Annotated in this window: 405 protein-coding genes, 2 tRNA genes and 8 pseudogenes (2 of these 415 running past the window's edge); 252 read left to right on the top strand and 163 right to left on the bottom strand. The window is 69.1% G+C overall.

Annotated features, from left to right (window positions below; all coding sequences use genetic code 11):
• Positions 1-568, top strand: partial view of a Gfo/Idh/MocA family oxidoreductase gene (locus tag J5226_RS07450; protein WP_215839200.1) — the 3' end only. It extends 788 nt beyond the left edge of the window; 568 of the gene's 1356 nt are visible here — the last part of the coding sequence; its start codon lies beyond the left edge, outside the window; its stop codon occupies positions 566-568.
• A 42-nt stretch (positions 569-610) separates the two neighbouring features.
• Here the strand turns inward: J5226_RS07450 and J5226_RS07455 are convergent, their stop codons facing one another.
• Positions 611-1819 carry a M23 family metallopeptidase gene (locus tag J5226_RS07455; RefSeq protein ID WP_215839201.1) on the bottom strand — a complete coding sequence of 403 codons (1209 nt, stop codon included), beginning with the start codon at positions 1817-1819 and terminating at the stop codon, positions 611-613.
• Between the two features lie 162 nt (positions 1820-1981).
• On the opposite strand from J5226_RS07455, the gene J5226_RS07460 reads away from it, so the two are divergent.
• Entirely contained in the window at positions 1982-3067 is a 1086-nt protein-coding gene (locus J5226_RS07460) for an arginase family protein (protein ID WP_215839202.1), read from the top strand.
• Positions 3068-3077: 10 nt separating this feature from the next.
• Positions 3078-3500 (top strand): RidA family protein, encoded by a 423-nt coding sequence (locus J5226_RS07465; protein WP_215839203.1) that lies wholly within the window; start codon positions 3078-3080, stop codon positions 3498-3500.
• A 3-nt stretch (positions 3501-3503) separates the two neighbouring features.
• Here the strand turns inward: J5226_RS07465 and J5226_RS07470 are convergent, their stop codons facing one another.
• Positions 3504-4259 carry an AraC family transcriptional regulator gene (locus J5226_RS07470; RefSeq protein WP_215839204.1) on the bottom strand — a complete coding sequence of 252 codons (756 nt, stop codon included), beginning with the start codon at positions 4257-4259 and terminating at the stop codon, positions 3504-3506.
• 113 nt (positions 4260-4372) lie between these two features.
• Between J5226_RS07470 and J5226_RS07475 the strand changes: the two genes are divergently transcribed.
• The 9 genes from J5226_RS07475 to J5226_RS07515 all read left to right on the top strand — a co-directional run bounded on the left by J5226_RS07475 (position 4373) and on the right by J5226_RS07515 (position 15212).
• Entirely contained in the window at positions 4373-5311 is a 939-nt protein-coding gene (locus J5226_RS07475; protein WP_215840348.1) for a 4-hydroxyproline epimerase, read from the top strand.
• Positions 5312-5325: 14 nt separating this feature from the next.
• Positions 5326-6426, top strand: coding sequence for an FAD-dependent oxidoreductase (locus tag J5226_RS07480; RefSeq protein ID WP_215839206.1), 1101 nt, complete (start codon positions 5326-5328; stop codon positions 6424-6426).
• On the top strand, positions 6423-6668 hold the full coding sequence (locus J5226_RS07485; RefSeq protein ID WP_215839208.1) for a 2Fe-2S iron-sulfur cluster-binding protein: 246 nt from the start codon (positions 6423-6425) through the stop codon (positions 6666-6668). The genes J5226_RS07480 and J5226_RS07485 overlap by 4 nt, the downstream gene beginning before the upstream one ends.
• Positions 6661-8013, top strand: a complete 1353-nt coding sequence (locus J5226_RS07490) for an FAD/NAD(P)-binding oxidoreductase (RefSeq protein WP_215839209.1) — start codon at positions 6661-6663, stop codon at positions 8011-8013. The genes J5226_RS07485 and J5226_RS07490 overlap by 8 nt, the downstream gene beginning before the upstream one ends.
• Complete coding sequence (locus tag J5226_RS07495; protein WP_215839211.1) at positions 8010-8915, top strand: dihydrodipicolinate synthase family protein; 906 nt, start codon at positions 8010-8012, stop codon at positions 8913-8915. Before J5226_RS07490 ends, J5226_RS07495 begins: the two co-directional genes overlap by 4 nt.
• Position 8916: 1 nt before the next feature.
• Positions 8917-10509, top strand: a complete 1593-nt coding sequence (locus J5226_RS07500; RefSeq protein WP_215839213.1) for an aldehyde dehydrogenase family protein — start codon at positions 8917-8919, stop codon at positions 10507-10509.
• Complete coding sequence (locus J5226_RS07505) at positions 10506-11711, top strand: Xaa-Pro peptidase family protein (protein ID WP_215839215.1); 1206 nt, start codon at positions 10506-10508, stop codon at positions 11709-11711. Before J5226_RS07500 ends, J5226_RS07505 begins: the two co-directional genes overlap by 4 nt.
• 228 nt (positions 11712-11939) lie before the next feature.
• Positions 11940-13184, top strand: a complete 1245-nt coding sequence (locus J5226_RS07510) for a hypothetical protein (protein WP_215839217.1) — start codon at positions 11940-11942, stop codon at positions 13182-13184.
• 141 nt (positions 13185-13325) lie between these two features.
• Complete coding sequence (locus J5226_RS07515; protein ID WP_215839219.1) at positions 13326-15212, top strand: DUF885 family protein; 1887 nt, start codon at positions 13326-13328, stop codon at positions 15210-15212.
• Positions 15213-15519: 307 nt separating this feature from the next.
• Here the strand turns inward: J5226_RS07515 and J5226_RS07520 are convergent, their stop codons facing one another.
• From J5226_RS07520 to J5226_RS07535, 4 genes are all read right to left on the bottom strand, one after another.
• Positions 15520-16248: a hypothetical protein gene (locus tag J5226_RS07520; protein ID WP_255323094.1), complete on the bottom strand. Its 729-nt coding sequence runs from the start codon at positions 16246-16248 to the stop codon at positions 15520-15522.
• A 221-nt stretch (positions 16249-16469) separates the two neighbouring features.
• Positions 16470-17318 (bottom strand): MurR/RpiR family transcriptional regulator, encoded by an 849-nt coding sequence (locus J5226_RS07525; RefSeq protein WP_215839223.1) that lies wholly within the window; start codon positions 17316-17318, stop codon positions 16470-16472.
• A gap of 68 nt (positions 17319-17386) precedes the next feature.
• Entirely contained in the window at positions 17387-18487 is a 1101-nt protein-coding gene (locus J5226_RS07530) for a dipeptide epimerase (RefSeq protein ID WP_215839225.1), read from the bottom strand.
• A 105-nt stretch (positions 18488-18592) separates the two neighbouring features.
• Positions 18593-20041 carry an SH3 domain-containing protein gene (locus J5226_RS07535; RefSeq protein ID WP_215839227.1) on the bottom strand — a complete coding sequence of 483 codons (1449 nt, stop codon included), beginning with the start codon at positions 20039-20041 and terminating at the stop codon, positions 18593-18595.
• A 308-nt stretch (positions 20042-20349) separates the two neighbouring features.
• Here J5226_RS07535 and J5226_RS07540 point away from each other — a divergent pair, with 308 nt between their 5' ends.
• The 7 genes from J5226_RS07540 (at position 20350) to J5226_RS07570 (ending at position 29826) form a co-directional block, all read left to right on the top strand.
• Complete coding sequence (locus tag J5226_RS07540; protein WP_215840349.1) at positions 20350-21810, top strand: transglutaminase domain-containing protein; 1461 nt, start codon at positions 20350-20352, stop codon at positions 21808-21810.
• A gap of 45 nt (positions 21811-21855) precedes the next feature.
• On the top strand, positions 21856-24825 hold the full coding sequence (locus J5226_RS07545) for a TonB-dependent receptor (RefSeq protein WP_215839229.1): 2970 nt from the start codon (positions 21856-21858) through the stop codon (positions 24823-24825).
• A gap of 77 nt (positions 24826-24902) precedes the next feature.
• Entirely contained in the window at positions 24903-26471 is a 1569-nt protein-coding gene (locus J5226_RS07550; protein ID WP_255323020.1) for a serine hydrolase, read from the top strand.
• 100 nt (positions 26472-26571) lie between these two features.
• Positions 26572-27225, top strand: a complete 654-nt coding sequence (locus J5226_RS07555; RefSeq protein ID WP_215840350.1) for a M15 family metallopeptidase — start codon at positions 26572-26574, stop codon at positions 27223-27225.
• Between the two features lie 112 nt (positions 27226-27337).
• The gene (locus J5226_RS07560) at positions 27338-28501 is read left to right on the top strand and encodes a serine hydrolase domain-containing protein (protein ID WP_215839230.1); all 1164 of its coding nucleotides are present in this window, start codon (positions 27338-27340) and stop codon (positions 28499-28501) included.
• A gap of 245 nt (positions 28502-28746) precedes the next feature.
• Positions 28747-29232, top strand: coding sequence for a MarR family transcriptional regulator (locus tag J5226_RS07565; RefSeq protein WP_215839232.1), 486 nt, complete (start codon positions 28747-28749; stop codon positions 29230-29232).
• 168 nt (positions 29233-29400) lie between these two features.
• Positions 29401-29826 carry an organic hydroperoxide resistance protein gene (locus J5226_RS07570; RefSeq protein ID WP_215839234.1) on the top strand — a complete coding sequence of 142 codons (426 nt, stop codon included), beginning with the start codon at positions 29401-29403 and terminating at the stop codon, positions 29824-29826.
• A gap of 590 nt (positions 29827-30416) precedes the next feature.
• Here J5226_RS07570 and J5226_RS07575 read toward each other — a convergent pair.
• The gene (locus J5226_RS07575; protein ID WP_215839236.1) at positions 30417-31781 is read right to left on the bottom strand and encodes a PepSY domain-containing protein; all 1365 of its coding nucleotides are present in this window, start codon (positions 31779-31781) and stop codon (positions 30417-30419) included.
• Positions 31778-33964, bottom strand: coding sequence for a TonB-dependent siderophore receptor (locus J5226_RS07580; RefSeq protein ID WP_215839238.1), 2187 nt, complete (start codon positions 33962-33964; stop codon positions 31778-31780). Before J5226_RS07580 ends, J5226_RS07575 begins: the two co-directional genes overlap by 4 nt.
• Before the next feature lie 267 nt (positions 33965-34231).
• Here J5226_RS07580 and J5226_RS07585 point away from each other — a divergent pair, with 267 nt between their 5' ends.
• The gene (locus tag J5226_RS07585) at positions 34232-34633 is read left to right on the top strand and encodes a DUF3224 domain-containing protein (RefSeq protein WP_215839240.1); all 402 of its coding nucleotides are present in this window, start codon (positions 34232-34234) and stop codon (positions 34631-34633) included.
• Between the two features lie 301 nt (positions 34634-34934).
• Positions 34935-35999 carry a lipid A deacylase LpxR family protein gene (locus J5226_RS07590; protein ID WP_215839242.1) on the top strand — a complete coding sequence of 355 codons (1065 nt, stop codon included), beginning with the start codon at positions 34935-34937 and terminating at the stop codon, positions 35997-35999.
• Between the two features lie 22 nt (positions 36000-36021).
• On the opposite strand, the gene J5226_RS07595 is transcribed toward J5226_RS07590, so the two are convergent.
• The 5 genes from J5226_RS07595 to J5226_RS07615 form a co-directional block, all read right to left on the bottom strand.
• Complete coding sequence (locus J5226_RS07595) at positions 36022-37134, bottom strand: hypothetical protein (RefSeq protein WP_215839244.1); 1113 nt, start codon at positions 37132-37134, stop codon at positions 36022-36024.
• Between the two features lie 177 nt (positions 37135-37311).
• The gene (locus J5226_RS07600; protein WP_215839246.1) at positions 37312-37482 is read right to left on the bottom strand and encodes a hypothetical protein; all 171 of its coding nucleotides are present in this window, start codon (positions 37480-37482) and stop codon (positions 37312-37314) included.
• A 10-nt stretch (positions 37483-37492) separates the two neighbouring features.
• Positions 37493-39685: a peptidase domain-containing ABC transporter gene (locus tag J5226_RS07605; protein ID WP_215839248.1), complete on the bottom strand. Its 2193-nt coding sequence runs from the start codon at positions 39683-39685 to the stop codon at positions 37493-37495.
• Complete coding sequence (locus tag J5226_RS07610) at positions 39682-40950, bottom strand: HlyD family efflux transporter periplasmic adaptor subunit (RefSeq protein WP_215839250.1); 1269 nt, start codon at positions 40948-40950, stop codon at positions 39682-39684. The genes J5226_RS07605 and J5226_RS07610 overlap by 4 nt, the downstream gene beginning before the upstream one ends.
• A gap of 219 nt (positions 40951-41169) precedes the next feature.
• Entirely contained in the window at positions 41170-42387 is a 1218-nt protein-coding gene (locus J5226_RS07615) for a DUF418 domain-containing protein (protein WP_215839251.1), read from the bottom strand.
• A 134-nt stretch (positions 42388-42521) separates the two neighbouring features.
• Between J5226_RS07615 and J5226_RS07620 the strand changes: the two genes are divergently transcribed.
• The 3 genes from J5226_RS07620 to J5226_RS07630 all read left to right on the top strand — a co-directional run bounded on the left by J5226_RS07620 (position 42522) and on the right by J5226_RS07630 (position 48290).
• The gene (locus J5226_RS07620) at positions 42522-44033 is read left to right on the top strand and encodes a HAMP domain-containing protein (RefSeq protein WP_215839253.1); all 1512 of its coding nucleotides are present in this window, start codon (positions 42522-42524) and stop codon (positions 44031-44033) included.
• The gene (locus J5226_RS07625) at positions 44030-44689 is read left to right on the top strand and encodes a response regulator transcription factor (RefSeq protein ID WP_215839255.1); all 660 of its coding nucleotides are present in this window, start codon (positions 44030-44032) and stop codon (positions 44687-44689) included. The genes J5226_RS07620 and J5226_RS07625 overlap by 4 nt, the downstream gene beginning before the upstream one ends.
• Before the next feature lie 445 nt (positions 44690-45134).
• Entirely contained in the window at positions 45135-48290 is a 3156-nt protein-coding gene (locus tag J5226_RS07630; protein ID WP_215839257.1) for an autotransporter serine protease, read from the top strand.
• 301 nt (positions 48291-48591) lie between these two features.
• Here the strand turns inward: J5226_RS07630 and J5226_RS07635 are convergent, their stop codons facing one another.
• Positions 48592-48876 carry a DUF4031 domain-containing protein gene (locus tag J5226_RS07635; protein WP_215839259.1) on the bottom strand — a complete coding sequence of 95 codons (285 nt, stop codon included), beginning with the start codon at positions 48874-48876 and terminating at the stop codon, positions 48592-48594.
• A gap of 124 nt (positions 48877-49000) precedes the next feature.
• Between J5226_RS07635 and J5226_RS07640 the strand changes: the two genes are divergently transcribed.
• A complete protein-coding gene (locus J5226_RS07640) occupies positions 49001-49408 on the top strand; it encodes a VOC family protein (protein WP_215839261.1) in 408 nt (135 codons plus the stop codon).
• 83 nt (positions 49409-49491) lie between these two features.
• On the opposite strand, the gene J5226_RS07645 is transcribed toward J5226_RS07640, so the two are convergent.
• The gene (locus tag J5226_RS07645; protein WP_215839263.1) at positions 49492-50439 is read right to left on the bottom strand and encodes a DedA family protein/thiosulfate sulfurtransferase GlpE; all 948 of its coding nucleotides are present in this window, start codon (positions 50437-50439) and stop codon (positions 49492-49494) included.
• Positions 50440-50956: 517 nt separating this feature from the next.
• On the opposite strand from J5226_RS07645, the gene J5226_RS07650 reads away from it, so the two are divergent.
• Positions 50957-51766: a class I SAM-dependent methyltransferase gene (locus J5226_RS07650; protein ID WP_215839265.1), complete on the top strand. Its 810-nt coding sequence runs from the start codon at positions 50957-50959 to the stop codon at positions 51764-51766.
• 900 nt (positions 51767-52666) lie between these two features.
• On the opposite strand, the gene J5226_RS07655 is transcribed toward J5226_RS07650, so the two are convergent.
• Entirely contained in the window at positions 52667-53128 is a 462-nt protein-coding gene (locus J5226_RS07655; protein WP_215839267.1) for a carboxymuconolactone decarboxylase family protein, read from the bottom strand.
• 102 nt (positions 53129-53230) lie between these two features.
• Here J5226_RS07655 and J5226_RS07660 point away from each other — a divergent pair, with 102 nt between their 5' ends.
• The gene (locus J5226_RS07660; protein ID WP_215839269.1) at positions 53231-54157 is read left to right on the top strand and encodes a LysR family transcriptional regulator; all 927 of its coding nucleotides are present in this window, start codon (positions 53231-53233) and stop codon (positions 54155-54157) included.
• Positions 54158-54422: 265 nt separating this feature from the next.
• The gene (locus tag J5226_RS07665; protein ID WP_215839271.1) at positions 54423-54638 is read left to right on the top strand and encodes a hypothetical protein; all 216 of its coding nucleotides are present in this window, start codon (positions 54423-54425) and stop codon (positions 54636-54638) included.
• 474 nt (positions 54639-55112) lie between these two features.
• Here J5226_RS07665 and J5226_RS07670 read toward each other — a convergent pair whose 3' ends face one another.
• Both J5226_RS07670 and J5226_RS07675 read right to left on the bottom strand, forming a co-directional pair.
• The gene (locus J5226_RS07670; RefSeq protein ID WP_215839273.1) at positions 55113-55706 is read right to left on the bottom strand and encodes a nucleotidyltransferase family protein; all 594 of its coding nucleotides are present in this window, start codon (positions 55704-55706) and stop codon (positions 55113-55115) included.
• 3 nt (positions 55707-55709) lie between these two features.
• Positions 55710-56720 (bottom strand): XdhC/CoxI family protein, encoded by a 1011-nt coding sequence (locus J5226_RS07675; protein WP_215839274.1) that lies wholly within the window; start codon positions 56718-56720, stop codon positions 55710-55712.
• A 346-nt stretch (positions 56721-57066) separates the two neighbouring features.
• Here J5226_RS07675 and J5226_RS07680 point away from each other — a divergent pair.
• The 3 genes and pseudogenes from J5226_RS07680 to J5226_RS07690 all read left to right on the top strand — a co-directional run.
• Positions 57067-57510: pseudogene (locus tag J5226_RS07680) on the top strand ((2Fe-2S)-binding protein); the annotation flags it as partial.
• 162 nt (positions 57511-57672) lie between these two features.
• On the top strand, positions 57673-59862 hold the full coding sequence (locus tag J5226_RS07685; protein ID WP_255323021.1) for a xanthine dehydrogenase family protein molybdopterin-binding subunit: 2190 nt from the start codon (positions 57673-57675) through the stop codon (positions 59860-59862).
• A gap of 13 nt (positions 59863-59875) precedes the next feature.
• On the top strand, positions 59876-60463 hold the full coding sequence (locus J5226_RS07690) for a hypothetical protein (protein ID WP_215839280.1): 588 nt from the start codon (positions 59876-59878) through the stop codon (positions 60461-60463).
• A gap of 357 nt (positions 60464-60820) precedes the next feature.
• Here the strand turns inward: J5226_RS07690 and J5226_RS07695 are convergent.
• From J5226_RS07695 to J5226_RS07715, 5 genes and pseudogenes are all read right to left on the bottom strand, one after another.
• Positions 60821-61681, bottom strand: a pseudogene (locus J5226_RS07695) (cation diffusion facilitator family transporter); the annotation flags it as partial.
• A gap of 117 nt (positions 61682-61798) precedes the next feature.
• A complete protein-coding gene (locus tag J5226_RS07700) occupies positions 61799-65026 on the bottom strand; it encodes a CusA/CzcA family heavy metal efflux RND transporter (RefSeq protein WP_215840352.1) in 3228 nt (1075 codons plus the stop codon).
• A gap of 25 nt (positions 65027-65051) precedes the next feature.
• The gene (locus J5226_RS07705) at positions 65052-66080 is read right to left on the bottom strand and encodes an efflux RND transporter periplasmic adaptor subunit (protein WP_215839284.1); all 1029 of its coding nucleotides are present in this window, start codon (positions 66078-66080) and stop codon (positions 65052-65054) included.
• A complete protein-coding gene (locus J5226_RS07710) occupies positions 66077-67444 on the bottom strand; it encodes a TolC family protein (RefSeq protein ID WP_215839286.1) in 1368 nt (455 codons plus the stop codon). The genes J5226_RS07705 and J5226_RS07710 overlap by 4 nt, the downstream gene beginning before the upstream one ends.
• A gap of 116 nt (positions 67445-67560) precedes the next feature.
• Positions 67561-67962: a hypothetical protein gene (locus tag J5226_RS07715; RefSeq protein WP_215839287.1), complete on the bottom strand. Its 402-nt coding sequence runs from the start codon at positions 67960-67962 to the stop codon at positions 67561-67563.
• A gap of 283 nt (positions 67963-68245) precedes the next feature.
• Here J5226_RS07715 and J5226_RS07720 point away from each other — a divergent pair, with 283 nt between their 5' ends.
• From J5226_RS07720 to hemC, 5 genes are all read left to right on the top strand, one after another.
• Positions 68246-69304 carry an energy transducer TonB gene (locus J5226_RS07720; protein WP_215839288.1) on the top strand — a complete coding sequence of 353 codons (1059 nt, stop codon included), beginning with the start codon at positions 68246-68248 and terminating at the stop codon, positions 69302-69304.
• 64 nt (positions 69305-69368) lie between these two features.
• Entirely contained in the window at positions 69369-70058 is a 690-nt protein-coding gene (locus tag J5226_RS07725; RefSeq protein ID WP_215839289.1) for an alpha/beta fold hydrolase, read from the top strand.
• 23 nt (positions 70059-70081) lie between these two features.
• Complete coding sequence (locus J5226_RS07730; RefSeq protein WP_215839291.1) at positions 70082-71152, top strand: histidine kinase; 1071 nt, start codon at positions 70082-70084, stop codon at positions 71150-71152.
• 17 nt (positions 71153-71169) lie between these two features.
• Positions 71170-71904 carry a LytTR family DNA-binding domain-containing protein gene (locus J5226_RS07735; RefSeq protein WP_215839293.1) on the top strand — a complete coding sequence of 245 codons (735 nt, stop codon included), beginning with the start codon at positions 71170-71172 and terminating at the stop codon, positions 71902-71904.
• A 261-nt stretch (positions 71905-72165) separates the two neighbouring features.
• Positions 72166-73107 (top strand): hydroxymethylbilane synthase, encoded by a 942-nt coding sequence (hemC, locus tag J5226_RS07740; RefSeq protein WP_215839295.1) that lies wholly within the window; start codon positions 72166-72168, stop codon positions 73105-73107.
• A 478-nt stretch (positions 73108-73585) separates the two neighbouring features.
• Here the strand turns inward: hemC and J5226_RS07745 are convergent, their stop codons facing one another.
• From J5226_RS07745 to J5226_RS07775, 7 genes are all read right to left on the bottom strand, one after another.
• A complete protein-coding gene (locus tag J5226_RS07745; protein WP_215839297.1) occupies positions 73586-74266 on the bottom strand; it encodes a DUF481 domain-containing protein in 681 nt (226 codons plus the stop codon).
• 306 nt (positions 74267-74572) lie between these two features.
• Positions 74573-75292, bottom strand: coding sequence for a DUF481 domain-containing protein (locus J5226_RS07750; protein WP_215839299.1), 720 nt, complete (start codon positions 75290-75292; stop codon positions 74573-74575).
• A 191-nt stretch (positions 75293-75483) separates the two neighbouring features.
• A complete protein-coding gene (locus J5226_RS07755) occupies positions 75484-76437 on the bottom strand; it encodes a DmsC/YnfH family molybdoenzyme membrane anchor subunit (RefSeq protein ID WP_215839301.1) in 954 nt (317 codons plus the stop codon).
• Between the two features lie 61 nt (positions 76438-76498).
• Positions 76499-77281: a 4Fe-4S dicluster domain-containing protein gene (locus J5226_RS07760; RefSeq protein ID WP_215839303.1), complete on the bottom strand. Its 783-nt coding sequence runs from the start codon at positions 77279-77281 to the stop codon at positions 76499-76501.
• Positions 77278-77481, bottom strand: a complete 204-nt coding sequence (locus J5226_RS07765) for a hypothetical protein (protein ID WP_215839305.1) — start codon at positions 77479-77481, stop codon at positions 77278-77280. The genes J5226_RS07760 and J5226_RS07765 overlap by 4 nt, the downstream gene beginning before the upstream one ends.
• A gap of 94 nt (positions 77482-77575) precedes the next feature.
• The gene (locus J5226_RS07770) at positions 77576-80494 is read right to left on the bottom strand and encodes a molybdopterin oxidoreductase family protein (protein ID WP_215839307.1); all 2919 of its coding nucleotides are present in this window, start codon (positions 80492-80494) and stop codon (positions 77576-77578) included.
• A 318-nt stretch (positions 80495-80812) separates the two neighbouring features.
• Positions 80813-81403 (bottom strand): hypothetical protein, encoded by a 591-nt coding sequence (locus tag J5226_RS07775; protein ID WP_215839309.1) that lies wholly within the window; start codon positions 81401-81403, stop codon positions 80813-80815.
• Positions 81404-81493: 90 nt separating this feature from the next.
• Between J5226_RS07775 and J5226_RS07780 the strand changes: the two genes are divergently transcribed.
• The 15 genes from J5226_RS07780 to J5226_RS07850 all read left to right on the top strand — a co-directional run bounded on the left by J5226_RS07780 (position 81494) and on the right by J5226_RS07850 (position 97245).
• Entirely contained in the window at positions 81494-82462 is a 969-nt protein-coding gene (locus J5226_RS07780) for a YafY family protein (protein ID WP_215839310.1), read from the top strand.
• The gene (locus J5226_RS07785; RefSeq protein ID WP_215839312.1) at positions 82462-83427 is read left to right on the top strand and encodes a patatin-like phospholipase family protein; all 966 of its coding nucleotides are present in this window, start codon (positions 82462-82464) and stop codon (positions 83425-83427) included. The genes J5226_RS07780 and J5226_RS07785 overlap by 1 nt, the downstream gene beginning before the upstream one ends.
• A 127-nt stretch (positions 83428-83554) precedes the next feature.
• Positions 83555-83920 (top strand): hypothetical protein, encoded by a 366-nt coding sequence (locus J5226_RS25360; protein ID WP_255323022.1) that lies wholly within the window; start codon positions 83555-83557, stop codon positions 83918-83920.
• Between the two features lie 255 nt (positions 83921-84175).
• A complete protein-coding gene (locus tag J5226_RS07795; protein WP_255323095.1) occupies positions 84176-86284 on the top strand; it encodes a prolyl oligopeptidase family serine peptidase in 2109 nt (702 codons plus the stop codon).
• A 394-nt stretch (positions 86285-86678) separates the two neighbouring features.
• A complete protein-coding gene (locus J5226_RS07800; protein ID WP_215839316.1) occupies positions 86679-88844 on the top strand; it encodes a S9 family peptidase in 2166 nt (721 codons plus the stop codon).
• Positions 88845-89134: 290 nt separating this feature from the next.
• Entirely contained in the window at positions 89135-89578 is a 444-nt protein-coding gene (locus J5226_RS07805; protein ID WP_215839318.1) for a YbaN family protein, read from the top strand.
• Positions 89579-89723: 145 nt separating this feature from the next.
• On the top strand, positions 89724-90068 hold the full coding sequence (locus J5226_RS25365) for a lipoprotein (RefSeq protein WP_255323023.1): 345 nt from the start codon (positions 89724-89726) through the stop codon (positions 90066-90068).
• On the top strand, positions 90061-90924 hold the full coding sequence (gene dapF / locus J5226_RS07815; RefSeq protein WP_215839320.1) for a diaminopimelate epimerase: 864 nt from the start codon (positions 90061-90063) through the stop codon (positions 90922-90924). The genes J5226_RS25365 and dapF overlap by 8 nt, the downstream gene beginning before the upstream one ends.
• The gene (locus J5226_RS07820) at positions 90921-91604 is read left to right on the top strand and encodes a DUF484 family protein (protein WP_215839322.1); all 684 of its coding nucleotides are present in this window, start codon (positions 90921-90923) and stop codon (positions 91602-91604) included. The genes dapF and J5226_RS07820 overlap by 4 nt, the downstream gene beginning before the upstream one ends.
• Positions 91605-91704: 100 nt before the next feature.
• Positions 91705-92583, top strand: a complete 879-nt coding sequence (xerC, locus tag J5226_RS07825; RefSeq protein WP_215839324.1) for a tyrosine recombinase XerC — start codon at positions 91705-91707, stop codon at positions 92581-92583.
• A 142-nt stretch (positions 92584-92725) separates the two neighbouring features.
• The gene (hslV, locus tag J5226_RS07830) at positions 92726-93277 is read left to right on the top strand and encodes an ATP-dependent protease subunit HslV (RefSeq protein WP_215839326.1); all 552 of its coding nucleotides are present in this window, start codon (positions 92726-92728) and stop codon (positions 93275-93277) included.
• 147 nt (positions 93278-93424) lie between these two features.
• Positions 93425-94801 carry an ATP-dependent protease ATPase subunit HslU gene (gene hslU / locus J5226_RS07835; RefSeq protein ID WP_255323024.1) on the top strand — a complete coding sequence of 459 codons (1377 nt, stop codon included), beginning with the start codon at positions 93425-93427 and terminating at the stop codon, positions 94799-94801.
• Positions 94802-94900: 99 nt separating this feature from the next.
• The gene (locus J5226_RS07840; RefSeq protein WP_215839328.1) at positions 94901-95296 is read left to right on the top strand and encodes a hypothetical protein; all 396 of its coding nucleotides are present in this window, start codon (positions 94901-94903) and stop codon (positions 95294-95296) included.
• A 142-nt stretch (positions 95297-95438) separates the two neighbouring features.
• Entirely contained in the window at positions 95439-96767 is a 1329-nt protein-coding gene (locus J5226_RS07845; RefSeq protein ID WP_215839330.1) for an NAD-dependent epimerase/dehydratase family protein, read from the top strand.
• Between the two features lie 4 nt (positions 96768-96771).
• A complete protein-coding gene (locus tag J5226_RS07850; RefSeq protein WP_215839332.1) occupies positions 96772-97245 on the top strand; it encodes a DUF2269 domain-containing protein in 474 nt (157 codons plus the stop codon).
• Between the two features lie 356 nt (positions 97246-97601).
• On the opposite strand, the gene J5226_RS07855 is transcribed toward J5226_RS07850, so the two are convergent.
• From J5226_RS07855 to J5226_RS07865, 3 genes are all read right to left on the bottom strand, one after another.
• Positions 97602-98072 carry a GNAT family N-acetyltransferase gene (locus J5226_RS07855; protein WP_255323025.1) on the bottom strand — a complete coding sequence of 157 codons (471 nt, stop codon included), beginning with the start codon at positions 98070-98072 and terminating at the stop codon, positions 97602-97604.
• A 61-nt stretch (positions 98073-98133) separates the two neighbouring features.
• Positions 98134-99363, bottom strand: coding sequence for a hypothetical protein (locus J5226_RS07860; protein ID WP_215839334.1), 1230 nt, complete (start codon positions 99361-99363; stop codon positions 98134-98136).
• Between the two features lie 34 nt (positions 99364-99397).
• On the bottom strand, positions 99398-99853 hold the full coding sequence (locus J5226_RS07865) for a nucleoside deaminase (protein ID WP_091803658.1): 456 nt from the start codon (positions 99851-99853) through the stop codon (positions 99398-99400).
• A gap of 149 nt (positions 99854-100002) precedes the next feature.
• On the opposite strand from J5226_RS07865, the gene J5226_RS07870 reads away from it, so the two are divergent.
• Positions 100003-100893: a DUF417 family protein gene (locus tag J5226_RS07870; RefSeq protein WP_215839336.1), complete on the top strand. Its 891-nt coding sequence runs from the start codon at positions 100003-100005 to the stop codon at positions 100891-100893.
• Here the strand turns inward: J5226_RS07870 and J5226_RS07875 are convergent.
• Positions 100867-101343: a GNAT family N-acetyltransferase gene (locus J5226_RS07875; RefSeq protein ID WP_215839338.1), complete on the bottom strand. Its 477-nt coding sequence runs from the start codon at positions 101341-101343 to the stop codon at positions 100867-100869. The genes J5226_RS07870 and J5226_RS07875 overlap by 27 nt on opposite strands.
• A 135-nt stretch (positions 101344-101478) precedes the next feature.
• Here J5226_RS07875 and ubiE point away from each other — a divergent pair, with 135 nt between their 5' ends.
• Complete coding sequence (gene ubiE / locus J5226_RS07880; protein WP_215839340.1) at positions 101479-102240, top strand: bifunctional demethylmenaquinone methyltransferase/2-methoxy-6-polyprenyl-1,4-benzoquinol methylase UbiE; 762 nt, start codon at positions 101479-101481, stop codon at positions 102238-102240.
• A gap of 466 nt (positions 102241-102706) precedes the next feature.
• Here the strand turns inward: ubiE and J5226_RS07885 are convergent, their stop codons facing one another.
• Positions 102707-103450, bottom strand: a complete 744-nt coding sequence (locus tag J5226_RS07885; protein ID WP_215839342.1) for a 3-oxoacyl-ACP reductase family protein — start codon at positions 103448-103450, stop codon at positions 102707-102709.
• A 359-nt stretch (positions 103451-103809) separates the two neighbouring features.
• On the opposite strand from J5226_RS07885, the gene J5226_RS07890 reads away from it, so the two are divergent.
• Genes J5226_RS07890 through J5226_RS07910 form a run of 5 tightly spaced genes read left to right on the top strand, consistent with a single transcriptional unit; the run spans position 103810 to position 108939 of the window.
• Complete coding sequence (locus tag J5226_RS07890) at positions 103810-105777, top strand: M1 family metallopeptidase (protein ID WP_215839344.1); 1968 nt, start codon at positions 103810-103812, stop codon at positions 105775-105777.
• Between the two features lie 13 nt (positions 105778-105790).
• Positions 105791-106771, top strand: coding sequence for an alpha/beta hydrolase (locus J5226_RS07895; RefSeq protein ID WP_215839346.1), 981 nt, complete (start codon positions 105791-105793; stop codon positions 106769-106771).
• Positions 106768-107499, top strand: a complete 732-nt coding sequence (locus J5226_RS07900; RefSeq protein ID WP_215839348.1) for a hypothetical protein — start codon at positions 106768-106770, stop codon at positions 107497-107499. Before J5226_RS07895 ends, J5226_RS07900 begins: the two co-directional genes overlap by 4 nt.
• A 26-nt stretch (positions 107500-107525) precedes the next feature.
• The gene (locus J5226_RS07905; protein ID WP_215839350.1) at positions 107526-108167 is read left to right on the top strand and encodes a hypothetical protein; all 642 of its coding nucleotides are present in this window, start codon (positions 107526-107528) and stop codon (positions 108165-108167) included.
• Positions 108168-108201: 34 nt separating this feature from the next.
• Entirely contained in the window at positions 108202-108939 is a 738-nt protein-coding gene (locus J5226_RS07910) for a GH25 family lysozyme (protein WP_215839352.1), read from the top strand.
• Between the two features lie 133 nt (positions 108940-109072).
• Here the strand turns inward: J5226_RS07910 and J5226_RS07915 are convergent, their stop codons facing one another.
• Both J5226_RS07915 and J5226_RS07920 read right to left on the bottom strand, forming a co-directional pair.
• Positions 109073-110095 (bottom strand): dienelactone hydrolase family protein, encoded by a 1023-nt coding sequence (locus J5226_RS07915; RefSeq protein WP_215839354.1) that lies wholly within the window; start codon positions 110093-110095, stop codon positions 109073-109075.
• A gap of 332 nt (positions 110096-110427) precedes the next feature.
• Positions 110428-111360: a carbohydrate kinase family protein gene (locus tag J5226_RS07920; protein WP_215839356.1), complete on the bottom strand. Its 933-nt coding sequence runs from the start codon at positions 111358-111360 to the stop codon at positions 110428-110430.
• 424 nt (positions 111361-111784) lie between these two features.
• Between J5226_RS07920 and J5226_RS07925 the strand changes: the two genes are divergently transcribed.
• The 6 genes and pseudogenes from J5226_RS07925 (at position 111785) to J5226_RS07950 (ending at position 118561) form a co-directional block, all read left to right on the top strand.
• Positions 111785-112831, top strand: a complete 1047-nt coding sequence (locus J5226_RS07925) for a rod shape-determining protein (RefSeq protein WP_057949112.1) — start codon at positions 111785-111787, stop codon at positions 112829-112831.
• Between the two features lie 185 nt (positions 112832-113016).
• Entirely contained in the window at positions 113017-114198 is a 1182-nt protein-coding gene (gene mreC / locus J5226_RS07930) for a rod shape-determining protein MreC (RefSeq protein WP_215839358.1), read from the top strand.
• Complete coding sequence (gene mreD, locus J5226_RS07935; RefSeq protein ID WP_215839360.1) at positions 114195-114680, top strand: rod shape-determining protein MreD; 486 nt, start codon at positions 114195-114197, stop codon at positions 114678-114680. The genes mreC and mreD overlap by 4 nt, the downstream gene beginning before the upstream one ends.
• A 1-nt stretch (position 114681) precedes the next feature.
• Positions 114682-116559: pseudogene (mrdA, locus tag J5226_RS07940) on the top strand (penicillin-binding protein 2); the annotation flags it as partial.
• Positions 116560-116930: 371 nt separating this feature from the next.
• A complete protein-coding gene (gene rodA, locus J5226_RS07945; RefSeq protein WP_215839365.1) occupies positions 116931-118046 on the top strand; it encodes a rod shape-determining protein RodA in 1116 nt (371 codons plus the stop codon).
• A gap of 98 nt (positions 118047-118144) precedes the next feature.
• Entirely contained in the window at positions 118145-118561 is a 417-nt protein-coding gene (locus tag J5226_RS07950; protein ID WP_215839367.1) for a hypothetical protein, read from the top strand.
• 108 nt (positions 118562-118669) lie between these two features.
• Here the strand turns inward: J5226_RS07950 and J5226_RS07955 are convergent, their stop codons facing one another.
• Positions 118670-119098 carry a hypothetical protein gene (locus J5226_RS07955; protein ID WP_215839369.1) on the bottom strand — a complete coding sequence of 143 codons (429 nt, stop codon included), beginning with the start codon at positions 119096-119098 and terminating at the stop codon, positions 118670-118672.
• 829 nt (positions 119099-119927) lie between these two features.
• Between J5226_RS07955 and J5226_RS07960 the strand changes: the two genes are divergently transcribed.
• The 4 genes from J5226_RS07960 to J5226_RS07975 all read left to right on the top strand — a co-directional run bounded on the left by J5226_RS07960 (position 119928) and on the right by J5226_RS07975 (position 121901).
• A complete protein-coding gene (locus J5226_RS07960) occupies positions 119928-120431 on the top strand; it encodes a hypothetical protein (protein ID WP_215839371.1) in 504 nt (167 codons plus the stop codon).
• Between the two features lie 85 nt (positions 120432-120516).
• Positions 120517-120897 (top strand): VOC family protein, encoded by a 381-nt coding sequence (locus J5226_RS07965; protein WP_215839373.1) that lies wholly within the window; start codon positions 120517-120519, stop codon positions 120895-120897.
• Between the two features lie 172 nt (positions 120898-121069).
• Positions 121070-121375, top strand: coding sequence for a hypothetical protein (locus J5226_RS07970; protein ID WP_215839375.1), 306 nt, complete (start codon positions 121070-121072; stop codon positions 121373-121375).
• Between the two features lie 49 nt (positions 121376-121424).
• Positions 121425-121901 carry a hypothetical protein gene (locus J5226_RS07975; RefSeq protein WP_255323026.1) on the top strand — a complete coding sequence of 159 codons (477 nt, stop codon included), beginning with the start codon at positions 121425-121427 and terminating at the stop codon, positions 121899-121901.
• Between the two features lie 63 nt (positions 121902-121964).
• Here J5226_RS07975 and J5226_RS07980 read toward each other — a convergent pair whose 3' ends face one another.
• The 3 genes from J5226_RS07980 to J5226_RS07990 form a co-directional block, all read right to left on the bottom strand.
• Positions 121965-124298, bottom strand: coding sequence for a hypothetical protein (locus tag J5226_RS07980; RefSeq protein ID WP_215839377.1), 2334 nt, complete (start codon positions 124296-124298; stop codon positions 121965-121967).
• A 130-nt stretch (positions 124299-124428) separates the two neighbouring features.
• Entirely contained in the window at positions 124429-125223 is a 795-nt protein-coding gene (locus J5226_RS07985; RefSeq protein WP_215839379.1) for a TIGR02391 family protein, read from the bottom strand.
• Positions 125224-125328: 105 nt separating this feature from the next.
• Positions 125329-126237 carry an abortive infection family protein gene (locus J5226_RS07990; protein WP_215839381.1) on the bottom strand — a complete coding sequence of 303 codons (909 nt, stop codon included), beginning with the start codon at positions 126235-126237 and terminating at the stop codon, positions 125329-125331.
• Between the two features lie 560 nt (positions 126238-126797).
• Here J5226_RS07990 and J5226_RS07995 point away from each other — a divergent pair.
• The 3 genes from J5226_RS07995 (at position 126798) to J5226_RS08005 (ending at position 128926) form a co-directional block, all read left to right on the top strand.
• A complete protein-coding gene (locus J5226_RS07995) occupies positions 126798-127082 on the top strand; it encodes a hypothetical protein (RefSeq protein WP_215839384.1) in 285 nt (94 codons plus the stop codon).
• Positions 127083-127863: 781 nt separating this feature from the next.
• A complete protein-coding gene (locus J5226_RS08000; RefSeq protein ID WP_215839386.1) occupies positions 127864-128211 on the top strand; it encodes a hypothetical protein in 348 nt (115 codons plus the stop codon).
• An 88-nt stretch (positions 128212-128299) separates the two neighbouring features.
• Complete coding sequence (locus J5226_RS08005; protein WP_215839388.1) at positions 128300-128926, top strand: HEAT repeat domain-containing protein; 627 nt, start codon at positions 128300-128302, stop codon at positions 128924-128926.
• A 40-nt stretch (positions 128927-128966) separates the two neighbouring features.
• Here J5226_RS08005 and J5226_RS08010 read toward each other — a convergent pair whose 3' ends face one another.
• The gene (locus J5226_RS08010; protein WP_215839390.1) at positions 128967-130412 is read right to left on the bottom strand and encodes an XVIPCD domain-containing protein; all 1446 of its coding nucleotides are present in this window, start codon (positions 130410-130412) and stop codon (positions 128967-128969) included.
• A gap of 78 nt (positions 130413-130490) precedes the next feature.
• Between J5226_RS08010 and J5226_RS08015 the strand changes: the two genes are divergently transcribed.
• The 6 genes from J5226_RS08015 to J5226_RS08040 all read left to right on the top strand — a co-directional run bounded on the left by J5226_RS08015 (position 130491) and on the right by J5226_RS08040 (position 133743).
• Positions 130491-131006, top strand: a complete 516-nt coding sequence (locus J5226_RS08015; protein ID WP_215839392.1) for a hypothetical protein — start codon at positions 130491-130493, stop codon at positions 131004-131006.
• A 177-nt stretch (positions 131007-131183) separates the two neighbouring features.
• A complete protein-coding gene (locus tag J5226_RS25560; RefSeq protein ID WP_304414080.1) occupies positions 131184-131753 on the top strand; it encodes a DUF1801 domain-containing protein in 570 nt (189 codons plus the stop codon).
• Between the two features lie 61 nt (positions 131754-131814).
• On the top strand, positions 131815-132216 hold the full coding sequence (locus tag J5226_RS08025) for a DUF1801 domain-containing protein (RefSeq protein ID WP_215839394.1): 402 nt from the start codon (positions 131815-131817) through the stop codon (positions 132214-132216).
• Between the two features lie 212 nt (positions 132217-132428).
• The gene (locus J5226_RS08030; RefSeq protein ID WP_215839396.1) at positions 132429-132938 is read left to right on the top strand and encodes a YcxB family protein; all 510 of its coding nucleotides are present in this window, start codon (positions 132429-132431) and stop codon (positions 132936-132938) included.
• The gene (locus tag J5226_RS08035; protein ID WP_215839398.1) at positions 132938-133426 is read left to right on the top strand and encodes a GNAT family N-acetyltransferase; all 489 of its coding nucleotides are present in this window, start codon (positions 132938-132940) and stop codon (positions 133424-133426) included. The genes J5226_RS08030 and J5226_RS08035 overlap by 1 nt, the downstream gene beginning before the upstream one ends.
• Positions 133423-133743, top strand: a complete 321-nt coding sequence (locus J5226_RS08040) for a hypothetical protein (RefSeq protein WP_215839400.1) — start codon at positions 133423-133425, stop codon at positions 133741-133743. Before J5226_RS08035 ends, J5226_RS08040 begins: the two co-directional genes overlap by 4 nt.
• A 13-nt stretch (positions 133744-133756) precedes the next feature.
• Here the strand turns inward: J5226_RS08040 and J5226_RS08045 are convergent, their stop codons facing one another.
• Positions 133757-134887, bottom strand: a complete 1131-nt coding sequence (locus tag J5226_RS08045) for an alpha/beta fold hydrolase (RefSeq protein ID WP_215839402.1) — start codon at positions 134885-134887, stop codon at positions 133757-133759.
• Between the two features lie 196 nt (positions 134888-135083).
• Here J5226_RS08045 and J5226_RS08050 point away from each other — a divergent pair, with 196 nt between their 5' ends.
• From J5226_RS08050 to J5226_RS08070, 5 genes and pseudogenes are all read left to right on the top strand, one after another.
• Positions 135084-135533: a hypothetical protein gene (locus J5226_RS08050; protein WP_215839404.1), complete on the top strand. Its 450-nt coding sequence runs from the start codon at positions 135084-135086 to the stop codon at positions 135531-135533.
• 137 nt (positions 135534-135670) lie between these two features.
• A complete protein-coding gene (locus tag J5226_RS08055) occupies positions 135671-137119 on the top strand; it encodes a hypothetical protein (RefSeq protein WP_215839405.1) in 1449 nt (482 codons plus the stop codon).
• A gap of 249 nt (positions 137120-137368) precedes the next feature.
• Positions 137369-138514, top strand: a pseudogene (mltB, locus tag J5226_RS08060) (lytic murein transglycosylase B); the annotation flags it as partial.
• A 104-nt stretch (positions 138515-138618) separates the two neighbouring features.
• The gene (locus J5226_RS08065) at positions 138619-140259 is read left to right on the top strand and encodes a septal ring lytic transglycosylase RlpA family protein (protein WP_215840358.1); all 1641 of its coding nucleotides are present in this window, start codon (positions 138619-138621) and stop codon (positions 140257-140259) included.
• 184 nt (positions 140260-140443) lie between these two features.
• Entirely contained in the window at positions 140444-141697 is a 1254-nt protein-coding gene (locus tag J5226_RS08070; RefSeq protein WP_215839409.1) for a D-alanyl-D-alanine carboxypeptidase family protein, read from the top strand.
• 169 nt (positions 141698-141866) lie between these two features.
• Here J5226_RS08070 and J5226_RS08075 read toward each other — a convergent pair whose 3' ends face one another.
• From J5226_RS08075 to J5226_RS08085, 3 genes are all read right to left on the bottom strand, one after another.
• Complete coding sequence (locus tag J5226_RS08075) at positions 141867-142775, bottom strand: hypothetical protein (RefSeq protein ID WP_215839410.1); 909 nt, start codon at positions 142773-142775, stop codon at positions 141867-141869.
• Positions 142776-142942: 167 nt separating this feature from the next.
• The gene (locus tag J5226_RS08080; RefSeq protein WP_215839411.1) at positions 142943-143548 is read right to left on the bottom strand and encodes an HAD family hydrolase; all 606 of its coding nucleotides are present in this window, start codon (positions 143546-143548) and stop codon (positions 142943-142945) included.
• A complete protein-coding gene (locus tag J5226_RS08085; protein ID WP_215839412.1) occupies positions 143545-144288 on the bottom strand; it encodes a hypothetical protein in 744 nt (247 codons plus the stop codon). Before J5226_RS08085 ends, J5226_RS08080 begins: the two co-directional genes overlap by 4 nt.
• A 178-nt stretch (positions 144289-144466) precedes the next feature.
• On the opposite strand from J5226_RS08085, the gene J5226_RS08090 reads away from it, so the two are divergent.
• The 3 genes from J5226_RS08090 (at position 144467) to lipA (ending at position 146629) form a co-directional block, all read left to right on the top strand.
• Positions 144467-144745: a DUF493 family protein gene (locus J5226_RS08090; RefSeq protein WP_215839413.1), complete on the top strand. Its 279-nt coding sequence runs from the start codon at positions 144467-144469 to the stop codon at positions 144743-144745.
• A complete protein-coding gene (gene lipB, locus J5226_RS08095; RefSeq protein WP_215840359.1) occupies positions 144745-145428 on the top strand; it encodes a lipoyl(octanoyl) transferase LipB in 684 nt (227 codons plus the stop codon). The genes J5226_RS08090 and lipB overlap by 1 nt, the downstream gene beginning before the upstream one ends.
• 163 nt (positions 145429-145591) lie before the next feature.
• A complete protein-coding gene (lipA, locus tag J5226_RS08100; protein ID WP_215839414.1) occupies positions 145592-146629 on the top strand; it encodes a lipoyl synthase in 1038 nt (345 codons plus the stop codon).
• Positions 146630-146717: 88 nt separating this feature from the next.
• On the opposite strand, the gene J5226_RS25375 is transcribed toward lipA, so the two are convergent.
• Complete coding sequence (locus J5226_RS25375) at positions 146718-147119, bottom strand: hypothetical protein (protein WP_255323027.1); 402 nt, start codon at positions 147117-147119, stop codon at positions 146718-146720.
• Between the two features lie 395 nt (positions 147120-147514).
• On the opposite strand from J5226_RS25375, the gene J5226_RS08110 reads away from it, so the two are divergent.
• The gene (locus J5226_RS08110; protein WP_215839415.1) at positions 147515-149728 is read left to right on the top strand and encodes a carboxy terminal-processing peptidase; all 2214 of its coding nucleotides are present in this window, start codon (positions 147515-147517) and stop codon (positions 149726-149728) included.
• A gap of 230 nt (positions 149729-149958) precedes the next feature.
• A complete protein-coding gene (locus J5226_RS08115; RefSeq protein WP_215839416.1) occupies positions 149959-150852 on the top strand; it encodes a methylated-DNA--[protein]-cysteine S-methyltransferase in 894 nt (297 codons plus the stop codon).
• Between the two features lie 486 nt (positions 150853-151338).
• Here the strand turns inward: J5226_RS08115 and J5226_RS08120 are convergent, their stop codons facing one another.
• Positions 151339-151845: an Lrp/AsnC family transcriptional regulator gene (locus J5226_RS08120; RefSeq protein WP_215839417.1), complete on the bottom strand. Its 507-nt coding sequence runs from the start codon at positions 151843-151845 to the stop codon at positions 151339-151341.
• A 152-nt stretch (positions 151846-151997) separates the two neighbouring features.
• Between J5226_RS08120 and J5226_RS08125 the strand changes: the two genes are divergently transcribed.
• The 3 genes and pseudogenes from J5226_RS08125 to rarD all read left to right on the top strand — a co-directional run bounded on the left by J5226_RS08125 (position 151998) and on the right by rarD (position 154802).
• Positions 151998-152498 (top strand): GNAT family N-acetyltransferase, encoded by a 501-nt coding sequence (locus J5226_RS08125; protein ID WP_215839418.1) that lies wholly within the window; start codon positions 151998-152000, stop codon positions 152496-152498.
• A 433-nt stretch (positions 152499-152931) separates the two neighbouring features.
• A pseudogene (gene yedA / locus J5226_RS08130) lies at positions 152932-153819 on the top strand (drug/metabolite exporter YedA); the annotation flags it as partial.
• Between the two features lie 74 nt (positions 153820-153893).
• Entirely contained in the window at positions 153894-154802 is a 909-nt protein-coding gene (gene rarD, locus J5226_RS08135; RefSeq protein ID WP_215839420.1) for an EamA family transporter RarD, read from the top strand.
• An 86-nt stretch (positions 154803-154888) separates the two neighbouring features.
• Here rarD and J5226_RS08140 read toward each other — a convergent pair whose 3' ends face one another.
• From J5226_RS08140 to J5226_RS08205, 14 genes are all read right to left on the bottom strand, one after another.
• Entirely contained in the window at positions 154889-156214 is a 1326-nt protein-coding gene (locus tag J5226_RS08140; protein ID WP_215839421.1) for an ABC transporter permease, read from the bottom strand.
• Between the two features lie 12 nt (positions 156215-156226).
• Complete coding sequence (locus tag J5226_RS08145; RefSeq protein ID WP_215839422.1) at positions 156227-157393, bottom strand: ABC transporter permease; 1167 nt, start codon at positions 157391-157393, stop codon at positions 156227-156229.
• Positions 157394-157406: 13 nt separating this feature from the next.
• The gene (locus J5226_RS08150) at positions 157407-158099 is read right to left on the bottom strand and encodes an ABC transporter ATP-binding protein (RefSeq protein WP_215839423.1); all 693 of its coding nucleotides are present in this window, start codon (positions 158097-158099) and stop codon (positions 157407-157409) included.
• A 200-nt stretch (positions 158100-158299) separates the two neighbouring features.
• Complete coding sequence (locus J5226_RS08155) at positions 158300-159562, bottom strand: efflux RND transporter periplasmic adaptor subunit (RefSeq protein WP_215839424.1); 1263 nt, start codon at positions 159560-159562, stop codon at positions 158300-158302.
• 253 nt (positions 159563-159815) lie between these two features.
• The gene (locus J5226_RS08160; RefSeq protein WP_215839425.1) at positions 159816-161909 is read right to left on the bottom strand and encodes a DUF11 domain-containing protein; all 2094 of its coding nucleotides are present in this window, start codon (positions 161907-161909) and stop codon (positions 159816-159818) included.
• Positions 161910-162329: 420 nt separating this feature from the next.
• Entirely contained in the window at positions 162330-163040 is a 711-nt protein-coding gene (locus tag J5226_RS08165) for a nucleoside 2-deoxyribosyltransferase domain-containing protein (RefSeq protein ID WP_215839426.1), read from the bottom strand.
• Between the two features lie 19 nt (positions 163041-163059).
• Entirely contained in the window at positions 163060-164439 is a 1380-nt protein-coding gene (locus J5226_RS08170) for a leucyl aminopeptidase family protein (RefSeq protein WP_215839427.1), read from the bottom strand.
• Positions 164436-165167 (bottom strand): HAD family hydrolase, encoded by a 732-nt coding sequence (locus tag J5226_RS08175; protein ID WP_215839428.1) that lies wholly within the window; start codon positions 165165-165167, stop codon positions 164436-164438. The genes J5226_RS08170 and J5226_RS08175 overlap by 4 nt, the downstream gene beginning before the upstream one ends.
• A gap of 70 nt (positions 165168-165237) precedes the next feature.
• A complete protein-coding gene (locus tag J5226_RS08180) occupies positions 165238-165732 on the bottom strand; it encodes an endonuclease V (protein WP_215839429.1) in 495 nt (164 codons plus the stop codon).
• A gap of 7 nt (positions 165733-165739) precedes the next feature.
• A complete protein-coding gene (locus tag J5226_RS08185) occupies positions 165740-166882 on the bottom strand; it encodes an AI-2E family transporter (RefSeq protein WP_255323096.1) in 1143 nt (380 codons plus the stop codon).
• 399 nt (positions 166883-167281) lie between these two features.
• Entirely contained in the window at positions 167282-167656 is a 375-nt protein-coding gene (locus tag J5226_RS08190; protein WP_215839431.1) for a hypothetical protein, read from the bottom strand.
• Entirely contained in the window at positions 167653-168150 is a 498-nt protein-coding gene (locus J5226_RS08195) for a phage holin family protein (protein WP_255323028.1), read from the bottom strand. Before J5226_RS08195 ends, J5226_RS08190 begins: the two co-directional genes overlap by 4 nt.
• A complete protein-coding gene (locus J5226_RS08200) occupies positions 168147-168509 on the bottom strand; it encodes a hypothetical protein (protein WP_215839432.1) in 363 nt (120 codons plus the stop codon). The genes J5226_RS08195 and J5226_RS08200 overlap by 4 nt, the downstream gene beginning before the upstream one ends.
• A 205-nt stretch (positions 168510-168714) precedes the next feature.
• Positions 168715-170154, bottom strand: a complete 1440-nt coding sequence (locus J5226_RS08205) for a Do family serine endopeptidase (RefSeq protein WP_215839433.1) — start codon at positions 170152-170154, stop codon at positions 168715-168717.
• A gap of 907 nt (positions 170155-171061) precedes the next feature.
• Here J5226_RS08205 and J5226_RS08210 point away from each other — a divergent pair.
• The 3 genes from J5226_RS08210 (at position 171062) to J5226_RS08220 (ending at position 174860) form a co-directional block, all read left to right on the top strand.
• Positions 171062-173215 carry an adenosylcobalamin-dependent ribonucleoside-diphosphate reductase gene (locus J5226_RS08210; protein ID WP_215839434.1) on the top strand — a complete coding sequence of 718 codons (2154 nt, stop codon included), beginning with the start codon at positions 171062-171064 and terminating at the stop codon, positions 173213-173215.
• Between the two features lie 256 nt (positions 173216-173471).
• A complete protein-coding gene (locus tag J5226_RS08215) occupies positions 173472-173969 on the top strand; it encodes a hypothetical protein (protein ID WP_215839435.1) in 498 nt (165 codons plus the stop codon).
• Between the two features lie 111 nt (positions 173970-174080).
• The gene (locus J5226_RS08220; protein WP_215839436.1) at positions 174081-174860 is read left to right on the top strand and encodes an NrdJb; all 780 of its coding nucleotides are present in this window, start codon (positions 174081-174083) and stop codon (positions 174858-174860) included.
• Between the two features lie 282 nt (positions 174861-175142).
• On the opposite strand, the gene J5226_RS08225 is transcribed toward J5226_RS08220, so the two are convergent.
• The 6 genes and pseudogenes from J5226_RS08225 to J5226_RS25380 form a co-directional block, all read right to left on the bottom strand.
• Positions 175143-175826 (bottom strand): SprT family zinc-dependent metalloprotease, encoded by a 684-nt coding sequence (locus J5226_RS08225; protein ID WP_215839437.1) that lies wholly within the window; start codon positions 175824-175826, stop codon positions 175143-175145.
• 4 nt (positions 175827-175830) lie between these two features.
• Entirely contained in the window at positions 175831-178980 is a 3150-nt protein-coding gene (locus tag J5226_RS08230; RefSeq protein WP_215839438.1) for a type I restriction endonuclease subunit R, read from the bottom strand.
• Positions 178977-181070, bottom strand: coding sequence for a DUF262 domain-containing protein (locus tag J5226_RS08235; protein ID WP_215839439.1), 2094 nt, complete (start codon positions 181068-181070; stop codon positions 178977-178979). Before J5226_RS08235 ends, J5226_RS08230 begins: the two co-directional genes overlap by 4 nt.
• On the bottom strand, positions 181067-182320 hold the full coding sequence (locus J5226_RS08240) for a restriction endonuclease subunit S (RefSeq protein WP_215839440.1): 1254 nt from the start codon (positions 182318-182320) through the stop codon (positions 181067-181069). Before J5226_RS08240 ends, J5226_RS08235 begins: the two co-directional genes overlap by 4 nt.
• On the bottom strand, positions 182317-185001 hold the full coding sequence (locus J5226_RS08245; protein ID WP_215839441.1) for a class I SAM-dependent DNA methyltransferase: 2685 nt from the start codon (positions 184999-185001) through the stop codon (positions 182317-182319). The genes J5226_RS08240 and J5226_RS08245 overlap by 4 nt, the downstream gene beginning before the upstream one ends.
• A gap of 510 nt (positions 185002-185511) precedes the next feature.
• A pseudogene (locus J5226_RS25380) lies at positions 185512-185848 on the bottom strand (integrase); the annotation flags it as partial.
• A 155-nt stretch (positions 185849-186003) separates the two neighbouring features.
• Between J5226_RS25380 and lepB the strand changes: the two are divergent.
• From lepB to J5226_RS08285, 7 genes are all read left to right on the top strand, one after another.
• Positions 186004-186789: a signal peptidase I gene (gene lepB / locus J5226_RS08255; RefSeq protein ID WP_215839443.1), complete on the top strand. Its 786-nt coding sequence runs from the start codon at positions 186004-186006 to the stop codon at positions 186787-186789.
• Between the two features lie 160 nt (positions 186790-186949).
• A complete protein-coding gene (locus J5226_RS08260; RefSeq protein ID WP_215839444.1) occupies positions 186950-187888 on the top strand; it encodes a DUF2268 domain-containing putative Zn-dependent protease in 939 nt (312 codons plus the stop codon).
• Positions 187889-188276: 388 nt separating this feature from the next.
• Entirely contained in the window at positions 188277-189092 is an 816-nt protein-coding gene (locus J5226_RS08265) for a hypothetical protein (protein ID WP_215839445.1), read from the top strand.
• 173 nt (positions 189093-189265) lie between these two features.
• Positions 189266-190138, top strand: coding sequence for an NAD(P)-dependent oxidoreductase (locus J5226_RS08270; protein ID WP_215839446.1), 873 nt, complete (start codon positions 189266-189268; stop codon positions 190136-190138).
• A gap of 254 nt (positions 190139-190392) precedes the next feature.
• A complete protein-coding gene (locus tag J5226_RS08275; protein ID WP_215839447.1) occupies positions 190393-192789 on the top strand; it encodes a TonB-dependent receptor in 2397 nt (798 codons plus the stop codon).
• A 207-nt stretch (positions 192790-192996) separates the two neighbouring features.
• Positions 192997-194142, top strand: coding sequence for a metallophosphoesterase (locus J5226_RS08280; protein WP_215839448.1), 1146 nt, complete (start codon positions 192997-192999; stop codon positions 194140-194142).
• Positions 194143-194336: 194 nt separating this feature from the next.
• Positions 194337-194858, top strand: a complete 522-nt coding sequence (locus tag J5226_RS08285) for a hypothetical protein (protein ID WP_215839449.1) — start codon at positions 194337-194339, stop codon at positions 194856-194858.
• A gap of 28 nt (positions 194859-194886) precedes the next feature.
• On the opposite strand, the gene J5226_RS08290 is transcribed toward J5226_RS08285, so the two are convergent.
• The gene (locus J5226_RS08290) at positions 194887-195312 is read right to left on the bottom strand and encodes an OsmC family protein (protein ID WP_215839450.1); all 426 of its coding nucleotides are present in this window, start codon (positions 195310-195312) and stop codon (positions 194887-194889) included.
• A 437-nt stretch (positions 195313-195749) separates the two neighbouring features.
• On the opposite strand from J5226_RS08290, the gene J5226_RS08295 reads away from it, so the two are divergent.
• On the top strand, positions 195750-196904 hold the full coding sequence (locus tag J5226_RS08295) for a YncE family protein (protein WP_215839451.1): 1155 nt from the start codon (positions 195750-195752) through the stop codon (positions 196902-196904).
• 49 nt (positions 196905-196953) lie between these two features.
• Here the strand turns inward: J5226_RS08295 and J5226_RS08300 are convergent, their stop codons facing one another.
• The 4 genes from J5226_RS08300 to bla (J5226_RS08315) form a co-directional block, all read right to left on the bottom strand.
• On the bottom strand, positions 196954-199848 hold the full coding sequence (locus J5226_RS08300; protein ID WP_215839452.1) for a LysM peptidoglycan-binding domain-containing protein: 2895 nt from the start codon (positions 199846-199848) through the stop codon (positions 196954-196956).
• 385 nt (positions 199849-200233) lie between these two features.
• Complete coding sequence (locus J5226_RS08305; RefSeq protein WP_215839453.1) at positions 200234-202333, bottom strand: NHL repeat-containing protein; 2100 nt, start codon at positions 202331-202333, stop codon at positions 200234-200236.
• 91 nt (positions 202334-202424) lie between these two features.
• The gene (gene bla, locus J5226_RS08310; RefSeq protein WP_215839454.1) at positions 202425-203336 is read right to left on the bottom strand and encodes a class A beta-lactamase; all 912 of its coding nucleotides are present in this window, start codon (positions 203334-203336) and stop codon (positions 202425-202427) included.
• A gap of 119 nt (positions 203337-203455) precedes the next feature.
• A complete protein-coding gene (bla, locus tag J5226_RS08315; protein WP_215839455.1) occupies positions 203456-204367 on the bottom strand; it encodes a class A beta-lactamase in 912 nt (303 codons plus the stop codon).
• 247 nt (positions 204368-204614) lie between these two features.
• On the opposite strand from bla (J5226_RS08315), the gene J5226_RS08320 reads away from it, so the two are divergent.
• Entirely contained in the window at positions 204615-205067 is a 453-nt protein-coding gene (locus tag J5226_RS08320) for a VirK family protein (RefSeq protein ID WP_215839456.1), read from the top strand.
• A 598-nt stretch (positions 205068-205665) separates the two neighbouring features.
• On the opposite strand, the gene J5226_RS08325 is transcribed toward J5226_RS08320, so the two are convergent.
• Positions 205666-207228: an MFS transporter gene (locus J5226_RS08325; RefSeq protein WP_215839457.1), complete on the bottom strand. Its 1563-nt coding sequence runs from the start codon at positions 207226-207228 to the stop codon at positions 205666-205668.
• Between the two features lie 312 nt (positions 207229-207540).
• Here J5226_RS08325 and J5226_RS08330 point away from each other — a divergent pair, with 312 nt between their 5' ends.
• The 4 genes from J5226_RS08330 to J5226_RS08345 all read left to right on the top strand — a co-directional run bounded on the left by J5226_RS08330 (position 207541) and on the right by J5226_RS08345 (position 212645).
• Complete coding sequence (locus J5226_RS08330) at positions 207541-208422, top strand: LysR substrate-binding domain-containing protein (RefSeq protein ID WP_215839458.1); 882 nt, start codon at positions 207541-207543, stop codon at positions 208420-208422.
• A 974-nt stretch (positions 208423-209396) separates the two neighbouring features.
• Complete coding sequence (locus tag J5226_RS08335) at positions 209397-211040, top strand: M28 family metallopeptidase (RefSeq protein ID WP_255323097.1); 1644 nt, start codon at positions 209397-209399, stop codon at positions 211038-211040.
• Positions 211041-211117: 77 nt separating this feature from the next.
• Positions 211118-211921 carry a hypothetical protein gene (locus J5226_RS08340; RefSeq protein ID WP_215839460.1) on the top strand — a complete coding sequence of 268 codons (804 nt, stop codon included), beginning with the start codon at positions 211118-211120 and terminating at the stop codon, positions 211919-211921.
• 475 nt (positions 211922-212396) lie between these two features.
• Entirely contained in the window at positions 212397-212645 is a 249-nt protein-coding gene (locus J5226_RS08345) for a hypothetical protein (RefSeq protein WP_215839461.1), read from the top strand.
• Between the two features lie 184 nt (positions 212646-212829).
• Here the strand turns inward: J5226_RS08345 and J5226_RS08350 are convergent, their stop codons facing one another.
• Positions 212830-213039 carry a hypothetical protein gene (locus J5226_RS08350; RefSeq protein WP_215839462.1) on the bottom strand — a complete coding sequence of 70 codons (210 nt, stop codon included), beginning with the start codon at positions 213037-213039 and terminating at the stop codon, positions 212830-212832.
• 56 nt (positions 213040-213095) lie between these two features.
• Here J5226_RS08350 and J5226_RS08355 point away from each other — a divergent pair, with 56 nt between their 5' ends.
• The 3 genes from J5226_RS08355 to J5226_RS08365 all read left to right on the top strand — a co-directional run bounded on the left by J5226_RS08355 (position 213096) and on the right by J5226_RS08365 (position 216040).
• Positions 213096-213797, top strand: a complete 702-nt coding sequence (locus J5226_RS08355) for a hypothetical protein (protein ID WP_215839463.1) — start codon at positions 213096-213098, stop codon at positions 213795-213797.
• Between the two features lie 25 nt (positions 213798-213822).
• Positions 213823-215265, top strand: a complete 1443-nt coding sequence (locus J5226_RS08360; RefSeq protein ID WP_215839464.1) for a peptidoglycan-binding domain-containing protein — start codon at positions 213823-213825, stop codon at positions 215263-215265.
• Positions 215266-215335: 70 nt separating this feature from the next.
• On the top strand, positions 215336-216040 hold the full coding sequence (locus J5226_RS08365) for a hypothetical protein (protein WP_215839465.1): 705 nt from the start codon (positions 215336-215338) through the stop codon (positions 216038-216040).
• Positions 216041-216067: 27 nt separating this feature from the next.
• On the opposite strand, the gene J5226_RS08370 is transcribed toward J5226_RS08365, so the two are convergent.
• From J5226_RS08370 to J5226_RS08390, 5 genes are all read right to left on the bottom strand, one after another.
• Complete coding sequence (locus J5226_RS08370; RefSeq protein ID WP_215839466.1) at positions 216068-216580, bottom strand: hypothetical protein; 513 nt, start codon at positions 216578-216580, stop codon at positions 216068-216070.
• 170 nt (positions 216581-216750) lie between these two features.
• Positions 216751-217491 carry a hypothetical protein gene (locus J5226_RS08375; RefSeq protein WP_215839467.1) on the bottom strand — a complete coding sequence of 247 codons (741 nt, stop codon included), beginning with the start codon at positions 217489-217491 and terminating at the stop codon, positions 216751-216753.
• Positions 217492-217705: 214 nt separating this feature from the next.
• A complete protein-coding gene (locus J5226_RS08380) occupies positions 217706-218293 on the bottom strand; it encodes a TonB family protein (RefSeq protein ID WP_215839468.1) in 588 nt (195 codons plus the stop codon).
• A gap of 68 nt (positions 218294-218361) precedes the next feature.
• The gene (locus J5226_RS08385) at positions 218362-218649 is read right to left on the bottom strand and encodes a hypothetical protein (RefSeq protein ID WP_215839469.1); all 288 of its coding nucleotides are present in this window, start codon (positions 218647-218649) and stop codon (positions 218362-218364) included.
• The gene (locus J5226_RS08390) at positions 218639-219439 is read right to left on the bottom strand and encodes a hypothetical protein (protein WP_215839470.1); all 801 of its coding nucleotides are present in this window, start codon (positions 219437-219439) and stop codon (positions 218639-218641) included. The genes J5226_RS08385 and J5226_RS08390 overlap by 11 nt, the downstream gene beginning before the upstream one ends.
• 273 nt (positions 219440-219712) lie before the next feature.
• Here J5226_RS08390 and J5226_RS08395 point away from each other — a divergent pair, with 273 nt between their 5' ends.
• From J5226_RS08395 to J5226_RS08415, 5 genes are all read left to right on the top strand, one after another.
• Entirely contained in the window at positions 219713-220225 is a 513-nt protein-coding gene (locus J5226_RS08395; protein ID WP_215839471.1) for a hypothetical protein, read from the top strand.
• A gap of 222 nt (positions 220226-220447) precedes the next feature.
• Positions 220448-221041, top strand: coding sequence for a hypothetical protein (locus J5226_RS08400; RefSeq protein WP_215839472.1), 594 nt, complete (start codon positions 220448-220450; stop codon positions 221039-221041).
• 119 nt (positions 221042-221160) lie between these two features.
• Entirely contained in the window at positions 221161-222552 is a 1392-nt protein-coding gene (locus J5226_RS08405) for a peptidoglycan-binding domain-containing protein (protein ID WP_215839473.1), read from the top strand.
• Between the two features lie 267 nt (positions 222553-222819).
• A complete protein-coding gene (locus tag J5226_RS08410) occupies positions 222820-222957 on the top strand; it encodes a hypothetical protein (RefSeq protein WP_215839474.1) in 138 nt (45 codons plus the stop codon).
• A gap of 73 nt (positions 222958-223030) precedes the next feature.
• Positions 223031-224284 carry a YcaO-like family protein gene (locus J5226_RS08415; protein WP_215839475.1) on the top strand — a complete coding sequence of 418 codons (1254 nt, stop codon included), beginning with the start codon at positions 223031-223033 and terminating at the stop codon, positions 224282-224284.
• A 228-nt stretch (positions 224285-224512) separates the two neighbouring features.
• Here the strand turns inward: J5226_RS08415 and J5226_RS08420 are convergent, their stop codons facing one another.
• A complete protein-coding gene (locus J5226_RS08420; RefSeq protein WP_215839476.1) occupies positions 224513-225190 on the bottom strand; it encodes a hypothetical protein in 678 nt (225 codons plus the stop codon).
• A 77-nt stretch (positions 225191-225267) separates the two neighbouring features.
• Positions 225268-226932 carry an alkaline phosphatase gene (locus tag J5226_RS08425; RefSeq protein ID WP_215839477.1) on the bottom strand — a complete coding sequence of 555 codons (1665 nt, stop codon included), beginning with the start codon at positions 226930-226932 and terminating at the stop codon, positions 225268-225270.
• Positions 226933-227292: 360 nt separating this feature from the next.
• Between J5226_RS08425 and J5226_RS08430 the strand changes: the two genes are divergently transcribed.
• The gene (locus tag J5226_RS08430) at positions 227293-228360 is read left to right on the top strand and encodes a hypothetical protein (RefSeq protein WP_215839478.1); all 1068 of its coding nucleotides are present in this window, start codon (positions 227293-227295) and stop codon (positions 228358-228360) included.
• A gap of 289 nt (positions 228361-228649) precedes the next feature.
• On the opposite strand, the gene J5226_RS08435 is transcribed toward J5226_RS08430, so the two are convergent.
• The 3 genes from J5226_RS08435 to J5226_RS08445 are packed head-to-tail and all read right to left on the bottom strand — an operon-like array spanning position 228650 to position 230167.
• Positions 228650-229120, bottom strand: a complete 471-nt coding sequence (locus J5226_RS08435) for an SRPBCC family protein (RefSeq protein WP_215839479.1) — start codon at positions 229118-229120, stop codon at positions 228650-228652.
• Positions 229117-229485, bottom strand: coding sequence for a metalloregulator ArsR/SmtB family transcription factor (locus J5226_RS08440; protein WP_215839480.1), 369 nt, complete (start codon positions 229483-229485; stop codon positions 229117-229119). The genes J5226_RS08435 and J5226_RS08440 overlap by 4 nt, the downstream gene beginning before the upstream one ends.
• 4 nt (positions 229486-229489) lie before the next feature.
• Positions 229490-230167: a glutathione S-transferase family protein gene (locus tag J5226_RS08445; protein WP_215839481.1), complete on the bottom strand. Its 678-nt coding sequence runs from the start codon at positions 230165-230167 to the stop codon at positions 229490-229492.
• A 171-nt stretch (positions 230168-230338) separates the two neighbouring features.
• Here J5226_RS08445 and J5226_RS08450 point away from each other — a divergent pair, with 171 nt between their 5' ends.
• Both J5226_RS08450 and J5226_RS08455 read left to right on the top strand, forming a co-directional pair.
• Positions 230339-230848, top strand: a complete 510-nt coding sequence (locus J5226_RS08450) for an STM3941 family protein (RefSeq protein WP_215839482.1) — start codon at positions 230339-230341, stop codon at positions 230846-230848.
• Between the two features lie 2 nt (positions 230849-230850).
• Entirely contained in the window at positions 230851-231267 is a 417-nt protein-coding gene (locus J5226_RS08455) for a hypothetical protein (protein WP_215839483.1), read from the top strand.
• A gap of 16 nt (positions 231268-231283) precedes the next feature.
• On the opposite strand, the gene fabR is transcribed toward J5226_RS08455, so the two are convergent.
• Positions 231284-231940 carry an HTH-type transcriptional repressor FabR gene (fabR, locus tag J5226_RS08460; RefSeq protein WP_215840362.1) on the bottom strand — a complete coding sequence of 219 codons (657 nt, stop codon included), beginning with the start codon at positions 231938-231940 and terminating at the stop codon, positions 231284-231286.
• 125 nt (positions 231941-232065) lie between these two features.
• Here fabR and J5226_RS08465 point away from each other — a divergent pair, with 125 nt between their 5' ends.
• Both J5226_RS08465 and J5226_RS08470 read left to right on the top strand, forming a co-directional pair.
• The gene (locus tag J5226_RS08465; protein ID WP_215839484.1) at positions 232066-233172 is read left to right on the top strand and encodes a ferredoxin reductase; all 1107 of its coding nucleotides are present in this window, start codon (positions 232066-232068) and stop codon (positions 233170-233172) included.
• Between the two features lie 10 nt (positions 233173-233182).
• Positions 233183-234328 (top strand): acyl-CoA desaturase, encoded by a 1146-nt coding sequence (locus J5226_RS08470; protein WP_215839485.1) that lies wholly within the window; start codon positions 233183-233185, stop codon positions 234326-234328.
• Positions 234329-234415: 87 nt separating this feature from the next.
• Here J5226_RS08470 and J5226_RS08475 read toward each other — a convergent pair whose 3' ends face one another.
• A complete protein-coding gene (locus J5226_RS08475) occupies positions 234416-235126 on the bottom strand; it encodes a glutathione S-transferase family protein (protein WP_215839486.1) in 711 nt (236 codons plus the stop codon).
• Positions 235127-235253: 127 nt separating this feature from the next.
• On the opposite strand from J5226_RS08475, the gene J5226_RS08480 reads away from it, so the two are divergent.
• A complete protein-coding gene (locus tag J5226_RS08480) occupies positions 235254-236156 on the top strand; it encodes a LysR substrate-binding domain-containing protein (RefSeq protein ID WP_215839487.1) in 903 nt (300 codons plus the stop codon).
• 60 nt (positions 236157-236216) lie between these two features.
• Here the strand turns inward: J5226_RS08480 and J5226_RS08485 are convergent, their stop codons facing one another.
• On the bottom strand, positions 236217-236696 hold the full coding sequence (locus J5226_RS08485) for an Lrp/AsnC family transcriptional regulator (protein ID WP_215839488.1): 480 nt from the start codon (positions 236694-236696) through the stop codon (positions 236217-236219).
• A 144-nt stretch (positions 236697-236840) separates the two neighbouring features.
• On the opposite strand from J5226_RS08485, the gene J5226_RS08490 reads away from it, so the two are divergent.
• Together J5226_RS08490 and J5226_RS08495 are read left to right on the top strand one after the other, a co-directional pair.
• Positions 236841-237458 carry a glutathione S-transferase gene (locus J5226_RS08490; RefSeq protein ID WP_215839489.1) on the top strand — a complete coding sequence of 206 codons (618 nt, stop codon included), beginning with the start codon at positions 236841-236843 and terminating at the stop codon, positions 237456-237458.
• A gap of 142 nt (positions 237459-237600) precedes the next feature.
• A complete protein-coding gene (locus J5226_RS08495; protein WP_215839490.1) occupies positions 237601-238050 on the top strand; it encodes a hypothetical protein in 450 nt (149 codons plus the stop codon).
• Between the two features lie 22 nt (positions 238051-238072).
• Here J5226_RS08495 and J5226_RS08500 read toward each other — a convergent pair whose 3' ends face one another.
• From J5226_RS08500 to J5226_RS08510, 3 genes are read right to left on the bottom strand one after another with little or no spacing between them, the layout of a single operon-like run.
• Positions 238073-238504, bottom strand: coding sequence for a hypothetical protein (locus J5226_RS08500; RefSeq protein WP_215839491.1), 432 nt, complete (start codon positions 238502-238504; stop codon positions 238073-238075).
• Between the two features lie 26 nt (positions 238505-238530).
• Positions 238531-239385: a sterol desaturase family protein gene (locus J5226_RS08505; protein WP_215839492.1), complete on the bottom strand. Its 855-nt coding sequence runs from the start codon at positions 239383-239385 to the stop codon at positions 238531-238533.
• The gene (locus tag J5226_RS08510; protein WP_215839493.1) at positions 239385-239882 is read right to left on the bottom strand and encodes an SRPBCC family protein; all 498 of its coding nucleotides are present in this window, start codon (positions 239880-239882) and stop codon (positions 239385-239387) included. The genes J5226_RS08505 and J5226_RS08510 overlap by 1 nt, the downstream gene beginning before the upstream one ends.
• Before the next feature lie 116 nt (positions 239883-239998).
• On the opposite strand from J5226_RS08510, the gene J5226_RS08515 reads away from it, so the two are divergent.
• Positions 239999-240424 carry a hypothetical protein gene (locus J5226_RS08515; protein ID WP_215839494.1) on the top strand — a complete coding sequence of 142 codons (426 nt, stop codon included), beginning with the start codon at positions 239999-240001 and terminating at the stop codon, positions 240422-240424.
• A 64-nt stretch (positions 240425-240488) separates the two neighbouring features.
• Here J5226_RS08515 and J5226_RS08520 read toward each other — a convergent pair whose 3' ends face one another.
• Positions 240489-241175: a Sir2 family NAD-dependent protein deacetylase gene (locus J5226_RS08520; protein WP_215839495.1), complete on the bottom strand. Its 687-nt coding sequence runs from the start codon at positions 241173-241175 to the stop codon at positions 240489-240491.
• 172 nt (positions 241176-241347) lie between these two features.
• Here J5226_RS08520 and J5226_RS08525 point away from each other — a divergent pair, with 172 nt between their 5' ends.
• Positions 241348-242850 carry an amidohydrolase family protein gene (locus tag J5226_RS08525; protein WP_215839496.1) on the top strand — a complete coding sequence of 501 codons (1503 nt, stop codon included), beginning with the start codon at positions 241348-241350 and terminating at the stop codon, positions 242848-242850.
• A gap of 10 nt (positions 242851-242860) precedes the next feature.
• Here the strand turns inward: J5226_RS08525 and J5226_RS08530 are convergent, their stop codons facing one another.
• A complete protein-coding gene (locus tag J5226_RS08530; RefSeq protein WP_215839497.1) occupies positions 242861-243766 on the bottom strand; it encodes a hypothetical protein in 906 nt (301 codons plus the stop codon).
• 50 nt (positions 243767-243816) lie between these two features.
• Entirely contained in the window at positions 243817-244827 is a 1011-nt protein-coding gene (ftrA, locus tag J5226_RS08535) for a transcriptional regulator FtrA (RefSeq protein ID WP_215839498.1), read from the bottom strand.
• Between the two features lie 92 nt (positions 244828-244919).
• Here ftrA and J5226_RS08540 point away from each other — a divergent pair, with 92 nt between their 5' ends.
• The 4 genes from J5226_RS08540 (at position 244920) to J5226_RS08555 (ending at position 247470) form a co-directional block, all read left to right on the top strand.
• Complete coding sequence (locus tag J5226_RS08540; RefSeq protein WP_215839499.1) at positions 244920-245333, top strand: rhodanese-like domain-containing protein; 414 nt, start codon at positions 244920-244922, stop codon at positions 245331-245333.
• Positions 245334-245400: 67 nt separating this feature from the next.
• A complete protein-coding gene (locus J5226_RS08545; protein ID WP_215839500.1) occupies positions 245401-245814 on the top strand; it encodes a RidA family protein in 414 nt (137 codons plus the stop codon).
• Between the two features lie 133 nt (positions 245815-245947).
• Complete coding sequence (locus tag J5226_RS08550) at positions 245948-246493, top strand: HD domain-containing protein (RefSeq protein WP_215839501.1); 546 nt, start codon at positions 245948-245950, stop codon at positions 246491-246493.
• 89 nt (positions 246494-246582) lie between these two features.
• On the top strand, positions 246583-247470 hold the full coding sequence (locus J5226_RS08555) for an aldo/keto reductase (protein ID WP_215839502.1): 888 nt from the start codon (positions 246583-246585) through the stop codon (positions 247468-247470).
• A gap of 115 nt (positions 247471-247585) precedes the next feature.
• On the opposite strand, the gene J5226_RS08560 is transcribed toward J5226_RS08555, so the two are convergent.
• Entirely contained in the window at positions 247586-247999 is a 414-nt protein-coding gene (locus J5226_RS08560; protein WP_215839503.1) for a YciI family protein, read from the bottom strand.
• Between the two features lie 259 nt (positions 248000-248258).
• Here J5226_RS08560 and J5226_RS08565 point away from each other — a divergent pair, with 259 nt between their 5' ends.
• From J5226_RS08565 to J5226_RS08585, 5 genes are all read left to right on the top strand, one after another.
• On the top strand, positions 248259-249311 hold the full coding sequence (locus J5226_RS08565; RefSeq protein ID WP_215839504.1) for an alpha/beta hydrolase: 1053 nt from the start codon (positions 248259-248261) through the stop codon (positions 249309-249311).
• 212 nt (positions 249312-249523) lie between these two features.
• On the top strand, positions 249524-250426 hold the full coding sequence (gnd, locus tag J5226_RS08570) for a phosphogluconate dehydrogenase (NAD(+)-dependent, decarboxylating) (RefSeq protein WP_215839505.1): 903 nt from the start codon (positions 249524-249526) through the stop codon (positions 250424-250426).
• A complete protein-coding gene (locus J5226_RS08575; RefSeq protein ID WP_215839506.1) occupies positions 250423-250623 on the top strand; it encodes a hypothetical protein in 201 nt (66 codons plus the stop codon). The genes gnd and J5226_RS08575 overlap by 4 nt, the downstream gene beginning before the upstream one ends.
• Before the next feature lie 372 nt (positions 250624-250995).
• Positions 250996-252240 carry a glycosyl hydrolase family 8 gene (locus J5226_RS08580; RefSeq protein WP_215839507.1) on the top strand — a complete coding sequence of 415 codons (1245 nt, stop codon included), beginning with the start codon at positions 250996-250998 and terminating at the stop codon, positions 252238-252240.
• A 275-nt stretch (positions 252241-252515) separates the two neighbouring features.
• The gene (locus tag J5226_RS08585; RefSeq protein ID WP_215839508.1) at positions 252516-253007 is read left to right on the top strand and encodes a hypothetical protein; all 492 of its coding nucleotides are present in this window, start codon (positions 252516-252518) and stop codon (positions 253005-253007) included.
• Positions 253008-253105: 98 nt separating this feature from the next.
• Here J5226_RS08585 and J5226_RS08590 read toward each other — a convergent pair whose 3' ends face one another.
• A complete protein-coding gene (locus J5226_RS08590) occupies positions 253106-253297 on the bottom strand; it encodes a hypothetical protein (RefSeq protein WP_215839509.1) in 192 nt (63 codons plus the stop codon).
• Positions 253298-253491: 194 nt separating this feature from the next.
• On the opposite strand from J5226_RS08590, the gene J5226_RS08595 reads away from it, so the two are divergent.
• On the top strand, positions 253492-254268 hold the full coding sequence (locus J5226_RS08595; RefSeq protein WP_215839510.1) for an N-acetylmuramoyl-L-alanine amidase: 777 nt from the start codon (positions 253492-253494) through the stop codon (positions 254266-254268).
• A 121-nt stretch (positions 254269-254389) separates the two neighbouring features.
• Here the strand turns inward: J5226_RS08595 and J5226_RS08600 are convergent, their stop codons facing one another.
• A complete protein-coding gene (locus tag J5226_RS08600) occupies positions 254390-254965 on the bottom strand; it encodes an NAD(P)H-dependent oxidoreductase (RefSeq protein ID WP_215839511.1) in 576 nt (191 codons plus the stop codon).
• 191 nt (positions 254966-255156) lie between these two features.
• Positions 255157-256419: an amino acid permease gene (locus tag J5226_RS08605; protein ID WP_255323032.1), complete on the bottom strand. Its 1263-nt coding sequence runs from the start codon at positions 256417-256419 to the stop codon at positions 255157-255159.
• A 617-nt stretch (positions 256420-257036) separates the two neighbouring features.
• Between J5226_RS08605 and J5226_RS08610 the strand changes: the two genes are divergently transcribed.
• Both J5226_RS08610 and J5226_RS08615 read left to right on the top strand, forming a co-directional pair.
• Positions 257037-257213 (top strand): hypothetical protein, encoded by a 177-nt coding sequence (locus tag J5226_RS08610; RefSeq protein ID WP_215839513.1) that lies wholly within the window; start codon positions 257037-257039, stop codon positions 257211-257213.
• A 490-nt stretch (positions 257214-257703) separates the two neighbouring features.
• Positions 257704-258504: a lytic transglycosylase domain-containing protein gene (locus J5226_RS08615; protein WP_215839514.1), complete on the top strand. Its 801-nt coding sequence runs from the start codon at positions 257704-257706 to the stop codon at positions 258502-258504.
• 170 nt (positions 258505-258674) lie between these two features.
• Here J5226_RS08615 and J5226_RS08620 read toward each other — a convergent pair whose 3' ends face one another.
• Together J5226_RS08620 and J5226_RS08625 are read right to left on the bottom strand one after the other, a co-directional pair.
• Positions 258675-259814 carry a PQQ-dependent sugar dehydrogenase gene (locus tag J5226_RS08620; protein WP_215839515.1) on the bottom strand — a complete coding sequence of 380 codons (1140 nt, stop codon included), beginning with the start codon at positions 259812-259814 and terminating at the stop codon, positions 258675-258677.
• Between the two features lie 341 nt (positions 259815-260155).
• Positions 260156-260658: pseudogene (locus J5226_RS08625) on the bottom strand (hypothetical protein).
• A gap of 252 nt (positions 260659-260910) precedes the next feature.
• On the opposite strand from J5226_RS08625, the gene J5226_RS08630 reads away from it, so the two are divergent.
• From J5226_RS08630 to J5226_RS08670, 9 genes are all read left to right on the top strand, one after another.
• Positions 260911-261099 (top strand): CPXCG motif-containing cysteine-rich protein, encoded by a 189-nt coding sequence (locus tag J5226_RS08630; protein WP_215839516.1) that lies wholly within the window; start codon positions 260911-260913, stop codon positions 261097-261099.
• Positions 261096-262004 carry a hypothetical protein gene (locus J5226_RS08635; protein ID WP_215839517.1) on the top strand — a complete coding sequence of 303 codons (909 nt, stop codon included), beginning with the start codon at positions 261096-261098 and terminating at the stop codon, positions 262002-262004. Before J5226_RS08630 ends, J5226_RS08635 begins: the two co-directional genes overlap by 4 nt.
• 17 nt (positions 262005-262021) lie before the next feature.
• The gene (locus tag J5226_RS08640) at positions 262022-263170 is read left to right on the top strand and encodes a winged helix DNA-binding domain-containing protein (protein ID WP_215839518.1); all 1149 of its coding nucleotides are present in this window, start codon (positions 262022-262024) and stop codon (positions 263168-263170) included.
• Positions 263171-263646: 476 nt separating this feature from the next.
• Positions 263647-264030 carry an EF-hand domain-containing protein gene (locus J5226_RS08645; protein WP_215839519.1) on the top strand — a complete coding sequence of 128 codons (384 nt, stop codon included), beginning with the start codon at positions 263647-263649 and terminating at the stop codon, positions 264028-264030.
• Between the two features lie 208 nt (positions 264031-264238).
• The gene (locus J5226_RS08650) at positions 264239-264964 is read left to right on the top strand and encodes an HAD family hydrolase (protein WP_255323033.1); all 726 of its coding nucleotides are present in this window, start codon (positions 264239-264241) and stop codon (positions 264962-264964) included.
• A 134-nt stretch (positions 264965-265098) separates the two neighbouring features.
• Positions 265099-265566 (top strand): hypothetical protein, encoded by a 468-nt coding sequence (locus tag J5226_RS08655; RefSeq protein WP_215839520.1) that lies wholly within the window; start codon positions 265099-265101, stop codon positions 265564-265566.
• 200 nt (positions 265567-265766) lie between these two features.
• Entirely contained in the window at positions 265767-266237 is a 471-nt protein-coding gene (locus tag J5226_RS08660) for a hypothetical protein (RefSeq protein ID WP_215839521.1), read from the top strand.
• 155 nt (positions 266238-266392) lie between these two features.
• Positions 266393-267043: a hypothetical protein gene (locus J5226_RS08665; protein WP_215839522.1), complete on the top strand. Its 651-nt coding sequence runs from the start codon at positions 266393-266395 to the stop codon at positions 267041-267043.
• A gap of 81 nt (positions 267044-267124) precedes the next feature.
• On the top strand, positions 267125-267628 hold the full coding sequence (locus J5226_RS08670) for a GNAT family N-acetyltransferase (protein ID WP_215839523.1): 504 nt from the start codon (positions 267125-267127) through the stop codon (positions 267626-267628).
• 122 nt (positions 267629-267750) lie between these two features.
• Here J5226_RS08670 and J5226_RS08675 read toward each other — a convergent pair whose 3' ends face one another.
• Positions 267751-269589 (bottom strand): ABC transporter ATP-binding protein/permease, encoded by a 1839-nt coding sequence (locus J5226_RS08675; protein ID WP_215839524.1) that lies wholly within the window; start codon positions 269587-269589, stop codon positions 267751-267753.
• Between the two features lie 188 nt (positions 269590-269777).
• Between J5226_RS08675 and J5226_RS08680 the strand changes: the two genes are divergently transcribed.
• On the top strand, positions 269778-270638 hold the full coding sequence (locus J5226_RS08680) for a penicillin-binding transpeptidase domain-containing protein (RefSeq protein ID WP_215839525.1): 861 nt from the start codon (positions 269778-269780) through the stop codon (positions 270636-270638).
• A gap of 21 nt (positions 270639-270659) precedes the next feature.
• Here J5226_RS08680 and rtcR read toward each other — a convergent pair whose 3' ends face one another.
• Positions 270660-272252 (bottom strand): RNA repair transcriptional activator RtcR, encoded by a 1593-nt coding sequence (rtcR, locus tag J5226_RS08685; RefSeq protein ID WP_215839526.1) that lies wholly within the window; start codon positions 272250-272252, stop codon positions 270660-270662.
• Positions 272253-272432: 180 nt separating this feature from the next.
• Between rtcR and J5226_RS08690 the strand changes: the two genes are divergently transcribed.
• From J5226_RS08690 to rtcA, 3 genes are all read left to right on the top strand, one after another.
• Positions 272433-273983, top strand: coding sequence for an RNA-binding protein (locus tag J5226_RS08690; protein ID WP_215839527.1), 1551 nt, complete (start codon positions 272433-272435; stop codon positions 273981-273983).
• Positions 273984-274671: 688 nt separating this feature from the next.
• The gene (locus J5226_RS08695) at positions 274672-275907 is read left to right on the top strand and encodes an RtcB family protein (protein WP_215839528.1); all 1236 of its coding nucleotides are present in this window, start codon (positions 274672-274674) and stop codon (positions 275905-275907) included.
• 164 nt (positions 275908-276071) lie between these two features.
• Positions 276072-277106, top strand: coding sequence for an RNA 3'-terminal phosphate cyclase (gene rtcA / locus J5226_RS08700; RefSeq protein ID WP_255323034.1), 1035 nt, complete (start codon positions 276072-276074; stop codon positions 277104-277106).
• Between the two features lie 87 nt (positions 277107-277193).
• On the opposite strand, the gene J5226_RS08705 is transcribed toward rtcA, so the two are convergent.
• Positions 277194-279260 (bottom strand): DUF11 domain-containing protein, encoded by a 2067-nt coding sequence (locus J5226_RS08705; RefSeq protein ID WP_215839529.1) that lies wholly within the window; start codon positions 279258-279260, stop codon positions 277194-277196.
• 378 nt (positions 279261-279638) lie between these two features.
• Here J5226_RS08705 and dusA point away from each other — a divergent pair, with 378 nt between their 5' ends.
• The 5 genes from dusA to J5226_RS08730 all read left to right on the top strand — a co-directional run bounded on the left by dusA (position 279639) and on the right by J5226_RS08730 (position 284541).
• Positions 279639-280664 carry a tRNA dihydrouridine(20/20a) synthase DusA gene (gene dusA / locus J5226_RS08710; protein ID WP_255323035.1) on the top strand — a complete coding sequence of 342 codons (1026 nt, stop codon included), beginning with the start codon at positions 279639-279641 and terminating at the stop codon, positions 280662-280664.
• Between the two features lie 93 nt (positions 280665-280757).
• A complete protein-coding gene (locus J5226_RS08715) occupies positions 280758-281684 on the top strand; it encodes an arginine deiminase-related protein (protein ID WP_215839531.1) in 927 nt (308 codons plus the stop codon).
• A 178-nt stretch (positions 281685-281862) separates the two neighbouring features.
• Entirely contained in the window at positions 281863-282204 is a 342-nt protein-coding gene (locus J5226_RS08720) for a hypothetical protein (protein WP_215840572.1), read from the top strand.
• Between the two features lie 61 nt (positions 282205-282265).
• Complete coding sequence (locus tag J5226_RS08725) at positions 282266-282949, top strand: response regulator transcription factor (RefSeq protein ID WP_031372686.1); 684 nt, start codon at positions 282266-282268, stop codon at positions 282947-282949.
• Between the two features lie 185 nt (positions 282950-283134).
• Positions 283135-284541: a sensor histidine kinase gene (locus J5226_RS08730; protein ID WP_215839532.1), complete on the top strand. Its 1407-nt coding sequence runs from the start codon at positions 283135-283137 to the stop codon at positions 284539-284541.
• Between the two features lie 184 nt (positions 284542-284725).
• Here J5226_RS08730 and J5226_RS08735 read toward each other — a convergent pair whose 3' ends face one another.
• Both J5226_RS08735 and J5226_RS08740 read right to left on the bottom strand, forming a co-directional pair.
• On the bottom strand, positions 284726-285472 hold the full coding sequence (locus J5226_RS08735; protein ID WP_215839533.1) for a M90 family metallopeptidase: 747 nt from the start codon (positions 285470-285472) through the stop codon (positions 284726-284728).
• Between the two features lie 36 nt (positions 285473-285508).
• Entirely contained in the window at positions 285509-285787 is a 279-nt protein-coding gene (locus tag J5226_RS08740; protein ID WP_215839534.1) for a hypothetical protein, read from the bottom strand.
• A gap of 151 nt (positions 285788-285938) precedes the next feature.
• On the opposite strand from J5226_RS08740, the gene J5226_RS08745 reads away from it, so the two are divergent.
• The 6 genes from J5226_RS08745 to J5226_RS08770 all read left to right on the top strand — a co-directional run bounded on the left by J5226_RS08745 (position 285939) and on the right by J5226_RS08770 (position 291371).
• A complete protein-coding gene (locus J5226_RS08745; RefSeq protein WP_215839535.1) occupies positions 285939-287771 on the top strand; it encodes a DegV family protein in 1833 nt (610 codons plus the stop codon).
• Between the two features lie 199 nt (positions 287772-287970).
• Complete coding sequence (plsY, locus tag J5226_RS08750) at positions 287971-288621, top strand: glycerol-3-phosphate 1-O-acyltransferase PlsY (RefSeq protein ID WP_215839536.1); 651 nt, start codon at positions 287971-287973, stop codon at positions 288619-288621.
• Positions 288621-289613, top strand: coding sequence for a bifunctional biotin--[acetyl-CoA-carboxylase] ligase/biotin operon repressor BirA (gene birA, locus J5226_RS08755; RefSeq protein ID WP_215839537.1), 993 nt, complete (start codon positions 288621-288623; stop codon positions 289611-289613). Before plsY ends, birA begins: the two co-directional genes overlap by 1 nt.
• Positions 289610-290368 (top strand): type III pantothenate kinase, encoded by a 759-nt coding sequence (locus J5226_RS08760; protein WP_215839538.1) that lies wholly within the window; start codon positions 289610-289612, stop codon positions 290366-290368. The genes birA and J5226_RS08760 overlap by 4 nt, the downstream gene beginning before the upstream one ends.
• A 22-nt stretch (positions 290369-290390) precedes the next feature.
• Complete coding sequence (locus tag J5226_RS08765) at positions 290391-291209, top strand: SPOR domain-containing protein (RefSeq protein WP_215839539.1); 819 nt, start codon at positions 290391-290393, stop codon at positions 291207-291209.
• Positions 291210-291295: 86 nt separating this feature from the next.
• Positions 291296-291371, top strand: a tRNA-Thr gene (locus J5226_RS08770).
• 199 nt (positions 291372-291570) lie between these two features.
• Here the strand turns inward: J5226_RS08770 and J5226_RS08775 are convergent.
• Both J5226_RS08775 and J5226_RS08780 read right to left on the bottom strand, forming a co-directional pair.
• Positions 291571-293310, bottom strand: a complete 1740-nt coding sequence (locus J5226_RS08775; protein WP_215839540.1) for a hypothetical protein — start codon at positions 293308-293310, stop codon at positions 291571-291573.
• Positions 293311-293338: 28 nt separating this feature from the next.
• The gene (locus tag J5226_RS08780; RefSeq protein ID WP_215839541.1) at positions 293339-293833 is read right to left on the bottom strand and encodes a hypothetical protein; all 495 of its coding nucleotides are present in this window, start codon (positions 293831-293833) and stop codon (positions 293339-293341) included.
• Between the two features lie 420 nt (positions 293834-294253).
• On the opposite strand from J5226_RS08780, the gene rocF reads away from it, so the two are divergent.
• The 3 genes from rocF to J5226_RS08795 all read left to right on the top strand — a co-directional run bounded on the left by rocF (position 294254) and on the right by J5226_RS08795 (position 295979).
• Entirely contained in the window at positions 294254-295177 is a 924-nt protein-coding gene (rocF, locus tag J5226_RS08785; protein ID WP_215839542.1) for an arginase, read from the top strand.
• A 192-nt stretch (positions 295178-295369) separates the two neighbouring features.
• Entirely contained in the window at positions 295370-295519 is a 150-nt protein-coding gene (locus tag J5226_RS08790; RefSeq protein ID WP_215839543.1) for an entericidin A/B family lipoprotein, read from the top strand.
• Positions 295520-295778: 259 nt separating this feature from the next.
• A complete protein-coding gene (locus J5226_RS08795; RefSeq protein ID WP_096376803.1) occupies positions 295779-295979 on the top strand; it encodes a CsbD family protein in 201 nt (66 codons plus the stop codon).
• 230 nt (positions 295980-296209) lie between these two features.
• Here J5226_RS08795 and J5226_RS08800 read toward each other — a convergent pair whose 3' ends face one another.
• Positions 296210-297055, bottom strand: coding sequence for a hypothetical protein (locus J5226_RS08800; RefSeq protein WP_215839544.1), 846 nt, complete (start codon positions 297053-297055; stop codon positions 296210-296212).
• A gap of 212 nt (positions 297056-297267) precedes the next feature.
• Between J5226_RS08800 and J5226_RS08805 the strand changes: the two genes are divergently transcribed.
• From J5226_RS08805 to J5226_RS08835, 7 genes are all read left to right on the top strand, one after another.
• Positions 297268-298617 (top strand): tryptophan--tRNA ligase, encoded by a 1350-nt coding sequence (locus J5226_RS08805; RefSeq protein WP_215839545.1) that lies wholly within the window; start codon positions 297268-297270, stop codon positions 298615-298617.
• On the top strand, positions 298614-298937 hold the full coding sequence (locus tag J5226_RS08810; protein WP_255323036.1) for a hypothetical protein: 324 nt from the start codon (positions 298614-298616) through the stop codon (positions 298935-298937). Before J5226_RS08805 ends, J5226_RS08810 begins: the two co-directional genes overlap by 4 nt.
• A 318-nt stretch (positions 298938-299255) precedes the next feature.
• The gene (locus J5226_RS08815; RefSeq protein WP_215839546.1) at positions 299256-300206 is read left to right on the top strand and encodes an MBL fold metallo-hydrolase; all 951 of its coding nucleotides are present in this window, start codon (positions 299256-299258) and stop codon (positions 300204-300206) included.
• 280 nt (positions 300207-300486) lie between these two features.
• Positions 300487-301599 carry a sensor domain-containing diguanylate cyclase gene (locus tag J5226_RS08820; protein ID WP_215839547.1) on the top strand — a complete coding sequence of 371 codons (1113 nt, stop codon included), beginning with the start codon at positions 300487-300489 and terminating at the stop codon, positions 301597-301599.
• 118 nt (positions 301600-301717) lie between these two features.
• A complete protein-coding gene (locus tag J5226_RS08825) occupies positions 301718-302353 on the top strand; it encodes a methyltransferase domain-containing protein (RefSeq protein WP_215839548.1) in 636 nt (211 codons plus the stop codon).
• Positions 302354-302408: 55 nt separating this feature from the next.
• Positions 302409-303083 carry a response regulator transcription factor gene (locus J5226_RS08830; protein WP_215839549.1) on the top strand — a complete coding sequence of 225 codons (675 nt, stop codon included), beginning with the start codon at positions 302409-302411 and terminating at the stop codon, positions 303081-303083.
• Positions 303080-304459, top strand: a complete 1380-nt coding sequence (locus tag J5226_RS08835; RefSeq protein ID WP_215839550.1) for a HAMP domain-containing sensor histidine kinase — start codon at positions 303080-303082, stop codon at positions 304457-304459. The genes J5226_RS08830 and J5226_RS08835 overlap by 4 nt, the downstream gene beginning before the upstream one ends.
• A 109-nt stretch (positions 304460-304568) precedes the next feature.
• Here the strand turns inward: J5226_RS08835 and J5226_RS08840 are convergent, their stop codons facing one another.
• From J5226_RS08840 to J5226_RS08890, 11 genes are all read right to left on the bottom strand, one after another.
• A complete protein-coding gene (locus J5226_RS08840) occupies positions 304569-304952 on the bottom strand; it encodes a VOC family protein (RefSeq protein WP_215839551.1) in 384 nt (127 codons plus the stop codon).
• A gap of 73 nt (positions 304953-305025) precedes the next feature.
• Positions 305026-305955 (bottom strand): HEAT repeat domain-containing protein, encoded by a 930-nt coding sequence (locus tag J5226_RS08845; protein WP_215839552.1) that lies wholly within the window; start codon positions 305953-305955, stop codon positions 305026-305028.
• Between the two features lie 77 nt (positions 305956-306032).
• Positions 306033-306863: a M23 family metallopeptidase gene (locus J5226_RS08850; RefSeq protein WP_215839553.1), complete on the bottom strand. Its 831-nt coding sequence runs from the start codon at positions 306861-306863 to the stop codon at positions 306033-306035.
• A gap of 158 nt (positions 306864-307021) precedes the next feature.
• Positions 307022-307819, bottom strand: a complete 798-nt coding sequence (locus J5226_RS08855) for a M23 family metallopeptidase (protein ID WP_215839554.1) — start codon at positions 307817-307819, stop codon at positions 307022-307024.
• 345 nt (positions 307820-308164) lie between these two features.
• Positions 308165-309526 (bottom strand): dihydrolipoamide acetyltransferase family protein, encoded by a 1362-nt coding sequence (locus J5226_RS08860; RefSeq protein WP_215839555.1) that lies wholly within the window; start codon positions 309524-309526, stop codon positions 308165-308167.
• Between the two features lie 72 nt (positions 309527-309598).
• On the bottom strand, positions 309599-309940 hold the full coding sequence (locus J5226_RS08865) for an SH3 domain-containing protein (protein ID WP_215839556.1): 342 nt from the start codon (positions 309938-309940) through the stop codon (positions 309599-309601).
• Between the two features lie 3 nt (positions 309941-309943).
• Positions 309944-310975 (bottom strand): alpha-ketoacid dehydrogenase subunit beta, encoded by a 1032-nt coding sequence (locus J5226_RS08870; protein ID WP_215839557.1) that lies wholly within the window; start codon positions 310973-310975, stop codon positions 309944-309946.
• Positions 310972-312042 (bottom strand): pyruvate dehydrogenase (acetyl-transferring) E1 component subunit alpha, encoded by a 1071-nt coding sequence (pdhA, locus tag J5226_RS08875; protein WP_215839558.1) that lies wholly within the window; start codon positions 312040-312042, stop codon positions 310972-310974. The genes J5226_RS08870 and pdhA overlap by 4 nt, the downstream gene beginning before the upstream one ends.
• Positions 312043-312742: 700 nt before the next feature.
• Positions 312743-315907: a lamin tail domain-containing protein gene (locus J5226_RS08880; RefSeq protein ID WP_215839559.1), complete on the bottom strand. Its 3165-nt coding sequence runs from the start codon at positions 315905-315907 to the stop codon at positions 312743-312745.
• Between the two features lie 152 nt (positions 315908-316059).
• Entirely contained in the window at positions 316060-319542 is a 3483-nt protein-coding gene (locus J5226_RS08885; protein ID WP_215839560.1) for a lamin tail domain-containing protein, read from the bottom strand.
• A gap of 221 nt (positions 319543-319763) precedes the next feature.
• Complete coding sequence (locus J5226_RS08890) at positions 319764-323036, bottom strand: lamin tail domain-containing protein (RefSeq protein WP_215839561.1); 3273 nt, start codon at positions 323034-323036, stop codon at positions 319764-319766.
• 246 nt (positions 323037-323282) lie between these two features.
• Between J5226_RS08890 and J5226_RS08895 the strand changes: the two genes are divergently transcribed.
• A complete protein-coding gene (locus J5226_RS08895) occupies positions 323283-324167 on the top strand; it encodes a tryptophan 2,3-dioxygenase family protein (protein ID WP_215839562.1) in 885 nt (294 codons plus the stop codon).
• A 395-nt stretch (positions 324168-324562) separates the two neighbouring features.
• A complete protein-coding gene (locus J5226_RS08900) occupies positions 324563-326146 on the top strand; it encodes an oligopeptide:H+ symporter (protein ID WP_215839563.1) in 1584 nt (527 codons plus the stop codon).
• Positions 326147-326793: 647 nt separating this feature from the next.
• On the opposite strand, the gene J5226_RS08905 is transcribed toward J5226_RS08900, so the two are convergent.
• Positions 326794-327378, bottom strand: coding sequence for a MarR family winged helix-turn-helix transcriptional regulator (locus tag J5226_RS08905; RefSeq protein WP_215839564.1), 585 nt, complete (start codon positions 327376-327378; stop codon positions 326794-326796).
• Positions 327379-327477: 99 nt separating this feature from the next.
• On the opposite strand from J5226_RS08905, the gene hppD reads away from it, so the two are divergent.
• From hppD to J5226_RS08935, 6 genes are all read left to right on the top strand, one after another.
• Positions 327478-328569, top strand: coding sequence for a 4-hydroxyphenylpyruvate dioxygenase (gene hppD, locus J5226_RS08910; RefSeq protein WP_215839565.1), 1092 nt, complete (start codon positions 327478-327480; stop codon positions 328567-328569).
• 148 nt (positions 328570-328717) lie between these two features.
• The gene (hmgA, locus tag J5226_RS08915; protein ID WP_215840366.1) at positions 328718-330007 is read left to right on the top strand and encodes a homogentisate 1,2-dioxygenase; all 1290 of its coding nucleotides are present in this window, start codon (positions 328718-328720) and stop codon (positions 330005-330007) included.
• Positions 330008-330286: 279 nt separating this feature from the next.
• Positions 330287-330943, top strand: a complete 657-nt coding sequence (locus J5226_RS08920) for a lectin (protein WP_215839566.1) — start codon at positions 330287-330289, stop codon at positions 330941-330943.
• A gap of 131 nt (positions 330944-331074) precedes the next feature.
• On the top strand, positions 331075-332088 hold the full coding sequence (locus J5226_RS08925; protein WP_215839567.1) for a sodium:calcium antiporter: 1014 nt from the start codon (positions 331075-331077) through the stop codon (positions 332086-332088).
• A 103-nt stretch (positions 332089-332191) separates the two neighbouring features.
• Positions 332192-333424 carry a Na+/H+ antiporter NhaA gene (gene nhaA / locus J5226_RS08930; RefSeq protein WP_255323037.1) on the top strand — a complete coding sequence of 411 codons (1233 nt, stop codon included), beginning with the start codon at positions 332192-332194 and terminating at the stop codon, positions 333422-333424.
• A 9-nt stretch (positions 333425-333433) separates the two neighbouring features.
• Positions 333434-334300, top strand: a complete 867-nt coding sequence (locus J5226_RS08935) for an NAD-dependent epimerase/dehydratase family protein (protein ID WP_215839568.1) — start codon at positions 333434-333436, stop codon at positions 334298-334300.
• Positions 334301-334310: 10 nt separating this feature from the next.
• Here J5226_RS08935 and J5226_RS08940 read toward each other — a convergent pair whose 3' ends face one another.
• Positions 334311-335180 carry a DMT family transporter gene (locus J5226_RS08940; RefSeq protein WP_215839569.1) on the bottom strand — a complete coding sequence of 290 codons (870 nt, stop codon included), beginning with the start codon at positions 335178-335180 and terminating at the stop codon, positions 334311-334313.
• Between the two features lie 81 nt (positions 335181-335261).
• On the opposite strand from J5226_RS08940, the gene J5226_RS08945 reads away from it, so the two are divergent.
• Positions 335262-335717, top strand: coding sequence for a hypothetical protein (locus J5226_RS08945; protein WP_215839570.1), 456 nt, complete (start codon positions 335262-335264; stop codon positions 335715-335717).
• Positions 335718-335997: 280 nt separating this feature from the next.
• Positions 335998-336453, top strand: coding sequence for a hypothetical protein (locus J5226_RS08950; RefSeq protein WP_215839571.1), 456 nt, complete (start codon positions 335998-336000; stop codon positions 336451-336453).
• Positions 336454-336455: 2 nt separating this feature from the next.
• Here the strand turns inward: J5226_RS08950 and J5226_RS08955 are convergent, their stop codons facing one another.
• The 3 genes from J5226_RS08955 to J5226_RS08965 all read right to left on the bottom strand — a co-directional run bounded on the left by J5226_RS08955 (position 336456) and on the right by J5226_RS08965 (position 338837).
• Positions 336456-336950, bottom strand: coding sequence for an Mpo1-like protein (locus J5226_RS08955; protein WP_215839572.1), 495 nt, complete (start codon positions 336948-336950; stop codon positions 336456-336458).
• A 115-nt stretch (positions 336951-337065) separates the two neighbouring features.
• Entirely contained in the window at positions 337066-337401 is a 336-nt protein-coding gene (locus J5226_RS08960; protein WP_215839573.1) for a multidrug efflux SMR transporter, read from the bottom strand.
• Positions 337402-337907: 506 nt separating this feature from the next.
• Positions 337908-338837, bottom strand: coding sequence for a phosphoribosylaminoimidazolesuccinocarboxamide synthase (locus J5226_RS08965; RefSeq protein ID WP_215839574.1), 930 nt, complete (start codon positions 338835-338837; stop codon positions 337908-337910).
• 250 nt (positions 338838-339087) lie between these two features.
• On the opposite strand from J5226_RS08965, the gene J5226_RS08970 reads away from it, so the two are divergent.
• The 10 genes from J5226_RS08970 to J5226_RS09015 all read left to right on the top strand — a co-directional run bounded on the left by J5226_RS08970 (position 339088) and on the right by J5226_RS09015 (position 348780).
• Positions 339088-339486, top strand: a complete 399-nt coding sequence (locus J5226_RS08970) for a J domain-containing protein (protein ID WP_215839575.1) — start codon at positions 339088-339090, stop codon at positions 339484-339486.
• A 138-nt stretch (positions 339487-339624) separates the two neighbouring features.
• Entirely contained in the window at positions 339625-340305 is a 681-nt protein-coding gene (gene rpe / locus J5226_RS08975) for a ribulose-phosphate 3-epimerase (protein WP_215839576.1), read from the top strand.
• Positions 340306-340624: 319 nt separating this feature from the next.
• Positions 340625-341098, top strand: a complete 474-nt coding sequence (rraA, locus tag J5226_RS08980) for a ribonuclease E activity regulator RraA (protein WP_215839577.1) — start codon at positions 340625-340627, stop codon at positions 341096-341098.
• 370 nt (positions 341099-341468) lie between these two features.
• Positions 341469-342422, top strand: a complete 954-nt coding sequence (gene yegS / locus J5226_RS08985) for a lipid kinase YegS (protein ID WP_215839578.1) — start codon at positions 341469-341471, stop codon at positions 342420-342422.
• A 212-nt stretch (positions 342423-342634) separates the two neighbouring features.
• The gene (gene trpE / locus J5226_RS08990) at positions 342635-344110 is read left to right on the top strand and encodes an anthranilate synthase component I (RefSeq protein WP_215839579.1); all 1476 of its coding nucleotides are present in this window, start codon (positions 342635-342637) and stop codon (positions 344108-344110) included.
• A 911-nt stretch (positions 344111-345021) separates the two neighbouring features.
• Positions 345022-345234, top strand: coding sequence for a hypothetical protein (locus J5226_RS08995; protein WP_215839580.1), 213 nt, complete (start codon positions 345022-345024; stop codon positions 345232-345234).
• A 270-nt stretch (positions 345235-345504) separates the two neighbouring features.
• On the top strand, positions 345505-346179 hold the full coding sequence (locus tag J5226_RS09000) for a response regulator transcription factor (protein ID WP_215839581.1): 675 nt from the start codon (positions 345505-345507) through the stop codon (positions 346177-346179).
• A gap of 40 nt (positions 346180-346219) precedes the next feature.
• Positions 346220-347569: a HAMP domain-containing sensor histidine kinase gene (locus J5226_RS09005; protein ID WP_215839582.1), complete on the top strand. Its 1350-nt coding sequence runs from the start codon at positions 346220-346222 to the stop codon at positions 347567-347569.
• A 54-nt stretch (positions 347570-347623) separates the two neighbouring features.
• A complete protein-coding gene (locus tag J5226_RS09010) occupies positions 347624-348121 on the top strand; it encodes a helix-turn-helix transcriptional regulator (RefSeq protein WP_215839583.1) in 498 nt (165 codons plus the stop codon).
• 38 nt (positions 348122-348159) lie between these two features.
• On the top strand, positions 348160-348780 hold the full coding sequence (locus J5226_RS09015) for a nucleotidyl transferase AbiEii/AbiGii toxin family protein (protein WP_215839584.1): 621 nt from the start codon (positions 348160-348162) through the stop codon (positions 348778-348780).
• A 28-nt stretch (positions 348781-348808) separates the two neighbouring features.
• Here J5226_RS09015 and J5226_RS09020 read toward each other — a convergent pair whose 3' ends face one another.
• Entirely contained in the window at positions 348809-349471 is a 663-nt protein-coding gene (locus J5226_RS09020) for a hypothetical protein (protein WP_215839585.1), read from the bottom strand.
• A 797-nt stretch (positions 349472-350268) separates the two neighbouring features.
• Between J5226_RS09020 and J5226_RS09025 the strand changes: the two genes are divergently transcribed.
• From J5226_RS09025 to J5226_RS09045, 5 genes are all read left to right on the top strand, one after another.
• Entirely contained in the window at positions 350269-350850 is a 582-nt protein-coding gene (locus J5226_RS09025) for an aminodeoxychorismate/anthranilate synthase component II (RefSeq protein ID WP_215839586.1), read from the top strand.
• Positions 350851-351016: 166 nt separating this feature from the next.
• Positions 351017-352051 (top strand): anthranilate phosphoribosyltransferase, encoded by a 1035-nt coding sequence (gene trpD, locus J5226_RS09030; RefSeq protein WP_215839587.1) that lies wholly within the window; start codon positions 351017-351019, stop codon positions 352049-352051.
• A 55-nt stretch (positions 352052-352106) separates the two neighbouring features.
• Positions 352107-352448 carry an antibiotic biosynthesis monooxygenase gene (locus J5226_RS09035; RefSeq protein WP_215839588.1) on the top strand — a complete coding sequence of 114 codons (342 nt, stop codon included), beginning with the start codon at positions 352107-352109 and terminating at the stop codon, positions 352446-352448.
• On the top strand, positions 352445-353236 hold the full coding sequence (trpC, locus tag J5226_RS09040; protein WP_215839589.1) for an indole-3-glycerol phosphate synthase TrpC: 792 nt from the start codon (positions 352445-352447) through the stop codon (positions 353234-353236). The genes J5226_RS09035 and trpC overlap by 4 nt, the downstream gene beginning before the upstream one ends.
• The gene (locus J5226_RS09045) at positions 353233-353985 is read left to right on the top strand and encodes a haloacid dehalogenase-like hydrolase (RefSeq protein ID WP_215839590.1); all 753 of its coding nucleotides are present in this window, start codon (positions 353233-353235) and stop codon (positions 353983-353985) included. The genes trpC and J5226_RS09045 overlap by 4 nt, the downstream gene beginning before the upstream one ends.
• A 675-nt stretch (positions 353986-354660) precedes the next feature.
• Here J5226_RS09045 and J5226_RS09050 read toward each other — a convergent pair.
• Positions 354661-355122, bottom strand: coding sequence for a GNAT family N-acetyltransferase (locus J5226_RS09050; RefSeq protein ID WP_215839591.1), 462 nt, complete (start codon positions 355120-355122; stop codon positions 354661-354663).
• A gap of 6 nt (positions 355123-355128) precedes the next feature.
• Positions 355129-355794, bottom strand: coding sequence for a cAMP-activated global transcriptional regulator CRP (crp, locus tag J5226_RS09055; protein WP_036148366.1), 666 nt, complete (start codon positions 355792-355794; stop codon positions 355129-355131).
• 240 nt (positions 355795-356034) lie between these two features.
• Between crp and speD the strand changes: the two genes are divergently transcribed.
• Entirely contained in the window at positions 356035-356829 is a 795-nt protein-coding gene (gene speD, locus J5226_RS09060; protein WP_215839592.1) for an adenosylmethionine decarboxylase, read from the top strand.
• 500 nt (positions 356830-357329) lie between these two features.
• Here speD and coq7 read toward each other — a convergent pair whose 3' ends face one another.
• Positions 357330-357971 (bottom strand): 2-polyprenyl-3-methyl-6-methoxy-1,4-benzoquinone monooxygenase, encoded by a 642-nt coding sequence (gene coq7 / locus J5226_RS09065; RefSeq protein WP_215839593.1) that lies wholly within the window; start codon positions 357969-357971, stop codon positions 357330-357332.
• An 80-nt stretch (positions 357972-358051) separates the two neighbouring features.
• A complete protein-coding gene (locus J5226_RS09070; protein WP_215839594.1) occupies positions 358052-359275 on the bottom strand; it encodes a (Fe-S)-binding protein in 1224 nt (407 codons plus the stop codon).
• A gap of 184 nt (positions 359276-359459) precedes the next feature.
• Between J5226_RS09070 and rplM the strand changes: the two genes are divergently transcribed.
• The 3 genes from rplM to J5226_RS09085 all read left to right on the top strand — a co-directional run bounded on the left by rplM (position 359460) and on the right by J5226_RS09085 (position 360446).
• Complete coding sequence (rplM, locus tag J5226_RS09075; protein WP_207526114.1) at positions 359460-359888, top strand: 50S ribosomal protein L13; 429 nt, start codon at positions 359460-359462, stop codon at positions 359886-359888.
• 15 nt (positions 359889-359903) lie between these two features.
• Positions 359904-360296 carry a 30S ribosomal protein S9 gene (gene rpsI / locus J5226_RS09080; protein WP_215839595.1) on the top strand — a complete coding sequence of 131 codons (393 nt, stop codon included), beginning with the start codon at positions 359904-359906 and terminating at the stop codon, positions 360294-360296.
• Positions 360297-360371: 75 nt separating this feature from the next.
• Positions 360372-360446 (top strand) — tRNA-Gln (locus tag J5226_RS09085).
• Between the two features lie 262 nt (positions 360447-360708).
• On the opposite strand, the gene J5226_RS09090 is transcribed toward J5226_RS09085, so the two are convergent.
• Complete coding sequence (locus J5226_RS09090; protein WP_215839596.1) at positions 360709-361188, bottom strand: GNAT family N-acetyltransferase; 480 nt, start codon at positions 361186-361188, stop codon at positions 360709-360711.
• Positions 361189-361376: 188 nt separating this feature from the next.
• On the opposite strand from J5226_RS09090, the gene J5226_RS09095 reads away from it, so the two are divergent.
• Together J5226_RS09095 and J5226_RS09100 are read left to right on the top strand one after the other, a co-directional pair.
• Positions 361377-361928: an ECF-type sigma factor gene (locus J5226_RS09095; RefSeq protein ID WP_215839597.1), complete on the top strand. Its 552-nt coding sequence runs from the start codon at positions 361377-361379 to the stop codon at positions 361926-361928.
• A gap of 29 nt (positions 361929-361957) precedes the next feature.
• On the top strand, positions 361958-364786 hold the full coding sequence (locus J5226_RS09100) for a serine/threonine-protein kinase (protein ID WP_215839598.1): 2829 nt from the start codon (positions 361958-361960) through the stop codon (positions 364784-364786).
• Positions 364787-364874: 88 nt separating this feature from the next.
• Here the strand turns inward: J5226_RS09100 and J5226_RS09105 are convergent, their stop codons facing one another.
• Complete coding sequence (locus J5226_RS09105; protein WP_215839599.1) at positions 364875-366851, bottom strand: peptidoglycan DD-metalloendopeptidase family protein; 1977 nt, start codon at positions 366849-366851, stop codon at positions 364875-364877.
• A 117-nt stretch (positions 366852-366968) separates the two neighbouring features.
• On the opposite strand from J5226_RS09105, the gene J5226_RS09110 reads away from it, so the two are divergent.
• The 3 genes from J5226_RS09110 to maiA all read left to right on the top strand — a co-directional run bounded on the left by J5226_RS09110 (position 366969) and on the right by maiA (position 369129).
• A complete protein-coding gene (locus tag J5226_RS09110) occupies positions 366969-367238 on the top strand; it encodes a hypothetical protein (RefSeq protein WP_215839600.1) in 270 nt (89 codons plus the stop codon).
• Entirely contained in the window at positions 367235-368215 is a 981-nt protein-coding gene (locus tag J5226_RS09115; protein ID WP_215839601.1) for a fumarylacetoacetate hydrolase family protein, read from the top strand. The genes J5226_RS09110 and J5226_RS09115 overlap by 4 nt, the downstream gene beginning before the upstream one ends.
• Before the next feature lie 251 nt (positions 368216-368466).
• Positions 368467-369129, top strand: coding sequence for a maleylacetoacetate isomerase (maiA, locus tag J5226_RS09120; protein WP_215839602.1), 663 nt, complete (start codon positions 368467-368469; stop codon positions 369127-369129).
• A 194-nt stretch (positions 369130-369323) separates the two neighbouring features.
• Here maiA and J5226_RS09125 read toward each other — a convergent pair whose 3' ends face one another.
• Positions 369324-370439 (bottom strand): PilT/PilU family type 4a pilus ATPase, encoded by a 1116-nt coding sequence (locus tag J5226_RS09125; protein ID WP_215839603.1) that lies wholly within the window; start codon positions 370437-370439, stop codon positions 369324-369326.
• A gap of 102 nt (positions 370440-370541) precedes the next feature.
• On the opposite strand from J5226_RS09125, the gene J5226_RS09130 reads away from it, so the two are divergent.
• The 13 genes from J5226_RS09130 (at position 370542) to J5226_RS09190 (ending at position 388303) form a co-directional block, all read left to right on the top strand.
• Positions 370542-370919, top strand: a complete 378-nt coding sequence (locus tag J5226_RS09130; protein WP_215839604.1) for a DUF4398 domain-containing protein — start codon at positions 370542-370544, stop codon at positions 370917-370919.
• A gap of 17 nt (positions 370920-370936) precedes the next feature.
• Positions 370937-371545 carry a hypothetical protein gene (locus J5226_RS09135; protein ID WP_215839605.1) on the top strand — a complete coding sequence of 203 codons (609 nt, stop codon included), beginning with the start codon at positions 370937-370939 and terminating at the stop codon, positions 371543-371545.
• A 645-nt stretch (positions 371546-372190) separates the two neighbouring features.
• Entirely contained in the window at positions 372191-372412 is a 222-nt protein-coding gene (locus J5226_RS09140) for a YdcH family protein (RefSeq protein WP_215839606.1), read from the top strand.
• A gap of 531 nt (positions 372413-372943) precedes the next feature.
• Positions 372944-374314, top strand: coding sequence for a pyridoxal-phosphate dependent enzyme (locus J5226_RS09145; RefSeq protein WP_215839607.1), 1371 nt, complete (start codon positions 372944-372946; stop codon positions 374312-374314).
• Between the two features lie 319 nt (positions 374315-374633).
• Positions 374634-375815 (top strand): cystathionine gamma-synthase, encoded by a 1182-nt coding sequence (locus tag J5226_RS09150; protein ID WP_215839608.1) that lies wholly within the window; start codon positions 374634-374636, stop codon positions 375813-375815.
• A 5-nt stretch (positions 375816-375820) separates the two neighbouring features.
• Positions 375821-377269, top strand: coding sequence for a glycosyltransferase family 4 protein (locus J5226_RS09155; RefSeq protein WP_215839609.1), 1449 nt, complete (start codon positions 375821-375823; stop codon positions 377267-377269).
• 2 nt (positions 377270-377271) lie between these two features.
• On the top strand, positions 377272-378063 hold the full coding sequence (locus J5226_RS09160) for an ABC transporter permease (protein WP_215839610.1): 792 nt from the start codon (positions 377272-377274) through the stop codon (positions 378061-378063).
• The gene (locus J5226_RS09165) at positions 378060-379313 is read left to right on the top strand and encodes an ABC transporter ATP-binding protein (RefSeq protein ID WP_215839611.1); all 1254 of its coding nucleotides are present in this window, start codon (positions 378060-378062) and stop codon (positions 379311-379313) included. The genes J5226_RS09160 and J5226_RS09165 overlap by 4 nt, the downstream gene beginning before the upstream one ends.
• Positions 379310-380716 (top strand): methyltransferase domain-containing protein, encoded by a 1407-nt coding sequence (locus J5226_RS09170; RefSeq protein ID WP_215839612.1) that lies wholly within the window; start codon positions 379310-379312, stop codon positions 380714-380716. Before J5226_RS09165 ends, J5226_RS09170 begins: the two co-directional genes overlap by 4 nt.
• Positions 380713-381651: a GDP-mannose 4,6-dehydratase gene (locus tag J5226_RS09175; RefSeq protein WP_215839613.1), complete on the top strand. Its 939-nt coding sequence runs from the start codon at positions 380713-380715 to the stop codon at positions 381649-381651. The genes J5226_RS09170 and J5226_RS09175 overlap by 4 nt, the downstream gene beginning before the upstream one ends.
• Complete coding sequence (locus tag J5226_RS09180) at positions 381648-382622, top strand: GDP-mannose 4,6-dehydratase (protein WP_215839614.1); 975 nt, start codon at positions 381648-381650, stop codon at positions 382620-382622. The genes J5226_RS09175 and J5226_RS09180 overlap by 4 nt, the downstream gene beginning before the upstream one ends.
• Before the next feature lie 61 nt (positions 382623-382683).
• A complete protein-coding gene (locus J5226_RS09185; protein WP_215839615.1) occupies positions 382684-386796 on the top strand; it encodes a glycosyltransferase in 4113 nt (1370 codons plus the stop codon).
• Positions 386747-388303, top strand: a complete 1557-nt coding sequence (locus J5226_RS09190; protein WP_215839616.1) for a class I SAM-dependent methyltransferase — start codon at positions 386747-386749, stop codon at positions 388301-388303. Before J5226_RS09185 ends, J5226_RS09190 begins: the two co-directional genes overlap by 50 nt.
• A 96-nt stretch (positions 388304-388399) precedes the next feature.
• Here the strand turns inward: J5226_RS09190 and J5226_RS09195 are convergent, their stop codons facing one another.
• The 8 genes from J5226_RS09195 to J5226_RS09230 all read right to left on the bottom strand — a co-directional run bounded on the left by J5226_RS09195 (position 388400) and on the right by J5226_RS09230 (position 396619).
• Positions 388400-390553 carry a hypothetical protein gene (locus J5226_RS09195; protein WP_215839617.1) on the bottom strand — a complete coding sequence of 718 codons (2154 nt, stop codon included), beginning with the start codon at positions 390551-390553 and terminating at the stop codon, positions 388400-388402.
• A 46-nt stretch (positions 390554-390599) separates the two neighbouring features.
• On the bottom strand, positions 390600-391523 hold the full coding sequence (locus J5226_RS09200; RefSeq protein WP_215839618.1) for a glycosyltransferase family 2 protein: 924 nt from the start codon (positions 391521-391523) through the stop codon (positions 390600-390602).
• On the bottom strand, positions 391520-392638 hold the full coding sequence (locus tag J5226_RS09205) for a DegT/DnrJ/EryC1/StrS family aminotransferase (RefSeq protein WP_215839619.1): 1119 nt from the start codon (positions 392636-392638) through the stop codon (positions 391520-391522). Before J5226_RS09205 ends, J5226_RS09200 begins: the two co-directional genes overlap by 4 nt.
• A complete protein-coding gene (locus J5226_RS09210; protein ID WP_215839620.1) occupies positions 392635-393045 on the bottom strand; it encodes a GtrA family protein in 411 nt (136 codons plus the stop codon). Before J5226_RS09210 ends, J5226_RS09205 begins: the two co-directional genes overlap by 4 nt.
• 9 nt (positions 393046-393054) lie before the next feature.
• Positions 393055-393678 (bottom strand): acetyltransferase, encoded by a 624-nt coding sequence (locus J5226_RS09215; protein ID WP_215839621.1) that lies wholly within the window; start codon positions 393676-393678, stop codon positions 393055-393057.
• Between the two features lie 226 nt (positions 393679-393904).
• Positions 393905-394846, bottom strand: a complete 942-nt coding sequence (locus J5226_RS09220) for an electron transfer flavoprotein subunit alpha/FixB family protein (RefSeq protein WP_215839622.1) — start codon at positions 394844-394846, stop codon at positions 393905-393907.
• Positions 394846-395592, bottom strand: a complete 747-nt coding sequence (locus tag J5226_RS09225) for an electron transfer flavoprotein subunit beta/FixA family protein (protein WP_215839623.1) — start codon at positions 395590-395592, stop codon at positions 394846-394848. Before J5226_RS09225 ends, J5226_RS09220 begins: the two co-directional genes overlap by 1 nt.
• Positions 395593-395776: 184 nt before the next feature.
• On the bottom strand, positions 395777-396619 hold the full coding sequence (locus J5226_RS09230; RefSeq protein ID WP_215839624.1) for a D-hexose-6-phosphate mutarotase: 843 nt from the start codon (positions 396617-396619) through the stop codon (positions 395777-395779).
• Between the two features lie 176 nt (positions 396620-396795).
• Between J5226_RS09230 and J5226_RS09235 the strand changes: the two genes are divergently transcribed.
• Positions 396796-398208, top strand: a complete 1413-nt coding sequence (locus J5226_RS09235; protein WP_215839625.1) for a mannose-1-phosphate guanylyltransferase/mannose-6-phosphate isomerase — start codon at positions 396796-396798, stop codon at positions 398206-398208.
• A gap of 363 nt (positions 398209-398571) precedes the next feature.
• Here the strand turns inward: J5226_RS09235 and J5226_RS09240 are convergent, their stop codons facing one another.
• Complete coding sequence (locus tag J5226_RS09240; RefSeq protein ID WP_215839626.1) at positions 398572-399483, bottom strand: hypothetical protein; 912 nt, start codon at positions 399481-399483, stop codon at positions 398572-398574.
• A gap of 128 nt (positions 399484-399611) precedes the next feature.
• On the opposite strand from J5226_RS09240, the gene J5226_RS09245 reads away from it, so the two are divergent.
• Together J5226_RS09245 and J5226_RS09250 are read left to right on the top strand one after the other, a co-directional pair.
• Positions 399612-400331, top strand: coding sequence for a CoA transferase subunit A (locus J5226_RS09245; protein ID WP_215839627.1), 720 nt, complete (start codon positions 399612-399614; stop codon positions 400329-400331).
• Positions 400332-400489: 158 nt separating this feature from the next.
• The gene (locus tag J5226_RS09250) at positions 400490-401122 is read left to right on the top strand and encodes a CoA transferase subunit B (protein WP_215839628.1); all 633 of its coding nucleotides are present in this window, start codon (positions 400490-400492) and stop codon (positions 401120-401122) included.
• Positions 401123-401272: 150 nt separating this feature from the next.
• On the opposite strand, the gene J5226_RS09255 is transcribed toward J5226_RS09250, so the two are convergent.
• Positions 401273-402928 (bottom strand): electron transfer flavoprotein-ubiquinone oxidoreductase, encoded by a 1656-nt coding sequence (locus J5226_RS09255; RefSeq protein WP_215839629.1) that lies wholly within the window; start codon positions 402926-402928, stop codon positions 401273-401275.
• A 241-nt stretch (positions 402929-403169) separates the two neighbouring features.
• On the opposite strand from J5226_RS09255, the gene J5226_RS09260 reads away from it, so the two are divergent.
• Positions 403170-403760 (top strand): alpha-ketoglutarate-dependent dioxygenase AlkB, encoded by a 591-nt coding sequence (locus tag J5226_RS09260; protein WP_215839630.1) that lies wholly within the window; start codon positions 403170-403172, stop codon positions 403758-403760.
• Positions 403761-403953: 193 nt separating this feature from the next.
• On the opposite strand, the gene J5226_RS09265 is transcribed toward J5226_RS09260, so the two are convergent.
• The 7 genes from J5226_RS09265 to J5226_RS09295 form a co-directional block, all read right to left on the bottom strand.
• Positions 403954-405144: a glycoside hydrolase family 16 protein gene (locus J5226_RS09265; protein WP_215839631.1), complete on the bottom strand. Its 1191-nt coding sequence runs from the start codon at positions 405142-405144 to the stop codon at positions 403954-403956.
• Positions 405145-405276: 132 nt separating this feature from the next.
• Positions 405277-405675, bottom strand: a complete 399-nt coding sequence (locus J5226_RS09270; RefSeq protein WP_215839632.1) for a hypothetical protein — start codon at positions 405673-405675, stop codon at positions 405277-405279.
• 25 nt (positions 405676-405700) lie between these two features.
• On the bottom strand, positions 405701-406444 hold the full coding sequence (locus tag J5226_RS09275; RefSeq protein WP_255323038.1) for an ABC-type transport auxiliary lipoprotein family protein: 744 nt from the start codon (positions 406442-406444) through the stop codon (positions 405701-405703).
• Positions 406441-407379, bottom strand: a complete 939-nt coding sequence (locus tag J5226_RS09280; RefSeq protein ID WP_215839633.1) for an MlaD family protein — start codon at positions 407377-407379, stop codon at positions 406441-406443. Before J5226_RS09280 ends, J5226_RS09275 begins: the two co-directional genes overlap by 4 nt.
• A gap of 34 nt (positions 407380-407413) precedes the next feature.
• On the bottom strand, positions 407414-408298 hold the full coding sequence (locus J5226_RS09285) for a CPBP family intramembrane glutamic endopeptidase (RefSeq protein ID WP_215839634.1): 885 nt from the start codon (positions 408296-408298) through the stop codon (positions 407414-407416).
• The gene (locus tag J5226_RS09290; RefSeq protein WP_215839635.1) at positions 408295-409203 is read right to left on the bottom strand and encodes an ABC transporter ATP-binding protein; all 909 of its coding nucleotides are present in this window, start codon (positions 409201-409203) and stop codon (positions 408295-408297) included. Before J5226_RS09290 ends, J5226_RS09285 begins: the two co-directional genes overlap by 4 nt.
• Before the next feature lie 82 nt (positions 409204-409285).
• Positions 409286-410407 (bottom strand): ABC transporter permease, encoded by a 1122-nt coding sequence (locus J5226_RS09295; RefSeq protein ID WP_215839636.1) that lies wholly within the window; start codon positions 410405-410407, stop codon positions 409286-409288.
• Between the two features lie 311 nt (positions 410408-410718).
• Here J5226_RS09295 and J5226_RS09300 point away from each other — a divergent pair, with 311 nt between their 5' ends.
• Complete coding sequence (locus J5226_RS09300; protein WP_215839637.1) at positions 410719-411969, top strand: threonine/serine exporter family protein; 1251 nt, start codon at positions 410719-410721, stop codon at positions 411967-411969.
• A 162-nt stretch (positions 411970-412131) separates the two neighbouring features.
• Here J5226_RS09300 and J5226_RS09305 read toward each other — a convergent pair.
• From J5226_RS09305 to J5226_RS09315, 3 genes and pseudogenes are all read right to left on the bottom strand, one after another.
• Positions 412132-412509 (bottom strand): annotated as a pseudogene (locus tag J5226_RS09305) (H-NS histone family protein); the annotation flags it as partial.
• A 441-nt stretch (positions 412510-412950) separates the two neighbouring features.
• The gene (locus J5226_RS09310; protein WP_215839639.1) at positions 412951-414669 is read right to left on the bottom strand and encodes a proline--tRNA ligase; all 1719 of its coding nucleotides are present in this window, start codon (positions 414667-414669) and stop codon (positions 412951-412953) included.
• 172 nt (positions 414670-414841) lie between these two features.
• Positions 414842-415333, bottom strand: a complete 492-nt coding sequence (locus J5226_RS09315; RefSeq protein WP_215839640.1) for a DUF4124 domain-containing protein — start codon at positions 415331-415333, stop codon at positions 414842-414844.
• 120 nt (positions 415334-415453) lie between these two features.
• Between J5226_RS09315 and pssA the strand changes: the two genes are divergently transcribed.
• The 3 genes from pssA to rimI are packed head-to-tail and all read left to right on the top strand — an operon-like array spanning position 415454 to position 417092.
• Positions 415454-416242: a CDP-diacylglycerol--serine O-phosphatidyltransferase gene (gene pssA, locus J5226_RS09320; protein ID WP_215839641.1), complete on the top strand. Its 789-nt coding sequence runs from the start codon at positions 415454-415456 to the stop codon at positions 416240-416242.
• Complete coding sequence (locus tag J5226_RS09325) at positions 416239-416601, top strand: hypothetical protein (RefSeq protein ID WP_215839642.1); 363 nt, start codon at positions 416239-416241, stop codon at positions 416599-416601. Before pssA ends, J5226_RS09325 begins: the two co-directional genes overlap by 4 nt.
• The gene (rimI, locus tag J5226_RS09330; protein WP_215839643.1) at positions 416598-417092 is read left to right on the top strand and encodes a ribosomal protein S18-alanine N-acetyltransferase; all 495 of its coding nucleotides are present in this window, start codon (positions 416598-416600) and stop codon (positions 417090-417092) included. Before J5226_RS09325 ends, rimI begins: the two co-directional genes overlap by 4 nt.
• A gap of 123 nt (positions 417093-417215) precedes the next feature.
• On the opposite strand, the gene J5226_RS09335 is transcribed toward rimI, so the two are convergent.
• The 3 genes from J5226_RS09335 to J5226_RS09345 all read right to left on the bottom strand — a co-directional run bounded on the left by J5226_RS09335 (position 417216) and on the right by J5226_RS09345 (position 422246).
• Positions 417216-419981: a valine--tRNA ligase gene (locus J5226_RS09335; protein ID WP_215839644.1), complete on the bottom strand. Its 2766-nt coding sequence runs from the start codon at positions 419979-419981 to the stop codon at positions 417216-417218.
• Positions 419982-420130: 149 nt separating this feature from the next.
• On the bottom strand, positions 420131-420556 hold the full coding sequence (locus tag J5226_RS09340) for a DNA polymerase III subunit chi (protein ID WP_215839645.1): 426 nt from the start codon (positions 420554-420556) through the stop codon (positions 420131-420133).
• A 223-nt stretch (positions 420557-420779) separates the two neighbouring features.
• Complete coding sequence (locus J5226_RS09345) at positions 420780-422246, bottom strand: leucyl aminopeptidase (RefSeq protein ID WP_215839646.1); 1467 nt, start codon at positions 422244-422246, stop codon at positions 420780-420782.
• 295 nt (positions 422247-422541) lie between these two features.
• Between J5226_RS09345 and lptF the strand changes: the two genes are divergently transcribed.
• Positions 422542-423624 carry an LPS export ABC transporter permease LptF gene (lptF, locus tag J5226_RS09350; protein WP_215839647.1) on the top strand — a complete coding sequence of 361 codons (1083 nt, stop codon included), beginning with the start codon at positions 422542-422544 and terminating at the stop codon, positions 423622-423624.
• Positions 423621-424721: an LPS export ABC transporter permease LptG gene (gene lptG / locus J5226_RS09355; protein ID WP_215839648.1), complete on the top strand. Its 1101-nt coding sequence runs from the start codon at positions 423621-423623 to the stop codon at positions 424719-424721. The genes lptF and lptG overlap by 4 nt, the downstream gene beginning before the upstream one ends.
• A 171-nt stretch (positions 424722-424892) precedes the next feature.
• Here lptG and J5226_RS09360 read toward each other — a convergent pair whose 3' ends face one another.
• Positions 424893-425360 (bottom strand): RDD family protein, encoded by a 468-nt coding sequence (locus J5226_RS09360; protein ID WP_215839649.1) that lies wholly within the window; start codon positions 425358-425360, stop codon positions 424893-424895.
• A gap of 128 nt (positions 425361-425488) precedes the next feature.
• Here J5226_RS09360 and xerD point away from each other — a divergent pair, with 128 nt between their 5' ends.
• The 18 genes from xerD to J5226_RS09450 all read left to right on the top strand — a co-directional run bounded on the left by xerD (position 425489) and on the right by J5226_RS09450 (position 448320).
• Positions 425489-426433 (top strand): site-specific tyrosine recombinase XerD, encoded by a 945-nt coding sequence (xerD, locus tag J5226_RS09365; RefSeq protein WP_215839650.1) that lies wholly within the window; start codon positions 425489-425491, stop codon positions 426431-426433.
• A gap of 161 nt (positions 426434-426594) precedes the next feature.
• Positions 426595-427467, top strand: coding sequence for a DsbC family protein (locus J5226_RS09370; RefSeq protein WP_215839651.1), 873 nt, complete (start codon positions 426595-426597; stop codon positions 427465-427467).
• Between the two features lie 321 nt (positions 427468-427788).
• Positions 427789-428667 (top strand): DsbC family protein, encoded by an 879-nt coding sequence (locus J5226_RS09375; protein WP_215839652.1) that lies wholly within the window; start codon positions 427789-427791, stop codon positions 428665-428667.
• 302 nt (positions 428668-428969) lie between these two features.
• The gene (gene purL, locus J5226_RS09380) at positions 428970-432926 is read left to right on the top strand and encodes a phosphoribosylformylglycinamidine synthase (protein ID WP_215839653.1); all 3957 of its coding nucleotides are present in this window, start codon (positions 428970-428972) and stop codon (positions 432924-432926) included.
• A 521-nt stretch (positions 432927-433447) separates the two neighbouring features.
• Positions 433448-435133 (top strand): type II secretion system ATPase GspE, encoded by a 1686-nt coding sequence (gene gspE, locus J5226_RS09385; protein ID WP_255323098.1) that lies wholly within the window; start codon positions 433448-433450, stop codon positions 435131-435133.
• Positions 435130-436383 carry a hypothetical protein gene (locus tag J5226_RS09390; protein WP_215839655.1) on the top strand — a complete coding sequence of 418 codons (1254 nt, stop codon included), beginning with the start codon at positions 435130-435132 and terminating at the stop codon, positions 436381-436383. Before gspE ends, J5226_RS09390 begins: the two co-directional genes overlap by 4 nt.
• A 16-nt stretch (positions 436384-436399) precedes the next feature.
• Positions 436400-437617: a type II secretion system F family protein gene (locus J5226_RS09395; protein WP_215839656.1), complete on the top strand. Its 1218-nt coding sequence runs from the start codon at positions 436400-436402 to the stop codon at positions 437615-437617.
• 328 nt (positions 437618-437945) lie between these two features.
• Complete coding sequence (gene gspG / locus J5226_RS09400) at positions 437946-438380, top strand: type II secretion system major pseudopilin GspG (protein WP_215839657.1); 435 nt, start codon at positions 437946-437948, stop codon at positions 438378-438380.
• 106 nt (positions 438381-438486) lie between these two features.
• Entirely contained in the window at positions 438487-438993 is a 507-nt protein-coding gene (locus J5226_RS09405; RefSeq protein WP_255323099.1) for a GspH/FimT family pseudopilin, read from the top strand.
• Entirely contained in the window at positions 438990-439445 is a 456-nt protein-coding gene (locus J5226_RS09410) for a prepilin-type N-terminal cleavage/methylation domain-containing protein (RefSeq protein WP_215839659.1), read from the top strand. The genes J5226_RS09405 and J5226_RS09410 overlap by 4 nt, the downstream gene beginning before the upstream one ends.
• Positions 439442-440104 (top strand): prepilin-type N-terminal cleavage/methylation domain-containing protein, encoded by a 663-nt coding sequence (locus J5226_RS09415; RefSeq protein ID WP_215839660.1) that lies wholly within the window; start codon positions 439442-439444, stop codon positions 440102-440104. The genes J5226_RS09410 and J5226_RS09415 overlap by 4 nt, the downstream gene beginning before the upstream one ends.
• 236 nt (positions 440105-440340) lie before the next feature.
• Complete coding sequence (locus J5226_RS09420) at positions 440341-441189, top strand: type II secretion system protein GspK (RefSeq protein WP_215839661.1); 849 nt, start codon at positions 440341-440343, stop codon at positions 441187-441189.
• The gene (locus J5226_RS09425) at positions 441186-442343 is read left to right on the top strand and encodes a PilN domain-containing protein (protein WP_215839662.1); all 1158 of its coding nucleotides are present in this window, start codon (positions 441186-441188) and stop codon (positions 442341-442343) included. The genes J5226_RS09420 and J5226_RS09425 overlap by 4 nt, the downstream gene beginning before the upstream one ends.
• Positions 442333-443028: a type II secretion system protein GspM gene (gspM, locus tag J5226_RS09430; RefSeq protein WP_255323039.1), complete on the top strand. Its 696-nt coding sequence runs from the start codon at positions 442333-442335 to the stop codon at positions 443026-443028. The genes J5226_RS09425 and gspM overlap by 11 nt, the downstream gene beginning before the upstream one ends.
• Positions 443018-443806, top strand: a complete 789-nt coding sequence (locus tag J5226_RS09435) for a general secretion pathway protein GspN (protein ID WP_215839663.1) — start codon at positions 443018-443020, stop codon at positions 443804-443806. Before gspM ends, J5226_RS09435 begins: the two co-directional genes overlap by 11 nt.
• A 20-nt stretch (positions 443807-443826) precedes the next feature.
• Complete coding sequence (gene gspD, locus J5226_RS09440) at positions 443827-446082, top strand: type II secretion system secretin GspD (protein WP_215839664.1); 2256 nt, start codon at positions 443827-443829, stop codon at positions 446080-446082.
• Positions 446083-446615: 533 nt separating this feature from the next.
• Positions 446616-447455 (top strand): glycosyltransferase, encoded by an 840-nt coding sequence (locus J5226_RS09445; protein ID WP_215839665.1) that lies wholly within the window; start codon positions 446616-446618, stop codon positions 447453-447455.
• Positions 447439-448320, top strand: coding sequence for a glycosyltransferase family 2 protein (locus J5226_RS09450; RefSeq protein WP_255323040.1), 882 nt, complete (start codon positions 447439-447441; stop codon positions 448318-448320). The genes J5226_RS09445 and J5226_RS09450 overlap by 17 nt, the downstream gene beginning before the upstream one ends.
• Before the next feature lie 63 nt (positions 448321-448383).
• Here J5226_RS09450 and J5226_RS09455 read toward each other — a convergent pair whose 3' ends face one another.
• Positions 448384-449133, bottom strand: a complete 750-nt coding sequence (locus J5226_RS09455) for a TSUP family transporter (protein WP_215839666.1) — start codon at positions 449131-449133, stop codon at positions 448384-448386.
• Between the two features lie 78 nt (positions 449134-449211).
• On the bottom strand, positions 449212-450165 hold the full coding sequence (locus J5226_RS09460) for an MBL fold metallo-hydrolase (protein ID WP_215839667.1): 954 nt from the start codon (positions 450163-450165) through the stop codon (positions 449212-449214).
• 131 nt (positions 450166-450296) lie between these two features.
• On the opposite strand from J5226_RS09460, the gene J5226_RS09465 reads away from it, so the two are divergent.
• Together J5226_RS09465 and J5226_RS09470 are read left to right on the top strand one after the other, a co-directional pair.
• Positions 450297-451184 carry a hypothetical protein gene (locus tag J5226_RS09465; RefSeq protein ID WP_215839668.1) on the top strand — a complete coding sequence of 296 codons (888 nt, stop codon included), beginning with the start codon at positions 450297-450299 and terminating at the stop codon, positions 451182-451184.
• Between the two features lie 85 nt (positions 451185-451269).
• Complete coding sequence (locus tag J5226_RS09470; protein WP_215839669.1) at positions 451270-452139, top strand: hypothetical protein; 870 nt, start codon at positions 451270-451272, stop codon at positions 452137-452139.
• Between the two features lie 221 nt (positions 452140-452360).
• Here J5226_RS09470 and J5226_RS09475 read toward each other — a convergent pair whose 3' ends face one another.
• The 3 genes from J5226_RS09475 to map all read right to left on the bottom strand — a co-directional run bounded on the left by J5226_RS09475 (position 452361) and on the right by map (position 454409).
• Positions 452361-452609 (bottom strand): hypothetical protein, encoded by a 249-nt coding sequence (locus tag J5226_RS09475; RefSeq protein WP_215839670.1) that lies wholly within the window; start codon positions 452607-452609, stop codon positions 452361-452363.
• Between the two features lie 8 nt (positions 452610-452617).
• Positions 452618-453430, bottom strand: a complete 813-nt coding sequence (pyrF, locus tag J5226_RS09480; RefSeq protein WP_215839671.1) for an orotidine-5'-phosphate decarboxylase — start codon at positions 453428-453430, stop codon at positions 452618-452620.
• A 238-nt stretch (positions 453431-453668) separates the two neighbouring features.
• Complete coding sequence (map, locus tag J5226_RS09485; RefSeq protein ID WP_215839672.1) at positions 453669-454409, bottom strand: type I methionyl aminopeptidase; 741 nt, start codon at positions 454407-454409, stop codon at positions 453669-453671.
• A gap of 384 nt (positions 454410-454793) precedes the next feature.
• Between map and J5226_RS09490 the strand changes: the two genes are divergently transcribed.
• Complete coding sequence (locus J5226_RS09490; protein WP_215839673.1) at positions 454794-455324, top strand: papain-like cysteine protease family protein; 531 nt, start codon at positions 454794-454796, stop codon at positions 455322-455324.
• A 231-nt stretch (positions 455325-455555) separates the two neighbouring features.
• Here the strand turns inward: J5226_RS09490 and ettA are convergent, their stop codons facing one another.
• Entirely contained in the window at positions 455556-457217 is a 1662-nt protein-coding gene (ettA, locus tag J5226_RS09495) for an energy-dependent translational throttle protein EttA (RefSeq protein ID WP_215839674.1), read from the bottom strand.
• 351 nt (positions 457218-457568) lie between these two features.
• Complete coding sequence (gene lpxO / locus J5226_RS09500) at positions 457569-458471, bottom strand: lipid A hydroxylase LpxO (protein WP_345778201.1); 903 nt, start codon at positions 458469-458471, stop codon at positions 457569-457571.
• 321 nt (positions 458472-458792) lie between these two features.
• Between lpxO and glyA the strand changes: the two genes are divergently transcribed.
• From glyA to J5226_RS09520, 4 genes are all read left to right on the top strand, one after another.
• Positions 458793-460070: a serine hydroxymethyltransferase gene (glyA, locus tag J5226_RS09505; RefSeq protein WP_215839676.1), complete on the top strand. Its 1278-nt coding sequence runs from the start codon at positions 458793-458795 to the stop codon at positions 460068-460070.
• Positions 460071-460146: 76 nt separating this feature from the next.
• Complete coding sequence (locus tag J5226_RS09510; RefSeq protein WP_215839677.1) at positions 460147-460554, top strand: four helix bundle protein; 408 nt, start codon at positions 460147-460149, stop codon at positions 460552-460554.
• Between the two features lie 3 nt (positions 460555-460557).
• Positions 460558-461073 (top strand): transcriptional regulator NrdR, encoded by a 516-nt coding sequence (nrdR, locus tag J5226_RS09515; RefSeq protein ID WP_215839678.1) that lies wholly within the window; start codon positions 460558-460560, stop codon positions 461071-461073.
• 10 nt (positions 461074-461083) lie between these two features.
• Positions 461084-461373, top strand: partial view of a hypothetical protein gene (locus J5226_RS09520; RefSeq protein WP_215839679.1) — the 5' portion only. It continues 193 nt past the right edge of the window; only the first 290 of its 483 coding nucleotides appear in the window; it begins with the start codon at positions 461084-461086; its stop codon lies off the right edge, out of view.

The following is a 461373-nucleotide window of genomic DNA, read 5'->3' on the forward strand; positions in this document are numbered from 1 at the left end:
GAGCGCGTTCTCGAGCAAGCCGCGCGGGCTGCACGACTACATCGTCAAGAAGGGCGGTGCGGACCATCCCAACGCCAAGGTGAAGTTCAAGCTCGGCGATCTGGTGACCACGCAGATCGCCTGCGCCAACGGCGAGACCATCCTGCTGCAGCACGACACCTCGCTGCCGCGTCCGTACTCGCTGGGCTTCCGGGTGCAGGGCACCGACGGGCTGTGGATGGACGTCAACGATTCGATCCACATCGAAGGCAAGAGCAAGCCGCACGAGTGGGACAAGGCCGAGGTCTGGCTGGACCAGTACGACCATCCGCTGTGGAAGCGCCACGGCGCCACAGCCGCGGGCGCCGGCCACGGCGGTATGGATTGGTTCGTCGTCAACGCCTTCGTCGAAGCGCTCAAGGCCGGCGCGCCGATGCCGATCGACATCTACGACGCGGTGGCCTGGAGCGCGATCACGCCGCTGTCGGAGCAGTCCATCGCCGAGCACCGCACCCTGGAATTCCCCGACTTCACCGACGGCAAGTGGAAGGACCGCAAGCCGATTTTCGGGTTCGACGACCGCTACTGATGCGGGACGGGCCGCGCCGCCGTTTCGTCGGCGGCGCGCGCTTCAGCGCGCAGGATCGAAGCCGATCACATCGCCGTCCAGCGGCATTTGCGCTCGCCGGGCCTGCGGCGCGGGCGCGAAGGCGGCGTCCGGCGCCAAGGCTTCGCCGATGCTGCGCCGGCCGATGGCTTGGAAACGCTCGAACACGAACGGCAGGCCTTCGGACTGCTCGAACGTGGCCGCGTTGGACACGTGCAGGTGCAGATGCGGGCCGCCGGTGTTGCCGGACTGGCCGAGGCGGCCGACGACCTGACCGCGACGCACGCGCTCGCCCGGCCGGGCGGCGACGCTGCCGGGTTGCAGATGCGCGTAGTGGACATAGACCCGCGGCGCGATTTCCAGGATCACGTAATTGCCGTAGAGATCGTCGGCGCTGAGCGCGGCCGGCTCGGGCTGCGGCGACAGCGGCGCGCGTTCGGGCTGGCCGTCGCGCGCGGCGCGCACCGTGCCGTCGGCGACCGCCAGCACCGGCGCGCCGTAGCCGACCCAATCGCCGTGCCGGGTCTTGGCCAACTCGCCGGCGCCGGCGCGCACCGCGCGGCCTTGCGCGTCCAGGCCGATCAGGTCGAGCGCGTAGCGCTGCGGAATCGTCGCTTCGCCGTTGGCCGCGACCACGCTGCCCCAATGATGCGATTGCGCGTTCGACGGGCCTTCGTAGGCCATCCAGGCGCCGCCGGCGAGTGGCGGCCCCAGGCTCACCGGCGCGAGGTTCGAGACCGTCAGCGCCGCGCCGTCGATCCAGGTGCGCGCGCCGCGCGCGTCGACGAACTCGATGCGATGGCGCAGCCGCGCCGGCGCGGCCGCGCCGCGCGGCAGATCGAGCCAGACGAACAGCACCGCGCGCTGGCCGGCTTCGATGGGAATGTCTTTGGCGATCGGCTCGCCTTGCGCGGCGGGCGCGGTCAAGCGCTGCAGCGCTTCGCCTTCGAATCGCGCCAGCGGCGCGGTCGCGTCGTCGGCGTAAACCTCCAATCGGGTCAGCCGCAAGGTGCCGGTGGCGCGATAGAAGTTGCTCAGATGCAGTTCGTAAGCCAGATGCGCGCGGCCGTCGGTGGCCGCGACCGCGGCGGGCGCCCACGGGATGCGCGCTTCCACCGGCGCTTGCTGCGCGGGCGGCGGCGCGGCGCAGGCGGCCGCCGACCACAACAGCGCAGCGCAAGCCAGGGCCGGGATCGTGCCCCGGGCGGTACCGCGTGCGGAATCGGCGGGCATCGGATCTACCGGAAGGCGCCGGGCGGGCGCGGATGAGCCGCGATCCTAGCGCAGCGGCGGGGCAGGCGAGCGGCGCGGCCGTTCGTCGGTAACCGTTCAATTCGCGTTGACAGGTTCGGATGCGCCTTCATAACCTGTATAAAACACTTAAAGGGTTTTAAGATGAGCGGCACGACGCGACCCTTCCGACTGGCCGGCGCTTGCGCTTTGTTGGCTCTGAGCGCCTGCGGCGCGGCGTTGGCGGAACCCGCGGACGCCGGCGCGGCAGTCGCCGCGCGCGCTCCGCGCATCGCCGCGCGCGCTCCGCGCATCGCCGCGCTGGATGCGCCGAGCAACCTCGGCCTGCGCCCGCCGCGCCCCGGCCAGGAGCCCGGCGTGCGTCGCCTGCCCGAGGCGCTGCGAGGCGCCGGCCTGTTGACCGCGCTGCATGCTCGCGACGCCGGACGGGTCGCGCCGCCGCCGTATTCGCCGGATCCCGACCGCGCCATCGGTTTCCGCAACGGCGCCGCGCTGCGCGACTACAGCCTGACGCTGGCCGACCGCTTGCGGCCGCTGCTGCGCGACGGCGAATTCGCGCTGGTGCTCGGCGGCGATTGCAGCGTCTTGCTCGGCAGCGGCTTGGCGCTCAAGCAGCGCGGCCGTTACGGGCTGGCGTTCGTCGACGCCCACGACGATTTCTCGTTCGTGCGCGACCGCAAGCGCTACGCCGGCTATCTCACCGCGGCGGGCTTGGATCTGGGCTTGGCCACCGGTCACGGCCCGGCGGCGCTGTCGGATCTGCGCGGGCAATCGCCGTACTTCCGTACCGGCGATGTCGTCCATCTCGGTTTGGTGGTCAGCGACGAGGACAAGCGCGGCTACGAGTTCGAGAGTTTCGAGCGGTCCGGCATCCACAGCATCGACGCCGCCGCGATCCGCCGCGACGGCGCGCGCGCCGCCGGCCGCGCGGCGCGGGCGAGGCTGGAGGCGATGCCGACCGAAGGGTTCTGGATCCACGTCGATGCCGATGTCTTGGCCGAACGGATCATGCCCGCGGTCGATTCGCCCAATCCCGACGGCCTGGAATTCGCCGAGCTGCGCGCGCTGCTCGCGCAGTTGCTGGCGAGCCCGAAGGCGGTGGGCCTGGAGTTGACGATCTTCGACCCGGACCTGGACCCGGACGGCTCGCTGGCGCGCGAGCTGTCCGCCGCGCTCGCCGGCGCCTTCGCCGACAGCGGGCGCTGGCCTTCGCCGCGCGGCAAGCGCTGAGGCCGCGACGATGCGACGGCGCGATTTTCTCGGGACCGGCGCGGCGGCGGTGCTGCTCGTGGCCGGCGGCGCGGTCGACGGCGAGGCGCGCGAAACGGCCGGCGCGGCGCACCGCATCGGCGCGCATTCGCGTCTGCTGTTCGTCAGCGGGCAAGTGCCGACCGATGCGAACGGCGAGGCGCCCGCGCAGTTCTCCGAGCAATGCCGGCTGGCGTGGCGCAATCTGGAAACGCAGTTGAACGCGGCCGACATGCAGCTGCGGCATCTGGTCAAGCTCACCGTGTTCCTCGCCCGAGCCGAGGACCGGCGGCGCGAGCGCGAAGTGCGGCGAGCGATGCTGGGCCGTATCGCGCAGCCGTCGGTCAGCGTGGTGGTGACCGGAATTTACGACGAGGCGTGGCGCATCGAAATCGAGGCGATCGCGCTGGCCTGAGCGCTAACCCACCGCGCTCCAGCGCGCATCGCGATGCAGCGCGCGGTAGTCGCGCGGCGCCATCCCGACCATCGCCTTGAACTGCCGCGCGAACGCGCTTTGATCGGTGAAGCCGCAGGCCAGCCCGACCTCGGCGATGCTGGCCTCGCCGTGCAGTTCGCGCATCGCCGCTTCGATCCGCAGCCGGGTCAGCGTCTGTTGCGGCGTGAGCTGGAACACGCGCTGGAAATGCCGCTCCAACTGAGCCACCGACAAATCCGCCAGCTTCGCCATCGCCGCGATGCGCAGCGGTTCGGCGAAGCGCAACTGCATGTGCTCGAACACCCGGCGCAAGCGTTCGTACGTGGGATCGCGCCCGTCCGGCGCGCCGAGATCGCGCGACAGGCCGACCAGGCCGCGGCGGCCGCCGGGCAAGGTCAGCGGGCGCTTGCCGGTGAGGCACCAGCCGGGGCGGCGGTTCGGATACAGATGCACTTCGAGCTGGTTTTCGATGGTGCCGCCGTCGAGCACGCGCCGGTCCTGCTGGGCGTAGCGCGCGGCCAAGCGGGTCGGAAACACTTCGGCGACGTCGCGGCCGATCACGTCCTCGCGCCGCTTCAGGCCGAGTCTGCGCACCAGGGTCAGATTGGCGTGGGTGTAGCGGCCGGCTTCGTCCTTGACGAAGAACACCACGTCGGCGAGCGCGTCGCACAGGGTCTGCATCAGTTCGGCGTCGATCCGCACCGGATCGAGGGAAGGCGCGGGCAGGGCAGGGGCCATGAGGACGGGGCGCGGCGGGCGGAGGAGGGTGTCGCCGATTATGCCGAATTCCGCATCGAGGTTCGTCAAGCTCATCTAGCCGCTGCGGCCCCCGCGACGCGAGCATGTCCAGCATGCACAGCCTCGACATCATCGACTCGCACACCGGCGGCGAACCCACCCGCGTGGTGGTCGCCGGATTCCCCGATCTCGGCGGCGGCGACCTCGCCGAACAGCGCCGCCGCTTCGCCCAGGACTTCGACCGCTGGCGCAGCGCGGTGGCCTGCGAGCCGCGCGGCTCCGACCCGGTGGTCGGCGCGCTGCTGCTGCCGCCGCGCACGCCCGGCGCCTGCGCCGGCACGATCTTCTTCAACAACGTCGGCTATCTGGGCATGTGCGGGCACGGCACTATCGGTTTGGTGCGCACGCTGCAGTTCCTCGGCCGGATCGGGCCGGGCGATCACCGCATCGACACGCCGGTCGGCACGGTCGGCGCGCGCTTGCACGAAGACGGCCGCGTGTCGATCGCCAACGTCGAAAGCTGGCGCCACGCCGCGCAAGTGCGGCTCGACGTGCCGGGCTACGGCGCGGTGACCGGCGATGTCGCCTGGGGCGGCAACTGGTTCTTCATCGTCAAGGTGGCGCAGCCGATCGCGCTGGAGCGCGTGCGCGAACTCAGCGAGTTCGCCGAGGCGATCCGCAACGCGCTGACCGGCGCGGGCATCACCGGCGCCGACGGCGCCGAGATCGATCACATCGAATTGGAAACCGCTTCGCCCACGCCGGGCGTGGACGGCCGCAACTTCGTGCTGTGTCCCGGATTGGCCTACGACCGCTCGCCCTGCGGCACCGGCACCAGCGCCAAGCTGGCGTGTCTGGCCGCCGACGGCAAGCTCGCGCCGGGCGCGGTGTGGCGGCAGGAGAGCGTGCTCGGCAGCGTGTTCGAGGGAACCTATCGCGCCGGCGAGCGCGGCGTGCATCCGACCATCACCGGCAGCGCCCACATCACCGCGCGCGCGCAGTTGCTGATCGACGACGCCGACCCGTTCGCCTGGGGCATCGGCGCGCGCTGAGCGCGGCCGCGATCATGTCCCGCTACGACCTCATCGTCATCGGCGCCGGCATCGTCGGCGCGGCCTGCGCCGAGCGCGCCGCGCGCGAGGGCTTGCGCGTGGCCGTGGTCGAGCCGGGCCCGGTCGGCGGCGGCGCCACCGCGGCGGCGATGGGGCATCTGGTCGCGATGGACGACGATCCGGCGGAGCTGGCGCTGTCGCGGTTGTCGTTGCAGTTGTGGGAACGCTTCGCCGATCTGCCGCTGGCCGAGTTCAGCCGCTGCGGCACCTTGTGGGTGGCGCGCGAGCCGCGCGAACTCGACGGCGTCGCGGCCAAGGTCGCGCGTCTGGCCGCGGCCGGCGTGGCGGCGCGGCGGATCGAGGCGGCGGAGTTGTACCAACTCGAGCCGAATCTCGCGCCGGGCCTGTGCGGCGGAATGCTGGTGGCGCAGGAGGCGGTGGTGTATCCGCCGCGCGTCGCCCAGCACTTGCTGCAACTGGCGCGCGAACTGAAAACCGAGTGCTATCTGGGCCGCCGCGCGACCGCGCTGACCGCGCAAGGAGCGCGCCTGGACGACGGCAGCGAACTGCGCGGCCCGGTGCTGGTCGCGACCGGCTGCGCGCTGCCGGAACTGCTGCCGCAACTGCCGCTGCGTTCGCGCAAGGGCCATCTGGTCATCACCGAGCGCTATCCCGGCCGCATCCGTCACCAATTGCTCGAGCTGGGCTACGCCGACAGCGCGCACGGCGACGCCGACAGCTCCGTCGCCTTCAATGTGCAGCCGCGCCCGACCGGGCAGATCCTGATCGGCTCCTCGCGCGAGTTCGGCCAGGACGACCGCGGCGTGTCCGCGCCGATGCTGCAGCGCATGCTCGAACGCGCGTTCGCGTTCGTGCCGATGCTGCGCGAACTGCAAGCGCTGCGGGTGTGGACGGGCTTTCGTCCGTGCACGCCGGACGGGCGGCCGTACATCGGCGCGCTGGAATCGCGCCCGCACACCTGGGTCGCGGCCGGCCACGAAGGCCTGGGCGTGACCACCGCCTTGGGCACCGCGCAACTGCTGATCGAACAACTGCTCGGCCGCGCGCCGGTCATCGACCCGGCGCCGTACGCGCCGTCGCGGGCGCTGCGATGAGCGCGCCGGTCCGCATCGCCGTCAACGGCCTCGCGGTCGAAGTGCCGGCCGGCGCCAGCGTCGCCGCCGCGGTGGCCTTGGCCGCGCCGCATTTCCGCCGTTCGCGCGGCGGCCAGCCGCGCGCGCCGCTGTGCGGCATGGGCGTGTGCTTCGAATGCCGGGTGCGCATCGACGGCGTCGAGCATCAGCGCGCCTGTCTGGTGCCGGCGCGCGAAGGCATGCAGGTGGCCTGCGATGACTGAGCGCTGCGATGTGTTGGTGGTGGGCGCGGGCCCGGCCGGTCTCGCGGCCGCGCGCGCGGCCGCGTCGCACGGCGCCGATGTCGCGCTGATCGACATGCAGGCCAGCGCCGGCGGCCAAGTGTGGCGGCGCGACGTGCGCCGGCCGTGGCCGGATCCGGCGCGCGACCGCCTCGACGAATTGCTCGACGGCGACCGCGTGCGCTGGATCGGTCAGGCGCAAGTGGTCGCGGCCAAGCCGGGGCGGGCGCTGATCGAACAGGCCGGCATCGCCTACGAACTGGACTACGGCGCGCTGGTGTTGGCGACCGGCGCGCGCGAATTGCTGTTGCCGTTTCCGGGTTGGACCTTGCCCGGCGTCACCGGCGCGGGCGGTCTGCAGGCGCTGGTCAAGCAAGGCTGGCCGATCGCCGGCAAGCGCGTGTTGATCGCCGGCAGCGGGCCGTTGCTGTTGGCCGCGGCCGACACCGCGCGGCGCCACGGCGCGCGCGTGGTCGCGATCTGCGAACAAGCGCCGGCCGCGCAACTGCGCGGGTTCGCCGCGCGCTTGTGGCGCTGGCCGGGCAAGCTGGCTCAGGCCGCGGCGCTGCGCGCGCGACTGATCGGCGTGCCGTATCGCGCCGATGCCTGGGTCGCGGCCGCGCACGGCGACGGTCGCGTGGCCGAAGTCGAAGTCCATGGCGCGCGCGGAATCGAGCGCATCGCCGTGGATCACCTCGCCGTCGGCTACGGCCTGGTGCCGAATCTCGAACTCGCCCAACAGCTGGGTTGCGAACTGCAACCGCACGGCGCTCATGCCAGCGTGCGCGTCGACGCGGACCTGCGCACCAGCGTCGCCGGCGTGTACGCCGCCGGCGAAGCCTGCGGCATCGGCGGACGCGACTGCGCCCTGGTCGAAGGCGCGATGGCCGGTCACGCCGCCGCCGGCGCGCCCGAGGCCGCGCACGCCTTGCAGCCGCAACGCCGGCGCGCGCGCGAGTTCGCCGCGCTGCTGCCCGACTACTTCGCCCTGCGCCCGCAGATCGCCGCCGCCGCGACCGCCGACAGCGTGGTCTGCCGCTGCGAGGACGTGCGCCTGGGCGAACTCGACGCGCACGCCGACTGGCGCGCGGCCAAGCTCGCCACGCGCTGCGGCATGGGCAGCTGCCAAGGCCGCATCTGCGGCGCGGCGCTGGCGCAGTTGCGCGGCGCGGCGTTCGCGCCGTCCGCCGCCGCGGGCGCGCGCCCGCCGGTGTTTCCCGTGCGGCTGGCGGCGTTGGCCGCGCCGGCCGCGCCGCCACACGAACCGCCGCCCGCGGCGGGGTTCGATCCGATCACGCACTCAGCCCCACAAGGAACCGTTCCATGAGCACTGCTTCCATCTGGCGCGGCGTCATTCCCGCCATCACCACGCCCTTCCACGCCGACGGCTCGATCGACCACGAGTTCCTCGCTAGCCACGCGCAACAGCTCATCGACGCCGGCTGCACCGGCATCGTCCCGCTGGGCTCGCTCGGCGAAGCGGCGACGCTGAGCTTCGAGGACAAGCTGGCGATCCTGCGCACGCTGACCGCCGCGCTCAAGGGCCGCGCGCCGGTGATCCCGGGCATCGCCGCGCTGTCCACCGCCGAGGCCGTGCGTTTGGCCCAGGAAGCCGAGAAGATCGGTTGCGCCGGCCTGATGGTGCTGCCGCCGTACGTCTATTCCACCGACTGGCGCGAAATGAAGGCGCACGTGGCGGCGGTGATCGGCGCGACGAAGCTGCCGTGCATGATCTACAACAACCCGGTCGCGTATAAGACCGACTTCTCGCCCGAGCAGATCGCCGAACTCGCCGGCGAATTCGCCAACGTGCAGGCGGTGAAGGAATCCTCGGCCGACGTGCGCCGCTTCGCCGCGCTGCGCTCGCTGCTCGGCGACCGCCTGGAACTGCTGGTCGGCATGGACGACGCCATCGTCGAAGGCGTGGCGATGGGCGCGACCGGTTGGATCGCGGGTCTGGTCAACGCCTATCCGAAGGAATCGGTGCGTTTGTTCGAGCTCGCCCAGAGCGGCGGCGCGCCCGCCGCGGCCGCGCTGTACGCGTGGTTCCTGCCGCTGCTGCGCCTGGACACCGTGCCCAAGTTCGTACAGCTCATCAAGCTGGTGCAGGCGCAGGTCGGCCTGGGCGCCGAGCACGTGCGCGCGCCGCGTCTGGTGGTGACCGGCGCCGAGCGCGAGGCCGCGCTGGCGGTGATCGAACGCGCCCAGGCGCAGCGCCCGGAGCTTTGAGATGAGCGCGCGCGAACCGGTATTGATCGGCGGCCGCTGGCAGCCTTCGCTGGACGCGGCCGGCGAGTTCCGCGCCTTCGATCCGACCCGCGCGGTCGAAGTCGGCGCGGCGTTCCCGGTCTCCGGCGCGCACGACGCGCGCGCCGCGCTTGCTTCGGCCTGCGCGGCGGCCGACGAGTTGGCCGCCTGCGCGCCCGCGCGCATCGCGGCCTTTCTCGAAGCGTACGCCGCGGCGATCGAAGCCGACGCCGATGCGCTGGTCGAACTGGCGCATCTGGAAACCGCGCTGGCGGCCAAGCCGCGGCTGGCCGAGGTGGAACTGCCGCGCACCACTGGCCAGTTGCGTCAGGCCGCGCGCGCGGCGCGCGAGCGCAGCTGGACCCAGCCGATCATCGACACCGCCGCCGGTTTGCGCTCGCACCTGGCGCCGCTGCGCAAGCCGGTGCTGATTTTCGGGCCGAACAATTTCCCGTTCGCGTTCAATGCGGTGGCCGGCAGCGATTTCGCTTCCGCCATCGCCGCGCGCAATCCGGTCATCGCCAAGGTCCATCCCTCGCATCCGGGCACCAGCCAGCGCTTGGCGCAGCTCGCGCACCGCGCCTTGCTGGATGCGGGCTTGCCGGCGCAATCGCTGCAAGTGCTGTATCACCTCGATCCGGCGCTGGGCCTGGAGCTGGCCGGCGATGCGCGCTTGGGCGCGCTGGCGTTCACCGGCAGCCGCCGCGCCGGCCTCGCGCTCAAGGCCGCGGCCGATGCCGCCGGCGTGCCGGCGTATCTGGAACTGTCGAGCATCAACCCGGTGTTCCTGCTCGACGGCGCGTTGCGCGAGCGCGGCGAGGCGCTGGCGCAGGAGTTCTTCGCCTCGTGCACGCTCGGCGTCGGCCAGTTCTGCACCAACCCCGGCGTGGTGGTGGTGCCGCGCGGCGAGGCCGGCGACCGTTTCGTCGCCGCCGCGGCCGAGCGCTTCGCCGCGGCGCCGGCGGGCACGATGTTCTCGCGCGGCGTGCTCGATCATCTGCATGCGGGCGTGAGCGGGTGGCGCGAAGCCGGCGCGAGTCTGGTCGCCGGCGGCGAGGCCGCCGACGGCGAGGGTTATCGCGTGCGTCCTGCGTTGTTGAGCAGCGACGCGGCCGCGTTCGTCGCCGACCGCCGCCTGCAAGGCGAAGCCTTCGGCCCGGCCAGCCTGATCGTGCGCGTGGACGGCATCGACGAGGCGCTGCGAGTGGCCGCGGCGCTGGAAGGCAATCTCACCGGCACCATCTACGGCGGCGACAGCGTCGAGGACGACGAAGACTGGCGCCGCCTCGCCGGCGCGCTGCGTCCGCGCGTGGGGCGCTTGATCGACGGCCGCATGCCGACCGGCGTCGCGGTCAGCGCGGCGATGAATCACGGCGGGCCGTATCCGAGCACCGGCCATCCGGGCTTCACCGCGGTCGGCATGCCGACCGCGATCCGCCGCTTCGCCGCGCTGCATTGCTACGATCACGTCCGCGCCGACGCGCTGCCGGAAGAATTGCGCGACCGCAATCCCGGCGGGCTGTCGCGCTGGATCGACGGACGTTGGACCTTGGACGATATCGGAGCGAATGCATGAGCGGGCAGATCGGCGGTTTGACCCTGGAACAAGCGCGCGCGCAGCTGGCGCCGTGGGCGCAACGCGCGCCCGCGATCGGCGCGCAGGAACACGAACAACGCATCGAGCGCGCCCGCGCGCTGATGCGCGAAGGCGGCTTCGACGCCTTGCTCATCAGCGCGGGCGCGTCGCTGCGCTACTTCGCCGGGGTGCCGTGGACGGCCAACGAGCGCCTGGTGGCGATGCTGCTGACCCTGGACGGCGATCCGCTGCTGATCAGCCCGGGCTTCGAGTCCGGTTCGCTGTCGCACGTGCTCAAGATCCCGGCCCAGCCGCGTTTTTGGGAAGAGCACGAGAACCCGTACGAACTCGTCGCCGAGGCGGTTCGCGAACGCGGCGTGCGTCGTTTGGCGCTGGACCCGGGCGCGGCGTTCGCGATCTACACCGGCCTACGCGCCGCCGCGCCGCAGCTGGAGCTCGGCGACGCCGCGGCCATCGTCGACGGCTGTCGCGCGCGCAAGTCGCCGGCGGAGCTGGCGTTGATGTATCAGGCCATGGCGATGACCTTGCACACCCACCGTCTGGCCGCCGGTCTGGCCAACGAGGGCGTGACCACCACCGCGCTGCGCCGCTTCATCGACGAGGCCCACCGCGGGCTCGGCGCCGACAACGGCTCGACGTTCTGCATCGTCCAGTTCGGCCACGCCACCGCCTACCCGCACGGCATTCCGGGCGAGCAGACGCTGCGCGAGGGCGAACTGGTGTTGATCGACACCGGCTGCGCGGTGCAGGGCTACAACTCCGACATCACCCGCACCTACATCTGCGGCCGCGCCGACGACGATCAACGGCGCATCTGGGATCTGGAACGCGCCGCGCAGCAGGCCGCGTTCGACGCCGTGCGTCCGGGCGCCAGCGGCGAAGCGGTGGATTCGGCGGCGCGTGCGGTGCTCGAACGCGGTGGGCTCGGCCCGGATTACCGCTTGCCGGGGTTGCCGCACCGCACCGGCCACGGCTGCGGGATCAGCGTGCACGAAGCGCCGTATCTGGTGCGCGGCAACCACGTGGGATTGGATATCGGCAACTGCTGCTCGAACGAGCCGATGATCGTAGTGCCGGAGCGGTTCGGGGTGCGCTTGGAGGATCACTTCCACGTGACCGAGGACGGGGCGCGGTGGTTTACCGAGCCGTCGGTGGCGATCGACCGACCGTTCGCGGATTGAGCTTCGCTGGGGAGCGGCGGCGCCGGCGATAGCGGGTTCGCGGTCGCGGCTTACGCCGTTCCTACAGGGGCCATGGGCGGATCTGTGCATCTGCGTGGACGATCAAGGTTTGGGTGTCGCCGTGGGTAAGGCGGCACTGGCGGGCGGCGCGGGGTTCGCGCTTCGCTGACGGCGCCGCCGCGATCCGCGCGGCGCGCAGTCCCGAACACGCCGTCCAAGGAGGTTCGCATGTTCCGCGCCGTCCCCACCCTGTCTTTCTCCGCGCGGTTGCGCGTCGCCGCCGCGTTGTTGCTGGCGCTGTTGGCCGCGGCGCCCGCGCTGGCCGCGCCGCCCAAGCGTTTCGATCTTCCGCCGACGACCGGGCCGTATCGGGTCGGCACCGTCACCCTGCATCTGGTGGACCGTTCGCGCACCGACGGTTTCGTCGGCGGCCCGCGCGAGTACATGGTCACGCTGAGCTATCCGATCGCGGCGAACGCGCACGGCCCGCGCGCGCCATGGCTGGAGCCCGCGCTGGTGCCCGAGTGGAGCGCGACCGCGCAAGGCTACGGCTTCGCGCCCGGCGCGGTGGATTGGGCCGGCGCGCGCCGGCCGGCGATCCGCAACGCGGCGCTGCTGCGCCATCCGCGCGGCTGGCCGGTGGTGCTGTTCTCGCCGGGCCTGCAGTATTTCCGCGAACTCTACAGTTCGCTGACCGACGATCTGGCCAGCCATGGCTACGTCGTCGCGTCGATGACCCACACCCACGAAGCGTTCTACGCCGCGTTCCCCGGCGGCCGCGTGGTGCGCGGGCAGAACCTTGAAGAGACGGTCGAATCGACCCAAATGTGGCTGGACACCCGGGTCGGCGATGCGCGCCATCTGCTCGACGCGCTGGCGCTGGCCAACCGCGGCTTCTATCCGGGCGCGGAACCCGGACGCCTGCCGCCGGGCTGGCGCGGCGGCCTGGACCTGTCGCGGGTCGGTTTCCTCGGCCATTCCTACGGCGGCACTACCGCGGCGGAGACGATGTTCTTCGACCGCCGCGTCGACGCCGGCCTGGATTTCGACGGCCGCCTGTCGACCACCTACGGCCCGCCGCAGGACCTGCCGTACGGCCCGATCCGGGCCACGCGCTTCGGCCTGGATCGTCCGTTCTTGCTGATCGGCGCGGAAGGCCATACGCATCTGAACCCGGACGACCCGTCGTGGCCGCAGTTCTGGAGCAACCAGCGCGGCTGGAAGCGCGATGTCCACGCGCCGCTGGCGGTGCATTTCACCTTCAGCGATTTCCCCGCGATCCTGCCGCCGCTCGGCGACGCGGTGCCGCCGGGTTTCGCCGCCGGCGCTTACGGCACGCTGCCGGCGGCCGAGGCCGTGGCCGGCACCCGCGCCCACGCGCGGGCGTTCTTCGATCTGCACCTGAAGGGGCGGCCGACGCGCCTGTTCGAGACGGGCAGCGCGGCGTATCCGAATTTCCAGCCGGTTCCTTGAAGCGACAAGCGAGCGCAGAGGAGCGAGGAGCGAGCTTTTCTCGCTCCTCGCTTGCGCGCGCTCGTTCCTAGCCCAAACGGCATATCCGCCACCCCCGCGATTCCCGCATCATGGGCGAGCCCGTCACCGCAGAGTCCCGCGATGCTTCCGATCCGTTCCGTCTCCGCGCGCGCGCCGCTGGCCGCGCTGTCCGTCGCCGTGTTGCTGGCCCTGGGCGCGACGCCCGCAGGGGCCGCCGTAGCCGCCGCCGACCAACCCGCCAAGAGCGAAGCCGCGAAGAGCGACCAGAAGGGCGAGGAGAACAGCGCCGCGGCGCGCTTCAAGGCGCTGTACACGCGCGAATGGAAATGGCGGCAGGCGCAGTTCGCCGGCGGCGACGACGAGGACGGCCCGCAGGGCCAGCCGGCGTCGCGCCTGCCCAAGGTCGACGCGGCGACGCAAACCATGCGCGAGCGCTATTGGGAGCAGGTGCTCAAGGAACTCGACGCGATCGATCCCAAGCAGCTCAGCGGCGAGGATCCGGTCAACGCCGAGGTGTTCCGCCAGCAGATCCAAAGCCAGCTCGCCAACCAGCGCGTGCGCCAGTACGAGATGCCGTTCAACAGCGACAGCGCGTTCTGGACCAATCTGGGCTTCACCGCGCGCCGTTCGATCCGCGATGTCGAGGGCTACGAGCGCTACCTCGGCCAGTTGCGCGATATTCCGCGCTACTTCGACGAGCAGATCGTCAACATGCGCGCCGGGCTCAAGCGCGGTTTCAGCGTGCCGCGGGTGACGTTGACCGGGCGCGACGTGTCGATCAAGGAAGTCGTCGACGCCAAACTCGAAGACAATCTGCTGTACACGCCGTTCAAGAAGATGCCGGCGAACATCCCCGCCGCCGAGCAGGCGCGCCTGCGCGCCGAGGCGGCCAAGGCGATGGACGAGTCGGTGCTGCCGGCCTACCGCAAGCTGCTCAAGTTCATGCAGGACGAGTACATGCGGCAGGCGCGCACCACCTTGGCCGCGGAGAAGATGCCCGGCGGCGAGGACTACTACCGCGCCAAGATCCGCGAGTTCACCACGCTGGATTTGACGCCGCAGCAGATCCACGAGATCGGCCAGCAGGAAGTGGCGAAGATCCGCGCGCAGATGGAGCAGACCATCGTCAAGACCGGGTTCAAGGGCACGTTCCCGGAATTCCTGCATTACCTGCGCACCGATCCCAAGTTCTATCCCAAGAGCGGCGAAGAGCTGCTGATGCGCGCCTCGTGGCTGGCCAAGCGCGTGGACGGCGAGATCGGCAATTACATCGGCCTGCTGCCGCGCCAGCGTTTCGCGATCAAGCCGGTGCCGCCGGATCTGGCGCCGTTCTACACCGCCGGCCGCGGCGGCCGCGATGTGTATCTGGTCAATACCTACGATCTGCCGTCGCGTCCGCTGTTCAATCTGCCGGCGCTGACCCTGCACGAATCCGCACCGGGCCATTCGCTGCAGATGTCGCTGGCGGCCGAGCACGAAGGCCTGCCGGATTTCCGCCGCTACACCTATATTTCCGCGTACGGCGAAGGTTGGGCGCTGTACACCGAGACGCTCGGCATCGAGATGGGGATGTACGACACCCCGTACGATTACTTCGGTTACCTGACCTATCAGATGTGGCGCGCGAGCCGCTTGGTGGTGGATACCGGCGTGCACCATCTGGGCTGGACCCGCGAGCAAGCGCTGGCGTTCCTGCGCGACAACACCGCGCTGAGCGAGCACGAGATCGAGACCGAGGTCGACCGTTACATCGGCTGGCCGGGTCAGGCGCTGTCGTATTACCTGGGCCAGATGAGCATCGTGCGCGCGCGCGCCAAGGCCGAGCAGGCCTTGGGCGAGGACTTCGACATCCGCGCGTTCCACGACGCGGTGCTGGCGCTGGGTTCGGTCCCGCTGCCGGTATTGGAGCGGCGCGTCGACCGGTTCATCGAGGAGAGCCGGGTCAAGGCGGCCGAGAAGAAGGCCAAGGCGGCTGCTAAGAAGGCCGCGGGCAAGACGGAAGAGTGAGTCGGTTGCGGTGTCGGCATCGCATTGCGCGAGCGCGATGCAATGCCGGCGCCGATTCGTTCGTTTTCCTGTTCCCGCACATCGTCCCGCTGTCATTCCCGCGAAGGCGGGAATCCAGAGGCTTCAGAGTCATGTCGCGGTGAAGCCCTGGATTCCCGCCTTCGCGGGAATGACGGCTGGAGAGAACGCGTAGGACCGAGACGAAGCGAATCTTGCGGAGTGATGTCGCGATAGCGCTTTGGATTCCCGCGTTCGCGGGAGGCGGCGCGCGGGATCGCGACGAAGCAATCCCGCGAACAGAAGCGGCTTACTCCGCCGCCGGCTCCGGCAATCCCCACTGCTTCCACACCGCCTCGTACTGCGCCCGCGGCAACAACGCGAACAACGGCCGCGCCTGCGGCCGCAGCCATGCCAGCAGCTCAGCCATCGCCGCGTCGTCCATCGCCGTGCAGCCCGCGGTCGGCTCGCCGGGCGCGCGCCGCAGGTGGGCGAAGATGCAGCTGCCGGCGCCGGGAATATGCGCGGGGTTGTGCGCGATCACGAAGCCGAGGCGATAGCGCGGATCGCCATTGGCGTGCAGGTCGCGGCGCATCGGCTCGGTCGAGCCCTCGATCGCGTCGGCGCCGACCTTGCGCGCATCGACGATCTGGTCGTACAGCGGCGAATCGGGCACGTCGATGCAGTAATGGCTCGCGCTCATCGGCGCGTACGGCAGCGCGGTCTGCGCGGTCTCGCCGTAGCCGAACGCGGTGCCGATGGCGAACAGGCCGGCCGGCGCGCGGCCGTCGCCTTCGCGTTTGACCGGGCCGCCGTCGCCGGGCGCGGCGCGCAGGCCGCGGCCCCAGGCGGCGCCGTTGCGGCCGATGCTGACCTCCACCGGCGCGCCCACCGCTAGCCACCCGCCGCCTTCGAACAGATAGCGTTGCAAGCGGCCCTGGCTGGCGTTCCAGTCGGCGGTGGTGACCAGCACCAACTGCGGCTGGACGGCGCCGGCGCCGGCGCGGTCGGCGCGGGTGGCGCAGGCGGTGAGGGTCATGGCGGCGGCGAGGGCGAAGACGTAGCGGAGCATGGCGGGTTCGGTCCTGGAACGTGGGGCGCGGGTCGGGCGAAGCGCGGCGCGGTCGCGTTTCTCCCTGTAGGAGCGGCGCGAGCCGCGACCGCGGCAACGCAACTACGTCGCAAGCTTCGTCGTGAGCGAGGCGGCGTTGTCGCGGCTCGCGCCGCTCCTACAGGCAGGTCGCGACGCATCGCGGCGGCTCAGATGTCGAGCATGTCCTGGACCCGCTCGGCATGGCTGTCGAGCTGGCGCAGGCGGTCCTGCCCGCGCTCGCACAGCAGCACGAAGATCAGGTCCAGCAAATGCTGCAGCGCGCTGTGGTACAGCAGCGGCTCCACGTGCGCGCGCTCGTCGTGCGCCGACACCAGCAGCGCGTGGTCGGCGTGGGCGCGCAGCGGGTTGGGGGTGTGGCGGGTCGCCGAGATCACCGTGCCGCCGCTTTCGCCGAAGGTGCGGGCGAGATGGCACAGCGAGGTCAGCTTGCCTTGCTCGGACAGCACCAGCAGCACGTCGTCGGCGCCGGCGCCGGCGGTGCTGGCGGCCATCAGCACCGGGTCGAAATGATGGACGCTGAGGATGCCGATCATCGCCAGCTTCATCGACAGCGCGCGCGCGGCGATGCCGTCTTCGCCCAGGCCGATCACGTAGACGCGGCGCGCGTGCTGGATCAGTTCGGCGATGGCCTCGATGCGCTCGGGCGGATTGATCAGCCGGGTTTCTTCCTCGGCGCGGGCCTTGCCGTGCCACAGGCGCTCGGCCAGGGCCAGATTCGGATCGGCGCGCTCGGCTTCCGCGTCGCCGCCGTCGTCGTGGCGGTCGCCGCGCGCGACCGCTTCGCCGATGGAGTACTTCAGGTCCGGATAGCCCTTGAAGCCGAGCTTCTGGCTGAACTTGACCACGCTGGATTGGCTGATCCCCAGCGCGTTGGCCAACTGCTGCGAGGAGTAGTCGCGCAGCAGGTGCGCGTTCTCCAGCAGGTAGTCGGCGATGCGGCGTTCGATCGCCGACATCTGGTCGCGTTCGGAGCGGATCTTGAGCAGGGGCGACATCGGCAGGGGTTCCGGTCCCGGGCGCGGCGGAAGGCTACAGCGTAGCCGGCTTCGCGCCGGTGCGCAGGTCAGGCGGCGGCCAGCGACTCCAGGCCGCGGATTTCGCGGATGCCCAGGCCCGGCGCGTCGGTGACGGTGATCTCCGATTCGTTGAAGATCACCCCGCCGTCGACCGGGTTGAACGCGCACAGCGAGGGGCCGTCGAGATCGACCTTGGTGATGACGTTGGACTTGGCCACGGCCAGATGCACCGCCGCGGCGACCGAGATCGAAGTCTCGATCATGCAGCCGATCATGCACTCCACGCCGTACATCGCGGCGATGTCGGCGATCTGGATCGCCTTGGACAAGCCGCCGGTCTTCATCAGCTTGATGTTGATGATGTCGGCCGCGCGCATGCGGATCAGGTCGATCACCTCGACCGGGCCGAACACGCTTTCGTCGGCCATGATCGGGGTGTGGACGCGGTCGGTGACGTACTTGAGGCCTTCCAGGTCCTGCGCCTTGACCGGTTGTTCGACCAGTTCCAGGCGCACGCCGGCGTCTTCCAGCGTTTGCAGCGCGTACACCGCCTGCTTGGCGGTCCAGCCCTGGTTGGCGTCCAGGCGCAGCAGCGCGCGGCCTTCGACCGCGGCGTAGATCGCCTTGACCCGCTCGATGTCCACGCCGATGTCCTTGCCGACCTTGATCTTCAGCGACTCGAAGCCGCGGCCCACCGCGGCGATGGAGTCGGCGACCATCTTGTCGATGTAGTCGACCGAGATGGTGAGGTCGGTGGTGATGACCGGGTCGCCGCCGCCGAGCATCTTGTACAGCGGCGCGCCGTAGAGTTGGCCGAACAGGTCGTAGACGGCGATTTCCACCGCCGCCTTGGCGCTGGAATTCTTCTCGATCGCGCCCTGGATCAGGCCGGTGATGCGGTTGAGGTTGGCGATCTCCTGGCCGATCAGGCGCGGGGAGATGAACTTACGGATCGCCTCGACGATGGAGCCGTGGGTGTCGCCGGTGATCGGCGCGGTGGCCGGCGCTTCGCCGTAGCCGACGTGGCCGGTGTCGGTGTGGATGGTGACGACGATGTCCTCGACCGTGTCGACCGTGCGCAGCGCGGTCTTGAACGGAGTTTTCAGCGGAACCCGCAGCATGCCGAATCGGATGTCGGTGATCTTCATGTGTCGATGATGTCGTCTGGTGCGTGGTGTTCGGGTGAGGCGCGGGTCGCGCCGACGGGAGGGGATGGATGCCGTTCTACCGGAACCGGCGACATCGCGCCCGCCTCATGGACGGATACGTTGAATGCTGGTGATCCGGTCCACGGTCGGCTGTTCCTTATTGAACAGCAGCGGCACCAGCGGGGTCACCGAGACGCCGTTGAGGTGGACCCGGGTCAGGTCGCCGGTGCGGTCGCGGAAGGTGATGCCGGTGGTGTCGTGGATCACGTACGGCCAGCCGCCTTCGTGCCCGACCACCATCATCACGTGGCCGGGGATGTAGATCAGGTCGCCGACTTCCAGGGTCTTGACGATCTTCAGCCGTTCTTCGTGGCTGAGCTTCTCGTCGAGGTCGATGCGGTTGTAGGCCGGGCTCACCGCCTGATCGCGGGTATTGCGCGGCAACTGCACGCCGAAGCTGCGGTAGATCTCCGAGACGAAGCCGCTGCAATCGCGGGTGTTGTAGGAGTGGCCCCAGCCGTAGCGTTCGCCGAAGAACTTGAAGCCCTGGCGGACCAGATTGGCCTGGGTCAGCGGCAGGTAATCGCCGGCCGTGTCGGCGGTGCGCGGCAGCAGCGCCGGCGAGAACTTCAGCCGGCCGTCGGCGTCGCGATACGGAAGCTCGATCACGTGCGAGGAATAGTAGTGCTGGCCGTTGACGGGCTGGTCCGCCGGCCAGTCGGCCAGCAGCGGCACGCGCACGCCCATCTCCAGTTGCACGTCCGACACGCCGGCTTGCTCGGGCGTGTGCACGCTGCGCGCGCTGGCGCCGGTTACCACGAGGTACGGCGTCTTGCGGGTGTAGGCGAACACCGGCGCCTTGTCGCCGAGCGCGATGCGGTCCTTCTCGACCCAGGCCGCGTACAGCGGGCTGACCACGAACCAGTACGTCCCGTCGCGGCTTTCGTGCGCCACCGTCACCGGCGTGCCGGGGAACAGCGCGCTTTCCTGGAAGCGGTCGATGTCGATGTCGCCGCGCGCGTTGAACACGCGCAGGCGGGTCGGATAGGTGCGCAGGTCGGCGCGGCGCACCACCATGCCGTAGCGGGTGGATTGCTGCGCGGGAATCTTGTCGAGCGCGAGATCGGCTTGTAGGCCTTGCAGCACGGAAGCCGGCACGTCGTCGCCATGTTCGTCGAACAAAGGCTCGTCGCGCGGTTGCGAGATCGCTTCGATCCAGCCGCGCACGCGTTCGCGCGTCAGCGTCGCCGGCAGGTGTTCGATGTCGTGCACGGACGGGTCGAGCTCGGCCAGTCGCGCGTTCTGCTTGGCGATCGCGCGCGCGTCGAGGATCACCGCATCGGGTTTGGACTGCTGGCGGATCCAGTAGTCGGCGTTCAATTGCCCCTCCTCGATGCCGATCACTCCGGTCGCGGGAATGCCGCGTTCGCGGGCGTGGCCCGGCGCGGCGAACAGACTCAGCGAGAGCAGCCCGGGGAGCAACAACGATGCTGCGATGCAGCGCGCGAGTGCGCGGCGGCGGGTGGGACGGCGGCGGCTCGAGGCGGTACCCATCGCGTCATGCTCCGGCGGGCGCGCGTCGCGGCGCGCCCTCACAGGCCCGATGCCGGACGTCCGGCACCGACCCGGACGCGCCACGGCGCCTCCGGGGTCGTCCGGAGAATACATGCTTCCTAACGAAAATAGATACGGAATAATTTATTGACCACCTGACATCCACATGTTACACAGCCATGAACCGATGGCCCCGCGTGGGTGACACAGGTATGGATCCCGTGACTGACCTGCTGTTTATCGCTCCCCGCGCGAGGGCCATCGTCTCTCCCGCCGGGCGCTGGCGCACGCGTGCGTTGGCGCTGGGCATGATCTTCGCGTTGCCGGCCTTGGTGCTGGGCTTGCGCGTGTCGGTCGGGCCCGCGCAGGCGCAGGCGCTCGCCGCCGACCAAGCCGCCGCGCGCGAACTCGATGCCATCGTCGCGTCCATCGATGCCGGCCGTTTCAGCGAAGCGCGCGCGCAGATCGATGCGGCGCTGCGGCAACCCGGCCTCGACGAGCGCGAACGCGGCGCCCTGGAATTCCAGCGCGAACGCATGCGCCGCATCCGTCTGGACTTCAGCCTCGACCGCGCCCAGGCCGAACAGAAGCTGCGCGCGCAGATTCCCGATCTCCGGCCGGAAGAGTTCGACGCCTGGGATCGCCAGGGCTTGTTCGAGTCGATGACCATCGACGGTGACAAACGCTATTTCCAGCGCGCGCCGTCGAACCTGTTCCGGCTCAGCCCGCAAGCGCTGGCGCGCCGCCGCGCGGACGCCAAGCCGCTGAGCGTGGGGCCGATGGAGACGCTCAACGATCATCAGCGCGAAGTGCGCGACGCCGCGCTGGAACGCGGCTACGGCGCGCCGCGGCGCGTGCGCATCGTTCAATCGCTGACGGTGAAGGCCGATGCGGTGCCGGCCGGCAAGACCTTGCGCGTGTGGTTGCCGTATCCGCGCGAACTGCCGCATCAGCAAGAAGACATCCGCTTTGTCGCCAGCACGCCGGCGGCGCACAAGATCGCGCCGGCCTCGACCTTGCAGCGCACGGTGTACTTCGAGCAGCCCGCGCAAGCCGGCAAGCCGACCCGATTCGAGATCAGCTACGAGCTGACCGTGTTCGGTCAGTACCGCCGCATCGATCCGGACAAGGTCGTGCCCGCGCCGGAGAGCGCGGAAACCCGCCCCTACCTGGGCGAGCGCGCGCCGCACATCGTCTACACGCCCGCGCTGCGCGAGTTCTCGCGCAAGGTCGTGGGCGAGGAAACGAACCCGTACAAGATCGCCCAGAAGCTCTACGCCGCCGTCGACGAAATTCCTTGGGCCGGCGCGCGCGAGTATTCGACGATCTCCAACATCTCCGACTACGCCCTGCACGCCGGCCACGCCGACTGCGGCCAGCAGACCTTGCTGCTGATGACGCTGCTGCGCCTCAACGGCATTCCGGCGCGCTGGCAATCGGGTTGGGTGTACGGCGACAACGGCTACACCAACATGCACGACTGGGCCTGGATGTATCTGGCTCCTTACGGCTGGCTGCCGGTGGACGTCACCACCGGCCGCTTCGATTCGCCCGATCCGCAACTGGCCGGCTTCTACCTCGGCGGCCTGGACGCGTACCGGGTGGCTTACAACGACGACTACGGCCGCGCGTTCGCGCCGGCCAAGCGGTTCGATCGTTCCGAGACCGTGGATTCGCAACGCGGCGAGGTCGAGTGGGAAGGGGGAAATCTTTACTTCGACCAGTGGGACTACGACTACAACGCGCGGGTGCTGCCGACGAAGGACTGACCCGGCGCAGCACCGCCCATACCTTTTAGGGGAGGAAGTGCGGCAATGAAAGGCAAGAGCTTTCGCAAGTCCGGTTTGTGCGTGGCGATGGGGATCTGCCTCGCATCGATGGCCCTGCCGGTATGGGCGGCCAACACCGACGGTTCGCTGTCCGGCCGCGTCGCCGCCGGATCCGAGGTCACCGTGCGCAGCGCGGACACCGGCTTCACCCGCACGGTCAAGGCCGACGCGCAGGGCAATTACCGCTTCCCGTTCCTGCCGATCGGCACTTACCAGTTGCAGGCGAGCAAGGACGGGCAAGCCGTCGGCGCGCCGATCCAGGTGGTGGTGAGCTTGGGCAACGAAGCCAACGTCAACCTCGGCGGCGCCACCGATCTGGCCGCGGTGCAAGTGATCGGCTCGCGCGTGATCACCCCGGTGGACGTGCGCTCGACCGAGTCGGCCACCAACATCACCAAAGCCGAACTCGAACGCGTGCCGATCGCGCGCGACGCGCAATCGGTGGCGCTGCTGGCGCCGGGCGTGATCCAGGGCCAGTACGGCGGCGCTTCGTTCGGCGGTTCGTCGGTGTCGGAGAACGCGGTCTACATCAACGGCCTCAACGTCACCGACTTCTACAAGCGGGTCGGCTTCTCCTCGGTGCCCTTCGGCTTCTTCAAGGAATTCCAGGTCAAGACCGGCGGCTACTCGGTCGAGTTCGGCCGCACCACCGGCGGCGTCATCAACGCGGTGACTCAGTCGGGCACCAACGAGTTCAAGTACGGCGCCGAACTGGTGTGGGAGCCCAAGTCGCTGCAGTCCGGCGGCGACAACCATTACGACCGCAACGGCGACCCGTTCCGCATCGCCAGCCGCGACAAGCGCGACCGCACCAACCTCAACGTGCACGCGTCCGGCCCGATCGTGAAGGACAAGCTGTTCTTCTACGCGATGTACGAGTTCCGCGACTACCGCCCGGAAAGCACCAACGACTCGGGCAGCACCTTCTTCAAGGGCAAGGCCGACAAGGGCTTCTGGGGCACCAAGCTGGACTGGCAGATCAACGACCGCCACCTGCTGGAATTCCTGGCCTTCTCCGACAAGAACGAAACCACCACCGACAACTATCAATACGACTTCGCCCGCGGCAGCCGCGGCGTGCGCAGCAACACCCAGTACAGCGAGGTCGGCGGCACCAACTGGGCGCTGACCTACACCGGCTACCTCACCGAGAACTTCTCGATGAAGGCGCTGTACGGCGAGAACAAGCGCGACCGCATCGCCAGCAGCCTCAACGATCAGGATTGCGACGCGGTGCAGGACCGCCGCGTGGCCGGCAACCCGCAGATCGGTTGCGTGTCCTCGGCGCTGATCGAGAACGGCGCCGACAAGCGCGAAGCGGCGCGTCTGGACTTCGAGTGGCAGCTCGGCGATCACCTGCTGCGCTTCGGCGTGGACCGCGAGGTCAACACCTCCGACAACGAGAGCTTCTATCCCGGCCCGGCGCGCAAGTTCTACCAGATCTATCCGACCGTGCCCGGCACCACGCTGGAGAACGGCGGCGTGGTCCCGGCCGGCGTCAACGCCTACGTGCGCGCGCGCCAGCAGGAAGTCACCGGCACCTTCGAGACGATCAACTCGGCGTACTACATCGAGGACAACTGGCAGATCACCCCGGACCTGGTGCTCAACGGCGGCGTGCGCGTGGAGGCGTTCAACAACAAGAACGGCGCCGGCAGCACCTACATCAAGATCGACGACATGGTCGCGCCGCGCCTGGGCTTCTCCTGGGACTTCCGCGGCGACGGGCGCTCGAAGGTGTTCGGCAACATCGGCCGCTACTTCCTGCCGATCGTCAACCAGATCAACGTCAAGCAGGCCGGCGCGTTCCTGGACGAACGCACCTTCTACGCTTTGCAGGGCTTGGAGGCGTTCCAGCGCAACGGCGCCACCTATTACCGCCCGATCCTCGGCGCGCAGATCGGCCCGGTCGACAACAGCCAGGGCGACGGCACCGTGCAGGACCAGCGCAGCAAGGTCGACGGCGACATCGATCCGGTCTACCAGGACGAGGTGATCCTGGGCTATCAGGCGATGTTCGGCGAGGCGTGGTCGTGGGGCGTGCGCGGCATTTACCGCCGCCTGCACAACGCCATCGACGACATGGAGATCACCTCCAACGGCATCCTGTGCAACGGCGAGCCCGGCGGCATCGGCTACGTGATGGGCAACCCCGGCAAGAACGTCAAGCTCTACACCGATACCAACTGCGACGGGGTCAAGGACGGCTACGTCGACATCGACACCTCGCGCGCCGGCTGGGCCTTGTACGACGCCCAGGGCAATTACGTCGGCGAGCGCGGCTGGGTCAAGCCCAAGCGCACCTACCGCGCGCTGGAGTTCATGCTCGACCGCGCCTGGGACGACAAGTGGGCGTTCAACGCTTCGTACACGTGGTCCAAGAGCGAGGGCAACGCCGAGGGGCCGTCGAACTCGGACTTCGGCTTCGACAACACCGGCCGCACCGAGTCCTTCGACGATCCCTTCGTCAACCTCAACGGCGACGGCCCGCTGCCGAACGACCGCCGCCACCAGATCAAGCTGCGCGGCGCCTACGCGATCAACGACAACTGGACCGTGGGCGCGACCTTGAACGCGCAGTCCGGCCGGCCGATCAACGCCTTCGGCCTGGGCAATCCGTTCGACCCGACCGTCTACCACAGCTTCTACGTCTGCGTGGCCAACTGCACTGCGAAGGACTTCGCTCAGCGCACCTACGAGCTGCGCAAGCGCGGCTCGGGCGGGCGCACGCCGTGGACCTTCGATCTGGGCGCGAGCCTCACGTATCAGCGTTCGTTCGGCGGCGCCGATCTGCGGGTCAAGCTCGCGGTCTACAACCTGTTCAACCAGCAGCGCGCGCTGGAAGTGGACGACTCGTACGAAACCGGCGTCGGCGTGGTCAACGAGTTCTATCGCCTCGGCACCGGCTACCAGACGCCGCGCTATGCGCAGCTGACCGTGTCGGTGGATTTCTGAAGCACGCTCCGGTCTGTTCCCCCTTGGCGGCCCCCGCGAGACGACGGGGCCGCCTTTCTTCTACCTCGACAGGGCCCGTGCCGGTGCGCCGCATCGGTCCGCTTTGCGCGGCCCTGTTCTTTTCTTCGTTGTTGCCGGCGGCGGCCGCGCCCGCGCCGGCCGCCGGGTTCGACCGCATCGTCGAGGAGGTGCAGGCGCGTTATCGCTTGCCGGGTTTCGCGGTGGCGGTGGTCGAGAACGGCAAGGTGGCGTACTCGCATACCCAAGGCGAGTTGGTGGCCGGTTCGGGGCAAGCGGTTGGCCCGGACGCGTTGTTCAAGATCGCCTCCAACACCAAGTCGATGACCACCGCGCTGCTGGCGCGGCTGGTCGATCAGGGCAAGCTGCGTTGGGACGATCCGGTGACGAAGTATCTGCCGGATTTCCGCATGCACGAGGACTGGGTCACCCGCGAGATGCAGGTGCGCGACCTGCTGATCCACAACTCCGGCCTGCGCGCCGGCGCGGGCGATCTGATGCTGTGGCCCGAGCCCAATCGCTTCACCCGCGCCGATGTGATCCACGGTTTGCGTTATCTCAAGCCGGTGCACAGTTTCCGCTCACGTTACGACTACGACAATCTGCTCTACATCGTCGCCGGCGAAGTCGCCGCGGCCGCGGGCGGTGCGCCTTACGAAGATCTGTTGCGGCGCGAAGTGTTCGCGCCGCTGGGCATGGACGGCTGCCGCGTCGGCGCGTTCGCGCGCGCCGAGGCTGGCCCGCTGGCGCAGCCGCACGCGCGCCGCGACGGGCGTTACGTGCCCGTGCGCGAGGACGGCGATACGATTCCCGCGACCTCGATGGACCCGGCCGGCGGCGTGCGCTGCGGCCTCAACGACATGACCCGCTGGCTGCGCGCGTGGCTCGATCCGGCCACGCCCGCGCGCGACGGCAAGCCTTGGCTGTCGGAGCCGCAGCGCGTCGAGTTGTGGCGCGCGCAAATGCCGATGACGCCGGGCCGGCGCCAGCGCGACTGGTCGAACACCCACTTCGCCGCCTACGGTTATGGTTGGCGGCTCAGCGATTTCGACGGCGAGTTCAAGGTCTCGCACACCGGCACATTGATGGGCATGTACTCGCTGACCGCGCTGCTGCCCGAGCGCAAGGCCGGCTTCGTGGTGCTGATCAACGGCGACGCCGGCGACGCGCGCAGCGTGTTCGATCAGGCGCTGACCCAGCATTACACCCGGCCGCGCGGCGAGCGCGGCGTGGCGTGGTACGCCGACGCCATCGAGCGCGAGGCGCAAGCGCCCGCGGCGAACCGCGCGCCGGACACGTCCGAACGCGTGCCCGCCGCGGCCGCCGAACTGAGCGGCCGCCTGGGCGTCTACCGCGACCCCTGGTTCGGCGAGGTCGCGGTCTGCGCGCGCGGCGGCGAAGTGGAATTCGCCTCGCGAAAGTCGCCCCTGTTGACCGGTAAGATCGTCCGGGTCGGTCCGCGCCTGCGGGTCGACTGGGATGCCGAGGAAATCGACACCGAGGCCTGGATCGATTTCTCCGGAGCGGCCGCCACGGCCGCCTTCGTCATGAGCAAGGTCGATCCGGATGCCGATTTCAGCTACGACTATGAAGACCTGGCGTTCGCGCGCGTCGGCGATTGCGGTTGAGGCCTGCGCGCTGCTGGTGCTGATCGGCTGCGTGGCCGCGGTGCGCTCGCCGCAGGCGCAGTCCGAGACCGCGTCCGCGCCGCCCGCCGCGCCGCCGCCGATGGCCGCGGTCGCGCCGACCATCTCCACCGCGCAGGACGCCGCGGCGGCGGGCATGGTCGAGATCCGCTCGTTGGTGCCCGACATCGATTTGGAAATCCGCTACGCCGGCAGCGACAACTTCGTCGGCCGCCCGGTCGCCGGTTACCTCGGCGCCGGCTGTTATCTGCACCGGACCGTCGCGCAGGCGCTGGCGCGGGTCGGGCGCGAGTTGCGCGCGCAGGGGCTGCGTTTGCGCATCTACGATTGCTACCGGCCGGTGCGCGCCGTGCGCGACTTCGTCGCCTGGGCCGCCGACCCGGACGATCAGAAGACCAAGCCGCGCTATTACCCCACGCTCGACAAGAGCAAGCTGCTCGGCGACTACATCTCGCCGACCTCGGGCCACAGCCGCGGCGCCACCCTCGACCTGACCATGCTGGAGCGCCGCGGCGAGAGTTACGCGCCGCTGGACATGGGCACCGGCTTCGATTTCTTCGACGATCTGGCCCACACCGATTCGCCGCGCGCGAGTCTGGCCCAGCGCGGCCACCGCGAGCGCCTGCGCGCGGCGATGCAGCGCGAGGGTTTTGAGAATTATCCGCTGGAGTGGTGGCATTACACGTTCAAGCCGGAGCCAACGCCGCGGACGGCGTTCGATTTTCCGGTGCGGTGAGGGGAGCGGGGGCGAAGGGAACAAGGAGGGCGGAAGAACACGATGAGCCGGGAGGTCCGCGCTTTCGGCTCTTCTGCTTTGGGGGCGGCGGTCCGCGGATGGAGGCGAAACGATGAACGATGAGAGGCCTACGGTGTCGTTGCTCGGAATCGCGACCGGATCGCGCGGCGCGGGTTTCGCCGTCGTCGCCGCCGCTTGTCTGAGCGCCGCGGCTTGCGCCGGCGCGCCGCCGCGCGCGGAAGAGCAGGGCGGCGCGGACGATGCGCGCGCCGAGCGCGGCGTCGATGCCTTGCTCGCCGACTACAGCGGCCACGTCCCCGGCGCCAGCGTGCTGGTGCTGCGCGACGGCCATCCGTTGCTGCGCCGCGGCTACGGCCTGGCCGTGGTCGAGGACGGTGTCGCGGCCACGCCGCAAACGAATTACCGCTTGGCCTCGGTCAGCAAGCAGTTCACCGCCGCGGCGGTTCTGTTGCTGGCGCAGGACGGCAAGCTGAGCCTGGACGATCCGATCAAGCGCTGGCTGCCGAGCCTGCCCAAGGCGGCCGACGCGATCACGATCCGGCAGATCCTCAGCCACCAATCCGGCCTGATCGACTACGAAGACGTAATGCCGGCGAGCTTCGACGCCGACGCGAACCAGATGCACGACAGCGACGTGCTCAAGGTGCTGGAAGGGCAGGACCGCACCTACTTCGCGCCGGGCAGCGCTTATCGCTACAGCAACAGCGGCTACTCGCTGCTGGCGCTGACCGTGCGCAAAGCCTCCGGGCGCGGCTTCGCCGAGTTCCTGCGCGAGCGCATCTTCCAACCGCTGGGCATGCGCGACACCGTCGCCTACGAGCGCGGCGTCTCGCAAGTCGCGCATCGCGCCTACGGCTACAGCTACGAGCAAGGGCAGTGGCGGCGCACCGATCAGAGCCCGACCAGCGCGACGCTGGGCGACGGCGGCATCTATTCCTCGATCGACGATCTCGCCAAGTGGGACGCGGCGCTGTACGACGCGCGCCTGCTCAGCGACGCGTCGCGCGCGCTGGCGTTCGCCGCGCACACGCCGACCGATGCGCCGGACGTCGGCTACGGCTACGGCTGGCGCATCACCGGCGAAACCTTGTGGCATTCGGGCGAGAGCATGGGCTTTCGCAACGTCATCGTGCGCTGGCCGCAGCGGCGGCTGACCGTGGTGATGCTGACCAACCGCAACGATCCCGAGCCGTATCGGACGGCGTTGAAGATCGCGGAGTTGTATTTGCCGGCGAGTCCGGTGCGCTCGCCCTGAGCGGCGCAGGAATCGAGGTGGCGTCGCAGGCGCGGTGCCGCGGTCGCGACTCGCGTCGCTCCTACAGCCGGTACGTGGCCGCGCCTGCCCCCTGTAGGAGCGGCGCAAGCCGCGACCGCGCACCCACCCGATCGCGTCGAACCCCCCACGCCCCCCGATTCGCCCCACCCGCGGAACGCTCCGGCCCGCCGCCGCCCGTCGCCGAATGCTTGCTATTAAATAGCGTGCTATGTAAATTGTGCCCCATGAAGAAGCCCGCCGCCCCCGCCGCCAAGTCCGCCGCCCCGCAACCGCCGCGGCCGACTCTGCTGCTCGACGACCAACTGTGCTTCGCCCTGTACTCCACCGGGCTGGCGCTCAACAAGGTCTACCGCAAGCTGCTCGGCAAGCTGGAGCTCACCTATCCGCAGTACCTGGTCATGATGGTGCTGTGGGAGCGCGACGGGGTCACGGTGTCGGAGATCGGCGAGCGCCTGTTCCTCGACTCGGCCACGCTGACGCCGCTGCTCAAGCGCCTGGAAGCGGCGGGCCTGGTGACCCGCACCCGCGCCGCCAACGACGAGCGGCAGGTGCTGATCGAGCTGACCAAGGCCGGCCGCGCGCTCAAGGCCAAGGCGCGCAGCGTGCCCGAGGGCATGGGCTGCGCGCTGGAAGACTGCACCATCGATGAACTCACCGCGCTCAAGGGGCAGCTCGAATCCTTGCGCGCCAGCTTGATCCGCCATGCCTGATTCCGAACGTTGCGGCGCGCGCCGCCGCGTCATAAAGAAGTCGCACGCTATTCAATAGCCGGCGATAGAAATCCGTCGCAGAACACCGCGGCACAAAACGCGTCACCTCCCATCCCGCGGCCCGCCGCGATCCCGAACCGCAACACCGACCCCAACCGGAGCCCCGCCATGTCCCTCGAAAAAGTCCTCTACACCGCCCACGCCCACGTTACCGGCGGCCGCGACGGCCGCGCCGTGTCCTCGGACAACGTGCTCGACATCAAGCTGACCACGCCGCGCGAGCTCGGCGGCGCCGGCGGCGACGGCACCAACCCGGAGCAGCTGTTCGCCGCCGGTTATTCGGCCTGCTTCATGGGCGCGATGAAGTTCGTCGCCGGCCGCGACAAGATCGCGTTCCCGGCTGATGCGGCCATCGACGGCAGCGTCGGCATCGGCCCGCTGCCGACCGGCTTCGGCATCCAGGCCGAACTCAAGATCTCGCTGCCGGGCCTGCCGCGCGAGCAGGCGCAGGAGCTGATCGAGAAGGCCCACATCGTGTGCCCGTACTCGAACGCGACCCGCGGCAACATCGATGTGACCCTGACCCTGGTTTGATCGGCTTGGCCGACGGCCGCGACAACGACCGCCGGCGCATCGGCATCGCCTTTACGAGCCCCGGACGCGCGAGCGTCCGGGGTTTGTTTTTTCGCATGCCCGCTTGCGCCTGCGCGATCGTGCCGGGTTTTTCCCGATGAGAAAAAAGCGCGACGCTTTTGCGTTCTGCGACGACAGCCCGTGAGTCGATGTGAGCTTCGTACAGCCGCCTGAATGCGCTCAGGAATTTGAGCGAACGTGAGTTTTCCGGGCATTTTTCGCTAGTAGGCTCCGAGGCGTCGTACGCGTACGCCGCGTAGTCCGCCGACGCCGCTGGCCGTCGCGATATCCGCGCGCCGCCCCTCCGTCGGGCGCGGTGGCCCAGCCGACGACAGGGTGCGACGAGGCTCTTGCCCGGATCCCGTAAGGCCGGGTCGGAAGCGTCGGCGTCGCCGGATTGGGGGCGCTACCGGCTCCGGTGTGCTGGACCGGGGCCGGTAGCCGCTTTGATCGCGGAAGCATCGGCAGGGGACGGCATCGCCGCGCGAGCGGCGATGCCGTTTTTGTTCTTGCCGAACCCGATTCGAATCCGGCGCCTTGGCGCGCGCGGCTCAATGCACGAACGCGGCCCAGCGCGGAACGCGCGCGATCACTAAGCGGTCGAGGGCGTACACCAGCAACAGCGACGCGCCCAACAGCGGAAACGCGGTCCCGCACGCGACCGCGATCGCCGCCACCGCGCGCAAGCGCGCCGGCGCCGGTGCGGGCGGCGCGCCGAGACGTCCGCGCGGACGGCGCTTCCACCACATCCACGCGCCGCTGAAACTCAGCACGACGATGCCGATGCACGGCAGCAGCATGACGATCTGATTGGCGCGGCCGAAGTAGCGGCCCATGTGCAACTGCACGCCCAGTTCCACCGCCTGAGCGCCGAGGCCGTAATCGGCGAAGCCGGTGTCGCCGACCACGGCGCCGCGGTAGCGGTCGACGTGCACGGTGCGCTGGCCTTGCGGGCGGTCGGGATAGACCACCGCGGTGTAGACGCCGTCGCCGCCGCGCGGCAGCGAGAGCCGGTAATCGGCGCGCAGGCCGTGTTCGGCGAGCGTGCGCGCGACCGCGTCGATGCCGACGTCGCGGGCGCCGCCGTCGTGGTGATGCGCGTGCGAGGCGGGCAACGGCGCGTCGCGCAACGTCCATGGCGCGTCGCTCACTGCTTGCCCGACGCTGGGCGCGGGCGCGGGCGCGGGCGCGGGCGCGACGTGATGGCGATGTTCGGCCGGATACCCCAAGCCGAGCGGCTGCAAGCCCGCGCGCAACAAGTCGCCCCAGACGCCGGCCCAGGGCAGGCCGGTGAAGATTAGGAACACGATCAGCGCCGCCGTCCACGCCCCGACGCTGGAATGCAGGCCGCGCCAGAAGCCGCGCCCGCGCGCGCGCCAGTCGGGCCACAGCGCGCGCCGCCAACCGCCCGCGCGCGGCCACCACAGATAGGCGCCGGTGGCGATCAGCAGCAGCGCCCAGCACGCGGCCAGTTCCACCAGCGCGTCGCCGACGCGGCCGAGCATGAGCGAACCGTGCAGGGTATCGGCGAGCCCGACCAGGGTGCGGGTGTAGACGAAAGCGCCGTGCACGCGCGCGCTGCCGGGATCGACGAACACGCGCAGCGGTTCGCCATCGACGGGGGTCACGAACACCTGCGCGGTGCGGCGCGGGTCCGAAGGAACATCGACGCGGGTGACGTCGCCCGGATAGGCCGCGCGCGCCGCGTCGATCAGGCGCGACAACGGCAGGTCGGCGTCGCGCTTCGGCGCGAAACGCAGCGGCGCGTGAACCGCGTCCTCGATTTCCTCGTGGAACAGATAGATCGACCCGGTCAGCGCCAGCACCAACAGCAGCGGCATCACCAGCAGCCCCGCGTAGAAATGCCAGCGCCAGACGCTGCGATAGAACCCGCGCCGGCGCGCCGCCTCGCTCATCGGAAGGCGCGGGTGTAGGTCAGTTCGACGCTGCGCGGCGCGCCCAGATACACCTGCCGCGCGCTGTAGCCCGACCAGTCGGCGTAGAACGTATCGCCGAGGTTGCGCACGCGCAGGGTGTAGCGGCCGCTCGCGCCGTTCCAATCCACCGCCGCGTCGGCGACGGTGTGGGCGCGCACGCGGAACTGGTTGGCGTTGTCGGTGTAGAAATCGCCGACGTGGCGCAGGCCGAGATGGAAACTCAGCGGCAGGCCGTCGAGCCGATACCACGCATCGACGCTGGCGGTGCGTTCGGGCACGTTCGACGGCCGGTTGCCGCTGCGGTCGGCGCCGCCGGCTTCGCGCAAACGGTCGAAGCGCGCCGACAGCAGCGCCGCGCTGGCGTCGATGCGCAGGCGCGGCGTGGCCTGCGCACTCAGCGACAGTTCTACGCCCTGCGAGGACTGGCGTCCGTCCTGCACGCTGATCTGCGGCTGCAGCGGGTCGCGGGTGAGGATGTCGTCCTGGCGGAGCTTGTACGCGGCGGCGTTGAGGCGCAGCCGCTGATCGAACAATTCGGTGCGTACGCCGGCTTCGAGCGATTCGCCGTGGCTGAGGTCGAAGGCGTTGTTGCGCTGGTTGATGGTCAGGAACGAACTGACCGGCAACACCGCGCTGCTGTACTGGGCGTAGAGCTGGGTGCGCGGGCGCAGCTCGAACACGCTGCCCAGGCGCCACGAGGTCGGCGAGAAGTCGCGGCCGAAGCCGCTGCGCAAGCCGCTGTCGAGATCGAAGTTGCGCCGGCGCAGTTCGATGCGTTCGTGGCGCAGGCCGGCGACCAGCAGCCAGCGCGGGGTCAGGTTGAGCGCGTCCTCGGCGAACAGCGCGGCGACCTTGACCCGGGTGCTGAAATCGTTGCGGCCGTCGCGGTAGTCGGCGGGATTGTCGGGCGGCAGGTAGCCGCGCTCCTGCGCGAGGAGATCGACCGAGCCGGCGCGGCCGAAGCGGCGCAGATTGAAGAAATCGGTGTCGCTGTACTCGACGCCGGCGGCGAACAGATGCCGGCGCCCGCCCAGGCGGCCGTCGTGGCGCAGGCTCAGGCGCTGGTTCCACACGCGCTGGTCGTGGTGGATGCGCGAGGCGCTGCGGTCGAGGCGGCCGCTGGCGGCGTCGAAGGTGAAGTCTTCGCTGTTGTCCCAGCGCCGGCGCGCGTCGTAGACGCTGGCTTCGTTGCTGAGGTTCCAGGTGTCGCTCAAGCGATAGTCCAGGCGCGTGCGCAGCCACCACGAGCGCGAATCCATGCGGCCGTCGCGGACGTTGTAGTTGCGCTCGCGCGCAGCCTTGTCGACCACCAGCCCGAGCGGGTTGTCCACCAATCCGCTGGGATCGGCGGCGACTTCGAGCGGCACCAGCGGCGCGCCGAAATACGCGGTATCGAAGTCGTCGCGGTGGTAGTCCAGCGCCGCGCGCAGGCTCAGCCGCGCATCGGGCTGCCACAGCAGCGAGCCGCTGAAGGCCTGCGCCTGCGACGCGGTGCCATCGACATAGCCATCGCCGCGGTTGGCGCTGAGCACGCCGCGCACGGCGAGCGCGTCGCTCAGCGGCGCGTTGCCGTCCAGGCCGACGCGCGCGCTGCCGTGGCTGCCGTAGCCGAGCAGAACCTCGCCTTCGCGGCCGTCGAGCCGCGCGTTCTTGGGCACGAAGTTGATCGCGCCGGCCAGCACGCCTTCGCCGTACAGCACCGAGGCCGGGCCCTTGAGCACTTCGACCCGCTCGAATTGGAAGCTGTCCCAGTTGCGCGAGGAAAAACCCGAGCTGGTCAGGCGCACGCCGTCGAACAGATACGACACCGCGCCGGACGCGAAGCCGCGCATCGAGGCGACGCCGGGCTGGCCGGGCAGGTTGCCGGCCATGACGCCGGGCACGGCGCGCAAGATCTCGACGCTGTCGCGCAGGCCGCGCGCCTGGATGTCGTCGGCATCGAGCACGTCGAGCGTGGCGGGAATCTCGGCCGCATCCAGGCCGAGCCGGCTGGCGCTGGCGACCGAGGCCGCGCGCGCGTCGCGGCGTTCGGCCTGCACCCGCACCGCGTCGAGATCGATCGCCTGCTCGCCGGCGCGCGCGGGCGGCGCCGGCGCGGCGGCGGCGAGCGCGACGGCGAGGCTGGAGACGGCGAGCGGGAGGCGCGAGGGCAACATCGGCATGGCAGGGCAACGGCTGGAACGCGCGGCGTCGGCGGCGCGCGAAGGTGGGGAGAGGGGAGCGCGCGCCGCCGGCGCATCGGAACGCGACGCGGCCGACGGCCGCGTCCGCCGCAGATGCTAGGTCAGGGGCGGCGGCGCCGGCTGCGGCAAGTTGCCGCACGGCGGCGCGCGCGTCCGCGATCGCGGCGCAACGCCGCGGCGCGATTGGGATTAGCATGCGCGCCTCGGGTCGCGCCGTTGGGGCGCGCCCTACACGGAGCCGCCGCCATGCCGCAGATCGAAGGTCCGTTTCAGGTCAAGCTGAGTCCGCAACCGGTGCACGAGGCCGCCGAGGGCAAGTTCGGGCGGATGGCGCTGGACAAGCGCTTCGAGGGCGCGCTCGAAGCCGACAGCCGCGGCGAGATGCTGGCGGCGATGACCGCGGTGAAAGGATCGGCCGGTTACGTCGCGCTGGAAAAAGTCGAAGGCGCGCTCGACGGTCGCCGCGGCAGTTTCCTGCTGCTGCATCGCGGGCTGATGAATCGCGGCGAGGCGGACCTGAGCATCGTCGTCGTGCCCGATTCGGGCACCGACGAACTCGAAGGGCTCAGCGGCCGCATGAGCGTCGACATCCGCGAAGGCGGCGCGCACTTCTACCGTTTCGACTACCAACTGCCGGGCGCGGCGTAAGCGCCGCTTCGGCGCGCCGGACGCTTCCGCGCGCGCGGCCGCGGCCGATGTTTCAAGCGAGAACCGCGCCTAGCGGGCTCAAGCGGCAAAGACGCCGCCGATCATCTCAAGCACCATCTGCGGGACGAACCGTCGCGGCCGCGCGAGCGCCGCGACGGGCGATCCATGCGATTTTGTGCGCCCTGCCCAGCGACGCGGCCACGCCACCTAATGCGTCGCCGCCGCCACGGTTCGCGGCGCTGTCCGCCGCTCTCCAACGCCCGCCGCGACCCGCGCGGCGCAGGCCAGCCTGCACGAGCCCATGCGCGCCAACACTTTGCTGCTGTCTGTTTTGTTCGCCGGCGCCGCGCTGCATGCGGGCGCCGCCGCCGCGCAAGGCCGCGAGGCCTGCACCAACGGCCGCACCCGCTTGCCGCCCACGGTGAATCTGCGCGTGGACAACGATTTGTTCGGCGGCCAGGACCAGGGTTACAGCAACGGTATACAGCTGACCTTGGTGTCGCCGAACTTGGCCGATTACACCGACGACCCATGCATCCCGCGTCTGGCGCGCTGGATCAACAGCTATCTCGACGCGCTGCAACCGCCGCAAGGCTACGAACAGCGCAACATGATCGCGACCTTCGCCCAAGGCATTTTCACGCCCACCGATTTCAGCCGCCGCGATCTGATCGAGGACGACCGGCCCTATGCCGGCGCGCTGCTCGCCGGCCTCGGCTACAACGCGCGCACCGGCGACTATCTGCGCACCACGCAGCTGCAGTTCGGCATCGTCGGCCCTTCGGCCTTGGGCAAGCAGGTGCAGAACGCGGTGCATCGCGCGCTGGGCGACAAGACCTTCAAGGGCTGGGACAACCAACTGCACGACGAGCCGGTGTTCCGCATCGTGCACGAGCGCATGCGCCGGTTCGCGCCCGCCGACGCGGCCGAGCGCCGCTGGGGCTGGGACGCGATCGGCCATTACGGCGGCAGCTTCGGCAACCTAGCCACCTACGCCAACGCCGGCATGGAAATGCGCTTCGGCCTGCGCTTGCCGGACGATTTCGGCAGCACGCCGCTGCGCCCGGCCGGCGAGAACACCGCGCCGACCACGCACTACAACACCGGCGACCGGCCGTTCGCCGCGCACATGTTCATTACCTCCGACGTGCGTTGGGTGGTGCGCGACATCACTCTAGACGGCAACACCTTCCGCAGCAGCCATAGCGTGGACAAGCGCCCGTTCGTGGGCGAAGTGGGCTACGGCGTGGCGCTGATGCGCGGGCGTTGGAAACTCGCGTTGGCGCGTTACCACAGCACCCGCGAGTTCGAAGGGCAGAAGCAGACGCCGGTGTTCGGCAGCGTTACGGTGAGCCGGGCGTTCTGACGCGAACGTCGCGGGCGCAGCGTCACTCCAAGGTGATGCCGGCCGCGGCCGGACTGCGGCCCTTGAGCCCTTCGCTGGCTTGCGCCCACCACTGCGCGTGTTCGTCGCTGGCCAAGTAGTCGGCGTACGACACCGGCGCCATCGCGTCGAGCGAATAGTCCGTGCGCGCCTGCGCCAGCATCGCGCTCATCGCGCGCAGCAGCGGAAGCTCGGGCACCAGATGCTCGACGAACAGAAATTGGCCGGCTTGGTTCACTTCCAGGAAGTGCGCCTGACCATCGCCGTCGACGGCCAGATCGATGCAGCCGAACGCCAGTCCCAACTCGCGCATCAACGCGCGCAGCTTGTCTTGGTCGGCGCCGGACAGCTCGCCCGGTTCGGCCTGCAGCCCTTGCACGGCCTGGCGCACGCGCCAATCGACGAAACCGTCGCTGTGCTGCGAACGCAGGCGCGCGGGGAAGAAACGCTCGCCGATCGCGGTCACGCGCAGGTCGCAGCGCTTGTCGACGTAAGCCTGATAGATGCCGGGGCACTGCAGCAGGCTGGCGTCGTCCTCGAGCATGGCCGGCTCGACGATGCGCGCGTAGGTGCTGAACATGCGGCCGCTGTCGGCGTCCTGCCAGGTGTGGGTGAGGAAGGGTTTGTAGACCACGCGGCCGTGGCGGCGGACGAAGGCGCGGATCTCGACGGGATCGTGCGAGACCAGCGTCGCCGGGAATCGCAGCCCGCAGCGGTGCGCGGCGCGCAGTTGCACCAGCTTGTTCTCGGCCGTGGCCGCCACGCTCGGACGGTTGACCCACAGCCGCGCGCCGCCTTCGTCGGCGAGCGCGTGCACGTTGCGCAGGAAGCGGCCCCATTCGCCGCGCAGGAACGGCGCGTCGCCGGGGTGCGCGCGCGGGAAGGTGTCCGGATCGCGCGGACGCCGGTACCACACCGCGCCGATGCCGGCGGCGTCGAGCGCGCCGCCCATGCGCAGGCCGGATTCGCCGTCGCAATGCAGCGACATCGGCGCCAGCGCGGGATCGGCCAGCGAGCCGCTCCACAGTGCGTCGATGCCGTGCTTGCGCAAAGCCCAGCGCGCGGCGGCGGCGTGGATGTCGTGTTGCAGCGAGGAGAGGATCAGCGGGCGGGGCATGGGATGGGAGATAGCGGCTAGGAGATGGGCGATAGCGAAAGGCGGGGGCATCGGGTGAGGCACGCCCCCGGGGAGGGGGCGTGCCGTTTTACCGGAACGGCGCCGGCGGCTTACGCGTGCGTCGCTCGCGCGCGGGTCCGCGGCCGGCGCTTACCGGCGGGTGTCACGCGTCGCGGATCACAGCAGGTCCGGGTCGCCCGGATCGTCGCCGTTCGGGCCGGTGGCGTGGGTGGTGTCGCCCTTGCCGCCGGAGATCGCGGCGATCTCCTCGACGGACAGTTCGCGCGCGGCGATGCGGGCGAGCGGACGGGCGATGTCGTTCTGAGGCTGGTTCACGTCGTTGCTCATGAAAGTCTCCTTAGAAACGCGGGTTGCCGGAAAGAGAAGGCCGTTCCGGCGTCGGCACGAACGATGGCAACACGGATGCGTCGCCGAGACTGGGATCCGCCGGCGCGTGCGGCGCCTGCGGTGTGTTTTGGTATTGCTCCGCCGAGCCCGCGCGCAACGCGACCACGCGCTGCGCGCTGCGGATGGTGTCGGGACGGTGGGCGATGACGATGCGGGTGATGCGCAGCGCGGCGATTTCGCGGTTGATCTCGTGTTCGCGCGCCACGTCGAGATGGCTGGTGGCTTCGTCCAGCAGCAGGATCCGCGGCTCCCGGTACAGCGCGCGCGCCAGCAGCACGCGCTGCTTCTGGCCGCCGGACAGCGATTGGCCGAGATCGCCGATCAGCGTCTCGTAGCCCATCGTCATCGCCGCGATGTCGGCGTGGATGCGCGCGGCGCGCGCCGCGGCCTGGATACGCTCGAAATCGGCCTGCGGATCGAAGAAGGCGATGTTCTGCGCGACCGAGCCGGCGAACAGCGCGTCCTCCTGCATCACCGCGCCGAACATCTCGCGATAGGCGTTGAGGCCGTAGCGATGGATGTCGACGCCGCCGATCAGGATCCGCCCTTCGCTCGGACGCAGCAGGCCCAGGACCAGTTTCGCCAGGGTGGTCTTGCCGCAGCCCGAGGGGCCGACGATGGCCACCGATTCGCCGGCTTCGACGGTGAAGCTGCAGTCGCGCAGGATCCACGGCTCGTCCTCGCCGTAGCGGAAGCTCACGCCTTGCACCTCGATGCGCGCGGCCGGCGCCGGCCCGGCGTAGTCGCCGTGCAGGTCCGGTTCCGGCGGGTGCAGGGCGATGTCGCCGATGCGCTGGGCGTGCAGGCCGAGCAGGCGCAGATCGACCAGCTTGTCGATCAGGCTGGCGGTGCGCGCGGCGAACAGGTCGGCGTAGGCGACGAACACCACCAGCATGCCGGCGGTGAAGCGGCCTTGCAGCGCCAGCCACGCGCAGATCCAGATCAACAGCACGCGCTGGCCGCCGGCGACCAGTTTCGACAGCGCCGAGAACACCGCGTTGGTGCGGCCGATGGCGGCGTCGCGATGCGCGACCTCGACCGCGGCGTTGGCGATGCGCGCGCGCCGCTCATCGTTGCGGTTGCCGAGCTTGATGGTCTGCGCGCCCTGGATCGACTCGATCAGCAGGCTTTGTTGCTGCGCGGCCTGGATCAGCTGTTCCTCCCTGAGCCGGCGCAGGCGCCGCAGCGCGGCCCAGCGCAGGCCCGCGTAGAGGCAGAAGCCGGCCAGCACCAGCGCGGTCAGCGGCGGGCTGTAGAGCAGCAGCAAGCCCAACACCAGCGCCGCGGTCAGACCGTCGAGCAGGCTCTCGACGAAACTGGCGCTGAGGGTTTGCTGGATCGCCTGGACCGAGACGAAGCGCGACATCACTCCGCCGACGTGGCGTTTCTCGAAGAACTCCAGCGGCAGGCGCATCAGGTGGCCGAACAGATTGGCCAGCCACTGCGAATTCAGCGCCGCGCCGAGATCGGCGATCAGCCAGCCGCGCATCGCCGCGAGCGCGGCCTGCAAGACCACGACGGTGAGAAAGCCGATGCCGAGCAGATGCAGCAGGCCGACGTCGGCCGAAACCAGGACGCGGTCGAGCACCCATTGCATCGCCAGCGGCAGCAGCAGGGTGAAGGCTTCCAGCGCCAGCGCCAGCATCAGCACTTGGGCGCCGGCGCGGCGCAGGCCTTGCAGATGGCCGGCCAACGCGGCCACGCTCAGGCGCTGGCGTTCGCGCATCGGCGCGAAGTCGGCGCGCGGGGTCAGTTCGACCGCGATGCCGGTGAAATGGCGGCCGAATTCGGCCAGCGGCATCGTCACCGCGCCGCGCGCGGGGTCGTGGATCTCGGCGCGGCCGCGGCCGATGCGCTTGAGCACGACGAAATGGTTGAGATCCCAATGCAGCACGCACGGCAGCTGCAGGTGTTCCAGCGCTTCGATCTCGGCGCGCAGCGGACGGCCGTCCAGGCCCAGCGCGCCGGCGGTCTGCAACAGCCGCGCCAAGGTGGCGCCGCGCGGCGAGACCGGGAAGCGCCGGCGCAGGCTCGGCAGATCGGTGTCGTGGCCGTGGTGGATGGCGATCATCGCCAGACAGGCCAGCCCGCATTCGGCCAACTCGGCCTGCTGCAGTACCGGAAGCGCGCGACGGCGGCTCACGGCGACACTCCGGCGGTGCGCAAGGCTGCGTCGGCGCGGTCGGGCCGCAGCGGCGCGAACAGGTATTCGTACACGCGCCGGCGTTCGAGCTGCAGTTCGGCGTCGACGCGCATCTGCGCGCTCAAGCCGCGCGCGCCGACGCTTTGGCGGTCCGGCGCGACCAGCACCCGCCATGCCGGCGCGGTCGCCGGCAAACCGGTGCGCGCGCGGATTTCCTCGGCCGACAGCGCGCCGCGCGCGATCGCGACGACCTTGCCGCGCTGCACGCCGTAATGCTGATAGGGAAAGCCGGCGTAACGCATCGCCACCGGCGTGCCCGGCGCGATCAGGCCGACGGCGCGGTCGGAGACCCACAGTTCGGCCTGCATCGGCGCATCCAGCGGCGCCAGCGACAGCAGGCGCTGTCCGGCCGCGACGCTTTGGCCCGCAACAAAAGCCACCGCCACCGCGCGGCCGTCGCGCGGAGCGCGCACGGCGATCAGCCGGCGGCCTTCGTTGCGGGCGTCGTCCTGGGCGATGTCGGCGAGTTCGCGCTCGATCCGATGACGTTGCTGTTCGTCGCGGCGCGGTTGCGCGGCCAGCGCGGCGCGCGCGTCGGCGAGTTCTCGCTCGGCGTCCAGGCGTTCGCGGCGCGCGTCCTGGACCCGGGTTTCGGCTTCGATGCGCGCGGATTCGTACTGCTGCCATTGCACGTCGCTGAGCAGTTTGTCGCCGCGCAAGGGCTGCACTTGCGACGACAGCTTGCGCGTTTGCGCGGCCTGTTGTTCGCGCAGCGCCAGTTGCGTCTGGGCCAGCGCGATGCGGCCTTGCGCGGCGGCGATGCGTTCGCGCCATTGCTCGGCTTCGTTGGCGGCGGATGCTTCCAGCGCCGCGCGATCGGCGAGCAAGCGCGAGCGCTGCGCCGACAGTTCGGCGTTGACCGCCGCGCCGACGCCGCCGCGCAGCGCGGGGCTGTCGAGTTCGGAAGAGATTTCCAGCAGGATCTGCCCGCGCCGCACCGTCTGGCCTTCGTCGACGCGGCTGCGCAGCAGCGTGCCCGCGGCCGGCGCCGACAGCGCCAGCACGCCGCCGCGCGGTTGCAACTGCCCGTAGGCCGGTTCGCTTCGCGTGTAGCGGCCGAAATACAACAGCGCCGCCAGCGCGAGCAACGCGAACGCCGCCACGGCCGCCATCGCCGTGCCCATGCGCGAGACCGGCAGGCGAATGCGGCCGAGCCAGCGTTGCCGGCGGGCGTCGAGCGCTTGTTCGCGGAACAGGCCTTGCACGCCGGTCTCAGCGGCGCGCGGCCGGCGCGAAGCGCGGCGCGGAAACGGTGGAAGCGGTCGATGCGACGGTCATGGCGAACGCGGTGCGCGAACTCCCGGCTGCAGCGAAACGGCCGTTGAGTGTGGCCCGCGTCCGTCGCGCTGGCTACGACGCGGGACGCTACGCGGGTCACGGTTCGCGATTCGTATGACAAGCGTCAGATCGCGCGGCGTGCGCGTTCATTTCGCTGCGTCCCGGTGCGAGATGTCGTAAGCCGACTTAGCGTTGCGCGGCCACGCGCCGATGGTCAACGCGCGCAGCAGCCATTCGAGCGGGCCGTAAGCGCGACGTTGCAGCCACACGCGGCTGAGCCACAGTTGCGCGGCGAACAGCGCCAGCGCGATTCCCACCACCGCCGCGGGCGATACTCGGCCCATCAGCCCGAAGCCGTAGCCAGTGAACAAGAACGCCATCGCCGCCGATTGCAGCAAGTAGTTCGACAGCGCCATGCGTCCGGCCGGCGCGAGCCAATCGGCGATGCGCGCGCCGCCGCGCGCGAACCACGGCAAGGCGGTCGCGGCATACGCCAGACTCAACAACGGCGCGGTCAGCAGGCTCAACGCCAACACCCACAACTCCACCGCTTCGGAAACCGGCCACACCGCGTTGGCGCCGAGCGCCAGCGCGGCGGGCAGGCCGATCGAGAAGCCGGCGATGCGCAGGCGGCGCAGCAACGGGCGGTAGTCGTCCAACCGCGCGGCGAGCTTGCGCCGGCCCGCGGCGAGGCCGTAGAGGAACATCGCCAGCGCGCACGGCGCTTGCAACAGCAACAGAATCGGCCAGGTGTCGCCGAGCTCGCGCCAGCGCGCGGCCAACACTTGCAGCGGCGAGCCGGTGAAGCCGGCGAGCGTCGCCTGCGCTTGCGCCGCCATCGCGACCGGATCGTTGGGCGGCGCGGGCGACAGCCACGCCAACGCGCCCAGCAACGCCCAGCACGACGCCGTCGCTACGATCAGCGCATGCGCGATCGGCAACTGCAGCCGCTCCGGCGCGCGGCTCAGCAGCAACAGCGCCGCACCCATCAACGCATAGGTGGTGAGGATGTCGCCGTGGAACAGCAGCGCCGCGTGCAGCGCGCCGGCGATCCACAAGCCCAGCAGGCGCCGGCCCATGCGCGGCGCGAACGCCTCTCCGGCGCGTTCGGCCGCGCTTTGCTGCAGGCTGAAGCTGTAGCCGAACAGGAACGAAAACAGCAGGTAGAACTTCATCTCGAACAGCGCCGTCACCGACGCTTCGACCGCGCGGCTGAGCGGATCGGCATAGCCGGGATCCGGCGCCAACCCCCACCATGGCGAGGCGAACACGCCGATGTTGACCAGCAAGATGCCCAACAGGGCCAGACCGCGCAGCGCGTCGAGGTGTTCGATGCGCGGGGCGGCGGAGCTGGAAGCGTTCATGCGTCGGCGCGATCCGAGAGTAGGGGAGGGCGCATGCTGCGGGCGCGGCGCAATGCGGGCATCGGGCCGCGGGCGGGCCGGATCCCGGACGTTTGGCGGATCAAAAAAAGCCAGAAACTGGAATACTGGGCGGCATGAACGACACCGCCGCCCGCCCGACTCCGGCCGCACGCGCGCCGACCCGGCGCTGGTGGAGCCGGCTGTTCTGGAAATGCCTGTTGTCGATGCTGGTCGCGTGCTGGATCAGCACCGGCCTGCTGTCGCTGCTGGCGGTCTATCTGCTGCGCCAGGACATGCGCAAGGACATGGGGCCGCAGGTGCTGGAGGCCTCGATCCAGCGCGAACTCGAACGCGTCGGGCCGGTGCCGGATCTGGCGGCGATATCGCCCGCGCAATGCCAAGCCTTCCTGCAAGGCCTGCTGGTGCGCGTGGTCGGCATGGACACGCCGCAGTGGATGTATTCCTACAGCTACGCCGGCGGCCCCGAAGAAGGGCGCATCGCGATCCGTTACCGCGACCGCGCCGGCCACGGCTGCGTTTACCCGCAAGAACCCGGCGCGCCGCTGGCGCATGCGTTGGAGCAAGCCGGCCGGCAAGCCGCGCTCGACGGCGTCGCCGCGACCCGCCGCGTGGAGCGCGAGCGCGATTGGATCAGCGTGGCCGCGGTGCCGCTGGCCGGCGCGCCCGGCGCGAGCATCGGCGTCGGCCTGCATCCCGGCGGCTCGGTCGCGACCTTCATGCGCATGACCCTGGGCGACATGATCGGGCTGGCGATCTATCTGATCGTGATCAGCGCGATGGCCTCGGTGGCGGTGGCGACGCTGTTGACCCGGCGCATCCGCCACGCCGAACACATCGCCGACGCCTGGGCCGCGGGCGATCTGGACACGCGCATCCACGACCGCGGCCGCGACGAATTCGGGCGCTTGGCGCAACGCTTCGACCGCATGGCCGATGCGTTGGGCGAGGTGATCCAGGTGCGTCAGCAACTGGCGGTGTCGGAAGAACGCAACCGGCTGGCGCGCGATCTGCACGACACCGCCAAGCAGCGCAGCTTCGCTCTGGGCTTGCAGTTGAGCGTGCTCGATCACCTCAACGGCCGCGACGACGGCAGCGGGCGCGACCCGCGCCAGGGTGCGCTGATCAAGGCGGCGCTGGGTTTGACCGGGCAGCTGCAGCGCGACTTGGCCGACGTGATCCAGCGCTTCAGCGCGCCGACCGTGGCCGAGCAAGGCCTGCGCAAGGCGCTGGAGGACACCTACTCGCATTTGCTCGGCGGCAGCGGCATCGAGTGGCGGCTGTTGCTGGACGGCGTGGCCGAGCGCGGCGTCGGCGCGCATCCGCAGCACGCCGGGCAACTGCTGCTGATCGCGACCGAAGCCGCGGCCAACAGCCTGCGCCACAGCGGCGCGCGGCGGATCGAAGTCGTGCTCAACAGTTCGGGCGAGCGTTACGGCTGGACCATCCAGGACGACGGCTGCGGATTTTCCGTCGACGAACACGAAACCACCGGCATGGGCCTGGGCAACATGCGCATGCGCGCGCGCACCCTGCCGGGCGGCCGTTTCCGCATCGCCAGTTCCGCCAGCGGCACGGTGGTGACGGTGTCTTTCACCCTGCCCGAGCCGCAAGGAGAGTCCGCATGAGCACCTCGGTCCTGTTGGTCGACGACCACGAAGTGGTGCGCAAGGGCATCCGCAGCCTGCTGATGCTGACCGAGGATTTCGAGGTGATCGGCGAAGCCGCCGGCGGCGCCGAGGCGATCGAGCTGGCGCGCGATCTGGCGCCGGATCTGATCGTGATCGATCTGATGATGCCCGACGTGGACGGGGTGGAAGCGATCCGCGCGATCAAGAAGCTCAGCCCGCGCAGCGCCATCGCGGTGCTGACCTCCACCGACCAGGACGATCTGGCGTTCGCCGCGATCGAGGCCGGCGCGCAGTCGCTGCTGTTCAAGAGCATGCTCGGCGACGAGTTGCTGGCGACGCTGCGGCGCATCGCCGGCGGCGAGGCGGTGATCCATCCTTTCGTCGCCCAGCGCATCCTCAAGGCGGTGCGGCGCAAGCGCGAACCGCGCGAAGACCCCTTCGCCTGCCTGACCGAGCGCGAACTCGACGTGCTGCGCAAGCTGGCCGAGGGCGGCAGCAACGCGCGCATCGCCGCCGCGCTCAACATCGGCGAGAAGACGGTGAAGTCGCATCTGGGCAACGTGCTGGCGAAGCTGCATCTGGCCGACCGCACCGAGGCGGTGGCGTTCGCATGGCGGCGCGGGTTGATGTCGGGCGAGCGCGACGAGGATTGAACCGCCGGCGTGGGTTCGTATCCCCCTGTAGGAGCGGCGTGAGCCGCGACCGCGAAACCACGCTTACGTCGTAGCCGCGATGTCGCGGTCGCGGCTTGCGCCGCTCCTACAGGGAGCGGCCGTCGCTGCGCCCCGGTCGCGCGCGACCCCACCGCATCGCTCGCGTTCGGCCATCGTGTGCGCGCCCATCGCCGCGAATCCCCGCGGTTCACCGGCAAAAAAACCCCTCCGCAGCAAGCGGATTTTGCCGAGTTCGATCTTTCATGTGTCTTTGGTCATGCCTGAATCCGCAAAACTGCGGGTAGGGTGACGATCTTTTTAATGCGTTACTGATTAGAGAGGCCGTCCTAGCGGCCCGCTCGTCTGCGATGCGCCCGACCGCATCCGCCATTGACCAATGGCGTCCGCAAGGACGTCTTCTACATGACAGGGGTTCATCAAGAAGATGCAAGGCTCCAACCGCGCATTGACGCGCACCACGATTTCTTCGCGCCGCTCCCACTCCCGTTCCCTGCTGTGCCTGGCCGTCGCTTGCGGCCTGTTCGCCGCGGCGGGCGCCGCTTCGGCGCAAAGCGTCAACGGCCAGGTCGGCAATCCCGACAGCTGGCACAGCGACGAATTCGACGCCGACTGGGGCTTGAGCGCGATCAACGCGCAATACGCCTACGCGCGTGGCCTCACCGGCAAGGGCGTGCGCCTGGGCGTGTACGACAGCGGCACCGCGCTGGCGCATTCGGAATTCGCCGGCAAGGACAACCGCGCCATCGTCATGGCCGAGCAACTGGAAGACGGCAGCTACTGCAGCAACACCAGCGTGCTGACCGGCCCGAACGCCTGCTTCTATACGCGCGGCGATCAGGCCCAGATCCAGTACACCGGCTTCAACGCCAACGTGCCGGAGAACATCCGCCGCATCATCATGGCCGGCCCGTACGTGCAGCCGGGCTGGGAGTTCAACACCCACGGCACCCACGTCGGCGGCACCATCGCCGCCAATCGCGACGGCACCGGCACCCACGGCGTCGCCTTCGGTTCCGATCTGAGCGTGGCCAAGTGGTCGTTCAACGGCGTGCAGGAATGGCAACGCACCGCCACCGGCTACAGCGTGGTGCGCATTCCGCGCCCGGGCACCAGCGAAGAGGTCATCGCCGGCATGTACGCCGACATGAATTCGCAGGGCGTGCGCGCGATCAATCACAGCTGGGGTCTCGCGACCGAGCCGGAAACGCTGGAGGATCTCGACGGCTTGCTGTTCGATCCGGAGAACGAATCCTACTTCAACATCTTCGGCGACGCTTCGCGCAAGAAGGGCATGCTGCAGGTCTGGGCGGCCGGCAACCACAACGAGAACGTCACGCCCGAGACCTCGCCGCAAGCCGGCATGTACGCCAGCCTGCCGCGCGCGTTCAAGGACCTGGAGCAGTACTGGCTGACCGTGGTCAGCGTGACTCCGGATCTGGTGCTCAGCGATTTCTCCATGCGCTGCGCGCAGACCGCGAACTGGTGCGTGGCCGCGCCGGGCTCGGACATCGCCTCGACCTATCTCGGCGGCGAAGGCTCGCTGCAGGGCGGGCTGGTGCGCAACCCGGACGGCTCGCTGTCGTTCAACATCACCGCCGGCACGCCGACCTATGAGTACGGCTTGCTCAGCGGCACCTCGATGGCCACCCCGCACGTCACCGGCGCGCTCGGCCTACTGTTCGAACGCTTCCCGTACATGACCGGCGCGCAGGTGCGCGACGTGCTGCTGACCACCGCCACCGACCTCGGCGCGCCCGGCGTGGACGAGGTCTACGGCTGGGGCCTGATCGATCTGAAGAAGGCCATCGACGGCCCGGGCCAGATCCGTGTCGATACCGATGTGGTGGTCGACCGCCCCGCCGGCGGCGCCAAGGTCTGGGAAGGCAAGGCCTGGGACGATTGGCGCAACGACATCGGCGGCACCGGCGTGCTGAGCAAGTCCGGCATCGGCTGGCTGCGCCTGAGCGGCAACAACAGCTTCGGCGGCCTGCACGTCAAGGAAGGCGTGCTGGAACTCACCGGCAACAACACCTACGCCGCGCAAGTCGACGGCGGCACCCTGGTCGTCAACGGCACGCTGACCACCGCGCAGCTTCCGGTGCATGCCGGCGCGGGCCTGGGCGGCAGCGGCCGCATCGTCGGCAACGTGCGGGTGGAAGGCGCGGTGTCGCCGGGCAATTCCATCGGTACGCTGACCGTGCAGGGCGATTACGTCCAGGCGGCGGGTTCGACCTACGTCGCCGAACTGTCGGCCGGCGGCCAGTCCGACCGCATCGACGTCACCGGCAAGGCCGTGCTCGAAGGCGGCACGCTGATGGTCCTGCATGCGCCGGGCCAGTACTTCCTCGGCCAGAGCTTCAACCTGATCAGCGCCGCCGGCGGCATCAGCGGCCAGTTCGCCCAGCTCGACCAGACCGCGTTCTCGCCGTTCCTCAAGTTCGGCCTGAGCTACGGCGCCAATCAGGTCGGCGTGCAAGTGACCCGTGGCGCGTCGCTGGCGTCGGCCGGCGTCACCCCGAACCAGATCGCCGCCGCGGCGGCCGCCGACCGGCTGGCCATCGGCCAGGGCATTCCGCAGCCGTTGACTCAGCTGTTCCCGGCTCAGGCCATCGTCGCGCTCGACACGCTCAGCGGCGAAGGCCACGCCAGCCTGCGTTCGATCGCCATCGACGACAGCCGCCACGTGCGCGACGCCGCACTGGCGCGCGCGCGCAGCGGCCGCGGCGAGTTCGCCGCCGACGGCGAGGGCGCCTCGCAAGGCGCGTGGGTGGAACTGCTGAAGTCCGGCGGTACGCTCGAGGGCGACGGCAACGCCGCGCGCAACGAGTACAACGGCTCGGCCACGCTGGTGGGTTACGACTACCGCTTCGCCAACGGCTGGCGCATCGGCGTGCTCGGCGGCAGCGGCCGCACCGACAACGACAGCGACCGCCTCGACAAGGGCCGGATCAAGAGCACCCAGCTCGGCGTCTACGGCGGCCAGAACTGGGGCCGTTTCGGCCTCAGCGCCGGCTACACGCACGCGCGCCAGGACCTGACGCTGGAGCGCCGCATCGGCTTCAACGGCTTCAGCGACCGCACCCGCGCGTCCTACGACGGCCGCACCCAGCAGGCCTTCGTCGAAGGCGGCTACCGCTTCGGCGGCGACGCCTGGGGCCTGGAGCCGTACGTGCAGGTCGCGCAGGTGCGGGCCAAGAGCGACGCGTTCCAGGAAACCGGCGGCGCGGCCGCGCTGAGCGGACGCAGCGCCGAGAGCAAGGTCGATCTGTCGACCGTCGGCGTGCGCTTCAACCTGGACCTGAAGGGATCGCAGCAGGAACAGAGCTGGCTGAGCCTGCGCGGCGGCCTCGGCCGTCGCCATGCCAGCGGCGACCTGACTCCGGTCACCCAAGTCGCCTGGCGCGGCGGCGTCGGTTTCGACGCGGCCGGCGCGCCGCTGGCCGACAACGCGACCCTGGTCGAAGCGGGCGTGGCCGCGCGTTTGAGCGCCAACGGTCTGCTGGAGTTGAACTACAGCGGACAGTTCGCCGACGAGGCCGACGATCACGGCGTCAACGCGCGTTACTCGCTGCGCTTCTGAGTCACCGAGCCACTGGCGCCTCCCGAGGGCGCCACGGAGCCGCGACGGCCTTCGCCGTCGCGGCTTTTTTTATGGGTGAAGGTTGTTGGATGGCGATGCGAGGACCCGGCGCGCGTCTCGCGCTCGCCGCCCGCTCTGGCCGGGTCGTTTTGGGCCGGCTTGCGCCTTCGCGGTTGGCGATGCGGCCGGCACGTGAGTTCCGCCGGCCGCGACCGCGCGGGGCAGTTCGACGCGCCGTGCGCCCCCGCGTCGCCTCGTTCCGTACGCAGGCGAGCGCGGCGCCTCGCCGTGCAACGCGGAACTAAGGCGCCCGCCCCGCGGCCTGATCGCGCGCGCGCTGGATGATCGCGCGCACCTGGGCGCGGTCGCGATGGCGCGAGATCGCCACCGCGCCGAGTTCGATCGCGCGCTCGCGCATCCGCGCGGTGACGTCGTAATGGCAGCCGCTGAGCTTGTTCTGGAACGAGCCGCGCGGCTTGCCCAGGCGCTGGGCGAAGGCGTGCAGCTCCTCCAGCGTGTCGGCCATCAGATGCGCCCAGCGGTCGCCGCGCCAGGGCCACACGGCGTCGTCGACGTAGACGGTCATGGCGATCTCCGAAGCGGTGGGCGCGGCATGGCGGGGCGGGGGCGGTCGCGGCGCGACAGGATGCGCGCAGTATCCGACAATCGACCCATCGCGAGCGATACCCCCGCGCTCGCCGGAGCCTCGCATGCGCCTGTCGTCGATCCATCACGTCGCGATCATCTGCGCCGATTACCCGCGCTCCAAGCGCTTCTACACGCAGGTCCTGGGCCTGCGCGTCGTCGCCGAGGCCTGGCGCGAGGCGCGGCGCTCGCACAAGCTCGACCTGGCCCTGCCCGACGGCGGTCAGATCGAACTATTCTCGTTCCCCGACCCACCCAAGCGGCCGTCCTACCCGGAAGCCTGCGGCCTGCGCCATCTGGCGTTTTCCGTGCCCGACCTCGACGCCTGCGTCGCCCATCTGCAGGCCCACGGCGTGGCCGTCGAGCCGATCCGCGTGGACGAGTACACGGGGCGGCGGTTTACCTTCTGCGCCGATCCGGACGAGTTGCCTGTCGAGTTCTACGAGAGCGGGGAGTCAGGAGATGGCGGATAGGAGTTAGGAGATAGCGAAAGCGGGCCGCGCGCGGGTTTTGGCTTTCGCTATCTCCTAACTCCTATCCGCCATCTCCTGCTTCTCTAGCGGCTCTGCTCTACCGCCAGCCCCCCGGCCCGCCACGCCTCGAACCCGCCGGCCAGCGGACGCACGCGCTTGAAGCCGCGACGGCGCAGCTCGCGCGCCAGCGTCGCGGCGGAGGCTTCGTTGGGGCAGTCGCAGTAGACGATCACTTCCTCGCGCCGTTCCGGCGGAATGCCGCTGAGCGAGTCGTCGGCGAGGGTGGCGACGAAGATCGCGCCGGGAATCCAACCGGACGCGTCGCGCTGCTGGTGACTGCGCACGTCGAGGATGGTCGGGTCGGAGCCTTGTTCGAGCAGCCGGCCCAGTTCGGCCACCGAAATCCGCGCCATGCGCAGTTCGCGCAGGAACAACTGGCGCTTGAGCAGTTTGTAGCCGACCCAGGCCGCGATCAGCGCGGCGATCGCGATCAGGCCGTAGCGGCCCAGCGTGTCGAGCCGTTCGAGCAAGTCGTTGACCGCGCGATGGAACACCGCGCCCAGCGCCACCGCCACGCCGGCCCACAGCAGCGCGCCGAGGCCGTCGTAGAGGGCGAAGCGGCGCGGGCGGGTGCCGGTTTCGCCGGCCAGCACCGTCGCCACCGCGGCGAAGCCGGGCACGAACTTGGCCACCACCAGCGACGGCGCGCCCCAGCGCGCGTAGAGGCTGCGGGTGGTCAGCACGCACGAATCCGGCGACAGCGACAGCCGGCACATCAGCCGCAGCAGGCGCGCGCCGATGCGGCGGCCGCCGAAGTACCAGACGCTGTCGGCCAGCAGCGCCGCGAGCGCGGCGGCCAGCAGCACCGGCGGCAGCGCGAGCCAGAGATTGGGTTCGCGGTCCACGGCCACGGCGCTAGCGACCACGATGGGCGGGTAGGCCGGCACCGGCAGGCCGCCTTGGTCGAGCAGCACGCAGACGAAGACCACGAGCAGGCCGTAGTGTTCGATCAGGTGCAGCAGCGCGTCCATCGGGCGGTCCTGGCAGCGGCCGCGCCGGGGCGGCGCGGGCGACGGCGTGCAGTCTCCGCGCGCGGCGTCGGCGGCGCAATCGCGCGGCAGGCACGGATCGTTGCGTGCGTGGCGCTTCGGTCGCGGGGCGGCGGAGCGGGGCGCGCGGGGAAGGGGGGCGGCGACCGACGGCGCGTCGGCGCCGGCGTCGGCATGGATGCGCATGCCCCCATGCGCATCCGCGAGACGGGGCGAGACGAGGCGAGACGAGGCAAGACGGGGCGAGACGAGGCGTGCGGTCTCGCGAGGCACTTCGCGGCCGGCGCCGCCGCCGTTCGCCGCGACGGCGTGGCGCATAACGGCGCGTTAGCGGATCGGGTGATCTACTGCCGGCAAGGACGCGCGGCCGGGCCGCCATCGGGCCGCCGACCGCACAGCGGACCCGCGGCCTACGCCCGGACATCACGCCGCACCGCCCACACTGCGCGCTCGCCGTGTTTTCGCGCCCGCGCCGTCACCCCGCGATCTGGAGCCGCCGATGCGTCTGGAAGGCAGTCAGGAAACCCTGCTGATCACCCTCTACGCCAAGGCCATGGACAACCGCGCCGCGCATCCGGTCCTGCACGACCGGCTCGCCGACGATCTGGTCCGGCGCATCGACTACGACTTCGAGCGCTTCGGCCTGAGCCCGCTGGACATCCGCGGCCTCGCGTTCCGCTCGCTGGCGATCGACAAATGGGCGCGCGCGGCGCTGCAATCGCGCGCCGACACCTTGGTGCTGCATCTGGCGTGCGGGCTGGATTCGCGCATCTACCGGGTCGATCCGCCGCTGGAGGTCGACTGGCTCGACATCGATTTCCCCGAAGTGATCCGCCTGCGCCGCGAGATGCTGCCGCAACGGCTGGGCCAGTACCGCACGCTGGCGACCGACGTGCTGGAGCCGGACTGGATCGGCAAGCTCGACCGCGACCGCCCGGTGCTGGTGATCGCCGAAGGCCTGTTGCCTTATCTCGACGAAGCCCGCGCGCGCGAGCTGGTGGTGCGGCTGATCGAGCATTTCCCGCAGGGCGGACAGTTGCTGTGCGACGTCTACAGCCGGCTGGCGCTGCGGCTGCTGCGCCACGCGCGCATGATCCGCGTCACCGACGCGCGCATCGGCGAATGGGACGCGCGCGGCGCGGTCGCGTTGGAGGACTGGCATCCGCGCCTGCAGCTGGTCGACGAAGCGCGGTATTCGCAGCTGCCGGAAATGGCCGTGCTGCCGTGGACGCAGCGCTGGGCATTCCGGTTGTACGAACGCTCGCGGTGGTTGCGCGATTTGGGGCGGGTGGTGCGTTATCGGTTTTGAGCGAGGGCGGCTCAGAGGGACTCGTCGAACCTGGCCGGCATCCGCGAGCGGACTTCTCCGCGCGCCATCGGCAGATAACGCCGCGAGCGCGTCGCATAGCCAACTGACCAGCCGACCGACCTACGAATCGACCAACCGACCGACGAATCGACCAATCGACCAATCGACCAATCGACGCAACCTCCCACCCCGTCATTTCGGCGAAAGCCGGAATCCATTTTGCTTTTGCCTTTGATTTCACCCGAACAGCGACAACGACAAAAGCAACGGCAAAATGGATTCCGGCTTTCGCCGGAATGACGGGGGTGTGAGGCGACGCGATGTAGTTCCTGCGTCCGTCGGGCCTGTTTCAACCCGTTGCTTTTGCCTTTGATTTCACCCGAACAGCGACAACGATAAAAGCAACGGCAAAATGGATTCCGGCTTTCGCCGGAATGACGGGGTGTGAGGCGACGCGATGTGGTTCCTGCGTCCGTCAGGCCCGTTTCAACCCGTTGCTTTTGCCTTTGATTTCACCCGAACAGCGACAACGATAAAAGCAACGGGAAAATGGATTCCGGCTTTCGCCGGAATGACGGGGGTGTGAGGCGACGCGATGTGGTTCCTGCGTCCGTCAGGCCCGTTTCAACCCGTTGCTTTTGCCTTGGATTCCACCCGCACAGCAGCAACGACAAAAAGCAACGGGAAAATGGATTCCGGCTTTCGCCGGAATGACGGAGTCGGGATGCGACGCGCGGTAGTTCTTCGTCCGTCAGACCCGTTTCGATCCATTGCTTTTGCCTTTGATTTCACCTCGAACAGCGGCGACGACAAAAGCGACGGCAAAATGGATTCCGGCTTTCGCCGGAATGACGGAGTTGGGAGGCGCCGCGCCGTAGCGCTTGGTCCGTCGGGCCCGTCTCAACCCGCCGCCAACGCCGGATCCGGCTTGCGGAAGGCGATCGCCAGCCGGTTCCACGCGTTCATCGCGATCGCCGCGTACGTCAACGCGACCAGATCCGAATCGCCGAACTGCTCGCGCACCCGCGCATACACCGCGTCGCTCACCGGCGCCTGATCGAGCGGATCGCCGACGTCGGTGATCGCCTCGGCCCAGGCCAGCGCCGCGCGCTCGCGTTCGCTGAAAGGCCCTTCCGGCCACACCCGCAGCAGATGCAGGCGGCGGTGGGTTTCGCCGCGCTCCACCGCTTCGTCGGTGTGGGCGCGGATGCAGTAGGCGCAGCCGTTGATCTGCGAGACGCGCACGTTGACCAGATCGATCAGCGACGGCTCCAAGCCGCTAGTTTCGATGTATTTGCGCAGGCCCAGCAGCGCTTGCGTGCCGCGCGGGTCGACCTTGTTGTAATCCAGACGGGCGGACATGGGGGACTCCTCGGCAGGTGCGTCGTCCGACGCGGTGCCGCCACGTTAGGATGTTCATCGTTGAAATACATTTCCCCAACGGCGCAAGCGGGGTTTGCACAAATGAACAAGCCATCCGGGCCCGGCGCGGACGCGGCCGGGCTGTCCTGGGACGATTACCGCTTCCTGCTCGCGGTCGGCCGCGCCGGTTCGCTCAACGGCGCGGCCAAGCGGCTGGCGGTCAGCCATCCCACCGTGTTCCGCCGCATCAACGCCATCGAACGCGCGCTCGGCGTGCGCCTGTTCGAGCGCGCGCGCGAAGGGTATACGGCTACGCCGAACGGCGAGGAGGCGATCGCCGCCGCGGCCGAGATCGAGGCGCGCATCGCCGCGGCCGAGCGGCGGTTGGCCGGGCTCGACGCGCGACCGACCGGCAAGGTCCGGCTGACCACGGTCGAGCCGCTGCTGCACGGCTTGCTGCCGCCGCTGCTGGCGGACTTCCGCCGCGCGCATCCCGCGATCGTGCTGCAGGTGACCGCCGACAACCACACCCAGGACCTGAGCCGGCACGAGGCCGATCTGGCGCTGCGTCCCGGCGGCGAGCCGCCGGAGGGCTTGGTCGGGCGCAAGGTCGCGCGCCTGAGCAGCGCCGTATACCGTCCGCGCGCGCTGCGCCTGCCGCGCGGCGCCGGGCCGGAGGATCTGGACGGTTACGACTGGCTCGCGCCCGGCGGCAATCTCGCCCACATCGCCATGGCGCAGTGGCTGCGGCGCATGCAGTACGACCGCCGCACGGTCTTCAGCGTCAACAGCTTGCTGGCGTTGCGCGACGCCGCGGTGGCCGGCATGGGGCTGACCGTGTTGCCGTGTTATCTCGGCGATGCCGAGCGCGGTTTGGTCCGGGTCGGCGCGCCGGTGGAGGCGATGGGCGCGGATTTGTGGCTGCTCAGCCACCCCGACCTGCGCCGCACCGAGCGCGTGCGCGCGCTGGCCGACGCCTTGCGCGCGGGGCTGCGCGAGCTGCAGCCGGTGCTGTCGGGTGCGCGTTGAGTGCCTAGCGCCGCGCGGATCGGCTAACCGTGAAGCAGGTCCACATGAACAAATGGCATCACAAGTCCACAGTTACTTTTGAAACCTGTGACGGATGACACGTCGCATTAGGAAAATTCCTACACGCTGTAGAGCACTCCGACGACAGTTTCTATTGCGCGCAACAAGCATCTTTTGAATCGCTCGACGGCACTACCGAGTCACAGATCCGCTGAAGCGGACATCCCCCAGACCGGGCCGGCTGAACTTCTCACAAGGATGACCCATGTTCCGCGTCGAACTGAAGCAGCGTGACGGCAGCGACGACCGTGCGTTGGCCGTGGCGATCGCAGAAATCGAACAGGAGTACCGCAGCGCCGAAGCGGCGCTGAAGTCCGTGCTGCCCTCGGCCCGGAAGTACGCGGTACAGGCCCGCAAAGGGCTGTGGCTGCGTATTTACGACGCCGACTCGCAGCCCGTGTTTGGCACGCTGGTTCCCTAGGGCCGGCGTGCGGTTTGCGCCGCCCGGCTGACAGGGAGTCTGGCCGGGCGGCGCGGGCCTCTGCCCGGCCCGTCCGTCGACGAACCCGCTGCGACGTACCCGTTCCAGACGACTCCCTTCCCCCACGCCGATCCGGCGGACCGCGCTGCGCGCGGCATCCGAGCCGGCTCGGGTCATAGGTCGCGGCCGCATCCCCAAGGCCGTCCCCGGCCCTCCCCAGCGGCCGCGGCCTATGACTCGAGTCGGTTTGGTTTTTTGGGGCTGTGCGATGTCGCCTGGGCTGCGTGTAGGAGCGGCGTAAGCCGCGATCAACCGAAGTTGCGTCATACCACCCGATTACCCGAAGCCGAATCACCCCGAACGCTCTTGCTATGAGCGCTCGGGGTGATTCGGCTTCGGGTTGCTGCGCTTTCGTCCGCGACTTCGGTTGATCGCGGCTTACGCCGCTCCTACAGACAGACAGCGAACATCCGCTCAGGCCGGATCGAGCCAGCCGCGCGCGATCGCCGCCTCCACATCGCCGGGCGTATCCAGATCCAACTCCAGTTCCGGCGCGCGCAGCCGCCACACCGCGCCGTCGTGCGCTTGCGCCAAGGCCGCGCCGAAGCCGCGGTCGCCGCGCAGGCCGGTGGCTTCGCGCCACAAGGCCGGGGCGATCAGCGCCGGCACGCCGAGCGCGCCGGCGTGTTCGGTCGCGGCGCAGCCCGCGGCGGCGGCGCCGTCGCGCAGCGCGCGCAGGTGCGCGAGTTCCAGCGCCGGTTGATCGCAGGCCAGCACCAGCACCGCGCCGTCGAAACCGTCCAACGCGCGCGCCGCGGCGATCAGGCTCGCGGCCATGCCGTCCTGCCAATCGGGGTTGATCACGATCTCGACCGCGAGCCCGTCGAGTTCGCCGCGCAAGCGCTCGGCGCGCGCGCCGAGCACCACCAGCGTGCGCGCCGCGCCGCTGTCGAGCGCCAGCCGCGCGCCGCGCCGCAGCAAGGTGTCGCCGTCGCGGCGCAGCAATTGCTTGGGCCGGCCGAGGCGGCGGCTGGCGCCGGCGGCGAGCAGCACGGCGGCGAACTCCACCGCTCAGGCTCCGCCGTGGCGATGGCGTTGCAATTGCGCGGCCACGCTCAAGGCGATGGCTTCGGGCCCTTCGCCGCCCAGCGCGAGACCGATGGGCGAATGCAGCCGAGGGGTCAGCGATTCGCGCGCGCTCGCCGGCAGCACCCGGAACAGATCTTCGCGTCGCCGCTGCGGACCGAGCAGGCCGACGAAGCCGATGGCTTGGCCGCCGTCGCCGCCGAGATGCTCCAGCGCTTCGCGGTCGAGTTCGAAATGGTGGTGCATGACCAGCGCGGCGTCGTGCGCGCGCGCGGTCGCCAGCGCCTGCGCGGGGCTGCGCGCGACGGCGTGGTCGGCCAAGGCGGCCAGCGCGGCCCAGCGCGGGCGGCGTTCGACCAGGGTGGTCATCCAGCCCAGCGTGCGCAGCAGCGGCAGCAGCGACGGGGTTTCCGGGCCGGCGCCGAGGATCAGCACCGAGGGCGGCGCGGCGATGTCGAGACGCCAACCCTCGGCGGCGGGCGTCCACGGCAGCGGCGCGGCGGGCAGGGTCCAGCGCAGGCGCTCGTCGCCGACCGACGCGGCGAGCGCGCCGCCGGGCCGCACGTCCAGGCGCAGGTCGCCGTGGCCGCGGCGCCATTCGTCGACCAGCGCCGGCCATTCGCCCAGCGCCGCCAGCGGCAGCAGGGCCAGGCGCAGGCGGCCGCGGCAGCCCGGCGCGGAACCGGTGAACAGGTCCTCGTCGCTGCGAGTGTCGATGTCCATCCAGTCGATGCCCTGGGCGTCGGCGGCTTCGGCCGCGCGCTGTTCGATCTCCGGCTCGATGCAGCCGCCGCTGAGCCAGCCGACTTGCCCGTCGCACGCGCCGAACAGCGCCAGCGCGCCGGCGCGGACATAGGTCGAGCCCTCGGTTTCCAGCACCAGGATCAAGGTCGCCGGATCGCCGCGCGCGGCGGCCGCGCCGCTGGCTTCGACGACCGCGCGCACGCCGCCGGGCGCGGCGCGCGACAAGGAGCTGGGTTCCGGCGAATCGGCCATGCGCGGCGACCGTGGGCGGGGTGAGATCGAGTCTAGAACGATTGCGGCGGCGCGGTACGCGGCGGGCGCGGGCGGGGCGGACGCGAAGCGTGAGCGGCGGCAGTTTTAGGCAAGTCCGCGTGGCTGTCGGCGCGGATGCCGTGACGCCAACATGAGGAATTTTAAGGATTGCGGCGCGCGGGTCCGGCCCACGCTCGCTCTCGCACGATCACCCGCGCGGTTTTCGGCAAGCCGCCGCCGCCTGCGACGCACGTCATGCATCGCCGCGGCCGGGCCCGCGCGCGCTGGCGAGGCCGGCGAAACCGGGTGTAGGCTCGGACGACCCCAGCCGCCGCGAGGGATGCCGATGAAGCTCAACGTCAATGGCGCCGACCACGAAGTCGACGCGCCGCCCGACATGCCGCTGTTGTGGGTGCTGCGCGACCTGCTGCACCTGACCGGGACCAAATTCGGCTGCGGCATCGCCCAATGCGGGGCCTGCACGGTGCATGTCGACGGTTCCCCGCGCCGCGCCTGCGTGACCCCGGCGGCGACGGTGGAAGGCCGCCAGATCGTCACCATCGAGGGCCTCGGCCGCGACGGCCCGCATCCGGTGCAGCGCGCTTGGGCCGAGATCGACGTGGTCCAGTGCGGTTACTGCCAGTCCGGCCAGATCATGTCGGCGGCGGCGCTGCTGAGCAAAATCCCGCAACCCACCGACACCGACATCGATCAGGCGCTGTCCGGCAACATTTGCCGCTGCGGCACCTATCCGCGCATCCGCGCCGCCGTGCACCGCGCCGCGCAACTCGCCGGCGGCCGCGCCACGGCCGCGGCCGGCGACCCCGGCGGCGAGCGCGCCGACGCCGCTGTGCCGTTGCCGCTGCCGGTCCTGCGCAACGTCGAAACCGCCTGACCCCGTTCCGCGGCGCGGCGAACGCCGCGGCCGCACCGCGTTTGCAAGGAGGTGGCTGTGAACACCCTCGACGCGCCCTCGCGGCGCCGGTTCCTGAAAAGCGGCGCGCTGATCGGCGGCGGCCTCGTGGTCGGCTTCGTCGTGCCCGGCGCCAAGCGCTTCGCCGAGGCCGCGCCGCATACCGCCGCGGCGGTGTCCAGCGGCTTCGCGCCCAACGCCTTCCTGCGCATCGGCGGCGACGACACCGTCACCGTGCTGCTCTCGCATTCGGAAATGGGGCAGGGCATCTGGACGGGCCTGGCGATGTTGATCGCCGAAGAGCTCGACGCGGATTGGTCCAAGATCAAGGTCGAGCACGCGCCCGCTGCGCCGGACTACAAGCACACCGCGTTCGGCATGCAGATGACCGGCGGCTCGACCAGCACCTGGAGCGAGTTCGAGCGCTACCGCATGGCCGGCGCCACCGCGCGCGCGCTGCTGCTGGCGGCGGCGTCGAAACAGCTCGGCGTGCCGGCCGAACAGCTGCGCACCGAGAACGGCGCGGTGATCGCCGGTTCGCGCCGGCTGCGTTACGGCGAATTCGTCGCCGCCGCGGCCAAGCTGCCGGCGCCGGCGACGCCGCCGAAGCTCAAGGACGCGAAAGACTGGAAGATCATCGGCAAGCCGACCCGGCGCCTGGACGGGCCGGAGAAGATCGACGGCCGCGCCAAGTTCGGCATGGACGTGCAGTTCGAGGGTTTGCTGACCGCCTTGGTCGCGCGCGCGCCGGTGTTCGGCGGAACGGTCAAATCCGTCGACGACAGCGCCGCGCGCAAGCTGCCCGGCGTGCGCGACGTGGTCCAGGTGCCGACCGGCGTGGCCGTGGTCGCCGATCATTACTGGGCGGCCAAGCAAGGCCGCGACGCGTTGAAGATCGATTGGGACCTCGGCCCGCACTCGGCCGGTTTGGACGACGCCAAGCTGCGCGCCGAATTCGCGCGGCTGGCCGCGGCCGGCGGCGGCGCGGTCGCGGCGCAGGCCGGCGACGCCGATGCGGGCCTGAAAAACGCGGCCAAGGTGATCGAGGCCGAGTACCACGTGCCGTATCTGGCGCACGCGCCGATGGAGCCGCTCAACTGCACGGTCAAGATCGGCGCCGACGCGTGCGAAATTTGGACCGGCACCCAGTTCCAGACGCTGGATCAGGAACTCGCGGCCAAGATCATCGGCTTCAAGCCCGAACAGGTGCGCATCCACACCACCTTCCTCGGCGGCGGTTTCGGCCGGCGCGCCACGCCGACCTCGGACTTCGTGTCCGAGGCCGTGCACGTGGCCAAGGCCGCGGGCAAGCCGGTCAAGACGGTGTGGTCGCGCGAGGACGACGTGCGCGGCGGCTACTACCGGCCGATGTATCTGCAACGCGCGCGCATCGGCCTGGACAAAGAAGGCCGGCCGGTGGCGTGGAAGCAGACCATGGTCGGCCAATCCATCGCCGCGGGTTCGCCGTTCGAATCGGCGATGGTCAAGAACGGCGTGGATGCGACCTCGGTCGAGGGCGTGGCCGATTCGCCTTACGTCAAGGCGACGAAGGACCACTTGGTCGAACTGCATTCGCCCAAGACCGGGATTCCGGTGCTGTGGTGGCGCTCGGTCGGCCACAGCTACAACGGCTTCATCATGGAAAGCCTGATCGACGAGGCCGCGCACGCGGCCAAGCAGGACCCGGTGGCGTACCGGCGCGCGCTGCTGCGCGAGCATCCGCGCCATCTGGGCGTGCTCGAACTCGCCGCCGAGAAAGCGGGGTGGGGCACGCCGCTGCCGCGCGGACGCGCGCGCGGCGTGGCCGTGCACGAGTCGTTCGGCAGCTACATCGCCCAGGTCGCCGAGGTCTCGCTGGAGACCGCGCCCGGCGGCGGCAAGCGCATCCGCGTGCACCGCTTCGTCTGCGCGATCGATTGCGGCTTGGCGGTCAATCCCGACGGCGTGCGCGCGCAGATGGAATCGGGCATCAACTTCGGCCTCGGCGCGGCGCTGTACAGCGAGCTGACCTTCAAGGACGGACGCGTGCGCGAATCCAACTTCCACGACTACCGCGTGCTGCGCCTGGACGAGGCGCCGGCGATCGAAGTGCACATCGTGGCGAGCGCGGAAAAGATGGGCGGCGCGGGCGAGCCGGGCACCGCGCCGGTCGCGGCGGCGGTGGCCAACGCGGTGTTCGCCCTGAGCGCGCAGCGGCTGCGCGAATTGCCCTTGCGAGTGCCGGCCTGAGGAGATCACGACGATGCGCGCAACTCCCATCCTTCTCACCGCGCTGGCACTGGCGCCGCTGCTGGCGGTGTTCGCCGCCGGTTCAAAACCCGCCGCGTCGAGCGACGCGCGCGCGGTGGCCGCGTTCGCCACCGTGCAGAAAGTGTTCCAACATCCGCGCTGCCAGAACTGCCACATCCCCGGCGATCAGCCGCTGCAGTTCGACGACGGCCGCCCGCACGCGCAGGGCGTGGTGCGCGGGCCGGACGGCAAGGGCGCGGGCGGCTTGCCGTGTTCGACCTGCCACGGCGAAGCCAACCTGCCGGCGAGTTACGGCCCCGACGCGCCGCCGGGCGCGCCGCATTGGCAGCTGCCGCCGCCGCAGCACAAGATGGCCTGGATCGGCCTGCCGGCGCCGCAGTTGTGCGCGATGATCAAGGACAAAGAAAGCAACGGCGGACGCGATTTCGCCGCGCTGATCAAGCACGTCAGCGAGGACAAGTTGGTGCTGTGGGGTTGGGCGCCGGGCGGGAATCGCGCGCCGGTGCCGGTGGCGCACGATCGGTTCGTGGAGGCGTTCAAGACTTGGGCGGATGCGGGCGGGCCGTGTCCCAAGGGTTGATCGCGTAACTTCGCGATCTGCCTGTAGGAGCGGCGTAAGCCGCGACCGCGACCTCGCGTCTACGAAGTAAACCGGATGTCGCGGTCGCGGCTTACGCCGCTCCTACAAGGTGAAATCGGTACAAGCCGGCGGCTGTTGCGAACCGGCTTGTGTAGGCTTCGCTTTCGATGGTGAATGGGCCGGTCGCCCGCGCGACTTCGCGATCTAGCTGTAGGAGCGACGCGAGTCGCGACCGCGACCTCGCGCCTACGACGTAAGCCGGATGTCGCGGTCGCGGCTCGCGCCGCTCCTACAGGGGGTAAATCGCCGATTCCGTCAGGGATGCGGCGCGTCGCAGGCCTCGCCTTCGCAGGCCTCGCTCTCGATCTGCAAGGTGCAATGCTCGATGCCGTAGCGCTCGTCGAGCATCTTGGTCAGCTCGCGCCGCAAGGCTTCGCCATCGGTCCCCGGCGTCACCACCAAGTGCGCGGTCAACGCCGGCGTGCTCGACCCCAGCGCCCACACATGCAGATCGTGCACGCTCGCGACCCCGGCGCTGGAGGTCAGCAACGCGCGCACCGCATTGAGGTCGATGCCCTTGGGCACGCCCTCCATCAACACGTTGCCGGCTTCGCGCAGCAAGGTCCAGGTGCGCGGCAGCACCCACAGGCCGATCAGCACCGCCAGCACCGGATCGATCCAGGTCCAGCCGGTGAAGCGGATCGCGATGGCGCCGACGATCACCGCGACCGAGCCGAGCATGTCGCTCCACACTTCCAGGTAAGCGCCCTTCATGTTGAGGCTTTCGCCGCTGCCGGCTTGCAGCAGGCGCATCGCGATCAGGTTCACCGCCAAGCCCAAGGAGGCGATCACCAACATGCCGGTGGTGGCGATTTCCGGCGGCTGGCTGAAGCGGCCGACGGCTTCGTAAAGAATGTAGGCGGCCACCGCGAACAGCATCAGGCCGTTGGCCATCGCGCCGAGCGCTTCCATGCGCACGTAGCCGAAGCTGCGTTTGGCGTCGGCCGGGCGTCGGCTGAGCCGCACCGCGGTCAGCGCGATCATCAGCGCGACCGTGTCGGTGCCCATGTGCGCGGCGTCGGACAGCAGCGCGAGGCTGTTGGTGAGGAAGGCGCCGATGACTTCGGCGATCAGGAAACCGCCGGTCAGGCCCAGCGCCCACCACAGCGGTTTTTCGTGGCGGATCGCGGCGGTGCCGTGGTCGTGTCCGCTGCCCATGTCGATTCTCCGTCGGTGCGGGCCGCCGCCGGGTGGCGACGGCCCATTCAAGCGCGCCGTGCGTGAGCGCGGCGCCATGGCGCGGGCCGCGCGCGGCGGCCCGCGGGATCGCCGGCCTCAGTGCGCCGGCGCGGCGTCCGCCGTCGGCAAGGCCGCCGGTTGCGGAGCGTCGCCGCCGTCGGCGCGCTCCTCGTTGCGGTGCAGCCAGCGGTACAGCACCGGCAGCACCAGCAGCGTCAGCAGAGTCGAGGAGACGATGCCGCCAATCACCACGGTCGCCAGCGGCCGCTGCACTTCCGAGCCGGCGCCGACGTTGAAGGCCATCGGGATGAAGCCCAGCGAGGCGACCAGCGCGGTCATCAGCACCGGCCGCAAGCGACCGAGCGCGCCGTCGACGATGGCGTTGTCGAGCGGGTCGCCCTGTTCGCGCAGCTTGCGGATGAAGGCGATCATCACCAGCCCGTTGAGCACCGCCACTCCCGACAGCGCGATGAAGCCCACGCCGGCGGAAATCGACAGCGGTATCCCGCGCAGCCACAACGCGATCACGCCGCCGGTGAGCGCCAACGGCACGCCGCTGAACACGATCGCGGCGTCCTTGGCCGAGCCGAACGCCATGAACAACAGCGCGAAGATCAGCACCAAGGTCACCGGCACCACCACCGCCAAACGCTGGCTGGCCGAGATCAACTGCTCGAAGGTGCCGCCGTAGCCGATCCAATAGCCTTCCGGCAAGGTCACCTGCGCGTCGATGCGCGAACGCAGATCGGTCACGAACCCGCCCAGGTCGCGGTCGCGCACGTTCGCGGTCACCACGATGCGGCGCTTGCCGTTCTCGCGGTTGATCTGGTTCGGGCCGAGCACCGACTTGATCGTCGCCACCTCGCGCAGCGGCACCGTGCGCGGCGCGCCGGCGCTCCAGGTCGCGTCGCGGCTGGATTCGTCGCGGTCGCCGGTGCTCGGCGGCAGCGGAATCGGCAGGTCGGCGAGCGCGGCCGGATCCTGGCGCAGGTTCTCCGGCAAGCGCACCACCAGATCGAAACGGCGGTCGCCCTCGAAGAACTGGCCGGCCACTTCGCCGCCGACCGCGGTCGCCACGGTTTCCTGCACCGCCGCCGGATTGAGCCCGTACACCGCCAACGCGCGATGGTTCGGTTCGATGCTGAGCATCGGCAAGCCGGTGACCTGCTCGGTCTTGACGTCGGCCGCGCCCGGCACCGTGCGCGCCACCGCTTCGATCTGCTGCGCGACCTTGAGCAATTGCTGCAGGTCGTCGCCGTAGACCTTGACCGCGACGTCGGCGCGCACGCCGGAGATCAGCTCGTTGGTGCGCATCTGGATCGGCTGGGTGAACTCGAAGTTGTTGCCGGGCAGGGTGCGGGCGATGGCTTCGATCTCCTCCATCACCGTTTCTTTCGGCTTCTTCGGATTCGGCCACTGCTTGCGCGGCTTGAGGATCAGGTAGGTGTCGGCGACCGACGGCGGCATCGGATCGCTGGCGACTTCCGAGGTGCCGACCTTGCTGAACACCCGTTCGACCTCGGGCATGGCCAGGAACGCCTGTTCCATGTGCTTTTGCATGGTCACCGACTGGGTCAGGCTGGTTCCGGGAATGCGCATGGCCTGCACCGCCACGTCGCCTTCGTCGAGGCTGGGGACGAACTCGGTGCCCATGCGGGTGGCGATCAAGCCGCTGACGATCACCAGCGCGGCGGTGCCGGCCACCACCGCGGTGCGGCTGCGCAGCGCCCAGGCCAACATCGGCTCGTAGCGGCGCTTGAGCCAGGCCATGGCCTTGTTCTCTTTCTCGTCGACCTTGCCGCCGAGGAAGATCGCCACCGCCGCCGGCACGAAGGTCAGCGACAGCAGCATCGCGCCGGTCAGCGCCAACACCACGGTGATCGCCATCGGGTGGAACATTTTTCCTTCGATGCCGCTGAGCGCGAAGATCGGCAGATACACTGCGGTGATGATGCCCAGGCCGAACAGGCTGGGGCGGATCACCTCGGCGGTGGCCTTGGCGGTGAGGTCGTAGCGCTCCTCGCGGGTCATCGTCCGGCCCAGCGCGTGCTGGGCTTCGCCGAAGCGGCGCAGGCAGTTCTCGATGATGATGACCGCGCCGTCGACGATCAGGCCGAAGTCGAGCGCGCCCAGGCTCATCAGATTGCCCGACACGCCGCCGCGGACCATGCCGGTGATGGTGAACAGCATCGCCAGCGGAATCACCAGCGCGGTGATCAGCGCGGCGCGGAAGTTGCCGAGCAACAGGAACAACACCACGACCACCAGCAGCGCGCCTTCGACCAAGTTCTTCGACACTGTGGCGATGGTGCGGTCGACCAGCGAGGTGCGGTCGTAGACCGGGCTGGCGCTGACGCCCTTGGGCAGGCTGGCGTTGGCGACCTTGAGTTTTTCGGCCGAGGCCAGCGACACGTCGCGGCTGTTGGAGCCGACCAGCATGAACACCGTGCCGAGCACGACCTCGTGGCCGTTCTGGGTCGCCGCGCCGTTGCGCAGCTCCGGGCCTTCGCCGACGCTGGCGACGTCGCGGATGCGGATCGGCACGCCGTCGCGGCGGTCGAGCACGATGTTGCCGATCTGCTCGATATCGCCGATCTGCCCCGGCACGCGCACCAGGAATTGCTCGCCGTTGCGTTCGATGTAACCGGCGCCGACGTTCTGGTTGTTGGCCGACAGCGCGGCGACGATGTCGCGCTGGCTCAGGTTCAGCGCCATCAAGCGCGCCGGGTCGGGGGTGATGTGGATCTGCCGGGCGAAGCCGCCGATGGTGTTGACCTCGGTGACGCCGGGCGTGTTGCGCAACTGCGGGCGGATCACCCAATCCTGCAGCGTGCGCAGGTCGGTCGCAGTGTAGGCGCTGCCGTCGGGCTTGCGCGCCTTCGGGTCGGCGTCGACCGTGTACATGAAGATCTCGCCCAAACCCGTCGCGGTCGGCCCCAGTTCGGGCTCCAGGCCCGCGGGAATCTGCGATTTCACCTGTTGCAGGCGTTCGGCGACTTGCTGGCGGGCGAAGTACAGGTCGGTGCCGTCCTTGAAGACCACGGTGACCTGCGAAAGCCCGTAACGCGAAAGCGAGCGCGTGTAATCGAGTTTCGGCAGGCCCGCCAATGCGGTTTCGATCGGAAAGGTGACCCGTTGTTCGGCCTCCAGCGGCGAATAGCCCGGCGCCTGGGTGTTGATCTGCACCTGCACGTTGGTGATGTCGGGCGTGGCGTCGATCGGCAGCTTGGTGAAGCTCCACACGCCCAGGCCGATCAGCGCCACGGTCAGCGCCAGCATCAGCCAGCGGTGGCGGATGGCGAAGGCGATGATGCGTTCGAGCATCCCTGCCTTGTCTTGCGGCAAGGGCTCAGTGTTCATGCGAGGCCCCCGACTTTTCGATGTCGGCCTTGATCAGGAAGCTTTGCTCGACCACCACTTGCTCGCCGGCCTTGAGCCCGGACAACACCTCGGCGCGCTGCGCGTCGCGGCGGCCGAGCTTGACCGGACGCGCGCTGTAGCGCTCGCCGTCGCGCACGAACACCACATCGCTGTCGTCCATGCGCTGCAGCGCGGTCAGCGGCACCGCCAGCGGCACCGGCTGCTGTTCGACGGTCACCCGCGCGTGCACGGCCGAGCCGGGACGCCACAGGCCGTCGGGGTTCTTGATCGAAGCGCGCGCGACGGTGCTTTGGCTGGCGGTGGCGGTGCCGGGCAGGATCCGGTCGATGACCGTGTCCACGCCTTTTTCCTCGCCCATGCGCATCACCGTCACCGGCAGGCCCGGGCGCAGGTGCGAGGCGTCGGCGCCGAACACGTGCAGGTCGACCCACAGCGTCGACAAGTCGGCGATCTCGAACAACGCGGTGCCTTCCACCGCCACTTCGCCGACCGAGGCGTTGCGCGCCAGCACCACGCCGGAGATCGGCGCGGCGATCGAGTACGTGGTCAGGCTGAGATTGCTGTCGATGGTGGCGAGCGTCTGCCCGGCCTTGACCGGATCGCCGATGTTGGCGCGCAGCGAGCGCACCGGGCCGGGATAGCGCGCGGTGATGCGCGCGACGCGGCCTTCCAGCGGCGTGACCAGGCCTTGCACGTCGTGCTCGTCGGCGATGGTGCCGGCGCCGACCGCGGCGGCGACGATGCCGGAGCGGCGCGCGATCTCGTTCGGGATCGTGGTGCCTTCGGGTTTTTCTTCGCCCTTCTCGCCGTGGCCGGCATCGCCGGCGGCTTCCTTGTGCGCGTGCCCCGCCTGACCTTCGTCGGCGTGGCCCTCGTCGGCGTGGTCGTCCTTGCCTTGCGCGGCGACGGCCTTCGCGGCGTTCTTATCGGACGCGCCGCCGCAGGCGCTCAGGCTCAGGGCCAGCAGGCCGGCGGCGATCAACAGTTCGGGCTTCATCGGGCGGCTCCTGCGGGGGCGGTGGTGGCGAGGAAGGGCTCGCCGGTGAGGCGCTGGATTTCGATCAGCGCCAGTTGCGCGTCGAGCGCGGCGTCCAGGCGTTGGCGTCGGACCGAGACGCTTTCGGCCTGCAGCAGGGCCAGTTCCAGATAACTGATCGCGCCGGCGCGGTAGGCGTACTCGGCGGCTTTTTCGGCGCGCTCCAGGCGCGGCAGCACGTCTTGCTTCAAGCGCTCGGTTTCCAGCGCGCCGAGGCGGTAGCGGCCTTGCGCTTCGACCAAGGTGGAGTAGAGCGACAAGCCCTTGGCCTCGCGCTCGGTTTCCAGCATCGCCAACTCGGCTTGCGCGCCGCGGATGCCCGGCTGCGCGCGCGCGGCCGCGCCCAGCGGCATCGACACGCTGGCGACGAAGCCGAAATCGCCGTTCTCCTGCTGCCGGCGCAGGCCCACCTGCCAATCGACGTCGGCCTTGGACTGGGTCTGTGCGAGGCGCACGCGCGACTCGGCGATGCGGCGCTGATCGACGAAGCGCGACAGCTCGGGATTGCGCTCCAGCAAGGTCGCCAGCGCGCTGGCTTCCTGGATCTGCGGCAGCGCGAACGGATCGCCGGCGACAGTGGCGAAGCCCGGATCGCGTTCGCCCCACAGCGCGGCGAGGAACTGGCGCGCGGCCAGCAGCGCGCGCTGGGCGCGGCTGCGGTCGAGTTCGGCGCGCGCCAGCTGCGCCTGCGCGGTCAGCAGGCCCGATTCGGGCGAGGCGCCGGCCTCCAGGCGCACGCGCGCGGCGGCGACGGCGCGCTTGCGCTGGGCGATGTCGAATTCCGCTAGATCGATCCGGCGCTGTTCGGCGACCACGGCCAGATAGCGGCGCGCGGTTTCGGCGAGCAGGTCCAGGCGGCGGCCTTCGCGGTCCACCGCGAGCGCGTCGATGCGGCTCTGGGCGAAGGCGCGGCGCGCGTCGAGCTTGCCGCCGCGCTCGAACACCGAGGCCAACGTCAAAGTGACTTCGGCGATCTTGGTGCCGCTGATCGCGCCGGTGCCCAATACGTTGTCGATCGCGGCGCCGGCGACGTAGGCGGGCTTTTGCGCGGCGAGGTCGCGCTCGGCTTCGAGCACGCTGCGCTGGTTGCCGAACAGGCGCAGGTCCGGGTGGGTGTCCTGGATCCGGCCGAAGGCGTCGTCGAGGGTGAACACCGAAGCGGAGCGCGCGGTGGCGCCGGCTTCGGCGTGAGTGCCGGCCTGCGCGCCGGGCGGCGAGCCCGCCGGCGGGCCGGAAGAAGAGGGTGCAGCAACGGGCGGCCGCGCCTGTGCGGAAAAGCACAGCGCAGCCGTCAGGACGGCCAGGGCCGTCGGACGCAAACGCATGGGGTTGTCTCCTGAATCGCGGTCGACGCCGATGCGCGGGCGCGCACGGCGAGGCTCGCTAGCGCGACGCGCTAGCTGCGGACGTCATGTCCGCGCCGGCGAGGGCCGGCGGCGACTCAGGCGTGGATGGGCGGGCGCAGCGGTTGCGCGGGATCGGCCGCGACGAAGGCCGTGGCGCGCGCTGGCAGCGGGCTCGCGGGGGAGGGGGCGAGCAGCCCCAGCTCGATGCGCGGCAGCAAGGCGGCCTGCATGGCGCAGCAGTGGGAGACGTGGCGTTGCAGATCGCCGCAGCCGTCCTGATCGGGCAGGCCGCCGGCGTGGGGCGCGTCGACCGTCAGCGCCGCGTTCGGCGTGAGGTCGTCGAGTTCGCCGATCTCGCCGGCGAAGGCCAGCACCGGCTTGACCAGCATCACGGCGATGAGCACCCCGAAGACGAGGTGGCGCAACACATTCGTGAGGGCGGACGGGCCGGGCATGGCGCGATCATAGGAGCCGGCGCGCGCGCAATACAATTTCACCGGGGCGCGATCCGTTCAGTCTGAGTGTGTGTTTCATGCGCTGATTCGCACTCTTTGTGCGCGGCCATGCGAGCCCTGCGACCTCAGGCCGCAACCGCCAGTGGACCGATTGCGCATCGCGCCGCCGCGGCGGCGTCGCCATAATCCGCGCCGCGCGGCAGGACGCCCGAAGGCGCAGGTGGAGTTTTTCCATCCGGAAGGTCAGGGCGATGCAGTCAGCGCGTCACATCCCCGACCTAAGCTGCGCGCGCATTTTGCAGTTCGGCGGTACAGGGGGTTGGCAGTGAAGGTTGTGATCGAGCCGGTGCGCAGCGCCGCCGGCCAGGGCTCGGGTGCGCGCCGCCGCGGCGCGGAACAGTGGTCCCGCGCCGCGTGGTTGAGCGCCGCGCTCGGATTGAGCGCGTTGTCCGCCGGATGCGGTTCCGGCAAACCCCCGGCCGAAGCCGCCGCCGCGCAAGCGCCGGCCGCGCCCGCCGCGGACGCCGCCGCGGCCTTGCCGCCGGCCCTGGACGAACTCGATGCCGGCGGTTTGCGCGAACGCGCGGCGCGGGCTTTGCGCGAGCAGCGCATCCACACCCCGGCCGGCGACAGCGCGGTCGATTTCTATCTGGCGCTGCGCGAGAAGGACCCCGGCCACGCCGATGTCGCCGCCGCGCTGACCGAATTGCAGCCGTATGTGGTCATCGCCGGCGAACAGGCGTTGGCCGACGGCGATCTGACCGAATCCCAGCGCCTGACCGGCCTGCTCGCGCGCATGGACCCGCAGGCGCCGGCGCTGCCGCGTCTGCGCGAGGGCCTGCGCGCGGCGCAAGCCGCGCAGGACAAGCGCACCCGCGAAGACGCCGAGCGGCTGGCGACCGAGCGCACCGACGCGGCCGCGCAGGCGCGCACCCAGGCCGCGCAGCGCACCGCCGCGGCCAACGCCGCGCTCAAGGCCCAGGCCAACGCCAGCGCCGCCGCGGCCGACGAAGCCGCCGCGCGCGCTTCGACCCCGGCCGCGCCGATTCCGGGGGCGTCGCCCGCGCCCGCGGCCCCGGTCGCCGCCGCGGCGCCGCCCGCGGCCAAGCCGGCGGCGCCGGCCAAGGCGATGCCGCGCCTGATCGCCGACGCCAGCCCGCGTTACCCGCTGACCGCGATGAACCGCAAGCTGGAAGGCAGCGTCGATGTCGCCTTCACCATCCAGCCCGACGGCAGCGTCGGTTCGGCGCGGGTGGTCTCGGCGCAGCCGGCCGGGGTGTTCGAAGAGGCCGCGCTAGCGGCGGTGTCGCGGCTGCGCTTCGAGGCCAGCGGCGACAGCCATTCGGCCCGGCGCACCTTGAACTTCAAGCTGCCCAAGCGCTGAGCCCGGCGCGGCGGGGCCGGCCGTGCGGTTGGCGCGGTCGGCGCGAGCGGCCACAATGCCGCGCATGACGACCGCCGCCCCCGCCCCGCTCGACGCCCTGGAACTGCAAAACGGCCCCGAGCCGACCCACACCCTGCTGTGGCTGCACGGCCTGGGCGACAGCGGCGAAGGCTGGGCGTCGGCGATGGAGCTGCTGGTGCGGCCGAACTGGCCGACCGTGCGCGTGGTGCTGCCGCACGCGCCGGTGCGCGCGGTCACCGCCAACCAGGGCATGCGCATGCGCGCCTGGTACGACATCCACGACTTCAGCGGCATCGACAACCGCGCCGATCAGGGCGGCATCGACGCCTCGGTCGGGCTGATCGACGCGCTGATCGCGCGCGAGGGCGAGCGCGGCGTGCCGCCGAACCGGATCGTGCTCGGCGGCTTTTCCCAGGGCGCGGTGATGACCCTGGCCGCCGGCGCGCGCCGGAGCGAGCCGCTGGCCGGTCTGGCCGCGCTGTCGAGCTACCTGCCGGCGCCGGAGCGGCAACTGGCCCAGGTGTCCGACGCCGCCCTGCGCCAGCCCATCTACATGGCCCACGGCCGCCACGACCCGTTGGTGCTGTACCGCTACGGCGAAACCGCCGCGGCCCAGCTGCGCGAGCGCGGCTTCGCGGTGGAATGGCGCGATTACCCGATCCAGCACGAGGCCAGCGAGGAAGAACTCGCCGCCGTCGGCGACTGGATCGCCCAGCGCTTCGCTGCGGCCTGATCCGTCCCGCCGAGCCCCGCGCCATGGCCGACCCGCGCACCGGCACGCCCGCGAACGAGCCCGAACCCTGGCTGCCGGACCTGTGCCGGCTGCCGCGGCTGGTGGTCATGCTGAGCATGGCCGAGCTGATCGTGATCGTGCTGGCGCTGGCGCCGGACGGCAGCCGCTGGAACCTGACCCGCTTCGTCTCGTCGAGCGCCTTCGCCCTGTGGCTGGCGCTGGCGATCTCGGTGCTGCTGTGCGTCTCGCGCCGGCACCTGTCGCGGCTGCCGCCCGGGGTCGGCGGCTTCATCGCCACCGCCACCGCCGCGGCCATCGCCGCGGTGGTCGCCGCGGCCACCCATTCGATCGACTCGATCAGCGGCATCGGCCTGATCCCGGCCGGCACCGGCTTCGGCCGCTTCGTCGGCGGCACCGCCGCCATCGCCATCCTCGCGGTGAGCGTGGTGCTGCGCTATCTGTACGTCAACGACAGCTGGAAAGCGCAGGTGCGGGCCAACGCCCGCGCCGAGGTCGAGGCGCTGCAGGCGCGGATCAAGCCGCATTTCCTGTTCAACAGCATGAACACCATCGCCGGGCTGGTGCGCAGCGACCCGGTCGTGGCCGAGCGCGCGGTGCTGGACCTGTCGGACCTGTTCCGCGCCGCGCTGGGCGCGTCCAAGAGCGATTCCAGCCTGGCCGAGGAGGTCGAGCTGGCCGAGCGCTATCTGGCCATCGAGCAGCTGCGCCTGGGCGAGCGGCTGCGGGTGATCTGGCGCAAGCGCGAGCCGCTGCCGTGGAAAATGCCGCTGCCGCGGCTGGTGCTGCAGCCGCTGGTGGAGAACGCGGTCCTGCACGGGGTCTCGCGCCTGCCCGGGGGCGGCGAGGTCGAAATCGAGCTGACCCAGCTCAGCGACCACCTGCTGCTGCGCATCCGCAACCCCGCCCCGGCCCCCGCCGAGGGCCGCGCCGGCGCCCGCCACGCCCAGCACAGCATCGGCCAGCGCCTGCGCTATGCCTATGGACCCACGGCGCGGATGACCGCAGGATGGGACGGGGGCTACTATCTGTGCGAACTGCACGTGCCGACCGGGGTGGAGGCGCAGAGCCGATGAAGGGTGCGAGGCTGGCCATGAGAGTGGTGATCGCTGACGACGAACCGTTGGCGCGCGAGCGCCTGCGCGGCCTGCTGGCGCAACGCCCGGACGTGGAGGTCGTCGCCGAAGCCGCCGACGGCCAGCACGCCCTGCACGCCTGCGCCGAACACCGGCCGGATTTGGTCCTGCTGGATATCGCCATGCCCGGCATCGACGGCCTGGAGGCCGCGCGCCATCTGGCCGCGTTCGAGCCGCGCCCGGCGGTGGTGTTCTGCACCGCCTACGACGCGCACGCGCTGTCGGCGTTCGACGCCGAGGCCATCGACTATCTGGTCAAGCCGGTGCGCCCCGAGCGCCTGGACGCCGCGCTCGAGCGCGTGCGCACCTTCGCCGCCGGCCGCGAGCGCGCCGGCGACGGCGAGACCGCGCCCGGGCAAGTGCGCAGCCACCTGTGCGCGCGCTTGCGCGGCAGCCTGCGCCTGATCCCGATCGAGGACGTGCATTACCTGCACGCCGAAGAGAAGTACGTGATCGTCCACCACGCCCGCGGCGAAGATTTGATCGAGGAATCGCTCAAGTCGCTGGAGGACGAATTCGGCGAACGCTTCGTGCGCATCCACCGCAATTGCCTGGTGGCGCGGCACGAGATCGTCGAACTCAAGCGCAACGCCGAAGGCCACGTGCAGGCGATCCTGCGCCACGGCAAGCAGCCGCTGGAAGTCAGCCGGCGCTGCGTGGCCGCGTTGCGCGAGACCCTCAAGCATCTGTGATCGCCGCGGGCGGCCCGCTCGCCGGTGGCCCCCTGTAGGAGCGGCGTAAGCCGCGACCGCGGAGCGCCCGACCGCGTCGAACCTTCGTGTCCCGGGACGCCGGCATAGGCCGGTTTCGCCGTGACCGCATTGGCGCGGTCGCGGCTCGCGCCGCTCCTACAGGGGCTGGTGCCGCCGCGACGGCGGCGACCGCAGACCGGGGATTTCGCGTAGGTCTCGTCCCCTTTGGCCCCGACCCGCCGCAGCGGCGATAATGCCGCCATGAAGACCCTGCGCATCGCCACCCGCAAAAGCCCGCTCGCCCTGTGGCAGAGCGAGCACGTCGCCGAACGCCTGCGCGCCGCGCACCCCGGCCTCACCGTGACCCTGGTGCCGATGAGCACCCGCGGCGACGAAGTGCTGGACCGCTCGCTCGCGGCCATCGGCGGCAAGGGCCTGTTCCTCAAGGAACTGGAGCTGGCGATGCAGCGCGGCGACGCCGACTGCGCCGTGCATTCGCTGAAAGACGTGCCGATGGAACTGGACGCGGGCTTCGCCCTGCCGGCCGTGCTCGAACGCGCCGATTACGCCGACGCCTTCGTCAGCAATCGTCACGACGGCATCGAGCAACTGCCGCCCGGCGCGCGCGTGGGCACTTCCTCGCTGCGCCGCCAAGCGCAACTGCGCGCGCTGCGCCCCGACCTGCAATTGCTGGACTTGCGCGGCAACGTCAACACCCGCCTGGGCAAGCTCGACGCCGGTGACTACGACGCCATCGTCCTGGCCTGCGCCGGCTTGCAGCGGCTGGGCCTGGACGCGCGCATCCGCCGCCGGCTGGAAGCGCCGCAGTGGCTGCCGGCGCCGGCGCAGGGCGCGATCGCGGTGGAATGCCGCGAGGACGACCTCGCCATCCGCGACCTGTGCGCCGCGCTCGACCACGTCGCTACCCGCACCTGCGTGGAAGCCGAGCGGGCGATGAACCGCAGCCTGCACGGCAGCTGCCACGTGCCGGTCGCCGCGTACGCGCGGCTCGACGGCGAACACCTGCGCCTGGACGGCGCGGTCGGCTCCGCGAGCGACGGCCGCAGCGTGCGCGCGCACGGCGAAGGCCGCGGCGACGCGCCGCAGTGCCTGGGCATCGAAGTGGCGCAGAAGCTGCTGGCGCAGGGCGCGGGCGAGTTCATCGCCGCGTCGTTGCAGGGCGAGGTCGGCGAGGACGATTGAGCGGAGTTCGCCGGCGGGAAATGACCTGCCTCGGCGCTTTCATGTCTGAAGCCGCGCGGCGATTCGTGCGGAAACCGGAGGTCCGCACGCGGCGCCGCCGTGCGCGAGTCGCCGACTCCAAGCATGGGCCAGCGTTTGCGAGCCTGTTTCGCCGCGCGTCGCAGCACGGGAGCGACTCGACGAAGGGCTGCGCAGCGGTGCCCGAGTTGCGGGAACTCGGGAGAAGACTTGCGTCTGCGGGGTCTGTTCGCGGCGTCGTCGCAGCACGCGAGCGTTTCGAAGAAATTCGCCGGAACGAAGACGCGCAACGGCGCAGCGCGCGCGCATTCGGGTTGAGCCGCGCGGCGAGCTCAAGCGAACGCGATACGGCTCGCGAAGGCGCTGAAACGCCGAGAGGCTTCGATTCTCGAGCGTCGCGTCCGTCGTCGCGCGACGTCCCGAGCGGGCGTCCTCGAAGCCCCAAGCCCGTCGTCGCGCCTCAGAACCGGCGGATCAACTCGATCGAGCTTTCCGCGCTCTCGCTGCCGCCGCCGCCCTTGTTGTCGTGGCGGATGGCGAAGTCGGTTTCCAGTTTCCAGTTCGGGTAGACGTCCACGTCCAGCCGCACCGACTGTTTGACGAAGGTCGCGCCGCTGCCGCTCTCGAACTGCACGCGCTGGGTCCAGCGCGCGCGCTCGCCGAGTTGCTGGCCGAGGTTGAGCTCGCCGCGGAACACCGCGCCGGTGCGGTTGATGCCGTCGTCGTACAGCGGCGCCAGACGGTAGCCGGCGCCGAAGCTCAGGCCGATCTGGGTCGGGCCGTCGCGCATGGCCTGGACGCCGTAGCGGGTGCCGATGCGGTAATCGTTGGAGTACATCGCGCGGCTCTCGCGCGAACTGGCCGGGGCGCTGACGCCGCCGATGCCGACGCGCTGCTGGCCGGGCAGGGCCACGTTCGGCCGCAGCGGCGGCAACTCGGCCGGGTCGATGTCGGGCAGGCGGCTGGTGCGCGCCATCGCCGCGCGCCATTCCTCGTCGCCGCAGCGGGTCGAGAAGCAATACAAGCGCATCTGCGCCGGATCGCTCGCGATCGCGATCAGCGTCGGGTCGCCGCCGTAAGCGGGCGTCGGCAATGTGACCAGAGGCGCGCCGAGCAGGGCGAGCCCGATTGCACCGAGCATCGTCTGGAGAGTGGCCGAGGAACAGCCCAGGATAATGCCATGAAACCGATTACAGGACTGCGACCGGGCACGCGCCGGACAGGTTTCGGTCACGCAGGCGGTGACGCGGCTCGGCGGGTCTCGCGACCCGCCGCCAACCGCAGCGAGCGAACCGCCCCGGCCTAAGGCCAGGGGCGGCGTTCGCCATCGATGCGCTCGGCATCCACGCGAAGCAAAAACGAGCGGAGACGAACCCGCCCCGAGAAAAACCCAGAACGTCCCAACTCACTCGTTCCTCGTTCCTCTCCACTCGTTGCTCTCGTCCGATCAGAACCCGTACACCACATTCATCGTCGTCAACGTATCGGTCTTCTTGGTCCCCGGCAGCACATCGGTGTTGTGGCGCACTTCCAGCCCGGCCTTGAGCGCCAGCGCGTCGGTCATCTTCACCAGCAGGCCCAGGTCGTTGCGCGCGTAGGTGTTGTCGCTGCCGGCTTCGATCAGCAAGGTGTTGTAGACCGAAGTGGTGTCGGTGAGTTTGTGGCCGAAATCCATGAAACCGCGGGCGATGGCTTCGTTGTTGTGCTCGCGCAGATCCTGCAGCTTGGCCCAGCGGTAACCCGGGCCGATCTCGAAGGTCAGGTGGGTGTCCTTGGTCTTGATCGCCTCGAAGCCGTAGCCGGCCGCGACGGTCCACTGGTATTCGTTGGCGGTGAAGTGGTCGCGCTCGTTGCGCGCCGAACCGAACACGTAGCTGCGTGCGCCCAGGCGATAGCCGCTGCTGCCGAAGAGCTCGTAGCGGCGCGCGCTTTCCTTGTCGTCCTGCTTGCCGTACAGGAACGAGGCGCCGGCCGAGTGCTTCCACTGCGCGTCTTCCTTGGCGATGTTGAGCTTGCCGATCAGGGTCTGGCTGTCGGTATTGCCCTTGGAAATGGCCAGACCCAGCTCGCCGTTGCCGCTCCAGCCGTCCTTGCGGGCGGCGTCCTGGGCGTGGGCGAGGGGCGAAAACGCGGCGCACAGCGCGGCGGCGGCGAACAACTTATGCATGCAACGACTCCGAATCGATGAACAAAAAAAACCGCCGGTGGTTCCGGCGGTTCGGAGACTATGCATAAGTTAATGTGAAGACAGTCACAAATTCAGGTTATTCAGCCCCAAAGCCCTTGTAGGAGCTGCGCAAGCTGCGACCGCGAACCCACGGCCGACGACGAAAGCGCGAAGCCGCGCTCGACCGCCCCTCAGTAATAAAGCGTCACCACATGCCGCGCCTGCGCGAAAAACAGCCACCGCTCGACCAGCGCGCCGAGCAGCACCGACACCGCCGCCGCGCCCATCAACGCGCCGCCCGCCGCCGGCAACGCCAGCGCGAGCGACGCCAACACGCACGGCGCCACCGCGAACAAGGCCGCGCCGATCCGCCGCAACTTCGCCGCATGCTTGCGCGCCAGCACGTACCCCATCTCGCGGGTCAGGTAGTTGTCCTCGGTATGCGAACGCTCGAACACCGACGGCCGGCGTCCCGGCAAACCGAGCGCGTCGCCGCGGCTCACCGGCAACGGCTCGCGGTCGATCGCGACCCAATAGCGCCACTTCAACACGCCGGTCAGCGGCGCCAGCAACGCCACCGCCGCGGCCGCGACGCGGCCGGCGCCGAACGCGCCCGGCAGCGCGCCGAGCAGGGCCGCGCCGCTGAGCGCGGCGAACGCCAGATACACCGGCACCACCAACCGATGCCGCCACGCCGGAATCGGCGGCAGCGAGGCGTAGATCATCGCCGTGCACGCCACCGTCAGCAGCGCGCACAGCGTCAGCGCCGCGCCCGCGGCGAGCGGCCACGCCGCCGGCAGCGCGCGTTCGGGACTCAGCGCGAGCAACCACGCCAGCAGCGCCAGCGCCGGCACGTAAGCGATCACCGCCATCACGCCCTCGCGCGACAACCACGAGGTGCGCCATTGCGAGAACGCGCGCCACGAGCGCAGCGGCTTGCCCAGATGCGCGGTCGAACTCAGCAGGCCGACGGTGACCAGCAGCAGCGCCGCTACCAATCCGATTCCCAGCGCGCGCAGCGGCAGTTCGGGCGCGCCGCCGGGGCCGCCGTGCTGCAGCAACACCAGCGCGCCGAGCCACGCCATCAGGCCGTAGCCGGCGCCGGACAGCGTGGTGAAGAAAATGACCGAGAAAGCGGGATGCATGGGTCAGCCAAGCCGGATGGTTAGGACGAAAGCGCGCGGCGACGGCGGTCGGGCGCCGCCGTCATCGCGACAGCACCTTGTCGAGCCAGCGCAGCACCGTCGGCAGCGCTTGCGGATCGAGCGTTTCCTGCGGCGGCGCCGGCGCGCGCGTTTCCTCGGCGCGGCGCGGCCGCGGCGGCAGGTATTTGTTGGTCGGCTGGTAACCCAACTGCGCCATCAGATCGACGCCGCCGCGCTCGGCCACCAGCTTCGACACCGCCGACTCCGGGTCGCCGAGATCGCCGAAATGCCGCGCGCGCGTCGGGCAGGCCTGCACGCACGCCGGCTGACGTTCGGCTTCGGACAAATTCTCGTTGTAGATGCGGTCGATGCACAGCGTGCATTTCTTCATCACGCCCTCGACCGCGCTGTACTCGCGCGCGCCGTACGGGCAGGCCCACGAGCACAGCTTGCAGCCGATGCACTTGTCCTCGTCGACCAGCACGATGCCGTCCTCGGCGCGCTTGAAGCTGGCGCCGGTCGGGCACACGGTGACGCAGGCCGGTTGTTCGCAATGCAGGCACGAACGCGGGAAATGCAAGGTCATCGCCGGTTGCGCCGCGGTCGCCGGCGCGCCGCCGCAGCCGCCGCTCGCCGGTTCCGGCGCCAGCTCGTAGCTGTGCACGCGGTTGAACCACACGCCGCTGGGATCCTCGCCGTATGGACGCTCGTCGGTCAGCGGCGCGGCGAAACCGCCGGCGTTCCACTCCTTGCAGCTCACCGCGCAGGCGTGGCAGCCCACGCAGGTGTCCAGATCGATCACCAGCCCGAGCTTTTTCTTCGACGGCGGCGGCAGCGCGGTCATCGCTTGCGTCCTCCGAACAGCAGCCACAGGCCGACCGCGAACACCGACAGGCCCAGCGCCACGCTCGGCAGCAACGCCGCCAGCGCCGGCGTCGCCGAGGCCGGCGCGGCCGGGTCCATCGTGCCGAAGCCGAGCAGCGCGATCACCGCGAAACTGGCGAGGATGCATAGCAGGCCGGCGAAGATGCGCGCCGCCTTCATCGGGCGGCCTTCGTCGGCGCGGTGCGCTGCGGCGCGGTGCGGTGTGCGGTCATGCTCGGTCGCTTCCTTGGCCTTGGTGCGGTCGTGCGGTGGGTCATCGCCGTTGCCGGAACTCTACGCCGTAACGCAGCGGCCGGTCGTCGGCGGCCGGTCCCGGCAAGGGATCGAATTGCGGCCGCGATTGCGCGTCGGCGGCGTCGCCGGCCTTGCGGATCGCCACGCGCAGATCGAACCACGCCGCCTGGCCGGTGACCGGATCGGCGTTGGCGTAGTCGCCGCGCGGCGTCACGTCGCTGATGAGGTGGTTGAGCAGGAAGCCCTTGCGGCCTTCCGGCGCGTTCTTGTCCAGCTTCCACGCGCCGCGGCGCTTGCCGATCGCGTTCCAGGTCCAGACCGTGTCGGGCTGAACGTTGCCGGCGAACTTGGCCTGCACGCGGATGCGGCCGTGGTGCGATTCCACGTCGATCCAATCCTCGTCGGCGATGCCGTGGCGCGCGCCGGTGTCGGGATGCAGGTACAGATAATTGCGCGCGGCGATCTGGCGCAGCCACGCGTTCTGCGAACCCCAGGCGTGGTACATGAACATCGGCCGCTGGGTCACCGCGCTGAGCGGGAAGCGCGCGGCGCCGTCCTCGACTTGCGCGCCCTCGAAGGGTTCGTACCAGATCGGCAGCGGATCGAAATACGTCGCCACGCGCTCGCGATGCCGCGCCGGCGGCTGCTGCGCGCCGTGGCCGAGCGCGGCGAGGCGGAACTTCTGCAAGGTTTCCGAATACAGCTGCAAGACGATGGGATCGGCGTGGCCGAGGAAGCCGAGCTTCTGCGCCCAGTCCAGATACGCGCGGTTGCTCATCTTGTAGTAGCGCGCCGCCTCCGGCACGTGGCCGCGCCAGAAGCCGCCGTTGTCGATGTAGCGCTGCAACTGCTCGGGATTCGGCGGCCCCTTGGCGTGCAGTTCGCCGTGCTCGCCGCGCCAGCCGGCGAGCAGGCCGACGCCGGGCGCGCGCTCGTGGCGGACGATGTAGTCGGCGTAGTCGCGGTAACGCGCGCTGCCGTCGTCGTGGGTCATGCCGGGCAAACCGATGCGCGCGCCGAGGTCGAGCAGCACCGACTGGAAGCCGCGCACATCGCGCCCCGGCGCTTGCTCGGCCGCGTCGAGCACCGGATGGCGGATCGCGTCGCAGGCCGAGTCCGCGTCGGAGATCGGCCGGTCGAGCAGGCTGATCGCGTCGAAGCGTTCCAGGTAGGTCGTGTCGGGCAGCACCAGATCGGCGTAGGCGGTCATCTCCGAGGCGTAGGCGTCGGCGTAGATGATGCGCGGGATGCGGTAGTCGCCGTTGTCGTCCTTGTCGGTGAGCCAGCCGATGGTCTGGCGGGTGTTCATCGCCGAGTTCCAGCTCATGTTGGCCATGAACATCATCAGCGTGTCGATCTTGTACGGATCGCCGGCCCAGGCGTTGCGGATCACGCTGTGCATCATGCCGTGCGCGGACAGCGGATAGGCCCAGGAGAACGCGTGATCGATGCGGCGCGGTTCGCCGTCGGCGTCGACGACGAGATCCTCGGGGCCGTGCACGAAGCCCAGCGGCGCGGCGTCGAGCGCGCCGTTGTCCTGGCGCTTGCGCCCCGGACGGTTCGGCGGCGGGATCGGCTTGGGGTAGGGCGGTTGATAGCGGAACGAACCGGGCGTATCCACCGCGCCGAGCAGCAACTGCAGCAAGTGCAGCGCGCGGCAGGTGTGGAAGCCGTTGCTGTGCGCGCTGATGCCGCGCATCGCGTGCAGGCTGACCGGGCGGCCGATCATCTCGGCGTGCTCGCGGCCGTGCGCGTCGGTCCAGGCGATGGGCAGGCGCACCGGGTCGTCGAACGCGGCTTGCGCGAGTTCGCGGGCGATGCGGCGGATGGTGTCGGCGGGAATGCCGCAGCGTTCGGCGACCGCGTCGGGCGCGTACTGCGGATCGAGGTAGCGCTCGGCGACGAGATGGAACACCGGCACGGCGCGGCGGCCGTCGGCGAGGACGTATTCGCCGACGACGGCGGGAGAAAGGCCGACCGCGTCGGCGGCAAGCGCGCGGCCTCCGGTTTCCTCGCGCGCCCAACACAGCGCGCGGCCCTCGCCGTCGCGCGCGAACAAACCGTCCTGCGCGCCGCCCGGATCGCGCAGCACCAGCCAATGCGCGTTGGTGTAGCGCACCAAGTAATCCAGATCGATCCGATCCGCCTTCAGCAATTCATGGATCAAGGCGAACGCGAACAAGCCGTCGGTGCCCGGCCGGATCCCGATCCACTCGTCGGCGATCGCGCCGTAGCCGCTGCGCACCGGATTGACCGCGACGATCTTCGCCCCGCGCGCCTTGAGCTTGCCCAGGCCGAGCTTGATCGGATTGGAGTCGTGGTCTTCGGCCACGCCCCACAGCATCAGATAGCGCGAGTGCTCCCAATCGGGCTCGCCGAATTCCCAGAACGAACCGCCCAGCGAGTACAGCCCGCCGGCGGCCATGTTGACCGAGCAGAAACCGCCGTGCGCGGCGTAGTTGACCGTGCCGAACTGCTGCGCCCACCAACCGGTCAACGCCTGCGATTGGTCGCGGCCGGTGAAGAACGCCAGCTCGTCGGGATTGCGTTCGCGGATCGCGCCGAGCCAACCGGCGGCGAGCGACAGCGCTTCGTCCCATTCGATTTCGCGGAACTCGCCGCGGCCGCGTTCGCCGACCCGCAGCAGCGGCTTGCTCAGCCGCGCCGGCGAGTAGTGCTGCATGATCCCGGCCGAGCCCTTGGCGCACAGCACGCCTTGATTGACCGGATGCTCTGGGTTGCCCTGGATGTAACGGATGCGTCCGTCGGCCAGCCACACTTTGATGCCGCAGCGGCAGGCGCACATGTAGCAGGTCGTGGTCTTGACCTCGTCGCCGGGCGAGGGCGACAGATCGATCGCCGGTTCGGACGGTACGCGGCCGGCGGCGTCGGACGGGAACGGGCCGGAAGCGGCTGGGCGAGAACGGGAGCCTGGCATGCGGGGCATTGTGCCCACCGCGGCGGCCCGCGGCGAGCTTGCGCGGGCCGCGCGCTTGTGGGTGCGTGCGGCGGCGGTGGCGCGATCGTCACGTCGGGCTAACAAAAAAACACAAAATCGGCGAGTCGAACGCGGGCGATCCTGGACGAACGCGCGGCGCCGAAGCCGCTCTGCCGCACTGCGTCAAATCCCGACGCGCAGGAGCCGCGATGGCCGCGGAACGAACCCGCGAACCGACCGGACGCGCAAAAGAAAAGGCCGGGCCTCAGCGGCCCGGCCTCGCCGTCGCAGTCGATGCGACGCGTTCGGTGTCCAATATCACTTCACCGGCGGCGCTTCGATCTTGATGCTCGGGTCGTTGTAACGCGAGTACTTCAAAGTCGAGGTATAAGCCTTGCCTCCTACCTCGGCCACGTTCACCGCCTGCATCGGGTAACCGGTGGCGGCGGCCACCCAGAAGGTCGAGGAGGTCTTGTTCGGCTGGCTGTTCTCCACCTTGTACTTCTTGGTCGCCACGCCGGCGAGGGCCTCGTCGCCCAGCGCGGTCACCTTGAGGGTTTGCAGGTTGCCCAGCACCTTCTCGCGGCTGCGGGTGGCGGCGACGCCGCCGCCGGGCGCGGGCTGTTTGCTGGTCTTGCCCTGCAGCGTCATGTACATGGTGTTGCCGATCAGGATCTGATCGCCCATCGTCCCCAGCTTCACGCGCATGCGGTCGGGCGCGACGAAGTCGGTTTCGGTGGCGGCGCCGGGACCCATGCTCATGCTGGCGTGGTAGCTCTTGGCGGCGAGGAATTTGTCCACCGCGGCGACCACTTCCTCCTTCGGGCCGGCGCAGGCCAGGGTGGAGGCGGTCAGACCGAGCAGCAGCACCGCGGGGGCCAGTGTTGCGGATATTGAGGGCTTGATCACGTAGGATCCTCAGGTTCGATGGTGGCGGCCGGACAGCGGCCGGTGCCATGCTAGTTGCGACCCCACCGACTCCACCATATCTCGGCCGACATGGAACGTATCGAACGCATTCACGCGTTGCACCGGATTCTCACTGCGGCCAGGTACCCGGTCACAGTTCAGCGGCTCCAGGAGGACCTGGAATGCTCGCGCGCGACCGTTTATCGGGATCTGGCCTACCTGCGCGACTACCTGATGGCACCGGTGGTCGGCAACGGCGAAGCGGGCTTCCGCTACGACACCAGCGAAGGCGACCGCTTCGAGCTGCCCGGCCTGTGGCTGAGCTCGGAAGAGTTGCACGCGCTGCTGGCCGCGCAGCAATTGCTCATGCGCAGCGGCGGAGGCGTGTTGTCCAACGCGCTGGCGCCGTTGCAGCAGCGCATCGAGAAACTGCTCGACGAGCACGCCGGCGGCCGCCGCCTGCCGGTGGAGCGGGTACGGGTGATCCCGCACCGCACCCGCCGCCAGGACGAAACCGCGTTCCGCGCGGTCGCCACCGCCGTGCTCGACCGCAAGCGCCTGACCTTCGAGTACCGCGCCCGCTCCACCGACGAGCGCACCCGCCGCAGCGTGTCGCCGCAGCGGCTGACGCACTATCGCGAGAACTGGTACCTCGACGCCTGGGACCACGAACGCGATGCGCTGCGCAGCTTCTCGGTCGACCGCATCAGCGCGGCCAAGATCGGCGAAGAGCCGGCGCGCGACGTCGCCGACGACGAGCTCGATCAGCATCTGGCTTCGAGCTACGGCATCTTCTCCGGCGCGCCCAAGGGCTGGGCGACGATCCTGTTCAGCGCCAAGGCGGCGCGCTGGGTCGCCGACGAGCACTGGCATTCGCAGCAGCAGGGCCGGTTCCTGCCCGACGGCCGCTACGAGCTCAAGGTGCCCTACAGCGCCGGGCGCGAGCTGCTGATGGACGTGATGCATTACGGCAACGACGCCGAGATCGTCGAACCGGTGGTGCTGCGCGAGCAGGCCAAGACCATGCTGGAACTCGCGTTGAGCAACTACGGCCGCTGATGCCCGGCGCCGACGTATTGCGCAGCGAACCGACCGGCCACGCCGAAAAGGGCGAGCCGGTCGCGCTGGTGCTCGGCGCCGGCGGCGCGCGCGGGCTGGCCCAGATCGGGGTGATCGAAGCGCTGCTCGAACGCGGGCTGCGCATCGTCGCGGTCGCCGGTTCCTCCAGCGGCGCGCTGGTCGGCGGCTTGTTCGCCGCCGGCAAGATGGGGGTCTACCGCGACTGGCTCTACAGCATGAGCCGCACCGACATGCTGCGCCTGCTCGATCCGGTGTTCGGCCAGCCGGCGCTGTTCCGCGGCGACCGGCTCATGCACGCGCTGCGCGAGCTGATCGGCGAGCCGCGCATCGAAGAACTGCCGGTGCAGTTCACCGCGGTCGCGGTCGATCTGCTGCGCCAGCGCGAGGTGTGGCTGCGCGAAGGCGATCTGTGGGACGCGATCCGCGCCTCCATCGCCATCCCCGGCGTGTTCACCCCGTACGAATTGCACGGCCGCGAGTTGGTCGACGGCGGCTTGCTGGCGCCGTTGCCGATCACCGCCACGCGCTTGTCCGACGCGCACCGTTTGATCGCGGTGGACATGCACGGCTGGCCCGATCAGCCGACCGGCGCGCTCGGCCACCACGCCGGCGGCGACGGCCGCCACGCGCCGGTGCCGGTTTCGCAGATCGCCTCGATCAAGCCGCCGCCGCTGACGCGGTGGTTCCGCCGCAACCAGCCGGTCGCGATCGATCCGCCCGACGACGCGCCGCCGCACGAACTGAGTTTCAGCGAGCTGATGGCGCGCTCGCTCGACACCATGCAGGCGCAGATCGCGCGCGTGCAGTTGGCGCTGGATCCGCCCGAACTGGTCATCCGCATTCCGCGCGACGCCTGCCAGTTCTACGAGTTCTGGCGCGCCAAGGAATTGATCGCGCTGGGCCGCGAGCAGGCCGAGATCGCCTTGGACAAGGCCGGTTACTGAGCCGGCCGGGCGCCGCCGCGGCGGCGGTTCCGACGAGCGGCAACCGATATCGCAGCCTCTGAGACGGCGCGGCGGGAAGTTGGACTCACCACGAGTTGCTTCCTTTCCGCGCTTCCGGAGTCCGGCCATGACCGTCCTCGAATCCACCCGCCGCATCGATCCCGAGTTCGACGGCGATATCGCCGAAACGCCCGACCTGCGCGCCGATCTCGATACCGCGCTGGGTTATGCCGTCGCCATCGGCGCGCTGCTGGTGCTGATGCTGCCGGCCGCGCGCGGCCACCACGCCGTGCTCGGCTGGCTGCCGCTGTGGCTGGTGGCGATGCCGGCGCTGGCGTGGTGGGCGCTGCGCCGGTTCCGGCTGCCGTCTTGGCGGCGCGAGGACGAGCCGGCCGTCGCCGAACCGGCGCGCCGGCGCCGTCGCGGCGCGGTGCAGGCGCGGCGCCGCGCCCGCCCGGGCAGCCCGGCGCGGCCGTTGCCGCGGGTGGCCTGAGTCTTCGCGAACGCACGGGGCACGCGGCCGCTTCGCGCGTCGGCGCCCGCGTTCGCGGCGGCCGCGCGGGCGCGAGCGGCCGAGCATCGCGGCCGGGCCGAGGCACCCCCGTGAAACCCCTCGCGCGGCGCCGATTCCGGCCCGCGCAACGCGCCAGATGCGGCAACTCCCTACATGACCAAGGACAGGGCGGCCCCCCGGGCGCCCTGTGTTAGCGTGACGGCCTTCCTATGTCCCGGAACCGCCATGCCGAAGATGTCCCCGAGCTGTCAGTCCCTGTTGTTCGCGGCCGGCCTGGCCGCCGCCGCCAGCGCTGGCGTGGCGTCCGCCCAGGAGAACAAAGTGACCGATGATCCCTATGCCTGGCTGGAAGACGTCGAAGGCAAGCGCGCGCTGGATTGGGTGAAGGAGCGCAACGCCAAGACCGAGGCCGAACTGGCCTCCACGCCGCAGTTCAAGCAGCTCGAATCGAGCATCCGCGCGATCCTCGACTCCGACGCCAAGATTCCCGTCGTCGAGAAGATCGGCGGCTACTACTACAACTTCTGGAAGGACGCGCAGCACCAGCGCGGCCTGTGGCGCCGCACCACGCTGGACGAATACCGCAAGGCCAAGCCGGCGTGGGAGACGGTGATCGATCTGGACGCGCTCAACCGCGAAGAGAACGAGCAGTGGGTCTGGCACGGCGCCGAATGCCTCAAGCCCGAGTACCAGCGCTGCCTGATCGCGCTCTCGCGCGGCGGCTCCGACGCTGACGTGACCCGCGAGTTCGACCTCACTGCGAAGGCGTGGGTGAAGGACGGCTTCTTCCGTCCCGAGGCCAAGGGCAGCCTGAGCTGGGTCGACCGCGACCATGTGTACGTGGCCACCGATTTCGGCCAGGGCACGATGACCACCTCCGGCTACGCCCGCACCGTGCGCCTGTGGACGCGCGGCACGCCGATGGCGCAGGCGACGCCGGTGTACGAAGGCAAGGACGCCGACATGGCGGTGGCCGCGTTCCGCGACCACACCCCGGGCTTCGAACGCGATTTCGTCACCCGCGCGCTGGCGTTCTACAACGACGAGCTGTACCTGCGCGGCAAGGACGGCAAGCTCGCCAAGATCGATCTGCCGAACTCGGCGAACAAGTTCGTCCACCGCGAATGGCTGCTGGCCGAACTGCGCGATCCGTACGAAGCCGGCGGCAAGCAGTACGCGTCGGGCAGCCTGATCGCGATCGGCTTCGACGACTTCATGGCCGGCAAGCGCGACTTCATCACCTTGTTCGCGCCGACCGCGACCACCTCGCTGGCGGGCACCACCTGGACCCGCAACCACCTCGTGCTCAACGTGCTCGACGACGTCAAGTACAAGCTCAGCGTGCTGACGCCGGGTCAGGGCGAGTGGAAGCGCAGCGAATTCGTCGGCGCGCCGGCGTTCGGCACCGTGGCGGTGAGCGAAGTCGACAGCGACGACAGCGACGCGGTGTGGCTGACGGCGTCGGACTACCTCACCCCGACCACGCTGGCGCTCGCGCAGATCGGCAAGAAGCCGGAAACGCTGAAGACCAACCCGAGCTTCTTCGACGCGTCCAAGGACGCGATCGAACAGCACTTCGCCACCAGCAAGGACGGCACCCGCGTGCCGTACTTCGTGGTGCGGCCGAAGGATCTGAAGTTCGACGGCAAGGCGCCGACCTTGCTGTACGGCTACGGCGGCTTCGAGATCTCGCTGACCCCGGCCTACTCCGGCGGCATCGGCAAGGGCTGGCTGGAGAAGGGCGGCGTATACGCGGTCGCCAACATCCGCGGCGGCGGCGAGTACGGCCCGCGCTGGCATCAGGCCGCGCTCAAGGCCAACCGCCACAAGGCCTACGAGGACTTCGCCGCGGTCGGCCGCGACCTGATCGAGCGCAAGATCACCTCGACCCCGCACCTGGGCGTGCAGGGCGGCAGCAACGGCGGCCTGCTCACCGGCAACATGCTCACCCAATACCCGGAGCTGTTCGGCGCGGTCGTGGTGCAGGTGCCGCTGCTCGACATGAAGCGCTACAGCCACTTGCTGGCCGGCGCTTCGTGGATGGCCGAGTACGGCAATCCGGACACCGCCGACTGGTCGTTCATCCAGACCTTCTCGCCGTACCACCTGTTCGACGCCAAGCGCGAGTATCCGCCGGTGATCTTCATGACCTCGACCAAGGACGACCGCGTCCATCCGGGCCATGCGCGCAAGATGGCGGCGAAGATGCTCGACGCCGGCAAGAGCAACGTGCGCTACTACGAGAACATCGAAGGCGGCCACGGCGGCGCGGCCAACAACGCGCAGGCCGCGCACATGAACGCGCTGGCCTACACCTTCCTGTGGGAACAGTTGGCCAAGTGACGCGGCCGGCGGCATCGGTCGGTCGCGACTTCGGACGGGCGCCTTCGGGCGCCCGTTCGTGCGTTGGCGGTGCGGGTCGAGCGGTGCATTGGCGGTTCGGGTCGAGGGGTAGGCAGGCGAGTCGCGCTTGGCGCTCGCGGCTCGAACGCGACCCGGCGCCCTCCAGCACCGTCATTCCGGCGAAAGCCGGAATCCATTTTGATCTTCGCTCCCGCTAGGCTCGCAAGGGCGGAGCAACGGCAAAATGGATTCCGGCTTTCGCCGGAACGACGGGGTGGGGCGACGACCTGCGTCGCTCGGGCTCTACGCCGCGCCCACCCTTCATCCGTGACCTGCGTACGCGTTTCCCGGCCCCGCGCCCTGCGACATTGAGGAATCACCCGGCGGACCCCATATGAAACCCACTTTCTTCACCTTAGCGGCCACGCTTCTGATGACCACGACCCTCAACGCCACCGCCGCCGGCCTGCCCGCGCCGCCCGAAGCGGCCAAGAAGCCGTACACCGTCAAGGCGCCGCACGGCGCGCAGCGGCAGGACGAGTACTACTGGCTGCGCGACGACAAGCGCAAGAACCCGGACATGCTGGCCTACCTCAACGCCGAGAACGCCTACGTCGATTCGGTGATGAAGCCGCTCAAGCCGCTGGAGGACAAGCTCTACGGCGAAATCGTCGGGCGCATCAAGCAGGACGACAGCTCGGTGCCGTACCGCGAGCGCGGCTACTGGTACTACACCCGCTTCGAGACCGGCCAGGACTATCCGATCCACGCCCGCCGCAAGGGCGCGATGGAAGCGGCCGAACAAGTGCTGCTCGACGTCAACGTCATGGCCAAGGGCAAGGACTACTTCAGCGTCGGCGCGATGGAAGTCAGCCAGGACAACCGCATCCTCGCCTGGGCCGACGACGCGGTCGGCCGCCGCCAGTACGTCATCCGCTTCAAGAACCTCGACACCGGCGAGACCTATCCCGACACCATCGAAGGCGCGTCCACCGACATCGTCTGGGCCGACGACAACAAGACCCTGTTCTACATCGAGAACGACCCGGAAACCCTGCTGACCGTGCGGGTCAAGAAGCACGTGCTCGGCACCCCGGCCGCCAGCGACGTCCTGGTCTACGAGGAAAAGGACGACAGCTTCTACATGGGCCTGGGCCGCACCCGCGACGACGCCTACCTGTGCATCGACGTGCACAGCACCGTGTCCAGCGAAATGCGCTGCGCGCCGGCCGCCGATCCGAAGGAATTCGCGGTGCTGGCGCCGCGCGAGCGCGACGTGGAATACCAGGCCGACCGCCTCGACGGCCGCTGGGTGATCCGCACCAACGCGCCGGGCGCCGACGGCAAGCCCGCGCCGAACTTCAAGCTGGTCGTCGCGCCCGACGGCGCGCGTTCGCGCAAGGAATGGAAGGACTGGATCGCCCACCGCGACGACGTCTTCATCGAAGGCTTCGAGCTGTTCGACGGCTTCACCGTGGTGGCCGAGCGCTCCGACGCGCTCGAACGCCTGCGCCTGATCCACAAGGGCGAGGGCGGCAAGGACGGCAAGGAAGAGTTCGTCAAGGCCGACGAGCCGGCGTTCTCGATGGGCCTGTCGATCAACTCCGAGCACGACACGCCGTGGCTGCGCTACAGCTACACCTCGCTGACCACGCCGGCGACGACCTACGAGCTCAACACCGTCACCGGCGAGCGCAAGCTGCTCAAGCGCCAGCCGGTGATCGGCTACGACCCGGAGAAGTACGTCACCGAGCGTTTCTGGGCGACCGCGCGCGACGGCGTCAAGGTGCCGGTGTCGCTGGTCTACAAGAAGGGCTTCGAGAAGAACGGCAAGGCGGCGATGCTGCAGTACGCCTACGGCAGCTACGGCATGTCGACCGATCCGAACTTCTCGGTCACCAACGTCAGCCTGCTCGACCGCGGCATGGTCTACGCCATCGCGCACATCCGCGGCGGCCAGGAAATGGGCCGGCAGTGGTACGACAACGGCAAGCTGTTCAAGAAGCAGAACACCTTCAACGACTTCGTCGACGTGACCGATGCGCTGGTCAAGGCCGGCTACGCCGCGCCCGACCGCGTCGCCGCGTACGGCGGCAGCGCCGGCGGCTTGCTGATGGGCGCGATCACCAACATGGCCGCCGACAAGTACCGGGTGATCCTGTCGCAGGTGCCGTTCGTGGACGTGGTGACGACGATGCTCGACGCCAGCATCCCGCTGACCACCAACGAGTACGACGAGTGGGGCAATCCGGAGAAGAAGGATTACTACGCGTACATGCTGTCGTACTCGCCCTACGACAATCTGAAGAAGCAGGCGTACCCGGCGATGTTCGTCGGCACCGGCCTGTGGGATTCGCAGGTGCAGTACTGGGAGCCGGCCAAGTACGTGGCGCGGCTGCGCACGCTGGATACCGGCACGCAGCCGGTGCTGTTCCGCACCAACATGGACGCCGGCCACGGCGGCAAGTCGGGGCGGTTCCGCCGTTATCGCGAACAGTCGGAGATGTTCGCATTCATGTTCGATCAGCTGCAGGTGAGCCACGAGGCGACGGCGAAGTAAGCCGCGCGCCTCGGACGGTTCGACGACGGGCCCGGCGTTTGCCGGGCCCGTTCGTTTGTGGCGGCGGGTCGTGGCGCAGGGCGCGTGCGGGAATCGAAAGCGGGTAGCGAGGCGGCGCGCTTCCGCTCCGATCGCCGCATTCGACGTGGGCGTATTTTCGCGGTCGCGGCTTGCGCCGCTCCTACAGGGAGCCCATGTAGGAGCGGCGCAAGCCGCGACCGCGACAGGTCGCCGACCGCGAACCCCGCGCAAGACCCGCATCCCCCCACCCCACGCCGCATACTGCCCGCATGTCCGTCCCGCCGCCCTCCGAGGACACCGCCCGAAACCCGGAGCCCGCCGCCGCGCCGCCGCCCGCCGCGCGCCCCAGCCGGTTCCGCTGGGCATGGTGGCTGCTGGCCTACGTCAGCCTCGGCCTGGGCATCGTCGGCATCGCCCTGCCGGGCCTGCCGACCGTACCGTTCGTGCTGCTGTCGGCCTACGCCGCCGCGCGCGGCTCGCAGCGCTTGCATGCGCGGCTGCTGGCGCATCGCCAGTTCGGCCCGATGATCCGCGACTGGCAGGCGCACGGCGCGGTCAGCCGCCGGGCCAAGCGGCTGGCGGTGTCGATGATGGCGCTGTGCGCGGCGATCATGTTCCTGACCTCGCCGAAGTGGTGGATGGCCGCCAGCGGCACCGCGATCATGTCGGTGGTCGCGATCTGGCTGTGGCGCCGGCCCGAGCCGCCGGGCTGACCGGCGGGACCGGTGGGCCGCGCCGGTGTTCTCCAGGCCGGCTTGCCGCCGCGCGCCGCCCGCGCCTGAACCCGTACCCCGACGCCGTTCCCACTCCCGCGCCCCGGGTTCGTTTCGGTCACCCCCGCGGGCTACACTTCGGGGCATGAATGCACGCCTCGCCTCGTTCCTGATCCCGACCGCGTTGACCCTGGCCCTGGCCGCCTGCGGCAACAAGGGCCCGCTGGTCCTGCCGACCGCGCCGCCGCCGCCCGAGCCGCCGAAGACCAAGCCCGGCGAGGTGCCGGTCACCATCTCCACCGTCAACGCGCCGCCGGTGGCGACCGATCAGCGCAAGAAGACTCAGGCCGTGCCGTCGCTGGACAAGGTGCTGGCGCCGCCGGCCGACGCCACCGACAAGAGCAAGACCGACAAGACCCAGCAGGACTCGTCCAGCGGCGAGGACAAGCCGGCCGAGCCGGTGCCCGCCAGCGGCCAGGGCGATGGCTGAGGCCGCCGCCGCCGCGAGCGCGCCGCTGCGTTTCAGCAAGATGCACGGCGCCGGCAACGACTTCGTCGTGCTCGACCTGCGCGGCGGCATCGCGCCGCCGGACGCCGAACTCTGCCGCCGCCTCGCCGACCGCCACACCGGCGTCGGTTGCGACCAGATCCTCACCGTCGAGGCGCCGCTCAGCGCCGGCGCGGTTGCCTCCTACCGCATCTGGAATTCCGACGGCTCGGCCTCGCAGCAATGCGGCAACGGCGCGCGCTGCATCGCCGCCTGGCTGGTGCGCGACGGCGCCGCCGCGGCCGGCGCCGGCTTCGTCGTCGACAGCCCGGCCGGCCGCCACGCGGTCACCCCGCTCGGCGAGGGCGGCTTCCGCATCGACATGGGCCGGCCCGAATTCGATCCCGCGCGCATTCCGCTGCGCGGTTATCCCAGCCGCCAAGACCAATACGTGCTCGACGTGCACGACACGGTGATCGGCTTCGGCGCGGTGTCGATGGGCAACCCGCACGCGGTGATCGAAGTCGACGACGTCGACGCCGCGCCGGTGGAGACCATCGGCCCGATGCTGCAATCCAGCCAGGAATTCCCCGAATCGGCCAACGTCGGCTTCGCCCAGGTGGTCGCGCCCGACCGCATCCGCCTGCGCGTGTACGAGCGCGGCGTCGGCGAAACCCTGGCCTGCGGCTCCGGCGCCTGCGCCGCCGCGGCGGTGCTGATGCAGCGCGGCCGCATCCAGCGCGAGGTCGCCGTGCAACTGCCCGGCGGCGAGCTGCGCATCGCCTGGGCCGACGCCGAGGCCGCGCTGTCGATGTCCGGGCCGACCGCATTCGTGTTCGAAGGAGAGTGGAACCGATGAGCGAAAGACTCGGCGACAAGCCGGCCGAGCTCGGCGCGCACGAAGTCGCTTCGTGGCTGCGCCGCCATCCGCGCTTCCTGCAGCAGTTTCCCGATCTGTCGATGAGTCTGGTGGTGCCGCGCGAGGAAGGCTCGGCCGCCTCGCTCGCCAGCTATCAGCTGGAAGTGCTGCGCGACAAGAACCGCGAACTCTCGCGCCGCCTGCACGAGCTGTTCGGCAACGCGCAGGAAAACGAACGCCTGGCGGTGCGCACGCACCAGCTGACCTTGGCGCTGATGCGCCAGGACAACGCCGGCGACACCTTGCGCGCGATGGCCGCGAGTCTGGCCGAGGATTTCAACGGCGATCTGGTCCGGCTGATCGTGTTCCGCCGCTACGACGGCACGGCCGACAACGAGTGGCTGCAGATCATCGAGGACGGCGACGCGCGCCTGCAGCCGTTCCGCGACGCGCTCGCCGACGGCGAACCGCTGTGCGGCCGCCTGCAGCCGGAAAAGCACGACGTGCTGTACGCCGACCGCGCCGCCGACGTGCAATCCACCGCGCTGCTGCCGCTGCCGGGCGTGGGCCTGATCGCGGTCGGCAGCCGCGACCCGAACCGCTTCTTCCCCGGCATGGGCACGCTGTTCCTGCGCATGATGGGCGAATCGCTGGCGGTGGCGCTGCGCCGCTTCGATTGAAGCCCGCGCGGCGGCCGGGGCCGGCCGCCGCCCTCGCGCGTTCGCGAACAACCCGGCATCGCCACGCCGCGCTCGCGCGCGGCGGAGTAGGATGCGCGGCATGAATCCGGTCGACGCCTTCCTCGATCACCTGCGCGTGGAAAAGCGCATGTCCGCGCATACGCTCGACGCGTACCGGCGCGACCTCGACGCGCTGACCGTGTGGACGCTGCAATACGCCGGCGGCGACGTGCTCGCCCTGCAGGCCGAGGACATCCGCGGCTTCATCGCCGCCGAACACCGCCGCGGCCTCACCCCCAAGAGCCTGCAACGGCGCTTGTCGGCCTGCCGCAGTTTCTACACGTGGCAGGTCAAGCAAGGCGCGCTCGACGCCAGTCCCGCCGCGCCGATCCGCGCGCCCAAGGCGCCGCGCAAATTGCCGCAGGTGCTCGATCCCGACGAAGCCAAGGCGCTGGTCGAAGTCGACACCGACGCGCCGCTGGGCCTGCGCGACCGCGCGCTGCTGGAACTGTTCTATTCCTCCGGCCTGCGCCTGAGCGAGCTGTGCGCGCTGCGCTGGCGCGACCTGGATCTCGACGACGCCCTGGTCACCGTGCTCGGCAAGGGCAACAAACAGCGCAGCGTGCCGCTGGGCTCGCACGCGCGCGCCGCCTTGGCCGAATGGCGCGCCTCCACCGGCGCGGCGTCGGACGCCTTCGTCTTCCCCGGCCGCGGCGGCGCGCAGATCAGCTCGCGCGCGGTGCAGTTGCGCGTGCGCCATCTCGCCCAACGCCAAGGCTTGTTCAAGCGCGTGCATCCGCATCTGCTGCGGCATTCCTTCGCCAGCCACATCCTGGAATCCTCCGGCGACCTGCGCGGCGTGCAGGAACTGCTCGGCCATGCCGACATCGCGACCACGCAGATTTATACGCATCTGGATTTCCAGCATTTGGCGAAGGTGTACGACGCCGCGCATCCGCGGGCCAAGAGAAAGAGCTAGGAGTTAGCGGATAGGAGTTAGGAGATAGAAAAGCAGTCCCCGCTTTTACTATCTCCTAACTCCTATCCGCTATCTCCTGGCCCCAGGGCCCTTGACTGCCCGCCGGTCGCCCCCATCCATGGCCTATCCCCCGGAGGTCGCCATGGACCCGAGTCAGAATCCCAACGTTTTCCACGCCACCACCATCGTCTCGGTCCGCCGCGACGGCCGCGTCGCCATCGCCGGCGACGGTCAGGTCACGCTCGGCCACACGGTGATGAAATCCAACGCGCGCAAGGTGCGCCGCCTGGGCCGCGACGGCCAGGTGCTGGCCGGTTTCGCCGGCGCCGCCGCCGACGCGTTCACCTTGTTCGAATTGTTCGAGGCCAAGCTCGAAAAGCACGGGCAATTGACCCGCGCCGCGGTCGAACTGGCCAAGGATTGGCGCACCGAGCGCCGCCTGGGCAAGCTCGAAGCGCTGCTCGCCGTCGCCGACAAGGAAACCTCGCTGGTCATCAGCGGCACGGGCGACGTGATCGAGCCCGAGGACGGCATCGTCGCCATCGGTTCCGGCGGCATGTACGCGCTCTCCGCCGCGCGCGCCTTGATGGCGCACAGCACGCTCGACGCCCGCGCGATCGCGACGGAGTCGATCAACATCGCCGGCGACGTTTGTATTTATACGAATCGCAATGTGGTGGTGGAAGAGCTTTGACAGCGGGAAAAAAGGGAAAGAAGGGAACGGGGAATGGTTGTCCCGTACTCGCCTTGACCTGCTTTCGCCTGCGTCGCTTCCATTCCCCGTTCCCCTAATTCCCCTAATTCCCCTAATTCCCCTAATTCCCCTGCCCCTGCCCCTGCCATGAAACCCGACAACAGCCACGCCACCATGACTCCGCGCGAGATCGTGCAGGAGTTGGACCGCCACATCGTCGGCCAGCATTCGGCCAAGCGCGCGGTCGCCATCGCGCTGCGCAATCGCTGGCGCCGCATGCAGTTGCCCGCCGAATTGCGCAACGAAGTGATGCCGAAGAACATCCTGATGATCGGACCCACCGGCGTGGGCAAGACCGAGATCGCGCGGCGTCTGGCCACCTTGGCCAACGCGCCGTTCGTCAAGGTCGAGGCCACGCGCTTCACCGAAGTGGGTTACGTCGGCAAGGACGTCGAGCAGATCGTGCGCGATCTGGCCGACACCGCGGTCAAGCTCTATCGCGAGCAAGCCAAGACCCGCGTGCGCACCCAGGCCGAGGAGCGCGCCGAAGACCGCATCCTCGACGCGCTGCTGCCCAAGCGCGTGCCCGGCGGTTTCGGCTTCGGTTCGGAAACGCCGGCCGCCGACCACAGCGCGCCCGACAACGACACCCGCGCCAAGCTGCGCAAGCAACTGCGCAGCGGCGAGCTGGACGATCGCGAGATCGAGATCGAAACCGCGGTCAATCTCGGCGGCGTCGACATCATGGCGCCGCCCGGCATGGAAGAGATGGGCCAGCAGCTGCGGCAGATGTTCTCGCAGGTGTCCGGCGGCAAGACCCACAAGAAGCATCTGTCGATCAAGGCCGCGCGCCCGCAGCTGATCGAAGAGGAAGCCGCCAAGCTGGTCAACGAGGACGACGTGCGTCAGGCCGCCATCGAGGCCTGCGAGCAGCACGGCATCGTCTTCATCGACGAGATCGACAAGGTCGCCAAGCGCAGCGAGGCCGGCATGAGCGGCGGCGACGTCAGCCGCGAAGGCGTGCAGCGCGATCTGCTGCCGCTGGTGGAAGGCTCGACCGTCAGCACCAAGTACGGCGCGGTGAAGACCGACCACATCCTGTTCATCGCTTCCGGCGCGTTCCATCTGGCCAAGCCGAGCGATCTGATTCCCGAGTTGCAGGGCCGCTTCCCGATCCGCGTGGAACTGGGCGCGCTGAGCAAGGACGACTTCGTCCGCATCCTCACCGAGCCGAAGGCGGCGTTGACCACGCAGTACGTCGAACTGCTGCGCACCGAAGGGGTGAAGCTCGACTTCACCGCCGAGGCGGTGGACCGTTTGGCCGAGATCGCGGCGCAGGTCAACGAGCGCCAGGAGAACATCGGCGCGCGGCGTCTGCATACGGTGTTGGAACGCTTGCTCGATGTGCTGAGCTACGAAGCGCCGGATCGCGACGGGCAGGCGGTGACGATCGATAAGGCGTATGTGGATCAGCACTTGGGCGAGTTGGTGCAGGATCCGGATTTGAGCCGGTACATTCTGTAATCGCGGTGGTTCGCGCCCCGTGTCCGCTGGCGCGGCGCGGGGCGGTCCCTATCGCCCCGACAACGCGGGTGCTCGCCTGAAGGAAGGGAGGGACGCGCAATGCCGCAAGCGGATCCGGGCGGTCGGCCGTTGCAATCGCTGATGGCCCTGTATCGAGACGAGCAAGGCGGCGTCATCGATGCCGAGCGCGCACGCATGCGCCGGATCGCCCTCGCGGCCGAGGCGTCCGCTGAAGGCGAGCGCGTTCTCGGCTACATCGAGCGTTTGAGCCAAGCGGGCGACCTGGAGTACGAGGAAGCCCTCAAGCTCGCGAACTTGTTCCACGAACTGTGTTTGTTGCGGCACTACCGCATCGGCGTGACCGACCGGGAGGTCGCGACGGCCGCGGCGCTCCTGCGCGAACGTTTGGCCGCGCGTGGTGCAGGAGCGCTGCGCCACGCGGTCGAGCGGGTGGCTGACGACTTCGACCGGAGTTGGTGGTCGTCGGTGTTGTGAGGTTCCGCGCCGGTCGTCCGGCTGAGCGCGGCGCGCGTTTGGGCCGGCTAAGGCGAGCGCAATCGTGGCGTTCCGTGGCGGATGCGGGTCGCGGTTTATTGACAGTCCCCAGCTCCGCCACGCTCTGCTACCGTGTCGCCCCATGGACGACCCCGCACCCGCAAGCGCGCCACGGATCGACGCATCTCCGCAGAAAACGGCGCTGGTCGTCGGCGCCAACGGCTTTCTCGCCGGCTATCTCATCGCCTCGCTGCGCCGCCACGGTTGGCGCGTGCTGCGCGGCATCCGCGACGGCGGCCGCGCGCTGCGCGAGGACGAACGCCGCGCCGATCTCGCGCGCATGACCTCGCCGCGCGACTGGCGCGAAGCGCTGCAAGGCGTGGACGCGGTGGTCAACGCCGCCGGCATTTTGCGTGAAACCGGCGCGCAAACTTTTCAGACCATCCACGTCGACGGCCCGCTCGCGCTGGCGCGCGCCTGCGTCGAGTTCGGCGTGCCGCGCTTCGTCCAGCTGTCCGCGCTCGGCGAGCCGGCCGACGGCGAGTTCATCGCCTCCAAGCATCGTTTCGACGACGAACTGCTGCAGCTGCCGCTGAGCGCGGTCGCGCTGCGGCCGTCGGTGGTCTACGCCGCGTCCGGTTCGTACGGCGGCACCTCGCTGCTGCGCGCGCTGGCCGCGTTTCCCGGCCGCCATCTGCTGCCCGGCGACGGGCGCTGGCCGCTGCAACCGGTCGCGGCCGAAGACCTCGGCGAACTCGCCGCGCGCGCGGCGGGCGGCGAACAGCGCGGCGTCTACGAAATCGGCGGGCCACGGCCGCTGAGCCTGCGCGAGTATCAAGCGACGTGGCGGCGCTGGCTGCGCATCGACGGCAGCGGCGCGGTGTTCTTCCCCGAATTCCTGGTGAGCTGGCAGGTCGCCGTCGGCGAACGCCTGGGCCGCGGCCCGGTCGGCGAAACCATGTGGCGCATGCTTCGCCGCGGCAACGTCACCCGGCCCGACGCGCATGCGCGCGTGCGCGCCGACTTCGGCCACGCGCCGGCCGATCTGAGTGAGGCGCTGGCGGCGACGCCGAGCCAAGTGCAGGACCGCTGGCAGGCGCAGCTGTACTTTCTCGCGCCGGCCTTGCGCTTGTGCATCGTCGCGCTGTGGCTGATTTCGGCCGTCGCCGGTTGGCTGACGCCGGCCGCGACCATCGACGCGATGACCGCCGGCACGCCGCTGGCCGCGTGGCAGCCGGTCGCGCTGGCGCGCATCACCGGCGGCCTGGACGCGGCGCTCGCGTTGGCCTTGCTGATCGGCTGGCGGCCGCGTTGGGTGCTGGGTTTGATGGGCGTCAGCGTGCTCGCCTACACGCTCGCGTTCGGCGCGCTGCTGCCGGCGCAATGGCTCGATCCGCTCGGCGGATTGGCGAAGAACCTCGTGGTGCTGCCGGCGCTGGCGGTGGCGTGGGTGCTGGCGGACCGGAGATAAGACGATGCTGTATCTGTGGGTGAAATGGATTCACATCCTGTCCTCGACCTTGCTGTTCGGCACCGGCCTGGGCATCGCGTTCTTCTTCTGGATCGCGCACAAGCGCGGCGACGCGAAAGTCATCGCCGAGACCGCGCGCACCGTGGTCATCGCCGACGCCTGCTTCACCGCGCCGGCGGTGCTGGTGCAGTTCGGCACCGGCGTGTGGCTGGCGTTGCAGCTCGGCATGCCGTGGTCGGTGTTTTGGCTGAAGACCGCGTTGATTCTGTTCTTCGTGGTCGGCGCCTGCTGGTTGCCGGTGCTGTGGCTGCAGGGGCGCGCGCGGCGGTTGGCGGCGGAAGCGGCGGCTGCGGGCGCGCCGTTGCCGGCGAGCTATCACCGCACGATGTTCTGGTGGTTTTGGTTGGGGTGGCCGGCGTTTTTGAGCGTGGTGGGGATTTTTTGGTTGATGGTGTTGAAGCCAACCGGAGTTACGTAGCCCCGCCGCCGCAACCCGAAGCCAAGAACCCCCAGCCCATCATTCCGGCAAAAAGCCGGAATCCTCTAACCCCCTCATTCCGACGAAAGCCGGATTCCTCCCAACCCCGTCATTCCGGCGAAAGCCGGACTCCTCCCAATCCCGTCATTCCGACGAAGGCCGGAATCTTCCCAACCCCGTCATTCCGGCGAAAGCTGGAATCCATTTTGCTGTTGCTCCCGCTCTTACGCGAAAGCCACAAAGACAAGATCAAAATGGATTCCGGCTTTCGCCGGAATGACGGATCTTCGGGGACGAAAGGGAAGCGACGAGGAGGGAACATCCGCGCAAACGCCGCGATGCGACACACGCATCCTTCAGCGCCGCACTTCCAGAATCACCCCCACCGCCGGAAACTCGTCGCTCCCCGCCAACCGCCCCAGCCTCCGCTCGATCTCGACGAACCCCTCCGACCGATACAACGCGATCGCCGGCTCGTTGCCCTCCAGCGCCTGCGTCGAAACCACCGGCCCCGACGCCGCAAGCGCATGCCGCAGCAGCGCGCGTCCGACGCCTTGCCGGTAACTGTCGGGATCCACGTACAGCCAATTGAGCGAGGCGCGCTGGAACGCGACGAAGCCGCGCACCACGCCGTCCACTTCGGCCACGTCCAGCCGTCCGTCGAACAAGCCTTCGCTGTGCGCGGTGCGCGCGAGCGTGCGGAACGCGGCGACGCCGGCGCTGCGCTGCAATTCGTCCAGGCGCGCGCGGTCGTGGATCTGGCACAGGCGCGGCCAGTCGCTGAGCTGGTAGGCGCGGATCGACAGCGGGACGGGGACGGCGGCCATGTGCGGCCGATTCTGCGCCGGCCCCCGGCGCTTGCACAGTGACGGGAGTAAGCGTGCCGGCTTACATGTTCGGCGACACCCGCCGGATCAGGCACACCGCTTCGCGCCCGCCGCCGGGCCGCGGCCGGAAGATCGCGACGTAATCGCGCGCCGGCGCGCCGGCGCTGGCCAAGGCCACGTAGGTGGCGTCGCCGAAGCGGAACGGCAGCGCGGTGGTGTAACGAGTGCGGAAGAACTCGTCGCCGCCGGCGATGCCGGGCAGCGGCGCCGGCACCGATTGCGTCGGCGGCTGGCGCTGGCCCCAGGCCGCGTTGCGCAGATCGTCGCACTGCGACAGCGGCGGGTGCGCGCGGTCCCATTGGCACGGCACCGCGGCGATCGCGCCGTCGCCGCCGCGCGCGGCGAAGCCGTCGGCGGACGCGCCGGACACCACCACCAGCGGTGAGTAGTACCAGCCGCCTTGGCCGTCGCTGTCGCTGGAATAGACCTGGTCGATCAAACCGTCGTTGTCGAAATCGAACTCGTCCGCGCGCGCGGCGCCGTAGGCGAATTCGAGCCCGTCGGGCAGCGCGACCTCGTTCTGGCGCTCGCCGGCGTTGAGCCGCCGCAACGCGCCGGCGAACGGCGCGCGCTTGAACGGATCGAACGCCGACCACGACGCTGTCAGTTCGCGCTCGGCCTCGGCGCAGACCGGGCCGCGGTCGAGCAGGCGCTCCAGGCTGCCTGCGGCCGGGCCGGGCGTGGCGACGGCGTATTCGGTTTCGTCCACCGGCAGCGAACTCAGCGCGCGGTCGGCACCGAGCAAGGGCGCGCACGCGGCCGACTGGCTGCAGTCGTAGACGATATCGCGGTCGAGCCGATAGCTCCACGGCGCCGGTTCGGTTTCGCAGCGCGCACGCACCGGGCGCTGGCTGGCGACCTTGCGCCCGTCGACCCACATCGAGAAAAACGTGGCGGCGTCGGCGTTGCAGGAACCGACGATGGGTTCGGCCTCTTGCTGCACGCGCACCCGCACGGTGCGTCCGTCGGCGAAGCGGCAATCGCCGGTTTGCCCGGGCGCGAGCGCGAGGCTGCGCGGCCGGTCGAGATCGCCGGTCTCGAAGGTTTCGCTGAGCGGCTGCGCGCAACCGCCGCGCGCCGGCACTTCGGTGCGGACCAAGGTGGCCTTGGCGCCGTCCTCGGCTTGCCGGCAGATCAGCGCGACCGCGGCGGTGGCGCCGCAGGCGGGCGCTTGCGCCGCCGCCGGAGCGGCGGCGAGCAACAGCGCGGAGGCGATGAAGCGTGCGTGCATGGAAACTCCTTTTCCGTTGCGGGTGGCGAGGGGATCAGTCCTCGCCGATGTCCTCGTTCCACACCTCGGGATTGGCCGCGATGTAGCCGCCGAGCATCTCGATGCATTCCTGATCGGCCAGATCGATCACCTCGACGCCGCTCTCGCGCAGCCAGTCGATGCCGCCGCGGAAGTTGACCGATTCGCCGACCACCACGGTGCCGATGTTGAACTGGCGCACCAGCCCGCTGCAGTACCAGCACGGCGCCAGCGTGGTGACCATGATGGTGTCGCGGTAGCGGCGCTGGCGGCCGGCCTTGCGGAAGGCGTCGGTTTCGCCGTGCACCGAGGGGTCGTTCTCCTGGATGCGGCGGTTGTGCCCGCAGCCGAGCAGGCGGCCGTCGTTGTGGTACAGCGCCGCGCCGATCGGGATGCCGCCCTCGGCGATGCCCTGGCGGGCCTCGGCGACGGCGGTGGCGAGCAAGGCGCGGTAGTCGGGGGTGGCGATCATGCGTAACTCCTGTGCGTATCGCCGTGCAGTCTGGCGCGCCGGGGCGTCCGGGTCGAGAGGCCGCGCGAATCCTTTCGCGCCGCGCGGGCCTCTTGTGACCGTACGCGCCGATGCGCGCGGGAGATGGAGCGGTAACGATGCATTGTTCGATGGAACGCGCGCCGACGGCGCGCGCGTGGGCGGTCTCGGCGCGGGCGCTGGGGCTGCTGATGCTGTGGTTCGGCGCGATGCGCGCTTTCGAGTTCGAAATCGCCGCCTTGGGCAAGACCTTGGCCGGCGCGGGACTGTCGGCGCTGGCGACGCAAGCGGCGTGGCTGAGCCCGGCGCTGGGCGCGCTGGAATGCGCGATCGGCGCGGTGTTGCTGGCCGCGCCCTCGGGCCGATGGCGCCGCGGCGCGGCGTTCGCGGCGATGGCGTTCTGGGCCGCGGGTTTGCTCGGCCTGCTGAGCCCGGCCGCGTGGGTGCACGACGCGCCCTACGGCGGCTTCCCGGTGATCGGTTCGGGCCAGACCCTGCTCAAGCACCTGGGCATCGCCGGCCTCGCCTTGGGCGTGTTCGCGCACGAGCGCGGCTGCGGCCGCGGCCGGCGCCGCGCGCTGTGGACGCTGTGGGCGGGGCAGTGGCTGGTGCTGGGCTGGATCGGCGCGATGAAGTTCACCCGGGTCGAAGCCGAGGGCGTGGCCGGGTTGATGCAGAGCAGCCCGCTGTTTTCCTGGCTGTACGGACCGCTGGACGTACAGGGCGCGTCCAATCTGATCGGCGCCATCGAATTGCTCACCGCGGCGTTGATCGCGACCTGGCCGCGTTGCCCGCGGGTGGCGCGCTGGGGCTTGCTCGCCGCGATCGCGACGTACCTGCTGACCAACAGCTTCCTGCTGAGCCTGCCGGGCTGGCAGCCGGGTTACGGCTTCCCGTTCGTCGGCGGCACCGGCCAGTTCCTGCTCAAGGACGTGTTGCTGCTGCTCGGCGCGTGGGCGCTGCTGCGCGCGGGTGCGGCCGATCGCCGCACCGGCTCAGCCCGCGCCGCGTCCGCGGCGTAGCAGGTCGATGTGCGGGATGCCGTCCTCGACATACGGCTCGGACGAAGGCTCGAAGCCGTAGCGGCCGTAATAGGCCTGCAAGTGCGACTGCGCGCCGATCTGGATGTCGGCGCCGGGCCAGCGCCGCTCGATCTCGATCAGCGCCGCCTCCAGCAGCGGCCCGCCCAGGCGCTGGCCGCGGAATTCCAGCGCGGTCAGCACCCGGCCGAAGCTGACTTGGGGATAGCTCAGGCCGGCCGGCAGGATGCGCAGATACGCGGCGAGCCGGCCGTCGGCGGCGCGGCCCATCAAATGCACCGCCTCGGGGTGCTGGTCCTTGCCGTCGGGATCGAGGTAGACGCAGTTCTGCTCGATCACGAACACTTGCGAGCGCAGGCGCAGCAGCTCGTAGAGCTCGTCCAGGCTCAGGTCGGCGTAACGCTTGGCTTGCCAGCTCACGGTCGGGCTCATCCCCGCATCATGCCAAAGCGCGAGGGCGCCGGAGCGGAGCGGGGCTAATCCTTTTGTGGGAGGGGCTTGCGGCCGGGGCGCGGGGCGCGCGGCCCGGCAAAGCCCGGGCCCGGCCGGCATGCGATAATCGCGCCCATGAACGAATCCAAGCCCCAGCCCGACACCACCCACTTCGGCTACCGCGAGGTGCCGCGCGAACAGAAGCGCAAGTTGGTCGGCGAGGTGTTCTCCTCGGTCGCCGGCAACTACGACCTGATGAACGACCTGATGAGCCTGGGCATCCATCGGGTTTGGAAGCGTTACTTCACCGCCACCGCCCAGGTCCGCCGCGGCGACCGCGTGCTCGATCTGGCCGGCGGCACCGGCGACATTGCCGCGCTCTTGCGCGAACGCGTCGGCGACAGCGGCAGCATCGTGCTCGGCGACATCAACTACGACATGCTGAAAGTCGGCCGCGACCGCATGACCGACCGCGGCCGCGTCTCCGGTTTCGAGTACGTGCAGTGCAACGCCGAAGCGCTGCCGTTCCCCGACGCCAGCTTCGATCTGGTCACCATCGCCTTCGGCCTGCGCAACGTCACCGACAAGGACGCCGCGCTGCGCGAGATGCTGCGCGTGCTCAAGGTCGGCGGGCAGGCGCGGGTGCTGGAGTTCTCGGAAGTGAAGGCCGAGTGGTTCAAGCCGATCTACGACTTCCACTCGTTCAACGTGCTGCCCAAGCTCGGCCGTTTGTTCGCCGGCGACAGCGACAGCTACCGTTATCTGGCCGAGAGCATCCGCCAGCACCCGCCGCAGGACGAACTCAAGCGGATGATGGTCGAGGCGGGTTTCGCGCGGGTCGACTACAAGAACCTGTCGGCCGGGATTTGCGCGGTGCATACCGGCTACAAGGCCTGAGCCTCGCGGGTCGGCCGCGAACGGAAAAACGCTGGGCATCGCCCGGCGTTTTTCGTTGTGCGATGGCGCTGAAGTCTCTGGATCTCCGCTTTCGCGGGGACGACGCGCTGGAAGCGGCGTATCGAAGCCGGATGAGCCAGCGACGGCGACGCCGCCTCTGCGTTGGCGAATCGCCCATCGTCATGCCCGCGAAGGCGGGCATCCAGGGCTTGGTCGCGATGCGGTCGCGAGGTTTTTTGAAATCGGCTCGGCGAGAGCGAAAGCAAAATGGGTTCCGGCTTTCGCCGGAATGACGGCGTGGGGATTGTCGGCGTGGATAACGACGGCGTAGAGAGCGACGACGTAGAGAACGACGGGGTGGAGAACGACGGGGCGGAGAATGTCCGCGGTGGAGCGCGCGACGAACCCCGCTGGCCGCATGCCCGCAGAGGCGGGCATGCGCGAGCTGGGTCGCGATAACGCGCGATCAGGCCGAAAAACCGCCGTCCACCGAAATCTGCGTGCCGGTGATGAAGGCGCCGCCCGGACCCGCCAGATGGGCCACGGTCGCGGCGATGTCGTCGGCGCTGCCGAACTCGCCCAGCGGCAAGCCCGCGCGCTGATGGTCGGCGCCTTCGCCGTTGGCGGGGTTCATGTCGGTGTCGATCGGGCCCGGCTGTACGGTGTTGACGGTGATGCCGCGCTTGCCCAGATCCTGCGCCAGGCCCTTGCTCAAGCCGACCACCGCGGCCTTGCTCAGCGAGTACAGCGCCATGCCCGGCGCGCCCACGCGCTCGCCCAGGCAGCTGCCGATGGTGACGATGCGGCCGCCGCGCGGCAGATGCTTGGACGCCGCCTGCGCGGCCACGAACGGCGCGCGCACGTGGATCGCCATGACCCGCTCGTAGCTTTCCAGCGATTCGTCCTCGAACGGGCCGTAGGGGAAGATGCCGGCGTTGTTGACCAGGATGTCGAGGCGGCCGAGTTCGGCCACGGTGCGCTCCACCGCCGCGGTCACCGCGTGCGCGTCGGCGCTGTCGGCGGCGATGGCGATCGCGCGGCGGCCGCCGGCGCGGATTTGCGCGGCGAGGTCTTCGGCGCGCTGGGCGGAGCTGACGTAGGTGATCGCCACGTCGGCGCCGTCGGCGGCGAGACGGCGGGCGATGGCGGCGCCGATGCCGCGGCTGGCGCCGGTGACGAGTGCGACTTTGCCTGCGAGGGGTAGGGTCATGTCTAAAGTTCCGAATGTTGGAAGAACGGGACAAGGCTAGCCGGCCCGGGAACCGCGCGCCAGTCCACGCCGTCGGGACGATGCGTATCGCCGAGGCGGTCAGATGGCGCGGAGCGCGGTGGCTCGGTGCCGCCGCGCCGCCGACATCGGCGCCGTCGAAACCGGCGCCGCCGCACGCCGCCGACACGGCGGCAGCCATCGACGCCGAAGCAGCCGCCTCCACGCCGACCTCTCGAACCCGCCGCCCCGACCCGGACATCGCCCGCGCGCCGCCGCCCGCGCCGACTGCCAAGATGCACAAGCCCCGCCGCGGGACGAGGCGCTACACTCGGCCCTTCGCCCGTCTCCGTGATCCTTCGATGCGCACTTCGATCCTCACCGTCTGTCTCGTCGCGGCCCTCACCGCCGCCGCCGGCTGCTCGCGCGATGCCGCCGCGCCTGCCGCCGATTCGTCCAAGCCCGCCGCGACGCCGGAGGCCAAAGTGAGCGACACCGCCGTAGCCGCGGCCGACCGCGACGAACATTCCTACGCCCAGCCCGATCTGGTCCGCGTCGACGATCTGGCCCTGGAGCTGAAGGTCGACTTCGCCGCCAAGACCCTGTCCGGCAGCGCCACCTACACGCTCGACTGGACCGATCCCAAGGCCGTCCAACTGGTGCTCGACACCCGCGACCTGAAGATCGAGCAAGTGTTCGGCGAAGCCGCCGACGGCAAGTGGCAGGAACTCAAGTTCGCCCTGGCCGACGCCGACAAGACCCTCGGCAGCAAGCTCACCATCGAAGCGCCGCAGCGCAACAAGCGCATCCGCGTCGCCTACACGACCTCGCCCGGCGCTTCCGGCCTGCAGTGGCTGGAGCCGTCGATGACCGAGGGCAAGAAGCAGCCCTTCATGTTCAGCCAGTCGCAGCAGATCCACGCGCGTTCGTGGGTGCCGCTGCAGGATACGCCGAGCGTGCGCTTCACCTACACCGCGCACGTGACCGCGCCGAAGGACGCGATGGTGCTGATGAGCGCCGACAACGATCCCAAGGCGGCGCGCGACGGCGACTACAGCTTCAAGATGCCGCAGAAGATTCCGTCGTACCTGCTCGCCATCGCCGCCGGCGATCTGACCTTCCAGCCGATCTCCAACCGCAGCGGCGTGTGGGCGGAGCCGGCGATGGTCAAGAAGGCCGCGACCGAGTTCGCCGACACCGAGAAGATGATGGAAACCACCGAAGGCCTGTACGGCCCGTACCGGTGGGAGCGTTACGACATCCTGGTGCTGCCGCCCTCGTTCCCGTACGGCGGCATGGAGAATCCGCGCCTGACCTTCGCCACGCCGACCGTGATCGTCGGCGACAAGTCGCTGGTCTCGCTGGTCGCGCACGAACTGGCGCACAGCTGGTCGGGCAACCTCGTCACCTTCAGCAGCAGCAAGGACGCCTGGCTCAACGAAGGCTTCACCAGCTACGTCGAGAACCGCATCGTCGAGGCGCTGTACGGCAAGGAGCGTTCCGACATGGAGAACGTGATCGGCCGCAACGAGCTCGCCGCCGAGTTCAAGACCATCGATCCCAAGCTGCAGGCGCTGGCGCTCAAGCCGGGCACGCTGAAGGATCCCGACGACGCTTCCAGCGCCACCGTCTACACCAAGGGCGCGTGGTTCCTGCAGTTCCTCGAACAGCGCTACGGCCGCGAAGTGTTCGATCCGTTCCTGCGCGGCTACTTCGACCACTTCGCGTTCCAGTCGATCCCGACCGCGAAGTTCGTCGACTACGCCAAGGCCAACCTGCTCGCCAAGCATCCGGGCAAGGTCAGCGAGGCCGAACTGGACGAGTGGATCTACGGCCCGGGCATTCCGAAGTCGGCGCCGGCCACGGTGTCGCCGCGCTTCGACGCGGTCGACGCCGCGCGCAAGGTTTGGCTCGACAGCGGCAAGTTGCCGGACGCCGCGGCCACCGCGAAGTGGAGCACGCAGGAATGGGTGCACTTCGTCGAAGGCATGCCGGAAAAGCTCAGCGTCGATCAGCTCAAGGCGCTGGACGGCGCGTACAAGTTCACCGGTACGCCCAACGGCGAAATCGCCCAGCGCTGGTATCCGCTGGCCGTGCGCAGCGGCTACCACGCCGCTGACGCCGCGATCTCCGCGTTCCTGCAGAAGATCGGCCGCCGCAAGCTGATCATGCCGACCTACGACGAGCTGGTGAAAACCCCCGAAGGCCTGAAGCTGGCCGAAGAGACCTTCGCCAAGGCCAAGCCGGGCTATCACCCGATCACCACCGGCTCGGTCGAAGCCGCCATCGCCAAGGCCAAGGCCGCACCGGCCGCGGCGGCGGGACAGTAAGAACGCAGGGCGCATGCGCACGCCTCGCGCCCTGCTCAAGACGGCCGCCCTCGTGGCGGCCGTTTTGCTGTGCGCGCTCGCGCTGTGGCTGTGGCCCGATCCGTATCGCGTGGTGCTGGCCGACTACGCGCGCCAGCGCTGGCAGGCCGGGCTGACCCGCAACGCGGCGAAGATCGACGACCACCGCTGGGTCTACGCCTACAACGACGACGCGCCGGCGAACGCGCCGACCGTGGTGATGATCCACGGCTTCACCGGCAGCAAGGAAAACTGGTATCCGCTGGCGCAGCGTTTGCGCGGCCGCTATCGCTTGTTCGCGCCGGACTTGCCCGGCTGGGGCGAAAGCGAGCGCAAGGCCGGCGGCGATTACGGCTTCGTCGCGCAAAGCGCGCGCGTGGCCCGCTTCATCGAACAAGTGGCGCGCAAGCCCGGCAGCGAGGTGGTGCTGCTCGGCCATTCGATGGGCGGCGGCATCGTCGCGCTGACCGCGGCGCGGCATCCGCGCGAGGTCGATCGCATGGGCCTGTTCGACGCGGCCGGCGTGCGCTTCAACGACAACGCCTTCGGGCTCGCGGTGCTGCGCGGCAAGAACCCGTTCGCGGTGAACGACGCGGCTTCGCTGCAGCGCTACATCGACATCGTGTTCTACGACGACGCGGCCAAGCCGGTCATCCCGTGGCCGGCCAGCCGCATCTACATCGACAAGCGCCGCCGCGATGCCGACTTCGAGCAAGCCGTGCTCGACAAGATCGGCCGCAGCGACGAACGCTTCCTCCCCGGCATCGAAGCCGCCGGCATCCGCCAACCGTCCTTGCTGCTATGGTGCGCGCAGGACGTGGTGATCGACCCCAGCGCCCTGGACCTGTACGCCGCGCGCCTGCCGCAAGCGCAGCGCGTGCTGCTGCAAGGCTGCGGCCATATGTCGATCGTCGAACGCCCGCAACAAGCCGCCGACGCGGTGAACCGACTGATAACCGAGGCCCGCCCGCGATGAAGCTCCATCACGCCACCGCACTGCTCGCCGCCGCGATGATCCTGGCCGGCTGCGAACAGCCCGACCCCAAGATCGCCGAAGCCGCGCAGGCGGCGCAGAAGGAGCAGGCGGCCGCCGCCGAAGCCAAGAACTTCGACAACGCCTACGCCGAACAGAAGTGGGACATGGCCGCGGCCTACGGCGAGATGGTGACCTCGAAGTACGCCGGCACGCCCACCGCCGAACGCATCCGCGCCCAGTACGAGGAAGCGCAGGGCAAGGCCAAGACCGCGCGCGAACAGCGCCGGGTCGAATCGCTGTGGTCGTACATGAGCACGCCGGTGAAGCTGGCCAAGGGCAAGGACGGCACCCAGCTGTCGGCCTCGATCTACGCCAAGGCCAACGTCGAGACCGACGGCGGCACGCCGCGTCCGGTGCAGCTGATCTTCCGCGACCATCCCGATTGGGGCCGCAGCAGCTACCTCGTGCTGCAAGCCGGCGATTTCAATTGCTACGGCGGGTGCAAGCTCAAGGTCACGCTGGACGGCAAGACCAAGACGATGGCCGGCAGCCGGCCGAAGACCGACGAAGCCATCGCCATGTTCGTCGAGGACGAGCGCGGCCTGTGGCGCGCGGTGGGCGGCGCGAAGGAGTTGAGCATCGAATTCCCGGTCAAGGCCGGCGGCACCCGCACCGCGACGTTCGAGGTGGGCGGGTTGAAGCCGGAGAAGATGCCGGGTTGGAAGTGATGCGCGGGATTTGACGGGAGCCGAGCATGGATTCGTGGCACAAGGGACTGTGCGTTGGGGTGGCCGCGGCGCTGGCCTGGTCGGCGCAAGCGGCGCCGCCGAAAAAGGCCGAGCCGCCCAAGGAGATTTACTCGTTCAAGCGCGATGCGGCGCCCGCGCCCGGCAGCGCGCGGGCGCAGGCCTTGGCGGCGCTGGCCGGCGCGCAGGAAGCGACCTTGTCCTCGCTGCAATCGTGGACCTTCCCGGACGAGCTCAAGGACCTCAGCGAAGTGCCCAGGGCGCAGCACAACCAAGCGGTGGCCGAGCGCTACCAGCGCAGCCGCCAACAATGGTGCGAAAGCGCCGAATGCTTCTACCAGACCCGCGTACTCGGCCGAACGCCGGTCGCCGCCGCGGACCTCGACGCGATGCGCAAGCTGCTGCGCGGCGCGCTCGGCGCGGTGCCGCCGTACCCGTCGACCTGCCTTCCCCAATACCGCCACGCGCTGAGTTACGTCAGCGCGGGCAAACGCTACGACATCCTGCTGAGCTATCCGTGCGGGCAGATACTCATCGGCATCGACGGCCAGGAACGCGAACGCGGGCAGGCGTCGCTGACTCAGCAACGCGCGCTGGACGAAATGCTGACCCGCGCCGGGGTGCCCTTGGCCGCGCCCGCGAAACCCTGAGCCGCGGCCGCGCAGGCTTGCTACGCTGACGGCGATGAACGCGAAACTCGCCCGCCCGCGCTGGCGCCGCATCCTGTGGCGCACCCTCGCCATCGCCGCCGCGGTGCTGGCGATCAGCATCGCCGCGCGCTGGTGGTTCCTGCATTGGCAGCCCGATCGCGCGCGCTATCCGCTGCGCGGGATCGACGTGTCGCACCATCAAGGCATCGTCGATTGGAAGACCGTGGCGCGCGACGATGTCGCTTTCGCCTATCTGAAAGCCAGCGAAGGCGGCGACCACCGCGACCGCCGCTACACCGACAACGAACGCGAAGCGCGCGCCGCGGGCGTACCGGTCGGCGCCTACCACTTCTTCACCTTCTGCCGCGGCGGCGCCGAGCAAGCGGCGAACTTCCTCGCCGCCGCGCCCGCGAGCGCCGACGCGCTGCCGCCGGCGGTGGATCTGGAGTTCGGCGGCAACTGCGGACGCCGGCCGGACGCGGCGGCGATGCGCGCCGAGCTCGACGCGTTCCTCGCGCCGGTGGAGGCCGCGTATGCCAAGCCGGCGCTGTTGTACGTGACGCCGGAATTCTTCGACGCGTACCGCGAGGCCTTGCCGGCGCGGCCGTTGTGGCGGCGTTCGATCCTGCATGCGCCGGATTCGCGCGCGGCTTGGGCGGTGTGGCAGTACCACAATCGCGCGCGGGTCGAAGGCATCGAGGGGCCGGTGGATCTCAATGTGTTCGAGGGCGATGCGGCCGCGTTCGCGCGTTGGCGCACGTCGGTGCGTTAGCCGCGCGATCTACCTGTAGGAGCGGCGCGAGCCGCGACCGCGAATACGCAACTACGGCGAAACGTTCGGCGCGATCGGTCGCCCCGCAGTCGCGGCTTGCGCCGCTCCTACAGGTAGATCGCGCGGCTCGCGATTACCGCTTGGGTTTCGTGTGCCCGCCGCCTTTGAACTGCGCATCGAAAAACTTCACCGCCGCCGCATTGATCTCGCGATGCGCCGCCGCCCGATCCACCCCCGGCGCATCGGTGCAAATGACGGGCACTTCTTTCGCGAACCCCGCGCTGCACGGCGGCAGGAACACGTAATGCCCCGCGCCCGGCACTTCGGCGAAGCCCGCGAGATTCGGCACTAAACCGCGGATGCGCAGCCCGTTGTCGGCCGGCGCCAACACCTGATCCTTCTGCGCGATGTAGAGGAACACGGGGTTCTTCATCGCGCGGAAGCTGTCGGCGTCGAACAAGATGCTGAAAGGCGCCATCGCGAACCCGGCGCGCACGCGCTTATCGACGGTCGGCGGCGGATGGGCAATCGTCTGCATCTTCTCGGGCAACGGCTGGTCGCACAGTTCCGGCATGCCCGGATGCTGTTCGCAATACTTCGGAAACAGCGCGAAATCGGGCGTCGCGCCCAGCAGCAACAACGTGGTGTAGCCGCCCGCCGAGAACCCCGCCGCGCCGATGCGCTTGGCGTCGATGTGCGCGCCGATGCGCTTGTCGGCGAGCAACGCGTCGATCGCCGCGCTGGCCTGCCACGCGCGGCCGAGCAGGGCGCGATCGGTGCCGGCGCCGCTGGCGTCGTCGTAGCTGTCGCCGGTGTGCTGCGGCGCGACGACGATGTAGCCGTGGCGCGCCAGTTCCGCGGCGAGATCGTGGTGGCCGTACATACTGCCCAGGTGGCCGTGCGAGAGCACGATCAGCGGGAACCGGCCGGCCGCGGGCGCGGCGTCGCGCTGGGCCTGGATCGGGTACGGACCGACTTCGGTGGACACCTCGCTGCCGGCCTCGGTGCTGGGATAGAACACCGCCGCGGGCACCTTCGTGCCGGTGACCGGCTCGCGGGTTTCGATCGTGCCCAGGCCGACGCCGTCGGCGTGAGCGGCGCAGGCGGCGAGCAGGGCGGTCAGCAGCAACGGCAGGCGGAGCGTGGCGCGGCGCATGGGGCGGAGTCCCGGCGAGGTGATCGCGCCGATTCTACGGCCGCTGCGGCGGTGCGCCATGACAACGACGGCGTTATGCGAGCTGCGCGTAGGAGCGGCGTGAGCCGCGACCAACCGAAGAGGACGAATACCACGTCGCTGTCCGAGGTCGGGATATCCGGATTCGCAAAAAAGATAGCCGGCCGGTTTTGGCTTCGGAAGCTTCGCTTGTGTGCGTCGCTTCGGTCGATCGCGGCTTACGCCGCTCCTACAGGCGAGCCACGCCGGGCTCTCGCAAAAGAAAAATCCCGGCCGAAGCCGGGATTTTCCGGTTCTCGCGAACGCCGCCGAACTTACAGCGCGTAACCGAACTGCTGACGGAACTGCTCGGCGAACTCTTCGTAATCGAAGCGCTGGTTCTGCGTGCCCGGATGCTCGACCTTCAGCGCGCCCATCAGGTTGCCCATGCGGCCGATGGTCAGCCAGTCGTAGCCCTTCTCGATGCCGAAGATCAGACCGGCGCGGAACGCGTCGCCGCAGCCGGTCGGGTCGGTCACGCGGCGCTCGTACGCCGGCGGGATGGTGTAGGTCTCGTCCGGCGTGTGGATGATCGCGCCGCGCGGGCCGAGCGTGGTGATGTAGGCCTTCACCCGCGACACGATCTGCTTCTCGTCCCAGCCGGTGCGGGTCTGCAGCAGGTTCGACTCGTAATCGTTGACCACCACGTAATCGGCCTGCTCGATGAAGGCGCGCAGCTCTTCGCCGTTGAACAGCGGCATCGCCTGGCCCGGATCGAAGATGAAGGGAATGCCGAGCTCGCTGAATTCCTTCGAGTTCTGCAGCATGCCCTCGCGGCCGTCCGGCGCGACGATGCCGAAGGTGACGCCGGCGACGTCGCGCACGTGGTTGCTGTGCGAGTTCGACATCGCGCCGGGATGGAACGCGGTGATCTGGTTGTTGTCCAGGTCGGTGGTGATGAAGCACTGCGGGGTGAACTGCTCCTCGAACACGCGCACGCAGTCCAGGCGGATGCCGTAGGACTCCAGGTGCGCGCGGTACGGGCCGAAATCCTGACCGACGGTGGCCATCGGAATCGGATCGCCGCCGAGCAGCTTGAGGTTGTAGGCGATGTTGCCGGCGCAGCCGCCGAACTCGCGGCGCATGCGCGGCACCAGGAACGAGACGTTCAAGATGTGGACCTTGTCCGGCAGGATGTGGTTCTTGAACTGGTCCGGAAACACCATGATGGTGTCGTAGGCCAGCGAGCCGCAGATCAGCGCAGACATGTAGGTTCACCCCGAAGATTCGTTATTGGACACGTCGTCGTTGCGGAGTCCGATCCGCGAACGCAAAAACGGGCGACTTTGTGGCCGCCCGGCGGCGGTAGGGTAGCCGCTGGACGCGCGCGCGGCCAGTTCTTTGCGCCGCCGGCCCCGGCCGACCCCGGTTTTCCGACCCCGCGACCGGGCCATCTTGCCCCCGGACCGGACCCGTCGCCCGGGGGCGGAAGACAGGGACGGCCCGCGACCCGACCCCGGTCCGGCCCGGCCCCGGACCTAGGGTTATCCCCAGGGTCGGCGACCCGTCCGGCCGGGCCTTTGCTGAATAGCCGGCGCCCCCCGAAACCGTTGATTTTCCTTGCTCGCAGGGGGGGCGATTGCTAGGCTAACGCCCCCGCTCCGCCCCCATTTTTGACGGCCCAATCCCCCGATGTTCAAGAAGTTTCGCGGCATGTTCTCCAACGACCTGTCCATCGACCTGGGCACGGCGAATACCCTCATTTATGTCCGCGGCCAGGGCATCGTGCTGAACGAGCCGTCCGTGGTCGCGGTGCGCCAGGACCGCATGATCGGCGGCAACCGCACCGTCGCGGCGGTGGGCGGCGAGGCCAAGCAGATGCTCGGCCGCACCCCGGGCCACATCACCACGATCCGGCCGATGAAGGACGGCGTCATCGCCGACTTCACCTACACCGAGGAAATGCTCAAGCATTTCATCCGCAAGGTGCACAAGTCGCGCTTCCTGCGTCCGAGCCCGCGCGTGCTGGTGTGCGTGCCCTGCGGCTCGACCCAGGTCGAGCGCCGCGCGATCAAGGAATCGGCCGAAGAGGCCGGCGCGCGCGAGGTCTACCTGATCGAAGAACCGATGGCCGCGGCGATCGGCGCCGGCATGCCGGTGACCGAGGCGCGCGGCTCGATGGTCGTCGACGTCGGCGGCGGCACCACCGAAGTCGCGGTGATCGCGCTCAACGGCATCGTCTACTCGGCCTCGGTCCGCATCGGCGGCGACCGCTTCGACGAATCCATCATCAACTACGTGCGCCGCACCTACGGCACCCTGATCGGCGAAGCCACCGCCGAGCGCATCAAGCTCGAAATCGGCTGCGCCTACCCGCAGGAACGCGCCAGCACCGTGGAAATCTCCGGCCGCAACCTCGCCGAGGGCGTGCCGAAGATGGTCACCATCAATTCCAACGAAGTGCTGGAAGCCCTGCGCGAGCCGCTGTCGGGCATCGTCTCGGCGATCAAGCTGGCGCTGGAGCAGACCCCGCCGGAACTGTGCGCCGACGTCGCCGAGCGCGGCATCGTCCTCACCGGCGGCGGCGCGCTGCTGCGCGACCTGGACCGCCTGATCAGCGAGGAAACCGGCCTGCACGTGCAGGTGGCCGACGATCCGCTGACCTGCGTCGCCCGCGGCGGCGGCCGCGCGTTGGAACTGGTGGACATGCACGGCAACGAGTTCTTCGCGCCGGAGTGATCCGCGCGAAGATCCGACCGCGCGGCGCGCGCGGACTGCGTTTCCCCCGATGCAGTCCGCCCATGCGCCCGTCGCGCGATGTAAGGGCTAAGATTCAAACCGAGTTCCATCGTCACGCGCGCAGCGAACTTTCGCTGCGTTCGCGTTTCTACTCCACCTGATTCCGATACCGACTCCCCGGCCCGATGCCCCCTTACGCCGGCCCACCCACCGCAGCCCGTAGCGGCGAAGTCGCCGATACGTTGCGCCTGATGGCCTATCTGGCGCTGGCCCTGGCGTTGATCCTGTTCGATCACAGCGGCGGCTGGCTCAGCCAAGCGCGCAAGCAGGCCGCGACCCTGGTCGCGCCGTTGTGGGCCGTGGCCGGCTGGCCGGGCCGGCTGGTCGAACGCGTCAGCGACGACGCCGGCACCCTGAGCCAGCTCACCGACGAAAACCGCCGCCTGCGCAACGAAGCGCTGCTCAATCAGGCGCGCATGGCGCGGCTGCAATCGGTGGCCGCCGACAACCAGCGTCTGCGCGGCCTGCTGGAAGTCGCCGAGCGCGGCAACCTCGACGTGGTGCTGGCGCCGATCCTCGACATCGACCTGGACCCTTCGCGCCAACGCCTGATCCTGGATGTCGGCAGCCGCGAACGCGCGCGCGTCGGCCAGAGCGTGATCGACGCCGGCGGCCTGCTCGGCCAGATCACCGGCATCACCCCGATGCACGCCAGCGTGCTGCTGATCACCGACCCCTCGCACGCGGTGCCGGTCAACGTCGCCCGCAACGGCGTGCGGCTGGTGGTGTACGGCGAAGGCCGCAGCGACCACCTCACCCTGCGCAGCGTGCCGCTGTCCAGCGACGTGCGCGTCGGCGACGTGCTGGTCACCTCGGGCCTCGGCGGGCGCTTCCCGCCGGGCTTCCCGGTCGGCACCATCACCGCGCTCAAGCCCGACGACAGCCGCGCCTTCCTGCTCGGCGAAGTGAAGCCGGCGGCCCAGCTCGACCGCGGCCGCGAAGTGCTGGTGCTGCTGTCGCTGCCGCCGCCGCCGGTGGACATCAACAACTTCGACACCCAGCCGGCGATGCCGGAAACCGCGTCGGCGTCCTCGCCCGCGGCCCAGGCCGCGGCCGAACAGGCCGCCGCGCAGCGCCTGAGCGAGCTCAAGCAGCGCAAGCCCAAGGGCCACAGCGCGACCGCGCCGGAAGAATTGAAGTCCGAAATCGAACCCGCGCCGGCCGCCGACAATGCCGCGAACGCGACGACGGCCGCGAACCCGCCCGCCCGCGCCGCCGCCGCGCCCGCCGCGCGCTCGCCCGCGCCGCGCACGCAACCGTCCGCCCCCGCCGCGCCCGCGCGCGCCCAACCGGAGCCGCAGCGATGACCCGCGCCCGCCACCACTGGGTGCTGCCGGTCAGCCTCGTCGCCGCGCTCGCGCTGAGCCTGCTGCCGCTGCCGCAACTGATCGCGCCGCTGCGCCCGTACTGGCTCGGCCTGGTGCTCGCCTACTGGGTGATCGAAGACCCCGACCGCGTCGGCCTGGGCTTCGCCTTCATCGTCGGCCTGTGCGGCGACCTCGTCTCCGACGGCCTGCTCGGCGAACAAGCGCTGCGGCTGGTGGTGATGGCCTTCATCCTGCAGCGCTTCCGCGCCCGCTTGCGCTTCTTCCCGCTGTCGCAGCAAGCGCTGGCCATCGGCGGGTTGATGCTCAACGACCGCATCGTCACCTCCGTCCTGCACATGGTGCTGCGCGAACCCTCGCTGCCGAGCGCTTACTGGTTCGGCCCGCTGGTCGGCATGGCGCTGTGGCCGCTGATCTTCCTGCTGCTCGACGCGCTGCGCCTGGGCACGTGGCGGAGGCGCTGAGATGGGACCGCGCCGCCGCCTGCTCAACCGCCGTCCGCGCGTGCTCAAGAACACCGCGGCCGAGGCCGACCAGTTCCGCCTGCGCGCCGCCGTCGCCTTCTTCTGCGTACTGGTCGGCGTGGTCGGCCTGGGCTTCTGGTACTTCCGCCTGCAGGTCTGGCAGCACGACGACTACGCGATGCGCTCGGAGCAGAACCGGGTCAAGCTGCGCCCGGTCGTGCCCGGCCGCGGCCTGATCTACGACCGCCGCGGCCGCATCCTCGCCGACAACGTCCCCGCGTTCCGCATCGAAGTCACCCCGTCGGAAGCCGGCGACAGCGACAAATGGCTGCCGCAGCTCGCGCGCGTGATCGCGCTGACGCCCGAGGACATCTCGCGCTTCGAGGCCGAACGCAAAGCCACCCGCGGCTTCAAGCCGATCGTGCTCAAGCTGCGGGTCAGCGACGAGGAAGTCTCGGCCTTCGCCGTGGACCGCTGGCGCTTCCCCGGCGTCGAACTCGTCTCCTACCTCAACCGCCGCTATCCCTACGGCGACTTGTTCGCGCACGTGCTGGGCTACGTCGGCCGCATCGACACCAAGGACCAGGAAGCGCTCGGCGTCAACGCCGGCGTGCTGACCCACATCGGCAAGACCGGCCTGGAGCGTTCCTACGAACAACAACTGCGCGGGCAAGTCGGTTACGAGCAGATCGAGACCAATGTCGACGGCCGCCCGATCCGCCAAGTCGGCCACGTCCCGGCCAAACCCGGCGCCGACCTGCGCCTGAGCATCGACCTCGACCTGCAACGCGCCATGGTCACCGCCTTCGGCGACATGGACGGCTCGGCCGTCGCGGTGGACCCGCGCACCGGCGAAGTGCTGGGCATGGTCAGCCTGCCCAGCTACGACAGCAACATGTTCGTCAACGGGATTTCCAGCGCCAATTACAAAGCGCTCAACGAAGACCCGTCGCGCCCGCAGTTCAACCGCAACGTGCTCGGCGGCGGCCCGCCGGGTTCGACCATGAAGCCGTTCATGGCGCTGGCCGGCCTCGACAGCGGCTTCCGCCGGCCCGAAGACAAGATCCTGTCCACCGGCGAATTCCACATCCCCGGCCAGAAGCGCGGCTACCGCGACTCGCACGGCGGCGGCCACGGCTGGGTCGATCTGCGCGAATCCATCGCCCAGTCGGTCAACACCTACTACTACAAGCTTGCCCTCGACATGGGCATCGACCGGGTCGATCAGTACATGACCCGCTACGGCTTCGGCCAGAAGACCGGCATCGACCTGCTCGGCGAAAACCCCGGCATCCTGCCGTCGCCGGCGTGGAAGGCCAAGCGCAACAAGAAAGAAGGCTGGTACCCGGGCGAAACCGTCATCGCCGGCATCGGCCAGGGCTATTGGGTGGTGACCGCGCTGCAACTCGCGCGCGGCACCGCCGCCATCGCCAACAACGGCACCCTGCGCCAACTGCACCTCGTGCGCGAAATCCGCACCGGCTACGAATCGCCGTGGCTGCCGAAGGAGCTCGACGCGCCCACCCGCATCACCGACAACCCCGCGCACCTGCAAGCCGTGCACGAAGGCATGGAATCGACCATCCACGGCGGCCGCGGCACCGCGCGGATCATGGCGCGCGGCGCGCCGTACCGCATGGCCGGCAAGACCGGCACCGCGCAGAAGGTCAGCCGCAAGGGCAACGTCAGCCTCAACCCGCACTCGCTGCCGTACCACCTGCGCCACCAGGCGCTGTTCGTCGGCTACGCGCCGGCCGAGAACCCGACCATCGCGGTCGCGGTGGTGGTCGAACACGGCGGCTACGGCGGCAGCACCGCCGCGCCGATCGCGCGCAAGATCTTCGACGCGTGGCTGCTCGGCAAGATGCCCGAGCCGCTGCCGGACAAGGACGGCAAGGCCGCGCCCACCGTCGCGCCGCTCGCCGTCGCGCCCGGCGCGGCGCCGACCGTGACCCCGGGCCAAGCCGTCGGCGAAGGCGCCGCGCCGGCCGAACACCAAGTCGTGGCGGTGCCGGTCAACGGCGCCTGGGCCAAGGTGATCGCGATGGCCAACGCGCGCGTCGCCGCCCAGCCCGGCCACGTGCCGCAGGCCGAAGGCGGCAACGAGGCCGGCCTGAAACCGAACCTGCCCGGTTACGTGGCGCCGGCGGAGCAGGGCGGACAAACGCCCGCACGCAGCGACGATGCGCTGATCGAACCCAACCTCGACCCCGAAGACGACGACGTGACCCCGACCGTGGAGCCGCAGCGGTGAGAGTGATCCTGCGCTACCTGTGGGACCTGGGCCAGCGATTCACCCGCACCCTCGACCTGATGATGCTGGCCGCGCTGCTCGCGCTGATGGTCATCGGCCTGGCCGTGCTCTACAGCGCCGGCGAACACTCCACCCGCATGGTCTTCGCCCAGGGCTCGCGCTTCGCCGTCGGCCTCGCCGCGATGTGGGGCCTGTCGCGCATGTCGATGCCGCAACTGCGCAACTGGACGCCGGTGATCTACGCCGTCTCGATGATCCCGCTGCTGGCGGTGCTGGCGATCGGCACCGGCAAGCACGGCCGCCACTGGATCGACCTGAAAGTCTTCTACTTCCAGCCGGCCGAGCTGCTGAAACTGAGCCTGCCGATGATGGTGGCGTGGTACCTCAACCGCCAACAGCTACCGCCCAAATTCCTCACCGTGCTGGTCGCCGGCGTGCTGATCGGCGCGCCCACCGTGCTGATCCTGCTGCAACCCGACTTCGGCACCGCGATGCTGGTCGGCATCAGCGGCGCGTTCGCGCTGTATCTGGCCGGCCTATCGTGGTGGTGGTTCGTCGCCGCCTTCGGCGCCGTCTCCGCGATCGCCCCGGTCGCCTGGTTCTGGCTGCTGCGCCCGTACCAGAAAGACCGCATCCTGACCTTCCTCAACCCCGAGAGCGACCCGCTCGGCACCGGCTGGAACATCATCCAGTCCAAGATCGCCATCGGCGCCGGCGGCATGACCGGCAAAGGCTGGCTGCAAGGCTCGCAATCGCACCTCAACTACCTGCCCGAACACACCACCGACTTCATCTTCGCCGTGCTTAGCGAGGAATTCGGCTGGGTCGGCGTCGTCACCGTCCTCGCCCTGTACCTGTTCGTCGTCGGCCGCTGCCTGTGGATCGCCGCCGGCGCCCGCGACGGCTACTCGCGCCTGATCGCCGGCGCGCTGGGGCTGGCGTTCTTCGTCTACGTGATCGTCAACGGCGGCATGATTTCCGGCCTGCTGCCGGTGGTGGGCGTGCCGATGCCGTTGCTGAGCTACGGCGGCACGTCGGCGGTTTCGTTGCTGGCGGGGTTGGGCGTGGTGATGGCCGTACGCGCGCACAAACCGGTGCACGGCGGCCGCTGACCGCGTAAGCCGCGCTGCTCCCTGTAGGAGCGGCGCAAGCCGCGACCGCGAACTCACAACCACGGCGCCACCCCACCCACCGCAGCAAGGAGCAAGCGATGGCCGGCTACCTCCGCCTCCACCCCGAACGCCGCGACGCCACCGGCCGCTTCGAAGCGCTGCCCGAAACCGACCGCCTGCGCGCCCGCAACTACACCCGCTTCGCCTTCCTCGCCGGCGTCAGCAACTGGGCCAACATCGTCCCGATCAGCCCGCCGCGCGGCTTGCCCGACGACGCCAGCGAGACCGTGCAGGGAACCTTCGCCAAAGGCCAGCACCACGCCCCATCCTGGCTGACGCTCGACGAACTGCTGAACTTCGACTACGACCAACCGCTGCGCTTCCGCGAAGACGTCCGCCCCGAACAATGCACCGCCGGCACGTACCGCGAACTGCTCGACGACGATTTCCTGCAAGCACTGCGCGACCTCCAAGCCCAGGGCGCCACGCGCCTGGTCTTCTGGTTCGACTACTGACCCACCGCGCGGCTTCGGTTTCCCCTTGTAGGAGCGGCGTGAGCCGCGACCGCGGGCCATGACGGCCCGCGCAAGCCGAATCCGAGCGAGACAGGCGTGGCTTTCGTCTCAACCGCCTGCCGCGTTCTTGCGGTTCGCGCGTCGTGGCGTCAATTCCTCGTGCGGCGCTATAGCTGGCTCTGTGCTTGGTGTTGCGTCACACACCAGTTGCTTCGCCAACTCGGGATGTTCCCGGCAGAAACGCGCGTTCGCCGCCAAATCGTTCCAGTGTTGGGCTGATGCCAGCTGGTCGTCCGCACATTCGAGCAAACGACGTTGTTGTTCCAGAGGTAGCGACTGGCCGAGGGTCACTAAGACGACATCTAGGTAGTCTCGGGCATCGGAAATGGCGCGTTGCCTGAGTGCAGAAGCCTTGATTCGTAACAGATCGAGCATGCCGGGTTGTAGGCGAGACAATTGTTCTATGGTTAGCTGGCCGCTCGAGATGGATAACTGCAGTAAATCAAATCTATGTGGCTCAAAAAATGATTCAGACACGAGAGCGCTCCTTCGTTGGTGTGACGACGCATCTGAGCGTAGCGCTCCGTCTTGGATATCTGAAAAATCGATAATCTTGCTAAGCAATCAGGTTGGTGAATTTCCTTCTTCTTGCAATATGACCTGCTGAATGTGGGGGCGATTATGAAGGGTGACATCTGGGCGCAATGGCAGGCGTGGACGGCCATTTATGCGGCGCTAGTGGCGACGGCGGTTTTGGGCTTAGAGGTCCGCAGATGGTTTGAGTCTGGAGTTCGTCTGATTGTTGATGCAATGCCAAACGCTAGTATCAGCGGCTCGGGGGCGGACGAAAGGTATCTTGTGGTAACAGTGTCGAATCGTGGTGATCGGTCCGCAACCATTACACACTTTGCCGTGGTTGATTATGGTGGAAGATGGGAACGATGGTGGCGTTGTTTGCTTCGCCGTAGTAAGAAAACTTTATTGGTGCTCGATCCTAGAATCAATGAGGCTTACCCTCCTGCGCTTCCATCTGTCTTGCAGCCTGGGCAGCAATGGCAAGGGATCGCTAAATGGCATCTTCTTGGAGCATTAGAGCCGAATTTGGCTAAGAGATTTTTTGTGGCGATATATTCCTCTGATAGAAGAAGGCCGCGAGTGTGTCGTGTGTCGGTTCTTGAGCTCTCAGGGTCAAGAACTAGGATGTTGGAGGAAGAGGCTCGAGGCGATTTTATGGATTAACGGCCTGCGGAGACTTGGCGGCGACGCGCTTGGCCGCTGGACAGAGGCTGACGTTTATGACCGATGTCCCTCCAACGGCGGGCGCGCCGAGCCGCACGATGAAGCAAATCAGCTCAAGGGGCTGACCATGAAAGAGGTCATGTTTGCCATAAAGGTCGCGACGCTGTTAGCGGCCTCCTTCACCACCGGCTTCACGGCCAACAAGGCGCTTTCGCCGCAAGACGTACGCCTGCGGGTGGAACAAAGCGGCGCGCCGGCCGTAGTGCGGGCCATCTGGTCTTCACCCGAGAAAACGAGGCAGCTGCTCTCCGGCGTCAGCTCCGGCGATCCACGCTGGATCGATGTGGCGGAGCGATTGGCGCCGGGTGTCGATGCCGGCGCTTCGGAGGATCTGGACGCCGCTTTGGCGCAGGCGCTGTTGGTGCAGCCTTACGTCGTGCTTCCTTGGCTGAAGCGCCACTGGTGGAGCGATGGCCTGTCCGTCTGCGAGTTCGCGGCCGACAGCGAGTTGCCGCCGGGATACCTGGAGAAGCTGAAAGTCGCCTTGTCGCGAAAGCCGCCTAAGCAGGTGGCGGCGCTGCGCGAAGAGTGCCTGCGTGGCTTGGCGAGCAGTCGGCGTCCGGCGGGATAGCGTTATCAAACAGGGGTCAGAGTAGCCTTTCTCTCTATAAGTCGAGAAAGGCTACTCTGCCCCCTTTCTAGCGAAGGAGCTCGCCATGCACCACTCGCGTCTTTGCGCCCTTCTCATCGACTGCAACACCTCCGACATCGACCGTGCCGCCCGGTTCTGGGCCGACGCGCTGGGCCGTGCGGTGGATCCCGATCATCCGGGAACCCGCGGCAACTACCGCATGCTGGAAACGCCGCCGGATGAGCCGATCGTGCAGATTCAGAAGGTCGACCACGAGAGTCGGGTTCATATCGATATCGAGACCGACGATATTCCTGCGGAGGTGGCGCGTCTTGAGGCGCTGGGCGCAACGATGGTCGACCGCCTGGAACGCTGGGTGGTGATGCAGGCGCCCACGGGGCAGAGGTTCTGCGTGGTGCGGGTGCAACGGCCTGGGTTCCCGAAGAACGCGACGGCCTGGGATTAAGCGCGGACGCGCCAACCAATTCGACATCAGCCCCCACATTTATCGCGCAAACAGGGGTCAGAGTAGCCTTTCTCTCTATAAGTCGAGAAAGGCTACTCTGACCCCTTTCTAGCGCGGACACGCACAGCACCCATGCGCTAAATTCACGAACGTCCTCCGACGGCCCAGAACCATGACCAAACTCTATTGGACGGAACGCTCGATCCCCGCACTGGAGGGCCTGTCCTTCATGGAGCGCCATTCGGCCAAGGGCTCGGTGCACAAGGAGGTTTGGAGACACTGGGAAGTCTGGCTGCCCGCCGTGTTGCTGCCGGTCAGCTACATCCTGGCGCTGCTGAAGCTGCCGGATTTCCCCTACAAGTTCGCAATCCTCACGGTATCGCTGCTGACCCTGTGGCGGCTGTCGATGCTGCCGGTCCATTACTACCTGCAGCATCATTTGGAACTCAAGCCTTGGCGCCGACCGAGTCTGAGTTAGCCGCGGCGGGGAATCGCGCCCTGGCCCGGATCAACCCAATCCCGAGTTCATGAAAGAAGACCACCCCAAAACCAAAGAAAAGCGCGAGAAGAACTGGAAGCTCCTCTACCTGCGTTCTGAAAAACTCGCCCGCGCCAAGCAACTCGGCATCGACTACCCGCACCCCTCGAACAAGCACGAGATCGAGGACAACGAACCCCTCAACCTCCTCTTCATCTGCAGCCGCAACCAATGGCGCAGCCCGACGGCCGAGGCCGTGTGGCGCAACCACCCTGACATACGGGCAAGATCCGCCGGCACCAGCCCCAACGCGCGCCGGCACGTGTCCGTCGACGACATCCGTTGGGCGCACTCCATCTTCGTCATGGAGAACAAGCATCGGTCCCGGCTGATGGCGGAGTTCGGCCGCGTCATCGCCAACAAGCCGGTGCATGTGCTCGACATCCCGGACGAGTATCAGTACATGGACCCGGAGTTGGTCGATCTGCTCAAGGCCTCAGTGGGGTCCATCCTCGGGCTGCCGTAACCCCTGGCTCCCCGCCGAGCCTATTCGCCAATTCCTGCGCAACCATCGTCCGAAGCCGGCGCCTCATCCGCCGCGCCCAAGCCCACGCTCGGTCGTGAACTTCACCGCCCGTTTCGCAACCCCTCCGCGCCACTCGGTCTGCACCACCAACTCGTGATCCCCCGCAGCGGGCGCGGCGAGCCAGCGCTCGCGACCGTCCCCGATCAGCACGCCATCGAGCCACCACGTCAGCCGATCCTCGGGCAGCGGTTGACCGGAGCTGTCGGTGAGGTTGCCTTGCAATTGCATCGGACGGCCGACGCGGAAGGTCTTGCCGCCGGACGGGCTGATGAGGGCCAGCACCGGCTCGCGCTCGGGCAGGTCCACGGCGAACGGTTCGGATTCGCCGGAATGGAAACCGTCGTGCGCGATCAGCCGGACTTGTATGCGGTTCGGCGGCAGGCCTTGCAGCGCCAACCGCGCCTGGTTGCCGCGCAATCCGATGCCCAAGCTGTGCCAGGCGTCTTTCTCGTCGCAGCGCCATTGCGCCCAGACGTCCTTGACGTCGGCGCCCTCCAGCGCCCATTCCAGCGCGAGTTCTTGCTCGCCGCCCACCTTCGCTGTCGCGTGCGTGAAACGCGGCGGCTGCGCGCTGGCCTTACGGCTCCAGGTTTGCTTGTCCGGCCCATCGATCCGCAGCGATGCGCCCGGCGCGACGTTGCGCAGGTACGCGCGGAACGCGAACGGCGGCGCATCGTCGTCGCGATGCGCATGGCCACCGCCGCAGCAGCAGCCACCGCCTTGCGGTTCGCGCCGCATCAACACCGCGCGCGACAGCACGCCGCCTTGCTCATCCAGCAATTGCGCGCTCCATTGCGTCGGAATTCCCAGCGCAGGCGCCGCCACCTCGATACGCGCGACCGATTCGACTTCGATCCGTCCGTTCTCCAGCACCCGCCCCTGCACGGAAATCACCGGCGTCATGCGCCACTCCGGGCCTTGATAGCGCCACGGCGGGTCGGGCCACCACAGGTGTTCGAGGTTGAAGGGCCGCTCCAACGGCGGCAGGATCGGGAAATCCGGCGGCAGCCATTCCGGCGCCAGTCGCGGATGGCTGAGCAAGCGCCGATGCTGGTACAGCGACATCCAGCGCGGCCGGCAATAGCTCATGTAGTCGGCGACGAGTTGCGGGTCGTGAATCGTGCCGTCGCGGATATCCAGGCCGAACTCGCCGATCGACGCCGACATGTACGGCTCATAGGTCGGATAGTCGGGGTCTGTGGTGCCGCCCGCACCGCAGGGCGTGTGCTGGAACCCGTAGCCGTGCCCGGTCTCGTGCAGAAACGTCTGATCGTTGCCGACCGCGGCCGCACCCAGCCCGTCGTCGCCGCAGCCGGGCACGCCCAGCGGAATTCCGCTCGGCAACAGGCCGTAGTACACGACGTCGTCGCGATTGCCGTCGTTGTCGCGCAGCAGCGACATCGCGTCGAGAAGATCGTTCCAGTTGTCCGAACACTTGCCGGGCGCGACGCGCGCATCGTCCAGCGGCGTGGACCAATCCAGGTTCGAGCAGACCGCGAACGAACCGGTGGCCTGCACCGGCATCGCCGCCAACGCGGTCGCCGCGGTGGTTTGCAGATCCGCCAGCGTCGGCGCCGCCAAGACCAATCGCGTCACCGGCGCGCCCGGCGTCGCCGGCGCCGACGTGCTGTCGCCGTCGTAGGCGACCAGAATGCCGCGCACGCGCAGCGTCTGCACCAACTGCGCGCTGACGTTCACCGACTTCTCGCTGCCCTCAAAGCCGGTCAGGCGCGCGGTCAGGCGCAGCGTTCCGTACAACTCGTTGGCCGATATCACGAAGTTGAGGCTGCGTCCCAGGTCGCCGCGCTCGTCGCGGTAGGTCGGGAGTTGTTCGGCGCTGACCGGGCCGCCTTGCGGCGCGTAGGTGTCGACCGGCTCGTACTCGTGCAAGCGATTCCGACGCGACACTTCCAGCGTCCCGGTGACGTTGGCGACGGTGCCGAGCAAGCCCGAGCGCACGTACACGCGCACCCATGCGGCTTTGAACGCGATCAGCTGCACCGAATTGTCGGCGCTGCGGTCGGCCGCATCGGTCAGGTGCTCGTTTGCGCGGTGGTATTGGATGGCTTGGGTGACTTCGATGCCGCTCACCCGCGCCGACCACAGGCGATAGCGATCGACGAAGGATTCCTGCCATGCGCGGCGGAGGCCGGTGGTTAGTTGATCGAGGAGGTGGGGAGGCATGGCAAGGTCCTTTTGCGGAATGCGGCGTGGCGCTGGTTGCTCGCGCACTGATCTATCCAAGGGCAATCCATGCGTTGCGCACTGCGATCTGGGAACGGGTGCATGCGGGGGATGCCATTGGATACAACGCTGGTGTTCCGGCCGACCGGACATCCGATGTGCATGCACGGCTCAAGGTGAGCGTTGCATGCGAGAAGGTCAGCCCTCGACGCGAATAAACGCAGGTGTCAGTTCACCCGTCCACCAGAACAAGTATCGGTGTTAGAACTGTAGAGCAGGCGTCTCACGGGCTAGTTCGATCAAGCGACTTTGCGAGCATGCTGATAAAAGAAATGTAGGCGACTGCATTCTCTGGGTTGTCTTGAACAAGTCCATGTGCTCGAGGGTTTCTAATCGCGAGCATGGCGCCGGAGAACAGAAACATCATTCCTTGCTGTTCACTCCGCTCACTATCATTCTGCTGCTCGTTGAACTTGAGAATTGGTGATTTTGGGCTAAAGACTAATTGCATGAGCTCCGTGCCACTAGGATCCATGCGCATGCTTCTCATCTTGACGAGCATGTCTAGAACTTTGCACGAATTCTCAACCGCTTCTGCGTAGTGTCCGTCCGAAAATAGCTTTGAGCAGGCACGAGAGATTTCAGGGTGCAGATCCAGGTCTCCGAATGCTCGACGAGCTTTGGAAACGGATGACTCTCCGCCATCCTCGAGTTTTTCGTGAAACAGCTCAATGATGGTTTTAAGATTTAGTATTTCTCGCTCCCTGCTTTCCTGGACGCTCTGAATTACGTCGCGAAGCGGGGTTTCGTATATCATGTTGTAGCCAGCAGTATCGAGTGATCTGGGTTGAAATCTGTTGTATTCCAGCGTGCCATGACCGAACACCTCAGCTACTGTGTCTTTGAGCTTGTTCTCGATCGAGTCTAAGCGTGGATCACCCCTCTGCGTGAGAGAGTTGGGATTGAATTCCTCCAAGTCTCTTATCCGGCGCTCTAGCTTTGGAATAGCTGAGCGCATCTGCTCTGAGGAGAGATTTGCCGCAGTTGGTTGTTGTGAGGGGGGTTTTCTAGCAGCCATGCTCTAGCTCCTCATTAAGTGTGATAAGACTCGTTGCGACATCCGATGCCTGACTTAACCATGTCGTGAAGGGGGCTCAGCTTGAATGATTTCTAGTCACCAGTCCTAAGGCTTGTTGGGGCGGTCATTGTGTGTCTCAGTAAGAAAGACGGCCAGAGTTGAGGCCGCTCCGGCCGCAAGTTTTGCGTGACGAGGTTTAAGCCCCTTTGTGCTCGCGACCTTGCCATGTCCGGTGCCATAGTGATTCCTTAGCTCTGCAACGCCTTGGGTAATTGAGGCTAAGTTACTCAGTAATCTCTTGATGGTCTCCGCAGCTTTTGCTTTGTCTGGGATGTCATCGGGCGTCAGCTCCAATTCCTTGGCAGTTAGTTTTACTAGCTCTGGAATGTCGGCGGTCCTTGAGAACACCACGTTGCGATCAGACAGAATCGTCTTGCAGCAGGTTTCGACAAGCTCTTTGGCCGTCCCAATAGCAAGTGACGGATCATTGATTATTGCAGCTTCAATGCGTGTAATTTGCTGTGAGACATAAGATGGGTCCGTGCCTGCAAGGCTCTCGCGGGCGGCATTGATGCCCGGCGTGGCACTGATTCCAACATATCGGCCGATATAGACAGGCTTTCCAGAGAGACGAGTGCGCTCAACTAGTTGGAACCCATCATTTCGAAGGTACTGATTAAACATTTGGCAGATGCGCTCTGCTTCTGTCGAGTCAGAGCGGACAACCGGATGCAGCACCTCGGCGAGAAATCTGAGAAAAATCTCATCATCGCCATTAAGAATGTTTAGTCGGGTGTCGTAGAAGACCCAGTCATCGTTCCAATCGTAGTTGTTGACGCGATGCTGCCAGATATCACCAGCGGCATCCTTGAAGCGTGGATCAAACGAAGGGAGGCTCTGCAGATCAAAGAGGCGAGAAAGGAACTCCGTCTCTTCTAGGCGGCCGTACAGATTGACCTGTTCAGCTATCATGGCATCGATAATGTCGCGGCGAGTGAGCTGCGATATCTTCATGGGCTATCGACAATCTCTCTTTTGGGAAATGCTTCGTAAGCCCCGAGGTGGGGTATGCGCCAGATGTTCAAGCAGCCTCAGAACGCCGTCAAGGCGCTTCTCGGGCAAGGGTCAATCACGTTAGCGGCACACCCTATCGCAGGTCTGCTGGCGTGCATATTGAATAATTCGAGGCGATAAGTTGCGTGGCCTCATATTCTCGTTTTCCCGTCACTAGTAGCGTCGCTGCCGGGCTGTCGCTCCGGAATTCTATTGCAGATACGTATTTGGGCGATGAAATCGGACTTGTCTGATTGACGGCCCTTGTTAAGCCACGCAAAATCGTAATCACGGAGTCTCTAAACTCCGCACAAAGCGGTACCCACCTCCGTCAATTGGTGGGTTTTTCATGCCTGGCGTTTAGGCATGTCGACGCGTTTTCCTGCGTCGGGAGGGCGGCTAATACAATACCCGAAAGGGGAATACGCCCACCGGCTTTGTGCGGTTTAGAGCCTCCCGACACCCCGCCGGCCGCACGCCGCGCCGCGCGGGTTTTCCGCTCAAGGACAGGAGTGCCGCGTATGCCCCGTAAATCCGACCCTACGCCCCCGCACGAAGGGGTGGTCATGCCCGTTGACGCGTTCAAAGCGCTTTCCGCTTTCCAGCAGGAGTTGCACGGGATCGTGCGGACTTTGCAGCCGGAGGTGTTGGTCGAAATCGGTTATCCCGCCGGGCAGGACCATCGCTTGCTGCGGGAGGTGTTCCAGGCGCTGGCGCGGCGGCTGGATCCGGTGATGGATGCCTGTGTGTGGTCGCCCGTCGGGGACGAGGGGGCGGGGCCGGCGCCGTCGCGGCGTCTGCACTGACTCGTGGGGGCCCTGCTCCGGTAGCGGGCAGGGCGGTTGCGACTCGCCCTGTCTCGCCGTTGATGCGGTGGGACTTGGGGTCGACCCGGGCCGCGCCAATCGCAAGCCAAAAAAGCCTTGCGTGCGAGCCGAAAGGCGTCGAGCGCAAGGCTTTTGGGGTCGTCGTTAGGCGGTTTTTTGCTCGCCTGTAAGCCGCGCCGTCCCGGTCGCCGCATCGCGCATCCCGGCCGCAAGGCGATTCGCTTTGCGCGTGGGCTGCCGATGCTTGCGCGTGACTGTTTACGTGTTGCGTTCGCAAAGCGTCGGGTATTGCGCGCAAGCCGTTGGGTTTGCGGTTGCGGCGCGGAGACTTGCGTGTGCTGCGAGACGGCTTGCGCGCGAGCCGTTGCGGCTTGCGAGCGCAACGCTTGGTGTGTTGCGCGCAAGCCAAATACGACGCGGGCAACCCGTGCGAGGTTGCGGCTGGGTGTTGACGCGTCGCGTGCAAGCCGCGACGGGTTGCGGCCCGGGCTGCGCGGCTTGCGCTGGGGCCGCCAACCCGGCAGCCCGACAAAGCTGCAGGACGCGGCGGGCCGCGCCAAGCGCTTGATCCGTAAACCATCGTCCTCGCCATCGGCGTTCAGCGCCGCTGGCGTCGGCGTGCGCACTCGCCCCCAACCGTCCCGCCGCTCGCCCGCCCATCCGGCCGCTCGCCCCCCGATTCCCCCACTCGACATTTAATCCCCGCGCCCGCCCGGGCCCGGCGATAGCGTGCGATGGCACCCCCATCGAGGCCACCCCCATGCTGACGTCGAGCGATCTCATCCAGGCCCTGCGGCCGGCTTTCATCGTCTATGCGTTGGCCATGGCCTCGACGGGGGCGGCGCTGCGCTTCGCGCCCGACGACGCGCGGCAGGCGGCCGCGCGCACGCCGGCGGCGCTGCGCTGGGTGCAGCGGGCGGAGCGCGCGTTCGGCGAGGCGGCGGTGGAGCGGCCGGTCGCCTCGGTCGCGCGCGCGGCGGCGCCGTTGCAGGCCGGGCTGCGCGCGCACGCGGACACTTGCGCGCGGGTCGCGGCCGAGGCGCTGCCGGCGCCGGCGGCCGCCGCGCACGGGGCGTTCGTGGCCGGCGCGCTGGCCGCCTTGCCCTAAGCGCCGTCGGACGGCGCGCCGCCGGTCCGGCGGCGCCGGCTTTTCGCTAAGCTGGCCGCCAGCGCCCGCACGGAGCCGCCGCGCCGCCATGACCGACCTGACTCTGGAAACCACCCGCTTCCGCGAATGGGCCGGCGGCGGGCTGAGCCCGCGCGAGGGCCAGTGGGAGTGCGATTACAGCCATTGGCCGGCGTGGCACCGCGCGGTGCTGAGCTGGGTGGAGGGCGGCGACCCGCGCGCGTGGTCGGACGCCGAAGTCGGGCATGTGCTGTACGCCATCGCCCGCGACAACGACGCGCGATACCTCGTCCGAGAAATCCGCAAGCGCCGCCCGAGCGCGCTGCGTTTCCTTGCGCGCGCCTCGCTCGCGCACGGCGAGGCCGATGCGCGCTGGCAGTTGGCGGTGGAACTCGGGCATCTGGCCGACGACGAGGAAGCGCAGGCGCTGCTGCTGGCGCTGGCGACCGATCAAGACGAATACGTCCGCCGCCGCGCGATCCGCGCGCTGGCCGGCCTGCGCGTGCGCGCGGCCGAGGAACTGGCGTGGGCGGCGTGGCATCGCGCGGACGAGTATCAGGAGTGGGCGCGGATGTCGGTGTTGGAGTGTTTGCAGGAATTGGAGTCGCCGCGGTTCGAGGCGTTGCTGGGGGATGCCTTGCAGGACCATCGGCCGTTTTTGCGGCAGTTCGCCGAGCGCTTGCAGACTATGCGGTGAGGGTCGTCCGCGAATTCAAGCGCATCGCCCTTCGGCGTTTTCAGCGGGCCGGCCCGCTGCGTTCCGGGGCGTCCGATTCCAGCGGCTTGTGTTCCATGGCTATTCGCGTCTCCCGCTGGCGGTCGAACTCGCCGGCTTGCTCGGCGGTCAGCTGCAACCGCTGCGCGGCAGCCGTTACGTCGATCGACGCGACGAACCCGGGCGTTGTCCCGTACACATGCATCTTGTCGCCGACCATGGCGACGCCGGCGATTCGTTCGGCGCCATCCAACCCCGCGCGTTTGGCCTCCAGCATCGCCTGCGCGACCGTTTCATCGGAGAGGTGGTGCGGCGCCCGCTCCCGGATCTGGTCGAACGCCGCCCGGTCTTGCGGGCTAAGCAGATGCAAAGCTCGATCTTGCTCGGCGGATCGTGCCGGCGTTGGACGTTCGTCGGTCAGATGGGGCGAGCGCAACTGCGCCCATTGCGACGCGTACTCCGACATCGGGCGTTGCAGGGCCTCCTGCGGATTCACGCTCACCCGCCGCTCGGGCTCGAAGGCATTGCGCCTTTCGATGCCGTGAACACCGCCATCGGACTCCAGTCGGACGTTGGCGATGGTCGTTTTCTGCCGTTCCGCCTCGACCAGGAGCGCGGCGGCGATCAACAGGCTGTTCGGCCCGGAGGGGATTGCATGGCTTTCCTCCATTCGCCTGACTTCTGAGAGGGTTCTTTCGAATGCGGTATGTCCCGGGTGTTCGGGGTTGGCGAAATCGGTCAGCGGGGGATTGCGCGGCGGAGGCGGTGCCGTCGGTTCCGCTCGATGCTTGATGAGCAGTTGGTAATCGCGCAAATACAGGTCGCGTTGTGTAAGCAGGCCATCGGCATCCTGATCTTTCAAGCCATCTGGGCGTGTATAGGGAAAGTTCGGAATCGGGCCCGACAGTTGCGCTATCGCGTCCCTATCCTCGATCCGGCCCTCCTTCCAGGACGAATAGACGACGGCGGCGCCGATGCCCGATCCGCTGCTGTAGCCGATGAACTTCCAGTTGATCGTTCGAAAGTCCTCGTTGCCCTTCAAGTCCTGAAAGATCGGGAACGCGTTGAACACCGTGCGCGCTTCAAGGTCGGCCCGATAAGCTACGTAATCCTCGGCGCGTCCGCCGCGGAACGGCATCGTCGCGGTGTTGTATTTGTCGTGTCCGATTTCGTGAGCGAGGGTGGTGAAGATCGCCAGCTCGGAAAGAATGGTGGAACTTTGCGGCGGGCCTTTGAGCGATTCGTAGCTCGCTTGGTTGACGACGATCTTCGGCGGTTCGGTCGGGTGATAGTAGGGTAGGTGGGTCTCTGGGTCGGTTACGATGGTTCCGCCATTGCGGAAGAACTGGGCGAAGTCGGAACTGGCATGACTGGATTCCAGGATCCATCCTTGCATCCGTTGCGGCATGTCGCGGAAAACGGAGCTACCCTTCAGAACATCTCGATCGTTGCTGGCATTGGTCGACATCGGGTTCCCTCCCCTAGTGGGCAGGCGATCATCGTAGAAGAACGATTCGCGGAGAGGTGAAGCGTGCGGGCGTTGAAAGTGTCTTTGCCACTGGTTTTGCTGCTCTTTGGCGGGCTGATGGTGTCTAGTTGCACATCGAATCAGCCGCGTCCCGATCATGCGGGCTCTGCGTCTTTAGTCGCCGAGGATTTGCTTCGGATTCCGCTTCGCGAAGGGCGAGTTGGATACGAGCGGTTGGTTGTCGGGTTTGCGAATTCCGAGGTTCAGCAAGAGCATCTGACGCGCCCCGATCTGCCAGCGCAAGTACGTCATGCAGGCCGTCACTTGCGACTGGCCGACGGCTCCGTCGTCGAATCGGTGCAGGTGGGGTCGGGAGCGGGCGCCAACGTGCGAATCGGAAAACAGCCCTGCTTTTCAGTAGGCCGGGCGGCTAGGGCAGGTGGAATAGAGCTCGCGCCGCCGTATCTGTCTTTGATCGAGGATGGGAAGTTGGTGCGTTCCTTTACGGCGCGTGGCGACGGCGTCACGGTGACCTTCACAACGCTTGCTCCGGATTACCGTTGCGTCTTTTCTGTTTCAATCTATGTCGTCTGAGCGAAGTTCTGCTCGGCGCGTGCGGTGAAAACTGGCTAATAGGCGAGACCACGGAACATGGCGGGGTATGGGGCGCAGGCTCCAATGTGTGATCCGAGAGCGATCTGCGATCACTTTTTGCACTGCGGAAGGGAGTATCTTCTGCTTCCTGTGAGCCTCTCGGTTGGAGCCCACGCGATGACCGGCAAGCCTTCCAAGCCTACCAGCAAAGCGACGAAGAAAACCGCCGCTAAAGCCACGGCGAGAACGACCGTCCAGAAAGCGACGGCCAAGAAAATCGTCGCGAAGAAGACGGCGGCCACGAGCGCGGCGGCGAGCGCTAAGCCGCGAGTCGCGGCATCCGATCCGCCCCGCCTCCTCTCCGGCGGCAACCCACAAATCCCCAAGGGCTACGGCGACGCGCCGGTGCAGGCCTATCTCGCCGCGATGCCCGGTTGGAAGCGCGAAGTCGGTCGCCGCCTCGACGCTTTGGTCGAGCGCACCGTTCCGAGCGTGCACAAGGCGGTGAAGTGGAACACGCCGCTGTACGGGGTCGAAGAGGGGAGTTGGTTCCTGGCGATGCATTGCTTCGACCGCTACGTCAAACTCACCTTCTTCCGCGGCGCGGCGCTGAGTCCGGTGCCGGCGGAGCGGTCGAAGATCGAAGGCGTGCGCTATCACCATATCCATGAGCGCGATCCGTTCGACGAGACGCTGCTCGGCGATTGGATCGCGCAGGCCAGCCGGTTGCCCGGCGAACGCATGTGAGTCGCGCGCGGCGTGGGGGCGCCGCGCGCGGGTCGTTCCATCACGAATCGGGGAGTGTGCGATGAAGAAGAGCAAAGAAGCGACCGGCGCGCAGTCGGGCGCGGCGGCGTCGAAATTGATCGACGAGCGCATCCAGGAATTGGGCGACTGGCGCGGCGAGACCTTGGCCAAAGTACGCAAGCTGATCCACGAGGCCGATCCGGAAGTGGTCGAGGAATGGAAGTGGCGCGGCGTGCCGACGTGGTCGCACGCCGGGATCCTGTGCACGGGCGAGACCTACAAGAGCGCGGTCAAGCTGACTTTCGCCAAGGGCGCGTCGCTGCCGGATCCGAAGGGCTTGTTCAATTCCAGCCTCGACGGCAATACCCGCCGCGCCATCGACCTTCACGAGGGCGATACGCTCGACGGCAAGGCGCTGCAGGCGTTGATCCGCGCGGCGGTGGCGTTGAACACGTCGAAGTGAGGCGCGGCGGCTGACAGCGGCGGGGCCGACGCCGTCGCGCGCGGGCCGGCGGACGGTTTCGACCGCGGCCGCGCGGCCACGTACACTGGCGGCCCAGCCGGGCAGGCCGGACGCGCGTCCGGCCCGGCCGCGGCGCCGATGCGGCGCCGGCTTCGTACGGGGAAGCGCGCAAGAATCCGCGCCCCCGCGTCCTCCCTCATCTCGCCGTCGCTATGGAACAGCCCCAGGACATCCGACTTTCGTTTTCGCTCAGCCTTCCGGAACAACTCCGCCTCGCCGCGGTGATGATGTTCCAGCGCAAGCTGTTTTTGATTTTCGGTTTGGGCTGGCCGGTCATCGGCGTGGTGCTGGCGATCTTCGCGCTGATGTCGGGGCTGCCGGCCGGCGCGCCGATGTGGCGGCTGGTCGGGTTCTGTTTCGTGTTCATGCCGGTGCTGCTGGCGATCAGCGCATTCGGCGCGCTCGCCGTGGCCCGGCCGATGCGCGAGCCGCTGGACTATGTGTTCGACCATGCCGGCATTCACGTGTCGACCAGCGCGTTCCAACACACCCACGGCTGGAACCAGATCGGCCGCTTCAAGCGCGTCGGCGGGTTCTTGCTGTTCTTCTTCTCGCCGCGCCACGCGCATGCGATTCCGCTGCGGGCGTTGCCGGGGCCGCAAGTCGAGGCGGCGCTGGCGGCAATGGCGCAGGCCCACGGGGTCGGGACGCACCCGCACTGATGCGTATCCGCGCATGCCGCGACGGCGAGGAGGCCGCGTTGCTGGCGATCTTCCGCGCGGCGGTGCGCACCACTGCGGCGGACGATTACAGCGCCGAGCAGATCGACGCGTGGTCGCCGGCGCGATGGACGCAGGCGCAGCGCGAGCGCTGGATCGAGCGCGTGTGCGCGCTGCGTCCGTTCGTGGCCGAACTCGACGGCGCGGTCGCCGGTTACGCCGATCTGCAGGACGACGGGCTGATCGACCACTTCTACGTCTCGCCGGACTTCGCCCGCCGCGGCGTCGGCGCCGCGCTGATGTCGCACCTGCTCGCGCTGGCGCGTGCGCGCGGCCTGAGCGCGGTGCACGCGCACGTAAGCCGCACCGCGCAACCGTTCTTCGCCCGCTTCGGGTTCGAGATCGTGGCGCAGCGCAAGCCGGTGGTGCGCGGGGTGGAAGTGCCCAATGCCGAGATGCGCGCGGTGTTGGCCGCGCCGGAGGCCGTATGAAAAAACGCCGCACGCCGCGCGAGAAGAAAGAGCTCAGCCTGGACCGCGACTGCCGCAACACGGTGGCCGAGAGCCCGTGGGGCGCCCGCGCCGCGATCGCGCGGCGCAAGCGCTGGGTGAATCAGTCCTACCGCAAAGCGGTGCAGCAAGAACTGTCGGCGCTGTCCGGCGGCGAACCCGCCGATGCCGAGGCGGTCGAATCGACGGTGGCGGCGACGCGCCGCCACGGTTGGCGCAAGCAAGGCGACATGCCGTTGCGCAAGGCGCTGACTTTGCGCCGTTCCAAGGGCGCTCGCGGAAAGCCGCCGCGTTCTTGAAGCGGGGCCGCGGTTACGGCGCCACGTCGCCGGCCTTCTGCGCATACGGCCGCGCCTTGCTCACCAGCGACAGCAGGAACTTGCCCGGTTCCTCGGTCATCGGCATGTGCGCGGAGTGCTCGAACCACACCAGATCCTTGCCCGGCGCCTTCACCTGCGCGTACCACTCGGCGGCGACATCGGAGTTGACGTTGGTGTCGTGGCGGCCCAGCAGCAGGATCAGCGGGCAATCGAGCGTCTTGTTCGCGCTGAGGTCTAGCGCCATCAATTGCGGCAGCAGGATCGGCGTGGCGAAGTCGTTGCCCTTCCACAGCCCGCGCAGTTGCTCGTCGCTGTAGTCCGGCGACAGCTTGGACAGGTCGCTGTCGGCGTCGTTGTTCTGCCGGTACGCCATCGTCCCGCCATAGTGCTGCAGCCATTTACGTTGCGCGTAGATCTGCTGGATCGTCGGCGGATGGCCCGGCGCGGCGTAGGGCGCCAGCGCTTCGAGTTCGCGCACCGCTTCGGCGTTGCCGTCGCGCTTGGCCGCGTCGAGGGTGGCGCGCCAGCCGCGGCGCTCGCTCTCGGCCGCGTCGGTGGCCTGGCCGACGCCGATGTAGGCGTGCAGCCATTGCGGATGCCGGCGCGCGGTTTCCAGGCCGAGGTAGCTGCCGTAGGAATGGCCGAGCAGGAAGATCTTGTCTTTGCCCAGATCTTTGCGCACCCAGGCGACCATTTCCTCGACGTCGGCGATCATGCGCTCGGGCGTCAGCGTGGGCTCGATCTGCGCTTGCGGCGTCAGCAGATGGGTCTTGCCGGCGGCGCGCTGGTCCCAATGCACGACGGTGAAGTATTCCTCCCAGCCGCGGCCGTTCCACCAACTCATCGGCATCGACACGTAGCCGGGGCCGCCGTGCACGACCAGCAGCACCGGGTTGCGGCGGTCGTTGCCGCGGATCGACACCCATTGGTCGATCCCGCCGATGCGCACCTTCTGGCCGCGCTCGATCCCATTGGGCGTCACGATCCGTCGCGATTCGGCGACGATGGCCACCGCTTCGGCGCGGTTGGTCGGTTTGACCGGCTTGAGCGGCGGCTCATCGGCGTGGGCGGCGCCGGCGGCCAGGGCGGCGGCGAGGACGAGGCGGCGGGCGAGGGCGTGCATGCGGGCTCCGGGCGAAGGACGGGCGATGGGAGTCCTGGATACGGCCAGGGCGGGATCGGTTTACACCGGATCGACGGCGCTTGCCCGGGCCGGCGGCGGGAACGATGATCCGGCAGTCCGAAGTCTGCCGGCCTGAGCGCGCCGATCCCGCGCTGCCGCGCATCTCGGCGCCGTCGAGCCGCCGAACGAAGAGAGCATGAGCGACGCCTTCCTCACCGCCACCGGCACCCTGCGCTACAGCCCCGCCCTGGGCAAAACCGGCCACGCGCGCCGCGACGGCGGCAGCACGCTGTGGTGGCTGATCGTGGAGTGCGATCCCGAACTCGGCCGTTATCTGCGTCATCAGTTCTTGCTCGGGCATCGCCGCACGCGGCCGTTGCAGGGGCCGCTGTGGGGCGCGCACATCTCGGTCATTCGCGACGAGCGGCCGCCGCACGAGGCTTTGTGGAAGCGCTGGGACGGGGCGACAGTCGAATTCGAGTACGACCCCGCGGTGCGCGAGACCCAGGGCTTCGTGTGGTGCCCGGTGCGTAGCGAGCGTTTGCTGGCCCTGCGCGAGGAACTCGGCTTGCCGCGCGAGCCGCAGCCGCCGTTGCATCTGACTATCGGCAACGTCAACCAACTCGGCGCGCGCGCCGCCGACTGAATCGCGGTTACGGGCGCCGAACGGGTGCGGCATCGGCGCGCACCTAGGGCCAGTCCTAATTCCGCCGTCCGCCGCGCGCGGGCAAGCTGTGCGACGCAGGGGCCGCGCCAGGACGGCGCATTCATTCAGGACGAGCCATGAGTTCTATCGACCCACGCGGCATCGACGCCGCCCGCGCGATCCAGATCGTTCGCGACAACTTCGCCGATTTCGACACCGCCAAGCCCAATTGGCTGCCGTTGCCCGACGGCAAGGTCAGCCTCGACGATTTGCGCGTGGTCGCGGCCAACGCCGAAGGCAAGTTCTCGCCGGAAGAAGCGCAGGCAGCGCAATTCCTGGTCGACAGCAAGGCCGCGCGCAGCGCGCTCGATGTCGGCGCCGGGCGCGGCGAGGTGGACGGCACGATTTCGCGCGAGGATGCCGACGGCGCGTGGAACAGCGTGCAATCCGGCGAACTCGATCAGCGCTTGCTCGATACCGCGGCCGGCCTCGGCGGCGCGGACGGCAAGTTCGGCGCCCAGGACGTCGCCGCGGCGCGCCAGGACATCGCGATTGCGCAAACGCTGAAGGATGCGTTGGGCAAGCTGCCCGACGATCTGCCCTTGCAGACGCAGGTGCAGGCCGCGCTGGCGATGCACCGCAACGCCGACGACGAACAGGCGCTGACGCAGGTCGGCACGCTGATCGATTCGCCGGCGTTCCGCGGCTTGAACGAAGACCAGCAGACGCAGGCGCTGGCCTTGTTCGGCAACAACACCGCGGTGTCGTCGGCGGCGCGCCAAAAGCTCGAAGGCCTCGATCTCAACGATACCGCGTCGCTGCGCAAGTTCATGCTGACCGAAGCGCGTCCGACCGATCTGTGGCGCGACGCTGCGCCGGATTCGGGCGTGGCCGACAGTCGGCGCAAGCCTTACGACATCAGCGGGCCGGAAACGACCGATTACGAGTTCGCGTCCGGCACCGAGCCGAACAAGAACGTCAAAGAGCCGGCGCTGAAGTACACCGTGCACGTCGATGGGCGCGAGATCGACGTGATCGTGCCGGCGAGCGAGGCGCGCGACGACGGCAAGTCGTATCCGACCGTCGATCAGATCGCCAAGGGGCTGGCCGCGCAGCCTTCGCCGTCGCTGGCGGCGACCGAGAAGGTCGTGGTCAATCCGTACACGCCGAAGGAAACCGATAAGAACGGCCAGGTCGTCGACAGCGGCGCCGACATGTACGCGACCGGCGGTTCGTTCTACGTCAATCCGCACGGCGTCGACCGCCCGCGCGTGCAGAAGGATTTCGATTTCACTTTCATGCACGAGACCGCGCATTTGGTGCGGCAGCCGAGCGGGCCGTTCGGCATTCCGATGGAGTGGAATCTGGCGGTGCAGAAGGATCAGCTGTTCTCGACCCACTACGCCGACGACCGCTACGTCGCCGACGGCGGCAGCGCGATCGATAAGGATCTGGGCATCGACCCGGGCGAGGATTTCGCCGAGGCCTACATGACGTATCACTTGGTCAAGGGCACGCCGGACGAAGCGCAGATGCGCGCGCTGATGCCGGAGCGGTTCGCGATCCTGGACCGCATGTTCGGCTGAGCGTCGCCGGCGGCAGGCCCAAGGCGGCCCGGGATCGCGCGAGCGGTTCCGGGCTGCGTCGTTGGGCGGGTCTCGGTTCGCGGTGTCCATCGCTTGGGTCGCTGCGACGCGCACGAATCCGAGCCCCGCTGTTCATCTTTCCGAGGCTCGCGAAGGCCCGCCCAATCCGCAAACCCTACATGAATAAAATCGGTTAAGTCCCGCAATGCCAAGGTTTTTGCCTTGCATTCGCGTGCTACTCTCGCGCCGATGACCCGACGCCACACCGCCCGTTGCGCCCTGTTCGGCGCGCTCACGATCGCGTTGGCCGCCTGCGCTACGCAGCCGCCGATCGCGCCCATCGCTTCCGCCCAGGCCGCACCGCCGGCCGTTCAGACGCCCGCGCCGGTCAAGCCGGCGACCCCGGTGGTCGGCACGCCCGCGCTGCCCGAGCCGGTGGTGCAGATGCCGCTGGAACAGGCCCGCGCCCAGTTCGTCGCCAACACCGCGATCCAGTACGGCCTGGAGCCGGCCTATATCGAGTCGGTGCTGGCCAAGGCGCAGATCAAGGACGGCATCATCGCGGCGATGTCGCGGCCGGCCGAGGGCAAGCCGTGGCGCGATTACCGCCCGATCTTCATCACCCAGGCGCGCATCGACGGCGGCAAGGCCTTCCTCGCCGAGCACCGCGCCCAGCTCGAGCGCGTGCAGGCGCAGACCGGCGTGCCGGCCGAGATCATCGTCGCCATCGTCGGCGTCGAGACCAGCTTCGGCAAGAACACCGGCAAGTACAGCGTGGTCGACGCGCTCTACACCTTGGCCTTCGCGTATCCGCGCAGCGGCGATCCGGCCAAGCTCGACCGCGAGAACCGCCGCGAGGCGTTCTTCCGCGGCGAGCTGGCGCAATTGTTCGCGCTGGGCAAGGAAGAGGGCATCGACATCACCACCCTGACCGGCAGCTACGCCGGCGCGATGGGCTGGGGCCAGTTCATGCCGTCGAGCTACCGCGAGTTCGCGGTGGACGGCGACAACGACGGCAAGCGCAATCTGTTCACCGATCTGGACGACGTGTTCGCCTCGGTCGCCAATTACTTCGTCAAGAAGGGCGGCTGGGTGCGCGGCGGCCCGGTGGTGGCGCGCGCCGAGCGCGCTGCGACCGCGGCGGATTTCGCGCCGGAGAGCATGGACCCGGTGTATTCGCTCAAGGACCTGGCCGCGCGCGGCTATCGTCCGCTGACCCCGGTGGCGCCGAGCGAGACCGCGACGCTGCTGAATCTCGACGGGGTGAACGGTCCCGAATATTGGCTCGGTTTCCGCAACTTCTACGCGATCACCCGCTACAACATCTCCAAGCATTACGGCATGGCGGTGTATCAGTTGGCGGAGGCGATCGCCGGACGGGAGAATCCCTTGGCCACTGCGACCGCACCCAGCGCTCCTGCCGCGACCGCCGCTCCGGCGGCGACGGCGAAACCCCAGGCGCCGCGCCCGTGAGCGCGGCCGGCCCGAAGCGGCCGTCGATCGAATGGATCGCACGGCTGGTCGTCGCCGCGCTGCCGCTGGCCCTCGCGGCCTGCGCCAGTTCTCCCAAGAAATCCAGTTCCGAGGCGCTCGCGCTGCCCGACCGCGACCGCGTGCACAGCTCGACCCTGGCGCACGGCGGCGGGCGCAAGAAATCGCCGTACGCGGCGGCCCAGGAAGACCTCAGCAAGCGCGGCAACTACAAGGCCGGCGGGCTGTACGCGCCGGGGGTGAAGGACAGCACGCCGGATTACATTCCCGACGTGGATGCGATCCCCGAACCCGAAGTGGTGGCCGAGGCGCGTTCGCAGTTCGGCAACCGCTCGCCGTACGTGGTGCTGGGCAAGACCTACAAAGTGCTCGACTCGCACGACGATTACGTCGAGACCGGCACGGCGTCGTACTACGGCCAGAAATTCCACGGCCGCCGCACCTCTAATCTGGAGGTGTACGACATGTTCGCCTTCACCGCCGCGCACAAGTCGCTGCCGCTGCCGAGCTTCGCCCGGGTCACCAATCTGGACAACGGCAAGTCGGTGACGGTGCGGGTCAACGACCGCGGGCCGTTCCACGACGACCGCGTGATCGATCTGAGCTACGCGGCCGCGGTCAAGCTGGGCATCACCCAGCGCGGCACCGGCCGGGTCGAGGTGCGCGCGCTGCATCCGGGCGAGGCGGCGCCGCCGGTGTACGCCAGCGCGGCCAACAATCCGCCGCCGGCGCCCGCGCCGGCGAAGACGCCGAGCGCGATGGACCGCTTGGTCTCGGCGATGCCGATCGCCAGCGCCAACGCCGGCGAACTGCCGCCGGGCGTGCGCATCGCCACCGGCAAGCCGGCACCGATGAACGCGGGCGCGGCCGCCGCGCCGGTCAAGACCACCGTCGCCACCGGCAAGCCGGCCCCCGTGGCCGCGCCCGAGCCGGTCAAGACCACGGTCGCCACCGGGCAGCCGGCGCCGGTCAAAACCACGGTCGCGACCGGCCAGCCGGCCGCCGCGCTGGCCTCGACCGGCAAGCCCGGCCCGCACGACTACCGCTTCGACATGATGCAGAACGGCAAGTCGATGACGGCCGACGAGTTCGACGCCTGGATGAAGTCGCGGCAAGTGCGCGTGGCGACCGGCAAGGCCGTCGCCGTGGCGCCGCCCAAGCCGCTGACCAAGGCCGAGAAGCGCGCCCTGGAGAAGCAGCAGCGCGAGCAGCAGAAGTTGCTGGCCAAGCAGCAGAAGGACCAGCAGCGCGCCCTGGCCGAGGCCGAAAAGGCCGCCAAGAAGGCCGGCCAGACCGCGCCGGCCACGGCCGTCGCCGCGGCTGCGGACACCCGCTTGCCCGCGCCGCCGGCCGCGCCGCCGCCGCCGACTCCGGCCAAGGCCGCCGCGGTGGTCGCCGCCAACACCCCGTCCGCCGGCGACGTGACCCTGCAGGTGGCCAGTTTCTCCGCCCGCGGCAACGCCGACCGCGCCCTGGGCATGCTGCGCGGCGCCGGCATCGCCGCGGCCAAGCTGCTCGACGGCAACGCCGCCAACGGCCAGAAAATCTGGCGTCTGCGGGTCGGCCCGCTGCAGGCCGACGCCGCGCCGGAACTTGCCGCCCGCATCGTCGGTCTGGGTTTCGGCCAGCCGCAACGCGTGCGCGACTGAACCTCCGCCGCCGGCCGAAACCGCCGGCGGCTGCAAGCGCCGCGCATCTCAGGCACGATGCACGGCTCGCGGACCGCAGCAGGAAGGCACGGTCCGGCCACTTTCGACGGTGGCCGCCAGGACGGCGGCGCCGACCTCCAAGCCTTGCGGCCGGCACGGTACCGGTCCCGGAGACTGTTCAACGATGAGTTACCGCTTCACCCCGCGCGCGGCCGCCTTCGCCGCGCTGGCCTCGGCCTTCCTCGCCACCGCCGTCGCCGGCCTGGCTTCCGCTCAGGCGCCCGCCGCCAAGCCCGCCGCCGCCGCCGCCGCTCCGGCCGCCGCGCAGCCGCCGGCCAGCGACGCGCTGCCGGTCCCGCCGCCGCCGCAGATCGCCGGCACCGCTTGGGTGCTGATGGACGCCGCCAGCGGCAACATCCTCGCCAGCAACAACCCCGACATGCGGGTCGAGCCGGCCAGCATCACCAAGGTCATGACCAGCTATGTGATCGCCGCCGAAATGGCCGGCGGCAAGGTCAAGGACACCGATCAGGTGATGATGACCGAGAACGCCTGGCGCAAGGGCGGCGCGGCCACCGACGGCAGCTACTCCGGTTTCGCGGTCAACCAGACCGCGCCGCTGGTGGAGATGGAAAAGGGCATGGTGGTGCAGTCCGGCAACGACGCCGCGATCGCCCTGGCCGAGCACGTGGCCGGCAGCGAAGACGCCTTCGCCGCGCTGATGAACCAGTACGCCGCGCGCATCGGTCTGAAGAACAGCCACTTCATGAACCCGCACGGGCTGTCGCAGGAGAACCACTACTCCACCGCGCACGATCTGGCCCTGCTCGGCCGCGCGCTGATCCACGACTTCCCGGTCGCGTACTCGTACAACAAGATCAAGGAACTCAAGGTCGGGCCGATCACCCAGCCCAACCGCAACCTATTGCTGTGGCGCGATTCCTCGGTCGACGGCATCAAGACCGGCCACCACTCCAAGGCCGGTTACTGCCTGATGGCTTCGGCCATGCGCGGCGACCAGCGCCTGATCTCGGTGGTGATGGGCTCGAGCTCCGAGGCCCAGCGCGCCAGCGACAGCCAGGCGCTGCTGAACTGGGGCTTCCGCTTCTTCGAGACCCACAAGCTCTACGACGCCGGCAAGGCCGTCGCCAAGCAGAAGGTCTGGAAGGGCCAGTCCGCCGAAGTGCAGCTCGGCGTCGCCGAGCCGCTGCTGGTGACGGTGCCGCGCGGCAAGTACCCGCAGCTCAAGCCGAGCATGGACGTGCCCAAGACCCTGGTCGCGCCGATCAAGAAGGGCCAGGCCATCGGTTCGGTCAAGGTCATGCTCGACGGCAAGGTGGTCTCGCAGCGCCCGCTGGTCGCGCTGGCCGCGGTCGAGGAAGGCGGGTTCTTCAAGCGGCTGTGGGACGAGTTTTGGATGTGGTGGGAATCGGAGTAAGGCTCCCGCGCATCGACGAAAAAGGCCGGCATTCGCCGGCCTTTTTCATGCGCGGAAGGAAGTGGGTGGGTAGAGGCTAGGAGTTAGCGGATAGGAGTTAGGAGATAGCAAGAGCTTGCGGGCAACCGCTTCTCTATCTCCTAACTCCTATCCGCTAACTCCTAGCGCTTCAGCGTTTGGCCGCCGGCAACTTGGCCAGCATCGCACCGCGGAACTTCGTTGCCAGCGCGTGGAACCCGGCCTCGGTCGGGTGCATCTCGTCGAACCACTGCGCCGGCTGGGTCAGCGTGCCGCGCAGATCGACGTAATCGAAGGTCGCGGCGAAGCGCGGGTCGGCCTTGAGCGTGCGCAGCACGTTCTGCTCGAAGCCGTCGATCAGCAGGCGCGCGAACTTCGGACGCTCGGCTTCGACGATGCCCAGGATGTTCGGCCCGATCCACGGCCCCACGCTTTTCTTCAGCAGCGCGGCCACGCCGAGGTTGCCCGGCGTCAGCGCGCCGGGTTGGCCGATCAGCCGCGGATAGTCGTAGGAATGCGCCAGCACCGGCACGCCCGGGCGCGCCGCGATCGCCGCTTGCAGGAACAGCGCATAGGCCTTGCGCACGGTTTCGTACTTGCCGCTGTCGAGCACGAGTTGGAACGCCGCCTGCGCGCTGAGCCCGGTGCGGTTGCCGAGGGTGCGCTTGAGGAAGCTGTCGACGAAATCGTTGCCGCCGGCGCTGAGCAGGATCAGGTCGAAGTCGAACTTGGAATACCAGCCGATCAGGTCGTCGATATTGTCGCGCACAAACATCGAACGCTTGGGATCGTCGGGATTGCGCGAGGCGTGGTCGCCGCTGTGTTCGGCGCGGAAGAACAAACCGCCGTTGCCGAGCAGCGGCACGCCGCGCGCCTCGTCGTCCGGCGCGGGCGAGACGATCCAGTCGAGCAGGTTCATCGCCAGCGGCGTGGAGAACCACGAATCGCCTTCGCAGAACACCACCGGCGTGCGCGCCAGCACGCCGGCGTGCTTGAGCTGCTGGTACAGCGCGCGGAACTGGCCGCGCAAGGGCAGGGCGACGGACTGGCTGGGGGGCATGGCCGGGCTCCGGGAGCGGGACGATGCGCCAATTTAGCGCGCTTCTTGCGCACGAATTGAGACCGGCCCGTTGCAACGGAAAGCCCCTGTAAGAGCGGCGTAAGCCGCGACCGCGACCTCCGGCCTACGACGCAAGCGAGGTGTCGCGGTCGCGGCTTACGCCGCTCCTACACGGGCTCCGGGACGCTTTCGACGGCGCGCTCGCGCCAGCGCCGCTTCTCGATCTTGCGCACGTTCGCCTCGCCCGCCAGGGCGTCGAGGTAGGGAATCAGCTGCAGCAATTCGTCGTCGTGCGGATCCTCGCCGAGGTATTCGCTGACGCACACCAGGTTGCCGTAGTTCTGCGCGTGCTTGCTCGGCGTGTCGTCGATGGCGAGCAGGCGTTCGAGCCGATATCCGTGGGATTTGAGCTTGTGCAGGCGCTTGCGGTTGAGGTATTCGCCGGTGCTCCAGTCGCGGCTCAGCGAGCAGCGTTCGCTCGACCACAAAAAGCGCAGCGCTCCGGGTGGAAACAGCGCGGCGCAGACGGCTTCGGCGTAGAGGCGGCCCGAGGAGGTCCACACGCCGACGTCGTAACGCGCCAGCACGTGGTCGAGGAAGGTCTGCAGGTGCGGGCGGCGGTAGACGTGGTAGCCGACCGCGCGGAAATCGGCGCGGCGGTCGAGTTCGACATCGCTGGCGTAGAGCAGGGTTTCGTCGAGGTCGAGCATCAGCGCGAGGCGGTCGCCGCTGGGCGGCGCGGGGCGGTCGCGGGACGCGGCGCGGCGGTTCATGGCGCGGCGCCCGCAGGCGTCGGCGCGCTCGCAGGCGTCGGCGCGACCGCGCGCGCCTGCCGCCACAGCGCATCGAGCAGCGGCCACGCGTTGCGGTCGCAGGCGCGGTCGCGGGCGTAGTAGCGGCCGTCGACGCAGGCCTCGAAGAACGCTTGGCGCAAGCGATGGCGGTCGGCGCAGAACACCGCGCTGCGCTGCGGCGCCGACCACAGCTCCGGCGCGTCCAGGGCCGCGCGCAGCGGCGCCAGCGCGGCCAGCGGCAGTTCGCGTTCGGCCGCGCCCACGCCGGGCGCGAGCGCTCGCAGGCGGGCGCGCTCGCCGGACACCTCGATGTCGAGCCGCCACGCGCTCTGGCCGGGCCCGCCGAGCAGCAGGGCGTAGCGTTCCTCCATCGGCGCCTCGTCGTCGTCCGGCAGCGCCGGCGGGCGGGCGAAATCCGGCGGCAGGCGCTCGGGCTCGACCTCGTCGGCGCCGCAGGCGGCGGCCAGCGCGGGCCGGCCGGCGGGGGCGGCTTGCGCGGATTTGCGCAGCAGCTCGCGGATGTCCGGGTCGGTCGCGTCCATCGGCGCCGGCGGCAGCGCGATCCAGCCGGCGCGCTCGGGCCGGCGCAGCGTCGGCACGGCCACCGCCAGCGCGGCGGCGAACAGCAGCAGGGCGAGCAGGGTGGGCGCCTTGGGGCGGATCGAGTGCTGGCGGTCGCGCGGGCCCATCGTGGCCTGAGTGGCGGAAGCGGAGCGCACCACGTTAACGGTTGTCGCGCCGTTGCGGCAGACGCCGCCGCGAGCGCGCCGCGCCCCGGTTCATGCCGAATTTGGCGGTTGGATCTGGCGGCTGGCGGCGCCCGCGTTCCACCGCTGCAATGCCGGCGTCCCGCCGCCGCGCTTGGGTTGCCCTGGCGGCGGACCCATAATGACGGCCATGGACATCCATTCCGACAACCCCGATCACGGCTTCCAATTCCCCGGCACCTTCGAGCTCAGCGCGATGGGCTCGGCCGAGGCCGGCCTGGAACGCGAGCTGCCCAAGCGCCTGCTCGAGGCCGGGATCGACGTGGAAACCGAAACCATCCAGTGGAAGCAGTCCTCGACCGGCAAGTACGTGTCGGTGCGGATCACCTTCCGCGCCGCCGACCGCGCGCAGTACGACCTGGCCCATCAGGTCCTGCGCGATCACCCGGAAGTGAAGTGGACGCTGTAATCGACGCCGTCGCCGACGTGTTCGGCGGTCCGTCCGCGCCGCCGCGCGCGCAACTGCGCGAACTCGGCCGCCAGCCCTACGAGCCGGTATGGCGGGCGATGCAGGCCTTCACCGACGCGCGCACCGCCGACACGCCCGACGAACTGTGGCTGGTCGAGCACGACCCGGTGTTCACCCTCGGCCAGGCCGGCAAGGACGAACACGTGCTGATGCCGGGCGATATCCCGGTGATCCACGTCGATCGCGGCGGGCAAGTGACCTACCACGGCCCCGGCCAGATCGTGCTGTACCCGCTGCTGGACCTGCGCCGGCTCAAGGTCGGCGTGCGCGAGTACGTGGACCGGATCGAGCAGGCGACCATCGACACCCTGGCCGAATGGAACATCGAAGGCGCGCGCCGCGACGGCGCCCCGGGCGTGTACGTGGCCGGCGCCAAGGTCATGGCCCTGGGCATCCGCGTGCGCCGCGGCTGCACTTTCCACGGGCTGGCGTTCAACATCGCGATGGATTTGTCGCCGTACCAGCGCATCAATCCCTGCGGTTACCAGGGGCTGCGGGTGACCTCGGTGCTAGACTTGGGCGGCCCCTCGGGCATGGACCAGGTCAAGCCGGTGCTGGTCGCGCAGATCGCGCGCCAGTTCGGTTTGAGCGTCGAGGATGCGGCGCCGTTGAATTTCGGTTGACCGTTTTTCCTTCTCCCGCCCAGCGGGAGTGGGTGCCCGAAGGGCGGATGAGGGCGCATGAATCCGCCCGGCGCCGCGACACCGCAGGCCGCCGAAAGCCCCTCACCCCGGCCCTCTCCCACACCCGGGAGAGGGAGTCCAACGAATCAGAGCCGAAGCACACATGAGCGACACCGCGACCAAGACCATCCCGCTCACCGTCGTCGGCGCGGCCGATCCGGTCGCGGCCCCGGCGGTGCTGCAGTCCACGACGATGACGCCGGGCGCCAAACAGCTCGGCGGCGACAAGATCAACCGCTCGCCGGTGCAGTTCGCCGACGCGCCGGTGCTGCGCAAGCCCTCGTGGATCCGCGTGCGCATCCCCTCGGGCAACTCGGTCGCCCAGCTCAAGGCCAAGCTGCGCGAGAACCGTCTGGTGACGGTGTGCGAGGAAGCCAGCTGCCCGAACATCCACGAGTGCTTCGGCCACGGCACCGCGACCTTCATGATCCTCGGCGAGGTCTGCACCCGCCGCTGCTCGTTCTGCGACGTCGCCCACGGCCGGCCCAAGCCGCCGGATCCGCAGGAGCCGATCAACCTGGCCAACACCGTCGCCGACATGGGCCTGAAGTACGTGGTGGTCACCAGCGTCGACCGCGACGACCTGCGCGACGGCGGCGCCCAGCACTTCGTCGACTGCATCGCCGCGATCCGCGCGCAGAGCCCGCGCACCAAGATCGAAGTGCTGACCCCGGACTTCCGCGGCAAGGGCCGTATGGAACGCGCGCTGGAAATCCTGGCGAACAATCCGCCGGACGTGTTCAACCACAACGTCGAGACCGTGCCGGACCTGTACGCCAACGTGCGTCCGGGCGCCGATTACCAGTGGTCGCTGACCCTGCTGCAGAAGTTCAAGGCGCAGCATCCGGAGGTGGCGACCAAGTCCGGCATCATGCTCGGCCTGGGCGAAACCATGGAGCAGGTGCAGGCGACCTTGCGCGACCTGCGCGCGCACGACGTCGACATGATCACCATCGGCCAGTACCTGCAGCCGACCGCGCACCACCACCCGGTGCTGCGCTACTGGACGCCGGAAGAGTTCAAGGAACTCGAGGTCTACGGCATGTCGCTGGGCTTCACCCACGTCGCCTCCGGCCCGCTGGTGCGTTCGTCGTACCACGCCGACCGTCAGGCCATCGACGCCGGGTTCGCGCAGGCCTGAGCCGCGCTGGCGCCGCGAGCGGCGATGCGAAAAAGCCGGCGCTTGCGCCGGCTTTTTTTTCGCTGCGCGGCGCGAACGCGCGTCGCGCTTACGGCGCCGGGGCGAGTTGGAATTCGACCGTGTCCTTGACGCCCGGGTATTTGCGCTTGAGCAGCAGGCGACCGTCGCGGCCGATGCAGCGTCCGTCCGGAGAGCCTTCGACATAGGGTTCGGCGACGAAATAAGTCTCGGGATCGAAGCGCATCGAGCGTCCCGCATCGGCGAATTTCAATTCCAATTGCTGCGCGCGTTCGAAGCACAGCTGCCGCCAATCGAAGTCGGTGAGCCGCGCCGCCTCGACCACGGCCGAATCGCGGCCTTCGAGTCGGCGCGCGACCTGTTCGGCGAAATAGCGCCGGTGCGCGTCGCCGCGCGAATCGGCGCAGCCGCCGAGCAGGCTGGCGCTAAGGACGGCGAGGGCGGCGAGGGCGGCGAGGCGGGCAGGGCGCATGGCGGGGCGGTGAGCGGAGGTGAGGCGGCGCGTTCGCGGCGTCGCGGCGGTTCGGGTCGGACGGGTTCGGTTCGCGCGGCAGGCGCACGCAAAACGCGCCGGCGACAGGCCGGCCGCAGTTTGCCCGACGCCAACATAGGCCGGCCCCGATGGGGCGGCAAGCGCGCTGTGCGGGCGCCCGCCGCGGTCCCGCGACCGCCGCCGAAACGCCCGCCGCCGCGCGCCCGCGACCGCTCACGGCGGCAATCTGAACCGGATTCACCCCTGCAACGCGCATTTGCGCCGGGCCGCGTGACAGGGCCGGCAACTTTCGGCACTGTGGTCTTGTCCAAGTCCGCACCATCCTCCTGCTGCAACCGCCAAGTCCGGCTCCCCCGGCCGGGAAGACCCTCGCGATGACCTCCAAGAACACGCGTGCCCTGACCCTGTTCGCAGGCCTGCTGCTCACCGCTCCGCTGGCCTTGCTGGCGCGGCCCGACGGCGCGGCGGCCTCGAATTCCGTTTCGACCCTGCCCAGCGCGCCCACCGCCGACCAGACCACGGCGGCCAAGCTCGTCTACGGCCTGCTCTCCGACAGCCGCTACGCCTACCGGCCGCGCGCGCTCGACGACGCGCTGTCGGCCGACATGTACAAGCGCTATCTCGAATCGCTCGATCCGAACAAGCAATTCTTCAGCGCCGCCGACATCGGCCGCTTCGACGCGTTCAAGACCAAGCTCGACGACGCGATCAAGAGCGGCGATCTGACTCCGGCGTACACCATCTTCAGCACCTACCGCCAGCGCGTCGACGAACGCGTCGCCTACGCGCGCGGCCTGCTCAAGCAGACCGGCAACTTCGAGTTCACCGGCAACGAGCGCTACGAGTACGACCGCAAGGAAGCGCCGTGGCCCGCCGACACCGCCGCGGTCGACGCGCTGTGGAAGCAGTCGGTGCGCAACGACTGGCTGCGCCTGAAGCTCGCCGGCAAGAAGCCCGAGGACATCGCCAAGACGCTGGACAAGCGCTACGCGAACATGGCCAAGAGCATCGGCGAGCTCAAGGGCGAGGACGTGTTCCAGACCTTCGTCAACAGCTACGCCAACGCGATCGATCCGCACACCGACTACCTCACGCCGAAGTCGGCCGACAACTTCAACATGACCATGTCGCTGTCGCTCGACGGCATCGGCGCGCAGCTGCAGAAGCAGGACGATGTGGTCGCGATCCGCGAGATCATCCCCGGCGGCCCGGCCGCGCGCAGCCATCTGGTCAAGCCCGGCGACCGCATCGTCGGCGTCGGCCAGGGCGACAGCGGGCAGATGGAGGACGTGATCGGCTGGCGCATCGACGACGTCGTCGCCAAGATCCGCGGCCCCAAGGGCACCAAGGTGCGCCTGGACGTGATCCCGGCCGAAGCCGGTCAGGACAGCAAGCCCAACCGCATCGTGCTGGTGCGCGACAAGGTGCGCCTGGAAGAACAGGCCGCCAAGTCGGAAATCATCGACATTCCCGCGGCCGGCGACGGCCCGGCCAAGCGCATCGGCGTGATCAAGCTGCCGGGCTTCTATCAGGACTTCGAAGGCCGCCGCAAGAACGCCAACGACTATGCCTCGGCCACCCGCGACGTCGCCAAGCTGCTGGTCAAGCTGCGCGCCGACAAGGTCGACGGTGTGGTGCTGGACCTGCGCAACAACGGCGGCGGTTCGCTCAACGAAGCCATCGAGCTCACCGGTCTGTTCATCGACCGCGGCCCGGTGGTGCAGGTGCGCGAATCCGGCGGCCGGGTCAGCGTGGAAGGCGACAGCGACAACGGCATCGCCTGGGAAGGCCCGCTGGCGGTGCTGATCAACCGCGGTTCGGCCTCGGCTTCGGAAATCTTCGCCGGCGCCATCCAGGACTACGGCCGCGGCCTCGTCATCGGCGAAACCAGCTTCGGCAAGGGCACGGTGCAGAACCTGGTCGATCTGGACCGCTGGCCGGCCAACGAGACCGCGCGCTTCGGTCAGGTCAAGCTGACCATCGCCCAGTTCTTCCGCGTCAGCGGCGGCTCGACCCAGAACAAGGGCGTGGTGCCCGACCTCGCCTTCCCGGTGTCGGTCGACGCCACCGAGTACGGCGAGAGCACCTACGACAACGCGCTGCCGTGGACCAAGATCGCCGCCGTGCAGCACACCAGCTACGGCAACTTCGCGCCGTTGCTGCCGAAGCTGGAAACCCTGCACAGCTCGCGCATCGCCGGCGACAAGGAATTCCAGTGGTGGTCGCAGGACGTGGCGCAGTTCCGCGAAGAGCGCGCCAAGAAGTGGATCTCGCTCAACGAGGCCGACCGCCGCGCCGAGCGCGACCGCGAGGACGCCAAGCGCAAGCAGCGTCAGGACGAGCGCAAGCAGCTCGGCTTGGCCCTGGATCCGCTGGCCGACGATTCCAACGACGACGGCTTGGCTTCGTCCGAGCGCGACATCGTCAAGGACGCGGCGCGCGAGAAGCTGGCCGACAAGCGTCCGGACCCGCTGCTGCGCGAATCGGCCACGATCCTGGCCGACGCGGTGCGCCTGCTCAACAACGACCGTCAGCTCTCGGCGCAGGTGCTGCCGACCGCGACGCGGCCGGGGCATTGGGCCGACTGAGCCTCGCCGGGTTTTCGCTGCACGGAAAGCGCGCCTCTCGGCGCGCTTTCTTTTTGCCCGCGACGAAAGCGTCGGAGCATGCCTGTAGGAGCGGCGTAAGCCGCGACCGCTCCCTGCCAATCTCGCGCCGCAAGCCGCGCAGAGCGAAACCCGAAGCTCATTCGCCAAGGAAAACCCCCGCCCACAAGATGCGGATAGCGACCCCGCCCGCACCGGCCTAGTCTTGCCCTATGAACGCCAAATCCCCCCTGCGCAAGTCCGGTCCCGGCGCCGCCGCTCAGACGGCCGCCGGCGAATCCCTCCACGCCGCCCCCGCCGACAAGCTCGAGCGCGCACGGCAACTGCTCGACGGCGGCGAACTGTCGCTGACCGAGTTGTCGGCCGCGGTCGGCCTCAGCCCCTCGCACCTGCAGCGCCGCTTCAGCGCGCGCTTCGGCCTGAGCCCGGCCGAGTACCTCGCCCAGCGCAAGCTCGGCAGCCTGCGCAGCGCGCTGCGCGACGGCAACGACGTCAGCGCCGCGCTCTACGACGCCGGCTACGGCTCGCCCTCGCGCGTGTACGAGGCGGGCGCGGCGCGACTGGGCATGACGCCGGCGCGCTACCGCGCGGGCGGCGAGGGCGAGCAGATCCGCTGGAGCGTCACCCGCACCGCGCTCGGCCTGGCGTTGGTGGCGACCACCGCGCGCGGCATCTGCATGGTCGAACTCGGCGACGACGCGGCGGCGTTGGAAGCGCGGCTGCGCGACGAATTCCCGCGCGCGTCGCTGGAGCGCGTGGACGCCGGCCGCGACGAATTCCTCGCCCCGCGCGTGCAGGCCGTGGCCGACACCCTCGGCGGCGGCGAGCGCGAGGTGCCGGTGGATCTGATCGGTACCGCGTTCCAAAAGAAGGTGTGGGACGCGCTGATGAAGATCCCACCGGGGCAGACCCGCAGCTACGAAGAAGTGGCGCGGCAGATCGGCTCGCCGCGTGGTGCGCGCGCGGTGGCGCAAGCCTGCGCGAACAACAAGGTGGCGGTGGTGGTGCCGTGCCATCGCGTGGTGCGCGGCGATGGGTCGCTGGGCGGGTATCGCTGGGGGCTGCCGTTGAAGGAGAAGCTCTTGCAGCGCGAGCGGGCGGCTTGAGGGGCGCGTCGTATGGCGCCGCGATTGGTTTCGCGATGCTGCGAGTTGCGTCGCGCCGCGACAGTGGGGTTGCGGCGCGAGAGTGAAACGGCGCGGTCGCGGCTTGCGCCGCTCCTACAGGGGGATTGCGTGGCTTGCGGTTGAGTCGGGCGACGGCGAAGTCGTGTCGGCGCAAGCTGAGGCCGATCCGGCCGAAGCCGCTGTAGGAGCGGCGTGAGCCGCGACCGCGGCATTCGGGTTGCGGCGCGAGTTCGAAGCAGCGCGGTCGCGGCTCACGCCGCTCCTACGGGAAGGTTGCGCTGCGATGGAATCGGGCGACGACGACGCTGCGCCGGCGCAAGAAGAGGCCGATCCGGCCGAAGCCGCTGTAGGAGCGGCGCGAGCCGCGACCGCGACATTCGGGTTGCGGCGCGAATTTGAAGCAGCGCGGTCGCGGCTCACGCCGCTCCTACCGACAGCGGCAGCGGCCGCGGCTCGAACTGCCCCTCAACCGCCACGCCGCTTGCGCGCCGCGCGCGGCGCATCGCGCGTGGGCAGTTCCAGTCCGTGCTTGACCACGTCGAACACGAGGTGGGTGTCGTAGCGCTTGACGTTGCCTTCGTCGAGGAACAAGCGGTCCACCACCTGCCGGCAGTGGGCGACGCCGGTGGTGGCCAGGATCACCAGGTAATCCCATTCGCCGGCCAGCGTGTAACACTGCTGCACCTCCGGCGCGGCGCGCACGCGGGCGTGGAAGGCGGCGTTGCCTTCGGCGGATTCGCGTTCCATGGTGACCCACACCGCGGCCAGGGTGCTGCCCAGGGCCATCGGGTCGAGCACGGCGACCTGACGCATCAGGCCGTCCTGGCGATAGCGGGTCATGCGGCGCTGGACCGCGCTCGGCGACAGGCCGACCGCATCGCCGAGCTCGCTCAGGGTCGCCGAGGCGTCGTGTTGGAGCAGCTCGAGCAGCTTGTGATCGAATTCGTCCAGGACCAGGGGGGCAACGTTCATGCAAGATTTTTGCGTCCCTGCGGGAAAATTTTCAACCGCAATTTGACTGACATCGATACGCTATTCTTGCTCCGGCGGCGCCAAGAATTTTTAGGTGCCGGCGCGATCCCCCCGACCCCTCAAGAACGGACGCCCCCGGGATGTCCCGGTACGTGACGCAAGCCGCTGTACCCGAGCAGATCGGCGAGATTTTGGCGCTGATCCGCGAACATGGGCCCAATCCCTGGAACTACCTGCCCGAGCAGGAGCTCGCCGCGCACTTGGCGGGGATCCGGCGTGGGCGCACCCAGGCGATGGTCGCGCTGGCCGGCGGCGAAATCGTGGCGGTAGTCACGTTCGAGCCGAGCGACGCCTTCCATCGCTATCAGCCGGCCGGGCGCGAGATCGCCTGGCAGGGCCATGTCGGCGAGGCGGTGGTGCATCGCGGCCACCGCGCGCAGGGGCTGGGTTCGCGCCTGCTGGAATTGGCGGTGGCGCGGATGCGCGCGATGGGGCTGCGCGAGATCTACATCGAGCGTCACGAAGACAACGAAGGATCGGCCGGGATGATGCGCAAGGCCGGCTTTGAGGTGATCGACGTGTACGACGACCCGCGCCGGCGCGTGGTCGGCAGCGGCCGCACCAGCGTGTCGCGGTTTCTCGCGCGGGAGTGAGCGCGGCGGCCGGCGCGCGCGATCGGATCGCGCGGGCGGGCGGGCGGCGGCGACGGCACGGGATCGGCGCTTGAAGCGCGGTCGATGCGGACCGCGTAACCGGCACGGACGGGGCTAGCGCGAACCGGCTCGCACCACGAACCGGGACGCAGGGGCGTCGAAGGATGCGACGGCGGCCTCCAGGCGGCGATCCACGGGCTTCGCGCCCGCGGCCGCGCCCGTCGCGCAGGGACGCCGACGCGCGGGACGCGCGGTCGCGAGCGGATGCGCGAGGACCGCGCGAAGCCAGCCGGCGCGCACGGACCGCGCGGACTCAAGATTGTTTACACACTGACTCAAGTTTTTCTCGCTCCCGCCGCGGCCGCGGGCGCGTCAAGCTATCGCGTTTTTCTCCGCCGCTTCTTCCTTCCGCTTTTTCGCGAGAACCCGACCCATGAGCGCCGCCGCTTCCTCCGATTCCCGCGCTCCCGGTCCGCTGGCCATCGGCTTCGCCCTGGCCTCGGTGTACGTGCTGTGGGGCTCGACTTACCTTGGCATCCGCTTCGCCCTGGCGAGCTACCCGCCGTTCCTGCTCGGCGCGGCGCGCATGTTCCTGGCCGGCGCGCTGATGTACGTGGTGCTGCGCCGGCGCGGCACCGCGGCGCCGACGCGCAAGCAGTGGCGCACGCTGTGGGTGCTGTCGATCTTCATGGTGCTGCTGTCCAACGGGCTGGTGAATCTGGCCGAGACTCAGGTCGATTCGGGGCTGGCGGCGATCGCGGTGGCGTCGATGCCGCTGTTCGCCGGCGTGTTCGCGATGATGCGCGGGCGCCATCCCTCCAAGATCGAGTGGGTCGGGCTGGCGATCGGTTTCGCCGGCGTGGTCTGGCTCAATGCCGGCGGCAAGCTGTCGGCGTCGACGCTCGGGCTGGTGTGTCTGATCGTCGCACCCATCGCCTGGGCCTGGGGCTCGATCTGGAGCCGCGACCTCGACCTGCCGTCGCCGTTCATGACCGCCAGCGCGCAGATGCTCACCGGCAGCGCGTGGATGCTCGGCGCGGCGCTGGTGACCGGCGAACGCATCACCCAGACGCCGACCTTCGGCGCGACCGCCGCGCTGCTGTATCTGGTCGTGGCCGGCTCGATCTTCGGCTTCACCGCCTACATTTGGCTGCTGCACCACGTGCGACCGGCGCTGGCGACCAGCTACGCCTACGTCAATCCGCCAATCGCGGTACTGTTCGGCGCGCTGCTGGCGGGCGAACGTTTCACCTCCCACGACCTGGGCGCGATGGCGGTGATCCTGGTCGGCGTGGTCATCATCACCCTGGCCAAAGCGCGCGCGGCCAAGGCCGCGGTCGTCGCGGCCCCGCCCGCGCCGGCCGTCGTCGCCGCGGGCGAATTGGAGAAGCAATCATGAATACCGGCACCGACCGGCGCGGTCTGTGGATCGCGGTCGCGTCCTTCGTGCTGTGGGGGTTGATGCCGCTGTACTGGCATCTGCTCAACTCGGTTCCCTCGCTGATGATCGTGGCCCACCGCATCGTGTGGAGCACGCTGCTGGTGACCGCGTGGCTGTGCTGGAAGAACGGCCGGGGCTGGCTGCTGGACGTGCTGCGCGAGCCGCGCAAGGCCGGCATGCTCGCGGTCAGCGGCTGCCTGATCGCGTTCAACTGGGGCTTGTACATATGGGCGGTCAACGCCGGCCACGTGATCGAGACCAGCTTGGGCTATTTCATCGGCCCGCTGGTGAGCGTGATGCTCGGCGTGCTGTTCCTCGGCGAGCGCCTGCGCGCGGTGCAATGGGTGTCGGTCGCGCTGGCCTTCGCCGGCGTGTTGTGGCTGACCGCGCAGTACGGCCGCCCGCCGTTGATCGCGCTCGGGCTGGCGGTGTCGTTCGCGGTGTACGGACTGGTGCGCAAGCTGGTCGCGGTGGAAGCGGTGACCGGCCTGGGCGTGGAGAACGCGTACTTGTTCGTGCCGGCGCTGGCGCTGATGTTCTGGGGCGAAAGCCACGGCCAGGGCGGTTTCCTCGGCGGCTGGGGCCTGGGCATCGACGCGTTGCTGGTGATCGCCGGCGCGCTGACCGCGCTGCCGCTGATCGGCTTCGCCTACGCGGTGCGGCGGGTGTCGCTGACCGCGATCGGCTTGTTGCAGTACGTCGCGCCGACCTTGCAGTTCCTGATCGGCTGGCTGGTGCTGCGCGAAGCCTTCGACGCGACCCGCGCGGTCGGTTTCGCGCTGATCTGGTTCGGCCTGGTGGTGTTCGCCGGCGAAGGCGTGTTGCGCTCGCGCAGGCTCACGGCGGCGGCCGGGGCGGCGTAACGACGCGTCGGCGTCTTCAGCGGACAAACAAAAAGCCCCCTTCTCGCGAAGGGGGCTTTCGTTTTATCGGACTTCGCCGCGCGCGCTTACAACGCGCGCAAGGCCGAGGTCACCGGCAAGGTCGCCGCGCGCAGCGCCGGGAACAGGCCGCCGACGAAGCCGATCGCCAGCGCCCACTTCAAGCCGCTCCACAGCAGCGCGCCGGTGACGCGGAAGTCGAAGGTGAGCTGGCCGACGCCGCCGGCGATGGTCGATGCGGTGTAGCCGTTGAAGATCGCCCACGCCAGCAAGCCGCCGATCAGGCCGCCGATCAGCGCCAGCAGCATCGTTTCCAGCATCACCGCCACCACCACCGGCAGGCCGCGGAAGCCGATCGCGCGCAGGGTCGCGATCTCGCGCGCGCGGGTGGCGACGGTGGCGAACATGGTGTTGAGCGCGCCGAACACCGCGCCGATGGCCATGATCGAACCGACCACGATGCCGATGACGCGGATCACCGTGGTCATGGTCTCGGACTGCTTGGCGAAGTAGTCGGCGGTGGTGGTGACGTCGACCTGCAAGCGCGGGTCGGCGGCCAGCGCGGCCTTGAAGCTCTTGAACTCCTTGGCCGAGCTGAGCTTGGCGACGACCGCGTTGCGCGAGGCGCCGCGGCGGTAGGTCGCCGCGACCATTTCGGCGTCGGCCCACAGTTCCGAATCCATCGCGTCGCCGGACTTGAACACGCCGACCACGGTCCACTGCTCGGAGCCCAGGCGGATCTGCTTGCCCACTTCCATGCCGGCGAACTGGCGCTGCGCGCCGCTGCCGACCATCACTTCGCGCTTGCCGGTCTCGAACTTGCGGCCCTTCTCGATCTTGACCTGCGGCCGCACCAGCCACGCGCGGTCGCCGACGCCGCGCAGCTGCACGCTGCCGTCCTGGCCGGGGGCGCCGCCCTTGACCGGCAAATTGGCCGCGACCACGGTTTCCGGCGAGGCCAGCGGGCGGCCGTCGGGGCCGCGGGCGATGCCGGGCGCCTGTTCGATCACGTTGATGCTGGCGAGGTCGAGGGTCGACATCACTTCCGCCGCCGAGGCGCCGCGCAGCACGATCACGCTGTCGTCGCTGCCGGTGCGCGCGAGCGTCTGCCGGTAGCCTTCGGCCATCGACAGCATCGCCACCAACACCGCGACCACGCCGGCGATGCCGATCACCACCACCGACGACGAGCCCAAGCGCTGCTTGAGCGTGCTGATGCCGACGCCGGCCACCGACGCGGCTTGCTGGCCGCTGCGGGTCAGCAGCATCCACAGCGCCAGCGCGGCGGCCAGGGCCAGCAACACCGGCCACGGCGCGACGGCCCACAGCGCGAGCCCGGCGATCAGCACGAGCGCGATGAGGAGGCCGCGGCCCAATTTAACGAGCTTGTTCATATGCAGTCTCCGTTAGCGCCCGGACAGGGCGTCGACGATGTTGAGGCGCATCGCCCGGATCGCCGGCAGCGCGCCGACCACCAAACCGATGGCGACCATCAACCCGAGCGCGAGCAACCAACTGCTGGCGCCGATCGGCGGCACGTTGATCGCGCCGCGGCTGCCGGCGCTGACGATGGGGCCGAGCAAGCCGGCCAAGCCCACGCCGATCACGCCGCCGATCAACAGCAGCAACACCGATTCGGCCAGCACCAAGGTCAGCACGCTGCGGTCGGGGAAACCGATGGTCTTGAGCACGGCCAGTTCCGAGGTGCGTTCGCGCACCGCCTGGGCCATGGTGTTGCCGGTCAGCAGCACCAGGGTGAAGAACACCGCGCCCATGATCGAACCCACGATCAGGCCGATGTCGGCCATCTGCTTCATCCAGTTCGCGGCCGAGGCGGCTTCGGTCTGGGTCTTGCTCTCGTGGTCGGAGTTGGCCGAGATCGCGTCGATGGCCTTGGCCACGCGGTCGGCCTGATTCACGTCGCTCACTTCGGTGACGTACCAGCCGACCTGACCGCGGTTGTACGGATTGGAATCGTCGAAGTACTTCCAGTGCATCAGCACCATCTGGTCGTACCAGCCGCCGGTCTTCTTGTCGGCTGCGGAGATCACCCCGACGATGTCGAAGCTCCAGTTCTTGCTGCCGTCGCGGGTCGGGAAGATGGTCGATTGCAGCGGCAGCTTTTGCCCGACTTTCCAGCCGAAGCGCTGCATCAGCTGGGCGCCGACCAGCACGCCGGTGCGGGTGTCGTCGAAGGCCTTGCGCTGGGCTTTGTCGACGTTGATTTCCGGGAACAGGTCGAGATAGTTCGGCGCCACCGCGAAGCTGAAGATCTGGTTGTGCGGATCCTGATAGGCGCCGCCGAACCAGTTGGCGTAGGACACCTGCTTCACGCCCGGCACCTGGCCGATGCGGTCGTTGAGCGACATCGGCAGCGGTTGGATGAAGGACAGCCGCGAACCGGTCTGCAGGCGCTTGGCGCCGTTGGCGCTGTTGCCGGCCTGGTCGAAGCTCTCGCGCACGCCGTCGAGCAGGCCGAACAGCAAGAACGCGGCGACGATCGACAACAGGGTCAGCAGCGTGCGGGTCTTGCGCCGCATCAGCTCCGCCCAGATGAGATGGAAATATTTCATGGCCGGTCTCCGCTCAGTGCGCGCCGGGCTGCTGCTCGACCAGGGTGCCCTTGTCGAGGTGCAGGGTGTGGGTGGCGTACTCGGCGGCCTTCGGGTCGTGGGTGACCATGACGATGGTCTTGCCGTGTTCGCGGTTGAGCAGGCGCAGCAGGTTGAGGATTTCCTCGGCGGCCTGACGGTCCAGGTCGCCGGTGGGTTCGTCGCAGATCAGCAAGGTCGGATCGGAGACGATCGCGCGGGCGATCGCCACGCGCTGCTGCTGGCCGCCGGAGAGTTCGTTGGGGCGATGGTTGAGACGATCCTGCAAGCCGACCAGGGTCAGCGCGATCTCGGCGTTGCGCTTGCGCTGGGCGCCGCCCAGCGGCGACAGCAGCAGCGGCAGTTCGACGTTCTTCTGCGCGGTCAGCGCCGGCATCAGGTTGTAGAACTGGAACACGAAGCCGACGTGGCGGCTGCGCCACTGCGACAGCTGGCCGGCGCTGAGGCGGTCGATGCGCTCGCCCTCGACGGTGATCTCGCCGCCGCTGGGGTTGTCGAGGCCGCCGATCAGATTGAGCAGCGTGCTCTTGCCCGAGCCCGAAGGCCCCATGAGCGCGACGAAATCGCCCTTGGCGATGTCCAGGTTGATGCCGTGCAGCACTTCGACCTTTTCCGGGCCGCGCTGATAGGTTTTGGTGAGGTGGTTGATCGAAACCAGGGTGTCCATCTTCGACGTCCTCGGGCGGTGTGCGGGTGCGGGAGCGATAGGAACGATGCGAACCGGCGGGCGCCGCGCGCACGGGGGCGCGCCGGTCGCGGACCGGTGAAGCGCGCGCGGCGCTGAGGCTGCCGCGCGGAGTTGCGGGCGTGGATCGGGCGGGCGCGCCGCCGTCACCGCGTCAACGGGTACAGGTCACCCGTGCGGGGTCACCGTGTATCCGACGAATCGGAACCGTCGTTTTCGACACGCACCTTGGCGCCGTCTTGCAGCGAGTCCGACGGATCGAGCACCACGGTCTCGCCGCCGCTCAAACCGGCGGTGACTTCGCGGTCTTCGCCGAGCTTGCGGCCCAGCGTCACCTCGGTGCGGCGGGCCTTGCCGTCTTCGACCACGAACGCCACGTCCTTGCCGTCGCGCTGGGCCAGCGCGGCGTTGGGCAGCATCGCGCTCGGCTTCGCCGGCGCGGCGCCGGCGGGTTTGGCGGCTTCGAGGAAGCTGACGCGGATGCCCATGTCCGGGACGATGCGCGGATCGCGGCTCTTGATCGCGATGCGCACCTTGACCGTGGCCTTGCCGCGGTCGGCGGTGGGGATGATCGCGATCACTTCGGCCGGAATCTTCCAGTCCGGGTAAGCGTTGAGCGTGGCTTCCACCGGCATCTTCGGCTTGACCCGGCCGATGAAGGATTCGCCGACGTCGACTTCGATCTCCAGCGAATCCATATCGACGATGGTGCCGATGCCGGTGCGGGTGAAGCCGCCGCCGGCCGACAAGGGCGAGACGATTTCGCCCGGCTGCGCGGCCTTGGCGGTAACCACGCCGGAGAACGGCGCGCGCACGATGGTGTTGTCCACGCCGATGTCGGAGATGCGCAGGCCGTCGCCGGACACCTTGACGTTGCGCTGCGCGGTCAGCAGCTGAGCGCGCAGCGAATCGCGCTGGGCGACGGCTTGATCGAACTGCGAGCGCGACACCAACTGCTGCTGGGTCAGCGACGACAGGCGCGACGCGTTGGCTTCGGCTTCCTTGAGCTGGGCCTGCACGCGCGCGACATCGCTTTGCGCGGCGGCGAGCTGGGCGGCGCTGAGTTCGCGCTGGGCGTTGGCGTCGATCGGATCGAGCGTGGCCATGATCTGGCCTTCTTCGACCCGCTGGCCTTCTTCGATCATCACCTCGCGCACCTTGCCGGTGATCTTGGCCGAGACCGTGGCGATGCGACGGGCGACGATGTAGCCGGTGGCGTCGAGCACCGAGGCGCCGGCGCCGCCGTTGCCGGCGCCGATCGCGGTGACGGTGGCGGTGCGCACCTTGGCGCCCGCGCTGCGGCCGAAGGCGAGCCAACCCGCCGCCGCCAGCACCGCCAGCAGCACCGCCGCGCCGATCAGCCAACCGCGTCCCGGGCCCGAAGGGGCCGGCGGACGGCTGCGGTCGATGCGGAGTTCCTTCAGCAGATCGGCGGATGCGCTCATGTTCCCAACCAGGACGCCTGAAGTTGCGTAGTGTGACCGCGGCACCGGCCCGATCCAACCTGCTTAAAGTCAGTTTTTGTCAGCGCGGCTGTCGCCGGTTCGACCTGACAGTTGTCATGCCCGGCGGATGTTCGGGCCGGAACGAGTCTGCCCCGGACGGCGTGTGCACGGGTTGCGGTTTTCGCCCGCCGCAAACGCGAACGGCCGCCGGCCGGAGCACCGGCGGCGGCCGTCGCGAGGGACCGCGCGGACCTTAGTAGTAGGTCGCCGGCGCCTGATCGAACAGCACCGGCACCTGCACGTCGATGCAGGCGCCCACCGGCAGGACCACGCCGGTCAGCGCGACCGTGGTGTCGCCGGCGTTGCCGCCGCTGGCCGGGCAGGTGCCGCCGCCGGTGCCGGCGCAGCTCCACGCGCCCGACAGCTTCACGCCCTTGGGCAGCGGGTCGCTGAGGGTGGCGCCGTTGGCCACCGCCGGGCCGTTGGTGTTGCAGGCGTGCAAGGTGTAAGTGGTCGGGCGGCCCGGGGTGTAGGTCGAAGCCAACGGCAATTCGCTCTTGACCAGGCTCAGGCTGACGTTGACCGCGATCGGCGCCGGCGTCTGCGCGCACTGCGGATTGCCGGCGGCCGGGCAGGCCGGCAGCGGATCCGGATCGCCGCCGCCGGCGACCGCGACGTGGTTGACCGGCGAACCGCTCGCGGCCGCGGCGATGGCGACGTTGAGGCGCACGCTGGCGCTGTCGCCCGCGGCGATCGGCGCGGTCGGAGTGAAGCTGCAGGCGACCGTGCCGGTGGCCGGCAGCGTGCCGCAGTTCACCGCGCCCTGCGCGCTGGACGCCGAGACCAGACTGAAACCGGCGGGCAAGGTATCGGCGATGGCGATCGCGCCGCTGGTCGCGCCGCTGCCGGTGTTCTGCACGCCGATGCTGAAATAGCCGTCGCTGGCCGCGCCGGTCTGGCCCGCGGCGAGCGCGCCGACGACCGACTTGCTGGCGGTGAGTTGCGGCTGCACTACGGTCAGCACTTCGTCGCCGACCAGATTCACCAGATTGTTGGTGTTTCCGATGCTCGCGTTGGTGTTGTGGTAAACGCCGACCGTGTTCGAGGTGACGTCGACCGCGATCTGGCAGGTGAGCGCCGCGCCGGCGCTGCCGCCGTTGACGGTGCCGTTGTTCACCGCGATCGTGCCGGTGCCCGGCGTCGCGGTCACGGTCATGCCGCCCAGCGCGGTGCCCAGGGCGCCGCCGCTGGGGCAACTGGTGCGCACGTTCGGCGTCGGCGCGATCACCACGTTGGCCGGCAGCGTGTCGGTGAAGCGGATGCTGTTGGTGATGCCGGTGCCCTTGTTGCTCAGGTCGAAGGTCAGCGTCGACACGCCGCCGGCGTTGATCGTGGCCGGCGCGAAGCGCTTGACCAGATCGACCGAGGTCAGGGCGAAGGTGACGCGGTATTCGGCGGTGAAGTTCGCCGCGCCCGACGGGATGTTCCACTGCGCCGCGATGCCGTTGTCGGTATTGGCGTTGGTGTCGACGGTGTTGCCCAGATCGCCGCCGGCGACGGCGCAATTGGGCGTGTTGTTGTTGCCGCCGTTGCAGATCCGCCACTGCGGCCAGGTGTAATTGCCGCTGAAGTATTGATCCCAGTTCGGCGTGCCCGACGAAGGCTCCCACCACAGCGCCTCGAACTGCGTGCCCTTGGCCACGCCGACCAGATCGGGACGGCCGGTGGTGTTGCCCGGCGTGGTGCGGCTGAAGCCGGGGCCGTTGTCGCCGCCTTGCAGGAAGGTGTCGATGTTCTGATAGAACTTGATCGACGCGCCGCTGGCGGGCATGCCGCTCAGCGCGACCCGGCGGGTGAACCACGCCTGCGGGACGATGTAGCTGTCGAGGATGGTGACGGTGATGCCGGCGTCGTCCGTGTTGTTCGGACGCAGCGTCGTCGTGGTCTGGTACGGCGAGCCGACCGTGCCGGCGCCGCTCAGCGCGCTTTGCGAGACCTGAGTGAACTGGGTGAAGGCGCCGGTGTTGGCGTTGTTGGCGTTGGTGTAGACCCGCACCGCGCCCGCGCCGCGGTCCACGCGCAGATAAATGCTGTTGTAGAGATTGCCGCCCGTCGGCGTGGAGCCGCTGTTGTAGACCTGATCGGCGTTGCCCAGCCGCACCTGGAACTGGCTGTTGCTGCCCCAGGTGACGCGCAAGCCGTCGGAGCCGTCGGTCAGAACGCCGCCGGTGGCGTTGGCCACGCGTTGGCTGGAGGCGCCGCTGGCCAGAACGTTGCCGGCGAACGCCAGCGCGAACGCGCACAGCAGCGCGCCGGCCTGGCGGCCGAGTTGGGTCGAGCGATTCATGGATTCCCCTGTTTCGAGCCTTACTGCGAAGGTTCGGGCGCTGAGGCTGCCTGGCGGCCCTGAAACCCGGGTACGGACCCGGGCGGACTTCGGTGATTCATAGCACTGAATAAGTGTGCCACAAATCACATTTTGTCTGAACGGGGTTGCGGGCGCCAGTCCCCTGGGTCGCCTGGAACCGCAAGGAATAACGGTGGATGGGGGCGGGAGAGGACAGGGCGCCGGGCCGAGGCGTGGGGCGGGGCGGGGCGAAAGCCTTGGGCTTTGCGGGGCGGGGCGCGCTGAAGGCGTTGGATCCCCGCGTTCGCGGGGATGACGTTCGGGAAGGGCGTCGAAGACGCGGGCGCTGCCGGTCGCGGGACGGTTCGCAGGCGTGCGGCGTGGGAAGCGCGGCCGCGGCCGCGAGCGTGCTGCCCGCGATCAGCGCGCCCGCGCGCGGCGCAGTTCGGCCAAGCGCGCGCGCACCGCCTGCGCCAGCGCGGGCAGCGAGTCGTAGCGGGGAATGCCGTAGCGCTGGGCGACGATGTCGACGTTGCCCTTGCGCCAGAACCCGTCCGGGCAGGCCAGCAGCACCTTGCCGGAGCCGGCGTGCAGGCCGAGTTCGAGCAGGCTGACCGGCGCCTGCGAGCCCGGCGCGAGGTACATCGCGATCACGTCGGCGCGCTGCAGCGCGGCGAGTTCCCATTCCACCTGACGGCGGAACTCGGGTTCCTCGGCGACCGGCTTCCACGCCGGGTTCCAATCTTCGCGGCGCGGGTTGAGCAGCACCACGCCTTCGTCGGCGAGCTCGCGCGCGAACTGCGCTTGCCAGTCGCGGGTGCCGCCCATGTCGATGCTGCCGGCGAGGAACACCTTGAGGCGGTCGTCGGCCGGGATCGGTTGCGGCGAGCGCACCAGCTGCGAGGTCGCGGCGGGTTGCGCGGAATCGGCTTGCGTCGACGAACTTGGTTGCGTCGACGCGGAGGTCTTCGCCTCGGAGGCCGGCGCGTTCGCTTGCGCCGGCATCGCGTTCGCGGCGGCGGCCGCCGCCTGCGGCATCGCCGCGTCCGCCTTCGCCGCTTGCGGCTGGGCGGCGCCCGCCGGAGCGATCATCGCCGCCGCCAGCGTCAACGCCGCCCATCGCGTTTTCATCCGCGCGCGCATCGCGACCTCAACCCGCCGCGCGCGCCTTGAGCATCGCGTACACCGCGCGCAACCCCTGCGCTTCGCCGCCCGCGGGACGGCCGGCGCGGTCGGCGTCGTTCCAGCTGTACACGTCCAGATGCGCCCAGGCCTGATCGGCCGGCACGAAACGCTCCAGATACAGCGCCGCGGTCACCGAGCCGGCCATCTTCGACGGACCGCCGTTGGCGATGTCGGCGATGTGGCTGGTCAGGTAACGCAGGTACGGACGCCACAGCGGCATGCGCCAGACCGGATCGCGCTGGGCGACGCCGGCGTCGAGCCAGTCCTGCGCCAGCGTGTCCTGATTCGAATACAGCGCCGGCAAATCCGGGCCCAGCGCGATGCGCGCCGCGCCGGTGAGCGTGGCGAAGTCGAGCAGCAACGCCGGCTTGCGCTCGCTGGCGTAGGTCAGCGCGTCGCACAGGACCACCCGGCCTTCGGCGTCGGTGTTGTCGATCTCCACGCTGATGCCCTGGCGAGTGGCGATCACCTCGCCCGGACGGAACGCGTTGGGGCCGACCGCGTTTTCCACCGCCGGCACCAGCAAGGTGATCCGCAGCGGCAGCTTGCGCGCCATGATCAGTTCGGCCAGCGCGATCGCGTGCGCCGCGCCGCCCATGTCCTTCTTCATCCAGCGCATGCCGTCGGCCGGCTTGAGGTCGAGGCCGCCGGTGTCGAAGCACACGCCCTTGCCGACCAGCGCGACGTGCGGGTGCGCGGCGTCGCCCCATTCCAGCGCGATCAAACGCGGCGCGCGGTGCGAGGCGCGGCCGACGGCGTGGATGGCGGGGAAGTTGCGTTCGATCAACGCGTCGCCGGCGATCACCTCGATCTTGGCGCCGTGGCGCTGCGCGATCTCGCGCGCGACCTGTTCGAGTTCGGCCGGGCCCATGTGTTCGGTCGGCGTGTTGACCAGATCGCGCACGCGCACGCTGGCGGCGAGCACGGCGAAAACTTCGTCGCCGGCGTCGGCGACGAGCAACTGCGCCGGCGCGCGCGGCGGCGCCTTGTAGCGGTCGAAGCGGTAGCTGCCCAAACCCCAGCCCAAGCGCAGCGCGTCGCGCACGCCGGGTTCGAGCCGGTCGCTGGTGCGCCAGCTGCGCGCCGGTAGCGCGAACGGCGCGTGGCCGTAGGCGTAGGGATCGAGCGGATCGGCGCCGGTGCCGACCGCCGCGCCCATCAGCGCGCCGTCCGGGCCGGGCAGCAGCACCACGGTTCCGGCCGAGCCGTCGAAGCCTTGGGTCTGCACCCAGGCGGCGGTGGGCGCGGGCAGCGCGTCGCGCCAGGCGGCGAAGTCGGCGCGGCCGACCAGATCCAGCGGCAGCGCGCCGGCGTCGGAAGAAGTGAAACCCAGGGGCAGAGTCATGCGGAGGCGGTGTCCGTGCGCAGCGTGCGTTCGTGTGGGGCGCGTTCCAGCCAATCGGCCAGCGCGGTGAGGGTGGCGAATTCCAGATCGGGGCGCGGGTGATGCTCGGGCCAGGTACGCGCTTCGCGGTTGATCCAGCACGTGCGCAGGCCGGCGAGGCGGCCGCCGACGATGTCCATTTCGATGTCGTCGCCGACGTGCAGCACCTGCGCCGGATCCTGCTCCAGGCGCGCGCAGGCGGCGTGGAAGATGCTGGCGTCGGGCTTGGCCCGGCCGTGTTCGCGCGCGCCGAGCTGGAAGCGGAACAGCGGCATCAACCCGATCCGCTTGAGGTCGGCGTTGCCGTTGCTCAGCGCCGCCAGCGGCACCCGCGCGGCCAGCCGCGCCAGCGCGGCTTCGCTGTCGGCGTAATGCTCGACTTCGCAGCGCGCGGCGAAGAACGCGTCGAACGCGGGCTCGGCCAGGGCGAGATCCTCGCCGCCCTCGCGCAGCATGTGCTGCAAGGTCAGCCGGCGTTGGGTGGTGTAGTCGTGGGCCAAGTCCGGCCGCTCGCCGGCGATGCGGTCGCGCAGCGCGCGCACCGCTTCGATCGGATACAGCGCGGCGGTGCGCGGCGCATGCGCGCGCAGCCATCGGTCGAGAACCGCCTCGGCGCGCAGCATCACCGGCGCGATCGGCCAGATGGTGTCGTCGAGGTCCAGGGTGATGGCGCGGACGGGGAAGGTCATGCGCGCCATTTTAGCCTGCCGGGCCGGCGCCGATGACCGACGCGCGTCGCTGGACGCGTCGCCGCCGCGTTCAGCCGCCGCGCGCCAGCCGGTCGGCCCGCTTGAGCAATTCCGGCAGGCGGTGCGCGCCGTGCATGCGCGCCACCGCCGCGCGCGCCTGCGCCGGGTCCAGGCCGGCGGCGGTCACGTACAGCGGCCGCGCGCCGCCGCGCACGACCTCGGCCTCGGCCGGGGTCTCGACGAAGCGGGTCTTGGCCACGCCGACCACGGCGACCTCGCGCCGCAGCGCGTCCCACAGGTGTGCGCCGAGGCCGGGCCGGCCGGCGCCGTCGAGCCAGACGTGGCCGTCGACGACGACGCACGCCGGCAACGCATCGAGCTTCGCCAGCAAGGCGGACAGGCACGGCAGCTCGCGGCGGTAGAACGCGCCGGGCTCGTAGGCGGCGACGTTATCGATGTCGATGGTCAGTTCCGCCGCCGCGTCCGCGTCGCCCCAGTCGGCGAACAGCACGCCGGCCGCGCGCGCGCCGCGGTCGAAGTAGTGCACATCGGCGGCGAGGATCACGCGCGGCTCATTCCAGCAGCTTGGCCCAGCCGTCCATGCCCTCGATGCGCGCCAGCACCAGTTTCACGCACACCAGCATCGGCACCGCCAGCAGCAGGCCGACGATGCCCCACAGCCAGCCGAAGAACATCAGCGCCAGCATCAGCACCAGCGGCGACAGGCGCATGCGCCGGCCCAGCACCAGCGGGGTGACCAGTTGCGATTCGATGGTGTGCAGGCCCAGGTACAAGCCGGCCGGCAGCAGCGACGGCCACAGTTCGTCGAACGCGACCAGGCCCATCACCAGCATCACGCCCACGCCGATCAGCGGGCCGACGAAGGGCGCGAAGTTGAGGATCGCCGCCATCGTGCCCCACAGCAGCGATTCGGGCAGCGGCGTGCCCAGCGCGTACAGCGCGCCGGCCAGGGCGAGGCCGAGGCCGGTGTTGATCAGGCTGATGGTCAGCACGTAGCGCGAGATCTCGCGCTCGATCGAATGCAGGATGTCGATGGTGAGCTTTTTCTGCTGTTGGCTCGGCAGCAGGGCGATGGCGTTGCGCTGCAAGGACTCGCCGAACACCATGAAGAAGAAGGTCAGCAGCACCACCGCCAGCACTTGGGCGACGCGCTTGGGCGTGGAGGTCAGGGCGCGGTAGGGATCGTCGAGTTCGGTCTTGACCACCTGCACCGGCTTGGCGGTGTTCTCGCCGCCGGCGGCGCGGGCGAAGTTCTGCGCGGCGCGGTTGGCGTCCTGGAACGGTTTGGTCATCTGCCGCAGCTTGGGGCCGACCTGCTTGAGTTCCTTGGGCACCTGCCGCACCCATTCGCCGGCCGGCTCGGCCAACTGCAAGGTCAGCGCGCCGGCGACGGCGAGGCCGCCGGCCAGCACGATCAGCGCCGCCAACAAACGCGGCAGGCGCAGCCGGCCGAGCAGGCGCAGGATCGGGTTGCCGACCAAGGCGAAGAACGCGGCCAGCAGGATCGGCAGCAGCAGTTCCTGCGCCGCCCATAAGGTGTAGCCGGCGGCGAGCGTCGCCAGCACCAGCAGCGAGACCGGGGCGCGCGGGCGCGCAGTCGCGGGCCTCGCCGTGGAATCGCTGGCGGGCGTTGGGTCGGCGTCCGCGGCTGCGGGTGGCGGGACGGAGGCGGAGTCGGACGCGGTGGGCGGGATCAAGGCGGTATCGTGCGGTGGAGCCGGCGCAAACTGTGCGCTCTTGCGTGTGTAGGCGCCAGCGCGATTTGGGGTGCGGTGGGGGGGGCGCGGGCGCATCGGGCCTGCCGGGGACTCCCTCGGGGCTAAGGGCCTTCGGCATACGCCCCGAGGGAGTCCCCGGCAGGCCCGATGCCTGCGGTTCTGGTCGAGCGTTTCAAAAAGCGAAGCGGTGCCTATCGCGTACGCACGCGCGCGCACTCACGCAGCGCCTGCGAACCATCAAATAAAGGTGGAGGGCCCAGGGCCGGGGAAGCTCCCCACGGGCGTATGCCGAAGGCCCTTAGCCCGTGGGGAGCTTCCCCGGCCCTGGGCCCGTCCCCGAAGTCTCAGCCCAGCCCATCAGCCCGCGTCAGGCAGTCAGGCCGCACTGCGTTGCGCACCCGTCTGCGCCCCATCGGCCGCCTGATCGGCCGCACGCGCCGCGCGCCCGGCCTGACCGGCCGCCTGTCCCGCCTGATCCGCCGCCTCCTGCGCGCCGGCACCGGCGAACAACCCCGACAGCAAACTCACGATCTGCATCAGATTGCCGCTCTTGACCGCGATCTTGACCGGCTCGGCGCGGCCCATGAAAAACCCGGCGACCAAACCGGCGATCACGATCCGCCCCGGCGTCCACGCCTCGCGCCACGACTTGCTCAGCACGCGCTTGCGTTCCTGCACCTGCTCGTAGCGCCCTTCCAGCAGGCGCTCGCGCTTGTCCACGCGCCGTTGCAGACGATCGAACCGGCTCATCGCGCCTCCTTCTGATGCGCTTCGATCTTGCGATCGTCCTCGTCGTCGTGGCCCAGGCCCATGCGGCGCAACTGCCGCCGCGTCGCCGACAGCCGGGTGTACTCGAAATAGCGCAAGGCCTGCCACGCGCCGACGGCGGTGACCACCAAGCTCAACCCGGCCGCGGCCGACATCGACGCCAGCCACGACCAACCCAGCACGCCCTGCAGCAGCGCGATCAGCGCCGCCATCAGCAACAGCCACGACGACGCGCCGAACACGATCGCCACCGCCACCCACAACAGCGCCCGGCCCAGCGCGCTGCGGGCCAAGGCGAGATCGGCGATCAACAGGCCGCGCAGCGCGCGGCCGGTGTCGAGCGCGGCCGACAAGCCTTCGCGGCCGGCATCGCCGATCTCGCGGAAGGCGTCTTCCAGCGGCAGCGGCCCCTGCCGGGGCTCGCCGCGGTCGCCGGCGCGCGCGTCCTCGCCGTGCGGGGCGTCGCTCGCGCTCACTTGTCGCCGCTGCGGGCGAGCTTGGCGATGATGAAGCCGGCGGCGAAGGCGACGCCGAAGGACGCCAGCGGACGTTCGCGCACCAACTCGGCGGCGCTTTCGATCAGATCGCGGCCCTTGTCCATCAGCGCGTCGACTTGCTCGCGCGCCGCGCCGCCGGCGTGCTCGGCCGCGGCGATGCCGGCCAGCGCGCTGTCGGCCAGATCGGACTTGACGTTGGCCTTGCCGAGCTTGAGTTCCTCGCCGGCCACGCCGGCCGCGCTGCGGATCGCGTCGCCGGCGTCGCTGGCGGCCTGCTTGAGGTGGCTGCCGGCCTGGCCGAGGTTGCTCTTGACGTTATCGGTCGAAGTGGGGGACATGGGTTACCTCCGTGTTGCTGCGGGAATGAACCGCGGAACGTGTCCCGGGTTCGGCGGGCCGTGGTCGGGCCGGGCGATGGTAGCGGCCCTCGACGGCGATGAACGGGTGGCGCGCCGCGAAGGCGCGCGGTCGATCTTAGCGACTCGACGGCTCGATCTTAGCGGGCCGATGTTAACGGCCCGCGTGCAACCGCGCGGCCCGCGCTCAGCGCAGGGCCAGATTGCCGACGCTGTTGCCGCGCTGCACGCGCAGCAGCAACTGTGCCGGCGCGCGGCTGAAGCTCGCGCGGAAGCCGGGAAGATCGTCGAAATTGCCGCTGCTGGCGGCGAGCACGATGTCGTCCTTGCGCAGATCGTTGGCCTCCGCGCGGCTGCCGCGGGTCACGCTTTCCACGACCACGCCGGACAGGCCGGACTGGCGCAGACGCTCGGGCAACTCGCCGAAGGTGGCGCCGGTCAGGCGCGCGTCGAGGTCGGCGCCGGCGAGCGAGCGCGGCTGTTCGCGCAAGGTCGCGTTGAGCGACAGCGACTGGCCGTCGCGGCGCACGTCCAGCGCGATCTTGCTGCCGATCGATTGCAGGCCCTCGAAATTGCGCAACGCGTCGCGTCCGTCCACGCGCTGGCCGTTGGCGCCGAGGATCACGTCGCCGGCGCGCAGCCCCGCCGCGGCCGCGGCGCTGCCGGCGAACACGCGCGAGACCAGCGCGCCGCGCGGCTCGGCCAGCTTGAGCGCGGCGGCGAGCTGCGGGGTGACGTCCTGCGACTCCAGCCCCAGCGTGCCGCGGCGCACGACGCCGTTGTTGGCGATCAGCTGATCCTTGATGTTGCGCGCCAGATTCACCGGAATCGCGAAACCCAGGCCGATGTTGCCGGCCATGCTGCCCTGCGGATTGAAGCTGGCGGTGTTGATGCCGACCAGTTCGCCGTTGAGGTTGACCAGCGCGCCGCCGGAATTGCCCGGGTTGATCGAAGCGTCGGTCTGGATGAAGTTCTGATAGCCCAAGCCGCGCAGGCCGCTGCGGCCCACCGCCGAGACGATGCCGGAGGTGACGGTCTGGCCGATGCCGAACGGGTTGCCGACCGCGACCACGAAGTCGCCCACGCGCAGCGCGTCGGAATCGGCCAGCGAAATCGCGCTGAGGTTCTGCGCCGGAATGCGCATCAGCGCCACGTCGGTGTCCGGGTCGGAGCCGATGAAGTCGGCCTTGACCGTGCGCCCGTCGGCCAGCGTCACCGAGACCTCGTCGGCGCCCTCGATGACGTGGTGGTTGGTCAGCACGTAGCCGTTCTTGGCGTCGATGATGACGCCCGAGCCGAGCGACTCGTTGATCCGTTCCTGCGGGATGTTGGGGAACATGCGGCGGAAGATCGGATCGTTGGCGAAGGGGTTGCGGATGCGCACGGTCTGTTTCGTGTGCACGCTGACCACCGCCGGCGTGACCCGCTGCAGCATCGGCGCCAGCGACGGCAGCTGCTGGCCGGCGACCGAGGCCGGCAACGCGGCGGCGGCCGGCACCGACAGCGTGGCCGGCGGCGGCGGCGCGGCTTGCGCCGGCGCTTCCAATCCCTCGCGGATGGCGGTGGCGGCGAAACCGCCGAACGCGGCGGCCAGGGCGAGGGTCAGCAGGGTCGGCAAGGGACGCATCGTGTTGCGGTTCCGAAGGTGCGTGGATGGGAGGCGGAGCGCGGCGTGGTTCGGGCGTAGGTCGTACGGGCAGTCGTTCAAGCAATCGTGGCGGCCGCCGCGGGCTTCAAGAGCGGGCCGCCGCGAGAGCGGACCGTTCGAGCCTCGGCCGGGCCCGGCGCCGCCGGCTTGGACCGCGGCGCCCGCGACTCGTTCCGGCCTCGCCGCAGTGTTGAAGAGCGGCAATAAATAACCGATGAAGCCGCCGCCGTCGCGCCGCGCGTTCGCGGCCTGCGCAAGCGCGGTGCCGACACGGCGCGGCGAAGCGCGATCCGTGTCGCTGCGATGACGCACGAAGCGTGATAGTCATCAACAAGCCGTTGACTTCCGGCAACGCCGGGCGTAGCGTTGAACCCCTGCGAGGCCACAACATCTAGTGGTCGGCCCCGCGGAGGGAGCCCAAGCGTAGGGGTTCGGCTTGGGAAGGTCTTCACGTCTCCTTGAGGCAGGACATGCTCATGACGAGAGCGGACGCGAACCTCGCAATCACCATAAAGGCCGCACGCGGCGCGTAGCCCAACGCGCCGTGCGCATCGTCGTCGGCGGGGGGCTGGCGACGAGCCGCGAACGATCCAGCACCACCCGCGCCGGGCCGCCATCGCCCGAGCGGATGCAATCCACCCGCGACGGTTCCTACACACGTGAATCGATACACAACACGTCAGTGAGGAACGCCGTCCCGGGACACAAAAAGAAAGTCCCGATGACCGGTTCGACCCGCTTCGCCGATGTAGCTGTCGCTCCACCTGTGCCGTGACTCGGCACGCTGTAAGGCAACAGAACCATCCCCCGATTACCTCGTACAAAGAAACCACCGGCGGCGGGCGCAACCCAACGGCCCGCCGCCATTGAAGGAGACGAAACAGGCATGAGCACCGTGCGCCTCGAGGCGGTCAAGCACCCGGCGGCAGAGCAAGAGATCGCCCTGCAGCCCGCGTCCCAGGACATCTGGGACAAGAAGTACCGGCTCAAGACCAAGTCGGGGGACGCGGTCGATGCCGACATCGACGGAACCTACCAGCGCGTGGCGCGGGCCCTGGCCGACGCCGAGCCCAACGCCGAGAAGCAGCAGTACTGGTACGAGCGTTTCGTCTGGGCGCTGCGCCGCGGCGCCATCCCCGCCGGCCGCATCACCTCCAACGCCGGCGCGCTGGAACACAAGCCGGCCACCTCGACCATCAACTGCACGGTCTCGGGCACCATCGAAGACTCGATGGACGGGATCCTGGAAAAGGTCCACGAGGCCGGCCTGACCCTCAAGGCCGGCTGCGGCATCGGCTACGAATTCTCGACCCTGCGGCCGCGCGGCGCCTTCGTCGCCGGCGCCGGCGCGTACACCTCCGGTCCGATGTCCTTCATGGATATCTACGACAAGATGTGCTTCACCGTGTCCTCGGCCGGCGGCCGCCGCGGCGCGCAGATGGGCACCTTCGACGTCAGCCACCCCGACGTGAAGGACTTCATCCGCGCCAAGCGCGAGGACGGGCGCCTGCGCCAGTTCAACCTCTCGCTGCTGATCACCGACGGCTTCATGGAAGCCGTCGACCAGGACGCCGATTGGCCGCTGGTGTTCCCGGTCAACATCAAGGAACGCGGCGACCTCGACCTCGACAACGCCGAGGAAGTGGTCTGGCGCGACTGGCCGACCCACCGCAACTACATCGTCCGCGACGACGGCCTGGTGGCGTGCAAGATCTACGGCCACATCCGCGCGCGGCACCTGTGGGACATGATCATGGTCTCGACGTACGACTACGCCGAGCCGGGCTTTATCCTGATCGACCGCGTCAACGAGATGAACAACAACTGGTGGTGCGAGACCATCCGCGCCACCAACCCCTGCGGCGAACAGCCGCTGCCGCCCTACGGCGCCTGCCTGCTGGGTTCGGTCAACCTGACCAAGTTCGTGCGCAACGCCTTCACCGACCGGGCCGAGTTCGACTGGGAGGAATACAAGGAAGTCGTGCGCGTGTTCACCCGCATGCTCGACAACGTGGTCGAGGTCAACGGCCTGCCGCTGGAGCAGCAGCGCAACGAGATCATGCGCAAGCGCCGCCACGGCATGGGCTTCCTCGGCCTGGGCAGCACGGTCACCATGCTGAAGATGAAGTACGGCTCGGCCGAGTCGTGCGAGTTCACCGAGCGCATCGCCCGCGAAATGGCCGTGGCCGGCTGGGAGATGGGTTTGGCGCTGGCGAAGGAAAAGGGCGCCGCGCCGATCATGGAGGAGATCTTCACCGTCACCGCCGAGATGCTGCGCAAGCGTCCGGAAATGAAGCGCGACGGCTGGACCGTGGGCCAGGACATCCCGGGCAAGGTGCTGCACGCCAAGTACTCGCGCTACATGCAGCGCGTGGCCGAGGTGGCGCCGGAGCTGGTGGACGAACTCGCCGACATCGGCTCGCGCTTCACCCACCACAGCTCGATCGCGCCGACCGGCACGATTTCGCTGTCGCTGGCCAACAACGCCTCCAACGGCATCGAGCCGTCCTTCGCCCATCACTACAGCCGCAACGTGATCCGCGAAGGCAAGAAGTCGAAGGAAAAGGTCGACGTCTACTCGTTCGAGCTGCTGGCCTACCGCGAACTCATCAACGCCAAGGCGATGCCGTTCAGCGACGAAGCCGAGGCCAAGCTGCCCGACTACTTCATCGCCGCCGACGACATCACCCCGAAGGAGCACGTCGACGTCCAGGCCGCCGCGCAGAAGTGGGTGGACTCGTCGATCTCCAAGACCGCGAACGTGCCCACGGACTACCCGTACGAGCAGTTCAAGGACATCTACCGCTACGCCCACCAGCAAGGCCTGAAGGGCTGCACCACCTTCCGCTTCAACCCGGCCGCGTTCCAGGGCGTGCTGGTCAAGGAAGCCGACCTCGAGAACACCACCTACCGCTTCGAGCTCGAAGACGGCAGCGTGCTGGAGGTCAAGGGCAACGAACAGATCGAATACGACGGCGAGATGCACACCGCCGCCAACCTGTTCGATGCGCTGAAGGAAGGCTATTACGGCAAGTTCTGACGGCGCGCCCGCCGCGCGTCGCCGGCCCGCGGCCGGGACGCGCACGGCGGGCGTTCCCGTTCAGCCGGCGGGGCGGGGCGAGGCGGTTTTTCGCGAACTTCCCTCCGCCGCGGCTCGCGGAATTCAGCCGCCGGTCGCAGTGGCGCGCGCCCTCTGTTGTTACCGCGCGCCACGGGTATAGCATCACTCCGGCAACACCCCGATTGCTGCACCTAGCCACGCGTACCCGAACGGAACCGCCCACGAGGAGGGCACAATGAGCAACGGTAATGGAGTGACGGCGACCCTGACCCAGGCGGCCGAGAACGTGAAGGAAACCGCGTCCAACCTCGGCAGCGCCATCGCCAGCCGCGCCGAGGAAGCCGTGGCCTCGGTCAAGAAGACCGCGACCCGCGCGCGCAAGGCCGCCAAGAAAGCCGTCGGCAGCGCCAAGAAGAAACTGGCCAAGGCCAGCGCCGACGCCAAGAAGGAAGTGAGCGCGCTCAAGGCCAAGGCCACCGGCAAGAAGCCCGCCAAGAAGGCGGCGAAGAAGGCCGCCAAGAAGGCCGCGACCAAGAAAGCCGCGACCAAGAAGACCGTGAAGAAGGCCGCCGCGAAGAAGGCCGCGCCGGCCAAGAAGGCCGCGAAGAAGGCGACCAAGAAGGCGGTCGCCAAGAAAGCGCCGGCCAAGAAGGCGGCGAAGAAAGCGGTGAAGAAGGCCGCGGCCAAGAAGGCGCCGGCGAAGAAGGCCGCCAAGAAGGCCGCCAAGCGCTGAGTTCCGCAAGTCCCTCTCCCGTCCCGCGACGGGAGAGGGCAGGGCGCAGTTCCCGCCCGGCAAGACGTTCCCCCACAGAATCAGCAGCGCAGCAACGCAGGAGTCGGGCCCATGGCCGTCAAGATCGAGAAGAAAATCAAGGGCTACAGCGTGGTCACCCCGGAAGACAAGGCGAAGGACGCCGCCGCCAAGGCCGCCGCCGCGAGCGCGCCCGCCGCGCCGGCCGAGCTGCCGGGCGACAACGTCATCCAGATGCACGAGCGCATCGAACGCCCCGAGATCCTGATCGGCTCGACCTACAAGATCAAATCGCCGCTGTTCGAGCACGCGCTGTACGTGACCATCAACGACATCGTGCTCAACGCCGGCACCGAACACGAATCGCGCCGTCCGTTCGAGATCTTCATCAACTCCAAGAACATGGACCACTTCCAGTGGATCGTGGCGCTCACGCGCATCATGTCGGCGGTGTTCCGCAAGGGCGGCGACGTGACCTTCCTGGTCGACGAGATGAAGGCCGTGTTCGACCCGCGCGGCGGCTACTTCAAGGCCGGCGGCGTGTACATGCCCTCGCTGGTGGCCGAACTCGGCGCCATCGTCGAGGACCACCTCAAGTCGATCGGCATGATCCACGACCCGGAAATGAGCGACGCCCAGCGCGACCTCATCGCCGAGAAGCGCCGCGCCTACGAAGAGCGCTCAAAAAAAAACCCTGACGGCGGCGCTTCGATCACCGTCGTCGCCCCGCGCAGCGAAGACGTGACCGTCACCGGCGAAGGCGCGAGCTTCCCGCCCAGCGCGACCATGTGCCACAAGTGCAGCACCAAGGCCGTGGTGATCATGGACGGGTGCGCGACGTGCTTGAACTGCGGGTATTCCAAGTGCGGCTGAGGCCGGATCAAGACGCCAGCGGTGCTCACATCCGACCATGTGGGGGCGGGGCAGTTCCTTCGGAGCCCCTTTTTCCTGCTCTGAAGGCATGATTTTGCGAGCAAAGTGTAGCTAGCCTGAGCCGGCCTCTTTGATCTTCGGATCGTGCGCGATATACGCCACGCTAAGAGTTGGTGGCGCCTGTTAAGGCGCGCACCCCGCATCCTTCAATACCTCCCACAGCGGGACCTTTTGATGATGTCGAGCGGACACGCGGCGGTGCTTGGCCGGAATGGCCCTGCTCTAAATATCGTCCTCAAGGCTCTGCCCCTGCACCCGCAGCCAGTCACGAGCGCGCTTCATGCTGGGCGATTGCGCGCGCACGATGTTCCAGAAGCGGGGCGTGTGGTTGGGCTCCATCAAGTGCGCCAGCTCGTGCACGATCACATAGTCGATCACGAACATCGGGGCCTTGATCAGCCGCCAGCTGAAATTGAGGTTGTTACCCGGCGTGCATGAGCCCCAGCGGAGGCGGCTGTCACCGATCTTGACTTGTGCGTAGCTGACGCCAAGACTCTTGGCGTGCAGGTTCACGCGGGGCACGATTCTTTCCTGCGCGCGTTCCATATACCACTGCCGCAGCACCCGCTTGCGTTCGCTGACGCGTGAGCGCGGGATCAGAAATTTACCGGCAAAGCGCACGCCAGCATCGGCGGCGTCCACCAGCTCGATGCGGTAAGCGTGGCCCAGGTACAAGGCGGATTCGCCGTTCACCAGTTCCTTGCCGGGAGCGTGCGGCAAGGGTTGGTACTTCTGCGCATCGTTGAGTTTCTCGAACAGCCATTGGCGCTTGCCGTCCACCAGCTGGCGAAGTTTGTCTTCGGGAAAGCCCACGGGGGCGTGCACGACCACGGTTCGGTCGCGCTCGACGGTAATGGTGACATTCTTGCGCTTGGCCGAGCGACGGATTTCGTAACTGAGGACCATGGCATCACGCCGCGTGCAAAATGATGTCGGTCTTGGCTTCGGCCAGCTCCATCACACGACTGATGATCGCCTCCCGCTTCCTGATCACGCCGGGAACCGCGGCGAATTCCAGTGAAACGAGGATCTTTTGCAACTCGGCCTTCAGTTTTTTGCGCGCGGGAACACTCTCCCAGAATCCGATCAGCTTCAGTTCGCGCTCCACCGCGTTGTAGATCTGCTGGGTCAGGTCCACCATCACGGCGATGCGCTCGTCCGGTTTGCCGGAGTAGTCGGGGTGTTGCTCCATCACGATGCCCAGTTCAGTCTGGAGCAGGCGGAAGAACGGCATCTGCTTCTTGCGGTGCAGTCCGTAGGTGGGCTCTTTGCCGGCATCCTTGATGCGCTGGCGCAGCTTCTCCAACTCCTCATAGATCTTCTGCCAGTTGTCCTTGAACTCGGCAAAGATCGCGGCCAATGCTTCGGCGAACGAGGCCTGCAAATCCGGATCGACGCTCAGCTCAACGTCTAGATGATGGCGGATGGCGTGCTCCACCTCGGCGGCTTTGGTCTTGCTGCGCTTGTGTTCCTTGACGTCCTTCTCGAAATCCTCGTCTAGAATCGAGATGGGCGCGATCTTGACATCGATTCCATTGGAAACAAGGTGTGCATCGGCAATCGCACGCAGCTTGGGCGGAATGCCCTGCATGCTCAAGCGTGCATCGCGGAAATGCTTTCCGGCCAGAATATTGACCTCGTTGAGCGATTGAAAATCGCGCAGGTAAGCCAACGCTTCCTTGGCTGGGAACAGCGTGTTCAGCGCACGCGTGAATTTTTTGAACGCCAGCATGAAGGAAAAGCGGATGTCCTCGTCGTAGAACACGTCGAAACACGCATCGTGGTCGCTCAGGTCGATCAGGCCGTGCTTTTTCAGCAGCGCCATGATCTCCGCGTGCGCGGCCTGCAACTCGCGCAGCTCCCGTTCGGGGAAGCTCAGGCAGTTGGTGATCTCCTTCTGCTCACGCTCGTCATAGTTGTCCAGCGCCTGTTTCAGGTGATGGCCCACGCCGACGTAGTCGACGATGAAACCCTTGTCCTTGGTTGCACCGCCCATGCGATTCACACGCGCAATGGTTTGCAATAGGTTGTGCGCCACCACCACCTTGTCCAGGTACATCACCTGTTCCACCGGCGCATCGAAGCCGGTCAGGAGCATGTTGTTGACGATGATGATGCCCAGTTTGCCGTCCACGCCTTCACTCGTCGCGCCAAAGCCCAGCTTGAAGCGATTAATGCTGGTCTCGTGACGACGGCTGTCGCCGTAGGCCTTGAGGTGCGGCAGGTCGTTGTGACCCGTGGAGATGATCACGTCGGTTTCGATGGCTTTGAGCGTGGCGATGTCCAGTCCGCTCGGGTTGCCGGCCTCGAGCTTCGCCACGGCGGCCGCCAGTGCTGCATCGATGTGCTGCTTGTAGCGCACCGCCGCTTCGCGCGAAGTGGCCACCACTTGCGCCTTGTAGCCGTTGGGGTACACATGGGTCAGGTAGTGCGCCACCATGTCGGCCGCTTTCGCCGCGATGGTGGGCTCGGCTTCCAGATAGGCCTGGCGCGAGCCGTAGCCGAGGATCTCCAGCCGTTCTTCCAACTTGTAATCGCTGAACACGTCCTGGAATGCCGAATCCATCGCTTCCGCATCTTCTACTTCGGCATTGTGGGTGCGGCCCTCATATACGATCTCCAGCGTCACCCCGTCCTCGATGGACTGGCGCATGGTGTATTTGTCGATGTAATCGCCAAACACGCGCTCGGTCTTGTCGATGGGCGTGCCGGTGTAGCCGATGCGCGCGGCGTTGGGGATGGCGCGGTCCAGGTTTGCGCCCAGCAATTGGTACTGCGAACGGTGCGCCTCGTCGGTCAGCACCAAAATGTGCGGGCTGGTATTGAGCTGCGGGAAGCTGGCTTCCAGATCCGCCTCGCGAAACTTGTGGATCATTGCCATCACCAGATCCGATGACGTGGATGCCAGCATTTCCTTCAGTTTCCTGATGCTGTCGGCCACTTTCACCGTGAAGCCGATGGCCTGACTGGTTTCGGTGAGCTGGGTTTCCAGTTGCGTGCGGTCAGTGACGAACACCACCTTCCAGTGCGCCAACTGCGCGTGGCGGTACAACTCGCGCACCATGAACATCATGGTCAGCGATTTGCCCGAGCCCTGGGTATGCCAGATGATGCCGCTGCGCTGCCGCGGGGTGTTGCCCGCCAACAGGCGCTTGACCGCCAGCTTCACCGCGCGGAACTGCTGGTAGCGGCCGACGATCTTGATGGTCTGGCCGCTGTCATTCGTCGAGAACAACGTAAAGGTACGGATCAGGTCCAGCAGGTTCTGCCGGTCCAGCATGCCTGCAACCAGCCGCTGCTGGTCGTTGGGGGCGCCAGCGCCATGGTCCAGATCTTCCACCGTGCGCGGGTAGGGGTCGGCCCAGCGGTAGAAATACTTTTCGGCGTGGGTGGAGATGGTGCCGAACTTGGCCTGCTGGCGGCAGGTGGCAATAACGATCTGGTTGTACCAGAACAACTGCGCGTGGCCTTCGCCCTTGGCGCCGCGCTGCTCGCTGTAGCGCAGCATCTGGTCGATGGCGCTGACAAGCGCATCGTTGACCTTGGGCGATTTGCACTCCACTAGCCCCACTGGAAGGCCGTTCAGGAACAGCACAATGTCCGGCAGGATATGGTGCTCAGTGCCCGGCACGCGCAGCTTGAACTGGCACACAGCGGCGAAGTCGTTGTTGCCCGGATTGTTGAAGTCGATAAAGCGCACGGACGGGCTGTTCTCGCCGGTTTCCCGGTTCTCGGCCACGCTGGTGCCTTCCAGCAGCAGGTGCAGCAAGTGCTGGTTGTTTTTCATCAGGTCGTTGCCGGGGAAGCTGGCGGTCAACCGCTTCACCACCTCGTCGATCTGGTCTTCCGTCAGCCACGGGTTGATCGCCTTCAGCTGCGTGCGTAGGCGCGGCTCCAATACCACTTCGGTGAAACTGGCGCGGCCAGTGTCGCCTGGTTTTTGATCCTTTTTCAGATCAAGGATGTTCCAGCCCAAGCCCGCCAGCTGATCAAGAAAGGGTTTTTCGACGTGGTTGCGTTCGTCGAGCTTGATGTGGACGGGCGTGGACTTTGTGCTCATGCGCTTTCAGCCTCGTTGTTGTCTTCACCAAGTTGCCGTTCCAGTGATTGCCGGACCAGGCCCATCACATACGGCAGATCGGCTTCGCTCTCCAAGCCTACTTCCACACAGCCATTGCCCCAGTGGCCCAAGTTCGTCACATCCACACATAGATTGCGTGGGTCGTCGATATCGCTGAAGGCCATGTTAAGCGACAAGCGCAGCCGTTTAGCTAGGGGGACGACATCGACGAAATTGGTCTCCGCCTTGTACGCCACATAAAGTTTCAGAAACTCCTCTTGCACACATTCGTCCAGCGCGATGACTTGGGTGCGGAAGTGTTCAAACAGTACGCGCACTGGCCCGCCGGAAAGGTTCGGATGGTCGGTGATCGTATACTCCGCTGCGCTTTCCGCCTTTTTCTCGCGATACGTGTCCAGCACATCATCGGCAAGCGTGGGTGCTTCCCAGATATCCACCGCGCGTTTGGAAAGGCGTCCTGCCCTCAACTTGATCTGATCCTCGTTCCAGTCCGTGCAGCTGCCCAGCCACTCATTGAGCTTGAGCGGGCTCTGCGCAAAGCCTCCCTCCATGTCGCGCTTCTCGGCAAACGGACGGTCGCTGTATTCCGAGTTGTAGCCGGTCAATGTGAGATTGCCTAAAGTGTGCAGATATTGTTCCTGCACCCGCGCCCACTCGCTGCCAAGGGATTGCTGCCAGGCTGCGCTCAGGTTGGCGTTCTGCGGCATAATGTGTTCGATGGTGTAGTCCTGCACCATCACCCGTTCCTTTCGTCCGAAGTTCTCGAAGCGGCGCAGCCAATAGCTGCGGCGGTTGAACTTGTACAGGTTGCGGATCTGCAGCTGGCGACGGAACTCGTCATCGCCCGGAAACCGCCGATACGACGGCAACAGCATGAAAGCGGCCTTGACGCTTTCCAGATAGCGGCTCTTGTCGAGCTTGCGGCAGAAGGTGGCAAAGGTCTGGCGCAGGGAATTGGTGGGTACGTCGCAGATCGCGCGGCGGAACACATAGCTTTCCACCAGCTGCAGCGTGCCGACGAACGCGTCCTTGCCAAGCAGCGCCTGCGTGTAGTCGTGGTAAACCTCCATCAGCATGGGGTAGCAGACATCCGCGCGCAGTTCGCGGATGTCCTGGAAGGCGGCTGCGAGCTCCGGGTCCTTCTCGCTGCCCAATGCCATGCAGCAGTAATAGCGCGCAAACTCCCGCAGTGCTGCGAGCAGGGGCTCATCGTCGCGGCCGCGCGAGTAGATCTTGAACTCGTTGTACACGTCATCCTTGCGGATGCGGTGGTTGCCGGTGTGGATGACCAGAAAAAACCGCATGAACTCGTCGAAGTGCTTGTTGTAGTGCTCCACGCCAAACAGCAGTTCCATCGGGTGCCAGTAGTCCTCATACAGGCGCGTCTGTTGCTCGTGCGGCAAGCCCATCAGCACGTAGTTGCGGATCAGGTCGGCCTGGGTCAGCGCCTTGCCGGTGGAGTTCATGCTCTCGAAGATCATCTGCGGGTTGTCGATGCCCTGTTGCAGGCGCACGTCCACGATCATCAGTTTGCCGATGCCGGCATAGATCACGTCCAGATCGGCATCGCCGATCTTGCCGGTGAAGAACTCGAAGTTTTCCTTGATGCGGTGGGAGGCCTTGTCCGGCAACGGCTTGCCGTCCAGCAGGGCGATCAGCGTGTCCTTGTCGGTCTTGGTCAGCAGCATCTTGTAACGCTGCTCGCCCTTGCCGTAGCGGTTCAACAGGAAGTAATCCTCGATCTCCGCCGCCGACACCGGCGTATCCCGCGCATCTTTCTCCAGCCGCCGCTTCAGGGCCAGCAACAGCAAGGTCAGGGTGGTGATGCGTTGCTGGCCGTCGATGACCAGCCAGCGGGAGATGGCGGCGCTGGTCTCCTGCTCGGGGATGTACACCGCCGAGCCGATAAAGTGGCTGTCCAGCTCCGCATGGCCGCCGACGCGGAGGATATCGTTCCAGAGCTGCTCGCAATGGCTGATTTCCCAGCTGTAGGTGCGCTGGAAGATGGGGATGATGAATTGTTTGGCGCCCTGCAGGAGCTGGGTGAACTGGAGGTCCTGGGCTTTCATGCGCTGGCGGCTTCCTTGGCGTATTGCAGCAGGGGCGTGACGCGGACCTTGCCGGTGAGCAGGTCTTGCATCAGGGCGGTTTTGAGGTGGTGCAGCTTTCGCAGGGACTGCTCATTCGATATTTGCCGCTCATCGACTGCTTCATACGCGGTGGCAATACGTTCTTGCTCAGCGGGCTTGGGTAGCGCAATAACAAGCGGCCTCAGTGTTTCCAGATTGATATTGCTCTGGGCGCTCTTCGGCGCGAGTTGTTCAAGCGCAGGTTTGTGACGGCGAACTGTCATTTCGATGAAGCGGATACTATTCGGCGCCTTTGCAACAGCCCCTACTACACTGTCTGGAAAGTACATGGGCCGGCCAAGTATGGCCGTATCAGCGATATTTGCGGCGATGGTTATTGCAATCGTGCCCTTCGGGAATTCATTGCTGACTCGGGTTCCCATAGTGCTTAGTGTTTGGCTGAAATCATCAACAATCCTGCCGACGTTCGCTGCTACATCGCCCGTTTGAATAAATGGGTGCGAACCGCCATAGAACCGCGCATCATCGCGTGGTCGGTGCGTGAACTTGCCGCGATTCACGTCCGCGACGTCGCCAAGCCTCGCCAGGTCCCACTCCACCGGGATGCGGCCGAGGGGGGAGTCCTTGAAGGCGTGCGTGGCTTCGGAGCGCAGTTGGCCGGCCTCGTCGATGCCGCGGGTGAGCAGGTCCTGCATCAGGCCGGTCTTGATGCGCTGTTGTTTGGCGATCAGTGCCTCGGTCTGTGCAATCGCCATGTCAACCGTGGACAGTACTTCAGCAATCTTGGATTGTTCAGCGCAATCAGTTGGATAGATCACGGGCCATGAAGCAAGCTCGGATGAGTTGATTGCCTCGAAGGTCGAACCTTGCGATGCGGCGCTAAATTTTGGCGCCTCCCACGTGAGGAAATGCTCTAGGTACGGCTGCGCGACCTGCTTACCTTGTATTGCGGCTAGACCCCGGCCAATGACGTAATCTCTCTCGGCAATATTTTGGCGGCCAACCGGGGCGCGAACGCTAAACAAGATCGCGCCTCGCTTCGCAATTTTTTTTGAATTACTGCAGTAGAGCTTCGGCAGCGGGAAACGCGCCTGAAACTCGGCGCACCCCTGAAGAAATGGCAGCCCGATTTCCTCGTCCGAGTAATACTTCGAATCCGGCGACTGCCCCATCGTGATCTCAGCGGCATCGTTGAGTCTGCAGGCGCTCCAGTCTTGCGGCATCGTCATGGCAGGTACCCCAATCCCGCCAACATCCCATCCAGCGCGTGCAGCGTGCTACTACGCGCCGCGTCCAAATCCCGGCTCGACACCGCGTACTTGTCCCACAGGTTCTCCACACGGGCGATCAACGCACGCTTTTCGGCATTGAGATAGCGGGTGAGTTCGGCGCGGGCCAGGTCGTCGATCTTCTGCAGGATCAACCTGCGCGCCTGCTCATCGGTGAGTTGCCCGCCGATGGCGGCGAGCAGCGCATCGGTGCGGGCGATGCGGGCTTGCAGGGCTTCCTTGTCGCGGGCCAATGTGGCGGCCTGTTTCAGGTCGACCAGCTTCTTCGCATCCAACCTAGAGATGCGCTGCTCGATCTGCGCAATCTGCGCGCGCTGTTCGGTCTTGAAGGCATCGCCGCCGCTGCGCTTGAGTTCCAGCTTCTCGGTCAGTTCGGCGCGCCCGGCCTTGTGTTTGGCTTTCACATCCTTGATGCGGGCTTCGATGGTTTTGATCGCCTTGTCCTGCGCCTTCAGCGCCGCACGTTCCTTGTCGGCGCTGGCGCTGGTGGCGTTGTCCAGGTCGTCGATCAAGGACTTCAGCGCTTTCTTGAGGACGGCGGCGGTGGCCTTTTCGTCGGCTTCCGGTTCCCACGCGGCCACTTCCACCGCGGCTTCCACCGCTTCGTCCAGCTCGGTCTGCGCTTCGGCGATCTTCGCCTCGAGCGCGTCGATGGCATCGGCGTCCTTCTGGAAGAATGCGGCGATCAGGTAGACATCGGGAATCAGGCTGTGGTGCCAGCCGCTGGCGATGATGGTCTTGATGTCGTAGCGGATCTGCTGCCACCAGTTGACGAACACGCCGGCGCTCTTGAACTCGTCCAACACGGCCAGCGGGATGAGCTTCTCTTTCAGCGAGGCAATCAATTCGCGGCGGATCTCCGGCGTCTTGCGGCCCCCGTTGCCTGCATTCTCCAACTCGGCAAAGTCGCTGCTTGCAAGCTGCCACCAGTCGGCCAGCGCACTCTGGTGGCGGGCGAGCGTTTGGATGAGCGCGGCATCGGCTTCCAATGCGCGCTTGATCGCGGGCTTGTCCTGGATGTTGTCGACGAAGGTCTGGTAGCCGGGGCGTTCGCTGCGGAACAAGTGCTTCGGCGTGATGCCGAACTGGTCGAACTGCGGGCCAATGGCGTCGATCTCCGTCTGCGGAATGCCGCCGATCAGGTGCGCCTGTACATCTTCAGGCTCCGGGTCCGGCGTGTTGTCCACGTAGCGGCGGATGTTGAGGTTGGCGTCGTGCTGGTCGAGGATTTCGGACTTTTCGACCAGGCGCGAGTATTTGGGCAGCTCGCGCTTGTGGGTGAACACGAAGTCGATCTTCTCGATGTCTTCCGGGCGCAGCCTGTTCTGCGCCTTGCCTTCGCCATATTCGCGGTCGGCGTTGATGAACAGGATCTTGTTCTTCAGCGAATCGGGTTTCTGCTTGTTGCACACCAGCACGCAGGCGGGAATGCCGGTGCCGTAGAACAGGCCCGGCGGTAGGCTGATGATGGCTTCGATGCAGTCGTCGTTGAGGATCAGCTCGCGGATCAGCTTTTCCTTGCCGCCACGGAACAACACGCCGTGCGGCATGACGGTGGCCATGCGGCCGTTGGGCTTCAAGCTGGCCAGCATGTGCTGCACGAACATCAGGTCGGCCTTCTTGCCGGTTTCCGGGCACCACTCGCGGAAGCGGCTGGGGAACTTGACGCTCGCGCGGCTGTAGTTCTGCGAGAACGGCGGGTTGGCCAGCACGCGGTCGAACTGGCGGATGCGGCCGTCTTCCAGGACCTGCGGGTCTTCCAGCGTGTCACCGTTCTCAATCGTGAAGCGGGTGATGTTGTGGAGGATCATGTTCATGTTGCAGATCGACCACACGGTGCCGTTGGAATCCTGTCCGTACAGAGCCAGGTCGTTGGCGTCCTGGCCCTGTTCTTCCACGTACTGATGCGCCTGGATCAGAAAGCCACCGGAGCCGACCGTGGGGTCGTAGATGGTCTGTCCGGCGGCGGGCTTGGTGATCTGTACCAGCAGGCGCACCACCTCGGCCGGCGTGTAGAACTCGCCGCCCTTCTTACCGGCGCTGTCGGCGAAGTACTTGATAAGGTATTCGTAGGCCGCGCCGAGCAGGTCCGGGAACTCGAAGCGGTCATTGACGAGTGGCCCAAACTGATTGAAGTGGTCGAGCAGGTCTTTCCACTTCTGGTCGGCGATCTTGGTCTTGCCTTTGACTTCGTTGAAGTTGATGTTGCTCTTGAGTACGCCGGCCAGCGAGTCGTTGTTGTCTTCTAGCGCGGCGATGGCCTTGTTGAGCATCGCGCCGATGTCGTGCTTCAGATCCTTCAGCGCGGGCACCGTGGCGCCGTCTTCATCCCGCCAGGTTTCGTTCCAGCGGGCGCGCACCGGCACGTAGAAGGTTTCGCCGTAGCTGGTCTGGTCTTCCAGGAGTTCGGCCAGCAGTTCGGGCTGATCCGCAAGGTGGACGAAGTCGTGCGTGCGCAGGCGCTGGCGCTTGCCGTCGAACTCGTCGGACAGGCGCTTCAAAAACAGCATTCCGAAGATGAACTCCTTGAACTCGGAGGCATCCATCTTGCCGCGCAGGATGTCGGCCGCGCCCATTAGGAAGGATTCGAGCTGGGCCAAGGTGATTTTATCGGGGGTCAAAACGGGGTTCCTTCTGGTGCCGGGTGTTGGGCTCGGCGCGTTTCGTGATGGGGAGTAGTGTGTTGCGCCTCACCGCAACGCCCGCAAAAGCTCCTTGAGCAGCAGGAACAGGCGGTACGGGCCGGTGGGGCTGGGTTCGGAATTCCAGGATTCATACCACTTCTGTGCGGCATCGTACTTGGCGTGCGCCACAGGCAGCGTATGCCCGCGATGTCGGCGGCCAGCGATGGCTTCCGTTGGTTCTATCGCACAACGTCGGCGCCCAATGTCTTCCGGCCCGCGCCCATCGCGGCGAACCTCGCGTCGAGGAAACTTGTCTTTCCGGCGTTATAAGCACCGATGAGCACAGTGAGGCCGTTGAGTTCGACCTCGATATTGGACAGGGGACTGAAGTTGCCGACTCGGACAGTCGTTATCGCTATACCGCTTTCCTTGCCGTAGGTGGTCGTTGGTGCGCACGCAAGAGAGAACTGCAGACTTTAGCTGACAGTCTAAATGGCGTGGGATCATTCAGTCCTCAAGAAGCCGAACTGCCGGGTAGTCTGCGGCTCCGCCTGTCTGGCAGTACCCCACAATACTTGACAACGCCCGGTGCTCGGTGCCAGGTCAGCGGCATGATCGCCGGCAGCGAGACGCCCTGGCGGCGGGCCTCGGCGACAACCCCCGATCGGGGGCTATGCCCGCCAAAATCACCCTCCAGTCCGGCGAGGCGCGCCCGCCGCTGCACGATCTCTCCGACCGCGGCCGGGGAGAGGGCAGGGCCAATACGCTGTTTCCAGAGCCGCCGGAAGATCGTACCCCCGGTGATCCCGGACGCCTGGAGCCACTCCTCCAGCGCGAGCGCCGCCGGTTCCTCGCCGATCTGAGCGCCCGGACGCGCCGCCGGCTGGCCCCATGACTTGTGGCAGAAGTCGCCCGCCGCCATTGGCGCACACTCGTCGCATTACGGTCGCGCAGGCGGCAACCGCCGCGTCCGCCCTCCTCCTCGCTCTGGAGTACGCGATGCGCTGGTTCGAAATCGCGCTGGTGTCGCTGGTCGCCCTCACCGGTCTGATCCGGCTGCTCGACAAATACTGGCTCGCGCCGCGCCGCCTCGCTCGCGCCGGCCTGCTCGACGACGGCAAGGAGCCGTGGCTCGTCGATTACGCCAAGTCGTTCTTTCCGGTGCTGCTGCTGGTGTTGCTGCTGCGCACCTTCCTTGCCGAGCCGTTCCGCATTCCGTCCAATTCGATGATGCCGACGCTGCTCACCGGCGATTTCATCCTGGTCAACAAGTTCGTCTACGGCCTGCGCCTGCCGATCACCAACCACAAGCTGCTGGCGCTGGGCGAACCCGAGCGCGGCGATGTGGTGGTGTTCCATTCGGTGCAGCAGGACGACGTCAATCTGGTCAAGCGCGTGGTCGGCCTGCCGGGCGACCGGGTCGAGTATCGCGACGGTCGCCTGACCGTCAACGGCGAAGCGATCCCGGCCGAACGCGTCGGCACCTACACCGGCGTGCGCAGCGGCGCGGAGATGACCGGCGCGCAGGAGTGGCAGGAGCGGCTGGGCCGCCACGATCACCGCATCCTGCTGGTCGAGCAGGCGCGCCGCCCGGCTCAGGCCGAAGGCGAGTGGACCGTGCCGGCCGGCCAGTACTTCGTCATGGGCGACAATCGCGACAACAGCGACGACAGCCGCTACTGGGGTTATCTGCCCGAGCGCAATCTGGTCGGGCGCGCGTTCCTGATCTGGTTGAACTTCGACGGCGGCGTCGACACCGCGCGCATCGGCCGCTCGATTCCCTGAAAACGCGCCGTCGCGCCGGCGCATGCACCGCATTCGCGCGCGCCGCTGGACGCGGCCGCGCCTCGCCTCCACAGTGCCGCACGCGACGCCGCGCGGGCCGGGTTTCGGCACCGCCGGCGCGCGAACGCTCGCCCCTCCCACCTCACCGGACCGACGTTCCATGCGCAACCGCCCCATCGCCACCGGATCCAAAACGCGTGCGCGCCTCACCGCCGCGCTGCTGAGCGCCTGCCTGCCGTTCGCTGCCCACGCCGTCGAACCGGAAATCCGCACCGACGACGTCGAGCGCTTCTACGCGCTGTACAACGCCGCCGACGGCCATCCCAGCGTCGCGCAGTTGGACGAATACCTCGCCCAAGGCAGCCCCAGTCTCAAGGAGTTCGCCCAGCTGCGCCGCGTCACCGGCGAACGCATCGCCGCGCAGATCGCCGCCGATCCGGCCATGTACCGAAACGCGCGCCAATGCCTGGCGTTGTTGCCGAAGGTGAAGCGGCGGGTGGCGACGGCGCTGCGCAAGCTCGGCGAGCTGTACCCGCAATCGACCTTTCCGCCGGTAGCGATCGTGGTCGGGCGCGGCAAGCCGGTGGGCATCACCAATCCGTCCGGCGTCACCGTCGGTTTGGAAGCGCTGTGCGCGGCGGACTTCATGAACCCCGACCCGGAAGACCGCTTCGTGCGGGTGATCGCGCACGAGTACGCGCACATCCAGCAACCGTTCGCCGCGCTGGATTTGCCGGAGGGCGATCCGCGGGTGAACGTGCTGAGCATGTCGCTGACCGAGGGCGGCGCGGAGTTCGTCGCCGAGCTGATCGCCGGCGGCGTCGCCAATCCCGGCTTGGCCGGGCGCGTGCGCGGGCAAGAGCAAGCCGTCGGCGAAGCCTTCCTGCGCGAGCAGGACAAGACCGACTTCAGCCAATGGATGTTCAACTACAAAAAGGGATCGGATGCGCCTTACGACCAGGGCTATTGGGTCGGTTACCGCATCGCCCGCGCCTACTACCGCCGCGCCGACGACAAGCGCGCGGCCTTGGCGGAGATTCTGCGGATGCCCGACCCGAAGGCGTTCCTGACCCAGAGCGGCTGGACGCCGGGGCAGTAAGCGCGACGAACGCCGGCGCGCGCGGACGGCGCGCCGGCGTTGCGGAATCCGCCGGCTGAGGATTCCCCTGCATTTCCTGCGACTTCGCCTGGATCGCGCAACGCGATGCCGCCACCGCGCGCGCGCGGCGAGGCGAGCCTTCGGTCCCCGCGCGAGCGGCGAACTACCGCGGCCGTTTGCGACGGTGTTCACGTCTGCCGCCGTTTTGCGTTCTCACCTATCGAGCCGCGCCCGCGCGGCGGCGGAAGGACGTCCCCTGTGGACGCGCCGTCCGCCGCGCGCCCACCGGCTTCCGACCGTCGCGCCCGCGGGCGTGGCCCTGCGCGCCTGTCGGCTTGGATCGCCGATTCCACCCATTCCGACTGGCACGACCCGACAGGTGACCCTCATGAGCCGAATCATTTACAACGGTGCGCCGAACAACCCGCACTGGAGCACCAACCAGCCGATGTTCACCCTCGCCCGCGCGCAGACGGGCCCGCTGGCGGTGCGGCAGATCGCCAACTTCGGCGCCAGCATGGCCGCCGCGGTGCTCGGACCGGATCTGATCATGCCCGGGCAGCAGGGCAACAACGTGCCCACCGCCGGCGGCGCGCCGTGGAATCAGCTGTTGGTGGGCGGGCCGCCGCTGGCCTTCGTCCAGGACATGACCTACCCGTGGATCCGCGGCCACCTCATCAACGGCCGCTGGGGCGGGCCGGGCAACACCTGGCAGAACCTGGTGCCGCTGACCGGCGTGGCCAACGCCAACCACGCCACCGTCGAGGGCTACATCGACAACTACCTGCGCGCTTGTTACCAGTACGAAATCGGCGGCCAGCGCACCTCGTGGTACGGCGTGTACTACTGCGTGCAGTCCTCGGTGAGTCCGTTCTCCGATCCGGCCATGACCAACGCGCAGAACCTGTATGCGTACGCGCCGGAGTTCATCCGCATCCTGTGGCGCGCGGTGAGCATCGTCAAACCGGTCAACGTCACGCCCGCGGTGGCGGCGGCCAACATCAACAACTACGCGGTCAATCCGGTGCCGGCGTTCCCGTTCGGATTCGTGTTGCCGGCGTTGCCGGCGGTGATGAACGGCACCGCGGTGCTGCCGGCGGCCGGCAACGTCGCCGGCGGCGCGGTGCTGGGCGCGTTGCCGGCCGGGTTCCCGGCGGCGCAGGCCAACGGGTTCGACGGCGGCATCGAAGTGCATCAAAGCTGAGCGGCGCGGGGCGGCGGCGCGGCGCGCGGATCGCGCCGCGTTCGCGCTCGTTCGCGCTCGTTCGCGTTCGTGAGCGCGTTCGAGCGCGTGTTCGAGCGCGGGTTCGCGCGGCGATCCGCGCCCGCCGCTAGACTGCCGGCGAACCGCCGCGCCGCGGCGGGGGAGCGTGCCGCATGAGCCTGCGCATCGCCGTACTCGGCGCCACCGGCGTTTACGGCCGGCATCTGCTGCCGCGGCTGGCCGCCGCCGGCCATCGCGTGCGCGCGCTGGTGCGCGACCCCGCCAATGCCGCCGCAGCCGCGGCCTGCGGCGCCGAACTCGCCCAAGCCGATGCGTTCGACCCGGCCGCCCTGCGCGCGGGGCTGGCCGGCTGCGAGCTGGCGATCAACCTCGCGACGAGCCTGCCGCGCCCCGACGCGCCCGGCGATTACGCCGCCAACGACCGCCTGCGCCGCGACGGCACGCCGATCTGGCTGCGCGCCTGCGCCGAGGCCGGCGTCGGCCGCGTGCTGCAGCAAAGCATCGCGATGATCCACGCCGGCGGCGGCGAGGCGTGGGCGGACGAAGACACCGAGCACCCCGTCGTCGACGCTGGCATCGCCGCCGACGCCATCGCTGCGGCGCGCGACATGGAAGCGGCGGTGCGCGCCTGCGGGTCGGATTGGGCGATCCTGCGCGGCGGCTTGTTCTACGGCCCGGGCACCGGCTTCGACGACGACTGGTTCGCGCGGGCGCGCGCCGGCCGCCTGCGCTTGCCGGGCGAGGGCGAGGACTACGTATCGCTGCTGCACGTGGCCGACATGGCCGCCGCCACCGTCGCCGCGATCGAACGCTGGCCCTCGCGGCGGGCGCTGATCGTCGCCGACGACCGCCCGGTGCGTTGGCGCGACTTGCTCGGCCACGTCTGCGCGCTGGCCGGCGCCGCGCCGCCCGCGCCCGGCGGGCGTTCGCTGATGCCCTCGTTCCGCGTCGGCAACCGCCGCGCGCGCGAAGCGCTGGCGTGGGCGCCGGCCTACCCGGACTATCGGGCCGGTCTGGCGCGCTGAGCGCGGCGCGCACCGGCTCGGCGCGCTGCGCATACGCGCCGGTTTAGCGCGCTGAGCGACCGCGCCGGAGCCGCCGCAGGGCCCGCTGTTTTGCCGCCGATCCGCGCCCGCCGGGCTCGGCACAGCGCCTGCCATGGATGTGCAACACAGGTGACATACCTTGCCGCGGCGCGGAGAATACCGCCCCCCACGCTGCCGGCCCCGCGCCAGCCGGCCGCATTCGCACTCCGGCGCCTCGAAAGGATCCCACCCCCATGTCCGTTGTTTCCGCCGCACGCCTGCCGCAGCGCAGCCGCGTCGCCGCCTCCCATTCCCGCCGTCCGCTCGCGAAGACCGCGCTGGCCAGCGCCTGCGCCAGCCTGCTGCTGCTCGGCGCCGCGCTGCCGGCCGCCGCCCAGGACGTGCCGGCGGCAGGCGCGCCGGCGACGGACGCCCGCGCCGCGCGCGCGGCGGAAGCCAACGCCACTCAGCTCGACGCCATCACCGTCACCGCCGAGCGCCGCGAGCAGAACCTGCAGGACGTGCCGGTCTCGGTCGGCGTGGTCCAGGGCGAAGCCGTGCGCGCCTTCGCCGCCGGCGGCGAAGACACCTTGCTGTCGCTGTCGGGCAAAGTCCCGAGCTTCTACGCCGAAACCACCACCGGCCGCATCTTCCCGCGCTTCTACATCCGCGGCCTGGGCAACATCGACTTCTACCTCGGCGCCTCGCAGCCGGTGTCGATCATCCAGGACGACGTCGTGCTCGAACACGTCGTGCTCAAGTCCAACCCGGTGTTCGACGTGGATCAGGTCGAAGTGCTGCGCGGCCCGCAGGGCTCGCTGTTCGGCCGCAACACCACCGCCGGCATCGTCAAGTTCGACACCATCAAGCCGAGCCAGGACTACTCCGGCCGCCTGGCCGCGAGCTACGGCAGCTACAACACCGTCTCGCTCGACGGCGGCATCGGCGGCCCGATCAACGACGTGCTGTCGTTCCGCGTCTCGGCCCTGTACCAGCACCGCGACGATTGGGTGGACAACACCTACACCGGCCCCAGCGCCGACGGCACCGTGTCGCCGAAGAAGGACGCGATGGGCGGCTACAACGACCGCAACCTGCGCGCCCAGTTCCTGCTGCAGCCGAGCGAGAACTTCTCGCTGCTGGCCTCGGCCCACGCCCGCGACTACGACGGCACCTCGACCCTGTTCCTGCGCAACGCGCTGACCCGCGGCTCCAACGAAGTGCGCGTGCCGCGCGACAAGGTCGCCTACGACGAAGCCGGCAACAACCCGCAGGCCTACAAGACCTACGGCGGTTCGGTGAAGGCCACCTGGCGCTTCAACGAGATGTCGCTGACCTCGATCACCGCCTACGAGACCACCTCGGGCTACAGCCGCGGCGACACCGACGGCGGCGCCGCGGCGAACTACCCGGTCGGCGGCGTGCCCAACGGCTTCGGCCAGTCGATGGGCCAGGTCCGCGACCTGGACCAGTACACCCAGGAAATCCGCCTCGCCAGCGAGAACGACAACCCGCTGCAGTGGCAGGTCGGCGCGTTCTACTTCGACGGCAGCGACACCACCGATTTCTACCAGCGCGCCTGGTTCCTCAAGGGCGCCGCGCACAACCCGAACAACTGGGTGCGCCTGCGCAACAGCAACACCTCGTGGGCGGCGTTCGGCCAGCTGAGCTACAAGTTCACCGATAAATTCACCGTCACCGCCGGCGTGCGCGAAACCCGCGACAGCAAGCACACCCGCTTGCTCAAGACCGCCGACACCGTCGCCGGCGTCTCGACCTACAAGGGCCGCCGCGACGTGAAGATGTCCGACACCACGCCCAGCTGGGACCTGAGCGCGATGTACGAGATCACCCCGCAGGTCAGCGTCTACGGCCGCGTCGCCCGCGGTTTCCGCGGCCCGACCATCCAGGGTCGCTCGGCGGTGTTCAACGCCGACTTCACCACCGCCGATTCGGAAACCATCCTGTCGTGGGAAGCCGGTGTGAAGTCGAGCCTGTTCGACAACCGCCTGCGCTTGAACGCCGCCGCGTTCACCTACACCGTCGACGACATCCAGCTCAACGGCAACGACTCCAACGGCAACGGCGTGCTGTTCAACGCCGACAAGGCCCGCGCCTACGGCCTGGAAGCCGACCTCGACTGGCGTCCGATCCCGAACCTGTCGATCACCGCCGGCGCCAGCTGGCTGCACAGCGAAATCCAGGACAAGCGCGTTTACGCCCAGGTCTGCGGCTTGAACGGCCAGGTGGTGTGCACGGTCAACGATCCGACCATCAAGGTCGGTTCCAACACCTTCGCCCAGATCGACGGCAACCCGCTGCCGAACGCGCCGAAGTACAACCTCAGCCTCGGCGCGCGCTACGACATCCCGGTCAGCGACGCCGGCGCGTTCTTCGTCGCCACCGACTGGAACAAGCAGGGCTACACCAGCTTCGTGCTGTACGACTCCAAGGAGTTCAACTCGCGCGGCAACTTCGAAGGCGGCCTGCGCGTGGGCTACACCGGCGGCTACGGCGCCTACGAAGTGGCGCTGTTCGCGCGTAACATCACCAACGAGAAGAACCTCAAGGGCGTGATCGAGAACTACATGGCGGCGGTGTACAACGAGCCGCGCGTGGTCGGCGTGTCGGTCAACCTCAACTGGCCGTGAGGTAACGCGGGGCCGGCGTGACGCCGGTCCCGTCGTCCGGCGCCGGTCCGCTGCGGCCGGCGTCCGCGATCCAGGGTTCGACCCGAACGGGGCTCTTCGGAGCCCCGTTTTCGTTGCCGCGCCGCGTTGCCGCCAAGCGCGATGCTTGCCCGCGCCGGCCGCAGGGGCCAAGCTCGCAGGCCGTCCGTCGTATCCGCGGGAGCCGCCTTGAACGCGTTCGCTTTTCGTCCCTGGACCTTGGCCCTGGCCTTGTACGCCGCCTGCTTCGGCGGCGCCTTCGCCGCCGAGCCCGCGGCGCCGCCGGTCGCGACCGAAGCCGCCGCGTTCGACGACGGCCCTTACATCCGATACGGCGACGGCGAACTCCTCGCGCGCTGGGTCTGCGCCGGCAAAGTCGTCGAACGCCGCTACCCGGCCAAGCATTGGCCGGTGCGGGTGCCGCCGCGCTGCGGCGTCGAACAGCCGATCCTGGTGCGCGCGCCGGCGCCGCCGCAGACCGATGCGCCGCCCGGCGCGGTCGCGCGCATCGCGGTGCTGTCGGACGTGCACGGCCAATACGATCTGCTGACCCGGCTGCTGCAGAACAATGGCGTGATCGGCCGCGATCTGCGCTGGCGCTACGGCCGCGGCCATCTGGTCGTGGTCGGCGACGTGTTCGACCGCGGTCCCAAGGTCAATCAGGCGCTGTGGCTGTTGTACGCGCTGGAACAGCAAGCGCGCGACGCCGGCGGCGCCGTGCATTACCTGATCGGCAATCACGAAACCATGGCGCTGGGCGGCGACCTGCGCTACGTCAACGCCGGCTACCAACGCAGCGCCGAGGCGCTCGGCGAAGGCTATCCGCAGCTGTACGGCCCCGACACCGTGCTCGGCCAATGGCTGCGCACGCGCCAGACCATCGCCCGGGTCGGCGACAGCGTGTTCGTGCACGGCGGCATCGCCCCGGACTACGTCGCCGGCGAGTTCGACACGCAGCGCAGCAACGCCGGCTATCGCGCCTCGCTGGGCACGCCGAAAGCGCAGTGGAAGGACGATCCGACTCTGCTGCCGCTCTACAACGGCAAGACCAGCCCGATCTGGTACCGCGGCTATTTCACCGACCCGGCGCTGGAGCAAGCGCAGGTCGACGCCATCGCCGCCAAGCTCGGCGTCGCCCGCATCGTCGTCGGCCACACCACGCACCACCACATCGCCAGCTATTTCGACGGCCGGGTGATCGGCGTGGACAGCGGCATCAAGAACGGCGAGAGCGGCGAGATCCTGCTGATCGAAAACGGCCGCTTCAGCCGCGGCACGCCCGACGGCGCGCGCCTGCCGCTGCTGCCCGGCGAGCGCTTGAAAGACGAAGACTGAATCGGATGAACTCCGCGCCGCGCGGGTTCTGCGCGCGCGTGCGCACAACGAGCGTGCGCGCCGTAACCCGCGCGGCGCGAACATGATCCGAGCCTGAGCGCGCGGCCAGGAACTGCAATCTGCCTTACGCATGCCTGCGTTATTCTCGCGCCGCTCGCGCTCACCGGCGCGTTCGCACGACAGGAGCGACAGGGATGAACAGGCGCAAGTCGGGTCGGGCCGCGATGGCGGCGAAAATGGCGGCGGTGGTGGCGGGTTTCGCGGGCGCGGCGCTGCCGGCCGCGGCCGGCGAATGGACGCCCAGCGGCCGTTACCAATACTTCAGCGAAACCGCGCTCGGCGGCGGGCAGGGCGCCAACGCCTGCCAGAACAACGCCGCGCCGCTGGCGTCCGGCGACTGCCGCGCCGATCCCGCCACCGGCTGGGCCGCCAACTTCACCGCCTCGATGGCCGCCGCCGATGCCGACGAAGCGGCCGCGACCTGCGCGCCCGGCTATCCGTCGGCCTGCCGCTACGCCGGCTACGCCATCGACGGCCGCGGCGTGGCCGCGGGCGAAACCTTCGATCCCGCGCGCGACCTGCCGCGGCCTTGCGTCGCCGGCACCTACGCGGTGAGCTACCTCATCGTCCGCCGCCCGGCCGAACACGCGCACGGCGCGGCGGGCGAGGGCGCGATCGACAGCGACTACGCCGCCGACGAGTTCAAATGCCGCTGAAGCGCTGAACCGGCGAGACGCGCCGGGTTCAGCTCTGCGCCGTTTCCAGCGCGGTGGCGATGCGCACCTCGCCGGTCAGCACCTTGTGGATCGGACAGGCGTTGGCGATTTGCAGCAGACGCTCGCGCTGTTCTTCGCTGAGTTCGCCGCGCAAGGTCACGCGGCGTTCGATGTCGGTGCCGGCGGCGGGTTTGCCGTCGGGATTGAAGCGCAGCGCCACCTCGACTTGCGCCAGCGGCCACTGTTTGCGTTCGGCGTACATGCGCACGGTGATCGCGGTGCAGGCGCCCAGACTCGACAACAGCAAGCGCTCGGGCGAGGGCGCGGTGTCGCCGCCGCCGATTTCGACCGGCTCGTCCGCATGCCAGCGGTGTTGGCCGTCGTCGACGAAGGTAACGACATAGGCCGCGGATTCGCTGCTGGCGTGAACGGTGGGGGGGGCGGCGGTGCTCATGCGGGATTCCTCGGGGCGGGGCGGGGGACGATGGCGTTGCGTCGACGACAGTAAGGCCGATTCTTTCGCGGCGACAGAGGGCGGGGCCGCATGCACCGTCCCATGCGGCGAACGCCGTGGCGAGCGGCGATGAGGTAGTCGTATCGCCGCATCGCCGTGAGCGGAAAACATCGGTCCCGAAGGCCTTCCCACACGACGGCTTGCGTCCTTCCCAGAACGTCATCCCCGCGAAAGCGGGGATCCAGAGACTTCAGCGCTCTGCTTCGGTGAAGCCCTGGATTCCCGCTTTCGCGAGAATGACGGCCGAAGAGGACGGCGCCCACAGCGGCAACCGCCGTCGCACTCGGGCGCCGCGCACCGCGCAAAGGTGACCTTCGACAGTGGAAGCCGCGCCGCCGCCGTGCCGATCATCGGGCGATCCCCTCGGAGAGCCGCCCATGCCGTTCAAACCGCTCGCGCTGATCCTCGCGTTGTCGCCGCTGTGCACCGCCGCGCAAACCGTCGGCGTGGCCATCGACGCCAAAGTGATCCTGCGCAACGGCGAAGGTGCGATTCCCGAGCGTCCCGCCGCCGATTCGGCCGCGTTCTTCCGCCTGGAAAACGGACAACTGCATAAGCTCGGCGAAGTGGCCGTGCCGACCAGCTACCTCGGCCCGCCGACCTCCATCGCGGTGTCGCCGCACGGCGATCTGGCGCTGGTGGCGTCCTCGTCCATCGTCGATCCCGCCGATCCGAAGCGCTACGCCGCCGACGACCGCTTATCGGTGGTGGATCTGTCGGGCAAGACGCCTAAAGTCGTGCAAACCCTCAAGCTCGGCGTGCGTCCTTCCTCGGTGCGCTTCGACCGCAGCGGCGCCACCGCGCTGGTCTCGTCCAATCCCGACAACGGCTTCGTCTATCTGGCGATCAACAACCGCCGCGCGCGCATCGCCGACAAACTCACGCTCGAACCGAACACCGGCCCGCTCTCGACCGCGTTCGCGCCCGACGGCCAACGCGTGCTGGTCGCGCAAGCCGACGCGCAGCGCGTATCGCTGTACGACTGGCGCAACGGCCGCATCGTCCAGCCGTCGATCCGCGACATGGCCGCCGGCGTCACCCCGTTCACCGTCGCCTACTGCGGCGCCGACCTCGCCGTCGTCGGCAACTTCGGCCGGCCCGACAGCGGCAACGGCGACATCGACACGGTGAGCCTGATCGATCTCAGCGGCGCCAAGCCGCGGGTGATCGACACCGTCGCGGTCGGCTCCGCGCCCGAGGACGTCGCCTGCGCGCCCGACGGCCGCTACGCCGCGGCCGCGGTGCAGAACATGAGCAACCGCCCGGCGAGCCACCCGTGGCATTCGCCGCACAGCCTGGTCGTGCTGCTGAAAATCGAAGACCGCCGCCTGCGCCGCGTCGATGCCGCGCCCATCGGCGCCTGGGCCGAAGGCGTGGCCTTCGGCGACGACGGCCGCACCGTGCTCGCGCAGAGCATCGACGACCGCGCGCTGCATGTGCTGAAGATCGAAGGCGACGCCTTGAAGCCCGCGGGCGCGCCGCTGGTGTTCGGCAACGGCGCGCCGGTGGCGATCAGCGTCGCCGGACGTTGAACGTTCGCGGCGGCGGCGCGCAGGCGCGCCGCCGCCGCGAAGCCGCGGATCACGCGTGCGGCAGATCCGCGATCCCGAAGTCGCGCACGATCGCGTCGATATGCCCGACCGTGCTCGCATTCGCGTACACCTTGGCCGGGAACCCGCCGGAGTTGATGTAAGTCTCCGGCCGGTACACCGTGGGATCGGCGCCGAGCTTGGACACGTCGCCGTCGAAATCGTCCAGCGTGTAGTGCAACTGATCGCGCAGGCGTTCGAGCTTGTCGGTCGGCATGCCGTTGACCCAATCGACGAATTTCTGCCGCTGGCCCGGATCGTCGAGCTTGTAGCCCTTGGACTCGGCGTAGCGGGTCAGCAACGGCACCGGGCTCCAGCCTTCGCCGCTCTGGTCGACCAGCGCCTTCGACGCGGCTTCGTTGAAGTCCGAATGCTTGAGGAAGGCGGCCGAGGTGTCGTTCATGTGGACGTTCGACTGGTCCACGCGGTCCTTGATCCCCAAGCCGATCGTAGCGATGGCGACCAGCGCGATGCCGACCGGGCCCGCCCAGCTGCCCGCACCGAGCGAGGCGGCGAAGCTGGTGCCCGACAGCGCCGCCATCGTGCCGCCGACGCCGCTGGCCAGATACAAACCGCCCTTGACCGGATCGCCGTTCTTCGACAGGAACTGCTCGCCGGCGTTGTAGTAATCGAAGCCCGCCGACAGATAGCCGAACACGCGGTCGGCGCGGCCCAGGCGGCCCGGATCGATGCTCACGCCGTTGAGCTTGTTGCCGGCGCCGAAGCGGCCCAGGGTCGAATCCTCGACCACCAGACCCAGACCCACCGCCAGCTCGGTGCCCTTCTGGCCCAGGCCCGCGGCATCGACGATGGCCTTGAGGTCGTTCTTGTTGATCTGCCCGTCCTGCGCCTTGCCCACCGAGTTGACGAAGCCGACCGTGGCGAAGCCGATGCCGACCATGCGCAGCAACTGGCCGGCCGGCTGGTTCTTCTCGAACGTCGGCTTGTAGCCTTCGGCGGTAAGGCGGTCGTCGATGTTGTTCATCGCATCGGCGTGGGTCTTGAGCTTGGCGACGATCTGCTCGGTGGTGTCGCCGGCCGCGGGCAGCGTGGTCTTGAGCTGATCGACCAGCTTGACGTAGTTCTGGTACTTGCTGCCTTCCACGTCCATGCCCAGCAGCTTGATCAGCGCCGGATTCTTGAGCTTTTCGATGGCTTGCTCGGCCTGACGGATGCTGGCGGCGTTGGCCGGATCGTAGCCGTGCGCGGCGGCGAGCACGTCGTTGCGGATGTAGGCGTTGACCACTTCCTTGCCGAGCTTGATGCCTTGCTCGCCGAGCTTGGCGTCGTACGCCAGACTTTGCATCAGACGCTTGCCCGCGCCGGTGTCGATGTATTCGGGATGCTTCTTCAGCGCCAGACTGATCGCGTAGTGCGACTTGGTGTCGGCCATGAGCCCGTCGATGATCTTCTGCGCCTCGCCCGCCTGACCGGGGCCGGCGGCGCGCAGCGATTCGATCTGATCGAGCAACTTCTGGCCTTCGCCGGCGACCTTGTTTTCCAGGTCGGCGACCTTCTTCTCCCAGTCCGGCCCCTTGGCCTTGGTGTAGTCCTTGATCGCCTGATCGAGCTGCGCCGGCGTCATCGAACCGCCGTGGTTGCTGATGAGCCACGTCAGCTCATCGGTTTCCTTGGCCAGCGCATCGACATCGCCCTTCACCGAGCCCGCGTACATCTGCACGCCCTGCGTCGCCGCGTCCATCACCCGGCTGCTGCCGCCGGCTTGCGCCACGGCGAGCAGCAAGTCGGGGCGCGCGCCTTCGGCCACGGCCATGTGCAACTGGGTCGCGTCGATCGGCAACTCGGCCAGCTTGTTCAAAGTCGAACCGGCCTGCGACGGCCCGCCGAGCTGACCGGCGATATGCACCAGCGAACGCGTGCCCTCGATGCCCAGGCGGATGCTGGCGCCGTCCTTCTCGGCGCGCGAGAAGAAATCCACCAGCGCATCGCCGCCGTGTTCGGCCAGCTTCTGCGCCAGCGCCGGGTCGGCGTTCTCGATCAGCTTCTCGAGCTTCTGCAAGCTCTCCATCGGCTTGGCGCTGGGGCCCATGCGCGCGTCGCGCCACGGCTCGCCCTTGAGCGGATCGGTGAACTCGGGGCCGATCTTGTCCTTCACCAACTTGTCCAGGCCCGGGCTCGACAACAACTGCGTGCGCGCTTCCGGGCTCAGCTTCGGCAACTGCGCGCTCAGCGCATCGACCGCACCCTTGGCGTTGGGCGCGTTGTTGGCCGCGGTCAGCGCGCCGTCGACTTCGGTATCGACCGCGAACTTGTCCACCGCGCTCTGCGCCGCGGCCTTGGCGGCCGGATCGTTGTCGAAACGCTTGACCACCTCGGCGCCGTACTGCTTGGCCGCGGCCGCGTCGAAGCTCTGACCCGGCGCATGCGGCTGCGCATCGTAGGCGGCGCGCACTTCGGCGGCGATGGCCTTGTTCAACTCGCCGCCGCTGTTGGTGACCAGCGTTTGATAACCGTCGCGGGTGCTCTGATACCCCTCGTCCTTGCGCGGCCCCTGGTAGTGCGAGGTGAACGCGGACAGGTTGTCGGCGGCGGTGAGGTGCTTGTCCATCGCCGCGTTGGTCGCGCCCTGCTCGGGCGTGGCGTTGGGCGCGGCCTTGGGCTCGGCGTGCTGCTTGATCGTCGGCACGATCAGCTGCTGATCCGGCTTGAGCGCGCCGACCTCGATGCCGTTGCGCTGCGCGATCTGTTCCGCGGTCACCGGCGCTTCGGGCGTGCTGTATTGCTTGGCGATGGACGACAGGCTCTCGCCGTCCTTGACTAGATGCAGTTGTTCCTGCGGCTCCGGCGGCGGCGGAGGAGGCGGCGTGGGCGCTTGTTGCGGGAAACGCAGATAAGCCGGGACGCCGTCGAGAGTCGGGAAGCCCATGTCGATGAGGAAGTTGGGGGGAGGCCGCGATTACAGCAACCGAGTGTCACACCCGATAGCTAGGGCGACTCCTGATATTCCTTGTCATCGATTTGCAACATCGCGCGAGAACAACACTTTGTAACGAGCTTGCACGCGATCGCGTTTCTGCTTCGGCCGTCGCGGATTCGCGACGCGCAGGACGCATCGCATCGAAGCGATTCACCACCCCCAGACCGCGCCGCCCCTTCCAATCCCGTCGTTTCAGCGAAAGCCAATCCCCGTCGTTTCGGCGAAGGCCAACCCCGTCATTCCAGCAAAAGCCAATCCCGTCATTCCGGCGAAAGCCGGAATCCATTTTGCTCTTGCTCTTGCGGCCCCAAGACCACCGCAAACCGCGCCCGCCTCACTCCACCCGAATCGCCAAATCGCGCCGCCCACCGGCCTCGTTGCCGCTGTAATCCCGCCCCACGATCCGCAGCGTGTAATCCCCCGCCGCCAACTCGTTGGGCAACCACAGCCCTTCATTGACCCGCCCGCCGCGCACCGTATTGCTGAGCACATAGCGAAAGCGCGTCACCGCGCTGCCGTGCACGGTGATGCCGCTGCCCGGCGCATAGATCGTCTGGGTCGTATCGTCCGGCGGCAAACGGTCGAACTCGATGTTCATGCGCGGCTGCTCGTAACCCGGCAGCGGCTTGCCCTGCGCATCGAGCCACTGATAACCGAGCGTATACAGCCCCAACCGCCGCCGCGGCAGATTGTCGTCCACCTGATCCCAACCTTCGGCGACGATCTGCAAGCCCGACAACGCCCGCGACACCCGCAAACGCCCGTCGCGCTTGTCCTTCAACGGCTGGCCGAGCGTATCGATCAACTCCACGCGCTCCATCCGCGGCGCCACATGATCGGCATAGCCGACGAAATTCAGCGCGATGGCGTTGCGCTCGTAGCCGGTCGGACCCAAGCTCAAATGCACGTGCGCCATCGCGTTGATCGTGCCCAGCGTATCGCCGACGGCGAAGCGTGTACCGCGGCGCACGCGCATGCGCGCCAGCTCGCCGTCGTCGCCGTAGACCGGCTTGAAGCGGTCGGTGTCGAGCAGTTCGCCGCGCGCGCTGCGGCCGACGCGCATGTGGATGTAGGCGAGCCGGCCGAGCTCGGCGCCTTCGCCGAGATTGCCGAAGCCCCACGAGGACACCGGCCCCGACACCTTGGCGTCGGCGATGGCCAACACCGCTTGGCCGATGTCGCCGCGGATATCCAGACCGCCGTGCAAATGATGGCGCGCCTCGCCGTTGCCGTCGCCGCGCACCTCGCCGAGCGTGCCGACCACTTCGTGCCAGGCGTCCTGCGGCTTCAGCGGCCAGCGGCCGGCGGTATCGGGCAACGGATCGGCGTCGGCCGGTCCGACCGGACCGTTGGCGAGCGGCGTCGCCGCCGGCGCGATGCGGTGCAGGCGATGGCTGGTCGCGTCGGTCGCGTACAGCGAACCGTCGCCGCTCAGCGCGAGCCCGCCCGGACGCGACAGGCGCTGGTCCTGGGTGTCGCCGCTGAGCACCGCCCACTGGCCGTCGCGGCGGATCTGCAAGGTCATGCCCGTCGCCTGATCGGCGACGTAAAACAAACCGTCGTGAGTGATCGCCAGCGCCGCCGGCCGCGCCAGCGGGCTCTGGCCTTCGGTCGTCGGCGCCAAGGCCAGCGTCGATACATCGCCGTCGGGCTCGACCCGTCGCAGCGCCTTGTTGCGCGTATCGGCGACCCACAACAGCCCTTGCGCATCCAGCGCCAGCGCGGTCGGCGTATCGAACTGCGCGATCGCCGCCGCGCCGTCGGCGAAGCCCGGCCGGCCGTTGCCGGCCAGCGTGCTCACCGTGCCGTCGGGTTCGATCACGCGGATGCGGTCGTTGTACGTATCGGCGACGAACACGCGCCCGCGCCGGCTCACCGCCACGCCCATCGGCCCGTCGAACTGCGCCTGCGCACCGGGGCCGTCGCGATAGCCGGGCGTGCCGTCGCCGGCCAGCGTGGTCACCGCGCCTTGCTTGGAAATCTTGCGGATCGCGTGATTGCCGGTGTCGGCGACGTACAGATTGCCATCGCCGTCCAAGGCCAAACCCGACGGCGTATCGAACGCGGCCGCCAAGCCGACGCCGTCGGCGAAGCCTTCCTTGGAACCGGCCACCGTCGCCACGCGGCCGTCGGGCGTCACCAAGCGAATGCGATTGTTGTCGCCGGCATCGCTGAGGTAGAGCGTGCCGTCGCCGGTGCGCACCAAGCCGTAAGGATCGTCGAAGCGCGCCTGCGTCGCCGGCCCGTTGCGCAAGCCGCGCACGCCGTCGCCGGCGATCCACTCCACCTGCGCGCTCCAGTCGTAAGGCGTCGGCGGCGGCGGAGCGGGCTTGAGCGCGAGCAGCGCGCCCGGTTTGGGCGGGAACACGAACGTCGCGGCGAGGGCGAGACCGGTGACGGCGACGGCGAGCAGGATCCAGGGCTTGCGGGACATGCGTTTCCTTGTGGCGCGCGCCGCCGGACAGCGGCGCGCGGCGGGCTTCGCGGTCGATTCTAGCCCGCAAGCTTCAAGGCGTCTGCGCCGCTCAGGCCGCGTCGATCCAATGCGCGGCCAAGGTCCGCGCCGCATCGGCCAGCACCGAGCTGCGCAACTCGTCGTCGCCCCACGCATCGCGCAGGTAACCGGCGATCAGCACCGGCTTGCGCCGCGGCGGCCAGACGATGGCGACATCGTTGGCGATGCCGTCGCTGCTGCCGGTCTTGTGGCCGACGCGCCAATCCTTCGGCAAGCCCGCGCGCAAACGCGACGGACCGGTCTTGCTCGCGACCAACCAATCGGTCAGACGCCGCCGCGACGCCTCGTTCAAGGCCTCGCCGAGCAACACGCTGCGCATCGTGGCGAGCATCGCGTTGGGCGTGGTGGTATCGCTCAAGCTGCCGCCGCGCAAGGGCGCGCCGGGCGTGCGCTGCATCGCCGTGACCGCGTCGCCGATGCCGCGCAGGAAGCGGTTCAAGCCGGCCGGGTCGCCGACCAAGGGCAGCAGCAGATTCGCCGCGGTGTTGTCGCTGAGCGCGATCGAGGCCTCGCACAGCTGCGCGACGCTGGCGTCGCGGCCGGCCCGCGCCAGCGGCTCGGTGACCGGCGAGTACGACACCAGCGCGGCCTGCGGCACCGCGACGCGCGCGTTCAAGTCGATCTCGCCGAGTTCGGCCTTGCGCAGCACCGCCGCGACCAAGGGCAGCTTGTAGGTGCTGCACATCGGGAAGCGCTCGTCGCCGCGCGCCGACCAATGGCGGCCGTCGCCGGTGTCGAGCACCGACACGCCCAGGCGCCCGCCGCTGCGCTGTTCGAGCTTGCGCAAACTTTCGCGCAGCGCGTCCTCGTCGCCCGCCGAGCGGGGCGTCGCCGCCGCCAAGGCCTGCGCGCCGAAGCTCGCGCCCGCGCCGGCGACGAGCAGCAAGGTCATGGTGCGTCCGAGAAAGTCGCGTCGTTGCATGGTCGGGCTCCTGGCTGGGGTGAGCTTGAATTATTGGAAGCCGCCGGCGCGTCCACAAACGAAGAATTCTCGTCCCAGGCAAAAGAAATCCTCGCAGCGAACGCGCCGGCCCGCGGCGATCAGGCCGCGGCGATCCAATCCTCGGCCAGCGCGCGCGCCGCGTCGGCGAGGATCGCGCTGCGCTGCTCGTCCTCGCCCTTCGCTTGAGTCAGATAAGTCGCGATCAACACCGGCTTGCGGCCGGTCGGCCAGACGATGGCGATGTCGTTGGTGGTGCCGTTGCCGCTGCCGGTCTTGTCGCCGATACGCCAATCCTTCGGCAGGCCGGCGCGCAGGCGCTTGTCGCCGGTCTGGTTGGCGATCAGCCAATCGGTGAGCTGCTGGCGCGAGGCCGCGCTCAGCGCTTCGCCGAGCAACAGCGTGCGCATCGATGCGACCATCGCGTTCGGCGAGGTGGTGTCGCGCGGATCGCCCGGGATTGCCGAATTCAGTTCGGGCTCGTTGCGGTCCAGGCGCGTGACCGGGTCGCCGATGCCGCGCAGGAACTTCGTCAGCCCGGTCGGATGGCCGATCAGCGGCAGCAGCAGATTCGCGGCCGGGTTGTCGCTCAGCGTCATCGTCGCCTCGCACAACTGCGCGAGGCTGGCGTCGCCGCCGGCCTCGGCGATCGGGCCGGTGAACGGCGCGTGCGGCACCAGCGCGGACTTGGGCACGGCGATGCGCTGCTGCAGTTCGAGATCGCCGAGATCGGCCTTGCGCAGCACCGCCGCCGACAGCAGGAACTTGAACGTGCTGCACATCGCGAAGCGCTCGTCGCCGCGCAGATCGAAGCGGCGGCCGTCGCCGGTGTCGAGCAGCGATACGCCCAAGCGGCCGCCGCTGCGCTTTTCCAGTGCCGACAGCCGCGCGCGCAGCGCGGTGTCGGCCGCGGACGGCTTGTTCGGGCTCAGCGCCGCGGCGCCGAAACTGGCGGCGGCGCCGCCGGCGAGCAGCAAGGTGCCGGTGCATTGGAGGAACGCGCGTCGTTGCATGGGGGGACTCCTACGGGGCGATCCCCGATTATTCGCAGCGCGCCGTGGACCGGCAAACGAGGATTTCTCGCGGGAGGCAAAAGAAATCCTTGCAGCGAACCCAACGGGTGACGCGCTTTGCGCAACCGGTCGGTTGGCCCGGCGGTCGATGTTCGCGCGTAACCGAGCGTGTGGATGTGATCGCGCGCAGATCCGCCGACGGGCGCGTCGCTACGGTGGAGGCTCGTCCCCCGCTGCAGGTGCCGTCATGTCCAAGCTGAACCCGCTGTTCCTCGCATTCGCCGTCACGCTCGCGAGCGTCGCGCCGCTCGCCGTCGCCGCCCCAGCCGACGACCTTCAAGCCAAACGCCTGCAGAGCTATCAGGGCGTGCGCGCGCTGCTGTTCGCCGGCGTCCCGCTGACCGCCGTGTTCACGCCGGGCGCATGCGCCTCCGCGCCGCCGGGCACGCCGCCGGTCTCGGGCGGGTTCGTCGTGCGCGATTTCATCGAAGTGATCGGCAGCAATATCGGCTTCTCCAACCAACACATCACCCTGCGGCCCGACGGCGCCGCCGTGCTGGAGATCGCGCAATACCGCCTGCTGCCGGACGGCACCGCCACGGTGAAGACGAACTTCCTGTCGCCGACCACCTACCAGCCCGTATCGCCCGCACTGACCTTCCAGTGTGCCCTGGGCCGCGGCGTGGATTTCGCTCTTTAGCCGCGCAACTGCGATGAAGCGACTGTAGGAGCTGCGCAAGCTGCGACCGCGACATCGCGGCTAGGGCGGAACTTTCGCCGCGAGCGGAACCTCCGCGGTCGCGGCTCACGCCGCTCCTACAGGGAAAAACGAAGCTTTCGCCAGAGCCCGCGATATCGCAACGAAGCGACTGTAGGAGCTGCGCAAGCTGCGACCGCGACACCACAGCTACGACGAAACTTTCGCCGCAAGCGGAATCCCCGCGGTCGCGGCTCACGCCGCTCCTACAGGGAGAAACGAAGCTTTCGCCAGAGCCCGCGATATCGCAACGAAGCGACTGTAGGAGCTGCGCAAGCTGCGACCGCGACATCGCGGCTAGGGCGGAACTTTCGCCGCGAGCGGAACCTCCGCGGTCGCGGCTCACGCCGCTCCTACAGGGAGAAACGAAACTTTCGCCAGAGCCCGCGATATCGCAACGAAGCGACTGTAGGAGCTGCGCGAGCTGCGACCGCGACACCATAGCTACGACGAAACTTTCGCCGCGAGCGGAATCCCCGCGGTCGCGGCTCACGCCGCTCCTACAGATAGCCGCCGCGGCTTACGAAGCGATCGCTGGGCCTCAGTGATAAGCCCGAGCGGCAGAAGACGCCTGCGGCGTGTCGCCCTGCGCATGCGCCTCGCGCTGCGAAGCGAACAACCGCCAGCTCAACGCCGCCAGCACCAGCACACCGAATCCGCCGTACCACCATAACCACGCGAACCCATGCACCAAGGCCCGATGCGCCACCGCGCCCGCATCGGCGCCGAGCCCGAGCTGATGCGCTGCGCCCAAATCCCCCACCGCGATCCGCGTCGCCAACGCCCGCAACCCCGCGCCATCCAGCGCCGCACCCACCGCGCCGCGCAGATGCGAGGCGATCCCCGCGATCAGAATCAACCCCATCAACGCGATGTTGATCGCCAAGGTAATCAAGCGCGCGCTCATGTCGATCCCGGACGCCATGCCCGTGCGCGAAGCCGGCACCGACCCGGTCGTGGTGTTGCTCACCAAGGTGTTGGTCAAACCCAAGCCCACGCCCGAAACCACCGCCCCCGGCAGGATCGTTTTCCAACTGGCGGCTTCCGGCAGGCTCCCCGCGTACATCGCCAAGAACCCGACCCCGATCATCGCCAACCCCAACGGAATCACCCGCCCCGCGCCGAAACGCTGCGCCCAACGTTCGGCCAACGGCGGCATCGCCAGCGTCGGCACGGTGTAGGCGAGCAGGGCGGTGCCCGCGCTGACCGCGTCGTAACCCAGCGCGCTCTGGAAATAGATCGGCAGATAGATCATCAGCGGCCAGAAGCTGAAGTTCATCCCGATCGAGCCCATGATCGCCCCGGAAAACGCGCGGATGCGGAACACGCCGAAGTCGAACATCGGATGCGGATGGCGCCGTTCGATGCGCACGAACGCGATCAGGCTCGCCACCGCGGCGATCAACACGCCCAGCAACAGCGCATTGCCGTAGCCGGTCTCCGGTGCTTGCGTGATGTAGAACGTCAACCCCAACACCGCCAGCGACAGCGTCGCCAAGCCGGCGACATCGAGCCGATGGCTCTGCGCCTCGCGCGATTCCTGCGCGCCCAGCGCCACCATCGCCCAGGTCAGCGCCGCCAGCGGCGCGTGCACCAGGAACACCCACGGCCAGCTCGACAGCGCGACGATGCCGCCGCCGATGATCGGCCCGAACCCCAGACCGAAGCCGAACACGATGCCGAACACCGCGAACGCGTGGCTGCGCTCGCGGCCTTCGCGGAATTGGTGCGAGAGGATCGCGAACTGGCTGGTCAGCATCGCGCCGCCGGCCAAGCCTTGCAGAAAGCGGCCGCCGATCAGCACCGGCATGTTCGGCGCCAGCCCGCACAGCAGCGAAGTCAGGCCGAACGCGATCGTGCTGACGACGAACACACGCCGCCGCCCGTAGCGGTCGGCGAAGGTGCCGGCGGCCATCAGCACCGTGGTGCAGGCCAGGGTGTAGGCGTTCATCACCCACTGCAGATCGCGCAGGCTGCCGTGCAGTTGTTTTTCCAGGGTCGGCAGGATCACCGGCACGCTGGAGATCTCCAGGCCGAACATCAGCGCGGCCAGGCTGATCGCGCCGAGGGCGAGCGCATTGCGGGTCGAGACGGACAAAGTCATGGGGGCATCCGGTGAGTCGTCGGGCCAGCGCGGGCGAGCGGATGCGCCGCGGGCCCGTGGGCTTCGCGTGTGGGGCAGGGCGGGGCGAACGGGGACGCCGGCGGCTCAGCCTCGCGCGGGGCTGCTGCCAACGTCGTGGCGGTGGCCGGGCCGGTTCGCGCGAACCGGCCGAAGCGGCAAACCGCCGGCCGCCGGAGCGCGCGGCGCAGCGTCCCGGCGGCGGAGCCATTGTGTTCCCCGCCTACTCATGAGGGAAATGATTTGATTTTGTAGAATCCATCAACCGCCATCATCAATCGCGAGGCCCCCGCGATGGATTTCGACCCGACCTTGCTGCGCACCTTCGTCGCCGTCGTCGAAACCGGCGGCTTCACCCGCGCCGGCGAACGCCTGCACCTGACCCAATCGGCGATCAGCCACCAGATCCGCCGGCTCGAAGACCAAGTCGGCCGCGCCTTGCTCCACCGCACCACGCGCCGGCTGACGCTGACCGAAGACGGCGAAGACTTCCTGCGCCACGCGCAGCAAATCCTGCATTCGCTCGAAGCGCTGTCGCGCCGCTTCCAACCGTCCCCCATCGCCGGCAGCGTGCGCTTCGGCGTGCCCGAGAATTTCATCGGCGACCGCTTGCCCGGCTTGCTGCGCCAATTCGCTTGCGCGTTTCCGAACGTGCGCATGGACGTCAACGTCAGCATGAGCATGGATTTGCGGCAGATGGTGGACAACGACGAACTCGACCTCGCCGTCGTCATCGGCCTGCCCGAACGCAGCGGCGAACAAGTGCTGCGGCGCACGCGCTTCGTCTGGGTCGCCGCCGATCACTTCGACATCGCCGCCGGCCGCTCATTGCCGTTCGCGTTTTTCCCCTCGCCCTGCGTCAATCGCCACATCGGCGTGTCCGCGCTCGACGGCACCGGCGTGGACTGGCATGTGGTGTTCACCTCGCCGAGCCAACAAGGGCTGCTCGCCGCCGTCGCCGCGGGGCTGGGCATCACGGTGATGGTCGAAGACGACGTCGAACCCGGCATGCGCATCGTCGATGGCCACTACGGCCTGCCGAAACTGCCGCCGGCCGAATTCGTATTGCTGCGCCGCCCCGGCGCGTGCACACCGGCGGTGGCCGCTTTCGGTCGCATGATCGAAGAACTGCCCGATACCGCGCCGACCCCGGCTCGCACCCTGCGCAGCGCATAAGCGGTTTCTCGTAGGAGCGGCGTAAGCCGCGACCGCGCACCTACGCCGCCCGGCGCAAGCTGCCTGCGCGCGACATCGCGGCAGGTGTCGCAAGCACAGGATTCAATCGCCGGCTTCCGCGTTGGCGCGGTCGCGACTCGCGTCGCTCCTACAGGGAGCAATCGCAGCCACGTATCCCCCTGTAGGAGCGGCGCAAGCCGCGACCGCGCACCCACGCCGCCCAGCGCAAGCCGCCTGCACGCGGCATAGCGGCAGGTGTCGCAGGCACAGGACTCAAACGCCGGCTTCCGCGTTGGCGCGGTCGCGACTCGCGTCGCTCCTACAGGGCGCCACCGCAGCCACGTATCCCCTGTAGGAGCGGCGCGAGCCGCGACCGCGCACCTACGCCGCCCAGCGCAAGCCGCCTGCGCGCGGCATAGCGGCAGGTGTCGCAGGCACAGGACTCAAACGCCGGCTTCCGCGTTGGCGCAGTCGCGACTCGCGTCGCTCCTACAGGGAGCAATCGCAGCCACGTATCCCCCTGTAGGAGCGGCGCGAGCCGCGACCGCGCATCTACGCCGCCCGGCGCCGGCCACCTGCGCGCGACATCGCGGCAGGTGTCGTAGGCACAGGACTCAAACGCCGGCTTCCGCGTTGGCGCAGTCGCGACTCGCGTCGCTCCTACAGGGAGCAATCGCCGCCACGTATCCCCCTGTAGGAGCGGCGCAAGCCGCGACCGTGCCCCCACGCCGCCCAACGCCACCAACCTGTGCCCGCGATCACACCTCACCCCGCCCACAACCCCCGCCCACGCGCCCCCGGGCGCCGCCCGACCGAAACGCCGCGCGCCCAACCAAGCCCCACAAAAACCCGTGCCCTTAGACCAATAGACCCGTCACGCCCGCCTAGCTAGTATCGGCCGACCACCCCTGGGGCCCCACCACATGAAATTAGTCGCCACTCCGCTGGCGGTGCTCTGCGCCGCCATCCTGTCGATGCCCGCCTACGCGGCCAAGCCGGCCAAGGCGCCGAAAGCGCCGAAGACGCCGCTGTTCGAAACCAAGCGCCTGTCCGAGGAAGTCAAAATCCTCTCCTCCGACGAGTTCGAGGGCCGCGGCCCGGCGACCGCGGGCGAGAAGAAGACCATCGATTACCTCATCGCCCAGTTCAAGGCGGCCGGCGTCCAGCCCGGCGGCGACCTCAAGGACGGCAAGCGCCTGTGGACCCAGGCCGTGCCCCTGCTGCGCTCGGACATCAGCGGCACCCCGAGCCTGTCGGTGTCGGTGAAGAAGAAAGCCCGCCCGCTCACCCAGGGCAACGAGATCGCCGTGCGCGCCGCGCTCGACGGCTCCAAGGCGGTCAACATCAAGAACGCCCCGCTGGTGTTCGCCGGCTACGGCGTCAGCGCCCCCGAGCGCCAGTGGGACGACTTCAAGGGCGTGGACCTCAAGGGCAAGATCGCCGTCGTCCTGATCAACGACCCGGACTTCGAAGCCGGCGCCGGCCCGTTCGGCGGCAAGGCCATGACCTACTACGGCCGCTGGACCTACAAGTTCGAAGAAGCCGCCCGCCGCGGCGCGCTCGGCCTGCTGATCGTGCACGAGACCGACCCGGCCTCCTACGGCTGGAACACGGTCAAGAACTCCAACACCAACACCATGTTCGACGTCGTCCGCGACAACCCGGGCGGCAGCCACCCGAGCCTGGAAGGCTGGATCCAGCGCGACACCGCCGTCAGCCTGTTCAAGAGCGCCGGCCTGGATTTCGAAAAGCTCAAGAAGCAGGCCCAGACCCGCGAGTTCAAGCCGGTGCTGCTGAAGAACGTCACCTTCTCGGCCAACTACAACGTCGCCAGCGAAGTCATCACCTCGCAGAACGTCGTCGCCCGCGTCGAAGGCAGCAAGCGCGCCGACGAAACCGTCATCTACAGCGCGCACTGGGACCACCTCGGCATCGGCCAGCCCGATGCGAAGGGCGACACCATCTACAACGGCGCCGTCGACAACGCCACCGGCATCGCCTCGCTGATCGAAATGAGCCGCGCCTTCGCCAAGGCCAAGAAGCCGCTGCGCTCGGTCGTGTTCCTGGCCGTCACCGCCGAGGAAAAGGGCCTGCTGGGTTCGGAGTACTACAGCGCCAAGCCGCTGTACCCGCTGGCCAAGACCGTCGCCGTCATCAACACCGACGCCTTCGACCCGGGCGGCATCTCGCGCGACTTCACCACCTCCGGCAGCGCCAAGCAGGAACTGCTGGACGAACTGATCGCCACCGCGCAGAAGTGGAACGTCGTCTACACCCCGGACCCGGTCCCCGAAGCCGGCCACTTCTTCCGCTCCGACCACTTCCCCTTCGCCAAGCGCGGCGTCCCGGCGGTGTCGATCGGCTCGGGCGAAGACAAGGTCGACGGCGGCGTCGCCGCGGGCAAGGCCGAAGCCGACGCCTACATCCGCGACCGCTACCACCAGCCGGCGGACCAGTGGGAAGCGAGCTGGAGCTTCCAGGGGATCGCGCGGGATTTGCAGATCATCTACACGCTGGGCAGCGATCTGGCGAACTCGAACCGGTGGCCTAATTGGGCGGCGGATTCGGAGTTTCGGGCGGCTCGGGATGAGAGTGCAGAGCAGCGAGCGGCTAAGTAATAGCTAGGCAGTTGGCAAACGCCGCCCATTGGGCGGCGTTTTGCTTTTGAGATATCGATTCAAGGAGCGATACAGCGATGACCGCGCAAATTCCGGATCTTCTGATCAACGAGTGCGAAGCGCTGGACTTCTCCGGCCTCCATTTGCGTCGGGTGCTCAAGCACGTTCCAGAGAGTCGATACGGCTGGGATTTTCGGGAAGGTTATCGGCCCAAGGCCACGCCGACCCCGAGACGGGAAGTTAGGTGCTCGGCGCTTTGGGCGGGTTATCGATCGGTTTATCGGGTCGATGCATCGGCTCGGATCTCGCTGGTGGCTTTCGAATATTCATTCGACAAGGGGCGGCCTGCGGAAGCTCTGCAAGAGCCGCTACTGGACGATGTCTGGTTGCGCCTGAGCGAGAAATTCGGCGGCCCTGGCATTCACGTTCCTGTGCGCAGCGGCGTGGTTCAGGGGAGGGAGTCGTGGTTATTCGAGATAGATCGGGGAGGAACATTTTTGCTCGCATCCGATCTGAAAGAGGGGCAGTGGCCGCCCGAACTGGGAGATCCGTACGATGCTTGGCTAGAAGCGATGCCTTGCCGCATCGTGGTTCGAGGAGCGGAAGATGTCGTGTTCGATCAATACGATGTCTATCTGGATCGCTATGTCACACGTACGCCGATTCGCCTTCGCGATGTGGCGCCCGGCAACGGGATGTGTACACGTCTCGCGGCAGGTTCCCATGTCGTGATATTGCGCGAGCGAGTGCGCGGAAAGCTGGATAGGAAGGAATCCAATGCCTTGCGTTTCAGCCTGGAGGTCGGTCAATCAATAGAGATCGTCGCGCGCCGATCCGGTGGGCAGCCTTATCTGGAAATTTCCGAGAAAAAGGGCGGCTAATTTCATTTGACTGGTGCTCGTTTGTTCAGGAAATAGCCCGAAATGGGTTATTTGGATTTGTGCTTTAGGCTGACTTTCCTTTCAGTCGGATCTAGAGCGTATGCGCCGGAGACTTTCGGAAAATAAGGTTCTGGGTATCGGTACGTCCGCGGCCCATCGATGGGCGAAATCGCTAGGCGTCCCTCTCGCCTACCTCTACGCTGACAACAGCGAGCTAGCCGAAGTGATCCTCGCCTTCGGCCTCCTTCCCAAGTCCGAGCAACGCCGCCTGGCACTGGAGCTGAAAGCCCGGGTCAGTCCGCCCGCGACGAGGCCCCGCCCCGCGCGCAACGCGCCGGTTGCGCGGCCCTCGCGCTAAGCCGACATCGCCGATCAACCTTCTTGCGCGCGGCCCCACACCCGCCCGCAACGGCTCCGCACCGCGCGGCCTTGGACCCGTCGGGGCTTAGCTTGGCCGCAAGCACACAAGTTTTATGTGTTTTTGCATACTCAACTCCCGATAAGCGATCCGCGAGTCCGGGTGCCGCATTCTCTAGAGCGAAGAAGCTTCACCTCTGCCGGGCGAAGCCGCATCATTGAGCTTCAAAGCCTTATGCGTAAGCCAAAAAAGCTGGGCGATCAGCTTCTGCGCTTCATGCATAAGCCGTTTCGGCTCATCGTTGAAGCAAAAAGCTTCATGCATGAAGCCGCGAGCTTCATCGTCAAAGAAAAAAGCTCGATGTGAGCGCCTTTTTGGCTTAACGATGAGCCGAAAAGGCTTATGCACCAAGCATGGAGGCTTGTCGTTAAGCAAAATAGGCTTACTCGAGAGGTTCCGACGCTCATCGTCGAGCAAAATTCGCTTGAACGGCCTGCGTGCGGTCCGGAGGGCGCCCAAGACGTCTATCGAGCCGTCGGAGGCATCGCGGCTACGCGGCGCCGTAGCACCCCTGCAGAGAGACGACGGTGTGGCCACCGCCTTTGCTGCCGAGCTGCGCGAGTACGCGGACCAGTTGGTATAGGTCGAGCGTGTCTGCCTCAGGCTTGTGCAGGTGGGCGATGCAGTCCACCAAAAGTACAGCCAGGATGGAAATGCGAAACACGCAGTTGCGCATCGGAATTTCCCGGTTGTACTTCATGGTCGGTCTGTCGATGATTGCGGCTAGTATTGGTTCGGCGTAATAGGAGCCCGCGCATGCGCTTCGCTCAGGGACGTCCAACATGCGGTGCCGCCAAGCGGCTTGTTCGGTCCATGATGGTGGCCGGCGCGCTGGCGCCGCTACTGGCTTGCGGCAATGAGGCGACGCCGCCCGCGCGGCCGCAACCCGCCGCTGCGACGTCGCCTTCCGACCAGCCAAGCCAGGAGCGGCAGAACCTGGTCAGCAAGAGCGCGCAGCCCGCGCCCGCCTGCCCATCCGAGCAGTTCGACACCTTCCTCAAGTCGTTCGCCAATCGCGGCGATGTCCAGGCGACGTACACCGCGCAGCCTTACAAGGTGAAGCTGCCTTACTACTGGGTGCATTCCACCGCGGCGGGAGATCCGAAGTATCCGCGCTGGGACGTTACGGATCATTTTGGCGCCGCAAGCGTGCCATACCGCTATAACGCGAAACGAGGCAGGTACGTGTTCGATTCGTCCAAGTTGGCCGCATCGGAAGAATGGCAGCCGCCTGTGGAGCGCCCAGGTAGATCGATCATCGTGCTGTCGGACTTCCGGACCAAACGAATTTCGGCAACACGATACGACGTTCTCTACAGCCAAGACCGAATCGATACCTTCGTTAGAAAGTCCGGTTGCTGGTACTTCCAGCAGCATTGGGAATCCGAGCCTCTTGCTCTGTGCAAGTGGCCGACCGAGTGCGCCCGTATGATCGAGTACGAAGCGCCGATGAAGTGACGGCAGTGGCAATGAGGAGTGACGCATGGACCGCAAACCGACGACATACGGCGTGATTCAACTGGGCGTCCCGAGAGGGGCGGCCGGTATTCAGACCAATGAAGCGGTAGCCGATTTCGATGCGCTGGTGACGCATCACCCAGGAAACAATCGGCACGCGCACCTGCGTGACGGGCTGGTGATCGACGGAGAGCGGCGGCGCTTGCATGCCATTGTCGGAGGGGAGATTCAAGAGATCGAGATGCCTCGGAACGGCAACAGCTACTACGGTCTTAAGCCCGATCAGGTGCTGTTGAAGAAGGATTTCATGCTTGAGAATCCTCTGGCCGCAGGCGGCGACAGGCGCGCGGTCGAGGTTCCTTCTCCCGTTTCTGGAGTGGTGGGGAACGTGATCCCGTCGCAAGGGCTGGTGGACATTTACGACCGCAAGGGCGGCGATGTCATCGCCAGAGTCCGGCACATGACCGATATCGCAGTAGAAGTAGATACCGAAGTAGCCTATGGACAAGGACTGGGTATCCAAGGCCGGGTCGCCACCGAGAAAGTCCATGTGCACATGGAGATGGACACTCGCTACTACCGGGAGTTCGAGAACTACCTCAGCGATCTCGTCAGCGGACGATTGCCAGTGGAGGCCGAGGCGCGTCTCGACGTCCAGCCACGGCCGGTGCGGGACGATGGCACCTTGCGCTTGGGTGAGTCGGGTTCTCGTGTTCGGGACCTGCAGGAGTACTTAAACGGCTTGGGATACATCGGTGCCGACGGACAGCCGCTCGCGACGGACGGCGTTTATCGATTGAACATGCAGCGTGCCGTGTTGGATTACCAGCGCGAGCAGTGCCTGTCGCAAACCGGCGATATCGACCGCGAGATGCTGCAGGCGGTGCCCGCGCGAACGCCGGGCCCGTTCGATCCGGCGCTAGAAGGCATCCCCGCACAGGGAGCGCCGTATGCCCCGATGCCGCATCCCTTCGGTACGGGCTCGGATGATCGCCCCTGCGCCCCGCCGACGCCCCAACAGATCGAGGATGCCGTGGAAAGGCATCGGCCGTTGGAACCGGTGTTTTCCGCCGCGCCGCCGTCGATCTCCGGCGACCCGTTGGTGCAATCCATCCGCGAACGGCTGCCGCCGGCGTTTGCCACTCACGGAGCCGTTCCGCCGGAAGCGGATTTGGACCGCATCGCCGCCGGGCTGGCGGTCGAATGCCGTAAGCAAGGCGTCGAGCGTCCCGATCACATCGTGGTCGGCCATCCGGCGGCCGACGGCTCCGGCCGCCACGTTTTCGCCGTGGCGGGCGATTTGCGCGATCCGGCCAGTCATCGGGTGGACGTGGCCGGCCAGGCGGCGGCGCAAGTTCCGGTCGAAGCGTCGCTACGTAAGCTGGATGCCTTGCAGGCTTCGACGCCTGCGCTGGTGCAGGCGGATCAGGCTCAGGAGCAACAGAAGGCTCCGACCATTCGAGTGTGATGGGCACGTAAGCGCTCGCGGCAATGCGTAAAGCTAGCGCCGACGGTGGTAGCGCCGAAGGAGAAAACGTATGGGCTTCGCTCAAGGATGTTCGGCTCACGAGACAGCCAAACGGCTCTTCCGGGTTGCGGTATTGGCGGGTGTGCTGACTGCGTTACTGGCCTGCGGCGACGAACCGGATCCGTCGGTGCCGGAGATGCCCGGTGTCGTTGCGCAGTCCCGCAGCAAGATGACGGCAGCGCCGCCAACTGCGGCCGCTGAGCGCGCTCAGCCAGCGCCCGCATGTCCTTCCCAGCGGTTCGACGCTTTCCTCAAGGCCTTCGCCAACAGCGCGGACCTGCAGGTTGCTTTCTCGCTGCACCCCGTCCGCCATAAGTACCCCTATTACTGGAAGCACAACACCCCGCCCGGCGATCCCGCTCATCCCAAGTGGGTTGTAGACGAAGAGGCCGGCCCCGCGCGGGTCAAGTACCGCTACGACGCGGCCAGCGACCGGTTCGTGTGGTCGGGCAAGACGCTGCGAGCGGGGCAGCGCTGGCTCAGCTTGCAAGCGAACGAGACGGACGTGTCCTACGCGGCGCTACCGGACTTCCGCATCCGGCGTGTGTCCGATACGCAATACGACGTCGAATACGACCAGAGCGATGTCGATACTTACGAACTGAGTTCGGGCTGCTGGCATTTCGCTCAGCGCTGGGAACGCGAGGCCATCGTGGAATGCAAGTGGCCGGAGGAGTGCCGCCGGCAGCGGGAGTATGAGGCGCCGATGAGGTAAGCCCACTCCGATAGATCAAAGGCGTCACTAAGGCTGCTTGTAGATCTCGATCACCCGCAGACATTCCTGCTCCCCGAACTCGCCGGTGAGATCGATCCGCACCTCAGCGCTGACGAACCGATAGCCCACATGCCCGGTCGCGGTGCCGCTGCCGGGCGTGGCGGACAGACGCGTGGCATCGATCCACCCGGCCGCGCGGGCGACAGGCAGGCAAGGCTGCGCGGCGATGTCTATGCGCACGTCGCGCGCGACATCGCCGGTGGCGTTGATGTCGGTCAGGGTTTTAACGACGACGGTTCCGTCGTCGAGCGTTTGCCCTTGATTCGCGTCGGCGAGTGAAGAAAGCGACGTGCCCGCGGCTACGCCGTAGCGCTTCTGGAGCGACGCGACTACTTGATCGACGCCTTTCGCGCCGTACCGTGCGGGTGGCTGTATCAGGGTTTGTACGTCGAGTCTTTCCGACGTGTAGCGCTGCGGGGGCGTGCTGCAGCCCATCAGAAAGGCGACCGATACGAAGATGCGAAAGAGTGAGGTGCGCATAGCGATGGCCTACCCGCGTGCTAGCCGATCCCTCGGCGATTATGGCGAATGCGAGCGGAACCGCTTGGCGTAGCGAACGCGGGGCGAGGTCTGCGCAAGGCTCGCTGCAGCCGCGCCGACAACACGAACCCACTCCCGGCGCCGTTCGCCGGCGCCAGGAGCGAGCAGAACTAGCAGGCCAAACCGCGCCGTTCGATCATATCGATCGGCGTTTCGGTCTCGGCGAACCGATCCATCGCCGACTTCGAGAACGCGCCGAGCACCGCCCAGCCGGCGAGCATGCCGCCCACGGGGCCGCCGGCGATGAAGCCGCCCGCGACCGCGCCGAACACGGCCAGCGCTTTCACCAGCGTGCGCCAGAAGCCGCGCGCTTGCACGTCGGCGGGGTGGTTCATGATGTACTCGAACACGCTCCGCGAGGTGCTGAGGGTGTCGAGCACCTTGAGGTCTTGCTCGCTGCGGCCGAGCTTCGCCGCGGCTTGCTGTTCGAGCTTGACCATGCGGCTCAGGGCGTCGTCGTACGACTTCGCGTTCTGGATGATGTCGTCCATCTGCTCGAAGTAGGCGAACTGTTCGCGGGTGTAGAGGTGGCGATAGGGTTCGGCCTGGCTCGCCACCGAGGCGAGCGGATCCGTCGGCAGGTTGGACAGCGAATCCTTGACGAATTCGTCGATCGGCTGCGTGGTCTTGTAGCCGCAGTCGTTGACCAGCGAGCGCGCCGCGTCCTCTTCCGAGCGCAGCGGTTGCGACAGCAGGCAGTCGAGGTAGGCGACCGTGTCGGTGGCGGCGGTCTTCTGCGGGTTCTGCGCATAGGCCGGCGATCCGGCGAATACGAACAGCAGCAACGACACGACCATCGTTGCGATGCGGCGTGGGTGTTCGCCGAGGGCTCCCTTGCGTTCTGGCTTCATGCTCTTCTCCTTTGTGAATCGTCGGGCACTCATTGCCCGACGTTGGGAGGCTCACATCTGAGCAGCGACAGGTCTGCGCTTGGGATCACAGCTCGGCCATACGGTGCGCGCGTTCTGCGTGGGGCGACGAAGGTTTGTAAAAGCGCGATTCGTTGATCTGGATCAATGCATTTGGACCCGAAATCAGAACGGGAGCGGGCGTCGCGACGAGGCGTCATTGCGCGCATCCCACTTCAGTGAGTAGGTCGATCGGGCGTTCGCGCGGAGGAAAGCGCCAACTTTCCACGTGGCGTCTCGCCAACTCATCACACTTCCTATTCGAAGACGATTGCCTGAACCTTGCGTTTGCGACGCTGCCGTCAGGCAAGACGACGAACTCGATCTTCGCCTTGGGAGTGGAGGCGGGATCGGAACCGCCGGCGTTGAGTGGTTTCGGCGCGGCCTCCTTTGACCCAAGAAAGTCGAGCAAGCTCAAGCTTGGACCTTTGCCCCACCGAACCTTCCAGGTGCGCTTTCCGACGAGGATGTTGTTCTGGTCAGGCGTGCCCGCTATTCCGGTCAGCGGTGTGATCTCCCAATCCGCGTTGCGGTCTACGGCGGGGCGCGTCGAACCGCATTCGGCGATGTAGCGACGGCAGTAGTAACGCGCCGCAGCGCCGGCTTGCGCTTGCGTGATTCCGTCGTGCGGATCGACCGAGCCGATTTCGTTCGCCAAATCCTGAGGCAACGTCTTTATGGTTTGCGCGTTCGCACTTGGGCAAAGGCAGGCGATCAACGTCCAGGCGGTCAGTGTTTTCTTCATTGTTTCACCCGTGTAGAGAGGCGCATCGCGAGGCCGGTGGGCGAACCGGGCGCACTGGCGCACGCGACTCAATAGTCGCGTACCAATGTCCAAACATACCGCCCCGCGGGAAACCGCGACGCCGCCCGTTCGATCTCCTCGGGCGTCGCTCCGTCGGCGTAGCTGTGTTCGGCCACTCGCCGCACTTCCTCGGGCGTCACCGGCGACCAGCAATCCAGGCCGGTCTGCGCCGAGGTCGGCGCGCGGTCGAGCACGTCGAGTGCGGAATCGTGGGTGGCGTTGCGGCCGAGCCAGCGTTCGCAGACCACGGCCGCGGTGGCGGGGTCGAGGATGAGCAGCGACAGGTCAGAGGCCACGGAAGGGGTCTTGGTAGTACAGCGAGACGAGGGTGTCGGCGGCCTTGCCGTAGAGGTCGGCGATGAGGGCGCTGCGTTCGTTTTCGTAGTCGCCGAGGTGGGATTCGCGGCGCAGCAGGCGCGCGGCTTCTTCGCGGGTGATGCGGCCCCAGGCGGTCGCGCGGTCGTCCTGGTGGTCGGGCGCGCGGCCGAGCGCGGCTTGGGCGTCGTCGCGGGAGACTTCCAGGCTGGTCCAGCCGAGCAGGACGTAACCGGGGCCGAAGGTGGCGAGGGTGCCCCAGGCTTTGTAATCCAGGCTCATCGGCGGGCGCGCTGTGGCGGATTCGGTGTGCGATCTTGGCGCGTCCGCGTGACGCCCGCGTGTTGCCGGCGCGGCGGCGGCAGGGTCGGGGGCGCTTCGGGGTGCGCCCTGAGTCGGTTCTTTCGGCGCCAGCGTCGGGGTCCGGCGGTTGAGGTGTTCGACCTGCTCGAAGCTGCGGTCCGCCGGCGTTTGCGTGGCTTGCTGCGCGTCGGTGCGGGTGTGGAAGTGCGGCCCTGGCTCGCCCCAGGGCGAGCAGGCGGTGAACACCGCGGGGCCGCCGGGCGCATTGACGAGGGCGATCCGCAGCCGGCTCGCCGCATCGTGCGTGGTGGCGGGCAGGACGGGAAATCCGGCTAGTGCGGATTCCAATCGAGCGTTCGGACCGCCCATCGCTGAGGTCCCATCGGGCGCGATCACGATGCGTTGCGCGCATGCGTGTTCGAGCTTGGTGTCAGAGCCAGCGAAACGATTCGTCATCGGCGGATCCATCCAGCCCCGTTCTCGAGCGGGGCGAGGTCTGTTGTAAGCCAACCCCTCCGCCGCAAAAAGCGAACTTCTAGTTGCGCTGACGCGGATACGTGGTATCTGTGCCTCAGACCGCCGCGGACCCCGACAAGGGCGTGGCGGTCGGCCACTCAGGGGCGTGGCGGGGTTCGTAGATCAGCGAAATCAGCGGTCGCCGTAACGGCGGCGGCCATGGGGTGCCCGGCCCGGTGCGTCGCCGGGCGGAAGGAACCGTCATCACTTCAATCAGGAGTCTGTATGCGTAAGCGTGTTTTGTTCGCCGCGGTGCTGTGTTCGCTGTTGGCCGCTCCGGCGGCGTGGGCGCAGGAAGAGGCGAAGGCGGCCGGCGATGAGGCCAAGGCCGAGAGCAAGGGCGAGGCCGAAGGGGCGGCGCCTGCGCCGGCCAAGCCGGGCGCGGCGCTGCCGAAGCTGCGCATCGTCTGGGACTGCGGCGAGTGCGAGCACAACGACAAGGTGCCGCCGTTGATCGAAGCGGCCTACGCGGCCGAAGCGCAGAAGCATTCGGCGCAGGTCTCGGGCGAGGACGCCGCCGAGGTCGCCATCGTCGATATGCGTCAGCGGCCGCCGGGCGTGCGGGTGATGTTCGGGATCATGGCGGGGCGCGATCGGTTGAAGCTGCGCATCCGCTATCGGGGCCATGAGTACGAGGCCAACGAGACCTCGTCCAACATCATCCAGGGCCTCAACAGTCTGTCGGCTTCGGTGGGGCGGCAGGCGTATCAGCAGTTGGCGGGCGCCGGGTCGCCGTGACGGCGGCGCGGGCGCGAGGGCCGAGGCGGTCTCCGCGCCCGCGAGTCGTGCCCCCGGGGCGCTAGGCCCGCGGGCGCGGCCTGTTCATCGAATTTCCGCAGTATCTGCGCCGGTTTTGAGCGCAAACTCCGCCCACGCGGCCTACACTCCCGGGGCGAGGTATCGCCGCAAACCGCACCGCGACACAATGTCGGCTCCCCTTAGGATGAGATCGGAGGTAGCGTGAAATTGGTTCAGACCCTGAGCGCGATGGCGCTGTGCCTGGCCCTGGCGGCCTGCAATTCCGGCGCTCCGGCGTCCGCGCCGGCCGCCGATGCGGCCAAGGCGCCGGCCGAAGCCGCCGCCGCGCCGGCTGCAACCCCCGCGCCCACCGCCGCTCCGACGGCCGCGGCGCCCGAAGCCGCGGCGCCCACCACCGCCGGCGATGCGCCGGCCGCCAATGCGCCGCCCGCCTCGGGCGACGTGTTCAAGGCCACCGAGGCCCAGCTCGAGAAGGGCATGGCCTACGTCGATTTCCGCAAGATCGTGCTGGCCCAGGGCTGGCAGCCGCTGGCCACCGCGCAGTGCAAGGAGAACGTGATCGGCGGCGACTACCAGCGCATCTGCGCGAAGAATCCCGACCGCTGCAAGATCTGCACCGACTTGCCGGAGTTGAACGCGTGCAGCGGCGACGGTTACTGCCTGATGCAGTTCAAGCACGCCGGCGCGAGCGGCGTGTTGAAGGCCACCGCGTATGGCGAAGCCGACGGTTGGCGCGAGCGCGAATCGGGTTTCGGCATCACCGAGTGGGAACTGGCCGACAAGGCCGCTGAGTGATCGCTTGCGCGCGCCGGCCGTTCGCGTCGGCGCGCAGGAGGGAAGCGGCGCCGGCGGCCGCGTGAGCCGCGGCCGCTTCCCGTATCGACGGTTTCATCTGGCAGGAAAAGGAGATTCTCATGAGCCAAAACCCTTTGCTGGCGCTGATGCATCAGGGCGAGTCGGGCACCGCGGGCTATAACGCCTACAACCGCGGCACTTACACCGGCGACGACGGCAAGCAGCACATCCGCGGCGCCGACCGCCGCATCGATTTCTCGCAGATGACCATGGGGCAGGTGCTCGATGCCCAGGCGTTGCCCAACGGCGATCCCAACCGCGTGTTCGCGGTCGGCAAGTACCAGATCATTCCGGCGACGATGCGCGATTCGGTCGACGCGCTCGGCATCGACCGCAATCAGCAGTTCACCCCGCAGGTGCAGGATCGGATCTTCTCCGAATATCTGATCGTCGATAAGCGCCCGGACATCCGCAACTACATCACCGGCCAGCCCGGCGCCAGCCTGACGCAAGCGCAGCACGCGCTGTCGCTGGAGTGGGCGAGCTTCGGCGATCCGAGCAAGGGCGGCGCGAGCCATTACGGCGGCGCCAACCACGCCAGCATCACCTTGCAGCAGTCGGGCGATGCGTTGAATCAGATGCGCGACGAGTATCGCGCGGCGATCGGCCGCGGGCTGTCGCCGGATCAGGCTTGGCGCGCGACCATCGACGACAATCCGAACCGCACGCTGCCGGCGTCGATCACCGCGCCGCGCACCCAGGGCGGCGGCGCCAACCGCGATGCGATGGCCGACGGCATGCTGACGCTCAACGAGCGCGGCCCGGCGGTGACCGCGTTGCAGGAACGCCTGAGCGCGCTGGGCTATCGCGACGCTGAAGGCAACGCGCTCAAGCCCGACGGCCATTACGGCGAGCGCACCAAGGAAGTGGTGGAACGCTTCCAGCGCGAGCACGGCCTCACCGACGACGGCAAGGCCGGGCGCAACACGCTCGAAGCGCTGCGCACCGCGCAGCCGACCCAGGCCACGCCGCAGCAGCCGGGCGAGCAGACCCCGGGCGCGCGCCAGCCGGGCGCGGCCGATCCGCAGCAGCCGGCGAACGGCGAGCGTCAGCCGCTCGGTCCGGCGCCGCTGTCGAATCCGCACAATCCGAACAACCCGCTGTATCAGCAGGCGATCCAGGGGTTGGAGAAGATCGGCCCGAACGGCGGTTTCGCCGACCGCGAGCAGATGGAGCGCGCCGCGGCGACGCTGACCTACGAAGCGAAGGTCAGCGGTTTGAACCGCATCGATCACGTCGTGCCCAACGCCAACGGCACCGGTTTGTTCGCGGTGCAGGGCGGCTTGAACGATCCCAGCCACCATCGCGTGCACGTGGACCGTCAGCAGGCGGTCGGCCAGAGCGTCGAGCAGACCAGCCAGCAGCTGCGCCAGGACGTGCCGCAGCCGACGCTGCAGCCGGCGCCGGACTCGCAGGCGCAGGAACGCTCGTCGCGGACGATGATGGCGTAAGCCGTCGCCGTAGCGCAGCACCCACGGGCCGCCCGCGCGATGCGCGGGCGGCCCGTTTCGTTTGCGCGGCCGCGTTCATCATTACACGACGCATATTTGCTGAGACGTTCGCGTATTTAGCGGACGTAGCGACGAGCGCCGATTGAACCGGCCCAGCGGCGGCCGTATAGCTGACGCGCAGGTCGCGGGGACGGCGCGCGAAGACTCGATCCGTCCGGCGGCGCTGCGGAGCCGTTCGCCGTTCCATCGACACGACAAGAGGACGTCATGAAGAAGAGCATCAATACTTCGATCTACAAGAACCCCATCTACCTGATTCCGGCCGCCCAGCAGCAGGTCAGCCAGAACCAGACCCCGGCGCCGACGCCGGAAGAGAAGGCGATCTTGGAACTGCTGGCGAAGTAAGCCGGCGGCGCGCGCGGCGGCGCGGCTCACGGCCGCGCCGCTTCGTTGGGGGGCTACGCGCAAGGAGCGCGGCATGATTCCGTTGGAACGCGAACGCACGCTGGCTCAGGCCGGGCGTGCCATCGAGTTGTTTCTGGCGCGCGCCGGCTGGAGCGCGCGCATCGAGGATACCGGCGAGCGCTTGCAGGCGGCGATGTGTTGGCTGCTCGACGCCGACGGCGAGGTGTTCGCCAACGGCTACGGCAAGGGCGAGCGCGAGGCCGCGCGCATCGGCGCGCTGTACGAGGCGGTCGAGCACGTGTACGCCAACGCGCAGTCGCCGCACGAGCGTCTCGAGTTGGTGCCGGCGGCGGCGTTGTCCGCCGATCCGCGCTACGGCGCGTTGCCGTTCGCGGCCGAGTTCGGGCGGCAGAGCGGGCGGCAGTTGAGTTGCCGGCGCTATCGGCCGTTCTTCGCCGACGACGACAGCGATTCGCTGGCGGTGCCGCTGTTCCTGATTTGCCCGTCGGCGGTGAACGCCTTGCTGCCGGGCGACGATTTCGATTATTCCAGCGTGATCCGCTACGGCTCCAACAGCGGCGTGGCGATCGGCGCCAGCGTCGAGGAAGCGGCGGTGCACGCGATCGGCGAACTGGTCGAGCGCGATTCGTGGTCGCTGTTTCTAGCCGCGCATTTTCTCGGCGATCCGGCCTCGTTCGGCGCGTGGATCGAGCCGGGGTCGTTGCCGGAGGAGGTCGCGCGCACGCATGCGGCGGCGCAGCGCCAGCTCGGGCGCGAGATCCGGTTGATCGAGGCGACCAGCGATTTGGGGATTCCGGCGTTCATCGCCACCACCGACGGGATCGAGGCCGGCGAAGCGGTGTGTCCCGGCGGCTACGGCGCGTCGCTGTACGCCGGGCACGCGGCGATCCGCGCATTGACCGAGTTGGTGCAGACGGTGCTGATCGGCCGGCGTTTGGAGACAGTGAGCGCGTACAGCCGGCAGACGCTGGAGGCTTTGGCCGAGTATCCGAAGCTGCGCGATTGCGCTTATTTTCAGGTCGATTTCGAGCGCATGCAGAGGCGGCGCTGGGAGCATGCGCCGCGCGAGCGGCAGGCGCCGGCGGCGCTGTTGCGCGAGTTGCTGGCGCGCTTGGGCGAGAGCGGGATCCAGGTGCGTTACGCAATCAACCACCGCGAGGGCGACGCGTTCTGCGTGGCGAGTTGCGTGGCGCTGGAGTTGGAGCGCTTCTTGCTGGTGACCACGGGCATGGTCATGGCGCCGGGGCGGCGTGGGATGGCGTTGCTGGCGCGGGCGGAAGCGGCGAAGGAAACCGAAGCCGCCTAGCGGCGGCCCGGGCCAACGCTGCGACTCTCCCCGTACCGCGGAAAGCCCGAAGCCCGACTGTAGGAGCGGCGCAAGCCGCGACGCGGCCACCGCATACGCCGAAGACATCCGGACGGGCGACCAACCTGCCGCTGCTGCAGGATCGCTTCGATTTCTTAGCCGGCGCCGGATAACGATTTTCGCGGTCGCGGCTTACGCCGCTCCTACACGGAGAAGCGGCGGTTTCGCTCAGTGCTCGTGCGCGTGACCGTTGCGCTTGAGGTAATTCGCCGCGAACGGATCGAGCTCCATATCGCCCAGATCGGTGTAATCCGTCTCGCGATAGCCGTCGGTGGCGGTGAAGGCCTCGGCGGCGGGAACGCGTTCGAGCTTGACCAGCTTGAGTTCGTAGAAGCCCGCGTCGCCGGCCTTCGGCTTGGCCGGGCCGGTGCGGTAGTACGCCGGCAAGCCTTCGCCGGCCAGCCAGTCCAGCGCGATCGCGCGGCCTTCCGCGCTTTCGCCGCGATAACGCTCCGCGCTCAAACCCAGCGGCTTGGCCGTGCCGTCGCGCTTGAGCTTGTCGCGCAACTGCGGGTTGATCGGGCTGGCGAGTTGCTCCCACTGCGGCATGCGGCCGACGGTGCGCAGGTCGCCCGGCGCCCAGGCCACGCTGCGTTTTTCCGCGGCGAACAGTTCCAGCCGGCTGATGCCGTCGGGCGTCTGCCGCCACAGTTCCACCGGTTCGCCTTGCTGGCGGTATTCGATGCGGTCGGCGCCGCGCACCAGCACGAGGCTGCGCTCGCCTTGCGCGTCGCGCACGCTGTAGTGCGCGACCACGACTTGCGCGTCGGTGGCGGCGGCGCTCGTCGCCGAAGCGGCCGCCGCCTCCTCACCGGCCCACGCGGGGCCGGCGAGGACGAAACACAAAGCGAGCGCGAGGCCGCGTCCCGCCGCGATCCGCCGCGCACCGGCGGCGGATCGCTTCCTACCGAAACCCAATCGCATCACAGCTTGGCCTGATTGCGCGCCATGCCGGTGCGCAGATCCTCTTCCATCAGCGGCGCGGCGAGCGCGCCGCGGCCGTGGGCCCAGCCGTTGCCGCAGTAGCCGAACAAGGCGCACAGGAAGGCGCTGGTGTTGCGCTGCGATTGCGCCATCACGTGGAAGATCGTGTTCTGCTCGACCACGCCCTGGAACGCGTGAGCGCCGGGGCCGCGGGCGTAGATGCCGACGTCTTCGGCCGCATGGGTTTCGTCGCCCAGCGGAATCGTGGCTTCCTGCAGGTAATCCGGGTGCGCGGTGTCGACGTTGGTCAGGTCCGGACGCGCGTTCGGGCCGCGGTAGCCGGGGCCGTTGACGTAGCCGAGTGTGGTGTAGGGCTTGCCGTTCTTGTCCAGGGCGAGCTGGCCGTTGGTGACGACCTTGCCGAGGATGTCGTTGCCGCGGTCGGGATAGCCGGCGACAGTGAAGGTGTGGCTGTGGTCGGCGGTGACGATGATCAGCGTGTCGCGCTCGTCGGTCTTCTTCAGCGCGGTGCGCACCGCGTCGGACAGGGCGATGGCGTCGGTCAGCGCGCGGCTGGCGTTGCCGGCGTGGTGGGCGTGATCGACGCGGCCGCCTTCGACCATCAGGAAATAGCCCTTGCGGCTGCTGTTGGCGAGCACGTCGATGGCCTTGGAGGTCATGTCCGACAGGCTCGGTTCCTTGCCGGTGTCGTTCGGGCGGTCTTGCTCGTATTCCATGTGCGAGCGCTCGAACAGGCCGAGCAGGTGGCGGGTGTGGCGAGGGTCGATCGCGTCGAACTGGGCCTTGTTCCACACGTAGGCCGAGCCCGGACGGCCGGTCCATTCGTACGGCAGGTTGCGGCCGTCCTTGCGCCGGCCCTTGGCGCCGGCGTCTTCCGGATCGGCCACGGTGTTGGGCAGGAAGTAGCTGCGGCCGCCGCCGAGCGCGACTTCCAGGCCGTCGCCGTAGGGGAATTCGATCAGCTGGCGGGCGATGTCCTTGCAGCCGTTGAGGCGCGCTTCGTCGCTGAGTTCGGCGTCGCTTTCCCAATCGCGGTTCGGCGTATGCGCATAGGTCGCCGCCGGAGTCGCGTGGGTGATGCGCGCGGTGCTGACGATGCCGGTGGCCAGGCCCAAGGCCTCGGACAGTTCCAGCATGGTGACCACGCCCTGGCCGCGCGCGGAGGCGCAGTTGCCGTACTTGGCCTGCTGGGTGACGCTGAGCACGCCTTGGTTGGTCTTGATGCCGGTGACCATCGCGGTCATGGTCGGTGCCGAGTCCGGGGTCTGGCCGTCGACCGAGTAGGTCTTGGACAGGCTCACGTAGGGCAGCTTCTCGAACGAGAGCGAGTTCTCTTCGCCGCTGCCGCCCTTGAGCTGGCCTTCGCGGATGCGCGCGGCGGCGATGGTCGAGATGCCCATGCCGTCGCCGACGAACAGGATCACGTTTTTGGCCTTGAACGGCAGCGGGCGCAGGTTGGCGCCCTTGCGCGCGGTTTCGGCGCCTTCCTCGAACCAGCGCTGTGCGTTTTCCTCGCGCGGCGGCGCCTTGCGCGCGGCTTGCTTGGGCGCGGCGAGGGCCGGCAGGGCGATCAGGACCGTGCACAGGGCGGCGCCCAGGACGGTGTAAGCGGGCAGGGCGTAGCGATGCGTGGTGGCGCGCATGGGAGCGGGGCTCGTCGATGGTACGGGGGAGCGGCCACTGTCGTGCGGCTTGATTGCAGTCGCATGACTGACTGGGAAGCGCATCGCAGAAGCGCGACCGGCATCGTGGTTGCGCGCGTCGCACGCGTGCGCACGAGCGTGCGCGGCGGTTCGCGATGGCCTTCGCAGTTTCGGCGCCGGCGCATGAACGCGCTTCCCGTTTCGCCCCGAATCGTTCCCGCAATGTTCCTCGCCGCGGCGCGCGGCCTTGCCTAGCGTGGAGGGCGCTGGTTGGCCGTGCCGTCGCGCAGCGGTTCATCCGGTTCAGCAGTTCGGTCCGCAGGAGCGGCCCGGCCGTAGTCATCCATCGAAGGAATCGACATGAGCAAGAGCATTCGTACCCGTGTGTTGCCGCTGGCGCTGTGCGCGCTGGCCGCTGCGTTCTCGCAGGCGGCGTGGGCGGAGGATTCGCAGGAGGAGACGCCGCAGGAAGAGCGCGACTTCGCCGCGAAATTGATCCCGATGTCGGAAGCGCAAAAGATGTTCGTTGAATACACCCTGGAGCTGGAAAAGCGCTACCCCGACAGTGCTCAGGTCGACCCGGAGAAGTTCCTGAACGAAGAAGGCGAAACCTACGCTCTGCTGTACTGCCGGTCGCTGGGTTTCGAGGGCGCGTGCGTGGTCGAGAGCCAGGACGGAGTCGATCGATTCGTCGCGTACTCGCCAGCGCAGAAGGTCTCCGCGAACACCGCGGGCAAGGCGGTTTCGTTCGTTTGGTGGAACTGGCTGAACCTGCGCCTGTTCTCGGTCGGCGTGATTCCGGACCGCAGCTGCCCGTCCCAGTATCCGACGACGTGGCTCTATCACGACGACGAAGACCGCCGCAACGCGAACTCACGCGGTGGCTGGATCGGCGCAACCACCTCCAACAACAACACCACGTGGCGTTACTGCCGTATCGACGACAGCCGCTCGCTGTCGTTTCGGCCTCTGCCGAATGGCGGCAACGCTTACGACTACTCAGTTCTGAAACTGGGCGTGTTTTGTCCGTCGGGCGCACGCACCGTCATTCGGCGTCAGAACAACGAGAACTGGAACAATCAGAACAGCAATTCCGGGCCACTTACGATCTTCCCCAGCAGCCAAGGCTGGCTGTTCCCGCCCGCGCCGCTGCCCTTCAATGGCCCGCTGCCAACCACGATCACCCACTACTGCCACTTCGACGGCGCGGCGCCGTCGTGGCTGGGCTACATGTCCAGCTTCCCGAACCTGGGCTTCGCTTACGGCGTGCATGCGCCTTCCGCGTTCCCTAAGCCCTGGGCGCTCGCCACTGGTTGGGTGCATCAGGACGATGAAGACTGGTTCAACTTCAACGCTTGGTGGGGTTGGCCGGACAATGTGATGAGCGGTGGCGGCAACACCTGGCGCGGCATGGCCCGGGTTCGCTGAGCCGTAGGATTTGGACGGCAAGGTTTAAGCCGCTGGGTATGTTCATCGCCGCGCCGCGGCCGCCGCCGTTCTCCCTGTGAACGGCGGCGGTTCGCGGTGCAGTTTTGCTTCGGCCTACGAAGATGCCGGGAATCCGACTGTAGGAGCTGCGCGAGCTGCGACCGCGACATCGCGCTTGCGGCGCAATCGGCTACCCCGCGGTCGCAGCTTGCGCAGCTCCTACAGTCGGATTGCGTGGTCGATGGCAGGCCAGAAGGCGAAAGGCCGCGGCTTGGCAGTCTTTCGCGGATTACTGCCTCGACGCTTCGTGCAGATACAGCGAAATGTTCTCGAACAAAACCTGCGTCCCCTCGCGCCGGTCCTCCAGGCTCTGCAACCCATCGAAAAACACCAATTGCTCGGTGAACACCATTCGCGCCCCGTCGCCATCGGCGAGGAATTGCACCGTCGCCAGCGACGCCGTCAGCCGTTCGTCGCCGACGTCCATCGAGAAGCCGTAGACGATGCGCTGGTTCTCGACGATGTCGAAGTAATGCCCGTGAAAACGATGGATCGATCCGCTCGGACCGCGATTGACGATGACTTCCTCGCCGCCGCGGCGGAAGTCCAGCCGGTGTTCGATCACCTCCATGCCCTCCTGGCACGTACTCCAGGCGCGCTTGGCCTGCGGATCGGCCCAGGCGCGGAACAGTTTGCGCGGGCTGGCCGCGAAGCGGCGTTCGATGGTGAATTCGCCGTGCTGCACGCTGCGCTCGTTCATGCCTCGTCCTCGTCGTCGGGTTGCGCCGCCAGATAGCGTTCGAGCGCGTCGAACTGCGATTGGTAGCGGGCCTTGCGTTGCGCCAGCCATGTTTCCACCGCGGCCAGCGCGTCGGGCGCGATGCGGTAGGTGCGTACGCGTCCGCGTTTTTCCGACAGCACGATCCCGCCGGATTCGAGCACGGCGAGGTGTTTGACCACCGACGGCAGCGCCATCGCTAACGGTTGCGCCAGCTCCGACACCGACGCGGGGCCGGCGCTGAGGCGGTCGATCATGCTGCGGCGGCTGGCGTCGGCGAGCGCCTGGAACAAGCGGTCCAGGCGTGCGGGATCGTCGGCGCCGCGGCGGGCGGTGCGGGGCGGCATGGCGTCAGTCCTGCAGGAAGCGCGCGGGGATCAGGCGGTGGAACGGGAACATCGGGAAGTACGGCCGCGCTTCGGCCAGGGTGCGGCGCACCGAGGCGCGGTCCATCAAGCGTTCGTAATAGCTCCGCAAACGCGCATGTTCCCGCGCGACCGGCGCGACGATGGCGGCGTAGAACAGCGCCGGCGCGGCCGCGCAGTCGGCCAGGGTGAAGTCGTCGCCGCAGATCCACTCGCGTTCGGCCTGGCGCTCGATCATGCCGTAGGCGAGCGTCAGCGTGGCGCGCGCGTCGGCGACGCCGCGCGGGTCTTTCTCGTCCGGGCCGCGCAGTTCTTCGAGCACGATGCGCTGCATCGGCGTTTGCACGTACAGATCGAAGAAGCGGTCCCACAGGCGCACGTCCAGGCGCGCGTCCGCGTCGGCCGGCAGCAGCGCGCGCGGGCCGGGGTAGTGCTGTTGCAGATACTCGACGATGATCGAGGTCTCCGGCACCGTGCGCCCGCGCGCTTCGTCGCGCAGCACCGGCATCTTGCCGACCGGCCACAGTTCGAGGAAATCGGCCTTGCGGTCGGGGTCGCCGAGATCGACCAGATGGTCTTGGAAGGGCGTGCCGTTTTCGTACAGCGCGATCAGCACCTTGTGGCAGAACGAGGCCAAGGGGTGCGAGTACAGGTGCAGGGACATGGCGGGCTCGCGGGGCGGGTTAAAGTTTCCTTGATGGCTAAGTATTGGCATGCCCTGGAGGCGATTGCAAGAACTCTTTCCTCATCGGCTAAGTATTGGCGGCTGCGGCGCCGAAGCGACTAAAGTCCCGGGACGCGGCGCGGCCGCGGGTTTCGGCGCAGAAGGAAAGAGATGCAGACGGATCGGCTGGTGATCGCGAACTCGCGCGGCAAGTACGCGTGGCTGCTGCTGATCTGTTCGGCGTTCGTGGCGATCGGCGCGCTGATCGTGCTGCGCGCGCCCGGCCTGGTGGCTTTTCTGATCGGCGGCGCTTCGATCGTGTTCTTCGGCGGGGGCGCGGTGTTGTTTGCGTTCCAGTTGATCGACCGCCGGCCGCGGCTGATCTGCGACGACGAGGGGTTGTACGACCGCGCTCTGGGCATCGGCGTGATTCCTTGGCGCGACATCGTCGATGCGCAGTTGCATTCGGTGCGCGGCCATCCTTTCGTTTGCCTGCGATTGCGCAATCCCGAGCACTGGCTGGCCAAGCTGTCGCCGCGTCGACAGCGGCTGGTCGGGTTCAGCCAACGCTTCGGGTTCGGCGCGCTGAACGTCACTCTGTCGGGCGCGGCGATCGATCCGCAGGTCGTGTTGAAGCGGATTCTTAAGTACTCGGCGATGCATGAGCCGGGCAGGGGATGAAGATGAGCGCCATCGCGAACCAAGGCGACGCCGCGCGCTTGCTTGAGTTCCTGCACGGCGAATGGCGCCGCTGTTCGCCCGGGCAATTGCGCCGCGGCGTGTGGGTGTCGCAGCACGAACCCATCGCCGCCGACGCGGAAGGGGGATCCGCACTCTCGCAGCCGTTGCTGCGCGCGTGGTGGATGGATTGGGATGGGATCGAGCTGCGCCCGGCCCTGTCGTTCAAACTCTTCTGCGATCACCTGAAGCCGCGCGATGCGCAGACCCTTTACGAGATCGGCATGTCGAACTTCGCCGCGTTTCCGCATGCGCCGTTCTATTGCGTGGATACGGTCCGCGGCCCGTTGGACGGCGACGGTTGGCGCGTGCGAGTGACGCAGGCGGCGGTGGACGTGCTGGAGAAACGCTGGGTGTCGTGATCGCGCCCGAGCGGAATCAGCGCGACTTCGCCGCGCGCCTGCGCGCCGCCTTGGCCCGCTCCGCCATCGCTCCCGACCCCGCGAGGATCATCCGCACCATCGAGCTCATCTGCTCGATCAGCTCGGGATCCTTCTCGCGCGGCATGTCCATCGCGGTGGCGCCCATCGCGAACACCAAACGGGTGATCGAGCGCGCGACCAGCGCGGGCTCGTACAGTTCGACGTCGTCCAGCGCGGCCAGCCGGATCAAGTCCACGCGCAGTTCTTCCTCGAAGAACGACAGCTCGCGGTCGACCGCGCGCTTGAACGCGTCCGAGCCGACCGTGCCTTCGCGCAACAGCACGTGCAAGAGGCGGTCATCGGCGCGCAACTGTTCCATGAAAGCCTCGATGGAACTGCGCACGATGCTGCGCCGCGTGGTCAGCCGGTGGCGGGCCTCGCCGACGATCTTGCGCAGCGATTGCCCGGCCAGGTCGATCAGGGCCACGGCCAGTTCGTCGGTGTCGCGGAACTGGCGGTAGAAGCTGTTCGGCGCGATGCCGGCTTCGCGCGCGACCTCGCGCAGGCTCAGCGAGGACACGCTGCGGTGCGGGCCGACCAGTTTCAGCGCCGCGTAGATGATGTCCTCGCGCGCGATCGTCGCCTTGCGGCCCGGGTGGCTGTCGACGTCGATGTCGGAGGAGAGGCGTTGGCTCACGGGGCGGCGGCGCGTGGACGGGCAGCGCACATGATACTCCCGTTGCTGAATTAATATACGGTTGTGCACACAACTGTGCGGATATCTGTATAGTGCCCCCCATGAACGCTGCCGTCCTCCCCGCCGCCGCCAGTCCGCGCAGTCGCCTGCGCCGCTTGGTTTCGCCCTTCGTTTCGCCGCAAGTCTTTGATTTTTGGGCTTCCCGGCTGCATCCGACCTGGTCGTGGGAGCGCTCGCTGGCGCGCATCGTCGGCCGCGCCGAGGCCTCGGCCGACGCGGTCACCCTGTTGCTGGCGCCGAACCGGCACTGGCGCGGGGCGGTCGCCGGTCAGCACCTGCTGATCGGCGCGCGCATCGACGGGGTCCTGGTGACCCGCAGCTACAGCCTGTCCGACGCCGCGCGCGGCGACGGCCGGATCGAAATCACGGTCAAGGCGATCGAGGGCGGCAAGCTCAGCGGCCACCTGCGCGACAACGCGCGGATCGGCGACGTGCTCGAACTCGGCCCCGCGTTCGGCGAGATGACCTTGCCCGAGCGCGCCGACGGCGCGCGCTTGTTCCTCGCCGCAGGCAGCGGCATCACCCCGCTGATGGCGATGGTGCGCGCGCAAGCGGCGCAGGGCATGCCGGCGCCGTTGACGCTGTTGTACTGGGCGCGCCGCCGCGAAGAACTGTGCTTCGTCGAAGAGCTGCGCGCGTTGGCGTCCGCGCATGCGAACTTTCAGGTGCGTTTCCTGCTGACCCGGCAAGAGCCGCGCGCCGACGACGAAGACGCCGGCCGCATCGATGCCGCGCTGCTCGCGCGCCACGCCGGCGATCTGCGCGAACGCGCGGTGTTCGCCTGCGGCCCCGGCGGTTTCGTCGACAGCGCGCGCGCCTGCGCCGAAACCGGCGCGCGTTCGTTCGCCAGCGAAGCCTTCACGCCGCCGCCGCGCGAAAGCGGCGAGGACGGCCACGCCGAAGTCGTGCTCGCGCGCAGCGGCCGCCGCTTCCAATTGCCGCGCGGCGAATCGCTGTTGACCGCGCTGGAAGCGCAAGGGCTCAAGTTGCCTTCGGGCTGCCGCATGGGCCTGTGCAACACCTGCGCCTGCGGCAAGTCCGCCGGCGCCACCCGTCATCTGCACACCGGCGCGCTGCACGGCGAACCGGTGTCCGCGCTGCGGCTGTGCGTGAACGCGCCGGCCGGCGATCTCACCCTCGACCTTTGAACCTTCCCGCATGAGCAAGCAACGCAACCGCGCGCTGAGCGCGCAGGAACTCGACCGCTTCGGCGAAGAACTCGACGCGCTGCGCGCGCGCACCCTGGCCCAGGTGGGCAAGGTCGACGCCGACTACATCCGCCGCGTGGTCGCGGCGGTGCGCTACACCGGATTGGCCGGACGCTTGCTGCTGTACGTCGGCGCCATCGGCGGCGCGTTCGTGTCGTGGCTGCTGTGGCCGGCGTGCGTGCTCGGCGCGCTGCTGCTGGCGGCGTCGAAGATCATGGAGAACATGGAAGTCGGCCACAACGTCATGCACGGCCAGTACGACTGGATGCGCGATCCGCATCTGGACGGCCGCACCTACGAATGGGACATCGTCGCCACCGGCGACAATTGGCGCAAGACGCACAACTTCCAGCACCACACCTGGACCAACGTGCGCGGCATGGACGACGACATCGGCTACGGCCTGCTGCGGATCTTTCCCGAGCAGCGCTGGCGCCCGTTCTATCTGTTGCAGCCGCCGATCGCGGTGATCTTCGCGCTGCTGTTCCAGTGGGGCGTGGCGATTCAGGAACTGCGCGTGGGCCGCTGGCTCGCCGGCAAGACCACGCACCGGGCGATGTGGCGCAAGTTCGTTCCGGTCGGCCGCAAGATGGGCAAGCAGCTGTTCAAGGATTACCTGCTGTTCCCGGCGCTGGCCGGCCCGTTCTTCCTGCCGGTGCTGCTCGGCAACATGGTCGCCAACGGCATCCGCAACGTGTGGACCTACGTGGTGATCTTCTGCGGCCACTTCACCCACGACGTGGAAGTGTTCCCGAAGGAATCGGTGCGCAACGAATCGCGCGGACATTGGTACCTGCGCCAGCTGCGCGGCTCGGCCAACCTGACCGGCGGCAAGGTCATGGACCTGATGACCGGCAACCTGAGCCACCAGATCGAGCACCACTTCTATCCCGACATCCCGGCCTGGCGCTATGCGTCGATGGCGGTGGAGGTGCGCGAGATCTGCGCGCGCTACGGCCAGCATTACGACACCGGCTCGCTGCCGGGGCAGTTCGCCGAAGTCAGCTGGCGGATCGTGCGCCATGCCTTCCCGAGCCGTCCGCGCAAGCGCCGGCCGCTGGTTCGCGCCGAGGCGGCGTTGGAAGCGCAGGGCTGACGGTCCGCGCTTCATCGCGGCGACTTGCGAACGAGTCCCCCGACGCCTCGCGGCATCGGGGGATTTTTCGTTTCGGCGCCGTCGCGATCAGGCCGCGCGTTTGAGCGCCACCGATTCGGCGATGCTCACTTCGCCTTCGAAGCGGCCGACGCTGGTCGCCGGGCGCTGCTGCTCGATGGCGTGGGCGAAGGCCACCGCCGGTTCGGCTTCGAGCTTGTCGAACAGGCGCTGCAGGTTCGGGTAATCGCGGCGGTCGACCACGTTGTGGTACTTGGTCCAGCGCGCGATGCCGATGAAGTAGGCGTCGGCGAGGGTGCGGCGTTCGCCGAGCAGCCAGGGCTTGTCGCCGAGCATGCGCTCGAGCTCCTGGTGCGCGCGGACCACGCGGATGCGGCCGTACTCGGTCAGCACGCGCTGGGTGTCCTCGTCCGACTCGTGCTCCAGGATCCACCACAGCGACGAGAACGAGCCGAAGAACGTGGTGTTGAGGAAGGCGAGCATGCGGTTGAGTTCGTCGAACTCCGGCGTGCCCTGCTGGAACGAGATGCCGGCGGCCAGCGCGCCCGGGGTGGCGCCGATGTGGTTGAGGATGGCGAGGCTCTCGGCGAGATAGTCGCCGCGCGCGGTGGCCAGCGCCGGGGTCTCGCGCACCGGGTTGATCGCGGCGTAGAGGTCGGTCTGCATGTCTTCGGGCATGTTCACGCGCGCCAGCCGGTAGGGCTGGCCGGACCATTCCAGGGCGACGATGGAGCCGAACGAGCAGCCGGAGGGGACGCCGTAATAGAGGATCGGGGACATGGAGGGTTCCTTTGGTTCGAGTGGGCCGCGTCGTTCGCGGCGGGTGTGACCACTCTAGGTGTGTGGACTTTGGCCGTGTAGTCGGCGGAAAGTGGACTCAAAGTCCACATATGTGTACTTTCCGGCCATGTTGAACCTCAACGATCTGGTCCTGTTCGCCACCGCGGTCGAGAGCGGCGGCTTCGCCGCGGCCTCGCGCCGGCTCGGCGTGCCCAAGTCGACCATCAGCAAGCGCGTGGCCGCGCTGGAGGACGAGTTGGGCGTGCGCCTGATCCACCGCACCTCGCGCAGCTTCGTGCTGACCGACACCGGCCGCGATTTCCACGAGCACGCGCGCGCGGCGCTGATCGAAACCGAGGCGGCCGAGAACGCGGTGCGCAGCCGCGTCGCCGAGCCGAGCGGGCGGGTGCGCATCACCTGCGGCGTGCCGACCGCGCAGGAGTATCTGGCGCCGCACCTGCCGGCGCTGGCGCGCGCGTATCCGCGCCTGCAGGTCGAAGTCGACGTCAGCGACCGCTTCGTCGATCTGGTCCAGGAGGGTTACGACATCGGCGTGCGCAGCCATTTCGCGCCGCTGCCGGATTCGGGCTTGATCCAGCGGCAGGCCGCGGTCGAACGCATCGTGTTGCTGGCGGCGCCGGCGTATCTGGCGGCGCGCGGCGAGCCTTCGTCGCCGCAAGCGTTGGCCGAACACGACGGTCTGCTGACCGGGCCGGCGAACGGCGCGTGGACTTTGCGCGGCGCGGATGGCGCCAGCGCGGTAGTGTCGCCGCGGCCGCGCATGGTCGCCAACGAAGGGCGGGTGCTGGTGTCGGCCGCGGTCGCCGGACTGGGCATCGCGGTGCTGCCGGAAGGTTTGAGCCGCGCCGAGACCGAGTCCGGGCGATTGCGGCGCGTGCTGCCGCACTGGGACGCCGGCACGGTGACGACGAGTCTGGTGATGCCGCATCGGCGCGGCCAGTTGCCGGGCGTGCGCGCGACCGTCGAGTTCCTGATCGAGTGCCTGGCGCAGAAGCAAGGCGCGCGATGACGCGGGAGGGCGGGCCTTGTCGCTTGCGATGCGGCGACGCGGCTCGAACGCAAGGTCGCGTCAGTCGGCTTCTTCTTCCTCTGACACCGGAATCGCCAAGCCGCGCTTGACCAGACTCAGCGCGACATTGGTGGTGAAGCGGCGCACGTTCGGGTTCTCCGCCACCAATCGCAGCATCAGCGCATCGAACGCCTCGGTGTCCGGCGCGGTCACCACCAGCACGAAATCGGCTTCGCCGGTGACGTAGAACGCTTGCTGCACTTGCTCGCACGACGCGAGCCACTGGCGCAGTTGGGTCAGCAGTTCCGGCCGCTCGCGCTCGACCTGCAGCGAGACCAGAAAGAACGTCGGCTTGCCGACGCGCTTGGGATCGAGCACGGCGGCATGACGCTGGATCACCCCCGCCTCGCGCAGCTTGCGCAGCCGGCGCTGGATCGCCGAGGGCGACAGCGCGATCTGCTCGGCGAGGCGCTCGGCGGTCTGGCCGGCGTCGTCTTGCACGAGGTTGAGCAGCCGGCGGTCGAAGCGGTCGAGTTTCATGGCCGCCATCTTAGGCCGCCGAGCGCGCCGGCCACCACGTTCGCGCCGGAAAACCGCGCGGCGGCGGCCGTGGACGCGGCGCAAACGCGCGGCCGCGCCGTTAGCCTGATGCGCCTGTCCACCGTCCCCCGCGAAGGAAGCGTCATGCGCCTGCTGTACCAGACCCACTCGCCGTTCGCCCGCAAGGCCCTGGTGTTCGCCCTGGAAGCGGGATTGGGCGAGCGCATCGAGGTGATCCACCACGAGACCAGCCCGACCCTGCGCAACGAAGCGGTGTACGCGCAAAACCCGCTCGGCAAGGTGCCGGTGCTGCTGCGCCCGGGCCTGCCGCCGATCTTCGATTCGGATGTGATCTGCGCGTATCTCGACACCTTGCACGACGGGCCGTCGCTGATTCCGGCGCAAGGCGAAACGCGTTGGCACGTGCTGCGCTTGCAGGCGGTCGCGCAGGGACTGGCCGACACCGGCATCAAGGTGCGCTGGGAAACCGTGCGCCGGCCCGAGGCCTTGCGTTACGAGGCGCTGCGCGAGGGCTACACGCAGAAATTGCTGGAGAGCTACGACTGGCTCGAACGCGAGCTCGACGTCGAGGCGCCGCTGCACGTCGGCCATATCGCGGTCGCTACCGCGCTGAGCTGGCTCGCGTTCCGCGAACTGCCGGACTTCCGCGAAGGGCGGCCGCGACTGGCGGCGTGGCAGGACGCGTTCGAGCGCCGCGCGTCGATGCGCGCCACGCCGTTGTCGGGCGAAACCCAGGACTGACTCGTCGCCGCGGCCGGCGTGTCCTGCGCGGCCGCGGCGCTTCGTTCGCATAGTCAGGCGGAGCGGGCCGGGGCGAGCGCTCCGCGGCGCGCGCCGCGTTCGGCCGCGCGCGCAGGCTTCCGCCACGACTGCGAGGTGGACGATGAAGCGGATTTTCGGCGGTGCGATCTCGGTGATCCTGCTCGGGGTCTACGTGCACCTGATCAGCCTCGCCGTGCGGGTGGCGCTGTGCGTCGGCAAGGCCGGCTGCACCGAGTACACGGCCGGCCAGTTCAACGACGGCATGGCCCAGGCCTTGTCGGTGATCGGCGGCTTGGTGTCGGCGCTGGTGATCGCCGAGCTGGCCCTGTCCAAGCCGGGCGAAGCGCCGGGCACGCGGGTGCTCGACAGCGACGCGTCGACCGGCACAGTACGCACGGTGGCGATCGTGTCGGTGTTCTTCGTCCTGGTCTGGATCGGAACCGGCCTGACCGCGTTCCTGGTCGGCCTGTACCATCCGGCGACGTTGCCGGTGCTGACCACGCACGGACAGGCGTGGCTGGGGTTGGCGGTGTCGGCGGCTTACGCGTATTTCGGATTGCAGCCCAGGTAGCGCCGCGTCGGCGCGGGCGCGGCTATTTCGCCAGTACCCAATCTTCGAAGACCGCCAGATCGGTGACCGCGGCCTGCAACTGCTGCAGGCACGACGGCAGATCGTCGGGGTTGCGCTGTGGCAGTTCGCGCACGAGTCTGCGTCCGCGCTCGTCTTCGTCCGCGCGGGCCGTGGTGTCGATGCGCCAGGCTCGCTCCGTCCACAGCAGATCGACTTCCAGGTCGTATTCGCGGCCGTCGGCGGTGCGTACCACCAGGCCAAGGGTCAGGCAGCCGTCGTATTCGGTCTTGGCCGCGCCGGCGTGCACGGTGAAGGGGCGTCCGCTGAGCGCGAACACCGGATCGACCCGGCTCGCGCCCGCCGCGAGGTAGCCGCCGCGCAACTGCCGCAGGCGCTGCTGGCAGTCTTGAATCGTTGCGAGAAAGGCCGCGACGTTCGCGCTGTCCGGGCTCATGCTTGCGCTCGTTCCGTTCGCGGCGCTCAGGGCGCGCCGCCGCCGCCGTCGCGCAGATGCGCGAGCGAGCGCTCCGGCGGCCCGAACAGCTGCCCCAGCGCGCCGCGCAGCCCGCGCGCGCGCCAGGCGTCGGCGAACATCGCGATCCACTCGTGGAAGGTCAGCTTGATCGGATTATGGCTGCGGATCTCGCCGACGATGCCGTACTCGCACGGCGTGCCCGCGTCTTCCTCGACATACGTGCCGAACAGCTTGTCCCAGACGATCAGCACGCCGGCGTAGTTGCGGTCGATGTACTGCGGATTGCGCGCATGGTGGACGCGGTGGTGCGAGGGCGTGTTGAACACCTTTTCCAGCCAGCCGAGCTTGCCGACCGCCTCGGTGTGGACGAAGAACTGGAAGGCGAGGTTGATCGCGACCACCGCGACGATGTGCTTGGGCTCGAAGCCGATCCAGGCCAGCGGCAGCCAGAACACCCACATGCCCGAGATCGGATAGGTCAGGCTTTGCCGGAACGCGGTGGAAAGATTCAGGCGTTCCGATGAGTGATGGGTGACGTGCGAAGCCCACAACCAGCGCACCCGGTGGCTGGCGCGGTGGAACCAGTAGTAGAAGAAATCCTGGGCGACGAACAGTGCGGCGATGGTCCAGGCCGAGGCCGGCAAGTCGAACAGGCGATGCGCGTAGACCGCGTAGTACAGGCCGATCACGATCAGCCATGCGACCGCGTCGCTGGCTTGGTGCATCAGCGCCAGCGCCGCATTCGACAGCGTGTCGCGCAGGCTGTACTGGCCGGGCCGGCGTTTGCGCCAGTACCACGCTTCCAGTCCGATCAGGGCCAGAAACACCGGCGCCAGCGCCAGCAGGATCCACTCTTCCATCAGCGCCGTTCTCCGCGCCACGCGCCTTCCAGCGCCTGCGCCATGCGTTCCAGGCAGCGCGCCATCGCCGCGCGCATGCAGCCGCGCAGCAGCGGCGCGGCCAGCGGCCACGCCAGCGGCGAGGTCAGTTCGAATTCGTAGCGCCAGGCCACGCGGGTGGCGTCGCCGCCGTCGCTGCGGTCGCCCTCGAACTCCCAGCGCGCGTGGCCTTCGCGCGCCAGCCACGCCAGCGGCGGACGCAGCCCGCTGAGGGTGTAGGCGTGCAGGCGCGGCGGGTCGAGTTCGGTGATGCGTTCCATGAGCTTGGAGCCGTCGCTGTTCTCCAGCGAGCGCAGCGCGCCCACCGCCGGCGGCGCCAGTGGGGTGATGCGCTTGAGCGCGGGAATCGGGCCGTAGCCGGGGAACAGCGCGGGGAAGCGCTCGCTGTCGAGCGCCAAGGCGAACACCGCCTCGGGCGGCGCGTCGATGCGGCGTTCGGCGGTAAGGGACAGGCGCATGGGGCGAGTCTAGGAGCGGGCCGGGAGGCTGTCCACACGCCTGCGTACGTTTTGTGGGACGGGCATACTTCCGCCGGTCGAGCCCGCACCGCTGGGGGCGCAAAGTGAAGCACGGCATGTATCCACCCGATTACGTCGAATTCTTCGACCCGATGCAGTTCAGGCTCTGGGTGAAAATCGACCCGGGCAAGGTGGTGGCCGCCTCGGCCTGGTACGCGCAGCGCTACGAGGGCAGCATGAGCGCGGCGGCCTTTTATCGGGATTGCCGGGACGCCGTCCAGCGCGGCGACTACGTCGGCTTGCACGAGGTGCTGCACTTGCGCGAGGTGCCCGACGCCTTGGACAACCTGCCGGATTTCGCGGTGCCCGGTTCGGCCATCCTCGGCGAAGAGCCGATCGTTCCCGACGCGCAGACCCCGTTCTGCGAAACCCACGGCATCTTGTTCACCGCGGGTCAGGGCTGCGCCGTTTGCGACGATCCGGTTTGGCATCGGATGCCGCCGGGCCTGCGCGAGCGGTTGCAGCGCGGCGAGTTTCCCTGACCGCCCGCCGCTTGCGCGAAAGTGATGACCGCGGCCGCAAGCAGCGGCCACCGTTGCACAGGTCTCAGGCTTGCGCCAACCATTCCTCGACCAAGCCGGGCACCGTCTCCACCGCCGTCCCGCGCAGAAAGCGGTAATCGTCCGGCACGTCCTGCAGATCCGGCGAGACGAACACCCGCTCGGCCTCGGCCGGCGCGTAGTCGACCAGCCCCGCCGCCGGCCACACCGTCAGCGAGGTGCCGATCGCCAGCACCTTGTCGGCCTGCGCGAAATACCCCGCCGATTCGCTCAGGAACCGCACGTTCTCGCCGAACCAGACCACGTCCGGGCGCAACTGGCTGCCGAGCTCGCACAGATCGCCCAACTCGATCAGCGGGCTGCGCATCGGATAAATGCGCGATTCGTCGGCGGTGCTGCGCGCCTTGAGGATTTCGCCGTGCACGTGCAGCACCCGGGTCGAACCGGCGCGCTCGTGCAGGTCGTCGATGTTCTGGGTGACGATGGTCACCTCGTACTTGTCCTCGAGCCGGGCGATGGCCGCGTGCGCGGCGTTGGGGCTGGCCGCCAGCACGCCCAGGCGGCGCTCGTTGTAGAAGCGCAGCACGGTGGCCGGGTCGCGCCGCCAGCCGTCGGGCGAGGCCACGTCTTCGAGCCGGTGCTCGTGCCACAGCCCGCCCATGTCGCGGAACGTCTTGAGCCCGCTTTCGGCGCTGACGCCGGCGCCGGTGAACACCACGATCTTCTGTTTCATCCTTGCGACTTCCTTGTTGTCGAAACTTGCTTGCTGTCGAAACTTGCCAAACCGCGCCGCTGATCGGCGCGTTTCAACCATAACGCGGCGCCGCGCATCTGCCCATGCCGTCGGTCCGCGATTCGCGGCCGGCGCGCGCCGCTATGATCGCAACCACTGGCAGGAGAACCGCATGAACGTCCGCTTCCTCGCGCTGGGCTTGGCCCTGGCCGCCGCCGCACACGCTCCCGCGCAGGCGGCCGAGCGCTACTGGGTCCGCGATGTCGCGGTGATTCCCGCCGACACCGACGAGGTGCTGAGCCACCGCGACGTGCTGATCGAGGACGGGCGGATCCGCCGCATCGCCGCCGCCGACGCCCAGCGGCGCGTCGGCGACGCGCGGGTCGTGGACGGACGCGGCAAGTACTTGGTGCCGGGCTATGTCGACGCGCACGCGCACATCGCCACCGAGGGCGCGATCCGCGACAGCAAGGATCCGGCGATCAAGGGACTGGATCTGGGCGCGCAGCACGCGTACGACCGGCAGGTGATGCTGAGCTTCCTCAAGGCCGGCGTGACCGGCGTGGCCAACCTCGGCGGCAGCCCCGGCAGCGACGAGGACTTGCTGCGCTTGCGCGAGGAGATCGACGCCGGCCGTGCCGTCGGCCCCAAGCTCTACGTCGGCAAGCGCATCAACGGCCCGCGCGCGGCGGTTGCAGAGAAGCCCGACGGCCAGCCGGTGCCGGCGTCCAAGCCCGAAGCGCCGACCACCGCCGCCGACGGCATCGTCGCGGTGCAGCGCGCCAAGCAGCGCGGTTACGACTTCATCAAGCCCTATCAATTCCTCAACCGCGAGACCTATCAGGCGGTGGTCGAGGAGGCCAAGCGCCAGGGCTTCATCACCACCGGGCATCTGCCGGAACTCGGCTGCGCCACCTGCGCCGACCGCGCCTTCGCCTTCGCCCATCCGATGACCAACCTCGCCCACACCGAGGAACTGGCGCGCTTCGCCCGCATCGGCAGCGATCTGGCGCCGGCCGAGATCGAGACCTTGGCAAAGGCGGTCGCCGACAGCGGTCTGTCGGTCACGCCGACCTTGATCACGCTCAAAACCATCGTCGCCATGTACGTGCAGCGCGAAGTGCCGGCGGTGCCGAAGGGCTGGCTGGAGACGGTCGATCCGGTGACCCGGCTCGAATGGACGGCGCCGGCCAACCGTTACTTGAGTCAGGCATTCCGCGATCAAGAGGGCGCGGACCGATTCTCCGCCGGCTACGACTTCTCGCGCGTGCTGACCCGCGCGCTGTGGAAGCGCAAGGTGCCGCTGACCGTCGGTACCGACGCGGCGTTGCCGGGGCTGCCGTTCGGCGTGTCGGTACTGCAAGAAATGGTCGAACTGCGCGAAGTCGGCTTGCCCGCAGTCGAAGTGCTGCGCGCGGCTTCGATCAACGCGCACCGTTTGTTCGATCCGCAATCGGGCAGCGGCGCGGTGCGCGAGGGCGAACGCGCGAATCTGGTGTTGCTCGACGCCGATCCGCTCGCCGACATCCACAACGCCGCGAAGGTGGCGGGCGTGTTCGCGCAGGGGCGCTGGCTGTCGATCGCCGACATCGACCGGCAACTGAGCGAGGGCGAGGCGTTCGAGCAGGAGTTGCAACGGCAGATCGAACAGCGCAAGGCCGCGGCGGGGAGTTGAGGGCGCGCGCTCAGGACAGCGCGGCGAGCGCCTGATCGAGTTCGACCGTCCAAATGCGTGCGTCGGCCTGGAAGTACAGCGCGTCGCCGCGGCCGTGGAAACGCTCGGCGGGCAGCGGCGCGCCCTCGTCGTCGCAGACGCGAAAGTGGGCGAGGACCGCGCACTGCTCGGCCTCGCCGAGCTTCAGCAACGCCAGCGTGTCGTGCTCGCGGTAGCCGCCGGTGAACAGCGCGTGCTCGCCGCGCGCGGCGAAGGCGTGCGCGCCGCGGATCGGCACGTTCCAATAGCGCGCGACCCGGTTTCCGCGCAGCAGCACCAGCGGGAACTGGGTGTAGTAGTACAGCCAGGTTTCGCGGTCGTCGGCGACGTTGAGCGCGTAGCAGTCGCAGATGGAGTCCAGGCCGGCCAGATCGGGCTGGAACCGATAGACGCACTCGCCGTTCGCGTCCCAGGCCGCGAGCCCGTGCTGGGAGACCGGGTCGTCGCCGAACACGCCTTGGTCGAAATAGGCGGTCCAGATCGCGCCCTTGCGCGTGGTCTGCAGGTGTTCGATGCCGTCGCCCAGGTGCAGCTCGCGCACTAGCTGGCCGTCGCGCGAGTACACCCGGCCGTTGCGCGCGTTCTCGCCCGCGCGGTCTAGCGGCACGCCGACGAACAACAGATCCGCGCCGAGCGGCTGCAGGGTATAGAGCCGGCAGGACGGGCTTTCGATGCGGACATCGAGCAGGCATTGACCGTCGAGCCAGGCGCGCGCGCGGTAGGGCGGTAGCGCACGTCCGGGGCTGTACGCGCCGAGCGCCTGCAGAACGTAGACCGCGCGCTCGGGGCCGACGGCGAACGCGATGGTCTCGTCCTTGCCGTCGAGTTCGGCGACGCAGCGTGCTTGCAGAGAAAGAGTGGGCGGCGGCTTGACCATGATCGAAGTCCCGATCCTTGAGACGAGCGGCGATGGTAACGCAGCCGCGCTCAGCGCGCGCCGCGTTGGAAGCGTTCGCGGTAATCGCGCGGCGCGATCCCGAGCTTGCGGCGGAAATGATGGCGCAGGGTGATCGCGCTGCCGAAGCCGGCGTCGCCGGCGATGCGCTCCAGCGGCGCGTCGGTGGTTTCCAACAGTTCGCGCGCGCGTTCGACCCGCGCCTGGATCAGCCAATCGGCCGGGCTGGCGCCGGTGGCTTGCTTGAACCGGCGCAGGAAGCTGCGCTCGCTCATCGCCGCCAGGCGCGCCAGTTCGGCCACGCTCCACGGCTCGGCCAAACGCCGGCGCATGCGTTCCAGCAGCGGCGACAGCGCGCCGCGTTCGCTGCGCTGCACCGGACGCTCGATGTATTGCGCCTGCCCGCCCTCGCGGTGCGGCGCGATCACCAAGCGCCGCGCGACGTGATTGGCGATGCGCGCGCCCCAGTCGCGCCGGACCAGATGTAGGCACAGGTCCAAGCCGGCGGCGCTGCCGGCCGAGGTCAGCAGCCGGCCTTCGTCGATGTAGATCGCATCGGCGTCCACGTCGATGCGTGGATGGCGCTCGCGCAGGGTTTGCGCGTAGCGCCAGTGCGTGGTCGCGCGGCGGCCGTCGAGCAAGCCGGCGGCGGCCAGCACGAACACGCCCGAACAGATCGACAGCACCCGCGCGCCGCGCGCGTGCGCTTCGCGCAGCGCATCGACGATCGCGGCCGGCACCGGTTCGTCGCAGCCGCGCCAGCCGGGGACGATCACCGTGCCGGCTTCGGCGAGGCGGTCCAGGCCGGCGTCGGCGCGCAGGCTCAAGCCGTACTGGCCGCGCAGCGGGCGGCGCTGCGCGGCGCAGGTTTCGAAGCGGTACCACGGCCGGTCGCGCAACTCGGCCTGCAATTCCGGGCGCGCCAGGCCGAACACTTCGGCCGCGCAGCCGAACTCGAACGCGCACAGGCCGTCGTAGACCAGCACGGCCACCAGCGGATTGGACGGGCCGCCGCGGCGGCGCGGAGCAGGGCGGGGCGACATTGGCGGGATCTGATCGATAGGTGGCGATTGCGCCAATGCTGCGCCCGCCGGACGCGGCCGACAATAGCCGCGTCCCCACCCGGAGCCGCACCATGCGCAACGCCGTCACCGAAGTCCCCGCCGCCGCGTCCGCTCAGGCGCTGGCGCGTTTCCAAGCCCAGTTCGCGTTCGAGACCGATTGCTGGGACGTGCACGCCGCGCTGGCGGCGGGCGAGCCCGGCTTCGTCCTGGTCGATGCGCGCGGTCCCGAGGCTTACGCCGCCGGCCATGTGCCCGGCGCGGTCAATATCCCGCACCGCAAGCTGATCGCCTCGCGGTTGGCCGCGTATCCGCCGCAGACCCTGTTCGTGGTCTATTGCGCCGGCCCGCACTGCAACGGCGCCGCGCGCGCGGCGGTGCGGCTGGCCGGACTGCAGCGGCCGGTGAAGCTGATGGCCGGCGGCGTCGCCGGCTGGCTCGACGAAGGTTTCGCGCTGGCGCGCCCGCACGCCGATGCGGCGGCTTGAACGAGGACGCGTCACGCCCCAGCTCTTTGCATCGTCGTCCCAGTAATCCCCCCGCACAGGACTCGCGATGAACGCTTCCGTTTTTACGCTCGACAACCCCGCCGGCCTCTACGATCCGGCGCCCAACGGCTATTCGCACCTCGCCCAAGTCGCCGCCGGCGCGCGCTGGGTGCTGGTGGCCGGGCAGGGCGGCGAAACCGCCGACGGCGCGCTGTCCGCCGACTTCCGTGCGCAGGTGCGCCAAGCCTTCGCCAACCTGTCGCTCGCGCTGGCCGCGGCCGGCGCGGGGCCGCGCGATGTGGTCAAGCTGACCGTGCTCGTGGTCGATCACAGCCACGCGCGGCTGGCGATCTTCGGCGAGGAACTGGCCGCGGCGTTCGGCGGCGACCATCGCCCGGCCTGCACCTTGATTCCGGTGCCGCGGCTGGCGCTGGACGGCATGCTGTTCGAGATCGAAGCGACGGCCGCGCTGGCGCCCTGAGCCCGCGCTACAATGGCGACGCGGCCGCAACGGCCGCGTCCCGCGGCGCATCGCCGCACTCTCCCGGACGTTCCGCGTCGCGCCCCGCACGGGCCGCGACGCCGACGGCTGGGCGAACCCAGCAGGAGCCCGCATGCAAGCCGATCATGGACTCGTCCTGCGCGCGGCGGCCTTCGCCGCCCAGCGCCACCGCCGCCAACGCCGTCGCGACGCCGAGGGCAGCCCGTACATCAACCACCCGTTGGCCTTGGCCGACACCTTGGCCAACCTCGGCGGCGTCGTCGACCCGGTGGTGCTGTGCGCGGCCTTGCTGCACGACACCGTCGAGGACACCGCGACCACCTTCGAGGAGATCGAGCTGGCGTTCGGCGCGCGCATCGCTTCGGTGGTGAGCGAAGTCACCGACGACAAGAGCCTGCCCAAGGCCGAGCGCAAGCGCCTTCAGATCGAGCACGCGCCGCATATTTCGCGCGAGGCGCAGTTGGTCAAGCTGGCCGACAAGATCTGCAATCTGACCGACCTGCTCGAAGCGCCGCCGCCGTGGCCGCTGCAGCGCAAGCGCGATTACTTCGACTGGACCGCGCAAGTGGTGGCCGGGTTGCGCGGCGCGCATCCGGGTTTGGAGGCGCGGTTCGACGCGCTGTATGCGCGGATCGGCGAGTTGACCGACGCGGCGTGATCGCGGTCGGCGAATCGGGGCGCAGGCGCGCAGGCCGCGGCGCCCGCCGCGGTTAGACTGCCGGTTCCCCTACGCCGCGACGTCCCCGCATGAGCGCTTCCGATCCCTTGACCCTGTCCCCCATCGTCGCCGGCTGCTGGCGCATGGCCGAGTGGAATCTCGACGCCGGCCAGCGTCTGCGCTGGATCGAACAAGCCCTGGACTTGGGCATCGACAGCTTCGACCACGCCGACATCTATGGCGATTACTCGGTCGAGGCGCTGTTCGGCGAAGCGCTGGCGCTGCGGCCCGCATTGCGCCAGCGCATCCGCCTGATCGGCAAATGTGGGATCAAGCTGACCTCGCCGCGGCGGCCCGAGCATGCGATCAAGTCCTACGACACCTCGCGCGCGCATGTGCTGGCGAGCGTAGAGAACTCGCTGCGCGCGCTGCGCACCGACCATCTCGACCTGCTGCTGATCCATCGCCCCGACTTGCTGATGGACGCCGACGAACTCGCCGCGACCTTCGCCGAGCTCAAGGCGGCCGGCAAGGTGCGGCACGTGGGCGTGTCCAACCACACGCCGGCGCAGTTGGCGTTGCTGCACGCGCGGCATCCGCTGGCGACGCATCAGATCGAACTCTCGCCGTTGCACTTGCCGCCGCTGGACGACGGCACCTTGGAGCAATGTCAGGCACTGCGGCTGCGGCCGATGCTGTGGTCGCCGCTGGCCGGCGGCCGTTTGTTCGGCGGCGGCGACGAGCGCGCCGAACGCGTGCGCGCGGTGTTGGCCGACCTCGGCCGCCGTCACGGCGGCGCGTCGGTGGCGACGATGGCGTATGCGTGGCTGCTGCGGCATCCCTCGCGGCCGTGGCCGATCACCGGCAGCGGCCGCGAGCAAGGACTGCGCGATGCGGTGGACGCGTTGGCGATCCGACTGTCGGCGCAAGAGTGGTACGAAGTCTGGCAAGCCAGCGCGGGCCGGGAAGTCGCGTAATTCCGCGATCTCCCTGTAGGAGCGGCGTAAGCCGCGACCGCGACATCGCGCGTGCGACGCAGGCCGGATGTCGCGGTCGCGGCTTACGCCGCTCCTACAGGGAGCGATCGAGGCATCAGCCTTGCGCTTGCTGCATTTCCTCGAAGCCCTGCGCGACCTTCTGCACGTCCTCGGGGAAATCGCCCATCTCCATGATCTGCCGCACTTCGATGGTCTCGTTGTCCGAACCCGGGCAACGCTGCGCCCATGCGATCGCTTCCTCGCGCGAGCCGACTTCGATCACCCAAAAGCCGCCGAGCACTTCCTTGGCTTCCGGGAACGGCCCGTCGGTCACCCGCGGCTTGCCGCCGCGGAAGCTCACCCGCGCGCCCATCGACGGCGGGTGCAGGCCTTCCAGCGAGCGCAGCACGCCGGCGGCCTGCAGGGTGTAGTTGTATTCCATCATCGCCGCGACCTGCTCGGCGCTGGGCAGGGCGCCGGGTTCGGCCGATTCGTAGCCCTGGGGGATCATCAGCATCATGAAACGCATGGCGGTTCTCCGGTTAGTGGTGGGGAAGGGACGGGATTCGGCCGCTTCTGTCATAGCGACGAACCGGGACGGCCGGAATCGACACGCCGCCGCGATTCTTTTGCGATTCTCGTGCGAACGGACGTATCGCGGGCGCCGCGGAACTGAATCGCGTCTGTCTTGCGCGCGCCGCCCCCTGCCGGGAACCGCCCCGGCCTTGCTTACCATCCCCGCTTCATTGACCTAGTCGGGGGCGGTGATGGGCGCGGCACGCGGGAACTTGGGCCGGACTTCCGGCGCGGCGATGGTACTGGCCTTGGCGGCGGTTTCGGCCGGCGCGGCCTTGGCGGCCGGCGCACCGGCCAAACCCGGCGCGCGCAAGCCGCGGCCGGCGCCGGACGCCAGCTTGGACGTCTACGCCGAACCCGGCGAGCGCATCGACATCGGCGGCGGCCGCAAGCTCAACCTGCGCTGCAGCGGCGAGGGCGGGCTCACCGTGTTGCTGGAGGCCGGTTTCGGCGCCGACTCCCTGGTCTGGGCCAAATCGCAGCCGCAGATCGCCCAGCACAACCGGGTCTGTTCCTACGACCGCGCCGGCCTGGGCTTCAGCGACGGCGGCCCGCTGCCGCGCGATCTCAAGGCCGATGTCGCCGATCTGCACGCGCTGATCGAGGCGGCCGATCTGGACACGCCGCTGATCCTGGTCGGCCATTCCTACGGCAGCCAGGTCGCGCGCCGTTACGACGAGCTCTATCCCAAGCAGGTCGCCGCGCTGGTGCTGGTCGACCCGCCCGAGCAGAACGTCGGCGAGTTCTCCGCCTCCTACGCCAAGACCGAAGCCGACATGGCGCCGCGCATGCTGGCGATGTACCGCGGCTGCGAACAGGGCGCGCGCGAAGGCCGGCTGGCCGCGGCGCGGCCGCCGTCGGATCTGAAGAACTGCCTGCGGCCGCCGAACCCGAACTACAGCGACAAGTTGAACGCCTCGATCCGCGCCTGGCGCTCCAAGCCGGCGTTTTGGGAAACGGTGATTTCCGGCTCGCAAGATCGCTTGTCGCTGTACGGCGGCGGTGTGCCCAAGAGCGAGCGCCACGACGGCAAGCCGGTGATCGTGCTCAGCGCCGACCAACCCTATGCCGGCGCGCCCGCCGACGACCTCAAGGCGCTGCTGGCCGCGCGCGAGCAGACCCATATGGCGCTGATCGGCACCTCGCGCTACGCCAAGCGCGTGACCATCGCCGACAGCTCGCACGACATCCCCAACGACCAGCCGGCGGCGCCGGCGATCGCGGTGTTCGAGGCGATGGAGATGCGCAAGCAGATCGGCCGCTGAGGCCGTGGCGGACCCGCCGTCCGCTTTGCCGCATCGGATGGAAAAGCAGCGGGCGCGAGCGCGCTTGCGCCGGAATGGCCGCTGTCGGCCTTTATTTCGCGCCCCATCGCTCACACTTCCTTACCGCGACGGGCCGGAAGATCGCCTGTCCCGCGGCGCCGGCGACCGGCGTCGCGTCAACGAACACCGCAAACGAAAGATCGGGAGACGACATGGAACTGGGCATGGTCGGCCTCGGGCGCATGGGCGCCAATATGGCCGAACGGTTGGTACGCGGCGGGCACAAGGTGGCGGGCTTCGATCCCGGCGCGGCGGCGCGCGAACAGGCCGCCGCGCGCGGCATCATTGCTGCGGCGTCGCTGAGCGAATTGATCGCCGCGCTGCCGGCGCCGCGCGCGGTATGGCTGATGGTCCCGGCCGGCGCGGTCGACGCGACCCTGGCCGAACTGCGGCCGCTGCTGGCGCCGGGCGACACGGTGATCGACGGCGGCAATTCCAACTACAAGGACACCGTGCGCCGCGCGGCCGAACTGCGCGCGCACGGCTTGCACTACGTGGATTCGGGCACCAGCGGCGGCGTGTGGGGCTTGCAGGAAGGCTACAGCCTGATGATCGGCGGCGAAGACGCCGCGGTCGAACGGCTGCGGCCGATCTTCGAGACGCTGGCGCCGGCGGCCGACCGCGGCTGGGGCCGGGTCGGGCCGAGCGGTTCGGGCCACTTCACCAAGATGATCCACAACGGCATCGAGTACGGAATGATGCAGGCCTACGCCGAAGGCTTCGCCATTCTCGGGCGCAAGGCCGAGTTCGGGCTGGACCTGCATCAGATCGCGCAGATCTGGCGCCACGGCAGCGTGGTGCGTTCGTGGCTGCTCGACCTCAGCGCCGATGCGCTGGGCAAGAATCCGTCGCTGCAAGGCATCGCGCCGTACGTCGAGGATTCCGGCGAAGGCCGCTGGACCGTCGCCGAAGCCATCGATCTGAACGTGTCGGCGCCGGTGATCACCGCCTCGCTGATGGAGCGGCTGCGTTCGCGCGAGAAGGATTCCTTCGCCGACAAGCTGCTCGCGGCGATGCGCAACGAGTTCGGCGGGCACGCGATCCGCAAGGAGTGACCGTCGCCGGGGCCGTCGCGCTGGCGGCGGCCCGGGCGATGCGCGTCGCGGCCTTCGCGCCCGGCGCCTTTGGATCCGCCGCGCGATGCGGCGGATCGCGGCGGGCCGATGCGCCCGCCGCATCGACGCGGAGGCGAAGCTTCGCGCCCGAGTCCTTCGATCCGGGCGACGCGATCGCCGAGCCCGGCGCGTCCTAAGCGAGGCCCACGGCGCGCAACGCCCGCCGACCGCGCGCCGCGCCTCATCCGAACCACAACCGCCGGCACCCGTATACCGCGACCTCGCGCGCCCCGATTACGACGTTGGTCGATCTGCGAACCCGCGCAGCTGCATTCATGCATGCGATGACGGCGGTCGCGCTTTGCCGTGGCCGCCCGCGCTAGCCTGCTTGCGCCCGCGGCGCCGAAGCATGCGCGTCGCCGCGGACGTCCACGACCGCGCGCGCTGCACCGCGCTTGCCGCGCCGCACCGATCCTCTCCTCGCCGCCGTCGCGGCGCGGGCGCCACGCGCCCGCGCGCGCCGCCGCCTGCGCGGTCGCCCACCGACCTTCCTCTAGCGGAGACTTCCCATGCACCACGCCACCGCCTTACCGCGCCGCGGCCTCAAAGTCCTGACCCTGGTCCTGGCCACCGCCGCTGCGCTCGCCGCCTCGCTCGCCGCGCAGGCCGCGCCGAACTATCCCTTCGGCAGCCACCGTCAGGCTTATGTCAGCGGCACGCTCAGTCCGAGCGTCGGCCGCGCTTCGGCCGATCAGTCCACCGCCTCGTTCTACCGCGCGTGGAAGCAGCGTTATCTGGTCGCGGGCTGCAAGGCCGGCGACTACCGGGTCAAGGCCTCCACCTCCGATGCGTACGTGGTTTCGGAAGGGCAGGGCTACGGCATGCTCATCACGGTGATGATGGCCGGCAACGATCCCGACGCGCAGGCGCTGTTCGACGGCTTGCACCGCTACAACCGCGCCCATCCCAGCGTCAACGATCCCGATCTGTTGGCCTGGGCGCAGGACTCGGCGTGCAAGAACGTCGAAGGCGCCGACTCGGCCACCGACGGCGACCTCGACATCGCCTACGCGTTGCTGCTCGCCGACCTGCAATGGGGATCGGGCGGTTCGATCAACTATTTGTCCGAAGCGCGCAAGGTCATCGCCGCGATCCGCCGCAGCAACATCAATCCCAACACCAAGCTGACCAACCTCGGCGACTGGGTCGACAGCGGCTCGCCGAACTTCTACAACGCCACGCGCAGCTCGGACTGGATGCTCGGCCACTTCCGCGGCTTCGCTTCCAAGCTCGGCGACAGCTACTGGACCGGCGTGCTCGACGCGCACCAGACCCTGATCGGCAAGATGCAGGGCAGCTACGCGCCGAACACCGGCCTGCTGCCGGACTTCATCGTCAACACCCACTCCACGGCCAAGCCGGCGCCGGCGAACTTCCTGGAAGCCGACACCGACGGCTGGTATTCGTGGAACGCCGGCCGGGTGCCGTGGCGCATCGGCATCGACGCCGCGGTCAGCGGCGACAGCCGCTCGCGCGCCGCCGCGCGCAAGCTCAGCCAGTGGATGCGCGGCAAGGCCGGCAACACGCCGAACAACATCCGCAGCGGCTACAAGCTCGACGGCACGGTGACGGAAAACTACAACAGCAGCTTCTTCACCGCGCCGTTCGGCGTCGCCGCCACGGTCGATACCGATCAAGCCTGGCTCGACAAGCTGTGGACCTACATGGCCAACGGCGGCACCAGCGATTACTACGGCGACAGCGTCAAGCTGCTGTCGATGCTGGCGGTGTCCAACAACTGGCTCAAGCCCTGATCCAGGACGAAGCGACCGGCCCGCGCGCGTCGCGGGCCGGTTCGCGGCGCTCATGTCAAGCGCCCGAGTCGGCAAAGTTTTGACAGGTCGCCTAGGTCGAAAGTCTATGGAGTTGTGCCGCCCGTCTCTTTTAGGATCGGCGTTCCGGTCGCGTTGGGGAACGCGCCGCAACGCGGTTCCCCGTGCGGTTCCGGCATCAACCAATGGAAGCGAGCGGGCCGTTGCGGCCCGATCCTGCGGCCTTCGCGGCCGCCATCGACGAGGCATAGGGAGCCATGCGCAAGATCGAGTCGAAACCGTTCTTTACCTTGAGCAAGTGCGTGGCCGGCCTGATGTTGGCGGGCGTTTGCGCGGTCGCGTCCGCGGCCGGCGAGCCCAAGCCCTTCGACAGCGCCAGCGTGCTCGAACAGCAGAAGCAGATCCGCAGCGATGTCGACGCGGGCCGCGGCGACTACGCCAAGCTCGAACCGGCCAAGCGCGACGAACTGCGCACGCGCCAGGATCGTCTCGGCCAGCTGCTGCAGGGCCGCAGCTACGATCAACTGAGCCCGTCCGAGCGCGATCAGGCGCATCAGGATCTGGCGTGGATCGGTCAGGCCGGCGGCACCGCGACCGCGTCGGCCGAGCCCGAGGAAAAGGTGGTTTGCCAGCGCGTGCGCTCGATCGGTTCCAACCGCATCGAGAAGGTGTGCAAGAGCGTCTCGCAGCGACGCGAAGAGCAGAAGAACCGGGTCGAACCGCAGCTCGAGCGTCCCGGCATTCGCTGAGCGCCGTCGACCGCGCGGCGGCAGCCGCGCGCGCGATCTCCGCTACAACGCCCGAACCGGCGCCGCGCAGCCTTCGCCGCGCGGCGCCCGCGACCGGCTCAGTCGCAACAACGGCACGGCTGCCCATTGCCGGGGCTCCACCCCGGCAACCCGCCGCAGCGGTCCTGGCAGACTTTCATGCTGCACAGCGCCTTGTCCGGCGGCGCCGACGAGGCGGCCTGGACGCCGAACCCGAATCCGAACGCGGCCAGCGCGAGCGCGGCCAGCCAGCCATACGACTTGCGTTTCATGCGCGATTCTCCCGAAGTGGCGAACGACGCGGGCGCGGCCCGCGTCGCCGGCACTGTAGGCGCGCGGCCGCGGCGCGGACCGCGACCGCGTCACCGAACGCGCGCGGGGTGACAGTTGTAAGCGCCGCGCACCGCGCGCGCCGGCCGCGCCGGGCCTCGCGCTACACTGCGGTCTTTCCGCTGCCGCGTGCCGCATGAATCCTCGCCGCCTCGCCATCGCCTTGGCGCTGCTCTTGGCCGGTTGCGCCAGCGCGCCGCCGCACAACCCGCTCGCGCAATGGCGCGGTTCGCCCAACTTCAACGAGCGGCGCGCGCAGCTGATCGTGCTGCACCACACCCAGATGGACAGCGTGCAGGAGGCCTTGCGCACCCTGCAGACCGCGAATTCGCAGGGCAAGGTCAGCGCGCACTATCTGATCGGCGAGGACGGGCGCATCTATCAGCTCGTCGCCGAGGATCGGCGCGCGTGGCACGCCGGCGCCGGCAGTTGGGGCGATGTGTCGGATCTGAATTCGGCGTCGATCGGGATCGAACTCGACAACGACGGCAACGAACCGTTCGCCGAGGCGCAGCTGCAAAGCTTGCTGCGTTTGCTCGAGGATCTGACCAAGCGCCTGGGCTTGCCGCGGCAGGCGATCCTCGCCCACGGCGATCTCGCGCCGGGCCGCAAGAGCGATCCCAGCGTGCAGTTCCCGTGGAAGCGCTTGGCCGACGCCGGTTTCGGCCTGTGGCCGCGCGAACCGCTGGCCGCGCCGCCGCCGGGTTTCGATGCGTGGGCGGCGTTGCGCTTGATCGGCTACGACCTGCGCGATCCCGGCGCCGCGTTGGCCTCGTTCCACCGCCGCTTCCGCGGCAACGAAGCGCGCGAGTGGCAGCCCGGCGACGCCGAGGTGCTGTACGACTTGCAGCGGCAGTTGGTGGCCTTGCCCGAAGGCGCGCCGGCGCCGCTGCCCGCGCCGCCGTTGCGTTGACGACTGCGTGGCGGCCGCATCGGGGAGCGCGCGCGACCTCGTTTCAGCCGATGCGCTTTCATGAGATGCGACGCGGCGGTCCGAGCCGAAGCATCGAAATCGCCGCCGGCTCACGACGGTTTCAAGCCGCCGCCTCGTACGGCATCGCCTCGCGCGCATCGCGCAAGGCCAGCGCCCACCAACGCAAGCGCGCCAGCGCGACGTCCATCGCCTGATGCACCGCCTGCGGCTCGCGCAACTCGCCGTCGGGCCCGAACTGGCGCCACGCATGGGCGAGGCAAACGCAATCGCGCAGCGTCGCCGCATGCAGTTCGCCGAACACCTGGCGCAATTGCTCGATCGCGCGCAGGCCGCCGGAGCTGGCGCCATAACTCACGAACGCCACCGGCTTGGCCCGCCACGGTTCGTAGCACGCGTCGATCAGCGCCTTCAGCGGCGCCGGATAGCCGTGGTTGTACTCGGGCGTGACGATCAGGAACGCATCGGCCGCGTGCAGGCGCTGGCGCAGTTGCTGCAACTGCGCCTCGTCGGCGCGGCTGGGGGTGCCGGACAGCGGCCACTGCGCCGGATCGATCAGATCGGTATCGAAACCGCCGTAACGGGCGACGCGGCGCTGCGCCCACGCGCCGACCACGTCGCAGAAACGGCCTTCGCGCGCGCTGCCGTAGACCAGCGCGAGGCGGAGATTGGAAGCCATGAGCGCAATCCTGCTGGAAATTCCCGGCAGGCTAAGACCTAAGCTTTACTTGAGGTCAAGCGAGGGCTTGCCCGAAGCCTCTGTAGGAGCGACGCGAGTCGCGACCGCGACATCGCGCCTGCGACGCAAGCGAGGTTTCGCGGTCGCGACTCGCGTCGCTCCTACAGGCAGCGGCCGCGGCTATCGCGCGATCACGCCGCCGCGTCCGCCGCCGGCTTACGCCGCAACTTGTAGATCACCCCGCCCACCAACAGCGCGATCGCCGCGGCGATCAGATTCTGCGCGCTGGCGCTGGCCAGCAGCCCCAGCGACAGCACGATCGCGGCGATCGGAATCAGCGGCCCGCCCGGCAGATGCAGCGCGCCTTCGCGGCCGTGATGGCGCTTTTGCAGCACCAGCACCGACACCGCGGTGCCGATGTAGGTGCACAGCCGCGCCACCACCGACAGCAGCGCGAGCTGCTGGAACGAACCGGTCAGCGCCAGCACCAGCGCGATCGCGCCGAGGAACAGCACCGCCCGCGCCGGGGTGTGGAAGCGCGGGTGGATCTGGCCCAGCGCGCGCGGCCCGTAGCCGTCGCGCGACAACGCCAGCAAGTAGCGCGGCCCCATCATCACCGTGTTGCTGTTGGTGCCCAGGATCGAAATCGCCGCGCCGACGGTCAGCACCAGCGCCAGGCCGGTGCCGCTGAAATGCGCGGCGGCTTCGGCCAGCGGACTGCTGGAGGCGGCGATGCCCGGCAGCGTGCCCAGCGCGACCAATTGCACGGTGAAATAGACGATGGTGACGATCACGATCATCGTCAGCAGCGCGAACGGCACGTCGCGGCGCGGGTTGCGGTACTCGCCGGCGGCGGCCGGCAGGTTCTCGAAGCCGGCGTAGGCGAACAGCAGCAACAGCGCGGCTTCGCCGAGGTGATCCATCGGCATCGGCGCATCGCTGTGCAGCAGCGAGGAATCGAAATAGAACGCGCCGATGGCGACGAACAGCACCAGCGGCACCAGCTTGCCGATCGCCAGCGCGACGCCGGCGCGCGCGGCGGTGCGCACGCCCAACACGTTGATCAGCACCAGCAAGCCGAGCGAACCGGCGACGATGAACACCCGCGCCGGCCCACCCTTGGCCGCCGGCCAGAACAGCGCCACCGCTTCGGCCAAGCCGTTGCTGAGCGAGGCGGCAGTGGAGATGCGCGTCACCAGCAGCATCCAGCCGACCTCGAAGCCGGCGAACGGCCCGAAGGCTTCGCGCGCGTACAGGTAACCGCCGCCGGGCTGATCGAAATAGCTCGCGGCCTGCGCGTAGCACAGCACCAGCAGCGCCACGGCGAAGCCGGCCAGCAACACCGCCCACAAACTGGCGGGGCCGAGCAGCGCGGCGGCGGTGGCGGGCAACAGGTAAATGCCGCTGCCGATGACGTCGTTGATCGACAAGCCGACGATCTGCCAGCGGCTCACCGCGCGGACGGTGCCGCTGGAGCCGGGCTCGGAAGAGGGCGATGCGGAAACGGCAGGTGCGCGGACGGAAGTCGGCTCGCTCGACGGCTGGCTCAAAACGTTGTTCCCCTCGCTCGGTGGCGGACGGCGCGCGCAAGGGCGGCCGCGATGGGGCCACCTTAGTGCCAGCGCGGCGCCCACTGCAATGCGCACCGCGGCATGTGCGGCGGCGCGAACGCCCTAAGCGCGCCGTGCCGGGTTCGGACCTTAGCCGCGGCCGCTGAATCGGCCGCGTTCGTAAACGTTTTGTTGCGTTCAGCCGTGCCGCCGCCGCGCGGCGGGCGATTAGCGATTAAGCGATCACGCTTTTCGCCGCGATCGCGTCGCGGCCTAACGCAGCGACGCCGCCGGCTGGTTAAAGAAACGTAGCCGCGCCGCCCGCGCCGCCGCTTTCGTTCATCGCGATGACGGCAGTGTGCAGCCCGTGCCGTCCCACTTCCCCTGCGGCACGAGCAGTCGGCCGCGGCTGCGGCGGTCCCCCGGTGTTCCCCCGCACCGCGCCGCAGCCGCGGTCGTGGCCAACACCGGCCGCGCCGCGACCCCGAGGCCCGGCCGAACAACCTGAGGTGCATGCTTCCATGAAGATCGATCTGCGCACTGCCGTCTACGCGTCCATCGTGCTGGGCGCGCTGTCGCTCGCCGCCTGCAAGACCAAGGGCGAAACCACGCCGGACGCGCCGGCGTCCTCGTCCACGCCGTCGAGCGCGCCGGCCGACGCGACCACCACGCCGCCGCCGGCCAACGGCGGCGGTTGATCGCCGCGCTCCGGCCGGCTGGCCCGGCCGGAGCCCGCGACGAGTCGCCGGCTCGCGAACGCGATGCAAGCGCGGCTCGGCGACGGGTTCGGCTGAACGCGCCGCTCGGGCGATTCGAGCGGGCGCCTGGATAAGCGGCCGGCGAGGCCGCGGCGTCCAAGCTTCGATCGACACGAACCGGTTTACTCGGACGCAGCGCGGTTGGGCGAGTCGGCTGCGTTGCGTCCGCTTTTTCGGGCCGTCCGGCGCGAACGCCGCGGCTCAAGCCCCTCCCGCGCGGAGCCGCCCTCGACAAGCGGGCAACGACAACGGCGGCTGCGGGAGGGGCTTGAGCCCCGGCGCTCTCGCCGCCGCGAGCGGCCCGGCGCCCATGCATCCAAGGCCGTGCGGGCCCATCGGCGTGAGCGCGTCTTTACCTGAATGAACGTTTCGCCCGGCCCCTGACTTCCGGCGCTGTCCCGCCCCGCGCGCGGGCCTAGAATCGCGCCCCATGACCGCCGCCTCCGCCCGCACCCGAGCCCTGCGCCTCGCCGCCGCCTTCGCGCTGCTGGCCGTGGCGAGCACGGCCGCGCAGGCGCGCACCGTGTACCGCTGCGTGCGCGACGGCACCGTCAGCCTCGCCACCGCGCCCGAACCCGGCTCGCGCTGCGAACCCAAGCAGTTCGACGACAACGCGGTGAAGCTGCCGAACCTGTGGGGCGAACTCGGCGTCATCAACGGCAACCTCTACGAACGCCAGCAAGACGGCAAGACCGTCTACAGCACGCGCAACCTGCCCGGCTCGGTGCGGGTGATGGGCTTCAGCGTGGCCACGCCGCCGGGCGAACCGGCGCATCCGGGCCTGGGCAAGGTCGGCAAGCCGCAGATCGACAAGTTCTCCGCGCAATTCCGCAGCGCCGCCAAGGCCAACGGCCTCGACGACGCATGGCTGCGCGCGATCGCCCACGCCGAAAGCGGCTTCGACGCCAAGGCGGTGTCGAGCAAGGGCGCGCAAGGCGTGATGCAGCTGATGCCGGAAACCGCCAAGGAATACGGCGTCGGCGACCCGTTCTCCTCCGACGAATCGATCAACGCCGGCGCGCGCCACCTCAAATCGCTGCTGCGCCGCTACAACAACGACCTGACCCTGGCGACCGCCGCCTACAACGCCGGCATCGGCACGGTGACCCGCTACCGCGGCGTGCCGCCGTATCGCGAAACGCAGGAGTACATCGCTAAGGTGGAGGCGTTGTTGCAGAGCTATCAGTTGGCGCTGGGGACGCGGAAGCCGGCGTTGCGCGCGGCGCAGTGAAGCAGGAGGTAGCGGATAGGAGTTAGGAGATAGCGAAAAGCCCGCGCCGCGATGGCGCGGAGTTGGCGGACAAAAAAAGCGGGCCGAAGCCCGCTTTTTTTATTGGAAGTTTCGCGCGAGCCGACGAACCGCCTCCGCTATCTCCTAACTTCTATCCGCTAACTTCTGCTTCAAATAGGAGTAAGCCGCAACAGCCGCGCATTCGCCCCATCCTCCAACAGCCACACATCGCCGTTCGGCCCTTGCTCGACCTCGCGGATGCGCTTGCCCATCGGATAGCGCTCGGCTTCCGCCGCGGTGTTGCCGTTGAACTTGACCCGCACCAGCGCCTGCGAGGCGAGGCCGCCGATCAAGCCGCTGCCGGCCCAGTTCGGGAAGCGCGTGCCCGAATAGATCACGAAGCCGGCCGGCGCGATCACCGGCGTCCACCACGCTTCCGGGGCGTTGAGGTCGGGGCGGGTGTTGTGGCGCGGGATCGGCGTGCCGTCGTAGTGATCGCCCTGCGACACCAGCGGCCAGCCGTAGTTGGAGCCGCGCTCGATCAGGTTGAGCTCGTCGCCGCCCATCGGGCCCATCTCGTGGATCCACAGCTTGTTCTGCGCATCGAAGGCGATGCCGAGCAGGTTGCGGTGGCCGTACGACCACACCGTCGCGGCGACGCCGCCGCGGCTGTAGAAGGGATTGTCGGTCGGCACGCTGCCGTCGTCGTTGAGGCGGATGACCTTGCCCAGCGGCGAATTGAGATCCTGCGCGGGGTCGAACTTCTGCCGTTCGCTGGAGGTGATCCACAGCTTGCGGTCCGGCCCGAACGCGAGGCGATGGCCGTAGTGGTTGCTGCCGGTGACCTTCGGCTGGCGCCAGATCACCTGCAGATTGCTCAGCGAACCGCCGGAGCTGGTGAGGTTGAGCTTGGCGCGCGCGACGGTGGCCCCGGCGGTGCCGCTGGTCGTGCCTTTCTCGGCGTAGCTGATGTAGATCAGGCTATTGGTGGCGAACTGCGGATGCAGGATCACGTCGCCGAAACCGCCTTGGCCGCCGTAGGCCACGGCCGGCACGCCGGTGATGGTCTGCGCGCTGCCGCCGATGGTCAGCACCTTGAGCACGCCGCGCTTTTCGGTGACCAACAAACGGCCGTTGGGCAGGAAGGTCATCGCCCACGGTTCGTTGAAGCGCGCCACTTCGGTGGCGGTGAACGGATTGGCCTTGGCCGCGGCGGCGGCCGGTGCGGTTGCGGTGTCGTGCGCGAGCGCGGCGGTCGCGGGCAGTGCCAGCGCGGCGGCGCACAGCAGGCTGAGCGGGTTGAGTTTCATCGCGGTTCTCCGGCGTGGGGCGTGGGGAAGGCCGGCCGAGAGTGCCACCCGCCGCGCGCGCGATCTTGCGACCGCCTCGGCAATTCGCCGCGCGCACGCGGGCACCGCGAACGATCTTCAACCGCGATCACGCGCGCAATGAGGCTTGCGCGCTAGGAAATCGTAAGCGGGCGAGATGCCGCGCCGCGCACGGCTGCATCGGCGCCGTACCGCGGTCACGCGAATGCTGCACGTGCGCGCGCGACGCGCGAGCGCGTCGCGCGTTGCGAACGCGCGTTCGCTTGTATACGCGCGTGGGCGCACCGCGCCGTCGCGCAGTCGCGCCTGTGTCGACCCGCGCTTCAGGCGAAGGCTTTCGGCGCGTCGAACGGCAGGATCTCCACGCCGGCCGCGCGCGTCAGCACATAGGCTTCGGCGCGACCGAGCAGATCGCGGTCGCCGTCGATCACCACCAGGATGCGGCCGGCGCGGATATGCGCGTCGAACTTGCGCCGGATCGGATCGGGCAGCGACGAGCCCACCAAGGCCGAGGCCCAACAGCCGACCATCGCGCCGGCGGCCAGCGCCGCCGCGGTGCCGGCGACGGTCAGGCCGATCGGCGTCACCACCACCGCGAGCAAGCCGGCGAGCAAGCCGGCCGCGCCGCCGTAGCCGGCGCCGCGCAAGGCCGCGGGCATCAAATCGGTGTCGGCTTCCTTGCGTTCGTTGGGAATCGATTCGAGCTCGATGTCCGAGCGCGCGATCAACAAAATATCGTCGTCGCGCACGCCGGCTTCGCGCGCGGCGTCCATCGCCGCTTGCGCACGATCAAATCGGGAGTGCTGAACACATGGCGGGTTTTCATTTCGCCCTCCGCGCGCCGCCGTCGCTGGCGTTCCCGAGGGAGCGCCGGTCGCACCGGTCCGGCACGGCGGCGTAGCCAGCCGGGCCGTGTGCCGCCAGCGTCCGCCGCATCGGGTTAAGACGCGGTGAGCCGACCGTCGGTCGGCCGCCGCCAGGGGTGAGAAACGTCACTGGACGGCCGCCGGCCGCGCCGCGCATCCTGCCGGCGCGGTGCTCCGCATCGCCCGTCCGCCATCGCCGCCCGGAGTCGCGCATGCTGCCCAGCGTGGAAGTGCACTGTCCCTATTGCGGCGAACCGATCGAGTTGCTGATCGACGAATCCGCCGGCGATCAGCGCTATATCGAAGACTGCCAAGTCTGCTGCCGCCCGATCGTGGTCATGGTCAGCGCGGACGGCGACGGCGAGCCCGCGGTGGCGGTGTACGCGGAGAACGACGCATGACGCGCGCCGCGCTGGCCGCGGCGGCGCTGGGTTTGGTCGCGGGCGCGGCGATGGCGGCGGTGCCGGGCTTCGGCGCGCGCGGCGAAACCGTCGAACCGTGGGCGCCACCGCGCATCGCCAGCGCGCGCTTCGAGTCGCATCCGGCGTTCGATCCGCGCAACGGCGATCTTTATTTCGTGCGCAGCGCGCCGGATTTCACCGGCTGGCGCATCGTCGTCAGCCATTGCGGCGCCGACGGCTGGAGCGAACCGATCGAACCGTCCTTCGCCGGCGACGGCGTCGAGGCCGATCCGTGGTTCGCGCCGGACGGACGCACGCTGTACTTCATTTCCTCGCGCAGCCCCGACGGCGTCGCGCCGCCGGCGGGCGGCAAGCGCAAGGATCTCGATCTGTGGCGGGTCGAACGCGACGCGCACGGGCAATGGGGCCGGCCGCAGCGCCTGCCCGAGCCGGTGAATTCGCCCGGCGCCGAATGGTTCCCGCGGCTCGCGCCGGACGGCTGGCTGTATTTCGGCTCCACCGGCCGCCCCGGCGGCCTGGGCAAGACCGATCTGTGGCGCGCGCGCCAAGGCCGCGACGGCGCGTGGACGGTGGAGAACCTCGGCCCCCATCTCAACACCGCCGACGACGAGTACGAACCCTTGGTGTCGGCCGACGGCAAGCGCATGGTGCTGATGGCGGCCGATGGACTGTACGAAAGCCGGCGGACCGCGAAAGGCTGGTCGCAGCGGGTCAAGCTCGGTCCCAAGATCGACGCCAACGGCAGCGAGATCGGCGCGTTGCTGTCGCCGGACGGGCATTCGATGCTGTTCGCGCGCGACCTCAAGGGCGAGCGCTCCGGCGAATTTTTCCTCTGGCGCGACGGCAAGGGCGATCCGAACTGGCCGCCGCGCTGCCCGCGTTGACGATGGAACCCGCATCGATGCCGACCCACGCGCGCGGCGCCGCGCCCGCCACCTTGTCCGCGCGCGCGCTCAACCGCGCCTTGCTGGCGCGGCAATCGCTGCTCGAACGCAGCGCGCAATCGCCGGTGGAGATGGTCGAGCGCTTGGTCGGAGTGCAGGCGCAGGCGCCGAATCCGCCGTATCTGGGGCTGTGGACGCGCTTGCAGCGGTTCGCGCTGGACGATCTGACCGCGGACTTGCGCGAACGCCGCATCGTCCGCGCGACCATGATGCGCGGCACCTTGCATCTGGTCAGCGCCGGCGACTATCGCGCGCTGCGTCCGGTGCTGCAGCCGGTGCTGCGGCGTTTGTCGCTCGCCAGCGGCCACGCCAAGGCCTTGCGAGGTTTGGAACTCGAATCGCTGCGGCGCGCCGGCTTCGATGCCTTGCGCGCCGCGCCGCTCAGCGCCACCGCCTTGGGCGAGGCGCTGCGCGCGCATTGGCCCGAACGCGACTGCGGCGAACTCGCGCTGCTGGTGCGCAACACCGAAGCGCTGGTGCACGTGCCGCCGGCCGGGCAATGGGATTGGCACAAGCCGGCGACCTTCGCCACGGCGCTGGATTGGCTCGGCGAGGCGGTGGCCGATCAAGCCCCGCAGAGCGCCGAGGACGCGATGGCGCTGCGTTATCTCGGCGCGTTCGGTCCCGCCAGCGCGCGCGATCTGGCCGCGTGGTCGGGCTTGTCCGCGCCGGCCGAGCGCTTGCAGCGGCTGCGGCCGAAGCTGCGCGTGTTCCGCGACGAAGACGGCGCGGAACTGTTCGACCTGCCCGACGCGCCGCGGCCGCCGCCGGAACTGCCGGCGCCGGCGCGCTTGCTGCCGGAGTTCGACAACGTATTGCTCGCGCACGCGCGGCGCGAGCGCATCCTCGACGAATCCGTGCGCGCGGCGGTCTACACCCGCAACGGCCTGGTCGCCGCGACCGTGCTGGTGGACGGCTTCGTCGCCGGCACCTGGAAGCTGCAGCGCGACGCGCGCTCGGCGACGCTGACCATTTCGCCGTTCCGCCGCCTCGCTGCGGCCGATCGAGCCGAGTTGGAAACGCAGGCGGCCGATTGCCTGCGCGTCGCGGCGGGGGATCGCGAGCGGCGTGAGGTGCGCTTCGCGCGGGTGCAGCGGCCGGTCTAGCTTCGGGACGATGCGCTTGTGCTGGGCGGTGTGCGGGTTCGGCAAGAGCCAGAAACGAGTGAAGAGGAACGAGGAACGAGTCGAGCACTCGTTCCTCGTTCCTCTTCACTCGTTTCTGGCCCGCAACAGATCTGGCTCCGCAACAGACCGCAAACGCAGCACGTACCAGCGCGTCGCACCGCCGTTTCGTAAAGGTTGTGTTGCATTCAGCCAATCGCGACGAACGAAGCGCTAACGATTTGCCGCCGCGGGTCACGTTTTGCCGTGCCGCGTCGCCGCGATCCGTGCGGCGCCTAACGCCTGCGCGCGGCGCAGTGGTTAAGCCAACGTAGCTTTAACTCTTGCGCGCGGTGATCGGTTCAGAACCGCATCGGCAAGGTTGGCCCCGTGCTTCGCAGCACCTCACGCCATGCGATCCGCCGACGACGAGGCGGCGGTCGCGAACCACGGCCCACTTATTCGAGGAGTACCGACGAATGAACATCAAGTCCCGCAAGCCGCTGATCGCCGCTCTGGCCCTGACCGCCGCGCTGTCCGCGCCGATGGCGTTCGCTCAGTCGGCCTCCGAGCAGGCGCCTCCGGGCGGCGATGCCGCCGCGCCGGCCGCCGCCGCCCAGGATCCGGCCGCGACCGCTGCGCCGGCGCCGAGCGCGCCGAAGAAGAGCTGGGCCGACGTCGACACCGACAAGAGCGGCAACCTCAGCAAGGGCGAGGCCGCGGCCGTGCCGGCGCTGAGTCAGGTGTTCGAGCAGGCCGACACCGACGCCAACGGCCAGCTGACGCCGGACGAGTACAAGAATTACGTCGCCAAGGCCCAGTCGGGCGGCGGCGCCGCCAGCGGCAAGAGCGGCGGCAAGTAAGCGAAAGTCAGGGCGGCCGGGGGTGCCCGGCCGTCCCCTTGGGGTGCAGGAGTTCCTGCGTTGTGCGAAGGGCGGCTTCGGCCGCCCTTCTTTTTTGTGCGCGGCCGCGGGTTCGGTCCGAAGGCGCCGCCGCTGTGCGTGCTGTGGCGAAACCGCCCGCGCGTCCGCGCCGGCCGTCGGCGCGGCGCAAATGCGGGATAATCGGCGCATGAGCGCACCCCTCCGCATGGTCGGCTTCGACGCCGACGACACCCTCTGGCGCAGCCAGGATTATTTCGATGAGGCCCAGCTCGATTTCGAGCGGATCGTCGGCCAGTACGTCGATCTCGGCGACGCGCGCCTGCACGAACGCCTGTACGAGATCGAGAAGAACAACATCGGCGTGTTCGGCTACGGCGTCAAAGGCATGACCTTGTCGATGATCGAGGCGGCGGTGGCGATCACCGGCCAGCGCATCAGCGCCAGCGACCTGCACCGCATCGTCGAGCTCGGCAAAGACTTGCTGCGGCATCCGGTGGAAATGCTGCCGGGGATTCCCGAAGCGGTGGCGGCGATCGCCGCGGATTTCGAAATCGTGCTGATCACCAAGGGCGACCTGTTCCACCAGGAAGCCAAGGTCAAACAGTGCGGCCTCGCCGACCTGTTCCGCCGCATCGAGATCGTCAGCGAGAAGGATGCGGGCACCTACGCCCGCCTGCTGCGCGAATTCGGTCTGCCGGCCGCGCAGTTCGCGATGATCGGCAACTCGCTGCGTTCGGACATCGCGCCGGTGCTGGAACTGGGCGGGTGGGGCATCCACGTCCCGTACCACACCACCTGGGCGCACGAGAACGAAGCCGAGGTGGCCGCCGACGCGCCGCGCCTGCGCCGGGTCGAGCGCGCCGCCGATCTGCCGCAAGCGGTGCGCGAACTGGCGCGCGCGGCCGCGGCCTGAACCCGCGGCCACGGTCGGCGCAACCGCGCCTGAGCGGCCGTGAAGGCGACGCGAACGGTTAAAAACCGGTTCACCGAGGGCGCGGCAAAGTCACATCGCCCGCCGACGATGCGGGCATCCCCCAGGAGACCGCCATGACCGCTCTTACCCGCTGGCTCGCCCCCGTCGCTCTCGCCGCCGGTCTCGGCGCGGCGGCCGTCGCGCTGCCGGCCCCCGCCCGCGCCGACGATCTGACCCGCGTGATCGTCGATATCGCCGACGTCATCGTGCGCAACAACACCCCGTACTGGCGTTACGGCAACTACGGCTACGACGACCGCCTGGTCGTGGTCCGCGACCGTTGGGGCCGCCCGACCTACTACCGCAACGTCCCGCGCTACGCCGATTACCGCTACCGCCCGGCGCCGCGCTACTACGCGAACGACCGCCGTTACTACGATCGCGACTGCAACCGCAGCGGCCGTTGCCGGACCACCTATTACGACGCCCGCTACGACCGCCGTTACGACAATCGTTGGGACAACCGCTGGGACAACCGCCACTACGACCGCGGCCGCCACAACGGCCACTGGCGCGGCCGCGGCGACCGCGACGACGATTGAGTCGCGCTCGCCATCGGGCGGCGATCGCGCCGCGGCACGACCCACCACGACGGCGCCTTTGGGCGCCGTCGTCGTTTGCCGGCGATAGCGCCGGTCCGCGCCCCGCCCGCCGCGCGGCGGCAAGCGCAAGCCCGGAGTGATAGCCTGCCTTCCCCCGCGGCGCCGCCGGCGTCCGCGTTCCGTCCGCCCGAGGCCCGCCCATGTCCCACGCTTCCGCCCACGCTCCCGCTTCCCGCCGCCTGCGCGGCGCCGCGCTCGCCGCCGCGCTGTTGGCCGCGTTCGCGCTGCCGGGGACGGCCGCGGCGCGCGACACCCTCACCTGCAAGCTGCGCTTCACCATGTCGGGCTGGTCGGTGTTCTACAAGACGTCCTCCGGCTCGGGCACGGTCAGCTGCAGCAACGGCCAGAGCTTCGGGGTGAAGATCCGCGCCAAGGGCGGCGGCCTCACCGTCGGCAAGTCGCGCATCGATCACGGCACCGGCGAGTTCTCCGGCGTGCACAGCATCTCCGACGTGCTCGGCAGCTACGCCACCGCCGAGGCCCACGCCGGCGCGGCGCGTTCGAGCAAGGCCCAGGTGATGACCAAGGGCGAAGTGTCGCTGGCGCTGGCCGGCACCGGCCAGGGCTGGGACCTGGGCGTGGCGTTCGGCAAGTTCACCCTCTCGCGCTGACTGGATCGCTAACGCGCGGTGGCTGCCGGCTGAATCGGCGCCGCGCCGCGCGTTGATCCGCGCGCGGCGGGCCCGACTTAGGCAAGGTGCCTGGACGGATCGAGCGTCCACGCCGACCGCCAGCGCAGCCGCGACGACGACGCGAGGAGCCCGCCATGCCGCACCATCCGCTGAAACGAAAATTCTTCGCGCTGACCGCGTCGCTGGCGGCGCTGCTGGGCACGCCGCTGCACGCGCAGGACCTGCCGCAGGGTTGGGAACCGCGCAGCGGCGACGGCTGGGTGGACGTGTGGCTGGGCGACATCAACCGCTACGGCGCGCGTTATCGCGAGCCCTTCGTCGACGAGATGGTCCGCTACTACGGCGCGCCGCGCGAACTGGTCGGCGAACTGCTCGACCGCCGCCGCTGGACGCCGGGCGATGTCTATTACGCCTGCGCGCTGGCCCAAGTGCTGGGCCGTCCGTGCCGCTACGTGGTGGACGAGTGGGACCGCGACCACGCCGAAGGCTGGGGCGCGGTGGCGCAGCGGCTCGGGGTCAAGCCGGGCTCGGCCGATTTCCACAAGCTCAAGCGCGGTTTCGTGCCGACCTACGACCGCTGGGGCCGGCCGATCCTGATCGACAGCGAGCTGCGCCGCGATTTCCCCAACCGGCCGTTCCGCGACGTGGAAACGCCGGCGCCGGCGAAAGCGAAGGACGCCAAGGGCGGCGACAAGGCCAAGCTCGGCAAGGGCGCGGCCGGCAAGAGTCCGCCGGGCAAACCGGCGGCCAAGGACAAGCCCGGCAAGGGCCAGGGCAAGGGATGAGCGAAACGGCGGCCGAGGGCCGCCGTTTTCGTTGGTGCGCACGGCGGGCGCGCGGCCGCGGCCCGCGGCTATGATCGGAGCATGAACGATTCTTCCGTCGCCGCCGATTCCGTCCGCATCGTCGAGTACCACCCGCGCTGGCGCGACGATTTCGCCCGCCTCAACATCGAATGGCTGGAGCGCTGGTTCGCGGTCGAGCCCATCGACCGCGAAGTGCTCGGCGACCCGGAAACCCATTTGCTCGCCGGCGGCGGCCGCATCCTGTTCGCGGTCGACGCCGACGACCGCGCCTTGGGCACGGTGGCGCTGCTGCCGTACGCAGACGGCAGCGTGGAGTTGACCAAGATGGCGGTGGCGCCGGAACTGCGCGGCGGCGGCATCGGCCGGCGCTTGATGCGTGGCGCCATCGACGCGTTCGCGCAGATGGGCGGGCGCGAGCTGTTCCTGGAATCCAGCACGAAACTGGCGCCGGCCTTGAAGTTGTACGAGAGCGTCGGCTTCCGCCACCACCCGGCGCCGCGACCGGGTTCGCATTACCAACGCGCCGACGTCTACATGATTTGGGAACCCGAACGCGGCGAATAACCGCACGAAGCTCGTGTAGGAGCGGCGTGAGCCGCGACCGCGAATTTCGGCCTGCAGCGCGAGCCCGAAGCCCTGCGGTCGCGGCTTACGCCGCTCCTACAGGGAGCCATCGCGGCTTGCGTTCAAACCGCGGCTTCTTCGCCCTGCCGCAACTGCAAATCCCACATCTGCGCGTACACCCCGTCCAACGCCAGCAACTGCGCATGCGTGCCGCGTTCGAGAATGCGCCCGGCGTCCATGACCAAGATCTGATCCGCATCCATCACCGTCGACAAGCGATGCGCGATCACCAGCGTGGTGCGCCCCACCGCGAGGCGGTCGAGTTCGTCCTGGATCGCGCGCTCGGACTTGGAATCCAGCGCCGAGGTCGCCTCGTCGAAAATCAGAATCGAAGGATTCTTGAGCAGCGCGCGGGCGATGGCCACGCGCTGCTTTTCGCCGCCCGACAGCTTCAGGCCGCGCTCGCCGACCGGCGTGTCGTAACCGTCGGGCAAGCCGACGATGAAATCGTGGATGTGCGCCGCGCGCGCCGCCGCTTCGACTTCGGCCTCGCCGGCGTCGGGCCGGCCGTAGCGGATGTTGTAGCCGATGGTGTCGTTGAACAGCACCGTGTCCTGCGGAACGATGCCGATCGCGCCGCGCAGCGAGGACTGCGCGAGCGAGCGCAGATCGGTGCCGTCGATTTCGATCGCGCCGGCGTCCACGTCGTAGAAGCGGTACAGCAAGCGCGCCAAGGTCGATTTGCCCGAGCCGGAATGGCCGACCACGGCGACGGTGGCGCCGGCGGCGATCTCGAAGTCGACGCCGCGCAGGATCTCGCGGCGCGGGTCGTAGCCGAAGCGCACGTCGCGGAAGCGCACCGACGGCCGCGCCGAGGCCAGGGCCGTCGCGCCGCTCGCGTCCTGCACGTCCTGGCGCTCGTCGAGCAGGCCGAACAAGCGCTCCATGTTGGTCAGCGCCTGCTTCACTTCGCGGTACATCATGCCGAGCATGAACAACGGCGCCGACAGCTGCAGCAGATAGGCGTTGACCAACACCAGATCGCCGACGGTCATGCGGCCTTCGACCACGCCCTTGGCGGCCAGCCACATCATCGCGGTCACGCCCAGCGCCACCACCAGGCTCTGGCCGAGGTTGAGCACGGCGAGCGTCTTGATCGACATCACCTGCGCGTTTTCCAAATGGCGCAAGTTGTCGTCGTAACGGCGCGCTTCGTGTTCTTCGTTGTTGAAGTATTTGACCGTCTCGTAGTTGAGCAGCGAATCCACCGCGCGCTCGTTGGCGCGGGTGTCGGCCTCGACCGAGGCGCGGTAATAGCGCGTGCGCCATTCGGTCACCGCCACCGTCCACAGGCCGTAGAGCAGCAGCGTGCCGATGGCGACCGCGGCGAAGCGCCAGTCGAACATCCACACCAGCACCGCGGTCACCAGCGCCACTTCGATCAGCACCGGGACGATGGTGTAGAGGGTCCAGTCGAGCAGGTCGGAAATCGCGCTGCCGCCGCGTTCGACATCGCGGGCGACGCCGCCGGTGCGGCGGGCGAGGTGGAAGCGCAGGCTCAGCCCGTGCAGGTGGCGGAACACTTGCAGGGTGACCTGGCGCGAGGTGCGCGCCATGACGCGGGCGAACACCACTTGGCGCAGTTCGGTGAACAACGTCACGCCGACGCGCGAGGCGCCGTAGGCCAGCAGCAGGCCGACCGGCAGCAACAACGGCGTGACCGGCACGTTGAGCTGGTCGATCAACTGCTTGAGCGCCATCGGCACAAACAGGTTCAACAGCTTGGCCGCCAGTACCATCAGCAAGGCGAGGACGATGCGGCCGACATAGGGACGCAGATACGGCAGCAGCGAGGCGATCACCGACCATTCGCCGCGGCGGCCTTCGGCGCGGGCGAGCGGCACGGCGCCGTCGCCGGCGTCGCCGTCGGCGAGGGGTTCGGTGGGGGGCGTGGCGGTCATGCGGTTCCGGGGTCGGGCGGCGGAGTGCGAGCATAGGACCTCCAGTGCGCTTGGGGTCAAGCCGCCAGACCGCGCGCTCGAAAACGTCGCGGCCGGCGTGGCATCCTGGGCGTCCCGCCGCGCGTCCGGCCGGGCGCCCGCGAGCGTCCGCGCGAGCCGCCGCGCGCCCACGCAAGGAGCCCGCAGGCATGAACGCCCCGACACGTCCGTCCGAACCCGCGCTGCCGCGCCGCTTCGCCTCCGTCCTCGCCGCCGCCGCGCTGTGCGCCGCCGCGTTCGCGCCGCCGCTGGCCGCGCAGGGCTACCGGCCGGCGTATCCGCCGCAGCGCCCCGCGGGCGCGACCACCGCGGGCGCGCCGGCGCCGGTGCTGCGCGCCTGCTTCCTGCTCGCCGACCTGGGCGGCAGCGAACTGCGCCGCCAGCCGGCGACCGGCTGCGACCGCCGGGTCGCGCCGGCGGCGACCTTCGAGATCCCCGCTGCGCTGGCCGCGCTGGACGCCTCGGTCGTGCGCAGCAACGACAGTTCCTTCGGCGGCCAGACCGTCGACCGCGCGCTGGCCTATTCCTCGCCCGAGTACTTCCGCGACGTCGACCACCAGATGGGCTCGGTGCGCATGGGCGAATACCTCAACCGCTACGGCTTCGGCAACGCCGACACCCGCAGCGGCGGCGAATACTGGAACGGCGGCTCGCTGCAGATTTCGCCGAACGAACAAATGCGCTTCCTGCAGCGCTTCTTCGCCGGCGAACTGCCGGTCTCGCGTCAGGCCGCGCTGAGCGTGCGCGCCGGGCTCGAGCAGCCGATGGGCCTGCTGACCTCGCCCAGCGGCGCGGTGTTGACCGGGCAGATGCGCAGCGGCGTGCCCAACCTCAGCAAGGGCGGCGCGATCGCCGCCGGCAACGAAGCGGTGCGCTGGCAGATCGGGCTGATCACGCGCGGCACCCGCAACTACGTGTTCGTCAGCTGCGTGACCGGTCCGCTGAGCCTGCCGGAGGGCGCGGCCGCGGTGCTGGCGACCAAGGAACTGCGCGACGCCGGCATTCTGTAAGCGCCGTCGCGGCGCGCGCGCTCACTGCGGCGCGCGCACCCGCTCCCAATCCAGGCCGAAGCGCGCCAGATACTTGCGCAGGCGGTCGGCGTCGTTGCTGCTGGCCTTGCTCGCGCGCGAGACCGCGAACAGCTCGCGCCCGGCTTGCGACAGGTTCTTGCTGCGCCGGCATACGGCCAGCACGTCTTCCAGTTGCACGCGGTCGAAGCGGTCGAGCGCGGCCGCCCCGGCATCGCCGAGCACCTCGACCAGCAGCGACGGCGCATGTGCGCCATGCCACTGCGCGCGCAGCCGGCCGATCTCCTCCTCGACCAGATCGGTGCGGATGCGGCCGCCGTCGGCCAGCGTGGCCAAGCGCATCACCGAAGCGCCGAGATCGCGGAAATTGCCGCTCCAGCGCGCCTCGCCGCTGAGCGCGAAACTCAGGTAGCGCGTGCGCGCCTCGCGGCTGAAGGTCACCCGCTGGTGGTTTTCGCGCGAGTGCCGCTCCAGCTCGAACTCCAGGTTCGGCTCGATGTCTTCCGCGCGCTCGGCCAGACCGGGCAGGCGGTACGTCCACAGATTCAGACGCGCGAGCAAGTCCTCGCGGAAGCGGCCTTCCAGCACGCTGACCTGCAAGTCGCGGTTGGTGCCGGCGATCAGCTGGAAATCGCTCTCGACTTCCTTGTCGCCGCCGACCGGCAAGAAGCGCTTCTCTTCCAGCGCGCGCAGCAGCATGGCTTGTTCGTCCAAGCCCAGTTCGCCGATTTCGTCGAGAAACAGCAGGCCTTGGTGCGCCGAGCGCAGCAGGCCGGCGCGGTCGGCGGCGGCGCCGGTGTAGGCGCCCTTGATATGGCCGAACAGCGTGCTCATCGCGCCGTCGCCGCGCAGGGTCGCGCAGTTGACCTCGACGAAGCGGCCGGGCAGCTGGTGCTTTTGTTTTTTCAGATCGAACACGCGCCGCGCGAGCTGGCTCTTGCCGGCGCCGGTCGGGCCCATCAGCAGCATCGGCGACTTCGAGCGCGTGGCCACGGTTTCGATCTGTTCGATCATGCGGTTGAACGCGGGGTTGCGCGTGGCGATGCCGCTCTTGAGCAGGTCGCGGTCGTGCAGGCTCTGCTCGGCGAAGCGCTGGGCGATGCGGTCGTAGCGCGACAGGTCGAGATCGATGACCGCGTAGCTGCCGGGCGAGCGGCCGTCCTGCTTGCGCGGCGGCGCGGTCTGCAGCAGCCGGCCGGGGAATAGGCGGCTTTCGGCGAGCAGGAACCAGCAGATCTGGGTGACGTGGGTGCCGGTGGTGATGTGGACGTAGTAGTCCTCCTCGTCCGGGCGGAAGTCGTAGCCGCGGACGAAGTCGTCGAGTACGCCGTAGACGCCTTCGAAGTCCCAGGGATCGCTGAGGTAGACGTCGTGGCGGCGGATGTCGGTTTCCGGCGAGACCTGGGCGAGGTCGGCCACGACTTGCCCGGCGAGCCGGGCGAAGCGGCGCTCGTCGGCGAGCAGCTCCATGCGGTCGAGCAGGAAGTCCTCGTGCATGCCCAGCGAGACGGTCGGGCGCCATTTCTCCCAGCGGCCGGCGCCGGAGGCGGCGTCGAGCTGGGTGCCGAGCATGCCGATGACGACCTGGCGCTTCATGGAGATATCCGATCAGATAAATTCTTATCCTGAAGTATAGAAATATGTCGTCCGGAAAGGCGAGCCCGAAACGCTGTTTCGGAATAAATATTTTTAAAATCAATATCTTGAGTTGTGGTCGGAAAAGTTGGCACGGGGGTTGCTCTAGTCCAGGCAAGTCCAGAACAAAGGAATGCCCCGATGGCCAACACTTCGCTCTTCGCCTCCTTGCGCGGCCGCCTGGCCCCGAAGGCCGCTGTCCGCAACGAAGCCGGCGGCGCGGCCTACGCGCGCCGTCCCGAGTCGGCGCTGGCGCTGTACGCGGCCACCGGTTGTTTGAACGGCACCTACTACGCCGGCGCCGACGAGCAGCTCGACCACGTGCTGCAGCTGTGCGCGGCGGTGGATCCGGCCTTCGTCGCCAAGACCGCGGTCTATGCCCGCGAGCGCGGCCACATGAAGGACATGCCGGTGCTGTTGCTGGCCAGCCTGAGCCTGCGCGACGGCGAGACGATGGAGCGCGCGTTCGCCCGCGTGGTCGACAACGGCCGGATGCTGCGCAACTTCGTGCAGATCCTGCGCAGCGGCCGGGTCGGCCGCAAGTCGCTGGGTTCGCGGCCGAAGCGCTTGGTGCGGCAGTGGATCGACAACGCCAGCGTCGAGCAGTTGCTGGCGGCGGCGATCGGCAACGATCCCTCGCTGGCGGACGTGATCAAGATGGTCCGGCCGAAGCCGGCCGACGCCCAGCGCGCCGCGCTGTACGCGTGGCTGATCGGCAAGCCGTTCGACGAGGCCGCGTTGCCGGCGCTGGTGCGCGAGTACGAGGCGTTCAAGCGCGAACGTACCGGCGCGCTGCCGAAGCTGCCGTTCCAGTACTTCGCTTCGTTACCGCTGGATGCGGCGCAGTGGGGCGAACTGGCGGGCAACGTGTCGTGGCAGACGCAGCGGATGAACCTCAACACCTTCCAGCGTCACGGGGTGTTCGAGGACCCGCAGCGGGTGGCCGAGGTCGCGGCGCGTTTGCGCGACGAGCGCGCCATCGCCAAGGCGCGGGCGTTCCCGTACCAGTTGATGAGCGCGTACAACGCCGGCGACGGATTGCCGGCGCCGATCCTGGAGGCCTTGCAGGATGCGATGGAGATCGCGACCCGGCAGGTGCCGAAGCTGGAGGGCGAGGTGGTGGTGGCGGTGGACGTGTCGGGTTCGATGGGCTCGCCGATCACCGGTTACCGCAAGGGCGCGACCAGCAAGGTGCGTTGCGTGGACGTGGCGGCGTTGATCGCCGCGTGCATCCAGCGCAACCATCCGGGCGCGCGGGTGCTGCCGTTCGACACCTCGGTGCGTTCGCTGCGCCTGAACCCGCGCGACAGCGTCATGACCCAGGCCGGTCAGCTTGCCGCGTTGTGCGGCGGCGGCACCTCGGTCAGCGCGCCGTTCGCGCAGTTGAACCGGGAGAAGGCGGCGGTCGATCTGATCGTATTGGTGTCGGACAACGAGAGTTGGCGCGACACCCGCCAGGGCGGCGCGACCGCGACCATGCGCGAGTGGGCGCAGATCAAGGCGCGCAACCCGCGCGCCCGGTTGATCTGCATCGACCTGCAACCGGTGGCGACCGCGCAGACGGTGGAGTCGGCCGACGTGCTGCATGTCGGCGGCTTCAGCGATGCGGTGTTCGACCTGATCGCGGTGTTCGCGGCCCAAGGCGGCGACAGCGCGCGTTGGGCCGAGCGGATCGGTTCGATTCCGCTGTAGTGCAACAAGGCGGCGACACGGAACGTCGCCGCCGCGGCGCAAGGACGCGCCGCGACGCGGATGCACGGAAGCATCCGCGCGGCGGGCCAGGACGGCCCGCCGGCCGCACGCGCCAGGGAGGCGCGAGGCGGCGCAGGGAAGACGCCGGCGGGCGATAGGGCCCGCCGGCCCAGGTTGGAAGGCCGATGCATCGCGAATGCTTGGCGGAACTACACCACTGATAATGGTCCAGGTCGCGGGTTCGAGTCCCGCCCGCCGCGAGGCGGTAGCTCAGTCGGATAGAGCGGGAACCGTTCCGTCACCACTGGTCTCGATGCTTCGGTTTTTTTGAATTTGCTACGCGGACGTCCGGCGAATGCCGATGAAACTACATTCAACTTGCAAGGCGTGGGTTCGAATCCCACCCGTCGACAGACGGATGCTCGGCCCGGTTAGAGCACAGGTTCGTTTCATCTCCCTCGTCGCAGGACGGCCGCACCCCACAACGCGTCGCGAGACGAATGCCAGGCGGAACTACAACCTGTCACGTTATCCGTTCCGCCGGATTGTCTAGTCCCTCGCTACGCGTTTTCTTATCGGCAACATCCGCGGCCCGGCGCATGCGCCGACCGCGAACGCCGCAACGCATCATTCTTTTCATCGACCGAACCGGTCGCGGGCACGAAGCCCGACCCGCAGGAGCCCCGCCATGAATACCAACGAAAACACCCGCTACGACGTCATCCACGAGAAAGGCTCGGTCCCGATCAAGCTATGGACCCGCGGCGTGCCGCTGGAAGACGAAGCGCGCCGTCAGTTGCAGAACATCGCCAAGCTGCCGTTCGTGCACCGTTGGATCGCGGTGATGCCCGACGTGCACCTGGGCAAGGGCGCGACCGTGGGCTCGGTGGTGCCGACTCTCGGCGCGATCGTGCCGGCGGCGGTCGGCGTGGACATCGGCTGCGGCATGATCGCGGTGCGCACCACGCTGACGGCGAGCGACTTGCCCGACCAGCTCGGCCCGCTGCGCGCGGCGATCGAGCAGGCGGTGCCGCACGGCCGCACGGTCGGCCGCGGCGTGCGCGACAAGGGCGCGTGGGCGAACCCGCCGGCGGCGTCGCTGCAGGCGTGGGAGCGCTTGCACGAAGGGTTCGACCGCATCGTCGCCAAGCATCCCAAGCTCGAGCGCAGCAACCACTTGAGCCACTTGGGTACCTTGGGCACCGGCAATCACTTCGTCGAGGTCTGCCTGGACGAGGAGCAGCGCGTGTGGTTCATGCTGCACTCGGGTTCGCGCGGCGTCGGCAATGCGATCGGCAGCCACTTCATCGAGTTGGCGAAGCAGGACATGCGCCGCTGGATGATCAATCTGCCGGACCAGGATCTCGCGTACTTGCCGGAAGGCAGTGAAAACTACGCGGACTACGTGTTCGCGGTGGATTGGGCGCAGAAGTTCGCACGCGACAACCGCGAGATCATGATGCGGCACGTCGTCGACGCGGCGCGCAAGATCATCGACAAGCCGTTCGAGGCGCAGGCCGAGGCGGTCAACTGCCATCACAACTACGTCAACCGCGAGCATCACTTCGGTAAGGACGTGCTGGTGACGCGCAAGGGCGCGGTGAGCGCGCGCAAGGGCGAGCTGGGCATCATCCCGGGCAGCATGGGCGCGAAGAGCTTCATCGTGCGCGGCCTCGGCAATGCCGACAGCTTCCATAGCTGCAGCCACGGCGCGGGCCGGGTGATGAGCCGCACCGAGGCGAAGAAGCGCATCAGCCTGGAAGAGCACGTTCGCGCGACCGCGCATGTGGAATGCCGCAAGGACGCGGACGTGGTCGACGAATCGCCGGCGGCGTACAAGCCGATCGACGCGGTCATGGCGGCGCAGAGCGACTTGGTCGAGATCGTGCATACCTTGCGTCAAGTCGTCTGCGTGAAGGGTTGAGGGCCATGGCCGAGCGTGCGAGCGGATCGCTGGAAACGACGTGGCGCCCGAGTTCGGCGGCGCCCGGCCAAGGACTGCGCGGCGGGCGGCATGGGCCGCCCGCCGCGATAAAACAACAAAAGGAAACAGCGCGGCCGGCTCCCTCCGGCCGCGCCAGAAGAACCATGGACAAGAAAATGGAAATGATCGAAATCAGCGGCGTGGAGGGCGGCGGCCAGCTGCTGCGCACGGCGCTGGCGCTGAGCCTGTGCACCGGCACCGCGTTCGAGATGCAGCACATCCGCGCCAAGCGCAAGCGCCCCGGTTTGATGCGCCAGCATCTGACCGCGGTCGGCGCCGCCGCGCAGATCGGCCGGGCTTACGTCGAAGGCGCGCAGCTCGGCGCGACCACGCTGCGCTTCGTCCCCGGGCAAGTGCAGCCGGGCCGCTACCGTTTCTCCATCGGCACCGCCGGTTCGGCGTCGCTGGTGTTGCAGACGGTGCTGCCGGCGTTGTGGTCGTGCGCGGCGCCGTCGGAAGTGACCGTCGAAGGCGGCACCCACAACCCGCTCGCGCCGAGCGCCGACTTCCTGGCCGAGTGCTATCTGCCGGCGCTGCGCCGCTTCGGCGTGGACACCGCGTTCGCGCTGCAGCGTCACGGCTTCTACCCGGCCGGCGGCGGCAGCGTGCAGCTGCGGGTGGCGCCGGGCGCGGCCTTGCGCGAGGCGGTGTTCGACCGTCGCGATCCCGCGCCGAAGTTGGAGGCGACCGCGTTGCTGGCTTCGCTGCCCGATCTGATCGGCCAGCGCGAGCTGCAGGTCTTGGCCGATCAGTTCAAGCTCGGGCCCGGCGCGCTGCATTTGCGCCGCGCGCCGACCGCGCAGAGCCAGGCCAACGTGCTGATGCTGCGGGTGAGCGGCGAAGGCCAGCACACCGAGTTGTTCGACGCGCTCGGCGAGCGCGGCGTCGGCGCCGAACAGGTCGCCGCCGGTTTGGCGCGGCGCGTCTCGGAGTATCTGAACTCGGAGGCCGCGGTGAGCGAGCACCTGTCCGACCAACTGTTGCTGCCGATGGCCTTGGCCGGCGGCGGCGAATTCACCACCGCGTTCGTCAGCGAGCATCTGTCCAGCAATGCGCGCCTGATCGAGAAATTCTTGCCGGTGGAGATCGATTGGACCCAGCAGAGCAAGCGTTGCTGGCGGGTGACGGTGCGCTCGTGACGGATCGCCTCGAAACGCGGAAAAACGAAGGCCGCGCGGCCCACGCCGCGCGGCCTTTTTCTTGCGCGGGTCGCTGCGCGCGCCGCCTCAGTAATTGGCCGGATTGGAACTGAAGGTCACCGGCACGGTGACGCTCACGCAGCCGCCCACCGGCAACGTCACGCCGGTCACGCTGATCGCGGTGCCGCCGGCCGCGCCGCCGCTGGCGGGGCAGGTGCCGGGCGTGGTGCCGCTGCCGGCGCAACTCCACGGGCCGCTGAGGGTCGCGCCGGCGGGCAAGTTGTCGGAGATGGTGGCGCCGCTGGCCGCGTCGGGGCCGTTCTGATTGCAGGCGGTCAGCACGTAGCTGGCGCCGTTGCCGGGCGTGTAGGTGGCGCTGCTGTCGCTCTTGCTGATGCGCAGGCTCACCGACGGCCGCACCACCGGCGTGCTGGTCGGAGTGGAGTCGGGGCAGGGCGCGGCCAACGTGCAGTTCGGGTCGCCGCCGCCGGCCACGCGCGCGGTGTTGATCACCGGCCCGGTGGCGTTGAAGTCGATGTTGACCGCGAAGCCGAAGGTGGAACTGCCGGCGGCGGCGATCGCGGCGTTGCTCTGGCAGGTCAGCACGTTCGAGGCGGCGGTGCAGGCCCAGTTGGCGGCGTTGGCGCCGCTCAGCGCGACCGCGCCGTTGGGCACGGTCAGGCCGGCCGGCAGCGCGTCGGTGACGGTGATCTGGCCGACCGTGGCGATGTTGCCGGCGTTGGCCACCGCGATGTTGTAGGTGCCGGTGCCGCCGGCGGTGAAGCTGGCCGGCGTCGCGGTCTTGTCCACCGACAAGGTCACGCAATCCACCGCGAAGGTCGCGCTGGCGCTGTCGTTGTTCGGGTTGATGTCGCCGAAGCGGTCGGTGCCGGAGAACGCGACGGTGGCGGTATTGGCGACGTTGCCGTTGCAGGTGGCGTTGCTGGCGACCGTGCCGGTCACGGTGAAGGTGAGGGTGCCGCCGGGCAGCATCGAGTAGCCGCCGGTCACCGCGATGTTGCCCGTGCCGCTGGCGGCGGGGCAGGTCGAGCCGGCGCTGGCCGCGCAGGTCCAGCTCGCGCCGGTGACTTGCGCCGGGAAGGTGTCGGTGATGTCGGCCGCGTCGGTGCCGGGAATGGTCGGCGCCTGATTGCCGGCGACGACCGGATTGATGTCGTTGTTGCTGACCACCAGGGTGTAGGTCACCGTCGCGCCGCGGCGGATGCGCGGCGCAGAAACGGTCTTGGCGATGCCCACGTCGGCCGGCACCGACGCCAGCACGTTGCGGATTTCGTGGATGTTGTTGAGGCCGCCGGTGGACGCGGCGTAGCCCATGCGCAGATTGGCCGGCGCGGTGTAGTTGAAGTTGACGTTGTTGAGCAGCACCGCCGGGGTCGAGCCGGTCGGGCCTTGCGAGACGGTGACGGTGTAGCCCGGCTGCGGCGTGTTCGGGATCAGCGCGACCATCAGGTGATTGCTGGTCGGGCGGGTCGTGGCGCCGGGCGAATCGATGCCGCCGGCGACCGCGCCGCTGGCCAGCCAGCGGTTGCTGTCGCTGGTCGGGCCGCGCAGCACCACCCGGTCTTGCTGGCTGCCGGGGCTGCTGCTGTTGGCCGGACAGCCGCCGGTGACGCCGGGCAGCGAGCCGGAAAAGTTGCCGAATTCGTCCAGGCCGATGCCCAGATACGCGCCGTTGCCGCCGCAGTACCCCAGGCTGCCGCCCGGCTGAGCGCCGGCCATGGTGCCGGTGGCGTCGTAGAGGAAGAAGGTGGTGCCGTCGGCGCCGTTGCCGCCCCAATTGACGTAATCGAACTCGACCGTGACGCCCTGCGAGGACGGGAACGAGCCGCCGGTGTAGAGCGCCAGGCCCTGTTGGTTGTTGAGCGCCGTGCTCAGACGCAGCCAGCCGCTGCCGTTGGCGTCGTTGACGTTGTTCGGGATCGCGCCGTAGCCGCCGGTGAGGATGCCGCTGTCGTTGGTGCCGGCGTTGTTGGTGCCGGTGATGGTCCAGCCGGCCTCGGTGTTGTTGCGGAACGTCGAGGAGACCTTGAACTGCGCCTGCGCGGCGGGCGCGCACAGCAGCGCGAACGCCGCGGCCAAGGGCAGGACGAAGCGCAGGGCAGCGTTGCGCGAGCGGTGTGTGAGTGTGTGCATAGCGTACCGGCGTGAAGGCCGACGTCCCCCATGGGCGCGTCCGGGCGCTGCATGAAGCTCTCTTTTGCGGGATGAAGAACGCGTAAAAAGGGCTCTTTTCGGATAAACGCGCTCGGCTTAGAAGGATTCATCGCAATTTTTCGGCGATGAAAAGCACGTCTGCGGCGCGCGCTGCCGCCGGCCGCGCTGAGCCTCTGGCTGGGCCGTGAGGCGGCGCGGCAGCTGCGCCGAGCGGCCCGGACCCGCGAAAAACCGCGTTGCGAGGGCCGGTCCGCACCGCCGCCAGCGCCCCTCGGGCCCCGGCTCCGCCGTCCGCGCCGCGCCATCGCGGCCCCGCCCGGACCGGGCGTCCGGCCCCGAGGCCTTACAATGGCGCCGATGACCGTCCTCGCGCCCGCCCACGCCGTCTCTCCCGCCATCGCCGCGCCGCAGGTGCGCCTGTCGGTGGCGCCGATGATGGATTGGACGGACACCCACTGCCGCGTCTTCCACCGCGCCATCGCCCCGCACGCCCGGCTCTACACCGAGATGGTCCACGCCAACGCGGTCATCCACGGCGACCGCCCGCGGCTGCTGGCGATGGACCCGGTCGAGCACCCGGTGGCGCTGCAGCTCGGCGGCAGCGAGCCGGAACTGCTGGCGCAGGCGGCGCGGATCGGCGCGGACTGGGGCTTCGACGAGATCAACCTCAACTGCGGTTGCCCCTCCGACCGGGTCCAGGCCGGGCGTTTCGGCGCCTGCCTGATGCGCGAGCCGGATCTGGTCGCCGAATCGGTGGCGGCGATGATCGGCGCCTGCGACGTGCCGGTGACGGTCAAATGCCGGCTCGGCGTCGACGACGAGCACCGTTTCGAGGTGTTCCTGGATTTCGTCGACCGGGTCGCCGCGGCCGGCTGCCGCAGCTTCGTCGTGCACGCCCGCAACGCCTGGCTCAAGGGGCTGTCGCCGAAGGAAAACCGCGAAGTGCCGCCGCTGCGCTACGACTGGGCCTACCGGCTCAAGCTGGAGCGGCCGCAGCTGCAGGTGGTGGTCAACGGCGGCATCGCCGATCTGGCCGAGGCCACCGTCCACCTGGATCACGCCGACGGCGCCATGCTCGGCCGCGCCGCGTATCACGACCCGTATCTGCTGCATCGGCTGGATGTGGCCTGGTTCGGCGGCGTCGAACGCAGCCGCGCCGACTTGCTGCGCGGGCTGCGGCCGTACGTGGAAAGCCAGCTCGAACGCGGCGTGTTCCTCAAGCACATCGCCCGTCATCTGCTCGGCCTGTTCCACGGCGAGCGCGGCGGGCGCGCGTTCCGTCAGATCCTCAGCGAGGGCGCGCACCGTCCCGGCGCGGACTGGTCGCTGATCGAGCGCGCGATCGAGGTCACCGAATCCTTCGCCGGGCGCGATGCCGCGTAAGCGCGCGTCCGTCCGCCTGAGCGCGCCCGCCGGCGCCGCGCGCCGCTTCTTCGCCCGCGCGCGGGCGACGACTCTTCATCCGAACGCCCACCGATGATCACCCGCGACCCGACCGCCTTCTTCGATCACGCCCGCACCCTGGCCCCGGATTTCGGCGCCGCCACCGCGCGCGCCGCGTTCCTGGTCGCCCCCGACGGCTTCGCCCGCGCCGAACAGTCGGCCGGCGACAACCGCTACATGGCCGCGGCCGGCGACTTCGATCCCGGCCGCGCCGCCGCCCAACACCGCGCGCTGCACATGGCGCTGTCGCAGACCCTGCCGACGATCTGCTTCGCCGGCGACGCCGACACGCCCGACGCGCTGTTCCCCAACAACGTCTTCGCCACCGCGCGCGCGCCCGGCGCCGCGCCGCGCTACGTGGTCGGGCGCATGCGCCACCCCGTGCGCCAGCGCGAGGCCGAGCGCGCCGACATCCGCCGCTTCTTCGAGCAAGTGCTGGGCTATGAGGAGCGCGACCTGTCGCGCCAGCCGCATCCGTGCGAACTCACCGGCGCGCTGGTGATCGACCGCGCCCGCGGCCTGGGCTACGCCGGTCTGTCGGAGCGCTGCGACGAGCGCGGCGCGGCGCTGATGCACGAAACCTTCGGCCTGCGCGCGACTTTGCTGTTCGACCTCGCCGCGGGCGAATACCACACCAACGTCGTGTTGGCGGTGCTGGCCGGCCGCGCCGCGCTGGTCAGCCCGGCCGGATTCGCCGATCCGGGCGTGGCCGCGGCCATCGCCGATTTCCACGGTTCGCGCGGGATCGTGCTCGACGCCGCCGAGCAGGCCGGCTTCGTCGCCAACGCCATCGCCCTGTCGACGTATACGGTTTGGATGAGCGCCGGCGCCGCGCGCGCGGCCCGTCCGGCCACGCAGCAGGCGCTGGCCGCGGCCGGTTTCGCGGTGGCGACGGTCGAGCTCGACGCGATCGAAGCCGCGGGCGGCTCGCTGCGCTGCTGCGTCGGCGAGGTGTTCTGAGCGCGTCCGGCCGGCGCTAACCCCGGCACGGGCGCGGTGTGACGCGGGTCCGGGCGGACTGAATGCCGTCCCGGCAGCGGCGGAAAAGTTCAGATCGGATTCACCGCTGCGTTCCGAAAATGCCGGCACGTCGCTTATTCGCCACTTCATCGTTCTGCTGGGGGCTCGCCCGAACGCCATGCGCATCCGCTCTGCCCGCATCCCGTCGCTGCTGCTCGTCGCCTCGCTGGCGGCCGGCAACGCCTGGGCGCAGCACGACGACGGCCGCTGGCGCGGGCACGAGCGCCGCGAGGAGCGCAACAGCTCCCTGTCCGACTCGGTACGTCGGTTCGAGCGCGAGAGCGGCGGCGGCCAGGTCTTGAGCGCGGAGCGCGTTCCCTTCGACGGCCGCGACGTCAATCGGGTGAAAGTGGTCGATTCCAGCGGGCGGGTCCGGGTATACATGGACGACCCGCAGCAGCGGGGCGGGCGCCGCGAGGACGACCGCCCTACACGCCGCGACGACAACAATAACGACTAACCTTCGCTCCGACGGTCCGCAAAACGATCCTGTCGGGCCGCAATTTATCAAGGGAGTGCCCATGCGAATTCTGCTGGTCGAAGACGAAGCGCCGCTGCGCGAGACCCTGGCCGCGCGCCTCAAGCGCGAGGGCTTCGCGGTCGATGCCGCGCAAGACGGCGAGGAGGGCCTGTACATGGGCCGCGAAGTGCCGTTCGACCTGGGCATCATCGATCTGGGCCTGCCCAAGATGTCGGGCATGGAACTGATCAAGGCCCTGCGCGACGAGGGCAAGAAATTCCCGGTGCTGATTCTGACCGCCCGTTCGAGCTGGCAGGACAAGGTCGAGGGCCTCAAGCAGGGCGCCGACGATTATCTGGTCAAGCCCTTCCATGTCGAAGAACTGCTGGCCCGCCTCAACGCCCTGGTCCGCCGCGCCGCCGGCTGGAGCAAGCCGACCTTGGAGTGCGGCCCGGTGATGCTGGATCTGGCCGCGCAGACGGTCAGCGTCAACGGCGGCAACGTCGATCTCACCAGCTACGAGTACAAGGTGCTGGAGTATCTGATGATGCACGCCGGCGAGCTGGTCTCGAAGGCCGACCTCACCGAACACATCTATCAGCAGGACTTCGACCGCGACTCCAACGTGCTGGAAGTCTTCATCGGCCGACTGCGCAAGAAGCTCGATCCGGACGGCGCGCTCAAGCCGATCGAAACCGTGCGCGGCCGCGGCTACCGTTTCGCCATCCCCCGCAGCGGCGACTGAGCCGCCGCGCGCGCCGCCCGCGGCGCCCGATCGTCCGCCGATTTGACAGTCCTCGCGCGGCGGCGATCCAATAGGCCGCCGCGTTCGCGGCGGCACGCACTTCCCCCAGTTCGGTCCCAGGAGCAGTTCGGACCCATGCGGCCCGCGTCTTCCATCGCAGCGGGCCGGACGGCCCAGGTGTCGCCATGAGCTGGGGCCAGCCCCGCTCGCTGCGCGCGCGCCAACTGTTGGCCGCCAGTCTCGGCCTGCTCGCATTCCTGGCCCTGGCCGGCGTCGCGCTCGACCGCGCGTTCCTGGAAACCGCCGAAAACAATCTGCGCCAGCGTCTGACCAGCTATGCGCTGGCCTACGCCGCCGACACCGATTTCGGCCGCGGCGGCGAAATCATCCCGCCCTACGATCCGCCGGACCCGCGCTTCGACCGCCCGGGCAGCGGCTTGTACGCCGAAGTGATCCTGCCCAACGGGCACTGGGATTCGATGTCGGCGCAAGGGCCGGTGCTGCCCGACGGCGGCATGCTCAAGGCCGCCGAGGAATCCTTCGAAGGCCCGCTGGCGCTGACCGAGATCAACGGAAAATCCGGCGAAGCCTATCGCTACGGCCGCGGCCTGATCTGGAGCGTCGACGGCGATCCCAAGAGCGAGTTCCAGTACACGATCTACATCCTCGAAGACACCAGCGCGCTGCGCCATCAGGTCGGCGTGTTCCGCCAGGCGCTGTGGCGTTATCTCGGCGGCGCCGGCGTGATCTTGCTGTTGTTGCAGGCGCTGATCATGCAGTGGAGCCTGCGCCCGCTCAATCGCGTGATCGAGGAGCTCAAGCGCGTGCAGCGCGGCGCGGCCTCGCGCATGAGCGAGCGCCACCCGCGCGAACTCGAGCCGCTGACCGAAAGCATCAACGCCTTCATCGAGAGCGAGCGCGAGAACCTCGACCGCCAGCGCAACACCCTGGCCGATCTCGCCCACAGCCTGAAAACGCCGCTGGCGGTGCTGCGCGCGCGCCTGGACGACGACAGCGGCGCGAAGATGGAACCGGAGCTGCGCGAAGACCTCGATCTGCAATTGCGGCGCATGAACGATCTGGTGTCCTACCAGCTCGCGCGCGCCGCGTCCGGCGGCCACGCGCTGTTCGCCGCGCCGGTGGCGATCGAGTCGCACGCCGAAGAGATCGTGCGCGGCCTGGAAAAGGTTTACGCGTCCAAGGGCATCTTGTGCGAGTTCGATCTGGCCGACGGCGTGCAATTCCACGGCGAGCCGGGCGACTTGCAGGAACTGCTCGGCAATCTGCTGGAAAACGCGTTCAAGTGGGCGAATTCGCGGGTCCTGCTGACGGTCAAGCCCGGCGAGACCGCGGCCCAGCGCCGGCCCGGCCTGTTGCTGGCGGTGGACGACGACGGCCCCGGCATTCCGCCGGAGAAGGTCGCCAACATCCTGCAGCGCGGCGTGCGCGGCGACGAGCGCGTGCAAGGCCACGGCATCGGCTTGGCGATCGTGCAGGACTTGGTGCGCGGGTATCGCGGCACGCTCGATGTCACGCCGTCGGAAGAGCTCGGCGGGACGCGGTTCGAGGTGAAGTTGCCGCCGGGGTTGTAATCCGGGCGGGTTGCTTCCGAAACGGTGCGGGCCTCGACGTCGTTGCGGTGGCGCGGTCGCGGCTCGCGCCGCTCCTACCGTCGCGAATGAAACCGGCCGGAGCCCCTGTAGGAGCGGCGCGAGCCGCGACCGCGCCACTGCAGCGACCGCGAACCCCGCGAAGATCCCGGCGCAGCTTCCAGCCTCAAGCGAACGGCGATTCCCCGTACAAACGCCGCAGATGTTCGGCGACCTTCGGCATCGCCTCGCGCAGCGCGTGCGGATCGCTGAAGTGGTACTCGGTCGCGACCGCGAAGAACTCCTCCGGCGCCTCGCCCGCGTACGGATCGATCGAGACCTCGCGCCCGCTGTCCACCTCCTGGACGAAAGCGTCGTACGCGCTCTGGAAATCGCGCGCCCACTCGCGTTGCCACGGCCGCGGCAGCGGCGGGGTGCCGTCGAACTCGCCGTCGAGCGCGTCGAGCTTGTGCGCCATCTCGTGCGCGGCGACGCAGAAGCCCGCGCGCGGGTCCTCGCAATCGGCGGCCACATCGGCCCACGACAGGATCAGCGGCCCGGCGTCCCAGGATTCGCCGATCAGCTCGTCTTCCCATTCGTGCAATACGCCGGCCGCGTCCACGTGGGTGCGGCCGACCCGGAACGCGTCGGGATAGACGATCAACTGCGACCAGCCGCGCAGGCCTTCGGCGCCGAACTCGAGCAGCGGCAGGCAGCACAGCGCGGCCAACTGCGCGCGCTGCAGATCGCCGAGCTCGAACTCGCCGATCGGGCTGATGGTTTTCTCGTGCAGGAAGCGCGCGGCCAGTTCGCGCAGGCGTTCGCGGCGCGTCGCGTCGAGCGCCTGCGCCCAGGGCACCGCGGCGACGGTGTCGCGCCACAAGGCATCGTCTATAGCGGCGGGGCGCCGCAAACGGCGCAAGAACTCGAACAAGGCGGACCCGGCGAAAGGCGGGCTAAGCGTCGCGCGTCAGCGGAACATGCCCGGCAGGAAATTATGCCAGCGCGGCGACTGCAGCCGGTTGCCGCCGTCGGAGTCGCTGTGCACGCTGGGCTTGGCCTTGGTGTCGCGCGCGGTCTGCGGGGCGTTGCCGCCGCGCGACTGCGGCCGCGCCGGGGCGTCCTTGGCCGCGCCGGCATTGCTCGAGCAGGCGTCGTTCGGGCTCAGCTTGCTGACCTCGCGCGCGCTCGCCTGGGTCACGGCCACGCTCGCGGTCAGGAACAGCAGGCACAGGCAGATCCGTAACATGGCGGAATCCTTGGGGGCGGCGCGACCCCTCCCGGGGGCCGTGGCAGTTGCCGACTATAACGCGAAAACCGTACCGAATCCGGCGGCTGGCGGCACAACCCATTGTGCGCCGCAGCAAGCCATGGCACGCATTTGCGCGAGACTCGCATTCATGCCGACGCCCCGCCCGCCGTTGACCGCCCCGGCCCTGCGCCGGGCCCTGATCGCCGGCGCGCGCCGGGTCATCGCCGGGCGCGACGCGCTCAACCGGATCAACGTGTTTCCGGTGGCCGACGGCGACACCGGCAGCAATCTGGCCTATACCCTGGGCAGCCTGCTGAACGGGGCGCTGAGCCGGCGCAGCCGCCACATCGGCGAACTGCTCAAGCAGGTCGGCGACGACGCCATCGACGGCGCCCGTGGCAATTCCGGGGCGATCCTGGCCCAGTTCCTGTTCGGCGTGGCCGAGTACGCGCGCGCCCAGCCCGGGCTGGACGCGGCGACCCTGGCCGCGGCGGTCCGCCACGGCGCCGGCAACGCCCGCGCGGCGTTGGCGCATCCGGTCGAGGGCACCATCCTCAGCGTCATCAACGCCTTCGCCGACGCGCTGGACGAGGCCGCGCGCGCCAGCGTCGACGGCGACCCGCGGCCCGGCTTCGCCCAGGCGCTGGCGCGGGCGCGCAGCGCGTTGGCGCGCACGCCGCTGCAAATGGCCGTGTTGCAGCGCGCCGGCGTGGTCGATGCCGGCGCGCAGGGCTTCGTCGATCTGCTCGAAGGCATCGCCGAATTCGTCGAAGGCGGCCCGCGCGCGCTGCGCATGCGCGCGGCGGCGGCCGCGGCCAACGACGGCTGCGGGCACGACCACGCCGAGGCGGTGCCGGCCGCGCACGATGCGGTCGATCCGCACCGCCGCTGGTGCAGCGAATGCCTGTTGCTCGGCGAAAACCTGCCGCGCGAGGCGCTGCGCGACGCGCTCGAAGCCCTCGGCGCCGATTCGCTGGTGCTGGCCGGCGGCGCCGCGCGCCTGCGCGTGCACGGCCACGTCGGCGCGCCGCAGGCCTTGTTCGACGCCTGCGCGCGGTTCGGTTCGGTCGAAGGCATGAAGGCCGACGACATGCTCGCCCAGCAGCGCAGCATCGAACATGCGCAGGCGTTGGCGATCGTGATCGACAGCGCCGCCGATCTGCCCGAGGAGCTGGCCGAGCGCTACCGCATCCTGCGCGTCCCGGTGCGGGTGTCGGTGGACGGGCGCGATTACCTCGACGGCGCCGGCCTGAGCACGGCCGAGTTCTACCGGCGCATGGCCGCCGCCGGCGAACTGCCGCGCACCAGCCAGCCGCCGCCGGGCGATTTCCGCCGGGTCTTCGATTTCCTGCTCGGCCATCGCGACGAAGTGCTGTACGTCGGCCTGTCGCGCGCGGTCTCGGGCACCTTGCAGGCCGGCGAACAAGCCGCCGCGCGCAGCGACGCGCGGCGGGTGCGGGTGTTCGACACCGCCAACGCCGCCGGCGGGCAGGCGCTGCTGGCGTGGCGCGCGGCCGAGCTGGCCGCCGACGGCATCGCGGTGGAGGCGGTGCTGGCCGAACTGGAGCGGCTCAAGCCGCTGACCACGACCTGGGCGACCGCGCGCGACATCTCGCACGCGGTGCGCGGCGGCCGAATTCCACCGTGGGCCGGGCGGGTGGTGCGCTGGACCGGGCTGACCCCGATCGCGCGGATGGGCGCGGACGGACGCATGGGCGTGCGCGGCGGCGTGTTCGCCCGCGCGAGCGCGCCGGAGGCGTTCGCCCGCTACATCGCCCGGCGCACACCGCGCGGGCAGCGCTGGCGCGCCATCGTCGGCCACTGCGACGCGCGCGGCGACGGCGAGTGCTTGCTGGAAGCGCTGCGGCGCCGGCTCGATCTGGATCAGGCCTTCCTGGTGGAAACCGGGCCGGCGCTGGGCGCGCATGCGGGGCGGGGCGCGTTGCTGGCGTCGCTGCAGCCGGTGCCGGGGGCGGTTTGAACGCCACGGCGCGGGGTTCGGGCGGTTCGCGGGTTCGGCGCGGATCGGCGGCGATCGCGGCGAGAACCTAGCGTCCGAACGCCGTTCGGCGCGGATCGGGCGACGCATCGGCGCGCTGGGCCGCAGCGAAACGCCCGCCGCCTCCCGCATAATCCGCGCCATGCCGCTTTCCGCCTTCGCGCCCGCCTTGGCGCCCGTCTTGTCCGTCGCCGTCCCGGAGCCGCGCTCGCTGGCGCTGCTGGCGGCGGCCTACGCGCTCGGCTCGGTGTCCGGCAGCCTCGCCCTGGGCAAGCTGCGCGGGGTCGATATCCGCACCCAAGGCAGCGGCAACGCCGGCGGCACCAACGCGCTGCGCACGCAGGGCGCGCGCTTCGCGCTCGGCGTGGTCGTCATCGACATCGGCAAGGGCGCGCTGGCCGCGTGGCTGGCGCTGCGCTACGCCCCGGTCGGCGGCGCGTTGTCGGTGACCGCGCACGGGTATCTGGCCGCGTTCGCCGCGGTGCTCGGCCACGTCTGGCCGCTGTGGCACGGCTTTCGCGGCGGCAAGGGCGTGGCGACCTTGGTCGGCGGCCTGCTGGTGCTGTGGCCGTTCGTGGTGCCGGCGCTGTTGCTGGTGTGGGCGGCGACCATCGTGCTGACCGGTTACGTCGGCCTCGCCAGCGTGATCGGCGCGCTGAGCCTGCCGTTGCTGGCCTGGTACACCGACGCCGGCGCGCCGCGGCTGTGGTTCTGCGTCGCCGCGGCGGCGCTGGTGGCGTTCACCCATCGCGGCAATCTGGCGCGCCTGCGCGCCGGCACCGAATCGCGCTTCGCCCGCGCGCGCTTGCTGCACCGCTGGCGCCGGGGCTGATGGACGACCGCGCGCTATTGCAACGCCTGATCGCGGGCCCGGCCACCGGCGACGCGCTTGCCGCCGCGGCGGGGCAGACCCGCGCCGCGGTGTGGAAGCGGATCGAAGCGCTGCGCGAAGCCGGCGTGGCCATCGAAGCCAAGCCCGGGCGCGGCTACGCGCTGTCGCAGCCGCTGGATCTGCTCGACGCCGCGGCCATCGAAACCGCGCTGTCGCCGCCGTCGCGCGCGCGCCTGGATTCGCTGGACGTCGCCTGGAGCATCGATTCGACCAACAGCGAGCTGCTGCGCCGCCCCACGCCCGCGCGCGGCGCGGCGGTGTTGCTGGCCGAACGCCAGACCGGCGGCCGCGGGCGCCGCGGCCGGGTCTGGGCCTCGCCGTTGGCCGCGCATCTGTATCTCTCGCTGGCGCGCTCGTTCGGCGGCGGCTTGGCGCGGCTGGGCGGGTTGAGCCTGGTCGCCGGCATCGCCGCGGCCGAAGCGCTGCACACGCTGGGTTTCCAGGCGGTGCGCTTGAAGTGGCCGAACGATCTGGTCGCGCTCGACGGCGACGGCCTGCGCAAGCTCGGCGGTTTGCTGGTCGAAGGCGGCGGCGAATACGCCGGGCCGGCGCGCGCGGTGATCGGCCTGGGCCTCAACGTGCGCATGCCGGCCGCGGCCGCCGCGCAGATCGATCAGCCGTGGTGCGATCTGGCCGCGCTGGCCGGCGCGCAGCCGCCTGCGCGCAGCGCGGTGGTGGCGGCCTTGCTCGATAGCTTGCTGCCGGCGCTGGACGAATTCGACGCGCAAGGCTTGGCCCCGTTCCTCGACCGCTACGCCGCGTTCGACGCGCTCGCCGGGCAAACCGTCGGCGTGCTCGGCAGCGACGCCGAACACCGCGGCACCGCGCTCGGTCTGGCCGACGACGGCGCCTTGCGCGTGCGCCTGGACGACGGCGAAGAGCGCCGCTTCCACGCCGGCGAAGTCAGCGTGCGCCGCGGAGCGCCGCGATGAGCGCGTGGCTGTTCGATCTGGGCAACACCCGGCTCAAGTGCGCGCCGCTGCGCGCCGACGGCCGTCCCGGCGAGGCGCTGGCCTTGCCGCATCGCGAGGAAGACATCGCCGCCGCGTTGAGCGAGCGGCTGCCGCGCGAACGCATCGACGCGGCGTATCTGGCCAGCGTCGCCCATCCCGCCCAGCGCATGGCGGTGCTGCAGGCGCTGAGCGCGCGCTGCCGCCGCATCTCCATCGCCCGCACCCAGCCGCGTTTCCGCGCGCCGGGCTTCGGCGAGGTGCGCATCGCCTATGCCGAGCCGCGCAAGTTCGGCGTCGACCGTTTCCTCGGCTTGCTCGGCGCGCATGCGCACGCGCGCGGCGCGAGCCTGATCTGCGGAGTCGGCACCGCGCTGACCATCGACCTGCTCGACGCCGACGGCCTGCACCACGGCGGCCTGATCGCGCCGTCGCCGACGCTGATGCGCGAAGCGCTGCACGCGCGCGCGCCGCAACTGCCCGAGCACGGCGGCCGCGCGCTGGATTTCGCCGCCGACACCGAGGACGCGCTGGCCTCAGGCGCCGACGGCGCGGCGATCGCGCTGATCGAACGCAGCCTCGTGCGCGCCGCGCAGCGCCTGGGCGCGACCCCGCGGCTGCTGCTGCACGGCGGCGGCAGCGACGCGCTGATCGCCGCGCTGCCGATGGCGCAGCCCGCGCCCACGCTGGTGCTGGAAGGGCTGGCGATCTGGGCGGCGGTCGAGACTTCGCCCTGACCGCGCAGGCTAGAATCCCCGCATGCTCGTTCGCGCCCTCATCGTCCTGCTGACCGCCCTCAACCTCGGTGTCGCCGCGTGGTGGATCGCGCGCCCCGAACCGCCGCCGCCGGCCGAAGAGACGCTGCCGCTGGGCGTGGCGCGCTTGCAGTTGGTCGACGAAGGCCAGCGCGCCGCGGCGCCGGTCGCCGCGGCGACCGCGCAGGCCGACGCCAAGCCGGGCGAGGGGCTCAAGCTCGCCGAATCGAAGCCGTCCGACGCCAAGTCCGCGGACGCCAAGGCCGCCGAAATCAAACCGGCCGACGCCAAGCCCGCTGAGGTCAGACCCGCCGACGCCAAGCCGGAAACGGTCGCCGCCGCGACGCCGCCGCCCGCGCCGGCGACGCCGCCGCAGTGCTTCAGCGTCGGCCCCTTCGCCGATGCCGCGGCCGCCGACGCGGCGCGCGCCAAGCTGTCGCCGCTGGCGCAGAAGGTCTCCAGCCGCACCTTGTCCGGCGGCGGCAATTCGCGCGGCTGGCGGGTCTATCTGCCGACCGCCAACGCCGAGGCCGCGCAGGCCACCGCGCAGCGCATCCGCGCGGCCGGCTTCAGCGATCTGTTCGTGATGAGCGGCGCCGACGCCAACGCGATCGCGCTGGGCCGCTTCCGCAGCGAGGAGTCCGCGCGCCGCCGCGGCACCGAACTGTCCGCCGCCGGGTTCGCGGTCAAGGTCGAGGCGCTGGGCGAGAGCAACGGCCAAGTGTGGCTGGACGCCGCGACCGCGACCTCCAAGGGCGAAGCGCTGCGCGTCGCCGCCGGCGCGGCGCGCTGGCGCGGCATTTCCTGCGACAAGGTGCGCTGAAGGCGCGCTTCGGCCGCGCTTGTCCGCCGGCCGCGCCGGCGCGATAGAATGGCCCGGCCGGCCCGCGCCGGCCCCGCGTTTTCGCTGCCGCTTTAGCTCAGTTGGTAGAGCACTCGCCTTGTAAGCGAGCGGTCGTCCGTTCGATTCGGACAAGCGGCACCACGTGACCCCGAGAAAGAGCAACCGCCCGGCCAGCTCATCCGAAGGCCGCGCACAATCCGGCCGCGAACGCCAAGCGATTCACGCCAATCGCACCCCGCCGAGAAAACCGGCTCTCGCCCGATCGCAGCGCACACGAATCCACCGCCGTCCAACACCGGCGACGATTCAACCCCACGACATCGACACCGCCACCCCCGCGCTAATGCGCGCGCGTCGCCGCCGTCCTGGCCTGCTCCTGCTGCTGCGCCTGCTGTTGCGTTTCCTGCTGCGCCGGCTGTTGCGCCTGCGCCAACTCCCGCAACCCCGGCCCGTTGCCGGCGACATTCACCGCCGCATGAAACCCCGGCGTAGTCCCCTCGACCCACAACCGCTCGCCGCTGACCCGCGCCGAGGCGATCTGATCCGGCCGCTCGATGCCGGCCGCCTTGGCTGCGTGCAACGCGCGTCCGAGCGTGTCCTCCGACAGATTCGCCGGCGCCTGCTCGCGCAGCCGCTCGAACATCGCCCGATCGTTCGGCGACAGCCGCTCCAGCGCCGAGGGCGCGGGCGGCGCGCCGGCGATGGGAACGTGGGTGTGGTCGTTGGCGCCGTTCTGGGTGTGATCGAAATGATGCGCGGCCGGCGGCGTATGGCCGCTGTCGTAATACGGCTGCGGCGTGCCCGGATTGCGCTGGATGTTGATGCCCTCGCGTTCGAGCAGGTCCTCGCTCAGCCGCAGGCTGGACATGTTGAGGGTCATGCGATGGGCCACGCCCGGATGCGCCAGGGCGTGATCGCGTTCGGCGCCGATCGCGGCTTCGACCGCGTGGGCGCCGTAGTAGTTGGAATAGTCCGAGGAACCGCGTTCGCCGATGCCGAGCGGACGGTCGGCGGCCGGCGCCGGATTCGGTGGCCGGTCGAAATACTGCCGGCCCATCGCGGCGACGTTGTCCGGCGTGGAATTGAGCGAACCGTCGGGATTGAATTGCAGCGGCTGCTTGCCGGCCGGCGCGGGCAGCGCGACCACGGTGTTGGTGGCCGGATCGCGATGGACGAAATCCTGCATGCGCGAATTGCCGGTGTTGAGCATGTCGGTCTGATTGGCGGCCGGATTGGCCTGCTGCAGCCGGCTCAACGCGGCGTTCCAACCGGCGATCTCGGCTTCGGCCTCGTCCTTGCGGCTGGCTTCCAGATACGTGCCGATGGTGGCGGTGTAATCGTGCGTCGCGCCGGGCTGCGCGGCGACCGCGCGGGCGCCGTCGAACAGCGCCTGATTGGCGGCGCGCGAGGTCGGATGGTTGAAGCCGTGCTCGATCTCGTGCCCGAGCACGAAGGTCATGTCCACGGCGTCGTAAGTCGGGCTTTGCAGGCGCGCCGCCGGCAAGCGCATGGTCTTGCCTTCGCCGTCGTAGGTGCCGCCGGCGGCGATGCCGGAAACGAAGCCGAAGTTTTCCAGATGATTGCGGTGCGGCGTCTGGCTGTCGCCGGGGTCGGCCGTGGTCGCGGCCTTTTTCACCTCGCGCGCGAGCACCGGCGAGCCGTTGATGGTGCCTTGCAGGTTGTCGATCATGTCCTGGGTGACCGGCAAGGTCGCCGCGGCGTTGCCCGGATCCTGGAAACGGCTGTTGCCGAAACGCACCGACATTTCCTGCACCTGGACCACGGCGCGCAGATCGGCACTGGAGGTGTTGCCGGTCGCCTGGAAACTCGCCGCGGGCAACGTGATCACGCCGCTGCTGAGGTTGTAGCTGCCGACCAAACTGGGCGGCGTCGTCCCCGCCGCTTGCACGGCGAAGCCGCGCAACTGCCCGGCGGTGGCTTCCTGATTCAAGTCGCGCAGCATGCCCGGGTCGGACCCGAGCGCGTGGCGCAATTGCGCGACTTGTTGCGCGGTGACGCCGGGTTGCTTCTCGAAATTCGAGATCGCCGCGTTGAGGTCGGGATTGGGTTCGATGGGCATGACGAGGCTTCCTTGCTCGGTGGCGCGCTCAGTTGAGCGTGGCGATCGACTTCACGCAGGCCGGCGTTTTCGCGTCGGCCGGACTTTGCGGCCACGGCACCACCGCCACGGTCAGATCGCCCTTGCGGTAGCGCCAATCGATCAATTGGCCGATCTCGCCGTAGTTCGGCGCGTCGCTGAAGCCCAGCGCGCGCAAGCGCTGGTGATAGTCCTGGAAGCTCAGCGCGCAGATCGGCCGCAGGTCGGCGGGCGTTTCGCCGCGATGGCCGAATTCCAGGCCGACGCCGCGCTTGATCGCGCCGGAGTCCTCGACGTAGTGCAGCAGGTAATACCAACCCGCCTGCAAGTCGTGGGTGTAGAACGGGCCGCCTTGGCCGCGCTTGAGCGCGACGCCGGTGGCTTGTTCGACCTTGGCGACGCTGAGCTCGTCGCGGCGCTCCAGGCCGCCGAGCAATTGCAGGAAACGCGCGCCGATCTGCTCGGCGTCGGGAACGCGGTCGGACGGTGCGGACGACTGGGGCATGGCGGCGCTCTCCTTGGCCGGCATCGGTGTCGAAGGGGAGGGCGCGCTCGCGCAAGCGCTCAAGGCGCTGGCGCACAGCGCGGCGAACAGCGCGGCGGATGGGGAATCGGCAAGCCGCACAAGGCCCTCCATGGAATCCTGCTCTGCCGCCATAACTAGCAAACCCCGGCGCGCGCGGGCAACGGAAATCGGCGCGAAATCCGACCGGCGGTCGGTTTTCGCGCGAATCGCGCGGACGAATCGCCGCAAATTGCGCACTCGGCGTGGATAGCCACTCCCGCGGCGGCCCCTTAAAATGGCCGCATCGTCGGCGGCCGCAACGGCCCTGTTGCGGCGATCGCGCGGTGCCGCCGGCACTGGCGCGTTCACCTAACGATGCCGCGCCGTGGATTCATCCGGCGCGGCGATGAGGACATTCGCATGAGTCGTATTTATCCCCCGGTTTCGTTGATCGGCGCGCCCACCGACGTGGGCGCCGGCCATCGCGGCGCGCGCCTGGGGCCGGAAGCGCTGCGCATCGCCGGACTGGGCGAAGCGCTGGCCGCGCGCGGCGTCGACGTGGTCGACCGCGGCAATCTCGACGGCCCGCGCAATCCTTGGCAGAAGCCGGTCGCCGGCTATCGCCATCTGCCCGAAGTGGTGGCGTGGAATCGCGCGGTGATGGACGCGGTCGGCGCGGAGCTGCGCATCGGCCGTTTGCCGATCCTGCTCGGCGGCGATCACTGCCTGGGCTTGGGCTCGATCACCGCGGTCGCGCGCCATTGCCGCGACAACGGCAAGCAACTGCGCGTGCTGTGGCTCGACGCGCACGCCGACTTCAACACCAGCCAGGTGACGCCGTCGGGCAACATCCACGGCATGCCGGTGTCGTGCCTGTGCGGCATCGGCCCGGAAGAGCTGGTCCGCCTGGGCGGCGACGCGCCGGCGATGCGGCCCGACGAGATCCGCCAGATCGGCATCCGTTCGGTCGATCCGGGCGAAAAGCAGCTGATCCAGCAGCACGGCCTGGACGTGTACGACATGCGCTACATCGATGAGATCGGCATGCGCCGGGTCATGGAGGAAGCGCTGGAAGGCCTGGACGAGAACACCCATCTGCACGTCAGCTTCGACGTCGATTTCCTCGACCCGAGCATCGCGCCGGGCGTCGGCACCACGGTGCCGGGCGGTCCGAATTATCGCGAAGCGCAGTTGGTGATGGAGATGATCGCCGACAGCGGGCGGTTGGGTTCGATCGACATCGTCGAGCTCAATCCGATCCTCGACAAGCGCAACCGCACCGCCAAGCTGGCGGTGGATCTGGTCGAGAGCCTGTTCGGCAAATCGACCCTGATGCGCGACTGAGGCGCGGCGATGAATCGCGGCTGACGCGCGCCGTCGCCGCGGTTCGCGCAAGGCCTTGTTTCGCCGCGGCGGCGGCCGGCGCTCCACGCCGGCTTCACGTTCGCTCGCGTTTGATCCCGACCCAGGACGCGCCACGGCGCGGCCGGACGGTATCCACCACGACGACCCGCACGACGAAACGAGGAGATTCCCATGAAGCGTTTGACCGCCCTGTTGCTGCTGGCCCTGTTCTCGATGGGAACCCTGACCGCGTGCAACACCATCGCGGGCGCGGGCAAGGACGTGAAGAAGGCCGGCGAGAAGGTCGAGCAGAAGGCCGAGGACGTGCGCGACGGCAAGTGAGGCGCGCCGGCGTTCGCGCCGATCCGTTCGACACGCGACACGCAGCGAAGGCCGGGGCGACCCGGCCTTCGCTTTTTTGTCGGCCGCGTCGCGGTTCGCGGCTGAAGGATTCACAGCGTTCATCGAGGTCAAGCGCCGGCTAACGTCTTCGTGACCGATCGCGAATGCGCGCGATGCGACGCTGCGGCGGCGATATCGCGACGCGCTTCGTCGCCGAGACGACGCGCCGCGACGCTTCCCCCAACCGAGGAGTCGACCGATGAACAAAGACATCATTGCCGGCAAGTGGACGCAGCTCAAAGGCAAGGCCCAGGCGAAGTGGGGCGACTTGACCGACGACGTGTTCGATGTCGCCGAAGGCAACGCCGAATATCTCGCCGGCAAGCTGCAGGAACGCTACGGCTGGGAGCGCGATCGCGCGGAGAAGGAAGTGCGCGAGTTCGGCAAGACCTTGAACTGATGCGCCGAGCGCGCACGAAGCGAAAAGGCCGGGACGTCCCGGCCTTTTCGTTGTGGGGCATCCCCCTGTAGGAGCGGCGCGAGCCGCGACCGCGACAACGCAGCTGCGACGAACGTTTCTATCCCACGCATGTCGCGAGAGTTGTCGTTGCTTTTGCTGCGGTAGGGCGCGTTCGTCGTAGTCGCGTTGTCGCGGTCGCGGCTCGCGCCGCTCCTACATGGGCAACGGCGTTACCAGCGACGCGACGGCGGATCGGCCACGAAACCGTCGGGAAACGCGCGCGGCGTGTCGGGGCGATAGACCGGATCGCGGTAGCGCGGTACCACGCCGCGCGCGACCAGCGCAGAGTAATCGTCGTAACGCAGTTCCACCACCTGCGCCGGCGAGCGTGAGGCGCGCACGAATTCGGTCTGCGACACCGGCGACCATTCGCGCGCGCCGTGGCCGGTGCCGATGGTCTGCGCGGCGGTATCGGCGACCGATTCGCGCGAGCGCTCGGCCGCCGGCGCGGCGGGCGCGGCGTTGCCGTAACGGCCTTCGGACTTGGCCGCGTCTTCCGCGCGGCCTTGCGCCGGATACGGATACGGGGGATACGGACGCGGCGACGGATACACCGGCGGGCGATAGACCTGACGTTCCTGGAACACCGCCGCACCGATCACGCCGACGTTGTCGGGACGGCCGGTGCGCGCGGCGTAGCTGTCGCCCAAGTCGGTGAACACGAACTGGGCGACGTCGTCGAGCGACTTGCGCCAGCCGTTGATTTCGGTGGATTGCCAGGCGTCGAGCACATAGCCCGATTGCGACGGGCTCGCGGTCTGGCCGCTGACCGCGTTGACGCCGTCCACCGACAGCACCACCAGCACGCGCTGGCCGGTGTTGTTGGTCAGGCGCACCGAATAGCGGTGGCCGGGCGCGCCGGCGATCCATTGCTGGCCGCGCCAGGACCAGTTCGGCAGCCAGTCGCCGCTGTCGCGGTCGATCACCGCCAGATCGACCAGCGGGCGGGCCTGGACCGGGGTGCAGGCGCCGGCGGTCAGCGCGGCGGCGGCGAGCAGGGCGAATGAGCGGAACATGGCGGGTCTCCTGTGGGGCCGCGCGCGGCGCGGCGGGGCCGGGTACGCAGGCTGCTAACGCGGCCGCGGCGGCGGTGGGGTTAGCGGCGGCGGACCGGGGCGGACGCCGGGCCGCGCCGTTTGCCGGCGGTTTAGCCAATCCGCGGCGGTCCGCACTCTGCGCGCGGCGCGAGCCGCTACACTGGCCGATCAGGCTCCACCGCAGATTCCTCATGACCCAGACCCGCGTTCTCACCGGCATCACCACCTCCGGCACTCCCCACCTCGGCAACTACGTCGGCGCGATCCGCCCGGCCGTCGCCGCCAGCCTCGACCCCGGCGTGGAGAGCTTTTATTTCCTGGCCGACCTGCATGCGCTGATCAAGGTGCAGCAGCCCGAGCGCGTGCAGCGCTCGACCCTGGAAATCGCCGCGACCTGGCTGGCCTGCGGCCTGGAACCGGACAAGGTGTGGTTCTACCGGCAGAGCGAAATCGTCGAGATCCCCGAACTGGCGTGGTTCCTGACCTGCGTCGCCGGCAAGGGCATCCTCAACCGCGCCCACGCCTACAAGGCCGCGGTGGACAAGAACGACGCCGAAGGCGTGGACGAGGACGCCGGCATCACCGCCGGATTGTTCATGTACCCGGTGCTGATGGCCGCCGACATCCTCGTGTTCAACGCGCACAAGGTGCCGGTGGGCCGCGATCAGATCCAGCACATCGAGATGGCGCGCGACTTCGGCCAGCGCTTCAACCATCTCTACGGCGAGCATTTCGTCCTGCCCGAAGCGCTGATCGAAGAAAGCGTGGCGACCTTGCCGGGCCTGGACGGCCGCAAGATGAGCAAGAGCTACGACAACACCATTCCGCTGTTCGCGCCGCGCGAGCAGCTCAAGAAGCTGATCTATTCGATCGTCACCGATTCGCGCGCGCCCGGCGAGCCGAAGGAGACCGAAGGCTCGGCGCTGTTCCAGATCTATCAGGCCTTCGCCAGCGAGGAGGAGACCCAGGCCATGCGCCGGGCCTTCGCCGAGGGCATCGCCTGGGGCGAGGCCAAGCAGGCCTTGTTCGAGCGCATCGATACCGAGATCGCGCCGCTGCGCGAGAAGTACGAAGCGTTGATGGCGCGGCCGCAGGACATCGAAGCGATCCTGATCGACGGCGCGCAGCGCGTGCGCGAGCGCTACGGCAAGGCGCACATGCGGCGCTTGCGCGAAGCGGTGGGCCTGCGCGATTTGTCCACGGCCGGCGGCATTTCGCTGAGCGAGGAAACCAAGGCCGAAGCGGTGCCGGTGTTCAAGCAGTACCGCGAGGCCGACGGGCAGTTCTACTTCAAGCTCGCGATCGAGGACGACGTGCTGCTGCAGAGCCGCGGTTTCGCCGCGCCCAAGGACATCGGCCAGTTGATCGGGCGGGCCAAGTCCGACGCGTCGGCGCAGACGCTCGACGCGTTGTTGGCGGCGAGCGAAGCGGTCGACGCGGACGCGCGCGAGCGCGTGGCGCGGGCGCTGGACGCGATCCGCCGCGCCGAAGAAGCCGCGCGCGCGGCCAAGGCCGCCGCACAGGAGCGCGCCGCCTCGTGAGCCGCTTCGTCGAGCTCAATCTGGCCTTGATCCTGTTCCTGCCGTGGTTCGCGATCCTCGGCGCGCTGTTCTGGCTGTATCCGCGGCGGCCGCGCAACCCGGCGCGCAAGCTGTTCGATGCGGTGTCGCTGGCGGTGTCGGTGTGCGCGTTCGTGCTCGCGGTGCATTGGGCGCATTTGCATGCCGGGCACGATTACGGGGCGATGTGGCCGCAGATTCTGGCGACCTCGCTCGGTTACGGCGTGTTCTTGGCGGTGCTGGCGTTGGCGGTGGCGCTGCGGTGGCGGTGGTTGCGCGGGGTCAAGGACTATCGCGATTGAGGTAGGCCGCGGCGCCGCGTTGCCGCGACGCTTATCGCCGTCGACATCGAGCCGCCCTTGCCTGAGCGTCGTTCCCGCGAGCGCGGGCTCCGTTCCTTTTCGTCGAAGTCGGACATCCGGAGACTTCGGATTCGTGCCGCGATAAAGCCCTGGATTCCCGCGTTCGCGGGAATGACGTTGTGGTCGGGCCTAGGGGCGGATGGCGGGAGCCGGTGCGGCCGTCGGGCGCATCGCGACCCGTGATCCGACCAAAGCCGCATCGCCGCGAACGCGCGCGCCGGCCTAGACTGAGGGCCGGCCCCAGCCCCGCCATCGCCCATGAGCGCAGCCCTCGCGTCCGCCGACCACGGCATCGTCACCGTCGATACCGGTTTTCAGCGGCCGATCTTCGACGCCGCCTATCTGCTGATCGAGAACGGCCGCGCCGCGTTCGTCGATTGCGGCACCCAGCATTCGATTCCGGCCTTGCTCGGCGCGCTGGCCGCGCACGGGTTGACCCCGGCCGAGGTCGATTGGCTGATCCTCACCCACGTCCATCTCGACCACGCCGGCGGCGCGGGCGCGTTGATGCGGCGCTTGCCGAACGCGCGTCTGGCGGTGCATCCGCGCGGCGCGCCGCACATGATCGATCCCTCGCGTCTGGTCGCCGGCGCCACCGCGGTGTACGGCGAGGAGGAGATGGCGCGCAGCTACGGCGAGATCGTGCCGATTCCGCAGGAGCGCGTGGTCGTCGCCGACGACGGCTACGTCGTCGATCTCGCCGGCCGTCCGCTGCTGTGCGTGGACACGCCCGGCCACGCCCGCCATCACCTGTGCGTGTGGGATCAGCGCAGCCGCGGCTGGTTCACCGGCGACACCTTCGGTTTGTCGTATCGCGAATTCGATTCGGCGCGCGGCCCGTTCGTGCTGCCGACCAGTTCGCCGGTGCAGTTCGAGCCCGAGCCGCTCAAGCGATCGATCCGCGCCTTGCTGGCGCGCGATCCGGCGGGGATGTATCTGACGCATTACGGCCGGGTCGGCGACGCGCAGCGCTTGGGCGCGGAGCTGATCGAACAGATCGACGCGATGGTGGGCATGGCGCGCGCGGCCGCGCAGCCGGGCGGCGAAGGCTTGCACGAACGCCTGACCGCCGCGCTCGCCGATTATTTCGCCGCCCGCGCGCGCGAGCACGGCAGCCCGCTGAGCGAGGCGCAGGTGCGCGCGGCGCTGGCGATCGATGTCGAGCTCAATGCGCAGGGCTTGGAGGTGTGGTTGGCGCGCGGCGGCTGAGGCGTTCGGATCGCAGCCGTTGGGGCGCGCAGCGGCATCCGGGCCGCCCGCCCGACTTGGCCGCGTAGGCGCCGCCCAAAGCCGCCGGTCGATAACAGTCCGCTCGAACCGATGCCGGAAGACGGAACTCAAGCTGCGGCTCGTCGCGGGCGGCGACCGAAAGCGATCCGGCGGCTTAACGCGCCTAATTAGGCTGGACGATCCCCTCGACCGCCGTCACGATCGCTGAATCGCCGCCGCAGTAGCCTCCAAGAGCCCGAGCCGAGGCCGTCCGCCCACCGTGTCCCGCCCCCGCCCGCTGCACGCCGTCCCCGATCCGCCGCCGCCCGCGGACGAAGCCGCGCGGCTGCTGGCGCTGAGCGCCTACGGCCTGCTCGACAGCGTGCCGGAGAGCGCGTACGACGACATCGTCCGCCTCGCCGCGACCCTGTGCGATACGCCGGCCGCGGCCATCGCCTTGCTCGACCGCGAGCGGGTCTGGTTCAAGGCCCGCGTCGGCGTCGCGCCGGGCGAGTTGCCGCGCTCGCATTCGATCTGCTCGGAGCTGATCTGGCGTTCGCAGCCCGACCGTTTGTTGGCCATCGAAGACGTCGGCGCCGATCCGCGCTTCGCCGCGCTCGGCCTGAGCCTGGAAGACGGCCGCGCGCTGCGCTTCTACGCCGGCGCGCCGCTGTGGACGCCCGACGGCCATCCGCTGGGAACGATCTGCGTGCTCGACGCGCAGCCGCGGCAATTGCGCGCGGCGCAGGCCGAAGGCTTGGCCGCGCTGGCGCGGCAGATCCAGCATTTGTTCGAGTTGCGCCGCTACGCGATGGAACAGCGGCGCTTGCTGTCGGAGCGCGAAGCCTTCGCGCTGCAATTGGAACGCGCGCAGGCCGATCTGCAGCTGCGCAACGAGGAACTGTTGCACAGCGCCAGCCACGACGCGCTGACCGGCTTGCTCAACCGCACCGCGCTGGCGCAGTTGCAGGGCAGCCCGGAGACGATGCACAAGCTCGGCCGCGTCGCCTACACGCTGATGCTGATCGACGTGGATCATTTCAAGCAGGTCAACGACCGCCACGGCCATCTGCTCGGCGATCGCGCCTTGCGCGCGGTGGCCGACGCGGTGGCCGGTTCGATCCGCGAGGGCGATGTCGCGATTCGCTACGGCGGCGAGGAATTCCTGGTGGTGCTGCCGGGCACCCGGCTGGCCGCGGCGGCCGAGGTCGGCGAGCGCATCCGCGGCCGCGTGGCGCGTTCGTCGCTGCCGTTCGCGCTGACCGTGTCGATCGGCGTGGCCGCGGGCGAGCCGGGCCGCGACGCGCCCGAGCAGGTGTTCGACCGCGCCGATCAGGCGCTGTACCGGGCCAAGGCCGGCGGCCGCGACCGCTTGGTCGCCGACGACGGTTGAGCCGCAGGGCCGCCGCGCCGGCTCCGGCCGGGCGAACGCGCGACGGCCACGGCGACGCAATGTTGACGCAATGCCGGTGCGGACAATCGAGGCAGACCCGCATCGGAGCCCCGTCCGCATGAGCAGCCAGCCCCTGTCCCCCGCCGTCCGCGCCGCGCCGGAGCGCGCGCGCGGCGATTACTGGTCGTTCCTGCGCTCGTGGTCGCGCGCACCGGGCCGGGTCGGCGCGATCGCGCCGTCCGGCGCGGCGCTGGCGCGGCTGATCACCGCGCAGATCGACGCCGGCACCGGCCCGGTGTTGGAACTCGGCCCGGGCACCGGCGTGTTCACTCGCGCCTTACTCGAACGCGGCGTGGCCGAGCGCGATCTGACCTTGCTCGAATACGGCCCCGAGTTCGCGCAGCTGCTGAGCGAACGCTTCCCGCAAGCGCGCGTGCTGTGCGCCGACGCGCGCCGCCTGCGCCGCGCGCGCCTGTTCGGCGACGCCGGCGCCGGCGCGGTGGTCAGCGGCCTGCCGCTGCGCAATCTGCCGCCGCGGCAGCGGTTGGCGGTGCTGCTGGGCGCGTTCGCGCAACTCGGCGAGGACGGCGCTTACTACCAGTTCACTTACGGATTGAGCTTCCCGCTGCCGCGCGCGTGGCTGGAGCGTTACGGCTTCAAAGTCCAGCGCCTGGGCACGGCGCGGCTGAATCTGCCGCCGGCCTCGGTGTACCGGGTCACCCGCCGCCGCGATTGGCGGCGGATGGGCGTGTGAGCGGGCCCGCCGATGGCACGATACGCAACGGACGCTGTCGGGCGATGATCGGCGCATGCGCATACTGTTGATCGAAGACGAACCCGAACTGGCCGCGGCGCTGAGCGCGGCGCTCAAGCGCTACGGCATGGTCGCCGACCTCGCCGCGACCCTGGCCGAAGGCGAGGCCGCGGCGGCGAGTCAGGCCCACGATGTGATCGTGCTCGACCGCGGCTTGCCCGACGGCGACGGTCTGTCGCTGATTCCGCGCTTGCGCGCGCGCGGCCTGGACACGCCGGTGATCGTGTTGACCGCGCGCGGCGATCTGGCCGACCGCGTGGTCGGCCTGGATGCCGGCGCCGACGATTATCTGGTCAAGCCGTTCGCGGTCGAGGAACTGCTGGCGCGCCTGCGCGCGCTGCGCCGGCGCCCGCCGCGCGCGGAGACCGACACCGTGCGCATCGGCCGGCTCGCGTTCGATCTGGACGCGCGCACCGGCGAAGTCGACGGCCGCGCGCTGGAATTGCCGCGGCGCGAATTGCTGCTGCTGGAAGCGCTGCTGCGCCGCCGCGGCCGCACCGTGCTGCGCGAGACCATCGAGCAGGCGGTGTACGGCTACGACGACGAGATCCAATCCAACACCCTCGACGCCCACGTCTCGCGCTTGCGCCGGCGTTTGGCCGAGGCCGGCGCGGGCGTGGAGATCCACGGCATCCGCGGCGTCGGTTATCTGTTGCGGGAGAGCGCATGAAGCCGTCCAGCTCGCTGCGCGGGCGCTTGCTGTGGCGCATGCTCGGCCTGCAATGCCTGTTGTTGACCGCGTTCGGCGTGCTGGTCGCGCTGAGCCTGCACGCGGCCAACGTCGCCGTGGACGAAGACAACGCGGTGGAAGTTTTGCAAGCCGCGTTGCAGCGCGACGCCGCCGGCCGCCTGAGCCTGCGCGATACCGCCGACTTGCGCGAGTTGCGCGAGGAAATTCCGCGGCTGTGGTACGTGATCCGCGACGAAGACGGGCGCGAATTGCGCCACGGCCCGGTGCCGGCCGAATTCGCCGGCATCGGCGGCGCGCTCGATCAGGTCAGCCAGGCGCGCCTGGGCTATTTGTTCGGCGACGACCGCATCGCCGGCGCGCGGCTCAAGCGTGTGGACGCCGGCTTCGGCCCGGTGCGCATCCTCACCACCGAGAAGGGCCGGGTGATGTCGGCCTCGCGCCTGATGTGGATGACGCTGTCGCTGTTCGCCACCTTGATCCTGCCGCTGCTGGCGGTGATGGCGTTGGTGACCGCGATCGCCACGCCCAAGGTGGTGCGCTGGTCGCTGCGCAGCCTGGAGCCGGTGATCGAACACGCGCGCGCGCTCGACGTGGAGCGGCGCGGCGCGCGCCTGCCCGAGGCCGGCGTGCCCGACGAGGTGCGGCCGCTGGTGAGCGCGGTCAACGGCGCGCTGGCGCGTTACGACGAAGGCTTCGAGCGGCGCCGGCGCTTCCTCGCCGACGCCGCGCACGAACTGCGCACGCCCATCGCCATCCTCAGCGCGCGCCTGGAAGCGATGCCGGCCTCGCCCGAACGCGAGCGCTTGCTGCAGGACGTGGCGCGCATGTCGGTGCTGGCCGAGCATCTGCTGGACCTGCAACGCCTCGACCGCACCGAACCGTTGCTGGAGCCGCTGGACCTGGGCGATCTGGGCCAGCGCGTGGCCGCCGATCTGGCGCCGCTGGCGATCGCCGCCGGCTACGAACTCGCCTTCGACGCGCAGGCCGCGCCGGTGCCGGTCAACGGCGACGCGCTGGCGCTGGAGCGGGTGTTGGTGAACCTGGTGCAGAACGCCATCGAATACGGCGGCAACCGCGGCACGGTGACGATCCGCGTCGCCAGCGAAGGCAGCGACGGCGTGGTCGAAGTCTGCGACGAAGGCCCGGGGATCCCGCCCGCGCACCGCGAGCATGTGTTCGAGCGCTTCTTCCGCTTACAGCCGCACGAGCGCGGCGCGGGCGTCGGTTTGAATCTGGTCCGCGACATCGTGCGCCTGCACCGCGGCGCGGTGACCGCGACCGACGCGCAAGGCGGCGGCGCGTGTTTTCGGGTGGCGTTGCCGTTGGCGGCGGCGAAGCGGGGAGCGGGCGGCTAGGAGATAGCGGATAGGAGGTAGCGGATAGGAGATAGGAGGTAGCGAAAAGCGGCGACGCGGCTTTTGCTCTTCGCTATCTCCTATCTCCTATCCGCTACCTCCTGCTCCATTATTCCCAAACCGTGGGAGCCGCCCCCACCTCCGGATGATGCATCTTCACCACGCAGAACCGATGCCCGGTCGGGGCTTCCATCACCCACCAGCGCTTGACGAACTTGACCTTCTTCGCGCCGAGCTTCTCCAGGCGCGCGGCTTCGGCGTCGATGTCGTCGGACTCGATGTCCAGGTGCACGCGCGAGGGATGATCGACTTTCTGCACCGCGATGTAGAGCTGCGAGGGGTGTTTGTCCAAGCTGACGTAGAGCGCGCCCTCGTCGTCCTCGGCTTCGCCCGGCGGCAAGCCCAGCGCGCCGCCCCAGAAGCGAGCGGCGGCGTCGATGTCGCCGGTTTCGCAATCGATGATGAAACCGGCCAAGCGGCTGCGGTGCGCCATGTGCTGTCTCCGAGACGAGGGGACGGCCAGACTGCCGCGTTCGCGCTCGCGGCGGTAGTGCCTGCGCCCGCGTTCAGCGCGCCGGATACTCGCGTTCGTGACCGTCGCCGTCGACCGCGCGCTCGGCGGCTTGCCGGTACAGCGCGTATTCGGCACGGTTCATAGCGAAATTCTGCAGCGCGAACACCGCGGCGTTGCGGGTTTCGCCGTCGCTGCGCGGGTCGCCGGCGAGCGCGAGCAGAGCGTCCTTGAGCCGGTCCGAACGCGCGCCGCTGGCGTTGATGCCGGCGATGGCCGCTTGCCGCACCGAAGCGTCGCTGTCGAGGATGGCGCGGTGCAGGATGTCCTCGTTGTCGCCGGATTTGTTCCACTGCACCGATTGCAGCACGCTGCTGGCGCGCACCGAAGGGTCGGGGTGGCGGCGCAGCGCGTCGAGGCGGTTGAGCACGGGCGCGGCGTCTTCGCTGGCGATCACGGTGGGGGCGAGCATGTCGACCAGTTGCTTGAGCATCGCCGGGTCGCGTTCGTCCTGCAGCTGGCGTTGCAGCAGTTCGCGCACTTCGGCGACATCGAGCGGGAAGGCCTTGAGCAGGTCGAGGCCGAGCTGGCGCTGGCGCGGATCGCCGCTGTCGGCCAGTTCGCGGCCGGCGCGCAGCACGTCTTGGTTGGCCACGCCTTGCAGCACCGCGAGCAGGGCGCCGCGGCGGTCGAGTTCGGTTTCGTAGCGGTAGTTGCCGAGCAGTTCGCGCAAATACGCCGGGTCGCGGCGCGCGCGCTGGATGTTGCGGTCGAAGCCGTCGCCGCCGCGCGCGGGGTAGGTGTAGGCGGACAGGTCGGCGCCGCGTTGCAGCGACGCAGCCGGCGCGGCTTGCGCCGGCGCGGCGCGCGAGCGCGCGGACGCGCCTTCGGGCGCGACCGAGGCGCGGGTGAGCGAACTGCCGACGATACCGCCGAACACGGCGGCGGCGAGCAGGGCGCTGGTGAATTGCAGCGGGTTCTTCATGCGGTGCGCTCCTGCGTGAGCTTGGAAAGAATCGCGGCGGCGGCATCCGCGCCGCCGCGAGAGGCGATGCTTCGCGATCAGCAATCCGGCGCGACGCGGCCGTCGGAACCGGTGAAGGTGTACGCGTCGGGGATGTACTTATTGGTCCCGGCGGCGCCGATGTTGTTCCAGAGGTTGCTGGTGCCGTAGGTGCCGGTGATGGTCTCGCCGGTCTTCTGGCAGCGGATGGTTACCGCGCTGCCGTTGGCGAGCGAATCGACCACGCTGTAGCTAGTGCCCGGGCCGGAACGCACGTTGAGCGCGCTGCCGGCGGTGCGCACGGTGCCGGCGGCGCCGCCGGGCGCGGTGCCGCAGCTGTTGCGGCTCTTGTAGGCGACTTCGTACTGGTCGTAGACGATGGTCGAGCCGTTCCAAACGATCTTCTGATCGTCGCCGTTGAGCCGCTGTTCGTAGTGCAGGTGCGCGGAGATGCTGTTGCCCGGGCGCGTGGTCTTGCCGAGCGTGCCGATCTTCTGGCCCTGCTGGACGTTGGCGCCGTTGGCGATGGAAATGCTGTCCAGGTGCGCGTACCACGTGGTCCAGCCGCCGCCGTGGTCGATCACGATCAGCTTGCCGTAGCCGGTGCCCGGATGCGGGTTGTAGGTGGTGGCCTTGCCGGCGGCGGAGGCGACGATGGGCGAGCCCAGGTCGGCGTCGCTGAGCGGGCGCGGCTTGTGGTTGAGATCGACGGCGTAACGCAGTTGGTGGCCGGAATAGGTGTCGCCGTACCAGGTCTGGTTGCAGGCGAAAGGCATCTGGAAATTCGGGCGCGCAGCTTGCGCGGCGCTCGCGCACAGGCCGAGGCTCAGCAGCGCCAGCAGCGGAGTCAGGCGCGCGCGGCGGCGCGGCATCGAAGCGGTGATCGGCATGACGGAAACCTCTTGAGCGTGGATGGGGTGCTGCGGAGAGGCCCCGGTTACGTGGGTGCCGAGGCGGGTGCGGCGTGGTGCGGTGTCGCGTTTGCGTTGCGGCGGCGGCATCGGCGCGCTGGTGCGCGTCTGTGTCGATGCGGCCGGCTAAGCGGCGATCAGCAATCCGGCGCGACGCGGCCGTCGGAGCCGGTCTGGGTGTAGGCGTCGGGGATGTACTTGTCGCTGCCGGCCGGGCCGATGTTGTTCCACAGGCTGCTGGTGCCGTAGGTGCCGCTGATGGTTTCGCCGTTCTTCTGGCAGCGGATGCTCACCGCGCTGCCGTTGGCGAGCGAGCCGACCACGCTGTAGCCGGTGCCCGGGCCGGAGCGCACGTTGAGCGCGGTGCCGCTGGTGCCGACCGTGCCCGGCGCGCCGGAGCCGCCGCCGCCGCAGCTGTTGCGGCTGGTGTAGTTGCGCTTCTCGAAGTAGCGCAGCGCCACGCCGTTCCACTTCGCCTTCTGCACCGCGCCGTTGTAGATCTGTTCGTAGTGCAGGTGCGGGGCGAGGTCGTACTTGGCGCTGGAGTTGCCGACCAAGCCGATGCGTTGACCTTGCGACACGCGGTCGCCGGCCGAGACCGAACGCGACTGCAGATGCGCGTGCAGGGTCTTCCAGCCGCCGCCGTGGTCGATCACCACGTAATGGCCGTAGCCGGTGGTGGTGGAGTACATCGAGGTCTGCACGGTGCCCGCGGCCGAAGCGACCACGACCGAGCCGGCGGTGGCGCCGCCGCCGGCGGGGCGGTTCATGTCGACCGAATTGGCCGGGCTGTGGCCGTCCCAGGTGTTGGCGACCCAGACGGCGTTGCACGCGAACGGCATCTGGAAGTCGGGCGCGGCCTGGGCGGTGCCGGCGGCCAGGGCGCAGCCGGCGAGCGACGCCAGCGCGAGCGCGCGGCGTGAGCGGTGGTTCATGGTGGATCCTCGCTAGGTGGAAGCTGGGCGTCCGCGCCGGTGGGCCGGGCGGAGCGCTCCGGCGCCGCGCCGGGCCGGTTCAGGGGCCGGACTGGCGGGCGCCGGAGTCGCATACGGCACGCTAGCGATATTCCCTGTCGCTTTCCTGACGGAATTTATTATTCCTAGATGGGCAAGAAAAAACCGCCGTGATGGCGGTCGCGGTTGGGGCGGCGGCCCTCACCCCAACCCCTCCCCCGCAAGCGGGAGAGGGGCTCGAGCGGGCTGGGGAATCATGGAGCCGGGCGGGGTCTATGCCTCGTCCCTTGGCCCGAACGCAGAGCGTTCGGGCGTTCGGGGCTGCGATCAGTTGGCCCGCGCCAGATCGTCGATCATCGCCTTCAAGAACCGCGCCGCCTCGCCGCCCGTGCAGGCGCGGTGGTCGAAGGTCAGCGACAGCGGAATGACCTTGTGCGACTCGAACCCGCCCATCACCGGCGTCATCTGATGGCGGCCCTTGCCGGCGGCGACGATCGCCACCGTCGGCGGCACCACCACCGGCGTCGCGTAGCGGCCGGCGAACATGCCGAAGTTCGACAGCGAGATGGTGTAGCCGGTCAGCTCCGAGGCCGGAATGCTGCGGTCTTCCACCTGCGCGCGCAGGCGGTTGATCGCCTCGCGCACGCCGCGCGGGTCGAGCACGTCGGCGTTGCGCAGCGCCGGCACGAACAGGCCGTCGTCGGTGTCCACGGCGATGCCGATGTCGACTTGCGGATGCAGGGTGCGGGTGAGCTTGTCGCCGTCGAACCAGGCGTTGAGCGCCGGCACGGTCTTGCACGCGACCACGATCGCGCGCACCAGGCGGCCGGTGATGTCGTTGCCCGGCAGCCAGGCGTGGATGTCGGCGTCGTCGGCGAGCGTGGTCGGCACGACCTTGCTGTGCGCGTCGGCCATCACCCGCGCCATGTTGCGGCGCACGCCCTTGAGCTGCTCCGGCTGGCCGGTGACGGCCGCGCCCGGCGGCTGGGTGCGCATCGGCCGGCCCGACTGCGACAGCGTGCTGCGCGCGGGCGCGGCGACCGGCGCGGGCGCTTCGGCCACGGCGGCGGCGCGCGGCGCGACCGCGGCGGCCGGCGCGGCGCCGACCTTGGCCGAACCGTCGGCGGCGGCGCGCTTGACGTCGTCGTTGCTGACCGTGCCGTCGGCGCCGGTGGCGCGCACGCGGCTCAGATCGACGCCGAGCTTGCGCGCCAGCGCGCGCACCGCCGGCATCGCCTTGACCCCGCCGACCGCGACCGCTTGCTCGCTGCGCACGGCGTCGGAGGACTGCATCGCGCCGACTACGGTGCCGCTGTCGGCGCGTTCGTTGCTTTCGGCCTTGGCCGGCGTTGCGGAGGCGGGCGCGGGCGCGGCGGCCGGCGCGGCGTGGCCGCCGCCGTGATGGTGGCCGGTGTCCTGGCCGTCGGCGCGCTGCGGCAGGTTCGGATCGATCTCGAACTCGGCCAGCATGGTGCCGGTGACGACCACATCGCCGGCCGCGCCGGCGAGCTTGAGCACCTTGCCCGACACGGGCGAGGGCACCTCGACCACGGCCTTGGCGGTCTCCATCGACACCAGCGTGTCGTCGAGGCGGATCGTGTCGCCGACCTTGACCGCCCATTCGACGATGGTCGCGTCGGGCAGGCCTTCGCCGAGGTCGGGAAGCAGGAAGGTCTTGGTATCGCTCATTGCCGGTTCGTCCCTAAAAATTTTTGAATGTTGGATTCTGGAAAGTTGTCGTCGTCGGCGCGGCGCGGCGGTTCAGTCCAGCAGTTCCAGCGCGCGCGCCGGAACCCAGCCTTCGCGGCCGCGCGCATCGCGCGCCCACCACCACTGCGCCAGCTCGTCGCGCAGTTGCAGGACTTGCCCCGCGTCCGCGTCGAGTTCGAGCGTGTCGTAATCCGCCAGCGCCGTGGCCGGGCCGCGTTGCGCGTCGAACAGCGACGCCGGCGCCCAGCCGCCGAGCCCGTCGGCCTGGACCGCCCACACGAACTGCGGCCAGTCCGCGTCGCGTTCGCCCAGGCTCAACGCGTCGCCGCGCGCGATCCGGATCGCGGGGCGATCCGGCGCGCGGTGCTCGGCGATGACCCGGGCCAGACGCATCGATCAGCCGTGGCCGAGCGCGCGCTTGGCCGCGGCGACGATCTTGTCGACGCTGGGCAGGTACTTCATTTCCAGGCGGAACAGCGGGATGTGGGTGTCGTAGCCGGTGACGCGCTCGACCGGCGCGAGCAGGTCGTACATCGACTCCTCGGCCAGACGCGCGGCGATTTCGGCGCCGAAACCGGCGGTCTTCGGCGCCTCGTGCACGATCACGCAGCGACCGGTCTTGGCCACGGACTCCGCGATGGTGGCGAAGTCCAGCGGCTTGAGCGTGGCCACGTCGATGACTTCGGCGCTGATCCCCTCGCCGGCGAGCTTGTCGGCGGCTTCCAAGGTTTCCTTGACCTGCGCGCCCCAGCTCACCAGGGTGATGTCGCTGCCGTCGCGCAGCACGTAGCACACGTCCAGCGGCAAGGCCTCGCCGTCGTCGGCGACGATTTCCTTGTACTGGCGATAGATGCGCTTGGGCTCGTAGAAGATCACCGGATCGGGATCGCGGATCGCGGCGAGCAACAAACCGTAGGCGCGCGCCGGCGACGACGGCAGCACCACGCGCAGGCCCGGCACGTTGGTGAACAAGGATTCGTTGGCTTCGCTGTGGTGTTCCGGCGCGCGGATGCCGCCGCCCCACGGTACGCGCAGCACCAGCGGGCAAGTCAGACGGCCGCGGGTGCGGTGGCGGAAGCGCGCGGCGTGGCAGATCAGATGATCGAGCATCGGATAAACGAAGCCGTCGAACTGCGCTTCGGCCACCGGTTTCATGCCTTGCGCGGCGAGGCCGACGCTGAGGCCGGCGATGGTGGTTTCGTCCAGCGGCGTATCGAGCACGCGCTCGGACCCGAAGATCTGCTGCAAGCCGGCGGTGGCGCGGAACACGCCGCCGTTGACGCCGACGTCCTCGCCGAGCACGAGCACGCTCGGGTCGTTGCGCATCTCATAGGCCAGCGCTTGGGTGATCGCCTCGATCAAGGTGATCGCGGCGGGCGTGGCGGCCGGCTGCGCGGTGTCGATCTTGCTTTGGGTGGCGGCGTTCATCGACGGTTCTCCTGCAGCGCCTGCTCGCGTTGCGCGGCGAGGTCGGCCGGCATGTCGGCATAAAGGAAATCGAACATCGCTTCGACCGGCTGCACCGGCGTTTCCAGGTACGCGTTGATCTCGACGTCGACCTTCTTGCCGCATTCCTCCAGCCAGGCCTTTTCCAGTTCCTCGTTCCACACGCCCTGATCGGTGAGATAGGTGCGCAGGCGCGGCATCGGGTCGCGCGTCCACGCGTCCTTGACCTCGGCTTCGTCGCGGTAGCGGCGCGCGTCGTCGGCGGTGGTGTGGTCGTGCAGGCGGTAGGTCATGAATTCGATCACGCTGCCGCCGTCGCCGTTGCGCGCGAGCTCGGCGGCGCGGCGCATGCCTTCGAGCACGGCGATCAGATCGTTGCCGTCCACCTGCAAGCAATGCAGGCCGCCGGCCAAGCCCTTCTGCGCCAGCGTCTTGGCGCCGGTCTGCGCCTTGCGCGGCACCGAGATCGCCCAGCCGTTGTTGATCACGCACAGGATCAGCGGCAGTTGGTAGGCGCCGGCGGAATTGAGCGCGGCGTAGAAGTCGGTCTTGGACGAACCGCCGTCGCCGCAGCAGGCCACGGCGAGGTTGGTTTCCTTGCGCAGCTTGAACGCGAGCGCGGCGCCGGCGGCGTGCAGGCATTGGGTGGAGATCGGCACCGACCAGGCGAAGTCCTTGCGCGGACCGGCGAAGTCGTTGCCGCGTTCGTCGCCGCCCCAGTACATCAGCACTTCGCGCGGCTGCACGCCGCGCATGAACTGCGCGCCGTATTCGCGATAGCTCGGCGCGAACACGTCGTCGGGCTTCATCGACGCGCCGATGCCGACATGGGTGGCTTCGTGGCCCAGGCACGCGGCGTAGGTGCCGAGCTTGCCGGTGCGTTGCAGGGCGATGGCCTTGCTGTCGAAGGTGCGCACGAACAGCATCTGCTTGAACAGCGGCAGCAGCGTGTTGGCGTCCTTGAACGCGGCCGGGATCTCGGCGACGGGCTTGCCGTCTGCGCCGAGGTATTGGAGATACTCGATTTCGAACGTCGCGGCGACGGTCATCGGGAGAGGTCCTCACGGGTGGGGATGAGGTCCGAATCGTTCCGGTCCCGGATCCAGTGCCGGGCGCGCTGGTCAGCTTCAGACGGCTGGGTCCGGAGACCGTCGAAGGCGACGGAGGTTCCGGGCCGGGCTAAAGCCGCGGCGCCCCCGCGTTCGTGCGTTCGCGGGGGCGCTGCGTCTGGCGCGGATGATACCGAAAGCGGGGTTAAGCGCCGTTGCGCGGTGCGGCATGCATTGCGGGGCGAAAACGGCTAGGCGTTGGTGGGAAAGTGTGCGCCCGTGAACGATTCGCGGCCGCCGCGGAGCCGGCCGCCGCCGCTGTCGCCACGCGTTCAGCTGCGCATTTCCAGGCAAATCGGACGGGTGGGCGCGGGTGTGGCGAAAAAATGACCAGTCGCGGCGATGTGCCGAATCGATGCGGATCGCTCATGACGACATGCCGAATTCAATCGCGAACTTGTCTGCGTTTGTGAGTTCGCTGTCAGCACGGCGACGTATGGATATCGATGTCGTGGCGTGCGGCGCGCGACCGGCGCATTCGGCGACGCACGCGTTCGCGCGTTCGGTCGCGTCGTTGCCGCGTGGCCGTGTCCAGGCGATGCAGTTGCAAGTGAAGGTGCCGGACGATCAAAAAAGAACCCCGGCCGAAGCCGGGGTTTGCGATTGCCGAACGCGCTTCGCTGTTACCGCGCCGAGGACGTCACGGTTGCGGCGTCACGGACACCTGGGCTTCGGCGCGATCGTTGGCCGCGTCCGGGTCTTGCGAGGCGGTGTCGGCGGCGACCGACAAAGTCAGGTCGCGCCCGGCCAGTTCGTCGCCGGCCAGCGCCGATACGGTGAAGCGCGCGCTGGCGTCCGCCGTCATCGCCGCCGCGCTGCAAGCGACCGAGGTGCGGCCGGTCGCAACTTGCGGCGCGTCGCAGGTCCAGCCGATGGCGTCGGTGGCTACGCTCAGCGACGGCGCTTCGACGTCCACGGCGAAGCCCAGCCCCGTCGACAACGCGCGGCCGGGGCCGAGGTTGTCGGCGACGATCGCGAACGCGTAGGTCTCGCCGACGCGGACGGTGGCGGCTTGCGCGGTCGCACTCAAACGCAGGTCCGCGCGCGGCGGCGGCAGCAGGTAGGCGACCGACGGATCGCGGTTGGACGCGCGCACCGCCGAATCGGCCTGGGTCCGGTACGACTCGGGGAAGCCGGCGTTGATGCGCGCATGGTCGAACTCGATCGCCGCGGTCGCGCCGACCATGGCTTCGTTGACCAGCAGGTGCTCGAGCTGATGGGCGATGCCGTCGCGGTAGGACGAATAGCGCTGCGCGGCGGCGCCCAGATCGGTGAGAACGATCAGGTTCGGATCGACCGCGTCCAGACCGTCGCCCGGTACCAACGTGGCCTCGTCCGCGCTCGGCGCGCCGGCGACGGTGCCGATCACATCGGCGTAGCCGTCGTTGAACTGCGGCGCGTTGAAGTCGCCGAACGCGATCAGGCGCGCGGTCGGATCGAGCGTCTGCCGCTGGTGGAGATAACCCGCGAGGAACTCGGCCTGACGCTGGCGCTTGAGCCGCGTCACATCGTTGTAGACGGATCCGTCCTCGATGCCGAGTTCGGACTGTTGGCTCACCAGCACCGCGCTGAACGGGAAGTCGCGGCCGTCGGCGTAGTGCGCGACGGCGTCCAGCGCCAGCGGCGGACGATCGTTGAGCAACGAGGTCTGCTGGCGCCCGTCGACCCATTGCGTGTCCTTGCCGATCTGCGCAACCTGCAGCACTTCGATGCGCGGCTTGCCGGGTGCGACCGGCGCGGTCTTGACCAGATAGCCCACGTCGAGCCCGAGCGGGTCGTTGCCTTCCAGCAGGTGCGCGACGTAGAGCGGATCGCTCTGGCCGGCGGCGACCGCGTCGGCGTTGACGCGCGCCGCCAGGGTTTGCAGCGTGGCGAGATTTTCCACGTCGGTGAAGCCGATCACGTCGGGCAGGCGTAGGAATTCGCGCACGCCCAGCGCGACCTTGGCGATGCGGCGGTCGTAAACGGTCTGATCCGGCAGCGGCTCGGCGGCGTAGGGATCGTTCTGCGTGTCGAACAAACGCAATTCGGGGTAAGTCGCGATCGACACGGCGTCGCCGTCGACGGAGTCGGTTTGCGCGGACGCCTGCGGCGAGCGCGTGCCTTGCATCTGCAACGGCGCGTAACCGGGCGTCAGCGGCGAATCCAGCACCAGCACGTAGCGGCCGTCGCGATAATCGACCACGCCGCTGAGCTCGGACAGTCGCGCGCCGCTGTGGACGTACAACGGCAGGCTCGGATCCAGCGCCTGCGGATCCAGCGCGATCACGCTCGCGTGCGGATCGGCGAGCGGCACTGTGTTCGGCGGCGGCATGACGTAACGACGCAGGCCGGCGTTGCGCAGCGCCGGCGCGGGCAGCGTCGGGCTCTGCGCGTAGACCAGACCCGATCCGGTGGCGGTGGCGCGGTCCTCGTCGAGGCGGCCGTCGGCCTGGACCAGCGCGTTCAATTCGCCGATGCGCAGGCGCATGCCTTCGTAGCGTTCCAATTGGCCGCTGAGCACCGCCGCGTCGTCGATCGCCGGCGCCGGCAACGGGCGGCCGGTGGCGATCAGGATCGTCGCCCAGCCGTCGTTGAGCTGGGTGCGTCCCGGGGTGAGGAAGGCCGAGCGGCCTTCGACGACCGTGCTCGACACGCGCACCAGATTGCCGATCCGCGCAGCCGCCGGCAGCGCGCTGGTGCGCACGAACAGACCCTCGGAGGTCGCTGGGTCACCGTCGTCGCGGCTGGGATCGGATTGGATGAAGAATCCTTCGCCGGTCAATGCGGTGACGATGCCGACGACATCCACCGGCATGCCGTTGAGCGGCGAGTAAGCGCCGGCGCCTTGCACTTGGGAGATCGGGGTGATCGGTCGCGCGCTGTTGCGGATCGTCACCTGCGCGCTGAGGTCGGCGCCGACGGCGCCGCTCAGGCCGCTCACATCGACGAAGAAGGTTTCGTCCGATTCCGGCTCCTCGTCGCCGAACACCGGAACGGACACGGTGATTTCGCTTTGTCCGGCGGGAATGCTGAGGTGGCCGGAGGATGCGGCGTAATCGATGCCGGCGGTGGCGCTGCCGTTGCGGGTGGCGTAATCGAAACCGACGCCCGCGGCGCCGGCGGGGCGGTCGAGGAAGATGCGCACGGTGGCGAGGTTCTGGCCGGATTGGCCTTCTTCGACCTCGGTGTCTTGCGCGTACAACTGCGCCGGCGCGCCGCCGCAGACATAGACCGGCGCGGCCGAGTTGCGCGGCGCCGGCGCCAGGATCGCGAAGTCGGCGTTGTTGTCGTTGGTGTCGTTGCAGCCGGCGTCCTTGCGCAGCGCCGCGGTGGTGGTCGCGGTCGTGCCCGCCAAGGGGCGGGTTTCCGAGCAGGTCGCCGAGGTGCTGATGCCGACCGCGTCGATGCGCAGCGCCGGGCAGGCGCCGCTGAGCGCGCGATTGTGATCGACCAGCAGCACCTTGCCGCCGCTGGCCTGCATCGCGATCGTGCCGGTCGCGTCGGGCGTCGGCAGCGGCGACAGGCCGAAGGCGCCACCGCTGGCCTGTTGGATCAGGTAGTAGCCGCCCGGGGCGATCGAGCCCGACAGCGCAGTGCGCTGCCAAGTCGCCGGGCTCGGACCGAGGTTGTATTGCACCGACCAACCGTCGAGGCTGACCGCGGTATCGCCGTTGTTGTGCAACTCGATGAAATCGTGCGTGTAGTTGGAACCGGCATTGCCGCCCGCACCGTAGATCTGGCTGATGACGACCCCCGCCTGGGCCGTGCCGGCCGCGGCGAAGGCCAGCGCTGCCGCCAACAGGCGGCTCCCTGACTTGTTCATGGTGCTCCTTGAGACGAGTGAACCGCGGCCTCGTGCGGCGGCGGGCCGATTTTGCATGAGGCGGGTCGCAATTTCGGCGATGGAGCCAACGCGCGGACAAAAAAAGACCCCGGCCTAGGCCGGGGTCCGTGCATTCACCGAGAACGCGAAGATCAGGGGATGAAGTTGGCGACCAGCAGGACGCGGGCGAAAGCGGCGGCGCCGCCTTGCACGGTCACGTACCAGGTGCCCGACTGCGGCGTCATCGAAAACACCAGCTCGTTGTTGCTGCCGCTGCGGTTCGAGAACAGGTCGTAATCGGTAGCGGTCGGCTTCGCGCCGCGCTTGGCGTAAAGCGCGACGTCGCCGGTGCCGCCCTGGGTGGTGATGCGCAGGCCGCGCGCGCCCGCCGGGAGCGTCAGGCGGAAGGTCTTGGCTTCGCCGGCGGCGCCGCTGACTTCGACGAGCTTGGCGTTGGTCAGTTCGGGCGTGGTGTCCTGGGCGGTCACCGCCACGCTCGCCTCGGCCGTATCGTTGCCCACGACCTTATCCAGCGACGCCGTGCTGCCGGCGACGGCGAGCTTGACGCTCTTGCCGGCCAGATCGGCGGTGGCGTTGGCGCTCAGCGCGAAGCTGGCGCTGGCGCCGTTGGCCAAGGCGGCGGCGTGGCAGGCCACCGAGGTCTTGCCGGTGGCGATTTGCGGCGCGTCGCAGGTCCAGTCGGCCGGTTTGGTCACGCTCAGCGACGGCAGTTCGGCGTCGAGGGCGAAGCCCACGCCGACCGCGTCCGCGCGGCCCGGGCCGTGGTTGGTCGCGGTCGCGGTGTAGCCCAGGTTCTGGCCCACTTCCACCGAAGCGGCGGTCGCGGCCGCGGTCACGCCGAGGTCGGCGGTTTCGCGCGGCACCAGATACGTCACCACCGGATCGTGGTCGGACAAGCGCGACGGCGAGTCGTCCAGATTGCGGTTGGTCTCCGGATAGTCGGCGTTGATGCGCGCATGGGCGAGGTGGATCGAGGCGGTGTTGACCACCAGTTCCTCGTTCACCAGCACGTGGTCCAGGCTCTGCGCCTGCCCGTCGAACACGAACGAATAACGGTCGCTCGGGTCGGCGATGCTGGCCAGGTTGATCAGGTTCGGCTCGACCAGGTCGGCGCCGTCGCCGGTCACCGCGGTGGTGTCGTCCGGGCTCGGCGTGCCGGCCACGGTGTTCATCACGTCGACCAGACCGTCGTTGAACTCGAACGCGTTGAAGTCGCCGAGCGTGATCAGGCGCGTGGCCGGATTGCTGGTCTGGCGCTGGTTGAGGTAGGTCGCCAGGAATTCGGCCTGACGCTGGCGCTTGAGGCGCACGCGGTTGCCGTTGTCGGAGGCTTCCTCGGCGCCGCCGAGCGAGCGCTGGTGCACCAGCACCACGCTGATCGGGAAATCGCGGCCGTCGGCGTAATGGACGATCGCGTCCAACGCCAGCGGCGGACGGTCGTTGAGCAGCGCGGGCTTGTTGTCCGGCTGCGTCCACATCTCGTCCTTGCCGATCTGCGCCACCGCGGTCACTTCCACGCGCGGCTTGCCCGGCGCGACTTCCGCGGTCTTGACCAGATAGCCCACGTCGATGCCGCCGATGTCGTTGCCTTCTTGCAGGTAGGCGACGTAGTTCGGATTCGGCCGGCCGTTGGCGACGGCGTCGTCGTTGATGGTGGTGGCGATGTCCTGCAGCGTGGTCAGGTTCTCCATTTCGACCGTGCCGAGGATGTCGGGCAGCTTGAGGTAGTCGCGGATGCCGATCAGCGCCTTCTTCTTGCGCTTGGCGTAGGCGGCCGCGCTGATGACGGTGTCGTCGCCGGAGTTCTTCACCGTATCGAAGAAGCGCTCCATGTTGTAAGCGGCGACCGAGACGGCGTTCGGGTCGACGTTCTCGACGGCCGGGCGCGGCTGCGGGCCGGGGGTGACCGAGACCGACGCGGTCGGATCGATCAGCAGCGTGTAGCGGCGGAAGCCGTAATCCAGCGGGCCGGTCATGCCGGTGATGATCGCGCCGGCGGCGACGTCGAGCTTGGGCGCGCCGAGGCCGTCGCTGTCGACGGTCATCAGTTCCGGGTTGCCGTCCCAGCGCGGAATCGGCGGGATGCTGCCGGCCGGCGGATTGTCGCCGGGCTGGATGCCGGGTTCGCGGAACGGACGCGGCACATCGCCGATCACGCCGTGGAAGATGCCGTTGCTGACGCCGGTGGCGGTGGGCTCGTCGGTGCTGCCCTTGGTCGGCGCGGTCACCTTGAAGCTCTGGATCGCCACGCGCATGCCTTCGAACGGCTCCAGCGCGTCGAGCGGCGAGGTCGGCAGCACCGTCGGCAGCACCACCGGAACCGGCAGCGGCGCGGTACCGATCGCGGCGTAGGAGGCGAAGGTCAATTCGGTGTACGGCAACTGGCCGGTGCCGGCCGGAACGAACTCGGCGATCTTGGCGGACACGCGCACGCGCTTGCCGACGGCGGCCGAATCGGTGGGCGCGGCGCTGGTGAACACGAACACGCCTTCGGAGGTCATCGGATCGGCATCGGCTTCCGCGTCGGTGGTTTGCAGGAAGAAGCCGTTGCTCTTGCGGCCGGTGACCACGCCTTCGGTGGTGACGGTCAGGCCGACCAGCGGCGAGGTCGCGCCGTTGCCCTGGATGTCGTGGACCGGGGTGACCGGGGTGTCGTCGTCGACGATGGTCGCGCTGGCTTCCGGCGCCGAGGTGCGCGCGCCGACCAGGTTGCTCAGGCGCAGCTTGAAGTTCTCGAACGGCTCGGCTTCGGTGTCGCCGTTGACGTTGACGGTGATGGTCGCGCTGCTCTGGCCCTGCGGGATCGAGCCGGCGAGATTGGTCAGCGCGGCGAAGTCGCCGCTGGCCGCGATGGCGGTGCCGTCGACGGTCGACGCCGTCCAGCTCACGCCGCCGGCGCCGGCCGGTTCGCTCAGGGTCACGGTGAAGACGAACGCGGTGGTGCCGCTGTTGCCTTCGAGTTGTTCGACGCCGGTGATGGCGAGGGTGGGCAGGGTGGGGCCGCCGCAGACGACAGCCGAGGTTGCGCTGTTTCGCGCAGTCACGCTGGCCGAGTCGGTCGCGGTGAAATCGGCGCCGTTGTTGTCGGTATCGGTGCAGCCTTCGCCCTTGCGCACCGCCATGGTGGTGGCGCTGATGACCGGCGCGGGCGTGTTGCCTTCGGAGCAGTTGGCCGTGCCCACGCCGAGCAAGTCGATCGTGCCGGTCGGGCAGCTGCCGCTAAGCGCGGCGGTGCTGCTGACCAGCGCCAACTTGAAGCTCGTGGCGCTCATGGCCAGCGTGCCGCTCGCATCCGCGGTCGGCAAGGGAATTTGTTGGCCGCCGGTGCCGCCGGCTTCCTTGATCAGGTAGTACCCGCCGGGCGCGATGCTGCCGGTGAGCGGGGTGGTGCTCCAGCTAGTGCCGGCCGCGGAGGCGTACTGCACGCTCCAGCCGGTCAGATTGACTGCCGTACTGCCGTTGTTGTGCAGTTCGATGTAGTCGTTCGTGTACTTGCTGCCGGTATTGCCGCCGCCCCCGTACGCCTGACTGATCACCACCTGCGCCTGCGCCGACCCGGCGGCGGCGAAAGCCAGCACCGATACCGCCAACAGGCGGCCCCGTAACTTGTCCATGTTGCTCCCCATTTTGAGTACCCGCCGAACCCCTTCGGCGGATAGACGATTGTGCCCGAAGTGTGCGCAGACGGGATTGCAGTGTGATGACCTTGGCGAAATTGCCGTGATTTTCAGCGCGTTAGCTGCCTGAATGGGACGAAGGCGGGAACGATCGCCACGAGGCAAAACACCGGCCCCGGCGCGAGGCCGGGGCCGGATCGAGGCGTCGCGGACGCCGGTCAGGGCGTCGGCGCGCCGCCGGCGCCGGGGTCGGCCGGCGGGGTCACCTGCTGATAACCGACGGCGCGGTCGTTCGACGAATCGGCGTCGTAGCTCTGCGCGCTCACCGACGCGGCCAGCGGAATCGACCAGCCGACCATGCCCGCCGCGGTCGGCGCGTCGATCTCGAACAGATCGCTCACGTTCGCCGGCAGGCTCGGCGCGGTGCAGGCCACCGAGGTCGCGTTGTCGCTGACCGTCGGCGCCGAGCAGGTCCACTGCGGCGACGGCGGAGTCACGTGCAAGTCGCCGTCGGGCGTGGACGAGGCGAAGGCGATGGCGACCGAGCGCGCCGCGCCGGGGCCGTCGTTGCGCAGCGCCGCGCGGTAACGCAGGCGTTCGCCCAACGCCACCGATGCCGCGTCGGCGGATTCGACTTGCACCGACAATTCGGCGCGCACCCGCGACACCCACGAAATCCGCAGCGGATCGCTCGAGGCCGCGCGCGCCGGCGTGCTCGCGTCGTCGTGCAGGATCGCCGGGAAATCGGCGTTGATGCGCGCATGCTGCACGCGCACCTGATCGCTGGCGAGCACGAACTCTTCGCTCAACAACGCATGCCGGGTGCTTTGCGCATTGCCTTGTTCGACCGAGGAATAACGGCGTTGCGCGTCGTTGAGGCTGTCGGCCTGGATCAGATCCGGCTGCACCCAATCCTGGCCGTCGGGCACCGACGTGCTCAGGTCCGGCCCCGGCGTGCCGGCGATGGCGTTGACCGTATCGACATAGCCGTCGCTGAACGCGAAGTCGTCGAAATCGCCGAGCACCAGCAGTTGCGGCTTGGCGCCGTTGAAGGTCTGGTTCTGGCGCTGATTGAGATAACCGGCGAGGAACTCGGCCTGACGCTGCCGGCGCACGCGCACGCCCTCGACGCCCGGATCGGCGTTGGCCGGGACGCTTTCGCTGTCGGCGCGTCCGTCCATGCCGACCAGCACCGCGGTCAGCGGCACGCTGCCGCCGTCGGCCAGATGCACGGTGGCGTCGAGCGCCAGCGGCGGATGCGTGTACAGCGGGCCCGAACCTTCCCAGGCGACGTTGGCGCCGATGGGCTGCACATTGACGTGGTCCACGCGCGGCAGGCCGGCGCTTTGCTCGGTCCCGGTTTTGTACAAGAAAGCGAGATTGAGGCCGCGCGGATCCCTGCCCTCGAAGGTGTAGAACTGATAGTGCGGCAGCGGCTCGCCGGCTTCGCTGGCGAGCGCGTCGATGCGCATGCTCAGGTTCTGCAGCGCGTTGCCTTCCACGCCGCCGAGCGCGACCAGGTCCGGCGCGCCGAGCGAGCGCAGGATGCCGAGCGCGGCCTTGCGCAGATTGCGTTCGTACGCGGCCGCGGTCGGCACTTCGTCGGCGTAGCGCGGGTCGTCCTGGACGTCGAACAAACGCTCCAGATCGTAGTACGCGACGCTGAGCGCGCGATCGGCCGGCAGCGGCGGCAGCGGCGCGCTGTCCGGCGCGCCGTCGCGATCTTCGTCGGCGCCGCGCGGCGCCACGCCGGGCGCGGTCGTCGTCGGCTTGCCGTCGCCGCTCATCAACAAGGTGTAGCGGCCGTTGCGCAGGCTCAGCACGCCGCCGGCGTCGCGCAGCTTGGCTTCGCTGGCCACTTGCAGCGGGCCGGCGCCCGAAGTGGAACTGTCGATGGCGATCACTTCCGGGTTGCCGTCCCACAGAGGCAGCAGCGGCGCGTTGGCCGAATCGTTGGGATTCTGCGGCCGCACGCGCAGGCCCGGTTCGCGCTGCGGACGCGCCGGCATCGGCGCGGTCATCGGCATGGACACGACATGGAACACGCCGTCGCTGATCGTGGTGTCCTGACCGGCGACGATGCGTCCGCCGGTCGGGCCGACCACGCGCAGGTCGCTGGACAGGCGCACGCGCATGCCTTCGACGCGTTCGAGTTCCTGAGTCGGGTCCGGCGGCAAAACGCCGAGCCATTGCAGCGCGGGCAAGCTCGCCGCGCCGAGCGTTTCCACCGTCGGCGAACCGCCGAGCGCGGTGAGCGTGGCGGCGGGCGTGGCCGGGTCCGGCGCGTATTCGAGCACCGTGCCCGACACGCGCACGCGCTGGCCGACCAGCGCCGGATCGCCGGCTTGTCCGGTTTGCACGAACAGCGCGTCGGAGGTGGCCGGATCGCCGTCGGCGTCGGGGCCGTCGTTCTGCACGAACAACCCGTCGGCGACGGCCGCGGTGACGACGCCGATCACCGAGGCCGCTTGTCCGAGCATCGGCGATTGCGCGCCGCGGCCTTGCACCGCGCCGATCGGCAGGATCGGGACATCGTCGTTGAGGATGGTGGCCTTGGCCTTGAGCACGCCGTCGGCGTCGGTGGTCACGCCGGGCGTCACCGCCTGCATGTGCAGCTCGAAGGTTTCGTCGGCTTCGACGATGCGGTCGCCGAGCACCGCCACGGCGACGGTGGTGGAGACCGCGCCTTCGGCGATCGTGCCGTTGATCGGCGCGATCGGGTCGAAGTCTTGCCCGGCGAGCGCGCTGCCCGGGTTGGTGTTGAAGCGGAACGTCACCCCGCCGGCCGGCGCGGCGCGGTTGAGCTTGACGGTGAATACGAAGGCGGTGCGGTTGCTGTCGCCTTCGGCCTGGGCGATGTCGGCCACGCTCAGCGCGAGCGGCGGCAGCGGGCCGCACGCGCGCGCAGGCGACTGCGAGCTGCGCGGCGCCGGCGCGCCGACGGCGAAGTCGGCCGAATCGATGTCGGTGTCGCGGCAACCCTCGTCGCCGCGCAGCAAGGCATCGCGCGCGGGCGCGGCCAGCGCCGGGGCCGTGCCGCAGCGCGCGACCGAGCCGTAGACCACGCGGTCGCGCGCGCCGGTCGGGCATTGTCCGCTCAGCGTGCGGTTTTCGCTGACCACGGCGACGCGGCCGCCGGTGTTGTTGAGGCTCCAAGGGACCTGCAGATCCGGCGTCGGCAACGGCGCGCGGCCGGCGCTCGGATTGCCGGTGGCGATCAGGTAATAGCCGCCCGGCGCGATGCTCCCGCGCAGCGAGCTGCGCAGCCAATTGCCGGCGGTGTTGGTGGGGTTGGACTGCAGCGACCAAGCGTCCAGCGCCACCGCGTCCCCGCCGGTGTTGTGCAGTTCGATGTAGTTGCCGCGATAGGGCGACGCGGTGGGGGAACCGGCGCCGGCGTAGATCTGGCTGACGACGATTTCGGCGCGGGCGGTACCGGCCAGGGCCAAGGCGATACCGGCCGCGAGGGCGCGGCTAGCGAGTGAGTGCATGAAGTCCCCTTGAGAATGAGCCCGCGGCCGGTCGCGCGCCGCTGCGCGCGGTGGCGGGCAGGCGCGGCCATTGTCGCGCTCGGACGTCGCACGGCGCGCGACCGCGTGACCGCCGTCGCGTCGGGCGGGCGGGGCCGGCGCGGCCGGCGGCGGGGCGTTTTGCGCAGTCCGGGCGCTGGCCCGGCGCGGTCCGGCGCCGGCCCGGATGCGCTACGCTTTGCGCCCCTGCTGCGAGCCCCGCCGACGATGTCCGTAGAGAAGAACCAGCGCGAACTGGAAAGCGGTATCCATACCGACCTGCAGGGGCGCATCACCTACGGCGGCTATCTGCAACTGGACAAGCTGCTCTCGGCGCAGCGCCCGCTGTCGCAGCCGGGCCATCACGACGAGATGCTCTTCATCGTCCAGCATCAGGTCTCCGAGCTGTGGATGAAGCTGGTCATCCACGAACTCAGCGCCGCGCTCGAACACTTGCGTCGCGATCAGGTCTGGCAATGCCAGAAGGTGCTGGCGCGCTGCAAGCAAGTGCTGCGGCAACTGACCGAGCAATGGTCGGTGCTGGAGACGCTGACGCCGTCGGAGTACATGGGCTTCCGCGAAACCCTGGGGCCGTCTTCGGGCTTCCAGTCGCTGCAGTACCGCACCATCGAGTTCATGCTCGGCAACAAGAACGAAGCGATGCTCAAGGTGTTCGCGCACGATCCGCAGGGGCAGGCGACGCTGGAGCGCGCGCTGGCCGCGCCGAGCCTGTACGACGAATTCCTGATGTATCTGGCGCGCTTCGGCCATCCGGTGCCGGCCGCGCATCTGCAACGCGACTGGCGCCGGCCGCACGTGGCCGACGCCGATCTGCAGCCGGTGTTCGAGCGCATCTACGAGAACACCGACGTGTACTGGCGCGAGTACGCGCTGTGCGAGGATCTGGTCGATCTGGAAACCCAGTTCCAGCTGTGGCGCTTCCGCCACATGCGCACGGTGATGCGCATCATCGGCTTCAAGCGCGGCACCGGCGGGTCGAGCGGGGTCGGGTTCCTGAAACAAGCGCTGGAGCTGACGTTCTTCCCGGAGCTGTTCTCGGTGCGCACGACGATCGGGCCGGCCGGGGGCTACGGCGCTTCGAGCGGCGACTGAGCGCGCATCGAAGCGGCGGGTTCGCCGGCGCTGGAGCCCTGGCGCCGCCCCGCGCAATCGCGGATAGAAAAGCGTCGGCCCCGAAATCCCCGCCAGCGGGGACGAAAGCGGCGCAGGCCCGCGGCGCGGCCGCGCGGCTCCCGCCGCCGTTCGCGCGGAACGATGACAGTTGTCACCCGTTGGCGGCAAGAAGCCTTCCCGAAGGCCGACATTCCCATCGCGAGCGCGCAAAAATCTTCCCCGTTCAGTCTGTTACGTGCGCAAATGTTGCGCCGCAGCAGGATTTGCGCGCCTTCACGAACGTTTGACGCCGCCCCCCTGTGCCGGTAAATCTCCCCGGCCCGTGCCGTCGGCGTGGGATTTTCATTCAGTTTCCACACGACAGGGGACACCGCATGAGCGGAGCCGCGATACCGACCCAGGGCCAGGCGCCCATTCCCGAATTCCCGCAGCGCATGGGTCATCCCAAGCCGCTGTGGATGCTGTTCATGACCGAATTCTGGGAGCGCTTCGCCTTCTACGGCATTCGCTGGGCGCTCGTGCTGTACATCGTCGCGCAGTTCTACAGCGGCGACTCGGCCGGCGAAGCGCCGGCCAACCGCGTCTACGGCGCTTACCTCGCGCTGGTCTACGCCGCGGCGATCTTCGGCGGCTACGTCGCCGACCGGATCTTGGGGTATCAACGCTCGATCCTGCTCGGCGCGGCGATCATGGCCACCGGCCTGTTCCTGATCGCGATTCCCAACGAACAGATCTTCAAGCTCGGCCTGGCCACCATCGTGGTCGGCAACGGTCTGTTCAAGCCCAACATCTCGACCATGGTCGGCAAGCTCTACGCGGTCGGCGACGAACGCCGCGACTCGGGCTTCACCATCTTCTATATGGGCATCAACTGCGGCGGCTTCATCTCGCCGATCCTGACCGGCATCCTCGCCGAACAGGTGTTCGGCACCTCGGTGATGCCGGCCTACAAGATGGTGTTCCTGGCCTCCGGCGTGGGCATGCTGATCAGCCTGTTCTGGTTCTGGTTCGGCCGCCGCCAGCTCGAAGGCATCGGCCGTCCGCCGGCCGACAGCGCCGGCAAGCAGAAGGTGCTGTACGTGTTCCTCGCCGCGCTGGTCGCGATTCCGGCGGTGTACTTCCTGCTCGCGCTGGGCGCGGCGACCCTGCAGTGGATCCTGCTGGCGATGTTCCTGGGCCTGTGCGGCCTGCTGCTGGCGGAAGGCTTCCGCGAAGGCTCCAAGCAGCGCGACATGGTGATCGCGATGCTGATCATCTTCACCTTCAACATCCTGTTCTGGATGTTCTTCGAGCAGGCGGGCAGCTCCTTCACCTTCCTCGCCGACAAGATCGTCGACCGTCAGTTCAGCGGCGGCTTCGTGTTCCCGAACGCGTGGTTCCAGTCGGTCAACTCGCTGGCGATCATCGCCCTGGCGCCGATCATCGCCTGGATCTGGATCGCGATGCGCAAGGCCAACCCGTCGATCCCGCGCAAGTTCGGCCTGGGCCTGATCTTCAACGGCCTGGCGTTCCTGCTGCTGGTGGTGGTGCTGACCCCGCTGGTGGTCCCGGCCGCCGGCCTGGAGAGCCTGCCGTCGTGGCTGAAGTGGGCGCCGTCGGTGTCGCCGGATTCGGCGTTCCCGGCCGCCGCGGGCAAGATTCCGTTCTGGTCCTTGTTCATGGTCTACGTCATCCAGTCCATCGGCGAGCTGTGCCTGTCGCCGATCGGCCTGTCGATGGTGACCAAGCTGGCGCCGGTGCGTCTGGTCGGCTTCGGCATGGGCGGCTGGTTCCTGTCGACCGGCATCGGCAACAACCTGTCGGGCATCTTCGCCGGCGTGGTCAGCGGCGAGAAGGGCATGGACACCTCGACCGCGCTGACCGGCTACGGCTTCGGCTTCCTGGTCCTGGTCGGCGCCGGCCTGCTGTTGTTCCTGATCGCGCCGCTGGTGCAGAAGCTGATGCACGGGGTGAAGTGAGCGCGGTGCCGATCCGAGCGGTGCAGCTCCGATCGGTGCCGCACCGATCAGTGCAGATTTGAGCGCGAAAACGGCGGCCGACGGCCGCCGTTTTCGTTTGCGGCGACGGCTTCAGCGAAAGGAGAACGAGCGATGGGCGGACTGTTTCACTGGTTGATCTTGCTGGTCATGATCGGCGGCGTGGTCGGGATCGCGGCCTTGATCGTGTTCTTGTCGAACCGCCGCAAATGACCGCGTCGCTACGGTCGCCCCTGTAGGAGCGGCGCAAGCCGCGACCGCGCCCATTCGATTGCGGCGAAAGCGACCTGTCCCGTCGTCGCGGCGAAAGCTCCAAGCCGTCACTCGCCCCCATCCGTCATTCGCCCCCATCCGTCATTCCGGCGAAAGCCGGAATCCATTTTGCTGTTGCTTTGCACGGGCTCCCCAAAGCTCAAGAGCGACAGCAAAGTCAAAATGGATTCCGGCTTTCGCCGGAATGACGGGGAGTGGGGCGGCGGCCTCTCTCGCCGGAATGACGGGGAGTGGGGGGACGGCCTCTCTCGCCGGAATGACGGGGAGTGGGGTGGCGGCCTCTTTCGCCGGAATGACGGGGAGTGGGGTGACGGCCTCTCTCGCCGGAACGACGGAGAGCGGGCAGTCCCGAACCCTCAGCGCGCCTGCGCCGCCATTTCCGCCTCGGCCTGGATCTCCAGCTCGTCCAGCCGATCCAGCAAGCGGAACAGCGCCTCGCGTTCGGCGGTTTCGATCCCCGCCAGCAGCCGCTGCTCGAACGCCAGCGCCATCGGCGCGACCTCGTCGTAGATCTTGTAGCCGTCCGGCGACAGCCGCAGCACCGAACGGCGGCGGTCGTCGTCGTGGGTGTCGCGCTCCAGGCGCCCGGCCTCGGTCAGGCGCGCGACCGCGCGGCTCACCGCGACCTTGTCCATCGCCGTGCGCTGGGCCACCTCGTTGGCCGACAGCCCGGGGAAGCGCCCCAGCACGGCCATGACCCGCCACTCGGTCACGCTCAGGGCGTAGCGCTCGGAATAGACCCGGGCGATCGCGCCGCTGACCCGGTTCGACAGCACCGACAGCCGGTAGGGCAGGAAGTGGTCGAGGTCGAGCTCGGCGTGGCGGCCGCCGGCGCGCGCGGCGGCGCGCCCGGCCGGGGCGGCGGGGCGTCCGGCCTGCGGGTCAGCCGCGGCCGGGTCGGACGGGGCGGGCGCCCCGGAATGAGAGATCGGTCGATTCATGCTGCACTGTGTCTTGATTATGGTTTCATATGAAACTATAACGGCTACTTTCCCTGAGGCCGTCCGCAGCGGACCCGGCCGCCACCCGAGAACAATGCCATGAATGCACAGCCCAACCTCGGCATGCAGGTCACCACCTTCGAAAATCCGCTCGGCATCGACGGCTTCGAGTTCGTCGAATTCGCCGCGCCCAAGGGCCAGGGCGCCCTGCTGCACGACTATTTCCGCAAGCTCGGCTTCGCCGCCGTGCTCAAGCACAAGTCGCGCCCGATCACCGTCTACCGCCAGGGCGGGGTGAACTTCCTGGTCAACGAGACGCCCGACAGCTTCGCCTCCGCCTTCGCCGAAGCCCACGGCCCCTGCGCCAGCGGCTTCGCGATCCGCTTCGACAAGCCGGCCGGCGAGGTGCTCAAGGCCGTGCTCGCCAACGGCGGCGAAGCGGTGAGCGAACGCGCCGACACCCGCGTGATCGACGCCCCGGTGGTCAAGGGCATCGGCGACTGCATGCTGTACCTGGTCGACCAGTACGGCGACAAGGGCAACGCCTACGCCGACTACGAACCCATCGCCGGCGCCGAGCAGAACCCGGCCGGGTTCGGCCTGACCTTCATCGACCACCTGACCCACAACCTGTACTTCGGCAACATGCAGAAGTGGTCGGACTATTACGAGCGTCTGTTCAACTTCCGCGAGATCAAGTACTTCGACATCAAGGGCGCCAAGACCGGCCTGGTGTCCAAGGCCATGACCGCGCCGGACGGCATCGTGCGCATCCCGCTCAACGAGTCCAACGACCCCAAGAGCCAGATCAACGAATACCTGGACGCGTACAAGGGCGAGGGCATCCAGCACATCGCCTGCTTCACCGACGACATCTACCAGACGGTCGAGGCGATGCGCGCGCAAGGCGTGGAGTTCCTCGACACGCCGGACACCTACTTCGAAGTGATCGACCAGCGCGTTCCCAACCACGGGGAAGACGTCGCCCGGTTGGCCAAGAACAAGATCCTGATCGACGCCGACCGCGAAACCCACCAGCGCAAGCTGCTGCAGATCTTCACCCAGAACGCGATCGGCCCGATCTTCTTCGAGATCATCCAGCGCAAGGGCAACGAAGGCTTCGGCGAAGGCAACTTCCAGGCCCTGTTCGAAAGCATCGAGCGCGACCAGATGCGGCGCGGCGTGCTGTAAGTTGCACGGGCGGGGCGCGTTCGCGCGTCCCGCCTTGCGCAAGGCCGGTCCCCACCTCCCAGCGTCGAATCCCGCCATGAACACCGCCGCCGACAACGTCATCTCCCTGCCGTCCGCCGACAGCCAGCGCCAGCAGCCGCGCGGCTACATGAGCGGTTTCGGCAACGAATTCGCCACCGAGGCCGTCGCCGGCGCGCTGCCGGAAGGACAGAACTCGCCGCAGCGCGCGCCGTTCGGGCTCTACGCCGAACAGCTCAGCGGCACCGCCTTCACCGCGCCTCGCAAGGAAAACCGCCGCAGCTGGCTGTACCGGATCCGTCCGGCGGCGATGCACGGCGCGTTCTCGGCGTACGCGCAACCGCGCTTCCACAACGATTTCGGCGACGGCCCGGTGTCGCCGGATCAGCTGCGCTGGGATCCGCTGCCGCTGCCCGAAGGCGGCGACGTCGATTTCCTCGACGGCCTCTACACCATGGCCGGCAACGGCTCGGCCGCCGGCCAGCACGGCTGCGGCATCCATCTGTACGCCGCCAACCGGTCCATGCGCGGCCGCTTCTTCTACAACGCCGACGGCGAAACCCTGATCGTGCCGCAGCAGGGCCGCTTGCTGATCGGCACCGAACTGGGCGCGCTGGAAGTCGATCCGATGGAAGTCGCGGTGATTCCGCGCGGCATCCGCTTCCGGGTCGAACTGCTCGACGGCGCCTCGCGCGGCTACGTGTGCGAGAACTTCGGCGCGCTGCTGCGCCTGCCCGACCTCGGCCCGATCGGCGCGAACGGCTTGGCGAATCCGCGCGATTTCTCGACCCCGCACGCGTCCTACGAGGACGTGGACGGCGAGTTCGAACTGGTCGCCAAGTTCCAAGGCCACCTGTGGCGCGCCGACATCGGCCACTCGCCGCTGGACGTGGTCGCGTGGCACGGCAACTTCGCGCCGTACAAGTACGACCTGCGCCGCTTCAACACCATCGGTTCGATCAGCTTCGATCATCCCGACCCGTCGATCTTCACCGTGCTGACCTCGCCCAGCGACACGCCCGGCACGGCCAACATCGACTTCGTGATCTTCCCGCCGCGCTGGCTGGTGGCGCAGCACACCTTCCGCCCGCCGTGGTTCCACCGCAACGTCGCCAGCGAGTTCATGGGGCTGGTGCACGGCGTGTACGACGCCAAGGCCGGCGGCTTCGCCCCGGGCGGCGCCTCGCTGCACAACTGCATGACCGGCCACGGCCCGGACGCGGAAACCTTCGAAAAGGCCTCGCACGCCGACCTGAGCAAGCCGCATGTCATCACCGACACGATGGCTTTCATGTTCGAGACGCGCGCGGTGATCCGTCCGGCGGCGCAGGCCTTCGATGCGGCGCATCGGCAGCGCGATTACCAAGCCTGCTGGGCGGGGTTGCGGAAGCACTTCGATCCGTCGAAGCGCGATCAGTAAGCAGCCGCTTCAAGCCCCTCTCCTTGTGCGGGAGAGGGGCGGGTAAACGTCGAACGCCGAAGCGCGAGCGTTTCGCCGGCAACGATGCTTCGCGCGCGCCCCACGCTCGCCCCGGCCCGAACGCAGAGCGTTCGCGCGTTCGCTGCCGCACGAGCCCGTGTCCCGCAAGCGGGAGAGGGAACGCCGGCGTTGCGCCCCGCTGCGCTTCTCGCCGCGTTCACGCAAAACCGCTAGGCTGCTCCGGCCATTCGCAACGCGCTCATGCGCCGGAGTCCGCCCATGATTTTCGCGCCGAACTCCCTGCCCGCCCGCCTGGGCCTGCTCGCCGCCGCGCTGCTCGCGCTGGCCGCGTGCCAGCGCGAATCCGCGCCGGCGCCGCAGGAGTCCTCGTCCGCCGCGCCGGCGGTCAATCCCGCGCCGATCGACGACCAACCTGCCGAAAGCGTGCCGCCGGCCACCGCGCCGGTGTCCTCGCCGCCGCCGGCCGCGGCCGCCGGTCTGGCCCGCTTCGACGGTTACGGCGACATGCGTTTCGGCATGACCGCCGAACAGGCCAAGCAAGCCTGGGGCGGCGAACTCAAGGGCAAGCCCGACGAACCGGGCGGCTGTTATTACCTGCAACCGATCTGGGGCAACAATCCGCGCGAGTTCGGCTTCATGGTCGAAGACGGAAAGTTCGTGCGCCTGGATGTCGGCAACGATAAGGAAATCGCGCCCGGCGGCGGCAAGAAAGGCATGAGCGCCGACGAGATCGGCAAGCTCTACGCCGGCCGCGTCGAGACCCAGCCGCACAAGTACGAGCCGGGCGCCAAAGTGCTGCGCGTCAACGACGCGAGCGGCGGCGTGCTGGTGTTCGAGACCGCGGGCGACGGCAAGGTCGCGCGCTGGCGCGTCGGGGTGCCGCCGCAGGTCGATTATGTCGAGGGCTGCTCCTGAGCCGGCCCGGCTGGGCATAATCGGCGCGACCGGGCGGGCCGCCGACGCGGACCCGCGCGATCCGGCGACGGCCGTTCGCCGGTCCTGAAAGCTCCACCACCGCAACCGCGCAACGCGAGGGGAAGATCGCCATGTTGGAAGCCGTCGGCTTGTTCGTGCTGGGCCTGTTCCTGTTGGCCCTGGGCGGCGACTCGGTCGTCAAGGGCGCTTCCGGCCTGGCCCAGCGGCTGGGCATCTCGCCGTTCGCCGCGGGCTTGGTGCTGGTGGCCTTCGCCACCTCCTTGCCCGAGCTGGCGGTGAACCTGCAAGCGGTGGTGCGCGGCCAGCAGGCGCTGGCGCTGGGCAACGCGGTCGGCAGCAACGTGGTCAATTTCGGCCTCACCCTGGGCGTGGCCGCGCTGGCCGCGCCGCTGACGGTGCGCTGGCGCGCGCTCGCGCCGTTGCTGCTGGTGTTGCTGGTGGGAACGCTGGGCGTGATCGGCCTGGGCCTGGACGGCGCGCTGAGCCGCGGCGAAGGCGTGGCGATGCTGGCCGTGTTCGTCGCCGTGGTCGTGTTCGCCACCGCGCGCACCCGCCACGAAAAACCCGAGGTGCAGGACGCCATCGCCGCGTTCGCGCAGACCCAGACTCACCTCGGCCTCAACCTCGTGCGCATTCTGATCGCCGCGGTGCTGCTGCACCTCGGCGCGTACCTGATCGTCGGCGGCCACGGCCTGTGGAGCCTGCACGCGCCGCTGCCGGCCGCGGCCGGCGGCTTCGGCTCGCCCAACGCGGCGATCCTCGGCGCCGCGCTGGGCCTGTCGCCGCTGCTGACCGGCCTGCTGCCGGTGGCGATCGGCACCGCTTTGCCGGAAGCCGCCGCCGCCGTCGCCGCGGCGCGGCGCGGGCAGGGCGAGATCGTGGTCGGCCACGTGATCGGTTCGAGCCTGTTCAATCTGCTGTTCGTGCTCGGCGGCATGGCCGCGCTGCGCACCGTGCCGCTGCCGGCCTCGTTCGTGCGCTTCGAGCTGCCGGCCGCGGCGGTGTTCGCGCTGATGCTCTATCCGATGCTGCGCGGCGACCTGCGCATCAGCCGGCGCGAAGGCGCGGTGCTGGTGGTGGCCTTGCTGGCATGGATCGGTTTCGAGCTGGCGACGCTGGGCTGAGGCGAGTCGGGCGAGGCGAGCCGCGCCCCGCGGAGCGGCGATGCGGGCCGATCGGCCCGCGCGTCCACAGAACCCATGCAACCGGCCGGCCTATAATGGCCGGATGAGCGAAATCACCACCACGCCGCGGATGCCGCGACGCGCGTTGCGCGCGCTCAGCGAATTCTTCCGCCTCGAAGCCGCCGGCGGCATCGTCCTGATCGCCGCCGCGGTCCTGGCCCTGATCGCCGCCAATTCGCCGCTGCACGCGGCCTACGAAGCCTTCCGCGAGATCCCGGTGCAAGTGCGCGTCGGCGCGCTCGACATCAGCAAGCCGCTGCTGCTGTGGATCAACGACGGGCTGATGGCGATCTTCTTCCTGGTCGTCGCCCTGGAAATCAAGCGCGAGGCGCTCAGCGGGCAATTGGCCGAGCGCTCGCAGCTGGTGCTGCCGATGGTGTGCGCCATCGCCGGCGTGGTCGTGCCGGCGCTGCTGTTCTTCGCCTTCAACCGGGACGACCCGGCGGCGATGCGCGGCTGGGCGGTGCCGACCGCGACCGACATCGCCTTCGCCCTGGGCGTGCTCGCGCTGCTGGGCTCGCGCGTGCCGGCGGCGATGAAGCTGCTGCTCTCGACCATCGCCGTGGTCGACGATCTGATCGCGATCCTCATCATTGCGTTCTTCTATTCGCACGGGCTGTCGGTGACCGCGCTGATCTGGGCGGCGGTGGCGTTGGCGGCGATGTGGCTGCTCAACCGGCGCGGGGTCAAATCGCTGGGGCCGTATCTGGCGCTGGGCGTGGTGCTGTGGGTGTGCGTGCTCAAGTCCGGCGTGCATGCGACCTTGGCCGGCGTCGCCACCGGCCTGCTGATTCCGCACGTCGACAAGCGCAACAACATCGACGACGAAACAGAACATTCGCCGCTGGAAACCCTCGAACACGCGCTGCACCCGTGGGTGGCCTACGCGATCCTGCCGCTGTTCGCCTTCGTCAACGCCGGCTTGTCGCTGGGCGGGATCGAGATGAAGGACATGCTGGCGGCGCTGCCGATGGGCGTGGTGATCGGCCTGGTGGTCGGCAAGCCGATCGGCATCGTCGGCGCGGCGTTGCTGATGCGCGCGCTGGGTTGGGCCCGCTTCCCCGCCGGCATGGACCTGCGGGCGATGATCGGCCTGGGCCTGATGTGCGGCATCGGCTTCACCATGAGCTTGTTCATCGCGTCCCTGGCCTACCAGGATCCGCTCTTGTACGAGGAAGCCGTCCTCGGCATCCTCGGCGCTTCGCTGCTGTCGGCGGTGATCGGTTATTTCTGGCTGCGCGCGGTGTTGCCCGCACGCGGCGGCGCCCAGGGTTAAGACGAACGGATGAAGCACGCATTGGTGTTCGGCGGCAGCGGCCAGATCGGCCTGCCGCTGTTGCAGCGGTTGTATCAGGACGGCTGGCGGGTCACCGCGATTTCGCGCGGCGAACAGACCGACTGGCCCGGCCTGCACTGGCTGCAGGGCGATCTGCAGGACATGCCCGAACTGCCCAAGCGCGTGGACGCGATCTTCAGCTGCGGGCCGCTGCTGAAGTTCGCGAAGTGGTACGAGGCCTCGGGCATCGAGGCCAGCCGCGTGATCGCGTTCGGTTCGACCAGCGCCGAGACCAAGCGCGGTTCGGCCGACGCCGAGGAACGCCGGGTCGCCGGCGAACTGCGCGAAGGCGAGGCGACCTTGTTCGCCGCCGCGCAACCGCGCAGCGACGCGGCCACGGTGCTGCGGCCCACCTTGATCTACGGCGCCGGCCGCGACGCCACCCTGACCCGGATCGCGCAACTGGCCCAGCGCCTGCGCTATTTCCCGCTGCCGCGCGGCGCCGACGGCCTGCGCCAGCCGGTGCACGTGGACGATCTGGCCGACGCCGCCTTCGCCGCGCTGAGCGCGCCGGCGAGTTTCGGCCACACTTACGCCGTGCCGGGCGGCGAGACCTTGAGTTACCGCGACATGGTCGCGCGCACGCTGGACTGCCTGCGTCCGCCGGTGCGCCTGATCGAACTGCCGTCGCCCTTGTTCAACCTCGCCCTGCTCGCCGCGCAAGCCACCGGCCGCGCCACCGGCCTCGGCGAAGCGGCGGTGCGGCGCATGCGCAGCGACATGGCCTTCGACGCCGGCCCCGCGCAGCGCGATTTCGGCTACGCGCCGCGGCCCTTCCTGCCGAGCGCGGAGATGTTCGAGCCGCCGCGCGCTTGAGCGGCGCGCCTCAGCGCGCCCGCGACTTGGCCAGATTCCGCAGCGCGATCAACAACACGCCGCCGAGCACCATCGCGCCGCCGATCCACAAACTCGGCCCCGGCCGGTCGCCCCAGAACGCGATGCCCAATCCGATCGCGACCACCGGCGCCAGCAACAGCCACGGCGTCACCTGCGCGACCGGATGGCGCTGCACCAGCACGTAGTACAAGCCGTGGCCGAGCAGCGAGGACACGAACGCGGCGTACAACGCGCCGGCCCACGCGACCCAGCTCACCGACGGCAATGCGGCGAGGCCGCCGGGCTCCAGGCACAGACTGATCGCCAGCAGCGGCGTCACCGCGATCAATGCGGTCCAGCCTTGCTGGCTGAACATGTCGAGCCCGCGCAAGCCTTTCATCAACACCGTGCCCAGGGCCAGGAACGCGGCCGAGACCAGCATCAGCACCACCGCCAGCGGGTGATCGAGCACCATCGGATCGAAGCCGAGCACCAGCACGCCGCCGAAGCTGATCGCGATGGCGACGCCGGTGCGCCAGGCGAAGCGTTCGCCGAGCAGCCACCACGCCAGCAGCGCGGTCATCGGCACATAGCTCTGCATGACGATGGCCGGCGAGGACAGATCGCCGGCGGCCTTCAGCGCGCTGAAGCTCAGGCCGAAATGCATCACGCCGATGCACAGGCACACCGCGATCAGCCGCGGCCATTGCCCCGGCGCGGGACGCTTGAGGAAGAACGCCAGCGGCAGCGCCAGCAAGGCGAAGCGCAGCGCGGTGAACAGGAACGGCGGAATCTCGCGCAGCGCCAGCGCCGAGGTCAGGAAGTTGATCGCCCACGACAGGACGACGAGCAGCAGCAGGAGCAGATCGCGGGCGGGCATGGCCGAATGGGCAGACTAGGGCGGGTGGGCTATCGTGGCCGCCTTGCGGGCGGACGCGAACGGCGCGACGGGACGGACATTGTGAAGCAAGCGATGCAGGCTGCGGGACCGATGGGCTGGGGTCTGTTGCTGTTGGCGATCCTGGCGCTGGGCCTGACGCCGGCGGCGTGGCTGTTGCGGGCCTTGGTCGCGCGCGCGTTCGGCGCGCGGCCGGCGTTCTTTGCTGCGCTGTGGACGGTGCTGTTCGCCGCGGTGCTGTGGGCGATGTTGGCGGTGGCCGGGTTGATCGCCACGCACGGCACCGCGCTGGGTTCGGGCGCGCCGTTCGCGGGCGTGGCGATGGCGCTGTCGTGGTTGGCGTTGGGCGTGGGCGTACGCTGGTACCTGCCCGGGCCGGACGGCGCCAAGCTGGCGTGGCCGCGCGCGTTGTGGGCGGCGTTGCCGCCGGGGCTGTTGCTGTGGGGCGAGGCGGCGGTGTTGGCGTGGGACGAGGCGAGGGGGTTGCGGCTCGCGTTGGGGTGGCTGGGGATCGCCTGAGGCCGCGGACGCTGGTTGAGCGGCCGATGAGGTGATCGGCGGTTCGCGCGGTCGATGCGGCCCTCCGGGTGTGGCGGCGTGGTTGTGTTGGCGCGGTCGCGGCTCGCGCCGCTCCTACAGGAAGAAGCGCGGCTGCATCGGGGCGGAAGCGACGTACCGCCCGCGCAACTGCGGCCGCATCGAAGCGACTGTAGGAGCGGCGCAAGCCGCGACCGCGCCAATCCAATTACGATGGCGCTTCGAGAGCCGACGCCCCGGCCGCACAGGAGAACGACCCCGCATGGACATCGCGACCCTCGGCAAAATCGTCCTCGCCGCGCTGGGCGTCGCCGCCGCCGTGGTGTTGCTGTTCGTGCTCTGGTTCAAGCCGGTCGCGTGGGTGCTGCGCGGCCTCGCCCCGCGCACGCTCGGCGCGCCGCTGCGCGAGGGCGCGGCGATGAGCGCGGTGCAGATCGCGCTGATGACGATGCTGCCCGCCGCGCTGCTGTGGGCCTTGCTCGGCGCGCGCGCGCCGGAGTGGGCGCATGTCGCGGTGGTCGCGGCCTTGCCGTGGCTCGGCCTGACGTTCGGCCTGCGCATGACGGCGCGCGATGACGAAGGCCGCGCATGGCCGTGGCCGCGCGCCGCGTTGCTGGCCTTGCCCGCGGCGCTGACCTGGTGGCTGGTCACCGCCGCGGTGCTGAGCGTCCCGCTATTGCTGGGCTTGTTCAGCCCGCCGGTGATGCTGGCCGGTTGAACTCAGTACGACCAACCCAGCTTGCGGTACAGCTTCGCCAACACCCACGCCGGGCCGATCAACAGATACGTCAGATCGGTCAGGAAGCTCGGCTTCTTGCCTTCGATCTTGTGGCCGATGAACTGCGCGATCCACGCGACCACGAACACCGTCACCGCGGTCCACAGCAGAACGCGGATGCCGAAGCTTTGCGCGATCCAGTTCGTCAGCAGCGACAGCGCGACGAACATCGCCAGCATGCCCAGGCCCAGCGTGCGCGAGGCGCGGTAGTAGAACAGCATCGCCGCGAACATCGGCAGCGCGGCCCAGACGCCGGCCTTGAACAGCGCGTCGGGCGAAGGGATGCACCACAGCAGCGCGATCACGCTCCACAGGATCGCCGGCACGGCGAACACGTGGATGCGCTGGTTGGTGGCGTTGCGGTGATCGCCGGAATAGCTGGCGAACCAGCGGTCGATCGGACGCTCGGCGGCGTCGGAGTGGGCGAGGGTGCTCATGGTCGGCTCCCGTGGCGGTGAGGCGGGCGCGCGGCCCGCGAGGCGGCGAACGCGCCCGCGGCGGGCGCGCGGTGGAGGTCGGCCGCGCGCGGATCGCGGCGCGGGCCGGCGGCGCTCAGTGCGCCGCCGATTTCGAGAATAGCTGGATCACCAGCACCCCGGCCACGATCAGGCAGATGCCGGCGATCGCGCCCGGGTCGAGCGTCTGCTTCATGAACACGGCGCCGATCAGAGCGATCAGGACGATGCCGATGCCCGACCAGATCGCGTAGGCGACGCCGACCGGGACGGTTTTGAGCACCAGCGACAGGAAATAGAACGCGACCGCGTAGCCCGCCGCGACGACGGCGGACGGCCCGGCTTTGGTGAAGCCCTCGGAGGCCTTGAGCGCGCTGGTCGCGATCACCTCGGCGGCGATGGCGACGGCCAGATACAGGTAGCCGATGTTCATGCGGATGCGGATCTGCGGCGAAGGGGATCGGCAGGGTAGCGCGCATGGCGGGCGGCGGGTGCGGGGCGGCGGCGATGGGGGCAGTGTCGCGCGCGGCGGGAGCGGGGTCTGTAAAGCGGGCGACAGTTCGGTGTGTCGCGGAGCCGGGCGCAACATCGGATGGCTGCGAGGGGGGGCGGGAGCGAGAGCGGGCGAGGTCGCCTGCGACTTCGCGGTTCGTCGGCCGCCGATTGCCCGCGTCGCGACTCGCGTCGCTCCTACAGTCGCCTTCGGCCGCTTCGCCCGCCCCCTGTAGGAGCGGCGTAAGCCGCGACCGCGCCACCCCGATCCACCGCGCAACGACACACAACCCGAGAGCGCCCAGCGCCGCGCACCTCGCGCAGACCCGAGAATCCCCGCACCCGAAAAATCCGCACGCCAAAACGACGAAGGGCCGCTTTCGCGGCGCCTCGCCTCCCGAAACGAGAAGGGCCGCTTTCGCGGCCCTTCGTCTACGCGCTTCCGGCTCAATCCACCGAAATGCCCGCAAGCTTCTGCAGGGCCTCGGCGTACTTCGCCCGCGTCCGCTCGATCACCTGCGCCGGCAGGTTCGGACCCGGCGGGGTCTTGTCCCACTCCAGCGTCTCCAGGTAATCGCGCACGAACTGCTTGTCGTAGCTCGGCGGGCTGGTGCCGACCTGATACTGGTCGGCCGGCCAGTAACGCGACGAATCCGGCGTCAGCATCTCGTCCATCACGTACAAGCGGCCGTCGGCGTCGGTGCCGAACTCGAACTTGGTGTCGGCCAGCAGGATGCCGCGCTGGGCCGCGTAGTCGGCGGCGTAGCGGTACAGGCGCAAGGTCGCGTCGCGCACCGCTTCGGCCAACTCGGCGCCGACCGTGCGCACCGCGGTGTCGAAGTCGATGTTCTCGTCGTGGTCGCCGACGGCGGCCTTGGTCGAGGGGGTGAAGATCGGCTCGGGCAGTTGCTCGGCCTGGCGCAGCCCGCCGGGCAGGGCGATGCCGCTGATCCGGCCGGTGCGCTGGTAATCCTTCCAGCCGCTGCCGATCACGTAGCCGCGGGCGATGCATTCGATCGCCACCGGCTTGAGCTTCTTGGTGACCACCGTGCGCTTGGCGTACAGCGCCGGATCGACGCCGTCGGGCAGCACCGCGGCGACCTCGATGCCGGTGAGGTGGTTGGGGATGATGTGCGCGGTCTTGCCGAACCAGAAATTGCTGATCTGGCAGAGCATCTCGCCCTTGCCCGGGATCGGGTCGGGCAGCACGACGTCGAACGCGCTGAGGCGGTCGGTGGCGACCATCAACAGGCAGTCGCCGCCGGGCGCGGCGCCGGCGGGTAAGCGGTCGGCGGGCAGATCGAAGACATCGCGGACCTTGCCGCGATGGCGAAGGGGCAGGCCGGGCAGTTCGGATTGCAGCAGCGTGGTCGTCAACGTGGGGACCCCTGATGGCGTAAGGCAACGACTCCCGCGCGCCTGGCGCGCCTGAGCGGTCGTTGGCCGGGGCCGTCCGGGCCGCCCGGGTCGCGCGCGTGCGCGACGGGGCCGGGCAGTGTACGCCGCTTGCGGCCGCTGTGCAGGCCCTGGAGGCGGCCGAATCGGGTCGAATCGTGCCGATCCGGGCCGAATGGGCGACGGCGGCGCGGTTCCGGCCCGTCCCCGGCGCCCCGGCCGCCCCGTTAAGATGCCCGGGCAAGGGCCGCGGCGGCCCGGACACGGGCGGATCGCGGTGGCGACGAAACAGCGCTGGTACGGCAAATTGCTCGGCTTCTTCGCCGGCGCGGCGCTGCTGCGCGGCAACCCGTTCCTCGGCGCCATCGTCGGCCTGCTGATCGGCCACGCCTTCGACAGCGACTGGTTCAAGCTGCGCGGCGAAGACGCCTACGCGGTGCTGGGCCTGGACAGCGACGCCAGCGACGCCCAGATCGACCAGGCCTATCGCCGGCTGATCTCGCAATACCACCCCGACCGCTACAGCAACGACCCCGACGACATCCGCCAGCGCGCGGAGGCCAAGGCGCGCGAGATCAATCGGGCGTACGACCGGATCCAGGCGCTGCGCAAGCCCAAGTCTAGGAGTTAGCGAATAGGAGTTAGGAGATAGCGAAAGCCCGCACATCGTCGCTTTTCGCTATCTCCTAACTCCTATTCGCTAACTCCCGCTTTTTGCTTGGAAAGCTCCCCAAGGCGACAATACCCGTCTTCCCCGCAGGCTCCGCCCATGACCACGCAACCCACCGTCATCGCCCCGTCCATCCTCTCGGCCGACTTCGCCCGCCTGGGCGAGGAAGTCGACAACGTGATCAAGGCCGGCGCCGACTGGGTCCATTTCGACGTCATGGACAACCACTACGTGCCGAACCTGACCATCGGCCCGATGGTCTGCGAGGCGCTGCGCAAGCACGGCGTGACCGCGCCGATCGACGTGCATCTGATGGTCGAACCGGTCGACCGCATCGTTCCGGATTTCGCTAAGGCCGGCGCCACCACGATCAGCTTCCACCCCGAAGCCAGCGGCCACGTGCATCGCACGATCCAGCTGATCAAATCGCACGGCTGCAAGGCCGGGCTGGTGCTCAACCCGGCCACCTCGATCGACGTGCTCGACTGGGTGCTCGACGATCTGGACATGGTGCTGCTGATGTCGGTGAACCCCGGCTTCGGCGGCCAGAGCTTCATCCCTTCGGCGCTGGAAAAACTGCGTCGCGTGCGCGAGCGCATCGACCGCAGCGGCCGCGCGATCCGGCTGGAGATCGACGGCGGCGTCAAGGCCGACAACATCGGCGACATCGCCGCCGCGGGCGCCGACACCTTCGTCGCCGGCTCGGCGATCTTCAACGCGCCGGATTACGCCGAGGTGATCGGGCGGATGAAGGCGGCGGTGGAGGCGGTGCGCAAGTAAGCGCCCGCGCGGTCGCGACGTCGGTAGCATCGGCGCCGGCTTCGCTTGAAGATCGTCGGGGCGCGTTGCCGTTTTCGCGCGCATCGCCGCTGACATTGGCGCGCAGGCGCATCCGCTGGAAGTCGGCGAATCGGAACGTCGTTACGCGTGCGCGCCGGGCGATGCGCCAGCGCGCGCCGGCCAGCGCGACCGCGTCGTCTCGACGGCGGGTTTCTCGGCCGAAGCGGAACGTTCGGCCGAATGGGCGTGCCGTTCCGGCTGTTGCGTTCTCGCCGCGCGTGGCATCGTGCCTGCATTCCCAACGTCAGGATGCGCCGCCATGAACACCTGCGACCTGTGCGACCGCCACGACGCGCTCGTGCGCGTGCTCGATCTGCCGCTGCGCGATTTCGGCGGCCGCCGCGGCTTCGCCGGCGTCGTCAGCACCATCAAAGCGTACGAAGACAACTCGCGGGTGCGCGAAGCCGTGGCCGAGCCCGGTGCGGGCCGGGTGTTGGTGATCGACGGCGGCGGTTCTTCGCGCCGGGCCATGCTCGGCGATCTGCTCGCGGCCCAGGCGGTGGAGAACGGTTGGATTGGGGTGATCGTGTTCGGCGCGATCCGCGACAGCGCGGCGATCGGCGCGATGGATCTGGGCGTGAAAGCCTTGGGCACGTGCCCGCGCAAGACCGACAAGCGCGGGCAGGGGCAGCGCGATGTCGCGCTCGCGTTCGGCGGCGTGAACATCCGTGCGGGCGATTGGGTGTGCGCGGACGAGGACGGCGTGGTGTTCGCGGACGAAGCGTTGGCGTGAGCGGCGGTTGAGGTGGCGCGTTCGCCGCAACCGAACTGCCGCGATCGCGGCTTACGCCGCTCCTACACAGGTAGCCGCGGCCGGTTCGTTCCCGACTGTAGGAGCGGCGTAAGCCGCGACCGCGCCAACCCGCCTACGACGAATCCCGCCTGCGCGCCCGCGACCCCAAATGAAAAGGACGCGGACCTTGCGGCCCGCGTCCCGGAAGATTTGGAGGCAATCCAGCCTCCGCCCGTCGTCCCTGATATGGCCTCCTATATTCCGGATCGACGATGACACGTGTGTGACAGACTTGGCGCATCCGTACATTCATCCGGCCATCGCGCGCGCTTGTTAGCGTCGCCGCGCCCCCACCGACGGAACCCCGCGCATGACTCCATCCCGCTGGCGCCTGATCCTCAACGGAAAATCCGCCGGCAACGACGCCGTGCGCCAGGCTGTCGCCGCGCTGCGCGGGCACGGCGTCGCGCTGGACGTGCGCGTGACCTGGGAAGGCGGCGACGGCGAGCGCTATGTCGCCGAGGCCGTCGCCGACGGCGTCGACACCGTGGTCGCCGGCGGCGGCGACGGCACGCTGAGCGAAGTCGCCACCGCGCTCGCCCAGCGCGACGAAAACGCCGACGCGCTGCCCAGCCTCGGCCTGATCCCGCTCGGCACCGCCAACGACTTCGCCACCGCCGCCGCCCTTCCGACCGACCCGCTGCAAGCGCTGGAACTGATCCGCCGCCGCCCGCCGCGCGCCATCGACCTGCTGCGGCTGCAAGCGCCCGACGGCCTGCATTGGGCGGCGAATCTGGCCACCGGCGGCTTCGGCACCCAGGTCACGCTGGAGACCGATCCCGGCCTCAAGAAAATGCTCGGCGGCCTGGCGTACTTCGTCACCGGCATCGCCAAGCTGGGCAAGCTCGAACCGCTGCGCGCGCGCCTGCACGGCGAAGGCTTCGAATGGGAAGGCGACTTCCTCGCCCTGGCCATCGGCAACGGCCGCCTCGCCGGCGGCGGGCAGGTGCTGTGCCCGGACGCTTTCATCGACGACGGTCTGCTCGACGCGACCGTGCTGCCGACGTTCTCCGGCGAAGTCGGCGCCGCCATGCGCACTGTGCTGACCGAGAGCGAGCGGGTCGCGTTCGAGCGCATGACCGTGCGCGCGCAACTGCATTGGGTCGAGATCGAATCGCCGCGCGGCCTGCATCTCAATCTCGACGGCGAACCGGTCCAGTCGCCGCGCTTCCGCATCGACTGCGTGCCCGGACGGCTGCGCATGCACCTGCCGGCGGGGTGTCCGCTGCTCAGCGCCGAGGCGCTGGCGGCGACCCAGGGCTGACCGGTCCGGGGCGCCGATCCAGCCGATTCGCGCGACCAGTGAGGGCGCGCACGTTCCGGCTTCGCCGCGGTCGCGCACGGCGCGCGAAGTCGGGTAGAGTGGCGGCATGCAAGCCTGGGCGAACCCGCATTCCTTCTGCGCCGACGTGGGTTGGCGATGGTGGCCGTCGGTCATCACCGCTCCTGCCCACTCGTCCATGAAGGAATCCCCGCGTGATTTCGCACGAACTCTTCCAGCAGCAGGCCGCTAACGGCTACACCCGCATCCCCGTCGTGCGCGAGGTCCTGTCCGACCTCGATACGCCGCTCTCGGTCTATCTCAAGCTCGCCGACAGCCCGCACACCTATCTGTTCGAATCGGTCGAGGGCGGCGAGCGCTTCGCCCGCTACTCCATCATCGGCCTGCCGGCGCAGCGCGTGTACGCCTTCGCCGGGCACACCTTGTTCGTCACCGAGAACGGCGAGCTGGTCGAGAGCCGCACGGTCGAGGATCCCTTCGCCGAAGTCGAACGCCTGCGCAGCGCGCACAAGGTGCCGAAGATCGACGGCCTGCCGGGTTTCGCCGGCGGTCTGGTCGGTTGGTTCGGTTTCGAGTGCATCCAGTACATCGAACAGCGCCTGGCCGGCGGCGACAAGCCCGACGAACTCGGCACGCCCGACATCCTGCTCATGGAGAGCGAGGAAGTGGCGGTGTTCGACAACCTCAAGGGCCGGCTGTACCTGATCGTCCACGCCGATCCGAGCGAGCCGCAGGCCTACGCGCGCGCCAACCGCCGCCTCGATCAGCTCGTCCACCGCCTGCGCATCGGCGGCCCGGGCTATCCGGAAACGCTGCACTCGGTGGGTTTGGACGAAGGCGATTTCGTTTCCGGCTTCACCCGCCAAGGCTTCATCGACGCGGTGGAGAAATCCAAGGAACTGATCCGCGCCGGCGACATCTTCCAGGTGGTGCTGTCGCAGCGGCTCAGCGTGCCGTTCAAGGCGCGCCCGGTCGACGTGTACCGCGCGCTGCGCGCCTTGAACCCGTCGCCGTACATGTATTTCCTCGATGTCGGCGGCACCCAGGTGGTCGGCTCCTCGCCGGAAATCCTGGTGCGCCTGCAGGGCGGCGAAGTCACCGTGCGTCCCATCGCCGGCACCCGTCCGCGCGGCAAGACGGTCGAGGAAGACCACGCGCTGGAAGCCGAACTGCTGGCCGATCCGAAGGAACGCGCCGAGCATCTGATGCTGATCGATCTCGGCCGCAACGACGTCGGCCGCGTCTCGCAGGCCGGCACGGTGGAAGTCGGCGAGCAGTTCGTGATCGAACGCTACAGCCACGTCATGCACATCGTCAGCGAAGTCACCGGCCGCCTGACCGAGGGCATGAACTATGCCGACGTGCTCCGCGCGACGTTCCCGGCCGGCACCGTCAGCGGCGCGCCGAAGATCCGCGCGCTGGAAGTGATCCGCGAGCTCGAACCGATCAAGCGCAACGTCTACTCCGGCGCGGTCGGCTACATCGGCTGGCACGGCGACGCCGACACCGCCATCGCCATCCGCACCGCAGTGATCCAGGACGGCCGCCTGCACGTGCAGGCCGGCGCCGGCATCGTCTACGACTCCGACCCGCAGAAGGAATGGGAAGAGACGATGAACAAGGGCCGCGCGCTGTTCCGCGCCGTGGCCGAGGCGGCGCGCGGACTGTGAGCCCGCGGCGTTCCCGCGCCGCTCCTCGTTGGTAGGAGCGGCGTGAGCCGCGACTGCGGCAATCAAGTAACGTCGCGAATCGATTCGCTTCGGATCGTGAAGCCGCGCAACGCTTCTTAGCTCCCCGGCCTCCGATTGCCCGCGTCGCGGCTCGCGCCGCTCCTACAGCCGCTCCGACGAAGCCGCGTTTCTCCCTGTAGGAGCGGCGCAAGCCGCGACCGCGGCAACTAAACGACGTCGCAAATAGGTCTGCTCGGAATCGTGCAGTCGCGCAACGCTTCGTATGTCCTCGGCTCCCGATTGACCGCGTCGCGGCTCGCGCCGCTCCTACAGTCGCTCCGACGCAGCTGCGTTTCTCCCTGTAGGAGCGGCGCAAGCCGCGACCGCGGCAATTGAACGGCGCCGCAAATAGGTCTGCTCGGAATCGTGCAGTTGCGCAACGCTTCGTATGTCCTCGGCTTCCGATTGCCCGCGTCGCGGCTCACGCCGCTCCTACAGCCGCTCCGGCGCAGCCGCATTTCTCCTGTAGGAGTGGCGCAAGCAGCGACCGCAGCAATCGAACGACGCCGCAAACCGGCCCGCTTCGGATCGCGAAACCGTCTCGCGCTTCGAACATCCCGCCCTCCGCTCCGGACCCGCCGCATCGCCGGGAGATACCCCGAGTCCGCAACGGCAACCAGGCGCATCCGCGCATCGACCGGCGTCCATCGCCGACCGCGGCCCGCGTCGTATCCGCGCGCATCCGCCGCCCTGTCCGCGCCGCGCGTCGCAGAAATGCGTCCGGCGCGGATTACAAAAAGTTCATGGTCCGGAAAGGCCCGGGGCAGGGCCGCCGGCGCAATCTGGCTTCGCGATGGGGGCCAACCCCACCGGTCCAGACCTCCCAACCCGCATTCCCCAGGAGCCACACCATGAACGTCCGTAACGTCCTGCTCGCCGTCGCGCTGACCGCGTTCGCCGGTTCCGCCTTCGCCGCCGCCCCGGCGACCGCCGGTGCCGCCGGCGCCGCGCCGGCCGCCGCTAAGACCGTCAAGCACAAGCACCACAAGAAGCACCACAAGGCTTCGAAGGCTAAGGCCGCCTCGGCCGCCACGGCTCCGGAAGCGGCGCCGGCCTCGAATTGATCCTTCGCGAGCCTGCTCCCCCGAGCCCCACGCATCGTCGGCGTGGGTGTGATACCCCGCCGGCGTGAGCCGGCGGGGTATCTTTTTTCCGGCAGCCCCGAGCCCCGGCTTGCGTCGACGGCACCGCCCTCCACGCCTCGCGGCCGCACCCGCTTTGCTCGTTCCTAGTTCCTCGTTCCCCGCTTCCCGCCGCATTCGCGCCTCGCCCACCGCCCCGCGCGTTATCCTGTCGGCGCCCCATTCATGCACCGTCGCGTTCGCGGAGGCGGTATGCGCGTCCTGCTCGTCGAAGACGATCCCCACACCGCCGGTTTCATCGCCAAGGGTTTGCGCGAAGACGGCCACAGCGTCGACCACGCCGGCAACGGCAAGGACGGCCTGTTCCTGGCCACCACCGAAACCTACGACGCCATCGTCCTGGACCGGATGCTGCCGGGCCTGGACGGGCTGACCCTGCTGCAAACCCTGCGCGGCGCCGGCAACCGCACGCCGGTGCTGCTGCTGACCGCACTGGGCGAAGTCGATCACCGCGTCGAAGGCCTGCGCGCCGGCGCCGACGACTATCTGGTCAAACCCTTCGCCTACGCCGAACTGTCGGCGCGCCTGGACAGCATCCTGCGCCGCGGCAGCGCCGGTGGCAGCGAGCCGACCCGCCTGCGCGTGGCCGACCTGGAACTGGACCTGCTCAGCCGCGAAGCGCGCCGCGGCGACAAGCGCATCGAACTGCAACCGCGCGAGTTCCGCCTGCTCGAATACCTGATGCGTCAGGCCGAACGCGTGGTCACCCGCACTATGCTGTTGGAAGCGGTGTGGGACTACCACTTCGATCCGCAGACCAACGTCATCGACGTGCACATCAGCCGCTTGCGGCAGAAGATCGATCAAGGCTATCCGCGCCCGCTGCTGCACACCGTGCGCGGCGCCGGCTACCGGTTGGGCGTGTGAGCGCGGCCTGCGCGAGCGCGGGGCCGCGCGCATGGGGCTGATGCCGCGTTCGACCAGCGCGCGGCTCGCGCTCGCGGTCACCGCGTCGTTCCTGCTCGCGTTCGTGCTGCTCGGCATCGGCGTGCATTACGCGGTGTCGGCGATGTTGAACCAGGACGCGCGCGATCTGGTCCGGGTCGATGCCGCGGGCTTGGTCGAGATGTACCACGACGACGGCCGCACCGCCTTGCTCGGCGAACTGCGCGACCGCATCGAAGGCGACGAGGACCCCGACGCGGTCTACGCGATGACCGCGCCCGACGGCCGCGTCGTCGCCGGCAACATCGCGTTGCCGCGCCATCACCGCGGCGCGCGCTGGATCGAATTCACCGAACACCGCGCCGACGGCGATCTGCGCGTGGTCGCGCAACTGCAGCAGCTGCCCGACGGCACCACGCTGCTGACCGGCACCCGCACCCGCAGCCAGGACCGCTTCCTCGGCCTGATGCTGCGCACCGCGCTGGCGGCGCTGCTGGTCGCGGCGACCTTGGGCGCGCTGATCGGTTGGTTGACCTCGCGCTGGGTTTCGCACCGGCTCAGCCACCTCGACGACACCGCCGGCCGCGTCGGCAGCGGCGAGATGGCGCTGCGCGCGCGCCTGGACGGCAGCGACGACGCGTTCGACCGTTTGGCGCGGCGCTTCAATGCGATGCTCGACCGCATCCAGGATCTGCTCGACGGCGTGCGTCACGCCACCGACCACATCGCCCACGATCTGCGCACGCCGCTGACGCGCCTGCGCAATCGTTTGGAAGAACTGCGCCGGCGCGAACCCGGCGTGGAAGCCGGCGCGCAGCTCGACGCCGCCATCGGCGAGACCGACCAACTGCTGCATTCCTTCGGGGCCTTGCTGCGGCTGGCGCGGATCGAGGCGCAACCGCCCGTGCACGACGAACCGGTGCTCGACCTCAGCGACCTCGCCCGCGACGCCGCCGAGCTCTACACCCCGATCGCCGCCGAGCGCGGCATCGCCGTGACCGTGGACCTGCCCGGCCCGGGCGCCGCTGCGGTGCGCGGCGACGCCGACCAGCTGTTCCAGATGCTGGTGAACCTGCTCGACAACGCGATCAAATACGCCCCGGCCGACACCGAAGTGGGCCTGAGCGTGCAGCGCGAACGCCACGCCATCGTGCTGCAGATCGACGACCGCGGCCCCGGCATCCCCGCCGCCGACCGCGAGCGCGTGTTCGACCGCTTCCTGCGTTTGGAAGCGCACCGCGGCTCGCCGGGCACCGGCCTCGGCATGAGCTTGGTGCGCGCGATCCTGCATCGCCACGGCGGCCACATCGCGTTGCTCGACAACGCGCCGGGCTTGCGCGTGCGGGTGACCTTGGGCGAAGCGGGCGGCTGATTTCGATTTGTCGCATATATTTGATATTTCATCTGGTCGGCCTACCATCCCCGCATGAACGCTCTTCTGGAACTGGGCCGGGCCTTGCGCCTGCGCCGCTCCGAAATGGGGCTGAGCCAGGCGCGGGTCGCCGCGCTTAGCGGGCTGTCGCGGCAGACGGTGAGCCAGCTCGAAACCGGCTCGGTGCCGGATCTCGGGCTCAACAAGGCCGAGCGTCTCGCGGAACTGCTCGGGCTTGCGCTGCGCGTGGATACGGGACTCACCGGGCGCCAGGGGAAAATGAGCGCGCTGGAGCGGGCGGTCGCGACCGCCGGCGTGAGCTATCGCAGCGCCTTGCCGCCGGAAGAGCTGCGGCGGGCGCTGACCACCGGTGAGGTCGCGGACCGTTACGCTCCGCATCTGCACGCGCTGCTGGACGACGCCCCCGTTTCGTTGCTCGCGGCATTGGCGGAGCAACTGCAAGAAGAAGACGGACAGGCGCGCGCGCAAGTGTGGAAACGCTATCGCCGCTTGGCGCAGCAGGTGAAAAGCCTGCGGAATCTGTGGCGGTGAGCGGACTCGACCTGGAACGGCCCGGCCCGTGGAGCGGCTTGTTCGCCCGCGCTTTGGAACTGACCGCGGAGTTGGAGCGTCGAGTCGAGAACGCGACGTGGTCGTTCGGCGGCGGCACGGTGCTGATGCTGCGCATCGCGCATCGCCACAGCAAGGACATCGATCTGTTCGTGCCGGATCCGCAGTACTTGGGATATGTCAGTCCGAGATTGAACGATGTCGTCGAATCCATCAGTTCCGACTACGAGCAGGCCGCCGAGTATCTCAAGCTGTTCCTGCCGGGCGGGGAGATCGATGTGGTCGTCGGCACGCCGCTGACCGAGCGTCCTTTCGAGGTGGTCGAGTACCGCGGCCGCTCGATCAAGGTCGAAACCTCGGGCGAGATCGTCGCCAAGAAAATGTGGCATCGCGGCGATCGCGCCAAAGCGCGCGACCTCTTCGACTTATGCGCGGTGGCCGCGGCCGAGCCGGAGCAAATCGAAGTGGCCAAGCCGTGGATGCGGCGGCACGGCGCGGCGTTCCTGCAAGGACTGGCCATCCGCGAATCTTTGCTCCGGCGAGAGTTCGCGGAAATAGACGTCATCGGCGAGCCGATGGACTTCGGCGATTGCTTGCATCGGGCCGGGCTCATCGTCGGTTCGGCGCTGCGAACGGCTTGAGCCGGCCGGCCGGGGCGTTCGGCGCGCCTCAACCCGCGAGGCGTGGGACGAGTCCCTCGTCGAAGTCGAATTCCAACTGCCGTGGAATCCGTTCGGCGCGCTCTCGACGCCAAGGCCTCAGTGCGCAGGCCGAGGCGGGTGGATTGAGCAGCAACGCGTGCTGGTTGGCCGTGATCGTGCGGGCGTCGGCGAAACGGCGATAAGCGTAGGAGCGCGAAATGAGCAGGTGGCGGGCGACGCGAGGCATCCTGTTGCCCAAGTGATTCAACAGCGTCAAATAGGTACCGGCCAGCGAGTGTCGTTCGTTCGCCTGAGTCGGCGCAGCGGGCCTCGCTTCGGCGGCGAGCAGAAGCGAGAGCGGATCGTGCCCGTCGTCGCTCGTCAGTCGGTTCAACAGCGGATGAGAGGCGCCGGGATCGGAGCCGTCTCCGGGGGCGTGGTCGAGACGGACCGAGCGGCGAACGTGCAGCTCCGTATACCGCACCAAGTGCTGGTACAAATGGCTCAGCAACCGTTGCTGGAAGGCAGGGTCGCCGAAGTCGGCGGCGATCCCGTCGCGAGCGGCCAGGGTATCGGCCATGAGCCACGCCTCGTTCACGACATCTTCGTAGCTGTGCTCTCGCCGCGTATGGCTGGCTATTCGTTTCAATGCCTTTTCGTGTTCGCACAAAAACCGTTGGAACGGGTCCATCTCGTTGCTCCACGACGAACGGGTCGCGGTGCAAGTACGGTTGAGACGTGACAGCAGCGAGACGGCCGGATGCGTGGTTTGCAGGCGTGCGCACTCGCTGTGCCGATGTGCAATATCGCTGCCGGTTCTCGAGTGGCGAATGCGTGGGTTCGCGATGGATCGTCCGACGGCATCGGCCGTCGTAGCGGGCCGAGGCAGCCGAACCCACGGTCCGACTCGCTGGAGCGCGGCGAATTTGCCAACGCAGGCGCCGGCAAGTTGCGTTCCCGCGGCCCGAACGAGACGCGGGGTGTGTGGCGCGCGGGCCGCCCGCGGGCTCGCACCGCCGTCGCCCAGCGGTTACAGTAGCCCCCATGATCTCCCGCGCGATCCCGACGAAATCCCCGAAGGCCGGCCTGGGCTGGCGATGGTGGCGTAGCGCCTCCGTCCGCCCGCTGCCGTCTTCCGAGGATTTCCCGCGTGACTCCGCCATCGTTTCCCAGCCCCGCGACCGCTGACCGCGGCCGGCGCGCTCACCGCGCCGCGACCGTTCTCCCGCCGCGCGACGCTCCGCCCCCAGACTCCCCGCATCCGGATCGCGATCCCGGATCCGCGACCGGTGCCCGCTTCGCGGCCGCGCCGGCCGTCATCCGCGCACGCGATAATGCCGGCCCGGTTCGCCGGGCGCGCGCGAGGGCGGGGGCGCCGCCGCGGCGGCGATCCGTCGCGATCCCAGCCCTGCCGATCCCCTCGCGCCGGTCCGCCGGCCGGCGCATTCCCGCGTTCCACCCAGGCCCCACCCGTACCCGAGGCGCGTCATGTCCGTTCTGATGATCGACAACTACGACAGCTTTACCTACAACCTCGTGCAGTACTTGCAGGCGCTCGGCAGCGAGGTGCGGGTGATCCGCAACGACGAACTGTCGGTGGACGAGATCGAACGGCTGGCGCCGCAGCGCATCGTGATTTCGCCCGGCCCGTGCACGCCCGATCAGGCCGGCGTGTCGCTCGACGTGATCCGCCGCCTCGGCGCGCATACGCCGATCCTCGGCGTGTGCCTGGGCCATCAGAGCCTGGGCCAGGCCTACGGCGGGCAGGTGATCCGGGCCAAGCGGATCATGCACGGCAAGACCTCGGCGATCCGCCACGAAGGCCGCGGCGTGTTCGCCGGCCTGCCCGACGGTTACGAAGCCACCCGTTACCACTCGCTGGTGATCGAACGCGACAGCTTGCCGGACAGTCTGGAAGTCACCGCCTGGACCGAATACGACGACGGCGGCTTCGAGGAAATCATGGGCCTGCGCCACCGCGAGCATCCGGTGGAAGGCGTGCAGTTCCATCCCGAGTCGATCAAGACCGAGCACGGGCATGCGTTGTTGCGCAACTTTTTGGAGCGGTGAGCGATGGAGCGGGAGATGAGGCGGAAGCGGAAGCGGGAAACCAGGGAAATGAAAAGCGGGAGCGGGGAATGGAGAGAGCGATGGCGAGACTCGCGCCTCATCGCCGCATTCCGCTGATCTCGCCATTCCCTGTTCCCCTCAGTCCCCTCATTCCCCGACCGACGCCATGGCCCTGACTCCGCAAGAAGCGCTCCAGCGCACCATCGAACACCGCGAAATCTTCCACGACGAAATGGTCGAGCTGATGCGCACGATCATGCGCGGCGAAGTCTCGCCGACCATGACCGCGGCGATCCTCACCGGCTTGCGGGTGAAGAAGGAAACCGTCGGCGAGATCGCCGGCGCGGCGACCGTGTTGCGCGAATTCGCGCGGCCGGTGAACGTGGCCGACAAGACCCATCTGGTCGACATCGTCGGCACCGGCGGCGACGGCGCGCACACCTTCAACATCTCCACCGCGAGCATGTTCGTGGTCGCCGCGGCCGGCGCTAAGGTCGCCAAGCACGGCAACCGCAGCGTGTCGTCGAAGTCCGGCAGCGCCGACGTGCTCGAAGCCTTGGGCGCGGCGATCGAACTGCAGCCCGAGCAAGTCGCACAATGCATCGAGCGCGCCGGCATCGGCTTCATGTTCGCGCCGGTGCATCACCCGGCGATGAAGGTGGTCGCGCCGGTGCGGCGCGAGATGGGCGTGCGCACGCTGTTCAACATCCTCGGGCCGCTGACCAACCCGGCCGGCGCGCCGAGCATTCTGATGGGCGTGTTCCATCCCGATCTGGTCGGCATCCAGGTGCGCGTGCTGCAGGAACTCGGCGCGCAGCGCGCGCTGGTGGTGTGGGGCCGCGACGGCATGGACGAGATCTCGCTCGGCGCCGGCAGCCTGGTCGGCGAGCTGCGCGACGGCGAGGTGCGCGAATACGAAGTGCACCCGGAGGATTTCGGCATCGCGATGGCGGCCAGCCGCAACCTGCGCGTCAACGACGCGGACGAATCCAAGGCGATGGTGTTGCAGGCGCTGGAGAACCGCGACGGCCTGCCGCGCGAGATCGTCGCGCTCAACTCCGGCGCCGCGCTGTACGCCTCGGGCAAGGTCGAGAGCATCGCCGAAGGCATCGATCTGGCCCGGCGCACGCTGGCCTCGGGCGCGGCGCGGGCCAAGCTCGATCAGTTCGTGGCCCTGACCCAAGAACTGACGGCGAACTGAACGCGGCCGCGTCCGCCCGGCGCGCCGAACCGTTTCCGCATCCCCAGGAGCCCGCATGACCGCCAGCTTCGCGCAACTGCCCAAACCGCCTTACTACGCGGTGATTTTCAGTTCCCAGCGCAACGCCGACGACGACGCCGGCTATGGCGAAGCCGCCCAGCGCATGGTCGAGCTGGCCGCGCAGCAGCCCGGCTTCCTCGGCGTGGAATCCGCGCGGGGCGGCGACGGCTTCGGCATCACCGTAAGCTATTGGACCGACGAGGCGGCCATCGCCGGCTGGAAACGCCAGGCCGAGCACGCCGCCACCCGCGCCTACGGGCGCGAACACTGGTACGACCATTTCGAGTTGCGCGTGGCGAAAGTCGAGCGCGCGTACGGGAGCAAGGGCAAGTCATGAGCGACATCCTCAACACCATCATCGCGCGCAAGCACGAAGAGATTCAGCAACGCTCGCGCGTGCGCCCGCTCGAGGACCTGCGCGCGCGCGCGCGCGCGCAGGCGCCGGCGCGCGGCTTCGTCCAGGCGATCCGCGACAAGCACGCCGCCGGCGAGGCCGCGGTGATCGCCGAGGTCAAGAAAGCCAGCCCGTCCAAGGGCGTGATCCGCGCCGACTTCCGTCCGGCCGAGATCGCGCGCAGCTACGAACTCGGCGGCGCCGCGTGCTTGTCGGTGCTGACCGACGTGGATTTCTTCCAGGGCAGCAACGCGTATCTGGCCGAGGCGCGCGAAGCCTGCGCGCTGCCGGTGCTGCGCAAGGACTTCACCGTCGACCCGTATCAGATCTACGAAGCGCGCGCGATCGGCGCCGACGCGATCTTGCTGATCGTCGCCGCGCTCGAAGACGGCCCGATGATCGAAATGGCCGGTCTGGCGATGGATTTGGGCATGGACGTGCTGGTGGAAGTGCACGACATCGACGAACTCGAACGCGCGCTGCAGACCGACTGCGAGCTGATCGGCGTCAACAACCGCAACCTGCGCACCTTCGAGGTTTCGCTCGACACCACGCTGGCGCTGCGCAACGCGGTGCCGCGCGACCGCACGCTGGTGACCGAGAGCGGCATCGCCACCGCCGCCGACGTCGCGCGCATGCGCGAGGCCGGCGTGCAGACCTTCCTGGTCGGCGAGAGCTTCATGCGCGAACGCGACCCCGGCACGGCGCTGCAGCGGCTGTTCGCGGCATGAGTTTGCGTCCGGCCGCCGCCGGGCGCTTCCCGGCGGTGCGCGAAGGCGCGCCGCTGGTGGTGTTCGATTTCGACCACACGCTGTACGACGGCGATTCGGGCAGTCATTTGTTCGCGTGGCTGATCGGCCGCGCGTGGTGGCGCCAGCTGCTGGCGCTGCTGATCACGCCGGTGGCCGGGCCGATGGTGGCGTGGCTGCGCACGCGCCGGGTCGGCATTTCGGCGTATGTGTGGGTCGGGACCATCGGCATGGGCGGCGAGCGCACGCTCGACGCGGCCATCGACCGCTACGTCGCCGGCCATACCGAGCAGATCCGCGCGCGGTTGCTGCCGATCGCGCTGGACGTGCTGCATCACCACCGCGAACAAGGCGATCAGGTCGTCGTCGCCACCGGCGCGCCGCCGGAGCTGGCGCGCGCGATCCTGGCCTTCGTCGCCCACGAGGACGTGCCCGTCGTCGGCACCCTGGTCGGCCCGCGCCTGGGCGCGCTCGGCGCGCGCCGCCACTGCCACTCGCGCATGAAGATGACCATGCTGCGCGAAGCCGGCTTCACTGCGCCGGTGGAGACCGCTTACTCCGACAGCAGCGCCGACCTGCCGCTGCTGCAGGCCGCGCGCAAGCCGGTGGTGGTGAATCCGAAAGCGCGCCGGGTCGAAATGTTCCGCCGAATCCTGCCGCCCGGCACCCCGATCCTCAACTGGGGTTGCCCTGGCCGCGGCGGCGAGCTCGTCGCTTCCGCTGCCGGCTGATCGCGTCGCTGCGTGGGGCTCTTGTGTAGGAGCGGCGTGAGCCGCGACGCGGCCAATCGGTGGGCGAGGGATCGCGAGGTCGGGGCGGGTGCCCAGACACCGGCTTCGGCGGGTTGCGCCGTGGTTCGTCATGTCGCGGTCGCGGCTCGCGCCGCTCCTACAGGGAGCTGCCGAGCCATCCGAAGGCGACTGTAGGAGCGGCGCGAGCCGCGACGCGGCCAATCGGTGGGCGAGGGATCGCGAGGTCGGGGCGGGTGCCCAAGCGCCGGCTTCGGCGGGTTGCGCCGTGGTTCGTATTGCCGTGGTCGCGGCTTGCGCCGCTCCTACAGGGAGCGACCGAACCAGCCGAAGGCGACTGTAGGAGCGGCGCGAGCCGCGACGCGGCCAATCGGTGGGCGAGGGATTGCGAGGCCGGGGCGGATTGCCCAGGCGCCGGCTTCGGCGGGTTGCGCCGTAGTTCGTCTTGTCGCGGTCGCGGCTTACGCCGCTCCTACAAGGGAGCGAACCAGCCGAAGGCGACTGTAGGAGCGGCGCAAGCCGCGACGCGGCCAATCGGCAGCCGAGGAAACGCGAGGGCAGGGCAACGCGGCCCGGTTCAGGCTTTGTCGGCTCGCAATGCAGCGGCCAATGAGCGAGGTCGCGGCTCACGCCGCTCCTACAACCGCGTCGCCGGCCTCAATCGCCCAGCGTCTTCACGAACTTCAGCGACCCGTCCGCATACCCGCAGCGGCGGTAAAACTCGTGCGCGTCGGTGCGCGATTCGTTGCTGGTGACTTCCACCCGGCTCACCCCGTCGCGGCGCGCGCGGCGCTCGACTTCGCGCAGCAGCTGGCGGCCGATGCCCTGGCCGTGGCAGGAACGGGCCACCACCAGCGCGGTGATCCGGGTCAGGTCGGCGCCGTGGGTCAGCGAATAGCGGGTGTGGCTGGAGATCAGCCCGCAGGCGTGGCCGTCGATTTCGGCCAGCAAGAGGTAATGGCGGGGGTCGTCGCGCAGCGCGCCGATGCGCTCGGCGGCTTCGTCGCGGGTGCAGGGGTAGCCGAGCTGGCACAGCAGCTCGGCCACGTCGCTGGCGTCTCCCGGTTCCGCCAGCCGCACCGTGGGTGCGGTCTGGTCGGACGGGGCAGCGCGTCCCATCGGGGCTCAGCGGGTCCCGTAGAGGACGACGGTCTTGCCGCGGGCGTGCAGCTTGCCGTCGGCCTGCAGCTTCTTGAGCACGCGGCCGGCCATTTCGCGCGAGCAGCCGACCAGGCGCGAAAGCTCCTGGCGCGACACCCGCAGCTGAGTGCCCTGCGGATGGCTCATCGCCTCGGGTTCCTTGGCCAGATCGTGCAGGGCGCGCACGATGCGGTCGGTCACGTCGAGGAAGGCCAGGCGGCCGGCCTTGCGGCTGGTATCGAGCAGGCGCCGGGAAATCTGCGCGCCGATCGCGTACAGCAGCTTCGGCGCGTCCAGCGACAGCCGCGTCAGCAGCAGGTCGTAGAGGCGCTCGTGGCCGATCTCGGCGAGCTCGCAGGTGCTGCGCGTGCGCAGGATCACCTCGCGATGGTCGCTCTCGATGAACAGGCCGAGCTCGCCGACGAACTCGCCGGGGCCGAAATAGCCCAGGACCAGTTCGCGGCCGTCCTCTTCCTCGGTAATGATGCTGACCGAGCCGGAGACGACATAATAGAGGGTGCTGGCCGGGTCGCCGGGGCGGAACACGTCCGTGCGGGACGGATAACGCCGACGGTGGCAGTGGGCCAGGAATCGTTCGATCGTTGCGCCGTCGGGCAACAACGGGCTATTGGTTCGGCGCAGTGCGGTCAAGGGAGCTACCGGGTTGGCGGACATTGGGATTTGGGCTTTGTTTTCGACCGAGCTTAGGGCGATACGGCCGCTGGGGCAAATCCTGCCGCCGAAAATCCCGCTCCGATAGAGACCCGTGATGGAAGTTCAGCGACGGTCACGCTTTTGTCACCGACTTCGCCCAAAAACGCAGTGCGTTTCCCCCCGGGGCTAATTGCCTCATAATCGCGGCCCTCGCCGTCCCTCCGGAATCTTCCTACAGTGGTCAAGCCGTTGCCGCGCCTGCGGTTGCAGGGTTTCAACAACCTCACCAAGGCCCTCTCGTTCAATATCTACGATGTCTGCTTCGCGGCCTCCGAAGACGAGCGCCGCCGGTATATCGAGTACATCGACGAGGCGTATAACGCCGACCGCCTCACCCAGATCCTGACGGATGTGGCGGAGATCATCGGCGCGAATATCCTGAACATCGCCCGCCAGGACTACGACCCGCAGGGCGCGTCGGTCACGATCCTGATCTCGGAAGAGCCGGTGATCGACAAGAAGGACGCCGGCAAGGAGATCATTTCCGACGCCGTGGTCGCGCACATGGACAAGTCGCACATCACCGTGCACACCTACCCGGAAACCCATCCGGACAACGGCATCGCGACCTTCCGCGCGGATATCGACGTGGCCACCTGCGGCGTGATTTCGCCGCTGAAAGCCCTGAATTACCTGATCGAAAGCTTCGAGTCCGACATCGTGGTGATGGACTACCGCGTGCGCGGCTTCACCCGCGACATCAAGGGCCGCAAGCACTACATCGATCACAAGATCAACTCGATCCAGGACTATCTGGCGAAGAACATCAAGTCGCGCTACGAGATGATCGACGTCAACGTCTATCAGGAAAACATCTTCCACACGAAGATGCATTTGAACGAGTTCGACCTCGACACCTACCTGTTCGAGGAAAAGGCGAAGAACCTCTCGTTCAAGGAGCGGATGAAGATCGAGGCGCGGCTCAAGCGCGAGATCGAAGAGCTCTACCACGGGCGCAATCTGGCCGATTGAGGCCGGGGCGCGTTAGCCGGGGGCGTCTGAGGGCGGCTTCGGGATATCGGAGAAGGCCGGCGCGAGCCGGCCTTTTTTGTGGGCGGGAATCGGTCGGCATGGGGTGTCGCCCGTTCAGGCTCGCTGTGACCGACGATTCATGGTCGCCGGGGAGCCCCTGTAGGAGCGGCGCGAGCCGCGACCGCGCCATTCGTCGGCCGGCGTTGGCGGGAAGATCGGTGGGAGCCTTCGACCGGAGGCCGGGCCGGTCGTCCGGGCGTCCTCGGGGCTCGCAGGGCCGCGTCGCGGCTTGCGCCGCTCCTACAGGGCTTCGGCGGGTTCGGCGGCTCGTGTAGGAGCGGCGTAAGCCGCGACCACGCCATTCGCCGGCCGGCGTCGCCAGCGGAGCGAAGGGGAAAGCCGTCGTCCAGGCGGCGGTTTGGCCTATCGGGGGCGTCTTGCGGCGCTTCCGGGCCCGGGTCGCGGCTTACGCCGCTCCTACACCCAGCCGCATCGCCGGCTCAAAGCCGATACGCCACCGCCTTCATCACCTTCGACGCCGCCGCCATCAAGGTCGGTAGCGGCATGGGCAGGATCCGCGCGCCGGCGGCTTCGGCGTCGGCGGCGTGGCGGGCTTCGTCGGCCTTCATCGTGCGCAGAATCGCGCGGCTGCGCTGGTCGCCTTCGGGCAGCGATTCCAGATGCTCGTCGATGTGCGCCTCGACCTGGCGCTCGGTCTCGACCACGAAGCCGAGGTTCCAGCCGTCGCCGCGCAGGCCGGCGAGGGCGCCGATGGCGAAGCTGCCGGCGTACCACAGCGGGTTGAGCAGGCTCGGGCGGCTGTCGAGTTCGCGCAGGCGGTCGGCGCACCAGGCGAGGTGGTCGGTCTCTTCCTGCGCGGCGTGCAGCAGGTGCTCGCGGGTGGACTCGTCGCGGGCGACCGCGGCCTGGCCGCAGTACAGCGCCTGGGCGCAGACCTCGCCGACGTGGTTGATCCGCATCAATCCGGCCGAATGGCGCTTTTCGGCTGGCTCCAGCACCAGCTCGGCGGTGATGCCGGCCGGGTTCGGGCGTTCGGCCAGCGGGGCGCCGAACACGGTGTCGAGGGCGCGCTGCGTTTCGCTGAGCACGCGGTCCAGGGGGCTGAGGGCACGGGCGTTCATGCGTCGATTCTACGGCGCGGGCGGGGCGGAAGTGGGGCGCGCGGGGTGGACAAATCGTCCCGGGCGCGCGGGCGCCGCGCTCAGGCCGGCGCGGCGCCTTCGTCCAGACATTCGGCCAGGAATTCCAGCGGGTGCTGCACCGTCGCCGTGGTGCCGTTGCCCAAGTGCAGCCGGCACCCGATGTTCGCGCTCAACAACCGCTGCGCGCCGCTGCGCTCGAACTGCTCCAGCAACGGCGCCCGATAATCGGCCGCGCGCTGCGGCTCGCTCAGCATTTGCGTTCCCGCGGCGCCGCAACAGCCGAAACCGGCGTCGAGCTCGATCACCTCCAAGCCCGGCACCCGCGCCAGCAAGCGGCGCAGCGCCGGCACCGACTTGACCACGTTGCGCTGCGTGCACGGCAGATGCAGCGCCACCCGCTGCGGCGCGCGGCGCCAGCGCAGCGCGTCGGCGCGCTCGGCCAGGAAGCTCAGCGCGTCGACGGCGTGGGCGCCGGCGGGCAGCGACCGGCGCAGGCTGTCGTGGCAGCCGCTGGCCAGGGTCAGCACGCTGGCGCGGCCGGCGAAGGCGGTGCGGTTGCGCGCGGCCAGCGCGGCGGCGCCGACGCTGTCGCCGGCGTGTTCGTGGATCGCGCCGCAGCAGCCTTGGCCGGCGGCGATCTCCAGTTCGATCCCGAGCGCGGCGCACAGCCGCGCCAGCGCCGCGCGCAGCGGCGCTTCGTAGGTATCGGCGACGCAGCCGACGAACAGCGCGGCGCGGGTCGTCGCGGGGGCGGCGGGGCGCGGCAGCCCGCGCACCCGTCCGGGCGGGCGCGGCAACGGGCGCAGCGCGGCCGGCAGCAGCGGGTAGGCGGCGCGGTACAGGGTCAGGCCGGCGCCGAGCGCGCGCGGGCGCGCGGCGAGGGTTTCGGTCAGGCGTTGGCGCCAGCCGGCCGGCCGGCGTTCGCGCTGGCGGCCGCGCGCGGCGACCAGCAAGCGGCCGTACTCGACTCCGGCCGGGCACACCGCCTCGCAGCTGCGGCAGCCCAGGCAGTGGTCCAGATGCGCGTCGGAGGCGGCGGTGGCGGGGATCGTGTCCAGCGCCCAGGCCCGGGCCAGGGCGATCCGGCCGCGCGGGGATTCGGCTTCGACCCGCTCGCGGCCGTAGGTGGGACAGGCCGGCAGGCACAGGCCGCATTGCACGCAGCGGTCGGCCAGGGCGGCCAGGGCGGCCAGCGGGTCGGCCGGGGGCGTCGCCGGACCCGCTGAGCCGGGCAGCGAGAGGCTGGAACCGGGCGGGGCGGGCTGCGACGGGGCGGCGGGCATGCGCCGGATGCTAGCATGGGCGTTTCGCCGGCCCGAGCCGTCGACTTGCACGCAGCGGGGGCGGCCGCTATCATTCCGCCTCTTGCGTTTCGTAATCCTCAACGCGAGGCGAAGTTCCGCCGCAGGTGCCCGCCTGGGCCGCGACCGGAACCAGCCCGACCAGGCACCCAAAGCAGAACTCTCAATGAAGACCTTTACCGCTAAGAACGAGACCGTCCAGCGCGACTGGTACATCGTCGACGCGACCGGCAAGACGCTCGGTCGTTTGAGCACCGAGCTCGCCCGCCGCCTGCGCGGCAAGCACAAGCCGGTCTACACCCCGCACGTCGATACCGGCGATTACCTGGTGGTGATCAACGCCGAGAAGATCGCGGTCACCGGCAACAAGCTGCAGGACAAGATGTACCACCGGTTCACCGGCTACATCGGCAACCTCAAGAGCGAAACCCTCGGCCAGGCGCTCGAGCGCCACCCGGAACGCGTGATCGAGATCGCCGTGAAGGGCATGCTGCCGAAGAACCCGCTGGGTCGCGCCATGTACCGCAAGCTCAAGGTGTACAAGGGCTCCGAGCATCCGCACGCCGCCCAGCAGCCGCAGCCGCTGGACATCTAAGGTAAAGGCACGAATATGGCTATCCAGCAGAACTACGGCACCGGCCGCCGCAAGTCTTCCACCGCTCGCGTGTTCCTGCGCAAGGGCGACGGCAAGATCACCATCAACCAGCGTTCGATCGAAGAGTTCTTCGGTCGCGAGACCGCGCGCATGATCGTGCGCCAGCCGCTCGAGCTGACCCAGTCGACCGACAAGTTCGACCTGACCATCACCGTCGCCGGCGGCGGCATCACCGGCCAGGCCGGTGCGATCCGCCTGGGCATCGCCCGCGCGCTGGTCGAGTACGACGAATCGCTGAAGGGCGAGCTGCGCAAGGCGGGCTTCATGACCCGCGACGCGCGCGAAGTCGAGCGTAAGAAGGTCGGTCTGCACAAGGCGCGTCGCGCCACCCAGTTCTCGAAGCGCTAATCTTCGCTGGCTGGTCGTTCCGCGGCTTCAAATTATTTTTGCAGTCGCGGAATTTTGCGCTAGAATCCGTTTTATAGCCCCGTCGCCAAGCGGTAAGGCATCTGACTCTGACTCAGACATTCGGTGGTTCGAATCCATCCGGGGCTGCCAAATAAGATCGCTGAGAACCGCAAGGTTCCAGGCGCAACGAAAAACCCGCCGCGAGGCGGGTTTTTTGTTTTCCGCGCCCCACGAAGCGACCCGAAGCCCTGGTAGGAGCGGCGCAAGCCGCGACCGCGACACTTCGCTTACGACGCGACTTGCGCAGAGCGACGAAGCTCGCACCGGTTGCGTACTCGCCCGTCCGATCGCATCGGCGTTCGCATTGGCCGCGTCGCGACTTGCGCCGTTCCTACAGGGGGCTACGGAAGCTTCAGTCGAGGTCGCGGATCAGGCTGATTTCGTCGCGCAGCGCAATGCCGTGGCGGCCGATCAGCGGAATCGCCGGGTCGGCTTCGCGCTCCAGGTCGATCGCGCCCGGCACCAAGCGGTGCAAGCGGAATTCGCGGCGCTGATAGAAGCGCAAGGCATCGAGGTTGTCGTTGGTCGTGCGCGTCAGCAACCGGCGCAGGCCGAGCGTGCGCGCGCGCTGCGCGGCCAACTCGATCAAGGCCGTGCCGACGCCGTTGCGCGGGCTCGCCGCATCCAGCGTGACGATTTCGCAGTGCTCGCGTTCGTCGAGCAAGGTGATCAACGCGGCGACGCCGTCGCCGTCGCGCGCGACGAAACCGGGCAGGGCCGCGGCATCGATGGCGCGGCCGTCGAGCAGGATCGTGGCGCTGCCCCAGCGCGCGGCGAGGAAGCGGCGGACGGCGTCGCGGTCGGCGGCGGCGAGCGGGCGGGGTGGCGTCATGGCGGGTTCGGCATCGATCGCTGAAACGGCACTGTAGCCGCCGCCGGCGCGGCCGCGCGACGCGCGATCCGGCGATTGGCGCGGCGGATCGCGCGGAATCGTGGCGGCCGTCGCGTCCGCGCGCGGACGACTGCGCGATGCTCGGCGCGCGCCCGCTCCGGGCGCGGCGCCGGCGTCGGGGGACGCGCATGAGCGAGGATTTGACCGGTTTGCTGCACGACTGGCGCGCGGGCGATGCCGCCGCGCGCGACCGTTTGTTCGCCCAGGTCTACGACACCCTGCGCGGCATGGCCGCGGCGCGGCTGCGCGCGCGCGGCGGCGCGCGCACGCTGCAGGCCACGTCCTTGGTCAACGAGGCCTTGATGCGCCTGCTCGGCGGCGAGGTGGATTGGCGCGACCGCGCGCACTTCTTCGCCCTGGCCGCGTTGAAGATGCGTTCGGTGCTGGTCGACGAAGCGCGCGCCCGCGCCGCCGACAAGCGCGGCGCCAATCCGGTGATGCTGACCCTGTCCCAAGCCGACTTGCAGGGCGGCGCCACCGAAGGCCTGGACGTGTTGGCCTTGCACGAGGCGCTGCAACGTTTGTCCGAACGCGACCCGCGCGCGGCGCGCGCGGTGGAGATGGCGTATTTCGGCGGCATGGGCCAGGGCGAGATCGCCTGCGTGCTGGAGGTTTCGGTACCCACGGTGGAGCGCGACCTGCGCTTCGCCCGCGCCTGGCTGAGCCAGCAATTGAGTTGAACGGCCGCGCGCGCGGCGCGGGAGGCGGGATGCACGACGAGCACTGGCGGCAACTGCGCGATCTGTTCGACGCCGTCTGCGATCTGCCGCCGCAGCGCTGGCGCGAGGCGCTGGCCGGGCTGAGCGACGATGCGGCGCTGATCGAGGAGGCGCTGCAACTGCTGGGCGCGCAAACCGACGAACTGGGCGCCGTGGCGCGGCCGCTGCAGGCGCTGCTCGCCGGCGCCGAGGCCGACGCGCGTGCCGCCGTCGAGCCGCGCGCCAGCGACCGGCTCGGCGCGTGGTTGCTGGGCCAGCGCATCGGCAGCGGCGGCATGGGCACGGTGTTCCTCGCCGAGCGCGCCGACGGCCTGTTCCGCCAACGCGCCGCGATCAAGCTGCTGCGCGGCGACGGCTTCGAGCGCGCCCGCATCGACCGCGACGAATTCGCCCGCCGTCTGGCCGCCGAGCGGCAAGTGCTGGCCGAACTGCAGCATCCCAACATCGCCCGCCTCTACGACGGCGGCAGCACGCCCGACGGCCAGCCGTATCTGGTCATGGAGTACGTGCAAGGCGAGCCGCTGGACGAGTACTGCAAGCGCGACGCGCCCGATCTGGAGCGGCGCCTGCGCTTGTTCCAGCGCATTTGCGGCGCGGTGCAGAGCGCGCACCAGCGCTTGATCGTGCACTGCGATCTCAAGCCGGCGAATGTGTTGGTGACCGAGGACGGCGAGCCGGTGCTGCTGGATTTCGGCATCGCCCAGGCCTTGGACCGCCGTCTCGGCGAGGGCGCGGGCGGCAACGCGTTCTGCACGCCGGCGTACGCCAGTCCGGAGCTGCTCGGCGGCGCGCGGGTCAGCGTGGTCAGCGACGTGTTCGCGCTCGGCGTGTTGCTGACCGAATTGCTGGCGTGCCGCGCGCTCGGCCGCGGCGTCGGCGATCGCGAGACGCCGGTGCCGGCGCCGAGCGCGTGGGCGTCGCCGCGCTGCGCTTGGCGCGGCAAGCTGCGCGGCGATCTCGACGCGATCGCCCAGCGCGCCTGCGCGCTGGATCCGCGCCAGCGCTATTCCTCGGTCGAGGCCTTGAGCCAGGACATCGTGCGCCACCAAGCCTGGCGCACGGTGTCGGCGCGCGCGTCGAGCTGGCGCTATCGGTTCGGGCGCTATCTGCGCCGGCATTGGCGCGAAGCCGCGGCCACCGCGAGCGTGCTGCTGTTGGCCAGCGGTTTCGTCTGGCGGGTCAGCGCCGAGCGCGCGCGCGCCGAACGCGAGGCGGCGGTGGCCGAGCAGGTCAGCGAATTCCTGGTGTCCGCCTTCGATGCCGCCGATCCGAGCATGCGCGGCGCGCGCGCGCGCCAGGACGTGAGCGCGCGGCAGGTGCTCGACGCCTCGGCCGCGCGCATCGGCCACGGCCTGGACGCCACCCCGGCGATCCGCGCGCGGCTGCGCGCCGTGCTCGGCCGCGCCTATCGCAACCTGGGCCAGCCGCAACGCGCCGAGGCGCTGCTGGAGCAGGCCGCGCGCGAGTTTCTCGATCCGGCGGTGGCGCGGCCCGACCGCGCCGCGCAGGCGTTCACCGACCTCTCGCGCTCGCTCAGCGAGCGCCAGTACGGCCCGCAGGCGGTGGCGGCCGCGCAGCGCGCGCTGGAACTGCGCCAGCGCCAGGGCGAGGCGCGCGGCTTGGCCGAGGCCTACGACGCGCTGGCGTTGGCGCGGGTGGCCGACAGCCGCTACGACCTCGCCGAAGCCGCGTTCGCGCGTTCGCAGGAGGTGCGGCGCAAACACGCGATGCGCCAGTCGCTGCAGGAACGCGCGGCGATGCTCGGCAACCTCGGCCAGCTGTACCGTCGCCGCGGCGAACTGCGCCGCGCCGAAAGCGCGTTCCGCGAAGCCCTGGAGCTGGTCCGCGCCGAAAGCGCGCACAGCGTCGCCGCGCAGGTGCAGCAGTTCTATCTGGCCAAGGTGCTGTTCGGCCAGGGCCGGGTCGCCGAGACCCGGCGCGAACTGGTCGACAACCTCGATCTGGCCCGCGATCTGTACGGCGAACAGAGCGACATGGTCGCCAACATCCACGTCGACATCGGCGACGCGGCACAGGACATGGGCGATTACCGCATCGCCGACGAGCACTACCGCGCCGCGCTGGCGATCATGGCGCGGGTGGCCGGCGCGCGCAGCCTCGACTATGCGCGCGTGCTCAACAACTACGCGACCCTGGCCGACGAGCGCGGCGACGTCGGCGAGGCCGAGCGGCTGTGGCGCGAGGCGCTGGCGATCCGGCGCGAGCAGTTGGACCCGCACGAGCGGCGGGTGCTGCGGGTGGAGGGCTACATCGGCCGGCTGATCGCGCGCGCCGGCCGCGCCGAGGAAGCGCGCCCGCTGGTCGAGCGCGCCTTGGCGGTGTGGCGCGCGCGCTACGCCGACGACCGCGCCGGCGTGCTGACCGCGCAGCTGGGGCGGGTGGAATGGTTGCTGAGCCGCGAACGGCTCGACGAAGCGGCGCGCGAACTCGATGCCGTCGATCTCGGCCAGGGCGAATACAACGCGTTCTTGCTGGCGAAGATTCCGGCCTTGCGCGCGGAACTCGCGCAGCGCCGCGGCGACCGCGCTGGCGCGGTCCGCGGCTGGGCGCAGGTGGTGGCCGAGAGCGCGCGGCGCAACGGCGACGGGCAGGTCCTCACCGCCAAGGCGCGGGTGCCGTACGCCGAGGCGCTGCGGGCGAACGGCGAGGGCGCGGCGGCGCAGGCGCAGCTCGAGCGCGCGGCGCCGTTGCTGCGCCGGGAACTGCATCGCGACTCGGACCTGCTGCGGCGGATCGAGGCGATGGAGCGCGATGCGGCCGTGGCGCGCGCCGACCCCGGACCGCGGCGCCGGAGCTGACGCCGCACGCGCGCCGCGCCGACGGCGAAACGCCGCCCTCGCGGGCGGCGTTTCGCGTTTCCGGCTCTTTCGGCGGCGTTCGGCGCGCTTACTCGATCGCCTGCACGTCGACCAGACGCAGATTCTTGGTCGCGTACTTTTCCGAGGACTGGAACAGGCCCTGCCAGCTCTTCACCGCTTCCAGCGCATAGCCGCCGCTGCCGGCGCGGTACACGCCGACGTAGTTGCGCACGCCGGCTTCGACGAAGGTGTCCACGTCGATCAGGCGGTAGCCCGCGTCGGACAGCTGGTCCCACTTCGCGGTGAACGCGCTCCACGAGGCCGAGCGCGCCAGTTCGGTGGCGTCGGTGCCGGCGCGGTACACGCCGACGTATTGGCGCTGGCCGTTGCCGATGTCGAAGCTCTCCATGTCGATCAGGCGCAGGCCCAGGCCTTCGGCGATCTCGCGCTGGTTGGCGAAGGCGCTGTAGCCGGTGTGGCTCCACAGTCCGGCGTGGTCGGTGCCCGGACGGAACACGCCGACGTAATGGCGCTCGCTGCCGCTGAGGTAAGTGGTCAGATCGACCAGACGCTGGCCGTCGTCGCTGAGCTGTTTCCACACCGCGGTGAACTGCTCCCAGCTGGCGCCGTTGTACAGCGCGCCGGCGCCGCTGCCGCGCTTGAACACGCCGACGAAATGGCGGTCGCCGTTTTCGACGAAGGTGTCGATGTTCTCCAGGCGGAAGCCGTCGGCGACCAGTTCGTTGCGCTTGGCGACGAAGCCGGACCAGTTGGGCTTGTTGATGCGGATCTCGATCTCGTTGCCCGCGCGCCACACGCCGAGGTAGGTCTTTTCGTCCTTCTCGGCGGCGTCGAACGCGAACGCCTCGCTGGACGGATAGATCAGGCTGTAGGGCTGCGGCGCGGAGTGGTTGCTCAGCGCGGTCCAGTCGCTGGCGTCCATGTTGTTGGCGCCGGCCATCGCGTTGGCTTCGGCGCGGGTCAGGCTCTGGATCTCGGCGAAGGTCATCGGCCGCGGGCGGCGGTCGGTGCCGACGCACGGGGTGCCGCTTTCCTTGCTCACGTGCACGTGCAGGTGCGGGCCGCTGGACGCGCCGGTGTAGCCGACCTTGCCCAGGTACTGGCCGCGCTTGACGGTCGCGCCGGGCGCCAGCAACTCGGCCGGGATCGAGCCGGGCTGCAAGTGCGCGTACAGGGTGATCTCGTTGCCGTTCTTGAGGTTGAGGAAGTTGCCGCCGCTGGAGTACTGGCCGGTGCTCGGCGACACCGGCGCGGGTTCGAGCTCGGCCGACACGCGCGGGTAGTTCTTCCATTCCGGCAGGTCGTTGAGCGCGCTGCAGACGATGCCGTCGGCCATCGCGTAGACCGGCAGGCCGTAGGCGCGCTGGCCCTCGGCCTTGGTCGCGTCCGTGCCCGGGCGGCGGGCGTCCCAGGCGCTGCCGTTCCAGCCGGCGACGCTGGTGTCCAGGGCGAAGGCCTGGCTGCCGCCGAGGTGGTTGCTGGAGGTCTGCCAGGTTTCGTTCGGGCGCAGATCGCTGGCGTGGCCGGCGTAGCGCAGCGGGCCGCCCTGGTTGGTGGTGGTGGCCAGCGGCAGGGTCTTGATCACCGGGTTGCGGTAGCCCTGCAGGTACACCGCGATCTTGACCGTGGCCGGGTAGGGCGCGTCGATCACGACCGGGAACGAGTACGGCACCTTCGGCGCGTTCTCGTCCGCGTTCGGCCAATCGCAGCGGCAGTTCCAGAAGTCGATTTCGGTGCCCGGGGCGATCTCGGCCGGGGTCAGGTAGTTGGACGCGATCTGGTCCTGGATTTCGACCTTGACGACCTTGAGCGCGACGGTGTCGTTGTTGCGCAGCGACATCAGCAGCGAGATGCGGCCTTGCTTGGCGCCGCCGACCTGGGCCGGGCCGATGGGTTCGAGCACGACGTTGCCGCCCTCGAGCGGATTGACCACGTTGATGCTCAGGGCCTGGGCGTGAGCGCCGCCGGCGGCGCCGAGGGCGAGCAACAGGGCGACCGGCAGGGCGCGCAGGGCGGCGGAGGAAGCGGAAGCATGCGGTTTCATGATGGGAATTCCTTGTATGGGTGGTGAGATCACGCGGTCGCAGAGGGACGTGCCCTCAACCTGCGCGGCGGACCTGGGTCCGCCGCATCGGCTGGGCCTGCCCCGGTGGACCCGGGCGTGACCACGCCGCGCTTGATCGAAACAACCGGCGAACGGGGCGCGCTGCCATCACGCGATCGCGAATTTTTTTCCGCGACCGTTCAAGTCATTGATTCGAAAGGCGCGCGGCGGACGAAGGCGGCGGCCGCGGGCCTGGGCCTGCCGGCGCGCGGCGGCTCGGGCGACAATCGCGGCGGATCGGCGGCCGGCCGCGCCCCGTCGCGCCCGGTCAATCCGTTACAATTGAAACCAATAGACCCGACTGCACCGAACTTGAGGCCTGGATGAAACTCGGATCCCTGAAGGAAGGCGGCCGCGACGGCACGCTGATCGTCGTCTCGCGCGACCTGACCCGCGCCGTGCGCGCCACCGGCATCGCCGACAGCCTGCAGCGCGCGCTGGAGGATTGGTCGAACGCGGCGCCGCGCCTCAACGCGCTGTCCGACGCGCTCAACGAAGGCCGCGCCGACGGCGCCTTCGACCTGGACTTCGCCGCCCTGGCCGCGCCGATGCCGCGCGCTTACGAATTCGTCGACGGCAGCGCCTACCTGCCGCACGTCGAGCGCGTGCGCCGCGCCCGCGGCGCCGAAGTGCCGGAGAGCTTCTACGTCGATCCGCTGATGTACCAAGCCGTCAGCGCCGGCTTCTACGGCCCGCGCGATGCGGTGCGCGTGCCCGACGAGGCCTACGGCATCGACCTGGAAGCCGAAGTGGTGGTGATCACCGACGACGTGCCGATGGCGGCCACGCCCGAGCAGGCCGCCGGCCACATCCAGCTGGTCGGTCTGGTCAACGACGTCTCGCTGCGCAATCTGATTCCGAACGAACTGGCCAAGGGCTTCGGCTTCCTGCAGTCCAAGCCGCGCTCGGCGTTGAGCCCGGTGTTCGTGACCCCGGACGAACTCGGCCCGGCCTGGATCGACAGCAAGGTGCACCGCCCGCTGACCACGCACATCAACGGCGAGTGGTTCGGCGCGCCGGAAGCCGGCGTCGATATGCAGTTCAGCTTCGCTCAGCTGGTGGCCCACGCGGCCAAGACCCGGCCGCTGTCGGCCGGCACCATCGTCGGTTCCGGCACCGTCGCCAACGAGGACACCTCGCTGGGCGCGTCGTGCTTCGCCGAGAAGCGCACGGTGGAAACGCTGGAGCACGGCAAGCCGCTGACCCCGTTCATGAAGTACGGCGACGTCGTGCGCATCGAGATGTTCGACGCGGCCGGCGCCAGCATTTTCGGCGCGATCGAGCAGCGCATCGAACGGCCGTAAGCGCGTTTCGGCGCGAACGCACAGGGGAACGGGAGCGGCGCGCCGCGCCCGTTCCCTTTTTCGTTGCGCTGCAGCGAGTGTGCTTGGCGGCATCGTGCGCGTGACGAACGGTGCTCCGCGCCGACGCATGCCCGGCTAACTTCGGCACGCACGCGACGCAAACGTGGCATGCGTCGCAAGCCCGCGCGGCATCGACCCCGTGCGCGCGGGTTCCCCGTTAACCTGATTCCGTTTCCCAGCAAGGCCTACCGGTGAGCGATCAACTGCGTCTCTATTCGTACTGGCGTTCCAGCGCGTCCTACCGCGTGCGCATCGGCCTGAATCTGAAAGGCCTGGATTACGAAATCGTCCCGGTGCATCTGGTGCGCAACGGCGGCGAACAACACGATCCGGCGTACCGTCAGCTCAACCCGCAGGGCTTGGTGCCGGTGTTGCAGCACGGCACGCGCACGCTGACCCAGTCGATCGCGATCCTGGAATACCTCGACGAAGTCTGGCCGCGCCCGAACCTGTTGCCGGCGACCGCGCGCGACCGCCATCGCGTGCGCGCGATCGCCCAGACCATCGCCTGCGAGATCCATCCGCTCAACAATCTGCGCGTGCTGCAGTACCTGGACGGCACCTGGAACGTGCCGCAGCCCGAGCGCGACGGGTGGGTCAAGCACTGGATCGGCGAAGGCTTCGCCGCGGTGGAAGCGATGCTGTACGACCACCCGGCCACCGGCACCTTCTGCGAAGGCGACGCGCCGGGGCTGGCCGATTGCTGCCTGATCCCGCAGCTCTACAACGCGCGCCGCTTCGGCGTGCCGCTGGACGCGTTCCCGACCCTGTTGCGGATCGAGGAGGCGTGTCTGGCCTTGCCGGAGTTCGAACGGGCAAGGCCGGAGAATCAGCCGGATCGTCCGCCGGCTTGAGGCGTCGTCCGCGTCCGCGGCGAACCGTCGGGCGCGGAGGGAAGCGCCGGGGCTGAAATGCTTGCGCGAATTTGCAGGCGCCGACGCTGCATCTGATGCCGCGCCTCGGGTCGATGGTTCGCCTCGGCCCCGCGCGCCGCAGCAACGAAAACGGCCGCCCGAAGGCGGCCGTTTTTGCGATCCTCCGGCGGCGCTCAGTGCGTCGCCGACGCGTCGTACATGTCCGCGTAGGGATCGTGTTCGCCGGTGCCGCCCTCGGAGAGGCGGAACTTCAGCGACAGGCCCTCGCGCGAGTCGGCGGCCTTGAGCGCCTCCTCCATCTCGATCCGGCCTTCCTTGTACAGGCGGAACAGGCACTGGTCGAACGACTCCATGCCGTCTTCCAGCGACTCTTCCATCGCCTGCTTGATCTCGTGCACCTGGCCGCGGCGCATCAGGTCGCGGATGTGCGGGGTGTTGATCAGCACTTCCGCGGCCGGGATGCGGCGGCCGTCGGTGCCGACCACCAAGCGCTGCGACACCACCGCCTTGAGGTTCAGCGCCAGGTTCATCAGCACGTTCTTGTGCGCGGCCTCGGGGAAGAAGTTGAGGATGCGCTCGAGCGTCTGGTCGGCGTTGTTGGAGTGCAGCGTCGCCAGGCACAGATGGCCGGTTTCGGCGAAGGCGATGGCCGCCTCCATCGTGGTGGCGTCGAGGATTTCGCCGATCAGGATCACGTCCGGCGCTTCGCGCATCGCGTTTTTCAGCGCGTTGTGGAAGGCGTGGGTGTCCAGGCCGACCTCGCGCTGGTTGACGATCGACTTCTTGTGCTTGTGCAGGTATTCGATCGGATCCTCGATGGTGAGGATGTGGCCGGCGGTGTTGCTGTTGCGGTGATCGATCATCGAGGCCAGCGTGGTCGACTTGCCCGAGCCGGTGGAGCCGACGATCAGCACCAGACCGCGCGGGGCCATGATGATGCTCTTGAGCACCTGCGGCAGCTGCAGCTCCTCGATGCTGGGGATCACGCTGCGGATCGCGCGGATCACCATGCCGACTTCGCCGCGCTGCTTGAACACGTTGATGCGGAAACGGCCGGCGTCGGGCAGGGCCAGGGCCATGTTCAGTTCGAGGTCACGCTCGAACTGCGGAACTTGGCCCTCGTCCATCAGCGAATAGGCGATCTTCTTGACCATGCCCGGCGGCAAACCGGTGTTGCCGAGCGGGTACAGTCGACCCTCGACCTTGATGTAGACCGGCGCGCCGGTGGTCAAAAACATGTCCGACGCGTTCTTTTCCGTCATCAGCTTCAAGAAATAGCCGATGTCCATGCATTCTTACCCCTTGTTGACGCCGCGCACCGTTGCAAGCAGGCTGCCGGCTTGACGACAATGTTCACCGCGCGTCTTCCCTTCCGCACGGCACTCCCCAGAATGACCGCAAGCTTCGCACAAATTCGTTTGCCGCTGCTGGCCGCAGTTCTCGCTTCGGTCCTGGCCGGCTGCGCCTCCACGCCCCCGCCCACCGGCGAGCTGTCCGCCGCCCAGCAGGCGGTCATGCGCGCCGACGACGCCGATGCCGACCAATACGCGCCGCAAGACCTCAACGCCGCCCGCAGCGCGCTCAGCGCCGCCCAGGGCGCGTTGTCGCAGCGCAAGGACGAGGACGCCCGGCGTCTGGCGCTGCGCGCCACCGCCGAGGCCGATCTCGCCTTCGCCCGCAGCAAGGAGGCGATCGCCAACGCCGAGCTCAACCAGCGCCGGGCCGAGGTCGCCGAACTGCGCCGCCGCCTGCAGGGAGGTGGCCAGTGAGCCGGCGTGAGTCCGTCTTGCGCGCCGGCCTCGCCGCCGCGCTGTCGTTGGCCGCCTTCGCCGCCGCCGCCGCGCCGCCGGACGATCCGGAACTGGCGCGCCTGAGCCAGCGCCTGACCGTGCTGGAGGCCAGCCCCGACACCGCCCAGGTCGCCACCTTCGAGCGCTACCGCGCGCGTCAGGCGATCGACGCCGCCGTGCAGGCGCGCAGCCGCGACCGCGCCGAAGCGGTGCGGATCGCCGATCGCCGGGTCGAGACCGCCGAGATCGTGGTGCGCACGCAACTCGCCCAGCGCGAGTTGGATCGCCTCGACCGCGAGCGCAGCGAGTTGCTGGTCGAAGCCAGCCGCCGCGACGCCGACCGCGCCCGCGCCGAGGCCGAGCGCCTGCGCGTGCAGGCGCAGATCCAGGCCGAGGAAGCCGAGCGTCTGCGTCAGGCCGCCGATCAGGAAGCCGCGGCGCGCCAGCAGGCCGAGGGCTTGCTCGACGACGTCGCCGGCAAGCAGGCCGCGAAGCTGCGCGCCGCGCGCGAGCGCGATGCCGAACTGGCGCGCAAGGAGGCCGAGCTGCTCGGCGTCGATCCGCCGCCGGCGACGCCGCCGAAGCCCAAGCCGAAGAAGAAGTGAGCGCGGCGGGGCGAGCGCCCCGCGCGTTTCGAGCGAAACCGACGAGCCGGGCCAGCGCCCGGCTCGTCGCGTTTCGGGGCTGGGCGGGCGCCGCTGCGGCCGTCGCTGCCGGGGCGGGCCGTTTTCGCGGGAGGGTTTCGGACCGGGATGCCGGCCTTTGCGGCCGCCGCGGTTTACGCCGAACGCGCCGCGTTGGAACCCTCTCCCAACCCCCAGTCGCCGCCCGGCGGCGGCCGCGCCCGACGGGCGGCCAAAGCCAAGCGGGGCGCGGCTTTCGGGATCGGCCGCGGCTTTGCCGCGAGCCCCATCAATGTGGAAAATTTCAGCCAAATCATTGACTTGGCGGAGTCCTCCGCCGCTCGTCGGCGATCTTGCTGCAACCTGAAAACGCTTGCACCTCACCCTTGCCGGCGCCGGACCACAGGAGTAGGGTCGGTTATCCGAGCGACATCAAACACGCTCGGCGAAGAGCCAGGCCGATGACGCAAACGCCCTTTCCGCAGGAGTCCGGTGCCGCCCACGAGGGCGCGGCCGGAGTTCGCGAAGCCGGCGCCGCGTCCCGCCTGACCCACCATCTCACGCTCCCCCCGCAACGCCCTGGCTGAAAGGCCGGGGCGTTCGCATTCGTGCTGAAGGAGGCTTTTCATGTTCGAAGAACGACCGCAGCCTGAAATCGACGCGCTCATCAAGAGCAACCCCGAGTTCAAGCAGCTCTACCAGCGCCACAAGGACCTCGACAAAAAGGTCATGGACGCCGAACTCGGCGTGTTGCCGATCGACGACACCACGCTCGGACAGATGAAGCGCGAGAAATTGGCTGCGAAGGACCGTCTGGTCCAGTTGTACGAGTCGCAACAGCCTCATTGAGGCCTGCGCGTCGCCCGCGCCGCCGCCGATGGCGCAGCGCGGGCGCGGGCCCCCGGCCCGGCGCCGGAGGCCCGCGGGCCGGCACGGTGCCGGCTCGAGCCACGACGCACCGACATCGGGCGCGGCCTTCGGCCCCGCCCACGGAACCGGCGCCGGCCCGCGGCGCGGTCTCCAGACTCAGCGCGGGCGGCGGCGGCCATCCTCGTCGGCCGCCGCCGTCCGCGGCTGATACTTCCCCGTAGCGCTTCGATGCGCGCCGATGCCGGCCGCGGCTGATCCTGCCCGTGCGCTTCGATGCGCGCCGACGCCGGCCACGGCTGATCCTTCCCCTACGCTTCGATGCGCTCCGTCGCCGGTCGCGCGTCCCGTGGCGCGCGCGTCCGCCGTGCGGCGGACCCGGCGCAAACCGCGGCAAGGCGCGCAGAACCGCCCGCCCGCGAAACCTGTCCCGCCCGGCAAGGCCGGCGTCCGGCCGCGGGCCGCGGCTAGAATGGCGCGGTTCGCCGCACGGTAGCGGCTCGCAGGAATCGCATGGCCATCCACAACTCGGTACTCGAACTCATCGGCAACACCCCGGTCGTCAAGGCCCAGCGCCTGGACACCGGCGTGTGCGAGCTCTATCTCAAGCTCGAATCGCAGAACCCGGGCGGATCGATCAAGGACCGCATCGGCCTGTCGATGATCGAAGCGGCGGAAAAGGCCGGCAAGATCAAGCCCGGCGACACCCTGGTCGAGGGCACCGCCGGCAACACCGGCATCGGCCTGGCCCTGGTCGCGCAGCAGAAGGGCTACAAGCTGCTGCTGGTGGTCCCGGACAAGATGAGCCGGGAAAAGATCTTCAACCTCAAGGCGATGGGCGCGCAGGTGGTGCTGACCCGTTCGGACGTGGCCAAGGGCCACCCGGACTACTACCAGGATCTGGCCGAGCGCATCGCCCGCGAAACCCCCGGCGCCTACTTCATCAACCAGTTCGGCAACCCCGACAACCCGGCCGCGCATGAGTTCGGCACCGGGCCGGAGATCCTGGAACAGATGGGCGGCCAGCTCGACGCGATCGTGTTCGGCTGTGGCAGCTCCGGCACCATGACCGGCCTGTCGCGCGCCTTCGCCAAGCTCTCGCCCTCGACCGAGCTGGTGCTGGCCGATCCGGTCGGTTCGATCCTGGAGGAGTACATCAACCGCGGCACGCTGTCGGACAAGTCGGCGAGCTGGATGGTCGAGGGCATCGGCGAGGACTTCCTGCCGCCGATCTCCGACTTCACCCGGGTCAAGAAAGCCTATGCCATCGCCGACAAGGAAAGCTTCCTGACCGCGCGCGAGCTGCTGGAAAAAGAGGGCATTCTCGGCGGTTCCTCGACCGGCACGCTGCTCGCCGCGGCGCTGCGCTATTGCCGCGAACAGACCACGCCGAAGAAGGTGCTGGTGTTCGTCTGCGACACCGGCAACAAGTACCTGTCGAAGATGTACAACGACTACTGGATGCTCGACAACGGCTTCATCCAGCGCGAGCAGCACGGCGATCTGCGCGATCTGATCCTGCGCCCGTATTCGCAGCGCGACACCGTCGTGGTCGGCCCCAACGATCTGCTGGTGACCGCGTACCAGCGCATGAAGCTCTACGACGTGTCGCAGTTGCCGGTGATGGACGGCGAGCACATCGTCGGCATCGTCGACGAGAGCGACGTGTTGCTGCACGTGTACGGCGACGAGTCGCGTTTCCGCGATCCGGTGTCGACCGCGATGGTCAGCAAGCTCGACAAGATCCAGGTCGGCGAGCCGATCGAATCGCTGCTGCCGGTGTTCGACCGCGGCCACGTCGCCATCGTCGCCGACGGCGAGAAGTTCCTCGGCCTGATCACCCGCATCGACCTGCTCAACTTCCTGCGCCGCCGGGTGCAGTGAGCCGCCGCGGCCGCCCGTGCGCGGGCGGCCGGGTCGCCGCGAAGGCGCGTTGGCCCGGGACGGGCGCGCCGATGCCGCGAAGGCGCATTCAGTGTCGCTTTCCTGAATTCGCATTCAGCTTGAATCGCGCGCATTTCGTGCGCTGCGTCGCAGCGCATACGTCGGCGGATGGCGCGCTCGCCCCGTATCCCGGGTACGCCTGCATCCCGCCTGAAGTGCGGCCGCGTGAATCCGGGCGCCCACCCGGGCGATGTTAGAATTCACGGTTACGTCCATCGGCCGAACTCTGGCCGGACACACAGCGCACGGAACCGATTCGATGAGCCAACAGCAGCCGCAAGACGGAGCGCGCAAGCCCGGCCTGGGCACCCTCGCGATCCACGCCGGCCAATCGCCGGACCCCAGCACCGGCGCGGTGATGCCGCCGATCTACGCGACCTCGACCTACGCCCAGAGCAGCCCCGGCCAGCACCAGGGCTTCGAATACTCGCGCAGCCACAACCCGACCCGGTTCGCCTACGAGCGCTGCGTCGCCGGCCTGGAAGGCGGCAGCCGCGGTTACGCCTTCGCCTCCGGCTTGGCCGCGACCTCGACCATCCTGGAGATGCTCGACGCCGGCAGCCACGTCATCGCCATGGACGACGTCTACGGCGGCACCTACCGCCTGTTCGAGCGCGTGCGCCGCCGCAGCGCCGGCCTGGACTTCAGCTGGGTCGACCTGAGCGACGCGGCCGCCTTCGAGGCGGCGATCCGCCCGGAAACCAAGCTGGTGTGGATCGAGACCCCGACCAACCCGCTGCTCAAGCTGGTCGACATCGCCCAGATCGCCGAAATCGCGCGCAAGCGCGGCCTGATCGTGGTGGTCGACAACACCTTCTCCTCGCCGATCCTGCAGCGCCCGCTGGAACTGGGCGCGCACATCGTCATGCACTCGGCGACCAAGTACCTCAACGGCCACTCCGACATCGTCGGCGGCATCGCCGTGGTCGGCGACGCGCCGGAACTGGAAGAGCAGCTGACCTTCCTGCAGAACGCGGTCGGCGGCATCCAGGGCCCGTTCGACAGCTTCCTCGCCCTGCGCGGCCTGAAGACGCTGCACTTGCGCATGAAGGCGCACTGCGAGAACGCGCAGGCGTTGGCCGAATGGTTGGAAACCCATCCTTCGGTGGAAAAGGTGCTGTACCCGGGCCTGAAATCGCACCCGCAGCACGAACTGGCCAAGCGCCAGATGCACGGCTTCGGCGGCATGATCAGCATTTACGTCAAGGGCGGCATGGACGGCGCGCGCCGGATGATGGAGCGCTGCCACCTGTTCACCATCGCCGAGTCGCTCGGCGGCGTGGAGAGCCTGGTCAATCACCCCGCGGTGATGACGCATGCCTCGATCCCGCCGGACCGCCGCGCCGCGTTGGGCATCACCGACAATCTGGTGCGCTTGAGCGTCGGCGTCGAAGACGTCGCGGATTTGCGCGACGAGCTCGAGCGGGCGTTGGCCGGTTGAGGCGGATGGCCGCTTCCGCCGATTCCTCGACCGACCGACCCTCGCCGGACCGCCCCGTGCAGGCCGCCACCTCCCGTTCCGATGCGGGCATGTTGCTGCTCGGGCTGTCGGCCTGGGTGCGCCGGCAGGGCTGGCTGCGCGCCGTGTACCGGCGCTTTCCGCAGCGCTTGCGCGACAAGGTGTCGTTCATGCTGGCCGCTCGCGCGAGCCGGCGCGCGCGGTTCGCGCGCACGCCGGCGTGGTCGCGCCCGCTGCCGGCGCAGGCGGCGATCGCCGCGCCCGCCGCGGCGCGCGGCGACGCGCCGGGCGTCAACATCTTCGCCTACCTGCGCGGGCAGTTCGGCCTGGCCGAGAGCGCGCGCATGTACGGCCGCGCGCTGATCGAGGCCGGCTATCCGGTGGCCTTGCACGACATCGCCATCGACCTGCCGCACGGCCTGGACGACCGCAGCCTGGATGCGCACATCGGCGAGGACGCCGCGCATTCGATCAGCATCATCTTCGTCAATCCCGATTACCTCGACGAAGCGCTGCGCCACATCGGCGAGGCCAAGCTCAAGGGCCGCTACCTGATCGCCTGTTGGTTTTGGGAATTGGAAGAGATCCCCGCCGACTGGCTGCCGGCGCTGGAGTCGGTCGACGAGATCCTGGTCGCGACCGAATTCGTCGAGCGCGCGTTCCGGCGCGTGACGGACAAGCCGATCCTGCGCGTGCCCTTGCCGCTGTGCCCGGTGCCCGACAGCGGGCTGGCGCGCGAAGACTTCGGCCTGGAGCCGGACCGGCTGGTGTTCCTGGTCACCTTCGATTTCAACTCCTGGATCCACCGCAAGAATCCGTTCGCGGTGGTCGAGGCGTTCCAGCGCGCGTTCCCGCCGGAACGCCAGGACGTGCAGCTGCTGCTCAAGTCCAGCAACGGCTACCGCCATCCCGACAACTTCCTCAGCCTGCTGGCGCTGGGCGCGCGCGACCCGCGCATCGTCGTGCGCGACGAGGTGATCGACCGCGCCCACGTGCACGCGCTGCAGCGCTGCGCCGACGTCTACGTGTCGCTGCACCGCGCCGAGGGCTTCGGCCTGGGGCTGGCCGAGAGCATGGCGCTGGGCAAGCCGGTGATCGGCACCGGCTGGTCCGGCAACCTGGAATTCATGAGCGAGCGCGACAGTTGCCTGGTCGACTACCGCCTGGTGCCGGTGGGCGAGGGCGAGTACCCGCATCCGCCCGGCGCGCAATGGGCGCAGGCGGACGTCGAGCACGCGGCGCGGCACATGCGCCGGCTCGCCGACGACCGCGCCTACGCCGCCGAACTGGGCCGGCGCGCGCGCGAATCGGTCGCGCGCACGCTGGCGCCGGAAGCGGCCGCCGATGCCATCGCCGCGCGGCTGCGCGAGATTTCCGCGATGCGCGCGCGCGCCGTCGCCGCGCCGTCGCGGCCAGAAACCACCGGGAGTCCCTGATCATGGTAGGTATGTTCGGCGCCGCATGGCGCTACCGCGGTTTCATCGCCTCATCGGTGATGAACGAGTTCAAGGCGCGGTTCTCGCGCAGCACCTTCGGCGCGTTGTGGATCATCCTGCAGCCCTTGGCCCAGGTGATCATCTTCGCGACCATCCTGTCCAACGTGCTGGCCGCGCGGCTGGAAGGCGTCGACAACAAGTACGCCTACGCCATCTACCTGATGTCGGGCATCCTGTGCTGGTCGCTGTTCGCCGAGATCGTGCAGCGCCTGCAGAACGTGTTCCTCGACAACACCACGTTGCTCAAGAAGATGCAGTTCCCGCGCATCGCGCTGCCGGTGATCTCGGTGGGTTCCTCGCTGGTCAACAACATCGCCCTGCTGTGCGTGGTGATGCTGATCCTGCCGATCCTGGGCGTCTATCCCAACACGTATTACTTGTGGCTGCCGCTGCTGCTGGTGCTGACCGTGGCCCTGGCCACCGGCGTGGGCCTGATCGTCGGCGTGCTCAACGTGTTCGTGCGCGACGTCGGCCACGTGATGGCGGTGGTGCTGCAGTTCTGGTTCTGGGTCACTCCGATCATCTATCCGATCAAGATCGTGCCGTCCGGCTTCAAGGCCTCGCTGGCGTTCAATCCGGTGGCGCCGTTGGCGATGGCCTACCACGACGTGATCGTCTACCAGCGCGCGCCGCAGCTGAGCCTGGTCCCGGTGGCGGCGACCGCGGCGGTGCTGCTGGCGATCGCGATGTTCCTGTTTCGCCGCGCCTCCGCGGAAATGGTGGACGTGCTATGAGCGGTCCGGTGATGGTGGTCGAAAAGGTCGGCAAGTCGTACGTCGAGTACGCCAGCGAGCTGCAGCGCTTCGCGCGCTGGTTCGGCGTGCCGGTGAAGCCGCGGCATGAGCATTGGGTGATCCGCGATGTGTCCTTCAGCGTCCATCAGGGCGAGTCGATCGGCATCATCGGCCAGAACGGCGCCGGCAAGAGCACCTTGCTGAAGATGATCACCGGCACCACCAAGCCCAGCGAGGGCCGGGTGTCGGTGCACGGGCGGGTCTCGGCGCTGCTGGAGCTGGGCCTGGGCTTCAACGGCGAGCTCACCGGCCGCCAGAACGTGGTCCACGCCGCCGGCCTGATGGGCCTGCCGCAGGATCAGATCGAGGCGCTGATGCCGCAGATCGAGGACTTCGCCGAGGTCGGCGAATACTTCGATCAGGCGGTGCGCACCTACTCCAGCGGCATGCAGATGCGCGTGGCGTTCGCGGTGGCCACCGCGGTGCGGCCGGACGTGCTGATCGTCGACGAGGCGCTGTCGGTCGGCGACACCTACTTCGTCCACAAGTGCTTCAAGCGCATCCACGAATTCCGCGACGCCGGCACCACCTTGCTGATCGTTTCGCACGACGCGGTGGCGATCCAGGCGCTGTGCGACCGCGCGATCCTGCTCGACGGCGGCAAGGCCGTGCTCGACAGCGATCCCTACGAAGTCTTCGACTACTACAACGCGCTGATCGCCCAACGCGAGAACAGCTCGGTCAAGACCGAGTTGTCCAAGGACGGCAAGGTCGCGACCGAGTCGGGCACCGGCGAGGCCGAGATCGTCGAGCTGCAACTGCTCGACCAGAACGACGCGCCGGTCGAATTCGTCGGCGTCGGCCATCCGGTGACGCTGCGCGCGCGGGTGCGCGTGCACGACGCGCTGGAGCGGCTGGTGTTCGGCTACATGATCCGCGACCGCCTCGGTCAGGCCATCTACGGCACCAACACCCACCACACCGGGCAGGCCAGCGAGCGCTTGCCGGCCGGCAGCGAGGTCGAGTTCCGGGTGCGCTTCCCCGCCAATCTGGGCGTGGGCACGTACTCGTTCTCGGTGGCGTTGACCGGCGCGGAAACCCATCTGCAGAAAAACTATCAGTGGCGCGATCTCGCGCTGGTGTTCACCGTGGCCAATCTGGATCAGCCGATGTTCGTGGGCACCGCATGGATTCCGCCGGCCATCGAGGTGTCGTCCTCGGCGGCGGCGCGGGCGGAGGCGGTGCGATGAACCAGCCTTTGGACCCGATGAACGTCGATGGGGTGATGCAGGCGGTTTCCGCACGCCTGCGCGATTCGATCCCGATCGAATCCGACGCGGCGGGCGGCGGCGCCGACGGCGCGGTCGAACGCATGCGCGCCCAGCTCGACCGCGCGTTCTCGCGCAGCGGCGGCGGCGAGAACGGCGAACTGCAGCACTGGCGCTCGGTCACCCACTCGATTCCGATCAAGCGCGAGTACGTGCTGTCGGAGCTGCTCGGCCCGGCCGACGCCAGCTTCGTGGAGATGGCCTACCGCGTGGTGTTGCGGCGCGACCCGGACCCGGAAGGCTACGACTTCTTCCTGCACGAGCTGCGTTCGGGCCACACCACCAAGGTCGAGGTGCTGGGCGCGTTGCGCTGGTCGGCCGAGGGCATGGCCAAGCAAGTGCACATCGACGGGCTGATGCTGCCGTACAAGCTGCAGCAGTGGAAACGCAAGCCGCTGTTCGGCCGCGCGCTGTCGTGGCTGCACGGGCTGGCGCGGTTGGGCAGCCTGTTCGATCGCCAGTACACGATGGAAGCCACCCAGGCCCGCGAGGCGCACGAGCTCGGCCGCCACGTCAATCTGCTGATGGACGAATTGAGCCAGATGCGCGGCCAACAGGCCGGGCTGCTGCGCAACGTCGCGCGGATGATGCCGATGTTCGAGCGGATGCACGCCGCCGATCTGGAGCGCGAGCGCTTCCAGCCGACCATGGACAAGCTCTACGCCGACTTCGAGGACGAGTTCCGCGGTTCGCGCGAACTGGTGCGCGCGCGGATCGAGCCGTACCTGGACTGGATCCGCGAAGCCGGCGCCGGCAGCGCCGACGCGCCGGTGATCGACATCGGCTGCGGCCGCGGCGAATGGCTGGAATTGCTCGGCGAACACGGGCTCGTGGCCAGCGGCATCGACCTCAATCGCGACTTCGTCGACAACTGCGCCGGCACCGGCCTGAAGGTGGTCGAAGGCGACGCGGTGGACGTGCTGCGCGAGGTCCCGGAAGGCTCGGTCGGCGCCATCACCTCGATGCATCTGGTCGAGCACCTGCCGTTCGAGCGGGTGGTGAGCCTGATCGACGCCGCGCTGCGCGCGCTGCGGCCCGGCGGCTTGCTGTTGCTGGAGACGCCGAACCCGGAAAACCTGCTGGTCGGCTCGCATTACTTCTACATGGACCCCACCCACCTCAATCCGCTGCCGCCGGCGATGCTGCGCTGGGTGGTGGAGAACCGCGGCTTCGCCGATTCGCGCATCGAGCGCCTGAGCGCGCACCGCCCGGTCAACGCGCCGCCGATGCTGCCGCCGGAAGTGGCCGGCTCCAAGTCGATCAACGACATGCTGTGGCATCTGCACATCGCCCCGGACTACGCCATCGTGGCGAGGCGCCCATGAGCGCGGCCGCGACCGCGCACGCCTCGCCGCGCCGCCTGCTGGTGACCGGCGGCAGCGGCTTCGTCGGCCGCTACGTCGAAGCGGCGGTGCGCGCCGGCGATTTCGGCGACTACGAATTCTGTGCGCCCGCGCACGGCTGGGACATCCGCGACCCCGACGCGGTCGCGCGCACGGTCGACGAGCTGCGCCCGCACGCGGTGCTGCATCTGGCGGCGCAGAGCTTCGTGCCGCGCTCGTTCGAGGATCCGCGCGAGACCTTCGAGATCAACACGCTGGGAACGTTGAACCTGCTGCAGGCGCTCAAGCGCGGCGGGTTCGACGGGCGTTTCCTCTACATCAGCTCGGGCGACGTGTACGGCCAGGTGGACGAGGCGCAGATGCCGGTGACCGAGGCGCTGATGCCGGCGCCGCGCAATCCCTACGCGGTCAGCAAGCTCGCCGCCGAGCAGCTGTGCCTGCAGTGGCAGCGCAGCGAGGGGCTCGACGCGATCGTGCTGCGCCCGTTCAACCACATCGGCCCGGGCCAGGGGCGGCAGTTCGTGCTGCCGGCGCTGGCCAGCCAGGTCGTGGCGATCGCCCAGGGCCGGCAGGCTCCGGTGATCGAGGCCGGCGACATCGACACCACGCGCGACTTCACCGACGTGCGCGACATCGTCGCCGCCTACGCCGCCGCCCTGCGCGACGGCGCGAGCGGCGGCCTGTATCTGGTGGCCTCCGGGGTGGAGCGCAAAGTGCGCGACCTGCTGGAGGCCATGTGCCGTATCGAAGGCGTTCACGCGGAAATCCGCCAGGATCCGGCCAAATTGCGCCGGGCCGAGCAGCGCCGGATGGTGGGGTCCTCGCAAGCGTTGCGCGAGGCGACCGGCTGGACCCCGCGCATTGCGATAGACCAGACCTTGCAAGACATTCTAATCGACCAGCGGAACCACTCATGAGCAACAAGAACGCATTGATCACGGGCATCACCGGCCAGGACGGCGCCTATCTTTCGCAACTGCTGCTGTCCAAGGGCTACGGGGTGTACGGCGTCCTGGCCCGGCGCAGCACCGATACGCTGTGGCGTCTGCGCGAGCTGGGGATCGCCGATCGGGTGACGTTGCTCGACGGCGACCTGACCGACCTGTCCTCGATGATCCGGGCGATGGACACCTCCAAGGCCGACGAGGTCTACAACCTCGGCGCGCAGAGCTTCGTCGGCTCGTCCTGGCAGCAGCCGCTGCTGACCGCGCAGGTCGACGGCGTCGGCGCGCTCAACGTGCTCGAGGCGGTGCGCATCGTCAATCCGAAGGCGCGTTTCTACCAGGCTTCGACCAGCGAAATGTTCGGCTTGATCCAGGCCGAAATGCAGGACGAGACCACCCCGTTCTACCCGCGCAGCCCGTACGGCGTGGCCAAGCTGATGGCGCACTGGGCCACGGTGAACTACCGCGAAAGCTTCGGCATGCACGCCTCCAGCGGCATCTTGTTCAATCACGAATCGCCGCTGCGCGGCATCGAATTCGTGACCCGCAAGGTCACCGACGCGGTCGCGCGCATCAAGCTCGGCCTGCAGAGCGAACTGCGCCTGGGCAACATCGACGCCAAGCGCGACTGGGGCTTCGCCGGCGACTACGTCGAGGCGATGTGGCTGATGACCCAGCAGGAAAGCGGCGGCGATTACGTGGTCGCCACCGGCGAAACCACCACCGTGCGCGACATGTGCAAGATCGCTTTCGGTCACGTCGGCCTGAACATGGAAGACCATCTGGTCATCGACGAGAAGTTCTTCCGCCCGGCCGAAGTCGACGTTCTGCTCGGAAATCCGGCCAAGGCCAAGGCGAAACTGGGCTGGGCGCCCAAGACCTCGCTGCAGCAGTTGATCACGATGATGGTGGATGCCGACGTGCGCCGCCTGAGCGCGCGCTGAGCACTACCGCCGGCCCGTGGGGAGGCGGGCCGGCCGCATAAAGGAATGACCGGAACTCGAAATGGCTCAGACGCGACGTAAGCTACTGGCGATCAACTTCTTCCCGGCCTTCGTGCCGCCACGCAGCGGGGGAGAGCAGCGGTACTACATGCTGTATCGCCATCTGAGCGAGGTCTTCGATGTGACCCTGTTGTCGGCGACCTACGCCGACGCCAAGGCCGAGACCGTCGAGCACTCGCCGAGCTTCCGCGAGATCCGCGTGCCCAAGCCGCGCGAGGCCGATCAGATCCACTGGAAGCTCGACGACGAACGGATCGGCCCGGAATGCTCGGGCCTGGCGCTGGCGATGGCCGGCGAGTTCGACACCGAGCTGGGCAAGCGCATGGGCGAGCTCGTGCGCGCGGCCGATTTGATCGTGCACGAATCGCCGTTCACCCTGCCGTACGACCGCGGCGCGGGCCACGACGGCAAGCTTCGCGTCTACAACGCCTACAACGTCGAGTACCAGCTCGCCGAGCAGATGTTCCAGGGCGCGATCGGCGAGCGCGGCGCGGCCTTCATCCGCGATCTGGAAGCGCGCATGATCGCCTGCAGCTCCGCGGTGCTGGCGATCAGCGAAGAGGAGCGCGCCCAGTTCTCCGACGAGTTCGGCTTCCCGCGCGAACGCATTTTCCTGGCGCCCAACGGCTTCGAGCCGGTGCCGCGGCCCGAGCCGGCGCCGCCGCGCGAGCGCTCCGCGCTGTTCCTGGGCAGCGCCCATCCGCCGAACATCGAGGCCTTGGAATACATCGCCGAAACGCTGGCGCCGGCGCTGAGCGATGTGAATTTTTATGTGCTGGGCGCGGTGTGCAAGGCGTACCAGAAGCCGGTGCCGGCCAACGTCAAGCTGTTGGGCTTCGTCGACGCGGCGGAGAAGGACGCGCTGCTGTGGCGTTGCGGCGCGGCGATCAATCCGCTGCGCAGCGGCGCCGGCACCAACCTCAAGATGCTCGATTACATGGGGCACGCCGCGCCGGTGCTGTCCACGCCGATCGGCGCGCGCGGCCTGGACATCGCGCCGGGCGCGCAGGCCGCGGTCAGCGAGCTCGACGGCTTCGCCGCCGCCTTGCGCGCGCTGCTCGCCGATGCCGGCGCGTCGCGCGCGCTGGGCGCGCGCGGCGCCGAGTTCGCCGACGCCCGCTACACCTGGGCGGCGATCGCCGAACGCACCGCCGAAGCGCTCGCGCAGGTGTTGGCGACGCCGACCGGCGGCGCGGGCCGCAAGCGCATCCTGGCGGTGTGCGATTACGAAGTGCATCAGGCCGCCGGCGGCGGTCAGGTGCGGATCAAGGAACTGCTCGGCGAAATCGGCCGCGAGTTCGACGTCACCTTCCTGTGCTTGAACAACGGCGACGCCGAAGTGCGGCGGACGATCGCGCCCGGCGTGGTCCAGCGCTCGGTGCCCAAGACCGCCGCGCACCGGCGCGAGGACGTCGAGTCGTTGAAGGGGCAGAGCGTGTCGGTCGCCGATCTGCTCGCGGCCAAGCACTGCATGGACAACGAGGCCTTGGTCGCGGCGTTCAAGGAGGAGGTCCGCTCCGCGGCCCTGGTCAGCTTCGAGCAATGCTTCCTGGCGCCGCTGTTGGCGCTGGTTCCGGCGGGCGTGCCGATCGTGCATTCCTCGCAGAACGTCGAAGCCGAACTCAAGCGCGATCTGCTGGCCGCGCGCAGCGACGGCGAGCGCTGGCTGGCGCAGACCGAACAGCTCGAACGCGAAGTCGCCGCGCGCGCCGACTTGGTGGTGTGCGTGTCGGAGGCCGACACCGAGCGTTTTCGCGATCATTACTCGGTCGCGCGCGCGATCACCGTCGAGAACGGCGTGCGCCTGCCGCAGATCCACCGTTCCTCGCTGGCGCCCGCGGCGGCCGAGCGCGCGCCGCTGGCGGTGTTCGTCGGCAGCGCGCATCCGCCGAACGTGCGCGCGGCGCAATTCATCATCGACGAATTGGCCGCGCGCAATCCGCGGGTCAATTTCGCCTTGGTCGGTTCGGTGTGCGAAGCGATCGACGTGGCCGCGCTGCCCGACAACGTGGCCTTGCTCGGCTTCCTGAGCCAAGCCGACAAGGAAGCGCTGCTGGCGCTGGCCGATTTGGCGGTCAATCCGCTGTTCGAGGGCGGCGGTTCCAGCCTCAAGGTGCCGGACTTCCTCGCCGCGGGCCTGCCGCTGCTGACCTCGGCGGTCGGCGTGCGCGGCTTCCCCGGGCTGTATCCGGGCACCCATTACATCGAGACCGGGCCCGAGGCGATGGCCGAGTGGATCCCCAAGCTGCACGGGGACCGCGGCCTGAGCGCGCGCTTGTCGGCCGAGGCCGCCGATTACGTCGCGACCCATCTGGACTGGCGCGTGCTCGGCGGGCGCTTGCGCCGCGAACTGCGCCAGCTGATCGGCCGCGACGGCCCGTGCCGGATGCTGGTGCTGACCTACCGCTTCGGCGAGCCGGCCCGCGGCGGCGCCGAGGTCTATCTGCTCAACCTGCTGCGCGAGTTGGAAAAGCGCGACGGCCTGGAGATCGACGTGGCCGCCACCGCGGTCGGGCCGATCCACGATCGCCTGCATTTTTCCGCCGATTACGAGCCGCCCACCCCGGCCGACGGCGTGCCGCGGATGAAGGGCCGGGTGCATCTGTTCCCGCCCGATCCGCCGGCGCCCGACCGCTTCGAGCAAGCGACGACCCTGCATGCGACCTGGATGCAGGAAGCGCTGCGCATCGGCGCCGATCTGGCGGTGGACATCGGTCCGGGCCTGCTCGGTGGTTGGAACTATCCCGAGCGCAGCGACGGTCGGGTCGTGCGCTGGACCGGCCGGATCGCGCAGGCGTTGCTGCCGGACGGCAGCGAAGGCGTGCGCGTCGCCGGCGTCGCGCTGCAGCCGGTGCGGGTGTCGCTGCGCGTGGACGACGTGGAACTGGAGGCGAAGAACGTGTCCGGGCGCTTCTCGTTCCGGCACAGCTTCGCCAAGCCCGGCACGCTGCTGGAGCTGCGCGTGGCGGCGACCATGCAGAGCCAGGACGACGCGCGCGAACTCGGCGTCATCGTTTCGGCGATCGAGGCCATCGGCGCCGACGGCGAAGAAACCGCGATCGATCTGAACGACGGCATGGAAGAGCGCGCGCGCCGCGCGGCGCCGGAGCGTTGGATCGGCGAACTGATCGCCGCGGCCAAGCGCCGCGCGCGCGACGTCGACCGCCGCTTCTGCAAGATCCGCGGCCCGCACAGCGCCGAACTGGAACGCTGGCTGGACCGGCACGCCGCCGATTACGACGTGATCCTGGCCCAAGGTGTGCCGTTCGCAAGCTCGTTGCTGGGCGTGCGTGTGGCCGCGCGGCACGGATTGCCATCCATCGTGCTGCCGCATTTCCACATGGAAGACCGCTACTACCACTGGCGCGATTTCTACGACGCGTTCGCCGCCGCCGACCGGGTGCTGGCGTTCCCCGAGGAAAGCCGGCGCGCGTTCTTCGATAAGGTCGGCGCGCATTCGGTCGGCATCGCCGGCGGCGGCCTGAACGCGGCCGACTTCGAGCCCGGCTTCGTCGCCCGCGGCCGCGAGGCGTTCGCGCGCCTGCACCGCAGCGAGCGCCCGTTCGTGCTGGTGCTGGGGCGCAAGACCGCGGCCAAGAACTACGCGATGACGGTGCAGGCCTGTCAGCGCCTGAATGCGGCGGGCGTGGGCGTGGACGTGGTGCTGATCGGTCCGGACGACGACGGCGCGCCATTGTCCGGCGAAGGCGTGTATTACTATGGCCCGCAGCCGCGCGAGGTCGTGGTCGGGGCGCTGTCGCAGGCGCGCTGCCTGGCCAACATGAGCGAGAGCGAAAGCTTCGGCATCGTGCTGCTGGAATCGTGGATGGCGGGCCGCCCGGTGGTCGCGCGCGGCTCCACGGTCGCGTTCGCCGAGTTGGTCGAGCCGGGGGAGAACGGTTACCTCGCCGATTCGGTGGACGAACTGGCGGCGCAGTTGCGGCGATACATCGACGACCGCGACCTGGCCGACCGGCACGGCGCGGCGGGGCGCGAGCTCGCCCGCGGCTTCGGTTGGGACGGGCTTGCGGATAGGCTTTGGGACATTGTGTCGGGAGTTTTGGATGAACGACGTTTCGGCGCTGCACGAGAGGGTGGTCAACCAGCTGCATAGCAAGAGCGTCCACGACGCCGACTTTCAGGCCTTGGACTGGATCGGGCGGCAGATGCGGCCGCTGAAGACCGTGTTGGACGTCGGCGCCAACGGCGGACAGACCGTGGCGACGTTGCGCGCGCTGCTCGGCGACGACGTCGCGATCCATTGCTTCGAAGCCAACCCGCGCCTGTGGCCGGGCTTGGAGCGGATCGCCGAGCTCGCCGGCGGCGCGATCAGCATCCACCGTTGCGGCCTGGGCGCCGAACCCGGCGAGCTGACCCTGCTGGTGCCGTCGGTCGACGGCGTGACGTACCTGGAAGAGTCGTCGCTGGATCCGGCTCAGTTCGACAAACCCTGGGTGCGCGAGAAGTACGAGGAGCGCGGCAGCCTGCAATTGGAATCGGTCAGCGTGCCGATCGTGCGCGGCGACGATTTCCAGTTGCAGCCGGACCTGATCAAGGTCGACGTCGAGGGCTTCGAGGCGCAGGCCTTGCGCGGCCTCGTCGAAACCATCCGCCGCTGCCGGCCGGCGCTGTTGGTCGAAAACAGCGACTGGCACAACGTCACCGAACTGCTGGCCGGGCTGGATTACGCGCCGTATCGCTGGGACAGCGAGGGCATGGCGACGTTCTACGGCGCCTGCACCAACACGTTCTACCTGCCGCGCGAACTCGCCCTGGATCTGGTCGGCGGGGCCGAAGCCGAACCGGCGGCGGCCGCCGCCGGCGGTTACGACGAAGCCAGCGACGTCGCCGCGCATCGCGCCGAAGTCGACTACGCCTTCCAAGTGCTGAGCGAGTGCGGCGCGCTGCCGGCCGCCGATGCGCTGGTGCTGGATGTCGGCGGCGGCGCCGGCGCGCACAGCGCGATGATCGCCGGACGGGTCGGGCGCATCTATTGCAGCGACTTCAGCGACCAGAACGCGCGTTTCGGCGGCGAACTGGTCAAGCTGCTGCAGGAAAAAGCCCTGCGCAACGGCTACGAACTGCCGTCGCAGCGGCTGGAGTTCCACCGCGCCGACGCGATGGACCTGATCTACAAGGACGGGTTGTTCGACGCGATCTTCTCCTTCGACGCGTTCGAGCACATTCCCGATCCGGCCACGGCCTTGGCCGAGATGCTGCGCGTGCTCAAGCCGGGCGGCACGATTTACATGAAGTTCGATCCGATGTGGACCTGCGACAGCGGCAGCCACTTCCAGTACCGCGTGCCGGAACCGTGGCAGCACTTGCTGGTCGACGACGACGCCTTCGTCGATGCGCTCAAGCGCGCCGGCGGCAGCGACGGCGAGGCCGAGGAGTTCCGTTACGCGATGAATCGCCGTCGTCTCGCCGACTACCGCGCGGCGTTCGATTCGGTGCGTTCGCAGGCGCAGTTCCTGCACGAGTCGGAATGGAGCGGCTGCGCGCATCCCGAGGGCGAGGCGCATCCGAACTTCGCGCGGTGCCTGGAGCGGGGCTACACGCGCGAGGAACTGCTGTTGCGCGGCATGCGCAAGATCATCCGCAAGGGCGGGGCCGCGTAACCGGGCTTCGCAGGAGCGCCTGCCCGCGCGCGACGCGCGTAGGCAGGCTCGAGGTTCCAGGCATGGGCCGCGCCCGTTCGGGGCGCGGCGCGGACATCACGAGCGCGGTCCGGCTCCGCCGCAGACCAACGGATCGGCCAGCAGCAGCGCGAACGCGAGCAGGCGCGGATCGCCGTTTCCGGCCAGGGCCGCGGCCCGGTCCGTCTTCAGGCGCACCTCGGCGCCTTGCTTCGGCAGCGGCAGCGCGAGGTGCTGGCCCATGCCCGGATGCAGGTCGGCCTGCGCGGCGCGGACGTCGTTCACCCACACCTCCACCCGGCGCGATACCAGCGTACCCAGCTCCAGATCCAGCGAGCAGCCGGCGACGCCGCCGGCCAGCGCGACGACGCGCACCGACGCGTCGCCCGACGACCACACCAGGGTTTTGCCGCCGCCCTGATCCTCTAGCGGATGCCAGCCTTGCTCCGGCGTCAGCAGCAAGGCGGGCGCGGCCGCGGGCGGCGTCTTGAGCGCATAACCGGTTTGGGTTCCGTCGGCGGACGCCACCGTGGTCAGCGGATGGGTCGCGGCGAGTTCGCGCAGGAACGCATCGATCCACGGCGTGCGCGCGCGTTCGTCCACCACCACCGCGGCGTAGCCGGCGGCGTCGAACAGGCGCACGGCGTTCGCCGCGGGCTGGGTGCTCAACATCGCCAGCCAGTTCGACGCGGCGCGTCCCTTCATCGCGCCATAGGTCCAGCGCAGGTCGAGGCCATGCAGGTGATCGCGCAACTGCGCGTAGCTGGGAATCGGCGTGTTGGTTTCGGGATATTCGAAGAACGGTAACTGCAGCACGCTCGCGCCCGGCGGCAGCTGCGCGCGCAGGTCGGCGAGGAAGCGGCGGTCGGCGTCGAAGCGCGCGACGGCGGCGGCGCTGCGTTCCTTGAGCATGCGCCGGCGGTCGGGCATCTGGTCGGGAATCGCGATCAGCACGATCAGCGCCGCGGCCAGCGGCGCCAGCCAGCGCCGGTTGCGCGCGGCCGCAGCGATCTGCACCGCGTGGGCCAGAACGATCAGCGAGGCGAAGCCGATCAACGGCGAGACGCGGTTGACCGAGCGGATCTCCGGCGAAACGATGAGCGAGAACAGCGTGGCGAAGCCGCCGATGGTGGCGAACGCGGTCATGATCGCGACCGTCATCGCGGCGAACTGCGCTTGTTGCGGCAGCCTGCGCCGCAACGCCGGCACCAGCAGCGCCAGCAGCGCCAGACAGAAACCGGCGGCGCCGACCAAACCGAGCCCGGCGCTCGCGTTCTCGGTGTTCAGCGGCGCCACTGCGTCGTATTTCTCCCTCAGCTTGGCGAACGGGGCGAAGCGGTGGTGCGCGACCGGAAGCAGCATCTGCGAGATCTTCAAGCCGAAGATCTCGGTTTCCGACACCAGACGCACGGCGACGCGGTCGTTGCGGCCGTGCTCCATGCGATGCAGCACGCTGGGCAGCAATTGCAGCGCGGTGCACGCGACGATGAGCGCGATCGACAGCAGCATCCGCCGCAGGCTCGACGCGGCGCGGAACTGCAGATAACCGAGCACGCCGGCGGCGGCGATCAGCACGCAGGCGAAGAAACCGAAGTAGATGCCATTGGTGCTGATCCACACCAGGATCGCGGCGCGCGCGGCGGCCGAGCCACAGCGCCGCGCGCGCGAACGCGGCGGCGCGTTCGGATCCGGCCGCAGATACGTCCACGTCGCGACCAGCAGCGCCAGCGCCAGCGCGGAGTAGTTGTTGTAGTAAAGGTGCTGCTCGCGCAAAAAATGGAACGGCAGCGCCGAGAACGCGATCGACACCGCGACCGCCAGCGCCACTCCCACCCCGAGCCGCCGGGCGACGGCGAAACCGGCCAGCGCGGTCAGCGCCACGCCCAGCAGATAGATGCGGTTGTAGCGCTGGCCGAAATCGCCGGGTGCGGCGACCGCGTTCGCCATCGCGTTGTTGGCGAAGTCGGCGTTGGGGAAATCCAGATGGTCCGTGCCGATCGGCGCGCCGGCCAAGTCGATGCGCGAGACTTGGCCGGCCTTCTGCGCTTCGAGCACGTAGGCGTATTGCAGCGCGTCGCCTTCGTACATGAAGGGCACGTCCGCGCGGCCGTAGCCCATGCCCACGCCGTAGCGGCAGACCAGCAAGGCGATCGCGACGGCGATCAGCCCGGCGACGATGTTGACCGCGGCGGCCCGGCCGGACTGCGCGGAAGGCGAAAATAGACGGCTCATGGCGGCGGGTAAGGCATCGGTTCGGCGGATCGCTCGCGCGGGCGGATCATTTTTGTTCGTCGATGACGTACAGCGGCTTGTCCTTGATCTCGTCGAGGATGCGCCAGAGGTATTCGCCGATGATGCCGAGCATGAACATCAGCACGCCGCCGATGATCAGCAGCGCGACCATGATCGGCGCCCAACCGGTGAACGGCGTGGCGTGCATGGTCCATGCGACCACGATGACCGCCGCGTAGGCCACGCCGAGCAGGGCGAAGACCGCGCCGCACATGGACATGATGCGGATCGGCAGATACGAGCCGTCGAGCAGGAAATCGTAGAACAGCTTCATCTTCTTGCTGAAGGTGTACTGCGACTTGCCGACCTCGCGCTTGCGCCGCACGTAGGGCAGGTAGGTGGTGGTCAGGCCGGCCCAGATCACGTCGCCCTGGTAGAAGCGGTTGCGTCCGCGGTAGCTTAGGAACAGGTCCAGGGCGCGACGGCTCATCAGCACGAAGTCGAAGCCGCCGGCCGGAATGTCCGGGTTGGACGCGCGCAGCGCGCCGTAGGCGAGGCGGGAAAAGAATTTGGCGCCGAAGGAATCCTCGCGGTCCTCGCGGAAGGCGACCACGACTTCCGAGCCGGCCTGCCACTTTTGCACCATGTCCACGGTCAGTTCGACCGGGTCTTGCAGGTCGGCCGACATGTTGACGATCGCGTCGCCGCTGGCGTGGCGGTAGCCGGCCACGATCGCCGCCAGTTGGCCGAAATTGCGGCTGAAGCGGATGCGGCGCACGTTGGGGTCGAGCCCCGCGACTTCTTCGATTTCCGCCTGCGAACCGTCCTTGGAGCCGTCGTTGACGAAGATCACCTCGTACTCGTGCCCGGCCAAGGGGCCGCCGCGATACAGCGCGCTGATCGCTTCCCAGGTGCGCTTGATCGATCCCTGGTTGTGGTAGACGGGAATGACGTAGGTGATCTTGCTCACGGCGAGCCTCCTTCCTGATTCGCTTGCGCCAGCGCGGCGCAGACCCGGGCGATGTCCTCGTCGCTCATGCCGAGGTAGAACGGAATGCCGAGGATGCGCTCGCCGATGTCGAGGGCCACCTGCAGCGGCCCGGCGGTGCGCACGCCGCGCAAGGCCGGATGGGTGTGCAGCGAGGGCGAGTACCAGCGGCGGCTTTGGATGCCTTGCGCGGCTAGGCGCTCGCCCCATTGCGCGGCTGAGGCGCCGGGCGGCAACAGCACGGGCAACAGCGGGTAGACGCCGCCGGCGGGCTTGGCCTGGTGGCCGAGGAACGGGCAGTCGCGCGCCAGCGCACGCTCGTAGCGGGCGCTGAGTTCGCGGCGCGCGCGCTTGGTGTCTTCCCATTGATCGAACGAGGCCAGGCCGATGGCGCAGTGGTACTCGCTCATCTTGCCGTTGGTGCCGATCGAATCGAGCATGCCCACCGAGGTGTCGATGCCGAAATTGGAGAGCTTGCGGATGCGCTTGATCCGCTCGACCGAACGCGACAGCACCGCGCCGCCCTCGGCGGTGCCGAAGGACTTGGTGGCGTGGAAGCTGTAGACCAGATCGATCAGTTCGCCCGGGCCTTGGTTGCCGAACGCGCCCGCCGCGTCCATCACCACCGGCACCGAGGTTTCGCGGACGAAGGCGTCCCATTCGTCGGTGTCGTGCGGGCAGGCGAAGGTCGAGACCGGGACGACCGCGTCGATGCGGCCGGCGGCGAGGGCCGCGCGGGCCAACTGCGGCGTCAGCAGCCAGTTGCGGGCGTCCACGTCGGACAGCACCGGCGTCATTCCGACCCGGACGACCGAGGTCGCGGTGGCGGCGAAGGTGATCGCCGGGATCAGCACGCGCGCGCCGGGCGGCAGCTCCAGCGCCTGCAGCGCCAGCTCCAGGCCGACGGTGCAATTGGCGACGGTGGTGACCTGCTCGGGCAACCACCCACGACCGGCGTCGGCGGCGATGCGGCGCTCGAATTCGGCGTTGAGCGGGCCGAAATTGGTGTAGTGGCGGTTCTCGTCGATCCGACGCAGGTAGGGCAGCAGGCTGTCCGCGGTCGGCATGTGCGGCACCAGCAAGGGAATGATGTTCATGGAGTCAGGCGACGGAACGAATAGTGCTTGTGGACGAGATAGCTCGCGACCGTCGAGCCGGCGACGAACAGCGCCTGGCCGAGCAGCGGGCCGATGCGGGTCGCTGTGACGAACAGCGGAAGCAGGATGAGGTTGGCGACGAAGATCGCGCTGTTGCCGCCCAAAAAGCGCAGGAACTGCCCGCGCCAATCGCCGTCGGCGCGCCGGAACACCAGCAGGCGCTGGGTCAGGAACGATTGCGGCAGGGCGATGCAGTAAGCCGCCACCACCGTCGCGGTCGGATGCCAGGTTCCGCCCGACAGCAGATGCACGGCCACGAAGGCGGCATAGCCGAACAGCGTGTTCCAGGCTCCGACGATCAGGAACCGTTGTTTCTCGGAGTGCCAGAGGTGGCGGAGCCACTGCATCGGCGCGGGTCAGCGGGTCGGTTTGAGGCGGGCGGGATTGCCGACGTAGACGCCGCCGGCCTGCGCCAGATCGCCGATCACGACCGCGCCCATGCCGACGACCGCGTCGGCGGCGACGCGCACCTTCTCGCGCACGCAGCTGTTGGTGCCGAAGTACGCGCCGGTCCCGAGTTCGCAGTGGCCGCTGATGTTCACCGCCGGCGCCGTGGTCACGAAGTCCTCCAGGCGGCAGTCGTGTCCGATCGTGGTGGCGAGATTCAAGTGAACCTGACGGCCGATCGCGACGTCGCAAGTGACGATGCTGCCCGCGCAGACGATGCTGCCTTCGCCGATGCCGCTGCTGCGGTGCACGCGCGCATCGGGGTGCACCAAGGTCGGGTAGCGCGTCTGCGCCGGCAACGACGACTGCAGCCGGCGCCGCGCCTGCGGATTGCCCACCGCGAGCACCAGATCGGCGTCGGCGGGGTCGAAGCGGCTGATGGGCTGGGTGGCGATGCCGGCGACGGCGCGCGCCGTCCAGATCTCGTCGCTTTCGTACAGCGCGGTCACGCGGTCGCCCTGGCCCAGGTCTTCCAGCAGCATCAAGACTTCGCGCGCGAAACCGCCACAACCGTAAAGTGCGAGTTTTCTCATGCGGGGGCCTGGGGCGTTCGGGCGGCGATGGAGCGAGGCCGGCTGGGCGTTGGTGCGGAGCCGTGCGACCGCCGCGCGTAAGGTCGAAGCATCGCGGGCGCGCGAGGGTCCACCGTGTTTCTGTCCCGATCCATGGGCCGCCGCCGGAGCGGCGGGTGCGCCCCCCCACCGGCCGATCGCGCCGGCGGGGGCGTCCGGGCCGCGCGCGGGGCGCGGCCCGAAGCGCTTACGCCAGCGCGGCTTCCAGTTCCGGCAACAGCTTGAACAGATCGCCGACCAAACCGATGTCGGCGATCTCGAAGATCGGCGCTTCGCCGTCCTTGTTGATCGCGACGATGGTGCCGGCGTCCTTGATGCCGGTCAGGTGCTGGATCGCGCCGCTGATGCCGACGGCGACGTACAGCTCCGGCGCGATGATCTTGCCGGTCTGGCCGACTTGCAGCTCGTTCGGGACGTAGCCGGCGTCGACCGCGGCGCGCGAGGCGCCGACGGCGGCGCCGAGCTTGTCGGCGAAGTCGTAGATGATCTTGAAGTTCTCTTGCGAGCCGACGCCGCGGCCGCCGGAGACGACGCGGCGGGCCGACTGCAGGTCGGGGCGGTCGGACTTGCCGGCGGCCAGGCCGACGTAGCGGGTGTGGCCCGGCAGCGCGGCGTCGGTCGAGGCGGTTTCGACGGCGGCGCTGCCGCCCTGGGCCGCTTCCGGCCACGACGCGGTGCGCACGGTCGCGACCACGGCGTGATCGGCCGGGGCTTCGACGGTGACGATGGCGTTGCCGGCGTAGATCGGACGCTTGAAGGTGTGGCTGCCTTCCACCGCCATCACGTCCGACACCTGGGCCACGCCGAGCAGCGCGGCGACGCAGGGCATCAGGTCCTTGCCGAAGGTGGTCGAGGGGCCGAACACGTGGCTGTAGCCCTTGGCCAGCGCGGCGATCTGCGGCGCCTGCACCTGGGCGATGGCGTTGGCGTTGGCGGCGTTGGCCACAGCCAGCACCTTGTTCACGCCGGCGATCTGCGCGGCCTGCGCGGCGACGCCGGCCGGGTCGGCGGCGAGCACGACGATGTCGATGGAGTCGGGCTTGAGCGCGAGCGCGGCGGACACGCACTTGGCGGTCGCGGCGTTGAGCTTGCCTTCCAGATGTTCGGCGACGATCAAAACCTTGCTCATCACAGCAACCCCTTCTGCTTCAGTGCGGCGACCAGTTCGGCCGCGTCCTTGACCATCACGCCCTTGGTCCGCTTCGGCGGCGGCGCGTAATGGGTGGTCTTGAGCGTGTCGCCGGCGTCGACGCCGAGGTCGGCGAACGCGATCGTCTCCAGCGGCTTGCTCTTGGCCTTCATGATGTCCGGCAGCTTGATGAAGCGCGGCTCGTTGAGGCGCAGGTCGGTGGTGACCACCGCCGGCAGGTCCACTTCCAGGGTTTCCAGGCCCGCGTCGACTTCGCGCGTGACCGTGGCCTTGCCGCCGGCGACCTCGAGCTTGGAGGCGAAGGTGGCCTGCGGACGGCCCCACAGCGTGGCCAGCATCTGGCCGGTCTGGTTGGCGTCGTCGTCGATGGCCTGCTTGCCGAGGATGACGATGTCCGGCTGTTCCTTCTCGATCAGCTTGAGCAGCGCGCGCGCGGCGGTCAGCGGCTGGATCGGCTGGTCGCTGACCACGTGCACGGCGCGGTTGGCGCCCATGGCCAGACCGTTGCGCAGGTGCGCCTGGGCGTCGGCCGGGGCGATCGTGGCGACCACGACTTCGGTGGCGATGCCCTTGTCGCGCAGGCGCAGCGCTTCTTCGAGGGCGATTTCGTCGAACGGATTGGCCGACAGCTTGACGCCGTCGGTGACCACGCCGGAACCGTCCGGCTTGACCTGGATGCGGACGTTGTAGTCCACCACGCGCTTGTAGCCGACGAGGATCTTCATCGTGCGGGATTTCCTTGTGGGGGTGTCCGGCCGGGAGCGGCCGACAGCCCTCGATTCTAACGGAGACCGCCAGCCGACGCAGGCGGCGGCCCGCGCCGCGGCGGCGGCGCGGGCGCAAAGCCGCGCGGCGCAAGGGCCGGGCGGGCGGGGCGGCCGGGGCCGGCCGATTCCGGCCCGGGCCGGCTCAGCCGCCGATGCGGTACTGCGCCGAGGAGCTTTCCACGATCAGGATCTGCGCCCCGGTCCAGGTTTGACCGGGTTCCAGCCGCACCGGCCGCAGCACCTGCGCGGCCTCCACGCAGACGAAGCGGCGGTGCCCGTCGGGTTCCAGGTCGGACATGCCGGCGGCCAATTCGGCACCGGGATTCCACACCACCGTGTCGGCGAAGCCCTCGGCTTCGCAGCGCAGCATGTGCTCGCCGTCGGTGATGCGCAGCGGCCGGCGGGTGTCGGCGTAGACGCGGTCGACCTCGCCGTCGAAGCGCACCGGCGCGTCGCTGGGCGGGCAGGCCGAGTCGCCGCGCGCGGAGTCGAAATAAGGCCGGTCTTCCAGGCCGTGGACCAGCGCCGCGGCGATGTCGCCGACGGCCAGATAGGTGTGCAGGGCGGCGCTGAACTCGAACGGGTCGGTGTCGGCGTTGCGCACGGTCAGGGCGATGCGCAGGCGGTCCTCGCCGGGTTCGACGTCGAGCTCGGCCTCGAAGCGGTAGGGCCAATGGCGGCGGGTTTCCTCGCGGTCGCGCAGGCGGAAGCGCAGGCGCTCGGGGTCCGGCTCGGCTTCCCAGGTGAGGGTGCGGGCGAAGCCGTGGCGCGGGCCGTCGCCGCGCTGGGCGAACTGCGGAAAGATCACCGGCACGCCGCCGCGGATCGCCTTGCCGGCGCCGAAGCTCGCGTTCGGGCTCAGGTACAGGCGCTCGCGGCCGCGGCAGCGCCAGGACAGGACGTGCGCGCCGAACGCGCTGGCCTCGACCCGCGAGTCGCCGGGGCCGTTCAGATGCGAGGAGGTGGGCAAAGAAGGCGCGTTCATCGTTCCGTCCCTGGGCGGCGAAAAAGGCTCAGCATGGCGGCGCGGACGGCCCCAAGCTGGCACGCCGGTCATAGTACCGGGCGCCCGACAGGTTCGGTTTAGGGGCCGTGAAGCCAGCGCGAACAGGGCTTCGGCTATCCTTGTCGCCCCTTTTCGTTCCGAAATCTGGAGCCAGGATGCTTCACCCCGTCGTTCTCAGTGGTGGCAGCGGTTCGCGCCTGTGGCCGCTGTCGCGCCAGAATCAGCCCAAGCAGTTCCTCTCGCTGATCGGCGACCACTCGCTGTTCCAGGAAACCCTGCTGCGCGCCAACGCGCTGCCCGACACCGGCGCCCCGGTCACCGTCTGCGCCGAAGACCACCGTTTCATGGTCGGCGAACAGTTGCAGGGCATCGGCGTGGCCAACGGCGCGATCCTGCTGGAGCCGAGCGCGCGCAACACCGCCCCGGCCATCGCCCTGGCCGCGCTGCATCTGGTCGCGCAGGAACCCGCCGCGACCATGCTGGTGCTGCCGGCCGATCACCTGATCGAAGACGTCGACGCCTTCCGCGACGCGGTCGCGCGCGCGACCGTGCTGGCCGAGCAGGATTGGCTGGTCACCTTCGGCATCACCCCGGACTACCCGGAAACCGGCTACGGCTACATCGCCCGCGGCGAGGCGCTGGGCGAGGGCGGCTACCAGGTCAGCCGCTTCGTCGAGAAGCCCGATCAGGCCACCGCCGAAGGCTATGTCGCCGCCGGCACCTATGCCTGGAACTCGGGCATGTTCCTGTTCAAGGCCCAGCGCTACCTGGACGAGCTGCAGAAGCTCGCGCCGGGCATCCTCGAGGCCGCGCGCGCCGCGTACGCGCAGGCCAGCCGCGACCTGGACTTCATCCGCGTCGGCAAGGACGCGTTCGCGGCCAGCCCGAACGATTCCATCGACTACGCGGTAATGGAGAAGACCGACCGCGCCGCGGTGGTGCCGGTGAGCTGCGGCTGGAGCGACATCGGCTCGTGGTCGTCGCTGTGGGCGGTGGCCGAGCGCGACGACGAGGGCAACCGCTACGAAGGCGACGTGATCTCGGTCGACACCCGCGACAGTCTGGTGCGCGCCTCCGAGCGCCGCATGATCGCGACCATCGGCGTGGAAGACCTGGTCATCGTCGATACGCCCGACGCGACCCTGGTCGCGCGCAAGGACCGGGTGCAGGACGTCAAGACGATCGTCGACAAGCTCAAGCAAGCCGGGCGCCAGGAGCACCTGTTCCACCGCAAGGTCTACCGTCCGTGGGGCAACTACGACTCCATCGACATGGGCGAGCGGTTCCAGGTCAAGCGCATCGTGGTCAAGCCGGGCGCGGCGCTGAGCCTGCAGAAGCACCACAAGCGCGCCGAGCATTGGATCGTGGTGTCGGGCGTGGCCGAAGTGACCTGCGACGACAAGGTGTTCGAGCTGCGCGAGAACGAGAGCACCTACATCCCGCTGGGCAGCGTGCACCGCTTGCGCAACCGCGGCACCGAGCCGGTCGAGTTGATCGAGGTGCAGTCGGGCAGTTATTTGGGCGAGGACGATATCGTCCGGCTCGAGGACGTGTACGGGCGTTCGTAAGCCTTCGTTGTGTCCGCAAGTCGTACACGCGAAGACCGGCTCAGGCCGGTCTTCGTTTTTTTGCGCGGCGGCTTTCGGGGTGTGTAGGAGCGGCGTGAGCCGCGAACGCGGCATCGAGCTTGCGTCGTAGGCGCGGTGTCGCGGTCGCAGCTTGCGCAGCTCCTACAGTCGGAAACGAAGCATCCGACGGCTCGGGCAACGCGTACGCGGGTTCGTACGCGTCGCGTCCGTCGCGATGGTTTTGCGCGGCGGCTTTCGGGTTTGTAGGAGCGGCGTGAGCCGCGAACGCGACACCGCGCTTGCGCCGCCGTTGCGGAATCGCATTCGCGGCTCACGCCGCTCCTACGCGCCGGCGACCGCGGCTCAGCCGCCGCCCGACGTCGCCAACAACTCGTCCAACACCTGCGCGAACCGCTCCGCGCTGCCCGGCGCATGGGCGAAGAACAACGACGGCTCGCACAGCTCCAGTTCCAGCAGCTGCGGCTGCCCTTGCGCGTCGCGGATCAGATCGACCCGCGCGTACGCCAGCGGCTCTTCCAGATCCAGCCGCGCCCCGGTCGCGTTGAGCGCGTGCAGCGCCACGGTGCGTTCGTCCTCGGTCGCCTCGCGCGCAGCGATGCGTTCGACCGCGCGCAGGTTCAGCGCGTCCTCGCGTTGCAGCATCGCGCCCTTGCGGATGGCGTGGCTGAAGGCGCCGTTGAAGTGGATCAGCGCGGTCTCGCCGTCGCGGTCCACCGCGGCCAGATACGGTTGCAGCATCGCGCTGCGGCCTTCGTCGAGCAGCCGCGCCAGATGGTTGGCGGCGGCGAACTCCTGCGCGCGCGCATAGCGCTGGGTGTCGCGCGAGCCGGCGCTGACCGTGGGTTTGACCACGAACTCCTCGGCGTCGGCGTGCGCGGCCAGGAACTCCTGCAGCGCCGGCAGCGGGTCGGTGTCGGGTTCGACGAAGGCGGTCGGCACCACCGGTACGCCGCGTGCGGCGAGATCGGCGAGGTAGCGCTTGTCGCTGTTCCAGCGCAGCACCGGCCACGGGTTGATCAGCCGGCTGGCGGCGTCGGCGCGTTCGCACCAGTCGAGGAATTCGGGGTAACGCTCGGTGTAATCCCAGGGCGAGCGCAGCAATACGGCGTCGTATCGAGCCCAGGCCACGCTCGGGTCGTCCCAGGCGCGGATTTCGGCGCGCAGGCCGCGGGCGAGGCAGGCGTCGAGCAGCGGCGACAGGTCGTCGTCCTGCCCGGCGCTGGCGATGGCGGTGACCAGGGCGAGTCGGCTCATGCCGCAAGTCTAGCGTCGGTGCGCCATCAAGGCACCGCCACGGCACTGTGCCGGTATTGCCCGAAAGTCCGCTGCTGCCGCGCGGGGGCGCGCGGTAAACTGGGCGCATCCCTCACAGGAGCTGTCCCATGGCCGACGCGGTCGCCGCCAAGAGCAAGTTGTATCCCAACGCCCACGACGCGCTGAACGGCGTCGTCGCCGACGGCCAGACCCTGGCGGTGGGCGGTTTCGGTTTGTGCGGCATTCCCGAGGCGCTGATCGGCGCCTTGCGCGACAGCGGCGCCAAGGGGCTCACCGCGATCTCCAACAACGCCGGCGTCGACGGGTTCGGCCTCGGCCTGCTGCTGGAAACGCGCCAGATCAAGAAAATGATTTCGTCCTACGTCGGCGAGAACAAAGAATTCGAGCGCCAGTTCCTGTCCGGCGAGCTCGAACTCGAATTCAACCCGCAAGGCACCCTGGCCGAGCGCCTGCGCGCCGGCGGCGCCGGCATCCCGGCGTTCTACACCCGCACCGGCTACGGCACGGTGGTGGCCGAAGGCAAGGAAACCCGCGAGTTCGACGGCCACCACTACGTGATGGAAACCGCGCTCAAGGCCGACGTGTCGCTGGTCAAGGCGTGGAAGGCCGACAGGGCCGGCAACCTGGTGTTCCGCAAGACCGCGCGCAACTTCAATCCGGCCTGCGCGATGGCCGGCAAGGTTTGCATCGCCGAGGTCGAGGAACTGGTCGAGATCGGCCAGCTCGATCCGGATCAGGTGCATCTGCCGGGCATCTACGTCGACCGCATCGTGGTCAACGCCACGCCGGAGAAGCGCATCGAGCAGCGCACGGTGCGGGCGGGCTGAGCGCTTGCCGATGCGAGCAACGAGTAAACGGCAACGAGAAACGCGTCGAACCCCGAGGCTCCCACTCGTTCCTGTTTCCTCCTCACTCGTTCCTAGAATCCCGTTGAACGCCTCGCTGGCACCGCCGCGGGCGCAACACCCATAAAGAGACGAATCCCATGCCCTGGACCCGCGACCAAATGGCGCAGCGCGCCGCGCAGGAACTCACCGACGGCGCTTACGTCAATCTCGGCATCGGCCTGCCGACCCTGGTGGCCAACTTCATTCCCGACGGCATGGACGTGTGGCTGCAGTCGGAAAACGGCTTGCTCGGCATCGGCCCGTTCCCGACCGAGGACGAAGTCGACGCCGACCTCATCAACGCCGGCAAGCAGACCGTCACCGCGCGTCCCGGCGCCAGCTACTTCGGCAGCCACGACAGCTTCGCGATGATCCGCGGCGGCCACATCGATCTGGCCATCCTCGGCGCCATGCAGGTCACCCATCGGGGCGATCTGGCCAACTGGATGGTGCCCGGCAAGATGGTCAAGGGCATGGGCGGCGCGATGGATCTGGTCGCCGGCGTCAAGCGCGTGGTGGTGCTGATGGAGCACACCGCCAAGAACGGCGAGCACAAGATCCTGCCCGAGTGCACGCTGCCGCTGACCGGCCTGGGCGTGGTCAACCGGATCATCACCGAACTGGCGGTGATGGACGTGACCGCGGACGGTTTGGTGCTGGTGGAAGCCGCGCCGGGCGTCAGCGAAGAGGAACTGCGCGAGAAGACCGGCGTCGAGTTGCGCCGGGCCTGATCTGTCGGGTTTCGTGCGCCGCGTCCACCGACGCGGCGCCTCGGAAAAGCCGCCGCGAGGCGGCTTTTTCGTTTCCGGCGTTCGCTGCAAAAGCGAAGGCCCCGCGAGCGCGGGGCCTTCGATGCGTCGGGCCGGGCCGGAACCCGCGCGTCACATGTTCTGGTAATTCGGCCCCGACCCGCCCTCAGGCGTCACCCAGGTGATGATCTCGTAGGGATCCTTGATGTCGCAGGTCTTGCAATGCACGCAGTTGGCGGCGTTGATCTGCAAGCGCTTGGCGCCTTCTTCCTCGACGATCTCGTACACGCCGGCCGGGCAGAAGCGCGTGCACGGGTTGCCGTACTCGGTCGCGCACTGGGTCACGCAGACGTTGGTGTCGGCGACCTTGAGGTGCACCGGCTGGTCTTCGTCGTGCTCGGTCGCGGCGAAGTACACCGCGGCCAGACGGTCGCGCGGGGCGAGCGTGCGTTCGAGGTAATCGCGCTTGGGCTGTTCGGACTGGCCGAGCTTCTGCAGCGAGGACCAATCGGCCTTGTTCTTCAGCGTCCACGGCGAGGCGCCGCCGGTGACGGTTTCCCAGGCCGCGTTCAACATGCCGAACCAGAAGCCCTTCTTGAAGCCGGGCTTGATGTTGCGCACCTTCTTGAGCTCGGCCATCGCCTCGGACGCGCGCAGCTTGGCGTCGAAGCCGGCGCTGTCGAGCGCGGGCTGCGCGGCCAGATGCTCGGCGGCGAGCATGCCCGAGCGGATCGCCTGATGCGTGCCCTTGATCTTGGGCACGTTGAGCAGGCCGGCGGTGTCGCCGATCAGCAGCGCGCCGGGCATCTCCAGCTTGGGCAGCGATTGCCAGCCGCCGGTGACGATGGCGCGCGCGCCGGACGAGACGATGCTGCCGCCTTCCAGCAGCGGCTTGATCAGCGGGTGGTTCTTCCACTGCTGGAACGCTTCCCACGGCTTGTAGTCCGGGTCGCGGTAATCCAGGCCGCTGACGTAGCCGAGCGCGATGCGGCCCTTGTCCAGGTGATACAGGAAGCTGCCGCCGTAGGTGTGGCTGTCGGCCGGCCAGCCGACGCTGTGCACGATCTTGCCCGGGGTGACGCGGTCCTCGGGCACCTGCCACAGCTCCTTGATGCCGATGGAGTAACCCTGCGGATCGCTGTCTTTGTCCAGCTCGAAGCGCTTGATCAGGCGCTTGGTCAGATGGCCGCGCGCGCCCTCGGCGAATACGGTGACCTTGGCGCGGATGTCGATGCCGGCGGTGAAGCCGGACTTGTGGGTGCCGTCCTTGGCCACGCCCATGTCGCCGATGCGCACGCCGGCGACGCGGCCGTCGGCGTCGTGCAGAGTTTCCGAGGCGGCGAAGCCGGCGTAGATCTCCACGCCCAGCGCCTCGGCCTGCGGCGCCATCCACGCGCACATCGCGCCGAGGCTGACGATGAAGTTGCCGTGGTTGTTCATGTCCGGCGGCACGATCGGCGACTTGTAGCCGCCGGTCTTGGTCATCAGCCAGAACTCGTCCTCGCCGGCCGGCACGCACACCGGCGGCGGGTTGTCGCGCCAGCCCGGCAGCAGCGCGTCGAGCGGGCCGGGCTCGATCACCGCGCCGGACAGGATGTGCGCGCCGATGGTGCTGGACTTCTCGATCACGCAGACCGAGAGCTCCGGATTGAGTTGCTTGAGCCGGATCGCGAACGCCAGGCCGGACGGGCCGGCGCCGACGGTGACGACGTCGTATTCCATGACGTCGCGTTCGATCTCGATGGCTGGCGTGTCGGACGCGACCGTGTCGTGCGGCTGTTCGCTCATGCTGGCGTTACTCGTGCGTGCAATCCCGCCATTGTCGCGGGTTTGCCCGACAGGCGCCATTTCCGCCGGCGGCAAACGCGGCCCGGGCCTCGTCTCAGGGCGGAAAGCGCGCACGTTCGCGGCGTGTTTGAAACGCTTTCCAGCCGGATCGGTGCGGTCGGGTATGGATCGCGGGACGCAGGCCGCGGGGCGCACGATCCGGATCGCGGCCGGCGCGCGGCCCGTGCTAGCGTGCCCGCCGATGCCGCCGACCCGCCTGCCGCTGCAAGACGCCGAACTGGCCTACGACCCGAACTGGCTCGACGCCGACGCGGCCGACGCCTTGTTCGACGCGTTGCGGACGCAGACCGCGTGGGAGGTGCACCGCATCCGCTTGTTCGGGCGCGAACACGATTCGCCGCGGCTGAGCAGTTGGATCGGCGACGACGATGCGCGTTATCGCTACTCAGGAACCTCGTTCCAGCCGCATCCGTGGCCGCCGGCGTTGCAGCCGGTGCGCGAGCGGCTCGCGCGCGAACTCGGCGCGGCGTTCAACAGCGTGCTCGCCAACCGTTATCGCGACGGCCGCGATGCGATGGGCTGGCACAGCGACGACGAACCCGAACTCGGGCCGGCGCCGTTGATCGCATCCTTGAGCCTGGGCGCGCGCCGGCGTTTCGCGCTCAAGCATCGGCGCGATCCGTCGTTGAAGGCCGCGCTCGAACTCGGGCACGGCAGTTTGCTGGTGATGTCGGGGCCGACTCAGGCCAATTACCGCCACGCCTTGCCGCGCACCGCCAAGCCGGTCGGCGAGCGGATCAATCTCACCTTCCGGGTGATCCGGCCGCGCTGAGCGCGCGCGGCGGCTTGCGCGAAGCGCCGGGCCTGAAGGCCCTCCCACGAGCGCCGCCCGTTCGCGGGGAGCGAAAGCGCCGGGCCTGAAAGCCCGCCCACCAGAGCGGGCGCGGCCCGGTAAGGAGCCCTCGGTGGGAGAGCCTTCAGGCCCGACGCTCCGCGCTCGGGCGCGGAGCGGCTTCAGCGCGCGATCACGGCCGCTTCCAGGCGCGGATGTAATCGACCGCGGCGACCGCCGACTGCGTCGTCGCCGCCGGCGGAATCTGCGAATAGACGAAGTGATCGACCAGGATCGAGGTTTCGATCTGGCTGACGTTGCGCGTGGTCCGCACCAGCCGCCCGTCGATGTAGAAACGCGTCGCGTCCGGGGCGATGTCGGCGCCGTAGACGTGCCAGCCCGCGCTGGGATCGAAGTCGATGTCGAGCGGATACGCATCCAGGTTCTCGGCGCCGTTCTGGATCACGTATTGATTCAAGTACAGCCGGCGCTTGTTGTCGGAGTAGTACTCGAACACGTCGGTCTCGTTCCACTGCTGCGCGCCGGGCGCCTGGAAGGTCCAGAACGCCGGCCAGAAACCCGATGCGGCCGGCAGCTTCATGCGCGCTTCGATGAAGCCGAAGCGGAAGTTGTAGCGCTTGTGCGAGGACAGCAGGCACGAGGTCCAGTTGTAAGTGCGGCCCGAAGGCGAGACGACGCGTTCGCGCTTGGCCAGCATCTGCAGCGCGCCGCCGCTGATCGAGCAATTCGCCGCTTGGTTCCATTCCAACTGTTGATTGCCCGGATTGCCGTGGCCGTTGTCGGATTCGGCCGAGGAGTTGTCGGCCCACTTGTTCCAATCCACCGCGCTGCCGTTGAATTCGTCGCCGAAGGTATAGACCCAGTTGGTGCCGGCGCCGAGCGGACGCGTCGCGGCGGGATCGCCGCCGCTGGGCGCGGCGGCGACGGTGAAGGTCCGCTCCGGTGCGAGGTTGGTCCATTGGCCGCCGGCGTAGTACGACAGCCAGTAGCGGTATTGGCCGACGGGAAACTGGCCGCTGCCGGTCAGCGTGCGCTCGCTCGCACCGACGCTGTAGTTGTTCTGATGGCCGAGATCGAAATTGCGGCCTTGCGCGTCGCGCACGGCGAACACGATCTGATCGTAGACGACGGTTTGCGGGCTTTGCAGGCGCGCGCCGAACAGCACGCTCTGGCTCGCGTCGGGCGTCTGCAGGTCGCGGCCGATCGCGCGCAGCGGCGTGGCGCCGACGGTTTCGTAATCGACCACGCCGGCCGGCGTGGCCTGGACCAGGCCGATGCAGGCCGCCAGCTCGAAACCCAGCGCGAGCGCGAGCAGGGCGCGGCGGCGCGCGGCGCGGCGGCGTTGCGTGTAAGGGGCGATCATGACGGACTCCGGGACGCGCGAAAGATGGGCGCGCAGTCTAGGAGCGGGGTGCGGTGCGGCTTGTGCCGGCGATCACTTGTTACAACGCTGGCGCGAAGCTGTCGTGTTCCTATCGCGAAGCTGTCGCCGGGCTCAGGGCATGCCGGCGATCAGAGGCGATAGCGACTTCACTATGAATTCGTATAGTGCGTACGCGCCGACTGCCAGGGCCCAGATCGAAACGACCCGCGCGCGCCGCAATGCGCCGACACGCAGTCGGGGTGCGCCCAGCATGATGCACAGCGCCGATGCGGCTAGCAGCAGGTGCTGGGAGTGCTCCCATAAGGCTTGCAGGCTTGCGATTTCATTATTGGGCGACGGCTCGACGAAGAATCCCGCCTTCGAAAAACGAAACGAGTTGCGGCCCAAATAGCCGACTGCCGTGAACCACGTCAGCAGGCAAAACACTGCCGCGACGATGCCGGAAAACAACGCGCGCCGCGGCGGCGGCTCCGGCGCGGGAGCGCGCGCAGCGGCATAGGGATTTTCCATGCCGTTGCGTCCCGACTCCGCGAACTCAGCGCTTGTGGCTCTTCTCATGCGCCTCGCCCGACGTCAGCGTCCACCCGGCGATCTCGCCGGTGCTAGCCGCCATCGAGCGCTCGAACGCGGCGACCACGTCGCGCACCTCGGTGGTCGCGGCCGGCGTGGCATGCAGGAAGGTGCGCGAAGCGACGACCTTCTGGTCGGCGTTGTGGAACAGCTTGGCGTTGATCTCGATCACCGCCGAGGGCACGGCGTTGCCGGCGTAGTCGGATTCGAACCGACGCAGGTCCAGCACCAGCTTGTAGTCGGCGCCGATGCCGCTGCCCTGGCGCGCGATCGCGGCGATCTTGCCGGAGTCCTCCAGCGTGCGCAGCAGCGAGTCCTCGATCATGCTGCTGGGCAGCTTGGCCCAGGCCGCGCCCTTGTAGACCTGGATCTCGTCGCCGCTCGGGCGCACCGCGATGCGCAGGCTGTCGATCATGCGCGCCGCGTTCGGCGCGCTCAGCGAGAGCTGCCAGTTCGCCTGCGGCCACGACGGATCGGCCGGCACGCGCGGGTCGGGCGCGTACTGCGTGGTCGGGGTCTTGGGCTTTTCGTCGAGGATCGAACAACCGCTCAGCGCCAGCGCGGCGGCGAGGCCGGCGGCGCACAGGCGCAGCGCGGCGGCGGGGCGGAGGGCGCGGGTCGTCGTCATGGTCGGGGTGCTCGCGTGGCGGCGGTTCGTGGTGCGGCCGTTCGTGGCGCTGTCGTTCGTGATGCGCTCGTCGCTGCTCATCGCGCTGCCTTCTCCGGCTCGAATTCCTTGGCGGCGTCGCGGCCGAGCAGGTAACGGGTCGGGTTGCTGTCGAGGCGGTCGGTGATGCGGCGCAGGTCGCGCACCAGCGAGCGCAGTTCGCCCAAGGTCGGGCCGAGTTGGGCCAGACCGTCGTTGGCGAAGCTGCTGATCGCGGCGCGGTTGTCGTTGAGGATGCCGTTGGCGCCGGTGGCGGCCGAATCGAGCTTGCCCAGGGTGCTGTCGAGCTTGGCGATGATGCCCGGCAGCTTCTGCACCAGTTCGCGATCGACGCTTTGCACCGCGGTGTTGGTCGTAGCGAGGGTCTGGTTGAGCTGCTCGCTGGACTTGCGCGCGTTGGCGATCAGCGCGCGCAGGTCGCCGCGCTGGTCGGCGATGGAGCCGGTCAGCGCTTCGATGTTCGCCAGGGTGTTGGACACGTGCTTGACGTTGTCGTCGCTGAGCACCTGATCCAAACGCGCGACCAGCCGGTTGGCGGTGTCGGCGATGTTCTGCAGCGCCGAGGCCTCGGTCTGGATGATCGGCACGTCGCCGTTGCCCGAATCGGCCAGGCGCGGGCTGTTCGGGCTGCCGCCGGTGAGCTGGATGATCGGGGTGCCGGTGATGCCGGTCAGCGAGAGCTTGGCGCGGGTGTCGGTCTTGACCGGCGCGTCGGCCTGCAGGCGCAGCTTGGCGATGACCCGGCGCGGATCGTCCGGCGCCAGGCTCAGCTGCTGCACGGTGCCGACGCCGATGCCGTTGTATTGCACGGTGCTGCCTTCCGACAGGCCGGTGACCGGCTCGTTGAAGATCACCGCGTATTCGCGCCAGCTCTTCTCCGAGGAGTACTTGGCCGCCCACAAGGCGAACAGCAGCAGGAACAGCGTCACCACGATGGTGAACGCACCGATCAGCACGTAGTTGGCCTTGGTTTCCATCAGGCACCTTCGAACGGCGTGAGCCCGGCCGGCATCATGCCAGCTGGGGGTAGGTGAACAGGGTGAAATGCAGGAGGTTCAAACCGAAGTGCGCCAGCACCGCGGCGGCCAGCCCGCCCTTGCGGTAGGCCCAGCCGTAGGCGAGGCCGGCCAGGGTCGCCAGCGCGACCCAGCGCGCGCCGCCGCCGGCGTGGACCAGCCCGAACGCCAGCGCCGAGACCGCGATCGCCGCGTGTGCGCCGTAGCGCCGGCGCTCCCAGCGGCGCTGCAGGCTTTCCTGCAGGTAGCCGCGGAACATCGCTTCCTCGGTCAGCGCCACCAGCAGCAGATTGTTGAGCGCCCACAGCGCGCCGAACCACGGCCACTTCGGCGCCCAGGCGACCACGTTCAACGCGAGGCCCAAGCCCAGGCACAACAGCGCCGCGATCGCCGCGCCGGCCAGTCCCGCGCCGAGCGACGTCGCACGCGGACGGTCGCCCGCGGCGTACAAGCGCAGCAGCGGCCAGCACAGCAGCAGCCAGAACCCGGCCAGCGGCTTGTCGAAATTGAAGTACAGCGACATCGGCGCCGAATCGGCGCTCAGGCGCAGATCGGCGAGCAATTGAGGGTTGTTGAAGCCGGGCAGCAGGTGCAGGCCAAGCGCGAACGCGGTCAGCACGAACAGCACGTGGCCGCCGATGCGCGCCGCGCGCGGCCGCGCCGGGCGCACCAGCCACGCGGCCAGCGCCAGCAGCGCGAGCGAGACCAGCGCCGGTGCGCCGAGCACGCCGTGCGCGAACGCCGCGATCAAGGCCAGCGCCAACAGCGCCACGCTCGCCGTGCGCACCTTCGGCCACCACAGCGTCGCCGCCGCCGCGCACAACAAGCCCCAGAGCGACACGCTCCACAGCGCGCCGGGTTCGGACATCACGGCGTTCATTGCGCCGGCGCATCCGTGCCCGCGTCATGCGCCGCGCCATCGCGCCCGCGCTGATCGCGCCCGCCCGGGGCTTGCGCGTTCTTATCGCGCGCCACTTGGGCGGCGCGCGCGCGCGGGCCGTGGAAATACTCCTGCACCCACGGATGATCGAGTTTCTCGACCTCCTGGATCGGCGCGCAGGCGATGACTTTCTTGTCGGCCAACACCGCGATGCGGTCGCAGATGGCGTAGAGCGTGTCCAGGTCGTGGGTGATCAGGAACACGGTCAAGCCCAGCGCCTGCTGCAGGGTGCGGATCAAGCGGTCGAACGCGGCCGCGCCGATCGGGTCGAGGCCGGCGGTGGGTTCGTCGAGGAACAGCAGCGGCGGGTCCAGCGCCAGCGCGCGGGCGAGGCCGGCGCGTTTGCGCATGCCGCCGGACAGCTGCGAGGGCAGCTTGTCGAGCGCGTCGGCGGGCAGGCCGCTCAACTTGACCTTGAGCAGCGCCAGTTCGTAGCGCAGCGAGTCGGGCAGTTCGCTGTGGTATTCCTTCAGCGGCACCTGCACGTTCTCGCCCACGGTCAGCGAGGAGAACAGCGCGCCGTCCTGGAACAGCACGCCGGTGTTGCGTTCGATCTCGCGGCGCAGCTGCGGATCCGGGCTGCGCGCGTCGATGCCGAGCACTTCGATCTGCCCGGCGTTGGGCCGGCGCAGGCCGAGGATCGAGCGCATCATCACCGACTTGCCGGTGCCCGAGCCGCCGACCACGCCGATGATCTCGCCGCGGCGCACGTCCAGGTCCAGCCCGTCGTGGACGACCTGATCGCCGAAGTGGTTGACCAGACCGCGGATGCGGATGACGACGTCGTCGTTGTCGTTGCCGCCTTCGGCGGCGGGAACGGGGATCGGGGAATGGGGAATGGTCATCGCGCAGCCTCGCGGACGTGCGCACGGCGACCCGCACCCAGCGCGCTCGCCATTCCCTGTTCCCGGTTCCCTGTTCCCTGCTTCACCAGCCCATCTCCATGAACCAGATCGCAAAGAACGCATCCAACACGATCACCAGCGAAATCGACTGCACCACGCTGGAGGTGGTGCGCTCGCCGACCGACTGCGCGGTGCCCTTCACCTGCAGGCCTTCCAGGCAGCCGATCAGGCTGATCAGCAGGGCGAACACCGGCGCCTTGACCATGCCGACCAGGAAATGGCGCAGCTGCATGGTGTCGTGCATGCGCGCCAGATACTGCTGCGGCGGGATGTCCAGGCCGTAGGCGCCGACGGTGAGGCCGCCGAGCAGGCCGGCGATCATGGCGATGAAGGTCAGCAGCGGCAGCATCACCAGCAGCGCCAGCACGCGCGGGATCACCAGCAGGTCGACCGGGTCCATGCCCAGGGTGCGGATCGCGTCGACTTCCTCGCGGCTGACCATCGCGCCGATCTGCGCGGTGAACGCGCTGGCGGTGCGGCCGGCGAGGACGATCGCGGTCAGCAAGACGCCGAACTCGCGCAGGAAGGCGATGCTGACCAGTTCGACCACGAAGATGGTCGCGCCGAAATCCTTGAGGATGGTCGAGCCCAGGAACGCCACCACCGCGCCGACCAGATAGCACAGCAGCGCGATCAGCGGGACCGCGTCGAGGCCGACCTGTTCCATGTGGTGGACGGTGGCGGTGGGGCGGAAGCGGCCGGGGTTCTTGAACAGCCGCAGCATCTTCACCAGCGTTTCGCCGAAGAAGGCCACCAGCGCCAGCACTTCCTTCCAGTTGTCGGTGACCGCGTAGCCCAGGCGCGCGAGCGCGGCGTGGACGCCGTATTCGCGCTTCTTCTTCGGGCGTTCGTCGGCCACGTCCTCGATCGCGATCACCAGGGCGCGATGGGACTCGTGGAAATGGAAGATGCCGTCAAAATCCAACTCGTGCCGGCGCGCGTAGCGCATCAGCTGCAGCACGCCGACCGAATCCAGGCGCTCGACCGCGGTGGCGTCCACGTCCGACACCCGCGGCGGCGCATGCTTGAGCGCATCGCCGATGGCCAGCGCATGCTCCAGCGTCCAGCAGCCGGAAAGGCGCAGCCGCGAGGGCTCGCTGCCCTCGGCGGTGAGTTCCGGCGCTTGCGTGGTCGGTACGGTCATAGGGCCTCGGGCGGGAGGATACAGGCTAGGCACGGCGAGGTGAGTGTCGCGTGGATCGCGCAGTTCATGCAGCGGCCGGACGGCGGAGGCGGCGCGGGCGGCGGGCGCAGCGCGCCGCCGCGGCGCGTTCGAGCGGCATCCGCCACGACGGACGCGGGAAATCGATGCCCGCCTGCGTTCGAGCGGCCGCCATTCGATAACGGATGGCGCGCGCAAGCGACGGCGGTCGAAACCACGCGGTCGAAATGGAACGCTCGAACCCGCGCGGCCCCGCTGCCACGCGGCGCGCGCGCGTGCCATGCTTCCCCGATATGTCCGCCCCGCATCCGCTCAGCGCCACCAGCTACGCCGCCCGCATCGCCTTCGTGGTCGAGCTGGCCGAACGCCTGCACAGCTACGGCACCACCGCGCAGCGCCTGGAAGGCGCGGTGACCGCGGTGGCCCAGCGCCTGCGCCTGGAATGCGAGCCGTGGTCGAACCCGACCGGGCTGATCCTCACCTTCAGCGATCCGCAGCGCCCGCTCGGCGACAGCGACACCACCCGGGTCATCCGCCTGCCGCCGGGCGAGAACGATCTGTACCGGCTCAGCGAAACCGACCGCATCGCCGAGGAAGTCATGGCCGGGCGCCTGGATCTGGCCGCCGGCCACGCCGCGCTGGAAGCGCTGGACCGGCCGCGCACGCGGCGTTGGCGGGCGATGCAGGTGTTCGCCTACGGCCTGGCCGCGGGCTCGGTGGCGGCGCTGCTGCGGCTGCCGTGGCTGGACATCGGCGTGGCCGCGATCAACGGTTTGATGATCGGCTCGCTAGTCGACCTGTCCGGCCTGCGCCCGCGCCTGCGCGAGGCGCTGGAGGCCATCGCCGGCATGTTCGCCGCCGCGGTGGTGGTGCTGGTGGCCAATTTCGTCGCGCCGCTGAATCAGAACACGGTGATCATCGCGTCGCTGATCGTGCTGTTGCCGGGTATGGCGCTGACCAACGCGGTCAACGAATTGACCAGCCAGCATCTGGTGTCGGGCACCGCGCGCTTCGCCGGTGCGGTGACCACGGTGGTGAAACTCGCGGTGGGCACGGTGATCGGGCTGTATCTGGCCGATCTGGTCGGCCTGGAACCGGTGGTGCGGGCGTGGCGGCCGCAGGAATCGTGGGTGGAGTGGGGCGGGCTGGCGGTGGCGTCGTATGCCTTCGCGGTGCTGTTCCGCGCCCATCGCGCCGATTATCCCAAGGTCATGGCCGCGGCCGCCGGCGGTTATCTGATTTCGCGCTTCGTCGGACTGGCCTGGGGCAGTCCGGCGGGAATCTTCCTGGCCGCGCTGGTGATGACCGCGCTGGGCAACGCCTATGCGCGCTGGGGCAACCGGCCCGGGGCGATCATCCGGGTGCCGGGAATCATCCTGCTGGTGCCCGGCAGCGTGAGCCTGCGCGGGCTGCTCAACATGCTGCAGCAGCAGGACGTGCAGGTCGGCCAGGACGCGGTGCTGGCGGTGGTGAATATCCTGCTGGCGCTGATCGCCGGGTTGATATTCGGAAATCTGCTGCTGCCGGCGCGGCGGAATCTGTAAACGCGGATGGGGGATTCGCCGCGTTGATTCGTCGCGCCGCCGCCGTCGCGGAAACGGCCGCCGGTTTCGCCGCGCGCGGCCGCCCCGGAAAACGGAAAACAAATGAAAACGCCGGCTCGAGGCCGGCGGTTTCGGGATTTTGCTTTTTCCGCAAGATTACTTGATCAGGAACTCGTCCAGCTTGCGGCCCGAAGCGGTGTAAGCGGCCAGCCAGCGCGGCTGCTTGCCGCGGCCGGTCCAGGTTTCGCCGGTGTTGGCCGGGTTGCGGTACTTCGGCGCGACCTTGCCCAGCGGCTTGCGCGCCTTCGCGGCGGGGGCGGCGTTCTTGGCGGCCTTGGCCGGGCGGCCGGCGCGCGCGGCGGGGGCGGCGCCGTCGAACAGTTCTTCCAGGGAATAGCCCTCGGCCTTGAGCAGGGCGACGACTTTCTTGCGCACGGCGGCGACCGGCTTGCGCTTGTTCAGCGTGGTCTTGCGCTTTTTCGCCTGGCTGATGAGGTTTTCGAGTTCTTTCGCGGACAACGCAGAGATATCGATCGTCATGGGGCCTCCGGGAGTATGGTCGGAATATCGGCCAGTCCCTGGCACGCGGCAGCATAGTAAGGGCAGCGCCGGACGCCGTAAATGCTCAAGCGGATATTCCCTCGCATATTTAACAGGCGGCGGGGGTAATCGGCGGCGGCGGCGCGGGGGCGGGCGCGGGGTAAATCGGCGGCGCCGGCGCGGCCTGCGCAGGCGTGCATGGGGGCCAAAAAAGCGCGAATAGGGTGCGAATGCGCGGCAGCCGGCTGCTGCGTTGCGGTATCCGGGGCGGTTATCGCCGCGAATGTTTCGTAGCGCGACGGCGGTTATCTAAATCGGGCACGGAACCTGCTTAACGCGGTCGGCCGGGGGATGCGCCGGCGATAACCGGACGCGAACCGGCGCCGCCCGCGCGGGGCGGCGCCGCGCGGCGCGCCGGAGCCTCCGGCGCGCCCGGCGGGCTTAAGCGCCGCCGCCGATGCGCGCCAGCACCGCGGCGCGATCGAGATTCTCCGCCGCATCGCTGCGGCGGTGGCGGTACTCGAAGCTGCCCGCGGCCAGGCCGCGCTCGGACACCACCACGCGGTGCGGCACGCCGATCAGTTCCATGTCGGCGAACATCGCGCCCGGGCGCAGGCCGCGGTCGTCGAGGGCGGCGTCGACGCCGGCCTTGAGCAGATCCTGGTACAGCGCCTGCGCGGCGTCGGCCACGGCGGCGTCGTTCTTGGGATTGATCACGCACACCACCGCCTGCCACGGCGCCATCGCCTCGGGCCAGACGATGCCGGCGTCGTCGAAGTTCTGCTCGATCGCCGCGGCGACGATGCGCGACACGCCGATGCCGTAGCAGCCCATCGCCGGGGTCGCGGCCTTGCCGGTGTCGTCGAGCACGCTCAGCTTCATCGCTTCGGCGTACTTGCGGCCGAGCTGGAACACGTGGCCGACCTCGATGCCGCGGGCGATAGCGAGCGTGCCCTTGCCGTCCGGCGAGGGATCGCCGGCGACCGCGTTGCGGATGTCGGCGACTTCGCCGGGCTCGGGCAGGTCGCGGCCCCAGTTGACGCCGGCGAGGTGGTAGCCGTTTTCGTTGGCGCCGACGACGAAGTCGGCCAGCGCGGCGACGCTGCGGTCGGCGATGACGCGGATCGCGCGCGCCGGCTTCACCGGGCCGAGGAAGCCCGGCTGCGCGCCGAGGTGTTCGAGGATCTCGGCTTCGGTGGCGAGGCGGTATTCGGCCAGACCGGGAAGCTTGGACAGCTTGATCTCGTTGACCGCGTGATCGCCGCGCACCAGCGCCAGCGCGAACTGCGGCGCGCCGTCGGCGTCGCTGCCCACGATCGCGACCGACTTGACCGTGCGCGCCAGGGCGAGGCCGAGCAGGGCGGCGACGTCCTCGCAGGTCTTCTGGGTCGGCGTTTCGACCTTGCGCAAGGCCTCGCCCGCGGCCGCGCGCGGGCCCGGCGAAACCGCTTCGGCCAGCTCGACGTTGGCGGCGTAGTCCGAGCCGTCGCAGAACGCGATCGCGTCCTCGCCCGAATCGGCGAGCACGTGGAACTCGTGCGAGGCACTGCCGCCGATGGCGCCGGTGTCGGCGAACACGGCGCGGAACTTCAGCCCCAGGCGGGTGAAGATGCGGCCGTAGGTGTCGTACATGTTGCGGTATTCGCGGCCCAGGTCTTCGTCGCTGACGTGGAAGGAGTAGGCGTCCTTCATCAGGAACTCGCGCGCGCGCATCACCCCGAAGCGCGGGCGGATTTCGTCGCGGAACTTGGTCTGGATCTGGAAGAAGTTCACCGGCAGCTGCTTGTAGCTGGCCAGTTCGTTGCGGGCGAAGTCGGTGATGACTTCCTCGTGGGTCGGGCCGTAGCAGTACCAGGCTTCCTTGCGGTCCTGCATCTTCAGCAGCTGGCCGCCGAATTTTTCCCAGCGGCCGGTTTCCTCCCACAGCTCCTTGGGCTGCGCCGCCGGCATCAGCACTTCGATCGCGCCGGCGGCGTTCATCTCCTCGCGCACCGCGCGCTCGACCTTGCGCAACACGCGCAGGCCCAGCGGCGACCAGGTGTAGAGGCCGGCGGCGAGCTTGCGGATCATGCCGGCCTTGAGCATCAGCTTGTGGCTGACGATCTCGGCTTCGGCGGGCGTTTCCTTGCTGGTATGGAGATGGAACTGCGACAGGCGCATCGGGCGGGATTCGTGGGCGGGAAAGGGCGACAGTTTGCCATGCGCGCGCGCGCGGCTGGCGCGGCGGGGGCGGAAAACGCCGGCGGCCCGGCGTCGCGCGCCGTCGCGCGGGCAAAAAAAGACCGCCGCGGGACGCGGCGGTCTTGGGTCGCGTCCGGCGTCGCCGGGCGGATCAGCTGTCGGCTTTCTTCTCGCCGCCGGCCGGCCGCGGCGCGTCCGGCGCCGAGGGCGTGTTGGACGGGCCGGGCGTGCAATAGGCGCGGATTGAGGCCTCGGCCAACTGCACCTGGGCGGCGCGCTGCTGGGTGTCGAGCACGTTGTCGGGCTTGCCGTCGCCGTTGCTGTCCACGCCGACCTGGGCCGAGCTCTGCAGCTGCTTGAGGTTGGCGCGCGCGGACACGCACTGGCTGCTCTCGCCGGTCGCGGCGATCGCCGCGGTCTGGCTGGCGGTGCCGCTCTTGTTGCGGATCACCCGGTTCTTGACCTGACCGCTGCCGGATTGGCCGGGCGGGGGCGAGTCGGAGTAATGGGTGACGCCCTGAGCGTCCTTCCATTGGTACAGATCGGTGGCGGCGGCCGGGAAGGCCGTCAGGGCGGCCAGGACGGCGCCCAGGCCCAGCGCCGGCAGGGCGCGACGGGCGGAATTGCGGGACGTGCGGGACATGGAAGGCTCCGGAAGCAGGGCAGGCGGAACGTCGGATAGGCGGAACGGACCGCGGTACGGCGGGGGAATCGGAATTGCAGCATCCTGCCATGACGACGGCAAGCGCTACACTTCCCAGTTATGGAACCCCAACCCACGCCCCGCCCGCGCGGACGCGGCATTTACCTGCTGCCCAATCTGTTCACCACCGGCGGCATGTTCGCCGGCTTCTACGCGATCATCGCCGCCACCCAGGGCCGTTTCGACGAGGCCTGCATGGCGATCTTCGTCGCCGCCATCCTCGACGGCGTCGACGGCCGGGTCGCCCGGCTGACCAACACCCAGAGCGAGTTCGGCGTGCAGTACGACTCGCTGGCCGACCTGATCAGCTTCGGTCTGGCGCCGGCGCTGGTGATGTACCACTGGGCGCTGGAGGCGACCAAGCTCGACGGGGTGATCCCCGGCAAGATCGGCTGGGTCGGCGCCTTCCTCTACGCCGCCTGCGCGGCGCTGCGGCTGGCGCGCTTCAATTCCCAGGTCGGGCAGGTCGACAAGCGCTGGTTCATCGGTCTGGCCAGCCCGGCCGCGGCCGGCCTGGTCGCCAGCTTCGTGTGGACCTGCCACAGCTTCGATCTGTCCGGCGAGGACCTGCGCTACGCCGCGCTGGCGGTGACGGTGGTCGCCGGCCTGCTGATGGTGAGCCGGATGCGCTACGTCAGCTTCAAGGGCAGCGGCCCGCGCAACGACCGGGTGCCGTTCCTGGCGATCCTGGTGGTGGTCGCGGTGCTGGTGGCCATCGCCATCGACCCGCCGCGGGTGCTGCTGGCGATCTTCGCGCCGTACGCGCTGTCCGGCCCGGCGCAGGCGATCTGGCGGCGCATGCGCCGCGCGCCCGAGGCGCCGCCGGCCGGCGGAGCGGGGGCGGCATGAGCGGGCTGTGGGACGCGCAGCAACGCGAGTGGCTGCAGGCGATGGGCTACTCGGTGCTGGCCCTGGCCGGCGACGAGCCCGCCGTGCCCGAAGCCGCCGAGGCGCCGGCGCGTTCCCAACCCGCGCAGCGCACTGAAAACGCACGCGGCGATGCCGGCCGGCGTGCCGCGCCGGCAGCGGAACAGCGCGGCCCCGGCACCGACCCGCCGCTGCTGCGCGCCGTGCTGCGCGCCGCCCGCCGCCAGGCCGGCGATGCCGAGGTGATGGCGCTGTTCGACCCGGCCGCGCTGCGCGCGCCGGCGGCCAAGCGCGCGCTGTGGCCGCGCCTGCGCGCGCTGCGCCGGAGCCCGCGCGGATGAGCGCGCTGGCGCCGGACCTGGACGACACCGCCGCCGCGCCGACCGCGCTGCGGCCGATGCGCGAGGACGACCTCGACGCGGTCCACGCCATCGAGATCCGCGCCTACGAATTCCCCTGGACCCCGGGCATCTTCCGCGACTGCCTGCGCGCGGACTATCCGTCGTGGGTGCTGACCGAGAGCGGCCGGATCCTCGGCTATTTCCTGATGAGCGTGGCCGCCGGCGAAGCGCACGTGCTCAACGTCTGCGTCGCGCCCGAAGCGCACGGCCACGGCCACGGCCGCCGCCTGCTGCGCGCGCTGCTGCACATCGCCCGCGGCCGCGGCGCCGAGCGCGTGTTCCTGGAAGTGCGCCCGTCCAATCCCGGCGCGATCGCGCTGTACCACAGCGAAGGCTTCAACGAGATCGGCCGGCGCCCGCGCTACTACCCGGCGCGCGGCGGGCGCGAGGACGCGTTGGTGATGGCGATCGAGTTGCTGCCGCAGGATTGAGCGGCGGCGCCGGGTCGGCGCGGGATCGCGGCGAACCGGGCGCACGCCGCTCTCTTTGCGCGACGCGAACGAAAAAAGCCGCGACTGGGTCGCGGCTTTTTTCGTTCGCCGAAGCGAAGGAACTCAGTCGAGCTTGGCCCGCTGCGCCTTGAGTTCTTCCAACATCGCGGTCCAATCCACCAGACGCTTGCGCTCCTGCTCGACCACCGCGGCCGGCGCGTTCTGCACGAAGGTGTCGCTAGCCAGCTTGCCCTTGGCCTTGACGATCTCGCCTTCGACGTTCTTGATCGCCTTGTCCAGGCGATCGCGTTCGGCGGCGAGCTTGTCCGCCGGCAGCGGCACCAGCAGGGTCAGTTCGCCGACCACGGCCGGCGCGGCCGGCGGCGCGGAGGCCGCGTCCTCGATGAACTCGATCCGGTCGAGCTTGTTGAGGAAGGTGATCTGCGCGCCGAAGCGCTGCGCGCGTTCGCGATCGGACGCATCGCCCTTGGCTAGCAACAGCGACACCTGCTCGGACGGCTTGACGTTGAGCTCGCTGCGCACCTTGCGCAGGGCCGACACCATCGCCTTGAGCCATTCCACGTCGCCTTCGGCCTGGGCGAAATCGCCCTGCACCTCGCCGGCGCGCGGATACGGCCGCAGCATCACCGTGGTTTCGGTCAGGCCCAGCTTCGGCGCGAGCTGCTGCCACAGTTCGTCGGTCACGAACGGAATCAGCGGGTGCAGCAGCGACAGCAGGCGCTCGAGCACGTACAGCAAGGTGTGGCGGGTGCTGTCGGCGGCGGCGCGGTCCTCGCCCTGCAACGCCGGCTTGGACAGTTCGACGAACCAGTCGCAGTAAGCGTTCCAGGCGAATTCGTACAGGCACTGGGTCAGCAGGTCGAAACGGTAGGCGGCGAAATGCTCGGCCGCCTCGGCCGCGGTCTTGTCCAGGCGCGCGAGGATCCAGCGCTCGGCGTCGGTCTTGGGCTGCGGCGCGCCGCTGAAGCGGGCGCCCTCGGTGTTCATCAGCACGAAGCGGGTGGCGTTCCACAGCTTGTTGCAGAAGTTCTTGTAGCCCTCGGCGCGGCCGAGATCGAACTTGATGTCGCGGCCGTGGGTGGCGAGCGCGGCGATGGTGAAGCGCAGCGCGTCGGCGCCGAACGCCGGAATGCCCTCGGGGAATTCCTTGCGCGTGGATTTTTCGATCTTCTCGGCCATCTTCGGCTGCATCAGGCCCGACGTGCGCTTGGCGACCAGCTCGTCGAGGGTGATGCCGTCGATCAGGTCGAGCGGATCGAGCACGTTGCCCTTGGACTTGGACATCTTCTGCCCGTCCTTGTCGCGCACCAGACCGTGGATGTAGACGTCCTGGAACGGCACCTTGCCGGTGAAATGGTCGGTCAGCATGATCATGCGGGCGACCCAGAAGAAGATGATGTCGAAGCCGGTGACGAGCACGCTGGTCGGCAGATAACGCTCGTAACCGCGCGCGGCCATCGTCGCTTCGTCCGGCCAGCCCATCGTGCTGAACGGCCACAGGCCCGAGGAGAACCAGGTTTCCAGCACGTCGTGGTCCTGGCGCAGCGCGACGTCCGCGCCGAGCCCGGCGCGCGCGCGCGCGTCGGCTTCGTCGCGGCCGACGTACGCGGTGCCGGCTTCGTCGTACCACGCCGGAATGCGGTGGCCCCACCACAGCTGGCGGCTGATGCACCAATCCTGGATGTTCTCCATCCAGTGGCGATAGGTGTTGATCCAGTTGCCCGGCACGAAGCGCACGTCGCCCTTCTCGACGATCTCCAGGCCGCGCGCGGCCAGCCCGTCCATCTTCACGAACCACTGGTCGGTCAGATACGGCTCGATCACCTGATTGGTGCGGTCGCCGCGCGGCACTTGCAGCTTGTGGTCCTTGGTCTCGACCAACAGACCCAGCGCTTCCAGATCGGCGAGCACGGCCTTGCGCGCTTCGAAGCGGTCCAGGCCGACGTACTTGGCCGGGGCGTTGTCGTTGACCTTGGCCTCGGGGGTGAAGATGTTGATCAGCGGCAAGTCGTGGCGCTGGCCCACCGCGTAGTCGTTGAAGTCGTGCGCGGGAGTGACCTTGACCACGCCGGTGCCGAATTCGCGGTCGACGTAGGCGTCGGCGATGACCGGAATCTCGCGCTCGCTCAGCGGCAGCTTCACGGTCTTGCCGATCAGGTGCTGATAGCGCTCATCGTCCGGGTGCACCATCACCGCGGTGTCGCCGAGCATGGTTTCCGGACGCGTGGTGGCGACCACCAGGGTGGCGCTGCCGTCGCTGAGCGGGTAGCGGATCGACCACAGGAAGCCGTTTTCTTCCTCGTTGACCACTTCCAGGTCGGAGATCGCGGTCTTCAGCACCGGGTCCCAGTTGACCAGACGCTGGCCGCGGTAGATCAGGCCTTGCTCGTGCATGCGCACGAAGGCCTCGACCACGGCGGTGGAGGCGATGGGATCCATCGTGAACACCGAGCGCGACCAATCGCCCGACGCGCCGAGGCGGCGCATCTGCCGTTCGATGGTGCCGCCGGAATGCTGTTTCCATTCCCACACCTTCTCGATGAAGCCCTCGCGGCCGAGGCCGTCGCGGGTCAGGCCTTCCTGGCCGAGATTGCGCGCCACCACCATCTCGGTGGCGATGCCGGCGTGGTCGGTGCCCATCTGCCACAGCGCATCGCAACCGAGCATGCGGTGATAGCGGATCAACGCGTCCTGCAGCGTGTGCTGGAACGCGTGGCCCATGTGCAAGGTGCCGGTGACGTTCGGCGGCGGCAGCAGGATGCTGTAGGCCGGCCCCTCGCCGCGCGGCTTGAATACGCCGCTGCTTTCCCACTGTTCGTACAGGCGGGCTTCGAACTGTTTGGGATCGTAGCTGGAGTCGAGGGACATAGGTTTAAGGCAGGCAATGAAGGGAATAAGGGGAGCGGGGAATGGCGGGTACGACGCGAGCGGGGGATTCAACCAAAGGTGAGGGCAAAGATCCGAGGGAGCAACCATTCCCCCTTTTCCCTGTTCCCCTTATTCCCCTGCTCCTGCAGCTACATATCGTGCTTACTGAGCTGCAACCCGCGCGCCTGATACTGCTTCCAGCGCTCGCGCAGCGGGCCGCGCGCGCCGTCGTCGGCGGGGACGACTTCCAGCACGCGGTCGAAACCGTCCGCGACCGCGGCGTCGCGCAGGTTGATCACCAGCGGGCGCAGCGCGGCGTCGCTGTCGGGCGCGGCGATCAGCACGTCGGCTTCGGCCTCGTCTTCGTCCAGGCCCGCGATCTGGTGCGGGATGTAGGCGTCCTCGCCCATGTCCCACAGCATGTCGTCGAGTTGTTCGGCCTGCTCGGCGCTGCGCGCCAGGATCAGGGTCGGCAGGTTGGCGGCATGGGCCTTGCGCGCCAGCTCGCAGACCAAACGCAGCGGTTCGGCTTTGAAGCGCGGCGATTGGATGAGGTAGAAGTCGGCGCGGGCCATAAGGTTTCAGAAGCGGGAAAGAGGGGAACAAAGGGAGCCGGGAATGGGGAGCGCAGCGGCGAAACCGCCATTCCCCGTTCCCTTGTTTCCCTTTGTTCCCTGGTGCTTCGAAAGCGGGAAAGAGGGGAGCGAGGAGAGCGGGGAGAGCGGGGAATGGGGAGCGGAGCGGCGAAACCGCCATTCCCCGTTCCCCTGTTTCCCTTTATTCCCTAGCGCGGCGCCATCAACCGCGTTCGAGCAGCCACTGCGACAACAGGCCGACCGGCCGGCCCGTGGCCAGACCGCGCTTGCCTTCTTCGTTGGCGACGCCGGCGATGTCCAGGTGGGCCCAGCGCTGGCCTTCGGCGAAGCGGGCCAGGAAGCAGCCGGCGGTGATCGCGCCGGCCCAGCGGCCGCCGATGTTGTAGACGTCGGCGAAGGTCGATTCGAGCTGGGTCTGGTACTCGTCCCACAGCGGCAGGCGCCAGGCGCGGTCGAACACTTGTTCGCCGGCGCCGAGCAGTTCGGCGGCGAGGTCGTCGTCCTTGCTCATCAGGCCGCTGGCGAACTTGCCCAGGGCGACCACGCAGGCGCCGGTCAAGGTGGCCACGTCGAGCAGCGCCTGCGGTTCGAAACGCTGCGCGTAGGTCAGCGCGTCGCACAGGATCAGGCGGCCCTCGGCGTCGGTGTTGCCGACTTCGATGGTCTTGCCGGACATGCTGGTGAGCACGTCGGACGGGCGATAGGCGTCGGCGTCGGGCATGTTCTCCACCGCCGGCACGATCACCACCAGATTGATCGGCAGCTGCATGCCCACGGCCGAGACGAACGTGCCCAGCACCGAGGCGGCGCCGCACATGTCGAACTTCATCTCCTCGATGCCGCCCTGCACCTTGAGGTTGATGCCGCCGGTGTCGAAGGTGATGCCCTTGCCGACCAGCACGTAGGGCTTGGCGTCGCCGCCGTTGTTGTACTTCAGCACGATCAGCTTGGGCGGGTTGGCCGAGCCGCGCGCGACCGCGAGCAGCGAGCCCATGCCCAGTTCCTGCATCTGCGCGCGGTCGAGCACGTCGCATTCGGTGTTGCCGAAGCGGCCGGCGAATTCGGTCGCCTGCTGGGCCAGATAGGCCGGGTTGCAGACGTTCGGCGGCAGGTTGCCGAGCTCGCGGGCGAACTGCACGCCGGCGGCGATGGCCTGGCCCTGGGCCAGGGCGACGGCGTCGGCGCCGCTGATCGAGAGCTTGCGCAGGCCCGGCTCGTCCTTCTTCTTGCCGAGCGTGGCGGTGTAGCGGTAGCAGGCGTGGTCGGCGGCGATGGCGGCCTGGCGGATCGCCCAGGCGGCGTCGCGGCCGGTCACGGGTTCTTCGCTGAGGGTCAGCAGGGCGTGCGCGACGGGGCCGGCCTTGAGCGCGCGGGCCGCGTCGCCCACCGCCTTGAGGTACTGGGCCACGCCGAACTTGCCGGGCTCGCCCAGGCCCACCACCAGCACGCGCGGCGAGGCCACGCCGGGGACGTCGTGGAGCAGCGCGGTCTTGCCGGTCTTGCCGCTGATGTCGCCGCGCTCGAGCAGCACGGTGAGACGGCCGCCGCTGGCTTCATCCAGCGTTCGCGCGGCGGCGGTCAGGGTCTTGTCGGCGAAGGCGCCTACCACGACGCAATCGGTTTGGGCGGCGGCCGCAGCGTCGCGGTTCAGGTCGAATTCGAGGGTCATCCAACAGATTCCCGAGCAGATAGGAAGGTGAGTACGTACAATCGTCCGGCTGTGCCGAGGCCGTTCCTGAGAACGCATGCCTTGCCCCTGCGGGCAGGGCGCGATGCCGGCGGACGGCCGGCGACGCGGGGCGCGGAAGGAATCGCGACCGGGGCCAAGCCCGCCATAGCGTTCCGGGGCCGGGTTCTGACCCGCCTCCGGGCGGCAAGGGCAGGCCCGCCGTCGAACGAACCCCCGAGTTTAAAGCAAGCCCGCCCGATGCCGAAGCCCATTCCGAAGCGCGCCCCCTCGCCTCATGCAGAAGCTTGACCGTTACCTGACCGGCGAATTCGCCCAGGCGATCTTCGCCACCCTGGTGGTGCTGCTGATCGTCTGCGTCGGCGGCGCCGTCACCGATGTGCTCAAGGACATCGCCTCCGGCAAGGTCCCGGCCGGGCTGATCCTGGTCCAGCTGGGCCTGGTCCTGATCAAGTGGCTGCCGCTGATCCTGCCGCTGTCGCTGATGCTGGGCCTGATGCTGGGCATGGGCCGGCTCTACCGCGATTCGGAAATGCCGGTGATCGCCTCGGTCGGCGTCGGCCCGCGCCGGCTGCTCAAGCCGCTGCTGCTGGTGGTGGCGCCGATCGTGATCGTGGTCGGCCTGTGCTCGCTGTGGCTGGGCCCCTGGGCCGACCGCACCTCGCGCGCGATGATCAACGAGGCCAACCGCAATCTGGTCGTGGCCGGCCTGGAGCCGGGCGCCTTCACCGGCTTGCCCAACGGCAACGGGGTGATCTACGTCGGCGGCATGTCCAGCGACGGCAAGGGGCTGGAGCGGGTGTTCGTCTACCGCAACAAGCCCGACCGGCGCGACGTCACCACCTCCAAGACCGGCCGCCTGACCGTCGACGCCAACGGCGACCGCTACCTGACCCTGGACGACGGCTTCGAGGTCGAAGGCCCGGCCGACCAAGGCCTCAACTACCGGCTGATGCGCTACAAGCGCAACGACGTGCTGCTGCCGGCGAGCGAGGACCGCTACGATCCCAAGTCGCCGGAAATGCTCTCGACCGTGCAGCTGCTCAGCGACCCGCGCCGCGAGGCGGCGGCTCAGCTGCACTACCGCCTGACTCCGCCGCTGCTGGCGCTGGCCTTCGCTCTGCTGGCGATCCCGCTGGCGCGCACCACGCCGCGTCAGGCCCGCTACGGCAGCATGCTGATCGGCTTCCTCGCGTATCTGATCGGCTTCAACTTCATGATGATGGGCACCGGCTGGATCGAGGACGGCAAGATTCCGAGCCTGCTCGGCCTGTGGTGGCTGAGCCTGCCGCTGCTGGCGATCTCGCTGTGGATGTATCTGCGCGACGGCAGCCTCGGCCGGCGGAGGGCGGCGGCATGAAGCCCTTCCCGAAAATCCACGATATCTATGTCGGCCGCGTGGTGCTGGGCACCGTGCTGCTGACCTGGGCGGTGCTGCTGGGCCTGGATTTCATGCTCGGCCTGGTCAGCGAGTTCGGCGACATCGGCAAGGGCCGCTACGGGATCATGCAGGCGCTGGCCTACATGGCCCTGACCGTGCCGCGCCGTGCGTATTCGCTGTTTCCCTACGCCGCCGTGGTCGGTTCGCTGATGGCGCTGGGCCAGTTGGCTTCGACCTCCGAACTGACCGTGCTGCGCGCGGTCGGCCTGTCGCGGCGCCGGCTCAGCCTCGCCGTGGCCGGCGCGCTGACCCTCCTGACCTTGCTGATGGTGGTCAACGGCGAAGCGGTGATGCCCGAGGCGCAACGCCGCGCCGAGAGCCTCAAGGCCGCGGCCAAGTCCAACAACCAGATGGTCGCCGAGTACTCCGGCCTGTGGGCGCGCGAGGGCGACGTGATCCTCAGCGCCAGCCAGGGCCAGGAGCGCTCGCAAGGCAAGGACAGCTGGCTGGAACTGCGCAACGTCAATCTCTACCAGTTCGGCCAGGACGGCCGGCTGATCTCGATCGCGGTGGCCGGCATCGCCGAACACCGCCCCGGCGGCTGGCTGCTGCGCGACGTCACCCGCATCACCTTCCACGAAAAATCGGCGGAGAAGAAGCACGTCGCCGAGGAGCGCTGGGAGTCCAAACTCGACAGCGCGGCGCTGATGAGCGGCACCAACCGGCCGCGTTACCTCAGCGCCAAGGCGCTGCACAAGGCCATCGAGGACCGCCAGCGCAACCAGCTCGACGCGGCCGAATTCGAGGCCCACTACTGGGGCCGCTGGTTCTACCCGCTCAACGTGCTGGCGCTGTGTCTGGCCGCGGTGCCGTTCGCCTTCGGCAGCCTGCGCAGCGGCGGCATGAGCAAGCGCTTGTTCATCGGCATCGTGTTCGCGCTGATGTTCTGGCTGCTGCAGAACCAGTTCGTCGAACTGGCCAAGGTGTTCCGCTTCGACTTCCGTCTGGCGTATCTGGGCCCGACCGTGGTGATGCTGTTGGTCTCGGCGTTCTTGTTCCGAAGAAGGTCGGGCTAAAGCTCGCCGCGTCGCGGCCGCAGCCGCCTGTAGGAGCGACGCGAGTCGCGACCGCGACATCGCATCTGCCGCGCAAGCCGCGGTTCGCCGTAGTTCCGCCAGAACCGAAGTCGCGCCGGCGTATGAGGTCGCGCGGTCGCGACTCGCGTCGCTCCTACAGGGGGCGGCCGATCAACGCTTGGGCATCCGCACCATCCGCGTTCCGCTCGCGCGGTCGTGCCAGGTCAGCCGGTCGCGATCGAACCACGCCCACCAAAAACCCAGCCCGCCGAGCAGCAGCGACAGCGTGCCGACCGCGTAGCGTCGCCACAGCGCGCCCGTCGTCGGCGCGCCGCCGTCGGCGCTCGTCACCCGCAGCCGCCACGGCCGCATGCCCAGGGTCTGTCCGCCGCGGCGCCAGCTCAGCGTGGCGTAGGCGCCGGCGACCGCCCAACACAGCGCCCATTCCACGAACCACCACGCCGTCAGCGGCCGGATGTTCTCGTGGGTGTCGTGCCCGGCGAGGGTGAACAGCACCACCATCGCCGCGCCGATGACCATCCACAGCGCCAGCACCGGCAGGAAATCGTAGAGCAGGGAGAACAGCCGCCAGCCGATGAGCGCGGCGGGGCGGGTGGGGGCGGGGGCGGTGTCGGTCATCGCGCCAGGATAAAGGCAGGAGTTAGCGGATAGGAGCTAGGAGTTAGCGAAAGCCGCAACACCGGTTTTCCCGCTTTCGCTAACTCCTAACTCCTATCCGCTAGCTTCTGCTGTTCTAAGCTTCCGCCATGACCTCCACCCCCGCCGACCGCCGCACCCAGGCCATGGCGCTGCCGCCGCTGCAAGCGGCCGATGCCGACGCCATCGCGTCCTTCCTCGACGCGATCTGGGCCGAAAGCGGTTTGTCGCCGCAGACCCTGCACAGCTACCGCCGCGATCTGGAAGGGCTGGCGCGCTGGCGCGACGGCCGCGGGCTGGCCGACGCCGACCGCGCGGCGTTGTTCGATTACCTGTCCTGGCGCACGCGCGAGGGCTATTCGCCGCGCAGCAACGCGCGGCTCTTGTCGGCGTTGCGCGCGTTCTATGCCTACCGCGTGCGCCGCGGCCAGCGCCGCGACGATCCGACCGCGCTGCTGTCGCCGCCGAAGCTGCCGCGTTCGCTGCCCAAGGCGCTCGCCGAAAGCCAGATCGATGCGCTGCTGGCCGCGCCCGACATCGACGCGCCGCTGGGCCTGCGCGACCGCGCCATGCTCGAACTGATGTACGCCTGCGGCCTGCGCGTGAGCGAACTGGTGCATCTGCCGGCGACCGCGATCAACCTGCGCCAGGGCGTGCTGCGGGTGATGGGCAAGGGCAGCAAGGAGCGGTTGGTGCCGCTGGGCGAAGAAGCGCAGCACTGGCTGGAGCGCTATCTGGCCCAGTCGCGGCCGAAACTCGCCGGCAAGCGCGCGCTGGCGCCGTTGTTCATCGAAACCAGCGGCGAGGCGCCGAGCCGGCAGGCCTTCTGGCATCTGGTCAAGCGCTATGCCGGCGCGGCCGGGATCGATCCGGCGCGGATCAGCCCGCACGGCCTGCGCCACAGTTTCGCCACCCATCTGCTCAACCGCGGCGCCGACCTGCGCGCGCTGCAATTGCTGCTGGGGCACAGCTCGCTGTCGACCACGCAGATCTACACCCTGGTCGCGCGCGAGCAGCTCAAGCGCCTGCACGCCAAGCACCACCCGCGCGGGTGAGCGCCGACGCGGCGTGTCCGCCGGCGCCCGCGCGGCGGCGATGTCGCCTTGAGTGATCCAGTTCGCGGAATGCGAACGACACGCCCCGCCGCGCGTACCGGACGGGGAACCCCGGGGCGTTGCGCCCGGTCGATTCGTCCACCCGCTCAGGAGCCATCGCCATGAAGCGCATCGCCCTCGCCGTACTCGGCGCCCTCAGCCTGTCCGCCTGCGCCCAGGCGCCGCAGGCCGCCAAGACCGACGCGGCCGCGCCCGCGGCGCAAGCCGCGTCCCGCGCCGCGCCGGCTTCGCCCCAGGTCGCCGCGGGCAGCGCCGAGGCGCGCGCGGTCGATGCGATCCGCACCCTCAACGCCGGCGTCGACATCGACAAGGTCGGCGCCGCGCCGATGCCGGGCTTCCGCGAAGCGCTGGTGCAAGGGCAGGTGGTCTACGTCAGCGACGACGGCGGTTACCTGTTCCTGCCGGGGTCCGGCGGCGCGCTGTTCAACATCAAGGCCAAGCGCAACCTGACCCAGGACGCGATGGCCGACATGCGCCGCGATCTCGTCGCCGCCGTGCCGGCCGGCGAGCGCATCGTGTTCGCGCCGGCGCATCCCAAGCACACGGTGACGGTGTTCACCGACGCCGAGTGCGGTTACTGCCGCAAGCTGCACAGCGAAATCGGCGAGTACAACCGCCTCGGCATCGCGGTGGAATATCTGGCGTTCCCGCGCATGGGCCTGGGCACCGAGGACTACAAGAAGATGGTGTCGGTGTGGTGTGCCGACGATCGCCGTCAGGCGCTGACCGCGGTCAAGGCCGGGCACGAGGTGTCGTCCAAGCAATGCGACAGCCCGGTCGACCGCCAGTACCAGATCGGCCTGCGCGCCGGCGCCGGGGTGACCGGCACGCCGATGGTGCTCAACGCCGACGGCGTCCAGTTGGGCGGTTATCTGCCGCCGGCGCAGATGCTCGAAGCCTTGGACAAGCTGGCGGCGCAGCCCAAGGCGCCGGCCGAAAAGGCCGCCGCGGCGGCGCCGACCGGCGGCGCCTGAGGCTCGATCGAAGTCTGCCGGCGGGTCCGCAGGGGAGCCCGTTCGCGCGCCGCCCGCGGGGCTCGCCGGCCACCGGGACGCTGCGTGCCGCCGGTCGATCCAATTCGAGGCGCGGGCGGAGGCGGCCGGCCGAACCTGCGCGCGGGCGCGGCGCGCGGCGCCCGGGAGCGCCGCCGATCCGCGACGCAGGCCCGCCGCGACCCGCGTGACCCGGGTCGCGGAACACGAACTGCAAACCCCCGCCGTGCCACAATCGGCCGAACCTAACGTCTCCCGGGCGGTCCAACCGCCCACTCGCTACCCGCCAAGGATTCACAGCAAATGAAGCGCATCCTCTTCGCCGTGCTCGGCGCCATCAGCTTGTCCGCCTGCGCCCAGGCGCCGCAGGGCGCCGCCGCGGCGACCAAGACCGACCCGGTCAAGCCGGCGGCTCAGGCGGCCCAGGCCGCCACCGGCAACGCGCCCAAGGTCGCCGCGGGCAGCGCCGATGCGCGCGCCGTCGAGGCGGTGCGCACCATCAACCCGAGGATCAACATCGACAAGGTCGGCGCCGCGCCGATGCCGGGCTACCGCGAGGCGCTGGTCCAGGGTCAGGTGGTCTATGTCAGCGACGACGGCCGCTACCTGTTCCTGCCGGGCTCCGGCGGCGCGCTGTTCGACACCCACGCCAAGCGCAACCTGATGGAAGACACCCTGGCCGGCATGCGCCGCGACCTGCTCAAGACCATTCCGGCCAGCGAGCGCATCGTGTTCGCCCCGGCCAATCCCAAGCACACGGTGACGGTGTTCACCGACGTGGAATGCGGCTACTGCCGCAAGCTGCACAGCGAGATCGCCGAGTACAACCGCCAGGGCATCGCGGTGGAATACCTGGCCTTCCCGCGCATGGGCATCGGCAGTGAGGACTACAAGAAGATGGTCTCGGTGTGGTGCGCGGCCGACCGCCGCAAGGCCCTGACCGAAGCCAAGTCCGACCACAACGTGCAGGCCAAGGAGTGCAAGAACACGGTCGAGCAGCAGTACGACGTCGGCCAGCGCGCCGGCCTGACCGGCACCCCGATGATCCTCAACGCCGACGGCGTCCAGCTCGGCGGCTACGTCCCGCCGGCGCAGCTGCGCGAGGCGCTGGACAAGCTGGCGGCCGAGTCCAAGACCGCGGCCAAGCCCGCCGCGGCGGTCGCGACCCCGGTCGGCGGCTGATCCCAGCCCGCGCGTCACCCCCGAAAGGCCCGCCCCGCGGGCCTTTCGGCGTTTTGGGGGCACGCACCCGCATGAGCCCCCGTAGGAGCGGCGTAAGCCGCGACCACGACCTCGCACCCCCGGCGCAAGCCCCGAAGCCCTGGCGTTCCGCGGGAAGCCGGCCCGCGCCGGCCGGCGGAGCGGCGCGGTCGCGGCTTACGCCGCTCCTACCAAGGGGCGACCGACCCAGCGCTCGGACCGCCCCGAGCCCCGCCGGGCTTTTAGGTACAATGGCGGGCCCTGCGTTGCACGGTTCTTCGGACATGATCGTCCTCGAGGGCCCCTCGGCCCTGTCTTCGTTCCGCCGCGAGCGGCTGCAAGCCCGCCTGTCCGCCCTCCATCCCTCCGTCCGTCTGCTCGATGCCTGGCCCGTGTACTGGGTCGAGCCCGAGCCCGGCCGCGCCCCCGACGACGCGACCCTGCGCCGCATCCTTCAGGCCGAACCCACCGAAGCGGCGCGCGAAAGCGGCGCCGTTTCGCGCTTTGCGACCCCGCGCCTGGGCACGCTCTCGCCGTGGGCGAGCAAGGCCACCGAGCTGCTGCGCGGCGCCGGCCAAGCGGTCAAGCGGGTCGAGCGCGGCCTGCGCTACGACCTCGCCGGCTGGCCCGACGACGCGCCGACCCAAGGCGCGCTGGCCAAGGTCCTGCACGACCCGATGACCCAGTCGCTGCTCGAGGCCCGCGACGACGCGGCCGCGCTGTTCGCCGAACCCGCGCGCGGCGAGCTCGAGCGCATCGATCTGGACCAGCTCGAAGCCGCCAACGCGCGCCTCGGCCTGGCCCTGGCCGAGGACGAAATCGCCTACCTGCGCGAACGCTACGCCGCGCTCGGCCGCGCCCCGGCCGACGTCGAACTGATGATGTTCGCCCAGGCCAACTCCGAGCACTGCCGGCACAAGATCTTCAACGCGTCTTGGACTCTCGACGGCCGCGACCAGCCGCAGTCGCTGTTCAAGATGATCAAGTACACCCACGCGCAAACGCCGGAAAACACGCTCTCGGCGTACAGCGACAACGCCGCGGTGGTCGAAGGCTATCCCGCGCGCCGCTTCCGTCCGCAGCCGGGCACGCAGGCCTACACGGCCGAGGCGCAGGTCGATTCGGCGTTCTGCATCAAGGTCGAAACCCACAATCACCCCACCGCGATCGCGCCGTTCCCCGGTGCCAGCACCGGCAACGGCGGCGAAATCCGCGACGAAGGCGCGACCGGCCGCGGCGGCCGCCCGAAGGCCGGCCTGTGCGGCTTCAGCGTGTCGCACTTGCGCATTCCGACCTTGCCGCAGCCGTGGGAAGGCGAGCGCGCGCTCAATCCGCGCATGGCGCCGGCGCTGGAGATCATGCTCGACGGCCCGATCGGCGCGGCCGCGTTCAACAACGAATTCGGCCGGCCGAATCTCAACGGCTACTTCCGCAGCTTCGAACTCGAACAAGGCGCGATCACTCGCGCTTACGACAAGCCGATCATGCTCGCCGGCGGCCTCGGCGCGATCGACCGCGTGCAGGTCGCCAAGCTCGGCCTCAAGCCCGGCCATGCGGTGATCGTGCTCGGCGGCCCGGCGATGCTGATCGGCCTGGGCGGCGGCGCGGCCAGCTCGGTCGCGTCCGGCGACAGTGACGAATCGCTGGATTTCGCCAGCGTCCAGCGCGACAACCCGGAAATGGAGCGGCGCTGCCAGGAAGTGATCGACCGCTGCGTCGCGCTTGGCGCGGCCAATCCGATCGACAGCGCCCACGACGTCGGCGCCGGCGGTTTGTCCAACGCGATTCCCGAACTGCTGCACGACTCCAGCCTCGGCGGCGTGATCGATCTGGCGCGCGTGCCCAGCGACGATCCCTCGCTGTCGCCGATGCAGCTGTGGTGCAACGAATCGCAGGAACGCTACGTGCTCGGCCTGCCGGCCGACCGCGTGGCCGACTTCGCCGCGATTTGCGAACGCGAGCGTTGCCCGTTCGCGGTGGTCGGCTACGCCACCGCCGAGGAACGCCTCGTCGTCGGCTACGGCGCCACCGTGGAAACGGTGTACGGCGACAACGCCAAGCGCGATGCCGATTGGCCGATCGATCTGCCGATGGATGTGCTGTTCGGCAAGCCGCCGAAGATGCACCGCGACACCCGCCACCCCGCGCAAGCGCCGTGGCCGGAACTGGATTGGAGCGGCCTGGACCTGCGCGACGCCGGCCTGCGCGTGCTCGCGCACCCGACCGTAGCGGCGAAGAACTTCCTCATCACCATCGGCGACCGCACCGTCGGCGGTCTGGTCGCGCGCGACCAGATGGTCGGCCCGTGGCAGCTGCCGGTGGCCGATTGCGCGATCACCCTCAGCGGCTTCGACGGTTTCGTCGGCGAGGCGATGGCGATCGGCGAGCGCACTCCGCTGGCTCTGCTCGACGCGGCCGCGGCCGCGCGCATGGCCGTGGGCGAGGCGATCACCAACCTGTGCGCGGCGCCGGTGGAATCGCTCAACCGGATCAAGCTGTCGGCGAACTGGATGGCCGCGGCCTCGCATCCGGGCGAAGACGCGCTGCTGTTCGACGCGGTGAAAGCCGTGGGCATGGAACTGTGCCCGGAACTCGAACTGAGCATCCCGGTCGGCAAGGATTCCTTGTCGATGCAGGCGCAGTGGGGCGCGGGCGAGAACGCGAGCAAGTCGGTGTCGCCGGTGTCGTTGATCGTCAGCGCGTTCGCGCCGGTGGTCGACGTGCGCCAACAACTGACCCCGCTGCTCTCGCGCGAAGCCGATACCGAGCTGTGGTTGATCGGCTTGGGCGCGGGCAAGCAGCGCCTGGGCGGTTCGGTGCTGGCGCAGGTGCATCCGCACGCCGGCGCCGGCAATGCGTCGGACAGCAGCGGTCTGCCCGCGTTCGCCGGCGCGCCGGCCGACGGCGCGCGCCACGGCAGCGGCGTGCCCGACCTCGACAGCCCGCAGCGCCTGCGCGATTTCTTCGAACTCATCCGCGACGCGCGCGAAGCCGGCCTGCTGCTGGCCTATCACGACCGCAGCGACGGCGGCGCGTTCGCCGCGCTGGCGGAAATGGCGTTCTGTTCGCGCCTGGGCCTGGACATCAGCCTCGACGGTTGGGGCGAGGACCCGTTCCGCACTCTGTTCAACGAAGAACTCGGCGCGATCGTGCAGATCCACGACGAAGACCGCGCGGTGTTCGCCGATCTGGTCGCGCGCCACGGCTTGATCGACTGCGCCCAGCGCATCGCCAAGCCGACCACGGCGCCGTCGGTGCGGGTCAAGGACGAGGGCAAGGTCATCGTCGAATGGCGTTGGGACGAGCTGTTCGACGCGTGGTGGTCGACCAGCCACGCGCTGCAGAAGCTGCGCGACAACCCCGAGTGCGCCGACGAGGAACGCGCCGTCGCGCGCGACTTCGCCGCGCCCGGCCTCAAGCCCAAGCTCAACTTCGATCCGAACGACGACATCGCCGCGCCCTTCGTCAACACCGGCGCGCGGCCGAAGGTCGCGATCCTGCGCGAGCAGGGCGTCAACGGCCAGATCGAAATGGCCGCCGCGTTCGACCAGGCCGGTTTCGAAGCCTTCGACGTGCACATGAGCGACCTGATCTCGGGCCGCTTCGACCTCGCCGAGTTCAAGGGCTTCGCCGCCTGCGGCGGTTTCAGCTACGGCGACGTGCTCGGCGCGGGCCGCGGCTGGGCCACCAGCATCCTTGAACGCAGCGCGCTGCGCGAAGCCTTCGCCGCGTTCTTCGCGCGCGAAGACAGCTTCTCGCTGGGCGTGTGCAACGGCTGCCAGATGCTGGCCCAGCTCAAGCCGATCATCCCCGGCGCCGAGCATTGGCCGGTGTTCCTGCGCAACCGCAGCGAACAGTTCGAAGCGCGCCTGGGCCTGCTGGAAGTGGTCGAATCGCCGTCGCTGTTCCTGCGCGGCATGGCCGGCTCGCGCATCCCGGTCGCGGTCGCGCACGGCGAAGGCCGCGCCAGCTTCGCCGACAACCTCGACCAGAGCGCGGCCGATGTCTCGCTGCGCTACATCGACGGCGACGGCCGCGTCGCCGAACGCTACCCGCTCAACCCCAACGGCTCGCCCGACGGCATCGCCGGCCTGAGCAGCCGCGACGGCCGCGCCACGATCATGATGCCGCACCCCGAACGCACCCTGCGCGCGGCCAACTTCAGTTGGGCGCCGAAGGATTGGGCGGGGGATTCGCCGTGGCTGCGGATGTTCCGCAATGCGCGGGTGTGGGTGGGCTGATCCGGCCGGCATCCACCGCCCGGCCGAATGCAGGGGCGCTCGCGAGAGCGCCCCTGTTTCGTTGTGGCGGGCGCGGCGAACGCGGGCGGCCGGCGGCCGGATCCGCGCGTGGTTCGGGCGCCGCTGAAGATGCGGTCGAGGCTGCGCCGGGCGTCGGCGCGACCGTTCCCGGCCGACGCCGAAACCCTCAGCCACAACCCCCGATTTCCAGCAAGCCGCGCTTTCGAGCGGCGGCCAAAAGAAATGTGACCAGGGCTTTAAAACGCTCACCGTAATCCACGTTCTCGCATACTGAAACGCACGCGCATTAAGGTGGGTTTCCAGCCCGGTCGCACCCGCGTTCCGCGCTTTTTCGCGCCTTTGTCGGGACTGGCAAAGACCGCTATCGAAACTGCTAAAGTCAGGGACCGCTCGCGGGCTCGCGAGAGTGTGATACGCAGGAGCGTGATGTGAATGCAGTAGCCCACAGTACCGATGCGACTGCCGCCCCCGACCCGGGCGCGGCCGACGACGGCCAGGCCGTGGTCGATGCCCGCATCGTCGACGCGCTGCTCGCCAAGGGCCGGCTGAAAGACGCCGACCTCGCCCGCGCCCGCCGCCTGCAGGAGGAGACCGGCGGCAGCCTGCTGGCGCTGCTGGCCCGCCTGGGGCTGGTGTCGGAACGCGATCACGCCGAGACGGTCTCGACGGTGCTGGGGCTGCCCTTGGTCAGCGTCAAGGACGCGCCCGAGCTGCCGCCCGAGGGCGTCAGCCTGACCCCGAAATTCATGAAGCAGTTCGCGCTGTGCCCGGTCGCCGAGAGCGAGGGCCACGTCGATGTGCTGATGGCCGATCCGCAAGACCGCTACCAGCTCGACGCGCTGCGTCTGGCCAGCGGCGGGCGCGAGATCCGCCCGCTGGTGGCGCTGCGCGCCGAGGTCGGCGATCTGGTCGAGCGCTGGTTCGGCCAGGGCCGCAGCGCGATGGGCGCGATCGTGGAGACCGCCGAGGGCGACGGCAGCGGCGATCTCGACGACGTCGAGCATCTGCGCGATCTGGCCTCGGAAGCGCCGGTGATCCGGCTGGTGAATCTGGTGATCCAGCGCGCGGTCGAACTGCGCGCGTCCGACATCCACATCGAGCCGTTCGAGAACCGGCTCAAAGTGCGCTACCGCATCGACGGCGTGTTGGCCGAGGGCGAAAGCCCGCCGGCCAACCTCACCGCGGCGGTGATCAGCCGCATCAAGATCATGGCCAAGCTCAACATCGCCGAGCGCCGCCTGCCGCAGGATGGCCGCATCATGCTGCGCGTGCAGGGCAAGGAGCTCGACTTGCGCGTGAGCACGGTGCCGACCGCGCACGGCGAGTCGGTGGTGATGCGACTGCTCGACCGCGAAACCGTGGTCTTCGATTTCTACAAGCTCGGCTTCACCGACGAGTTCCTGCCGCAGTTCCAAAAGGTGCTCGACCAGCCGCACGGGATCATGCTGGTGACCGGCCCGACCGGCTCGGGCAAGACCACCACGCTGTACACCGCGCTGAGCAAGCTCAACACCAGCGACGTCAAGATCATCACGGTCGAGGACCCGGTCGAATACCAGATCGAGGGCATCAACCAGATCCAGGCCAAGCCGCAGATCGGCCTGGACTTCGCCCACGCCCTGCGCTCGATCGTGCGCCAGGATCCGGACATCATCATGATCGGCGAAATGCGCGATCTGGAGACCTGCCGGATCGCGATCCAATCGGCGCTGACCGGCCACTTGGTGCTGTCCACGCTGCACACCAACAACGCCGCCGGCGGCATCACCCGTTTGCTCGACATGGGCGTGGAGGATTACCTGCTGACCTCCACCATCAACGGCATCCTCGCCCAGCGCCTGGTGCGCCGGCTGGAGCCGACCCACGCCGAGAAATACCCGGCCTCGCCGGAGGAAATCGAAAAGTTCTCGCTGCGCCGCTACCAGCCCGAGGGCGAGATCTGCCTGTACCGCCCGCGCGGTTCGGCGATCGCGCCGAGCGGCTACCACGGCCGCACCACGATCATGGAATTCCTGGTCATGAACGACGAGCTGCGCCGCGCGGTGATGCGCCACGCCGGCATGGGCGAGATCGAACAGATCGCGCGTCAGGCCGGCATGCGCACCATGTACGAGGACGGCATCGTCAAGGCGTTGGCGGGGTTGACCACGATCGAGGAAGTGCTGCGGGTGACCGAGGACGCATGAGACGGCTGTTGCACGGCGTCGTGCTGCTGTGCGGCCTTTCTGCGGCCGATGCCGTGGCCGGATGCGCGAGCGCGGAAGACACGGTCGCGACCTGCCGCATCGAAGGGCAGAACAAGCAGGTGTCGATCTGCCTGTACGAGGACGAATCCAAGCCCATGGACGTGGCTTACCGCTTTGGTCCGGCGCAGGGCCAAGAGGAGTTGGTTCTGCGCGCGCCGCTGATGGACGTGGGCTACCTGACCGCGAGCGGCGCGGGCGTCACCGTCGATGAGACCGCGATCTTCGCCAGTGGGGACCATTCCTACCGGGTGACCTTCGGCTTCCGCGACGGCCGCAAGCCGGATCCGTCCGCGCTGCATCCCTTCGGAACGGTGCAGGTGCTGCGCCAGGGCGCCACGGTCGCCGAACTGGCCTGCGCGCCCGAAACCATCGTGCGCACGCCCGACCTGCTGCTGGAGCGCATGCGCGAGCGCGGGCGCACGCATGCCTCGGACGGCAGCCAGCTGAGCAACTACGGCATCGACCGTCCCGGGCCGATCTCCGAAGCGCCGCCGTGCGAGCGCGAGCACGACGTGGACACGTGCTGGGGCATGGGCGTGTCCGCGGCGCGCGCCGGCGACTTGGCGCTGGCGCTGGGGTATTACGACAAATCCTGCGACGCCGGCTTCGTCACCTACGGCTGTTACGACGCCGGCAAGCTGTACCTGCACAACCGCCGATTGCGCGATTACGCCAAGGCCTACGAGCGCCTGGGCCGCTCTTGCAAGGGCAGCGACCCTGGCCAGGCGCCGTACGCGTGCAAGTATCTCGGCTGGATGCACCAGACCGGCATCGGCGCGAAAAAGGACAACCGAGAGGCCTGGCGCTTGCTGTCGGCCGCTTGTTTCGTCCGGGCAGAAGGGCCGCTGATCGACGGCGAAGGCTGCGACCTGCTCGCCAAGACGATCCTGATCGAGCATCCGCTCGGCGATGCGCAGCAGCAGCGCGCACGCGTGGGCAGCGGCTACCTCGCGTATCTCGCGCTGGCGATGGGCTGCACCGACGCCGCGGACACCGTGTGCGCGAAGGCGAAAACCATGCTGGCCGACGCCAAGGCGGCGCGCGCCGCGTGGGCGGCTTTTTGCGACGAAGACAGCGGCGATTGCGCCGGCATGCTGGAGCCGCAGAAAGACTTCGGTGCTACCCTCTCGCAGCGCGAGCGGCTGTTCGCGCACTACCAGGACGCGCTGACCGCGCTCAGCGAGCCCTGAAGGATTCCCGCCCTCCATGCCCCTCTACCGTTACCAAGCGCTCAATGCCCGCGGCGAAATGCTGGATGGGCAGATGGAAGCCGCCGGCGTCGCCGAGGTGGTGGCTCGCCTGCAAGAGCAGGGCCATCTGCCGGTGGACACCCGACTGGCCAGCGAAGGCGGCGGCGGTTCGAGCTGGCGCGGCTTGTTCAAGCCCAAGCCGTTCACCGGCGCGCGGCTGGTGCAGTTCACCCAGCAGCTGTCGACGCTGCTCGGCGCCGGCCAGCCGCTCGACCGCGCGCTGACCATCCTGCTCGACCTGCCCGAGGACGAAGCCGCCAAGAGCACCGTCGCCGACATCCGCGACGCGGTGCGCGGCGGCACCTCGCTGTCGGTGGCGCTGGAGCGGCAGCACGGCACGTTCTCGCGCCTCTACATCAACATGGTCCGCGCCGGCGAGGCCGGCGGCAATCTGCACGAAACCCTGGCCCGGCTCGACGATTACCTCGAACGCAGCCGCCAGTTGCAGGGGCGGGTGATCAACGCGCTGATCTATCCGGCGATCTTGTTGCTGATGGTCGGCGCCAGCTTGCTGTTCCTGCTCGGCTATGTGGTGCCGCAGTTCGGCGCGATGTACGAAAGCCTCGACGCGCAATTGCCGATGTTCACCCAGGTCGTGCTGTGGGCCGGCACGTTCGTGCGCAACTGGTGGATCGTGCTGATCGCGGTGCCGGCGCTGGCGGTGTTGTGGTTCGACCGCAAGCGCCGCGATCCGGCGTTCCGCGAGGCGCTCGACGATTGGCTGCTCAAGCGCAAGTTCGTCGGCGCGCTGATCGGCAAGATCGAGACCGCGCGGCTGGCGCGCACGCTCGGCACTCTGGTGCGCAACGGCGTGCCGCTGATGACCGCGCTCGGCATCGGCCGCAACGTGCTCAACAACCGCGTGCTCGCCGCCGACGTCGACGTCGCCGCCGAAGAAGTGAAGAACGGCGTCGCGCTGTCGACCGCGCTGGCCAAGGGCAAGCGCTTCCCGCGTCTGGCCGTGCAGATGATCCAGGTCGGCGAGGAATCCGGCGCGCTCGACGCGATGCTGATGAAGACCGCCGAGACCTTCGAGCAAGACACCGGCATGGCCCTGGACCGCATGCTCGCCGCGCTGGTGCCGGTGGTGACCGTGGTCCTGGCCAGCATCGTCGGCACGGTGGTGATGGCGGTGCTGCTGCCGCTGTACGACCTCACCAACCAGATCGGCTGAGCGTGGCCGCCCGCGCGCCGTCCGCCGCTTCCGCCCCGTCTCGCGCGCCGCTGCGCGCGCGAGGATTTGCCGCGGCGCAGCATGCGGCGGCACCGCCCGTTCATGGCCGCGGCGCGGGCGCCGCCGGCTTGAACGCAGCCTGTACCGACGCCGCGGATCGGCGAACTTTGCAAATCCGCGCGGAACAGAATCCTTGCGACCCCGTCCGCGTCGGCGAGACGTTCGCACCCCACGCTGGACGCGACGCCCGCCGCGGGCGCGGCGGCCCCTCCCTTCGACTGCAACCCAGGCAGTGCGCCACTGCCATCAACAACGGATGACGACGACGATGCGCAACCTCCGCTCCATGACCCGCTCCCCGTCCCCGGCCCGCCAGCAGGGCATGAGCCTGATCGAAATCATCATCGTGATCGTGCTGATCGGCGCGGTGCTGGCCTTCGTCGGCAACCGCGTGCTCGGCGGCAAGGACCGCGGCGACTACAACCTCGCCAAGGGCCAGATCCAGACCCTGTCGGGCAAGATCGATTCCTTCCAGATGGACACCGGCCGCTTGCCGGGCACTTTGGACGAACTGGTCAAGCAGCCCGCCGACGCCAGCGGCTGGCTCGGGCCGTACGCCAAGGAAGCCGAGCTCAAGGATCCGTGGGGCCACGCGATCGAATACCGCCAGCCGGGCGAGAGCGGTCCCTACGACCTGGTGAGCTACGGCAAGGACGGCAAGCCGGGCGGCAGCAGCGTCGACGGCGACATCAAGAACAACTGAGCCGGCACCGATGCGCGTTTGGCGGCACAGTCCCTTCGCCCGCGAAGGGCGAACGGGACGGGCCGCCGCGGCGGCTTCGCCCGCGTGCGTGCGCGCGTCGCGCGCGCTGAACGTCGCGCCGCCGCGCCGCGCCGCGCTTGCGTCGCCTGCATTCTCGCCGCGCGCGCGTCAGCGCGGCATGTCGCTGCTGGAAATGCTGCTGGTCATCGCGCTGATCGGCGCCATCGGCGTACTCACCGTCGCCGCGCTCAACGGCGGCATCGCCGGCATGCAGTTGCGCACCGCGTCCAAACAAGTCGCCGCGCAACTGCGCTACACCCGCAGCCAAGCCATCGCCACCGGGCGCTCGCAGAAGTTCGTGATCGATCCCGCCGCGCACACCTGGCGCGCGCCCAACGGCCGCAGCGGCGATATTCCCAAGTCGGTCGGCATCGTCTTCACCGGCGCGCGCGAAGTGCAGCCGCGCCGCGGCGAAGGCGCGATCCTGTTTTTCCCCGACGGCGCCTCCACCGGCGGTCGGGTCAAGCTGCACGCCAAGCAGGCCGCCTGGAACGTCGATGTGGCGTGGCTGACCGGCGAGGTCAAGCTCAAGCGCGGCGAGGCGCCGCGATGAGCGCGCGTTTCGTCGGCAAGGCCGCGCCGCGCCGCGCGAATCAGCGCGGCTACACCTTGCTCGAAGTGATCGTCGCCTTCGCCTTGCTGGCGGCGGCGCTGACGTTGTTGCTCGGCTCGCTGTCCGGCGCGGCCAAGCAAGTGCGCTGGTCGGCCGATGCCGGCCGCGCCGCGCTCTACGCGCAATCACTGATGGATCAGGTCGGCGTCGGCCAGCCCTTGGCGCCGGGCCAGCGCAGTGGCGATTTCGAGAACGGCCGTTATCGTTGGACGCTCGGCGTCGCGCCGTGGCGCGACGCGCAATTGCCGCCGTCGAACCAGCCCATCGATCCCAACGCCATGCGCTTGTTCGAGGTGCAGTTGGCGGTGGAGTGGGGCGAGGGCGGCTCCGGCCGCCGCCTGTTGCTGCGCAGCCTGCGCAGCAGCAACGCCGGCCAGGACGTGCAGCCGTGAGCCGCCCGCCGCGCCGCCGCGGTTCGCGCGGCTTCACCCTGATCGAAGTGCTGCTGGCGATGGTGCTGCTGGTCGCCGGCTTGGCGCTGGCGTTCGCCACCTTGTCGGCGGCGACCAAGACCGCCTCGCGCGGCGAAGTGCTGGCGCAGCGCAGCGAGCGCGAGCGCGCCGTGGAGAATTTCCTGCGCCGGCGCATCGCCGCGACCCGGCCGATACCGTTCGCGTTCGACCAAAGCACCGCGGTGCCGCAGCGCTTCGTCGGCGAGCCCGACCGCTTGCGCTTCGTCGCCGATCTGCCCGATTACCTCGGCCAGGGCGGCCCGTATCTGCACGACTTCTCGATCGAGGGCGACGGCGATCAGGTCCGGATCGTGCTGCAACTGGCGATGGTGCTGGCCGGGGAAACGATCAAGGACGAGGTGCCGCGGCCGCCGGAAGTGTTGGTGGACGGCCTGAAATCGGCGCGTTTCCGTTATCGCAGCATGGACCCGCAGCGCGGGCAGTTGGGCGAGTGGCAGGAGCGTTGGCAGCAGCCCGAGCAGTTGCCGATGCTGGTGGAAGTCACTTTGACCGACCGCGACGGGCGGGCGTGGCCGCCGTTGGTGGTGTCGTTGCCGTTGGCTTCGGCCACCGGCGGCGGGTTCGTGCCGGAGTTGTGATGAAGACCGGCAGGGGGGAATGGGGATCGATGGGCGATCGCGGGTCGGGAACGTCGGCGTTGGGAGGTTGCGTTCGCGGTGCGGACGGGGCTTCTCGTGGGCGCGGGGATCGCGACGGGGTGTCGGTCGGGGTTTCGGGAATTCGTAGCACGGGCGCGGCTTCCGGCGTGCTTGGGGGGCGCGATGGTGGGGTTGTCGCGCCTCAAGGGGCGCGCGGTGCGGCGCTTCTGTTGGTCATGTGGCTGATCGCCCTGCTCACCGCCTTGATCGGTGCCTTCGCCCTGAGCGCGCGCACCGAAAACCTGCAAGGCCGGGTGCAGGTGCGCGGGCTGGTCGCGCAGAACGCCGCGCGCGCCGGGGTCGAGTACGCGCTGACCCGGGTGGCGATGAGCGACCAGAAACTGCAGTGGCTGCCCGACGGGCGCCCGAACCGCTGGCGCTACGGCGAGGCGCAGATGGAGATCAAGATCGTCGACGAGAACGGCAAGGTCGACCTCAACCAAGGCGACATGCAATTGCTGACCGGGCTGCTGCAAAGCGCCGGCAAGCTCGAGCAATCCGAAGCGGCGAGACTGGCCGGCGCGATCATCGATTGGCGCGACGCCGACACGCTGACTCAGCCGGCCGGCGGTGCCGAAGACGCCGATTACTCCGCGGCGGGGCGCCCTTACGGCGCCAAGGATGCGGAATTCGAAAGCGTCGCCGAGCTCGAGCAGGTGCTCGGCTTCACCCCGGAGCTGTATGCGCGGATCGAGCCCCTGGTCACGGTTTACAGCGGCCGCACGCGGCCCGAGCAAGCCTTCGCGGCCAAGGAAGTGCTCGATGCTATGGGGTTGAACGGCGCCGACTTGGTACGTCAACGAGAAAGAAACCAGCCGGGGTCACAATTGCAAGGTGCCGGAGCCGACGGCGTCGGCGGCGGTCTCGTCGGAGAACGCAGCGGCACCTATAGTATCGAGAGCCGCGCACGGCTGACGGACGGCCGTGAATCGGTGTTGCGTGTGGTCGTGCGGGCGGGAGGGGGAGCGATGCCGGGAATGCCTTATACCCCGCTGCGTTGGGAGGAGGGAGCTTCATCACGATGAACTCGCAAGTAGCCGAAGGCCGGTTGGCCGCCAACCGGTTGCGCAGTCTGAGCGCGCGCCTCGCGCCGGGCGCGGGCGGCTTTTTTTCCTGGTGGGGCCGGACCTTGGCCTCGTGGTTGCCGCTGCGCACGCGGCAGGCGCTGGGCGTGGACCGCGGCCGCCTGCTGTTGCAGGTCGACGGCGAGCGCATCCATCTGCGCCTGCAGCAAGCCGATCAGGTCCAGGAACTGGCCGCGCTGCCGCTGTTGTCCGATTTCGACGGCGCCGCCGACCCGCTGGCGCCGCTGCTGCCGCCGCGCGTGGGCGAATTGCCGCGCTGGCTGCTGCTGACGCCGACCGCGAGCCTGCGCCGCCGCCTGACCCTGCCGGCCGCCGCCGCCGACCGCCTGCGCGACGTGGTCGGTTTCGAGATCGACCGCCAGACCCCGTTCACCGCCGACGCGGTCGCCTTCGACGCGCGCGTGCTGTCGCGCCGCGACGGCGACGGCCAGATCGACGCCGAACTGGTCGCGGTGCCGCGCCAGTCGCTGGACCCGCAGCTGCAGGCCATCGGCCCGCTCGCCGCGACCCTGGCCGGCATCGAAGTGGCCGGCGCCGACGGCGCGCCGCTGGGCGTCAACCTGCTGCCGCCGGCGCAGCGGCGCACCCGCAGCGATCCGTTCCGCTACTGGAATCTGGCCCTGGCCGCGGTCGCGCTGCTGGCCCTGGCCGCGGCGATGTGGCAGGTGCTCGACAACCGCCGCGCCGCGATCAAAGACCTGCAGCAGACCATCGCCCGCAACGCCAACGCCGCGCGTCAGGCCGCGACCCAGCGCCAGGAACTGGTCGACCTGATCGAAGGTCAAGCCTTCCTCGACCGCACCCGCGCCGCGCGCCCGAGCACCGTGCAGATCATCGACGAACTGAGCCGGCGCATGCCCGACAGCACTTACCTGGAAAAGCTGGCGATCGAGGACGAGAGCCTGCTGATGATCGGCCTGAGCCGCGAGGCTTCGTCGCTGATCGGCAAGCTGCAGGGCACGCCGCTGTGGCGCTCGCCGGCGCTGACCGGCGCGGTCCAGCCGGACCCGGCCACCGGCCGCGACCGCTTCACCCTGACCGCCGAAATCGGCCCGCCCAAGGCGCAGAACGCGGAGGGCGCGCGTGGCCCTTAACGTGACCGGCAACCGCCTGCGCCAACTCGGCGCCGACCGCGAACGCTGGCTGGCCCTGGGCCTGCTGCTGGCCGCGCTGGGCATCGCCTACGCGGTGCTGATCCACCCGTGGTGGACGGTGCCGATGATGCAGGCCGACGACACCTTGCACGGCCTGCAGGAACGTGAGCTGCGCCAGCGCATGGAACTGCAGCAGGCGCCGCAGGTGCGCAACCTGCTGCAGCGGGTGCGCAAGCAGCAGTCCAGCCGCCCCGGCTTCCTGCTCGAAAACACCGCCGAGCTCGCCACCGCCGGCTTGGTCCAGCGCCTGGAAACCGTGGTGCTGCAGGCCAGCCCCGGCAACCGCAGCTGCGGCATCGTCAACCGTTCGCCGCTGGCCGAACCGCGCCGCGGCGACCGCTACGCGCGCGTGGTCGTGCAGGTGCGCCTGCGCTGCGGCGCGCCGGAGACCGCGGCGGTGCTGCATTCGCTGGAAAGCGGCTCGCCGCGCCTGTTCGTCGGCAACCTCAACCTGCTGTCCACGCGCGGCTATTTCGTGCCCGGCAGCGCCGGCCCGGCCAACGACGGCGGCCTGGACGTGAGCTTCGATCTGTACGGCTATCTGCGTCCCAATCCGGCCGCCGCCGCCGCGGCCAACCCGCGCGGCAACAACGCCAACGCCGGCGGAGGTGCCGATGCGCCTTGACGACGCCAGCCCGCGCACCTGGTTGCTGGCCACCGCGGCCGGCTGGGCGCTGCTGACCTGGGTCTTGGCCCTGGCCGGCATGGGCCGCCACATCGACGCCTTGCCGCCGGATCCGACCCTGGTCAAGCCGCTGCCGCAGGCGCGCAAGAGCCCGCCCGACGCGCTCGGCCCGCTGACCCAATACGGCGAGATCGCCGCGCGGCCGTTGTTCGTCGACGACCGCCGGCCCAAGCCGTTCTTCATGCAGGGCAAGGGCGAGGGCGAGAACCAGCAGGCCGCGTTCGACTACCTGCTGACCAGCGTGCTGATCACGCCGAAACTGTCGATGGCGATCCTGCAGCCGGCCGACGGCAGCGAATCGGTGCCGGTCAAGCTCGGCGAGGTGCCCGAATCGCATCCGTCCTGGCGCCTGACCTCGATCGAACCGCGCCGCGCGGTGTTCGAGGGGCCGGACGGCCGCCGCGAGCTCGACCTGCGCGTGTTCAACGGTCAGGGTGGACAGCCGCCGACCGCGGTGACCGCGCCGGGCGCGGTGCCGCCGGCGGGCCGGCCGATTCCGCAGCCGCAGCCCCAGCCGCAATCGCCGATGAGGCAGGTGCCGCCGGCGCAGGCGAACGTACCGCCGCCTCCGCCGCCGGCGGCGACGGCGCAGAGCACCGACTCGGCCGCGCCGTTGACCGAGCAAGCCCAAATGGAAGCCATCCGTAAGCGCATCGAAGCGCGACGCGCGCAACTGCGGCAGCAGCAAGCCGCCCAACCCCCGGCCAACTCGCCGTAAGTGGACGCAGAGTGGAACGCATGAAGCAACGAACCAAGCAATTCGCTACCCACGCCCTGGCGGCCGCGATCATCGCCACCCAGCTGGCCTCGTGCGCCAGCGTGGTGTCTCCGAAGGTCAAGCGCGACGGCGATCCGCGCGCCATGAAGGGCTCGGGCGAGGAGCAGGCCGGCGTGCGCATCGTGCGCAACGGGGTCGAGCAAGAGCCGTTGCCGGCCAAGACCGACGAGGAAGGCCCCAAGGCGCAGATCCGCCGCGGCACCGGTCAGGTCATCAACCGCAGCGCCGCGTCCAAGCCGCCGCCGGGCCTGCCCGGGACCACCGGCACCGCCTCGTTCAACTTCGAGGGCGAATCGCTGCACGCGGTGGTCAAGGCCATCCTCGGCGAGATGCTCGGCCAGAACTACGTGATCGCGCCGGGCGTGCAGGGCACGGTGACGCTGGCCACGCCCAAGCAGGTCAACGCTTCCGAAGCGATGAACCTGCTGGAGATGGTGCTGAGCTGGAACAATGCGCGGCTGATCTACAGCGGCGGCCGCTACAACATCGTGCCGGCCGATCAGGCGCTGCCGGGCAACGTGTCGGCGCGCACCGGCAGCGCGGAGAACGCGCGCGGCTTCGAGGTGCGCACGGTGCCGCTGAAGTACGTCTCGGCCACCGAGATGGAGAAGATCCTCAAGCCGTACGCGCGCCCGAACGCGATCGTCAACGTCGACAACGCGCGCAACGTCATCACCGTCGGCGGCACCCGCTCCGAGCTCGAGAACTACCTGCGCACGATCGAGGTGTTCGACGTCGACTGGCTGTCGGGCATGTCGGTGGGCGTGTTCCCGCTGCAGTCGGGCAAGGCCAGCAAGGTCGTGGCCGATCTGGAGAAAGTGTTCGGCGAACAGGGCAAGTCGCCGGTGTCGGGCATGTTCCGCTTCATGCCGATCGAGGGCGCCAACGCGGTGATGGTGATCACCCCGCAGGCCGAGTACCTGGACGACATCAAGGACTGGCTCGACCGCATCGACAGCGCCGGCGACGGCGTGCAGCTGTACACGCAGGAACTCAAGTACATCAAGGCCAAGGATCTGGCCGATCGCTTGGCGGAAGTGTTCGGCGCCGGCCGCAGCGGCGGCGGTGGCGGCGGCGAAGGCTCGCCCTCGCTGATGCCGGGCCTGGAATCGACCGAGCTGCGCGACAACGGCAGCGGCACCTCCAGCGCCGACATCGGCAAGAGCGGCAGCGACAGCAGCGGCCTGGGCTCGTCCGGCAGCAGCGGCGGCGGCCTCGGCAACGGCGCCTCGCTCGGCCAGCGCCAGGCCGGCAACGGCGCGGTGACGCTGGAAGTCGACGGCGCCAAGGTCGGCGTGGCCGCGGTCGAAGAGACCAATTCGATCCTGGTGCGCGCCACGCCGCAGGCGTGGAAGTCGATCCGCAACGTGATCGACAAGCTCGACGTGATGCCGATGCAGGTGCACATCGAGGCGCAGGTGGCCGAGGTCGAACTCACCGGCGACCTGTCCTACGGCGTGAACTGGTTCCTCGAGCAGGCGGCGACCGACAACGGCTTCCCCAACCTCAACCGCCGGACCAATCCGGATGTGCCGCTGAAGTGGAGCACGATCGCCGCCAGCATCGGCGGCAAGTCCGGAGACGGCCTGTCGTGGAGCCTGGTCAAGAACGGCGCGGCCGCGGTGCTCAGCGCGCTGGACAAGGTCACCGACGTGCATCTGCTGCAGACGCCCTCGGTGTTCGTGCGCAACAACGCCGAAGCCTCGCTCAACGTCGGCACGCGCATTCCGATCGAATCGGTGTCGGTCAACACCGGCGTCGGCAACAACAACACCTATAGCCAGGTGCAGTACCTCGATACCGGCGTGATCCTCAAGGTGCGGCCGCGGGTCAGCCGCGACGGCATGGTGTTCATGGACATCGTGCAGGAAGTCAGCTCGGTCGGCGCGCCGCTCAACAACAACAGCACCAACGTCACCATCAACAACCGCAAGCTCAAGACCGAGGCGGCGGTGCAGAGCGGCGAGACCGTGCTGCTGGCCGGCCTGATCAACGACGAGACCCGCCGCACCGGCGCCGGCCTGCCGGGCCTGAGCCGGATCCCGGTGTTGGGCGGCTTGTTCGGCAAGCAGGGCTCGGCCACGACCCGGCGCGAGACCATCATCCTGTTGACCCCGACCTTGGTGCGCAGCCCGCAGGAATCGCGCAACCTCACCGACGAGTACAGCCGCCGCTTCCGCGCGATGGAACCGTTGAACCCGAAGAAAAAGAAGTAAGCCGCACCGCCGCGCGGCGGCGCACGCGAGCGCACGGGGCCGGCTTGCCGGCCCCGTTGTTTTTGCGCGGCGCCCGGTCGCGTTCTGCGCGGTTTTTCATAGGGTCGGCGCGAGCCGCGACCGCGCAGCTTCAAGCCGCACCGTGGCCTCGATGCCGTCGCGGGCATCGCTATGCCGTGCGGCTTGCGCCGCGTTGGCATTGGCGCGATCGCGGCGTGCGCCGCTCCTGCGGAAGCAGACCGACGGCATCGCGATCCGGCGCGAAGGCCAAGCCGGCGATGCCGCGGACGAGGCGCGCGCGCGCCGCTGACGCCGCCATCACCCGCAAGCGGCCGCGATCCCGCACACTATGGGCCGTCCCGCACCGACGCCCCGATGGCCGATCGCCGCACGCCCCCGCCGACGCAACGCCGCGCCGCCGCTTCCGCGGCGCGCGCCGTCCGCGTCGCGGTGCGCCGCGCCGGCGGCCGTGCATGGCGCGCGAACGCGGTCGCGGCCTGCGCCCGCGGCGGCCCGCGCGCGGAGCCTTCGCGATGACCGACCTGCCGATCGTGGTGGTCCCGGTCGGCGTCGACGACGACGCCCTCGACGCCTGCCTCGCCGCGCTCGACGCCTGCACCCCGCCCGGCGCGCGGGTGTGGCTGGCCGACGACGCCCAGACCGGCCCGCGCGGCTACGCCATCGTCGAACGCTGGCTGCAAAGCACCCGCCTGCGCGCCGATTACAGCCGGCGCCAGCGCCCGGTCGGCGAGGTCGCGCACCTGGACGAAATCCTCAAGGCCTGCGGCGACGCCGACGTCGCCGTGCTCGCCGCCGACGCGGTGCCGGCGCCGGGCTGGCTGACCCGCTTGCAGGCCGCCTTCGCCGCCGACGGCGCGATCGCCTCGGCGACGCCGTGGTGCAACGCCGGCGAAGCCGCGTCGTGGCCGCGCATCGGCGAGATCGACCCGGCCCCCGACGCCGGCGACGCCGAACGGCTGGCGCGCGCGCTGGCGCAGATGCCGGCCGCGCACCCGGAACTGCCGGCCGCGGTGAGCCACGCCGTGCTGCTGCGCGGCGCCGCGCGCCGCCGCGCCGGCGGCCTCGACGCCGAGAGTTACGGCTCCTGGTACGCCGCGCTCACCGACCTGTCGTTGCGCCTGTCCGGCCTGGGCTGGCGCAACGTGCTGTGCGATACCGCATTCGTCGCCCGCGCCGGGGAAGGCCGGCCGAGCGACGGCGACATGGACGCGCTGGCCGCGCGCTGGCCCGACTGGCATGCGCGCCTGGCCCATTTCCTCATGCAGGACCCGCTGCGCGACCTGCGCCAACGACTCGCCGACCGCCTGACCCAGGTCGGCCCACCGGACATGCAACGTGATCTCTTCCTCTGACCCCGCCGCGCGCGCCGTCTTCAAGGCCGTGGTGGTCAGCTACCGCAGCGCCGCGACCATCGACGAATGCCTGGAGCGCCTGCGCGCCTGCGACGGCGTCGGCGCGATCCGCGTGGTCGACAACCAATCCGACGACGGCACCCTCGACATCGTCCAGCGCCAGGCCTCGCTCGACCCGCGCCTGCGCTTCATCGCCAACCCCGACAACCCCGGCTTCTCGGTCGGCTGCAACCAAGGCGCGGCCGATCTGGAACCGGCGCCGGACGAGGACGACTGGCTCGCCTTCGTCAATCCCGATTGCATGGTCGAACCCGACACGCTGCGCCGCCTGCACGCGCTCGGCGCGCCGCTGGGCGATTGCCTGCTCAGCGCCGATCTGGTCAACGAACAAGGCGAGCGCGACGCCGCGGTGCGCCGGCGCGACCCGGATTTCGGCGCGATGCTCGCCGGCATCCTGCGCCCCTGGGCGGCGCCGAAGATGGCGGTGGCGCCGGACGACAGCCAGCCTCTGCAGGAAGTGCAGGCCACCTCCGGCGCGCTGATGCTGATGCCGCGCGAACTGTTCGCGCGCATCGGCGGTTTCGACGAAGGCTATCGCCTGCACGCCGAAGACCTCGACCTGTGCCGGCGCGTGCGCGAAGCCGGCGGCGTGGTCGCGGTCGCCAACGGCATCCGCGTGGTCCACGTGCGCGGCGTGTCGAGCCGCTCGCGGCCGTTCTTCGTCGAATGGAACAAGCACCGCGGGCTGTGGCGGTATTTCCGCAAGTTCGAAGCGCCGCGGCGCGGCGCGCTGGTGCGCGCGGGGGTGTTCGCGGCGATCTGGTTGCGGTTTCCGATCGCGGCCTTGCGCGCGGCGTTGCGCTGAGCCAGCGGTTTCGCGGCGCCGCGCCGCGGTTCGACGCTCTCGCGCGCCGCACGCGCGAAGGCCTCAGCTCGCGATCATCTTGACCGAGATCGCCAGCGCCACGCAGACCATCACCGCGCGGATCAGGCGGGTACCGCTGCGCACCACCAGGCGCGCGCCGATCGCGCCGCCGACGATCTGTCCGCACAGCATCGCCAGCCCCACCTCGAACACGATCGCGCCCTTGGCCAGGAAGAACAGCAGCGCGGCCAGGTTGCTGCAGAAGTTCAGCACCTTGGCCTGGGCGGTGGCGCGGATCATGTTGTAGCCCAGCAGCATCACCGCCGAAATCGCGAAGAAGGTGCCGGTGCCGGGGCCGAAGAAGCCGTCGTAGAAACCGATCGTCAGCGCCACGAAGACCGCGTAGGCGCCCTGCGAGATCCGGCCCTCGCGGTCCTCGCTGCCGACGCTGGGCGCGAACACGAAGTACAGGGCGAAACCGATCAGCAGCACCGGGATCAGATAGCTCAGGATCGAACTGTCGATCCGGGTCAGGGCGAAGCCGCCGAGCAGCGAGCCGGCGAAGGTGGCCGCCATCGCTGGACGGATGTCGGCGAGCCGCACCTGCTTGAGCCGGATGAAATGGACGCTGGCCGAAAACGAGCCCGCGACCGCGCCGAGCTTGTTGGTGGCGATCGCCGCGGCCGGCGGCATGCCGAACGCGAGCAGGGCCGGCAAGGTGATCAGCCCGCCGCCGCCGGCGATCGAATCGATGCAGCCGGCAAGGATGGAGATGAAGAACAAAGCCAACAGGATGTCGTACGAGAACTCCATCGCGCGCTCCGATATCGAGCGCGTATTCTCGCCGCAACGACGGGGCCGCTCAACGCATCGGGCCTGCGCGGCGCGCGCTTACAGCCACATCAGGTCGTGTCCGATCACCAACTCGCCCTTGAAGTGCGGCGCCACCGCCGCGCGCCACACCGCGTCGGTCAGCGAGGCATCGCCGCCGGGCACGAAGTGATTGAGCACCAATGTCTTCACCCCCGCCGCGGTCGCCACGCGCCCGACTTGCTCGGCGGTGGTGTGGCTGTCGAGCAAATGCTGGCGCAAGCGCGCCGCCTGCGGTTCGCTGGCGATCAGCTTCTCCAGCGCCGGCAGGTACATGACTTCGTGCACCAGCACATCGGCGCCGCGCACCAGTTCGATCAAGGCCTCGCTCGGCCGCGTGTCGCCGGAGAACACCACCGAGCGGTCGGCGGTGTCGAAGCGATAGGCGAAGGCCGGGCGCAGCGGCGGATGCTCGACCACGGCGGCGCGCACGCGCGCGCGTTCGTCGCGCATCACCTCGCCGCCGGCGCGCAGCTCGTGAGCGCGGATCAGCGTGGCCGGATCGGGCCGGCCTTCGTCGGCGATGCGGGTGCGGATGTCGACGTCGTTCATGCGCAGGAACTGCCGGGTCATGCGCTTGAGCGGCGGTGGGCCCCAGGTATCGACCGGCGTGCGCAGGTCCGCGGCCCAAGCGAGCAGCAACACGTTGCCGTAGTCGGCGTTGTGGTCGGAATGATGATGGGTGACGAATACGCCGCGCAGCGCGCCCGGGCGCAGTCCCGCCAGCGCCAGTTGCCGGGCCACGCCGTTGCCGCAATCCACCAGATAGACCGCGTCGCCGACCACCACCGCGCTGGCCGGCGCCGCGCGCAGCGCCTTGGGCGTGGGGCCGCCGGCGGTGCCGAGCAGGACGATGCGGGTGCGTGCGGACGCCGCCGCGGCGAGGCCGGGCAGGGCGGCGGCGCCGAGCGCGGCCAGCGAGGCGGCCAGCACCCGGCGGCGGGCGGGAGAAGCGGGAGCGGCGGGCGATTCCATGCGCTTAGCCTAACCGGGCAGCGACCGTGATCGCGCTCGCGGCGTGCGGTACAGCGTGAGGCGGGCCATCACGAGGGCGTTCGTATAGTCGGCCGGGACGGGCGGGGGGCCCGGCCACGGAGGGATCGGCGATGGCGTTGTCGTTGTTGAACCGATTGTTCGGCCAGCGCGCGGCGGAGCCGGCGCTCGGCGCGCTGACCCACCCGCTCGACCTGCACGCCTTCACCGAGCGCTACGCGCAAGCCCTGCGCGCGACCTGGCCGCAAGCGCAGCTGCGCATCGGCCACGGCGCGCAACTGGCCGACACCCGCATCGATTGGTCGCTGCCGGACGGTTTCGCCGACACCCGCTATGTCGGCCACAGCTATCGCCGCTACCTCGACGCGCCCGGCGCGCTGGAACAAGTGCTGGCCGAACAAGTCGCGGCCGCGCGCGAATCGCAGCGGCGCCACGCGCGCGGCGCCGAGGCCGCGCTCGACGAAGCGATCCTGCCGGTGCTGAAAACCCGCGGCTGGCACGAGGTGGCGCGGCAGCAAGCGCGCGCCATCGGCGGCGGCGCGCGCGTGGCGTTCGTGATCGAACCCTTGGTCGGCGATCTGGTGCTGACCTTCGTGGAGGACCGGCCCGATTCGATGGATTACCTCTCGCCCGCCGAAGCCGAACGCCGCGGACTCGACCGCGAGACCTTGCGCGAATGCGCGCTGCGCAACTTGCAGCGGTTCTTGCCGGAGCTGGACGTGCAGGGCGAAAACGGCCTGTACGCCGCGCGCCTGGACCGCAACTACGACGCCAGCATGGCGCTGTTGTTCGAGCACTGGCGCGCGCGCGTGCCGGTGCGCGGCGAAGCGGTGTTCGCGCTGGCCGCGCGCGACGAGCTGATCGTGTGCGACAGCCAGGATCGCCACGGCCTGAGCGCGTTGCGGGCGATGGCGCAGGAGATTTCGCGCGACTCGGCCTACGGCTTGTCGGCGCAGTTGTTCGTGCATCGCGGCGGCGCGTTGCGGGTGTTCGAGGGCTGAACGGCCGGGTCGTCGCGGCGCGTTCGTGGTGCGCTGCGATACGGGGGTATAGTCGGGCCGCCCCTATGACCACAAGGAACCGGTCGTGTCTTTCTTCAGCAAGCTGTTCGGCCGCAAACCGGCCGCCCCCGCCGCTTCGTCCTCCGTGCTCGACCTCAAAGCCTTCGCCGAGCGTTTCGCCGGCGAACTGCGCGACGCGTTTCCCGACGCGCACATCCGCATCGTGCCCGGCGCGCAGAACGACGCGCGCATCGACGTATCGCTGCCCGGCGAAATCCAGGCGGGGTTGCAATTGGGCAACGCCTATCAGCGTTACCTGAGCGCGCCGCAAGAGCTCGACGCCGTGCTCGCCGACCAGATGGCCTCGGTGCGCGAGATGCAGCGACGGCTCGCGTCCGACGACGCCGACGCGGGCGTGGTGTTGCCGGTGATCAAGACCCGCGAATGGCACGAGGTGGCGATGCAGCAACTGCGCGCCGCGCAACCCGAGGCCGCGCAGGCGCCGTTCCTGATCGAACCGCTGGCGGGCGATTTGATCGTGACCTACGTGGTCGACACGCCCGCCTCGATGAGCTTCCTCTCGCCGCAAGAAGCCGAGGAGCGCGAGCTGCACGGCGAAGCGCTGCGCGGGCACGCCTTGGACAATCTCGCCAAGCTGCTGCCCGAGCTGGAACTCAAGGGTGGCGGCGGCCGCTACGCCGCGCGCCTGGATCGCAATTACGACGCTGGCATGGCGTTGCTGTTCGACCGTTGGCGCGAGCGCATCGAGGTGCGCGGCGAGCCGGTGTTCGCCATCGCCGCGCGCGACGAGCTGATGGTGTGCGGCAGCGAGGACGGTGAGAGTCTGGCCGAACTGCGCGGCATCGCGCAGGAGATTTCGCGCTCGTCGCCGTATGGTTTGTCGGCCGGGCTGTTCGTTTGGCGCGACGGCGGCTTGCGTGCGTTCGAGGGTTGAGGCGGCGGGGCTTCGAGCCCGGCTCGTTTCGGTGCGGTCGCCGCGGCCGATAACGGATGCGGCGAGCCGCTGAGCGGTCGCCAGACCCAACGACCGCGATACTTCCCTCCGTCATGCCCGCGAAGGCGGGCATCCAGGGCTTCATCGGGGCGGGACATTGAGGTCTCTGGGGCCCCGCCTTCGCGGGGGTGACGATTCGGGGGCGGGCCTCGCGGCGCCGCTCAATGCGCCGCGTCGACCAGCTCGCGTTCCAGGTCCGCCAATTCCTGCGCGGAGAAACGGTCGACGGCTTCCACGCTGGCGCCGTACGCCACGTCGAACTTGACGTTGAAGCGGCGGCCGCGCGCGCGGCACAGGAAGACTTCGGCCTCCGGGATCGCGATGCGCTCGACGAGGTCGATCCGGCCGCGTTCGCGCAGCGCGGCCACCGCGGCCGCGACTCGATCCAGGCCCAGTTCGTCCACGCGCACGCCGGCGATCAGCGGTAGCGGTTGATCTCGTCGCGCAGCGCGCGCGCGGCGTGGGCTGCGGCTTCGGCGTAATCCGCGCCGTTGGAGGCGTACAGGATCGCGCGCGAGCTGCTGACCATCAGGCCGGTGCCGTCGGCGCTCTTGGCGTTGCTCACCACCGCTTGCACGTCGCCGCCTTGCGCGCCGACGCCGGGCACCAGGAACGGTACGTCGCCGACGATGGCGCGCACTTCGCGAAGTTGTTCCGGCCAGGTCGCGCCGACCACCAGCGCGCAGTTGCCGTGGCCGTTCCACTCGCGCGCGACTTTCTCGGCGACGTGCTGGTACAGCGGGCGGCCGCCGATATCCAGATCCTGCAGATCGCCGGCGCCGGGATTGGAGGTGCGGCACAGGATCACCACGCCGCGGTCGGCGCGGTCGAGGAAGGGCTGAGCCGAGTCGCGGCCCATGTACGGGTTCACCGTCACCGCGTCGGCGCGGTAGCGGTCGAAGGCCTCGCCGACGTAATGCTGCGCGGTGCTGCCGATATCGCCGCGCTTGCTGTCGAGGATCACCGGCACGTCGGGGTGGTTCGCGTGGATGTGGGCGATCAGCCGGGTCAGCGCGTCTTCGGCGCGCAGCGCGGCGAAGTGGGCGATCTGCGGCTTGAACGCGCAGGCGTACTGCGCGGTGGCGTCGACGATGTCGCGGTTGAAGGCGAACACGGCATCGGCGTCGGCAGCGAATTTCGCCGGGAACTTGGCCGGTTCCGGGTCGAGACCCACGCAGACCAGGGTGTCGGCCTGTTGCCAGCGGCGGCGTAGTGCCTGCATGAAGCTCATGGGGAATTCCTTCGCGGTGCGGTGATGAGGTGGGGAGGCGCCGCCCCCGCCCCGTCGTTCCGGCGAAAGCCGGAATCCATTTTGATTTTGCTTTGCGTACTTCGATAGCGTTGAAAGCAGGAGCAAAATGGGTTCCGGCTTTCGCCGGAACGACGGCGGGAGTCGCGTTGCTGCGGTCGGTTTCGGCGGTGTCGCGTTACATCGGGCGGTTGCGGAAGCGTTGGGTTTTTCCCATCGCTCACGTCACCACGATCGGCTCGCCCGACGTCACCACCACCGTGTGCTCGAACTGCGCGGCGAAGCCGCGCCGGCAGCGCATCGCCCAGCCGTCGTCGCCTTCGTCGGTGTGGGTGCAGTGGGTCGCCAGGAACGGCTCGATGGTGATGACCATGCCTTCGTGCAAACGGCGGGTGTCGCGCGGATCGTAATAGCCGGGAATGTTGCCGGGCGCCTCGTGCAGGGCGCGGCCGACGCCGTGGCTGCCGAGGTTGCGGATCACCCGCAGCCCGTGGCGCGCGGCCACCGCCTCGACGGTGCGGCCGATGCTGTTGAGGAGGTTGCCCGCGCGCAGTTGCGCGATCGCGGCGTCGCGCGCTTCCAAGGTCGCGTCCAACAGCTTGCGCTGGGTCGCGTTGGGTCGCGCGCCGACCACGAAGCTGCCGCCGGTGTCGGCGAAATAGCCGTCCAGTTCGGCCGACACGTCGATGTTGACCAGATCGCCCTCGCGCAGCACCGTGCCGTCGGGAATGCCGTGCGCGGCGACTTCGTTGATGCTGATGCAGGTCGCGCCGGGGAAGTCGTAGGTCAGCTGCGGCGCCGAGCGCGCGCCGGCCTCGCGCAGCATCGCCGCGCCGATCGCGTCGAGGTCGCGCGAGACCGCGCCGGGCACGGCCGCCTCGCGCATCGTCGCCAGAACCGAGGCCACCAAGGTGCCGGCGCGGCGGAGTCCTTCGAGTTCGAATGCGTGCATCAGCGTCATGGCGGTACCTCAGTGGAGAGCATCGGGAGCGGTGGGAATACGGCAACGATCGGTCGCATGCGTGGGAGGGCCGTCGCGCAGCGGCCCGGCGACAGGCTGGCGAAGAAGGCCTGGCCGGACAGGCAGGCCGCGCGGCCTGCGCGGGAGCGTGCGTCGAGACCGCTCATGAAACCGTCCTGCGTGCGCCTTGCGGGGGAATGCGTTGCCGCAGTCCGATGGTGCGAGGTTACCCGGGATGGCGGCTGCGCGCGCGGGCGGTCGCGGACGCGCCCGGCTGAACCGGCGCGATTCCGCTTCACGACGGCCTTGCCTGCGCGTCCTGATGGAGGCCACGGCGCCGGCATTCGGTGCCGTGCCCCTCCCCGTGCGTCCGAGGATCCGATCATGACCCGACTCGATGGCTTTCCCACCGCGACCCAGGCCGTATCCAACTCCTGTTGGGCCTGCGCAGGACGCGAGATCGTCAACTGGTACATCGGCCAGGGCGAGGCCGGTTCTTACCAGGCCAGCCAGTTCGACAGCGACCAGAAGTTCGCGGATCAATACGCCACCGCGGCCAAGGACCCGGCCTACAAGGACATCGACGTCCAGCGTTCGGCCGCCGACGCTCTCGCCTATCTGGGCTTCGACAACAATACCGACAGCCGGCCCATCCCCGAGCCCGACGAGATCCGTGTAGAACTCAGGAGCAAGAAGCCGATGCTGGCCATCATCGGCAGCACGAATCCGGGGAAGAAGCCCAACCTGGACGCCAAGGAAGGCCATTGGCTGGTGATCGTCGGCATCAACGACGACGGCAGCCGGATCGAGGTCTTCGATCCCGCCCTGGGCAAAGTCGTCACCGTCGCCTACGGCGCCACCTACACATCGGGTTCGTATTGGCAGAACACGTCCTACGTGGATGCCCACGCGTGAACTCCGCTTGCAAGGCTGGGTGACGCGCCGGCGGAGGTCCTCTGCCGGGCGGCAGCGACGTCGATGTCCGTGACTGCGTCGATGCGACCCGCATCCGGGCAGCGTTGAAGCCGGCCGCGCCCGCCGTGCACACAGCGCAGCCGGCGGACGCGACTTACCGCCATCGATCGCGGATCGCCGCGCCGGATTGTTTCGGCGCGGCTCGCTTCATCGCTTGTTACTTGTTCCCGCTTACTTCAGCGCCTTGAACCGCAGACGATGCGGCTTGGCGCCTTCCTCGCCCAGGCGGCGCTTCTTGTCTTCCTCGTACTCGCGGTAGTTGCCTTGGAAGAACTCGACGTGCGAGTCGCCTTCGAAGGCCAGGATGTGGGTCGCGATGCGGTCGAGGAACCAGCGGTCGTGCGAGATCACGAAGGTGTTGCCCGGGAACTCGAGCAACGCGTCTTCCAGCGCGCGCAGGGTTTCCACGTCGAGGTCGTTGGACGGTTCGTCGAGCAGCAGCACGTTGCCGCCCTGCAGCAAGGTCTTGGCCAGATGCAGGCGGCCGCGTTCGCCGCCCGACAGGCTGCCGACCATCTTCTGCTGGTCCTGGCCCTTGAAGTTGAAGCGGCCGATGTAGGCGCGCGACTGGATCTCGATGCCGTTGATGTTGAGGATGTCCAGGCCGCCGGACACTTCGTGGAAGACGTTGTGGTTGCCTTCCAGCTTGTCGCGGCTCTGGTCGACGTAGGCGAGCTTGACGGTCGGGCCCATGTCGATCTCGCCCGAATCCGGCTTCTCCTGGCCGATGATCATGCGGAACAGGGTCGACTTGCCGGCGCCGTTCGGGCCGATGATGCCGACGATCGCGCCCGGCGGCACGACGAAGCTCAGGTTGTCGATCAGCAGGCGCTCGCCGAACTTCTTCGAGACGTTCTTGAACTCCATCACCTTGTTGCCCAGGCGCTCGCCCGGCGGGATGAAGATTTCGTTGGTCTCTTGGCGGCGCTGGTAATCCACCGCCTGCAGCTCTTCGATGCGGGCCAGACGCGCCTTGCCCTTGGAGCGGCCGCCCTTGGCGTTCTGCCGGGCCCACTCGAGTTCCTTCTGGATCGCCTTCTGGCGGGCCTTTTCCTGATTGTCTTCCTGCTTCAGGCGCTCGTCCTTCTGCACCAGCCAATCGGTGTAGTTGCCCTTCCACGGAATGCCGCGGCCGCGGTCGAGTTCGAGGATCCACTCGGCGGCGTTGTCGAGGAAGTAGCGATCGTGGGTGACCGCCACCACGGTGCCGGTGTAGCGGGCGAGGAACTGCTCGAGCCATTCGACCGATTCGGCGTCGAGGTGGTTGGTCGGTTCGTCGAGCAGCAGCATGTCGGGCTTCTGCAGCAGCAGGCGGCACAGCGCGACGCGGCGCTTCTCGCCGCCGGACAGCTTGCCGACGACGGCGTCCCACGGCGGCAGGCGCAGCGCGTCGGCGGCGACTTCGAGCTGGTTTTCCAGGGTGTGGGCGTCGCCGGCGGCGAGGACCGCCTCCAGGCGCTCTTGCTCCTTGGCCAGCGCGTCGAAGTCGGCGCCGTCCTCGGCGTAGGCGGCGTAGATCGCGTCGAGCGCGGCCTGGGCGTTGAGCACTTCGCCGACGCCTTCCTCGACCGCTTGGCGCACGGTCTTTTCCGGATCGATCTGCGGTTCCTGCGGCAGGTAGCCGACCTTGATGCCGCTGGCCGGACGCGCCTCGCCGGTGAAGTCGGTATCGACGCCGGCCATGATCTTGAGCACGGTCGACTTGCCCGCGCCGTTCAGGCCGAGCAGGCCGATCTTGGCGCCGGGGAAGAACGACAGCGAGATGTCCTTGATGATCTGACGCTTCGGCGGCACGGTCTTGCTGACGCCGTTCATGGTGTAGATGTATTGCATGCGGACTCCGAAGCAGAGGCGCGCCTGGCCGGACCCGGAAGGGCCGCGGGGCGGGGCGGGGGGCGTTGCGAACAGCCGATTATCCCGCAGCCGGGTGACGGGTTCCAGCGCGGGGGCTCGAAAAAAGGTGAATCCGAAGGCCGCGGGCCGCAGGGCGGGCGGTACCGGCGTCCGCGCGATCCGGCGGGTTTTCCGGCTCGCGAGCCGGCGCGAGTCGGAACGCGCGACCGCAGGGGGCGTGAAGGGGCGTCGCGATCGAGCCCCGGATGCCCGCCTTCGCGGGCATGACGATGGGCGGGTGTCGCGGCGCTTCTCGGCCGTCGGCGGGACGCGTCCCGCCGGCCGCGCGCCTTACAACCAAACGATCAGCGCGACGACCGCCGCCACCGAGGCGTACTTGAAGAAGTAGTACGTGCCCTTGCTGCGTTCCTTCAGCGCCTTGGACTTGAGCCGCAGGGCGTAGAAGTACTTGAAGATCTTGTTGATCGCGCCGGTCTTGTCGCCCTCGTTGTTGGGCGAGGCGCCGGCGGCGATCAGGCGCTTGGCGATGAAGCGGTTGAGCCCGCGCGCCCAGCCGAAGCGCATCGGCCGCTCGATGTCGCAGAACAGGATGATGCGGTTGTGCTGCGAGCCGTTCTGCGCCCAGTGGATGTAGGTCTCGTCGAACATGGTCCATTCGCCGTCGCGCCAGCTGTAGCGCTGGCCGTCCACGTCGATGAAACAGGCGTCGTCGTTCGGCGTCTCCAGGCCCAGGTGCAGGCGCAGGGAGCCGGCGTAGGGATCGCGGTGCGGGCGCAGTTCGCTGCCCGGCGGCAGTTCGGTGAACATCGCCGCCTTGACGCTGGGCACCTCGCGCAGCAGCTGGGTGGTGACCGGGCACAGCTCGGCGGCCGAGGGGTGGGCCTCGTCGTACCACTTCAGGTAGAAGCGCTTCCAGCCGCGGCGGAAGAACGAGTTGAAGCCGACGTCGTTGTACTGGTCGGCGGCCTTGATCTGCTGCATTTCGCGCAGGTGCAGAGCCTCGGCGCGGACTTCCTTCCAGCGCGCGCGCAGCGGCTCGAGCTCGGGGAAATGCTGCTCCGGGGTCAGGAACGGCGTGGTCGGCACCCGCGAGCAGGCGTACATCAGCACGTTGATGGGGGCCATGAACGTGGAGTGGTCCAGCAGCTGCCGGCCCAGGCGATGGCGGACCCGGCCGCGGAAATGCACGTAGACCGCGGCGGCCAGGAACAGGAAGACGAAGACCCATTTCACGGTCGGGGCATCCAGAACTAATTCGGGCCGGCCGGGCGGCGGCGGGCCGGGGAGGTGGGAGGGCGGGGCCATTGTCCGCCCCGGACGGGGGCGGCGGGAGCCGCGCTTTGGCGGTTGGCCGCCATACGCCCCTAGGCTAACATTTCAAGTCTTACGTCAAGCCGCCCGGGCCGATTCAGGCACCCGGGCCGCGCTGCGGAGATGGGCCGCCCGGCCCGAGATTTCAAGCCCGGGCGGGGCCGCCCGCGCGCTGTCCGGGCCCGTGGGCGGTCTGGCGCGAGTCCTCCCCTCCCGTCCGCTTACTTCTCCCCGAGGCCGCGAATGTTCCCCAGCACCACCCGTATTGCCGGATTCGACGACGAGCTCGCCCAAGCCATTGCCGACGAGGCCCGCCGCCAGGAAGACCATGTCGAGCTGATCGCCTCGGAGAACTACGCCAGCCCGCGCGTGCTGGAAGCCCAGGGCAGCGTGCTGACCAACAAGTACGCCGAAGGCTACCCGGGCAAGCGCTATTACGGCGGTTGCGAGTACGTCGACATCGCCGAGCAGCTGGCGATCGACCGGATCAAGCAGCTCTACGGCGCCGATTACGGCAACGTGCAGCCGCATTCGGGCTCGCAGGCCAATCAGGCGGTGTACTTCGCCCTACTCAACCCCGGCGACACCATCCTCGGCATGAGCCTGGCCCACGGCGGCCACCTCACCCACGGCGCCAAGGTCAACGCCTCGGGCAAGCTGTTCAACGCCGTGCAGTACGGCGTCAACGATCAGGGCCTGATCGATTACGACGAAGTCGAGCGTCTGGCCCTGGAGCACAAGCCGAAGATGGTCGTGGCCGGCTTCAGCGCGTATTCGCAGGTGGTGGATTGGGCGCGCTTCCGCGCCATCGCCGACAAGGTCGGCGCCTTCCTGTTCGTCGACATGGCCCACGTCGCCGGCCTGATCGCCGCCGGCGTCTACCCGAGCCCGGTCCCGCACGCGCACGTGGTCACCTCGACCACCCACAAGACCCTGCGCGGCCCGCGCGGCGGCATCATCGTCGCCAAGCGCTGGGACGGCGCGGTGGGCGAGGTCGATTTCGACGAAATGCAGAAGAAGCTGCAGAGCATCGTCTTCCCCGGCATCCAGGGCGGCCCGCTGATGCACGTGATCGCGGCCAAGGCGGTGGCGTTCAAGGAAGCGCTGCAGCCGGAGTTCAAGGACTATCAGGCGCAGGTGGTCAAGAACGCCCAGGCGATGGCCAAGACCATCATCGCGCGCGGCTACAAGATCGTCTCCGGCGGCACCGAAAACCACCTGATGCTGGTCGACATGATCGGCAAGGGCATCACCGGCAAGGACGCGGAAGCCGCGCTCGGCCGCGCCCACATCACGGTCAACAAGAACGCCGTGCCCAACGACCCGCAGAAGCCGTTCGTGACCTCGGGCCTGCGCATCGGCACCCCGGCCGTCACCACCCGCGGCTACAAGGAAGCCGATTGCGTGGCGCTGGCCGAGTGGATCTGCGACGTGTTGGATAATCCGAAGGACGAGAAGGTCATCGCCGGCGTGCGTGAGAACGTGACCAAGCAGTGCGCGCAGTTTCCGGTGTACGGCTGAGGCAGGGAACCGGGAAATAAGGGAATGAAGGGAATGGCGGCTTCGTGCCGCCGTCATTGTCGCCAAGGAGGGCGAGATGACTTTGGATTATCGCGGTTTGAAGGTTTGGCAGGAGGCGATGCGTTTGGCCGAGACGGTGTATCGGCTGTGCGAGGGATATCCTGCCGAAGAGCGCTATGGCTTGGTGGCGCAGTTGAAGAGGGCCGCGGTTTCGGTGCCCTCTTGCATTGCCGAAGGTAACGCGCGCGGCAGCGTGCGCGACTACCTGAGGTTTTTGTCGATGGCGAACGGGTCGCTGGCGGAGGTGCACACCCAATTGCTGCTTTCGATTCGACTGGGATTCCCAGACACCCAGGCCGCATCGCAAGCCCTCGACCATTTGCGCCGCGTTTCTTTTCTGTTGCAATCGCTCCGAAAGTCGCTGAAGGTCAAACTACAGCGTCCCAACCATTCCCCACTCCCTGTTCCCCATTCCCCGCTCTAAAAAATGCATTGCCCCTTCTGCCAGCACCACGACACCCGCGTGATCGACTCGCGCGTGTCCGACGACGGCGCCACGATCCGGCGCCGCCGCGTGTGCGAGGCCTGCGGCGAGCGTTTCAGCACGCTGGAAACCATCGAGCTGAAGCTGCCGGTCATCATCAAGGGCGACGGGCGCCGCGAGGCGTTCGACGCGCGCAAGCTGCGCGCCGGGTTCGACCGCGCGCTGCAGAAGCGGCCGGTGTCGGAAGAGCAGATCGAAGCGGCGGTGCGCGCGGTCGTGCACCAGCTGCGCATGACCGCCGAGCGCGAGCTGGCCTCGCGCCGGGTCGGCGAGTTCGTCATGGCCGAGTTGCGCAAGCTCGACCACGTCGGCTACGTGCGCTTCGCCTCGGTGTACCGTTCGTTCGAGGACGTGGCCGATTTCCGCGAGGAGCTCGACCGGCTCGAACGCGACGCGCCGGGCGACGGGCAGTTGCCGTTGCTGGGCGAGGATTCGGCGCCGGACCGCAAGCGCCGCTGAGCTCATCGGCATGGCCGCGCCCGCACGCTATCGCTACCTGCGCCCGCGTTTGCGCAACCACTACTTCTCGCTGTGGATCGCGTTCGCGGCGGTGTTGCCGGGGATCGCGGCGTACGCGTGGTTCCACTGGGCGCCGGGCCAGGACCCTCTGATCTGGCTGACGCTCGGCTGGGCGGCGTTTTCGTTGCTGCTCTGGCTAGGCTCGCGCCGCGCCGAAGCCCGGCATTGGCGCTTCTTCGACGGGCTGAGCTATTGGTTCGAGGGCGGTCGTCTGCACAGCGAAGGGCCGATCAACGGCGC

It is taken from the genome of Lysobacter sp. K5869 (assembly GCF_018847975.1).
Classification (GTDB): Bacteria; Pseudomonadota; Gammaproteobacteria; order Xanthomonadales; family Xanthomonadaceae; genus Lysobacter.

Coding starts and splice junctions, on each gene's coding strand:
- J5226_RS08925 (WP_215839567.1), top strand. CDS start 331,075: ATGTTGGAAGCCGTCGGCTTGTTCGTGCTGGGCCTGTTCCTGTTGGCC.
- J5226_RS08200 (WP_215839432.1), bottom strand. CDS start 168,509: ATGTCCCCCACTTCGACCGATAACGTCAAGAGCAACCTCGGCCAGGCC.
- trpC (WP_215839589.1), top strand. CDS start 352,445: ATGAGCGACATCCTCAACACCATCATCGCGCGCAAGCACGAAGAGATT.
- lptG (WP_215839648.1), top strand. CDS start 423,621: ATGAAGCCCTTCCCGAAAATCCACGATATCTATGTCGGCCGCGTGGTG.
- J5226_RS08285 (WP_215839449.1), top strand. CDS start 194,337: ATGAACAGGCGCAAGTCGGGTCGGGCCGCGATGGCGGCGAAAATGGCG.
- J5226_RS09280 (WP_215839633.1), bottom strand. CDS start 407,379: ATGGAAACCAAGGCCAACTACGTGCTGATCGGTGCGTTCACCATCGTG.
- J5226_RS07745 (WP_215839297.1), bottom strand. CDS start 74,266: ATGCTCGGTGCAATCGGGCTCGCCCTGCTCGGCGCGCCTCTGGTCACA.
- J5226_RS07655 (WP_215839267.1), bottom strand. CDS start 53,128: ATGTCCGCCCGTCTGGATTACAACAAGGTCGACCCGCGCGGCACGCAA.
- J5226_RS08935 (WP_215839568.1), top strand. CDS start 333,434: ATGAAGCACGCATTGGTGTTCGGCGGCAGCGGCCAGATCGGCCTGCCG.
- J5226_RS08375 (WP_215839467.1), bottom strand. CDS start 217,491: ATGAAGCCAGAACGCAAGGGAGCCCTCGGCGAACACCCACGCCGCATC.
- J5226_RS08370 (WP_215839466.1), bottom strand. CDS start 216,580: ATGCGCACCTCACTCTTTCGCATCTTCGTATCGGTCGCCTTTCTGATG.
- J5226_RS08620 (WP_215839515.1), bottom strand. CDS start 259,814: ATGAAACTCAACCCGCTCAGCCTGCTGTGCGCCGCCGCGCTGGCACTG.
- J5226_RS09010 (WP_215839583.1), top strand. CDS start 347,624: ATGAACGCTCTTCTGGAACTGGGCCGGGCCTTGCGCCTGCGCCGCTCC.
- J5226_RS08365 (WP_215839465.1), top strand. CDS start 215,336: ATGGGCTTCGCTCAAGGATGTTCGGCTCACGAGACAGCCAAACGGCTC.
- J5226_RS07480 (WP_215839206.1), top strand. CDS start 5,326: ATGTCCCGCTACGACCTCATCGTCATCGGCGCCGGCATCGTCGGCGCG.
- rtcR (WP_215839526.1), bottom strand. CDS start 272,252: ATGAAGCGCCAGGTCGTCATCGGCATGCTCGGCACCCAGCTCGACGCC.
- pdhA (WP_215839558.1), bottom strand. CDS start 312,042: ATGACCGTCGCCGCGACGTTCGAAATCGAGTATCTCCAATACCTCGGC.
- J5226_RS07900 (WP_215839348.1), top strand. CDS start 106,768: ATGAAGCTCCATCACGCCACCGCACTGCTCGCCGCCGCGATGATCCTG.
- J5226_RS07770 (WP_215839307.1), bottom strand. CDS start 80,494: ATGCCAGGCTCCCGTTCTCGCCCAGCCGCTTCCGGCCCGTTCCCGTCC.
- J5226_RS08955 (WP_215839572.1), bottom strand. CDS start 336,950: ATGAGCACCCTCGCCCACTCCGACGCCGCCGAGCGTCCGATCGACCGC.
- J5226_RS07625 (WP_215839255.1), top strand. CDS start 44,030: ATGAGCACCTCGGTCCTGTTGGTCGACGACCACGAAGTGGTGCGCAAG.
- J5226_RS08265 (WP_215839445.1), top strand. CDS start 188,277: ATGAGCCGAATCATTTACAACGGTGCGCCGAACAACCCGCACTGGAGC.
- J5226_RS08845 (WP_215839552.1), bottom strand. CDS start 305,955: ATGAAGAACCCGCTGCAATTCACCAGCGCCCTGCTCGCCGCCGCCGTG.
- J5226_RS07750 (WP_215839299.1), bottom strand. CDS start 75,292: ATGCATAAGTTGTTCGCCGCCGCCGCGCTGTGCGCCGCGTTTTCGCCC.
- J5226_RS08300 (WP_215839452.1), bottom strand. CDS start 199,848: ATGGGCTTCCCGACTCTCGACGGCGTCCCGGCTTATCTGCGTTTCCCG.
- J5226_RS08390 (WP_215839470.1), bottom strand. CDS start 219,439: ATGGATCCGCCGATGACGAATCGTTTCGCTGGCTCTGACACCAAGCTC.
- J5226_RS07735 (WP_215839293.1), top strand. CDS start 71,170: ATGAGAGTGGTGATCGCTGACGACGAACCGTTGGCGCGCGAGCGCCTG.
- J5226_RS08730 (WP_215839532.1), top strand. CDS start 283,135: ATGAGCTGGGGCCAGCCCCGCTCGCTGCGCGCGCGCCAACTGTTGGCC.
- J5226_RS09180 (WP_215839614.1), top strand. CDS start 381,648: ATGAGCAACAAGAACGCATTGATCACGGGCATCACCGGCCAGGACGGC.
- gspD (WP_215839664.1), top strand. CDS start 443,827: ATGAAGCAACGAACCAAGCAATTCGCTACCCACGCCCTGGCGGCCGCG.
- J5226_RS08870 (WP_215839557.1), bottom strand. CDS start 310,975: ATGAACGCCGCCACCCAAAGCAAGATCGACACCGCGCAGCCGGCCGCC.
- J5226_RS08435 (WP_215839479.1), bottom strand. CDS start 229,120: ATGAACGAGCGCAGCGTGCAGCACGGCGAATTCACCATCGAACGCCGC.
- J5226_RS09005 (WP_215839582.1), top strand. CDS start 346,220: ATGCCGCGTTCGACCAGCGCGCGGCTCGCGCTCGCGGTCACCGCGTCG.
- J5226_RS07920 (WP_215839356.1), bottom strand. CDS start 111,360: ATGTCTGCGCTGATCTGCGGCTCGCTGGCCTACGACACCATCATGGTG.
- J5226_RS08580 (WP_215839507.1), top strand. CDS start 250,996: ATGCACCACGCCACCGCCTTACCGCGCCGCGGCCTCAAAGTCCTGACC.
- J5226_RS09290 (WP_215839635.1), bottom strand. CDS start 409,203: ATGACCATTCCCCATTCCCCGATCCCCGTTCCCGCCGCCGAAGGCGGC.
- J5226_RS08155 (WP_215839424.1), bottom strand. CDS start 159,562: ATGAGCGCATCCGCCGATCTGCTGAAGGAACTCCGCATCGACCGCAGC.
- J5226_RS08080 (WP_215839411.1), bottom strand. CDS start 143,548: ATGAACCGCCGCGCCGCGTCCCGCGACCGCCCCGCGCCGCCCAGCGGC.
- J5226_RS07980 (WP_215839377.1), bottom strand. CDS start 124,298: ATGTCCGGTCGGCCGGAACACCAGCGTTGTATCCAATGGCATCCCCCG.
- J5226_RS07975 (WP_255323026.1), top strand. CDS start 121,425: ATGAAAGAAGACCACCCCAAAACCAAAGAAAAGCGCGAGAAGAACTGG.
- J5226_RS07820 (WP_215839322.1), top strand. CDS start 90,921: ATGAGCGAAAGACTCGGCGACAAGCCGGCCGAGCTCGGCGCGCACGAA.
- J5226_RS09325 (WP_215839642.1), top strand. CDS start 416,239: ATGAGCGGGCTGTGGGACGCGCAGCAACGCGAGTGGCTGCAGGCGATG.
- rraA (WP_215839577.1), top strand. CDS start 340,625: ATGAACACCTGCGACCTGTGCGACCGCCACGACGCGCTCGTGCGCGTG.
- J5226_RS09395 (WP_215839656.1), top strand. CDS start 436,400: ATGCCCCTCTACCGTTACCAAGCGCTCAATGCCCGCGGCGAAATGCTG.
- J5226_RS08230 (WP_215839438.1), bottom strand. CDS start 178,980: ATGAGCACAAAGTCCACGCCCGTCCACATCAAGCTCGACGAACGCAAC.
- J5226_RS07495 (WP_215839211.1), top strand. CDS start 8,010: ATGAGCACTGCTTCCATCTGGCGCGGCGTCATTCCCGCCATCACCACG.
- J5226_RS07995 (WP_215839384.1), top strand. CDS start 126,798: ATGCCCCGTAAATCCGACCCTACGCCCCCGCACGAAGGGGTGGTCATG.
- pssA (WP_215839641.1), top strand. CDS start 415,454: ATGGAACCCCAACCCACGCCCCGCCCGCGCGGACGCGGCATTTACCTG.
- J5226_RS08305 (WP_215839453.1), bottom strand. CDS start 202,333: ATGTCCCGCAAGCCCTGGATCCTGCTCGCCGTCGCCGTCACCGGTCTC.
- J5226_RS07620 (WP_215839253.1), top strand. CDS start 42,522: ATGAACGACACCGCCGCCCGCCCGACTCCGGCCGCACGCGCGCCGACC.
- J5226_RS08725 (WP_031372686.1), top strand. CDS start 282,266: ATGCGAATTCTGCTGGTCGAAGACGAAGCGCCGCTGCGCGAGACCCTG.
- purL (WP_215839653.1), top strand. CDS start 428,970: ATGATCGTCCTCGAGGGCCCCTCGGCCCTGTCTTCGTTCCGCCGCGAG.
- lepB (WP_215839443.1), top strand. CDS start 186,004: ATGCGCTGGTTCGAAATCGCGCTGGTGTCGCTGGTCGCCCTCACCGGT.
- J5226_RS08395 (WP_215839471.1), top strand. CDS start 219,713: ATGCGTAAGCGTGTTTTGTTCGCCGCGGTGCTGTGTTCGCTGTTGGCC.
- J5226_RS08560 (WP_215839503.1), bottom strand. CDS start 247,999: ATGCGTTTCATGATGCTGATGATCCCCCAGGGCTACGAATCGGCCGAA.
- J5226_RS08440 (WP_215839480.1), bottom strand. CDS start 229,485: ATGCCGCCCCGCACCGCCCGCCGCGGCGCCGACGATCCCGCACGCCTG.
- J5226_RS09050 (WP_215839591.1), bottom strand. CDS start 355,122: ATGGGACGCGCTGCCCCGTCCGACCAGACCGCACCCACGGTGCGGCTG.
- J5226_RS08760 (WP_215839538.1), top strand. CDS start 289,610: ATGAGCGCGTGGCTGTTCGATCTGGGCAACACCCGGCTCAAGTGCGCG.
- J5226_RS08220 (WP_215839436.1), top strand. CDS start 174,081: ATGGCCGTCAAGATCGAGAAGAAAATCAAGGGCTACAGCGTGGTCACC.
- J5226_RS09375 (WP_215839652.1), top strand. CDS start 427,789: ATGAAGCGCATCCTCTTCGCCGTGCTCGGCGCCATCAGCTTGTCCGCC.
- J5226_RS08830 (WP_215839549.1), top strand. CDS start 302,409: ATGCGCATACTGTTGATCGAAGACGAACCCGAACTGGCCGCGGCGCTG.
- dusA (WP_255323035.1), top strand. CDS start 279,639: ATGACCGTCCTCGCGCCCGCCCACGCCGTCTCTCCCGCCATCGCCGCG.
- J5226_RS08745 (WP_215839535.1), top strand. CDS start 285,939: ATGCCGACGCCCCGCCCGCCGTTGACCGCCCCGGCCCTGCGCCGGGCC.
- J5226_RS07455 (WP_215839201.1), bottom strand. CDS start 1,819: ATGCCCGCCGATTCCGCACGCGGTACCGCCCGGGGCACGATCCCGGCC.
- J5226_RS09125 (WP_215839603.1), bottom strand. CDS start 370,439: ATGGACATCGGCTATTTCTTGAAGCTGATGACGGAAAAGAACGCGTCG.
- J5226_RS09445 (WP_215839665.1), top strand. CDS start 446,616: ATGACCGACCTGCCGATCGTGGTGGTCCCGGTCGGCGTCGACGACGAC.
- J5226_RS09245 (WP_215839627.1), top strand. CDS start 399,612: ATGGCCGACGCGGTCGCCGCCAAGAGCAAGTTGTATCCCAACGCCCAC.
- J5226_RS08640 (WP_215839518.1), top strand. CDS start 262,022: ATGCCGACCCACGCGCGCGGCGCCGCGCCCGCCACCTTGTCCGCGCGC.
- J5226_RS09345 (WP_215839646.1), bottom strand. CDS start 422,246: ATGACCCTCGAATTCGACCTGAACCGCGACGCTGCGGCCGCCGCCCAA.
- J5226_RS09265 (WP_215839631.1), bottom strand. CDS start 405,144: ATGATCGCCCCTTACACGCAACGCCGCCGCGCCGCGCGCCGCCGCGCC.
- J5226_RS09360 (WP_215839649.1), bottom strand. CDS start 425,360: ATGACCGACACCGCCCCCGCCCCCACCCGCCCCGCCGCGCTCATCGGC.
- J5226_RS09310 (WP_215839639.1), bottom strand. CDS start 414,669: ATGCGCCTGTCGCAGTTCCATCTCCATACCAGCAAGGAAACGCCCGCC.
- J5226_RS08970 (WP_215839575.1), top strand. CDS start 339,088: ATGCCCGGGCAAGGGCCGCGGCGGCCCGGACACGGGCGGATCGCGGTG.
- J5226_RS08880 (WP_215839559.1), bottom strand. CDS start 315,907: ATGAACAAGTCAGGGAGCCGCCTGTTGGCGGCAGCGCTGGCCTTCGCC.
- J5226_RS09105 (WP_215839599.1), bottom strand. CDS start 366,851: ATGAAACCGCATGCTTCCGCTTCCTCCGCCGCCCTGCGCGCCCTGCCG.
- gspG (WP_215839657.1), top strand. CDS start 437,946: ATGCGCAACCTCCGCTCCATGACCCGCTCCCCGTCCCCGGCCCGCCAG.
- J5226_RS09070 (WP_215839594.1), bottom strand. CDS start 359,275: ATGCCCGCCGCCCCGTCGCAGCCCGCCCCGCCCGGTTCCAGCCTCTCG.
- J5226_RS07640 (WP_215839261.1), top strand. CDS start 49,001: ATGCGCCTGTCGTCGATCCATCACGTCGCGATCATCTGCGCCGATTAC.
- J5226_RS07950 (WP_215839367.1), top strand. CDS start 118,145: ATGGCCGGCTACCTCCGCCTCCACCCCGAACGCCGCGACGCCACCGGC.
- hslU (WP_255323024.1), top strand. CDS start 93,425: ATGAAACCCGACAACAGCCACGCCACCATGACTCCGCGCGAGATCGTG.
- hppD (WP_215839565.1), top strand. CDS start 327,478: ATGAATGCACAGCCCAACCTCGGCATGCAGGTCACCACCTTCGAAAAT.
- J5226_RS08720 (WP_215840572.1), top strand. CDS start 281,863: ATGCGCATCCGCTCTGCCCGCATCCCGTCGCTGCTGCTCGTCGCCTCG.
- hemC (WP_215839295.1), top strand. CDS start 72,166: ATGAAGACCCTGCGCATCGCCACCCGCAAAAGCCCGCTCGCCCTGTGG.
- J5226_RS09335 (WP_215839644.1), bottom strand. CDS start 419,981: ATGTCCCTCGACTCCAGCTACGATCCCAAACAGTTCGAAGCCCGCCTG.
- J5226_RS07595 (WP_215839244.1), bottom strand. CDS start 37,134: ATGCCCCGCCCGCTGATCCTCTCCTCGCTGCAACACGACATCCACGCC.
- J5226_RS08405 (WP_215839473.1), top strand. CDS start 221,161: ATGAGCCAAAACCCTTTGCTGGCGCTGATGCATCAGGGCGAGTCGGGC.
- J5226_RS08600 (WP_215839511.1), bottom strand. CDS start 254,965: ATGGCTTCCAATCTCCGCCTCGCGCTGGTCTACGGCAGCGCGCGCGAA.
- J5226_RS07890 (WP_215839344.1), top strand. CDS start 103,810: ATGCGCACTTCGATCCTCACCGTCTGTCTCGTCGCGGCCCTCACCGCC.
- J5226_RS07475 (WP_215840348.1), top strand. CDS start 4,373: ATGCACAGCCTCGACATCATCGACTCGCACACCGGCGGCGAACCCACC.
- J5226_RS08030 (WP_215839396.1), top strand. CDS start 132,429: ATGGAACAGCCCCAGGACATCCGACTTTCGTTTTCGCTCAGCCTTCCG.
- birA (WP_215839537.1), top strand. CDS start 288,621: ATGGACGACCGCGCGCTATTGCAACGCCTGATCGCGGGCCCGGCCACC.
- J5226_RS09140 (WP_215839606.1), top strand. CDS start 372,191: ATGTTCGAAGAACGACCGCAGCCTGAAATCGACGCGCTCATCAAGAGC.
- J5226_RS07690 (WP_215839280.1), top strand. CDS start 59,876: ATGCGCGCAACTCCCATCCTTCTCACCGCGCTGGCACTGGCGCCGCTG.
- J5226_RS08120 (WP_215839417.1), bottom strand. CDS start 151,845: ATGAACGTTGCCCCCCTGGTCCTGGACGAATTCGATCACAAGCTGCTC.
- J5226_RS08850 (WP_215839553.1), bottom strand. CDS start 306,863: ATGCCGATCACCGCTTCGATGCCGCGCCGCCGCGCGCGCCTGACTCCG.
- J5226_RS08500 (WP_215839491.1), bottom strand. CDS start 238,504: ATGAGCCCGGACAGCGCGAACGTCGCGGCCTTTCTCGCAACGATTCAA.
- J5226_RS08610 (WP_215839513.1), top strand. CDS start 257,037: ATGAAGATCGATCTGCGCACTGCCGTCTACGCGTCCATCGTGCTGGGC.
- J5226_RS09185 (WP_215839615.1), top strand. CDS start 382,684: ATGGCTCAGACGCGACGTAAGCTACTGGCGATCAACTTCTTCCCGGCC.
- J5226_RS08805 (WP_215839545.1), top strand. CDS start 297,268: ATGACCCAGACCCGCGTTCTCACCGGCATCACCACCTCCGGCACTCCC.
- J5226_RS08040 (WP_215839400.1), top strand. CDS start 133,423: ATGAAAAAACGCCGCACGCCGCGCGAGAAGAAAGAGCTCAGCCTGGAC.
- J5226_RS07585 (WP_215839240.1), top strand. CDS start 34,232: ATGCCGCAGATCGAAGGTCCGTTTCAGGTCAAGCTGAGTCCGCAACCG.
- J5226_RS07990 (WP_215839381.1), bottom strand. CDS start 126,237: ATGAAGATATCGCAGCTCACTCGCCGCGACATTATCGATGCCATGATA.
- J5226_RS08320 (WP_215839456.1), top strand. CDS start 204,615: ATGTCCAAGCTGAACCCGCTGTTCCTCGCATTCGCCGTCACGCTCGCG.
- bla (WP_215839454.1), bottom strand. CDS start 203,336: ATGCAACGACGCGACTTTCTCGGACGCACCATGACCTTGCTGCTCGTC.
- J5226_RS08275 (WP_215839447.1), top strand. CDS start 190,393: ATGTCCGTTGTTTCCGCCGCACGCCTGCCGCAGCGCAGCCGCGTCGCC.
- J5226_RS07805 (WP_215839318.1), top strand. CDS start 89,135: ATGTCCGTCCCGCCGCCCTCCGAGGACACCGCCCGAAACCCGGAGCCC.
- J5226_RS09210 (WP_215839620.1), bottom strand. CDS start 393,045: ATGCAGTGGCTCCGCCACCTCTGGCACTCCGAGAAACAACGGTTCCTG.
- J5226_RS08655 (WP_215839520.1), top strand. CDS start 265,099: ATGACCGCTCTTACCCGCTGGCTCGCCCCCGTCGCTCTCGCCGCCGGT.
- J5226_RS07795 (WP_255323095.1), top strand. CDS start 84,176: ATGTCCCCGAGCTGTCAGTCCCTGTTGTTCGCGGCCGGCCTGGCCGCC.
- J5226_RS08455 (WP_215839483.1), top strand. CDS start 230,851: ATGAGCGCCATCGCGAACCAAGGCGACGCCGCGCGCTTGCTTGAGTTC.
- J5226_RS08895 (WP_215839562.1), top strand. CDS start 323,283: ATGTCCGTAGAGAAGAACCAGCGCGAACTGGAAAGCGGTATCCATACC.
- J5226_RS07465 (WP_215839203.1), top strand. CDS start 3,078: ATGCGACGGCGCGATTTTCTCGGGACCGGCGCGGCGGCGGTGCTGCTC.
- J5226_RS09220 (WP_215839622.1), bottom strand. CDS start 394,846: ATGAGCAAGGTTTTGATCGTCGCCGAACATCTGGAAGGCAAGCTCAAC.
- J5226_RS09020 (WP_215839585.1), bottom strand. CDS start 349,471: ATGGACCCGTTCCAACGGTTTTTGTGCGAACACGAAAAGGCATTGAAA.
- J5226_RS07845 (WP_215839330.1), top strand. CDS start 95,439: ATGGACGACCCCGCACCCGCAAGCGCGCCACGGATCGACGCATCTCCG.
- J5226_RS08675 (WP_215839524.1), bottom strand. CDS start 269,589: ATGACCGCCACGCCCCCCACCGAACCCCTCGCCGACGGCGACGCCGGC.
- J5226_RS09095 (WP_215839597.1), top strand. CDS start 361,377: ATGAGCGAGGATTTGACCGGTTTGCTGCACGACTGGCGCGCGGGCGAT.
- J5226_RS07865 (WP_091803658.1), bottom strand. CDS start 99,853: ATGATCGCCACCCCCGACTACCGCGCCTTGCTCGCCACCGCCGTCGCC.
- J5226_RS07800 (WP_215839316.1), top strand. CDS start 86,679: ATGAAACCCACTTTCTTCACCTTAGCGGCCACGCTTCTGATGACCACG.
- J5226_RS08550 (WP_215839501.1), top strand. CDS start 245,948: ATGCAAGCCGATCATGGACTCGTCCTGCGCGCGGCGGCCTTCGCCGCC.
- J5226_RS08325 (WP_215839457.1), bottom strand. CDS start 207,228: ATGACTTTGTCCGTCTCGACCCGCAATGCGCTCGCCCTCGGCGCGATC.
- rarD (WP_215839420.1), top strand. CDS start 153,894: ATGAATACCGGCACCGACCGGCGCGGTCTGTGGATCGCGGTCGCGTCC.
- J5226_RS07525 (WP_215839223.1), bottom strand. CDS start 17,318: ATGTCGCCCCTGCTCAAGATCCGCTCCGAACGCGACCAGATGTCGGCG.
- nhaA (WP_255323037.1), top strand. CDS start 332,192: ATGAGCGAAATCACCACCACGCCGCGGATGCCGCGACGCGCGTTGCGC.
- J5226_RS07785 (WP_215839312.1), top strand. CDS start 82,462: ATGCCCGGCGCCGACGTATTGCGCAGCGAACCGACCGGCCACGCCGAA.
- J5226_RS08795 (WP_096376803.1), top strand. CDS start 295,779: ATGAACAAAGACATCATTGCCGGCAAGTGGACGCAGCTCAAAGGCAAG.
- J5226_RS08705 (WP_215839529.1), bottom strand. CDS start 279,260: ATGCACACACTCACACACCGCTCGCGCAACGCTGCCCTGCGCTTCGTC.
- gnd (WP_215839505.1), top strand. CDS start 249,524: ATGGAACTGGGCATGGTCGGCCTCGGGCGCATGGGCGCCAATATGGCC.
- J5226_RS09175 (WP_215839613.1), top strand. CDS start 380,713: ATGAGCGCGGCCGCGACCGCGCACGCCTCGCCGCGCCGCCTGCTGGTG.
- J5226_RS07650 (WP_215839265.1), top strand. CDS start 50,957: ATGCGTCTGGAAGGCAGTCAGGAAACCCTGCTGATCACCCTCTACGCC.
- J5226_RS08670 (WP_215839523.1), top strand. CDS start 267,125: ATGAACGATTCTTCCGTCGCCGCCGATTCCGTCCGCATCGTCGAGTAC.
- J5226_RS08790 (WP_215839543.1), top strand. CDS start 295,370: ATGAAGCGTTTGACCGCCCTGTTGCTGCTGGCCCTGTTCTCGATGGGA.
- J5226_RS08905 (WP_215839564.1), bottom strand. CDS start 327,378: ATGAATCGACCGATCTCTCATTCCGGGGCGCCCGCCCCGTCCGACCCG.
- J5226_RS08715 (WP_215839531.1), top strand. CDS start 280,758: ATGATCACCCGCGACCCGACCGCCTTCTTCGATCACGCCCGCACCCTG.
- J5226_RS08270 (WP_215839446.1), top strand. CDS start 189,266: ATGAGCCTGCGCATCGCCGTACTCGGCGCCACCGGCGTTTACGGCCGG.
- J5226_RS08190 (WP_215839431.1), bottom strand. CDS start 167,656: ATGAGCCGGTTCGATCGTCTGCAACGGCGCGTGGACAAGCGCGAGCGC.
- J5226_RS08840 (WP_215839551.1), bottom strand. CDS start 304,952: ATGGCGCACCGCAGCCGCTTGGCCGGTTTCATCATCGATTGCGAAACC.
- J5226_RS08515 (WP_215839494.1), top strand. CDS start 239,999: ATGTATCCACCCGATTACGTCGAATTCTTCGACCCGATGCAGTTCAGG.
- J5226_RS07700 (WP_215840352.1), bottom strand. CDS start 65,026: ATGCTCGAACGCATCATCGCCTTCGCCATCCGCCACCGCTGGCTGATG.
- J5226_RS08465 (WP_215839484.1), top strand. CDS start 232,066: ATGAACGCTGCCGTCCTCCCCGCCGCCGCCAGTCCGCGCAGTCGCCTG.
- J5226_RS08630 (WP_215839516.1), top strand. CDS start 260,911: ATGCTGCCCAGCGTGGAAGTGCACTGTCCCTATTGCGGCGAACCGATC.
- J5226_RS07490 (WP_215839209.1), top strand. CDS start 6,661: ATGACTGAGCGCTGCGATGTGTTGGTGGTGGGCGCGGGCCCGGCCGGT.
- rplM (WP_207526114.1), top strand. CDS start 359,460: ATGAAGACCTTTACCGCTAAGAACGAGACCGTCCAGCGCGACTGGTAC.
- J5226_RS07730 (WP_215839291.1), top strand. CDS start 70,082: ATGGCCGACCCGCGCACCGGCACGCCCGCGAACGAGCCCGAACCCTGG.
- J5226_RS25365 (WP_255323023.1), top strand. CDS start 89,724: ATGAATGCACGCCTCGCCTCGTTCCTGATCCCGACCGCGTTGACCCTG.
- J5226_RS07530 (WP_215839225.1), bottom strand. CDS start 18,487: ATGAAGATCACCGACATCCGATTCGGCATGCTGCGGGTTCCGCTGAAA.
- J5226_RS08650 (WP_255323033.1), top strand. CDS start 264,239: ATGAGCGCACCCCTCCGCATGGTCGGCTTCGACGCCGACGACACCCTC.
- J5226_RS09195 (WP_215839617.1), bottom strand. CDS start 390,553: ATGAGCCGTCTATTTTCGCCTTCCGCGCAGTCCGGCCGGGCCGCCGCG.
- J5226_RS08410 (WP_215839474.1), top strand. CDS start 222,820: ATGAAGAAGAGCATCAATACTTCGATCTACAAGAACCCCATCTACCTG.
- J5226_RS08430 (WP_215839478.1), top strand. CDS start 227,293: ATGAGCAAGAGCATTCGTACCCGTGTGTTGCCGCTGGCGCTGTGCGCG.
- J5226_RS08665 (WP_215839522.1), top strand. CDS start 266,393: ATGCCGCACCATCCGCTGAAACGAAAATTCTTCGCGCTGACCGCGTCG.
- J5226_RS07460 (WP_215839202.1), top strand. CDS start 1,982: ATGAGCGGCACGACGCGACCCTTCCGACTGGCCGGCGCTTGCGCTTTG.
- J5226_RS09295 (WP_215839636.1), bottom strand. CDS start 410,407: ATGACCGTACCGACCACGCAAGCGCCGGAACTCACCGCCGAGGGCAGC.
- J5226_RS07600 (WP_215839246.1), bottom strand. CDS start 37,482: ATGAGCAACGACGTGAACCAGCCTCAGAACGACATCGCCCGTCCGCTC.
- J5226_RS08475 (WP_215839486.1), bottom strand. CDS start 235,126: ATGTCCCCGATCCTCTATTACGGCGTCCCCTCCGGCTGCTCGTTCGGC.
- J5226_RS07545 (WP_215839229.1), top strand. CDS start 21,856: ATGAAAGGCAAGAGCTTTCGCAAGTCCGGTTTGTGCGTGGCGATGGGG.
- J5226_RS08260 (WP_215839444.1), top strand. CDS start 186,950: ATGCGCAACCGCCCCATCGCCACCGGATCCAAAACGCGTGCGCGCCTC.
- J5226_RS08295 (WP_215839451.1), top strand. CDS start 195,750: ATGCCGTTCAAACCGCTCGCGCTGATCCTCGCGTTGTCGCCGCTGTGC.
- J5226_RS08175 (WP_215839428.1), bottom strand. CDS start 165,167: ATGACCTTCCCCGTCCGCGCCATCACCCTGGACCTCGACGACACCATC.
- J5226_RS08355 (WP_215839463.1), top strand. CDS start 213,096: ATGCGCTTCGCTCAGGGACGTCCAACATGCGGTGCCGCCAAGCGGCTT.
- J5226_RS07965 (WP_215839373.1), top strand. CDS start 120,517: ATGCACCACTCGCGTCTTTGCGCCCTTCTCATCGACTGCAACACCTCC.
- J5226_RS09460 (WP_215839667.1), bottom strand. CDS start 450,165: ATGGAATCGCCCGCCGCTCCCGCTTCTCCCGCCCGCCGCCGGGTGCTG.
- hmgA (WP_215840366.1), top strand. CDS start 328,718: ATGAGCGGTTTCGGCAACGAATTCGCCACCGAGGCCGTCGCCGGCGCG.
- J5226_RS09300 (WP_215839637.1), top strand. CDS start 410,719: ATGTCCGCCCCGCATCCGCTCAGCGCCACCAGCTACGCCGCCCGCATC.
- J5226_RS09150 (WP_215839608.1), top strand. CDS start 374,634: ATGAGCCAACAGCAGCCGCAAGACGGAGCGCGCAAGCCCGGCCTGGGC.
- J5226_RS08660 (WP_215839521.1), top strand. CDS start 265,767: ATGTCCCACGCTTCCGCCCACGCTCCCGCTTCCCGCCGCCTGCGCGGC.
- J5226_RS08510 (WP_215839493.1), bottom strand. CDS start 239,882: ATGCGCCTGTCCCTTACCGCCGAACGCCGCATCGACGCGCCGCCCGAG.
- J5226_RS09240 (WP_215839626.1), bottom strand. CDS start 399,483: ATGAGCCGACTCGCCCTGGTCACCGCCATCGCCAGCGCCGGGCAGGAC.
- J5226_RS08545 (WP_215839500.1), top strand. CDS start 245,401: ATGAACGCTTCCGTTTTTACGCTCGACAACCCCGCCGGCCTCTACGAT.
- J5226_RS08350 (WP_215839462.1), bottom strand. CDS start 213,039: ATGAAGTACAACCGGGAAATTCCGATGCGCAACTGCGTGTTTCGCATT.
- lptF (WP_215839647.1), top strand. CDS start 422,542: ATGCAGAAGCTTGACCGTTACCTGACCGGCGAATTCGCCCAGGCGATC.
- J5226_RS09420 (WP_215839661.1), top strand. CDS start 440,341: ATGTGGCTGATCGCCCTGCTCACCGCCTTGATCGGTGCCTTCGCCCTG.
- rocF (WP_215839542.1), top strand. CDS start 294,254: ATGAGTCGTATTTATCCCCCGGTTTCGTTGATCGGCGCGCCCACCGAC.
- J5226_RS07510 (WP_215839217.1), top strand. CDS start 11,940: ATGTTCCGCGCCGTCCCCACCCTGTCTTTCTCCGCGCGGTTGCGCGTC.
- J5226_RS08590 (WP_215839509.1), bottom strand. CDS start 253,297: ATGAAACGCAAGTCGTATGGCTGGCTGGCCGCGCTCGCGCTGGCCGCG.
- J5226_RS07580 (WP_215839238.1), bottom strand. CDS start 33,964: ATGCCGATGTTGCCCTCGCGCCTCCCGCTCGCCGTCTCCAGCCTCGCC.
- hslV (WP_215839326.1), top strand. CDS start 92,726: ATGGACCCGAGTCAGAATCCCAACGTTTTCCACGCCACCACCATCGTC.
- J5226_RS08635 (WP_215839517.1), top strand. CDS start 261,096: ATGACGCGCGCCGCGCTGGCCGCGGCGGCGCTGGGTTTGGTCGCGGGC.
- J5226_RS08090 (WP_215839413.1), top strand. CDS start 144,467: ATGGACATCCATTCCGACAACCCCGATCACGGCTTCCAATTCCCCGGC.
- J5226_RS08290 (WP_215839450.1), bottom strand. CDS start 195,312: ATGAGCACCGCCGCCCCCCCCACCGTTCACGCCAGCAGCGAATCCGCG.
- J5226_RS08485 (WP_215839488.1), bottom strand. CDS start 236,696: ATGAAACTCGACCGCTTCGACCGCCGGCTGCTCAACCTCGTGCAAGAC.
- J5226_RS07555 (WP_215840350.1), top strand. CDS start 26,572: ATGGCCGCGGTCGCGCCGACCATCTCCACCGCGCAGGACGCCGCGGCG.
- J5226_RS08585 (WP_215839508.1), top strand. CDS start 252,516: ATGCGCAAGATCGAGTCGAAACCGTTCTTTACCTTGAGCAAGTGCGTG.
- J5226_RS08595 (WP_215839510.1), top strand. CDS start 253,492: ATGAATCCTCGCCGCCTCGCCATCGCCTTGGCGCTGCTCTTGGCCGGT.
- J5226_RS08865 (WP_215839556.1), bottom strand. CDS start 309,940: ATGCGTCTGGCCCGGGTCATCGCCGAGCACCGCGCGCCGGATCGCCCC.
- J5226_RS08165 (WP_215839426.1), bottom strand. CDS start 163,040: ATGAAAACGCGATGGGCGGCGTTGACGCTGGCGGCGGCGATGATCGCT.
- J5226_RS08340 (WP_215839460.1), top strand. CDS start 211,118: ATGACCGCGCAAATTCCGGATCTTCTGATCAACGAGTGCGAAGCGCTG.
- J5226_RS08800 (WP_215839544.1), bottom strand. CDS start 297,055: ATGTTCCGCTCATTCGCCCTGCTCGCCGCCGCCGCGCTGACCGCCGGC.
- J5226_RS09510 (WP_215839677.1), top strand. CDS start 460,147: ATGACTTTGGATTATCGCGGTTTGAAGGTTTGGCAGGAGGCGATGCGT.
- J5226_RS07905 (WP_215839350.1), top strand. CDS start 107,526: ATGGATTCGTGGCACAAGGGACTGTGCGTTGGGGTGGCCGCGGCGCTG.
- J5226_RS08415 (WP_215839475.1), top strand. CDS start 223,031: ATGATTCCGTTGGAACGCGAACGCACGCTGGCTCAGGCCGGGCGTGCC.
- J5226_RS07710 (WP_215839286.1), bottom strand. CDS start 67,444: ATGCGTTTGCGTCCGACGGCCCTGGCCGTCCTGACGGCTGCGCTGTGC.
- J5226_RS09000 (WP_215839581.1), top strand. CDS start 345,505: ATGCGCGTCCTGCTCGTCGAAGACGATCCCCACACCGCCGGTTTCATC.
- J5226_RS09275 (WP_255323038.1), bottom strand. CDS start 406,444: ATGAGCAGCGACGAGCGCATCACGAACGACAGCGCCACGAACGGCCGC.
- J5226_RS08525 (WP_215839496.1), top strand. CDS start 241,348: ATGAACGTCCGCTTCCTCGCGCTGGGCTTGGCCCTGGCCGCCGCCGCA.
- J5226_RS07870 (WP_215839336.1), top strand. CDS start 100,003: ATGGAACGCGCGCCGACGGCGCGCGCGTGGGCGGTCTCGGCGCGGGCG.
- J5226_RS08005 (WP_215839388.1), top strand. CDS start 128,300: ATGACCGACCTGACTCTGGAAACCACCCGCTTCCGCGAATGGGCCGGC.
- J5226_RS09435 (WP_215839663.1), top strand. CDS start 443,018: ATGCGCCTTGACGACGCCAGCCCGCGCACCTGGTTGCTGGCCACCGCG.
- J5226_RS09465 (WP_215839668.1), top strand. CDS start 450,297: ATGGCGTTGTCGTTGTTGAACCGATTGTTCGGCCAGCGCGCGGCGGAG.
- J5226_RS07765 (WP_215839305.1), bottom strand. CDS start 77,481: ATGAAGGCGGCGCGCATCTTCGCCGGCCTGCTATGCATCCTCGCCAGT.
- J5226_RS07960 (WP_215839371.1), top strand. CDS start 119,928: ATGAAAGAGGTCATGTTTGCCATAAAGGTCGCGACGCTGTTAGCGGCC.
- J5226_RS08695 (WP_215839528.1), top strand. CDS start 274,672: ATGAATACCAACGAAAACACCCGCTACGACGTCATCCACGAGAAAGGC.
- J5226_RS07840 (WP_215839328.1), top strand. CDS start 94,901: ATGCCGCAAGCGGATCCGGGCGGTCGGCCGTTGCAATCGCTGATGGCC.
- J5226_RS07910 (WP_215839352.1), top strand. CDS start 108,202: ATGAACGCGAAACTCGCCCGCCCGCGCTGGCGCCGCATCCTGTGGCGC.
- J5226_RS08110 (WP_215839415.1), top strand. CDS start 147,515: ATGACCTCCAAGAACACGCGTGCCCTGACCCTGTTCGCAGGCCTGCTG.
- J5226_RS07895 (WP_215839346.1), top strand. CDS start 105,791: ATGCGCACGCCTCGCGCCCTGCTCAAGACGGCCGCCCTCGTGGCGGCC.
- J5226_RS07500 (WP_215839213.1), top strand. CDS start 8,917: ATGAGCGCGCGCGAACCGGTATTGATCGGCGGCCGCTGGCAGCCTTCG.
- J5226_RS08045 (WP_215839402.1), bottom strand. CDS start 134,887: ATGCACGCCCTCGCCCGCCGCCTCGTCCTCGCCGCCGCCCTGGCCGCC.
- J5226_RS07590 (WP_215839242.1), top strand. CDS start 34,935: ATGCGCGCCAACACTTTGCTGCTGTCTGTTTTGTTCGCCGGCGCCGCG.
- ettA (WP_215839674.1), bottom strand. CDS start 457,217: ATGCAATACATCTACACCATGAACGGCGTCAGCAAGACCGTGCCGCCG.
- J5226_RS25360 (WP_255323022.1), top strand. CDS start 83,555: ATGACCGTCCTCGAATCCACCCGCCGCATCGATCCCGAGTTCGACGGC.
- bla (WP_215839455.1), bottom strand. CDS start 204,367: ATGCAACGACGCGCGTTCCTCCAATGCACCGGCACCTTGCTGCTCGCC.
- J5226_RS07760 (WP_215839303.1), bottom strand. CDS start 77,281: ATGACCGCGCTGCCGCCGCCGTCGAAGAAAAAGCTCGGGCTGGTGATC.
- J5226_RS07630 (WP_215839257.1), top strand. CDS start 45,135: ATGCAAGGCTCCAACCGCGCATTGACGCGCACCACGATTTCTTCGCGC.
- J5226_RS09230 (WP_215839624.1), bottom strand. CDS start 396,619: ATGAACGCGCCTTCTTTGCCCACCTCCTCGCATCTGAACGGCCCCGGC.
- dapF (WP_215839320.1), top strand. CDS start 90,061: ATGGCTGAGGCCGCCGCCGCCGCGAGCGCGCCGCTGCGTTTCAGCAAG.
- J5226_RS09370 (WP_215839651.1), top strand. CDS start 426,595: ATGAAGCGCATCGCCCTCGCCGTACTCGGCGCCCTCAGCCTGTCCGCC.
- rimI (WP_215839643.1), top strand. CDS start 416,598: ATGAGCGCGCTGGCGCCGGACCTGGACGACACCGCCGCCGCGCCGACC.
- J5226_RS08690 (WP_215839527.1), top strand. CDS start 272,433: ATGGCCAACACTTCGCTCTTCGCCTCCTTGCGCGGCCGCCTGGCCCCG.
- J5226_RS07755 (WP_215839301.1), bottom strand. CDS start 76,437: ATGCATCCCGCTTTCTCGGTCATTTTCTTCACCACGCTGTCCGGCGCC.
- J5226_RS08050 (WP_215839404.1), top strand. CDS start 135,084: ATGAGCGACGCCTTCCTCACCGCCACCGGCACCCTGCGCTACAGCCCC.
- J5226_RS08170 (WP_215839427.1), bottom strand. CDS start 164,439: ATGACTCTGCCCCTGGGTTTCACTTCTTCCGACGCCGGCGCGCTGCCG.
- J5226_RS07725 (WP_215839289.1), top strand. CDS start 69,369: ATGACGACCGCCGCCCCCGCCCCGCTCGACGCCCTGGAACTGCAAAAC.
- J5226_RS08115 (WP_215839416.1), top strand. CDS start 149,959: ATGAACGCCAAATCCCCCCTGCGCAAGTCCGGTCCCGGCGCCGCCGCT.
- J5226_RS08000 (WP_215839386.1), top strand. CDS start 127,864: ATGCTGACGTCGAGCGATCTCATCCAGGCCCTGCGGCCGGCTTTCATC.
- J5226_RS07780 (WP_215839310.1), top strand. CDS start 81,494: ATGGAACGTATCGAACGCATTCACGCGTTGCACCGGATTCTCACTGCG.
- lipA (WP_215839414.1), top strand. CDS start 145,592: ATGAGCGACACCGCGACCAAGACCATCCCGCTCACCGTCGTCGGCGCG.
- J5226_RS08075 (WP_215839410.1), bottom strand. CDS start 142,775: ATGCCCCCCAGCCAGTCCGTCGCCCTGCCCTTGCGCGGCCAGTTCCGC.
- J5226_RS08615 (WP_215839514.1), top strand. CDS start 257,704: ATGACCGCCGCCTCCGCCCGCACCCGAGCCCTGCGCCTCGCCGCCGCC.
- J5226_RS07915 (WP_215839354.1), bottom strand. CDS start 110,095: ATGCGCCGCGCCACGCTCCGCCTGCCGTTGCTGCTGACCGCCCTGCTC.
- J5226_RS07615 (WP_215839251.1), bottom strand. CDS start 42,387: ATGAACGCTTCCAGCTCCGCCGCCCCGCGCATCGAACACCTCGACGCG.
- glyA (WP_215839676.1), top strand. CDS start 458,793: ATGTTCCCCAGCACCACCCGTATTGCCGGATTCGACGACGAGCTCGCC.
- J5226_RS07485 (WP_215839208.1), top strand. CDS start 6,423: ATGAGCGCGCCGGTCCGCATCGCCGTCAACGGCCTCGCGGTCGAAGTG.
- nrdR (WP_215839678.1), top strand. CDS start 460,558: ATGCATTGCCCCTTCTGCCAGCACCACGACACCCGCGTGATCGACTCG.
- J5226_RS09160 (WP_215839610.1), top strand. CDS start 377,272: ATGGTAGGTATGTTCGGCGCCGCATGGCGCTACCGCGGTTTCATCGCC.
- J5226_RS07515 (WP_215839219.1), top strand. CDS start 13,326: ATGCTTCCGATCCGTTCCGTCTCCGCGCGCGCGCCGCTGGCCGCGCTG.
- J5226_RS09215 (WP_215839621.1), bottom strand. CDS start 393,678: ATGAGAAAACTCGCACTTTACGGTTGTGGCGGTTTCGCGCGCGAAGTC.
- J5226_RS08035 (WP_215839398.1), top strand. CDS start 132,938: ATGCGTATCCGCGCATGCCGCGACGGCGAGGAGGCCGCGTTGCTGGCG.
- J5226_RS09025 (WP_215839586.1), top strand. CDS start 350,269: ATGTCCGTTCTGATGATCGACAACTACGACAGCTTTACCTACAACCTC.
- J5226_RS07850 (WP_215839332.1), top strand. CDS start 96,772: ATGCTGTATCTGTGGGTGAAATGGATTCACATCCTGTCCTCGACCTTG.
- J5226_RS08070 (WP_215839409.1), top strand. CDS start 140,444: ATGAGTTACCGCTTCACCCCGCGCGCGGCCGCCTTCGCCGCGCTGGCC.
- J5226_RS07570 (WP_215839234.1), top strand. CDS start 29,401: ATGTCCCTCGAAAAAGTCCTCTACACCGCCCACGCCCACGTTACCGGC.
- J5226_RS08055 (WP_215839405.1), top strand. CDS start 135,671: ATGAGTTCTATCGACCCACGCGGCATCGACGCCGCCCGCGCGATCCAG.
- J5226_RS08765 (WP_215839539.1), top strand. CDS start 290,391: ATGCTCGTTCGCGCCCTCATCGTCCTGCTGACCGCCCTCAACCTCGGT.
- J5226_RS25560 (WP_304414080.1), top strand. CDS start 131,184: ATGACCGGCAAGCCTTCCAAGCCTACCAGCAAAGCGACGAAGAAAACC.
- J5226_RS09270 (WP_215839632.1), bottom strand. CDS start 405,675: ATGGAAAATCCCTATGCCGCTGCGCGCGCTCCCGCGCCGGAGCCGCCG.
- J5226_RS08160 (WP_215839425.1), bottom strand. CDS start 161,909: ATGAATCGCTCGACCCAACTCGGCCGCCAGGCCGGCGCGCTGCTGTGC.
- J5226_RS08960 (WP_215839573.1), bottom strand. CDS start 337,401: ATGAACATCGGCTACCTGTATCTGGCCGTCGCCATCGCCGCCGAGGTG.
- J5226_RS07645 (WP_215839263.1), bottom strand. CDS start 50,439: ATGGACGCGCTGCTGCACCTGATCGAACACTACGGCCTGCTCGTGGTC.
- J5226_RS09115 (WP_215839601.1), top strand. CDS start 367,235: ATGAAACTCGGATCCCTGAAGGAAGGCGGCCGCGACGGCACGCTGATC.
- J5226_RS07520 (WP_255323094.1), bottom strand. CDS start 16,248: ATGACCCTCACCGCCTGCGCCACCCGCGCCGACCGCGCCGGCGCCGGC.
- rpsI (WP_215839595.1), top strand. CDS start 359,904: ATGGCTATCCAGCAGAACTACGGCACCGGCCGCCGCAAGTCTTCCACC.
- J5226_RS08555 (WP_215839502.1), top strand. CDS start 246,583: ATGAGCGCTTCCGATCCCTTGACCCTGTCCCCCATCGTCGCCGGCTGC.
- J5226_RS08825 (WP_215839548.1), top strand. CDS start 301,718: ATGAGCAGCCAGCCCCTGTCCCCCGCCGTCCGCGCCGCGCCGGAGCGC.
- J5226_RS09130 (WP_215839604.1), top strand. CDS start 370,542: ATGACCGCAAGCTTCGCACAAATTCGTTTGCCGCTGCTGGCCGCAGTT.
- J5226_RS08890 (WP_215839561.1), bottom strand. CDS start 323,036: ATGCACTCACTCGCTAGCCGCGCCCTCGCGGCCGGTATCGCCTTGGCC.
- J5226_RS08225 (WP_215839437.1), bottom strand. CDS start 175,826: ATGGTCCTCAGTTACGAAATCCGTCGCTCGGCCAAGCGCAAGAATGTC.
- J5226_RS08335 (WP_255323097.1), top strand. CDS start 209,397: ATGCCCGCCTACGCGGCCAAGCCGGCCAAGGCGCCGAAAGCGCCGAAG.
- J5226_RS07635 (WP_215839259.1), bottom strand. CDS start 48,876: ATGACCGTCTACGTCGACGACGCCGTGTGGCCCTGGCGCGGCGACCGC.
- J5226_RS07925 (WP_057949112.1), top strand. CDS start 111,785: ATGTTCAAGAAGTTTCGCGGCATGTTCTCCAACGACCTGTCCATCGAC.
- J5226_RS08445 (WP_215839481.1), bottom strand. CDS start 230,167: ATGTCCCTGCACCTGTACTCGCACCCCTTGGCCTCGTTCTGCCACAAG.
- J5226_RS07885 (WP_215839342.1), bottom strand. CDS start 103,450: ATGACCCTACCCCTCGCAGGCAAAGTCGCACTCGTCACCGGCGCCAGC.
- J5226_RS07575 (WP_215839236.1), bottom strand. CDS start 31,781: ATGAGCGAGGCGGCGCGCCGGCGCGGGTTCTATCGCAGCGTCTGGCGC.
- J5226_RS09315 (WP_215839640.1), bottom strand. CDS start 415,333: ATGTCCCGCACGTCCCGCAATTCCGCCCGTCGCGCCCTGCCGGCGCTG.
- J5226_RS08140 (WP_215839421.1), bottom strand. CDS start 156,214: ATGAACAAGCTCGTTAAATTGGGCCGCGGCCTCCTCATCGCGCTCGTG.
- J5226_RS08680 (WP_215839525.1), top strand. CDS start 269,778: ATGAACGCCCCGACACGTCCGTCCGAACCCGCGCTGCCGCGCCGCTTC.
- J5226_RS08995 (WP_215839580.1), top strand. CDS start 345,022: ATGAACGTCCGTAACGTCCTGCTCGCCGTCGCGCTGACCGCGTTCGCC.
- J5226_RS09255 (WP_215839629.1), bottom strand. CDS start 402,928: ATGAGCGAACAGCCGCACGACACGGTCGCGTCCGACACGCCAGCCATC.
- J5226_RS07665 (WP_215839271.1), top strand. CDS start 54,423: ATGTTCCGCGTCGAACTGAAGCAGCGTGACGGCAGCGACGACCGTGCG.
- J5226_RS07540 (WP_215840349.1), top strand. CDS start 20,350: ATGATCTTCGCGTTGCCGGCCTTGGTGCTGGGCTTGCGCGTGTCGGTC.
- J5226_RS08530 (WP_215839497.1), bottom strand. CDS start 243,766: ATGGTCAAGCCGCCGCCCACTCTTTCTCTGCAAGCACGCTGCGTCGCC.
- J5226_RS09410 (WP_215839659.1), top strand. CDS start 438,990: ATGAGCGCGCGTTTCGTCGGCAAGGCCGCGCCGCGCCGCGCGAATCAG.
- rpe (WP_215839576.1), top strand. CDS start 339,625: ATGACCACGCAACCCACCGTCATCGCCCCGTCCATCCTCTCGGCCGAC.
- rtcA (WP_255323034.1), top strand. CDS start 276,072: ATGGACAAGAAAATGGAAATGATCGAAATCAGCGGCGTGGAGGGCGGC.
- trpD (WP_215839587.1), top strand. CDS start 351,017: ATGGCCCTGACTCCGCAAGAAGCGCTCCAGCGCACCATCGAACACCGC.
- ftrA (WP_215839498.1), bottom strand. CDS start 244,827: ATGTCGCCCCGCCCTGCTCCGCGCCGCCGCGGCGGCCCGTCCAATCCG.
- J5226_RS09250 (WP_215839628.1), top strand. CDS start 400,490: ATGCCCTGGACCCGCGACCAAATGGCGCAGCGCGCCGCGCAGGAACTC.
- J5226_RS25375 (WP_255323027.1), bottom strand. CDS start 147,119: ATGCGCCCTGCCCGCCTCGCCGCCCTCGCCGCCCTCGCCGTCCTTAGC.
- J5226_RS09285 (WP_215839634.1), bottom strand. CDS start 408,298: ATGAACGCCGTGATGTCCGAACCCGGCGCGCTGTGGAGCGTGTCGCTC.
- J5226_RS08740 (WP_215839534.1), bottom strand. CDS start 285,787: ATGTTACGGATCTGCCTGTGCCTGCTGTTCCTGACCGCGAGCGTGGCC.
- J5226_RS08235 (WP_215839439.1), bottom strand. CDS start 181,070: ATGAAAGCCCAGGACCTCCAGTTCACCCAGCTCCTGCAGGGCGCCAAA.
- J5226_RS09090 (WP_215839596.1), bottom strand. CDS start 361,188: ATGACGCCACCCCGCCCGCTCGCCGCCGCCGACCGCGACGCCGTCCGC.
- J5226_RS08215 (WP_215839435.1), top strand. CDS start 173,472: ATGAGCAACGGTAATGGAGTGACGGCGACCCTGACCCAGGCGGCCGAG.
- xerC (WP_215839324.1), top strand. CDS start 91,705: ATGAATCCGGTCGACGCCTTCCTCGATCACCTGCGCGTGGAAAAGCGC.
- J5226_RS07565 (WP_215839232.1), top strand. CDS start 28,747: ATGAAGAAGCCCGCCGCCCCCGCCGCCAAGTCCGCCGCCCCGCAACCG.
- yegS (WP_215839578.1), top strand. CDS start 341,469: ATGACTCCATCCCGCTGGCGCCTGATCCTCAACGGAAAATCCGCCGGC.
- J5226_RS09390 (WP_215839655.1), top strand. CDS start 435,130: ATGAGACGGCTGTTGCACGGCGTCGTGCTGCTGTGCGGCCTTTCTGCG.
- J5226_RS07560 (WP_215839230.1), top strand. CDS start 27,338: ATGAACGATGAGAGGCCTACGGTGTCGTTGCTCGGAATCGCGACCGGA.
- J5226_RS08775 (WP_215839540.1), bottom strand. CDS start 293,310: ATGCCCATCGAACCCAATCCCGACCTCAACGCGGCGATCTCGAATTTC.
- mreC (WP_215839358.1), top strand. CDS start 113,017: ATGCCCCCTTACGCCGGCCCACCCACCGCAGCCCGTAGCGGCGAAGTC.
- J5226_RS08855 (WP_215839554.1), bottom strand. CDS start 307,819: ATGAACCACCGCTCACGCCGCGCGCTCGCGCTGGCGTCGCTCGCCGGC.
- J5226_RS08425 (WP_215839477.1), bottom strand. CDS start 226,932: ATGCGCGCCACCACGCATCGCTACGCCCTGCCCGCTTACACCGTCCTG.
- J5226_RS07660 (WP_215839269.1), top strand. CDS start 53,231: ATGAACAAGCCATCCGGGCCCGGCGCGGACGCGGCCGGGCTGTCCTGG.
- J5226_RS08210 (WP_215839434.1), top strand. CDS start 171,062: ATGAGCACCGTGCGCCTCGAGGCGGTCAAGCACCCGGCGGCAGAGCAA.
- J5226_RS08360 (WP_215839464.1), top strand. CDS start 213,823: ATGGACCGCAAACCGACGACATACGGCGTGATTCAACTGGGCGTCCCG.
- J5226_RS07675 (WP_215839274.1), bottom strand. CDS start 56,720: ATGGCCGATTCGCCGGAACCCAGCTCCTTGTCGCGCGCCGCGCCCGGC.
- J5226_RS08885 (WP_215839560.1), bottom strand. CDS start 319,542: ATGGACAAGTTACGGGGCCGCCTGTTGGCGGTATCGGTGCTGGCTTTC.
- J5226_RS07985 (WP_215839379.1), bottom strand. CDS start 125,223: ATGGCTGCTAGAAAACCCCCCTCACAACAACCAACTGCGGCAAATCTC.
- J5226_RS08010 (WP_215839390.1), bottom strand. CDS start 130,412: ATGTCGACCAATGCCAGCAACGATCGAGATGTTCTGAAGGGTAGCTCC.
- J5226_RS08540 (WP_215839499.1), top strand. CDS start 244,920: ATGCGCAACGCCGTCACCGAAGTCCCCGCCGCCGCGTCCGCTCAGGCG.
- J5226_RS08920 (WP_215839566.1), top strand. CDS start 330,287: ATGATTTTCGCGCCGAACTCCCTGCCCGCCCGCCTGGGCCTGCTCGCC.
- J5226_RS09490 (WP_215839673.1), top strand. CDS start 454,794: ATGACCCGACTCGATGGCTTTCCCACCGCGACCCAGGCCGTATCCAAC.
- J5226_RS08205 (WP_215839433.1), bottom strand. CDS start 170,154: ATGCGTCCCTTGCCGACCCTGCTGACCCTCGCCCTGGCCGCCGCGTTC.
- J5226_RS07705 (WP_215839284.1), bottom strand. CDS start 66,080: ATGAAGCCCGAACTGTTGATCGCCGCCGGCCTGCTGGCCCTGAGCCTG.
- J5226_RS09165 (WP_215839611.1), top strand. CDS start 378,060: ATGAGCGGTCCGGTGATGGTGGTCGAAAAGGTCGGCAAGTCGTACGTC.
- J5226_RS08495 (WP_215839490.1), top strand. CDS start 237,601: ATGAAGCGGATTTTCGGCGGTGCGATCTCGGTGATCCTGCTCGGGGTC.
- J5226_RS07535 (WP_215839227.1), bottom strand. CDS start 20,041: ATGGGTACCGCCTCGAGCCGCCGCCGTCCCACCCGCCGCCGCGCACTC.
- J5226_RS08835 (WP_215839550.1), top strand. CDS start 303,080: ATGAAGCCGTCCAGCTCGCTGCGCGGGCGCTTGCTGTGGCGCATGCTC.
- ubiE (WP_215839340.1), top strand. CDS start 101,479: ATGAACGAATCCAAGCCCCAGCCCGACACCACCCACTTCGGCTACCGC.
- J5226_RS07860 (WP_215839334.1), bottom strand. CDS start 99,363: ATGCACGCACGCTTCATCGCCTCCGCGCTGTTGCTCGCCGCCGCTCCG.
- J5226_RS09260 (WP_215839630.1), top strand. CDS start 403,170: ATGCCGCCGACCCGCCTGCCGCTGCAAGACGCCGAACTGGCCTACGAC.
- J5226_RS08150 (WP_215839423.1), bottom strand. CDS start 158,099: ATGGACACCCTGGTTTCGATCAACCACCTCACCAAAACCTATCAGCGC.
- J5226_RS08380 (WP_215839468.1), bottom strand. CDS start 218,293: ATGAAGAAAACACTGACCGCCTGGACGTTGATCGCCTGCCTTTGCCCA.
- xerD (WP_215839650.1), top strand. CDS start 425,489: ATGACCTCCACCCCCGCCGACCGCCGCACCCAGGCCATGGCGCTGCCG.
- J5226_RS08330 (WP_215839458.1), top strand. CDS start 207,541: ATGGATTTCGACCCGACCTTGCTGCGCACCTTCGTCGCCGTCGTCGAA.
- J5226_RS08520 (WP_215839495.1), bottom strand. CDS start 241,175: ATGAAACAGAAGATCGTGGTGTTCACCGGCGCCGGCGTCAGCGCCGAA.
- J5226_RS08860 (WP_215839555.1), bottom strand. CDS start 309,526: ATGAGCGATACCAAGACCTTCCTGCTTCCCGACCTCGGCGAAGGCCTG.
- J5226_RS08940 (WP_215839569.1), bottom strand. CDS start 335,180: ATGCCCGCCCGCGATCTGCTCCTGCTGCTGCTCGTCGTCCTGTCGTGG.
- J5226_RS09235 (WP_215839625.1), top strand. CDS start 396,796: ATGCTTCACCCCGTCGTTCTCAGTGGTGGCAGCGGTTCGCGCCTGTGG.
- coq7 (WP_215839593.1), bottom strand. CDS start 357,971: ATGAACGCCCGTGCCCTCAGCCCCCTGGACCGCGTGCTCAGCGAAACG.
- J5226_RS08450 (WP_215839482.1), top strand. CDS start 230,339: ATGCAGACGGATCGGCTGGTGATCGCGAACTCGCGCGGCAAGTACGCG.
- J5226_RS09190 (WP_215839616.1), top strand. CDS start 386,747: ATGAACGACGTTTCGGCGCTGCACGAGAGGGTGGTCAACCAGCTGCAT.
- J5226_RS08470 (WP_215839485.1), top strand. CDS start 233,183: ATGAGCAAGCAACGCAACCGCGCGCTGAGCGCGCAGGAACTCGACCGC.
- J5226_RS09205 (WP_215839619.1), bottom strand. CDS start 392,638: ATGAACATCATTCCCTTGCTGGTGCCGCACATGCCGACCGCGGACAGC.
- J5226_RS09155 (WP_215839609.1), top strand. CDS start 375,821: ATGGCCGCTTCCGCCGATTCCTCGACCGACCGACCCTCGCCGGACCGC.
- J5226_RS08490 (WP_215839489.1), top strand. CDS start 236,841: ATGCGCCTGCTGTACCAGACCCACTCGCCGTTCGCCCGCAAGGCCCTG.
- J5226_RS09225 (WP_215839623.1), bottom strand. CDS start 395,592: ATGAAGATCCTCGTCGGCTACAAGCGCGTGGTGGACTACAACGTCCGC.
- J5226_RS09455 (WP_215839666.1), bottom strand. CDS start 449,133: ATGGAGTTCTCGTACGACATCCTGTTGGCTTTGTTCTTCATCTCCATC.
- J5226_RS07855 (WP_255323025.1), bottom strand. CDS start 98,072: ATGGCCGCCGTCCCCGTCCCGCTGTCGATCCGCGCCTACCAGCTCAGC.
- J5226_RS09170 (WP_215839612.1), top strand. CDS start 379,310: ATGAACCAGCCTTTGGACCCGATGAACGTCGATGGGGTGATGCAGGCG.
- J5226_RS08480 (WP_215839487.1), top strand. CDS start 235,254: ATGTTGAACCTCAACGATCTGGTCCTGTTCGCCACCGCGGTCGAGAGC.
- J5226_RS08780 (WP_215839541.1), bottom strand. CDS start 293,833: ATGCCCCAGTCGTCCGCACCGTCCGACCGCGTTCCCGACGCCGAGCAG.
- J5226_RS07470 (WP_215839204.1), bottom strand. CDS start 4,259: ATGGCCCCTGCCCTGCCCGCGCCTTCCCTCGATCCGGTGCGGATCGAC.
- J5226_RS09425 (WP_215839662.1), top strand. CDS start 441,186: ATGAACTCGCAAGTAGCCGAAGGCCGGTTGGCCGCCAACCGGTTGCGC.
- J5226_RS08815 (WP_215839546.1), top strand. CDS start 299,256: ATGAGCGCAGCCCTCGCGTCCGCCGACCACGGCATCGTCACCGTCGAT.
- J5226_RS08240 (WP_215839440.1), bottom strand. CDS start 182,320: ATGACGATGCCGCAAGACTGGAGCGCCTGCAGACTCAACGATGCCGCT.
- J5226_RS07505 (WP_215839215.1), top strand. CDS start 10,506: ATGAGCGGGCAGATCGGCGGTTTGACCCTGGAACAAGCGCGCGCGCAG.
- J5226_RS08950 (WP_215839571.1), top strand. CDS start 335,998: ATGGACATCGCGACCCTCGGCAAAATCGTCCTCGCCGCGCTGGGCGTC.
- J5226_RS07875 (WP_215839338.1), bottom strand. CDS start 101,343: ATGAGCCCGACCGTGAGCTGGCAAGCCAAGCGTTACGCCGACCTGAGC.
- J5226_RS07970 (WP_215839375.1), top strand. CDS start 121,070: ATGACCAAACTCTATTGGACGGAACGCTCGATCCCCGCACTGGAGGGC.
- J5226_RS09045 (WP_215839590.1), top strand. CDS start 353,233: ATGAGTTTGCGTCCGGCCGCCGCCGGGCGCTTCCCGGCGGTGCGCGAA.
- J5226_RS09035 (WP_215839588.1), top strand. CDS start 352,107: ATGACCGCCAGCTTCGCGCAACTGCCCAAACCGCCTTACTACGCGGTG.
- J5226_RS09145 (WP_215839607.1), top strand. CDS start 372,944: ATGGCCATCCACAACTCGGTACTCGAACTCATCGGCAACACCCCGGTC.
- J5226_RS08025 (WP_215839394.1), top strand. CDS start 131,815: ATGAAGAAGAGCAAAGAAGCGACCGGCGCGCAGTCGGGCGCGGCGGCG.
- pyrF (WP_215839671.1), bottom strand. CDS start 453,430: ATGAGCTTCATGCAGGCACTACGCCGCCGCTGGCAACAGGCCGACACC.
- J5226_RS08900 (WP_215839563.1), top strand. CDS start 324,563: ATGAGCGGAGCCGCGATACCGACCCAGGGCCAGGCGCCCATTCCCGAA.
- J5226_RS09340 (WP_215839645.1), bottom strand. CDS start 420,556: ATGGCCCGCGCCGACTTCTACCTCATCCAATCGCCGCGCTTCAAAGCC.
- J5226_RS08145 (WP_215839422.1), bottom strand. CDS start 157,393: ATGAAATATTTCCATCTCATCTGGGCGGAGCTGATGCGGCGCAAGACC.
- mreD (WP_215839360.1), top strand. CDS start 114,195: ATGACCCGCGCCCGCCACCACTGGGTGCTGCCGGTCAGCCTCGTCGCC.
- J5226_RS08505 (WP_215839492.1), bottom strand. CDS start 239,385: ATGGAAGAGTGGATCCTGCTGGCGCTGGCGCCGGTGTTTCTGGCCCTG.
- map (WP_215839672.1), bottom strand. CDS start 454,409: ATGACGCTGATGCACGCATTCGAACTCGAAGGACTCCGCCGCGCCGGC.
- J5226_RS09100 (WP_215839598.1), top strand. CDS start 361,958: ATGCACGACGAGCACTGGCGGCAACTGCGCGATCTGTTCGACGCCGTC.
- J5226_RS08645 (WP_215839519.1), top strand. CDS start 263,647: ATGAACATCAAGTCCCGCAAGCCGCTGATCGCCGCTCTGGCCCTGACC.